Source organism: Micromonospora sp. NPDC049204, from assembly GCF_040647935.1.
In the GTDB taxonomy this organism is placed as follows: domain Bacteria; phylum Actinomycetota; class Actinomycetes; order Mycobacteriales; family Micromonosporaceae; genus Micromonospora.
Map to the genome: position 1 here is coordinate 226,330 of NZ_JBEZDC010000002.1, position 426,912 is coordinate 653,241.

At 71.7% G+C, this 426,912-nt stretch carries 393 protein-coding genes, 3 tRNA genes, 1 other RNA gene and 2 pseudogenes (1 of these 399 only partly in view); 256 read left to right on the forward strand and 143 right to left on the reverse strand.

Features of this window, described 5'->3' with window-relative positions; translation table 11 throughout:
- The 8 genes in view from AB0A90_RS04060 to AB0A90_RS04095 are tightly spaced (at most 25 nt apart) and all read left to right on the forward strand, a layout consistent with a single transcriptional unit that may run on beyond the window.
- Positions 1-120, forward strand: partial view of an acyl carrier protein gene (locus AB0A90_RS04060; RefSeq protein WP_357241296.1) — the 3' portion only. 144 nt of this gene lie to the left of the window's left edge; the window shows 120 of its 264 coding nt (coding positions 145-264); the start codon falls outside the window, past its left edge; the stop codon is at positions 118-120.
- Entirely contained in the window at positions 117-497 is a 381-nt protein-coding gene (locus AB0A90_RS04065; RefSeq protein WP_357241299.1) for a hypothetical protein, read from the forward strand. Before AB0A90_RS04060 ends, AB0A90_RS04065 begins: the two co-directional genes overlap by 4 nt.
- Positions 494-994, forward strand: a complete 501-nt coding sequence (locus tag AB0A90_RS04070) for a beta-hydroxyacyl-ACP dehydratase (protein WP_357241302.1) — start codon at positions 494-496, stop codon at positions 992-994. Before AB0A90_RS04065 ends, AB0A90_RS04070 begins: the two co-directional genes overlap by 4 nt.
- Positions 991-1,731, forward strand: a complete 741-nt coding sequence (gene fabG, locus AB0A90_RS04075) for a 3-oxoacyl-[acyl-carrier-protein] reductase (protein ID WP_357241305.1) — start codon at positions 991-993, stop codon at positions 1,729-1,731. Before AB0A90_RS04070 ends, fabG begins: the two co-directional genes overlap by 4 nt.
- A gap of 7 nt (positions 1,732-1,738) precedes the next feature.
- Positions 1,739-2,419 carry a DsbA family protein gene (locus AB0A90_RS04080; RefSeq protein ID WP_357241308.1) on the forward strand — a complete coding sequence of 227 codons (681 nt, stop codon included), beginning with the start codon at positions 1,739-1,741 and terminating at the stop codon, positions 2,417-2,419.
- A gap of 25 nt (positions 2,420-2,444) precedes the next feature.
- The gene (locus tag AB0A90_RS04085; protein WP_357241311.1) at positions 2,445-3,353 is read left to right on the forward strand and encodes an alpha/beta fold hydrolase; all 909 of its coding nucleotides are present in this window, start codon (positions 2,445-2,447) and stop codon (positions 3,351-3,353) included.
- A gap of 21 nt (positions 3,354-3,374) precedes the next feature.
- Positions 3,375-4,562 carry a beta-ketoacyl-[acyl-carrier-protein] synthase family protein gene (locus tag AB0A90_RS04090; RefSeq protein ID WP_357241314.1) on the forward strand — a complete coding sequence of 396 codons (1,188 nt, stop codon included), beginning with the start codon at positions 3,375-3,377 and terminating at the stop codon, positions 4,560-4,562.
- On the forward strand, positions 4,555-5,436 hold the full coding sequence (locus AB0A90_RS04095) for a beta-ketoacyl synthase N-terminal-like domain-containing protein (RefSeq protein WP_357241317.1): 882 nt from the start codon (positions 4,555-4,557) through the stop codon (positions 5,434-5,436). The genes AB0A90_RS04090 and AB0A90_RS04095 overlap by 8 nt, the downstream gene beginning before the upstream one ends.
- Before the next feature lie 251 nt (positions 5,437-5,687).
- On the opposite strand, the gene AB0A90_RS04100 is transcribed toward AB0A90_RS04095, so the two are convergent.
- From AB0A90_RS04100 to AB0A90_RS04115, 4 genes are all read right to left on the reverse strand, one after another.
- Positions 5,688-6,344: a 4'-phosphopantetheinyl transferase superfamily protein gene (locus AB0A90_RS04100; protein ID WP_357241320.1), complete on the reverse strand. Its 657-nt coding sequence runs from the start codon at positions 6,342-6,344 to the stop codon at positions 5,688-5,690.
- Positions 6,345-6,671: 327 nt separating this feature from the next.
- A complete protein-coding gene (locus AB0A90_RS04105) occupies positions 6,672-7,451 on the reverse strand; it encodes a peptidase (RefSeq protein ID WP_357241324.1) in 780 nt (259 codons plus the stop codon).
- Entirely contained in the window at positions 7,451-8,734 is a 1,284-nt protein-coding gene (locus AB0A90_RS04110) for a VWA domain-containing protein (protein ID WP_357241327.1), read from the reverse strand. The genes AB0A90_RS04105 and AB0A90_RS04110 overlap by 1 nt, the downstream gene beginning before the upstream one ends.
- Before the next feature lie 367 nt (positions 8,735-9,101).
- Positions 9,102-10,763 (reverse strand): phospholipid carrier-dependent glycosyltransferase, encoded by a 1,662-nt coding sequence (locus AB0A90_RS04115; protein WP_357242355.1) that lies wholly within the window; start codon positions 10,761-10,763, stop codon positions 9,102-9,104.
- A gap of 132 nt (positions 10,764-10,895) precedes the next feature.
- Between AB0A90_RS04115 and rsmI the strand changes: the two genes are divergently transcribed.
- Positions 10,896-11,744: a 16S rRNA (cytidine(1402)-2'-O)-methyltransferase gene (rsmI, locus tag AB0A90_RS04120; protein WP_357241330.1), complete on the forward strand. Its 849-nt coding sequence runs from the start codon at positions 10,896-10,898 to the stop codon at positions 11,742-11,744.
- A gap of 26 nt (positions 11,745-11,770) precedes the next feature.
- Here the strand turns inward: rsmI and AB0A90_RS04125 are convergent, their stop codons facing one another.
- Positions 11,771-12,640: a hypothetical protein gene (locus tag AB0A90_RS04125; RefSeq protein ID WP_357241333.1), complete on the reverse strand. Its 870-nt coding sequence runs from the start codon at positions 12,638-12,640 to the stop codon at positions 11,771-11,773.
- Positions 12,641-13,101: 461 nt separating this feature from the next.
- Between AB0A90_RS04125 and metG the strand changes: the two genes are divergently transcribed.
- Positions 13,102-14,904, forward strand: a complete 1,803-nt coding sequence (gene metG, locus AB0A90_RS04130) for a methionine--tRNA ligase (protein ID WP_357241336.1) — start codon at positions 13,102-13,104, stop codon at positions 14,902-14,904.
- A 45-nt stretch (positions 14,905-14,949) separates the two neighbouring features.
- Here the strand turns inward: metG and AB0A90_RS04135 are convergent, their stop codons facing one another.
- Positions 14,950-16,197, reverse strand: coding sequence for a hypothetical protein (locus AB0A90_RS04135; RefSeq protein WP_357241339.1), 1,248 nt, complete (start codon positions 16,195-16,197; stop codon positions 14,950-14,952).
- Between the two features lie 101 nt (positions 16,198-16,298).
- Here AB0A90_RS04135 and AB0A90_RS04140 point away from each other — a divergent pair, with 101 nt between their 5' ends.
- The 7 genes from AB0A90_RS04140 (at position 16,299) to AB0A90_RS04170 (ending at position 22,844) form a co-directional block, all read left to right on the forward strand.
- Positions 16,299-17,198, forward strand: coding sequence for a TatD family hydrolase (locus tag AB0A90_RS04140; protein WP_357241342.1), 900 nt, complete (start codon positions 16,299-16,301; stop codon positions 17,196-17,198).
- Between the two features lie 46 nt (positions 17,199-17,244).
- Complete coding sequence (gene rsmA, locus AB0A90_RS04145) at positions 17,245-18,114, forward strand: 16S rRNA (adenine(1518)-N(6)/adenine(1519)-N(6))-dimethyltransferase RsmA (RefSeq protein WP_357241345.1); 870 nt, start codon at positions 17,245-17,247, stop codon at positions 18,112-18,114.
- A gap of 32 nt (positions 18,115-18,146) precedes the next feature.
- Positions 18,147-18,731, forward strand: a complete 585-nt coding sequence (locus AB0A90_RS04150; protein WP_357241348.1) for a Uma2 family endonuclease — start codon at positions 18,147-18,149, stop codon at positions 18,729-18,731.
- On the forward strand, positions 18,728-19,678 hold the full coding sequence (locus AB0A90_RS04155; protein WP_357241351.1) for a 4-(cytidine 5'-diphospho)-2-C-methyl-D-erythritol kinase: 951 nt from the start codon (positions 18,728-18,730) through the stop codon (positions 19,676-19,678). The genes AB0A90_RS04150 and AB0A90_RS04155 overlap by 4 nt, the downstream gene beginning before the upstream one ends.
- Positions 19,679-19,798: 120 nt before the next feature.
- Entirely contained in the window at positions 19,799-21,604 is a 1,806-nt protein-coding gene (locus tag AB0A90_RS04160; RefSeq protein ID WP_357241355.1) for an ABC-F family ATP-binding cassette domain-containing protein, read from the forward strand.
- Between the two features lie 101 nt (positions 21,605-21,705).
- Entirely contained in the window at positions 21,706-22,161 is a 456-nt protein-coding gene (locus AB0A90_RS04165) for a DUF4383 domain-containing protein (protein WP_357241358.1), read from the forward strand.
- A 206-nt stretch (positions 22,162-22,367) separates the two neighbouring features.
- Positions 22,368-22,844 carry a DUF4383 domain-containing protein gene (locus tag AB0A90_RS04170; protein WP_357241362.1) on the forward strand — a complete coding sequence of 159 codons (477 nt, stop codon included), beginning with the start codon at positions 22,368-22,370 and terminating at the stop codon, positions 22,842-22,844.
- A 7-nt stretch (positions 22,845-22,851) separates the two neighbouring features.
- On the opposite strand, the gene AB0A90_RS04175 is transcribed toward AB0A90_RS04170, so the two are convergent.
- On the reverse strand, positions 22,852-23,547 hold the full coding sequence (locus AB0A90_RS04175; protein ID WP_357241365.1) for a TetR/AcrR family transcriptional regulator: 696 nt from the start codon (positions 23,545-23,547) through the stop codon (positions 22,852-22,854).
- Positions 23,548-23,768: 221 nt separating this feature from the next.
- Positions 23,769-24,734, reverse strand: a complete 966-nt coding sequence (locus tag AB0A90_RS04180; protein WP_357241368.1) for an acyl-CoA desaturase — start codon at positions 24,732-24,734, stop codon at positions 23,769-23,771.
- 434 nt (positions 24,735-25,168) lie between these two features.
- Between AB0A90_RS04180 and AB0A90_RS04185 the strand changes: the two genes are divergently transcribed.
- From AB0A90_RS04185 to AB0A90_RS04220, 8 genes are all read left to right on the forward strand, one after another.
- Positions 25,169-25,240, forward strand: a tRNA-Gln gene (locus AB0A90_RS04185).
- Positions 25,241-25,350: 110 nt separating this feature from the next.
- Positions 25,351-26,910: a bifunctional UDP-N-acetylglucosamine diphosphorylase/glucosamine-1-phosphate N-acetyltransferase GlmU gene (gene glmU, locus AB0A90_RS04190; protein WP_357241371.1), complete on the forward strand. Its 1,560-nt coding sequence runs from the start codon at positions 25,351-25,353 to the stop codon at positions 26,908-26,910.
- Between the two features lie 58 nt (positions 26,911-26,968).
- The gene (locus tag AB0A90_RS04195; protein WP_030329105.1) at positions 26,969-27,949 is read left to right on the forward strand and encodes a ribose-phosphate diphosphokinase; all 981 of its coding nucleotides are present in this window, start codon (positions 26,969-26,971) and stop codon (positions 27,947-27,949) included.
- 334 nt (positions 27,950-28,283) lie between these two features.
- Positions 28,284-28,973, forward strand: a complete 690-nt coding sequence (locus AB0A90_RS04200) for a 50S ribosomal protein L25/general stress protein Ctc (RefSeq protein ID WP_357241374.1) — start codon at positions 28,284-28,286, stop codon at positions 28,971-28,973.
- An 88-nt stretch (positions 28,974-29,061) separates the two neighbouring features.
- Entirely contained in the window at positions 29,062-29,655 is a 594-nt protein-coding gene (pth, locus tag AB0A90_RS04205; protein ID WP_357241377.1) for an aminoacyl-tRNA hydrolase, read from the forward strand.
- A 135-nt stretch (positions 29,656-29,790) separates the two neighbouring features.
- Complete coding sequence (locus AB0A90_RS04210) at positions 29,791-30,621, forward strand: inositol monophosphatase family protein (protein ID WP_357241380.1); 831 nt, start codon at positions 29,791-29,793, stop codon at positions 30,619-30,621.
- 75 nt (positions 30,622-30,696) lie between these two features.
- On the forward strand, positions 30,697-31,608 hold the full coding sequence (gene cysD, locus AB0A90_RS04215; RefSeq protein ID WP_357241383.1) for a sulfate adenylyltransferase subunit CysD: 912 nt from the start codon (positions 30,697-30,699) through the stop codon (positions 31,606-31,608).
- 74 nt (positions 31,609-31,682) lie between these two features.
- On the forward strand, positions 31,683-32,936 hold the full coding sequence (locus AB0A90_RS04220) for a GTP-binding protein (RefSeq protein ID WP_357242358.1): 1,254 nt from the start codon (positions 31,683-31,685) through the stop codon (positions 32,934-32,936).
- A 126-nt stretch (positions 32,937-33,062) separates the two neighbouring features.
- Here AB0A90_RS04220 and galK read toward each other — a convergent pair whose 3' ends face one another.
- Positions 33,063-34,232 carry a galactokinase gene (gene galK, locus AB0A90_RS04225; protein ID WP_357241386.1) on the reverse strand — a complete coding sequence of 390 codons (1,170 nt, stop codon included), beginning with the start codon at positions 34,230-34,232 and terminating at the stop codon, positions 33,063-33,065.
- A complete protein-coding gene (gene galE / locus AB0A90_RS04230; RefSeq protein WP_357242361.1) occupies positions 34,229-35,161 on the reverse strand; it encodes a UDP-glucose 4-epimerase GalE in 933 nt (310 codons plus the stop codon). Before galE ends, galK begins: the two co-directional genes overlap by 4 nt.
- Before the next feature lie 248 nt (positions 35,162-35,409).
- Here galE and AB0A90_RS04235 point away from each other — a divergent pair.
- The 6 genes and pseudogenes from AB0A90_RS04235 to AB0A90_RS04260 form a co-directional block, all read left to right on the forward strand.
- A pseudogene (locus AB0A90_RS04235) lies at positions 35,410-36,387 on the forward strand (hemolysin family protein); the annotation flags it as partial.
- A gap of 204 nt (positions 36,388-36,591) precedes the next feature.
- Complete coding sequence (trpS, locus tag AB0A90_RS04240; RefSeq protein WP_357241389.1) at positions 36,592-37,617, forward strand: tryptophan--tRNA ligase; 1,026 nt, start codon at positions 36,592-36,594, stop codon at positions 37,615-37,617.
- Between the two features lie 13 nt (positions 37,618-37,630).
- Positions 37,631-38,212, forward strand: coding sequence for a 2'-5' RNA ligase family protein (locus AB0A90_RS04245; protein ID WP_357241392.1), 582 nt, complete (start codon positions 37,631-37,633; stop codon positions 38,210-38,212).
- A 79-nt stretch (positions 38,213-38,291) separates the two neighbouring features.
- Complete coding sequence (locus tag AB0A90_RS04250; RefSeq protein ID WP_357241395.1) at positions 38,292-39,218, forward strand: YhjD/YihY/BrkB family envelope integrity protein; 927 nt, start codon at positions 38,292-38,294, stop codon at positions 39,216-39,218.
- 17 nt (positions 39,219-39,235) lie between these two features.
- The gene (locus tag AB0A90_RS04255; protein WP_357241398.1) at positions 39,236-39,604 is read left to right on the forward strand and encodes a GntR family transcriptional regulator; all 369 of its coding nucleotides are present in this window, start codon (positions 39,236-39,238) and stop codon (positions 39,602-39,604) included.
- A gap of 80 nt (positions 39,605-39,684) precedes the next feature.
- Entirely contained in the window at positions 39,685-40,122 is a 438-nt protein-coding gene (locus AB0A90_RS04260) for a hypothetical protein (RefSeq protein ID WP_357241401.1), read from the forward strand.
- 12 nt (positions 40,123-40,134) lie between these two features.
- Here the strand turns inward: AB0A90_RS04260 and AB0A90_RS04265 are convergent, their stop codons facing one another.
- The 4 genes from AB0A90_RS04265 to AB0A90_RS04280 all read right to left on the reverse strand — a co-directional run bounded on the left by AB0A90_RS04265 (position 40,135) and on the right by AB0A90_RS04280 (position 44,182).
- Positions 40,135-40,506, reverse strand: a complete 372-nt coding sequence (locus tag AB0A90_RS04265; RefSeq protein WP_357241404.1) for a VOC family protein — start codon at positions 40,504-40,506, stop codon at positions 40,135-40,137.
- 207 nt (positions 40,507-40,713) lie between these two features.
- Positions 40,714-42,348, reverse strand: coding sequence for a glycoside hydrolase family 13 protein (locus AB0A90_RS04270; RefSeq protein ID WP_357241407.1), 1,635 nt, complete (start codon positions 42,346-42,348; stop codon positions 40,714-40,716).
- Positions 42,349-42,380: 32 nt separating this feature from the next.
- On the reverse strand, positions 42,381-43,427 hold the full coding sequence (locus AB0A90_RS04275) for a LacI family DNA-binding transcriptional regulator (protein WP_357241410.1): 1,047 nt from the start codon (positions 43,425-43,427) through the stop codon (positions 42,381-42,383).
- A gap of 149 nt (positions 43,428-43,576) precedes the next feature.
- Entirely contained in the window at positions 43,577-44,182 is a 606-nt protein-coding gene (locus AB0A90_RS04280) for a TetR/AcrR family transcriptional regulator (RefSeq protein ID WP_357241413.1), read from the reverse strand.
- A gap of 95 nt (positions 44,183-44,277) precedes the next feature.
- Between AB0A90_RS04280 and AB0A90_RS04285 the strand changes: the two genes are divergently transcribed.
- From AB0A90_RS04285 to AB0A90_RS04310, 6 genes are all read left to right on the forward strand, one after another.
- A complete protein-coding gene (locus tag AB0A90_RS04285; protein WP_357241416.1) occupies positions 44,278-45,288 on the forward strand; it encodes a hypothetical protein in 1,011 nt (336 codons plus the stop codon).
- Between the two features lie 101 nt (positions 45,289-45,389).
- Complete coding sequence (locus AB0A90_RS04290) at positions 45,390-45,731, forward strand: hypothetical protein (protein WP_357242364.1); 342 nt, start codon at positions 45,390-45,392, stop codon at positions 45,729-45,731.
- A 276-nt stretch (positions 45,732-46,007) separates the two neighbouring features.
- Positions 46,008-47,075 carry a BMP family ABC transporter substrate-binding protein gene (locus AB0A90_RS04295; protein ID WP_357242367.1) on the forward strand — a complete coding sequence of 356 codons (1,068 nt, stop codon included), beginning with the start codon at positions 46,008-46,010 and terminating at the stop codon, positions 47,073-47,075.
- A 247-nt stretch (positions 47,076-47,322) separates the two neighbouring features.
- Positions 47,323-48,870 (forward strand): ABC transporter ATP-binding protein, encoded by a 1,548-nt coding sequence (locus tag AB0A90_RS04300; protein WP_357242370.1) that lies wholly within the window; start codon positions 47,323-47,325, stop codon positions 48,868-48,870.
- On the forward strand, positions 48,867-50,231 hold the full coding sequence (locus AB0A90_RS04305) for an ABC transporter permease (RefSeq protein ID WP_357241419.1): 1,365 nt from the start codon (positions 48,867-48,869) through the stop codon (positions 50,229-50,231). Before AB0A90_RS04300 ends, AB0A90_RS04305 begins: the two co-directional genes overlap by 4 nt.
- Positions 50,232-50,234: 3 nt before the next feature.
- Complete coding sequence (locus tag AB0A90_RS04310; RefSeq protein ID WP_357241422.1) at positions 50,235-51,515, forward strand: ABC transporter permease; 1,281 nt, start codon at positions 50,235-50,237, stop codon at positions 51,513-51,515.
- 89 nt (positions 51,516-51,604) lie between these two features.
- Here AB0A90_RS04310 and gap read toward each other — a convergent pair whose 3' ends face one another.
- Positions 51,605-52,615: a type I glyceraldehyde-3-phosphate dehydrogenase gene (gap, locus tag AB0A90_RS04315; RefSeq protein WP_357241425.1), complete on the reverse strand. Its 1,011-nt coding sequence runs from the start codon at positions 52,613-52,615 to the stop codon at positions 51,605-51,607.
- Positions 52,616-52,619: 4 nt separating this feature from the next.
- Positions 52,620-53,213: a TetR/AcrR family transcriptional regulator gene (locus AB0A90_RS04320; protein WP_357241429.1), complete on the reverse strand. Its 594-nt coding sequence runs from the start codon at positions 53,211-53,213 to the stop codon at positions 52,620-52,622.
- 89 nt (positions 53,214-53,302) lie between these two features.
- Here AB0A90_RS04320 and AB0A90_RS04325 point away from each other — a divergent pair, with 89 nt between their 5' ends.
- From AB0A90_RS04325 to AB0A90_RS04335, 3 genes are all read left to right on the forward strand, one after another.
- Entirely contained in the window at positions 53,303-54,007 is a 705-nt protein-coding gene (locus AB0A90_RS04325) for a cytidine deaminase (protein WP_357241432.1), read from the forward strand.
- A 149-nt stretch (positions 54,008-54,156) separates the two neighbouring features.
- A complete protein-coding gene (locus tag AB0A90_RS04330; protein ID WP_357241434.1) occupies positions 54,157-55,437 on the forward strand; it encodes a thymidine phosphorylase in 1,281 nt (426 codons plus the stop codon).
- A gap of 111 nt (positions 55,438-55,548) precedes the next feature.
- Entirely contained in the window at positions 55,549-56,229 is a 681-nt protein-coding gene (locus AB0A90_RS04335; protein WP_357241437.1) for a DUF4272 domain-containing protein, read from the forward strand.
- Between the two features lie 2 nt (positions 56,230-56,231).
- Here the strand turns inward: AB0A90_RS04335 and AB0A90_RS04340 are convergent, their stop codons facing one another.
- Positions 56,232-57,080 carry a putative RNA methyltransferase gene (locus AB0A90_RS04340; protein ID WP_357241440.1) on the reverse strand — a complete coding sequence of 283 codons (849 nt, stop codon included), beginning with the start codon at positions 57,078-57,080 and terminating at the stop codon, positions 56,232-56,234.
- A 148-nt stretch (positions 57,081-57,228) separates the two neighbouring features.
- Between AB0A90_RS04340 and AB0A90_RS04345 the strand changes: the two genes are divergently transcribed.
- Complete coding sequence (locus AB0A90_RS04345) at positions 57,229-58,302, forward strand: adenosine deaminase (protein ID WP_357241443.1); 1,074 nt, start codon at positions 57,229-57,231, stop codon at positions 58,300-58,302.
- Positions 58,303-58,308: 6 nt separating this feature from the next.
- Here AB0A90_RS04345 and AB0A90_RS04350 read toward each other — a convergent pair whose 3' ends face one another.
- A complete protein-coding gene (locus AB0A90_RS04350; RefSeq protein WP_357241446.1) occupies positions 58,309-58,602 on the reverse strand; it encodes a hypothetical protein in 294 nt (97 codons plus the stop codon).
- A gap of 503 nt (positions 58,603-59,105) precedes the next feature.
- On the opposite strand from AB0A90_RS04350, the gene AB0A90_RS04355 reads away from it, so the two are divergent.
- From AB0A90_RS04355 to AB0A90_RS04370, 4 genes are all read left to right on the forward strand, one after another.
- Positions 59,106-62,711, forward strand: a complete 3,606-nt coding sequence (locus tag AB0A90_RS04355; protein ID WP_357241449.1) for a nitrate- and nitrite sensing domain-containing protein — start codon at positions 59,106-59,108, stop codon at positions 62,709-62,711.
- Entirely contained in the window at positions 62,708-63,112 is a 405-nt protein-coding gene (locus AB0A90_RS04360; RefSeq protein ID WP_030329023.1) for a roadblock/LC7 domain-containing protein, read from the forward strand. Before AB0A90_RS04355 ends, AB0A90_RS04360 begins: the two co-directional genes overlap by 4 nt.
- A gap of 98 nt (positions 63,113-63,210) precedes the next feature.
- Positions 63,211-63,585, forward strand: a complete 375-nt coding sequence (locus tag AB0A90_RS04365; protein WP_124820399.1) for a DUF742 domain-containing protein — start codon at positions 63,211-63,213, stop codon at positions 63,583-63,585.
- 1 nt (position 63,586) lies between these two features.
- The gene (locus AB0A90_RS04370; protein WP_007455465.1) at positions 63,587-64,180 is read left to right on the forward strand and encodes an ATP/GTP-binding protein; all 594 of its coding nucleotides are present in this window, start codon (positions 63,587-63,589) and stop codon (positions 64,178-64,180) included.
- A gap of 255 nt (positions 64,181-64,435) precedes the next feature.
- Here the strand turns inward: AB0A90_RS04370 and AB0A90_RS04375 are convergent, their stop codons facing one another.
- Together AB0A90_RS04375 and AB0A90_RS04380 are read right to left on the reverse strand one after the other, a co-directional pair.
- Entirely contained in the window at positions 64,436-66,913 is a 2,478-nt protein-coding gene (locus AB0A90_RS04375; protein ID WP_357242373.1) for a transposase, read from the reverse strand.
- Between the two features lie 39 nt (positions 66,914-66,952).
- The gene (locus AB0A90_RS04380; RefSeq protein ID WP_357241452.1) at positions 66,953-67,912 is read right to left on the reverse strand and encodes a DNA primase; all 960 of its coding nucleotides are present in this window, start codon (positions 67,910-67,912) and stop codon (positions 66,953-66,955) included.
- A gap of 160 nt (positions 67,913-68,072) precedes the next feature.
- Here AB0A90_RS04380 and AB0A90_RS04385 point away from each other — a divergent pair, with 160 nt between their 5' ends.
- Positions 68,073-68,414: a helix-turn-helix transcriptional regulator gene (locus tag AB0A90_RS04385; RefSeq protein ID WP_357241455.1), complete on the forward strand. Its 342-nt coding sequence runs from the start codon at positions 68,073-68,075 to the stop codon at positions 68,412-68,414.
- 118 nt (positions 68,415-68,532) lie between these two features.
- On the opposite strand, the gene AB0A90_RS04390 is transcribed toward AB0A90_RS04385, so the two are convergent.
- From AB0A90_RS04390 to deoC, 10 genes are all read right to left on the reverse strand, one after another.
- Entirely contained in the window at positions 68,533-69,207 is a 675-nt protein-coding gene (locus AB0A90_RS04390; RefSeq protein ID WP_357241458.1) for a permease prefix domain 1-containing protein, read from the reverse strand.
- 69 nt (positions 69,208-69,276) lie between these two features.
- Positions 69,277-71,142 carry a thiol reductant ABC exporter subunit CydC gene (gene cydC / locus AB0A90_RS04395; protein WP_357241460.1) on the reverse strand — a complete coding sequence of 622 codons (1,866 nt, stop codon included), beginning with the start codon at positions 71,140-71,142 and terminating at the stop codon, positions 69,277-69,279.
- Positions 71,139-72,815: a thiol reductant ABC exporter subunit CydD gene (gene cydD, locus AB0A90_RS04400; RefSeq protein ID WP_357241464.1), complete on the reverse strand. Its 1,677-nt coding sequence runs from the start codon at positions 72,813-72,815 to the stop codon at positions 71,139-71,141. The genes cydC and cydD overlap by 4 nt, the downstream gene beginning before the upstream one ends.
- Positions 72,812-73,819, reverse strand: a complete 1,008-nt coding sequence (locus tag AB0A90_RS04405; protein ID WP_357241467.1) for a cytochrome d ubiquinol oxidase subunit II — start codon at positions 73,817-73,819, stop codon at positions 72,812-72,814. The genes cydD and AB0A90_RS04405 overlap by 4 nt, the downstream gene beginning before the upstream one ends.
- A gap of 18 nt (positions 73,820-73,837) precedes the next feature.
- Complete coding sequence (locus tag AB0A90_RS04410) at positions 73,838-75,091, reverse strand: cytochrome ubiquinol oxidase subunit I (protein WP_357241470.1); 1,254 nt, start codon at positions 75,089-75,091, stop codon at positions 73,838-73,840.
- Between the two features lie 200 nt (positions 75,092-75,291).
- A complete protein-coding gene (locus AB0A90_RS04415) occupies positions 75,292-76,197 on the reverse strand; it encodes a M56 family metallopeptidase (RefSeq protein ID WP_357241473.1) in 906 nt (301 codons plus the stop codon).
- Positions 76,198-76,207: 10 nt separating this feature from the next.
- Entirely contained in the window at positions 76,208-76,705 is a 498-nt protein-coding gene (locus AB0A90_RS04420) for a BlaI/MecI/CopY family transcriptional regulator (protein WP_357241476.1), read from the reverse strand.
- A 285-nt stretch (positions 76,706-76,990) separates the two neighbouring features.
- Complete coding sequence (locus AB0A90_RS04425) at positions 76,991-77,815, reverse strand: aldehyde dehydrogenase family protein (protein WP_357241479.1); 825 nt, start codon at positions 77,813-77,815, stop codon at positions 76,991-76,993.
- Positions 77,808-79,238: an aldehyde dehydrogenase family protein gene (locus AB0A90_RS04430; RefSeq protein WP_357241482.1), complete on the reverse strand. Its 1,431-nt coding sequence runs from the start codon at positions 79,236-79,238 to the stop codon at positions 77,808-77,810. Before AB0A90_RS04430 ends, AB0A90_RS04425 begins: the two co-directional genes overlap by 8 nt.
- A 6-nt stretch (positions 79,239-79,244) precedes the next feature.
- Complete coding sequence (deoC, locus tag AB0A90_RS04435) at positions 79,245-80,273, reverse strand: deoxyribose-phosphate aldolase (protein ID WP_357241485.1); 1,029 nt, start codon at positions 80,271-80,273, stop codon at positions 79,245-79,247.
- A gap of 126 nt (positions 80,274-80,399) precedes the next feature.
- Between deoC and upp the strand changes: the two genes are divergently transcribed.
- Together upp and AB0A90_RS04445 are read left to right on the forward strand one after the other, a co-directional pair.
- Positions 80,400-81,032, forward strand: a complete 633-nt coding sequence (gene upp / locus AB0A90_RS04440; protein WP_357241488.1) for a uracil phosphoribosyltransferase — start codon at positions 80,400-80,402, stop codon at positions 81,030-81,032.
- A 75-nt stretch (positions 81,033-81,107) separates the two neighbouring features.
- Complete coding sequence (locus AB0A90_RS04445; RefSeq protein WP_357241491.1) at positions 81,108-81,785, forward strand: GPP34 family phosphoprotein; 678 nt, start codon at positions 81,108-81,110, stop codon at positions 81,783-81,785.
- A 9-nt stretch (positions 81,786-81,794) separates the two neighbouring features.
- Here AB0A90_RS04445 and AB0A90_RS04450 read toward each other — a convergent pair whose 3' ends face one another.
- The gene (locus AB0A90_RS04450; protein WP_357241494.1) at positions 81,795-83,471 is read right to left on the reverse strand and encodes a phospho-sugar mutase; all 1,677 of its coding nucleotides are present in this window, start codon (positions 83,469-83,471) and stop codon (positions 81,795-81,797) included.
- A 47-nt stretch (positions 83,472-83,518) separates the two neighbouring features.
- Complete coding sequence (locus AB0A90_RS04455) at positions 83,519-85,582, reverse strand: serine/threonine-protein kinase (protein WP_357241497.1); 2,064 nt, start codon at positions 85,580-85,582, stop codon at positions 83,519-83,521.
- Between the two features lie 206 nt (positions 85,583-85,788).
- Between AB0A90_RS04455 and AB0A90_RS04460 the strand changes: the two genes are divergently transcribed.
- Positions 85,789-87,372 (forward strand): methylmalonyl-CoA mutase family protein, encoded by a 1,584-nt coding sequence (locus AB0A90_RS04460; RefSeq protein ID WP_357241500.1) that lies wholly within the window; start codon positions 85,789-85,791, stop codon positions 87,370-87,372.
- A gap of 438 nt (positions 87,373-87,810) precedes the next feature.
- Positions 87,811-89,070 (forward strand): amidohydrolase, encoded by a 1,260-nt coding sequence (locus AB0A90_RS04465; RefSeq protein WP_357241503.1) that lies wholly within the window; start codon positions 87,811-87,813, stop codon positions 89,068-89,070.
- Here the strand turns inward: AB0A90_RS04465 and AB0A90_RS04470 are convergent.
- The gene (locus tag AB0A90_RS04470) at positions 89,027-90,025 is read right to left on the reverse strand and encodes a DUF4349 domain-containing protein (RefSeq protein WP_357242376.1); all 999 of its coding nucleotides are present in this window, start codon (positions 90,023-90,025) and stop codon (positions 89,027-89,029) included. The genes AB0A90_RS04465 and AB0A90_RS04470 overlap by 44 nt on opposite strands.
- 93 nt (positions 90,026-90,118) lie before the next feature.
- Between AB0A90_RS04470 and AB0A90_RS04475 the strand changes: the two genes are divergently transcribed.
- The 3 genes from AB0A90_RS04475 (at position 90,119) to AB0A90_RS04485 (ending at position 92,581) form a co-directional block, all read left to right on the forward strand.
- Positions 90,119-90,751, forward strand: coding sequence for an MBL fold metallo-hydrolase (locus AB0A90_RS04475; RefSeq protein WP_357241506.1), 633 nt, complete (start codon positions 90,119-90,121; stop codon positions 90,749-90,751).
- Positions 90,752-90,755: 4 nt separating this feature from the next.
- Positions 90,756-91,733, forward strand: coding sequence for a hypothetical protein (locus AB0A90_RS04480; protein WP_357241509.1), 978 nt, complete (start codon positions 90,756-90,758; stop codon positions 91,731-91,733).
- A gap of 104 nt (positions 91,734-91,837) precedes the next feature.
- Positions 91,838-92,581 (forward strand): hypothetical protein, encoded by a 744-nt coding sequence (locus tag AB0A90_RS04485; RefSeq protein ID WP_357241512.1) that lies wholly within the window; start codon positions 91,838-91,840, stop codon positions 92,579-92,581.
- A gap of 75 nt (positions 92,582-92,656) precedes the next feature.
- Here AB0A90_RS04485 and AB0A90_RS04490 read toward each other — a convergent pair whose 3' ends face one another.
- Positions 92,657-93,112 carry a gamma-glutamylcyclotransferase gene (locus tag AB0A90_RS04490; protein WP_357241515.1) on the reverse strand — a complete coding sequence of 152 codons (456 nt, stop codon included), beginning with the start codon at positions 93,110-93,112 and terminating at the stop codon, positions 92,657-92,659.
- Positions 93,113-93,218: 106 nt separating this feature from the next.
- On the opposite strand from AB0A90_RS04490, the gene AB0A90_RS04495 reads away from it, so the two are divergent.
- Positions 93,219-94,622 (forward strand): NAD(P)H-quinone dehydrogenase, encoded by a 1,404-nt coding sequence (locus AB0A90_RS04495; protein ID WP_357241518.1) that lies wholly within the window; start codon positions 93,219-93,221, stop codon positions 94,620-94,622.
- Here the strand turns inward: AB0A90_RS04495 and AB0A90_RS04500 are convergent.
- Both AB0A90_RS04500 and AB0A90_RS04505 read right to left on the reverse strand, forming a co-directional pair.
- Entirely contained in the window at positions 94,579-95,217 is a 639-nt protein-coding gene (locus AB0A90_RS04500; protein ID WP_357241521.1) for a DUF998 domain-containing protein, read from the reverse strand. The genes AB0A90_RS04495 and AB0A90_RS04500 overlap by 44 nt on opposite strands.
- A 193-nt stretch (positions 95,218-95,410) precedes the next feature.
- On the reverse strand, positions 95,411-96,028 hold the full coding sequence (locus AB0A90_RS04505; protein WP_357241524.1) for a DedA family protein: 618 nt from the start codon (positions 96,026-96,028) through the stop codon (positions 95,411-95,413).
- A gap of 520 nt (positions 96,029-96,548) precedes the next feature.
- Between AB0A90_RS04505 and thrS the strand changes: the two genes are divergently transcribed.
- On the forward strand, positions 96,549-97,766 hold the full coding sequence (thrS, locus tag AB0A90_RS04510; protein WP_357241527.1) for a threonine--tRNA ligase: 1,218 nt from the start codon (positions 96,549-96,551) through the stop codon (positions 97,764-97,766).
- Between the two features lie 64 nt (positions 97,767-97,830).
- Here thrS and AB0A90_RS04515 read toward each other — a convergent pair whose 3' ends face one another.
- The 4 genes from AB0A90_RS04515 to AB0A90_RS04530 form a co-directional block, all read right to left on the reverse strand.
- Positions 97,831-99,753, reverse strand: coding sequence for an ABC transporter ATP-binding protein (locus AB0A90_RS04515; protein WP_357242379.1), 1,923 nt, complete (start codon positions 99,751-99,753; stop codon positions 97,831-97,833).
- Between the two features lie 164 nt (positions 99,754-99,917).
- Entirely contained in the window at positions 99,918-101,651 is a 1,734-nt protein-coding gene (locus AB0A90_RS04520) for an ABC transporter ATP-binding protein (protein WP_357241530.1), read from the reverse strand.
- Entirely contained in the window at positions 101,645-102,127 is a 483-nt protein-coding gene (locus AB0A90_RS04525; RefSeq protein ID WP_357241533.1) for a MarR family winged helix-turn-helix transcriptional regulator, read from the reverse strand. The genes AB0A90_RS04520 and AB0A90_RS04525 overlap by 7 nt, the downstream gene beginning before the upstream one ends.
- 25 nt (positions 102,128-102,152) lie before the next feature.
- On the reverse strand, positions 102,153-102,599 hold the full coding sequence (locus AB0A90_RS04530) for a DoxX family membrane protein (protein ID WP_357241536.1): 447 nt from the start codon (positions 102,597-102,599) through the stop codon (positions 102,153-102,155).
- An 84-nt stretch (positions 102,600-102,683) separates the two neighbouring features.
- Between AB0A90_RS04530 and AB0A90_RS04535 the strand changes: the two genes are divergently transcribed.
- A complete protein-coding gene (locus tag AB0A90_RS04535) occupies positions 102,684-103,280 on the forward strand; it encodes a TetR/AcrR family transcriptional regulator (RefSeq protein ID WP_357241539.1) in 597 nt (198 codons plus the stop codon).
- Positions 103,281-103,409: 129 nt separating this feature from the next.
- Here AB0A90_RS04535 and AB0A90_RS04540 read toward each other — a convergent pair whose 3' ends face one another.
- The 4 genes from AB0A90_RS04540 to AB0A90_RS04555 all read right to left on the reverse strand — a co-directional run bounded on the left by AB0A90_RS04540 (position 103,410) and on the right by AB0A90_RS04555 (position 107,378).
- Positions 103,410-104,348: a CU044_5270 family protein gene (locus AB0A90_RS04540; protein ID WP_357241542.1), complete on the reverse strand. Its 939-nt coding sequence runs from the start codon at positions 104,346-104,348 to the stop codon at positions 103,410-103,412.
- On the reverse strand, positions 104,341-104,955 hold the full coding sequence (locus tag AB0A90_RS04545; RefSeq protein WP_357241545.1) for an RNA polymerase sigma factor: 615 nt from the start codon (positions 104,953-104,955) through the stop codon (positions 104,341-104,343). The genes AB0A90_RS04540 and AB0A90_RS04545 overlap by 8 nt, the downstream gene beginning before the upstream one ends.
- Before the next feature lie 227 nt (positions 104,956-105,182).
- Positions 105,183-106,622: a GuaB1 family IMP dehydrogenase-related protein gene (locus tag AB0A90_RS04550; protein WP_357241549.1), complete on the reverse strand. Its 1,440-nt coding sequence runs from the start codon at positions 106,620-106,622 to the stop codon at positions 105,183-105,185.
- Between the two features lie 159 nt (positions 106,623-106,781).
- Positions 106,782-107,378 carry a LysE/ArgO family amino acid transporter gene (locus tag AB0A90_RS04555; RefSeq protein ID WP_357241552.1) on the reverse strand — a complete coding sequence of 199 codons (597 nt, stop codon included), beginning with the start codon at positions 107,376-107,378 and terminating at the stop codon, positions 106,782-106,784.
- A 70-nt stretch (positions 107,379-107,448) separates the two neighbouring features.
- Between AB0A90_RS04555 and AB0A90_RS04560 the strand changes: the two genes are divergently transcribed.
- Complete coding sequence (locus AB0A90_RS04560; RefSeq protein ID WP_357241555.1) at positions 107,449-108,342, forward strand: LysR family transcriptional regulator ArgP; 894 nt, start codon at positions 107,449-107,451, stop codon at positions 108,340-108,342.
- Between the two features lie 41 nt (positions 108,343-108,383).
- Here AB0A90_RS04560 and AB0A90_RS04565 read toward each other — a convergent pair whose 3' ends face one another.
- Complete coding sequence (locus tag AB0A90_RS04565) at positions 108,384-110,135, reverse strand: biotin carboxylase N-terminal domain-containing protein (RefSeq protein WP_357241558.1); 1,752 nt, start codon at positions 110,133-110,135, stop codon at positions 108,384-108,386.
- Positions 110,136-110,274: 139 nt separating this feature from the next.
- Between AB0A90_RS04565 and AB0A90_RS04570 the strand changes: the two genes are divergently transcribed.
- The 3 genes from AB0A90_RS04570 (at position 110,275) to AB0A90_RS04580 (ending at position 112,744) form a co-directional block, all read left to right on the forward strand.
- Positions 110,275-110,886, forward strand: coding sequence for a PadR family transcriptional regulator (locus tag AB0A90_RS04570; RefSeq protein WP_357242382.1), 612 nt, complete (start codon positions 110,275-110,277; stop codon positions 110,884-110,886).
- Between the two features lie 125 nt (positions 110,887-111,011).
- Positions 111,012-111,971, forward strand: coding sequence for an ATP-binding cassette domain-containing protein (locus AB0A90_RS04575; protein WP_357241561.1), 960 nt, complete (start codon positions 111,012-111,014; stop codon positions 111,969-111,971).
- Between the two features lie 17 nt (positions 111,972-111,988).
- Complete coding sequence (locus AB0A90_RS04580; protein ID WP_357241564.1) at positions 111,989-112,744, forward strand: ABC transporter permease; 756 nt, start codon at positions 111,989-111,991, stop codon at positions 112,742-112,744.
- A gap of 248 nt (positions 112,745-112,992) precedes the next feature.
- On the opposite strand, the gene AB0A90_RS04585 is transcribed toward AB0A90_RS04580, so the two are convergent.
- From AB0A90_RS04585 to AB0A90_RS04610, 6 genes are all read right to left on the reverse strand, one after another.
- Entirely contained in the window at positions 112,993-113,646 is a 654-nt protein-coding gene (locus tag AB0A90_RS04585) for an O-methyltransferase (RefSeq protein WP_357241566.1), read from the reverse strand.
- Positions 113,643-114,311, reverse strand: a complete 669-nt coding sequence (locus AB0A90_RS04590) for a Maf family protein (protein WP_357241569.1) — start codon at positions 114,309-114,311, stop codon at positions 113,643-113,645. The genes AB0A90_RS04585 and AB0A90_RS04590 overlap by 4 nt, the downstream gene beginning before the upstream one ends.
- A 189-nt stretch (positions 114,312-114,500) precedes the next feature.
- A complete protein-coding gene (mycP, locus tag AB0A90_RS04595; protein WP_357241572.1) occupies positions 114,501-115,655 on the reverse strand; it encodes a type VII secretion-associated serine protease mycosin in 1,155 nt (384 codons plus the stop codon).
- Entirely contained in the window at positions 115,655-117,040 is a 1,386-nt protein-coding gene (locus tag AB0A90_RS04600; RefSeq protein WP_357241575.1) for a hypothetical protein, read from the reverse strand. The genes mycP and AB0A90_RS04600 overlap by 1 nt, the downstream gene beginning before the upstream one ends.
- On the reverse strand, positions 117,037-117,501 hold the full coding sequence (locus AB0A90_RS04605; RefSeq protein ID WP_357241578.1) for a hypothetical protein: 465 nt from the start codon (positions 117,499-117,501) through the stop codon (positions 117,037-117,039). The genes AB0A90_RS04600 and AB0A90_RS04605 overlap by 4 nt, the downstream gene beginning before the upstream one ends.
- Before the next feature lie 88 nt (positions 117,502-117,589).
- Positions 117,590-117,784 (reverse strand): acyl-CoA carboxylase subunit epsilon, encoded by a 195-nt coding sequence (locus AB0A90_RS04610; protein ID WP_357241581.1) that lies wholly within the window; start codon positions 117,782-117,784, stop codon positions 117,590-117,592.
- 90 nt (positions 117,785-117,874) lie between these two features.
- Here AB0A90_RS04610 and AB0A90_RS04615 point away from each other — a divergent pair, with 90 nt between their 5' ends.
- On the forward strand, positions 117,875-119,887 hold the full coding sequence (locus AB0A90_RS04615) for a protein kinase (protein WP_357241584.1): 2,013 nt from the start codon (positions 117,875-117,877) through the stop codon (positions 119,885-119,887).
- Positions 119,888-119,974: 87 nt separating this feature from the next.
- Positions 119,975-120,208 (forward strand): hypothetical protein, encoded by a 234-nt coding sequence (locus AB0A90_RS04620; RefSeq protein ID WP_357241587.1) that lies wholly within the window; start codon positions 119,975-119,977, stop codon positions 120,206-120,208.
- A gap of 81 nt (positions 120,209-120,289) precedes the next feature.
- Here the strand turns inward: AB0A90_RS04620 and AB0A90_RS04625 are convergent, their stop codons facing one another.
- Together AB0A90_RS04625 and AB0A90_RS04630 are read right to left on the reverse strand one after the other, a co-directional pair.
- On the reverse strand, positions 120,290-121,042 hold the full coding sequence (locus tag AB0A90_RS04625; RefSeq protein WP_357241590.1) for a GH25 family lysozyme: 753 nt from the start codon (positions 121,040-121,042) through the stop codon (positions 120,290-120,292).
- A 126-nt stretch (positions 121,043-121,168) separates the two neighbouring features.
- Positions 121,169-121,720, reverse strand: a complete 552-nt coding sequence (locus AB0A90_RS04630; RefSeq protein ID WP_357241594.1) for a Uma2 family endonuclease — start codon at positions 121,718-121,720, stop codon at positions 121,169-121,171.
- Positions 121,721-121,821: 101 nt separating this feature from the next.
- On the opposite strand from AB0A90_RS04630, the gene AB0A90_RS04635 reads away from it, so the two are divergent.
- From AB0A90_RS04635 to AB0A90_RS04650, 4 genes are all read left to right on the forward strand, one after another.
- Entirely contained in the window at positions 121,822-122,565 is a 744-nt protein-coding gene (locus AB0A90_RS04635) for a M50 family metallopeptidase (protein WP_357241597.1), read from the forward strand.
- Between the two features lie 125 nt (positions 122,566-122,690).
- A complete protein-coding gene (locus AB0A90_RS04640) occupies positions 122,691-123,674 on the forward strand; it encodes a 2-dehydropantoate 2-reductase N-terminal domain-containing protein (protein WP_357241600.1) in 984 nt (327 codons plus the stop codon).
- 62 nt (positions 123,675-123,736) lie between these two features.
- Positions 123,737-124,237, forward strand: coding sequence for a sigma-70 family RNA polymerase sigma factor (locus AB0A90_RS04645; RefSeq protein WP_357241602.1), 501 nt, complete (start codon positions 123,737-123,739; stop codon positions 124,235-124,237).
- Positions 124,230-125,096, forward strand: a complete 867-nt coding sequence (locus AB0A90_RS04650; RefSeq protein WP_357241605.1) for a hypothetical protein — start codon at positions 124,230-124,232, stop codon at positions 125,094-125,096. Before AB0A90_RS04645 ends, AB0A90_RS04650 begins: the two co-directional genes overlap by 8 nt.
- A gap of 103 nt (positions 125,097-125,199) precedes the next feature.
- On the opposite strand, the gene AB0A90_RS04655 is transcribed toward AB0A90_RS04650, so the two are convergent.
- Complete coding sequence (locus AB0A90_RS04655; RefSeq protein ID WP_357241608.1) at positions 125,200-126,783, reverse strand: acyl-CoA carboxylase subunit beta; 1,584 nt, start codon at positions 126,781-126,783, stop codon at positions 125,200-125,202.
- Positions 126,784-126,867: 84 nt separating this feature from the next.
- Between AB0A90_RS04655 and AB0A90_RS04660 the strand changes: the two genes are divergently transcribed.
- On the forward strand, positions 126,868-127,743 hold the full coding sequence (locus tag AB0A90_RS04660; RefSeq protein WP_357241611.1) for a biotin--[acetyl-CoA-carboxylase] ligase: 876 nt from the start codon (positions 126,868-126,870) through the stop codon (positions 127,741-127,743).
- A 123-nt stretch (positions 127,744-127,866) separates the two neighbouring features.
- The gene (locus tag AB0A90_RS04665) at positions 127,867-128,439 is read left to right on the forward strand and encodes a PH domain-containing protein (RefSeq protein ID WP_357241614.1); all 573 of its coding nucleotides are present in this window, start codon (positions 127,867-127,869) and stop codon (positions 128,437-128,439) included.
- Positions 128,440-128,488: 49 nt separating this feature from the next.
- Here the strand turns inward: AB0A90_RS04665 and AB0A90_RS04670 are convergent, their stop codons facing one another.
- The 3 genes and pseudogenes from AB0A90_RS04670 to AB0A90_RS04680 form a co-directional block, all read right to left on the reverse strand.
- Positions 128,489-129,202 (reverse strand): MaoC/PaaZ C-terminal domain-containing protein, encoded by a 714-nt coding sequence (locus AB0A90_RS04670; protein WP_357241617.1) that lies wholly within the window; start codon positions 129,200-129,202, stop codon positions 128,489-128,491.
- Positions 129,199-129,900 carry a GtrA family protein gene (locus tag AB0A90_RS04675; RefSeq protein ID WP_357242386.1) on the reverse strand — a complete coding sequence of 234 codons (702 nt, stop codon included), beginning with the start codon at positions 129,898-129,900 and terminating at the stop codon, positions 129,199-129,201. Before AB0A90_RS04675 ends, AB0A90_RS04670 begins: the two co-directional genes overlap by 4 nt.
- A gap of 63 nt (positions 129,901-129,963) precedes the next feature.
- Positions 129,964-130,803 (reverse strand): annotated as a pseudogene (locus tag AB0A90_RS04680) (GtrA family protein).
- 136 nt (positions 130,804-130,939) lie between these two features.
- On the opposite strand from AB0A90_RS04680, the gene AB0A90_RS04685 reads away from it, so the two are divergent.
- From AB0A90_RS04685 to AB0A90_RS04720, 8 genes are all read left to right on the forward strand, one after another.
- A complete protein-coding gene (locus tag AB0A90_RS04685) occupies positions 130,940-132,784 on the forward strand; it encodes a phosphoenolpyruvate carboxykinase (GTP) (protein WP_357241620.1) in 1,845 nt (614 codons plus the stop codon).
- 37 nt (positions 132,785-132,821) lie between these two features.
- On the forward strand, positions 132,822-133,679 hold the full coding sequence (locus tag AB0A90_RS04690; RefSeq protein WP_357241623.1) for a hypothetical protein: 858 nt from the start codon (positions 132,822-132,824) through the stop codon (positions 133,677-133,679).
- An 88-nt stretch (positions 133,680-133,767) separates the two neighbouring features.
- Positions 133,768-134,658 carry an ABC transporter ATP-binding protein gene (locus AB0A90_RS04695; RefSeq protein WP_357241625.1) on the forward strand — a complete coding sequence of 297 codons (891 nt, stop codon included), beginning with the start codon at positions 133,768-133,770 and terminating at the stop codon, positions 134,656-134,658.
- Between the two features lies 1 nt (position 134,659).
- Positions 134,660-135,391: an ABC transporter permease gene (locus AB0A90_RS04700; RefSeq protein WP_357241628.1), complete on the forward strand. Its 732-nt coding sequence runs from the start codon at positions 134,660-134,662 to the stop codon at positions 135,389-135,391.
- 20 nt (positions 135,392-135,411) lie between these two features.
- The gene (locus AB0A90_RS04705) at positions 135,412-136,584 is read left to right on the forward strand and encodes a sensor histidine kinase (RefSeq protein WP_357241631.1); all 1,173 of its coding nucleotides are present in this window, start codon (positions 135,412-135,414) and stop codon (positions 136,582-136,584) included.
- Entirely contained in the window at positions 136,581-137,186 is a 606-nt protein-coding gene (locus AB0A90_RS04710) for a response regulator transcription factor (RefSeq protein ID WP_357241634.1), read from the forward strand. Before AB0A90_RS04705 ends, AB0A90_RS04710 begins: the two co-directional genes overlap by 4 nt.
- 255 nt (positions 137,187-137,441) lie before the next feature.
- Complete coding sequence (locus AB0A90_RS04715) at positions 137,442-138,584, forward strand: geranylgeranyl reductase family protein (RefSeq protein WP_357241636.1); 1,143 nt, start codon at positions 137,442-137,444, stop codon at positions 138,582-138,584.
- A 31-nt stretch (positions 138,585-138,615) separates the two neighbouring features.
- Positions 138,616-139,386 carry an isoprenyl transferase gene (locus AB0A90_RS04720; protein WP_357241639.1) on the forward strand — a complete coding sequence of 257 codons (771 nt, stop codon included), beginning with the start codon at positions 138,616-138,618 and terminating at the stop codon, positions 139,384-139,386.
- Between the two features lie 39 nt (positions 139,387-139,425).
- On the opposite strand, the gene otsB is transcribed toward AB0A90_RS04720, so the two are convergent.
- The 3 genes from otsB to AB0A90_RS04735 form a co-directional block, all read right to left on the reverse strand.
- Positions 139,426-140,250: a trehalose-phosphatase gene (otsB, locus tag AB0A90_RS04725; protein ID WP_357241642.1), complete on the reverse strand. Its 825-nt coding sequence runs from the start codon at positions 140,248-140,250 to the stop codon at positions 139,426-139,428.
- Positions 140,251-140,317: 67 nt separating this feature from the next.
- Positions 140,318-140,671 (reverse strand): hypothetical protein, encoded by a 354-nt coding sequence (locus tag AB0A90_RS04730; RefSeq protein WP_357241645.1) that lies wholly within the window; start codon positions 140,669-140,671, stop codon positions 140,318-140,320.
- A 162-nt stretch (positions 140,672-140,833) separates the two neighbouring features.
- Positions 140,834-141,277, reverse strand: a complete 444-nt coding sequence (locus AB0A90_RS04735) for an XRE family transcriptional regulator (protein ID WP_357241648.1) — start codon at positions 141,275-141,277, stop codon at positions 140,834-140,836.
- Between the two features lie 264 nt (positions 141,278-141,541).
- Here AB0A90_RS04735 and AB0A90_RS04740 point away from each other — a divergent pair, with 264 nt between their 5' ends.
- The 7 genes from AB0A90_RS04740 to AB0A90_RS04770 all read left to right on the forward strand — a co-directional run bounded on the left by AB0A90_RS04740 (position 141,542) and on the right by AB0A90_RS04770 (position 148,605).
- Complete coding sequence (locus AB0A90_RS04740) at positions 141,542-141,886, forward strand: hypothetical protein (protein WP_357241651.1); 345 nt, start codon at positions 141,542-141,544, stop codon at positions 141,884-141,886.
- A 31-nt stretch (positions 141,887-141,917) separates the two neighbouring features.
- Positions 141,918-142,253, forward strand: a complete 336-nt coding sequence (locus tag AB0A90_RS04745; protein WP_357076516.1) for a hypothetical protein — start codon at positions 141,918-141,920, stop codon at positions 142,251-142,253.
- A gap of 415 nt (positions 142,254-142,668) precedes the next feature.
- Positions 142,669-144,084, forward strand: a complete 1,416-nt coding sequence (locus AB0A90_RS04750; protein WP_357241654.1) for a PhoH family protein — start codon at positions 142,669-142,671, stop codon at positions 144,082-144,084.
- A gap of 277 nt (positions 144,085-144,361) precedes the next feature.
- Positions 144,362-145,039 (forward strand): lytic transglycosylase domain-containing protein, encoded by a 678-nt coding sequence (locus tag AB0A90_RS04755; protein ID WP_357241657.1) that lies wholly within the window; start codon positions 144,362-144,364, stop codon positions 145,037-145,039.
- Between the two features lie 107 nt (positions 145,040-145,146).
- The gene (locus tag AB0A90_RS04760; RefSeq protein ID WP_357241660.1) at positions 145,147-145,800 is read left to right on the forward strand and encodes a rhomboid family intramembrane serine protease; all 654 of its coding nucleotides are present in this window, start codon (positions 145,147-145,149) and stop codon (positions 145,798-145,800) included.
- A gap of 106 nt (positions 145,801-145,906) precedes the next feature.
- Positions 145,907-146,875 (forward strand): NAD(P)/FAD-dependent oxidoreductase, encoded by a 969-nt coding sequence (locus AB0A90_RS04765; protein WP_357241663.1) that lies wholly within the window; start codon positions 145,907-145,909, stop codon positions 146,873-146,875.
- A gap of 65 nt (positions 146,876-146,940) precedes the next feature.
- Positions 146,941-148,605 (forward strand): hypothetical protein, encoded by a 1,665-nt coding sequence (locus AB0A90_RS04770; protein ID WP_357241666.1) that lies wholly within the window; start codon positions 146,941-146,943, stop codon positions 148,603-148,605.
- A 37-nt stretch (positions 148,606-148,642) separates the two neighbouring features.
- On the opposite strand, the gene AB0A90_RS04775 is transcribed toward AB0A90_RS04770, so the two are convergent.
- Positions 148,643-149,614 carry a DMT family transporter gene (locus AB0A90_RS04775; protein WP_357241669.1) on the reverse strand — a complete coding sequence of 324 codons (972 nt, stop codon included), beginning with the start codon at positions 149,612-149,614 and terminating at the stop codon, positions 148,643-148,645.
- Positions 149,611-150,642, reverse strand: coding sequence for a class II fructose-bisphosphatase (glpX, locus tag AB0A90_RS04780; RefSeq protein WP_357241672.1), 1,032 nt, complete (start codon positions 150,640-150,642; stop codon positions 149,611-149,613). The genes AB0A90_RS04775 and glpX overlap by 4 nt, the downstream gene beginning before the upstream one ends.
- Before the next feature lie 159 nt (positions 150,643-150,801).
- On the opposite strand from glpX, the gene AB0A90_RS04785 reads away from it, so the two are divergent.
- On the forward strand, positions 150,802-151,449 hold the full coding sequence (locus AB0A90_RS04785; RefSeq protein ID WP_357241675.1) for a DUF4245 family protein: 648 nt from the start codon (positions 150,802-150,804) through the stop codon (positions 151,447-151,449).
- Between the two features lie 163 nt (positions 151,450-151,612).
- Positions 151,613-152,461, forward strand: coding sequence for a hypothetical protein (locus AB0A90_RS04790; RefSeq protein ID WP_357241678.1), 849 nt, complete (start codon positions 151,613-151,615; stop codon positions 152,459-152,461).
- A 43-nt stretch (positions 152,462-152,504) separates the two neighbouring features.
- Here the strand turns inward: AB0A90_RS04790 and AB0A90_RS04795 are convergent, their stop codons facing one another.
- Together AB0A90_RS04795 and xseA are read right to left on the reverse strand one after the other, a co-directional pair.
- Positions 152,505-152,726 (reverse strand): exodeoxyribonuclease VII small subunit, encoded by a 222-nt coding sequence (locus AB0A90_RS04795; protein WP_030328827.1) that lies wholly within the window; start codon positions 152,724-152,726, stop codon positions 152,505-152,507.
- A 30-nt stretch (positions 152,727-152,756) separates the two neighbouring features.
- A complete protein-coding gene (xseA, locus tag AB0A90_RS04800) occupies positions 152,757-153,986 on the reverse strand; it encodes an exodeoxyribonuclease VII large subunit (protein ID WP_357241680.1) in 1,230 nt (409 codons plus the stop codon).
- Between the two features lie 114 nt (positions 153,987-154,100).
- On the opposite strand from xseA, the gene AB0A90_RS04805 reads away from it, so the two are divergent.
- Together AB0A90_RS04805 and AB0A90_RS04810 are read left to right on the forward strand one after the other, a co-directional pair.
- Complete coding sequence (locus AB0A90_RS04805; protein WP_357241684.1) at positions 154,101-155,087, forward strand: 4-hydroxy-3-methylbut-2-enyl diphosphate reductase; 987 nt, start codon at positions 154,101-154,103, stop codon at positions 155,085-155,087.
- Positions 155,088-155,127: 40 nt separating this feature from the next.
- The gene (locus AB0A90_RS04810) at positions 155,128-155,562 is read left to right on the forward strand and encodes a hypothetical protein (RefSeq protein ID WP_357241687.1); all 435 of its coding nucleotides are present in this window, start codon (positions 155,128-155,130) and stop codon (positions 155,560-155,562) included.
- A gap of 9 nt (positions 155,563-155,571) precedes the next feature.
- On the opposite strand, the gene AB0A90_RS04815 is transcribed toward AB0A90_RS04810, so the two are convergent.
- Positions 155,572-156,735, reverse strand: coding sequence for a DNA recombination protein RmuC (locus AB0A90_RS04815; protein ID WP_357241690.1), 1,164 nt, complete (start codon positions 156,733-156,735; stop codon positions 155,572-155,574).
- A 54-nt stretch (positions 156,736-156,789) separates the two neighbouring features.
- Between AB0A90_RS04815 and AB0A90_RS04820 the strand changes: the two genes are divergently transcribed.
- Entirely contained in the window at positions 156,790-157,590 is an 801-nt protein-coding gene (locus tag AB0A90_RS04820; protein WP_357241693.1) for a hypothetical protein, read from the forward strand.
- A 68-nt stretch (positions 157,591-157,658) separates the two neighbouring features.
- On the opposite strand, the gene ppc is transcribed toward AB0A90_RS04820, so the two are convergent.
- The 3 genes from ppc to AB0A90_RS04835 form a co-directional block, all read right to left on the reverse strand.
- On the reverse strand, positions 157,659-160,445 hold the full coding sequence (gene ppc, locus AB0A90_RS04825) for a phosphoenolpyruvate carboxylase (RefSeq protein ID WP_357241696.1): 2,787 nt from the start codon (positions 160,443-160,445) through the stop codon (positions 157,659-157,661).
- Between the two features lie 129 nt (positions 160,446-160,574).
- A complete protein-coding gene (locus tag AB0A90_RS04830; RefSeq protein WP_357241699.1) occupies positions 160,575-161,648 on the reverse strand; it encodes a hypothetical protein in 1,074 nt (357 codons plus the stop codon).
- 162 nt (positions 161,649-161,810) lie between these two features.
- Positions 161,811-162,971, reverse strand: coding sequence for a serine hydrolase domain-containing protein (locus tag AB0A90_RS04835; protein ID WP_357241702.1), 1,161 nt, complete (start codon positions 162,969-162,971; stop codon positions 161,811-161,813).
- 237 nt (positions 162,972-163,208) lie between these two features.
- Between AB0A90_RS04835 and AB0A90_RS04840 the strand changes: the two genes are divergently transcribed.
- The gene (locus AB0A90_RS04840) at positions 163,209-164,483 is read left to right on the forward strand and encodes a sensor domain-containing protein (protein WP_357241705.1); all 1,275 of its coding nucleotides are present in this window, start codon (positions 163,209-163,211) and stop codon (positions 164,481-164,483) included.
- Positions 164,484-164,488: 5 nt separating this feature from the next.
- Complete coding sequence (locus tag AB0A90_RS04845) at positions 164,489-165,136, forward strand: response regulator transcription factor (RefSeq protein WP_357242390.1); 648 nt, start codon at positions 164,489-164,491, stop codon at positions 165,134-165,136.
- Between the two features lie 23 nt (positions 165,137-165,159).
- Here AB0A90_RS04845 and AB0A90_RS04850 read toward each other — a convergent pair whose 3' ends face one another.
- Entirely contained in the window at positions 165,160-166,071 is a 912-nt protein-coding gene (locus AB0A90_RS04850) for a cyclase family protein (protein WP_357242393.1), read from the reverse strand.
- 469 nt (positions 166,072-166,540) lie between these two features.
- On the opposite strand from AB0A90_RS04850, the gene mfd reads away from it, so the two are divergent.
- The 4 genes from mfd (at position 166,541) to AB0A90_RS04870 (ending at position 173,754) form a co-directional block, all read left to right on the forward strand.
- Positions 166,541-170,173, forward strand: a complete 3,633-nt coding sequence (mfd, locus tag AB0A90_RS04855) for a transcription-repair coupling factor (RefSeq protein ID WP_357241708.1) — start codon at positions 166,541-166,543, stop codon at positions 170,171-170,173.
- A 64-nt stretch (positions 170,174-170,237) separates the two neighbouring features.
- The gene (locus tag AB0A90_RS04860; protein WP_357241711.1) at positions 170,238-171,044 is read left to right on the forward strand and encodes a hypothetical protein; all 807 of its coding nucleotides are present in this window, start codon (positions 170,238-170,240) and stop codon (positions 171,042-171,044) included.
- A gap of 2 nt (positions 171,045-171,046) precedes the next feature.
- Positions 171,047-172,039: a nucleoside triphosphate pyrophosphohydrolase gene (locus AB0A90_RS04865; protein ID WP_357241714.1), complete on the forward strand. Its 993-nt coding sequence runs from the start codon at positions 171,047-171,049 to the stop codon at positions 172,037-172,039.
- A 95-nt stretch (positions 172,040-172,134) separates the two neighbouring features.
- Complete coding sequence (locus AB0A90_RS04870) at positions 172,135-173,754, forward strand: DUF885 domain-containing protein (protein WP_357241717.1); 1,620 nt, start codon at positions 172,135-172,137, stop codon at positions 173,752-173,754.
- A 23-nt stretch (positions 173,755-173,777) separates the two neighbouring features.
- Here AB0A90_RS04870 and nudC read toward each other — a convergent pair whose 3' ends face one another.
- Positions 173,778-174,644: an NAD(+) diphosphatase gene (gene nudC / locus AB0A90_RS04875; protein WP_357241720.1), complete on the reverse strand. Its 867-nt coding sequence runs from the start codon at positions 174,642-174,644 to the stop codon at positions 173,778-173,780.
- Entirely contained in the window at positions 174,641-175,336 is a 696-nt protein-coding gene (locus AB0A90_RS04880) for a hypothetical protein (RefSeq protein ID WP_357241722.1), read from the reverse strand. Before AB0A90_RS04880 ends, nudC begins: the two co-directional genes overlap by 4 nt.
- A gap of 213 nt (positions 175,337-175,549) precedes the next feature.
- On the opposite strand from AB0A90_RS04880, the gene eno reads away from it, so the two are divergent.
- The 4 genes from eno to AB0A90_RS04900 are packed head-to-tail and all read left to right on the forward strand — an operon-like array spanning position 175,550 to position 178,625.
- The gene (gene eno / locus AB0A90_RS04885; protein WP_184181511.1) at positions 175,550-176,833 is read left to right on the forward strand and encodes a phosphopyruvate hydratase; all 1,284 of its coding nucleotides are present in this window, start codon (positions 175,550-175,552) and stop codon (positions 176,831-176,833) included.
- A gap of 31 nt (positions 176,834-176,864) precedes the next feature.
- Complete coding sequence (locus AB0A90_RS04890; protein ID WP_357242396.1) at positions 176,865-177,506, forward strand: septum formation initiator family protein; 642 nt, start codon at positions 176,865-176,867, stop codon at positions 177,504-177,506.
- A 28-nt stretch (positions 177,507-177,534) separates the two neighbouring features.
- Positions 177,535-178,092, forward strand: coding sequence for a DUF501 domain-containing protein (locus AB0A90_RS04895; protein ID WP_357241726.1), 558 nt, complete (start codon positions 177,535-177,537; stop codon positions 178,090-178,092).
- 35 nt (positions 178,093-178,127) lie between these two features.
- Positions 178,128-178,625, forward strand: a complete 498-nt coding sequence (locus AB0A90_RS04900; protein ID WP_357242399.1) for an amino-acid N-acetyltransferase — start codon at positions 178,128-178,130, stop codon at positions 178,623-178,625.
- Position 178,626: 1 nt separating this feature from the next.
- Here AB0A90_RS04900 and AB0A90_RS04905 read toward each other — a convergent pair whose 3' ends face one another.
- Positions 178,627-179,499 (reverse strand): polyhydroxybutyrate depolymerase, encoded by an 873-nt coding sequence (locus tag AB0A90_RS04905; protein ID WP_357242402.1) that lies wholly within the window; start codon positions 179,497-179,499, stop codon positions 178,627-178,629.
- Positions 179,500-179,604: 105 nt separating this feature from the next.
- Between AB0A90_RS04905 and AB0A90_RS04910 the strand changes: the two genes are divergently transcribed.
- From AB0A90_RS04910 to AB0A90_RS04970, 13 genes are all read left to right on the forward strand, one after another.
- Positions 179,605-180,630 (forward strand): helix-turn-helix transcriptional regulator, encoded by a 1,026-nt coding sequence (locus AB0A90_RS04910; RefSeq protein ID WP_357241729.1) that lies wholly within the window; start codon positions 179,605-179,607, stop codon positions 180,628-180,630.
- Between the two features lie 22 nt (positions 180,631-180,652).
- Complete coding sequence (locus AB0A90_RS04915; protein ID WP_357242405.1) at positions 180,653-181,591, forward strand: Ppx/GppA phosphatase family protein; 939 nt, start codon at positions 180,653-180,655, stop codon at positions 181,589-181,591.
- Positions 181,592-181,868: 277 nt separating this feature from the next.
- A complete protein-coding gene (locus tag AB0A90_RS04920) occupies positions 181,869-182,201 on the forward strand; it encodes a PadR family transcriptional regulator (protein ID WP_030328782.1) in 333 nt (110 codons plus the stop codon).
- Positions 182,198-183,241: a hypothetical protein gene (locus AB0A90_RS04925; RefSeq protein WP_357241733.1), complete on the forward strand. Its 1,044-nt coding sequence runs from the start codon at positions 182,198-182,200 to the stop codon at positions 183,239-183,241. The genes AB0A90_RS04920 and AB0A90_RS04925 overlap by 4 nt, the downstream gene beginning before the upstream one ends.
- 131 nt (positions 183,242-183,372) lie before the next feature.
- Positions 183,373-184,200 (forward strand): hypothetical protein, encoded by an 828-nt coding sequence (locus AB0A90_RS04930; protein WP_357241737.1) that lies wholly within the window; start codon positions 183,373-183,375, stop codon positions 184,198-184,200.
- Between the two features lie 214 nt (positions 184,201-184,414).
- On the forward strand, positions 184,415-185,101 hold the full coding sequence (locus AB0A90_RS04935; protein WP_357241740.1) for a dienelactone hydrolase family protein: 687 nt from the start codon (positions 184,415-184,417) through the stop codon (positions 185,099-185,101).
- A 19-nt stretch (positions 185,102-185,120) separates the two neighbouring features.
- Positions 185,121-185,834 (forward strand): uracil-DNA glycosylase, encoded by a 714-nt coding sequence (locus tag AB0A90_RS04940; RefSeq protein WP_357242408.1) that lies wholly within the window; start codon positions 185,121-185,123, stop codon positions 185,832-185,834.
- Positions 185,835-185,855: 21 nt separating this feature from the next.
- Positions 185,856-186,638, forward strand: coding sequence for a DUF4129 domain-containing protein (locus tag AB0A90_RS04945; protein WP_357241743.1), 783 nt, complete (start codon positions 185,856-185,858; stop codon positions 186,636-186,638).
- The gene (locus AB0A90_RS04950) at positions 186,635-187,219 is read left to right on the forward strand and encodes a hypothetical protein (RefSeq protein WP_357241746.1); all 585 of its coding nucleotides are present in this window, start codon (positions 186,635-186,637) and stop codon (positions 187,217-187,219) included. Before AB0A90_RS04945 ends, AB0A90_RS04950 begins: the two co-directional genes overlap by 4 nt.
- The gene (locus AB0A90_RS04955; RefSeq protein WP_357241749.1) at positions 187,219-188,226 is read left to right on the forward strand and encodes a MoxR family ATPase; all 1,008 of its coding nucleotides are present in this window, start codon (positions 187,219-187,221) and stop codon (positions 188,224-188,226) included. Before AB0A90_RS04950 ends, AB0A90_RS04955 begins: the two co-directional genes overlap by 1 nt.
- Positions 188,226-189,668 carry a DUF58 domain-containing protein gene (locus AB0A90_RS04960; protein WP_357241752.1) on the forward strand — a complete coding sequence of 481 codons (1,443 nt, stop codon included), beginning with the start codon at positions 188,226-188,228 and terminating at the stop codon, positions 189,666-189,668. The genes AB0A90_RS04955 and AB0A90_RS04960 overlap by 1 nt, the downstream gene beginning before the upstream one ends.
- Entirely contained in the window at positions 189,665-190,228 is a 564-nt protein-coding gene (locus tag AB0A90_RS04965) for a hypothetical protein (protein WP_357241755.1), read from the forward strand. The genes AB0A90_RS04960 and AB0A90_RS04965 overlap by 4 nt, the downstream gene beginning before the upstream one ends.
- A gap of 102 nt (positions 190,229-190,330) precedes the next feature.
- The gene (locus AB0A90_RS04970; RefSeq protein WP_357241758.1) at positions 190,331-191,662 is read left to right on the forward strand and encodes an NAD(P)/FAD-dependent oxidoreductase; all 1,332 of its coding nucleotides are present in this window, start codon (positions 190,331-190,333) and stop codon (positions 191,660-191,662) included.
- Between the two features lie 74 nt (positions 191,663-191,736).
- Here AB0A90_RS04970 and AB0A90_RS04975 read toward each other — a convergent pair whose 3' ends face one another.
- On the reverse strand, positions 191,737-193,587 hold the full coding sequence (locus AB0A90_RS04975) for a hypothetical protein (RefSeq protein WP_357241761.1): 1,851 nt from the start codon (positions 193,585-193,587) through the stop codon (positions 191,737-191,739).
- Between the two features lie 101 nt (positions 193,588-193,688).
- Here AB0A90_RS04975 and AB0A90_RS04980 point away from each other — a divergent pair.
- From AB0A90_RS04980 to AB0A90_RS04995, 4 genes are all read left to right on the forward strand, one after another.
- Positions 193,689-193,769 (forward strand) — tRNA-Leu (locus tag AB0A90_RS04980).
- A gap of 107 nt (positions 193,770-193,876) precedes the next feature.
- On the forward strand, positions 193,877-194,692 hold the full coding sequence (locus AB0A90_RS04985; protein ID WP_357241764.1) for a Bax inhibitor-1/YccA family protein: 816 nt from the start codon (positions 193,877-193,879) through the stop codon (positions 194,690-194,692).
- Between the two features lie 151 nt (positions 194,693-194,843).
- A complete protein-coding gene (locus tag AB0A90_RS04990) occupies positions 194,844-195,602 on the forward strand; it encodes a Bax inhibitor-1/YccA family protein (protein WP_357241767.1) in 759 nt (252 codons plus the stop codon).
- A 33-nt stretch (positions 195,603-195,635) separates the two neighbouring features.
- Positions 195,636-195,956: a hypothetical protein gene (locus AB0A90_RS04995; RefSeq protein ID WP_357241770.1), complete on the forward strand. Its 321-nt coding sequence runs from the start codon at positions 195,636-195,638 to the stop codon at positions 195,954-195,956.
- A 38-nt stretch (positions 195,957-195,994) separates the two neighbouring features.
- On the opposite strand, the gene AB0A90_RS05000 is transcribed toward AB0A90_RS04995, so the two are convergent.
- The 3 genes from AB0A90_RS05000 to AB0A90_RS05010 all read right to left on the reverse strand — a co-directional run bounded on the left by AB0A90_RS05000 (position 195,995) and on the right by AB0A90_RS05010 (position 199,194).
- Entirely contained in the window at positions 195,995-197,257 is a 1,263-nt protein-coding gene (locus tag AB0A90_RS05000; RefSeq protein WP_357241774.1) for an acetyl-CoA C-acetyltransferase, read from the reverse strand.
- Positions 197,258-197,335: 78 nt separating this feature from the next.
- The gene (locus AB0A90_RS05005) at positions 197,336-198,148 is read right to left on the reverse strand and encodes an SGNH/GDSL hydrolase family protein (RefSeq protein ID WP_357241777.1); all 813 of its coding nucleotides are present in this window, start codon (positions 198,146-198,148) and stop codon (positions 197,336-197,338) included.
- On the reverse strand, positions 198,145-199,194 hold the full coding sequence (locus AB0A90_RS05010; RefSeq protein ID WP_357241780.1) for an SGNH/GDSL hydrolase family protein: 1,050 nt from the start codon (positions 199,192-199,194) through the stop codon (positions 198,145-198,147). Before AB0A90_RS05010 ends, AB0A90_RS05005 begins: the two co-directional genes overlap by 4 nt.
- A gap of 150 nt (positions 199,195-199,344) precedes the next feature.
- Here AB0A90_RS05010 and AB0A90_RS05015 point away from each other — a divergent pair, with 150 nt between their 5' ends.
- Together AB0A90_RS05015 and AB0A90_RS05020 are read left to right on the forward strand one after the other, a co-directional pair.
- A complete protein-coding gene (locus tag AB0A90_RS05015; RefSeq protein ID WP_357241782.1) occupies positions 199,345-199,701 on the forward strand; it encodes a YkvA family protein in 357 nt (118 codons plus the stop codon).
- 72 nt (positions 199,702-199,773) lie between these two features.
- On the forward strand, positions 199,774-201,144 hold the full coding sequence (locus AB0A90_RS05020; RefSeq protein WP_088946256.1) for a cystathionine beta-synthase: 1,371 nt from the start codon (positions 199,774-199,776) through the stop codon (positions 201,142-201,144).
- Positions 201,145-201,348: 204 nt separating this feature from the next.
- Here AB0A90_RS05020 and AB0A90_RS05025 read toward each other — a convergent pair whose 3' ends face one another.
- The 5 genes from AB0A90_RS05025 to AB0A90_RS05045 all read right to left on the reverse strand — a co-directional run bounded on the left by AB0A90_RS05025 (position 201,349) and on the right by AB0A90_RS05045 (position 205,269).
- Positions 201,349-201,858, reverse strand: a complete 510-nt coding sequence (locus tag AB0A90_RS05025; protein ID WP_357241785.1) for a GNAT family N-acetyltransferase — start codon at positions 201,856-201,858, stop codon at positions 201,349-201,351.
- A complete protein-coding gene (locus tag AB0A90_RS05030; protein WP_357241788.1) occupies positions 201,855-202,784 on the reverse strand; it encodes a ribonuclease Z in 930 nt (309 codons plus the stop codon). The genes AB0A90_RS05025 and AB0A90_RS05030 overlap by 4 nt, the downstream gene beginning before the upstream one ends.
- A gap of 380 nt (positions 202,785-203,164) precedes the next feature.
- Entirely contained in the window at positions 203,165-203,629 is a 465-nt protein-coding gene (locus AB0A90_RS05035) for a nucleotidyl transferase AbiEii/AbiGii toxin family protein (protein WP_357242411.1), read from the reverse strand.
- Positions 203,630-204,108: 479 nt separating this feature from the next.
- Positions 204,109-204,771, reverse strand: a complete 663-nt coding sequence (gene msrA / locus AB0A90_RS05040) for a peptide-methionine (S)-S-oxide reductase MsrA (RefSeq protein WP_357241791.1) — start codon at positions 204,769-204,771, stop codon at positions 204,109-204,111.
- A 75-nt stretch (positions 204,772-204,846) separates the two neighbouring features.
- Positions 204,847-205,269 (reverse strand): HIT family protein, encoded by a 423-nt coding sequence (locus tag AB0A90_RS05045; RefSeq protein WP_357241795.1) that lies wholly within the window; start codon positions 205,267-205,269, stop codon positions 204,847-204,849.
- Positions 205,270-205,517: 248 nt separating this feature from the next.
- On the opposite strand from AB0A90_RS05045, the gene AB0A90_RS05050 reads away from it, so the two are divergent.
- The 5 genes from AB0A90_RS05050 (at position 205,518) to ilvA (ending at position 211,579) form a co-directional block, all read left to right on the forward strand.
- The gene (locus AB0A90_RS05050; RefSeq protein ID WP_357241798.1) at positions 205,518-206,567 is read left to right on the forward strand and encodes a WD40 repeat domain-containing protein; all 1,050 of its coding nucleotides are present in this window, start codon (positions 205,518-205,520) and stop codon (positions 206,565-206,567) included.
- 115 nt (positions 206,568-206,682) lie between these two features.
- Positions 206,683-207,825, forward strand: a complete 1,143-nt coding sequence (locus tag AB0A90_RS05055) for a cystathionine gamma-synthase (RefSeq protein ID WP_357241801.1) — start codon at positions 206,683-206,685, stop codon at positions 207,823-207,825.
- Positions 207,826-207,838: 13 nt separating this feature from the next.
- The gene (locus AB0A90_RS05060; RefSeq protein ID WP_357241804.1) at positions 207,839-209,248 is read left to right on the forward strand and encodes an amidase family protein; all 1,410 of its coding nucleotides are present in this window, start codon (positions 207,839-207,841) and stop codon (positions 209,246-209,248) included.
- 45 nt (positions 209,249-209,293) lie between these two features.
- Positions 209,294-210,205 carry a DUF4328 domain-containing protein gene (locus AB0A90_RS05065; RefSeq protein ID WP_357241807.1) on the forward strand — a complete coding sequence of 304 codons (912 nt, stop codon included), beginning with the start codon at positions 209,294-209,296 and terminating at the stop codon, positions 210,203-210,205.
- 153 nt (positions 210,206-210,358) lie between these two features.
- Positions 210,359-211,579 (forward strand): threonine ammonia-lyase, encoded by a 1,221-nt coding sequence (gene ilvA, locus AB0A90_RS05070; protein ID WP_357241810.1) that lies wholly within the window; start codon positions 210,359-210,361, stop codon positions 211,577-211,579.
- Between the two features lie 59 nt (positions 211,580-211,638).
- Here ilvA and greA read toward each other — a convergent pair whose 3' ends face one another.
- Entirely contained in the window at positions 211,639-212,136 is a 498-nt protein-coding gene (gene greA / locus AB0A90_RS05075) for a transcription elongation factor GreA (RefSeq protein ID WP_357241813.1), read from the reverse strand.
- Positions 212,137-212,292: 156 nt separating this feature from the next.
- Positions 212,293-212,733 (reverse strand): DUF4307 domain-containing protein, encoded by a 441-nt coding sequence (locus tag AB0A90_RS05080; protein ID WP_357242414.1) that lies wholly within the window; start codon positions 212,731-212,733, stop codon positions 212,293-212,295.
- Positions 212,734-212,935: 202 nt separating this feature from the next.
- On the opposite strand from AB0A90_RS05080, the gene mca reads away from it, so the two are divergent.
- From mca to purE, 6 genes are all read left to right on the forward strand, one after another.
- A complete protein-coding gene (gene mca, locus AB0A90_RS05085) occupies positions 212,936-213,817 on the forward strand; it encodes a mycothiol conjugate amidase Mca (protein ID WP_357241816.1) in 882 nt (293 codons plus the stop codon).
- 48 nt (positions 213,818-213,865) lie between these two features.
- Positions 213,866-214,159 (forward strand): hypothetical protein, encoded by a 294-nt coding sequence (locus AB0A90_RS05090; RefSeq protein WP_357241819.1) that lies wholly within the window; start codon positions 213,866-213,868, stop codon positions 214,157-214,159.
- Positions 214,160-214,337: 178 nt separating this feature from the next.
- Positions 214,338-216,869: a bifunctional diguanylate cyclase/phosphodiesterase gene (locus tag AB0A90_RS05095; RefSeq protein ID WP_357241822.1), complete on the forward strand. Its 2,532-nt coding sequence runs from the start codon at positions 214,338-214,340 to the stop codon at positions 216,867-216,869.
- A 53-nt stretch (positions 216,870-216,922) separates the two neighbouring features.
- Positions 216,923-218,959 (forward strand): thioredoxin domain-containing protein, encoded by a 2,037-nt coding sequence (locus tag AB0A90_RS05100; RefSeq protein WP_357241825.1) that lies wholly within the window; start codon positions 216,923-216,925, stop codon positions 218,957-218,959.
- Between the two features lie 111 nt (positions 218,960-219,070).
- Positions 219,071-220,246, forward strand: a complete 1,176-nt coding sequence (locus tag AB0A90_RS05105; RefSeq protein WP_357241828.1) for a 5-(carboxyamino)imidazole ribonucleotide synthase — start codon at positions 219,071-219,073, stop codon at positions 220,244-220,246.
- A gap of 26 nt (positions 220,247-220,272) precedes the next feature.
- Positions 220,273-220,764: a 5-(carboxyamino)imidazole ribonucleotide mutase gene (gene purE, locus AB0A90_RS05110; protein ID WP_357241831.1), complete on the forward strand. Its 492-nt coding sequence runs from the start codon at positions 220,273-220,275 to the stop codon at positions 220,762-220,764.
- Between the two features lie 127 nt (positions 220,765-220,891).
- Here the strand turns inward: purE and AB0A90_RS05115 are convergent, their stop codons facing one another.
- Both AB0A90_RS05115 and AB0A90_RS05120 read right to left on the reverse strand, forming a co-directional pair.
- Complete coding sequence (locus tag AB0A90_RS05115; RefSeq protein WP_357241833.1) at positions 220,892-225,787, reverse strand: permease; 4,896 nt, start codon at positions 225,785-225,787, stop codon at positions 220,892-220,894.
- Positions 225,788-225,935: 148 nt separating this feature from the next.
- On the reverse strand, positions 225,936-227,363 hold the full coding sequence (locus tag AB0A90_RS05120) for a UDP-glucose/GDP-mannose dehydrogenase family protein (RefSeq protein WP_357241836.1): 1,428 nt from the start codon (positions 227,361-227,363) through the stop codon (positions 225,936-225,938).
- Positions 227,364-227,613: 250 nt separating this feature from the next.
- On the opposite strand from AB0A90_RS05120, the gene AB0A90_RS05125 reads away from it, so the two are divergent.
- From AB0A90_RS05125 to AB0A90_RS05140, 4 genes are all read left to right on the forward strand, one after another.
- The gene (locus tag AB0A90_RS05125) at positions 227,614-228,777 is read left to right on the forward strand and encodes an acyl-CoA dehydrogenase family protein (protein ID WP_357241838.1); all 1,164 of its coding nucleotides are present in this window, start codon (positions 227,614-227,616) and stop codon (positions 228,775-228,777) included.
- A gap of 412 nt (positions 228,778-229,189) precedes the next feature.
- A complete protein-coding gene (locus AB0A90_RS05130) occupies positions 229,190-230,794 on the forward strand; it encodes an ABC-F family ATP-binding cassette domain-containing protein (protein WP_357241841.1) in 1,605 nt (534 codons plus the stop codon).
- An 18-nt stretch (positions 230,795-230,812) separates the two neighbouring features.
- Positions 230,813-232,432 carry an ABC-F family ATP-binding cassette domain-containing protein gene (locus AB0A90_RS05135; RefSeq protein WP_357241844.1) on the forward strand — a complete coding sequence of 540 codons (1,620 nt, stop codon included), beginning with the start codon at positions 230,813-230,815 and terminating at the stop codon, positions 232,430-232,432.
- 152 nt (positions 232,433-232,584) lie between these two features.
- Entirely contained in the window at positions 232,585-233,136 is a 552-nt protein-coding gene (locus AB0A90_RS05140; protein ID WP_357241847.1) for a thymidine kinase, read from the forward strand.
- Between the two features lie 72 nt (positions 233,137-233,208).
- Here AB0A90_RS05140 and AB0A90_RS05145 read toward each other — a convergent pair whose 3' ends face one another.
- Entirely contained in the window at positions 233,209-234,339 is a 1,131-nt protein-coding gene (locus AB0A90_RS05145; RefSeq protein ID WP_357241850.1) for a hypothetical protein, read from the reverse strand.
- Positions 234,332-234,874, reverse strand: coding sequence for a SigE family RNA polymerase sigma factor (locus AB0A90_RS05150; RefSeq protein ID WP_357241853.1), 543 nt, complete (start codon positions 234,872-234,874; stop codon positions 234,332-234,334). The genes AB0A90_RS05145 and AB0A90_RS05150 overlap by 8 nt, the downstream gene beginning before the upstream one ends.
- Positions 234,875-235,655: 781 nt before the next feature.
- Here AB0A90_RS05150 and AB0A90_RS05155 point away from each other — a divergent pair.
- A complete protein-coding gene (locus AB0A90_RS05155; RefSeq protein ID WP_357241856.1) occupies positions 235,656-239,396 on the forward strand; it encodes a S8 family serine peptidase in 3,741 nt (1,246 codons plus the stop codon).
- A 75-nt stretch (positions 239,397-239,471) separates the two neighbouring features.
- Here the strand turns inward: AB0A90_RS05155 and AB0A90_RS05160 are convergent, their stop codons facing one another.
- From AB0A90_RS05160 to AB0A90_RS05180, 5 genes are read right to left on the reverse strand one after another with little or no spacing between them, the layout of a single operon-like run.
- Positions 239,472-240,086, reverse strand: a complete 615-nt coding sequence (locus AB0A90_RS05160; protein WP_357241859.1) for a hypothetical protein — start codon at positions 240,084-240,086, stop codon at positions 239,472-239,474.
- Positions 240,083-241,462, reverse strand: coding sequence for a hypothetical protein (locus AB0A90_RS05165; RefSeq protein WP_357241862.1), 1,380 nt, complete (start codon positions 241,460-241,462; stop codon positions 240,083-240,085). The genes AB0A90_RS05160 and AB0A90_RS05165 overlap by 4 nt, the downstream gene beginning before the upstream one ends.
- Positions 241,459-242,259: an ABC transporter ATP-binding protein gene (locus tag AB0A90_RS05170; RefSeq protein ID WP_357242416.1), complete on the reverse strand. Its 801-nt coding sequence runs from the start codon at positions 242,257-242,259 to the stop codon at positions 241,459-241,461. The genes AB0A90_RS05165 and AB0A90_RS05170 overlap by 4 nt, the downstream gene beginning before the upstream one ends.
- A 42-nt stretch (positions 242,260-242,301) precedes the next feature.
- Positions 242,302-243,099, reverse strand: a complete 798-nt coding sequence (locus tag AB0A90_RS05175; RefSeq protein ID WP_357241865.1) for a zf-HC2 domain-containing protein — start codon at positions 243,097-243,099, stop codon at positions 242,302-242,304.
- Positions 243,096-243,647, reverse strand: a complete 552-nt coding sequence (locus AB0A90_RS05180) for an RNA polymerase sigma factor (protein WP_357241868.1) — start codon at positions 243,645-243,647, stop codon at positions 243,096-243,098. The genes AB0A90_RS05175 and AB0A90_RS05180 overlap by 4 nt, the downstream gene beginning before the upstream one ends.
- 295 nt (positions 243,648-243,942) lie before the next feature.
- Between AB0A90_RS05180 and AB0A90_RS05185 the strand changes: the two genes are divergently transcribed.
- Positions 243,943-245,163, forward strand: a complete 1,221-nt coding sequence (locus tag AB0A90_RS05185; RefSeq protein ID WP_357242419.1) for a multidrug effflux MFS transporter — start codon at positions 243,943-243,945, stop codon at positions 245,161-245,163.
- A gap of 36 nt (positions 245,164-245,199) precedes the next feature.
- On the opposite strand, the gene AB0A90_RS05190 is transcribed toward AB0A90_RS05185, so the two are convergent.
- A complete protein-coding gene (locus AB0A90_RS05190; RefSeq protein ID WP_357241871.1) occupies positions 245,200-245,874 on the reverse strand; it encodes a hypothetical protein in 675 nt (224 codons plus the stop codon).
- Positions 245,875-245,897: 23 nt separating this feature from the next.
- Here AB0A90_RS05190 and AB0A90_RS05195 point away from each other — a divergent pair, with 23 nt between their 5' ends.
- Both AB0A90_RS05195 and AB0A90_RS05200 read left to right on the forward strand, forming a co-directional pair.
- Positions 245,898-246,416, forward strand: a complete 519-nt coding sequence (locus AB0A90_RS05195; RefSeq protein WP_357241874.1) for a hotdog domain-containing protein — start codon at positions 245,898-245,900, stop codon at positions 246,414-246,416.
- Positions 246,417-246,558: 142 nt separating this feature from the next.
- A complete protein-coding gene (locus tag AB0A90_RS05200; RefSeq protein ID WP_357241877.1) occupies positions 246,559-248,532 on the forward strand; it encodes an acetoacetate--CoA ligase in 1,974 nt (657 codons plus the stop codon).
- 200 nt (positions 248,533-248,732) lie between these two features.
- Here AB0A90_RS05200 and AB0A90_RS05205 read toward each other — a convergent pair whose 3' ends face one another.
- Positions 248,733-249,422: a TIGR03089 family protein gene (locus AB0A90_RS05205; protein WP_357241880.1), complete on the reverse strand. Its 690-nt coding sequence runs from the start codon at positions 249,420-249,422 to the stop codon at positions 248,733-248,735.
- A 154-nt stretch (positions 249,423-249,576) separates the two neighbouring features.
- On the opposite strand from AB0A90_RS05205, the gene AB0A90_RS05210 reads away from it, so the two are divergent.
- Both AB0A90_RS05210 and AB0A90_RS05215 read left to right on the forward strand, forming a co-directional pair.
- Complete coding sequence (locus tag AB0A90_RS05210) at positions 249,577-250,722, forward strand: glycosyltransferase family 1 protein (protein WP_357241883.1); 1,146 nt, start codon at positions 249,577-249,579, stop codon at positions 250,720-250,722.
- Positions 250,723-250,783: 61 nt separating this feature from the next.
- Positions 250,784-251,875 carry a sugar phosphate nucleotidyltransferase gene (locus AB0A90_RS05215; protein ID WP_357241887.1) on the forward strand — a complete coding sequence of 364 codons (1,092 nt, stop codon included), beginning with the start codon at positions 250,784-250,786 and terminating at the stop codon, positions 251,873-251,875.
- On the opposite strand, the gene AB0A90_RS05220 is transcribed toward AB0A90_RS05215, so the two are convergent.
- Positions 251,844-252,452: an NUDIX domain-containing protein gene (locus tag AB0A90_RS05220; RefSeq protein WP_357241890.1), complete on the reverse strand. Its 609-nt coding sequence runs from the start codon at positions 252,450-252,452 to the stop codon at positions 251,844-251,846. The genes AB0A90_RS05215 and AB0A90_RS05220 overlap by 32 nt on opposite strands.
- Before the next feature lie 39 nt (positions 252,453-252,491).
- Here AB0A90_RS05220 and AB0A90_RS05225 point away from each other — a divergent pair, with 39 nt between their 5' ends.
- Both AB0A90_RS05225 and AB0A90_RS05230 read left to right on the forward strand, forming a co-directional pair.
- The gene (locus AB0A90_RS05225) at positions 252,492-253,538 is read left to right on the forward strand and encodes a hypothetical protein (RefSeq protein ID WP_357241893.1); all 1,047 of its coding nucleotides are present in this window, start codon (positions 252,492-252,494) and stop codon (positions 253,536-253,538) included.
- A 288-nt stretch (positions 253,539-253,826) separates the two neighbouring features.
- The gene (locus AB0A90_RS05230) at positions 253,827-254,825 is read left to right on the forward strand and encodes a winged helix-turn-helix domain-containing protein (protein WP_357241896.1); all 999 of its coding nucleotides are present in this window, start codon (positions 253,827-253,829) and stop codon (positions 254,823-254,825) included.
- A 107-nt stretch (positions 254,826-254,932) separates the two neighbouring features.
- Here AB0A90_RS05230 and AB0A90_RS05235 read toward each other — a convergent pair whose 3' ends face one another.
- Both AB0A90_RS05235 and cofD read right to left on the reverse strand, forming a co-directional pair.
- Positions 254,933-256,018 carry a coenzyme F420-0:L-glutamate ligase gene (locus AB0A90_RS05235; protein WP_357241899.1) on the reverse strand — a complete coding sequence of 362 codons (1,086 nt, stop codon included), beginning with the start codon at positions 256,016-256,018 and terminating at the stop codon, positions 254,933-254,935.
- Positions 256,015-257,016 carry a 2-phospho-L-lactate transferase gene (gene cofD, locus AB0A90_RS05240; RefSeq protein ID WP_357241902.1) on the reverse strand — a complete coding sequence of 334 codons (1,002 nt, stop codon included), beginning with the start codon at positions 257,014-257,016 and terminating at the stop codon, positions 256,015-256,017. Before cofD ends, AB0A90_RS05235 begins: the two co-directional genes overlap by 4 nt.
- Positions 257,017-257,114: 98 nt before the next feature.
- On the opposite strand from cofD, the gene AB0A90_RS05245 reads away from it, so the two are divergent.
- The 6 genes from AB0A90_RS05245 to AB0A90_RS05270 all read left to right on the forward strand — a co-directional run bounded on the left by AB0A90_RS05245 (position 257,115) and on the right by AB0A90_RS05270 (position 263,738).
- Positions 257,115-258,128, forward strand: a complete 1,014-nt coding sequence (locus tag AB0A90_RS05245; protein WP_357241905.1) for a hypothetical protein — start codon at positions 257,115-257,117, stop codon at positions 258,126-258,128.
- 115 nt (positions 258,129-258,243) lie between these two features.
- Complete coding sequence (locus AB0A90_RS05250) at positions 258,244-260,787, forward strand: bifunctional FO biosynthesis protein CofGH (protein ID WP_357241907.1); 2,544 nt, start codon at positions 258,244-258,246, stop codon at positions 260,785-260,787.
- A 164-nt stretch (positions 260,788-260,951) separates the two neighbouring features.
- On the forward strand, positions 260,952-261,230 hold the full coding sequence (locus AB0A90_RS05255; RefSeq protein WP_357241910.1) for a hypothetical protein: 279 nt from the start codon (positions 260,952-260,954) through the stop codon (positions 261,228-261,230).
- 51 nt (positions 261,231-261,281) lie between these two features.
- Entirely contained in the window at positions 261,282-262,676 is a 1,395-nt protein-coding gene (locus tag AB0A90_RS05260) for a DUF4331 domain-containing protein (protein WP_357241913.1), read from the forward strand.
- A gap of 16 nt (positions 262,677-262,692) precedes the next feature.
- Entirely contained in the window at positions 262,693-263,022 is a 330-nt protein-coding gene (locus AB0A90_RS05265) for a phospholipase (RefSeq protein ID WP_357241916.1), read from the forward strand.
- A 458-nt stretch (positions 263,023-263,480) separates the two neighbouring features.
- On the forward strand, positions 263,481-263,738 hold the full coding sequence (locus tag AB0A90_RS05270) for a WhiB family transcriptional regulator (RefSeq protein ID WP_007455784.1): 258 nt from the start codon (positions 263,481-263,483) through the stop codon (positions 263,736-263,738).
- Positions 263,739-263,838: 100 nt separating this feature from the next.
- Here the strand turns inward: AB0A90_RS05270 and AB0A90_RS05275 are convergent, their stop codons facing one another.
- Positions 263,839-264,288: a metallopeptidase family protein gene (locus AB0A90_RS05275; RefSeq protein WP_357241919.1), complete on the reverse strand. Its 450-nt coding sequence runs from the start codon at positions 264,286-264,288 to the stop codon at positions 263,839-263,841.
- Positions 264,289-264,441: 153 nt separating this feature from the next.
- Here AB0A90_RS05275 and AB0A90_RS05280 point away from each other — a divergent pair, with 153 nt between their 5' ends.
- The 15 genes from AB0A90_RS05280 (at position 264,442) to AB0A90_RS05350 (ending at position 278,278) form a co-directional block, all read left to right on the forward strand.
- Positions 264,442-264,810, forward strand: a complete 369-nt coding sequence (locus tag AB0A90_RS05280; protein ID WP_357241922.1) for a DUF3499 domain-containing protein — start codon at positions 264,442-264,444, stop codon at positions 264,808-264,810.
- Between the two features lie 304 nt (positions 264,811-265,114).
- Positions 265,115-265,858, forward strand: coding sequence for a DUF5753 domain-containing protein (locus AB0A90_RS05285; RefSeq protein WP_357242422.1), 744 nt, complete (start codon positions 265,115-265,117; stop codon positions 265,856-265,858).
- Positions 265,849-266,037, forward strand: a complete 189-nt coding sequence (locus tag AB0A90_RS05290; RefSeq protein WP_357241926.1) for a DUF397 domain-containing protein — start codon at positions 265,849-265,851, stop codon at positions 266,035-266,037. Before AB0A90_RS05285 ends, AB0A90_RS05290 begins: the two co-directional genes overlap by 10 nt.
- 208 nt (positions 266,038-266,245) lie before the next feature.
- The gene (locus tag AB0A90_RS05295; RefSeq protein ID WP_357241929.1) at positions 266,246-267,430 is read left to right on the forward strand and encodes a spermidine/putrescine ABC transporter substrate-binding protein; all 1,185 of its coding nucleotides are present in this window, start codon (positions 266,246-266,248) and stop codon (positions 267,428-267,430) included.
- Between the two features lie 4 nt (positions 267,431-267,434).
- Positions 267,435-268,586, forward strand: a complete 1,152-nt coding sequence (locus AB0A90_RS05300; protein ID WP_357241932.1) for an ABC transporter ATP-binding protein — start codon at positions 267,435-267,437, stop codon at positions 268,584-268,586.
- The gene (locus AB0A90_RS05305; protein WP_357241935.1) at positions 268,583-269,482 is read left to right on the forward strand and encodes an ABC transporter permease; all 900 of its coding nucleotides are present in this window, start codon (positions 268,583-268,585) and stop codon (positions 269,480-269,482) included. Before AB0A90_RS05300 ends, AB0A90_RS05305 begins: the two co-directional genes overlap by 4 nt.
- Positions 269,479-270,306, forward strand: a complete 828-nt coding sequence (locus AB0A90_RS05310) for an ABC transporter permease (protein WP_357241939.1) — start codon at positions 269,479-269,481, stop codon at positions 270,304-270,306. Before AB0A90_RS05305 ends, AB0A90_RS05310 begins: the two co-directional genes overlap by 4 nt.
- 268 nt (positions 270,307-270,574) lie before the next feature.
- On the forward strand, positions 270,575-271,372 hold the full coding sequence (locus AB0A90_RS05315) for a G5 domain-containing protein (protein WP_357242425.1): 798 nt from the start codon (positions 270,575-270,577) through the stop codon (positions 271,370-271,372).
- Between the two features lie 372 nt (positions 271,373-271,744).
- The gene (locus AB0A90_RS05320) at positions 271,745-272,500 is read left to right on the forward strand and encodes a DUF559 domain-containing protein (protein WP_357241942.1); all 756 of its coding nucleotides are present in this window, start codon (positions 271,745-271,747) and stop codon (positions 272,498-272,500) included.
- 434 nt (positions 272,501-272,934) lie between these two features.
- Positions 272,935-273,600 carry a response regulator transcription factor gene (locus AB0A90_RS05325; protein ID WP_357241945.1) on the forward strand — a complete coding sequence of 222 codons (666 nt, stop codon included), beginning with the start codon at positions 272,935-272,937 and terminating at the stop codon, positions 273,598-273,600.
- Positions 273,597-274,661, forward strand: coding sequence for a HAMP domain-containing sensor histidine kinase (locus AB0A90_RS05330; RefSeq protein WP_357241948.1), 1,065 nt, complete (start codon positions 273,597-273,599; stop codon positions 274,659-274,661). The genes AB0A90_RS05325 and AB0A90_RS05330 overlap by 4 nt, the downstream gene beginning before the upstream one ends.
- A 70-nt stretch (positions 274,662-274,731) precedes the next feature.
- Positions 274,732-275,745, forward strand: coding sequence for a pyridoxal-phosphate dependent enzyme (locus AB0A90_RS05335; protein ID WP_357241951.1), 1,014 nt, complete (start codon positions 274,732-274,734; stop codon positions 275,743-275,745).
- Positions 275,742-276,872 (forward strand): D-alanine--D-alanine ligase family protein, encoded by a 1,131-nt coding sequence (locus tag AB0A90_RS05340; protein WP_357241954.1) that lies wholly within the window; start codon positions 275,742-275,744, stop codon positions 276,870-276,872. Before AB0A90_RS05335 ends, AB0A90_RS05340 begins: the two co-directional genes overlap by 4 nt.
- Positions 276,869-277,546 carry a M15 family metallopeptidase gene (locus AB0A90_RS05345; RefSeq protein ID WP_357241956.1) on the forward strand — a complete coding sequence of 226 codons (678 nt, stop codon included), beginning with the start codon at positions 276,869-276,871 and terminating at the stop codon, positions 277,544-277,546. The genes AB0A90_RS05340 and AB0A90_RS05345 overlap by 4 nt, the downstream gene beginning before the upstream one ends.
- Positions 277,547-277,603: 57 nt before the next feature.
- The gene (locus tag AB0A90_RS05350; RefSeq protein ID WP_357241959.1) at positions 277,604-278,278 is read left to right on the forward strand and encodes a hypothetical protein; all 675 of its coding nucleotides are present in this window, start codon (positions 277,604-277,606) and stop codon (positions 278,276-278,278) included.
- 9 nt (positions 278,279-278,287) lie between these two features.
- Here AB0A90_RS05350 and AB0A90_RS05355 read toward each other — a convergent pair whose 3' ends face one another.
- On the reverse strand, positions 278,288-279,529 hold the full coding sequence (locus AB0A90_RS05355; RefSeq protein WP_357241962.1) for an SUKH-3 domain-containing protein: 1,242 nt from the start codon (positions 279,527-279,529) through the stop codon (positions 278,288-278,290).
- A 79-nt stretch (positions 279,530-279,608) separates the two neighbouring features.
- Between AB0A90_RS05355 and AB0A90_RS05360 the strand changes: the two genes are divergently transcribed.
- The 13 genes from AB0A90_RS05360 (at position 279,609) to ahcY (ending at position 294,537) form a co-directional block, all read left to right on the forward strand.
- Positions 279,609-280,031 carry a YbaB/EbfC family nucleoid-associated protein gene (locus tag AB0A90_RS05360; RefSeq protein WP_357241965.1) on the forward strand — a complete coding sequence of 141 codons (423 nt, stop codon included), beginning with the start codon at positions 279,609-279,611 and terminating at the stop codon, positions 280,029-280,031.
- Positions 280,028-280,360 (forward strand): hypothetical protein, encoded by a 333-nt coding sequence (locus AB0A90_RS05365; RefSeq protein WP_357241968.1) that lies wholly within the window; start codon positions 280,028-280,030, stop codon positions 280,358-280,360. Before AB0A90_RS05360 ends, AB0A90_RS05365 begins: the two co-directional genes overlap by 4 nt.
- A gap of 15 nt (positions 280,361-280,375) precedes the next feature.
- Positions 280,376-284,764, forward strand: a complete 4,389-nt coding sequence (locus AB0A90_RS05370) for a toxin glutamine deamidase domain-containing protein (protein WP_357241972.1) — start codon at positions 280,376-280,378, stop codon at positions 284,762-284,764.
- A complete protein-coding gene (locus tag AB0A90_RS05375; RefSeq protein ID WP_357241975.1) occupies positions 284,761-285,213 on the forward strand; it encodes a hypothetical protein in 453 nt (150 codons plus the stop codon). Before AB0A90_RS05370 ends, AB0A90_RS05375 begins: the two co-directional genes overlap by 4 nt.
- Before the next feature lie 83 nt (positions 285,214-285,296).
- Positions 285,297-285,545, forward strand: coding sequence for a hypothetical protein (locus tag AB0A90_RS05380; RefSeq protein WP_357241978.1), 249 nt, complete (start codon positions 285,297-285,299; stop codon positions 285,543-285,545).
- Positions 285,546-285,627: 82 nt separating this feature from the next.
- Entirely contained in the window at positions 285,628-286,320 is a 693-nt protein-coding gene (locus tag AB0A90_RS05385) for an endonuclease V (protein WP_357241981.1), read from the forward strand.
- 161 nt (positions 286,321-286,481) lie between these two features.
- Positions 286,482-287,594 (forward strand): hypothetical protein, encoded by a 1,113-nt coding sequence (locus AB0A90_RS05390; RefSeq protein ID WP_357241984.1) that lies wholly within the window; start codon positions 286,482-286,484, stop codon positions 287,592-287,594.
- A 69-nt stretch (positions 287,595-287,663) separates the two neighbouring features.
- On the forward strand, positions 287,664-289,049 hold the full coding sequence (locus tag AB0A90_RS05395) for a phosphomannomutase/phosphoglucomutase (RefSeq protein WP_357241987.1): 1,386 nt from the start codon (positions 287,664-287,666) through the stop codon (positions 289,047-289,049).
- A 94-nt stretch (positions 289,050-289,143) separates the two neighbouring features.
- Positions 289,144-289,329: a Trm112 family protein gene (locus tag AB0A90_RS05400; protein WP_091394023.1), complete on the forward strand. Its 186-nt coding sequence runs from the start codon at positions 289,144-289,146 to the stop codon at positions 289,327-289,329.
- A complete protein-coding gene (locus AB0A90_RS05405) occupies positions 289,326-290,522 on the forward strand; it encodes an SIS domain-containing protein (RefSeq protein ID WP_357241990.1) in 1,197 nt (398 codons plus the stop codon). Before AB0A90_RS05400 ends, AB0A90_RS05405 begins: the two co-directional genes overlap by 4 nt.
- A 67-nt stretch (positions 290,523-290,589) precedes the next feature.
- Positions 290,590-291,591 carry a cation diffusion facilitator family transporter gene (locus tag AB0A90_RS05410; RefSeq protein WP_357241993.1) on the forward strand — a complete coding sequence of 334 codons (1,002 nt, stop codon included), beginning with the start codon at positions 290,590-290,592 and terminating at the stop codon, positions 291,589-291,591.
- A gap of 3 nt (positions 291,592-291,594) precedes the next feature.
- Positions 291,595-292,758: a mannose-6-phosphate isomerase, class I gene (gene manA, locus AB0A90_RS05415; RefSeq protein WP_357241996.1), complete on the forward strand. Its 1,164-nt coding sequence runs from the start codon at positions 291,595-291,597 to the stop codon at positions 292,756-292,758.
- A 279-nt stretch (positions 292,759-293,037) separates the two neighbouring features.
- Positions 293,038-294,537, forward strand: a complete 1,500-nt coding sequence (gene ahcY / locus AB0A90_RS05420) for an adenosylhomocysteinase (protein ID WP_357241999.1) — start codon at positions 293,038-293,040, stop codon at positions 294,535-294,537.
- 74 nt (positions 294,538-294,611) lie between these two features.
- Here ahcY and AB0A90_RS05425 read toward each other — a convergent pair whose 3' ends face one another.
- Positions 294,612-294,770 (reverse strand): hypothetical protein, encoded by a 159-nt coding sequence (locus AB0A90_RS05425; protein WP_357242002.1) that lies wholly within the window; start codon positions 294,768-294,770, stop codon positions 294,612-294,614.
- Positions 294,771-294,940: 170 nt separating this feature from the next.
- Between AB0A90_RS05425 and efeU the strand changes: the two genes are divergently transcribed.
- From efeU to raiA, 8 genes are all read left to right on the forward strand, one after another.
- Positions 294,941-295,843: an iron uptake transporter permease EfeU gene (gene efeU, locus AB0A90_RS05430; protein ID WP_357242004.1), complete on the forward strand. Its 903-nt coding sequence runs from the start codon at positions 294,941-294,943 to the stop codon at positions 295,841-295,843.
- Positions 295,844-295,867: 24 nt separating this feature from the next.
- A complete protein-coding gene (efeO, locus tag AB0A90_RS05435) occupies positions 295,868-297,001 on the forward strand; it encodes an iron uptake system protein EfeO (RefSeq protein ID WP_357242007.1) in 1,134 nt (377 codons plus the stop codon).
- 25 nt (positions 297,002-297,026) lie between these two features.
- Positions 297,027-298,304 (forward strand): iron uptake transporter deferrochelatase/peroxidase subunit, encoded by a 1,278-nt coding sequence (gene efeB, locus AB0A90_RS05440; protein WP_357242010.1) that lies wholly within the window; start codon positions 297,027-297,029, stop codon positions 298,302-298,304.
- 228 nt (positions 298,305-298,532) lie between these two features.
- Positions 298,533-299,222, forward strand: a complete 690-nt coding sequence (gene mtrA, locus AB0A90_RS05445; protein WP_110564421.1) for an MtrAB system response regulator MtrA — start codon at positions 298,533-298,535, stop codon at positions 299,220-299,222.
- Positions 299,223-299,234: 12 nt separating this feature from the next.
- Positions 299,235-300,992, forward strand: a complete 1,758-nt coding sequence (mtrB, locus tag AB0A90_RS05450; RefSeq protein ID WP_357242013.1) for an MtrAB system histidine kinase MtrB — start codon at positions 299,235-299,237, stop codon at positions 300,990-300,992.
- Positions 300,989-302,803, forward strand: a complete 1,815-nt coding sequence (locus AB0A90_RS05455; RefSeq protein WP_357242016.1) for an LpqB family beta-propeller domain-containing protein — start codon at positions 300,989-300,991, stop codon at positions 302,801-302,803. The genes mtrB and AB0A90_RS05455 overlap by 4 nt, the downstream gene beginning before the upstream one ends.
- A 12-nt stretch (positions 302,804-302,815) precedes the next feature.
- Positions 302,816-303,517, forward strand: a complete 702-nt coding sequence (locus AB0A90_RS05460) for a ComF family protein (protein ID WP_357242019.1) — start codon at positions 302,816-302,818, stop codon at positions 303,515-303,517.
- A 242-nt stretch (positions 303,518-303,759) separates the two neighbouring features.
- Positions 303,760-304,395, forward strand: a complete 636-nt coding sequence (raiA, locus tag AB0A90_RS05465; RefSeq protein WP_357242022.1) for a ribosome-associated translation inhibitor RaiA — start codon at positions 303,760-303,762, stop codon at positions 304,393-304,395.
- A 70-nt stretch (positions 304,396-304,465) separates the two neighbouring features.
- On the opposite strand, the gene AB0A90_RS05470 is transcribed toward raiA, so the two are convergent.
- A complete protein-coding gene (locus AB0A90_RS05470; protein ID WP_357242025.1) occupies positions 304,466-305,578 on the reverse strand; it encodes a GNAT family N-acetyltransferase in 1,113 nt (370 codons plus the stop codon).
- Positions 305,578-306,729, reverse strand: a complete 1,152-nt coding sequence (locus tag AB0A90_RS05475) for a GNAT family N-acetyltransferase (protein WP_357242028.1) — start codon at positions 306,727-306,729, stop codon at positions 305,578-305,580. The genes AB0A90_RS05470 and AB0A90_RS05475 overlap by 1 nt, the downstream gene beginning before the upstream one ends.
- 168 nt (positions 306,730-306,897) lie before the next feature.
- Here AB0A90_RS05475 and secA point away from each other — a divergent pair, with 168 nt between their 5' ends.
- Positions 306,898-309,825: a preprotein translocase subunit SecA gene (secA, locus tag AB0A90_RS05480; protein WP_357242031.1), complete on the forward strand. Its 2,928-nt coding sequence runs from the start codon at positions 306,898-306,900 to the stop codon at positions 309,823-309,825.
- A gap of 376 nt (positions 309,826-310,201) precedes the next feature.
- Here secA and AB0A90_RS05485 read toward each other — a convergent pair whose 3' ends face one another.
- Both AB0A90_RS05485 and AB0A90_RS05490 read right to left on the reverse strand, forming a co-directional pair.
- Entirely contained in the window at positions 310,202-310,825 is a 624-nt protein-coding gene (locus AB0A90_RS05485) for an Rv3235 family protein (RefSeq protein WP_357242034.1), read from the reverse strand.
- 231 nt (positions 310,826-311,056) lie between these two features.
- Positions 311,057-311,284, reverse strand: coding sequence for a helix-turn-helix domain-containing protein (locus tag AB0A90_RS05490; protein ID WP_357242037.1), 228 nt, complete (start codon positions 311,282-311,284; stop codon positions 311,057-311,059).
- 215 nt (positions 311,285-311,499) lie between these two features.
- On the opposite strand from AB0A90_RS05490, the gene AB0A90_RS05495 reads away from it, so the two are divergent.
- Positions 311,500-312,009: a hypothetical protein gene (locus AB0A90_RS05495; RefSeq protein ID WP_357242040.1), complete on the forward strand. Its 510-nt coding sequence runs from the start codon at positions 311,500-311,502 to the stop codon at positions 312,007-312,009.
- Positions 312,010-312,135: 126 nt separating this feature from the next.
- Here the strand turns inward: AB0A90_RS05495 and AB0A90_RS05500 are convergent, their stop codons facing one another.
- Positions 312,136-313,266: a hypothetical protein gene (locus AB0A90_RS05500; RefSeq protein ID WP_357242043.1), complete on the reverse strand. Its 1,131-nt coding sequence runs from the start codon at positions 313,264-313,266 to the stop codon at positions 312,136-312,138.
- A 385-nt stretch (positions 313,267-313,651) separates the two neighbouring features.
- Here AB0A90_RS05500 and pruA point away from each other — a divergent pair, with 385 nt between their 5' ends.
- The 10 genes from pruA (at position 313,652) to AB0A90_RS05550 (ending at position 322,441) form a co-directional block, all read left to right on the forward strand.
- On the forward strand, positions 313,652-315,280 hold the full coding sequence (gene pruA / locus AB0A90_RS05505; RefSeq protein WP_357242046.1) for an L-glutamate gamma-semialdehyde dehydrogenase: 1,629 nt from the start codon (positions 313,652-313,654) through the stop codon (positions 315,278-315,280).
- A gap of 177 nt (positions 315,281-315,457) precedes the next feature.
- Positions 315,458-315,973, forward strand: coding sequence for a PadR family transcriptional regulator (locus tag AB0A90_RS05510; RefSeq protein ID WP_091393967.1), 516 nt, complete (start codon positions 315,458-315,460; stop codon positions 315,971-315,973).
- Positions 315,974-316,094: 121 nt separating this feature from the next.
- Positions 316,095-317,216, forward strand: coding sequence for a peptide chain release factor 2 (gene prfB / locus AB0A90_RS05515; RefSeq protein WP_357242050.1), 1,122 nt, complete (start codon positions 316,095-316,097; stop codon positions 317,214-317,216).
- Between the two features lie 118 nt (positions 317,217-317,334).
- Entirely contained in the window at positions 317,335-318,015 is a 681-nt protein-coding gene (gene ftsE, locus AB0A90_RS05520; protein WP_030331491.1) for a cell division ATP-binding protein FtsE, read from the forward strand.
- A 67-nt stretch (positions 318,016-318,082) separates the two neighbouring features.
- A complete protein-coding gene (gene ftsX / locus AB0A90_RS05525; protein ID WP_357242054.1) occupies positions 318,083-318,958 on the forward strand; it encodes a permease-like cell division protein FtsX in 876 nt (291 codons plus the stop codon).
- 140 nt (positions 318,959-319,098) lie between these two features.
- Complete coding sequence (gene smpB / locus AB0A90_RS05530; protein ID WP_357242057.1) at positions 319,099-319,578, forward strand: SsrA-binding protein SmpB; 480 nt, start codon at positions 319,099-319,101, stop codon at positions 319,576-319,578.
- Positions 319,579-319,682: 104 nt separating this feature from the next.
- Positions 319,683-320,058: a transfer-messenger RNA gene (gene ssrA / locus AB0A90_RS05535) on the forward strand.
- Between the two features lie 72 nt (positions 320,059-320,130).
- Positions 320,131-320,811, forward strand: coding sequence for a hypothetical protein (locus AB0A90_RS05540; protein ID WP_357242060.1), 681 nt, complete (start codon positions 320,131-320,133; stop codon positions 320,809-320,811).
- Between the two features lie 141 nt (positions 320,812-320,952).
- Positions 320,953-321,441, forward strand: a complete 489-nt coding sequence (locus AB0A90_RS05545) for a hypothetical protein (RefSeq protein ID WP_357242063.1) — start codon at positions 320,953-320,955, stop codon at positions 321,439-321,441.
- Positions 321,442-321,487: 46 nt separating this feature from the next.
- Positions 321,488-322,441 (forward strand): hypothetical protein, encoded by a 954-nt coding sequence (locus tag AB0A90_RS05550; RefSeq protein ID WP_357242066.1) that lies wholly within the window; start codon positions 321,488-321,490, stop codon positions 322,439-322,441.
- Between the two features lie 27 nt (positions 322,442-322,468).
- Here AB0A90_RS05550 and mdlC read toward each other — a convergent pair whose 3' ends face one another.
- Positions 322,469-324,064 (reverse strand): benzoylformate decarboxylase, encoded by a 1,596-nt coding sequence (gene mdlC / locus AB0A90_RS05555; protein ID WP_357242069.1) that lies wholly within the window; start codon positions 324,062-324,064, stop codon positions 322,469-322,471.
- Positions 324,065-324,385: 321 nt separating this feature from the next.
- Between mdlC and AB0A90_RS05560 the strand changes: the two genes are divergently transcribed.
- Together AB0A90_RS05560 and AB0A90_RS05565 are read left to right on the forward strand one after the other, a co-directional pair.
- The gene (locus AB0A90_RS05560; protein ID WP_357098712.1) at positions 324,386-324,976 is read left to right on the forward strand and encodes a YqgE/AlgH family protein; all 591 of its coding nucleotides are present in this window, start codon (positions 324,386-324,388) and stop codon (positions 324,974-324,976) included.
- 89 nt (positions 324,977-325,065) lie between these two features.
- Positions 325,066-325,138: transfer RNA gene (locus tag AB0A90_RS05565), tRNA-Ala, on the forward strand.
- 183 nt (positions 325,139-325,321) lie between these two features.
- Here AB0A90_RS05565 and AB0A90_RS05570 read toward each other — a convergent pair.
- Positions 325,322-325,444, reverse strand: coding sequence for a 50S ribosomal protein L36 (locus AB0A90_RS05570; RefSeq protein WP_030490864.1), 123 nt, complete (start codon positions 325,442-325,444; stop codon positions 325,322-325,324).
- 109 nt (positions 325,445-325,553) lie between these two features.
- Between AB0A90_RS05570 and AB0A90_RS05575 the strand changes: the two genes are divergently transcribed.
- Complete coding sequence (locus AB0A90_RS05575) at positions 325,554-325,913, forward strand: SdpI family protein (RefSeq protein WP_357242072.1); 360 nt, start codon at positions 325,554-325,556, stop codon at positions 325,911-325,913.
- A 57-nt stretch (positions 325,914-325,970) separates the two neighbouring features.
- Here the strand turns inward: AB0A90_RS05575 and mgrA are convergent, their stop codons facing one another.
- On the reverse strand, positions 325,971-326,966 hold the full coding sequence (mgrA, locus tag AB0A90_RS05580; protein WP_357242075.1) for an L-glyceraldehyde 3-phosphate reductase: 996 nt from the start codon (positions 326,964-326,966) through the stop codon (positions 325,971-325,973).
- A gap of 70 nt (positions 326,967-327,036) precedes the next feature.
- Between mgrA and AB0A90_RS05585 the strand changes: the two genes are divergently transcribed.
- From AB0A90_RS05585 to AB0A90_RS05620, 8 genes are all read left to right on the forward strand, one after another.
- Entirely contained in the window at positions 327,037-328,017 is a 981-nt protein-coding gene (locus AB0A90_RS05585; protein ID WP_357242078.1) for an aldo/keto reductase, read from the forward strand.
- On the forward strand, positions 328,014-328,520 hold the full coding sequence (locus AB0A90_RS05590) for a hemerythrin domain-containing protein (protein ID WP_124854064.1): 507 nt from the start codon (positions 328,014-328,016) through the stop codon (positions 328,518-328,520). The genes AB0A90_RS05585 and AB0A90_RS05590 overlap by 4 nt, the downstream gene beginning before the upstream one ends.
- A gap of 54 nt (positions 328,521-328,574) precedes the next feature.
- On the forward strand, positions 328,575-329,819 hold the full coding sequence (locus AB0A90_RS05595; RefSeq protein ID WP_357242081.1) for a histidine kinase: 1,245 nt from the start codon (positions 328,575-328,577) through the stop codon (positions 329,817-329,819).
- Complete coding sequence (locus AB0A90_RS05600; RefSeq protein WP_357242084.1) at positions 329,816-330,466, forward strand: response regulator transcription factor; 651 nt, start codon at positions 329,816-329,818, stop codon at positions 330,464-330,466. Before AB0A90_RS05595 ends, AB0A90_RS05600 begins: the two co-directional genes overlap by 4 nt.
- Positions 330,467-330,542: 76 nt before the next feature.
- Entirely contained in the window at positions 330,543-331,610 is a 1,068-nt protein-coding gene (locus AB0A90_RS05605) for a hypothetical protein (protein WP_357242087.1), read from the forward strand.
- A 56-nt stretch (positions 331,611-331,666) separates the two neighbouring features.
- Positions 331,667-333,127 (forward strand): sigma 54-interacting transcriptional regulator, encoded by a 1,461-nt coding sequence (locus AB0A90_RS05610; protein ID WP_357242090.1) that lies wholly within the window; start codon positions 331,667-331,669, stop codon positions 333,125-333,127.
- A gap of 2 nt (positions 333,128-333,129) precedes the next feature.
- A complete protein-coding gene (locus tag AB0A90_RS05615; protein WP_357242093.1) occupies positions 333,130-335,082 on the forward strand; it encodes a VWA domain-containing protein in 1,953 nt (650 codons plus the stop codon).
- A 28-nt stretch (positions 335,083-335,110) separates the two neighbouring features.
- Complete coding sequence (locus AB0A90_RS05620; protein WP_357242096.1) at positions 335,111-335,575, forward strand: hypothetical protein; 465 nt, start codon at positions 335,111-335,113, stop codon at positions 335,573-335,575.
- Between the two features lie 276 nt (positions 335,576-335,851).
- Here the strand turns inward: AB0A90_RS05620 and AB0A90_RS05625 are convergent, their stop codons facing one another.
- Positions 335,852-336,859: a DJ-1/PfpI family protein gene (locus AB0A90_RS05625; RefSeq protein WP_357242099.1), complete on the reverse strand. Its 1,008-nt coding sequence runs from the start codon at positions 336,857-336,859 to the stop codon at positions 335,852-335,854.
- 52 nt (positions 336,860-336,911) lie between these two features.
- Here AB0A90_RS05625 and AB0A90_RS05630 point away from each other — a divergent pair, with 52 nt between their 5' ends.
- Positions 336,912-338,216, forward strand: coding sequence for an MFS transporter (locus AB0A90_RS05630; protein WP_357242103.1), 1,305 nt, complete (start codon positions 336,912-336,914; stop codon positions 338,214-338,216).
- Between the two features lie 19 nt (positions 338,217-338,235).
- Here the strand turns inward: AB0A90_RS05630 and AB0A90_RS05635 are convergent, their stop codons facing one another.
- Both AB0A90_RS05635 and AB0A90_RS05640 read right to left on the reverse strand, forming a co-directional pair.
- On the reverse strand, positions 338,236-338,916 hold the full coding sequence (locus tag AB0A90_RS05635) for an RICIN domain-containing protein (protein ID WP_357242106.1): 681 nt from the start codon (positions 338,914-338,916) through the stop codon (positions 338,236-338,238).
- Between the two features lie 73 nt (positions 338,917-338,989).
- Complete coding sequence (locus AB0A90_RS05640; protein ID WP_357242109.1) at positions 338,990-339,460, reverse strand: YbaK/EbsC family protein; 471 nt, start codon at positions 339,458-339,460, stop codon at positions 338,990-338,992.
- A gap of 93 nt (positions 339,461-339,553) precedes the next feature.
- Here AB0A90_RS05640 and AB0A90_RS05645 point away from each other — a divergent pair, with 93 nt between their 5' ends.
- The 9 genes from AB0A90_RS05645 (at position 339,554) to AB0A90_RS05685 (ending at position 348,557) form a co-directional block, all read left to right on the forward strand.
- Positions 339,554-340,951, forward strand: a complete 1,398-nt coding sequence (locus AB0A90_RS05645; protein ID WP_357242111.1) for an FAD-binding oxidoreductase — start codon at positions 339,554-339,556, stop codon at positions 340,949-340,951.
- Entirely contained in the window at positions 340,948-342,291 is a 1,344-nt protein-coding gene (locus AB0A90_RS05650) for a class I SAM-dependent methyltransferase (RefSeq protein WP_357242114.1), read from the forward strand. The genes AB0A90_RS05645 and AB0A90_RS05650 overlap by 4 nt, the downstream gene beginning before the upstream one ends.
- A gap of 101 nt (positions 342,292-342,392) precedes the next feature.
- Positions 342,393-342,950 carry a helix-turn-helix domain-containing protein gene (locus AB0A90_RS05655; protein WP_030490876.1) on the forward strand — a complete coding sequence of 186 codons (558 nt, stop codon included), beginning with the start codon at positions 342,393-342,395 and terminating at the stop codon, positions 342,948-342,950.
- Positions 342,943-343,812: an SRPBCC family protein gene (locus tag AB0A90_RS05660; RefSeq protein WP_357242117.1), complete on the forward strand. Its 870-nt coding sequence runs from the start codon at positions 342,943-342,945 to the stop codon at positions 343,810-343,812. The genes AB0A90_RS05655 and AB0A90_RS05660 overlap by 8 nt, the downstream gene beginning before the upstream one ends.
- 170 nt (positions 343,813-343,982) lie before the next feature.
- Positions 343,983-344,216, forward strand: coding sequence for a zinc-ribbon domain-containing protein (locus tag AB0A90_RS05665; protein ID WP_357242120.1), 234 nt, complete (start codon positions 343,983-343,985; stop codon positions 344,214-344,216).
- A 6-nt stretch (positions 344,217-344,222) separates the two neighbouring features.
- Positions 344,223-344,399 (forward strand): hypothetical protein, encoded by a 177-nt coding sequence (locus AB0A90_RS05670; protein WP_357242123.1) that lies wholly within the window; start codon positions 344,223-344,225, stop codon positions 344,397-344,399.
- Between the two features lie 247 nt (positions 344,400-344,646).
- Positions 344,647-346,902, forward strand: a complete 2,256-nt coding sequence (locus AB0A90_RS05675; protein ID WP_357242126.1) for an EAL domain-containing protein — start codon at positions 344,647-344,649, stop codon at positions 346,900-346,902.
- A gap of 50 nt (positions 346,903-346,952) precedes the next feature.
- Complete coding sequence (locus tag AB0A90_RS05680) at positions 346,953-347,711, forward strand: MerR family transcriptional regulator (protein WP_357242129.1); 759 nt, start codon at positions 346,953-346,955, stop codon at positions 347,709-347,711.
- A gap of 72 nt (positions 347,712-347,783) precedes the next feature.
- The gene (locus AB0A90_RS05685; RefSeq protein ID WP_357242131.1) at positions 347,784-348,557 is read left to right on the forward strand and encodes a hypothetical protein; all 774 of its coding nucleotides are present in this window, start codon (positions 347,784-347,786) and stop codon (positions 348,555-348,557) included.
- Between the two features lie 7 nt (positions 348,558-348,564).
- Here the strand turns inward: AB0A90_RS05685 and AB0A90_RS05690 are convergent, their stop codons facing one another.
- On the reverse strand, positions 348,565-349,926 hold the full coding sequence (locus AB0A90_RS05690; protein WP_357242134.1) for a serine hydrolase: 1,362 nt from the start codon (positions 349,924-349,926) through the stop codon (positions 348,565-348,567).
- A gap of 155 nt (positions 349,927-350,081) precedes the next feature.
- Here AB0A90_RS05690 and AB0A90_RS05695 point away from each other — a divergent pair, with 155 nt between their 5' ends.
- Positions 350,082-350,366 carry an antibiotic biosynthesis monooxygenase gene (locus AB0A90_RS05695; RefSeq protein WP_357242137.1) on the forward strand — a complete coding sequence of 95 codons (285 nt, stop codon included), beginning with the start codon at positions 350,082-350,084 and terminating at the stop codon, positions 350,364-350,366.
- A gap of 24 nt (positions 350,367-350,390) precedes the next feature.
- Here AB0A90_RS05695 and AB0A90_RS05700 read toward each other — a convergent pair whose 3' ends face one another.
- The gene (locus AB0A90_RS05700; RefSeq protein WP_357242140.1) at positions 350,391-351,944 is read right to left on the reverse strand and encodes a gluconokinase; all 1,554 of its coding nucleotides are present in this window, start codon (positions 351,942-351,944) and stop codon (positions 350,391-350,393) included.
- Positions 351,945-352,190: 246 nt separating this feature from the next.
- On the opposite strand from AB0A90_RS05700, the gene AB0A90_RS05705 reads away from it, so the two are divergent.
- From AB0A90_RS05705 to AB0A90_RS05745, 9 genes are all read left to right on the forward strand, one after another.
- Complete coding sequence (locus AB0A90_RS05705) at positions 352,191-353,330, forward strand: hypothetical protein (RefSeq protein WP_357242143.1); 1,140 nt, start codon at positions 352,191-352,193, stop codon at positions 353,328-353,330.
- 45 nt (positions 353,331-353,375) lie between these two features.
- Positions 353,376-353,915, forward strand: coding sequence for a hypothetical protein (locus AB0A90_RS05710; protein ID WP_357242146.1), 540 nt, complete (start codon positions 353,376-353,378; stop codon positions 353,913-353,915).
- A gap of 58 nt (positions 353,916-353,973) precedes the next feature.
- Positions 353,974-355,248, forward strand: a complete 1,275-nt coding sequence (locus AB0A90_RS05715; RefSeq protein ID WP_357242149.1) for an RNA polymerase sigma factor — start codon at positions 353,974-353,976, stop codon at positions 355,246-355,248.
- A gap of 115 nt (positions 355,249-355,363) precedes the next feature.
- Entirely contained in the window at positions 355,364-356,038 is a 675-nt protein-coding gene (locus AB0A90_RS05720; protein ID WP_357242152.1) for a DUF998 domain-containing protein, read from the forward strand.
- 34 nt (positions 356,039-356,072) lie between these two features.
- Complete coding sequence (locus AB0A90_RS05725; RefSeq protein WP_357242155.1) at positions 356,073-356,453, forward strand: YciI family protein; 381 nt, start codon at positions 356,073-356,075, stop codon at positions 356,451-356,453.
- Between the two features lie 204 nt (positions 356,454-356,657).
- Entirely contained in the window at positions 356,658-357,794 is a 1,137-nt protein-coding gene (locus AB0A90_RS05730; RefSeq protein WP_357242158.1) for an epoxide hydrolase family protein, read from the forward strand.
- A gap of 110 nt (positions 357,795-357,904) precedes the next feature.
- A complete protein-coding gene (locus AB0A90_RS05735; protein WP_357242161.1) occupies positions 357,905-358,672 on the forward strand; it encodes a metalloregulator ArsR/SmtB family transcription factor in 768 nt (255 codons plus the stop codon).
- Positions 358,653-359,048, forward strand: a complete 396-nt coding sequence (locus AB0A90_RS05740) for a VOC family protein (protein ID WP_357242164.1) — start codon at positions 358,653-358,655, stop codon at positions 359,046-359,048. The genes AB0A90_RS05735 and AB0A90_RS05740 overlap by 20 nt, the downstream gene beginning before the upstream one ends.
- Positions 359,049-359,138: 90 nt before the next feature.
- The gene (locus tag AB0A90_RS05745) at positions 359,139-360,512 is read left to right on the forward strand and encodes a hypothetical protein (RefSeq protein WP_357242167.1); all 1,374 of its coding nucleotides are present in this window, start codon (positions 359,139-359,141) and stop codon (positions 360,510-360,512) included.
- On the opposite strand, the gene AB0A90_RS05750 is transcribed toward AB0A90_RS05745, so the two are convergent.
- A complete protein-coding gene (locus tag AB0A90_RS05750; RefSeq protein ID WP_357242170.1) occupies positions 360,425-360,862 on the reverse strand; it encodes a VOC family protein in 438 nt (145 codons plus the stop codon). The two genes, AB0A90_RS05745 and AB0A90_RS05750, sit on opposite strands and share 88 nt — an antisense overlap.
- Positions 360,863-361,139: 277 nt before the next feature.
- On the opposite strand from AB0A90_RS05750, the gene AB0A90_RS05755 reads away from it, so the two are divergent.
- The 4 genes from AB0A90_RS05755 (at position 361,140) to AB0A90_RS05770 (ending at position 367,593) form a co-directional block, all read left to right on the forward strand.
- On the forward strand, positions 361,140-362,252 hold the full coding sequence (locus AB0A90_RS05755; RefSeq protein WP_357242172.1) for a ricin-type beta-trefoil lectin domain protein: 1,113 nt from the start codon (positions 361,140-361,142) through the stop codon (positions 362,250-362,252).
- Positions 362,249-363,502, forward strand: a complete 1,254-nt coding sequence (locus AB0A90_RS05760; RefSeq protein ID WP_357242175.1) for a cellulose binding domain-containing protein — start codon at positions 362,249-362,251, stop codon at positions 363,500-363,502. Before AB0A90_RS05755 ends, AB0A90_RS05760 begins: the two co-directional genes overlap by 4 nt.
- Positions 363,503-363,745: 243 nt before the next feature.
- On the forward strand, positions 363,746-365,101 hold the full coding sequence (locus AB0A90_RS05765; protein ID WP_357242178.1) for a hypothetical protein: 1,356 nt from the start codon (positions 363,746-363,748) through the stop codon (positions 365,099-365,101).
- A gap of 392 nt (positions 365,102-365,493) precedes the next feature.
- Positions 365,494-367,593, forward strand: coding sequence for an MMPL family transporter (locus AB0A90_RS05770; protein ID WP_357242181.1), 2,100 nt, complete (start codon positions 365,494-365,496; stop codon positions 367,591-367,593).
- 67 nt (positions 367,594-367,660) lie between these two features.
- Here AB0A90_RS05770 and AB0A90_RS05775 read toward each other — a convergent pair whose 3' ends face one another.
- The 5 genes from AB0A90_RS05775 to AB0A90_RS05795 form a co-directional block, all read right to left on the reverse strand.
- Entirely contained in the window at positions 367,661-370,747 is a 3,087-nt protein-coding gene (locus tag AB0A90_RS05775; RefSeq protein WP_357242184.1) for a DUF3427 domain-containing protein, read from the reverse strand.
- Complete coding sequence (locus AB0A90_RS05780) at positions 370,747-371,274, reverse strand: macro domain-containing protein (protein WP_357242187.1); 528 nt, start codon at positions 371,272-371,274, stop codon at positions 370,747-370,749. The genes AB0A90_RS05775 and AB0A90_RS05780 overlap by 1 nt, the downstream gene beginning before the upstream one ends.
- Before the next feature lie 153 nt (positions 371,275-371,427).
- Positions 371,428-371,988, reverse strand: a complete 561-nt coding sequence (locus AB0A90_RS05785) for a GNAT family N-acetyltransferase (protein ID WP_357242190.1) — start codon at positions 371,986-371,988, stop codon at positions 371,428-371,430.
- A complete protein-coding gene (locus AB0A90_RS05790; RefSeq protein WP_357242193.1) occupies positions 371,985-373,394 on the reverse strand; it encodes a hypothetical protein in 1,410 nt (469 codons plus the stop codon). The genes AB0A90_RS05785 and AB0A90_RS05790 overlap by 4 nt, the downstream gene beginning before the upstream one ends.
- A gap of 223 nt (positions 373,395-373,617) precedes the next feature.
- A complete protein-coding gene (locus tag AB0A90_RS05795; RefSeq protein ID WP_357242196.1) occupies positions 373,618-374,136 on the reverse strand; it encodes a flavoprotein in 519 nt (172 codons plus the stop codon).
- A gap of 219 nt (positions 374,137-374,355) precedes the next feature.
- Between AB0A90_RS05795 and AB0A90_RS05800 the strand changes: the two genes are divergently transcribed.
- Entirely contained in the window at positions 374,356-375,462 is a 1,107-nt protein-coding gene (locus tag AB0A90_RS05800; protein ID WP_357242199.1) for an FAD-binding oxidoreductase, read from the forward strand.
- Positions 375,462-376,025: a DUF6082 family protein gene (locus AB0A90_RS05805; RefSeq protein WP_357242202.1), complete on the forward strand. Its 564-nt coding sequence runs from the start codon at positions 375,462-375,464 to the stop codon at positions 376,023-376,025. Before AB0A90_RS05800 ends, AB0A90_RS05805 begins: the two co-directional genes overlap by 1 nt.
- 132 nt (positions 376,026-376,157) lie before the next feature.
- Here the strand turns inward: AB0A90_RS05805 and AB0A90_RS05810 are convergent, their stop codons facing one another.
- The gene (locus AB0A90_RS05810) at positions 376,158-377,042 is read right to left on the reverse strand and encodes a cellulose binding domain-containing protein (protein WP_357242205.1); all 885 of its coding nucleotides are present in this window, start codon (positions 377,040-377,042) and stop codon (positions 376,158-376,160) included.
- A gap of 242 nt (positions 377,043-377,284) precedes the next feature.
- Here AB0A90_RS05810 and AB0A90_RS05815 point away from each other — a divergent pair, with 242 nt between their 5' ends.
- Positions 377,285-377,713: a peptidase inhibitor family I36 protein gene (locus AB0A90_RS05815; RefSeq protein ID WP_357242208.1), complete on the forward strand. Its 429-nt coding sequence runs from the start codon at positions 377,285-377,287 to the stop codon at positions 377,711-377,713.
- Positions 377,714-377,715: 2 nt separating this feature from the next.
- Here AB0A90_RS05815 and AB0A90_RS05820 read toward each other — a convergent pair whose 3' ends face one another.
- Positions 377,716-380,196 carry a hypothetical protein gene (locus AB0A90_RS05820; protein ID WP_357242211.1) on the reverse strand — a complete coding sequence of 827 codons (2,481 nt, stop codon included), beginning with the start codon at positions 380,194-380,196 and terminating at the stop codon, positions 377,716-377,718.
- 363 nt (positions 380,197-380,559) lie between these two features.
- On the opposite strand from AB0A90_RS05820, the gene AB0A90_RS05825 reads away from it, so the two are divergent.
- Positions 380,560-381,450: a hypothetical protein gene (locus AB0A90_RS05825; RefSeq protein WP_357242214.1), complete on the forward strand. Its 891-nt coding sequence runs from the start codon at positions 380,560-380,562 to the stop codon at positions 381,448-381,450.
- Between the two features lie 359 nt (positions 381,451-381,809).
- On the opposite strand, the gene AB0A90_RS05830 is transcribed toward AB0A90_RS05825, so the two are convergent.
- Complete coding sequence (locus AB0A90_RS05830; protein WP_357242216.1) at positions 381,810-382,646, reverse strand: hypothetical protein; 837 nt, start codon at positions 382,644-382,646, stop codon at positions 381,810-381,812.
- 185 nt (positions 382,647-382,831) lie between these two features.
- On the opposite strand from AB0A90_RS05830, the gene AB0A90_RS05835 reads away from it, so the two are divergent.
- On the forward strand, positions 382,832-383,467 hold the full coding sequence (locus AB0A90_RS05835) for a hypothetical protein (protein ID WP_357242219.1): 636 nt from the start codon (positions 382,832-382,834) through the stop codon (positions 383,465-383,467).
- Here AB0A90_RS05835 and AB0A90_RS05840 read toward each other — a convergent pair whose 3' ends face one another.
- Positions 383,468-383,836, reverse strand: a complete 369-nt coding sequence (locus AB0A90_RS05840; RefSeq protein ID WP_357242222.1) for a DUF4180 domain-containing protein — start codon at positions 383,834-383,836, stop codon at positions 383,468-383,470.
- Positions 383,829-384,275 (reverse strand): helix-turn-helix domain-containing protein, encoded by a 447-nt coding sequence (locus AB0A90_RS05845; RefSeq protein ID WP_357242225.1) that lies wholly within the window; start codon positions 384,273-384,275, stop codon positions 383,829-383,831. The genes AB0A90_RS05840 and AB0A90_RS05845 overlap by 8 nt, the downstream gene beginning before the upstream one ends.
- A gap of 166 nt (positions 384,276-384,441) precedes the next feature.
- Here AB0A90_RS05845 and AB0A90_RS05850 point away from each other — a divergent pair, with 166 nt between their 5' ends.
- Positions 384,442-387,810, forward strand: coding sequence for an AAA family ATPase (locus AB0A90_RS05850; RefSeq protein WP_357242228.1), 3,369 nt, complete (start codon positions 384,442-384,444; stop codon positions 387,808-387,810).
- A gap of 57 nt (positions 387,811-387,867) precedes the next feature.
- Here AB0A90_RS05850 and AB0A90_RS05855 read toward each other — a convergent pair whose 3' ends face one another.
- Both AB0A90_RS05855 and AB0A90_RS05860 read right to left on the reverse strand, forming a co-directional pair.
- Entirely contained in the window at positions 387,868-388,725 is an 858-nt protein-coding gene (locus AB0A90_RS05855) for an ABC transporter permease (RefSeq protein WP_357242231.1), read from the reverse strand.
- Positions 388,722-389,735: an ATP-binding cassette domain-containing protein gene (locus tag AB0A90_RS05860; protein ID WP_357242234.1), complete on the reverse strand. Its 1,014-nt coding sequence runs from the start codon at positions 389,733-389,735 to the stop codon at positions 388,722-388,724. The genes AB0A90_RS05855 and AB0A90_RS05860 overlap by 4 nt, the downstream gene beginning before the upstream one ends.
- Positions 389,736-389,889: 154 nt before the next feature.
- On the opposite strand from AB0A90_RS05860, the gene AB0A90_RS05865 reads away from it, so the two are divergent.
- Positions 389,890-390,405 carry a GNAT family N-acetyltransferase gene (locus AB0A90_RS05865; protein WP_357242236.1) on the forward strand — a complete coding sequence of 172 codons (516 nt, stop codon included), beginning with the start codon at positions 389,890-389,892 and terminating at the stop codon, positions 390,403-390,405.
- 25 nt (positions 390,406-390,430) lie between these two features.
- Here the strand turns inward: AB0A90_RS05865 and AB0A90_RS05870 are convergent, their stop codons facing one another.
- Positions 390,431-391,417 carry an aldo/keto reductase gene (locus tag AB0A90_RS05870; RefSeq protein WP_357242239.1) on the reverse strand — a complete coding sequence of 329 codons (987 nt, stop codon included), beginning with the start codon at positions 391,415-391,417 and terminating at the stop codon, positions 390,431-390,433.
- An 83-nt stretch (positions 391,418-391,500) separates the two neighbouring features.
- Positions 391,501-392,253, reverse strand: coding sequence for an SDR family oxidoreductase (locus AB0A90_RS05875; RefSeq protein ID WP_357242242.1), 753 nt, complete (start codon positions 392,251-392,253; stop codon positions 391,501-391,503).
- Between the two features lie 102 nt (positions 392,254-392,355).
- On the opposite strand from AB0A90_RS05875, the gene AB0A90_RS05880 reads away from it, so the two are divergent.
- Entirely contained in the window at positions 392,356-393,198 is an 843-nt protein-coding gene (locus AB0A90_RS05880; protein ID WP_357242245.1) for a helix-turn-helix transcriptional regulator, read from the forward strand.
- A 69-nt stretch (positions 393,199-393,267) separates the two neighbouring features.
- Here AB0A90_RS05880 and AB0A90_RS05885 read toward each other — a convergent pair whose 3' ends face one another.
- Both AB0A90_RS05885 and AB0A90_RS05890 read right to left on the reverse strand, forming a co-directional pair.
- Entirely contained in the window at positions 393,268-394,119 is an 852-nt protein-coding gene (locus AB0A90_RS05885; protein WP_357242248.1) for an aldo/keto reductase, read from the reverse strand.
- 99 nt (positions 394,120-394,218) lie between these two features.
- Positions 394,219-395,178, reverse strand: coding sequence for a LysR family transcriptional regulator (locus AB0A90_RS05890; RefSeq protein ID WP_357242251.1), 960 nt, complete (start codon positions 395,176-395,178; stop codon positions 394,219-394,221).
- A gap of 51 nt (positions 395,179-395,229) precedes the next feature.
- On the opposite strand from AB0A90_RS05890, the gene AB0A90_RS05895 reads away from it, so the two are divergent.
- Positions 395,230-396,168: a serine hydrolase gene (locus AB0A90_RS05895; RefSeq protein WP_357242254.1), complete on the forward strand. Its 939-nt coding sequence runs from the start codon at positions 395,230-395,232 to the stop codon at positions 396,166-396,168.
- Positions 396,169-396,322: 154 nt separating this feature from the next.
- Entirely contained in the window at positions 396,323-397,300 is a 978-nt protein-coding gene (locus AB0A90_RS05900; protein WP_357242257.1) for an MBL fold metallo-hydrolase, read from the forward strand.
- A gap of 32 nt (positions 397,301-397,332) precedes the next feature.
- Here AB0A90_RS05900 and AB0A90_RS05905 read toward each other — a convergent pair whose 3' ends face one another.
- From AB0A90_RS05905 to AB0A90_RS05915, 3 genes are read right to left on the reverse strand one after another with little or no spacing between them, the layout of a single operon-like run.
- Positions 397,333-397,872 (reverse strand): DUF1697 domain-containing protein, encoded by a 540-nt coding sequence (locus tag AB0A90_RS05905; protein WP_357242260.1) that lies wholly within the window; start codon positions 397,870-397,872, stop codon positions 397,333-397,335.
- Positions 397,873-397,903: 31 nt separating this feature from the next.
- Positions 397,904-398,572, reverse strand: coding sequence for a response regulator transcription factor (locus AB0A90_RS05910; protein WP_357242263.1), 669 nt, complete (start codon positions 398,570-398,572; stop codon positions 397,904-397,906).
- Positions 398,569-399,726 carry a sensor histidine kinase gene (locus tag AB0A90_RS05915; protein ID WP_357242266.1) on the reverse strand — a complete coding sequence of 386 codons (1,158 nt, stop codon included), beginning with the start codon at positions 399,724-399,726 and terminating at the stop codon, positions 398,569-398,571. Before AB0A90_RS05915 ends, AB0A90_RS05910 begins: the two co-directional genes overlap by 4 nt.
- Before the next feature lie 169 nt (positions 399,727-399,895).
- On the opposite strand from AB0A90_RS05915, the gene AB0A90_RS05920 reads away from it, so the two are divergent.
- The 3 genes from AB0A90_RS05920 to AB0A90_RS05930 are packed head-to-tail and all read left to right on the forward strand — an operon-like array spanning position 399,896 to position 404,106.
- Positions 399,896-400,657, forward strand: coding sequence for an ABC transporter ATP-binding protein (locus AB0A90_RS05920; RefSeq protein ID WP_357242269.1), 762 nt, complete (start codon positions 399,896-399,898; stop codon positions 400,655-400,657).
- Positions 400,651-403,080, forward strand: coding sequence for an ABC transporter permease (locus AB0A90_RS05925; RefSeq protein ID WP_357242272.1), 2,430 nt, complete (start codon positions 400,651-400,653; stop codon positions 403,078-403,080). The genes AB0A90_RS05920 and AB0A90_RS05925 overlap by 7 nt, the downstream gene beginning before the upstream one ends.
- A 48-nt stretch (positions 403,081-403,128) precedes the next feature.
- Positions 403,129-404,106, forward strand: coding sequence for a hypothetical protein (locus AB0A90_RS05930; RefSeq protein ID WP_357242275.1), 978 nt, complete (start codon positions 403,129-403,131; stop codon positions 404,104-404,106).
- Between the two features lie 41 nt (positions 404,107-404,147).
- On the opposite strand, the gene AB0A90_RS05935 is transcribed toward AB0A90_RS05930, so the two are convergent.
- Genes AB0A90_RS05935 through AB0A90_RS05950 form a run of 4 tightly spaced genes read right to left on the reverse strand, consistent with a single transcriptional unit; the run spans position 404,148 to position 407,186 of the window.
- Positions 404,148-404,711 carry a heme-binding protein gene (locus AB0A90_RS05935; RefSeq protein ID WP_357242278.1) on the reverse strand — a complete coding sequence of 188 codons (564 nt, stop codon included), beginning with the start codon at positions 404,709-404,711 and terminating at the stop codon, positions 404,148-404,150.
- 32 nt (positions 404,712-404,743) lie between these two features.
- On the reverse strand, positions 404,744-405,493 hold the full coding sequence (locus tag AB0A90_RS05940) for a hypothetical protein (RefSeq protein ID WP_357242281.1): 750 nt from the start codon (positions 405,491-405,493) through the stop codon (positions 404,744-404,746).
- A 2-nt stretch (positions 405,494-405,495) separates the two neighbouring features.
- Complete coding sequence (locus AB0A90_RS05945; protein ID WP_357242283.1) at positions 405,496-406,293, reverse strand: ABC transporter permease; 798 nt, start codon at positions 406,291-406,293, stop codon at positions 405,496-405,498.
- Positions 406,290-407,186 carry an ATP-binding cassette domain-containing protein gene (locus AB0A90_RS05950; RefSeq protein ID WP_357242286.1) on the reverse strand — a complete coding sequence of 299 codons (897 nt, stop codon included), beginning with the start codon at positions 407,184-407,186 and terminating at the stop codon, positions 406,290-406,292. Before AB0A90_RS05950 ends, AB0A90_RS05945 begins: the two co-directional genes overlap by 4 nt.
- A 132-nt stretch (positions 407,187-407,318) precedes the next feature.
- On the opposite strand from AB0A90_RS05950, the gene AB0A90_RS05955 reads away from it, so the two are divergent.
- The 4 genes from AB0A90_RS05955 (at position 407,319) to AB0A90_RS05970 (ending at position 411,371) form a co-directional block, all read left to right on the forward strand.
- Entirely contained in the window at positions 407,319-408,572 is a 1,254-nt protein-coding gene (locus tag AB0A90_RS05955; protein WP_357242289.1) for a histidine kinase, read from the forward strand.
- Between the two features lie 14 nt (positions 408,573-408,586).
- Positions 408,587-409,342 carry a response regulator transcription factor gene (locus tag AB0A90_RS05960; protein WP_357242428.1) on the forward strand — a complete coding sequence of 252 codons (756 nt, stop codon included), beginning with the start codon at positions 408,587-408,589 and terminating at the stop codon, positions 409,340-409,342.
- A gap of 105 nt (positions 409,343-409,447) precedes the next feature.
- The gene (locus AB0A90_RS05965; RefSeq protein ID WP_357242291.1) at positions 409,448-410,872 is read left to right on the forward strand and encodes a DUF234 domain-containing protein; all 1,425 of its coding nucleotides are present in this window, start codon (positions 409,448-409,450) and stop codon (positions 410,870-410,872) included.
- Positions 410,873-411,017: 145 nt separating this feature from the next.
- Positions 411,018-411,371 (forward strand): hypothetical protein, encoded by a 354-nt coding sequence (locus AB0A90_RS05970; RefSeq protein WP_357242294.1) that lies wholly within the window; start codon positions 411,018-411,020, stop codon positions 411,369-411,371.
- Between the two features lie 86 nt (positions 411,372-411,457).
- On the opposite strand, the gene AB0A90_RS05975 is transcribed toward AB0A90_RS05970, so the two are convergent.
- Positions 411,458-412,237: a D-Ala-D-Ala carboxypeptidase family metallohydrolase gene (locus AB0A90_RS05975; RefSeq protein ID WP_357242297.1), complete on the reverse strand. Its 780-nt coding sequence runs from the start codon at positions 412,235-412,237 to the stop codon at positions 411,458-411,460.
- Between the two features lie 313 nt (positions 412,238-412,550).
- Between AB0A90_RS05975 and AB0A90_RS05980 the strand changes: the two genes are divergently transcribed.
- Both AB0A90_RS05980 and AB0A90_RS05985 read left to right on the forward strand, forming a co-directional pair.
- Positions 412,551-413,183, forward strand: a complete 633-nt coding sequence (locus AB0A90_RS05980; protein ID WP_357242300.1) for a hypothetical protein — start codon at positions 412,551-412,553, stop codon at positions 413,181-413,183.
- Between the two features lie 34 nt (positions 413,184-413,217).
- A complete protein-coding gene (locus AB0A90_RS05985) occupies positions 413,218-413,682 on the forward strand; it encodes a PPOX class F420-dependent oxidoreductase (protein ID WP_357242303.1) in 465 nt (154 codons plus the stop codon).
- Between the two features lie 19 nt (positions 413,683-413,701).
- On the opposite strand, the gene AB0A90_RS05990 is transcribed toward AB0A90_RS05985, so the two are convergent.
- Positions 413,702-414,934 carry a serine hydrolase domain-containing protein gene (locus AB0A90_RS05990; protein WP_357242306.1) on the reverse strand — a complete coding sequence of 411 codons (1,233 nt, stop codon included), beginning with the start codon at positions 414,932-414,934 and terminating at the stop codon, positions 413,702-413,704.
- Between the two features lie 98 nt (positions 414,935-415,032).
- Here AB0A90_RS05990 and AB0A90_RS05995 point away from each other — a divergent pair, with 98 nt between their 5' ends.
- The 3 genes from AB0A90_RS05995 (at position 415,033) to AB0A90_RS06005 (ending at position 417,172) form a co-directional block, all read left to right on the forward strand.
- Entirely contained in the window at positions 415,033-415,626 is a 594-nt protein-coding gene (locus AB0A90_RS05995; protein ID WP_357242309.1) for a pentapeptide repeat-containing protein, read from the forward strand.
- A gap of 199 nt (positions 415,627-415,825) precedes the next feature.
- Positions 415,826-416,740 carry a hypothetical protein gene (locus AB0A90_RS06000; RefSeq protein ID WP_357242312.1) on the forward strand — a complete coding sequence of 305 codons (915 nt, stop codon included), beginning with the start codon at positions 415,826-415,828 and terminating at the stop codon, positions 416,738-416,740.
- 102 nt (positions 416,741-416,842) lie between these two features.
- On the forward strand, positions 416,843-417,172 hold the full coding sequence (locus AB0A90_RS06005; RefSeq protein ID WP_357242315.1) for a hypothetical protein: 330 nt from the start codon (positions 416,843-416,845) through the stop codon (positions 417,170-417,172).
- Between the two features lie 45 nt (positions 417,173-417,217).
- Here the strand turns inward: AB0A90_RS06005 and dacB are convergent, their stop codons facing one another.
- Complete coding sequence (dacB, locus tag AB0A90_RS06010) at positions 417,218-418,804, reverse strand: D-alanyl-D-alanine carboxypeptidase/D-alanyl-D-alanine-endopeptidase (protein ID WP_357242318.1); 1,587 nt, start codon at positions 418,802-418,804, stop codon at positions 417,218-417,220.
- Positions 418,805-418,871: 67 nt separating this feature from the next.
- Positions 418,872-419,588 (reverse strand): aquaporin, encoded by a 717-nt coding sequence (locus AB0A90_RS06015; protein WP_357242321.1) that lies wholly within the window; start codon positions 419,586-419,588, stop codon positions 418,872-418,874.
- 314 nt (positions 419,589-419,902) lie between these two features.
- On the opposite strand from AB0A90_RS06015, the gene AB0A90_RS06020 reads away from it, so the two are divergent.
- The 4 genes from AB0A90_RS06020 to AB0A90_RS06035 all read left to right on the forward strand — a co-directional run bounded on the left by AB0A90_RS06020 (position 419,903) and on the right by AB0A90_RS06035 (position 423,652).
- Positions 419,903-420,184 (forward strand): adhesin, encoded by a 282-nt coding sequence (locus AB0A90_RS06020; protein ID WP_355032899.1) that lies wholly within the window; start codon positions 419,903-419,905, stop codon positions 420,182-420,184.
- Between the two features lie 62 nt (positions 420,185-420,246).
- A complete protein-coding gene (locus tag AB0A90_RS06025; protein WP_357242324.1) occupies positions 420,247-421,134 on the forward strand; it encodes a sulfotransferase domain-containing protein in 888 nt (295 codons plus the stop codon).
- Between the two features lie 277 nt (positions 421,135-421,411).
- Positions 421,412-421,804 (forward strand): cupin domain-containing protein, encoded by a 393-nt coding sequence (locus tag AB0A90_RS06030; protein WP_357242327.1) that lies wholly within the window; start codon positions 421,412-421,414, stop codon positions 421,802-421,804.
- A gap of 48 nt (positions 421,805-421,852) precedes the next feature.
- Entirely contained in the window at positions 421,853-423,652 is a 1,800-nt protein-coding gene (locus AB0A90_RS06035) for a glycoside hydrolase family 15 protein (protein WP_357242330.1), read from the forward strand.
- A gap of 1 nt (position 423,653) precedes the next feature.
- Here the strand turns inward: AB0A90_RS06035 and AB0A90_RS06040 are convergent, their stop codons facing one another.
- Together AB0A90_RS06040 and AB0A90_RS06045 are read right to left on the reverse strand one after the other, a co-directional pair.
- Entirely contained in the window at positions 423,654-424,844 is a 1,191-nt protein-coding gene (locus AB0A90_RS06040; RefSeq protein ID WP_357242333.1) for a threonine synthase, read from the reverse strand.
- 16 nt (positions 424,845-424,860) lie between these two features.
- Positions 424,861-425,910 carry a DNA polymerase ligase N-terminal domain-containing protein gene (locus AB0A90_RS06045; protein ID WP_357242336.1) on the reverse strand — a complete coding sequence of 350 codons (1,050 nt, stop codon included), beginning with the start codon at positions 425,908-425,910 and terminating at the stop codon, positions 424,861-424,863.
- 94 nt (positions 425,911-426,004) lie between these two features.
- On the opposite strand from AB0A90_RS06045, the gene AB0A90_RS06050 reads away from it, so the two are divergent.
- Positions 426,005-426,793, forward strand: coding sequence for an aldo/keto reductase (locus tag AB0A90_RS06050; protein WP_357242339.1), 789 nt, complete (start codon positions 426,005-426,007; stop codon positions 426,791-426,793).
- Positions 426,794-426,912: the final 119 nt, after the last annotated feature.

Below are 426,912 nucleotides of genomic sequence, written 5' to 3' on the forward strand. Positions count from 1 at the left end.
ATCGTGGTCCGGGTCGAGAAGCAGTACGGAGTCAAGATGCAGGAATCCGAGCTGAAGTCGGTCACCTCGCTCGACGCGGTCGCCGAGCTGCTGTCCGGCAAGCTGGCGGCCCGGGCGTGAGCGCCGGCATCCGGTCGGCACTGAGCATCCCGGTGCACGCGCACTCCGGCGCCGACGGGGTGATCATCGCCCGTACCGTCGCCGAGGCCGACCTTCCCCTACTCCGCGGGCACTACCCGGGGTTCCCGGTGTTCCCCGCGGTCTTCCTCATCGAGTGCGCCCACCGGGCGATCACCGCGGTCGCCGGTCCCCGGCGGCTGGCCGGGGTGGAACGCAGCCGGTTCCACAGCCCGGTGCTGCCCGGCGACGAGGTCCGGTTCCGGATCGAACAGACCGATCCGGCCGGGGCGTTCCGCTGCGTGGCCGAAACGGACCGGGGCACGGCGGCCGAGATCCGCCTGCGCTATCAGACCGACCGGGAAGGAGACCGCCGATGAACCTCGGACCCCCCGAGATCGCCGCGGCGCTGCCGCACCGCTATCCGATTCTGCTGCTCGACCGGCTGACCGAGATCGTGCCGGGTGAGCGGTTGACCGCACTCAAGGCGGTCACGTACGCCGAGAGCTGGTACGCGGCCGACCTGGACGCCGTCGCGCCGGGACCCGAGGCGTATCCGGTGGTCCTGCTCGTCGAGTCCTGGTGCCAGGCGGCGGCGCTGCTGGTCGCCTGGGATCGGCCCAACCCGGACGTCCGCACAGGTGCGGTGATGCTCGGCGGCGCGATCAACGGCGTCGAGTTCGGCGGCGACACCCGGCCCGGCGATGTCGTGGAGCACCGGGTCCGGATGCTGCGAGCCACCGCGGACGCGGCCATCCTCACCGGCGAGAGCGTGGTGGCCGGCGAACCAGTGCTGACGGTGGCGCAGTTCGTCATGGCGATGCGCCCGATCGACGTGCTGCGCCCGTCCCTGGCCGGCGCCGGGGAGCCACGATGAGCGCGCGGCCGGTCGCGCTGGTCACCGGGGCCTCGCGCGGCATCGGCCGGGCGGTCGCGCTGCGCCTCGCCGAGGACGGGTACGACCTGGGCCTGTGCTACCACGCCAGTGCGGAGGCGGCGGCCGAGGTGGCCGAGCTCGCGGCCGGCTTCGGCGGCCAGATCGTCTCCGAACGGGTCGACGTCAGCGACGGCGAGCAGATGCGCGCCTTCGTCACCACAGTCGAGGACAAGCTCGGCCCGCTGGCGACGCTCGTGCCGTGCGCGGGTGTGGTGCGCGACCGGGCCCTGGTGATGATGGCCGAGGACGACTGGACCACGGTGTTGCGCACCAATCTGGACGGCGTCTACCACGCCTGCCGGGCCGCGATCTTCTCGATGATGAAGCGCCGTACCGGGTCGATCATCACCATGTCGTCGGTCGCCGGCGTGTTCGGAAACGCCAGCCAGACCAACTACTCGGCCTCCAAGGCCGGGATCATCGGCCTGACCCTGGCGCTGGCCAAGGAATGCGGGCCGTACGGCATCCGGGCCAATGTGGTGGCGCCCGGTTTCATCGAAACCGACATGACCAGGGACCTCACACCCAAGGTCCGGGACAAGGCGGCGGGACAGATCCCGCTCGGCCGGTTCGGCACCGCCGAGGAGGTCGCCGATCTGGTGTCCTTCCTGGCGTCGGAGCGCGCCACGTACATCACCGGCCAGGTCGTCCGGGTCGACGGCGGAATAGCGATGTGAGGTAGGCATGCACTGGTACTTCTCGCTGCGCAGCCCGTACTCGTGGCTCGCGCACCACGACCTGCTGCACCGCTATCCCGAGACGGCCGCCCGGGTCGAGTGGCGGATGTTCTTCGAGCCCGACGATCAGAGCCTGACCGCGCTGCGGTCGGCCCGGGGCGACTTCCCGTACGTGGCGATGTCGCGGGCCAAGCATTTCTACATCCTGCAGGACGTCCGGCGGCTGGCGGCCGACCGTGGCCTCGAGGTGGCCTGGCCGATCGACCGGCAACCGCGGTGGGAGGTGCCGCACCTGGCCTACCTGGTCGCCGCCGACGCCGGCCGGGGCCGCGAATTCATCGACGCCGTCTACCGGGCCCGCTGGCAGCAGGGCCGCGACATCTGTGACCCGGCGACCATGGCGTCGCTCGCCGCCGACCTGTCGCTGGATCCGGAGATGCTGACCGGGGCCGCCGAGGATCCGGAGCGGCGGGCGGCCGGCGTGCGGGCACTGCTGGCCGTGCACCGCGACGGGGTGTTCGGCGTGCCGTTCTTCGTGGCCGGCCGGGAGAAGTTCTGGGGCATCGACCGGCTGCCCGCATTCGTCGCCGCAACCGCCGCCGTGCCGTCCGATGTGGCCGAACCGCCGGCCGAGCCGCACCGGGCGAGCATGGGCGCGGACCAGGGACACGCCGGTGGCTGTGGTTGACCGCCGGGGCCGGCAGGATGGGCTGATGACGAATTCCGGGAACCGGCTGTCCGGTGTGCTGCTGGCACCCCTGGCCCCGCTCTACGCCCTGACCCTCGCGTACCTGATGGTGCACCCGCCGCGCCGCAAGCCCAAGGCCGGCGACGTGCTGGCGCGGTGGCACCAGGAACACTGGCCGGTCCGGGTGCACGGCGGCCGGGTCGAACTCGACCTGCTCGTGCTGCCCGCCGATCCGGCCCGGGTGGTGGTCGTCGGACACGGGATCGGCCTAGACAAGACCTGGAGCCTGCGCCACGCCGCGATGCTGCGCGAAGCCGGCTACACCGTGGTGCTTCTCGACTTCCGCAACCACGGCCGCAGCGGGGACGACCGGTCGGTGACGTCGTTCAGCCGGCGGTTCACCGACGACGTCCTGGCGGTCGTGGACCGGGTGCGTGGCGACGAGAGGTATCACGGCGCGCAGCTGGCCCTCTTCGGCTTCTCGTTCTCCACGTTCCCGATGCTCTACGCCGTGTCCCGGATGACCGAGCCGATCGCGGCCATCGTGTGCGACAGCGGGCCGACGCTCGACGTGGCCGCGGTCGTGGAGAACTTCCTGCTCTCTGGCATCGTGCCGGTGCCGGGTCCGCTGCGGGCCCGACCGGCCTACTCCCTGCTGGCCCGCAGTTACGGCCGGCTCGGGGCGGCGGTCCTGGACTCGCCGGCCGACTGGCCGCCGTCGGTCGAACGGGCCGGGTCGCCGCCGATGCTGATGCTGGTCGGCGATCGGGACACGATCACGCCGGTGGCCGCGGTCGAGGAGATGGCTGCCCGTTACCCGGGCGCGCGGGTCGAGGTGGTGCCGGGCGCGGTGCACCTGCAGGGATTGCGGGCCGGCGGCCCGGAGTACAGCACGGCCGTGCTCGGCTTCCTCGAGCGCGCCATGACCGGATGACCGACGGCGGGGGAGCAACCGATGCGCGTGGTGGTGACCGGACTCGGGGCGGTGTCGTCGCTGGGCGTGGGCGTCGAACCGCTGTGGCAGGGCCTGCTGGCCGGCAAGGTGGGCACCGGCCCGCTGCGGCGGGTCACGGTGCCCGGCCTGCCGGACGCGGTGGGCGGGGAGGTCGTGCCGGCCGGCGTACGGGGTCGTCCGTTGTGCCTCGGCTTCGGACTGCAGGCCGCCGGTCAGGCGGTGGCCGACGCGGGCCTGCCGCCGGGCCGCGACCGGACCGGCGTCTACGTCGGCGCGGTGCTCGGCAACCGCAGCGTGCTGGAGGCGCCGGCGCTGGCCTTCCATCAGGGCGGGGCCGCTCAGCCGGACGCCGGGCCGGTGCCGGGCCCGGGTGAGCTGGCGGCGGAAATCTCGCGGGAGCTCGGCGCCGCCGGGCCCAGCGTGGTGGTCGGCACCGCCTGCGCCGCCGGCAACACGGCGCTCAGCGTGGCGGTCCGGGCGATCCGGGCGGGCCGGCTGGACGCGGCCGTGGTGTGCGGCGTGGACGAGTTGGCGCCGAGCATGTTCATGTTGTTCGGCAGCCTGCGGGCGATGAGCCGGGACGTGGTGCGGCCGTTCGACGCCGAGCGCACCGGCATGCTGGTGGCCGAGGGCGGCGCGGCCTTGGTGGTGGAGTCCGAGGCGTCCGCCCGGGCGCGCGGGGCGCACCTCTACGGCGAGGTCCTGGCCTGCGCGGACACCAGCGACGCGTACCACATCACCTCGCCGCACCCGCAGGGCCGCGGCGCGAAGGCCGCGATGCGGGCCGCCCTGACCTCGGCCCGGCTGGACCCGGCCGACATCGGTCACATCAGCGCCCACGGCACCGGCACCCGGGCCAACGACACCATCGAGGCACAGGCGATCCGCGAGGTCTTCGGCCCGGTCACCGACGCTCTGCCGGTGACCTCGCTCAAGGGTGCGCTCGGGCACATGCACGGGGCGGCCAGCCTGATCGAGGCGATCGGCTGCCTGCTCGCCATCCGCGACTCGGTGATCCCGGCGACCGCCAACCTCGTCCGGATCGACCCGGACTGCCGGCTCGAGCTGGTGCTGGGCGAGCCTCGGCAGGGCCGGGTCGACGTCGCGCTGAACAACGCGTTCGGGTTCGGCGGCAACATTTCCTGCAGTGTCTTCGCGCGGATCGGATCGGGGTACGGCCGTGACTGAGCTGCTGCTGACCAGGGTCCACGCGCTCACCGGCGCCGTCCCGACCGGACCGGAGATCTCGGCGGCCGACACCTACCCCGGCTCGCGGACGACGTGGCCGGTCCGGATTCCGGCCGAGGCGTACCCGGCTCCGGCGCCGCTCGGACGGCGTCAACTGCGCCGGCTCAGCCCCGAAGCGCGCCTGTTGCACCACGCCGCCGACTCGGCCGGCCTGGAGGTGCCTCCGGCGGATCCGCAACGGACCGGTGTCTTCGTCGGGTCGACGGCGGCCGGCCTCGGCATGTACCTCGAGGCCCTGCGCGACGGATTCTGCGCCGGCCCGACGACGCTGAGCCCGGTGCTGGCGCCGCAGTCCAGCTACAACGGCGCCGCCTCCGAGCTGTCCAAAGGGCTCGGCGCTCAGGGCGCGGTGATGACCTTCGCGAGCGGCTCGTGCTCGGGCCTGAGTGCGCTGGTGGCGGCGGCCGACTGTGTGGCGGCGGGCGACCTCGACGTCGCCGTCGTGGCGGCGGTGGACGTCCCGTCGCCGGTCCGCGGCTCTTTCCCGCAGGCCGAGGTGGTGGTGGTGGTGGTGCTCGAGTCGGCCGGCCACGTGGCCGCCCGGGGTGCGCGTGCCCTGGCCGTCCTGGCCGGGGTCGCCGAGACCTGGGACCGCGACCCGGCCGCCGGGGCCCGCCGGGCGGCCGCTGGGGCCGACCCGGCCGGCCGGACCGCATCATTCGTCCCGCGGCCGCAACCGGTCGACCGCGCCGGCGCCGGCGGGCTGCTGACCGTCGCGGAGGCACTGACCGGCCCGCTGCCCGCGGCCACTCTGATCGCCGTGAGCGACCCCGCCGGCCACGCGGCGGCGGTCCGGCTCACCCCGGCTCGGTGACGGCGGCCGCAGGACGAGGCGCTGACCACGCTGCTGTTACGCGCCAACAGCGACTGCAGCCAACCCGAACTCCTACCAACCGTCCTGGCGGAACTCGGCGCTGGCGCTGCGAGCCACCTAGAGCCAGCCCACCAGCCTCGATGCCATCGCCTCTCCGAACCCGCCGACGCTACCGTGCGCTCATGACCACCCGATCGTCGCGCCGGGCGCCGTCCCACCCGGCGGCGACCACTCGTTGACCCGTTGGACGGTCAGCGGTGTTCGAGGATCGCGGCGGTGCGGACCAGTCCGTCGGCGAGCGCGAACCGGCCGGCCACCGTGCTCGGCGGGTCGGCGACGGCCGCCGCGTCGACCCGGGCCGGCGCGATGCGCGCGGTGAACGTACCGGCCTCCGCGTCGATCTTTACCCGGGCGTCGTGGAAGTCCAGCCAACTGCCGACGACCGGATGCCAGACCTTGTAGACGGTCTCCTTGATACTGAACAGCACCATCGGCCAGAAGGTGCCGCCGGGCAACCGCGCGCAGTCGGCCTCCTCCTCGGGCAGCAGGACGAGTCGGCGTACCCCGGCGTTGAGCTCGCGGTGCTGCTCGGCGTCCATGCCGACGGACCGGATGTCGGCCCGGCGGGCGACGGCGGCCGCGCAGTAGCCCTGGGTGTGGGTGATGGCACCGACCAGCCCGACCGGCCAGACCGGCGCCCGGTCGGCGGCGGCCGGCACGGCCGCCGGCGGCAGACCCAGCCCGGCCATGGCCCGGCGGGCGCAGACGCGCCCGGCGGTGAAGTCGCGCCGGCGGCTCTCCACGGCCCGCTCGCCGAGGCAGGCCAGCTCGGCCGCCAGCAGTTCCCCGCCGAAGTCGTCCGGCCGGGCGACGGCCACCGCGACCGTGGCGGGCAGCAGATCACGCATCGCCGCCTCCCACCAGGCATGCCCGGCCCGGCCGCCACGCCAGCACCTGGTCAACCGTCAAATTTCCGACTGCCATGAGGGGTGAAGGTACCGCAGGGATGTAACGCCGGATTTTTCCGCAGCGCTCTCCGGTCTTCGCCGGGGGGAGGGCGAGCACACCCGCTCGGCCGCGCGACCAAGCGCAGCCGGTTGCTGGAGGAGTACTGGGCCGGCCGGGCGATCCTCAGCGTCTACCCGGGCTCCTGCCTCGCTGCCGCCTCCGAGGATCTGCGCAACACGCCGGTGGCCGCCGCCGACCGGCGGCGGCCACCAGGGCGTGCGTGCGGGTCAGCCGCGCCGGGGACGCCGGGTCAGACCGAAGCCGACCACGCCGGCGACCGCGGCGAGCACGCCGCCGATGCCGGTCCAGATCCACCGCGAGCCGAGATCCGGCAACCAGTCCGCCGCGTCACCCTCGTCGTCGGCGTCCGGGTCGGCCGGGGGTACGGCGTTGAGCACCGTGCCTGCCTTGGTGTTCGGCACCAGCGGCGCGGCCAGCTCGCCGTCGTCGGTCGAGGCGCCCCGGTCGGCGATGGTGCCGACCAGCAGGTCCACGTCGATCGGCGCGCCCAGGTCCGGCTCGGGCAGGTCGATCACGGAGAGCCGGACGACGTACGAGCCGGGCAGCGGGTCGGCCGACCAGGGCTCGGCCCACGGCCGCACCTCGCGCAGCGTGCAGCCCAGCGCCACGCTCGTCGCCGTGGCGTCCACGGTCGGGGTCTGCGCCCCCGCCGTGCACGCCTGACGCCGCCGCAGACCGTCGAAGACGTCGACCGTCCAGGTGGACGCGCCGCTGCGCCCCTTCGGGAAGGTGACGGTGGCGCTGATCTCCTGCACCTGACCGGCGGTCGCCGGGAACGACCAGTAGAGGTGGTCGCCGATCGAGGCGTCCACCCGCACCGGCTGTCCGGCGGCGATCGGGGTGGCGCCGAGGAACGACGTACCGGCCCGGTTCACCGGCGTGGCTCCGGGGGAGGGGGTCGGCGCGGCGACGGCCGGGGCGGGAAGCAGCCCTGCTCCGCCTGCGGCGAGCAGGGCCGCCAGCGAACGCGACAGTGCGGTACGCATCAGTTTTCCCTCCAGGTGGCGACCCACCAGCGGGTGAGCAGGCCGGCGAGCAGGCCGGCGAGCAGCCCGACGACGGTGAGCAGGGCGAGCAGGGCCCAACCTCGGCCGAGATCCGGCCCGTCCGGCTCGGGCGCGGCGGCGACCACGTCGATGGTCAACTCCACCGGCATGCCCGGAGTCGCCGCGGTGCCGGGGCGTGGGGCGAACGAGTTGCTCACCACCAGGCAGACGGTGGTGGGTTCGACGACGGGGGTGGCACTCTCCTTGATTCGCGCGGCGTCCTCGTCGTCGGCCGTGGCCGACCAGCGCAGTCCGGCGGAGAGCACGTCGGCTCGCCCGCTGCCGGCGTCCGCGCCCCGGACCAGTTCCCGGCCGTCCGCCGCGGTGGCCCGCAGCAGCACCCCGTAGTCCCGGTTGACCGCTCGGTCCAGCGCCATGCTCACCGATGCGCGAAGTTCCTGCCCGGGGCGTACCGGCACCCGGTAGTAGCGGTGCTCGGAGAACGCCTCCCGGTCGGCGTAGACGCCGGGGGCGAGTAGTGGTGCCGTGTCGCAGGCGTTCGCGCCGCCGACGACCGTCGGCGCCCGGGTGTTGGTGTCGCCGGCCCGCTCGACGAGCTGCTTGATCCGGCCGGTCAGCTCCTCGGCGCTCTGGGCGGCGGTGTAGGTGCCGCCGGTCGCGCTGGCGATGCAGAGCAGTTGACGCCGGACCTTCTCGTCGGGGGCCAGGCCGAGGGTGTCGACGACCAGGCTGGTGCCCTGGGCGGCGAGTTCGCGGGCCACCTCGCACGGGTCCGGCGGCGCGCAGGTGTCCTCCCCGTCGGTGATCAGCACGATCCGTCGGGTGGTGGCCCCGGTGCCCAGGTCCTGCGCGGCCGAGCGCAGTGCCAGGCCGACAGGTGTGAACCCGGTCGGCCGCAGCGTCGCCACCGCGGCCTTGGCCGCGGAGCGGTCCACCGGACCGACCGGCACGATCTGCTGGGTGTCCTGGCAGCCGACCTTCTTGTCCTTGCCACGGTAGGTCGCGCCGAGCACCCGGATGCCGAGCTGGGTGTCCTCCGGCAGCGCGTCCACCACCTCGTTGAAGGCCTGCTGGGCGACCGAGATCCGGCTGCGTCCGTCGATGTCGGCGGCGCGCATCGAGCCGCTGACGTCGAGCACGAGCTCAACCCGTGGAGGCTCGGGAACCGGCTCCTCGTCGGCCTGCGCCGGGACCGGCCCGGCCAGCGCGGTGGTCGCCAACAGTCCGAGAAGGACAGCCGCCGATCGTTTGAAGTTGATCACGGCCCGCAGTGTAGTGAGATCCACTTTGGATGATCACTTGGGATGGCGGGGGTTGGCGGCCCGCCACCCCCGGCCCGAATCGACGAGCCCCGCTGGCCGGCCCCCATCGCGCGCTGGGTCCACGCCAGGTCACCCTCGGTCAACTGCCCGATGGTAAGCATCGGCTCGGTCGCCATCGGTCGGAAATCTGACTTAAGTTGACCCGTTGTGCCGGTGGTGCGCGGTGGTTAAGCTCTTCATGCGCGCCCCAATCGCCCGCTTCCCCCGTGGCAGGCGATCGGGGCGCGCGTCTATGTCAGAAGGGCCCGCACGCTTCGGCGTGCGGGCCCTTCTCCGTCGCGCTATGCGGCGCGTCGCCTGTCGGTGCTTATATCCACCGGCCGTCGAGCCACATTCGGGACAACCAGTCCGCATACGGGATGGTCTTGCCGACGAAAATCGGATAAAAGTACGCGAAGCAGAGCGCCACCAGCAGCACGTACGCCCCGGCCGCGATGCTGCCCACCAGTCGGCGTTCGTAACTCGGGTCACCGGGCACCAGCGGCGTCACCGTGCCCACGTCACCCCCGGCGGGAGCGATGAGCGCGCCCAGCACGTACACCACCGCCAGCACCAGGAAGGGCAGCGCCGGCGCGGTGTAGAACGAGAACATCGTCCGGCCGTCGAGGGCGAACCAGAACCACGGCAGCAGCCCGGCGGCCACGGTGAGCAGGATCGCGCCGGCCCGCCAGTCGCGACGAGCCACGCCCAGCCAGGCCAGCGCCGCCAGGGCGGGCAGGAAGGACCACCAGAGCAGCGGGGTGCCCAACAGCAGGATCTCGGAGGCGCAGGTCGGCGCGCCGCAGGCGCCGTCACCGGTCCAGTGGAACGCCACCGGCCGACCGAGCAGCAACCACTGCCACGGCCACGACTGGTATTTGTGCGCGTCGTCGAGCTGGGCATGGAAGCCGTACGCCGCACGGTGGTACTCGAAGAGGTTGATCAGCGGCCCGATCACCGGGCGGTCACTGAGCGGGGCGGCCGGGTAGGCCGACGCGAGCCGGTAGTAGCCGTCGTCGGTGATCAGCCAGCCCGACCAGGTGGCCAGGTAGGTGCCGATCATGAGCACGCCGGCCAGCACCAACCAGGGCAGCTCGTCGAGCAGGGCGTCCCGCCACGGCCGGCGGACCCCCGCCGAGCGGCGGACGCCGACCTCCCAGAGAATCACCAGCAGCGCGAAGGCCGGGACGAAGTACAGGGCGCTCCACTTCACCGCGCAGGCGCAGCCGATCAGGACGCCAGCAGCCAACCGCCACCACGGCCAGGTGCGCCAGCCGGTCGGCGGTCGGCCGGCCCGGCCCGGCTGGCTCAGGTCGAGCCCGTCGTCAAGCGCCCGTGCCCAGCGGCGGCGGCGGGCGTCCCGATCGAGCACCAACGCGCCGAACGCGGCCAGCACGAAGAAGAGCAGGAAGATGTCGAGCAGCGCCGCCCGGGACAGCACCAGGTGGAAGCCGTCCAGGGCGAGCAGCAGGCCGGCGGCGCAGCCGAGCACCGTCGAGCGGAACATCCGCCGACCGATGCGCACCAGCAGCAACACCGACAGCGTGCCGATCACGGCCGCCGAGAACCGCCAGCCGAACTCCGGCGCGGTGGTCATCAGGTGCCCGGGGACCGAGACCTTCGAGTCGGCGTCCTGGTAGCCGAAGGCCCACTCGCCGAGGCCGATCAGCCACTTGCCCAGCGGTGGGTGCACGACGTACGACGGGCCGTTGTCCTTGTAGTTCCATTCGACGCCCCGGCTGATCAGCCCGTAGCCGTCCTTGGCGTAGTACGTCTCGTCGAAGATCTTGCCCTTGATGCTGGACAGCCCGACGAAGCGCAGGATCGCCGCGATGGCCACGACCACGGCTGTGGCCGCCCAGGAGAACCGGTCCACCTGGCTGTCGATGGTGGCGAACCGTCGCCGGATCTGGGCGGGCACGCCGCCGTCACCGGCGGGCGGCGCCGTCGGCTCCTGGTGTGGGCTGGGCTCGCCCGTCACCTCGACCATCTTGGCAGGATCGGCGCTCGGGCTCTGCGCAGTCGACGCACTCGTCACCCGGCGATCGTAGGCTGCCAAGGTGCTCGGTGGCGCCCGTCGTCCCCGATACCGGTACTCGCTGTCGATGAAGGAGACGAATTCGTGGGTGAAATGTCCGAAGCTGGGCGCCTGATCCTGCTCGGTGCCCCGCTCGGCAACCCCGCCGACGCCTCGGCCCGTTTTCGGGAGGTGCTGATCAGCGCCGACGTCGTCGCGGCCGAAGACACTCGCCGGCTCACCCGGCTGGCCCGCGATCTCGACATCACCGTCGGCGGTCGCATCGTCTCCTACTTCGAGGGCAACGAGGAGCGGCGTACGCCCGAGCTGGTCGAGGTCATCCTCGGCGGATACGTGGTGGCACTTGTCACCGACGGGGGGATGCCGAGCGTCTCCGACCCCGGCTACCGGCTGGTGCGGGCCGCGTTGGACGTCGGGGCGCCGGTCACCGTCGCTCCCGGGCCGAGCGCCGTCACCACCGCCCTGGCGGTGTCCGGGCTGCCCTGCGACCGGTTCTGCTTCGAGGGCTTCCTGCCCCGCACCCCCGGCGCCCGCCGATCCCGGCTGCGCGCCCTCGCCGCCGAGGAACGCACGCTCGTCTTCTTCGAAGCCCCGCACCGGATCGGCGCGGCGCTCACCGACCTGGCCGACACGTTCGGCGCGGACCGGCCGGCCGCGCTCTGCCGCGAACTCACCAAGACCTACGAGGAGGTCGTCCGCCGCCCCCTCGGCGAGTTGGCCCGGTGGGCCGCCGAGGGCGACCCGCGCGGTGAGATCACCCTGGTGGTGGCCGGGGCGCCGGTGACCGCACCGGAGCGCCCCGACGACGACACCCTGCGCGCGGCGGTCGCCGAGCGGGAGGCCGCCGGCCGGTCCCGCCGCGACGCCATCACCGACGTCGCGACCGAGTACGCGCTGCGCCGCCGGGACGTCTACACGATCGTGCACAGCTGACCGAGGGTCCGGGCGGACGGCGGGGTTCACCAGGCGGCGACCAGGAAGCCGACGGTGATCAGCGCCGGGCCGGTGACGGCGACCGCCACGGCCCAGCGGCGGTGCCGGCGGCCGGGCAGTCGGGCCGACCCGGTCCACCGGACGATGCCGGCGGTGCAGCACAGCACCACCAGCAGGCCGGGCAGCCAGCGCAGGTGCCGGACCAGTCCGGTGTCCGCGTACGCGGTACCGCCGTCGGAGCCGGTCATCCGCGCCGGTAGCGGTGTGCCGGTCGCGTCCGCCCCGGCGGGCACGCCGCTGACGCGTACCCCGTGCGCGACGAACCGCCCGTCCCGTTCCGTGAAGATCCCCCGGCACCGCTGGGTGAGCCCGCCGCCGGTGCACTCGGCGATCACCACGGTGCCCGCTCGCGCGTGCCCGACCGCCAGCCAGAACGGGCCGGCGCTGACCCAGGCGAAGAAGGCCGTGACCAGGGTCAGCGAAACCAGCGCGGCGAGCCCGGGCAGCGGATCCGGCGGTGGGACGCCACGGCTCGGCGCGCGCCGTCGCGCCTGGCGTGAGCCGCGGTCGCGCTGCGGCGACGGGTCCTCCCGGACCGGCGTGCCGTCCCAGTGCACCTGCTCGATCGGCGCCCAGAAGGCGCCGTCGTCGTCCGGTTGGTCACCGCCGGCCCGAAGGCCCCGCTCCCGGCTGCTCTGCTGCCGGACGGGCACCCGACTCGGCACCGCGTCCACCGGCGCCCCGGTGGTCGGCTCCACCTCGACGGCCTCCGCACCGACCGGTGGGATTGGCGGGTCGGGTCGGGCTGGGCTGGGTACGGGTGCCGCCGGGGTCGGACGGGACGGGGTGGGCGTTGCGGCCGGCGTGGGCCGGGCCGGGGTGGCGGTGAGATTCATGCCGTCGTCGCGTCTCGGCGCGACCGCCCGTCTGGACGGCGTGTGCTGCTGTTCCGCCGGCCGGTCGGCGGCAGTGCCCGGTCGTGCGGCAGCGCCCGGTCGTGGGGCCGGGCTCGGACGGGTGGCAGCGCCCGGACGTGCGGCCGGGCTCGGTCGCGGCGCGGAGGCCGGGTCGACACCGGGCACCGGCCTGGGCTGGGGCGCGACCCCGGCACCGCGGGGTGCGGCCGGTTCGGGGTCGCCGTCGACCGTCGGGCCGGTGGGAGGGTCCTCGTGATCCCGCGCCGCTCGTCTGCCAGTCACGAGGTTCATTGCACACCGATCGGGAGGGCGGATCGGGCAGTTGAGCCGCGTGTCGGCGACAAATCGGACCAATTGGCGGGGTGGTCGGTCCGGTCCGTCGGCCCGGCACCCCCTATTGGTTCGCGGTCGCCCCGGCCGGGTCACTAGGCTTGCTGCTCATGAGTCACGTTCTCGCGGCAGTGGCCTGGCCGTACGCCAACGGCCCCCGCCACATCGGCCACGTCTCCGGTTTCGGCGTTCCCTCCGACGTCTTCGCCCGGTACATGCGGATGGCCGGCCACGACGTGCTCATGGTCTCCGGCACCGACGAGCACGGCACCCCGATCCAGGTGCAGGCCGACGCCGACGGGGTGACCCCGCGCGAGCTGGCCGACCGGTACAACAGGGTGATCGTCGAGGACCTGCACGGCCTCGGCCTCTCCTACGACCTGTTCACCCGCACCACCACCCGCAACCACTACGCGGTGGTGCAGGAGCTGTTCGAGGGGATGTACCGCAACGGCTACATCGTGCCGAAGACCACCATGGGCGCGATCTCCCCGTCCACCGGGCGCACCCTGCCCGACCGCTACATCGAGGGCACCTGCCCGATCTGTGGGTACGACAGCGCGCGCGGCGACCAGTGCGACAACTGCGGCAACCAGCTCGACCCGATCGACCTGATCGACCCCAAGTCGCGGATCAACGGGGAGACCCCGAAGTTCGTCGAGACCGAGCACTTCTTCCTGGACCTGCCCGCGCTGGCCGAGGTGCTGCGGCAGTGGCTGGACACCCGGGACGGGTGGCGACCCAACGTGCTGCGCTTCTCCCGCAACCTGCTCGACGACCTCCAGCCCCGGGCAATCACCCGGGACCTGGAGTGGGGCGTGCCGATCCCGCTCGACGGCTGGCGGGACCGGTCCGACAAGCGGATCTACGTCTGGTTCGACGCGGTGATCGGCTACCTGTCCGCCTCCATCGAGTGGGCCCGCCGCTCCGGCGACCCGGAGGCGTGGCGGAAGTGGTGGTCGACCGACGGGGAGGGCAAGGACTCCCGCTCCTACTACTTCATGGGCAAGGACAACATCGTCTTCCACTCGGTCATCTGGCCGGCGCTGCTCTCCGGATACTCCGGCGAGGGCTCCCGCGACGGTGAGCCGGGCCAGCTGGGCCGGCTCAACCTGCCCACCGAGGTGGTGTCGAGCGAATACCTGACCATGGAGGGGCGCAAGTTCTCCTCATCCCGCAAGGTGGTCATCTACGTTCGCGACTTCCTGGACCGCTACGACGCCGACGCGTTGCGGTACTTCATCGCCGCTGCCGGTCCGGAGAGCAACGACACCGACTTCACCTGGGCCGAGTTCCTCCGCCGCAACAACGACGAGCTGGTCGCCGGCTGGGGCAACCTGGTCAACCGGTGCGTCTCGATGGCGGCGAAGAACTTCGGCGCGATCCCGCCGGTCGACCCGGCCGGGCTCACCGAGGCCGACGAGGCGCTGCTCGCCGTCTCCCGGACCGGGTTCACCACGGTCGGCGACCTGATCGGCCGGCACCGGCAGAAGCAGGCCATCGGCGAGGCCATGAAGGTGGTCGCCGAGGCCAACAGGTACCTGTCCGAGCAGGCCCCGTGGAAGCTCAAGGCCGAGGCGGACAAGCCCCGGATGGGCACCATCCTGCACGTCGCCCTCCAGGTGATCAGCGACGCCAACACGCTGCTCACCCCGTTCCTGCCGCACTCCGCGCAGCAGGTGCACGAGCTGCTCGGCGGCACCGGCGTACACGCGCCGATGCCGGTCATCGAGCAGGTCGACGACCTGGACGGCGGTCCGGCGTACCCGGTGCTGACCGGGGACTACACCGTCGGCGCGCGCTGGGAGTCGGTGTCGATCGAGTCGGGCCGGCCGTTGGCCGCGCCGAAGCCGGTGTTCCGCAAGCTCGACCCGTCGATCGTCGACGAGGAGTTGGCCCGGCTGGCCGACTGAACGCGCGACGCCCCGGGCGGCGGGTCATCCTGCCGCCCGGGGCCGTCACATCACGTACCGGGCGTCCATCACCTGGTCGTCGGTCACCTCGGCGCCCGGCGCCCAAGCCTCGTAGACCCCCCGCTCCTGGCACTGCGCACCGGCCGCGACCACCGCGTCCGGGTTCGGGTAGCGCAGCCGCAGCCGCAACCAACCGGCCTCCTCCCGCAGCACCAGGCACGGCACGCCCCGCCACTGGGCGAACCGGACCCGACGGGCGACCGCGCTCACCGGGTAACGGGCCGCCCGGGTCTTCGCCAGCACCCGGAACCCGCCGGGCAGGTCGGCCACCGCCTCGTACTCGCTGTCGCCGTACCAACCGACAAGCTGGGTGGAACGCGGCGCGTCGGCGTTCGGCACGTACTCCTGGTCCGGGGAGAGGCCCGGCACCGCGGCCAGCAGGTGCCGCCACTGCGGGCCCACCATCCGCAGCCAACCGCGCTGCTCGGCCTGGTAGGTGTAGAGCACCACCTCCACCCCCTCCGCCGGATAGGCGATCAGGGCGGCGTTCGCCGGCATCGGCAGGTCGGCGAAGTCGCGGGTGATGAACTCCGGGATGAGGTGACCGTTGCTCGGCACGAAGCCCGTGCCCAGCACCGGCGCGCCGATCCGGTCCCGGGATCCCAGCGCGGTCAGGCCGCGGTGCGCCTCACCCACCGGCACGTCGTAGTCGCCCGGGTCGGACGCCCGCCAGCGCAACGCGTACGCCACCTCCGGACCGTCCCTGCTGACCTCACCGTCGGTCCGCAGCACCGTCGTCGTCGCCGGCGTACGCAGGTGCGCCACGTCGTGTTCGCGGTAGCAGAAGCCGTGCGGCAACCAGCCCCGCACGTACCCGGCGAGTTGCTGGGCGGAGAGCACCTTGACCATCCGGGTGCCCCGCCGGACCACCGCCGACGCCCGTGCCGCGGCCAGCGTCGGATCGGCCGCCGCGGCGGGCTGCTGGCTGAGCTGGTGCAGGTACGCCCAACCCCGCTCGCGGTGCGCGGGCACCATCAGCGGCGTCTCCGGCTCGTCGGAGGGCTCCGTGGCGCCGTGCACCGCGGTCACCTCGGTGACGTGCACGAACCGGTGCCACGGCAGGGCGCTGCCCGGTCGGGGCGCCCACTCGAAGCCGGCCACCTCGTCGGCGCTGAACAACTCGTACGCGGCACCCCGGGCGATCTCCTCGGCCGGGTAGACGCCCCCGCCGAACGCCATGTGCAGCCCGGTGCGTTCTTCGGCCGCGCCGCTCGCGTGGGGTGTGACGCTCACGCCGCCGCCTCGCTTCGCTCGCTCACGCGGCGACGGTAGAGTCGCGCGGCGTAGTCGGGGTGAACGTCGGGTGGCGGGCAGATGGACAGGCCCGGTGTGTGATGCTGTCGCTGATGAGCGAGCCCACTGAATCCCGTCGAGAGCGTGCCGCCCGGCGGGCCGGAGAGTTTCCGCCCGCCCCCGAGCCGCTGCCCCGGCCGGTGCTGGACAGCCACACCCACCTGGACATCACGGTCAGTGAGGCCGGTGTGCCGGGCGGCGGCCCGGCCGACGACCCGGTCGCGGTGGCCATCGCGCTCGCCGCCACGGTCGGCGTGGACCGGCTGGTCCAGGTGGGAGTCGACGTCGCCTCCTCGCGATGGGGCGCGGACACCGCCGACAGGTATCCCGCCGTGCTGGCCACCGTGGCGCTGCACCCCAACGAGGCGCCCCGCCTGACCGACCTCGACGAGGCGCTGCGGGAGATCGAGTCCCTCGCCGCCCGCGACCGGGTCCGGGGGATCGGCGAGACCGGCATGGACTTCTTCCGGACCGGCGACGAGGGGCGTGCCGCGCAGGAGGCCAGCTTCCGGGCGCACATCGCCATCGCCAAGCGGTACGACAAGGCGCTTGTCATCCACGACCGGGACGCCCACGCCGACGTGCTGCGGATCCTCGACGACGAGGGCGCGCCGGAGACGGTGGTGCTGCACTGCTTCTCCGGTGACGCCGGGTTCGCCCGCGAGTGCGTGCGCCGGGGCTACCTGTTGAGCTTCGCCGGCACCGTCACCTTCGGCAGCGCGACGGCGCTGCGCGAGGCCGCCGCGCTCACCCCGCTGGACCAACTGCTGGTGGAGACCGACGCGCCGTACCTCACGCCGACGCCGCACCGGGGCCGGCCGAACGCGTCGTACCTGATCCCGCTCACCGTCCGCGCGCTCGCCGCGACCACCGGCAGTGACCTGGACGAGCTGTGCGCGGCCATCTCCGCCACCGGTGACCGGGCCTTCGGCCCGTGGTGAGCCCGGCCCGACGGTCGGCCCCGACCCCGTCGCTACGCTGCCAACCATGACCGGTCTCCTCGGCCCGGCGGAGATCCGGGAACTCGCCGCCCGGCTGGGCGTCGCGCCCACCAAGAAGCTGGGCCAGAACTTCGTGCACGACCCGAACACCGTCCGCCGGATCGTCACCGCCGCCGGGCTGACCCCCGACGACGTGGCACTGGAGGTCGGCCCCGGGCTCGGCTCGCTGACCCTGGGCCTGCTGCCGGTCGCCGGGCACGTGCACGCCGTGGAGATCGACCCGGTGCTCGCCGGGGCGCTGCCGGAGACCGTCGCCCGGCACGCCGGCGCGGACGCCGGCCGGCTGACCGTGCACCGCGCCGACGCGCTGCGCGTCGACGCCGCCGAGCTGGCCGACCCACCGCCGACGGCGCTGGTGGCGAACCTGCCCTACAACGTGGCCGTGCCGGTGGTGCTGCACCTGCTCGCCGTGCTGCCCACCCTGCGGCACGGCCTGGTGATGGTGCAGAAGGAGGTCGCCGACCGGCTCGTCGCCGGTCCCGGCTCCAAGGTGTACGGCATCCCGTCGGTCAAGCTCGCCTGGTACGCCCACGCGCGAAGCGCCGGCAAGGTGCCGCCGAACGTGTTCTGGCCGGTGCCCAACGTCGACTCCGGCCTGGTCGCCTTCACCTGCCACGAGCCGCCCCGCGCCGACGTACCCCGGAAGCAGGTCTTCGCCGTGGTCGACGCGGCGTTCGCGCAGCGCCGCAAGACGCTGCGCGCCGCCCTGGCCGGCTGGGCCGGTGGCCCGGACCGGGCCGCCGCCGCGCTCACCGCGGCCGGTGTCGACCCCGGCGCCCGGGGGGAGTCGCTGACCGTCGAGCAGTTCGCCGCCATCGCCGCGTCGGCTCCGGCCGGTACGCGTACCGCGAAGTAGGCTGACGCCGTGCCCGCCGAGGAGGTGTACGAGTGACCGCGCAGCCGATCGAGCCCACCGCCCAGGGGATATGGGGTCCGGATCCGGTCCGGCAGCGACTGGCCAACCACACCATCGAGGACGTGCTGGCCCTGCCCGACGACGCCCCCCGCGTCGAGCTACGTGACGGAGTCCTCGTCGTGGTCCCTTCCCCCACCTATGACCACCAGAACATCAGCAGCCTGCTCTGGATGTGGCTGCGACAGCACGCCCCGCTGGATCTGTCGCCAGCTACCGCCATCGGAGTGGCGATCAACCACCGCAACACCCTTGAGCCGGACGTGGTGCTGTTGCGCCGTCCCCTCGTTGGCACCAGCCACTACTTCGATGCTGAGCAGGTCATGCTGGCCGTCGAGGTCGTCTCGCCCGGCACGCGTCGGCGGGACCGGTTGGAGAAGCCTGCGGACTACGCCGATGCCGGGATCCCGCACTACTGGCGGATCGAGCAGAATCCGGTGCACGTGTACGCGTACGACCTGGTCGACGGCCGCTACGAGCTGGCCGCCGACTCTGCCGAGGAGCTGATCGTGGCCAAGCCGTTCGACATCCGCCTGCACGTGCGGGACATCACCCCGTGACCGAGGCCTGGCGACCGGACGGCGAGGACGAGCGGCTCGGGGCCATCGGGCCGGTGCGGGTCCGGGTGCCCGCGAAGGTCAATCTGCACCTCGGGGTGGGTCCGCTGCGCCGCGACGGCTACCACGAGCTGAACACCGTCTACCACGCCATCTCGATCTACGACGAGTTGACGGCCCGCCGGGGCGACACGCTCGCCCTGACCATGGAGGGCGAGGGCACCGGCGAGCTGGCGCTCGACGACAGCAACCTGGTGATCCGCGCCGCGCACGCTCTCGCCGGGTACGCCGGGGTGCTGCCGCACGCCCGACTGCACCTGCGCAAGCAGATCCCGCTCGCCGGTGGGCTGGCCGGTGGCAGCGCCGACGCGGCCGCCGCCCTGGTCGCCTGCGACGCGCTCTGGGGCACCGGGCTGTCCCGCGACGAGTTGGCCGGGATCGCCGCCGACCTGGGCTCCGACGTGCCGTTCCTGATCTACGGCGGCACCGCGCTGGGCACCGGCCGGGGCGAGGCGATCAGCCCGGTGCTGGTCCGCCCCACCTCCTGGCACTGGGTGGTGGCGTTCGCCGACGGCGGCCTGTCCACCCCGGCCGCGTACCGGGAGTTGGATCGGCTCCGCGACGCCGGCGCCGCCGGTGACCCGTTGGGCAGCACCGACGGGCTGCTGGGCGCGCTGCGCCAGCGCGACCCCCGGGTGCTGGCCCGGATGCTCGGCAATGACCTCCAGGACGCCGCGCTGGCCATGCGCCCGGCGTTGGCCGACACGCTCAAGGCGGGTGAGGCGGCCGGCGCGCTCACCGGCATCGTCTCCGGTTCCGGGCCGACCTGCGTGTTCCTCGCCGCCGACGCCGCCGACGCGGAGCGGATCGCCGCCGAGCTGACCGCTGCCGGCGTGTGCCGTCACGCGCGGGTCGCGCACGGTCCGGTCGCCGGCGCCCGGGTCGGCTGACGGCGCGTCCCACCCGGCCCGCGGGCGCGCGGCGCGGGTGCCCGGGGCGTCCGCGTACCCTTGAGGCAGGCGTCCAGGTGCCCGCCGGCACCCGGACGCCTTGATCATGAAGGGTGGAACGTGGCGAACATCGTCAATCTGGACCGGGTGTCCAAGGGGTACGGCGCGGCAGGGCGGCTGCTCACGGACGTCTCGCTCGGCCTGGACGACGCCGACCGGATCGGCGTGGTCGGCCTCAACGGCGCCGGCAAGTCCACCCTGCTGCGGCTCCTCACCAAGCAGGAGGACCCCGACGACGGCCGGGTGACCCACCGCCGCGACCTCCGCGTGTTGTGGCTGCCGCAGCAGCTCACCCTCGCGCCCGACGCCACCGTCCGGGACGTGGTCCTCGGCACCGCCTGGCTCAACGAGGGCATGGGCGCCGAGCACGAGTGGGCTGGCGACGCCGGTGTCCGGGGCATCCTCGACGGCCTCGGCATGCCGCACCTCGGCCTCGACCAGCCGGTCGGCCCGATGTCCGGTGGCGAACGGCGACGGGTGGCGCTCGCCGCGCTGCTCGTTCGCGACTCCGACCTGCTCATCCTCGACGAGCCCACCAACCACCTCGACGTCGGCGGTGTCGACTGGCTGGCCCGGCACCTGGTGGGGCGCAAGGGAGCCCTGGTCGTGGTCACCCACGACCGGTGGTTCCTGGACGCGATCTGCACCAACACCTGGGAGGTCGCCGACCAGACCGTCCGCGCCTACGAGGGTGGTTTCGCCGCCTGGACCCTCGCCCGCGCCGAGCGCGAGCGCGTCGCCGCCGCCACCGAGGCCCGCCGGCAGAACCTGCTCCGCAAGGAGATCGCCTGGCTGCGCCGTGGACCGCCGGCCCGGACGTCGAAGCCCCAGTTCCGCATCGACGCCGCGAACGCGCTGATCGCCGACGTGCCGCCGGCGCGCGACACCATGTCGCTGCAGCGCATGGCCACCTCACGGCTCGGCAAGCAGGTGTACGACCTGGAGAACGTCGAGCTGCACGCCGGCCCGAAGGAGATCCTGCGCGACGTCACCTGGCTGGTCGGCCCGGGAGACCGGATCGCCATCCTCGGCGCCAACGGCGCCGGCAAGACCACGCTGCTGCGGATGCTCGCCGGCATCACCCGCCCCGACGGTGGTCGCCTCGGCACCGGCTCCACCGTGCGGCCCGCGTTCCTGTCGCAGGAGCTCAGCGAGCTGCCCGGGCACCTGCGGGTCCTCGAAGCCGTCGAGGAGGTCGCCCGCCGGGTGCAGCTCGGCGACCGGGAGGTCTCCGCCGCGCAGCTCGCCGAGGTGTTCGGCTTCGACGACCGGCGGCTCTGGACCCCGGTCAGTGACCTCTCCGGTGGCGAACGCCGCCGGTTGCAGATGCTGCGGCTGCTCGCCGGTGAGCCCAATGTGCTGCTCTTCGACGAGCCCACGAACGACCTGGACACCGACACCCTCGCCTCGCTGGAGGACCTGCTCGACTCGTGGCCCGGCACGATCATCGTGGCGAGCCACGACCGCTACCTCATCGAGCGGGTCACCGACACCGCGTACGGGATGTTCGGCGACGGCCGGCTGGTGCACCTGCCGGGCGGGGTCGACGAATACCTCGCCCGGACCGCGGAGCGAGCCGGCTTCTCGCGGGCGGGCGTCACCTCGACCTCGACCTCCGCGCCCGCCTCGGGAGGCGGCATGTCCGCCGCCGAGGTCCGCCAGGCCCGCAAGGAGTTGTCCCGCCTGGAACGGCAGCTCGGCAAGCTCGACCAGCGCGAGACCACCCTGCTCGGCCAACTCGCGGCGGATGCCACCGACTATGCCCGGGTCGCCGACCTGGACGCTCAGCTCAAGGATCTGCGCGCCGAGCGGGAGCGGATCGAGGAAACCTGGATGACGCTCGCCGAGGAGCTTCCCGAGAGCTGACCGGGCCGGACGCACCGGCCCGGGGGCCGTGTGCGGCGTCACACCGCCACATGCGGGACAATCGTCGGCGACACCTACCCCACGGCGTTGGAGACTCAGACATGGCCCACACCCCCGTCAACCACCCCGCGCGGCCGATCTACCGGGCGATCGGCGGGCTGACCGGTCTGTACCTGGTGGTCTTCGGTGTGCTCGGCATCATCGCGAGCACCGGCAACGAGATCCTCGCCCAGGATGACACCCGGGTCCTCGGCCAGGGCACGAACCTTGGCTTCTCGCTGCTCAGCGTGCTGCTGGGGCTCGTCGTGCTGGTCGGCATCGCGCTCGGCCGCAACATCGACGTGGCGATCAACCAGTGGCTGTCGTACGCCCTGATGGTGATCAGCCTGGCCAGCCTCGCCTTCATCCGGACCGACGCCAACATCCTCAACTTCAGCATCGTCACCGTCATGGTCGTGATGACCGTCGCCCTGGTGCTGCTCATGGTCGGGATGTACGGCAAGGTCGGGTCGGAGGACGAGGCGGAGGCTTTCCGGAAGGCTCGGCTCGTTCTCTGAGTTTGTTGCTTGGTTGCGGTTGTGGGTTTTCGCCGGAGCCCGAGCTGCTCCGGGCGGTCAGGCTTGATCCCTGCGCAGCTCGGGCTCCGGCGAAAACCTGACCGGGTCCAGCCTTTGGCGGACCCTTTCGGCTTTGGGGTTCTTCGGACAGTTGGTCTTACCTTGGGTGACAATTCCTCCTGAAACGGTCAATCAGGGGGTTGGGTATGCCGCACTTTCCGGTTAACCATCCGGCACGGCCGCTCTACCGGGTCCTCTCCGGTCTGATCGGCGTCTACATCCTGGTCTTCGGCGTCTGGGGTGTCGCCGAGACGATCGGCGACCCGCTGTTCGATCGCAGCAGCACCTGGGCCCTCGGGCTGCGTACCAACCTGGCCTTCTCACTCGCCTCGGTGGTCTTCGGAGTCGTCCTGATCATCGGGGCGTCCCGGCGCACCAACCTCGGCCACTACATGAACCTCACGGCCGGCGTGGTGTTCCTGGTGACCAGCATCCTGATGATGTCGGTGCTGCAGACCGGTGCGAACTTCCTCAACTTCTCGATGTCGACGGTGATCGTGTCGATGCTGTTCGGCCTGATCCTGCTGGGCACCGGCCTGTACGACAAGATCGGCCCACCGGAACACGCCGAGGCGGAGCTGACGAACCGCAAACACCCGGTGGCCGACGTGCACCGACGCTGACGACTGGTCAGTGCCGCCGGGCGGTGATCAGCGTCGGCTTCGCCTCCAGGTGCGACAGCCCGTTCCAGGCCAGGTTGACGAGGTGTGCCGCCACCGTCTCCTTGCGCGGCTTGCGCACCTCCAGCCACCAGCGGCCGGTCAGCGCCACCATGCCGACGAGCGCCTGCGAGTAGAGCTCGGCAAGCTTCGGGTCGTACCCCCGGCTCTTGTACTCGGCGCCCAGGATGTGCTCGACCTGGTGCGCGACGTCGTTCATCACGCTGCTGAAGGTGGCCGTGCCGGACATCAGCGGCGACTCGCGGACCAGCACCCGGAAACCGCTGGTCTCCTCCTCGATGTAGGTCAGCAGCGCCAAGGCCGCCTGCTCCAGCAGCTCCCGCGGGTGCCCGGCGGTCAATGCCGTGGTGATCCGGTCCAGCAGGGCCCGGACCTCCCGGTCCACCACCACCGCGTAGAGACCTTCCTTGCCGCCGAAGTGCTCGTACACCACAGGTTTGGAGACCTTGGCGCGGGACGCCACCTCCTCGATGGAGGTGGCGTCGAAACCGCGCTCGGCGAAGAGCTGGCGACCGGTCGCGATCAACTGCTCGCGTCGTTGGGCCGCCGACATGCGGACTCGGGAGGCGGGTTTGGGTTTTGGCGCCGGGACCGGCGGTGTCACCCGCCGGCCGCCGACACCCTCACCATCAGTGACCTCAGGCATGTCGCCGCCTCGCTGGCGCTCGGTGACGCCCTGCCGTGGAATGGTGCCTCCGCTGTGCCCGTTCACGTCGTCGCCTCACTGGCCGGCGGTCCGGCCGCCCTGCCGCCGTCCGACCGTACCCGGATCGGGTGCGACCCCCGTCTGCCGAGCCGTCCGGTCCCCCCGCGTGGCTCGGTCATCCGGCCATCCTGCCAGGCGGCAACCCGGCGTACCGCCCGGTTTTACCGGGGTGCGACCGGCTTCACCAGCTTCGCGGCGAGGCGTTCCGGCTTCGGCCAGCGCACCTGCGTCGCCGCGCCGGTCTTCTCGAACAACCAGATCACCCGGGCGGAGATGTCCACCTGGCCACGCAGCACACCGTGCCGGGCACTTGTGGGGTCGGCATGGTGCAGGTTGTGCCAGCTCTCGCCGAACGACAGGATCGCCAGCGGCCAGAAGTTCGACGCGCGGTCGCCCTGGCGCATCGCGAACGGACGCTCGCCGTAGACGTGGCAGACCGAGTTGATCGCCCAGGTGACGTGGTGCAGCAGGCCGATCCGGACCAGCCCGGCCCAGAAGAACGCGGTGAGCGCCCCCTGCCAGGACCAGGTCACCAGGCCGCCGATCAGCGCCGGACCGAGCAGCGAGATGACCACCAGCACGGGGAAGAGGCGGTCGACCCGACTGATGTCCCGGTCGGCGATGAGGTCCGGGGCGAAACGCTCCCGGTTGGACAGCTCTCGGCGGAACAACCAGCCCACGTGTGCGTGGAACAGGCCCCGGGTCAACGCCCAGAAGCTGGTGCCGAAGCGCCAGGGGGAGTGCGGGTCACCCTCCAGGTCGGAGAACGCGTGGTGGCGCCGGTGGTCGGCGACCCACTGGATGATCTCGCCCTGTACCGCCAGTGACCCGGCCACCGCCAGCGACACGCGCAGCCAGCGCTTGGCCTTGAACGAGCCATGCGTGAAGTAGCGGTGGAAGCCGACGGTGATGCCGAGCCCGGAGACGACGTACCAGACCAGGCCGATGACCACGTCGGTCCAGCCCAGCCAGCCTCCCCAGGCCACCGGCACGGCGATCAGCAGGGCGACGAAGGGAATCACCACGAAGGCCCAGAGGGCGGCCAGGATGCCGGGGGCCTGGCTGCCGTCGGTGAGTGGTTTCGGACCGCTGGGGGCCGGGTTCGGATCGAGCAGGGTGGTGGACATGAGACCTCGCAGGGGGACGGTGACGATCACGAAGCTACGCCTACGTCACCGTAACTTACGGCCCGGTAGATCGCACGGGGAAGTTTCGAACAACTCTCGCGCAGCTCGCCGAACTCGCAGGTCAAGTGCCGTGTAGACGGTGGGCCGAGTGCCCCGGGTGCGGCGGGGACAGCCCGCCCGCCCCACCCCGCCCACCCCCACCCCACGCGGTGATCATGAAGTTGTCCGCGCGTGTCGTCGGCGTGTTGGGCGACAACTCCATGATCGCCGGGGTGATGGCGGCGGTGGCTCAGGGCTTGGATGGCCCGACCGCAGTGGGGCTGGGTTAATCAGCGCTCGCCGGGGCGGAGGGATGAGCGATGGCGTCCGGCGACCGGGGCGCTAAGGTGTAGCGGCGGGGTAGCATCCCCCGCGCGATGCCCTCGCGTCGCTGATCGGCCGTGGTGTAATTGGCAACACCCGGGTCTTTGGTACCCGTATTTCAGGTTCGAACCCTGGCGGCCGAGCTGCCCACCTACGTCCGTTTTAGGGTCAGGTGGGGGTAAGAGGGAAAGGTGCCGGGCCTCGCGGCTAGCATGGCCGCGGAAGTGTCCGCCGTCCCGACGGGAGCCACGTCGTGCCCCAGCCCCACCTTCGTACCGTCGTCGTACTCGCCGCCGGTGAGGGCAAGCGGATGAAGTCGACACTGCCCAAGGTGCTGCACCCCCTGCTCGGTCGGACGCTGCTTGGTCACGTGCTGAGCGCCGCCGCGCCGTTGGCCGCGGACCGGACCGTCGTCGTGGTGGGGCACGGCGCCGACCAGGTTCGGGAGCACCTCACCGCTGTCGCTCCGGACGCCACGCCCGTGCTCCAGGCCGAGCAGCTCGGCACCGGACACGCCGTGCGGATCGCGCTGGAGGCCGTCCCGGACGGCGCCGGCACGGTTGTGGTGATCAACGGGGACGTGCCGCTGCTGCGTCCCGAGACGGTCGGCGCGCTGGTGACCGCGCACGAGGAGGCGGCTGCGGCGGCCACCGTGCTGGCCGCCGAGGTGCCCGACCCGACCGGGCTCGGGCGGATCGTCCGGGACGCGGACGGCCGCCTGGAGCAGATCGTCGAGGAGCGCGACGCGGACGCGACACAGCGCGCGATCCGGGAGATCAACGCCGGCATCTACGCGTTCGACGCGGTGCGGCTGCGCGAGGCGCTGAGCAAGCTCTCCACCGACAACGACCAGGGCGAGGAGTACCTGACCGACGTCTTCGGCCTGCTCCGTTCCGCGGGTGAGCCGGTCGCTGTGCACATGGCCGTCGACCACGTCGAGACGTTGGGCTGCAACGACCGGGTGGAGTTGGCGGCGCTGCGCCGGCTGCTGCGCGACCGGGTCAACGAGGTGTGGATGCGTACCGGGGTGAGCCTGCTCGACCCGGTGACCACCTGGATCGACGTGACGGTGGCCCTGGACCGCGACGCGGTGGTCGACCAGAACACCCAGTTGCGTGGCGCGACGGTGGTCGGTGCGGGCGCGTCGATCGGGCCGGACGTCACGCTTGTCGACACGATCGTCGGCCCCGGCGCGTCGGTGGTCCGCAGCCACGCCGTCGGCGCCGAGGTCGGCGCGGGCGCCAGCGTCGGGCCGTACGCGTACCTGCGGCCCGCCGCGCGGCTCGCCGACAAGGCGAAGGTCGGCACGTTCGTCGAGGTGAAGAACTCCGAGATCGGCGCCGGCTCGAAGGTGCCGCACCTGACGTACGTGGGTGACGCGACGATCGGCGAGCAGACCAACATCGGCGCGGCGTCGGTCTTCGTCAACTACGACGGGGTCAACAAGCACCGCACGGTGATCGGCAGCCACGCCCGGACGGGCGCGGACAACATGTTCGTGGCGCCGGTCGAGGTGGGCGACGGCGCGTACACGGCGGCCGGCTCGGTGATCGTGGACGACGTGCCGGCGGGCGCGATGGGTGTCGCCCGGGCGCGCCAGCGCAACATCGAGGGCTGGGTGGCGAAGCGGCGGGCCGGTACGCCGGCGGCCGAGGCCGCGCAGCGGGCCGGCGACGCGAAGGGTGCGCGGCGTTCCGGCGACGCGAAGGGTGCGTCGGAGGGGGCCGGCGCCGCAAGCGACAGTGAGGCAATGCACGGGGTGACCGAGACGGTGGGCGGCACATCCGGCGCGGGAGATACTGCAACCGAATAGTCCCCGACCCACCACCACCGGGTCGGGTACCGCCGACAAAACGGGAGCAGACGGGCCCATGGGCAGCATCGTCGCCGAAAACCGCAAAAGCCTGATGCTCTTTTCCGGACGTGGCTTTCCGGAGTTGGCCAAGGAGATCGGCGAGGTGCTCGGCGTCGCGCCGACGCCGGCCGACGCCTACGAGTTCGCCAACGGCGAGATCTTCGTACGGTTCAAGGACTCGGTGCGTGGGTCGGACGCCTTCGTGGTGCAGTCCGTCACGCACGGGGTGAACACCTGGGTCATGGAGACCCTGATCATGGTGGACGCGCTGAAGCGGGGGTCGGCCAAGCGGATCACCGTGGTGCTGCCGTTCTACCCGTACGCCCGGCAGGACAAGAAGCACCGCGGCCGGGAGCCGATCTCGGCCCGGCTGGTGGCGGACCTGTTGAAGACCGCGGGCGCCAACCGCATCCTCACCGTCGACCTGCACACCGCACAGATCCAGGGCTTCTTCGACGGCCCGGTGGACCACCTCTTCGCGATGGACATCCTGGCCGAGTACGTGGAGCACAAGTACGCCGGCCGGCCGATGACAGTGGTGGCACCGGACTCGGGCCGGGTGCGGGTGGCCGAGCGGTGGACCGACCGGCTGGGCGGTTGCCCGCTCGCGTTCATCCACAAGACCCGCGACCCGATGAAGCCGAACCAGGTCGTGGCGAACCGGGTGGTCGGCGAGGTGGAGGGCCGGGTCTGCCTGATCGTCGACGACATGATCGACACCGGTGGCACGATCGCCAAGGCCGCGGACATCCTCAAGGAGTCGGGGGCGGCGGAGATCGTGGTCGCCTCCACCCACGCGCTGCTGTCGGACCCGGCCACGGAGCGCCTGAAGAACAGCTCGATCAGCGAGATCGTGGTGACCAACACGTTGCCGCTGCCGCCGGAGAAGCAGTTGGACAAGCTGACCGTGCTGTCGATCGCGCCGCTGCTGGCGCGGGCGATCCGGGAGGTCTTCGACGACGGGTCGGTGACCACCCTCTTCGGTGGCCTGAGCTGAGGGGTGCGCCCCGTTTCGTCATTCGACGCGCCGACGGGTACAAAGCTGGCAGTCTGGTGGGAAACGGGGCTGGCACGCCGATGGGAACGCCGTCGACGCGCCGGTCTGGAGCCGTGAACGGGGACTGCCGGAAACCCTGGAAACAGCTCGGGTAGACTGGTGCGGTTGCCACGGCGAGGGTGCCCGGCGGGCCGCTGAAAAGCGCCGCACGGAGGCACCGTCATCGACGCGGTGCTCCGGGCAGTCGTTCATGACGCATGAGCCCCAGCGAGCCCCTCGCCCCAGCACCGCAAGACGACAAGCCGCCGCAGCGAAAAGCATCAGGAGTTTCCCCGTGTCCGAGGTAAAGATCAGCGCCGAGCCCCGCACCGAGTTCGGCAAGGGTGGTGCCCGCCGTACCCGCCGGGCCGGCTTGGTGCCCGCCGTGCTTTACGGTCACGGCGAGAAGCCCAAGCACATCGCGCTGCCGTCGCGGGAGTTCGCCGCGGCGATCCGCAAGGGCGGTGCCAACCAGCTCTTCGCGATCGACATCACCGACGGCACCCAGGTGCTGGCGCTGCCGAAGGCGATCCAGCGGGACCCGATCCGGGACACCTTCGAGCACGTCGACCTGATCCTGGTCCGCCGGGGCGAGAAGGTCACCGTCGACGTTCCGGTGCAGCTGACCGGCGAGGCCGCCCGCGACACCCTGATCGTGCACGACCACGACACCCTCTCCGTGACCGCGGACGCCACCAAGGTTCCGGACCACCTCGAGGCGTCGATCGAGGGCCTGGAGGCGGGCAGCCAGGTCACCGCCGCCGACGTCGAGCTGCCGGCCGGCGTCGAGCTGGTCGCCGACTCGGAGCTGACCGTCGCATCGGTGACCGCTGCCCCCACCGCCGAGCAGCTCGAGGCGACGCTGCCCGAGGTCGAGGTGGCCACCGACGAGGCTGAGGCCGAGGTTGGCGAGACCACCGAGGGCTCCGAGGGTGCGGACACCGCCGAGGGCGGCGAGACCACCGAGGCGCGTACCGAGGCCTGATCAGTTCCAGCTTTGCGACAGGCGCTCCCGGACCTTCGGGGGCGCCTGTCGGCGTATCGGGTGGGATGAGCGTCGGAAGGGACGGGTCGTGACGGACGAGGCGGCGGGACCGTGGCTGGTGGTCGGCCTGGGCAACCCGGGTCGGGAGTACGCCGGGAACCGGCACAACGTGGGGTTCATGGTGGCCGACCTGCTGGCCGGGCGGTTGAGCGCGCGGTTCGGCCGGCACAAGCGGGCGGTGGCCGAGGTCGCCGAGGCGCGGCTGGGATTCGGCGGGCCGAAGCTGGTGCTGGCGAAGCCCCTGACGTACATGAATCTCTCCGGCGGGCCGGTGGCCTCCCTGGCCCAGTTCTACAAGGTGCCGACGACGCAGGTGATCGCGGTCCATGACGAGCTGGACATCGACTTCGGTCAGGTGCGGATCAAGTTCGGCGGCGGTGAGGGCGGGCACAACGGCCTGCGCTCGATGTCGAAGTCGTTGGGGACGAAGGACTACGCCCGGGTCCGGTTCGGCGTCGGCCGACCGCCGGGGCGGCAGGACCCGGCGGATTACGTGCTGTCGGATTTCGGCACGGCGGAGCGCAAGGAGCTGGATTTCCTGGTCGACCGGGCCGCCGACGTGGTGGAGTCGGTGATCGTCAAGGGCGTGGAGCCGACGCAGAACCTCTACCACGGGGGCTGAGCCGGGCGAGGCGTACCGGATCCGAAACGGTTGGCCGGTAGTCTGCGCCTTTCGGCGTGCCGCGCCTGCCGACGCGGGTCGCGGCGAATCGGTCCGTGCGGGCACGGGTCGCGGCGAGGCGACAGGAGCGGGCAGATGACCAGTCCTCCGATGATCGACGGCGCGTTCGCCCGTTGGTTGGCGTCCCGCGCGGGGCAGGCGCTGCTCGACCTGCGCGCCGAGATGGGCTTCGCCGACACTGGCGCGCTGAAGTCGGCCGGGGACAAGGTGTCGCACGACCTGATCCGCACGGAGTTGGCGAAGTGGCGGCCGGGCGACGCGGTGCTCTCCGAGGAGGACGAGGGCTCGCGGTTGGCCTGGGCAGCGGAGGTGAACGCCGGGGCGGTGTCGCGGTTGACCTCGGACCGGGTGTGGATCATCGACCCGTTGGACGGCACCCGCGAGTTCTCCGAGGAGGGCCGCTCCGACTGGGCGGTGCACGTGGCGCTCTGGGCGCGTAGCGCGCCGAGTCCACACGGGCTGGTCGCCGGGGCGGTGGGGCTGCCGGCGCAGCACCGGGTGCTGGGCACGGACTACCCGCCGGCGTACCCGCCGATGACGGTGGAGGCCGCGACGGCCGGCGAGCGGAAGATCCGCCTGGCGGCCAGCCGGAGCCGGCCGCCCGTCTTCCTGACCGACCTGGCCGAGGACGTCGGGGCGCATCTGGTGCCGATGGGCTCGGCCGGCGCGAAGATCGCTGCCGTGGTCACCGGCGAGGTGGACGCGTACATCCACGCGGGTGGGCAGTACGAGTGGGACTCGGCGGCCCCGGTGGCTGTGGCGACGGCCACCGGACTGCACGCTTCCCGGATCGATGGTTCTGCGCTGAAATACAACGAGGCGGATCCGCGCCTGCCGGACCTGCTGGTCTGTCGCAAGGATCTCGCCAACCGGTTGCTTGCAGCGCTGCAAAGACATTCCGGGTAGCCTGAGCGCACTTTCTTGACATGTCCGACCGGAAAGGTCTGGAAATCGGATGAGCGAGCGAATCGAGCCGGTGTCATGACCACCCCCGCCGCCTACCGGGTCTCCCACCTGGACGCCCTGGAGGCGGAGAGCATCTTCGTGATGCGCGAGGTGGTCGCCGAGATGGAACGCCCGGTGCTGCTCTTCTCCGGCGGCAAGGACTCGATCGTCATGCTGCGGTTGGCGCAGAAGGCGTTCGCCCCGGCCAGCATCCCCTTCCCCGTCATGCACGTCGACACCGGGCACAACTTCCCCGAGGTCCTGGAATACCGCGACCAGCGGGTCGCCGAGCTGGGGTTGCAGCTCGTGGTCGCGAGCGTGCCGGAGGCGCTGGCCAGCGGCATGGTCCGGGAGTCCGGCGACGGGATGCGCAACCGGATCCAGACGCCGGTGCTGCTGGACGCGGTAGAGAAACACCGCTTCGACGCGCTGTTCGGCGGTGCCCGCCGCGACGAGGAGAAGGCTCGGGCCAAGGAGCGGGTGTTCAGCTTCCGCGACGAGTTCGGCCAGTGGGACCCGAAGAACCAGCGGCCGGAGCTGTGGTCGCTGTACAACGGCCGCCACCACCCCGGAGAGTCGATCCGGATCTTCCCGTTGTCCAACTGGACCGAGTTGGACGTCTGGCACTACATCGCCCGGGAACGGATCCCGCTGCCCTCGATCTACTACGCGCACGAGCGCGAGGTGATCGAGCGCGACGGCATGGTCTACGCGGTGAACGAGTTCTTCCGACCCCGCGCGGGTGAGGAGCGGTTCAAGGCGCAGGTGCGCTATCGCACCGTTGGCGACGCCTCCTGCACCGCGGCGGTCCGCTCCGACGCGGACACCGTGGAGAAGGTCATCGAGGAGGTGGCGGCCACCCGGATCACCGAGCGCGGCGCCACCCGTGGTGACGACCGGGTCAGCGAGGCCGCCATGGAGGACCGCAAGCGGGAGGGCTACTTCTGATGAGCACCGAGATCGCGGCGTCCGCGGATGCGGAGGCCCGGGCTGTTACCGGGGCCGGGCCGGAGGCCCGGGCGATGGACCTGCTGCGCTTCGCGACCGCCGGCAGCGTGGACGACGGCAAGTCGACACTGATCGGTCGGCTGCTCTACGACACCAAGTCGCTCTTCACCGACCAGTTGGCCGCGGTGGAGGCGGTCAGCGCGGCCCGTGGTGACGAGTACACGAACCTGGCACTGCTCACCGACGGTCTGCGGGCCGAGCGGGAGCAGGGCATCACCATCGACGTGGCGTACCGGTACTTCGCCACCCCGCGCCGCAAGTTCATCATCGCCGACACCCCGGGGCACATCCAGTACACCCGCAACATGGTCACCGGGGCGTCGACCGCGGACCTGGCGTTGATCCTGGTGGACGCCCGCAAGGGCCTGGTCGAGCAGTCCCGCCGGCACGCGTTCCTGTGCTCGCTGCTGCGGGTGCCGCACCTGGTCCTCTGTGTCAACAAGATGGACCTGGTGGACTGGTCGCAGGAGGTCTACGAGCGGATCGCCGACGAGTTCACCGCGTTCGCCGCGAAGCTCGACGTACCGGACCTGACCGTGGTGCCGGTCTCCGCGTTGCGCGGCGACAACATCGTCACCCGCTCGGAGAACATGCCCTGGTACGAAGGCCCGTCGCTGCTGCACCACCTGGAGCGGGTGCACATCGCGAGCGACCGCAACCTGGTCGACGTCCGGTTCCCGGTGCAGTACGTGATCCGTCCGCAGTCCACCACGGTCACCGACTACCGCGGCTACGCCGGTCAGGTGGCCTCCGGCGTGCTCAAGCCGGGTGACGAGGTGATGGTGCTGCCGTCCGGCTTCACCAGCCGGATCGCCGCCGTGGAGACCGCCGACGGGCCGGTCGCGGAGGCGTTCCCGCCGATGTCGGTGACGGTACGGCTGGCCGACGAGATCGACATCTCGCGGGGTGACCTGATCTGCCGGCCGAACAACGCGCCGGCGGTGGCCCAGGACATCGAGGCGATGGTCTGCTGGATGGACGAGACGGCCCCGTTGCGGGTCGGCGGTCGGTACGCGATCAAGCACACCACCCGGTCGGCGCGGGCGATCGTGCGCGGGCTGCACTACCGGTTGGACATCAACTCGCTGCACCGCGACGAGTCGGCCGACGAACTGCGGCTCAACGAGATCGGCCGGGTGCGGCTGCGGACGACGGTGCCGCTGCTCGCCGACGAGTACCGGCGCAACCGCACCACCGGAGGCTTCGTCATCATCGACGAGGCCACCAACCGCACGGTGGGCGCCGCCATGATCGTCGAAGCCACCTAACCAAACCCACCCCAACCCACCCCAGCCCCTGTCCATCCGTCCGGTGATCAAGAGGTTTGTGTCAGTCCGAGCCCGGATTTTGACGCAAACCTCTTGATCAACCCGAGTGGGTGTGGGTGGGCAGGGTTACGGCAGGCGGGTGGCGCCGGGGGAGGGAAGGACCGTCACGGTGCCGGGGGCGGTGAAACCTCGCTCGGCGTAGGCGGCCTCGACGGCGGCGGTGACCTCGTCGGCGCGGTCGGCTTCGATCAGGGCCAGGACGCAGCCGCCGAAGCCGCCGCCGGTCATTCGGGCGCCCAGCGCGCCGGCCGCCAACGCCGCCTCGACCGCCGTGTCGATCTCCGGCACGGTGATCTCGAAGTCGTCGCGCATGGAGACGTGCGACGCGGTGAGCAGCGGGCCGATGTCGCGCACCCGGGCCGCGCGCAGCAGAGCCACCGTGTCCAGTACGCGTTGGTCCTCGGTGACAACGTGCCGGACCCGTCGGCGGGTCTCCTCGTCGTCGAGCTGAGCCAGTGCGGCGTCGAGCTGGTCGACGCCCACGTCCCGCAGCGCGGGGACGCCGAGCGCGCTGGCCCCGGCCTCGCAGGAGCGGCGGCGGGCAGCGTACTCACCGTCGGCGTGCCGGTGCGGCGCCCGACTGTCGATGACCAGCACCGCCAGCCCGGCGGCGTCCAGGTCGAACGGGATCTGCTCGACCGACTCGTCGCGGCAGTCCAGGAACAGGGCGTGCCCGGCACGGCAGCGGATCACCGCGGACTGATCCATGATCCCGGTCGGCGCGCCCACGTAGACGTTCTCCGCCCGCTGCGCCAGCCGGGGCTGTAGTTCCGCGGGCAGCTCCAGCCCACCCAGGTCGAGCAGGGCGGCCAGCACCGCCGACTCCAGTGCCGCCGAGGAGGAGAGGCCGGAGCCCAGCGGTACATCGGAGGCGATGGCCAGCCGTGCGCCCGGAACCCGGTGACCGGCCTCGCGCAGCGCCCAGACCACCCCGGCGACGTACGCGCCCCAGCCGGTCACCCGACCCGCCTCGGCGACGTCGTCCGCCCCGAAGGTGATCGTCTCGCCGGACAGCTCGGACCAGACCGTCCACTGCTCCGCGTCCTGCCGGTCGGCGGCGACGACCGTACGCAACGGCAGCGCGAAGGGCAGCACGAACCCCTCGTTGTAGTCGGTGTGCTCGCCGATCAGGTTGACCCGGCCGGGAGCCGCCCAGCGGCCGGCGGCCTGGCCGCCGTACTGCGTGGTGAAGCCGGCGGCGGCCCGGTCTTCCACGGCGCGCGTGGGGTCGGTCACGGCTGCTGCTCCAGGATGTGCGTGCGGTAGAAGGCCCAGGCGTCGCCGACCATGTCGTGCAGGGTCGGCTTCTGCGGCACCCAGCCCAGCTCGTCGCGGGCCAACGCGGAGGAGGCGACCAGCTCGGCCGGGTCTCCCTCGCGGCGCGGGGCCACCTCGACCGGCAGCGGGTGCCCGGTGACCTCGCGTACCACGTCGACGACCTGGCGGTTGGTGAAGCCGTTGCCGTTGCCCAGGTTGTAGATCCGGTGTTGCCCGCTGGGCGCCGCCCCCAGCGCCAGCAGGTGCGCGCGGGCCAGGTCGGCGACGTGGATGTAGTCGCGGACGCAGGTGCCGTCCAGGGTGGGGTAGTCGTCGCCGAAGAGCTGGAGCTTCTCCCGCCGGCCCGCGGCGACCTCCAGCGCGATCGGAATCAGGTGCGTCTCCGGGTCGTGTCGTTCGCCGAGCGCGACGTCGCCGTCGAGGTGGGCGCCCGCCACGTTGAAGTAGCGCAGCGACACGGCGGCCAGCCCGTGCGCGATCGTCTCGGAGGTGAGCACCATGTCGGCGGCGAGCTTGGTGGCGCCGTACGTGTTGGTGGGTGCCCTGACCGCGCTCTCCGGGATCGGCAGCTCGGCGGGGTTGCCGTAGACGGCGGCGGTGGAGGAGAAGACCATCCGGGGCACCCCGGCGGCCCGGACCGCGTCGATCAGGGCGAGTGTGCCGACGGTGTTGTTCTGCCAGTACAGCTCCGGCTTGACCATCGACTCGCCGGCGGCGATCAGGGCCGCGAAGTGCAGCACCCCGTCGAAGCCGGCGTCGGCGGTGAGGACGCGGGCGGCGTCGTGGATGGACGCCTCGACGTGGGTCGCGTCCGGGGCGAGCGCCTCGCGGTGCCCGGTGCGCAGGTCGTCCAGGACGACCACCTCGTGACCCGCGTCGAGCAGCATCCGGGTCACTACGCTGCCGATGAAGCCGGCCCCCCCGGTGACGAGCAGTTTCACGTCGTTGCCTCCTGCCTGGCCCGCCCGGGACGGGGCCTTCGCTGATCACCCTAGGGTGGCGGTCGGTGCCCGTACCGACGGCACCGCCATCCTCATTCCATCATAAACTCTCATGATTAAACAGACCCGAACATATGCGGTCCGCTCCGCCCGATCCCCGGTGCGGTGAGCGAACGGTGTCTACCATCTCTGTCATGCGGGAAGCGGCCCGTACCGGGCTCCGGCGACGCGTGCGGGTGCGGCCCCGCCGCGACCCCGGGCCGCTCGCCCGAGCCGTCGCCCGCGTGCTGGTCCGCACCGCCGACGGCGCCTCCCGACTCGTCACCGACCTGCTCGGCGCCGGACCGGCGGCCGGCCGGGAGCGCATCACCGAGGCCGAGTTGCGGGACCTGGTCGCGGCGAACACCGTGCTCGACCCGGACGAACGGCGGATCATCGACGAGGTCCTGGTGGCCGGCGCCAGCCTGATCCGCGAGGTGATGATGCCGCGCACCGAGGTCGTCTTCCTCCCGGCGCGGCTCACCATCGCCGAGGCCGCCCGGCTGGTCCGCGCCGAAACGCACACCCGCTACCCGGTCACCGACGGCACCCACGACGACGTGGTCGGCTTCGTGCACCTCCGGGACGTGCTGCTGCGGCCGGACGCCGACTCGTGTGCCACCGTCGGCGAACTGGCCCGGGAGGTGAAGCGACTTCCCGGAAGCAAACGGGTGCTACCCGCGCTGACCGAGATGCGCCGGGAAGGCCAGCACCTGGCCGTGGTGGTCGACGAGTACGGCGGCACCGCCGGCATCGTCACGCTGGAGGACCTCATCGAGGAGTTGATCGGCGAGATCCGCGACGAGTACGACACCACGTCGGACCCGGTGCACACCGGCCTGCCGGCCGTGGTGGACGGCCGCCTCAACCTCGCTGACTTCGCCGAACGGACCGGGGTGGCTTTACCCGCCGGGCCGTACGAGACGGTCGGCGGGTTCGTGATGGCGGCGCTGGGTCGGCTGCCGGTCACTGGCGACGAGGTGCCGGTGTCCGGTGAGTCGGCCGACGTCGGCGGGCCGGATCCGGCCGCTCCCCCGGGCGGCTGGCTGCTGCGGGTCCTCGCGCTGGACGGCCGGCGGGTGGCCCGGCTCGCGGTCTCCGCCGTCCGGGTGCCGGAACAGCAGCGCCGCGAGCAGGACACCGAGCAGCGCCGCGAGCACCGTGTCGGGCCGGCGCGGGAGACGGTGGCCGGACAGCGCCACGGGTTGCCGGACGGGCCGACGCGCCGGGTCGGTCCGGGCGCGCCACCCGAGGTCAGCACCCCGACACCGGCGGGCCACGGCCGACCCGCCGGCCCGTCATGACGGACCCGGTTGCTTGCTGACAGAATTATCGCCATGTCCGACGTTCCCGCCCGTCCCCGCGTCTTCTCCGGCATCCAGCCGACGGCCGACTCGTTCCACCTCGGCAACTATCTGGGCGCGGTGCGGCACTGGGTGGCGTTGCAGGAAACCCACGACGCGTTCTACTGCGTGGTCGACCTGCACGCCATCACCGCGGGGCACGACCCGGCGCTGCTGCGCCAACGGACCCGGGTGGCCGCCGCCCAGCTCTTCGCGGTCGGGCTCGACCCGGAGCGCAGCACCCTGTTCGTGCAGTCGCAGGTGCCCGAGCACCCGCAGTTGGCCTGGGTGCTCGGCTGCATCACCGGCTTCGGTGAGGCCAGCCGGATGACCCAGTTCAAGGACAAGTCGCAGAAGCAGGGCAACGAGCGGGCCAGCGTCGGGCTGTTCACCTACCCGGTCCTGCAGGCCGCCGACATCCTGCTCTACCAGGCCAACGCGGTGCCGGTCGGCGAGGACCAGCGCCAGCACCTGGAGCTGTCCCGGGATCTGGCCCAGCGGTTCAACTCGCTGTTCGGCCCGACGTTCACGGTGCCCGCCCCGCACATCGTCAAGGACACCGCGAAGATCACCGACCTGCAGGACCCGACGGCGAAGATGTCGAAGTCGTCGTCCTCACCGGCCGGCATCATCGACCTGTTGGACGATCCGGCGCGGTCCGCGAAGAAGATCCGGTCGGCGGTCACGGACACCGGTCGGGAGATCGTCTTCGACGCCGAGACGAAGCCGGGGGTGTCCAATCTGCTGACCATCCACTCGGCGCTCAGTGGCCGCGGCATCGACGAGTTGGTGGCCGCGTTCGCCGGCCGCGGCTACGGCGACCTGAAGAAGGAGTTGGCCGAGGTGGTGGCGGAGTTCGTCCGTCCCGTCCAGGAGCGCACCCGCGCGTACCTCGACGACCCGGCCCAGTTGGACAAGCTGCTCGCCGCCGGCGCGGAGAAGGCCCGCGCGGTGGCGGCGGCGACCCTACGGTCCACGTACGAGCGGGTCGGGTTCTTCCCGCCCGTGCGCGGCGAGTAGCTCCGCGGGACAGATGAACGGGTCGGTGGCCGGAGGGGCGGCGCGAAGCGTGGATCGCAGTGGCGGGGTGCCGCCGACCGGCGACACCATCCAGATCGGCATCGCGGTGGACATTCCCGAGCCCTGGGGTGCCCAGCTCACCAGGCGCCGGGTCGAGGCCGGCGACCCACTCGCGGTGCCCGCGCACGTGACGTTGCTCGGGCCGACCGAGATCCAGACGACGAGCCTGCCCGCCGTCGAGCGGCACCTGGCCGCCGTCGCCGCCACGCACCTGCCGTTCGCGCTGCACCTGCGGGGCACCGGTACGTTCCGTCCGGTCACCCAGGTGGTGTTCGTCGCGGTGGCAGCCGGCATCAGCGAGTGTGAGTTGCTGGCCGCCGCCATCACCTCGACGCCGGACCTACACCGCAAGGCCCGCTTCCCGTACCATCCGCACGTCACCGTGGCGCAGGACGTGGCACCGGAGACACTGGACCGGGTGTACGAGGATCTGGCCGACTTCTCCGCGATGTTCGAGGTCGACGCGTTCACTCTCTTCTCGCACAGCGGGGAGGCCCGGTGGCAGCCGCGTCGGGACTTCCGCCTCGGCACCTGAACCGTCGGCGACGCGCCGGTCGGTGCGCATCGGAAGCCGGTTGCCACTACGGCGGTGGGAGATCGGCGAGGATGATCGCGTGAACGTGATCGGCTGGATCGAAGCGGGCATCGACCGCTGGGTGAGCGCCGCGCGCCACCGGTCGGGGCTCTTCGATCACGTGTGGCGCGCCGGCACCCTGTACGGCGAGGTGCTGGCCGGGCGGCTGGCCGCCGCGATCGCCTACTACGGCTTCTTCGCGGTGTTCGCCCTCGCCCTTGTCGCGTTCTCCATCTTCGGCGCGATCCTGGAGGACAACGACGACGTCAGTGCGGCGGCAGCCGATTTCCTCAAGGAGAACCTGCCCTTCCTGGACGCCGAGCAGATCGCCAACTCCAGCGGCACGGTCGGTGTGGTCGGCCTGGTCATCCTGGTCTTCACCGGGATCGGCTGGGTGGAGGCCATCCGCTCCTCGCAGCGGCTGATGTACGACCTCAACCAGCAGCCGGGCAATCTGGTGATCCGGCGGCTGGTCGACCTGGGCGTGATGATCGGCATCTTCGTGCTGCTCGGCCTCTCGGTCGCGGCGGTGGACGCGCTGGAGTCGTTTCTGCGTTTCCTGCTGCGCAGCACCGGGTCGGTGGGTCTCACCACGATCAGCGCGGTGCTCAGCGTGCTCGTCAACGCGGTCCTCGCCACCGCGTTGCTCCTCGCGGTGCCCCGGCTGCGGATGAGCCGGTCCCGGTTGCGCCCGGTGGTGCTGTTGGTGGCCGTCGGCATCACCCTGTTGAACACGGTGGGGCGGTACTACGTGGTGCGTACCGAGCGGAATCCGGCGTACACGGTGGTGGCCGGCGCCGTCGGGCTGCTGCTGTACCTCTATCTGCTCAACCAACTGGTGCTCTTCGGTGCCGCGCTCCTCGCCACCAGCAGGAACGGTCGGGTCGTGGACCTGGCGGAGGCCGCCGTCCCGGCGGGCGTGGTCGACGAGGACACCGATCCCGGTACGCCAGGCGGTGCGAGCTGAGGACGGAAGGCGTACAGATGCTGATCTCGGTCGACGCGGACTCGTCGGTGCCGCCGTACGAGCAGGTCAGGGGGCAACTAGCCGAGCTGATCGGCGACGGTCGGCTGCCGGTCGGGTGTCGACTGCCCACCGTCCGGCAGCTCGCCGCCGACCTCGGGCTGGCCGCGAACACGGTGGCCCGGGCGTACCGGGAGTTGGAGGCGGCGGGGTTGCTGGAGACCCGAGGGCGCAACGGCACGTTCGTCGCCCCCGGGCGGGACGACGCCGTCGACCGGCTCCAGCGGGCGGCGGCCGGCTATGCGGCCGAGGCGGCCCGGCTCGGCGTGCCGCCGGCCACCGCGCTCGCCCTGGTCCGCGCCGCTCTGGACGCCGTCCGCCCCGGCTGACCGTCGCCGACCGCCCACCGGACGGGCGGAAACTGAGCCGAAAGCCGCCGACGCTCGCGTTCGCGGACCATGATGAGCCGGTGGGCGCACTCATGACACTGGACCTGCCGGCCGACTCGCCGCTCCTCGGGCTGCCCTGGATCATCACCTTCGGTCCGCTCGGTGACCTCGACGAGTGGGAGCCGGTGGTCTGCGGGCCGTACGAGCGGCCGCACGCGTTGGCGCTGGCCGAGGCGGTGGTGGCCGAGGAGCAACTGATGGCGGTCGTGGAGCCGTTGCTGCCGGCACTGTCCGCCGACGAGATCCGCAGTGAGATCGCCGCCGCGCAGGTCGCCGCCGAGGACGAGGCCCGCCAGGTCGAGGGCGCCGACCTGTACGGCGACTTCGAGGACGTGATCGACGAGGAGTTGGACGCGGCCGCCGACGAGGCCGGCCACGGCGCGCCCACCGAGCCGCCGGACGAGGCCGAGGTACGCGACGGCTTCACCCGGATCGCGGCGCTGCTCACCGCGAAGTGACAGCGGGGGCCGTCAGCGGGTCGGCGGACCGTCCAGCACGCAGAACTCGTTGCCCTCCGGGTCGGCGAGCACTGTGAACCGTTCGGTCCCGGTCTGCCCGACGTCGACGTGCCGCGCACCGAGGCTCAGCAGCCGTCGTACCTCGGTTTCGGGGTCCGCGTCCGCGACCAGGTCGAGGTGCATTCGGTTCTTGCCCCGCTTGGCGGTGCCCGAGCCCTGCAACCACACGGTGGGGGCGGTGGCCGGCGTCCGCCCCGGTGGCCAGAGCCTGGCGCTGCCGTCGTCGCCCCGTTCGACCTCGTAGCCGAGCGCCGCGGACCAGAACGTGACCATCACGTCCAGATCCTCGACATCGAGCGTGCACTGCGCGATCCGTACCCCCATCGGTCACCTCCGTAGCGACGGTGTCCGATGCGGTACCCACGACGGGTGCGCGCCACACCGCCAGCGGCCACACGGACACCGGCGCCACGCGGAGCGATCTCCGCGTGGCGCCGGTGACACCTCACCCCCCACCACAAGGGGTCGGTAGCCCAGCCGCCCGTCGGCGCGGGGCACAACGAACGACCAGGTCGAGTGGTTGTTACCCGTTCAGCGCCGTTGTAACCAGGCAGCCGCGTCAATCGGCAGCAGGTGGTCGCCGTCCGGTCCGGTGAGCGCGTCGCTGGCGACGAGCGGCTGACCGTACCCGTCGATCCTGACCGGCGTGCCGCTGAGGTTGACCACGCAGATCAGCGTGCTGTCGCCGGCGATGCGGGTGAAGGCCAGCACGCCCGGCTCGCTCTCCAGCCAGGTGATCCCGTCGGCCTCGTCGGCCAACGCCGGGTGCTGGTGGCGGATCCGCAGCGCGGTCCGGTACAGCTCCAACGTCGAGTCGGGCACACCGGTCTGCGCGCTGACGGACAGTGCCCGCCAGGTTGCCGGGGCGGGGAGCCAGCTCAGCTCGCTACCGGCCGGGCCGAAGCCGTACGGGGCCAGCTCGCCGCTCCACGGGATGGGCACCCGGCAGCCGTCGCGGCTCTCGCCGGTGCGCAGGAACGCCGGGTCCTGGCGCAACTCGTCCGGAAGATCGAGGACCTCCGGCAGGCCCAGTTCCTCGCCCTGGTACAGGTAGGCGCAGCCGGGCAGGGCGAGCATCAGCAGGCTGGCGGCGCGGGCCCGGCGCAGCCCTTCGACACCGTCGCCGTAGCGGGTGACGTGCCGCTGCTTGTCGTGGTTGGACAGCACCCAGGTGGTCGGCGCTCCGACGACGCTCGCCTCGGCCAGAGCCGTGTCGATCACCTTGCGGAACGAGTCGGCCGACCAGGTGGCGTCGAGGAAGTCGAAGCTGAAGGCCTGGTGCAACTCGTCCGGACCGATGTAGCGGGCCAGGCGCTGGGGCGTCTCGGCCCACGCCTCGGCGACCGCCATCCGACCCCCGGGGTAGCTGTCCAGGATGGGTCGCCAGGCGCGGTAGATCTCGTGCACCTCGTCCTGGTCGAAGTAGGGGAGCCGGCCCCTGCCGAGCAGCTCGACCTGGCGCTGGCCGGTGGTCGTCGTGCTGAAGCCGACGTCCGGCAGCCCCTCGGCCTTGATCATGCCGTGTGCCACGTCGACGCGGAATCCGTCCACGCCCCGGTCCAGCCAGAACCGCAGCACGTCCTCGAATTCGGCACGGACCTCCGGGTGACGCCAGTTCAGGTCCGGCTGGGCGGGATCGAACAGGTGCAGGTACCACTGGCCGTCGGCGACCCGGGTCCAGGCGGGGCCGCCGAAGATGCTCTCCCAGTCGTTCGGGGGCAGTTCGCCGTGCGTGCCCTGGCCCTCGGCGAAGAGGTAGCGGGCCCGCTCCGGCGAGCCGGGGCCGGCGGCGAGGGCGGCGGTGAACCACGGGTGCGCGTGGGAGGTGTGGTTGGGCACCAGGTCGACGATGATCCGCAGACCGAGGGCGTGCGCGTCGGTGATCATCGCGTCGAAGTCGGTGAGGGTGCCGAACATCGGGTCGACGTCCCGGTAGTCGGCGACGTCGTACCCGCCGTCGATCATCGGGGAGGTGTAGAAGGGTGTCAGCCAGAGCGCGTCCACCCCGAGGTCGCGCAGGTACGGCAGGCGTTGCCGAATGCCCTGGAGATCGCCGGTGCCGTCGCCGTCGCTGTCGGCGAAGCTGCGGACGTACACCTGGTAGACGACCGCGGAACGCCACCAGCGGTGATCATCGGTGTGCGGCGGGGTGGCGGTGCTGATCATCGGAGCAATATGCCGCCCCGGAGCTGCAAGAGTCAAGCAGATCTTGCGTAAGGCAGACGCGCGGTGCTCGGCGCGACCGCGGTGGAGCCGCGCACCACCAGCTCCGGGCGGAACAGGTACTCCGAGTGCGGAGCGCCGTACCCGTTGATCTCGTCCACCAGGGCGCGGACGGCGGCCACCGCCATCGCGGTGACCGGTTGCCGCATGGTGGTCAACGGCGGGTCGGTGAACGCCATCAGCGGCGAGTCGTCGTAGCCGACCACGGAGACGTCGTCGGGCACCCGGAGGCCGCGTTGGCGGGCCGCCCGGATCGCGCCGAGCGCCATCAGGTCGGAGCCGCAGACCATGCCGGTGACGCCGCGGTCGAGCAGCCGGCCGGCCGCCGCCTCGCCACCCTCCACACCGAACAGCGACAGCTCGGCCAGTGGGCCGAGGTTGGCCTCCGCCACACCGGCGAGTCGGGTCATCGCCGAGCGCCAGCCGGACACCTTGCGCTGCACCGGAACGAACCGGTCCGGGCCGGTGATCAGGCCGATCCGTCGGTGCCCGAGCGCGACCAGGTGGGCGACGGCCAGTTCGGCGGCCTCCCGGTCGTCACAGGAGACGAAGGGGGCGCCGACGTCCGGCACGTGTCCATTGATCATCACCACCGGCAGCGGCCGGGCGAGCAGCGCCCGGTAGCGGTCGTGGTTGGCGGCGGTGTCGGCGTGCAGACCGGAGACGAAGACGATGCCGGAGACCTGCCGGTCCAGCAGCATCTCCACGTACTCGTCCTCGGTCACGCCGCCGGCGGTCTGGGTGCAGAGCACCGGGGTGAACCCGCTCTGCGCCAGGGTCGACTCGATGACCTGGGCGAAGGCGGGGAAGATCGGGTTGTCCAGCTCCGGCACCACCAGGCCGACCAGCCCGGCGCTGCGCTTGCGCAGCCGGGCCGGGCGCTCGTAGCCGAGCACGTCCAGTGCGGTGAGGACGGCCTGCCGGGTCTCCGGCGCCACGCCGGGGCGGTCGTTGAGCACCCGCGACACCGTGGCCTCGCTGACTTCGGCCTGCTGGGCGATGTCGGACAGTCGAGCGCGCATGGCGGCACTTTAGCCCACCGGCAAGTTCTTGCCGCGTGCTCTGCAAGCCCTTCCATAATCTGCAACGCCTTGCTGTGCCCCCGCAGCATGCGAGAGCTGAGCTCGGGCTCGCGCCCCTGCTGGTCGGTGCGAAGGTTCGACGCGGGGGTTCAGGACGATCGCGGGGTCGCGCCGAGCAGGGCCGCCACTCCGGTCAGGTAGGCCGCGCGGTCCGGGACGCCGGTCAGCAGGCGCTGGATGAACCAGCCCGGGACCAGGCCGAACAGCGCAGCCCCGGTGGCCTCCGGGTCGGCGTGGGCGGGGAGTTCGCCGGACCGCTGGGCCCGCCGGACCAGGGCCGTGAAGTGCTCACGGAAGCCCGTGTATGTGTCGGCGACGAAGACAGCCAGTGCCGGGTCGCGCTGCGACTCGCCCCAGACCTGGATCGCGATGCGCAGCGCACCATCCTCGTCGAGCTGGGTCTCGACGTACGCCAGCACCCGGTCGAGCACCGCCAGCAGCGGCAGTGGCGGGTCCTGCCGGGTCAGCTCGGTGAGCACCTGACCCGCGCCGCCGATCGCCTGCTCGGCGATCGCGTTGATCAGGTCGGTCTTGCTCGGGAAGTAGCGGTAGACCGCGCCCACCGAGAGATCGGCCTCGGCGATCACGTCCTGCATCGAGGTGCGATGGAAGCCCTCCCGCAGGAAGCACCGGCGGGCGGCCTCGACGATCTGCCGGCGGCGGGCGGTGCGGTGTTCTTCGGAGACCCGTGGCACGTCGCACAGTGTAAAGCGAACACTCGTTCTTGACGCAGCGGCGGCTCGCGGCGCACTCTTCTACAAAGAACGAGCGTTCGTTTTAGGAGATTGCCATGCCCCCGTCACCCACCCGCAGCCGTTCGCCGTTGCAGCTCGCCCTCCTGGTCGCCCTCCTGGCGGTGGCGGTGCAGGCGCTGCTCGTACCGCTCTTCGCCGCTCCGGCGGCCAACCTCGCCCCCCGCGACCTGCCGATCGCCGTTGCTGGGCCGGCACCCGTGGCCGGAGACCTGGGCGGCCGGCTCGCCGCGGCCCGGCCCGGCGCGTTCGTGGTGACCACCCTGCCGGACGCCGAAGCGGCCGACCGGGCGCTGCGCGACCGCGAGGTCTACGCGGCCTTCGTCGCCGGCCCGGACGGTGTGGCCCTGCACACCGCGCCGGCCGCCAGCCCGATGGTCGCCGTACTTCTCGCTGAGGCGGCCGGGCAGGTCTCCGGCGGCCGGCCGGTCCCGGTGGTGTCGGTGGTCCCCGCCGATCCGGACGACCCCCGGGGTGCCGGATTCGCCGCCGGCTTCCTGCCGTTCGCCATGACCAGCCTGCTGGCCGGTGCGCTGCTGACCCTGCTCGTGCGCGGGCGGACCGCCCGGCTGGCCGGGTTGGCGGCCTACGCCGTGCTCGCCGGGGTGGCGGGGGTTGTCGTGCTGCACGACTGGCTTGGCGTGATCGACGGGAGCCGGCTCGCCGAGGGGGGCATGATCGGCCTCTTCACGCTCGCCGCCGCGGCCACCGTCGCCGGGCTGGGTGCGGTGCTCGGCCGGCCGGGGATCGGCCTCGGCGCGCTGCTGGTGTTCCTGGTCGGCAACCCGCTCTCGGCTGTCTCCGCCGCTCCCGAACTGTTGCCGCAGCCCTGGGGCGAGATCGGGCAGTGGCTGCCGGTCGGCGCGGGCGGCACCGCGCTGCGCTCCGCCGCCTTCTTCGATGGCGCCGGTGCCGGGCAGGCGGTGGCGATCCTCGCCGGGTACGCAGTGGCGGGGCTGCTCCTGGTGCTATTCGCCCGGCGGGCCGGATCGGCGCCGGTGGTCGGCGGACCGGCGGCGGCCGAGCGCTCCGCGGTGGCCGCGGCCTGATCGGTCCGGCCGCAGGCCGGGTGCCTGCTCGTCGGGCGGGGCGTGCCGGGTCGGCGCGCCCCCCTACTACAAACTGTCGTTGATAGGGGAGGATGAGCGACGTGGAAGCACTGCGACTCATCCTCCTCTATGTCCATCTGATCGGCTTCGCCCTGCTGCTCGGCGGCTCGATCGCCCAGTACCTCAGTGGCCGGATCCGGATCAACCCGGCGATGCTCTGGGGGGCGGTGATCCAGTTGCTGACCGGGCTCGGCCTCTCCGCGCCGCTGCGCGACGGCGACGAGCCGGCGCCGGCGAAACTTGTGACGAAGTTGGTCATCGCGCTGCTGATCTTCGTCATGGTCTTCTTCTCCCGGAAGCGGGACGTGGTAAACCGTGGTCATTTCCTCGCGATCGTCGGTCTGACCCTGGTCAACGCGGCGGTCGCGGTCTTTTGGCGGTAACGTCCGAGGAGGGACCGGCCCCGAAAATCCGGACGTTGCGGACGCCCTGGGACTCGCTTACCAGCACGAAGCGTGACTTGCCCCACGCAAGGGTTACACCCGGGTAACAGGCGCTCAACAGTCGTGCACGATTGTCGGCCGGTGGGTGGGCGCGGGCGTACGCTCCCGTCCGTAACGTGGGACAGCCGGCGGCACACCGCAGGTCGGCTGATGGGCTGCCACCGCACTAGGCGCGGTGAGCAATGGGAAGGAGACGTCTTGCGCTCGGTGCGTGGGATGCGGATCGCCTCGATCTTCGCGGTGGGTGGGCTCGCGCTCACCGCCGCCGCTTGTGGCGAGGCCCCCAAGGATGACAACAACGCCGGCAGTGGCGCCAAGAAGTTCAGCGCCTGCATGGTGACCGACGTCGGCGGCATCGACGACAAGTCGTTCAACACCTCGGCCTGGAAGGGTCTGCAGGAGGCCAAGGCCGCCAACGACAACATCGACATCAAGTTCGTCGCGTCGAAGGCCGAGGCCGACTACGAGCCGAACCTGACGCAGTACGTCAACCAGAAGTGCAACTTCATCCTGGCGGTCGGTGGCCTGATGGCCAACGCCACCAAGAAGATCGCGACGGCGAACCCGAACCAGGAGTTCGGCATCGTGGACTCCGGCTCCGAGCTGGAGAACGTCTACCCGATGCAGTTCGACACCGCGCAGGCCGCGTTCCAGGCCGGCTACCTGGCCGCCGGAATGACCAAGACCGGCAAGGTGGGCACCTACGGTGGTCTACCGATCCCGCCGGTCACCATCTTCATGGACGGCTTCGTCGACGGTGTGAAGTACTTCAACACCACCAAGGGCAAGAACGTCCAGGCGCTGGGTTGGAACAAGGAGACCCAGAAGGGCTCCTTCACCAACGACTTCGCCAAGCAGGACGAGGGCAAGAAGGTCTCCGACGCGCTGGTCGCCCAGGGCGCGGACATCATCATGCCGGTCGCCGGCGGCTCCGGCCTCGGCACCACCGCCGCGGCCAAGGCCTCGGGTGGCAAGTACAGCACCATCTGGGTGGACGTCGACGGCTGCGAGAGCACCCCGGACTGCTCGGCGATCATCACCACCGTGGTGAAGAACATCCCGGACGCCGTCAAGGAGGCTGTGGTGAAGGCCGCCGCCGGTGACAAGCTGCCGGCCAAGCCGGGCTTCGTCGGCACCCTGGCCAACAGTGGTGTCTCGATCGCCCCGTACCACGACTTCGACAGCAAGGTTCCGGCCGAGCTGAAGGCCGAGGTCGACAAGATCAAGGCGGACATCGCCGCCGGCACCATCACCGTCACCTCGAAGGCCCAGCCGACCAAGTGACGACCGGCTGGCCCCTCCAATGAGATCATCGGGGGGTCGGCGGGGGACAGGTACGACCGACCGGCCGCTCTGGCCCCGCGGGTGACCGTGGGGTCGGAGCGGCCGATCGCGCACCACGTCAACCGGCCGCTCCGGTCGGGTCGACGGCAGCTAGGCTGCACCATCGCTCGCACTCCAGGAGGTTGCGCTGAGACTCGAACTGCGCGGCATCACCAAGCGGTTCGGTGATCTGGTCGCCAACGACCACATCGACCTGACGGTGGAGCCTGGAGAGATTCACGCCCTGCTCGGCGAGAACGGCGCGGGCAAGTCGACACTGATGAACGTGCTCTACGGGCTCTACCAGCCCGACGAGGGCGAGATCCTGGTCGACGGCAAGCCGTTGAAGCTGAAGGGCCCGTCCGACGCGATCGGCGCCGGGATCGGCATGGTGCACCAGCACTTCATGCTGGTGCCGGTCTTCACCGTCGCCGAAAACATCATGCTCGGCGCCGAGCAGACCCGGGGCGGCATCGCCGGCTTCCTGGACCGCCGTCGCGCCCGGCGCGAGGTCACCGAGGTGTCCGAGCGCTACAACCTGCGGGTCGACCCGGACGCCGTGATCGAGGACCTGCCGGTCGGCATCCAGCAGCGTGTCGAGATCGTCAAGGCGCTCACCCGCGACGTCGACCTGCTCATCCTGGACGAGCCGACCGCCGTGCTCACGCCGCAGGAGACCGAGGAACTGTTGACGGTCATGCGGTCGCTCAAGGCGGCCGGCAAGTCGATCGTCTTCATCACCCACAAGCTGGGCGAGGTCAAGGCCATCGCCGACCGGATCACGGTGATCCGACGCGGAAAGACCGTCGGCACCGCCTCGCCGCAGGCCAGCCGGGACGAGCTGGCGGCCCTGATGGTCGGGCGCAACGTCCGGCTCACCGTGGACAAGACCCCGGCCACGCCGGGCGACCCGGTGCTGGAGGTGGCCGGGCTCGTCGTCGACGACGACCGGCAGATCCGCGCGGTCGACGGCATCGACCTGACCGTGCGCGCCGGTGAGGTGCTCGGCGTGGCGGGCGTACAGGGCAACGGTCAGACCGAGCTGATCGAGGCGATCATGGGCCTGCGCCCGGTGCTCGCCGGCACGGTCAGCCTGGTCGGGGACCGGATCGACGGCTGGAAGCCCAAGAAGGTGCTCCGCGCGGGCGTCGGCTACGTGCCCGAGGACCGGAGCGTGGACGGCCTGGTCAAGGAGTTCAGCGTCGCGGAGAACCTGGTGCTGGACATCTACGACCGGCCGCCGTTCGGTGCCGGGCTCGCGCTGAAGCCGGAGGCGATCGCCGCCTCGGCGAAGGAGCGGATCGAGCAGTTCGACGTCCGTACCTCATCGGCCGACGCGGCGGTCGGCACCCTCTCCGGCGGCAACCAGCAGAAGGTGATCGTGGCCCGGGAGTTGTCCCGGCCCCTGAAGCTCTTCATCGCCGCCCAGCCGACCCGTGGCGTCGACGTCGGGTCGATCGAGTTCATCCACAGCCAGATCATCCGCGAGCGGGACATCGGCACCGCCGTCATGGTGGTCTCCAGCGAGCTCGACGAGGTGATCGGGCTGGCCGACCGGATCGCCGTCATGTACCGCGGTCGGATCATCGGGATCGTCGGCCCGGACACCCCGCGCGAGGAGATCGGCCTACTGATGGCCGGCATCAGCCCGGACGCGGCCCACGAGCGCGACCCGGACGCCGTGCCCAGCGACGGGCCGGCCACCGACGGGAGCCCGGCGAGCGACCCGGGCTCCGCGAGCGAGGACGAGGCATGACCAACCCCCCAACCCCGCAGCCCGGCTCGCCGGACAAGGAGCCGGCGAGCGAGGCGCAGGCCGCGCAGAACACGCTCGGCAACACCGAACGGGCCGAGGTGGCGACCGAGCCGGGCGGCTCAACGTCCACGCCGGAGCAGAAGCCGAGTCTGGGCCGGTTGTTCATGGACAACCTCTGGGCGGCCAACACCTTCACGGTGACCCTGCTGTCGCTGGTGCTGGCGATCGTGGTCGGCGCGGTGCTGATGATCATTTCTGATCCGACCGTGCTGTCCACGTACTCGTACATCACCTCCCGACCGTCCGACGCGATCAACTCCAGCTGGACGCTCGTCAGCGAGGCGTACGCCAACCTGTTCAAGGGTTCGGTCTTCGACCCCGAGGCGTTCTCCGGCTGGGTGAACGGCACCGGTAGCTGGCAGGCCGTGCTCGCGCCGATCTCGGAGACGCTCACCTACGCCGCGCCGCTCGTCTTCACCGGCCTGTCGGTGGCGCTGGCCTTCCGGGGCGGCCTGTTCAACATCGGCGCCCAGGGTCAGGCCACCATCGGTGTGATCATGGCGGCCCTGGCCGGCTTCCTGCTGCCCCTGCCGCCCGGCCTGCACCTGCTGGTGGCGGTGCTGGCCGGCGCTCTGGGCGGAGCGATCTGGGGTTTCATCCCCGGCATCCTCAAGGCCCGTGCCGGCGCGCACGAGGTGATCAACACGATCATGCTCAACTACGTCGCCACGTACTTCCTCACCTGGTTGATCGTGCAGAACGGCGTGCAGGACCCGAACCGTACCGACGCGATCAGCAAGGCGGTGGACACCTCCGCCCAGCTGCCCCGACTGCTCGGCGACAACCTGCGGGTGCACGCCGGCATCCTGATCGCCGTGCTGGCCACCTGGGGGGTCGCCTGGCTGCTGAACCGTTCGACGCTCGGCTTCGAGCTGCGGGCGGTCGGCGCCAACCCGGACGCCGCCCGCACCGCGGGCATCAGCGTCACGCGGACGTACATCCTGATCATGGTCTTCGCCGGCATCCTGGCGGGCCTCGGTGGCTCGAACATGGTGCTGGGCTCGACCGCCAGCGCGTTGACCCCGCTGGTGGTCGCGCAGATCGGCTTCGACGGCATCCTGGTGGCGTTGCTGGGGCGGGTGAAGCCCTGGGGGGTGCTGCTGGCCGCGTTGCTGTTCGGGGCGTTGCAGGCCGGCGGCAACCGGATGCAGTCGTACTCCGGGATCTCGCTGGAGCTGGTGACCGTGCTCCAGGCGCTGATCGTCATCTTCATCGCCGCGCCGGCCCTGGTGAAGGCGATCTTCCAGCTCCGGGCCGCGCGCGCCGCCCGGTTGCAGACGAGCCTGGCGAAGGGCTGGTAACTCATGTCCACCATGGCTGTCCCCGACATCGCGGTCGCCCCGGTCGACGAGGGCTTCTGGACGCGAAGCCGCAAGGTCGGCCTCACACTGCTGGGGCTCGGCCTGCTGGCCGCGGTGCTCTTCGGCGCGCTCGCCACCGACCAGCAGGCCCGATTCACCCTCAGCGACGACGCGGCCGGCGCCGCACTGGAGATCAACGGCACGATCGGGGCGATCCTGTTCGGGATCATCGCGATCGCCGCCGGCGCGGCGCTGCTCGCCGGGGTACCGAAGCGGTGGTTCCTCCCGGTGCTCGGCGTCGGGCTGGTCGGCTTCGTGCTCTCGTTCCTCTGCTGGCAGGTCTCCGCCGCGCCGGCCGGGCAGAACTTCATGCCGCTGGTCAACATCATCCGGGGCACGTTCATCCTGGCCCTACCGTTGATCTTCGGTGCGCTCGCCGGGGTGCTCTGCGAACGTTCCGGCGTGGTCAATGTGGCCATCGAGGGCCAGTTGCTGATGGGCGCCTTCAGCGGCGCGCTCTTCGGCAGCATCTCCGGGAGCGTCTGGGTGGGCCTGGTCGCCGCCGCCATCGGCGGCGCGTTCATCTCGCTGCTGCTGGCCGTCTTCGCGATCCGATACCTGGTCGACCAGGTCGTCATGGGCATCGTGCTGAACCTGCTGGCGGTCGGCGTCACCGGGTTCCTCTACGAGCGGCTGATGCAGACCGACGCGGCGAAATACAACAGCGCGCCCCGCTTCAGCAACTGGGAGATCCCGCTGCTGAAGGACATCCCGGTGCTCGGGCCGGCGCTGTTCCGCGGCAACATCTTCCTCTACCTCGGGCTGCTGCTGGTGCTGGTGATCCACATCGGGTTGTTCCGGACCCGGTGGGGTCTGCGGACCCGCTCGGTCGGCGAACACCCGATCGCCGCGGACACGCTCGGCGTCAAGGTGCTGCGGGTGCGCTACCGCAACGTGCTGCTGGCCGGGGTGGTCGCCGGCATCGGCGGCGCCTCCTACACGCTGGCGCTCTACTCGTTCACCAAGAACATGATCGGCGGTAAGGGCTTCATCGCCCTGGCCGCGCTGATCTTCGGCCGGTGGAACCCGACCGGCGCGCTGCTCGCCGCGCTCTTCTTCGGGTTCGCCGACCAGCTCGCCACCTACCTGGGCGCGATCAGCAGCTCGATCCCCAGCCAGTTCCTGGCCATGCTGCCCTACCTGGCGACCATCCTGGCGGTCGCCGGGCTGGTCGGCCGGGTCCGGGCACCGGCCGCCGACGGCAAGCCGTACATCAAGGGCTGACGCGCGAAGGCGTGCCCGGCGGGACGTCCCGCCGGGCACGCCGCAGCGCGCTCGCCCACCCGGACACGTCCCGGGTACGCCGTGGTGCGTCAGGCCGCCGCAGTCGCTCCGATGCGCTCGGAGAACTCCACGAGGCGGTTGGAGAAGCCCCACTCGTTGTCGTACCAGCCGAACACCTTGACCTGGTTGCCGACGGCCTCGGTCAGCGGCGCGTCGAAGATCGACGAGTAGGGGTTGCCGACGATGTCCGCCGAGACCAGGGGCGCCTCGGAGTACTGCAGGTAGCGCCGCAGCCCCGGGGATGCGGCCGCCTCGCGGAACGCCGCGTTGACGTCCTGGACGTCGGCGCGCTGGCGGAGGACCACGGTGAGGTCGGTGATCGAGCCCGTCGCGACAGGTACGCGCAGTGCGGCGCCGGTGAGGCGCCCGTCGAGCTCCGGGATGACCTTGCCGATCGCCTTCGCCGCGCCCGACGACGTCGGGATTGTCGAGAGGGCCGCCGCGCGGGCGCGGCGCAGGTCGGAGTGTGGCGCGTCGTGGAGCCGCTGGTCGCCCGTGTAGGCGTGGATCGTCGTCATCAGTCCCGACTCGATGCCGAACGAGTCGTTGAGCACCTTCGCGAGCGGTGCCAGCGAGTTCGTGGTGCAGGAGCCGTTGGAGAAGACGTCGTGGCTGTCCGGGTCGAGGCTCTCGTCGTTCACTCCGAGAACGAACGTGGGGACGTCGCCCTTGGCCGGCGCCGAGATGATGACCTTCCTCGCGCCGCCCTTGAGGTGGGCCGCCGCCGCGCCGCCGTCGGTGAAGTGGCCGGTGGACTCGATCACGACGTCGGCGCCGACGTCCCCCCAGGGGATGGTGGCCGGGTCGGACTGCGCGAAGACCCTCATGCGCGTGCCCTGAACGGCGATCGCGTCGCCGTCGTAGGCGACGCCGTCCAGATGGCCGGAGACCGAGTCCCACTCGAGCAGGGTGGCCAGCGTGCGGGCATCGGTGAGGTCGTTCACCGCGACCACCTCGACGTCGGCGTTGTTGGCCAGGGCCGCGCGCAGGTAGGTGCGCCCGATCCGTCCGAACCCGTTGATGCCGATGCGTACCGTCATGGCGTCAGTTCCTCCTGTTGTTCTCGTGGGCGAGCCCGGCTGGTGCCGCCGCCCGAAGGAGGCTGAGAGCGCCTTCGCGGGCATCGTCGAACGGGCCGGGGTCCTGCTGGGCGATCGCGAGCACGTAGCCGCCCTGTAGGACGGCCATCAGGGTGTTGGCGAGTTGCTCGGGGTTGAGGTCGTCCCGCAGTTCGCCCGCCGCGACGGCCTCGCGCAGCACCGTGACCCAGCGGGCGCGGGCCTGGGCGAACGCGCGCGCCACCGGGGCGAGCAGCACCGGGTCCTCGCGGACCTGTGGGTCCTGGGTCATCCGGCCGACCTTGCAGCCCTTGAGGGCGTCGCGGGGACGCATCAGGTATGCCTCGATCCGAGACATCGGGGCGCCCGGACCGTCGAGTTCGGACGCGGCCGGCAGCAGGTCGGCGACGTTGCGCTCAAGTGCGGCGAGCGCGAGATCCCGCTTGGTCGGGAAGTGGTGGTACATGCTGCCCTGGCCCACGCCGGACCGTTCGCGAACGTCACGCGGGCTGGTGTCGGCGTAGCCGCGCTCCCACATGAGCTGCCCCATCGTGTCGACGAGTAGTTGTCGCGAGTCCATAGCGTCACTGTACATACCAGTAGGTACAGTCCGCCCGCGGACCCCGCCCTGCCCGCTCCTGACCTGGGCTGCTTGGGCAGAATGGTGGCATGACCGACATTGACTGGGCGCGCTTGCGGGCCGCCGCCACCGACGCGATGCGGCACGCGTACGCGCCGTACTCGACGTTCCCGGTCGGCGCGGCCGCGCTTGTCGACGACGGCCGCGTGGTGGTCGGCTGCAACGTGGAGAACGCCGCGTACGGGGTGACCCTCTGCGCCGAGTGCGGGGTGGTCTCCAGCCTGCACGCCACCGGTGGCGGTCGGCTCGTCGCGCTGTCCTGCGTCGACGCGACAGGTGAGCCGCTGATGCCGTGCGGTCGCTGCCGGCAGCTGCTCTGGGAGCACGGCGGGCCGGAGTGCCTGATCGAGAGCAAGACCCGCCCGCTGCGGATGGCCGAGCTGCTGCCGCACGCCTTCGGTGTGGAGGACCTGGAGGCCGTCACCGGGGAGACGCCGGTGCCGGTGGTCCCGGAGCGGCTGGCCGCCTGGCGTGGGCGCGGCACCGTCTTCGTGCATCCGGACATGTCCGCCGGGCAGCAGGTCTGGACGGCGTACTGGGAGCGGTCGGCCGGCGACGACGTCGGTGCCGAGACCGGTGTGCTGGAGGAGGCGCCGAGCTGGGACGACCCGGCCGAGGCGATCACCTGGGGTCTGGCCCGGACACCGCGTGTGGTGGTGGTCGACGCGACCGGCACGATCTTCTGGGCTGGCGAGGGTGAGCCGCCTTTGGAGATCCCGGTTCGCTGGGGTTGATTGTGGTTGCGGTTGGGGGCGGGGGCCGACCGTGCCCGGCTCCGGGCGGTCAGGCTTGATCCCTCCGCCGGGCACGGTCGGCCCCCGCCCTGACCTGGGCACGGGCCGCCGGTCTGGATCTGCACGACGACGTGAGAAGGAACCACAAAGTGAGCGGTTTTGCTGCTGTTGACGTTATTCGGGTCAAGCGGGATGGCGGGGTGCTGTCGGACGCGCAGATCGACTGGGTGGTCGACGCGTACACGCGGGGGGTCGTCGCCGACGAGCAGATGTCGGCGCTGGCCATGGCGATCCTGCTCAACGGCATGACCGCCCCGGAGATCGCCCGGTGGACCGCCGCGATGATCGCCAGCGGTGAGCGGCTGGACCTGTCGGCGGTACGCCGGCCGACTGTCGACAAGCACTCCACCGGCGGCGTGGGCGACAAGATCACGCTGCCGCTCACCCCGTTGGTGGCGGCGTGTGGCGCGGCCGTGCCGCAGCTGAGCGGCCGAGGGCTCGGGCACACCGGCGGCACGCTCGACAAGTTGGAGTCCATCCCGGGCTGGCGGGCCACGGTGAGCAACGACGAGTTCATCGCCCAGCTCGACGAGGTCGGCGCGGTGATCTGCGCGGCCGGCGCGGGGCTCGCCCCCGCCGACCGCAAGCTGTACGCGCTTCGCGACGTGACCGGCACCGTGGAGGCGATCCCGCTGATCGCCAGCTCCATCATGAGCAAGAAGATCGCCGAGGGCACCGGCGCGTTGGTCCTCGACGTCAAGGTCGGCTCGGGTGCCTTCATGAAGTCCGTCGACCAGGCCCGCGAGCTGGCCCGCACGATGGTCGAGTTGGGTGGCGCGCACGGCGTACGGACCGTCGCCCTGCTCACCGACATGTCCACTCCGCTCGGTCTGGCCATCGGCAACGCGGTGGAGGTGACCGAGTCGGTCGAGGTGCTGGCCGGTGGTGGACCCGCCGACGTGGTGGAACTGACCCTCGCCCTGGCCCGGGAGATGCTCGACGCGGCCGGCCTGCCCGACGCCGACCCGGCGGCCGCGTTGCGGGACGGCCGGGCGATGGACTCCTGGCGGGCGATGATCCGAGCGCAGGGCGGCGACCCGGACGCGCCGATGCCGACCGCCAACGAGGTCGAGGTGGTCCGCGCCGAGCGGGACGGGCACGTCGCCGCCGTCGACGCGTACGCCATGGGGGTTGCGGCGTGGCGGCTCGGCGCGGGTCGGGCGCGCAAGGAGGACCCGGTCAGCGTGCCGGCCGGTGTGGTGTTGCACAAGCGGCCGGGTGACCCGGTACGGGCCGGTGACCCCCTCTACGAGCTGCGCGCCGAGGACCCGACGCGGATTCCGGCGGCGCTGGCCGAGGCCGCCGACGCGGTACGGATCGCGTCGACCGCCGCGGCCGCGACGCCGCTGGTCATCGAGCGCATCGGCTGACCGGACCGGGGGTCGGGGTGCCATGGTGCCGGTCACCTGGGAGCGCTATTGTCGCAGGCCAAGGGGGGACAACCGGCCTTGAGCCGGCGCGAGCAGACAGGAAGACCCGCCGTGACCGTTGCTGCTCCCGACCCACGCGAGGTGCGCGAGGCGAGCCTGGACGAGCTGTCCCGGCTCGGTCTGCCGTTGCCGCCGGCGCAGTTCCCGCTGGTCTGGGAGCCGGGTGACGAGATCGACCTGCGCCCCACTGTGGAGATCGAGGCGCGGATCGCCGTGCTGCACCTGATCCTGGCGCGCTGCTTCGGGATGCCCCCGGAGGCGGCGATGAGCTGGCTGCTCGGCTCGCACCTGGTCGAGATGGTCACACCGCCGGAGTGGCAGTTCGTGATGGGCGGCAAGGGCGACCACCGCTCGTTCGTGCTGCACCACGACGCGCTCTTCGCCCTGGCCTGGGTGCTTGGGTTGAGCAAGCAGCTCGACCCGACGCTCGCCGTCGACGAGCGCCTGGTCGAGCGGTTGCCGCACATCGCCGAGGGAGAGACGTTCCCGCACTGGCGGTCCCGGATCCTCACCGCGCCACAGCACCCGGCCGACGCGGCCGCCCTGCTCGACCTGCACTACTGCCTGGACTGGGCGTACCTGGAGACCGAGCGCGGTGGCCTGCGGGCGCCGGGCCTGATCGACGCGAACGCGATCGGGCAGCGCCGCTGGGCGCTGGAGTGGGCGGTGATCCTGCGCGGGCCGTACCACGACGAGCCGCCCGGCTGGGAAGAGGTCGACCTCTCCACCTGAGCTCAGCGGGGTCGGTAGGCGTCCACCCGCACCGCCACGGTGACCCGGACCGGTTCGGGCAGCGCGGCCAGCCGGGTGGCGAGCGCGGCCGGATCGGTGTGCCACGCGCTGGGGCCCATCCCGACCACGGTGGTGACCTCCGGCCGGGTCAGGGCCAGCTCCGCCCGGTGCACCGCCGAGCTGACCGCGGTGAAGTGCCCGCCCAGACTGCCGGTCACCCGGTCGGCCTTGTCCGGATCCACCCGCAGCAGGCCCAGGGCACCCACCAACTCGCTGAGGTGGTCGGTGTCGGGTGTGACCACCAGCAGGGTGCCGGCCGGGTCGAGCACGCGGTGGAACTCCGGGCCGTTACGCGGGGCGAAGACGTTCAGCAGCACGGCGGTCGAGGCGTCCGCGAGCGGCAGCCGCTGCCAGGTGTCGGCGAGCGCCGCGGCGGCCCGGGGGTGCGCGCGGGCCGCGCGGCGCAGCGCCGGCTTGGACACGTCCAGGGCCAGACCCACGGCGTCCGGCAGCGCCGCCAGCACCGCGCCGAGGTAGCGGCCCGTGCCGGCGCCGGCATCCACCACCAGGGGGTACGCCCCGACGTCGGGCGCGGCCCGACTCGCGGCGGCGGCGAGGGCGGCCGAGATGACGTCGTAGTGCCCGGCGGCCTGGAATTCCGCACGGGCGGCGACCATCTCGGCGGTGTCACCGACGTGCGGGGACCGACCGGTGAGCAGGTTGACGTAGCCCTGGCGCGCGATGTCGAAGCTGTGCCGGCGCGGGCAGCGCAACGCCCTCGTGTCGGTGGCCTGCCCCAGTGGGTCGCCGCAGACCGGGCAGCGCAACCGGTCGAGGATGCGTGGGTCCACGTCAGGCCGCCGCCGAGCGGTGTCGCGGGCGGCCCCTCACCGCGGTGCTTCCATGCCGTTCAGCCTAGTTCGGGCCGATCCGGGCCGGGTCGGGACCTCAGGCGACCTGCCACCCCCGGTCACCGCCGTCGCTGGCTAGGGTCTGAGGATGGTCGCAACTATCCGGTACGAGGACATTGTCAAGGTTCCGAAGGCGCTGCTGCACGACCACCTGGACGGCGGGCTACGGCCGGCGACGATCGTCGACCTGGCCGCGGTGGTGGGCCACGAGTTGCCCACCACCGATCCCGAGGCGCTCGGACGATGGTTCGCGGACGCCGCCAACTCCGGGTCCCTGGAGCGTTATCTCGAGACGTTCGCGCACACCGTGGCGGTCATGCAGACCCCGTCCGCGCTGCGTCGGGTCGCCCGCGAGTGCGCACTGGACCTGGCCGCCGACGGGGTGGTCTACGCCGAGGTGCGCTTCGCCCCCGAGCAGCACCTGGAGCAGGATCTGACCCTGGACGAGGTCGTCGAGGCGGTGCTCGCCGGGTTCGCCGAGGGCACCGCCCAGGCCGTCGAGGCGGGCCTGACCATCCGGGTGGGCACACTGCTCACCGCGATGCGCCACGCGGCCCGCTCGCAGGAGATCGCGGAGTTGGCCGTGCGGCACCGGGACGCCGGGGTGGTCGGCTTCGACATCGCCGGCGCCGAGGCGGGCTTCCCACCCACCCGGCACCTCGACGCCTTCGAATACCTGCAACGGGAGAATTTCCACTTCACCATCCACGCCGGCGAGGCGTTCGGTCTGCCGTCGATCTGGCAGGCGATCCAGTGGTGCGGGGCGGACCGGCTCGGCCACGGGGTCCGGATCGTCGACGACATCGCCCCCGACGGCTCGCTCGGCCGGCTGGCCGCGTACGTCCGGGACAAGCGGATCCCGCTGGAGCTGTGCCCCTCGTCGAACGTGCAGACCGGTGCGGTGGCCTCGATCGCCGACCACCCGATCGGCCTGCTGCGGGACCTGCGGTTCCGGGCCACCGTCAACACCGACAACCGGCTGATGAGCGGCACCTCGATGTCGCGGGAGATGTCGCTGCTGGTGGAGACGTTCGGCTACGGCTGGAAGGAGTTGCAGTGGTTCACCATCAACGCGATGAAGAGCGCGTTCATCCCGTTCGACGAGCGACTGCGGATCATCGATGAGGTGATCAAGCCGGCGTACGCCGAACTGCTGGCCTGATCCCGCTCAGCCGTGCGGGTGGCCAGCGAGCAGGCCGGCCACCCGACGCAGCACCTCCCGGGCACGGGCCGCCTCCGCACCCAACCCGGTCTGCCGACGCAGCACCGCGGGCTCGGCCCGCAGCAGCGCCACGCCGCGTCGGACCAGCACCCCAGGCGCCTTTCGCTGCTCGGACAGGTCGCGGGCCAGCCGGCGCAGGAAGGTCGCACCGCGCGGCCGGCGCAGCGCGTACGCCCCGGCGAGCAGCCCTCGGCGTCGGCACTCCTCGACAATCTCGGCCGCGAAGATCCCTTCGGCCACGAAAAGTGGCGATCCGGCGAGATCAAATGACCGGGTGGCCACCCGTCGATCTGCGCCGATCGCATAAACCGGCACATCGGCTCGACCGTCGCGAGCTAGTCGAGCAATGATTTCCACCGCACTGGGGGCATCCCAGGACTGTGGTGATTCCCAATCCACCTGGTCGTTTCGTCGTGGCAACGTAGGGTCATCGCCGTCTTTGTAGAAGTCGTCCAAGCAGAGCACCGGTAAGCCGGTTTGCTGCGCTATGTACGACTTCCCGGACCCCGAAGGGCCGGCGAGCAGGACAACGCGGTGCGGATGTTTCATTACCTTCAGTTACTCCGGCCAGACGGACTGCTATCAAATCGCATCAACATCTCATCACACCTTCGGTAGGTGACAACCTGGGCTTTCTTCTTGTCGACGGGCGTGATGGAATCTCGGGGGTCCGACCCGCCGGGTCGGTCGCTGGGCGTTGCCCGGAGGCAACGCGTTCAAGCTGTAATCGCGAGGGCGGTGACGTGAGCAAACGGCCAAAGACGGCGGGCTCCTTCCTGTCGCGGCTGCGCCGGCCGGCCAGCCGGCTCCGGGACATGCCGATCTGGTCCAAGCTCGGTCTCATCATGATCGTGCCGACCATCGCCACGGTCGTGGTGGGCACCAGTGGTCTTGTCGACCACGTGGAGACGCTCAACAATGCCAACCGAGCTGGCGACCTGGCCAACCTGTCGAGTTATTCAGGTGACCTGGTCGACGCTTTGCAGGATGAGCGGACCGCCGCCGTGCTGCTGCTGGCTGCCGACGGAACGCAGCCGACGGCGCAGTACCAGGAGGCCTACAACCGGGTGAACTCCCGGGTGGACCAGGAGGCTGGCCCCTACCGGGAGCAACGCGCCGAGGTCGAGGACCTGCCGGGCAGCCTCGAGACGCTGCTCGACGGCATCGACCAGAACCTCCAGGACCTGTCCGGCGTCCGCAGTCAGGTGTTCAACGGCAAACTCGCGCTCACCGAGACCGTCCAGGCGTACGAGGGTCTGATCAGCGACCTGCTCGCCATCCGGGACTCGGCCACGCAACTCGCCGGCGACAACGACCTGAGCGACCGGATGCGCGCCGCCGCGGCGGTCGCCCGGGAGAAGGAGTTCCTCGCCGCACGCCGGGTCGTGGTGCACCGCGCGCTGGGCGTCAAGGGTGGTCAGCGCCTGACCCCCGCGCTGCGCACCGACTACATCGCCAGCGGCACCGGCCAGCAGCAGGCGCTGCAGAGCTTCAAGGCCGTCGCCACCCCGGAGGACGCGAAGTTCCACGACCAGACGGTCGCGGGCGGTGACCGTCGGGAGGCCCAGAACTACACGGGCTGGATCGACGGCAACACCACCGGCGACATGCGCGGTGCGCCGTTCGGACCGGACCAGTGGGAGGCCGCCATGACGGCCAACGCCAAGCTGATCCGCACCGTCGAGAGCAAGCTCGACGGCGAAGTGGTCACCGGGGCCGACACCCTCCGCTCCGACGTCCAGCGCCAGGTGTTCGTGGAGACCGGCCTGCTGCTCAGCATGCTGCTGCTGGCCATCCTCTTCGCGTACCTGGTCGCCCGCTCGATGGCCCGTTCGCTGCGTGAGCTGCGGCAGGGTGCCCTGTCCGTCGCCCAGTACGGCCTGCCCCAGGCAGTGGCCCGACTGCGCGACCCGCAGGTCGTCGGCCAACTCTCCCCGGTGCAGCTGGCCAACCAGATCGCCGAGCCGCTGCCGGTCCGCAGCAAGGACGAGTTCGGCCAGGTGACCGAGGCGTTCAACGCGGTCCACCTGGAAGCCGTCCGGACGGCCGCCGAGCAGGCCGCGCTGCGCGCCTCCGTCGCGACCATGTTCGTCAACCTGGCCCGCCGTTCACAGATCCTCGTCGACCGCCTCATCGGGCACCTCGACCGGCTGGAGCGCGGCGAGGAGGACCCGGACCGGCTGGCCGAGCTGTTCCAGCTCGACCACCTCGCCACCCGGATGCGCCGCAACGACGAAAACCTGCTGGTGCTCGCCGGCGCCGACTCCACCCGCGTCCAGCGGGAGCCGGCCGCGCTCATCGACGTGCTGCGCGCCGCGCAGTCCGAGGTCGAGCACTACACCCGCATCGAGTTCGGTGTCATCGACCGCGACATCGAGGTCGCCGCGCACGCGGTCAACGACCTGGTGCACCTCGTCGCCGAGCTGTTCGACAACGCCACCGCGTTCTCGCCGCCCGACTCGCAGGTGATGGTCGAGGCCCGCCGGGTCGGCGACCGTTCCTCCCTCTACGTCGAGGACCGCGGCATCGGCATCAGCGCCGAGCAGTTGCAGGACCTCAACGAGCGGCTCGCGACGCCGCCGCAGGTGGACGTGGCGGTGTCCCGGATGATGGGCCTCGTCGTGGTCGCCCGGCTGGCGTCCCGGCACGGTGTCCGGGTCGAACTGCGCCCCGGCTCCGACCGCGGCACGGTCGCCGACGTGACCCTGCCCACCTCGGTGCTGGTGCCCCGGGCGCTCTCCGGCCGGGTGCAGCAGCCGCCGGCTCTGCCTGCGGCTGGCGGCCCCCAGCACGGTGGGCCGGCGCCGGTCTTCGGCGCGCTGCCCGCACTGGGCAACCACCCGCGCTCCAGCGAGTCCGGCAACCAGGTCACCCTCGGCGGTCGACCGTTCGAGCCCGCGTCGCGAAACGGTGCCGGCGTCCCCGCGAACACCGGTGCGTACGGTTCGATGCCGGCCTGGTCGGATCTGACCGGTGCGGCCGGGACGAACGGTGTCAACGGCGGCGACGGGTTCACCCCGCGGCCGGCCGGCGACGGCTTCACCCCGCGGCCGGCCAACGGCCAGCCGATCGATCCACTGCCGCAGCGCCGCTCCGGGGACGACACCCCGTCCACCGGCCAGCAGCCGTCAATTCCCCGGCAGTTGCCGAGCAGCCCCGAGACGCACCCGTACTCGGCGCCGCCGGTCTCGGCCCAGCCCTACCCCGGCGCGCCGGTCTCCGCCTCGCCGGCCTCGGGCCAGCCGTACTCCGGACAGCCGTACTCGGGCGCGCCGTACGGCGGTCCGCCGGTGTCCGCCGCCCCGGCCTCCGGTCAGCCGTACGGCGGTCCGCCGGTGTCGGCGTCACCGGCCTCCGGTCAGCCGTACCCGGGTCAGCCGTTCTCGGTGCCACCCGCCTCCAGCCAGTCGTTCAGCGGGTTCGCACCCCGATCCGCGCCACCGGCGCAGGCGCCCAACGCCCCCGCACCGCCGGCCTGGCCGCCGGTTCCGGGCGGCGACCGGGACGCGGTGACCCCGCCGGTGCCCGAGCGGTTCGCCGCCGCTCTGGACATGACGACGGAGCTGCCGCGAGTGCCGCGACCCGGCGAGCAGCCGGCCGCCGCAGCCCAGCCGCCGGTACCGGCGCCCGCTCCGGCACCGGCACCGCAGACCCGGCCGGCGCCGCAGCAACCGCAGGCGCAGAACCGGCAGCGGTACGCGGACGAGACGATGGAGCTGCCGATCTTCCGGGAGCTGGAGTCGGCCTGGTTCCGTACCCGTCGTCCGGGCTCGGAGGAGTCCGCGACTGGTGCCCAGCCCAGCACGAACGGCGACACCGCGACCCAGCAGTTCGCCACGGTCGAGGCCACCGGTCGGACAGTCCACAAGACACCACCCGGGACGACAGGTAACACACCGATGGCAGACACTCCGATGGCCGGAGGAGCGCCGCGGGACAACGGCTCGACAGCGAGCGAGGGCACCCGCCCCAGCCTCGCCGAGAGCCTGCCGAACCGCCGGCCCCAACCGCAGAGCAACGGCTGGCAGACCGCAGCTGACGATGGCTGGCGTGCCGCCTCGGCAGCGGCCGGCGCGGTGCCGGTGAGCGAGACCACCACTACCGGCCTGCCGAAGCGCAAGCCGATGGCGCAGCTCGTGCCGGGTGCGGTGGAGAAGCCCGCCACCTCGGTCCAGCGCCGTTCCCCGGAGGCGGTCCGTGGACTGCTCTCCGCCTACCACCGGGGCGTGCAGCGAGGGCGTAGCACCTCGGACAACCCGACCAGCCCGGAGGCGACTCCGGGAGGGCAATCCTCGCAGTCTGGCTCAGGCCCGGTGGCCGGGAGCGGGCAGAAGGAGCAAGAAGGATGACAACTACGCAGGATCTTGGTTGGCTACTGGCCAACTTCGCCGACCGGGTGCCCGGCGTCGCGCATGCGGTCGCCGTCTCGGCGGACGGCCTACTCCTCGCGTCGTCACGGGATCTGCCGCGCGACCGGGCGGATCAGCTTGCCGCGATCTCATCGGGTCTGGTCAGCCTGACCCAGGGTGCAGCCCGCTGCTTCGAGGGAGGGGCGGTGTTGCAGACCGTCGTGGAGATGGACAATGGCTTCCTGTTCCTGATGTCCATCTCGGACGGATCGTCCTTCGCCGTGCTGGCCGCCCGCAGCTCCGACGTGGGCCAGGTCGGCTACGAGATGGCGCTGCTCGTCGACCGGGTGGGCGACGCGCTGACCCCGCAGCCGCGTGCGGCTGCGGGCATGCTGGGCTGACGCCTCGCCGATCGTGAGGTCGGCACGACTGCAACGACGACAACGACGGGTTTCACCGGTGGGAGCCGGAATCGGGTACGAAGGAGGTGAGCGGCGAGATGGCCGATCGTGACGAACCAACCGGAGCGTTGGTCCGTCCATACGCCGTGACCCGTGGTCGTACCCGTCCCCGGCTCGACATCGCGCTGGAGGCGCTCGTCGAGACGACGGTGCGCGGCCGCACCGCTGCCAATGGCAACGGTGGTGGCCGCGAACACCAGTACATCGCCGCGCTGTGTGACGGTCGTGTGCAATCGCTCGCGGAGATCGCGGCGCGGATGCAGCTCCCGCTCGGTGTGGCCCGGGTGCTCATCGCCGACATGGCGACGGACGGCCTGGTCGCGGTCCACGAGCCGACCATTTTGGACGACTCCGACGACGCGGTGGGCACTGAACTGCTGGAGAGGGTGCTGAGTGGACTTCGCAGGCTCTGACATGTCGCACCGCCCACCGAACCCGAGTGGGCGCGTGACGTCGGCGAAGATCGTTATCGCCGGTGGATTCGGCGTCGGCAAGACGACGCTGGTCGGCTCGGTCTCGGAGATCACGCCGCTGACCACCGAGGCCATCATGACCTCCGCCGGCGTGGGCGTCGACGACACCCGGCAGGTGCCGGGCAAGACGACGACCACGGTGGCTATGGACTTCGGCCGGATCTCGATCGACCGTGACCTGATTCTGTACCTGTTCGGTACGCCGGGTCAGACCCGGTTCTGGTTCATGTGGGACGAACTGGTCCGGGGTGCCATCGGTGCGGTCGTGCTGGTGGACACTCGCCGGCTGGCCGACTGCTTCGCGGCGATCGACTTCTTCGAGCACCGACGCCTCCCGTACCTGGTGGCGATCAACTGCTTCGACGGGATGCAGTACCACGACCCGCAGGACGTTCGGGACGCCTTGGCGATCTCGAGCGACGTGCCGGTGGTGGCGTGCGACGCCCGTAACCGGGAGTCGACGAAGCACGTGCTCATCTCGCTCGTCGAGTACGTGCTCACCATGCGCCGTACGCGCGCGGTGGCCCCGGCCTGATCGGGCACCGCAGGCCCGGTGGTGGCTCCGGCCGCCACCGGGCGTTTCGCCCTGCCCGTCGTGCTGCTCGTGCCGGCGGGCACCACACGCCGCCCTCCTGAGATCTGGAAGATGTCCGCCTCGCTTCGGGGCGTGTCTCTGCCGCGGTCTTCGAGGGGCGGCGTCTTTGTGTCCACCGGCCCGTCACGCTGACGCGACCGCGCCCCCAGTCGACCGACTGGGGGCGCGATTCGTGTGGTGGATGAGTGCTGACGGTCAGGACTGGTAGCCGGCGGAGCGGTACTCGTACTCCCGGTCGTCGTCACGGTCGCCGTGGTCGCGGCTGAAGTCCCAGCCGCCGGCTGCCTCGCGGCCCGGCCGACCGCCTACCGCGAAACCGCCGATCTCCTGCCCTCGACGCCAACCGCGGAAGTAGCCCGTGGTGTTCTCCGCGAGGCTTGCCGCATCACGCACTATCCGCAATGGGCGCTCCTCACGCAGCGGGGAACCAGGGACCAGGTTGGCCTGTGGCACGCGCTTGGGCAGCCCGGCATTGGTCTCGGCACCCACCGCGGGGCGAGCTGCCTGCTCGGCGGCCTGCCACCCGGTGTCGGCCATTGTCGACCAGTCCAGGTCGGTCTCCTCGGCCTGCCCCACGAACCAGGCCGACTTGGCCTGCGCGAAGATCAGCAGGTCGCCGTCGCCCTCGTCGGCGACCGGTGGGGGCCGGTGCTCGACCGGCGGCGGCCGGTGCTCCAGCGGGGGTGGCCGGTGCTCCAGCGGTGGAGGCCGGTGCTCCACCGGGTGCGGTGGCCGGTGTTCGGTGGCCCGTGCGGCTGCCCGGCTGTTGCGGGCAGCCTGCTCCCGGTCGACCAACCGCAGTGGAGGCGTCTCCAGGTGCGGGTCCGCGGGCGGGTTGAGCCCCTCGCGCAGCGCCCGGTCAGCGAGCGGCGGTGGCTCCACCAGCCGCAGCATGGGGGGCTCCTGGGGCAGGTCGTCCGCCAACCAGGGCGGGGTGACCCGACCGTCGGCGCGACCCGGGTCGGTGGCAGCGTCGATGCCGCGGCCGCCGCCGTAGGAGTAGGCCGCCGGGTTCTTCGGCGGACTGTCGGCCGGGTCCTCCGGGTTGTTGACGAGCGGCCAGTTGGCGCGGGAGCCGGGCGGCGCCGACTCCTGACCAGGCCGGGGGGTCGGCACCGGAATGCTGAGATCGGTGGCGCTGAACCCGCCTGTCGGCGGCTCATCGACGGGGCGCTGCAGGTGGCTCGGCCGGGGCTCGCCGTTGGTCTTCGGACGGGGTGGGATGACCGTACGCTGCCGTTCCGCGCGCGCGTGGTTGATCGCGGCGGTGGTCAGCGTCGGCCGGAACGGCTCACCGGCCTCTGCCGGGGGCACCAGGCCCCGCTGCGCGGGTGCGATCGGAGTGATCCCGGGCGGCGGGGGAGGCGGAGACGAGACCGGTCGGTTGGTCGGACCGTCGATCCGGTTGGAACTCTGCTCGGTGCGCCCGGGCAGCGTGGGCGTCGGCGGACCGGCCATCGCTGCCGGTGCCACCGGTGCGGGTGCCACCGGCGGAGGCGTGACCGGCGGTGGGGCGACCGGCGGCGGCCCGAGTGGACGGGGGGACGCCAGCGGTGCGTTACCGAGAATCGGCTCGGGTCGGCTGCGCCGTCCGACGGCGGGCGCGGGCTCGACCGCGGGCGGGGTGGGTCGGACCGACCGCAGACCGGCGCCGGTGCCGGCCAGGCCGGTAAGCCCCGCGTTGTTGCCGGCCAGGCCGGTCAACTCGCCGACCGACTCGCCGCGACGGGCAGCGGCACGGCGACCAGGCGCCTGGGCGGGCGTGCTGACCCGGGAGCCGAGCGCGCTCACCAGCGCCTCACAGCCTGCGTCACAGGCCCGCACGGCGGCGACGGCCTGGCGGACCGTCTCGGCCACCGCGGACGTGAGCGCCCGGTTGACCGCGGCGCGGCGCGGCGTCTCGGAGATGGCGACCCGCAGTGCGGTGACCGCCTCGTTGATCTCCTCAGCGTCGGCGACCCCGTCGGCGGCGAGGTGCGCGGCGATCGCATCCGCCGCCACCGACACCTCCCGGCCACGGGCGACGGTGCCGCCGAGCATGCCCGGCTCGGGCAGCGCGTCCAGCACCGCCAGCGAGACCGGCTCCGCCGGATCCGGGTACGCCCGCAGGGCCGCCGGGTAGAGCTCACGCAGCACCTCACGCAGCGCCACGGCGGCGGAGTGTCGACCGCTGGCCAGGGCGGCGTGCGCGGCGAGCACCTGCTTGTAGCCGGCGAGGTCCCGGGGTGCCGGCAGGGTGACCGCGGAGAGCGCGCCCGCCTGCAACGCGCGGGCCAGGCCGACGGCCCGTCGTTCGGCCGGAGGCGACTGCATCTCCTCCAACGAGTCGTCGTCGGCGAACCGCTCGGCGAAGTCGTCCACCGAGTCGTCGTCGGCAATGGCCAAAGGTCGACCCGCCGCGCTCAGCAGCGAGGTGACCGTGTGGTCGTCGCTGTCGGCGGCGATGGCCGCACCGCTCGGCCCGCCTGACCGCTCCACGAGCAGCGCGACGAGCTGGGCGTAGCCAGCGGCGTCGTCGCTGATCTCGCAGACATGCAGCAGACGGCCTGCGTCGTCGACCACAGCGGACGTCAGCGTCGAACCGGCGGAGGCCGGTCGGTCAGCCGGATCCGCCGAGGCCAGACCGCAGTAAACGCGCACGAGCGCCACGGCGTCGTCCTCCTCCCGGGACAGGTCTTTCCTCTGCCAGCAACTGATGCTCCCCGGTACGGGTCAGTCGCGCCAGTCCACCACCGCAGAGATCTTGCCGACAATGGTGCGCCAACCCAAACTCGCGGTCTGCGCGCCGATCTTCTTCAGCCGCCGCCGACCCATGAAGGCGCCGATCCCACCGTTGGCCGTGGCCCGCAGCGCCTCGTCCAGGTCGTCGAGGCTGGAACCGGCGGAGAGCATGTCCAGGACCGCAGGCAGCCGCAATGCGTACGAGATGTCACGTGCGACCTCGCCGGCCTCGATCAGCAGGGTCGAATCCCAGGTGTCGTGACCGCCGCGCAGGTTCTCCACGACCAGGTCGAGTTCGTAGGTGTCCTCGTCGAGCGGAGCGATATCGGCCGGCTCCACCCGTTCGGCCAATTCATTCCAGCTGTCCAGTTGGGACAGATCATTGGGAGCGCCGGACCGGATGAAACTGACCAACGACTCGGGGGTCTTGAACAGCAGCAGCTTGCCCCGGTTGCTGAGGAAGACCGGCACCTCCTCGTCGTCCTCGTCGTCGGCCTCGTCCGCGTCGGCCTCTTCCGCCTCGTCCTCGGCCGTGGCCGTGGTGGCGTCGCGGCGGCGCGTCGACTCGTCCTCGTCGCTGTCGGCGAACTCGTCGGCCAGGTCCTCGTCGAGGATGACGACGGTCTCGTCGTCCTCCTCTTCGACGACCTGACGGCGGGCCAGGAACGGGTCGTCCTGGTCGCGTTCGGTCACGTCGGTCGGGGTCAGCGAGCTGGCCGGCCGGTACGCCCGCAGCGTGAAGCCGGTGCCGGCGGGCAGGGCGATCTCCACCGGATCGATGCGCAGCTCGTCCCAGAGCGACCGGTCGACCGAAGCCGACGGGCGGTCGGTCTCCTCGGCCTCATCTGGCTCGGCCGCGCTGGTGGTGTCGTCGAGCTCGGGCTCGTCGGCGTCGGGCCGTTGGGGCGACTGGCGGGCCACGCTGACCTCCGTGTGCTTCGGGTTGCCCACCCGCCGGGGTCTCTGTCCGACGAGTGACTCTGGGCACATACCCTAGTCGGCGGCCCTGGGTGACCGATGCCCGCACCCCGGTGGCCGGCTGGCGCACGGGTTCGACCTGCTGGCGGCTGGCGCTGGCGAACGGGCCGATCGACAAGTAGCGTAGCTACGCATGAAGGCCCAGTCGTTGCACGGCCATCTCGACGCTCTGCTGCTCGCCGTGCTGGAGCAGGGCGAGCAGCACGGCTACGCCATCATCGAGGCGCTGCGTGAGCGCAGTGATGGCAGCCTGGATCTGCCCACCGGCACGATCTATCCCGCGCTGCGTCGCCTGGAACGCGCGGGGCACGTGGCGAGCACCTGGAGCACGGTCAACGGTCGGGAACGGCGGACGTACCAGCTCACCGACTCCGGCCGCCGCGCGCTGGCCGGAGAGCGCGCCGGTTGGCACGAGTTCCAACTGACCGTCGGCCGGTTCCTCGATCCCGGCGGCCCACCCGTCACCCCGGCCTGACCCGGTCCGTCGAGTTGGCGTCGACCGGCCGGGCCGTGCCCGACACGGGCGAGAACGGTCCGGCCGGCGCCGGCCGGGCGGGCCTGGCCAGCGTGCGGGGTAGAGCAGGCGGCGCGGGTCAGCGGGCGACGGCCAGCAGCCAGCCGCGCGTCGCGCGGGTCAGCGAGAAGTACGCAGCGCCCACCAACACCGCGCCGATGATCATGGGTGGCCAGCTCAGTGCCGCATCCCAGAGGCTGAGGGACCAGGTGAAGAGGGCGCAGCCGGCCACCATGGCGAGCGCCAGCAGGCCGGTCAGGCCGGCGCCCACCGCGCGTTGCGCCACGAGCAGGCCCGGCCGTGTCGAGCGGGCGCTCGCCGCGACCACCAGCAGACCGGCCACCGAGAGCAGCAGCGTGCTCATCCAGATCCAGTCGACCGAGTTGGAGAGCAGTAGGTAACCGGCTGGCGGGCGAGGGCCGTCGCTCCAGCTCGCCCCACGCCAGGTCAGATCGCCGGCGGCCACCCCCACCCCGGCAACGGCCAGCATCCGCAGCGAGAGGCCCCGCAGCGCGCCCACCGCCAGCTCGGCCTGCCAGGAGGGGAGCAGCTGCGCCGGTGAGCCGAACTCGACCACCGCGCGGCGCTGCGCCTCCGTGGGCGGCACACCGCTCTCCTCGTACGCCTCGACGGCGTCCAACAGCCCGTGCCGGGCCTCGGTCAGCAGGTCGGACTTGAGTCGCGCCGGCCCCTGCAACCGGGCGGCCAGATCCCGCAGGTGCTCGTCGACAGACACATCCTCACAGCGCGGCATGCCACCACCCTGCCACGGACTCCGGAGCCCCGACGTCGGGGAGAACCCTGGTCCGTCCCCGAACCCCGGTCAGGGCGTGAGCGCCAGATAACCCCGTTCGGCCGCCGCCTGGAGCAGCCACTGGTCCCGGTACCAGCCGTCGGTGACGACCAGCTCGGCGTGCCGACCGCGCTGGATCACCCGACCGCTGTCGAGGACGACGATCTCGTCCAGCTCGGCGAGCCCGCTGAGCCGGTGGGTGATCAGCAGCACCGAGTGCCCGGCGGGGGTGGCGGTGAGTGCGGACGCGAGCACCGTGTCCGCGGCGGACGGGTCCAGCCCCTCGGTGGGTTCGTCGAGTACCAGCACCGGCGGCGCCGCGAGCAGCGCCCGAGCCAGCGCCAGCCGCTGCCGCTGGCCGCCGGAGAGCTGCCCGCCCTCCTCGCCGACGAGCGTGTCCCAACCTGCCGGCTGGGCGCGTACCCACTCGAGCAGGCCGGCCGCCGCGGTGGCCGCGGTCAACTCCTCCTCGCCGGCCCCGGCCCGCCCGAGCAGCAGGTTCTCCCGCACCGTGGCATGGAAGACGTACGCCTCGGCGAGCAACCCGCCGACCGCGCGGGGCAGCGCCTCCTCGGCGTACGCCGACAGGTCCCGACCGTTCAGCGTGACCCGGCCGGACACCGGCCGGACGGTGCCGGTCAGTACGGCGGCCAGGGTGCTCTTGCCGGCGCCACTTGGGCCGACCACCGCGATCCTCCGCCCGGCCGGCAGGTCCAGGTTGACGCCGTCCAGGGCGGGTGCCGCGCCGGCCCGGTACCGCACGGTCACGTCGTCGAACCGCAGCTCGAATGGACCGGTCAGGTCGGTGCTGCCGTCGGTGGCCGGTCGAGTCGGCGGGCCGGCGTCGAGCAGAGTGGCCACCCGGGCCAGGCCGGGCCGCAGCTGTGTCCACTGTCGGGCCGCCGCGACCAGCGCCAGGGTCACCTCGACGGCGGCCAGCGCGCCGACGGCGAGGACGCCCACCAGCACCCCGGGCACGTCGGCGGCCAGCGCGGCCAGCACCACCGCCGCGGCGGTCAACCCGGCGGTCAGCACCCCGGCCGCGTCCACGGCGAACCCGGTGGCGGCCAGCCGTCGTTCCAGTCGGGCCAGCCGACCGGCGCGCTCCTCGGCGGCGTGCAGCGCACCGTCGGTGGCCCCGAACGCGGCCAGGTCGGCAGCGCCGTGGGTGAGGTCGATCGCGTCGGTGGCCAGTGCGCCGCGCAGCGGGGCCACGTCGGCGGCGCTGCGGCGGGTGACCGCGGTGGCCAGCACGGGCAGCGCCACGCCGGCAATCAGCAGGCCGACGGCGAGCGCTCCGGCGGCCGGGGGCGAGATCAACGCGGCCCCGGCGACCGCCACCACACCGACCAGGGCCGCCGCCGAGCCCGGGACCAACACCCGCAGCAGCAGGTCCTGGACTGCCTCGACGTCGGAGACGAGCCGGCTCAGCACGTCTCCCGAGCGGTGTACGGCGCTGCGGCGGGCCGCGAGGGTGGCGAAGACCTGGGCCCGGACGTCGGTGATCATGCGGAGTACCGCGTCGTGCCCGGCGAGCCGCTCGGTGTAACGCAGCACGCCCCGACTGATCGCCAGCGCCCGGACCGCGACGATCGCCACGGTGAGCCGGTCCAGCGGGGGTTGACCGGCAGCGCTCATCAACAGCCAGGTGGCCGTGGCCATCAGGGCCAGCCCGGCGAACTCGGTGGCCGCCGCGAGCAGCCCGGCGCCGACGAGGCGGCCCAGGTACGGCCGGGCCAACCGCAACACGGCCCGCTCGGCGGCGACCCGCCCGCGCGGCGCGGTGTCGGCGGTGCCCGGCACGAGCGGCACGGTGTCGGCGGTGCCCGGCACGAGCGGCGTCGGGTCGACGGCCGGCGTCGTGTCTGCCGGGTCCGGCCCGGGTGCCGCGCTCATCGGGACACCTTTCCGGTCGGCTCGGGTGTCAACTCGGTGACCTGGCCGTCCTCGACGCGCAGGATCCGGTCGGCGTCGGCGAGCAGCGCCGGTCGGTGTGCGACCAACAGCGCGGTCCGCCCGGCGACCAGACGGCGGGTGGCGTCGAGCACCACCGCCTCGGCGGCGGTGTCCAGCCGGGCGGTGGGTTCGTCGAGCAGCACCACAGGTGCGGCGCGCAGGAAGGCCCGCGCCAGCGCGACCCGCTGCCGCTGCCCGCTGGACAGCCCGTGGCCGCGTTCGCCGAGCAGGGTGTCCAGGCCGTCCGGTAGGCCGGTCACCACGTCGTCCAGGGCGGCGTCGCGCACCGCCGCGGCCAGGACGTCGGGTGGGGTGTCCGGTGCGCCGAGCCGGATGTTGTCGGCCAGCGAGGCGGCGAAGAGATGTGCCCGCTGCGGTACCCAGGCGAGCTGCCGACGCCAGGCGTCCGGGTCGGCGGTGGCGAGGTCGACCCCGTCCACGGTGACCCGACCGCTGGTCGGGGTCACGAAGCCGAGCAGCAGACCGAGCAGGGTGCTCTTGCCGGCGCCGCTGGGTCCGATGATGGCGATCCGTTCGCCGGGCCGGATGGTCAGGGTCACGTCCCGCAGCGCGGTGGTCCGCTCGTACGCCACGGTCACGCCCTCGAACCGGATCTCACGCCGGGCGTCGGGAGTGGTGGCGCCCTCGGCGGCGCGGGGTGCGGCGGGCGCGGCCGAGATGGTCAGCGCCTCGTCCAGCGCGGCGAGCCCCTCCATGCTGGCGTGGAAGCGGCTGCCGGCGGACCGCAGCGGCAGGTACGCCTCCGGGGTGAGCAGCAGCACCAGCAGCGCGGTCTGCAGGGCCAACCCGCCGCCGAGCAACCGGATGCCGACCGGCACCGCGACAAGTGCCACCGAGAGGGTGGCGACCAGCTCCAGCACCAGCGCGGAGAGGAACGCGATCCGCAGCGTCTTCATGGTGGCGACGCGGTGCCCGTCGGCCATCCGGCGCACGATGTCGGTCTGTGCCCGGGCGCGCCCGAACGCGCGCAACGTGGGCAGCCCGGCGACCATGTCCAGGAAGTGGCCACCGAGCAGGGACAGCCGCCGCCACTGCCGTTCGGTGGCGGCCTGCGCCTGCCAGCCGAGCAGTGCGCCGAAGACCGGGATCAGCGGCAGGGTCAGCGCGATGATCACCGCCGAGCTCCAGTCGGCGAAGACGACCCGGGCCAGCACCGCCAGCGGCACCGTCACACTGAGCACCAGCTGCGGCAGGTACCCGGTGAAGTAGGCGTCCAGCGCGTCCAACCCGCGTCCGGCCAGGGTGGCGATCTCACCGGCCCGCTGCCCGGCCACCCAGCCGGGGCCGTGCCGGCCCACCGCGCCGAGCAGGTCGGCCCGCAGCGCGGCCTTGACCGTGGCGGCGACCCGCGCCGAGACCGTGCCCTGCGCCCAGACCAGCGCCGAGCGGGCCGCGACCGCGATCACGAAGCCGGCCAACGCCTGCCGATCCAGCCGACCGTCGATGGCGGTGGCCAGCACCGACGCGAGCGCGGTGGCCTGCGCCACGATCAACCCGGCGGCGACCACACCCAGCACCGCGAGCACGGCAAGATCGCGCCGGGCCGCGGGGACCCGGCGCAGCAGACGCGGGTCGAACGGACGGCGGCTCACCAGTACACCGGTGCCCTACCGTCGGTCCGTCCTCGGAATACCCACCAGCACATCGCCTGGAAGCCTAGTAGAGCCGGAAGTAGCGGCAGCGCCACCCAGCCCAGCAGCCGCAGTGTCGGTGCGCTGGCGGCCGCGTCGGCCACCGTCAGCGAGGCCCCGGGGTCGGTTGTGGACACCAGCACGTAGGGCCAGAGGGCCGCGCCTACCAGCACCACCGGCAGCGCCAGGGCCGCGCCGGTGGCGACCAGAGCCCACCCCGGCCGCCGCCGCGCCAGCGCCGCGCGGGCCGCCAGCAGCGCCGCCACGAGGAGCACCGGCAGGAGTACGGCCAGCGTCGGCCGCTGGACCGCGTCGCGTACCCGGGCGGAGAGCAGGCCCACGACGGTGGCCAGCGCGACCGCGGTGAGCGCCACCGGCACCAGCCGGCGGGCCGTGCGGTCGACCACGGCGGCCTCGGCGGCCGGCAGTCGCAGGGTGAGGAAGGTCGCACCGTGCACGGCGACCAGGGCGACCATCGCCAGCCCGGCGGCGGCCGCGAACGGGGTGGCGAGGTGCGAGACCCCGGCGACGTGCCCGTCGGCCTGACGGGGTACGCCCTGGAGCAGCGCGGCGAGCACCACACCCCAGCCCAGTGCGGCGAGTGCGCTGCCGATCGTCACGATGCGGTCCCAGCGGGCGCGGATCCGCTCGTCGGCGTGCCGGCTGCGCAGTTGCACCCCGGCGGTGACCAGGATGACGCCGACCAGAGCGCCGGCGACGGCCGGATAGCAGCCGGCGAGCAGCTCACCCTCCAGTACCGGAAACGCGCCGAACAGGATGCCGACGGCGGCCACCAGCCACACCTCGTTGCCGAGGAAGAACGGGCCGAGCGCGGTGAGCGAGGCCCGCCGCCCGGCCGGGCTTCCGCCCCGCGCGAGCAGCAGTCCGACGCCGTAGTCGTAGCCGGCGAGCACCAGATAGCTGGCGAAGAAGAGGCCGAGCAGGGCGTACCAGGCGAGGTCCACGGTCTTCTCCTCAGATCCTCAGACGAGTGCGGGTTCGGGACAGGCCGGCTCGCCGGGCGGCAGCGGCGGGCGGCCGAGCGCCGGGTCGACCGCGCCGCGTTTCGCGTACCGGGCGAGCAACACCCAGTTGGTGACGGCGAGGGCCCCCAGCAGCAGGCTGAAACCGACGAGCGAGGCCAGCATCAGCGGGGCGCCGACCGGGGAGACCGCCTGCTCGGTGGGGAGCAGCCCGTACGCCACCCAGGGCTGCCGGCCCACCTCCCGGGAGATCCAGCCGAGGATCACCGCGACGAACGGCAGCGGCAGGGCCAGCAGGATCAGCCAGAGCGGGAAGCGCAGCCGGACGATCCAGTCGCGGAAGAGCAGGGGCAGCAGCAACCAGAGACAGCCGAGCGTGAGTCCGGTCAGGATCATGAAGCCCAGCCCGACGCTGGCCAGCACCGGTGGGGTGTAGTCGCCGGGGCCGAACCGAGCGGTCCACTCGGTGATCTGCGCCTGGGCCTCCGGCCCGTTGCCGCCGAACTTGGTCGGCTGCACGCTGCCGACCGGACCGAACTGGGCGAAACCGAAGCCCTGCACCAGGCTGATCGCCAACGCCGAGGTGACCAGGCCGATCCGCAGCGACGTGCGGAAGAGCGCGAAGTCCGGGGTACGCCGGATCAGGTGCCACGCGCTGACCGCCGCCATCAGCATCCCGCCGATCAGCAACGCGGCCGACACCACGTGCCCGAACGCCATGCCGAGGGTGGGGTTGGTGAGGAGCGCGCCGAAGTCGGTGAGGTGGGCGATCCCGTCGCGGACCTCGTAGCCGACCGGGTTCTGCAACCAGGAGTTCGCCACCATGATCCAGAAGGCCGACGCGTACGCGGTGATCGCCACGCCCCACAGCAGGGCGAGGTGGACACCCTTGCGGAGCCGGTGCCAGCCGAAGATCCACATCCCGAGGAACGTGGACTCCAGGAAGAACGCCACAAGCGTCTCCAGGGCCAGCGGCGCGCCGAAGACGTTGCCGACGTAGCGCGACAGGCCACTCCAGTTCAGCCCGAACTGGAACTCCATCACGATGCCGGTGGCGATGCCGAGCACGTAATTGATCACGTAGAGCTGGCCCCAGTAACGGGTCAGCCGCTCCCACTTCGGGTTGCCGGTGAGCACCCAGGCGGTCTGCATCCCGACCAGCAGGGTGACCAGCCCGAGCGTGACGACCACGAACAGGAAGTGGATCGAAGTGGTGGTGGCGAACTGCAGGCGGGCGAGGAGCAGGGTGTCCATGGCCGGCTCTCCGTACTGTTGGCTCCCTTGTCGTAGCCACCCTACACGTAGTTTCTCTACATGTCCGACTACTACGCGGTGTCGTAATGGAGTCTACGACATCACGTAGTAGATGTACGAACGGCAAGATCGCGCTCGAACCAAGATGTAGTGGCCTCGTCGGCCGTGGATGCCACTCGATCCTGGATCGAGCGCGATCTTCAGCTCAGGAAGAGAGTGATCGGGAGGGCGGCCAGAGTGGTGGCGACCGCGAGGGCGGTGGCGCCGAGCACCCGGGGTGGCCGGTCGCTGACCAGGAGACGCTGGACGCGTACGTCAAGATCGCGGTCGCCCAGGCCCAGCGCGCCGGTCGGGGTGATCCGGTGACCGGCGGCGGCAAACCGGCGTAGCGCTCCCGCCAACGGCGCCTCGGCGTGCAGCTCGCGGGCCTTGTCGTCGGCCCGCATCTCGACCAGGAGGGCGACCCGCTCGTGCGCGTCGCGAACCCAGGCGAACCACGGCAACGCGCGGCACAGCGCGGTGAACGGCAGTAGTACCAGGTCGTGCCGCTCGTGGGCGTGCGCGCGCTCGTGGCTGAGCACCGCGGCCAACTCGGCCCGATCCAGCAGGTTCAGCGTGCCGGCGCTGACCACCACCTGCGGCTTGACGCCGGGCAGGCAGTACGCGGCGGCACTCGGATGGTCCAGCACCAGCGCGCCGGGCGCGGCTGGATCGTCCCGGGCGACCAGGGAGAGCAGGTCCCGGTGCCGACGCTGGGCGCGTACGGTGCCGTGGATGCTGCGCGCGGTCGTGGTGACCAGCACCGCGCCGATGCCGAAGCCCACCCCGACACCGGCAAGGTGGAAGGTGCTCATCCCGGCTGGCAGGGTGCCGTGTCCGAGGTCGTTGGCGAGGGCGAGCAGTGCGCTTCCGGTCGGCAGGTCGTACGTGCTCAGCCCGAGCGCCATCGGCAGGCCCATCGCGGAGAGGCCGAGCGCCAATCCGACGGCCTGCCAGCAGATGATCGCGACTCGGGGGCTGCGCCACGTCCAGGTGGAGCGGGCCAGCACCTGAGCCGTCAGATAGCAGGCCAGCATGGTGGCGGCGAAGTGCACGGCGTAGGCCATGGCGCTCGCCCTACCGCTCCGCTGCCTCGCCGGCAGGTCGCCGGCCCGCCGGCCCGTCCACCCGGTCGGTCAGGTCGGCACCCGACCCGGCCGGGCTCGGCGCGTTCGGTCCGGCGGCACCCGTGCCACCGGCGGCGGTGCCCAGCCCGGCCTCGTTCCCCAGCGCCGCGCGCAGCACCTCGGCCTCGGTGCCGGTGACCGAACGGGCGAAGCGCACCAGCGCGGCGTCCCGGCTGCCGCCCAGGTCGAGGGCGTCAAGCATGAGTTGGGCGATGTGCGCCTCGCGGCTGGCCGCTGGCCGGTACCGCCAGGCCCGACCTTCGCGCTCGCGCTGCACCATGCCCTTGCCGGCGAGCCGGTCCAGCACGGTCATCACCGTCGTGTACGCCAACTCCCGGCCATCGAGCGCGTCGGCGACCTCGCGCACGGTCACACCATCCGACGTGCCGGGGACCACGTCCCACAACACGTCCATCACCGCACGCTCAAGATCGCCCAACCGAGTCACACCGTAATCCTACCCCCGGTAGTAGACCCCCACCCCTCCCACCTCTCGCCAACGGTGATCATGAGGTTGACCGGGCCGAGCGAGATCAAAAACCCCGTCAACCCCATGATCGCCACCGAAGATCGGCGGACTGGCAACCCAATCCGAGGCAGAACCCGTGAGCTGACCCACCCGACGAACCCGGCCCAGGTCAGGTTTTCCGGGGAGCCCCACCCGCGCAGGGATCAAGCCTGACCGCCCGGAGCGGGTGGGGCTCCCCGGAAAACCACAAGGCCGGGAACGACATCACACCCCCTTGGGGTGCCACACCGTCTTCGTCTCCAGCAGGACTGTCATCCGGCCCAGACCCGGGTCGGTCGACCAGTCGTGGTCGGCGGGCGCCGGTCGGAGGACCCGCTTGAGGTTCTCTGCCGCCCTGACCTCCAGGTCGGTGGCGAGCGCGGCGTCGGTGACCCCGGTCAGGTCGATCGCGTTGACGTCCATGTGCGCGGCCAACGCCGGCGCGGTCTCGGTGATCGCGCCGGTGAGGATGTTGACCACCCCGCCGGGCAGGTCGGAGGTGGCCAGCACCTCGGCCAGTGTCACCGCGGCCAGTGGCTCCGACGGGGACGCCGCTACCACCACCGTGTTGCCGCTGACGATCGCCGGGGCGATCACGCTGACCAGGCCGAGCAGCGCCGGGCGTTCCGGGGCGACCACCGCGACCACGCCGGTCGGCTCGGGCGCGGAGAGGTTGAAGTACGGGCCGGCGACCGGGTTGGCGCCGCCGTACACCTGGGCGAGCTTGTCGGCCCAGCCGGCGTACCAGACCCAGCGGTCCACCGCGGCGTCCACCTCGTCGCCGGGGATGCCCAGGGCGACGAACTGCTCGCGGCGGCCCTCCAGCATCTCCGCGGCCCGGTAGAGGATCTGACCCCGGTTGTACGCGGTCGCGCCAGCCCAGCCCTTCACGGCGGCGCGGGCGGCGACCACCGCGTCCCGGGCGTCCTTGCGGGAGGCCAGTGACACATTCGAGGACTGCACGAGATACGACCGTCCCGACTCGCTGCGCGGGAACTTCCCGCCGATGAAGAGCTTGTACGTCTTGCGTACGGCGACCCGCTCAGACATTGAGGTACCCCTCCAGCCCGTGCCGGCCGCCCTCGCGACCGTAGCCCGACTCCTTGTAGCCACCGAACGGCGAGGTGGGGTCGAACTTGTTGAACGTGTTGGCCCAGACCACTCCGGCGCGCAGCCGGTCGGCCATCCACAGGATGCGGGAGCCCTTGTCGGTCCAGATGCCGGCCGACAGCCCGTACGGCGTGTTGTTGGCCTTCTCGACGGCCTCGGCCGGCGTGCGGAACGTGAGCACCGACAGCACCGGGCCGAAGATCTCCTCGCGGGCGATCCGGTGGGCCTGGGTGACCCCGGTGAAGATGGTGGGCGCGAACCAGAAGCCCCGGTCGGGCAGCTCGCACGGCGGTGACCAGCGCTCGGCGCCCTCGGCGGAACCGGCGTCGGACAGTTCGCGGATCCGCTCCAACTGGGCGGCCGAGTTGATCGCGCCGACGTCGGTGTTCTTGTCCAGGGGGTCGCCGACCCGCAGTTGGGCCATCCGCCGCTTCAGCGACTCCAGGACCCGGTCGGCCACGTTCTCCTGCACCAGGAGGCGGGAGCCGGCGCAGCAGACGTGCCCCTGGTTGAAGAAGATGCCGTTGACGATGCCCTCGACGGCCTGGTCGATGGGCGCGTCGTCGAAGACGATGTTGGCGGCCTTGCCACCCAGTTCCAGGGTGAGCTTCTTGCGGGTGCCGGCGACGGACCGGGCGATGGCCCGGCCGACCTCGGTGGAGCCGGTGAAGGCGACCTTGTCCACGCCGGGGTGCTCGACCAGGGCGCGGCCGGTGTCGCCGGCGCCGGTGACGATGTTGACCACACCGGCCGGCAGGTCGGCCTGCTGGCAGATCTCGGCGAACAGCAGCGCGGTGAGCGGGGTGGTCTCGGCGGGCTTCAGCACCACCGTGTTGCCCGCGGCGAGCGCCGGGGCGATCTTCCACGCCAGCATGAGCAGCGGGAAGTTCCACGGGATGACCTGCGCGGCCACGCCGATCGGCTGCGGGTTGGCGCCGAAACCGGCGTGCGGGAGCTTGTCGGCCCAGCCGGCGTAGTAGAAGAAGTGCGCGGCGACCAGCGGCAGGTCGACGTCCCGGGACTCCCGGATCGGCTTGCCGTTGTCCAGCGACTCCAGGACGGCCAGCTCACGGGACCGCTCCTGGATCAGCCGCGCGATCCGGTACAGGTACTTCGCCCGGTCGCGGCCGGGCATCGGACCCCAGACCTTGTCGTACGCCTTGCGGGCCGCGCGCACCGCGCGTTCCACGTCCTGGGCGCCGGCCTCGGCGATCTCGGCCAGCACCTCCTCGGAGGCGGGGTTGATCGACTTGAAGCTGCCACCGTCGGTCGGATCGACGAACGCGCCGTCGATGAACAGCCCGTACGAGGGCTTGAGGTCCACCACCGAGCGGGACTCGGGGGCGGGGGCGTATTCGAACATCGGCTATCAGTCCAGGGTGAAGTAGTCGGGACCGGAGTAGACGCCGGTCGTCAGCTTGGTGCGCTGCATCAGCAGGTCGTTGAGCAGGCTGGACGCGCCGAAGCGGAACCAGTCCGGGTCGAGCCAGTCCGGGCCGACGGTCTCGTTGACCATCACCAGGTACTTGATCGCGTCCTTGGTGGTCTTGATGCCACCGGCGGGCTTCACACCCACCTGACGCCCGGTCGCCTCGCGGAAGTCGCGGACCGCTTCCAGCATCACCAGGGTCACCGGCATCGTCGCCGCGACCGGGACCTTGCCGGTGGAGGTCTTGATGAAGTCGCCGCCGGCCAGCATGGCCAGCCAGGAGGCCCGCCGCACGTTGTCGTAGGTGGCCAGCTCGCCGGTCTCCAGGATCACCTTGAGGTGGGCGTCCCCGCAGGCCTCCTTGGTGGCCACGATCTCGTCGTAGACCTCCTGGTAGCGCCCGGACAGGAACGCGCCCCGGTTGATCACCATGTCGATCTCGTCGGCGCCGGCCGCGACGGCGGCCCGGGTGTCGGCCAGCTTGATCTCCAGCGGCGCCTGGCCCGACGGGAAAGCGGTCGCCACGCTGGCCAGGTGCACAATGCCAAGTCCGGCCGGCGCGGCGCCGCCCGCACGTCCCGGCTCGCCGGATGGCCGCCCGGACCCGGCAGCAGAACCGCGCAGCACCTCGGCGACGTACGGGACCATTGCCGGGTAGACGCAGACCGCGCCGACGTGCGGGCAGGACGGGTCGGCCGGGTCGGGTCGCAGCGCCTTCGCGGCGAGCGCCCGCACCTTGCCCGGGGTGTCCGCCCCTTCCAGGGTGGTGAGGTCGACCATCCGGATCGCCAGGTCGATGGCCTGGGCCTTGGCGGTGGTCTTGATGGATCGGGTGCCGAGCTGTGCCGCCCGCTGCTCCGCGCCGACCTGGTCCACGCCCGGTAGGCCGTGGAGGAAGGTCCGCAGAGCGGTCTCGGATCGTCCCAGCTCGGAGAGCTCCGACCGGGCCGACGTCGTTGTCGCCGTCATGCCCCGAAGTCTACGCACCGGAAAGCCGCGTGATCTTGCTCACAGCGGCTCGCCGGACGTGAGCGGCGTCGCTGGTCCGACCGCACCCGCACCGGCGGGACGTGCGGACCGGTAGGTTGAGCGATCGTGGACGTACACGTCATTGACCACCCGCTGGCCCAGTCGAGACTGACCGCCATGCGGGACGCGCGCACCGATTCCTCGACGTTCCGGGCGGCGCTGCACGAACTGACCACCATGCTGGTGTACGAGGCGGCGCGCACCTTCCCCGTCGAGCGGTACCCGGTGCAGACGCCGGTCACCGGCACCGAGGGCACCCGGCTGGCCAACCCGCCGCTGCTGGTCCCGGTGCTGCGGGCCGGCCTGGGCATGGCGGACGCCGCGCTCGGCCTGCTGCCGGAGTCCTCGATGGGCTTCGTCGGTCTGGCCCGCGACGAGGAGACCTACGAGCCACGCGCGTACATGGAGTCGTTGCCCCGCGACCTGGCCGGACTGCCGGTGCTGGTGCTCGACCCGATGCTGGCCACCGGTGGCTCGCTGGAGCACTCCTGTCGGCTGCTGGCCGACCGCGGCTGCACCGACATCACCGTGCTCTGCGTGCTCGCCGCGCCGGTCGGCATCGAGCGGCTGGAACGTTCTGGCCTGCCGTTGCGCCTGGTCACGGCCTCGATCGACGAGGGGCTCAACGACCGCATGTTCATCGTCCCCGGGCTCGGGGACGCGGGCGACCGCCAGTTCGGCGGCATGCCCCGGTTCTGAGGGCGGTACACCCGGTCGGTGTCGGGTCGGGCGGGTCCGTGCGCGGTGTGCACGGACCCGCTACCGTCTCCGGCCATGACTGGTGTTGCTCTCGCCAAGGAGCTGCTGCTCCTCGCCTACGACGACACGACCGGCAAGGCGACCATGCCGCGAATCAGCCTGGACCTGGGCATGGCCGCCGCGGTGCTGGTCGAGCTGGCCCTGGCCGGCCGGATCGCGTACGCCGACGGTTCGTTGGCAGTGATCGACCCGACGCCCACCGGCGAGCCGGTCGCGGACGAGGTGCTGGGTCGGGTCGCGGCCGACACCCCGCACAGTCCGGCTTCCTGGGTGCAGCGCCTGCGGCACGGCCTGCGGGACCGGATTCTCGGCGACCTGTGCAGCCAGGGTGTGGTCCGCGACGTCGACGAGACCGAGTTGGGCTTCATCCACGTGCACCGCTACCCGGTCGTGGACGCCACGGTGGAGGCGGAGACCCGGCAGCGGCTGGCCGAGGCGCTGACCGGCGCGGCGGCCCCGGACGAGCGGACCGCCGCGCTGGCCACCCTGGTCGTGGTGCTGCGGATGGAGTCCGCGCTCGGGGTGGACGGCGAGACCGCCGCGGACGCGCGCCGCCGGCTGGAGGAGATCGCCACCGGCGCCGGCTTCTCCGGCGAGGTGAGCACCGACGACTCGGTGGTCCGCCCCTCGGTCGGCCTGGTCGTCGCCGCCCTGGGCCGGGCCGTCGACCAGGCCCTCGGCCCCCGCCGCTGACCCCGCCGGTCAGAGTCCCAGAGCCGCGGCGATCTCGGTGCGCAGCTGCGCGATCGCCGACTCCGCGCGGGCCCGGGCCGCGGCGACGTCGCGGTCGGGCACCGGCTCCACCACCTCGAGGTACGCCTTGAGCTTCGGCTCGGTCCCGGATGGGCGGATCACCACCCGGGCCACCGCGGTCCGCAGGATCACCACGTCCGACTCGGGTAGCAGGTCCCGCACGCTGTCTACCGGCTGCCCGAGCAGGGTGGTCGGGGTGGCCGCCCGGATCCGGGCCATCGCGTCGGTGATGACTTGCAGGTCGTCCACCCGGGCGGAGAGCTGGTCGGTGTGGTGAACGCCGAACTCGGCGGCCAACTCGTCCAGCCGGTCGGTCAACGTGCGGCCCTGCGACTTCAGGCCGGCGGCCAGTTCGGCCACGGTCAGCGCCGCGGTGATGCCGTCCTTGTCCCGTACGTGCTCCGGGGCGACGCAGTAACCGAGCGCCTCCTCGTAGCCGAAGACCAGCGGTGCGCTGCCGCCGCCGGCCCGCACGATCCACTTGAAGCCGGTGAGCGTCTCGTCGTAGGGCAGGCCCCGGGCCGCGCACATCGCCCGCAACAGTGACGACGACACGATCGTGGTGGCGTAGAGCCCGGTCACCCCACGGCGCATCAGGTGGTCGGCGAGCAGCACGCCCACCTCGTCGCCGCGCAGCATCCGCCAGCCCTGCCCGCCGCCCGTGCTGTCCCGGACGACCACCGCGCACCGGTCCGCGTCCGGGTCGTTCGCGATGGCGAGGTCCGCGCCGGTGGAGTCGGCCAGCGCGATCAACCGGTCCACCGCCCCCGGCTCCTCCGGGTTGGGGAATGACACGGTGGGAAACGCCGGGTCCGGCTCGGCCTGGTCGGGCACCACACCGGGCACCGGGAAACCGGCGCTGGCGAAGGCGGCGGTGAGCACCGCCGCGCCCACCCCGTGCAGCGGCGTGTACGCCACGGTCAGGTCCCGGGGTCCGTCCGGGTCGATCACCGCGGTGGCCCGTTCCACGTACGAGGCGACCAGGTCGTCACCGAGCACCTGCCCGGGTGGACCCAACGGCACCTGGGTCAGTGGGCCGACCGCCCGGATGGCCGCCTCGATACCGGCATCGGCGGGCGGCACGATCTGCGCGCCGGCACCCAGCTCACCGCCCAGTTCCGCGCCGAGGTAGACCTTGTAGCCGTTGTCCTGGGGCGGGTTGTGGCTGGCCGTGACCATCACTCCGGCGACCCCGCCGAGCTGGCGTACCGCGTACGCCAGCACCGGGGTGGGCAGTGGGCGGGGCAGCAGCAGAGCCGGCCGGCCCGCGCCGGTGGCCACCTGGGCGGTGCGTTCGGCGAACTGCCGGGAGCCGTGCCGGGCGTCGTACCCGATCACCAGAGGGCCGGTGCCACCCTGGGCCGCGAGCCAGCCGACCAGGCCGGCAGCGGCCTGGGTGACCACGGCGAGGTTCATGCCGTTCGGGCCGGCGCGCAGCGGGCCGCGCAGGCCCGCCGTGCCGAAGGTCAGCGGACCGGCGAACCGGTCGGCCAGCTCCGGGGCGCTCGCCGGCAGCCGGTCGAGCACCGCCGTCAGCTCGTCCCGGCTGGCCGGGTCGGGGTCGTCGGCCAGCCAGCGCCGGGCTTGCTCGCGAATGTCGTCGATGTCAGTGGTGTCCGCCGCCATGCCTCTTGATAGCACGGCGGCGGATCACCGCTGTCGGTTCCCTCGGCTCAGCCTGCCCCGGTGAGCTTGAACGTCCTGGCCATCTCGTCGAAGATCGGCTTGCTCTCCGCGAACTTGGCGTTCGTCGAGGTGAGGTAGAACGAGTACGCTTTGCCGCCCTCGGCCACGCCACGCCAGACGCCGTGCCGCATGACGTCGCCCTCGCCGCAGGTGTACTCGAATTCGGCGGCCGGCTTGCTGTCCAGTTGGGTCTCGGTGGCGTTGAGCTGCTGGTACGGCTTGACGCAGGAGGTGCTCCGGGTCATGAGACCGTTCGCTGCCGTCTCCGCCCAGCGGTTGGCGTCGCTCGACCACTTCTCGGTGATGATGCGGACCTTGCGGCCGCTGTCCTCCGGGTCGGTGTAGTCGGTGTACGAGGGGCCGGTGGCCTTCTTCCAGCCCTTCGGCACCATGACCTGGATGCCGCGGGCCACGTGCTCCTGCATCTCGACCGTGGAGGCCGCCGGGGCGGACGCGGTCGGCTGCGCCGCCGGGGTGTTCGGCGGGGAATCGTCGCCACTGGTGAGGGCCACCACGGTGAGCAGCAGCACGACGGCCAACCCGCCGGCCGCGGCGAGCTGCACCTTGCGGGGCCAGCCCTTGACCGTGCTGACGAGCTGACCACCGGTGGCGCGGGCCTTGCCGAGGGCGCCGCCGCCAGCAGGGGCGGGCGAGGTGGCCCAGGGCTGGCCGGTGCCGGGCACCGACCACTGGTTGCCGCCGCCGTAGGTGCCGCCGATGCGCTGGGTGGCCTCCGGTGCGCCGCCGTACCCGACCTGCTGGGTGGCATCGGCGGGGCTGCCGTAGTTGACCCGCTGGGTGGCGTCCGGGTGCCCGCCGGCGTCCACCCGCTGAGTGGTGTCGGCGCTGCCACCGTAGGTGTGCCGGGGAGGTGGCTGGCCGGGGCCGGGCATCGCGCCGGTGGGCGTGTGCAGTGGGCCGGCCAACACGTCGGCGCTGGTCTCGTCGAACCCGGTGGCACCGGCCGCGGTGGCCGGCCGGGGGCGCTCGCCCCGGCGCAGCGCGGCGAGCCGATCGGTCAGGGACTCGTCCGGGGCCAGCATCGCCGGGCCACCGATCTGCTTGTCCGACTTCGGCTCCGCCGGGGGCGGCGGGAGGACCGGCACCGGAGGGCGCTGCTGCACCGGCACCACCGCGTACGGGTCGGTGACCGAGTGCACCGCGGTCGCGGTGCTGCCCAGCGGGCCGGCGAGCAGCTCGCGCAACATGGCCCGGGAGGTGTGCACATCCAGTCGGCGGGCCGGGTCCTTTTCCAGCAGGCCCATCAGCACGCGGGTCAGCGGGCCGCTGCGCTGCGGCGGGGCCGGTGGGTCCTCGACCACGGCGTGCATGGTCTCGATCGGGTCACCCTTGTCGAACGGGGGTCGCCCCTCCACCGCCGTGTAGAGCGTCACACCCAGCGAGAAGAGATCGCTCGGCGGACCGAACTCCTGGCCCATGGCCCGCTCGGGCGAGATGAAGTGCGGTGAGCCGAGCACCATCCCGGGGGTGGTGAGCTGCACGTCGGTGGGCATCCGAGCGACCCCGAAGTCGGTGAGCACGCACCGCCCGTCGGAGCAGATCAGCACGTTTGCCGGCTTGACGTCGCGGTGCAGGACGCCGATCGCGTGCGCCACCTCCAACGCGCCGAGCAGCGCGATGCCGATCTTGGCGACGGCGCGGGGCGCGACCGGCCCGTCCTCGATCACCATGTCGGCGAGGCTGCGGGCGTCCAGCAGCTCCATCACGATCCACGGCCGGCCGGCCTCGGTGACCACGTCGTACACCTGCACCACGGCCGGGTGCTGGATGGCGGCGGCGGCCCGCGCCTCGCGCAGGGTGCGTTCGTACATGGCGTCGCGGTCGCTGGGGGCCAGCCCCGGAGGCAGGACGACCTCCTTCACCGCCACGTCACGGCGCAGCAGGGTGTCGGTGGCACGCCACACGGTGCCCATGCCGCCGTTGCCCACCGAGGACCGCAGCGAGTACCGGCCACCGATGGTGGTGCCGGGTGCTGCGCGGCCGTTGGCGGGACTGACTGGTCCGCCGCTCCACGTCGGGATCTGAGTCACAGAAAAGCCACCGGGGGAAATCGAGGGGGGCTGGGACACAACCCCCCTATCTTGCTGGTTCCGACGCCCGATGCGAAAGCCGACGCGACGGACGTTTGTCGAAGTCGACAGAAAGTGCCATGCGGTTCACCTGCTGTCGACGGCTCGGAACGGGCTGTGCGGTATCCCTCACCCGATGCCGTGCCCGCACGACCTACCATCCGGGGATGAACGAACGGCGGTCAAGCGAGTCCGGTTTTCCGATCAAGGGCGTCTACACGGGCGCGGACCTTCCGGAGGACCTGGACTCCCGGCTGGGCGCCCCCGGCGAGTTCCCGTACACGCGGGGGGTCTACCCCACCATGTACACCTCCCGTCCGTGGACCATGCGCCAGTACGCCGGCTTCGGCACCGCCACCGAGTCCAACGCGCGCTACCACCAACTGTTGCGGGCCGGCACGATGGGCCTCTCGGTCGCGTTCGACCTGCCGACCCAGATGGGCTACGACTCCGACGAGACGATCGCGCACGGCGAGGTCGGCAAGGTGGGTGTCGCCATCGACTCCATCGAGGACATGCGGCTGCTCTTCGCCGACATCCCGCTGGACAAGGTCTCCACCTCGATGACCATCAACGCGCCCGGCTCGGTGCTGCTGCTGCTCTACCAGCTCGTCGCCGAGGAGAACGGGGTGCCCGGCTCGGCGCTCAACGGCACGATCCAGAACGACATCCTCAAGGAGTACATCGCCCGGGGCACGTACATCTTCCCGCCGAAGCCGTCGCTGCGCCTGGTCGCGGACACGTTCGCGTACTGCCGCAAGGAGGTGCCGAAGTGGAACACCATCTCCATCTCCGGCTACCACATGGCCGAGGCCGGCGCGACGCCTGCGCAGGAGATCGCGTTCACCCTGGCCAACGGCGTGGAGTACGTGCGGGCGGCGCTGGCCGCCGGGCTCGCGGTGGACGATTTCGCGCCCCGGCTGTCGTTCTTCTTCGTGGCCCGCACCACACTGCTGGAGGAGGTGGCGAAGTTCCGCGCCGCCCGGCGGATCTGGGCCCGGCTGATGCACGACGACTTCGGCGCGAAGGATCCGAAGTCGATGATGTTGCGTTTCCACACGCAGACCGCGGGCGTGCAGCTCACCGCGCAGCAGCCGGAGGTGAACCTGGTCCGGGTGGCGGTGCAGGGGCTGGGCGCGGTGCTCGGCGGCACGCAGTCGCTGCACACCAACAGCTTCGACGAGGCGATCGCGCTGCCCACCGAGAAGGCGGCCCGGCTCGCGCTGCGTACCCAGCAGGTGCTGGCGTACGAGACCGACCTGACCGCCACCGTCGACCCGTTCGCCGGGTCGTACGTGGTGGAGGCGATGACCGCCGAGATCGAGGCCGCCGCGCTCGAGTTGATGGAGCGGGTGGCCGACCACGGCTCGGCGGTGGACGCGATCGAGGCCGGTTTCCAGAAGCGGGAGATCGAGCAGTCCGCTTACCGGATCGCGCAGGAGATCGACTCGGGTGAGCGGGTGGTGGTCGGGCTCAACCGGTTCGTCGTGGACGAGGAGGAGCCGTACGAGCCGCTGCGCGTCGACCCGACGATCGAGGCGGGTCAGGCCGAGCGGCTGGCGCGGCTGCGCTCCGAGCGTGACGGCGCGGCCGTGACGCGGGCACTCGCCGACCTGCGGGCCGCCGCGGAGGGTTCGGACAACGTGCTCTACCCGATGAAGGAGGCGCTGCGGGCCCGGGCCACCGTGGGTGAGGTGTGCGGGACGCTGCGCGAGGTCTGGGGGCTGTACCGGCCCACCGATCGCTTCTGACCCTCGCGGTCGCGGTGTGTCCGTCGGGCTGGGCGGGTACCGGATCGGAGGAGCGCGGACGCACACGGTGTGCGCCCGCGGTGGGCGGCTCCATGTGAGCGTCCCTATCCGGCTGGTTGCGGGTGTGGTCGGCTAATTGTCGGAGTGTCAGTTCATCACCCCGACTAATGCGACAATTTACACCTGGATCCGCGCGTGTTCCGCCAGATCCTGGGCCGCCGCGATTGGTTACGCGTTGTAGGAGGTGAGGGGCGGATGTCGGCGTTCGACAGCGATCTACCTGCTGTCCCACACATCTCCGAGCGCTCCGAACAGGGCGTACCTGACGCTGCGCGGTCTGATCATTACCGTAACGAGGTTGCGCAGCGTCACCGTCGGAGGTCTAGGCTGTCTGCTGTCCCCGATGATCCATCCATTTCTAGTGATCGAGAATTCGACGTGACGAGTGCGTTGACGCTGCCCACAGGTGGCCAGCTGGCGTCGTCCTGGCTGGAGACGCCGCCAGGCTCCCAACCGCTGCCCCGCGAACTGGACCACCTCCTCGCCCTCCGCGTACCGGGGCTGATCGCTACGCGCCGTCACCTCCACTCGCACCCTGAGCTGTCCGGCAACGAGTTCGAGACGGCCGCCCTGATCGCCCGCGAGCTCTCGCTGGCCGGGCTCAACCCGCGCCTGCTGCCCAAGGGCAACGGCGTGATCTGCGACATCAACGGTCGGCCGGACGGCCCCGTGGTCGCGCTGCGCGCCGACATCGACGCCCTGCCCTTGGACGACTCCAAGGACGTGCCCTACCGGTCGACCGTGGCGGGCGTCTGCCACGCCTGCGGCCACGACGTGCACACCACGATCCTGCTCGGCGTCGGCATGCTGCTGGCCCAGCTCGCCGACCTGGGTGAGCTGGACGGACGGGTCCGGCTCATCTTCCAGCCGGCCGAGGAGATCCTGCCCTGCGGCTCGCTGGAGGTCATCGAGGCCGGCGGCCTGGACGACGTGGTGCAGATCTTCGCGCTGCACTGCGACCCGAACCTGCCGGTGGGGAAGGTCGGCCTGCGGGTCGGCCCGATCACCGCGGCCGCCGACAACGTCACCGTCCGGCTCTCCGGCCCGGGCGGGCACACCGCCCGCCCGCACCTGACCGTCGACCTGGTCGACGCGCTCGGCCGGCTGGTCACCGAGGTGCCCGCCCTGGTCAGCCGCCGGGTGCCGGCCAACAGTGGCCTACTGCTGGTCTTCGGCCACGCCTCGGCCGGCACCCGCTACAACGTCATCCCCTCCGAGGCGAGCGCCTCCGGCACCCTGCGGGTGATGGACCGCGACACGTGGGAGTTGGCCCCCAAGATCGTCGCTCAGGTGGTCCGGGACGTGATCGCGCCGACCGGCGCCACTGTCGACCTGGAATACCTGCGCGGCCGGCCGCCGGTGTCCAACGACGCGCGGGCCATCCAGGTGCTGACCGCAGCCACCGCCGCCGCGCTCGGCCCGGAGGGGATCGCCGAGACGCCGCAGAGCATGGGCGGCGAGGACTTCTCCTGGTATCTGGAGTACGTCCCCGGCGCCCTCGCCCGGCTCGGGGTGGGTCGCTCGGGTCCCAACGTCGACCTGCACCGGGCAAGCTTCGACGTGGACGAGCGGGCCATCCCCGCCGGCGTACGCGTCATGGTGCAGACCGCGCTGCGGGCACTGGCGGCGGCGCGCTGACCGGAGCGGTCGGCATCGAGGTCCTCTTCCGGCGACGCAGCACCAACAGCAGCACCGCCACCGGTACGCCGATTGCCAGCAGCCACGGCAGCAGTGCCCCCAGCACGGTGAGCAGGACGGTCAACGAGGCCACGAACGCCCTCCAGCCGCCCTTGAGCCCGACCAGGAAGCCGGTCTCGGCTTCCTCCTCGGTGGCCTTGGCCGCCGGCCCGACAAGTGTCACGGTGATCGTGGAGAGCGCGGTCAGGTCGGCCAGTCGTCGTTTCTTGGCCTCCAACGACGCCAGGTCGGCCTCGCGGCGACCCAACTCGTTCTCCAACGACACCAGGTCGGTGATCGAGCTGGCGCGGGCCAGCAACCGGCGGGCGCTCTCCACCCTGGCCCGCTGACTGGTGATACGCGCGTCGAGGTCGACGATCGCCTCGGTGGCGTCCTCGGTGCTGATCTCCCGGCTCTGCTGACTCCCGCGCTTCGCGATCTCGTCCACCACTTCGGTGAACTTCTCCGCCGGCACCCGCAACTGCAACTCCGCCACCGCGTCGGCACCGGCACTGCGCCGCTGGTCACCGCCGATGAAGCCACCGGCGCGGGCGACCAGGGCGCTCACCTCGCGGGCCTTGGCGTCCACATCGTCCACCTGCACCCGCATCGAACCGGTGTAGATGATGGCCCGCTGGTCGACCCGCAGGTCCGGTGCCCCGGCGCCGGCCTCCTGGGGCGCCCCGGCCCCGGCCTGCTGCCGGTCCCCGGCCTTGGCCGCCTCGGGCGCTACCGCCGCGTTGTCCCGCGCAGCGTCGCGGTCCACCGCCGGTGGGGCGGCCGCGGTGTCCGCCGTTCCACTGTCGCCGGCCCCGCACCCGGTCAACACCAGCGCCGCCGCCAGCGCCGTTACCGCCAGCAGTGTGCCGCGTCGTCGTACCGCCTGTCCGTCCATCCCCGCTCCCCTCGTCGTGATCCGGTGTGGCGATAGCTCGGACGTGGCGCACACGTCGGCTGGTTCCGGCAGACTGCGCTGAGGACGTCACGATTCGATAATCGAGGAGTCACGATGCGGCTCACCAAGTACGCCCACTCCTGCCTCCGGGTGGAACACGACGGGGGAGTGCTCGTCGTCGACCCCGGGGTGTTCGGCGACTCCGCGACGGCGTTGGATGGCGCGGACGCGGTGCTGATCACCCACCTGCACTCCGATCACCTCGACCTGGCCGCGGTGCGCCAGCAGCTCGACCGGCGACCGTTCCCGATCCACGGGCCGGCCTCACTCGCCGAGACCCTGGGCGACACCGCCGAGGTGTTGCACCCGGTCACGCCCGGCGAGTCGTTCACCGCCGCCGGGGTCGCCGTCCGGGCGTACGGGGGGCGACACGCGGTGATCCACCCCGACATCCCCGTGGTGGACAACCTCGGTTACCTGATCAACGACGTGGTCTACCACCCGGGCGACTCCCTGGTGGTGCCCGACGAGACACCCGTCGACACGCTCTTCGCGCCGATCCACGCCCCCTGGTCGAAGTTCTCCGAGGTGCTCGACTTCATCCGCGCGGTCGCGCCCCGGCGGGCGTACGCCCTGCACGACGGCCTGCTCAACGACAACGGTCTGCGCGTGCTGAACGGGCAGTACACCGCGCTGTCCGGCACCGAGTACCAGCGGCTGGAGCCCGGTACCCGGGTGGACGTCTGATCCGATGCCCGGCCCATCAGCGGAGCTGGTGCAGCAGCTCTACCGCATCCCACCGGACCGGTTCGTGGCCGCCCGGGACGCCGCCGTGGCCGAGGCCCGCCGTGCCGGCGACCCGGGCACCGCCCGACAACTGGCCCGGCTACGTCGCCCGACGGTGGCGGCCTGGCTGGTGAACCTGCTCGCCATCCAACGCCCGGAGCTGGTCGCCGACCTGGTCCAGCTCGCCGATGCCCTGCGGACGGCCCAGCGGGAGCTGCGCGGGCCTCGACTGCGGGAGTTGTCCGCGCAGCGCCGGGCGGTGGTCGGCGCCCTGGTCGCCGAGGTTCGCAAGCTCGCGGTGGCGGAGTCGGACGCGCCACCGGCCGGTCGGCTGCCACTGGCCGAGGTGGAGTCGACGCTGAACGCGGCGTTCTCCGACGTCGACGTCGCCGAGCAGGTCCGGGCGGGCCGCCTGCTCCGGGCGGCCAGCTACGCCGGCTTCGGCGAGGTGCCCCGCCCGCAGCTGAGGTTGGTCACCGGCGACGACGAGGAGGAGCCCGAGGAGGAACGCCCCGCCCGCCGACCGGGTACCCAGCGGGGGCGTCCCGAGGCGGTGCCCCGCCCGGACCGGGCCGCGGAGCGCGCCGAGCAGGCCGCGCAGCGGGCCGCCCGCGCGGAGCGGGCACGGCAGCGCCGCGCCCTGGATCGGGAGTTGGCCAAGGCCCGGACCGACCAGCAACGCGCGGAGGCCGAGCTGACCGAGGCGGCCGGACAGGAGCGGGACGATGTTGCCGTACTCGATGGGATCGAGGCCGAACTGGCCGAGCTGGAGCGGCGGCGGGCGGTCGCCGAGCAGGATCTCAGTCGGGCCAAGCTCGCTCGGCGTGCCGCCGAGCGAGCGGTCACCGTGGCTCGGCGGCGCGCGGGCGAGGTCGAGGCGGCGGTCGAGGCGTTGGCGGCCGAAGAGGGGGATGCGGACGAGGGCGGTGGCGCGGGAGACTGACCATCGATGGACGACGACGAGTGTGCGGGCCGTCCAGGGCGGGTGACCCCGGATCGGGGCCTCGTCGTGGTCGATGGATCGGGTTGCCCGAGAGGGCGGCTCGGATGACACCGGAGCAGGTCGCTGCCGCCAGCAAGCCGGTCGTGCTCGACCTCGGCGACGCGTTCACCCGGGATCCGGCCACGTTGCGCCGTGCCCGACTGCTCGGCATCTCCGGCTGGGCGTTCTACATCAGTGGTCGGGCTGGCGCGCTTGGCGATGTGCGGGCCGAGACGGCCGCCGCGGCGCTCGGGTTCATCGCCCCGGACGCGGTTGCCGACGGGTGGGACGCCGCCGCCCGGATCGTCCCGCCGATCGAGGTGGCGACGGCGAGCCTCGCCGAGTGCTGCCGCTGGGGCGCGCAGCAGCTCGACGCCCGGCCCGCCATCGAGCGCCTGGCGTTCCTCGTCGAGCGTGCGGTGGTGGCGGCGGACGCCAGCGCCATGCCGCTCTTCGCCGCGTGGCGGGCCATGCCGCTGCCGGATCTCTCCGCCGGCGCCCGCAGCGCCGCCGGGCTGCGACTGCTCCGGGAACACTTCACCGGTGCCTACCTGCTGGCGGTACGCGCCGCCGGGATGACCCCGCTGGAGGCCGTGCTCGCCGGGCCGGAGGGGGAGGCCGGGGCGGTGGCCTGCGGCTGGTCGCCGCCCTACCCGCCGATCGGGCCGTTGGTGCGCCGGCGACTCTGGGCGGAGGCGGTGACCAACCGTCTCGTCGCGCCGGCGTTCACGGCCCTCGGTCCGGCTGCCGGCGCCGAGCTTGTCGAGTTGCTGCACCGCACCCGGGCCGACCTCGCCGCCGGTGTGTGATTGACGACCCTCGTCGCACCCGATCCGCGCTCCGCTCAACGGCGGGAGCAGACTGGGGAGGTGCGATACGCGCTGCTAGGCCGACGCGGTGCCGGTGGGGCGGGACCGCAACTCGGTGACGTAGTCGTCCGGGGCGCCCGCCTTCTCGGCGGCGTTCGCGATCTCGGACAGATACCACGACGTCGGCAGGCCGCCCTCGTACCCGTTGAAGACGTAGATCCACGCGGTCACGTCGCCGTCGAGGGTGGAGACCCGGACGTGCAGCTTGCGGTACGTGCCGGCGGTCACCCCCTCGATCTGGTCGAGCTGACCCGCGTCGTACGGGTGGATGTCGTAGAGCGCGACGAAGACCCGGTCACCGGGCGACTCGACCAGGGTGCTGACCGCACCCTCCCAGCCGATCACGTCCGCTCCGGCGAAGGTCAGCCGCCAGCCTTCCAGCCAGCCGGTGCCCACCATCGGCGAATGCGGACAGTAGGCGCGCATTCGGGCGGGATCGAGATTTGAGCCGTAGGCGGCGTGATGACGCACGGCGATGACGATAGCCCGGCGGACGGGTGGGGGAGAATACGACAGTGCGTGTCGAATGCGCTCGGGAGAACAAAGTCACTGTGAAATTGGACGAAGGGCGAACGCTGTGAGCCGGATCGTGATCATCGGTGGGGGGCCGGCCGGGTACGAGGCGGCGCTGGTCGCCGCCCAGCTGGACGCCGATGTCACCGTGGTGGAGGCCGATGGTGCCGGCGGGGCCTGCGTGCTCTCCGACTGTGTGCCGTCGAAGACCTTCATCGCCAGCTCCGGGGTGGTCACCGGTTACCGGGACACCGAGGAGTTCGGGGTGCACTCGGACGGCCTGGAGGCGGTCACCGTCGACGCCCGGGCCGTGCACGAGCGGGTCAAGCGACTGGCGTTGGCGCAGTCCGCCGACATCCACGCCAAGCTCCTCAAGGCCGGCGTCACCTTCGTGGCCGGCACCGCCCGGCTCGGCGAGGACGCTCTCGGGCACACCCATCTGGTCGTCGTGACTCCCGCGGACGGCGGGGAGGAATACTCCATCGCGGCGACCACCGTGCTGGTGGCCACCGGCTCGACACCCCGCCAGCTACCCACCGCCGTACCGGACGGTGAGCGCATCCTGACCTGGCGCCAGGTGTACGACCTGCCGGAGCTGCCCGAGCACCTGATCGTGGTCGGCTCCGGTGTCACCGGCGCGGAGTTCGCCAGCGCGTACCTGGCCATGGGGGTCCAGGTGACCCTGGTGTCCAGCCGGGACCGGGTGATGCCGCACGAGGACGCCGACGCCGCCTCCGCCATCGAGCGGGTGTTCCGCAACCGGGGCATGGAGATCCTCAACAACTCCCGGGCCGACGCGGTCCGGCGTACCGCCGACGGCGTCGAGGTGGAACTCTCCGACGGCCGCAGGGTCACCGGCTCGCACGCGCTGATCACCGTCGGTTCGATCCCGAACACGGCCAACCTGGGCCTGACCGAGTACGGCGTCGAGCTGGGCCGGGGCGGCTACGTCACCGTCGACCGGGCGTCCCGGACCAACGTGCCCGGCATCTACGCCGCCGGTGACTGCACCGGGGTGCTGCTGTTGGCCAGCGTCGCCGCGATGCAGGGTCGGATCGCCATGTGGCACGCCCTCGGCGAGGCGGTCCGCCCGTTGCGGCTGCGTACCGTCGCGGCGAACGTCTTCACCGACCCGGAGCTGGCCACCGTGGGCGTCTCGCAGGACGAGGTGGACGCGGGCAAGACCCCGGCCCGGCAGGTGATGCTGCCGCTGTCCGGCAACGCCCGCGCGAAGATGGACGACCTCTCCGACGGCTTCGTGAAGTTGTTCTGCCGTCCGGCCAGCGGCCAGGTGATCGGCGGTGTGGTGGTCGCCCCGAAGGCCAGCGAGCTGATCCTGCCGATCACGATGGCCGTGGAGAACAACCTGACGGTCAACGAGCTGGCCCAGACCATCACCATCTACCCGTCGCTGTCCGGCTCGATCACCGAAGCAGCACGCCAGCTGATGCTCCACGAGCTGGAGTGACCCTCCGGGTCTGGATCACCGCCACCGTGGCCAGGACGGCTACCTCGGTGAGGATGAGCAGGCGTTCGGCCAGTCCGATGAGCATTCGGTCGCCGGGGTAGGCGGACCAGATCATGGCCGCCGCCAGGGCGAGGCTGAGCAGGACGAGGGTGCGGAGCGTCCGGGCCGCGGGGGCCAGGGCCGGCCGGCGGGCGAGCAGCCAACCGCTGACCGGTAGCGCCAGGAAGGCGACCACCGAGGCGTACCGGTGCAGGTAGGCCTCGGTGGTCATGGCGGTACCCGGCTCGTTGGTCGGCACCACCGCGGCGAGCAGCAGCCCGGCCACCCACGCGCCGAGCAGCAACTCGGCCGTCCCGGCGCGCGGTCGGGGTGGGCCGGTGCGGCGCAGCCCGCACAGCAGCGCCACCGTGGCGAGGGCGAGCACCACCATGGCCACGTCGATGACGCCGCCCCGGTCGGAGACCGCGAAGTCGCTGATGGTCAGCGCCCAGGGGCTGAGGTCGTCGTTGACTTCGAGGTGACCGATCACGGTGAGCAGCGCCGCCACGGCGATCCCGCCCAGGGCCAGCAGACCGGTGTTCCGGGTTCCAGGCATGCCTCAGCCTGTCGCCGCGACCACCCCAGCCGGATCCGGGAAGCCCACCGACATCGCCCCGAAAGGCGACCCCTAGAGGCATCCAGGCCCACCTTCCGCGATCTTGCACTTTCGGTCGCCCTTATGCGCGACACGCCCCAAATGCGGGGACACCAAGTGCAAGATCGCGGGGCAGGCGGGGGCGGGGCGACACTTAGTCGATGGGGACGTCGACTGCGGCGGCGCGGGCGTGGCGGGCGCTGACCAGCGTCATCGCCCATCCCGCTGCGGCGAAGCCGACCGCGGCGGCGGTGGCGATGATGGCCAGGCGCCACGCCGACTCGGTGAGCGCGGTGCCGCCGAGGTGCCCGACCAGCGCGCCGTAGGTGGCCCAGCCCAGCGCGGCGACGGCCTCGTAGAGCACGAACAGCCGATACGGGTAACGGCTGCGACCGGCCGAGAAGCAGGCCGCCATCCGGCCGCCGGGCACGAACCGGCAGAGCAGGATGACCATCGGCCCGGGTTGGCGGAGCCCCCTGGTGACCCGACTGGCCATCCGACGGGCCCGGCTCAGCTCGGCGTGCCGGGGTGCCCGCCGGTCCGGTGCGTTGCGTCCGAGCAGGTAGCAGGCCAGGTCGCCGGCGAAGACACCGAGTGCGCCGACGGCGATGGTGACCGGCAGGTTGAGCCCGCCGTAGACGGTGAGCGCACCACTGGTGATCATGACGATCTGGGTGGGGATCACCGGGACGAAGGCGTCCGCGATCAGGAGGGCGAGCAGCACCAGGTACGCCCACGTCGGCGATGCGACGTCAGTCAGTAGTTCGGGCACGCCTGCCACCTCGCCGGATGCGGCCGATTGGGTGTCTTGAGCCTGACGGCGTGTCCGGCGTCACGGAGGACAGGCCCGGTCCGTCGTGACGGTCGACACGACGGGGGCCACCCAGGTACAACGAGGTCAACCGATCTCGGGTGACGGGTGCGACGCCCGTCCCACCCGTCCGGTACCGGGCGGCAGAACGGCGTACGTCGGCGTACCGTTGACGGGCGCGGCCCACGCCCGTCGGGTCCCCCGTTCCTGACGATTCGGGCCGCCAGGGCCGCCGGCGGGTCCCGCGCCGGCGGCCCACCTCTCTGCTCGCCGCCGCAAATCCGGGTGCGTCCCCGGTTGCCCCGCGAGTACGGTCGCCGTATGCGCAGTGCGGTTGTGGTGACCACGACGCCGGGAATCCCCGGCGCGCCGCTCTGACGTAACCACAGTCGACCAGGCCCCGGGGCGATCCGCCCCCGAGGGCCGCGCGCCGTTCGGAGCCCAGGTCGCCTCCGGGTCGTACCCGATCCAGGAGCCCGACATGATCGACCACCGTAGGCTCGGCCGTGAGCTGGACCTCTTCGTCTCCGATCCGCTGGCCGGCGCCGGCCTGCCGATCTGGCTGCCGGCCGGCGCCGCCGCCCGGCACGCCGTCGAGGAGTACGTCCGGGAGTTGGAGCGCCGCTCCGGCCACCGGCACGTCTACTCGCCGCCGCTGGGCAAGCGCGAACTCTTCGAACTCTCCGGCCATCTCGGCTACTTCGCCGACGACATGTTCCCGCCGATGCGGCTCAGCGCCGACGACGAGTTCGTGCTCCGCCCGGCGCTCTGCCCACACCACGCGCTGGTCTTCCGGGCGCGGGGCCGTTCCTACCGGGAGCTGCCGCTGCGGATCGCGGAGCTGGGCGGGATGTACCGCTCGGAGCGTTCCGGGGTGCTCGGCGGGCTGGCCCGGGTACGGGCCATCTCGCTCAACGACGCGCACACCTTCTGCGCCCCCGAGCAGGTGGGCGGGGAGGTCGTCGAGATCCTCCGGCTGATCCGTGCCGCGCACGCCGCGCTCGGCGTCCGCCCGGCCGGCTTCCGGCTCTCGTTGCGCGGGCCGGGGGAGAAGTACGTCGGCGACGACGCGCAGTGGGCCCACGCGGAGGAGTTGCTCCGGGGCGCGCTGGCCGGCGTGGAGTACGTCGAGGCGCCCGGCGAGGCCGCCTTCTACGGTCCGAAGATCGACATTCAGATCGTCGACGCGGCCGGCCGGGAGTCGACCATCTCCACCATCCAGCTGGACTTCGACAAGCCCGAGCGGTTCGACCTGTCGTACACCGACTCGGACGGCAGCCGGCGTCGCCCGGTCATGGTGCACCGCAGCCTGGTCGGCAGCATGGAGCGGCTCTTCGCGTACCTGATCGAGGTGCACGAGGGCGCCTTCCCGGCCTGGTACGCCCCGGTGCAACTGGTGTTGCTGCCGGTCGGCGACGGCCAGGCCGGCGCGGCGGCCGACCTGGCCCGCCGGGCCGTCGACGCCGGCCTGCGGGTCGAGGTGGACGGCGCCGGCTCGCTGGGTGCCCGGATCCGGGACGCGGCCCGCCGCCGCGTCCCGTACCTCGGGGTGTTGGGTGCCCGGGAGGCGGCCGACGGACGCCTCGCGCTGCGCCTGCGCGGTGGCCGGGCCCTGGACCCGATGCCCGCCGACGCGGCGTTGGCCCTCATCGGCGGGCAGGTCGCCGCGCGCGCCGCCGAGCTGCTCCCGGGGGGCTGACCCACCCGCCGAGCCGGGGTGGGTCGCCGTCGGTCGCGTGGCGCGCACGGCGGCGACCCGCCCCTCAGACCGACGCCGGCTGGGCGGCGGGCTCGGCCGGTTCCTCGTCGGCCACGGCACCGGTGAACTGGGAGCGGTAGAGCCGGTGGTACGCGCCGTGGGCGGCGAGCAGTTGCTCGTGGGTGCCCTGCTCGACGATCCGGCCGTCCTCCATCATCAGGATCAGGTCGGCGTCGCGGATGGTGGAGAGGCGGTGCGCGATGACGAAGCTGGTCCGGTCCGAACGCAGCGCGGCCATCGCCCGTTGCAGCAGCACCTCGGTACGGGTGTCCACCGAGCTGGTGGCCTCGTCCAGGATCAGCAGCGACGGCTCGGCGAGGAACGCGCGGGCGATGGTGATGAGCTGCTTCTCGCCGGCACTGACGTTGCTGCCCTCCTCGTCGATGACCGTGTCGTAGCCGTCCGGCAGGCTGCGGACGAACCGGTCCACGAACGTGGCCCGAGCGGCGGCGAGGATCTCCTCCTCGGTGGCGTCCGGCCGCCCGTAGGCGATGTTGTCCCGGATGGTGCCGCCGAACAGCCAGGTGTCCTGGAGCACCATGCCGATCCGGCCGCGCAGGTCGTCGCGGCGCATCGTGGTGATGTCCACCCCGTCGAGGGTGATCCGGCCGGCGTCCAGCTCGTAGAAGCGCATGACCAGGTTGACGAGCGTGGTCTTGCCGGCGCCGGTCGGGCCGACGATCGCCACCGTGTGCCCCGGCTCGGCGACCAGCGACAGGTCGTCGATCAGTGGCTTGTCCGGCTCGTAGCGGAACGAGACGTGCTCGAACTCGACCCGCCCGTGCGGGTCGGCGACCCGGGCCGGCTCGACCGGGTCGGGGGTCTGCTCGTCCGCGTCGAGCACCGCGAAGACCCGCTCGGCCGACGCCACCCCGGACTGGAGCAGGTTGGCCATCGAGGCGAGCTGGGTGAGCGGCTGGGTGAACTGCCGGGAGTACTGGATGAACGCCTGCACGTCGCCCAGACTCATCGTGCCGGAGGCGACCCGCAGCCCACCGACCACGGCGATCGCCACGTAGCTCAGGTTTCCGATGAACATCATCGACGGCATGATGATCCCGGAGACGAACTGCGCCCCGAAGCTCGCCCGGAACAGCTCCTCGTTCTTCGCGTGGAACGCGGCCTCCACCTCACGCTGCCGGCCGAAGACCTTCACCAGCTCATGACCGGTGTACGCCTCCTCGATCTGGCCGTTCAACTCGCCGGTGTGCGTCCACTGGGCGATGAACTGCTTCTGTGAACGCTTGGCGATGCGCTGGGTGACGAGCACCGACAGGGGCACCGCGACCAGGGCCACCAGGGCCAGCAGCGGTGAGATCCAGAACATCACGGCCAGCACGCCGACGACGGTCAGTAGCGAGGTGAGCAGCTGGCTCAGCGTCTGCTGGAGGCTCGTCGAGATGTTGTCGATGTCGTTGGTGACCCGGCTGAGCAGTTCGCCGCGGGGCTGCCTGTCGAAGTACGGCAGCGGCAGCCGGTTGAGCTTCTCCTCCACCTCGGCGCGCAGCCGCAGCACGGTGCGCTGGACCACCCCGTTGAGCAGCCAGCCCTGCCACCAGGACAGCACGCTCGCGGCCAGGTAGAGCCCGAGGGCCAGCAGCAGCACCCGCTTCAGGGCGGCGAAGTCGATGCCCATTCCGGGCACCACGTCCATCCGGGCCAGCATGTCGGCGAAGCTGTTGTTGCCGTTGGCCCGCGCCGCGGCGACGGCCTGCTCGGCGGTGGTGCCGGCGGGCAGGTCCCGGCCGATCACCCCGGTGAAGATCAGGTCGGTGGCGTGGCCGAGGATCTTCGGGCCGGCCACGCTGAACCCCACGCTCACCAGGGCCAACGTGATGATCGCGGCCAGGTGCAGCCGGTGCGAGCGCAACCGGCCGAGCAGCCGGCGGGCGGACGGCCCGAAGTTCATCGACTTCTCGGCGGGCATCCCGGCACTCATCCACGGCGGACCGCCGCCCGGACGGCCGGGCGGCAGCCGCTTCGGCGTCGCCGCGCCGCCGGCGGGCGCCGACGCGTCCCCTCCCGGTGTCCGTTCGTCGCCGGCCGGCTTCTGACTGGGTACGGCCGCGGTGCGCGGCTCGTCGCGCTCGCTCACGCCGCCACCTCCGTCGTCTGCTGGGACGCCACGATCTCGGCGTACGTCGGGCAGGTCTCCAGCAGTTCCGCGTGTCGTCCCACTCCGACGACCCCTCCGTTCTCGAGAACGATGATCTGGTCGGCGTCGATGATCGTGGAGACCCGCTGGGCCACGATCACCACGGCGGACTGCGCGGTGATCGGCCGCAGGGCGGCTCTGAGCCGCGCGTCGGTGCCCAGGTCGAGCGCCGAGAACGAGTCGTCGAAGAGGTAGATCTCCGGCTGTCGGACCAGCGCCCGCGCGATGGCCAGGCGTTGCCGCTGCCCACCGGAGACGGTGGTGCCGCCCTGGGCGATCGGTGCGTCCAGCCCGCCGGGCATCTGGGCCACGAAGTCCCGGGCCTGGGCGATCTCCAGTGCCGCCCACAACTCCTCGTCGGTGGCGTCCGGGTTGCCGTAGCGCAGGTTGCTGGCGACCGTCCCGGTGAACAGGTACGGCCGCTGCGGCACCAGACCGATCCGCCGCCACAGCTCGTCCGGCGCCAGCTCACGCACGTCCACCCCGTCGACGAGCACCGCACCGGCGGTGACGTCGACCAGGCGGGGGATCAGCGACAGCAGGGTCGTCTTGCCCGCGCCGGTGCTGCCGATGATCGCCGTGGTGGTGCCCGGGGTGGCCCGGAAGGAGATGTCCCGCAGCACCGGCTCGACCGCGCCGGGGTACTGGAAGCGCACCCCGCGCAGCTCCAACTCGGCCCGGGTCGCCAACTCGCTGACCGGCTCGGCGGCGGGGACCACCGAGGAGTCGGTGTCCAGCACCTCGACGATCCGTTCGGCGCAGACCGCGGCCCGGGGCACCATCATCAGCATGAAGGTGGCCATCATCACGGCCATCAGGATCTGCATCAGGTATTGCAGGAACGCGGTGAGCGCGCCGACCTGGATCGCGTTGGCGTCCACCCGCTGGGCGCCGAACCACAGCACCGCCACGCTGGAGACGTTCAGCACCAGCATGACCACCGGGAAGATCAGCGCCATCAGCCGGCCGGTCCGCAGCGCGGTGGCGGTCAGGTCGGCGTTGGCGACGCCGAAGCGGTTCGTCTCGTACGGCTCGCGAACGAAGGCGCGGACGACCCGGATGCCGGTGATCTGCTCGCGCAGCACCCGGTTGACCGTGTCGATGCGGGTCTGCATCAGCCGGAACCCCGGCACCATCCGACGGATGATCGCGCCGAGCGTGACGGCCAGGACCGGCACGCTCACCAGCATCAGCCAGGAGAGCCCGACGTCCTCGCGTAGCGCCATCACCACGCCGCCGACGCTCATGATCGGCGCGGCGACCAGCATGGTGCAGCTCATCAGGACGAGCATCTGCACCTGTTGGACGTCGTTGGTGTTGCGGGTGATCAGCGAGGGTGCCCCGAACCGGGCCACCTCCCGGGCGGAGAAGCGGTTGACGTGCCCGAACAGCGTGGCCCGGACGTCCCGGCCGAAGCCCATCGCGATCCGTGCGCCCAGGTAGACCGCGGCGATCGAACAGACGATCTGGATCAGGCTGACCAGCAGCATCCACCCGCCGGTGTGCACGATGTAGTCGGTGTCGCCCCGCGCCACGCCCTTGTCGATGATGTCGGCGTTGAGGCTGGGCAGGTAGAGCGAGGCCATGGTGCCCACGAACTGGAGCAGCACCACCGCCAGCAACTGTCGTTGGTAGGTGCGCAGTTGGTTGCGCAACAGTCGGATCAGCACGCCGGGTCCTTCGGATCGGTAGGGCGGCCGGTCATCCGCGGGTCGTCCCCGCTGCCGATGACCTCTAGCAGGAACTCCCGGATCACCTGGGCCTTCGCCGGGTCGGCGTCGACCGAGGTGATGGGGCGTCCGGAGTGGATCATGGCCGTGAGTGCCGCCACCCGCTCCCGACCGGCAGGGGTGATCGCGAGTCGGATGCTGCGACGATCGCTGTCGTCGCGCTGCCGCTCGACCAGCCCGTCCCGGGCCAGCGTGTCCACGATGCCGGTCAGGGTCGCCGGGCGGACGAAGCCCATCTCGGCGACCTCCCGGTGGGGTAGCTCGCCGTGGCGGGCGAGCGTCATCAGGGTCACCATGCCGGCGTGGGTGAGACCGTGCTCCTCGGCGAGGTAGCGGTTCCAGCGCTGCTCGACGAGGTGCCCGGCCACCAGCAGCAGCCGGCCGAGCGGCACGTCCTGGAGGGTCACGATGTCCACGGTGAGCACCTTAGCTCCCTGATAGTCAGGGGCCAAACGAAATTACCGCGGCAGTGGCCACGAACACGATCTGCAGGACCGTGCGCTGTGGGAGCGGGGTCACCGGACGCCCGGCGAGGGTCAACCTCCGGTGGGCAGCCGAGACGTTGGCGGGGAACATCGCGAGCATGAGCAGGGCGAGCCCGGCCGCGGCCGGGCGGGCGGTCGCCGGGATCAGTAGCCCGACGGCGCCGGCCAGTTCGAGGACGCCGGTGACGGTCACCAGCAGAGCCGGGCGGGGTAGTCGGGGCGGGACCATCGCGATCAGGTCGGCGCGGCGCTGACCGACGAAGTGCGCGACGCCGGTCAGCACGAACAGCAGGGCCAACCCGACCCGCAGTGCGGGGTGCCAACCGTCCAGCGCGGAGATGCCAGCCAGGCCGGCCAGTCGGGCCAGCGCGCTGCCGGCGAGCAGAGCGATCAGGGGTGCCATCGGAATCCTCCTTCGCACAATCTTGTCGCTGGCAAGATTGCGTGACGAGGTAGCATCTTGTCAACGACAAGTTAGGATTCGGTCATGACTGAGACGCGCGGCTACCACCACGGCGACCTCCGTCGCGCGCTGCTCGCGGCCGCGCTCGACGCGATCGAGGAGGACGGGCAGGCCGCGCTGAGCCTGCGTGACCTGGCCCGTCGGGCTGGCGTCTCGCACGCCGCACCCGCGCACCACTTCGGCGACAAGGCCGGCCTGCGCACCGCGCTCGCCACCCAGGGCTTCGACCTGCTGGCCCAGGAGTTGACGGCGGCGGGGGACGACCTGCTGGCGGCCGGAGTCGCGTACGTCGACTTCGCCGTCCGACACCGCGCGCACTTCGAGCTGATGTTCCGGCCGGAGCTGTATCGGGCCGACGACCCCGAACTGGTCGCCGCGCGGGGCCGGGCCAGGGCCGCTCTGCGGGCGGGGGTGGCCTCGTTGCCCACCAACGGCACGCCCGCCGACACCGATCGGGACGCGCTCGCCGCCTGGTCGATCGCGCACGGCTTCGCGACCCTCTGGCTGGCCGGCGCCCTCCCGGACCGGGTGGGCGACAACCCCCGGGACGCGGCCCGCGAAGTCCTGAGCCGCCTAGCGCGCGAACCGTTCCAGCCGGACCAGCCGATTGCCGGAAAATGATCATCCACCGAGGGGTCATCGCGCATGATTCCCTCGCTCGCCCCGAGCAACGACCGCCGCTCTGCTCTCGGCACCGGCTCCGACAGCCACCGGGCGGGCGCGCCGAGGCGCCCGCCCGTCCGGGCAAGATCAGAGTGTTTGACCGACTCGGTCGACGACGGCAAGAGCCAGCGTGGCTGACGATCCCGCCGACCCACCCACCCCGAGGAAGGCGTAGGTCTCGGGATGGAAGACCAGCACGATCTGTCCCGGGCCGCCCGTCGACGACCAGGTGATCCCGATACCCGATCGGCCCGCGCCGTCCTTGGCGTGCTCCACAGCCCGCAGGCCCGGCGTCGCCGCCGCCGCCTCGTAGAGCGCCGCACGTGATCGAGGGCGTAGGTAGCCCTCGCTGAGGTAGTAGAGGAGGTCCTTGCCGGCAGCATTGGCGTCACCCGGTTCACCGCTGCGATTCTTCGTCAGGAAGGCCCGCATGGCGGCGGCGTCGGTGGGCATGTCGGCACGGTAGGCGGGCGTTGGAGTGCACTGCTCGGTCTCGCCCGGCACCACCTGGCCGCCCCTGGTCACCGCGGACCTTCCGTTCCGGCAACCGGGCAGGATGGTCTCCGTGCGGCCATCGGTAGCGGTCTCGATGATCAGACCGTCCCGGACTCCGTCCACCGACTGCCAACTCTCCCGGATCTCCGGCCCCTCCTGGCTGCGTGAGTAGACAAACTGATGTGGCCGGGGATTGACGTCGGGCAGCTCCAGCGCAGCGGCCGCCGCGTTCCGGAGAACCTGGGCCGCATCGGCCCGGGCGGCCGGCGTGCTGCCACCGAGCCGGTCCGGGGCAAGAACCAGTACGGCAGCCAGCGACGCAGCCACGCTGGCCGCCGCCACCCCGCTGAGCACGAGCCGCCAAACGGGCTGCCGCGAGCGAGGAGGCGCCGGAAGTACGATCGTCGTCACGGGTACGGAGGCCAGGGCGGTCATCTCGGTCGTCAGCCGGGCACGGGCCGGCTCCAACCGCTCGATGGTCGGCAGCCCGGTCTCGCCACCGAGTTGCTGGAGCAGCCGCATCTCATCCATTGCTCAGTGCCTCCTTGATAGTGCCGGCCGGTTCGCCGCCCAACCGCTCACGGAGCAGCCGGCGGGCTCGGTTGAGTCGTGATCGCACGGTGCCGACCGGAATCGTCAGAGCGGCGGCAACCTCGTCGTAGGTCAGGTCCTCCCACGCGACCAGCAACAACACGTCGCGGTCTCCGTCGGAGAGCACGGCCAACGCATCCAGAAGGAGTCGACGTAGCGATTGCGCGGTCACCACATTGGCGACCCGGTCGGCGTGCTCCGTCTCGCTCGTCGGGGGGACGTACGCCTGCCGTAGCCGGTACTCCCGTTCCTCATTGCGCCAGTGTTGGCTGACGATGTTGGCTGCGATCCCATACAGCCATGGCCGGGCGTTCGAGTGGGTGACGTCGAATCGATCCCGACGACGAAATCCCGCCAGAAACGTCTCGGCAACCAGGTCGTCCGCCGCCGGCACGCCGAGACGACGGGCCAGGTAACGATGGATGTGCGGCGCGTGTCGGTCGAAGATGACCGAGAAGATCTCTGGTTCCTGCACGGACCGGGCGATAATCGCTCCGTCCGCCATCGCACCGACATCGACATCTTTTGCTCGCCGCAGGTGCTTCATATAAAGCCTTTCGCGGAGCGGGATGGGTCACCTGTTATCCGCGTCCGGCGGCCAAACGGTTCATGGGCGGCGCGAGCAGCGCCGGCACGGCGCAGGCCGATCCCGCTCGCCGCGCAGCTCTCGGCACGCCCGCCCGGGCGTCGTTCATTGGAATGGTGGTGGTTTCGCCCATTGCCGCCCGTCGAACAAGGCGGCGCAACTCCATGGTGACGCGGGCGGGGCCGGGGTCACCAGCTCGTGGGCAGGGGCATTCCTTCGGTGAAGCCGGCGGCGCTCTGGACGCCGACGACCGCGCGTTCGTGGAACTGCGTCAGGTTTCGCGCGCCGGCATAGGTGAAGGCGCTGCGTACCCCGGCGATGATCTCGTCGATCAGGTCCTCGACGCCGGGTCGGACCGGGTCCAGGTACATCCGCGCCGAGGAGATGCCCTCCTCGAACACCGCCTTACGAGCCCGGTCGTAGGGACTGTCGTCGGCGGTACGGGCACTGACCGCCCGAGCCGACGCCATCCCGAAGCTCTCCTTGTACCGCCGACCGTCCGGCTCGGTGTAGAGGTCGCCGGGGGACTCGTAGGTGCCGGCGAACCACGAGCCGATCATCACGTTCGACGCGCCGGCGGCCAGCGCGAGCGCCACGTCGCGGGGGTGCCGTACGCCGCCGTCGGCCCAGACGTGCCGGCCCAGTTGCCGGGCCGCGGTCGCGCAGTCGAGCACGGCGGAGAACTGCGGCCGACCCACGCCGGTCATCATCCGGGTGGTGCACATCGCGCCCGGCCCGACGCCGACCTTGATGATGTCCGCCCCCGCCTCGACGAGGTCGCGTACCCCCTCGGCGGTGACCACGTTGCCGGCCGCGACCGGCACCCCCGGGTCCAGCTTCCGGACCGCCTGGAGCGCCGCGATCATCCGCGACTGGTGACCGTGCGCGGTGTCCACGACCAGCGTGTCCACCCCCGCCTCCAGCAGCGCGGCGGCCTTACCTGTCACGTCGCCGTTGATCCCGACGGCCGCCGCGATGCGCAGCCGGCCCCGGTCGTCCACGGCCGGCGTGTAGAGGGTGGCGCGCAACGCGCCCTGGCGAGTCAACACCCCGACCAGCCGACCGTCGGCGTCCACCACCGGGGCGAGTCGGCGACGGCCCGCGGAGAGCAGCTCGAAACCGGTACGCGGGTCGGCGTCCGCCGGGACGGTGTGCAGCTCGGTGGACATCACGTGGCGGAGTTGGGCGAACCGATCCACTCCCGTGGTGTCCGCCTCGGTGACCACGCCCAGCGGTCGGCCGGCGTCGTCGACGACGATCACTGCGGCGTGCGAGCGCTTGGGCAGCAGGTGGATGGCGTCACCCACGGTCTCCGTGGGACCCAGGGTGATGGGCGTGTCGTAGACCAGGTGCCGCTGCTTGACCCAGGCGACGACATTCGCCACCACCTCGATCGGGATGTCCTGCGGAATCACCGCGATCGCGCCCCGCCGGGCCACCGTCTCGGCCATCCGCCGGCCGGCGACCGCGGTCATGTTCGACACCACGAGCGGGATGGTGGTGCCGGTGCCGTCGCCGGTGGAGAGGTCGACGTCGAGCCGAGAGCCCAGGTCGGAGCGGGCCGGCGCCATGAAGACGTCGGTATAGGTCAGGTCGTGCGCGGGAGCCGCGCCGTGAAGGAACCGCACCCGGCAATCATTCCCGCTCGCGGTCCATTCCACCGCCGGTGGTCGCGGAAAACACTCGCATCGTCGTTGGTCCTGGTCCCGGTGGCCTCGTCGGTGCTCGCCACTGGGCCGGTCAGCCCGGCGGAAGTGCCACGGCGAGCCCGGCCGGGTACGAACCGGTCAGCCCAGCAGGAGTGCCACGGCGAGTCCGGCCATCACGACGGCGATGAGCGCGTCCAGCACCCGCCAGGCGGCGGGGCGGGCGAGCAGCGGCGCGAGGCGCTGCGCACCGACGCCGAGGGCGGTGAACCAGACCACACTGGCCAGGGCGGCGCCGGCGCCGAAGACCCACCGGTGCGGGTGTTGTTGGGCCACGCTGCCCAGGAGCAGCACGGTGTCCAGGTAGACGTGCGGGTTCAGGTAGGTGAAGGCGGCGCAGGCGAGCAGGGTCGCCCCCAACGTGGCCGGGGGCCGCTCGGTGGGCAGCAGGGCGCCCTGACGCAGGGCGCGGCGGGCGGCGAGCCCCGCGTAGCAGAGCAGGAAGGCCGCACCGCCCCAGCGGATCGCCATCAGCAGGCCCGGTCGGCCGGTCACCAGCGAACCGACCCCGGCCACTCCGGCCACGATCAGCAGTGCGTCCGACGCGGCGCAGGTCAGCACCACGGGTACGACGTGCTCGCGTCGCAGGCCCTGGCGCAGGACGAAGGCGTTCTGGGCGCCGATGGCGACGATGAGCGCGATGGAGATCGAGAAGCCGGCGACGGCGGAGGTGAGCACGACGTCGACGCTAGGACCGCGGGTGTCCACCAGTCCAACTAAAGATTCTGACGTAACTTAAGCTCAGCTGATGGACGGTCTCGACTCGGCGCAGCTGCGGACACTCGCGGCGGTGGTGGCAGAGGGCAGCTTCGACGCGGCGGCCCGGCTGCTGCACGTCACGCCGTCGGCGGTGAGCCAACGGATCAAGGCGCTGGAGGAGACTGTCGGCCAGGTGCTGGTCCGCCGCGCCCGTCCGTGCGTGGCAACCGACGCCGGTCGCCCGCTGCTGCGCCTGGCCGGCCAGCTCGCGCTGCTCGAACGGGAGGCGCTGACCGAGGCCCGCGGCCCGCTGGCCGGCGGTGGCCGGATCCGGGTCGCCGTGGTGGTCAACGCGGACTCGCTGGCCACCTGGTTTCCCGCCGCGCTGGCCCGGTTGCCGCAGCGGGCCGGGCTCTCGTTCGACCTGCGGCAGGACGATCAGGACCACACCGCCGAGCTGCTCCGCGACGGCTCGGTGACGGCGGCGGTCACCGCCCAACGGGAGGCCGTGCAGGGCTGCCGGGTGCTGCGGCTCGGGGCCATGCGCTACCGCGCGTTGGCCACCCCGGAATTCGCGGCCTCCCACTTCGCCGGAGGATTCACCGCAGCCGCGCTGGCGAGCACCCCGCTGGTGGTCTTCGACCGGAAGGACCGGGTGCAACACCGGTTCATCCGGGCGGTGGTCGGTCGACCGCTCGACCCGCCCGTGCACTACGTACCGTCGGTGCCGGCGTTCAGCGAGACGATCCGGCTCGGGTTGGGCTGGAGTCTGGTGCCGGAACAGATCGCCCAGGCCGACCTGACCGCCGGTCGTTGCGTCGACCTCGCGCCGGGCCGACACCTCGACGTTCCGCTGTACTGGCAACATTGGCGGCTGGAGTCGGACGTGCTGAACTCCCTGACCGCCGCCGTCCGAGCGGTCGCCGCCGAAGCCCTGCGCTGACCGCCCGCCGGGCGCTCAGGCGATGGTGCGGAGTCGGGCGCTCAGGCGATGGTGCAGATGGGGGCACCGGCGGTGATCACGGCGCCGACCTCGGCGCTGAGGCCGCTGACCGTACCCGCCTTGTGCGCGTGCAGCGGCTGCTCCATCTTCATCGCCTCCAGCACCACCACCAGGTCGCCCTCGGCCACGGTGTCGCCGTCGGCCACCGCGATCTTGACGATGGTGCCCTGCATCGGTGAGGTGAGCGCGTCGCCGCTGACCGGGGCACCGGCCTTGGCACCGCCGCCGCGCCGGGTCGGCTTGCGGGAGGCGGGTGCCGCGGTGGTCGTACTCCCGCCGAAGCCGGCGGGGAGGCTGACCTCGATGCGCTTGCCGCCCACCTCGACCACGACGGTGTCGCGTTCGGCCGGCGCCTCGGCGGCGCCGGCGGCGGCGGTGAACGGCGGCACGGTGTTGTGGAACTCCGTCTCGATCCACCTGGTGTGCACGGTGAACGGCTCCGCGGTGAACGCCTCGTCCCGCACCACCAGCCGGTGGAACGGCAGCGCGGTGGCCATCCCGTCGACGATCATCTCGTCCAGTGCGCGGCGGGCGCGTTCCAACGCCTCGGTCCGCGTCTCACCGACGATGATCACCTTGGCGAGCAGCGAGTCGAAGTTGCCGCCGATCACGTCGCCGGCCGAGATGCCGGTGTCCACCCGGACGCCCGGGCCGCTGGGCAGGCGCAGCGCGGTGACGGTGCCCGGGGCGGGCAGGAAGTTGCGGCCCGGGTCCTCGCCGTTGATCCGGAACTCGATGGCGTGCCCGCGCGGCGTCGGGTCCTCGGTGGTACGCAGCTTCTCGCCGTCGGCGATCCGGAACTGCTCGCGGACCAGGTCGATGCCGGCGGTCTCCTCGGTGACCGGGTGCTCGACCTGGAGCCGGGTGTTGACCTCCAGGAAGGAGATGGTGCCGTCCCGGCCGACCAGGTATTCGACAGTGCCGGCGCCGTGGTAGCCGGCTTCCCGGCAGATCGCCTTGGCGCTGTCGTGGATCTGTGCCCGCTGGGCGTCGGTGAGGAACGGCGCGGGGGCCTCCTCCACGAGCTTCTGGTGTCGACGTTGCAGCGAGCAGTCCCGGGTGCCCACCACGATCACGTTGCCGTGCTGGTCGGCGAGGACCTGCGCCTCGACGTGTCGGGGCTGGTCCAGGTAGCGCTCGACGAAGCACTCGCCCCGGCCGAACGCCGCGACCGCCTCCCGGGTGGCCGACTCGAAGAGCTGGGGGATCTCCTCCATCGTCCGGGCGACCTTGAGGCCGCGCCCGCCACCGCCGAAGGCGGCCTTGATGGCGACCGGCAGGCCGTGGTCGGCGGCGAACGCGATCACCTCGTCCGGGCTGGCCACCGGGTCCGGGGTGCCGGGGACCAGCGGCGCACCGGCGCGCTGGGCGATGTGCCGGGCGGTCACCTTGTCGCCCAGGTCGCGGATCGCCTGCGGGGTGGGGCCGATCCAGGTCAGCCCGGCGTCGATGACCGCCTGGGCGAAGTCGGCGTTCTCACTGAGAAAGCCATAACCCGGGTGTACGGCGTCCGCGCCGGCCCGTGCGGCGACGTCGAGCAGTTTGTCGATGCGCAGGTACGTGTCGGTCGCGCTGTCCCCGCCGAGCGCGTACGCCTCGTCCGCCAGGGTGGTGTGCAGGGCCTCGCGGTCGGAGTCCGCGTACACGGCGACGCTGCCCAAGCCGGCGTCGCGGCACGCACGGATCACCCGGACGGCGATCTCGCCGCGGTTGGCGATAAGTACCTTGCGCACCTTCGTGGCTCCTCCCCGGCAGGTTACTGACGGGGAGTGTATCGGCCGCCCCGGTCACCCTAACGATCGCTCAGTGTGGAATGCGGCACTCACCATAGTCAAACTTGGCTATTACGCTTGTCGGGTGTCTGCGACTCGAATGATGATCCTCGGTCTGGTGCGGTGGATGCAGCCCGTGCACGGCTACGACGTGCGCCGCGAGCTGTTGAGCTGGAGCGCCGACAAGTGGGCGAACGTGCAGCCCGGTTCGATCTACCACGCGTTGCGCAAGCTCACCGAGGAAGGGCTGCTCCGAGCCGTCGCCACCGAGCAGGTGGGATCCCGTCCGGCCCGCACCACCTACGAGGTGACCCCGAAGGGTGAGGACGAGTTCGAGACGCTGCTGCGCAACCTCTGGTGGAACCTCGGCGAGCAGTCCGACCCCTTCGCGGTGGCCTTCTCCTTCCTGCCCGCCCTGCCGCGCGACGAGGCCGCGGCGGCCCTGCGCAACCGGGCCAATCTGCTGCGCGCCGGTGTCGAGTCGATGCGCGCCTCCCTGGAGTCGGACTGGGTGCGTAACCGCAAGCCGGTGCACGTGGGTTGGATGTTCGAGCTGTGGGCGGCGCGGGCGGAGGCGGAGATGGGGTGGTGCGACCGGATCGCCGAGCGGATCGACTCCGGAGTGTCGTACCTGCCTGCTGAGCTGGCGGACGTCGAGGGTTGGTCGGGGTGGAAGGGACGTCCCGAGTCGACGCCTCCGACGCAGGCGTAATAATCAACGTTGACTACAAGAGTTATATCGCGTTAGCCTGCTGGTGGCACAGCGGGGGAGTGCGCCGTCCGGCGTCGTCCCACTCCGACGGCCGGCGCGGCCGGCCCGAACGACCAGGAGCAAAAATGATCGAGACCAGGGGGCTGCGGAAGTCGTTCCGCTCCCGCGCGGGTCGAGAGACGAAGACGGTGGACGCCGTGCGCGGCGTCAACCTCGAGGTCGCCGAGGGCGAGATCTTCGGCTTCCTCGGCCCCAACGGCGCCGGCAAGACCACCACGCTGCGGATGCTCGCCACGCTGATCGAGCCGGACGGCGGCGAGGCCACCATCGCCGGGGCCGACCTGCGCAAGGACCCGGCCGAGGTGCGTCGGCGGATCGGCTACGTCCCGCAGGGCGGCAGCACCTGGGACGAGTCCACCGCTCGCGACGAGCTGGTCCTGCATGCCCGCATGTATGGCATCGGCAAGGCCGACGCGCAGCGCCGCGCCGTCCGCGCGCTGGAGGCCTTCCAGCTCACCGAGTACGCGGACCGCAAGTGCAAGACCTACTCCGGTGGTCAGCGTCGGCGGGTCGAGATCGCGCTGGGCATCATCCACGAGCCGAAGATCGTCTTCCTGGACGAGCCGACCACCGGCCTCGACCCACAGAGCCGTGCGCACATGTGGGACGAGATCCGGCGGCTACGCCGGGACGGGATGACCGTCTTCATCACCACGCACTACCTGGACGAGGCCGACGCCCTCTGCGACCGGATCGCGATCATGGACAACGGCGAGGTCGTCGCCGAGGGCACGCCGGCCGAGCTCAAGCGCGAGATCTCCGGCGACGTGGTGCTTGTCGGTCTCGACCTGGCCGCCACCCCGCAGGCAGCCCAGGTGCTCGACGCCGAGCCGTACGTCAACAAGCTGGAGACCATCGACGAGGGCGGCCTACGCCTCTACGTCGACGAGGGCGCCGTCGCCATCCCGCAGGTGCTGCGCAGGCTCGACCACGCCGGGCTTGACCTGCGCTCGATCGAGCTGCACCGACCCAGCCTGGACGACGTCTTCCTCACCAAGACCGGTCGCTCGCTGCGCGAGTCCTGACAACCCGGAGATCACTCATGAAATTCGCCCGTGACACCTGGCTGATCTTCCAACGCCAGACTCAACTCCTGCTGCGCAACCCGGTCTGGGTCTTCGTCGGCGTGTTCCAGCCGGTCATGTACCTGCTGCTCTTCGCCCCGCTGCTCAAGCCCGCGCTGAACGCGCCCACCCAGGCCGCCGCCTACAAGATCTTCGTACCCGGTCTGTTGGTGCTGCTGGCGATCTTCGGCGGGCTGTTCCAGGGCTTCGGCCTGATCGCCGAGCTGCGCGCCGGCGTCATCGAACGCTCCCGGGTCACCCCGATCAGCCGACTCGCCCTGCTGCTCGGTCGCTCGCTGCGCGACGTTGTGTCGCTCGTCGTGCAGGCGATCATCATCACCCTGCTGGCGCTCCTGTTCGACCTGCGGGTGTTCATCGGGGACCTGCTGCTGGCGTACCTGATGCTCGCCCTGATCGCCCTCATGACCTCGGCCGTCTCCTACGGCGTCGCTCTCAAGGTCAAGAGCGAGGACGCCCTGGCCCCCCTGATGAACACCGTGGCGCAGCCGGTGCTGCTGCTCTCCGGCATCCTGCTGCCGCTCACCTTCGCACCGGGCTGGTTGCAGGGCATCGCCAACTGGAACCCGTTCTCCTGGGCTGTCGACGGCACCCGGGCGCTGTTCGCCGGTGACCTGGGCAGCGACAAGGTCTGGCAGGGCCTGAGCATCACGGCGGTCCTCGCCGCGCTGGGCGTCTACTGGGCCGCCCGCCAGTTCGCCCGCAGCGTCCGCTGACCCGACCTGGACTCGACCAGCCTCGGCTGGTCGAGTCCACGGCGCCCTGGACTGGTCGACCCGGGGGCGCACCGGTCTGGTCGACTCGGCGGCGCCCCGCCCTGGTCGGCTCGGAGCCTTGGCGTGATCGGCCGGCGGCGGCGGTTGGCTTGATCGACTCGGTTTCCTGGGAGTCGGGGTGTCCTACCGGGTGGGATGCCGCGACTTCCAGGAACTCGAGAGGATCAGAGCCGGCCGGGCGTTGGCCGTCAGCGCACCCGGGCGAGAGTGAGGCCGTCCGCGATCGGCAGCATCACCGGATCCACCCGCACGTCGGCCATCACCTCGTCGTTGAAGGCGGCCATCGCCCGGTCGCCCTCGTCCTGCGGCGCGACGATCCGACCGCCACGCAGGACGTTGTCGACCGCGATCACCCCACCGGGCCGCATCCGAGGCACCAACTCGGCCCAGTAGACCGGGTAACCCGTCTTGTCGGCGTCGATGAACGCGAAGTCCAGGTAGCGCTCGTGCGGCAACTCCCGCAACGTCTCCCCGGCCGGGCCGATGCGCAGCTCGATCCGGTCCTGCACGCCGGCCCGAGCCCAGTAGCGCCGGGCGATGCCGGTGAACTCCTCGGAGATGTCGAAGCAGGTCAGCCGCCCACCCTCGGGCAACCCGCGGGCGATCGCCAGCGACGAGAGCCCGGTGAACGTGCCAATCTCGACAGCCTGCCGTACGTCGAGTAGCCGGGTGAGGAACGTCAGAAAGGCGGCCTGCTCGGGCGCCACCTGCATGGTGGCGTGTTCTGGCAGCACCGACCGGGTCTCCTCGGCCAGGTCCCGAATGATCTCGTCCGGCGGGGAGCCGTGGGCGACCAGGTAGGAGTGCAGTTCGTCAGTCAGCGGGATCGACTTGGTGGTCATGAGCGGACGTTACCGACCGACTCGACCGACTGGCCCCCGGGCGCGACCTTCGTCCACAGGTCGGTGATCCGTAGGTCGAGTTCCGCGAGGAGTCGACGCAGCAGCGGCATCGACAGCCCGACCACAGTGCCCGGGTCACCCTCGATCCGCTCCACGAACGGCCCGCCCAACCCGTCGATCGTGAACGCGCCGGCCACCGCCAGCGGCTCGCCACTCGCCACGTACGCGGCGATCTCGTCGTCGCTGATGTCCGCGAAGTGGACAGTGGTCGAGGCGACCGCCTCCGCGCGCCGCCCGGCGGAAACGTCGATGAGGCAGTGCCCACTGTGCAGGACGCCGCTGCGCCCCCGCATCCGCAGCCACCGCCCGGTGGCGTCCGCCGGGTCCGTAGGCTTGCCGAGGATCTTCCCGTCGAACGCGAGCACCGAGTCGCAGCCGATCACCAGCGTCCGCTGGCCGGCGCCAGGGCTCAGCCGGGTCAACACCGCCTGCGCCTTGAGCCGCGCCAACTCCAGGCACAACTCCTCAGCCCGATCGGTCACCACCAGCGACTCATCCACCCCGCTGACCAGCACATCTGGCTCAATTCCAGCAGCCTGGAGGATCTTGCGACGGGCAGGGCTCGCCGAGGCGAGCACAAGGCGGAGCGGCAGAGTTTCGGGCACCCGTCCGACGTTACCGGCAACCACCCCCACAACGCCTCCCACCACGCACCGACCCACGCGACCGGACGCACGCACCGACCCACGCACCGCCGGGCGTGATCGACTCGCCCTCGTTGATACCGGGCTGTCCCACCGCCCCGGACACCGCAACATCAAGGAACCCGAGTCGATCGCCGCGCTGTCGCCCAATCAGCGACTAATCCTGGGCGGCGGATCATCGCCGCGCCGGCGGCGCCGCGCCACCGCCGCCCATCCGACCCCCGCAGCCAAGATCACCCCAAGCGTGACCAGGCCACGCGCGGTCGCGCCACCCTCGTCGTCACCCGGCTGGGCAGCAGCCGTCGTCGGGCCAGCCGACGCGTTCACAGATTCAAACCCCAGCGGCGGTACGTCCGCCGTCAGCGCCGCCACCAGATCGATCACGCCGTAGCCGTACTCGTCGTCACGCCCAGGCGCGCCCTTGTCGATCGCCGTCGCCGTGAGCCGGTGCGCCACCTCGCGCGCGGGCAGGTACGGGTACTTGGACCGGATCAACGCAGCCGCCCCCGCCACGATCGCCGTGGCGTCAGAGGTCCCAGTGCCTTTGCGGTACTTGCCATCGATGCTCGTGCTGTAGATATCGACCGCAGGCGCAACCACATCAATCTCCGGCCCAGTCACCGAAACGGCAGCGCGGTTCCCGTCTCGATCGACTCCGCCGACAGCGATAACCCCATCTTCGGATGCGGGATAACCAACTGCGGCGTCCTGTGGATGATTGCCGGCGGAGGCCACCACTACTACATCCGCCGCGAGTGCTGTCTTAATAGATTGTTGTAGTGGAATCCCCGCACCGCCCACTGAAGATATGCTAATAATGTCAGCCCCATTGCGGACGGCAAAGCTGATGCCGGCAGCCAGTTTATCGGGTTCTCCCTGACCGTCGGCGGGCGTATCTCGAATGGGCAATATGTGAGCGTCTGGGGCTATGCCTAGGGCGCCCATTGTAGGTCCCTGGCCATGTGCGGCAATTAATCCGGCCATGCCTGTACCGTGACTGTTCTGGTCATTCTGGCCGTCGCCGCCACCGATGACGTCAGTTCCTGGAAGGAGGTTTCTGTGAAGGTCGGGGTGCGGTTGAACGCCGGTATCCGGGACTGCGACGATCACTCCCGCCCCTCGCGAGATGCGTTGTGCATCGGAGGCTTTGAGATACTGGAGGTGCCATTGGTCAGACCGGACGCGCTCCATATCACCAGGGGAGTATTGTGGATAGTGATCCCTCCCCTGCGTGGGGAAAGTTGTAGAAAGCGTTACCAATAGGCTGACCGCAGATAACCTGGAAGCCTGTCTGGTTAATCTCATTACCTATCGAAGCCGATAGCAGGGCCAGGGTCATGTGGGCCGTGTTCTTCAGGGGGGCGGACGATAGGGTCTACCCCCTGATCAGTCTCCCAAGGATGGTCGGCGTCCCAGCCGCGTCGTCCTTCGTCCTGTCCGTTCCTACTGGGGCGGCCAAACGAGTAGCCAGGGCCCGGACTGGAGGTGGTAGTGCCATTGAAGCCGGGAGCGCCACCGATCGGCGGCAACTGCTGTCCTCCGGCTAGGCTCCGACCTCCGCCCGGGCGCGAGCCCGCCCCTCCGGTCGGCGTAGTCCCGGCGCCACCGCCTCCGATTACACCGCCGATCGGATTTACTCTTCTTGTTGGGGCGGAGCCGTCCACGGGCTGACTGAATCCGAGGTTGGGTGCACCACCAATAAGGCCATTCGGCGGTATTGATCGTACCGTTGGAGGCGGTGTATGCGAGACACCCTTGTTGTTTCCGTTGAATGGCCGACCAGTGGTTGCAGATGTTTTGCCCAAAGCTGGGTTCGGGGAATGAGCTATCGACCCCGGCGGCAGCGCGGCGGGCGGCCCGATGCCGGCCGCTGGAGTTGGCATTCCAGCCGCAGCTACTCCAGCGTTCGCCGGAGGCGGCGCGACTCCGGAGTTGGTGCCGCCAAGTACCGGTCCCATCACGGGGGCCGCCTGGGCCGATTGCTTGCCATTTGAGGAACTAGGCCGGGTTGAACGGGGAGGCGCGCCAACGGCCATGGGCATCGGCAGAATTGGAGGGATTGTAGGTGCGGCGTTGTCATAAGCGTCAGGGCTTGAGGGGTCCCGTCTTGGGCGTGGTGGTGCTGCTGGTGGTTTTTGTAGGGTTGCTTGGGCTTGTTGGAGTTCGCCGCTGAGGTTGAACATCGCCGCTCGTGCCTGAACGTTGAGCCGTTCCAGGTCCGCATCACTGACGGGCGATTCGGTGACCCGGTTGCCCATCACCGCTTTCGGGTCGGCGGCCATCGACTCGTACGCCTGCTTCTTCTGGGACTTGGTCGCGTACTCCTCGTGGATCTTGCGGAGCGCGGCGCGGGTGGTGCCGATGGCCTGGGTGGCGGCGGACAGGGCGGTGTAGTTCGCGGCGGCGGCGTTGTGGGTGCGTTGCACCTTGTCGATCAGGTCGTCGAGTTCGGCGAGGTAGGTGCTGGAGGCGGCGCTGGTTTCGGGTGGCCACGCCTCGGCGAGCCCGCGCCGGTATTCCTGGAGGCGGCTGAGGTGGGTCTGCGCCAGGTCGCAGACCTTGCGCCAGCCGGCGACCTGCTTCCAGTGGTTGTCGGTCTCGTGGTCCTGGAGGCAGGCCCACATGCTGTTGACGTCCATCAGGTGCCAGTCGGTGAGGCCGGAGGTGCGGCCGGAGTCCCGTTTGATCATGGCAGCACCACCGGCCCTTCGGTGTCGGCGTCGGGGCCGGTCGGGTCGGTCAGCATGGGTGTCGGGCCGCCGGGCAGCATGCTGGTCGGGTCGGCGAGGGCCTGTCGTACGTCCACCACGCGCGCGGCGGTGAAGGCGTCGCTGTCGGCGTACCGGGTGGCGACCTGATCGGCGGCGGCGGCCAGGTGGCCGGTGGCGCCGCGGACGGCGTAGACCATGTCGGCGGTGGCCTGTTGCGTCTCGTGGTGCGCGTGTAGGAACGTGACCAGCTCGACGAAGGCGTCGCACGGGTTGGGTAGCCGCGCGGACATGTCTTCGGCGATGTACGGAAGGTGCGGCGCGTAGTTGCTCTCGACCTCGGCGGCGAGCCGGTCGGCGAACTCTCTGAGCTGGCTGATGTCGGCCTCGATGCCACCGTAGCCGTGCAGCCAGGGCGCTGGCCGGTCCTCGTCGGGGATCACGGGTCCTCCCTCGCTGTCACGGCACCGTCTCCCTGAGTGAGGGTAACGTCTGCACGCACCGCTGGCAGCCCCCGTCCGAAGGGTCGGTTCAGCGAGGCAGGCCGGCGGCGCGCCACCCACCGGAGCTGGAGGGCCGACCGCTGCGTGCCCAGGCGGACGCGGTCGTCGGCGTGGGCGCGGCGGCTGGGCGGGATCGCACGATGATCGCCCCTACCAGGGCGGCCAACTCCTCCGCGGTGGGCACGCCCCGGACGACCCGGAACAGCGGCTCTTCGGCAGACATGACGCCAGGGTACGCGGCGCGAAGTTACCGGAAGCGCACAGTGGCGTGCCGGCGGTGTGAGCGTCGGTGGGTCCGGGTACCGTCTCACCGATGTCGAACGCGCTTCCCCAACTTGTCGCTGACCGATACCGGCTTCTGACGCCGCTCGGCCAGGGTGGCATGGGCCGGGTGTGGAAGGCGCGCGACGAGGTGTTGCACCGGGACGTCGCCATCAAGGAATTGGTGCCGCCGCCGGGTCTCACCGACGAGGAGCGCCGGGAGATGCGTGAGCGCTCCCTGCGGGAGGCGCGGGCCATCGCCCGGCTCAACCACTCGAACGTCGTCCGCATCTTCGACGTGCTGCGCACCGACGGTGATCCGTGGATCGTCATGGAGTACGTGGCGTCGAAGTCGTTGCAGGACACTCTCGCCGAAGACGGTCCCGTGTCGGTGGCCCGCACGGTGGAGATCGGCCTCGGCGTGCTGGGCGCGCTCAGTGCCGCGCACAAGGCGGGCGTCATGCACCGCGACGTCAAGCCCGGCAACGTGCTGCTGGGCGAGGACGGCCGCGTGGTACTGACCGATTTCGGTCTCGCCACGATCCCGGGTGACCCGAACGTGACCCGCACCGGCATGGTGCTCGGCTCACCCGCGTACATCTCGCCGGAGCGGGCCCGCGACGGCACCGCCGGTCCGGAGGCCGACCTGTGGTCGTTGGGCGCGACGCTCTACGCGGCGGTCGAGGGTAAGTCGCCCTACGCCCGCCCGTCGGCGATCGGCACCCTCGCGGCGCTGGCGACCGAGCCGATTCCGCCGCCGAAGAACGCCGGTCCGCTCAAGGCTGTGCTCAACGGGCTGCTCCGCAAGGATCCGCACGAGCGGATCACCGCCGAGGTGGCGGAACGCCTGCTGCGCCGCGCCGGTGGCAAGCGTGCGCGCGGGATCTCACTGCTGGATGGCGTACGCCGGCCGGGGCCGAACGGCCCGCGCGAGCCGCGCCCGCCGCACGTCCCCGCCCCGCGGCCGGCCGAGAGTGCCGACCGGCCGGTGTCACCGCCGCCGGCCGCTACCTCCGCTGTTGCCGCGACCACCTCCGCCGATGCCACGCCGACGACAGTCGTTCCCTCCGGCGAGCATTCCGACCCGACGGCACCGGTGCCAGCCGACCCGACCGCGGTGGTGCCGGCCGAGCCGACCGCCACGATCGACAGCCCGTCCGATGCCGACCCGACCGCGAAGGTCACGGCCACGGCCGACACGACCGGCGACGGTACGACGAGCGTCGGCGACGGTACGGCGAACGTCGACGACGAACCGACTGTGGTCGACGGACCGCCGGTGGCCCCGGAGCAGCGCAAGCCGACGACGCCGACGTCGCTGATGCCGCCGTTGAGTCCGGCCGGGCGTGCGGCGGTCCCGCCGTCGGACGGCACGAAGCCGAACAACACCCGACGCAACGTGCTGATCGGGGCGCTTGTGGCCCTGCTGCTGATCGGCCTCGTGGTGATCGTGCCGATGCTCACCAAGGGCGACGACAACGAGACCCCGCAGGCCGGCCCGACGACCGGTGCTGCCGCGACGTCGGCGCCGGCGCAGTCCTCGGCTCCGGCGGCGCCTCCGCCCACCACGGGCGCACCGAGTGCGTCGCCCTCGGCCACGCCGTCGACCGACCCGAACGCGCTGCCGGCGGGTTGGAAGCTGTACGAGGGGCCGACCCTCTCCATTCCGCTCCCACCCGGCTGGAGCGGCCGTCAGACCAGCTCGGACACGGCCGTTTTCAACCAGTCCGGCGGGCCTGGCAAGATGCTGGTCCAGTGGACCTCCAGCCCGGAGAAGGACGCGGTCGCCGACTGGAAGGAGAAGGAACCGTACCGCAAGGGCCTGGTCAAGAACTATCAGTTGGTGGGCAGCATCAAGGCCTGCGACTGGTACCGGACCTGCGCCGACTGGGAGTGGCTGGAGACCCGGGACGGCACCCGCATCTATGTGCGCAACCGGGGCTTCGTAACCGCCACCAACCGGGGTTACGCCATCCGGTGGGAGATCGCGGAGAAGGACTGGCAGGCCAACCTCGCCAACTTCGACCAGATCGTCAAGGGCTTCAAGCCCGATCGGGTCAACTGACAGGCGTTCCGCACCTGCGCGAACCTCTCTCGCATGTTCTTGCGTCGTTCGGGGTATCTGATCTCCAACGACGGAGGGAGGTGCGACATGGGTTACCGATACAGGAACGCCCGGCCCCGGCTGGCACTGTGGATGCTCGTCGCACTCGGCGATGTGGCACTGCTGCTGATCAGCATTGGGCTTCCGGTACTCGTCGCGTTGTTCGGCGTCGTTGCCATCACCGTTGGTGCGGTGGGCGTCCGGCGGCTCAGCCGGCGGGACGCGCTGGTCCGCGAGGATGCTCAGGTGATGGTGCCGGCGTTGAGCCGACGGCGGGTCTGACCCGTACCCGGTGGGTGGCGGCAGCCGGACCGATTGTCAACCAGGTGGTGACCGTCGATCCCGCTGCCGCCAACGGCCCGATCAGGTGTTGTTGGCCAGCGCGATCAGTCGACTGCGGTCACCGTTCCAGTAGTTGCGGTCCACGTTGCCGCTGATCCCGGAGACGACGCCGGTGCTGGTGTACTGCCAGAAGCTCCACACCGGTGCCCCGGCCGGCAGAGCGCCGGGCGTGCTCGACCAGCGGGCCAGCCAGAGCGGGTGGTTCGCCCACGGGCCGGTCCAGCTGCCGGTGCACTGGTTCCACCAACTCGTGGTGGTGTAGATGACGGCGTACCGGCCGGTGCGGGAGCGGTAGGTGTTCAGGAAGTCCTGTACCCAGTTGCGCATGCCGGTCGTGCTCAGGCCGTAGCAGTAGCCGCCGCTGTACGGGTTCGCCTCGATGTCCAGCGCCGCCGGCAGGGTGCGGCTGTCCGCCGACCAGGCGCCGCCGTTGGAGGCCAGGTAGTTGGCCTGGGTGGAGCCGGCGGAGATGTTGGGCCGGGCGAAGTGGTACGCCCCGCGGATCACCCCGGCGTTGTACGAGTTGACGTAGTTGGCGTTGAAGTTCGGGTCCTTGTAGGTGGTGCCCTCGGTCGCCTTGATGAAGGCGAACTGGATGCCCGCGTTGCGGACGCTTGTCCAGTTGATGGTGCCCTGGTAGCGGGACACGTCGATGCCGGGTGTGGTGGCGGCGGCCGCCGGTCCGGCGGTCGCGACCAGGGCCGCCGCCGCGGTGGCGAGGACGGTGAGGCTGGCCGCGAGCACGCGGCGCAGCGATGACGAGGTACGGGCCATGAATGCCTCCAAGGACGTCGCTCTATCGACAACCATCTTTGGAGGTAAGTGCCCTAGATCACAAGGGCGACTGAAAAAAGCTTCATCGACGGGCGTGTGTCGTCCCGGTTGCGGGAGTCGGACGGATCAGCCCAGCGCGGCCGGGTCGAGCTGCCAGCGGAACGGCTCGACGATGGTCAGCGTCTCACCGGCCTTGGCCACCTGGTCCTCGACGTAGTGCTCACCGTCGAGCCGGTGCAGCCGCAGCGAGTGACCCTCGCCGTCCTGCTCGACCAGCAGATACCAGGGGATTCGCGCGATGGCGTAGAGCTGCATCTTGACCAGCCGTTCGGCAGCGGCGTTGCCCGGCGGGACGACCTCGCCGACGAGCGACACTCGGTCCGAGTCGAGCTGGGTGCCGTCGTCGTCGGCGTCGGTGACGACGAGATCCGGAACGACGACCCGGTCGACACCGAGCCGGACGTTGATCGCGTCATAGACCAGGAGACCACGAGGCTCTGCTGCCGCCTCGATGCTGTTCGCCAGCCGGCGCGACACCCGTTGGTGCCGTCGGCTCGGTACAGGGCTCACCAGCAGGCTCCCGTCGAGCAGCTCGATCCGGTCAGGCGTCTCGCCCAGAGCGAAGTAGTCAGCCTCGGTCCACAGGCCGACGTGCGGCTCCAGGAGGGCTGCGCTCACTTGCGCTCACCTCTCGCTTCACTCGCCACCCGATCAGTTTTCCAGGATACGAGGCGGTGCTCCGGGAGCGACACGGAACGCCGCCGGTAGGCTCGCGCCCCATGATGTCGATCGACGGGCTGGGCGAGACCTGGGACACGCTGTTCGGCGCTCAGCCGGACCCGCCCCCGCTGCTGGTGCTGATCACCGCGGCCGTCGCGCTGGTGGTGGTGTCCACCCGGCTGCCGTGGCGGATCGCCCGCAACGCCATCACCATCGCGCACGAGGGCGGGCACGCGCTCGTCGCCCTGCTCACCGGGCGCAAGCTGCGCGGCATCCGGCTGCACTCGGACACGTCGGGGCTGACGCTCTCCGCCGGCCATCCCACCGGGCCGGGCATGATCCTCACCCTGCTCGCCGGGTACGTCGCCCCGCCGCTGGTCGGGCTGGCCGGTGCCTGGCTGCTCGGCGGCAATCGGATCACCCTGCTGCTCTGGGTGGCGGTGGCGCTGCTGCTGGCCATGCTCGTCCTGATCCGCAACGTCTTCGGAGTGGTGTCGCTGCTGGTCACCGGCGCGCTGGTGTTCGCCGTCTCGTGGTACGCCACGCCGCAGGTCCAGGCCGCGTTCGCGTACGTCGGGGTGTGGTTCCTGCTGCTCGGTGGGGTACGACCGGTGGTGGAGCTGCAACGGCTGCGGTCACGGGGACGGATGCCCGCCTCGGACGCCGACCAACTCGCCGGGCTCACCCCGTTCCCGCCGCTCTTCTGGGTGGGGGTCTTCGCGCTTGTCAACCTGGCCGCCCTGGTCGCCGGCGCCCTGCTGCTGACCGGCCCCATCCTCACCAGCGCCGGCCTGGCGCTCTAAAACCGACCTCCGCACGGGTCGATCATGGAGTTGTGGTGGGCCGCGAAAGCCGCAATACCCCCGCAGTCAGGCACCACAACTCCATGATCGACGGCGGGAGGGGTGGGGGCGGGCAGAATGAGGCCATGCGATACGTGATCATCGGGGCGGGTGCGGTCGGCGGGACCATCGGCGTACGGCTGGCCCAGGCCGACCGGGACGTGACAGTGGTGGCCCGCGGCGCCCACCTGGACGCGATCCGGGCGCACGGGTTGACCCTGCGGCAGCCCGACGGCGAGGTCACCGCCCGGCTCGTGGCGGTGGATCGGCCCACGGACCAGCCGCTGCCGGCGGACACCGTGCTGATCCTCACCGTGAAGTCGCAGGACACCGCCGGCGCGCTGGCCGCCTGGGTGGACGCGCCGGTGGCCGGCGGTGGCACGGCGGGCGAACGTCTGCCGCTGGTGACCGCGCAGAACGGGGTGGCCAACGAGCGGGCCGCGCTGCGGCTCTTCGCCGACGTGCACCCGGTCTGCGTCTGGCTGCCGGCCACCCACCTGGACCCGGGCGTGGTGGTGGCGAACGGCTACCCGCACCCGGGGATGCTCCACATTGGGCGCTACCCCCAGGGCGCCGACGACACCGACCGGGCGATCGCCGCCGATCTGAGCGCCGCCGGGTTCGTCGCGCCGGTCCGCGAGGACGTGCTGCGCTGGAAGTACGGCAAGCTGCTCAGCAATCTGGGCAACGGCCTCCAGGCGCTGCTCGGTCGGGACATCCCGGAGGCGTTGGCCGAGCGGGTACGCGCCGAGGGTGTCGCCGCGCTCGCCGCCGCCGGGATCGCGCACACGTCGCCGCCGGAGGAGAAGGCCGAACGCGGCGACCTGGTGCAGCAGCGTCCGGTCGACGGCGAGGCCCGCTCCGGTGGCTCCACCTGGCAGAGCCTGGCCCGGGGCACCGGCTCGACCGAGGTCGACCACCTCAACGGTGAGATCGCGCTGCTCGGCCGGTTGCATGGCGTGCCGACGCCGGCCAACGTCGCCGTGCAGCGGGCCGTACGTCGGGCGGTGCGGGAGCGGATCGCGGCCGGCGCGTTCCCGCTCGCCGAACTGGAGAAGATGATCTCCTGATCGGGGCAACCGATGACCCGGCCCGGCGCGTGTTCCCTGCGACCGACACGGGGAGGCAACGGGTGCCGGACGTCGACGAGTTCGACGAGTTCTACCGGGGGAGCCGGCAACGGCTGCTCGGGTTCGTCTACGCCCTGACCGGGGACCGGGTCGAGGCTCAGGACGCCGTGCAGGAGGCGTACATCCGGGCGTGGCAGCGCTGGTCGACGGTCCGTGGGTACGACGATCCGGAGGCGTGGGTGCGGGTGGTGGCCAGCCGGGTCGCGGTCAGCCGCTGGCGCAGCCTGCGCAGCCGGGCCCGCGCGTACCTGCGGCACGGTGCCACCGAGAGCGTTCCCGGCCCGGGCACCGACACCGTCGAGGTGGTCGCGGCCCTGCGTCGGCTGCCCGAGGAGCAACGCGTCGCCATCGCCCTGTACTACCTGGTCGGCATGCCGGTCGCCGACGTGGCGCGGGAGACCGCGGCCCCGGTGGGCACCGTCAAGGCTCGACTCTCCCGGGGGCGCACCGCGCTCGCCGGCCTGCTCGCCGTCTCTGACCTGGAGGAGGCTACCGATGCGTGACGACGACCTGGCATTCGTCGAACGGGTCCACCGGGACCTGCGTGACGTCAGGTGGCCGGAGCCGGAGGAGATCCGGGCGACGGCCCGCAGGCGTAGGCGTCGCACGGCCGCGTTCGCGGCGGTCGCGGTGCTCGCGGCGGTGACCGGCCCGGCATACGCCCTGACGGAGCGCACGTCGGCTCCGCCCACTACCGCCGTGCCTGTGGCGACGCAGAGCCCCGCCCGGGCGGAGATCCCCCTCGACGCCCTGCTGGCTGTCACCGAGGTGCCGGTGAAAGGCGCCGTGCAGCTCGGCGACGCCGGCCTCGGTGAGGTCGTCCGACTGGATCCAACGCTGCAGAGGTGCGGCGACGGTCGTGGCCTGCCCGCGGTCCCCGCGTACTCCCGTTACTCGCGGTCGCAGACCCTGTTGTCGCCGACGGGGGCCGGCAGGGCACCGACCAGGGTCGAACTCAGCCAGGACGTCTACCGGGTCGATCCGTTGGTGAGCGCGCGACTCTTCACTCACCTGAGGGCGCTGCTCGACGTCTGCCCCGAGTGGCATGTCGTCGAGAACGTCGTCGCCGCGGGCGAGACGACGCCCAACGAGAGCAAGCACGCCTGGGAGACGGCGGCGAGCAACTTCGCCGGTGACGAGTCGATTCTGGTGCGGCATGTGCCGTTCGCCCCCCGTGGCCCGGCCTCGGGAAGGACGCTCCAGCGTTCCAGCCCGGTGGGGATGACCGTCGTGGTCCGGGTCGGCGACCTGGTCACCGTGCTGGTGCCCGACCCGGGCCTGGGCCTGGGCGACGCGGATCTTGAGGCGCTGGGCCGGACGGCCGCTCGGCGACTGTGCCCCGAGGCCAACCCGGCCTGCTGACCCTTCTTGATCCGCGCAACGTCAGGGATGTTGCTGCCTCCCGGTGCCGGGAGGCAGCACTTTCCCCGAAGTTGCGCGGATCAAGCGAGCAGGGGCCACCCGCTCAGAGCGGGATGTTGCCGTGCTTCTTGGGCGGCAGGGTCTCCCGCTTGGTGCGCAGGACGCGCAGCGCCCGGACGATCTGGGTGCGCGTCTCGTGCGGTGCGATCACCGAGTCGATGTAACCGCGCTCGGCCGCCACGTACGGGTTGGCCAGGGTGTCCTCGTACTCGGCGATCTTCTCGGCCCGGATCGCGGCCGGGTCCTCGGCGCTGGCCAGCTCGGAGCGGTAGAGGATGTTCACCGCGCCCTGCGCCCCCATCACGGCGATCTGGGCGGTGGGCCAGGCGAAGTTCAGGTCCGCGCCGAGGTGCTTGGAGCCCATCACGTCGTACGCCCCGCCGTACGCCTTGCGGGTGATCACGGTGACCTTGGGGACGGTGGCCTCGGCGTACGCGTAGATGAGCTTGGCGCCCCGGCGGATGATGCCGTCCCACTCCTGGCCGGTGCCGGGCAGGAAGCCGGGCACGTCCACGAAGGTCAGCACCGGGATGTTGAACGCGTCGCAGGTGCGCACGAACCGGGCGGCCTTCTCCGAGGCGGCGATGTCCAGGGTGCCGGCGAAGTGCATCGGCTGGTTGGCGACGACGCCCACCGGGCGGCCCTCCACCCGGCCGTAGCCGACCACGATGTTCTGCGCGTAGAGCGGCTGGACCTCCAGGAACTCCCCGTCGTCGAGGACGTGCTCCAGCACGGTGTGCATGTCGTACGGCTGGTTGGCCGAGTCCGGGATCAGCGTGTCCAGCTCCCGGTCCTCGTCGCTGATCGCCAGGTCGGCGGGCGCGTCGAAGACCACCGGCTCGTCGAGGTTGTTCGACGGCAGGTACGACAGCAGCGCCTTGACGTAGTCGACCGCGTCGTCCTCGTCGGTGGCGAGGTAGTGCGCGTTGCCGCTGCGCGTGTTGTGCGTGCGGGCGCCGCCCAACTCCTCCATGCCGACGTCCTCGCCGGTCACCGTCTTGATCACGTCCGGGCCGGTGATGAACATGTGCGAGGTCTGGTCGACCATCACGGTGAAGTCGGTGACCGCCGGGGAGTAGACCGCACCCCCCGCGCAGGGTCCCACCACCAGGGAGATCTGCGGGATGACGCCGGAGGCCCGCACGTTGCGGAAGAAGATCTCGCCGTAGAGGCCGAGCGAGACCACACCCTCCTGGATGCGGGCGCCGCCGGAGTCGTTGATGCCGACCACCGGGCAGCCGATCTTCATGGCCAGGTCCATCACCTTGACGATCTTCTCGCCGAAGACCTCACCGAGCGAACCACCGAAGACCGTGAAGTCCTGCGCGAACACGCACACCTGCCGGCCGTCGACAGTGCCGTAGCCGGTGACCACGCCGTCGCCGTACGGGCGGTTGCGCTCCAGCCCGAACGCCGTGGACCGGTGCCGGGCCAGCTCGTCGAGTTCGACGAAGGAGCCCTCGTCGAGCAGCATCCCGATCCGCTCGCGGGCGGTCTTCTTGCCCCGCGCGTGCTGCTTCTCGACCGCGCGGGCCGACCCGGCGTGCACCGCCTCGTCGACCCGGCGCTCCAGGTCCGCCAGCTTGCCCGCGGTGCTGTGGATGTTGGTCCCGGTCTCGGTAGTCACCCTGGGAATATAACGATGGTTCAGGTCGGTGCCGCTGTGCAGTACCCCTCAGTGTCGGCGCCGCCACCGCCGTAGGCTGGCGGAATGTCGGGCTCCCCGTACACCGATCTGGACCGTCCGCCGCTGTCGGCGGCGCGGCTGCGTCGCGCGTTGGTCTCGCCGAACGGGCCGTGGACCCGCCTGGAGTTGCACGCCGAGACCGGCTCCACGAACGCCGACGCGGCCGAGGCGGCCCGGGCCGGCGAACCCGAGGGTCTGGTCGTGGTGGCCGAGCGGCAGACCGCCGGGCGCGGCCGGCGCGGTCGGGTCTGGCAGTCGCCGCCCCGGGCCGGCATCGCGACGAGCGTGCTGCTGCGGCCCGGCGTGGCCGTGCCGGACCGCGACTGGCTACCCGTGACACCCCCCGGGTACGGGTGGCTGCCGTTGCTGGCCGGCGTGGCGCTGGTGGAGGCGGTGGCCCGGCTGGCGGAGCTGGACGCCACCCTGAAGTGGCCCAACGACCTGCTGATCGACGACGCGAAGTGCGCGGGCGTGTTGGCCGAGGCGGTGCCCGGACGGGCGCCGGACCAACCGCCGGCCATCGTGCTCGGCATCGGGCTGAACGTGACGCTGCGCGCCGAGGAGCTGCCGGTGAATCCGACCGGGCTACCGGCCACCTCGTTGCAGTTGGCCGGTGCGGCGGCGACCGACCGGGACCCCCTGTTGCGGGCACTGCTGCGCTCGGTCGCCGACTGGTACGACCGCTGGCGCTCGGCGGGTGGCGACGCGGTCGCCAGCGGCCTGCGCGACGCCTACCTGGCGGCCTGCGCGACGATCGGCCGTGAGGTACGCGTCCTGCTCCCCGACGGCGAGACCGTGATCGGCACCGCCACCGGAGTGGACCCGGACGGCCAACTTCAGCTCACCACGCCGACGGGCGCCCGAACCCTGGCCGCCGGAGACGTCCTGCACCTGCGCTGACCACCACCCCTTTTCGAAACACGTGCAAGATCATGGACAGCGGGTGGGGCCGCGCGGCGGATGTCGTGGTGGGGCCTGGGGGTTTACCGTCTGCGCGTCGGAAAAATGGCGATGGAGGTTGTCGTGGCGTTTCCTGAAGACGTGCTCACCGCGGACGAGCATGTCGTGCTCCATCTGCACCCGCACTGGAAGGCGCTGATCCGGCCGATCGCGGTGCTGGTGCTGGCCATCGCCGCGGTGGTGGTCGGCGTGCTCCTGCTGCCCGAGAGCGGTGGCGGTTCGGTCGCGCTGGCCGTGATCGGAGTGATCGCCCTGGTCGGGGTGCTCTGGCTCGGGCTGTGGCCGTTTCTGGTCTGGCGTACCACCCACTACCTGTTCACCAATGAGCGGGTGCTGATCCAGCAGGGTGTCTTCTCCCGCGACCGGCGCGACCTTCCGCTCACCCGGGTCAACGACCACGCGATGAACCAGCGGTTCGTCGAACGTCTGCTCGGCTGCGGCACGCTCACCATCGAGTCGGCAGGTGAACGCGGCCAGTCGGTGCTCGCCGACGTGCCGAGTGTCGGAAGGGTGCAGACCACCCTGTACGAGCTGGTCGAGGCGCAACACGACAAGCACTCGCTCGGCGACGGGGAGATGCGCGACATGCTCGCCGACATGCAGGACGGCAAGCCACTGCGGGACACCACGACCTGATCCGGGTCGGGTGCCTCGGCGGCCCGCCGCCGCAGTGTGTCGGGGCGGGTCAGCCGGGTGGTTCGGCCCGGGGTGGGCCGTTGGCGGGTCGCTCCGGGCCGGTCTCGGCCGAGCCCGCGTCCGGCGGCCCACCCGCCGGCTTGCCGGCGTCGGACGGTCCGCTGCCGGGTGCGTCGGCTTCGGCTGGGTCGGCCTCGGGCGCGTCGGCCTCGGCCGGGTCGGGCGCGTCGGCTTCGTCAGGGCCGGCGTCAGGCGCGTCGGCGTCGCCTGGGCGGACGGCGAACCAGCCACGGAAGCGGGTCCGCAGCACCTCCTGCTCGGGCCGATCGTCCGGGCCGAGACGCAGCATGGTGCCGGTGAGGCTGACGGTACCGAGCCCCGGGCGGGCGCTCGACGGCCGGGCGCCCATCACGTCGACCCGAACGGCGAGCCGGTCACCGGCGCGCACGGGGGCGAGCCAGCGCAGCTCCTCCAGGCCGGGGGAGGCGTCCGCGGCGGCCCGGGACAGCAGGTGGTCGACGTACGCGCGCATGAACAGGCTGACTGTGTAGAAGCCGCTGGCGATCAGCCCACCGTGCCGGCTGGCCCCGGCCAGGTCGGCGTCGACGTGGTACCACTGCGGGTCGAAGCGCCGCGCGAAGGCGACCATCTCGTCGCCATCCACGGTGACCACACCGAGGTCGACGGTGAGCCCCGGGACAAGATCCTCGAAGAACAGCTCGGCGGGTTGCCCGGTGCCGGAGCGGGCGTCGGGTGTCGTCACCGGCGGGGCGCGCGGCGGGTGCTGACGTGCAACTCCGCGGCGAGCTCCGCGTCCAGGTCGGCGGCGGGGCTGACGCTTAACCGGGGGCGGCCCTGGGTGGGCGCGCCGGCCGGTGGGTCGGCACGTCGCGCGGACTCCGCCTCCTCCAGCTCCGACACGGATTCGGCCAGTTCGGCGACCGGGTCCATCTCGGCCATCGTGTCCCACTCGTCGCGGGGGATGTCGTGCCAGGTGGGCTCGGGCTTCGCCTCGTCGTCGGCGACAGCGACGGGCTGGAACACGAAGGTCCGGTACGACCAGAACCGGAACAGCGTGGCCAACAGGACACCCGCGGTCTTTGCCACGTTCAGTGCCAGCAGGCCGTGAACGCCGAGGCCGTACTTGGCCGCCGCGACGGCGCCCAGCTCGATGAGCAGGCCAGCCCCGTTGAAAAGGAAGAAAAGGACGTACTCCCGGCGCATCGCCGATTTCGGGCGATCCCGGTACGTCCAGTGCCGATTCATGAGGTACGACGTGATCGTGGCGACGACCGTCGCAATCACCGTCGCCTTCAACTGACCATTGACGAAAACGGTCAGTGCAAGGGCATTGAACACTGCGTAATTGATGACGGTGTTGATGCCACCGACGATGCCGAACTTGAGCGCCTCGTGGATGAACTTCTGCCAGCGCTCAGGCAGCAGGCGGACAAGACGCATGCGAAACACCTTAGGGCAGTCGGTGTGACCGGCGATCACCGGCCAAACGGGGTGAGCGGCAGGTCACGCCCTGCGGTCGGGGTCGGGTCTTACCTGCGGAACGGTCCGGGTTCCCGCTTCGACGAAGACGAACCGCCGGTACGACCAGAATCGGAACAGCGTGCCGAGGCCCGTGCCGACGATGTAGCTGGCGACGTTGTCGGCCAGGGTCGTCTGGAACACGGCCGGCCAGACGCTGCCGAGCCCGTACCTGCTGATCGCGAGGCAGGCCACCGCGATGCCGAGACCGACGACGTTGAAGAAGAAGAACAGCGCGTACTCGCGGGCCGGGTTGCTGCGCTGGCGGTGCCGCCAGGTCCAGAACCGGTTGCCCACGAAGGCGACGGAGGCCGCGATGATGGTCGAGATCGTCTTCGCCGTCAGCTGCTCGACGTCGCGCGTGCTCGTCAGGTAGTTGAAGAGCGCGAAGTCGACGAGGAAGGCGACGCCGCCCACGGTGGCGAACTTGCTCATCTCGCGGACGAGGTGACCGAATCGGTCCAGCAGCTTGCCAACCAGACCCGGTCGGGTCTGCCGGGGACCCGGTTGCTCCCCGGTCATCGTGGCGGCCACGGAGCGAGCCTACCGGCTCCGGGCCAGTCCGAGGGGGAGCTATGGCAAGCGGGCGTGGTCGCCCGGCGCAGCTGATCACCGTGTGCGAAACCGTCGTACGCAGCGTAACCAATTCGGAGGACTGACGCGCCTCGGAACGGGAATCCACGCACCGGTCGGCGGGGCAGGTCCAAGGCCCGACCGCCACAAGCGTCCGCCGGGGTGCACAACAAGATTTGCGTGAAACTGCGCAGGAAAGCGGGTATCAGATCGTGATGCCGCAGCGTGGCCGTAGCTTGTGCAGTTCTTCACAACCAGTCCCACTGACTCGGAAGGCTGCCCGGTTTACGCTGAGGCCAATCCCAGGTTTCCACGAAGGCGACGCATCGCGCCGCTGAGTCTCGTGCATCCCATAGATCGGTCAGCGTCGACCACAAGGAGATGTGTCATGGTTGCTCCGGCTGTTGTGCGGGGTATTGATCAGGCCCCGACGTCCCATCCGAAACTGCTCGCCTGGGTCCGTGAGGTCGCGGAACTGACCACCCCCGACCGGGTCGTCTGGGTGGACGGGTCCGACGAGGAGTGGCGCCGCCTCACCGACGAGCTGGTCGAAGCCGGCACGCTGATCCGGCTGAACCCGGAGAAGAAGCCCAACTCGTTCTACGCGCGTACCGACCCGACGGACGTCGCCCGGGTCGAGGAACGCACCTACATCTGCTCCGTCGACGAGGCGGACGCCGGCCCCACCAACAACTGGATGGCGCCGGCGGAGATGAAGCGGACGATGACCGAGCTGTACCGCGGCTCGATGCGGGGCCGGACCATGTACGTCATCCCGTTCGTCATGGGTCCGGTCGAGGCCGAGTCCCCGATGTTCGGCGTCGAGATCACCGACAGCCCGTACGTGGTCGCCTCGATGCGCATCATGACGCGGATGGGCACCCGCGTCCTCGAGGCGTTGGGCGACGACGCGGACTTCGTGCACGCGTTGCACTCGATCGGCGCCCCGCTCGCCCCCGGCCAGCAGGACGTCGCCTGGCCGTGCAACGAGACCAAGTACATCTCGCACTTCCCGGAGAGCCGGGAGATCTGGTCGTACGGCTCCGGTTACGGCGGCAACTCGCTGCTCGGCAAGAAGTGCTACTCGCTGCGCATCGCCAGCGTCATGGGTCGCGACGAGGGCTGGCTCGCCGAGCACATGCTGATCCTCAAGATCACCTCGCCGGAGGGCAAGGTCCACCACATCGCCGGCGCGTTCCCCTCGGCCTGTGGCAAGACCAACCTGGCCATGGTGGAGCCGACCATCCCGGGTTGGAAGGTCGAGACCATCGGCGACGACATCGCCTGGATGCGGTTCGGCCCGGACGGCCGCCTCTACGCCGTCAACCCGGAGTACGGCCTGTTCGGCGTCGCGCCCGGCACCGACTGGAAGACCAACGCCAACGCCATGCGCACCCTGGACCGGGGCAACTCCGTCTTCACCAACGTGGGCCTCACCGATGACGGTGACGTCTGGTGGGAGGGCATGGGAGAGCCGCCGGCGCACCTGATCGACTGGAAGGGCAACGACTGGACGCCGGAGAGCGAGGGCCTGTCCTCCCACGCGAACAGCCGGTTCTGCACCCCGATCACCCAGTGCCCGATCCTCGCCGACGAGTACTTCGACCCCAACGGCGTGCCGATCGACGCGATCCTCTTCGGTGGCCGTCGCAAGGACACCATCCCGTTGGTGACCGAGGCCCGCGACTGGGTGCACGGCGTCTACATGGGTGCCACGCTCTCGTCGGAGACGACGGCCGCCGCGTCCGGCGCGGTCGGCGTGGTCCGCCGGGATCCGATGGCGATGCTGCCGTTCATCGGCTACCACGCCGGTGACTACTTCCGGCACTGGATCGAGATGGGCAAGGGCACCGACGGCGACGAGGCGAAGCTGCCGAAGATCTACTACGTCAACTGGTTCCGCAAGGACCCGGACGGTTCCTTCCTCTGGCCGGGCTTCGGGGAGAACTCCCGAGTGCTCAAGTGGGTCGTCGAGCGGATCGAGGGCACGGCCGACGCGGTCGAGACGCCGGTGGGCATGGTGCCGACGCCCGAGTCGCTGGACGTCGAGGGCCTGGACATGACCCCGGAGGACGTCCGGATCGCGCTGAAGGTCGACCCGGACGAGTGGCGCGACGAGCTCCCGATGATCACCGAGTGGTTCGAGAAGTTCGGTGACAAGCTGCCGGGCGTGCTCTGGGCCGAGTTGGACGCGCTGCGCGCCCGCCTCGACGCCGCACAGCCGCAGCGGTAGGTGTGAAGAGCGCCCCTCGCGGGCAACAACGGATCCCATGACGACGGCCGCCGAGACCCAGGTCCGGCGGCCGTCCGCCGTCCGGGTGCTCACCTTCCTGCTCGCGACGACGGCGGCGGCCACCGTCGTGGTCGAGCTGCTCAATTGGTGGTACGCCCCGGAGCAGGGCTTCGGGCTGGCCTTACGGACCGGCTGGGCGATGCTGCGCTCGTTCGGCTTCCTGCTGCTGATCGGGCACGTGCGCCGGGGTCGAACGGTGGCTCGCCCGTTCGGGCTGATCCTCGCGGTCACCACGGTCTTCGCCGTGGGCCGGTTGATCGTGCCCCGGCAGGGGGTGCCGCCGCTGCCCGGCCTGCTCGGCTTCGCCGTGCTCAGCGCGCTCTGTGTGGCGGTGGTCTGGCTGCTGTACCGCTCGTCGGCGTTGGCCGGGCACCTGGTCCGGCACCGGCCCCGCCTCGTCATCGACCGCGAGGGCGTCTCCTGGCGGGAGACCCCTCCGCGCCGACCGCAGGCCAGCGCCTGGCTGCTGACCAGCCGGGTGGCGGCGTTCACCTACAGCCCCCTGATGCTGGTGCCGGCCCTGGTGGCCGGGGGATCCATCCTGGACGGGCGGCTGACCGCACTACCGGCCGTGCTGCTCTGGTTCGGCGCCGGCATCGTGGCCAGCTACGCGGTGCTGTTCTGCACCGCGTTCCTGATGCGGGGCAAGGACTGGGCGCGGGGCCTGTTGGTCGGCGTGACCCTGGTCGTGCTCGCCGTGGATCTGCCGCTGTGCTGGTGGCTGCTGGGCGTGGACGGCCTGGTCCGCGACGGCGCCCCGCTGGTCGCCGCCGCAGGGTTGGCGCTCTACGGCCTCCGCCGCGCCGCCCGCGCCCCCGACGTCGTTGCGGCCTGACCCCGGCCTGCCCCGGGACATTTGTCATCACGCACCCGGTACCGGTGGCACTGCCGGAAGGGCTTCAACCCTTCGTAGCGTGCTGGGCATGGGTGACATCGTCGTACGTCTCACTGGACTTACCCGGTCGTTCGGGTCCGTGCGAGCCCTTGCCGGCATGGACCTGAGCGTCGCGCGGGGCAGCATCGTCGCACTGCTCGGGCGCAACGGCGCGGGCAAGACGACAGCCATCTCGATCCTGCTCGGTCTCGCCCCGGCCGACGCCGGGACCGTGGCCCTGTTCGGCGGGTCTCCTGCGGAGGCGGTCCGGGCCGGCCGGGTCGGCGCGATGCTGCAGGGGGCCGGGGTCGTCTCCGCCGCCACCGTCCGAGAGGTGATCGAGTTGGCCCGCGCGCTGTATCCGCATCCGTCGCCGACCGATCGGATCCTCACGACGGCGGGACTGACCGGCCAGGCGAACCGTCGGCTGGACCGGCTCTCCGGTGGGGAGGCACAGCGTGCCCGGTTCGCGTTCGCGTTGGCCGGCGGCCCGGAACTGCTGGTCCTCGACGAACCCACCGCGAGCATGGACGTCGCCGCCCGGCGGGAGTTCTGGGCTGCCCTCCGCCGGTACGCCGCCGAGGGCAACACCGTCCTGTTCAGCACGCACCAGTTACCCGAGGCGGACGAGTACGCCGATCGGGTCGTGGTGCTGGCCGCCGGTCGGGTGGTGGCCGACGCGCCGCCCGCCCAGCTCCGTGCCCTCGCGGGCAGCCGTACCGTCGCCTTCGACGTTGCCGGTGCGTCCGTCACCGGGCTGGACCTGCTGCCCGGTGTCCGGTCGGTGGAGGTGCGGGGCGACCGGGTGGTGCTCACCACCGACGACGCCGACGCCACGGTCATGGCGTTGGCGGGCACCCGCGGTTTCCGCGGACTGGAGGTCTCCGTCGCACTGGAGCCCGCCTTCCTCACTCTCACCACCGCCGGAGGGGAGCACTGACATGCGCGCCTATCTACGATTCGAGCTGCGTCGGCTGGTCCGGGACCCACGTCTCATGCTGTTCTCCGTCCTGGGGCCGGTGCTCACGTACCTGATCTTCTCCGGGTTCGCCGGACGCGGTGACCAACTGGAGGGTGTGGCCGCGCCCGCCGCGCTGATGGTCGGCCTGGCCGGCTACGGCGCCGTCGCGGGCGTGCTCTCAGTGGGGTCGTCGGTCGCGCAGGAGCGGGCGGTCGGCTGGCTGCACCAACTCCGCGTCACCCCGTTGCCGCCCTGGCAGGCTGTCGTGACGAAGGCGCTGGTCAGCACGCTGACCGGGGTGCCGTCGGTGGTCGCGGTCGGTGTCGCCGGGCGGTTGCAGCAGGACGTCCACCTGGATGCTGCCCGCTGGACCGCGTTACTGCTGCTGTTGTGGGCCGGCTCGGTACCGTTCGCCCTGCTCGGGCTCGCCATCGGCTACGGGCTCGCCCCGCAGTTGGCCCAGGTGGTCAACTTCCTGGCCTTCCTCGGCCTGTCGGTCCTCGGTGGCCTGCTGCTGCCGGTGACGTACTTCCCCGCCGCGTTGCGGCACCTGGCGCACGCACTACCGACGTACCGGTACGCCGAACTCGGCTGGCGGTCGGTCGCCGGGCTGGCACCCACCCCGTCCGGGTTGGGCCTGCTCCTGGCCTGGACGCTGCTCTTCGCGGCAGTCGCGGCATGGGCCTACCGGCGCGCGGCCGTGGGCCGTTGACCACCGCTACGGTTTCCACCATGCCTGGTGTCGCCGACCTGCCTGGTGCCGCCGAGACGACGGCGTCCGTCGACCGTGGTCGGCGGCGCCGCGGCGTCGTGCTCGTGCTGGCTCACACGTTGTGGCTGTGGTTGCTGCTGCCGCCGGCCACCGCGATCGTGCGAGGACAGGTCCACCCGGTGCCGGTGGCAGCGGCCGGGCTGACCCTCTTCGCCCTGCTCTATCTCGCCCTGGTGGCGGTGCCGGTGGCCGGACTGGCCGTTCGACCGCTCCTGTTTCGTGCCGGGCTGGCACTGCTCGCGCTGCTCGGGGTGACGCTCGCTGCCGCGTACGCCGGTGCCTCGGAGGGCTGGCTGGCCCTGCTGATGTACGTGTGCTCCGCCGGCGCGGTGGGACTGGTCCAGGTCGGCTGGGGCTTCGGCTGGGTCGGTGGCAGCGTCGTGGCGGTGCTGGTGATCGGGGTAGCCCGACGCCTGCCGGCCGACAACATGGTCCAGATCGCGCTGGTCACGTTGCTCGCGGGTGCCATGACGCTGGCGTTCGCCCGGGTGGCCCGTCTGGTCGACGAGTTGCGCCGCACCCAGCGGGAGCTGGCCCGCACGGTGGTGGAGCGGGAACGACTCCGGTTCGCCAAGGACCTGCACGACCTGCTCGGCCACACGTTGTCGCTGGTCGTGGTGAAAGCCGAGGTGGTACGCAGACTGGCTCCGACGGACCCCGAGCGGGCCACCGTGGAGGCAGCCGACATCGAGCGGATCGGTCGCACCGCCCTCGCCGAGGTGCGGGAGGCGGTCACCGGCTACCGCGAGCACAGCTTCGGCCGGGAACTGGACAACGCCCGTACCGTCCTGGCGGATGTCGGCATCGCGGTTACCGTGCGGACGGACGGGCAGCTCGATGTCGAGACCGACGACGTGTTCGCCTGGGTGCTCCGGGAGGGGGTGACGAACGTGCTGCGACACAGCCGGGCGTCCCGGTGCGACATCAGGGTCGACGCCGACGCCGACGGGTCGGTGCTGACCGTTCGGGACGACGGGGTGGGTGGCCGGCCGGCCTTCGGCAACGGTCTGCGTGGTCTGACCGAGCGGCTGGAGCAGGCGGGCGGCACCCTGGAGGTCGGCCCGGCGCGCGACGGGGGTCTGCTGCTCACCGTTCGGGTTCCCACGAGCCGGATCGCGACGGTGACCGGATGATCCGGCTGTTGCTCGCGGAGGACCAGGGCATGATGCGCGGCGCGCTGGCCCTGCTGTTGAACCTCGAAGACGACATGGAGGTGGTCGCCGAGGCCCGCACCGTGGCCGAGTCGTTGGAGGCGGCCCGGACGAGCCGTCCGGACGTGGCACTGCTGGACATCGAGATGCCCGACGGCAGTGGTCTGGACACGGCGGCGATCCTGCGGGAGCAGTTGCCCGAGTGCCGGGTGCTGATCCTCACCACGTTCGGCCGGCCCGGTTACCTGCGCCAGGCGATGGAAGCCGGCGCGGCGGGATTCCTGGTCAAGGACGGGCCGGTGGAGGAACTCGCGGTGGCCGTCCGCCGGGTACTGGCCGGCGAGCGGGTGATCGATCCGGCGCTCGCGGCGGCGGCGCTGTCGGCCGGGCCGAACCCGCTCACTGACCGGGAGCGGGACGTGCTGACCGCCGCCGTGGACGGTGCCACCGTCGCCGACATCGCCGCCCGCCTGCACCTGTCCGAGAGCACCGTCCGCAACTACCTGTCGGCGGCCATCGGCAAGACCGGCACCCGCAACCGGATCGAGGCGGCCCACCACGCCAGAGCCAACGGCTGGATCTGACGCCCGGCCCTCGTCAGCCCGTGCCGGACCGCGCCGATCATGGAGTTGTGGTGCCTCACTTGCCCTTTTACGCGAGTTATGTCGTCCACCACAACTCCATGATCGACGGCGCGGGTCCGGGTGCGGCGCCGTGCGGCATCGGTCTGGGTGAGCGGGCAGCGGGCAGGATGGCGGGTGACGCCGGTCACCGGGGTCGATGTCGGCGGCGCGGGCGGGGCAGGAGCGGGCCGCCCACCGAACGGAGGGAGGCGCGCGGTGAGCGACGAATTCGACGTGGTGGTGGTGGGAGCGGGGCCGGCCGGGGCGGCCGCCGCGTTGACGGCGCGGCGGGCGGGCGCCAGCGTGCTGCTGCTGGACCGGGCCGACTTCCCCCGGGACAAGGCGTGTGGCGACGGGATCGCCGCGCACTCGGTGGATGTGCTGACCGAGTTGGGGGTGACCGAGGCGGTGGCGGGTTACGCGCCGCTGCCCGCGTTACGCATGATCTCGCCGGGTGGCGGTGCCGTGGCCCGGGCGCTGCCCCGACCCGCGTACACCGTGCCCCGGGAGGTCTTCGACGCGCGCCTGGTGGCGGCGGCCGTGGCGGCCGGCGCGCAGTTGCGCCGGCACACCGTGCGCCGGGTCGAGCCGCGCGCCGACCGGGTGGTGCTCGACGGGGAGGTGTCCGGGCGGGTGGTGGTGGGCGCCGACGGCGCCGGGTCGGTGGTGCGTCGGGCGCTCGGCCACCCGCAGAATCCCGACCGGCACCTGGCGCTTGCCATCCGGGGGTACGCGCCGGCGCTGCCCGGCCCGTCCGAGCAGCTCATCGTCACCTCGAAGGCGCGCTGGCCGGCGTACGCCTGGTCCTTTCCGATCGGCGACGGGCGGGCGAACGTCGGGTACGGGGAGGTGCTGCGCGGTGAGTCGCTGAGCAGGGCCTACCTGCTGGACCGGCTGGCCGCGCTGCTGCCCGGCACCGACCTGGGGACGGTGACCGCGTTGCGCGCCCATCACCTGCCGCTGTCCACCCACCGGCCGGCACCGGGGCGTGGCCGCACGTTGCTGGCCGGGGACGCGCTGTCACTGATCAATCCGTTCACCGGCGAGGGCATCTTCTACGCGCTGCTCTCCGGTGCGCTCGCCGGTGCGGCGGCGGCCGAGGCGCCCGAGTCGGCAGCCGGCAGGTACGCGCACGGGTTGCGTCGCCGCCTCGGCACCCACCTGCGGCACAGTTCGGTCGCGGCCTGGTTGGCGCGCCGTGGCCGAGTGGTGGACGCGGCGGTCCGGGCCGCCCGGCGCGACGACCGGGTGTTCTACGACGTGGTCGAGCTGGGACTGGGTGACGGACGCCTCACCGCCCGTACGCTGGCGATGATCGGCATCGGTCTGGTCGGCGGGGATGGGGCTCCGAGGCGGTGATCTGGGCGAAGGGTCGCTACGCTGCTAGGTGATGACGCTGCGGGACCTTATCTACTCCGTGTACGAGCGCCGGCTCACGGCGAAGCTCGCGGGTAAGCCGGTGCCCCGGCACGTCGGGGTGATGTGCGACGGCAACCGCCGCTGGGCGAGGGAGATGGGCTTCGTCGACCCGAACGACGGACACCGGGTCGGCGCGGCGAAGATCAAGCATGTCCTCGGCTGGTGTGACCAGGCCGGCGTGGGGCACGTGACCCTCTACCTGCTGGCCACCGACAACCTGCGCAGACCGGCCAGTGAGCTGGACCCTCTCCTCAAGATCATTGAAGACCTGGTGGTGGAGCTCTCCGAGGAGGGCAACCCCTGGCGGTTGCGCATCGTCGGGGCGCTCGACCTGCTCCCGGCGCAGACCGCGGCGGCGCTCAAGGGCGCCGAGGAACGCACCCGCGAGCGCACCGGCGGTGCGGAGGTCAACATCGCGGTGGGCTACGGCGGTCGGCGGGAGATCACCGACGCGGTCCGTTCGCTGCTGTTGGAGCACGCCGCCTCCGGCGGCACCCTCGAGGAGTTGGCCGAGGTGCTGGACGTCGAGCACATCGCCGAGCACCTCTACACCCGTGGGCAGCCCGATCCTGACCTGGTCATTCGCACCAGCGGGGAGCAGCGGCTGTCCGGCTTCATGCTCTGGCAGTCCGCGCACTCGGAGTTCTACTTCTGCGAGCTCAACTGGCCGGATTTCCGGCACATCGACTTCCTGCGCGCACTGCGCTCGTACGCGACCAGGCAACGCCGCTACGGCGCCTGAACCGGCGGCGGGCGACGTGTCCGTCGCCGCGCGGCCGGGTCAGGGCAGGTGGGTCAGTGCCTGGGTGAGGAAGTCGCCGAGGGCGGCCGGGGACTCGATCGTCAGGTCGGCGGCGTTTGCCACCTCGTGGCCGGTCTCCGGGTTGGCCACGGCCACGCAGATGCCGAGGAAGTCCGGGTCGGCGGCGGCGCGGGCGCGCAGCGCGGCGAAGGCCTTGATGTCCGAGACGTCGTCACCGAAATACCAGGCGCCGGTTGCACCCTTGATCGCCTCGCCGATGACCATGCCCTTGTCCCGGTCGACAGGCGGTTTGAGCTCCAGCACCATCCGCCCGGCCTGCACGCGCAGCCCCAGGCGGTCGGCCTGCGCCTGCCCCCACTGCTGCACGGTCGAGCCGAGCTGCGGGGCGGTACGCCAGTGCAGGGCGACCGAGAGCCGCTTGTATTCCACGAGCGTGCCGGGTGGCAGCTCAGCCCGCGCGAGGTCGGCCAGCTCCGTCATGGTCGGCACCCAGGGCAGCGCGGCCGGCTCGGTGACGGTCTCCCCGCCGGAATGGCTGTGCTCCAGCCCGTAGAGGCCGTAGAGGTCCACGCCGGTGAGCCCGCCGAGCTGATCCCGAAGGAACTCGACGGGTCGGGCGGAGACGATCGCGACCCGCTGCACGACCGGGGCGAGTGCCTCGATCGCGGCCAACGCCTTGGGAGCCGGGCGTACCGCGGTCGGATCGTCGTCGACGGGCGCGAGCGTGCCGTCGAAGTCGAAGAAGAGCACGGTCCCGGCCGCCCGGCTGGCGGTGGTCCGCCAGGCCTGGTCGGCGTTCAACGGGGTTCTCGGCTGATGATTGCCCAGATTCAACGGCGGCACGCGCGTCAGCGTACCCCGGCGACGAAGGCTCATTCCTGGCCGAGCGGACCCGTTACGCGGTAGGCGATCAGCGTTCGGCGGCTCCTCGTCCACGTCGGCCGAACGGCACCACCGCCGCGTCCTGGCCGTGGCTCAACAGGTAGCCCTCCACAAACCCGGTGTTGCGATCGCCGGTGTGGTTCTCGATCTCGTTGAGCCGTGCCACCAGGAACTCGGTGAGCGCGCTGATCCGGTCGTTCATCCGCTCGTGCAGCTCGGCGACGACGGCCAGGATGACCGCGGTGCCGGCGGTGATGAGCACGAAGAGGTTCACGAGCAGCGGAAGCTGCCCGCCGTCGACCGCGAGGGTCACCGCGTTGCCGGTCGCCCACAGTGTCATCGACACCGTCGCGACCACGACTGCCAACCACTTCAGGGTCATGGACAGACCCCTCCTTTTGTCCCGCAGGGCTGGGTTCGGCCTTGTCCCGTCCCCCCGCCGATGACGAGCCCAAGCAGTACGAGTACGGACGCTAGCGTGCCCGTTCCGGCCCCGGAGGCAAACGAATGAACCTGACCAGGCGTTCTTTCGCCATCTGAGGAACTACCCTGCTTGATTGCCTCTATTTCGGACATCGACCGGCAGCGTTGGGCGGTATGCGAGATATCTGATGGTTTCGCGGATGTGGAACTTCTCCGCGTCCGAGACGTTCGGGTCGACCAGGCGGCGGAGCAGGGCCTCCACGTCCGGGTCCATCGGAGGGGCGGGCTGGCCACCGCGGGGGCCGGCCGCGGTGCGGTCCCAGCCGAGTGCGGCGAAGGCGGCCGCCGGGTTCAGCCCCAGGCCCTCGCAGAAGGCGACCACCCGTTCGGCTTCCGGGTCGCTGGCCCAGTCGCCCCGGACCCACCGGTTGATGGTCTGCCGGGAGACCCCGGTGCGCCGGGACACCTCGGTGCCACTCCAGGCTCGGGTCGCTCGTGCCTCGTCCAGGGCGCGGCGGACGAAGGTGGCGAAGGCGATTTTCCGCGCATTGGCCGTCTCGGTCACCCCGTGACCGTACGGCCAGCCGGTGACGAGCGCGCGCCCCGGCTCGCCACTGTCACGCCTACGTGACGGTAGCTTCGGATTTCCGGTAAACGATTCAGTGCCACTGTCGAGGGGTGTCACGCGGGCAGAATAGATGCCCGTAGTGGCAAGCGTAAGCGGACGAAAAGCTGATACTGTCACGCCCATGGGACAATCTACGGTGTGTCACGTGCATGAGACGATTGGTGCTCACATGCGTCACACCCCCGGTTCGGAGGGGGTGTGGTGACCGAGCTCGCCACCCGCGCCCAGGCCTTCGGGCTGATCGCCGAGGGGGTGGCCGCGGGGCTGACCGCCCCTTGGCGCCTCTACCTCGCCCGAGGCTGCCGCTACCTGTCGCTGAGTGTCGGCGACCGCGCCGAGTGGAACGCCTGGCGTACCCACCTCGGCTGCCCGGAGCTGAGCGTCCGGGTCTACGACGCAGGCGGCGAGATCCGCCGTTCCTCGGTGGCCGAGATCATGCTGGACGGCTGCCGGATCAGCGTCGAGCTGGTCGAGGAGGTCAGCACCGACGACCTGGACCGGCTGCTCGTCGCGGATCCCACCACGATCGAGCCGGAGGAGAAGTGACCGGGCGTCCGGGCCGGGCCGGGGTCGCCCGATGAGCCCGTTTCTCGCGGTATTCCTCGTCCTGGTGCTCGGCGCGACCAGCTACGCGGCCGGCCGGTTGCACGGGCAGCTCAGCTACCGCATCGGCTACCGCTTCGGCTACCGGCAGGGCTACTTCGACGGTGACCGGGGCGCCTGGAACCGCCGTCGCCGCGACGCCCAGGCCGCGATCGCCTCCGCCCTGTCGGTCTCCCCGGCGGGCGTCGTCCGCTCGGCCAGCACCGTCGCCCGCCCCGGCACCACGTACACCGGCTCGTCGTTCAGTGCGCCGGCCGCCCCGATCACCGGGCGGCACCCGACCGGCACGCTCGTTCGACGTACCGGTTGAGGTCGGTCGGCGGGCACGATCCCGCCGACCGACACCACCGACGCGGTGCGTCGTCCGCGGCGGACACGCACCGTCGGGGTCACGTCAGACCGGTGACGGTGACCCCAGACCGGCCGGGGTGCGCGCAGGGGGCATGCATCCCGGCCGGTTCCGCCGCGCCCACCGCCGGCCTTCCCGGTGGTGCGGGACCCCGCGAAGCCGTGTTCACACGCCCGTCTAGGTAGATCCACGTCGGCCCCCTAGCCGGAAGGGTCCGGCGGGGCTAGCGTCTAGGCATGGCACGGGGTTCTCCCGAGCCAGCCGGTCCGCCCGGATCTGCGACCTCGCGCATGGGGTTCCGCATCCGACCCCGTGTCCCCGGGCACCGGAGGAGCCGGAACACGGGTGGCGGATGCCCATCCGTCGGAGCAGGCCTGTGACGACTCGCCGTACCACCGCCGGTGCCGACCAGACCCCGGCCGCGACTGCCACGAACCGCCGTGCCACCAGGAGCCGCCGCACGGCGGCCGCCGCGCCGGCCGACCCGAAGGAGCCGCGACCAGCCGGCCAGGCCTTTGTCCTGGACACGTCCGTGCTGCTCTCCGATCCGGCGGCGTTCCACCGGTTCGCGGAGCACGAGGTGGTGCTGCCTCTGGTGGTCATCACCGAACTGGAGGGCAAGCGGCACCATCCGGAGCTGGGCTGGTTCGCCCGGCAGTCGCTCCGGATGCTCGACGACCTGCGGGTCCGGCATGGTCGACTCGACCGACCGGTGCCGGCCAACGACGTCGGCGGCACCCTGCGGGTGGAGCTCAACCACACCGACGACGGCGTGCTGCCACCCGGTTTCCGGACCGAGAGCAACGACGCCCGGATCCTCTCCGTCGCGCTCAACCTCGCCGGCGAGGGCCGGGAGGTCACCCTGGTCAGCAAGGACATGCCGCTACGGGTCAAGGCGGCCTCGGTGGGCCTGCGGGCCGACGAGTACCGCCACGGTCAGGCCAGCGACCCGACCTGGACCGGCATGTCCGAGATGGACCTGACCGAGGAGCAGATCGGGTCGTTGTACGCCGGCGAGACGCTCGACCTCGACGAGGCAGCCGGTCTGCCCTGCCACACCGGCCTGGTGTTGCACTCGGGGCGGGGCTCCGCGCTCGGCCGGGTGCTGCCGGACAAGTCGGTCCGGCTGGTGCGGGGTGACCGGGAGGCGTTCGGGTTGCACGGCCGCTCGGCCGAGCAGCGCATCGCCCTCGACATGTTGCTCGACGAGTCGATCGGGATCGTGTCGCTGGGCGGCCGGGCGGGCACCGGCAAGTCGGCGTTGGCGCTCTGCGCCGGGCTGGAGGCGGTGATGGAGCGCCGCCGGCACAAGAAGGTGATCGTGTTCCGCCCGCTGTACGCCGTCGGCGGCCAGGAGTTGGGCTACCTGCCCGGTTCGGAGTCGGAGAAGATGTCGCCGTGGGCGCAGGCGGTCTTCGACACGCTCGGCGCGGTGGTGCACGAGAACGTGCTGGAGGAGGTCACCTCGCGGGGCATCCTGGAGGTGCTGCCGCTGACCCACATTCGGGGTCGCAGCCTGCACGACGCCTACGTGATCGTGGACGAGGCGCAGTCCCTGGAGCGCGGGGTGCTGTTGACGGTGCTGTCCCGGATCGGGCAGGGCTCCCGGGTGGTGCTCACCCACGACGTGGCCCAGCGGGACAATCTGCGGGTCGGTCGGCACGACGGCGTGACGGCCGTCATCGAGGCGCTCAAGGGTCATCCGCTCTTCGCGCACGTCACCCTCAGCCGTTCGGAGCGGTCGCCGATCGCCGCGATGGTCACCGATCTCCTGGAGGACATCCCGATCTGACGGGTGCTTTTGTGGGCTTTTGTCCGCATTAAACGTGTGGCGCAGATCACAAAGGCGCCGGTCGGTTTCCCATCGGCCTCACTGTGCGCAATCGTGTCCCACGAGCGTCCACGCACCACCCGGATCGTTGGTGATCGTTCGTCGCGAGGCGGGCGACATCGGCGGCGGTCGGTGTGTCGGCGCGACCGGCAATCGGTCGGGACGCTCGTGGCACGGTTGGCAGCCCACCTGTGGCCCGGCCGCGCCACGTCCTTGCTCCCGACGAAGGGACCACTTCGTGAGTCGGCTGTGGAGCCGGTTGGGTGCCCGTACGGCTGCTGTCGCCCTGCTGTCCGTGGGCGTTGCCGGCGGCTTCTACCTGGGCGAAGACCGGGAAACCCAGCAACAGGGCCTGACCGAGCAGGTTAGCCGCGAGATCGACCAGGCCGACCTCGCGTACCAGCGGGAACGGCAGGCCGCCCACCAGGTGCAGGTCTCCAAGCAGCGGGCCGCCGAGTACCAGGCCAAGCTGCGGGCGGCGCAGGCCGCGAAGGAGGCCGCCGAGCGGGCCCGTCGGGCCGAGGCCGCCGCGGCGTCCCGCAAGCGCGAACGCGCGGCCGCCAACGCGCCCGCCAAGCCGTACGACGGACCGATCCCGGCGTCCTGCGAGGAGTACAGCGGCAACCGCAAGATCGGCTGCGCCCTCATGATCGACTCGGGCTTCGGCATCTCCGAGTTCCCCTGCCTGGAGAAGCTCTGGACCAAGGAGAGCGGCTGGAACCACAAGGCCGCCAACAACTCGTCCGGTGCGTACGGCATCCCGCAGTCCCTGCCGGGCAGCAAGATGGGTTCGGTCGCCTCCGACTGGCGGACCAACCCGGCCACCCAGATCAAGTGGGGCTTGGGCTACATCAAGGGCAGGTACAAGACGCCCTGCGGCGCCTGGACCTTCTTCCAGAACAACAACCACTACTGACAGCTCTCGAAGGCGGGGCGGGTGGGTCTCCACTCGCCCCGCCTTCGCGCGTACTTCGGACGGGACGTGAGTGGCGGTCGGCCGCTTTTGCTGATAGCAGTTGTGGAGTGACCCTGCACCCGTCAAGCGGCGACCCCTACCGGTTCGGCACCGAGGCGTTCTACGCCGCGCTCGGCCGGGCGTTCGTCGCCATGTGCGCGGTCGTCCCGTTCCTCTTCCTCATCGAGGCCGTCGACCAGGGGCTCGCGTTCGGCCTGGACGCCAACGCCGGCATCATCCCGCAGCGCATCGAAGGGTTGGACGGGGTCTTCTTCTCCCCGTTCCTGCACCACGGCTTCGACCACCTCTACAGCAACAGCATCCCGCTGATCCTGCTGGGCACGTTCGTCCTGGCCGCCGGCGCCCGCCGCTTCCTCTGGTCGACCCTGGTCATCATCCTGGTCAGCGGGCTCGGCGTCTGGTTCACCGGCTCGCCCAACTCGGTGGTGGTCGGTGCCAGCGGCGTCATCTTCGGCTACCTGGGCATCCTGCTCACCCGGGGCATCGTCGAACGCAGCTGGTGGAACTTCGCGGTCTTCCTGCTGGTCGGCCTGCTCTACGGCTGGCAACTGGTCGGCATCCTCCCCACCGACGAGCGGATCTCCTGGCAGGGTCACCTGTTCGGCCTGCTCGGAGGGGTGGTGGCGGCGATCCTGTTCCGCCGTCGACGCCCAGCGTTGGATGGGCCGGACTACTCGGGTGACACCCTCCGCCTGCCCTGACCAATTCCCCGGCGCGCCCCGGAGGGGTGCTTGCCGGACCACCGACACCCGCCTACCGTCGAAGATCAGCCTGCGTTGATCCGTAAGCGGAAAGCGACGGTACGCCATGCGCGAGGTCGATGTCGCCGTGATCGGGGCCGGTCCGGCCGGTCTCTTCGCCGCGTACTACGCCGGGTTCCGAGGTCTGTCGGTGGCGGTGATCGACGCGCTGCCCGAGCCCGGCGGTCAGGTCACCGCCATGTACCCGGAAAAGTTGATCCTCGACGTGGCCGGCTTTCCCGCTGTCAAGGGCCGGGACCTGGTGGCCAACCTGGTCGCACAGGCCGCCCCGTTCGCACCGCAATACCTGCTCGACACCCGTGCCGAGAAACTCTCGTACGTCGACGACCGCCCAGTGCTCGGCCTGGCCGGGGGTGCGCAGGTCGGTTGCGGTGCGGTCGTGGTCACCGGCGGGCTCGGCAGCTTCAGCCCGCGGCCGCTGCCGTGCGCCGACGGCGCTCCCGGCACCGGGATCGTCTACTTCGTCACCGAGCCGGCCGCGCTGGCCGACCGGGACGTGCTGATCGTCGGTGGTGGCGACTCCGCCTTCGACTGGGCGTTGGCGCTGCAACCACTGGCCCGTTCGGTGACCCTCGTGCACCGCCGGGAAAAGTTCCGGGCGCACGCCTCGACTGTCGCCCGGGTGCTGTCCCTACCGGTGCGGGTGGTGGTCAACGCCGAGGTCAGCCGGCTGATCGGGGAGGGCGCGGTGACCGCCGCCGAGGTGACCGTCCGCGGTGGTGCCACCGAGACACTGCCGGTGGACACCGTGGTCGCCGCGCTGGGCTTCACCGCCGATCTGGGACCGCTCGCCGAGTGGGGTCTGCGTCTGGACCGCCGGCACATCCTGGTGGACAGCGCGATGGCCACCAACCTGCCCCGGGTCTTCGCGGCGGGCGACATCACCGAATACCCGGGCAAGGTGCGGCTGATCGCCACCGGCTTCGGCGAGGCGGCGACGGCTGTCAACAACGCGGCCGTGGCCATCGACCCGAGCGCACACCTCTTCCCGGGGCACTCGTCCGACGCCGGCTGACGGTCGGTATCGGACCCAGACCCACCTGAGTCCGGATCGAGACAGGTCGACCGGATCCTGTCCGGATGACGGGTTCCGAGAAACCGCAGGACGGCGCACCCACCACGCTGTCCTGGCTCTGCCATCCCGCCACCGTGACCGCCCTGGTCCTGCTGCTGGTCAACGACCACGTACTGAAGGCGGCCCACCCCGGCCTGCTGACCGGCAAGCTGAGCGACGTCGCCGGTCTGGTGCTCGCCCCGCCGCTGGTCGCGGTGCTGCTGACCCTCCTGGTGCCGCGGATGCCGGCCCGAGCCGCCGCGCTGGCCGGCCTGGTCGCGGTGGGCGCCGGGTTCGCGCTCGTCAAATCCAGCGGGTACGCCGCCGAGTTGGCCTCGTCGGCCTGGACCGTGCTGGCCGGGCCGTCGCTGGTCCGGGCCGACCGGACCGACCTGCTCACCCTGCCGGCGCTCGGCCTGGCCTGGTGGAGTTGGACCCGGTCGCGCCGCCGACCGGTGCGCCAACGGACCGCCCGGCTGGTCCGACTGCTGGTGGTGCTGCCACCGGCGGTGCTGGCGGTAGCCGCCACCAGCCCGATCTACTATCCGTACGCGCTGAGCACCGCGACGCTCGACGGCCACCCGGCGATCTCGGTCGGCAGCGGCTACAGCAACTCGGACTGGCCGGCCAGCCCGTTGGACGGGCAGTGGGCGGTCAGCGAGGACGGCGCGGCCACCTGGCGGCCGGCCACGGAGGACGAGCAGCGGCGACTGTCCCGCCAGGAGGTGGGGCAGCAGCAGGCGTGCGCGTCGGACGCGCCCCGGCGTTGCTATCGGATCGTCACCGGGCACCTACGGGTCGAGGAGAGCGACGACGCCGGCGCGACCTGGCGGGTGGCCTGGGAGGTGCCCGACGGGCAGCGGGAGGAGTTGGCCCGCCGGTCGCCGAACCCGGGCGATTTCCAGCGCCACTTCGCCTCCCGCGATCTGGTCGTCTACCCCCACGCCGGGGGTGGGCACGAGGTGCTCGTCGCCAACGGGCGGGACGGGTTTCTCCGCCGCCTGCCCGACGGTGGGTGGCAGCGCGACGGGTTCCTCTTCGAGGAGCTCGGCGCGTCGTGGGACGAACCGCCCCGGCTGGGCGGTGGCGGACCCGGCGACCGCCAGCTGGACCTGCTGCTCGCCGTCACGCTGGCGCTGACTCTCGGCTGCGCGGTCACTGCGCTCGCCGGTCATCTCGTGATCCGCCGTGGTGGAGGTCCGCGCTGGTGGGGGGTCGTCAGCAGTGCGTCGATGCTGGTCGCGGGGATGGTGTTGACCGCGGCCTGGGAGCGCGACGACGACACCCTGGCGTTCATGGCCGTGCCGTTCGTGCTGGCGGTGGGCGTCCTCACCGTGGTGGCCATGATCGTTCGAGCCTCCTACCAGGGCGCCCTGCGGCGCTGGATCGGCTGGGCGCTCACCGGGCTCCTGCTCACCGCGCTCCTGGCTGTGCTGCCGCTCGTCGGTTGGCTGTACGGCACCCCGTCGCGGACCCGGTTCGCGGTGGCGCTCGCCCTACTGGCCGCGGTGCCGGGCGTGCTGCTGGCCACCCGGATCGCGCGGCTGGTGGATCCGGCCCGTGGGTTCGAGCGCCGGTACCCACCGCGCCCGCCCTACCCGCCGCACGTGCCCTACCCGCCTGCGCCCTACCCTGCGTACCCACCGAGGGTCCCTGATCCGCCGTACCCGTCGCAATCGCCGCCGCCGTGAACCTCCGACGTGCGGCTGCCCCCTGCGGGAGGTTGGGTCAGCGGCGGGCGGGTGGCGCCAACGCGGCGATCAGCACCGCCACCATGGTCAGCGCCGCCCCGAGCAGGGTGTTCACACCGGGGTGGGAGGCCGCCGTGGGCAGCACCAGGTCCAGCAGGACCGCCCCCACGATCTGGCCGGCGATGGTGGCCAGACCGAGCAGCAGCACACCGGTGAAGCGCACGATCGCGGCGGCGATCGCGATGAACACGATGCCGATCGGGCCGCCCAGGTAGAACCACGGCTCGCTCGGCAGGTCGCCGTTCGGCCAGCCGCGGACGGCGATGTCGATGGCGAACGCGACGAGCAGGGTGACGGTGCCGACGGCGAAGTTGACGAGGGTGGCGGTCAACGCGCTGTCGGCCGCCGCCCGGACCCGGCCGTTGACGGCCTGCTGCCAGGCGATGCCCACCCCGGCGAGCAGCGGCAGCAGGGCCAGCGCCAACGCGCCCGGGTCGCCGAGTCGGTCGCCGACCGCCAGGCCGACCGCCAGCACGGTGAGCACCGCGCCGGCCAGCCGCTGCCGGGTGACCGGCTGCCGGCCGGTCGGCCCGATCCCGGCCCGGTCCACGGCGAGGCTGCTGCCGGTCTGGCCGGCCACCACCGCCACGGTGAAGACCGCCACGCCGAGCGTGCCGATGGTGAGCCCCTGGGTGGCCACGAGGAAAGCCCCGCACATCCCGCCGAGGCACTGCCACGGCCGCAGCGTTCCCGTCGCCAGGGCACGCCGCGTCGCGGCCAGCCCACGCCGCCCACCGGGGGTGGCGGGCACCAGCACCAGGAGCACCAGCAGGCCGATGCCGAACGAGACGACCGCGGCGGCGAAGCCGTCGGCGAGGCGTACCCCCAGTTCGCCGTTGATCCGGGACTGCACCGCCACCGCGACCCCGGAGACGGACGCCAACGCGACGCCGGTGACCCGGCGGGCGGCCGACAGGATCTGCGGTGTCTCCGTGTTGGTGGCTGTCACTCCTGCTCGGCCAGCGGACGACCGTCGAAGTCGACAGCGGAGTAGAGCGCCAGCTTCTCCAGCCGGTGGTACGAGTCGATCACCCGGATCGTGCCACTCTTCGACCGCATCACGATCGACTGGGTGTACGCGCCGCCGGCCCGGTACCGCACCCCGCGCAGCAGATCTCCGGAGGTGACCCCGGTCGCCACGAAGAAGCAGTTGTCACCGGTGACCAGATCATCGGTGCCCAGCACCCGGTCCAGGTCGTGCCCGGCGGCGAGCGCCTTCTCCCGCTCCTGCTCGTCGCGGGGCCAGAGCTTGGCCTGCATCGCACCGCCCATGCACTTCAGGGCGCACGCGGAGATGATGCCCTCCGGGGTGCCGCCGATGCCCATCAGCACGTCGACCTCTGACTCGCCCCGCGCGGCCGCGATGGAGCCCGCGATGTCGCCGTCGGAGATGAACCGGATGCCCGCCCCGGTCCGGCGGATCTGGGTGACCAGGTCGTCGTGGCGGCTCCGGTCCAGTACACAGACCGTCACCTCGGAGACGTCGGTGCCCTTGACCTTGGCGATCCGGCGCAGATTCTCGGCCACCCCGGCGTTGATGTCGATCACGTCGGCGTACGCCGGCCCGACGGCGAGCTTCTCCATGTAGAAGACGGCGCTGGGGTCGAACATCGCGCCCCGCTCGGAGACGGCGAGCACCGCGACGGCGTTCGGCATGCCCTTGCTCATCAGCGTGGTCCCGTCGACCGGGTCGACGGCGACGTCCACCTCCGGGCCGGTGCCGTCGCCGACGTGTTCGCCGTTGAAGAGCATCGGGGCGTTGTCCTTCTCGCCCTCGCCGATCACCACCACGCCACGCATCTGAATCGAGTTGATCAGCTTGCGCATGGCGTCGACGGCCGCGCCGTCGCCACCCTCCTTGTCGCCCCGGCCCACCCACCGACCGGCCGCCATCGCGGCGGCCTCGGTGACCCGGACCAGGTCGAGGGCGAGGTTTCGGTCGAGATCCTGTGGGATCCGCGTCCTGGTGTTGGTCATGACGGCTGCTCCTCCTCGCGACGGTGCGGGGACGACCGGCGGCGGGGCGGTCCCCGCTGCCGGCTCTGTCGCTGATCCTCACACGATGGCCGACCGGGCGTTGGCGCGGGGCGGTGATGGCCTGGATACCGCCGGTCGGGCGGCTGCGAAGATGGAGGGGTGGAGCCCGCACAGCCAGCCGACCGCGTACCCGCCGACCGCACGCCACCCGACGGTCAGCCGCCGGTCGACGTCCCCGTCGCCCCCGGTGGTGAGAGCGCCGGCGATGACCCGACGCCACCGCAGCGGGCGGCGCCCGCCAAATCCGAGCGGTCGCCGAAGGACATGGCGATCTCGTTGCTGGTTCTGCTCGTCCCGATCGCGCTGCTGCTGGCGTTCTACCGGGGCTTTCTGGGTGGTGATCAGGCCACGACCGTCGATCCGGCCCCGGCCATCGAACAGGCCCGGTCGGCGAACGTGTTTCCGGTGAGCCAGCCGGAGGGGCTCGGCTCCGACTGGTCGACGGTCAGCGCCCGCTACCAGACCGTCGACGGCGGTGCGAACCTGCGGATCGGTTACCTCACCCCGGAGGGGCGGGGCGTCCAACTCCTGCAGAGCAGTGTGCCGGCCGAGCGGCTGCTCCCCGCCGAGCTGACCGACCAGGGCCAGCCCCAGGGGCCGACCGAGTTGGCCGGGCGGACCTGGCAGCTCTACGCGGCCCGGGGCAACCAGCAGGCGTTGGTCCTGCTGGAACCGACCCGCACGGTGATCGTCGTCGGTGATGCCGGGAACAACGAACTACGCGAGCTGGCCGGCTCGCTGCACTGATCGGACAGAAGGGCGATTGTCCGACCCGTCGACAGGGAACAGAGAGGGAGTGATCCGGGCGCGCTGACTCGACCCGGATCGCGCGTCGCGGCCGACGGTGCTGCCGCGTCGCCCGGTTTCCGGCGCCGTCCAGGTCGTCGGGTGACCCTCTTGGGAGACACGTATGACTGTTCGACGACTCGGCGCCGGCCTGGTAGCCGCCGCTCTGCTCACGCCCGCCCTGGCCGCCTGCGGCAGCGGTACGACCGGCAGCGCCGGATCGACCGCCACTCCGACGGCGACCGCCTCCGGCACGGCGAGCCCGTCTGGTGCCCCGGCGGCGGGCGACGCCAAGCAGGCCCTGCTCGACTCCACCAAGGAGATCAGCAACGGGAACTTCCGATTCACCCTCGCCGGCGCCGGCTCGACGGCGGAGGGCCAGGTGCACCAGCCGAGCCAGAGCGCGACGATGAAGGTCGCGATCGGCGGACCCTCGTCCGACCTGGCAATGAAGCTCGACGTGATCCACTACAAGCCGGACAGCTGGGTCAAGCTGGAGCTGAGCGGCGCCACCGCCGACAGCCTGCCCACCATCAAGCAGCTCAACCTCGGCAAGTACCAGCACCTGGACCAGTCCCGGATCAAGGGCAACCGCAGCCTCGGGTTCGACTTCGAGAAGGTCGACCCGGCCGGTAGCGCGGTGCTCACCCAGGGCATCACCGAGGTCCGCAGCACCGGCACCGGCGCGTACGCGGGCACCATCGACGTCACCAAGGCCGCCGAGGCGGGCTCGCTGAACGCCGCCACGATCGCCGCGCTGGGCACCCAGGCGAAGACGGTTCCCTTCACCGCGAAGGTCGACCCGCAGGGCCGGCTCAGCGAGCTGGTGCTACAGCTGCCGGCCGCCGGGCAGACCGCCGCCCAGGAGGTCAAGATGACGTACGCCGACTACGGTGCCGCCACCGCTGCCCAGAAGCCGCCGGCTGCCGAGATCGTCGAGGCGCCGGCCGAGCTGTACAACCTGTTCAACTGACGCGTCCGCGTGGGGCGGCTCCGGCCGCCCCACCGGCGGTCGGTCAGGAAGCGGGCTCCTGCCGGGCGGCGTCGATCCGCGCCCGCGCCCCATCCAGCCAGCGTTGGCAGATCACCGCCAGCGCCTCGCCGCGCTCCCACAGCGCCAGCGACTCCTCCAGGGACGTGCCGCCGGCCTCCAGCCGCTCGACCACCGAGGCCAGCTCGGCGCGGGCCTGCTCGTAACTGAGCCGTTCGTCCGGCCCGGCCTTCGTGTCGTCAGTCATCGCACCCATCTCAGCACACCGCTCGCCCGGTCACCGCGTCGCCACTGCGCCGTCGACCGTGGCGGCCAGTTCACCGTCGGCCAGCCGTACCCGTAGAGCGTCGCCCTTGCCGACCTCCGCCGCTGCGCGCACCACGTGGCCGTCCGCGCGCTGCACGATCGCGTACCCCCGGTCCAGGGTGGCGGCGGGGGAGAGCGCGCGCAGCCGGGCGAGGGTGTGGCGCAGATCGTCGTCGGCGGCGACGAGCCGGTGCTCCAGGCAGCGGCCGGCCCGCTGGCGCAACGCGGTCAGCTCGGTCGCCCGCTGGTCCACCATCACCTGCGGTCGGGCCAGCACCGGCCGGGACCGCAGCCCGTCGAGCCGGTGGGTCTCCCGATCGACGAGGTTGCGCACCGCCCGTTCCAGGCGGTGCCGGGCCTGACCGATGAGGCGTACCTCCTCGGTGAGGTCGGGGACGACCCGCTTGGCCGCGTCGGTCGGGGTGGAGGCGCGGACGTCGGCGACGTAGTCGATCAGCGGCGCGTCCGTCTCGTGACCGATGGCGCTGACCACCGGAGTACGGCAGCCGAACACGGCACGGCAGAGCGCCTCGTCGGAGAAGGGCAGCAGATCCTCGATGCCGCCGCCGCCGCGGGCGATGATGATCACGTCGATGCTCGGGTCGGCGTCCAGCACCCGGAGCGCGTCGACGATCTGCGGCACCGCGGAGGGGCCCTGCACGGCCACGTTGACCGTGCGGAACTCCACCGCCGGCCAGCGTCGCCGGGCGTTCGTCAGCACGTCCCGCTCCGCCGCGGACGCCCGACCCGTGATGAGCCCGATCCGGCCGGGCAGGAACGGCAGCCGGCGCTTGCGGGCGCGGTCGAAGAGCCCTTCGGCGGCGAGCAGCTTCTTGAGCTTCTCCAGCCGGGCCAGCAACTCCCCGAGCCCCACCTGACGGATCTCGTCGGCGCGCAGGCTCAACGTGCCCCGGGCGGCGTAGAACTCCGGCTTGGCGTGCAGCACGACCCGGGCGCCCTCGCGCAGCTCCGGTGCGCCGGCGTCGAGCACGTCCCGGTTGGTGGTGACGGTCAGGCTCAGGTCGGCCGACGGGTCACGCAGGGTGAGGAAGACAGTGCTGGCCCCGGGGCGGCGGCTGATCTGCGCCACCTGCCCGTCCACCCACACCCAGCCCAGCTTGGCGATCCAGGCCCCCACCTTCTGGCTGACCACCCGAACCGGCCAGGGCTCCTCCGCGCTGCTGCGCGCCCCCTCAGTCACCCGCCCACCCTACGGACCCTCGCGGTGATCAAGAAGTTTGCGTCAGCATCGGGCGCGTTTCTGACGTAAACCTCTTGATCACCGGGGCTGACCGGCGGCACGTACGATGGGGGGGTGACTGAGGCTGAGGCGACTCCCCGGACCGGTAAGCGCGTGCTCCTGGCGAAGCCCCGGGGCTACTGCGCCGGTGTCGACCGCGCCGTGCAGACGGTCGAGGAGGCACTGAAGCTCTACGGTGCCCCGATCTACGTGCGCAAGCAGATCGTGCACAACAAGCACGTCGTGCAGACCCTGGAGGCCCAGGGCGCGATCTTCGTGGAGGAGAACGAGGAGGTGCCGGAGGGGTCCACCGTCATCTTCTCCGCGCACGGCGTCGCTCCCGAGGTCTACGAGCAGGCCAAGCAGCGCTCGCTGAAGGCGATCGACGCGACCTGTCCGCTGGTCACCAAGGTGCACCACGAGGCGAAGCGGTTCGCCGCCGAGGACTACGACATTCTGCTCATCGGCCACGAGGGGCACGAAGAGGTCATCGGCACCGCCGGCGAGGCCCCCGCCCACATCCAACTGGTCGACGGCCCGGACGGCGCGGACAAGGTCACCGTCCGGGATCCGGAGAAGGTCGTCTGGCTCTCCCAGACCACGCTCTCGGTCGACGAGACGTTGGAGACCGTGGCCCGGCTCAAGCAGCGACTGCCGCTGTTGCAGTCGCCGCCCAGCGACGACATCTGCTACGCCACGTCCAACCGGCAGCACGTGGTCAAGGAGATCGCCCCCGACTGCGACGTGGTGATCGTGGTCGGCTCGACGAACTCCTCCAACTCCATCCGTCTGGTCGAGGTCGCCCTGGACGCGGGCGCGCGCGCCGGCCACCTGGTGGACTTCGCCCACGAGATCGACGACGCCTGGTTGGAGGGGGCCACCACGGTCGGCCTGACCTCCGGCGCGAGCGTCCCGGACGACCTGGTCCAGGACGTGCTGGCCTATCTCGCCGCGCGGGGCTTCGCCGACGTGGAGGAGATCACCACCGCCAACGAGCGGCTCGTGTTCTCGCTCCCGCAGGAACTCAAGCGGGACATGAAGGCCGCGGCGGCGCGCGGCTGAGCACGGGAACGAACCCGGCCCGGCGTACGTCAGATCTGGCATGAGAACCCTTCGGCTCGTCGTCTCCGCGCTGACCATCTGCGTGGCGCTCAGCGCCTGCGGCGGCCAGGACGCCGAACGCGGCAACCCCCCGCCGATGCCGACCGGGACGCAGCCGGTGACCAACTCGCCCACCCCCGACCCGACCAGCACGCCGTCGATCGTCGACCCCGCACCGACCGCCCGGCAGTCGAGCCCGAAGCCGGGCGGGCCGAGCACGCCCCCGGGGGTCCGGGCCACCACCGTGACCGGGGTGGTGCAGAGCGGGGTGGAGCCCAACTGCGTCCTGCTCGGCGATTACCTGCTGCTCGGAGGGCCGCGGGACGTGCTGACCCCGGGCGCGCGGGTGGAGGTCACCGGTCGGGCCGAGCCCGACATGATGACCACCTGCCAGCAGGGCATCCCGCTCGTCGTGTCGAACGCCATCCGGTCCTGACCAGCCCGGCTAGCGGGCTGCGACCTCGTCGTCGGACGGATCAACCAGCTCGGGCGCCTGCGGCTGCCGGGGCGTCAACTCGACCTGCGCGGGCGTGGCCAACTCGTCGTCCGACACGCCCAACTCGGCGAGCTTGCGCGCGCTGACCAGCACCCGGGCCTCCAACGAGCCGACCGCCCGGTTGTACGCGGTCACCGCCCCGGCCAGCGAGGACCCGAGCTTGCCCACGTGGTCGCCCAGCGTGGAGAGCCGACCGTACAGCTCGCGGGCGAGGGTGTGCACCGCCAGCGCGTTGCGGGCCAGCGCCTCCTGCCGCCACGAGTAGGCGACAGTGCGGAGCAGGGCGACAAGCGTCGCCGGCGTGGCCAGCACCACGTTGCGGGTGAAGGCGTGCTCCAGCAGCGTCGGGTCACGCTGGAGCGCGACGTCGAGGAACGGGTCGGCGGGGACGAACAGCACCACGAACTCGGGTGAGTTGTCGAACGCCGACCAGTACGACTTGGCAGCCAGCGCGTCCACATGCCCCCGCAGGTGCCGGGCGTGCGCGTCGAGGTGGGTGTCGCGACCCCGCTCGTCACGGGCCTCCATGGCCGTCAGGTACGCGTCGAACGGCGCCTTGGCGTCCACCACCACCGATCGGCCGCCGTGCAGCCGGACCACCAGATCCGGTCGGACGACCTGCTGGTCGGTGGCGGCGGTGACCTGCTCGGAGAAGTCGCAGTGCTCCAACATCCCGGCCGCCTCGACGATCCGACGCAACTGGTGCTCACCCCACCGGCCCCGCACCTGCGGCGCGCGCAGCGCTGCCACCAGTTGCTTGGTCTCGGTGCGCAGCTCACCGGAGACGGCGGTCATCGACCGGACCTGCTCGCGCAGCTCGGCGTACGCGTCGACCCGGTCGTGCTCCAGCTCGGCCACCCGCTGCTCGTAGCGACGCAGGGTGTCGTGCAGCGGCGCGACCGCTCGGGCCACCGCCTCCTGGGACTGCGCGGTGGCCTCGTAACCCAGCGCCCGCATGGACTGCTCCAGCCGGCCCTCGCCCTCCCGGGTGGCGGCCAGGGTGGCATCGAGGCGGGCGATGTCGGCCGCTGACCGGGACCGGGCCGCCAGCCAACCGACCGCTCCGCCGGCGCCGAGGCACACGACCACCACGAGCAGCGTCGAGACGTCCATCACCGGAGCTTGCCAGACCGGTACGACGTGCGAGGCGGGGGTACGTTCGTTGGCATGGAACTTGTGCTCTGCCTCGTCGTCGTGCTGGTCGGCGCGCTGGGCGCCGCGGCGCTCGTCCGCGCCCAGGCTGGGGCTCGCCAACGGACCGCGCTCGGCGACGCCCGCGCGGAGGCGCAGCGGTGGTACGAGCGCCTCGGCGGCCAGTTGATGAACCTGCACGGCGAGGAGCCAGCGGTACGTCAGGCGCTGGCCGACGCCGGTGAGCGGTACAACGCGGCCGGCTCGCAGTTGGAGCAGGCGCGTACGCCGAACCAGTTCGCGCTGGCCCGGGAGACCGCGCTGGAGGGGCTCGCGTACATCCGGGCGGCGCGTACCGCGCTGGGCATCGACCCGGGTCCCGAGGTGCCGGCGCTGGCCGCCGCCCGTGGCGTGGGCCAGCTCACCAGGGAGCGCGAGGTCGACGTGCAGGGGCAGACCTTCCGGGCCGGTCCGCAACCCGGCCGGGAAACGCCCTACTACTACCCGGGTGGGCGTTATCAGGGTCGACCGGTGCCGGCCGGCTGGTATTCGACGCCGTGGTGGAAGACGGCACTGGGGGCGGGCGCCGGTGTGCTCGGCGGCATCCTGATCGCCGACGCGCTGTTCTCGCCGGCCTTCGCCGACCCCGGTTACGGCTATGACGCCGGCTACCAGGAGGGCTTCGGCGACGGTTTCGATCAGGGCGGCGACGGCGGCGACCAGGGCGGCGACTTCGGTGGCGGCGACCAGGGTGGGGACGTCGGCGGCGACTACGCCGGTGGCGACTTCGGTGGCGGGGACTTCGGCGGTGGCGATTTCGGCGGTGGAGACTTCTGACCGTCGGGCGGATCTGACGAAACGGACCCCGGTCGCAGCGACCGGGGTCCGTTCCGCGTTCGGCCTGATCAGCCGGTGTTGCGCATCCCGGCGGCGATGCCGTTCACAGTGGTGAGCAGTGCCCGTTCCAGGGCGGTGCCGTCGCTCGGTGCGCGTCGGCCGCCCGGCGCGGTGGCGATCGCCCGCCCGGCGGCGCCGGACTCCCGGTACTGCCGCAGCAGCGCCACCTGGAGATGGTGCAGCGGCTCGAGGTAGGTGTCGCGGACGGCGAGGGTGCGCTGGAGCACCGGCGAGTTTTCCAGCAGGGCGGGCGAGGCGGTCACCGCCAGCACCTCCCGCTTGGTCAGCTCGTACTCCTGCTCGATCTGCTCGAAGATCGGGTGCAGCTTCTTCGGGACCAGGGTCTCGACGTACCGGCGGGCGATGCTCAGATCGGTCTTGGTCACCATCATCTCGACGTTCGACAGGAACGTGCGGAAGAAGTGCCAGTTGCGGTGCATCTCGGCCAGCACGTCCGCCAGCCCGGCCTCGCGGGCGGCGGCCAGCCCGGAGCCCACGCCGAACCAGCCCGGCACGATCTGCCGGGTCTGCGTCCAGCCGAACACCCACGGAATGGCCCGCAGACCGGACAGCCCGGCGCCGGTGTTCGGGCGCTTCGCCGGCCGGGAGCCGATGTTCAGCGCGCCGAGCAACTCGGTGGGGGTGGACGCCCAGAAGTACGCCGGCAGGTCCGGGTCCTCGACGAGCGAGCGGTAGGACCGGTACGCCGACTCGGACACCACGTCCATGGTGGCGTCCCAGCGTTCCAACATCTCGGCCGGCTGCCGTGGTGCGGTGTGCAGCAGGGTCGCCTGGAGCACCGCGGCCAGGGTGAGCTCCAGGTTTTCCCGGGCCAGGGACGGCAGGGTGTACTTGTCGGAGATCACCTCGCCCTGCTCGGTCACCTTGATCGCGCCGTCCAGCGTGCCGTACGGCTGAGCCAGGATCGCCTCGTGCGTCGGCCCGCCGCCACGCCCCACGGTGCCGCCCCGGCCGTGGAACAGCCGCAGGTGCACCCCGTGCCGGGCGGCCACGTCGCGCAGCGCGCGCTGCGCCCGGTGGATCGACCACTGGCTGGTGGTGATCCCGGCCTCCTTGTTGGAGTCGGAGTAGCCGAGCATGACCTCCTGCACGTCGCCTCGGGCGCTCACCAGCGCCCGGTACGCGGGCAGCGACAGCAGGTCGTCGAGGAGTTCGCCGCCGGCGTTCAGCTCGGCCGGGGTCTCCAGCAGCGGTACGAACCCGACCCGGGCCCGCCCGCTGTGCACGTCCACGAGGCCGGCCTCACGGGCCAGCACCACCGCGGCCAGCACGTCGTCGACGCCCATGGTCATCGAGATGATGTACGACTCGATCACCTCGGTGCCGAACCGGTCCTGGGCCTCCCGGATCGTGCTGAACACGTCGAACGTCTTGCGGGTCGGCTTGGTGAGCGGAGTGTCGAGGGTGGACAGCGGTCGACGGCCGGTCAGCTCGTCGGCCAGCAGCTTGGTGCGTTCCAGCCGGGTCAGCGACGGGTAGTCGGAGACCTCGCCGACGGCCTCGTAGAGCTGGGCGAGCACCGCGTGGTGCGCCTCGGCGTGCTCCCGGACGTCCATGGTGGCGAGGTGCAGGCCGAACGCGGACACCGTACGGATCGTGGAGGCCAACCGACCGACGGCGGTGAGCTGCCCGGAGTTGCGGGCCAGCGAGGCGCGCAGCAGATCCAGGTCGGCGATCAGCTCGGCGGAGCCCCGGTAGTCCCGGCCCGGCACGTGCGCGGTGCCCTGGCGCAACCGCTGCCGGGTGTTGGCGAGCTTCGCCTTCACGCAGCGCGCCTTGAGCCGGTACGGCTCCTCCGCGTTGACCCGGCGGAACCGCGTCGCCACCTCGGGCAGCGCGTCCAGGTCGGCGGCGAGGCTGGCGGAGAGGTCGAGCGACACCCCGCGCAGCCGGCGGGAGACGGACACCTCGTTGATCAGGTGGTCCATCGCCTTCTCGGTGGCGGCGATGCCGTGCTCGTGCTGGATGGTCAGCACGTCGCGGGTGACCGCCGGGGTGACGAACGGGTTGCCGTCGCGGTCGCCGCCGATCCAGGTGCCGAAGCTCAGCGGCCGGGCCGTCGGTGAGGTCTCCACGCCGAGGGTGCGCAGCGTGTCGGCCAGGTCGTCGAGCACCTGCGGGGCGGCCTCGGCGTAGAGGTCGCGCAGGTAGTAGATGGCGTTGCGGGCCTCGTCGGTCGGGTCCGGCCGGTCGAGGCGCAGCTCGTCGGTCTGCCACATCAGGTCCAGCAGCTCGGCCAGCCGGCGGTTGGCGGGACCCTCGTCGCTGGCGCCGTAGAGGATCGCGTTGGCGGTCTCGGTGTCCAACTCGTCGGCGATGGCCCGCAGCTTGGACAGGATCGAGCGGCGGGCCGCCTCGGTCGGGTGGGCGGTGAAGACCGGGCGCACCGCCAGCCGGCGTGCCGCGTTGGCGATCTCCTCGGCGGGCACCCCGCGCTCGGCGATCATCTTGGCGGCCTGGTCCAGCCAACCGCCCTGTACGGCGCGGCGGCGGCGCAGGTCCCGCGCGCGGTGCACCTGCTCGGTGATGTTGGCGAGGTGGAAGTAGGTGGAGAAGGCGCGGGCCAGTTTGGTGCCGGTGGTCACGTCGAGCCCGCCGAGACGCTGGGCGGCCGCCGGGGCGTCGGTGCGGACCTGGGCGCGGATCTCCTCGACGAGGTCGAGCAGCGGCCGACCCTCCTGGCGGGCCAGCGTCTGCCCGAGCAGGGTGCCGAGCCGGCGGATGTCGGCACGCAGCGCGGCGTCGGGGCCGTCGTGGTCGTGCTGGTCAGTCACGGTGCGCTCCCTCACGTGGATACGAAGGACAGCGCTGTCCGACTTACTGGATGGTATCCGCGCGCACCGGGTGTCTGGAGGGCCCCCTGGTGATCCACTGTCTCCGAGGTGGTGTTTCCGGGCGTGATCTCAGCCACCGTCGCGGGCTGATCCGGGGCCGTCGGAGGCGGACCCGGCGGCGGGGCGGGGCGACCCGGGGCCGGCGGTGGCGGTCCGGCGGCCCCGCACCAGGCTCGCGCTGACCAGGCCGAGTGCGCCGAGCACCGCCCAGAGGGTGAGGGCGATCGCCGGCCAGCCGGCCGATCGCCAGTCGAAGTAGACCGCGGCCTTGGTCAGGTCGTTCGCGAGCCCGGGGATGTTCCACCGGTGCATGCCGCGTAGCAGGCCGGGCAGGAACTCGGGCGCGTAGATGCCGCCGGAGCCGGGGTTGCCGAGCACCACCAGGAGCAGGATGACAAGCGCGGTGCCCGCGACACCGAGCCAGCCCTGGATGGCGCTGGCGATCAGCGCGGCGGCGAAGACGGCAAGCGCGCCGATGGCGGCGATCGTCGGTACGTCGTGGTGCCAGATGTCCAGCACCGGCCCGACCACGACCGCGCCGGCGATGCCGAGCAGCACGCTGTAGACCGCCAGGGCGGCGATCCGCAACCCGGCCCGCCGTGCCGTACGCGGGGTGGTGCCGACGGATATCCCGAGCACGGTCGAGGCGAGGTAGCCACCGAGCACGAAGCCGACGTTCAGGTAGAAGGGCACCACCCCGCGCGGGTCGGCCGAGGTGACGGGCACCCGGTCGACGATCTGTAGCGGCGTGCCGCTGCGGGCGGCGGCGGTGGTGAGCACCTCCCGGATCGCACTGGTGGCGGAGGGACCGGAGGCGCTGGCGACGGTGAGGAGCAGGCCGTTGTCGGGGCCGGTGCTGAGCACCGCGTACACCCCGCGGCTGAGCAGGCCGTCCTCGGCGGCGCCAGCGTCGTCGTACCGGATTGGGGTGATGATCGTGCTCTGACCCCGGACGGCGTCCAGCGTCGCCTGGGCGCGCTGGTCGCCGAGGGCGACGCCGACCGGCAGGTCCCGCGGGGTGGGCTGGTGCAGCGCGCCGACGTAGGCGGCGATGAACGCGGTGGCCAGCGCGAGGGTGCCGAGCAGCAGGCCGATGCTGCGTGGTGCCCAGTCCCGGGCTCGACCCTGCGGATTTTCAGCCATATTGTCAGCGTATGGGTAGGTTCGCTGTTCGCCGGGCGAAAACCGTACGGGGCGCGATCCGGGTCGACGCCGTCGACCGCCGGATCTCGGTGCGGTTACTGACGGACCTGCGCGTGGCGCACGCACCCCGTCGGGAGGTGCGTGCGCCGGAATCCGCAGGTGTCAGTCGGTCGCGCAGAACACCGATCGCAGCGCGGCCAGGGCGCCCGCGCTCGCCGGCACCGGCGGCAGCCCCCGAACATCGGCGTCGATGTCGTAGACGTTGCCGGCGAGGACGAACTGCCGGGAGTTGTCCAGGCTGGTCGCCGCCAGGCTGGTGAAGCCCGGCCCGCCGCCGTCGGTCGTCCACACCGACGTCGGGCCCTCGGCGCAGGGGACAGTCATGCGTTGCACGCCCAGCCCGTACCCGTCCGGCCCGTCGTCGGTGGCCACCAGCGTCTCCAACGCCCGCTGCTGGGCCGGCGCGAGCAGTCGCCCGCCGAACAGCGCCCGGTGGAACCGCGCCAGGTCCGCCGCCGTCGAGATCATCGCTCCGGCGGTCCAGTCGTAGGACGGGCTGAAGGTGGTCACGTCTCGCCCGCCCAGGTCGTAGCCGTGCAGGTGCCGGCCGTGGATCTCCGGGTCGGTGATCGGGAACGAGGTGTGCCGCAGATCCAGCGGACCGATGATCCGCCGCCGTACCTCGCTTGCCGCGTCCCGGCCGGTGACCGCTTCGATGATCAGACCGGCCAGCAGGTAGTTCGTGTTCGAGTAGCCCCACGAGGCGCCGGGGGCGAAGTCCGGCCGGTGAGCCACCGCCAGGGCGATCACCGTGCGGGGTGCGATGACCCGGTCCCAGTCGTGGTCGTCGAGGTACGGCGCCCAGAAGCTCCGTTCGCCGGTCGGGTCCCAGATGCCGCTCGTGTGGTTGAGCAACTGCCGGACGGTGATCGTCGAACCGTCGTTGCCGTTACCCCGCACGACCCTCGGCAGCCACCGCTCGACCGGATCGTCGAGGGTCAACCGACCCTCACCCACCAGCTGCAACAGCACCGTCGACACGAACGCCTTGGTGTTGCTGGCGATCCGGAACCGGTCGTCCGGCCGGGCCCGCGCCCCGGTGGCCCGATCGGCGACGCCCGCCGCGACCTGCCACCGTCGGCCGTCCACCCGGCCGTACGCCACCGCGCCGGGGAAACCGTCGGCGACCAGTTGGTCGAGTGCGGCGGCCATCGCCTGACGTTCCGCCCCTGGTGGGCCGGCATGGGCCGGCACCGGTGCGACGGCGAGTGCGGCAACCAACGAGCCGACCGACACCACCACGGTCCACAGCTGACGAATCATGACCTTGCTCCCATCGACGTGACGACTTCTGTCCCCGTCGACCCTGTCGACCCACGGCCCGCGGGTGAATGCGGCTCTCCCGCCGGTCGGGTGGGGTTAACCCGACAGATCACGACGGGTTGACCGGCTGGGCGGGTGGCGTGCGCGCCGAGCATGCTCGGCGGGGCACCCGCCGCTGGCCCCCGTCCGGGACGATGGCAGCCGGCGTGCCGTCGTCCGGCAGGTCGGGAGGATCAGATGACACGTCTCCGGCAACTCCGCCACCAGGTTGGGTACGTGCTGGTCGGCCTGCCGCTGGCGGTCGTCGGCTTCGCGTACGCCGCTCTCACGGTCGTGGCCGGCGGCCTGTTCTCGCTGACGCTGCTCGGCCTGCCGCTGCTGTCCTCCGGCGTCCTCGGCGCTCGCGGCTGGGGCCGGCTGCACCGCGCTCTCGCCCGCGCGGCGCTCGGGCTGCGGGTCGACGCGCCACGCCCGGTCCGCCGACGGCCCGGCCCGGTGGGGTACGTCCGCACCGGCCTGGGCGATGCCACCGGGTGGCGGGCGATGGCCTATCTGATCGTCAAGCTGCCGGTGACCGTGCTCGCGGCGGCGGTGGTCGCGGTCTTTCTCTGCTACCCGGTGTTCCTGCTCAGCCATCCCCTCTGGTGGACGTTCGTCCAGCCGGTCAACACCGACAGCCTTGGCCGGCCGCACCGCGCCGCCCTGCAACTCGGGGACTTCTTCTTCGACACGTGGCCCCGATCGTTCCTGCTGGCCGGGATCGGCGCCGGGATGCTCCTCGCCGGTCCCTGGCTGCTGCGCGGCGTGCTGTTCCTGGACGAGTTGCTGATCCGCGGCCTGCTCGGCCCGACCAGCCTCGACGACCGGGTCGACACCCTCGAACGGACCCGTGCCCTGGCCGTCGACGACGCCGCCGCGCTGCTGCGCCGCATCGAACGCGACCTGCACGACGGCACCCAGGCGCAACTGGTCGCCCTGGCCATGAAGTTGGGAATGGTCAAGGAGAAGCTCGCCGACGGGGCGGGGCCGGAAGCCAGGGCACTCGTGGAGACCGCCCACCGGGACGCGAAGACCGCGATCACCGACCTACGGGACCTGGCCCGGGGCATTCACCCGCCGATGCTCGACAACGGGCTGGAGGCGGCGCTGGCCACCCTGGCGGCCCGGGGTGCCGTACCCGTGGAGGTGCGTGTCGCGTTGCGTGCGCGACCGTCGCCGGCCGTGGAGACGATCGTCTACTACTGCGTCGCCGAGTTGCTCACCAACGTCGCCAAACACTCCACCGCCCGGCGGGCGACAGTCGAGGTACGCCAGGAGCGCGGCCTGCTGCGGGTGCAGGTCTCCGACGACGGTGCTGGAGGCGCCAGGGTCGGGTCGACGGCCCACGCCCTGCCCGGCGGCGGGCTGGCCGGCCTCCGGGACCGAGCCCGTACCGTGGACGGCACGATGCGGATAGACAGCCCACCCGGCGGGCCGACGCTGGTCACCGTGGAACTCCCGGTACGGCCATGACCGGGCTGCGAGTGGTCCTCGCCGAGGACTCCGGGATCCTGCGTGACGGGCTCACCTACCTGCTCACCGACCGGGGACACCTGGTGCTCGCCGCCGTTGCCGATCCGGAGGCGCTACGGGCCGCCGTCGACGAGCACCGGCCGGACATCGCGGTGATCGACATCCGGATGCCACCCACGTACACCGACGAGGGGCTGCGGGCGGCGCTCGCCGTCCGCGCGGCCCATCCCGGCACGCCGGTGCTGCTCTTCTCCCAGTACGTGGAGACCCGGTACGCGGCGCAGCTGCTCGCCGGTGGTGCCGGGGGCGTCGGTTACCTGCTCAAGGACCGGGTGGCCGAGGTCGGCGAGTTCGTCGACGCGCTCACCCGGGTCGCTGCCGGGGCGACAGTGCTCGACCCGGAGGTGGTGACCCAACTGCTCGGTGCGGCTCGCGGTGGCGAGGACCTGGCCCGCCTCTCCGAGCGGGAACGGACCGTCCTGGCCCTGATGGCCCAGGGGCGCTCGAACGCGGCGATCGCCGCAGCGCTGTTCCTCAGCGTGGGGGCGGTGGAGAAACACATCACCAGCATCTTCGGCAAGCTCGGCCTGCCCCCGTCCGAGAGCGATCATCGCCGGGTCATCGCGGTCCTGCGTCACCTTCAGTCCGGCTGAGGGGATGGTCGCGGCTGGTGGGCTCAGCCGGTGAGGCTGGCGAAGGCGCGGACCGGGAAGGTGCCCATGCCGGCCACCCTCGGTGGGGCCGCCGTGAACCGGAATCCGCTCGGCGGCAGCGCGTCCAGGCCGGTCAGGTGCTCCACGATCGGGATTCCGGCGGCGAGCAGGGCGCTGTGCGCGGGGCGTACGCCGCCGGCCGCCGGACTCATGTCGTCGATGTTGATCGAGTCGATGCCGACCAGGGCGGCGCCGGCGTCGGCCAGCGCCTGGGCGGCGTCCCCGGTCAGGTACGGCGCCTCCGGCGCGCCGTACCGTTCGGTGCCGAAGTGCACGTCCCACCCCGTCTGCAGCAGCACCGCACACCCCGCCACCTCGTATGGCGCCAGCATCAGCCGGTCCACTGCCCGTGTGCCGGCCGGCACACGAACGACCACACCGGGCAGGTCGGCGAGGCGGCTCAGTGACACCCCGGCCAGGTCGTCACCGCCGGCCCAGCGGTGGGCGGGGGTGTCCAGGTACGTGCCGGTGTTGGCGATCATGTCGATCCGGGCCACGTGGAACTCGGTGCCCGGCGCGTAGTTCGCCCGGGACGCCGCGAAGGTCAACCAGTCACTGATCCGCGGTGCCGGCCAGCCCGGCAGGGTGATCATCCCGTCGCTGATCACGTGGCTCAACTCGACGAGTCGACGATCGGAGCCGGACTCCTCGACCGCGACGCCCCGGCCGCCCTTGTGCGGCTCTTCGATGATCGTCTTCGCGCTGATCCGGACCTCGGCGACCATCAGCAGCCCGAGGTGCCGGACGAACAACGCCGCCAGGTCGTCGTCGCTGATCTCCGGACCCGGAATGTCCAGCCGGAACTCCTCGGTACGGAGTCCGCCGCCGTTGGCGAAGCTCACCTGCGCGTCGAACTGTGCCCGCCACTGCCGTATCACACCCGCAACCCGACCACGGCAGCCGCCGATCGGTCAAGATCTACGTCCGGCCGTGCCGTACTGGGGTATGTGCCCGCCGTTGTCCGAAGTCCGCCGTTCTCCAGCTGGCCAAGATCGTGCTCGATCCAGGAAAGAGTGGGATCCGCCGGCTTCGAGACCACTACATCCTGGATCGAGCACGATCTTGATCGGTGATGCCCGCGCGAAGGCGGCGGCGCGGGATCGCGGCGCGGCGTGCGTGCGCGCGCGGCGCGGGATCGCGCGGCGCGGCGTGCGCGCGCGCGGCGGGGGCCTGGCGCGGACCTGGGCGAATGGGTCCGCGGGTGGGGTGTCGAGCGCGACGCGACGCGGACCTGGGCGGAAGGGGGTGTGTGTCGGTGGACGGGGATAGGCTTGCGTGGTGCCCCCCCGTCCGGCTGGACGAGGGGCCGCCGTCGTGTGCGTCGACTCCCCGGAAAGGTCTCTCTTGCTCACCGGTCTGTTCTCCGCAGCCCTGGCCGACCCCGGGCTGACCCGGGCGCGTGACCTGGCGCGCTCCGGTGCCGCCCAGGTCGACGGCCTCGACATCACCGCCCCCGCCGCGCTGCGCCCGTTCGCGGTCGCGGCGGTCGCGGCCGACAACGACGGGGCCGGGCGGCCCGTGCTGGCGGTGACCGCCACCACCCGCGAGGCCGACGACCTGGCTGCCGCGTTGGGTGGGCTGCTGCCGGCGGATCAGGTGGTGGTCTTCCCCTCCTGGGAGACGCTGCCGCACGAGCGGCTCTCCCCACGCTCGGACACCGTGGGTCGCCGGCTGGCTGTCCTGCGCCGCCTCGCGCACCCCGAGTCGACCGACGCGCACGGCGGCACCGGGCCGCTGCGGGTGGTCGTGGCCCCGGTCCGTTCGCTGCTCCAACCGCAGCTCAAGGGGCTCGGCGACCTGGAGCCGGTGCAACTCGCCGCCGGCGAGGAGGCTGACCTGGAGGAGGTCGCCCACCGCCTCGTCGACATGGCGTACGCGCGGGTCGACCTGGTCACCAAGCGCGGCGAGTTCGCCGTGCGCGGCGGCATCCTGGACGTCTTCCCGCCCACCGACGAGCACCCGTCGCGGGTCGAGTTCTGGGGCGACGAGGTGGAGGAGATCCGCACCTTCGCCGTCGCCGACCAGCGGACCATCGAGCAGGTCCCGTTGCTCTGGGCGCCGCCGTGCCGTGAGCTGCTGCTGACCCCGGCGGTCCGCGACCGGGCCGCCGCGCTGGCCGAGCAGCACCCCGAACTGGCGGAGATCCTGGACAAGCTGGCCGAGGGCATCCCGGTGGAGGGGATGGAGTCCCTCGCTCCGGTGCTGGTCGGCCCCGACTCGCTGGAGCTGCTGCTGGACGCCATGCCGGCCGGCACCCACGTGCTGCTCTGCGACCCGGAGCGGATCCGCACGAGGGCGCACGATCTGGTGCGTACCTCGGAGGAGTTCTTGCAGGCCAGTTGGGCCGCAGCCGCGGTCGGCGGCCTGGCCCCGGTGGACGTCGGCGCTGCCGCCTTCCGCACCCTCGGCGAGGTACGCGCCGCCGCGGGCAGGCTCGGCCAGCCGTGGTGGACGCTGTCGCCGTTCGGTCTGGTCGAGGGGGAGACGGCGGCCGAGACGCGGCAGCCCTGGGAGGACGCGCCGGAGCAGGCCGCCGTCACCCCGGACGACGCCATCGCGGTGACCCTCGCCGCCCAGCCGGCCCCGCTCTACCACGGGGAGACCTCGCGGGTGGTCGAGGACCTCAAGCGCTGGGCCGGCGAGGGCTGGTCGATCGCGCTGGTCTTCGAGGGGCACGGCCCCGCCCAGCGGGCGGTGGAGGTGCTGCGCGACGCCGGCCTGGGCGCCCGGTTGACCGAGGAGGTGCCGACCGCGCCCGTCCCCGGCGAGCTGGTGGTGACCTGTGGTGCGCTGAGCAGCGGGTTCGTCGACGAGGCGTCCCGCTTCGTGCTGCTCACCGGCAACGACGTGACCGGCGGTCGGGGCACCTCGACGCGGGACATGCGCAAGATGCCGAGCCGGCGACGCAACACCATCGACCCGCTGGAGTTGAAGGCCGGCGACCACGTGGTGCACGAGCAGCACGGCATCGGCCGGTACGTCGAACTGGTGCAGCGCACCGTCAACGGCGCCAGCCGGGAATACCTGGTGATCGAGTACGCGGCCAGCAAGCGGGGCCAGCCCGGCGACCGCCTGTTCGTGCCCACCGACCAGCTCGACCAGCTCAGCCGCTACGTGGGCGGCGAGCAGCCGACCCTGCACAAGATGGGCGGCTCGGACTGGCAGAAGTCCAAGGCCCGGGCCCGCAAGGCGGTCCGGGAGATCGCCGCGCAGCTCATCCAGTTGTACGCCGCCCGCAAGGCGTCCAAGGGTCACTCGTTCGGCCCGGACACGCCGTGGCAGCGGGAGCTGGAGGACGCCTTCCCCTGGCAGGAGACGCCGGACCAGCTCGCCGCGATCGACGAGGTCAAGCGGGACATGGAGCAGACCGTCCCGATGGACCGGCTGATCTGCGGCGACGTCGGCTACGGCAAGACCGAGATCGCGGTACGGGCGGCGTTCAAGGCCGTGCAGGACGGCAAGCAGGTGGCGGTGCTGGTGCCGACGACGCTGCTGGTGCAGCAGCACTACAACACGTTCGCCGAGCGGATGAGCCAGTTCCCGGTGCAGATCCGGCAGCTGTCGAGGTTCCAGACCCCGAAGGAGACCGAGCGGACGCTGGAGATGGTCGCCGACGGCACCGTCGACATCGTCATCGGCACTCACCGGCTGTTGCAGACCGCCACCCGGTTCAAGCAGCTCGGGCTGGTGATCGTCGACGAGGAGCAGCGCTTCGGTGTCGAGCACAAGGAACACCTGAAGACGCTGCGGGCCTCGGTCGACGTGCTGAGCATGTCGGCCACCCCGATCCCGCGCACACTGGAGATGGCGATCACCGGCATCCGGGAGATGTCCACGATCGCCACGCCCCCGGAGGAGCGACACCCGGTGCTCACCTTCGTGGGCGCGCAGGACGACCGGCAGGTGGCGGCGTCCATCCACCGCGAGTTGCTCCGCGACGGCCAGGTCTTCTACCTGCACAACCGGGTCGAGTCGATCGACCGGGCGGCGCGGCGGCTGCGGGAGTTGGTGCCCGAGGCGCGGGTCGCGGTGGCGCACGGCCAGATGGGTGAGGACGCCCTGGAGAAGGTCATGGTCGGCTTCTGGGAGAAGGAGTTCGACGTCCTGGTCTGCACCACGATCGTGGAGTCGGGCATCGACATCCCGAACGCCAACACGTTGATCGTGGAGCGGGCCGACCTGCTCGGCCTGGCCCAGCTGCACCAGATCCGGGGCCGGGTCGGCCGGGGCCGGGAGCGGGCGTACGCGTACTTCCTCTACCCGCCGGAGAAGCCGCTCACCGAGCACGCCCACGAGCGGCTGGCGACCATCGCGCAGCACACCGAGCTGGGCGCCGGCATGTACGTGGCGATGAAGGACCTGGAGATCCGGGGTGCCGGCAACCTGCTCGGCGGCGAGCAGTCCGGGCACATCGAGGGTGTCGGCTTCGACCTGTACGTGCGGATGGTCGGCGAGGCGGTCTCCGCGTTCAAGGGTGAACGGTCGGAGGACGAGCCCGACGTCAAGATCGATCTGCCGATCGACGCGCACCTGCCGCACGACTACGTGAGCGTGGAACGGCTGCGCCTGGAGATGTACCGCAAGCTCGCCGAGGCGCGGGACGAGGAGCGGCTGACCGAGGTGGTCGCCGAGATGACCGACCGGTACGGCGAGCCGCCGGCCCCGGTACAGAACCTGGTGGAAGTGGCCCGGTTCCGTCTGCTGGCCCGCCGGTACGGCCTCACCGACGTGTCCATGCAGGGCAAACACGTGCGGTTCGGTCCGCTGCCGTTGCCGGATTCGAAGCAGATGCGACTCAAGCGCTACCACCCGGACGCCGTCTACAAGCTGGCCACCGACCAGGTGAGCGTGCCTCGGCCGAGCACCCGTCGGGTCGGCGGGGAGCCGCTGCGGGACCAGGCGTTGCTCCAGTGGTGCGCGCAGTTGCTCTCCGATGTGCTGGGTGCCCCCGCCCCGCTCGCCGTCGCGGCGAGCTGAGGTGGGGGCCGGGGTGAGGTGGGGGCCGTCACAACACGGACGAGGGCATGAGAGAGTGACGGGCATGCGTGCTCGCCGTGTGATCGCCGCCGCCAGCGTCGCGGCCCTGGGTGTCCTTTCCCTCGCTGCCTGCGGTAAGTCCGCACCGGACGTCGCCGCGTACGTCGGTGACACCACCTATTCGTTGGAGCGGGTCGACGCGATCTACGCCGACGTGCAGACGAAGTACGGCGACGCGATCCGGCAGCAGGCGGTCCAGGCGGGTGCGTCGCCGTCGCCGGAGCAGTTGCGTTCCACGGTCACCCGTCAGGACGTGGTGAACCTCCTGGTCAGCCTGGAGCTGGGCAAGCGGGTGGCAGCTGCCAAGAACCTCCAGGTTCCCGACGAGGTCACCCCGCAGCAGTTGGAGCAGAACCTGCGGGTGCCGGCCACCACCGAGTACGCCCAGCTCTGGGGCGAGTGGGTCGACCTGCTTCAGGTGCTCAACCAGCAGCTTCCGCCCGCCGATCTGAGCGACGATTCGCTGATGGCCGTCTACGGCGCCCTGGTCAAGACCGGGGCGATCGACGCCGGCATGTCGGTGGCCGACGTCCGCAAGGCGTTCGGCGACGGCGGTTTCGTCCGCACCGCCACCGCCCTCGGCGCCGCACTGGGCGAGGAGGCCGACCGGGTCGACGTCTCGATCAACCCCCGCTTCCGGGCGGTCGGGGTGCCGTCGTTGGTGAGTACCGGCCAGTCGGTGATCTTCTACTCGCTGCCGTACATCAACGAGGACGGCACCGTCACCGACATCTCCACCCCGGAGCCGGTGCCGTCGACCGATTCCCCGAGTGCCGAGGGCCCAGCGCCGGACCAGGGCACGGCCAGCTGAGCATGACGGCACGGATCGTCCTCCTGGTCACCTCACCCCGGCTGCCGGCCGGCCTGTTGACCTCGGCCGCCTGGGACGTCGTACGCGGGCACCCGGTGTTGACCGGCGCGGAGAGCGAGTTGGTCACGGCCGTGCGCCAGGCGGGCGCCGAGGTGACAGTGGTGGACGGTCCGGCGACGCAACCGTTGCTGGATGCGGTGGCCACGCACGGCACGGTGGTGTGGTTGGCCGGTCCCGCCGGCGACGAGGCGTTGGCTCGGGAGTTGGGGCTGCGGCTGGCCCGCCAGCCGGGGTTGGCCGAGATGGAGCTGATGTACGGGTCGTGGGACCCGCCGGGTGCCCGGCTGCTCGACGCGGTGGCCGTGCTGGACCGGCTCGCCTCGCCGGGTGGCGACCCGTGGAAGAGGGCGCAGACGCACCGCAGCCTCGCGGGTTATCTGCTGGAGGAGAGCTACGAGGCGTACGACGCGATAAGCGCCGACGACACCGACGCGCTGCGCGAGGAGTTGGGCGACGTCCTGTTGCAGGTGGTCCTGCACGCGCGGCTCGCCGAGGAGTTGCCCGAGGACGAGCGGTGGACCATCGACGACGTGGCGGGTGGCCTGGTCGACAAGATGATCCGGCGTAATCCGCACGTCTTCGCCGGTGCCGAGGCGGGCACCCTGGAGGAGATCACCGAGAACTGGGAGCGGATCAAGCGGGCAGAGAAGGCGCGGAGTTCGGTGCTGGACGGGGTGGCCCTGAGTCAGCCCGCGCTGGCCCTGGCCGCGCAGATCCTGGACCGCGCCGCCCGCAGAGGCATCGAGGTCCCACCGCCGTTGGCCGCCACCCAGGTAGACGCGGAGGCGCGGCTGGGCGCCAGCCTCCTGGCCACGGTAGCGGCGGCCCGCGAGGCAGGAATCGACCCGGAGGCAGCCCTCCGCCGCGCCACCCTCGCCTACGGCGAGGCCATCCGCGCCGCCGAAACCCCACCCCCGCCCGTCAGCCCGCGGTGATCAAGAGGTTTGCGTCAATTTCCGGCTCGGATCTGACGCAAACCTCTTGATCAACCTGACTGTGCTGGGGTGGGGCGGTCGGTAGGGTGGGGCGGGTGGAAGCGTTTGGGGTATTGGCTGAGCGGGTTGTCGAGGCGCTGCTGGAGTCGCGGCCGGGGGTTGCCACCGCTGCCGGGGATCACCGGTTCGACGACCGGCTACCCGACCTGTCCGTCGACGCGCTGGCCGCCGACCGGGCGATGCTCTCCGACGCGGCCAACGCGCTGTCCGAACTGGACCCGGACTCGCTCGACCTGGACGAGCAGGTCGACCACGCGCTGCTCAGCTCATTCGTGGACCGGGAGCTGTTCGAGCTGACCGAGATCCGGTCGCACGAGTGGGATCCGCTGCGCCACAACCCCGGTGCGCTCCTGCACCCGCTGCTGGCCCGCCCGTACGCCCCGGCGGAGGTGCGGCTGACCCAACTGGCCGGCCGGCTCGCCGCCGTACCGGACGCTCTCGCCACCGCCCGCGCGACGCTGCGGGACATGCCGCGGATCCACGCCGAGACGGCGGTCGGGCAGTTCACCGGCACGGCCGCGCTGATCCGCGACGAGCTGCCGGCACTGCTCGCCCAGGCGCCGAGCACCCTCGACCGGGTCGAGCCGGCGGCGACCGCGGCGATCGCCGCGCTGGAGGAGTTCGTCGCCTGGCTGCGCGTCGGCCTGGCCGACGACGCCGCCCCGGGCCGTGACCCGCGACTGGGCCGACGCCGCTGGGAGGCCCGCCTCTGGCACACCCTCGACACCGAGTTGAGCGCCGCCGAGATCCAGCGCCGCGCCTGGGCCAACCTGGACCGGGTCACCGCCGAGATCCGCGAGGCGGCAGTCGAGCTGGTCGGTGGCCCTGCCGACGACGCGGCCGTCCGCCGCGCACTCGACGTGCTGGCCGCCGAGCACCCGAACGACGCGACGATCGTCGACCTGGCCGGCATCACGCTGGACGAGGCCACCGACTTCGTGCGCGCGCACGACCTGGTCACCCTCGTCGACGACCGGTGCGTGATCCAGGAGATGCCGGAGTTCGCCCGGGGCGTCGCGGTGGCCTACTGCGACTCGCCAGGTCCGCTGGAGACCGCGCCCGTGCCCACCTTCTACTGCATCGCGCCCACCCCGTCGGACTGGCCGCCGCACCGGGTCGAGTCGTTCTACCGCGAGTACAACGACCACATGATCCGCAACCTGACGGTGCACGAGGCCATGCCGGGGCACTTCCTCCAGCTCGCCCACGCCCGCCGCTACGTCGGCGGCACCCGGGTCCGGGCCCTGGCCGAGTCCGGGCCGTTCATCGAGGGCTGGGCGGTGTACGCGGAGGAGCTGATGGTGGGGCTCGGCTTCGGCGGCCTCCCGGTGCGGTTGCAGCAGCTCAAGATGCAGCTCCGGATGACCATCAACGCGCTGCTGGACCAGCTGGTGCACGCCGAGGACCTCCCCGAGGCCGAGGCGATGGCGTTGATGACCGAACGCGGCTTTCAGGAGGAGGGCGAGGCGGCCGGCAAGTGGCGCCGGGCGCTGCTCACCTCCACCCAGCTCTCCACCTACTTCGTCGGGTACAGCGAGGTGGCCGAGATCGCCGCGGCCCGCCCGGACGGGGTGTCGGTCCGCGACTGGCACGACGCGATGCTCGCCCACGACTGCCCGCCCCCGCGCCACCTGCGCACCCTGCTGGGGATCTGAGCCCGCGCTGCCGCGCGCGTGGGTCAGCGCCGCCGGGCGGTCACCGTCGCGTCGATCAGCCAGCGCGAGATGGAGTACGCGGGCGGCAGCTCCGCCGGCAGCGCATCCAGGCCGAACCACCGGGCCTCGGTCAGCTCCCGGCCATCGACCACCGGCTCGGCGTGCGGGTCGGCGGCCCGGGCGGTGAACCCGGCGAGCAGCACACCAGGCCCGGAGATCGCCCACGGTTGGCTGCCGAAGTAGGCCAGGCGGTCCACGGGCAGCCGGACCTCCTCGCCAACCTCCCGGTGCACCGCCGCCTCCAGTGTCTCGCCGGCCTCGACGAAGCCGGCCACCAGCGCCCACAGCCCGGTCGGCCCGGTCGCGTGCCGGACCAGCAGCAGCTCGTCGGCGCGACCGGCGGGGCCGGGCCGGGTGATCGCCACCAGTACCGCGGCGGAGAGCTGCATCGGCACGTACAGGCCGCAGGCGGGGCATCGCCGGGCGGTCTCGCCGGGCAGGTCGGTCAGCTCGGCACGGCAGGCGCCGCACCACCGGTGGGTACGCCGCCACGTCACCACCGCCAGTGCCCGGCCGGCGAGCGAGGCGTGTGGCTCCGGCACCTCGGCGGCGAGCGAGGCCCAGCCGCGCGCCCGGCCGGGCAGATCGTCGGCGCTGGGCACGTCGGTGGCCCACGCGGGTGTTCCGTCCAGGGTGCCCAGCGGCACCCAGTCGGTGTCGGCCGGCAGGTCGACCACCCGGAGCGGTCGGCCGTCGGCGGCGGTCAGCAGCTTCGCGCCGGTCACCGGCAGGGCCAGGTCGCCGGGGGCGGGCGGTCGGCTCCGGTCGGCTCCCGGCCGGAACCCGTCGGGCGGTGCGCTGGACGGGGGCAGGCCCGTCCGGTCGGTCACGAGCCGCTGGGGCGACGGTCCACGACACCGGCGCCGGCAGGCGGGTCGAACGCGCCCGTGTCGACGGTCGCGGAGTAACGGCTCAGCGCCAGGTCCACCGGCTTGCCGTCGACCGGCCCGGTGAAGCTGCCGAGTACGCCCTCCGTGGTCACGCAGGCGGTGAAGTCGCCGGACGACGAGCCCTGCACCTCGACGCAGGCGGCGTGGTGCCCGGCGACTGTGGTGTCGCTCTGCTTGATGACCGCCTGTGGGTCGAGCGCGGCGGCGGTCAGCAGCCCGACCACCACGGGTGGGGTGGCGAGGCCCTTCTGGTTGGCCTCGCCGAAGAGCGTCACGGTCGGTTTGCTGCCCGGTGTGGGCGGGGCGACAAGCGTGCACTCGGGGCGGGCGCCTGTCGTCGTACACCTGGTGATGGCCTCCGGGGTGACGGTGAGTCGCCCGCCCGGGTAGGTGTACGCGGACCGGGCCGGATCCTGGGCCTGCACGATCGCGGCGCGCTGGCCGCCCGGAAGTTGGTAGTCGGCCGAGTAGGTCAACTCCAGCGCCCGGTCGAGCCGGGCGGCGAGGTCGTTGACGAGTTCCGAGCGACCCATGGCGACTCCGGCGTCCTCGAACGTCTGACAGCCGGTGACCGTGAGCGACGCGATGACCGACACGGCGAGCATGCGGAGGGTGGTCGAGGCGGCGGGCATGACGACCAGCCTGGTGGATCTGGTCCGCGCAGCGCAAACCCGTTGCCGGTTGACGCCCGGAAATCCGGGAATGTCCGTCAACGCGGGGCGACTCGGGTGCGCGGGCGACGCCGTGCCCGTTCGCGCCGCCCGATACGCTGCGTTCAACACCTGCCTCAGCCGCACCGTCGCGGCCCACCCACGGACCGGATCACAACAACGAGGAGCGACTTAGTGGCAACCATCGAGGGAATCGTCGCCCGGGAGATTCTCGACTCGCGGGGCAACCCCACGGTCGAGGTCGAGGTCGGCCTGGACGACGGCACGGTCGCCCGCGCCGCCGTGCCCTCCGGCGCCTCCACCGGCGCCTTCGAGGCGATCGAGCTGCGCGACGGTGACGCCGACCGCTACCAGGGCAAGGGCGTGGAGAAGGCGGTCTCCAACGTCGAAGACAAGATCGTCGACCAGATCATCGGGTACGAGGCCAGCGAGCAGCGGCTCATCGACCAGAAGATGCTCGACATCGACGGCACCGACAGCAAGTCGGAGCTGGGCGCGAACGCCATCCTCGGGGTCTCCCTGGCGGTGGCGAAGGCCGCTGCCGGCAGCGCCGAGCTGAGCCTCTTCCGCTACCTGGGCGGCCCGAACGCGCACCTCCTGCCGGTGCCGATGATGAACATCCTCAACGGTGGCGCGCACGCCGACTCGAACGTCGACATCCAGGAGTTCATGGTCGCGCCGATCGGCGCGCCCACCTTCCGCGAGGCGCTGCGCTCGGGCGCGGAGGTCTACCACGCGCTGAAGTCGGTGCTGAAGAAGAAGGGCCTGTCCACCGGGCTCGGCGACGAGGGTGGGTTCGCGCCGAACCTGCCGACCAACGCGGCAGCCCTGGACCTGATCGCCGAGGCGGTCGAGAAGGCCGGTTACCGGCTCGGCACCGACATCGTGTTCGCGCTCGACGTGGCGGCCACCGAGTTCTTCGACAACGGCACCTACACCTTCGAGGGTGCCGCGAAGTCCGCCGAGGAGATGAGCAACTACTACACCAAGCTGGCCGGTGACTACCCGATCGTGTCGATCGAGGATCCGCTGGCGGAGGACGACTGGAGTGGCTGGCAGACGCTGACCGCCTCGATCGGCGACCGGGTGCAGATCGTCGGTGACGACCTGTTCGTGACCAACCCGCAGCGCATCGCCCGCGGCATCGCGGAGAAGTCCGCGAACGCGGTCCTGGTCAAGGTCAACCAGATCGGCTCGCTGACCGAGACCCTGGACGCCGTGGACCTGGCCCACCGGGCCGGCTTCAAGTGCATGATGAGCCACCGTTCCGGCGAGACCGAGGACACCACCATCGCCGACCTGGCGGTGGCCACCGGCTGCGGCCAGATCAAGACCGGCGCGCCGGCCCGCTCGGACCGCGTCGCGAAGTACAACCAGTTGCTCCGGATCGAGGAGGAGCTGGCCGACGCGGCGCGCTACGCGGGCGCCGGCGCGTTCCCGCGCTACCGTTCGGCCTGAGCGCGCGAAGCCTCGGGGGAGGGGTGTGACGATGCAGCAGCGCCGCACACCGGGTGGTCAGCGTCCCGCCCGCCGGCCGGGTCAATCCGGTCGGTCGGGTGGCGGCCGGGCCACCCGGGGATCGGTCCGCGAGACCGGCGTCCGCGCCGAGCCGCGCGGCACCGCTGGTCGGGCTCCGGGCGCGGCCCGGGGCGCCGAGGGCGTCCGCTCCGCGAATCGTCCCGCCGCCGCTCGGCGTACCGCCGCCGGTGGCGCCGTCAAGCGGCTCACCGCACCCCACCCCCGTCGCTTCACCGGTCGGGCCACCGTGCTGTTCGCGGTCCTGATCGCGCTCGCGCTGGCCTACACCTACCCGGTCCGGGTCTATCTGGACCAGCAGGCCGACATCGAGCGGATGGAGGCCGCGCAGGCGGTGCAGGAGGCGGAGATCGCCAAGCTCGAGGCCGAGGCCGCCAACTGGAAGGACGAGGCGTACATCGAGACCAAGGCCCGGGAGCGGTTCTTCATGGGCCGCCCCGGCGAGAAGATGATGGTGGTGCTGAACGACCCGGAGGGCGCCGCCCGGGACGCCGGGAAGTCGGCCGGTTCGGCCGCCCCGGCGGGGCCAACGACCTGGTACGACACGCTCTGGTCGAGCGTGCAGGCGGCGGACAGCCAGCAGCCGGGCAAGTGATCCACCGATCGACGCACCAGGAGAGACCGTGACTGTCGTACCACCGTCGGAGCCGGCGGCAGATTCCGTACCCCTGCCGCAGCGTGAGTCGGCCACCGAGGCGGACCTGGCCGCGGTGGCCGCGCAGCTCGGCCGGACGCCCCGGGGCACCCGGGCGGTGGCCCACCGTTGCCCGTGCGGACTCCCGGACGTGGTGGAGACGACTCCCCGTCTCGCCGACGGCACGCCGTTTCCCACGCTCTACTACCTGACCTGTCCCCGGGCCACCGCGGCGTGCAGCCGGCTGGAGTCGGCGGGGCTGATGAAGGACATGGCGGACCGGCTGACGACGGATCCCGAGTTGGCCGCCCACTACCGGGCCGCGCACGAGGACTACCTCACCCGCCGGGAGGCGATCGGCGAGGTGCCCGAGATCGCCGGTGTCTCGGCGGGTGGCATGCCGGGCCGGGTGAAGTGCCTGCACGTGCACCTGGGTCACGCGCTGGGCGCCGGCCCGGGGGTGAACCCGTTCGGTGACGAGACGTTGGAGCTGGTCGAGCCCTGGTGGACGGCCGGCCCGTGCGTGGACGTCCCGGCGGCCGAGTGAACGCGCCGGCCGGGTCCTCGGCGCCGGAGAGCCAGATCCTGGTGCGGCGCGCCCGCACCGGCGACGTGCGCGGCATCCGGCAGCTGGTCGACACCTACACCAACGACCGGCGGTTGTTGAGCAAGGCGACGGTCACCCTCTACGAGCAGGTGCAGGAGTTCCGGGTGGCGGTCCGCCCCGCCGACGGCGCGGTGGTGGGGTGCGGTGCGCTGCACGTCATGTGGGAGGACCTGGCCGAGATCCGTACGGTCGCGGTGGACCCGGTCTGTCGGGGCCGACGGATCGGGCACCGGCTGGTGGGCGAGCTGATCGACGCGGCCCGCGAGTTGGGGGTGGCCCGGATCTTCGTGCTCACCTTCGAGACGCGGTTCTTCGGCGCGTTCGGCTTCCAGGAGATCGACGGCGCACCGGTGCCGCAACCGGTGTACGAGCAGTTGCTGCGCTCGTACGACGAGGGTGTCGCGGAGTTCCTCGACCTGGAGCGGGTCAAGCCGAACACGCTCGGCAACACCCGGATGCTGCTGCGCCTGTAGGTCAGGCCTTGCGGGGGTGCGCGGCGAAGAACTCCCACATCAGGTCGGTGGCCGAGAGTCCTGCGGAGGAGTCGGCGAGCGAACCGGTCGTCGCCCCCGGCCAACTGTGGCCCATCTCGGGCAGGGTGTAGACGCTCACGTCGCTGCCGTCCTTGCAGCTCGCCAGCGTGTGCGTCACGCCCGGCACACCGGACGCCTTCGGGCTGGACCGGCAGGAGAGCCGCTGCTGCCAGGTCTTCATGCCGGCCTGGAACGTCGAGGCGTACCGGTCCTGGCCGCCGATGAAGGTGATCACGGAGACCGGGCTCTTCGGCACGTAGGTCTCGGCCGTGGTCAGTTTTCCGCTGTACCCGCCGCTGACCGCCCCGATCGCGGCGAACTTGCCGGTGCTCTCCACCGCCGCCCGGAAGCTCATGTCGCCGCCGTTCGAGATACCGGTGAGATAGACCCGATTCGCGTCCGCGTGCCAGGTCTGCACCAGGTGGTCGGTGAGGGCGCTGAGGAAACCGACGTCGTCCGCGTTGCCGCAGCAGATCAGCGCGTTGAAGCCGCCGTCCACCCCGTCGGGATAGGCCACCAGCGCGTTGTCCTTGTCGGCCTTGGCTTCCAGGCCGGCCAGCTCCCGGATGCCGGTGGCGCTTCCGGGATAGAAGTGCAGCGCGATGACCAGCGCGGGCGACCGGCTCGGGTCGTACCCAGGTGGTGCGTGCAGCAGGTAGCTGCGCTCCTGGCCGTTGTGGTTCAGGGTGAGGTCGTGGTCACCCGCAGCCGGGGATTCGCTGGTCGCGGCGGGCGGGGCCGGCGCGGGCCGTCCCCGCTCACCGCAAGCCGCAACCAGGACAATGAGGCAGAGCCCCGTCAACACCGCCATCATTCGCCGCACGTCGGCCACCCCCCGTAGACCCGCGTCCACTCTGGAGGTGCGTCGCTGGTGGAACAACCCTTTCGGCCCTGGGCGAAGGGGGGCAGGCTGTCCCTCATGCTTCGTCTCCAGCTCGGGCCGGCCGACCTCTGTCGGGTGCGGTTCGCCGACCGGCTGCATCCGGTCGGCACCGCACTGCTGGCCGGTCAGTGGCTACGGGACCCGACGGTTGCGGCGTTGGCACCGGCGCTGGCCGATCAGGCGGCGACGGTCGAGCGCACGGGCACCGCGCGGGCCGCCACCGCGACGCTGCGGCACCTGCTCCCCGCCCGGGGACGCCTGCCGGACTTCGTCACCCCGTGGGCCGGCCTGGAATCGGTCGAGGCCGGTCTGGAGGCGATCCGGGCCACTCCGGCAGGGCGGATCCGGGCCGAGGCCACCGCGTCGTACGCGCAGACGGCTGTCACCCCGCTGCGGCGGCGGTTCGCGGATGCTGACCCGGAGGTGTTGGGCCTGTTCGGCGGGGCCGTCCGCACCTGGTTCGACGCGGTCCTGGCACCGCTCTGGCCCGATCTGACCGGCGCGTACCGCCAGCAGGTGACCTGTGCCAGCCATCGGCTGGCGCAGCATGGCCTGGACGGCCTCTTCGCGGGGTTGCACCCGGCGATCCGGTGGCGGGAGCCAATGCTGGAGGTGCGGACGTGGTGGAGCGGGGACCTGCCCGGCACCGGCCACGGGCTGATCCTGCTGCCCTCCCCGTTGGCCGGACCCCGCCCCCGGGTGCTGGTCCAGCCCGGTCACCCGATCCTGCTCGTCTATCCGACGGTGCTGCCCGCGCTCGGGGCCACCGCCGGGGGTGATTCCCTCGGTCGACTGCTCGGTGCCACCCGGGCGCTGGTGCTGCGTCGGCTGGCGGTCGACGGCGGGATGACCACCACCGTGCTGTCCCGGGCCGTCGGGATCAGTCTCTCCTCGGCCTCGGAGCACGCCACCGCGCTGCGGTCGGCCGGTCTGGTGGCCAGCGAGCGGGAGGGTGGGGCGGTTCGGCATCACCTGACCGCGCTCGGCGCGCAGTTGTCGAGCGGCTCGTCCGAGGGGCGGCACCCCGGCCACGCTCCGGGGTGGCCGCCCGTCCTGCCGTAAGGTTGCTGCCGTGACGACGCGTGTGGCGGCCATCGACTGCGGGACCAACTCGATCCGACTGCTGGTCGCGGACCTGCCCGAGGAGTCCACCGGGGCGCCGCTGACCGACCTGACCCGGCGGATGGAGATCGTCCGACTCGGCCAGGGTGTCGACCGCACCGGCCGGTTGGCGCCGGAGGCGATCGAACGGACCCGGGTGGCACTGGCGTCGTACGCGGTCGACATCGAGAAGCTGGGCGCGGAGCGGGTGCGCATGTGCGCCACCTCGGCATCCCGGGACGCCGCCAACGCCGACGACTTCACCGAGATGGTGCGGGGCACCCTCGGCGTCGCGCCGGAGGTTGTCACCGGCGACGAGGAGGCCCGGCTGTCGTTCACCGGCGCGGTGCGTGGCCTGCCGACCGACGCGAAGGAGCCGTTCCTGGTCGTCGACATCGGCGGTGGTTCCACCGAGTTCGTGGTCGGTGACCGGGCCGCGGGGGTGCGCGCGGCGATCTCGGTGGACATCGGCTGTGTGCGAATGACCGAGCGGCACCTGCCCGGCGACCCGCCGACGTCCGATCAGGTCAGGGCGGCAGAGGCCGATATCGCGGCGGCGGTGGACCGGGCGCTCGCCGTGGTGCCCGGCCGCGAGGCGGCTACCCTGGTCGGCCTCGCCGGGTCGGTCACCACCGTGGTCGCCATCGCGCAGGGCCTGCGGGAGTACGACCCGGAGCGCATCCACCACGCCCGGGTGTCGTACGAGGCGGTCGCCCAGGTGACGGCGGACCTGCTGGGCCAGACCCGTGCGCAGCGGTTGGCGATCCCGGTGATGCACCCGGGCCGGGCCGACGTGATCGGCGCGGGAGCGCTGGTGCTCCGCGTGATCATGGAGCGGGCCGGGATGCCGTCGGTGGTCGCCTCGGAGCACGACATTCTCGACGGCATCGCCTGGAGCCTCCAGCCAACCACCGAGCGCTAGGCGTTGATCGACTCGCCCTCCGTGTAGCCGGGGTGTCCGGGCAGCGTGGATGCCCCGTTTTGCGGACAACCACGGACTCGCCACACGCCAAGATCGCACTCGATCACGGAAATAGTGGCATCGTCCATACGCTGAGGCCACTACATCCCTGATCGAGCACGATCAAGGGGCGCCCGTGCCCGTGCCCGTGCCCGTGCCCGTGCCCGTGCCGTGCCCGCCCGGCGTGTCGGGGCGTAATCGTTGACGGTACTTCGCATTGCACAGTAGTGTGCATTGCGTGGACACCACACAGTTGCTGAAGGGCGTGCTCGACATGGCCGTCCTGGCTGTCCTCCGAGAGGAGGACGGCTACGGTTATGACATCCTGCGCCGGTTGCGTGAGGCCGGCCTGGAGGAGGTCGGTGACGCCTCGGTCTACGGGACGCTGCGCCGCCTCTTCGCCGCCGGCCTGCTCACCACCTACGTCGTGCCGAGCGAGTCCGGGCCGCACCGCAAGTACTACTCACTCAACGCCGCGGGGCGCGACCAGTTGACCCGCTCCGGCAAGCTCTGGCGCTCGTTCGCCACCACCATGGACAGTCTGCTCGACGATCGGGGGATGGCGGCATGACCGTCGCGGAGCAGGAGATCACCGACTATGTGGCGCGGGTCCGGGCCGCTCTGGCCGACCTGCCGGCCACACAACGCGACGAGCTGACCGAGGATCTCGCCGACCACCTCACCGAGGTCGCCGCCGAGGCCGAGGGCACCCTGGTCGAGCGGCTGGGCGAGCCCGAGACGTACGCCGCCGAGCTGCGCGCCGCGGCCGGCGCCGCCCCGGGCGGCGGTGTGCGCAATCTCGACCACCGGGTCACCGCCGCGCTGGTCCGGCTGCGCAGCCGGCTGAGCGCGATCGACACCCGGCTCGGTCCACCCCTGGGGTACGCGCACGCCAGCGACTTCCTCCGCCTGCTGCGCCCCGGCTGGTGGGTGCTGCGCGGCTACCTGGCGGCGATGCTGGTCAGCGTGGTCAGCAGCGGTGGCGGCATTGGTCTGCTGCCCCGCTTCGGTGGCGAGCTGCTGGCTGGCCTGATCATGCTGGTCGGCTTCGTCCTCGCCTCGATCTGGCTCGGACGCCGGTCCGCCCAGCTGGCCCGCTGGCCACGATCGGCGGTGCAGGTGGGCAGCGCGGTGCTGGTGGTCTTCGCGCTCATCGGGCTGGTCGACGCTGAGGGTAGGCACGCCGACGACTACTACTACGACCAGACCTCGGTCGACAGCCAGTACAGCCAGGTCCGGGACGTCTTCGTCTACGACAGTGAGGGCCGGCTGGTGGAGAACGCCCGACTCTTCGACCAGGACGGCAACCCGATCCGCCTCGGCTACCCGGACTGTGGTCCAGTCAGCGAGAACGGCAACCCGCTACTGCGGCCGTACCCGTACTGCGTGGACCGGGCGCCCTTCGGCCCCCGCGGTCCGGCCGGGTCCAATCCCACCGTGACAACACCGCCCGCGACCAGCACGCCGCCGGCCGGGCCGACCAGCACGCCTACGGCGGAGCCGACCAGCACGCCGCCGGCCGGGCCGACCAGCACGCCGTCGAGCGGAACGACGACCGGCGAGCCCTCGGCGGAGCCCACCAAGACACCGAGTCCCACCCCCACGAGTTGAGTCACGGTGTGTGAATTGGATCATGCGGGCGAGGCTGGAAATAACTGAACGGACGAGGCGAGCGGGACGGCACCGGAAATCAATGATCGTTACGGTGTCGTCTGCTCATCCACCCCTCGGAAGGAACCCCCGTGCCAGAGCAGGTCGCACCGCAGTCCGCGTCCGACGCCGCACCGGCTGAGCCGGCCGTCGAGACGCCGCAGCCGACCGGGCCGCAGGCGGCGGTGTCCCGTCCGGCCGAGTCGGCGTCGGCCGAGCCGCGTGTGGCCGAGTCGAAATCGGCCGGTGCGATTGTGCCCAAGCCGCGTGTGGCCGACCCGGAGTCGGCCGGGTCGGAGTCGGCCGGGTCAGAGTCGGCCGGGTCGGAGTCGGCCGGGTCGGAGTCGGCCGCGTCGCGCCCGGCAGACCCGCAGTCGGTCGAGCCGAAATCGGCCGAACCGATTGTGCCCAAGCCGCGCGTCACCGCCGCGGAGTCGACCGACCCCGACTCGACCGAGCCGCGTTCGGCAGACCCGGAGTCGGCCGAGCCCGAGTCGGCCGAGCCGCAGTCGGTCGAGCCGGAGGTGAAGAAGTTCGGTGCGATGAAGGTCCTCGGCATCGTCGGCGCGATCCTCGCGGTCGCCGTCGTCGCCGGCCTGAAGTTCGGTGTCGTCTCGGCGATCGGCAACGTCATCAACAAGGACGAGACGGCTGCCGCCAGGGCCGGTGACTGTATCGCCAAGTTGCCCGAGGTCACCGGCACCAAGCAGGAGAAGGTGACCGACGCCAGGATCGTCGGGTGCGCCTCCACCGAGGCGGTGTACAACGTGGTCGGTCGGGTCGACGACCAGACCCAGGACCAGGCCAGAGCCGGCACGGCCTGCGAGCAGTACTTCAAGCCGGACGAACAGGGTTACATCTACTCCACCATCCTGCCCGGCAAGACGGGCTACGTGCTCTGCCTGACCAAGAAGGCCTGACCACAGAAGGCCTGACCACAGCGGTGGATCGGCATCGACGGCGGCGGGGAACCCACCCCGCCGCCGTCGACGTACCCGGAGTCACCGGCGGGCGAACAGGAGGTGAATGCCACTGTTCCGGCGTCTTCCCGGCGGCGGCGCGGCATGGCAGGCTACCGGCACTGGAACCACTGGGCGACCAGCCAACGATGACTGACCGCTAGGAGGACGGCCCATGGGCGAAATGGTGACCTACCGCAGCAACGGGGGTACGAGCGAGGGGTATCTCGCGATACCCGCCAGTGGTTTGGCCAGCCCCGCCGTCATCGTCATCCAGGAGTGGTGGGGGCTGGTCCCGCACATCCGGTCGGTCGCGGAGCGGTTCGCCGAAGCCGGCTTCGTCGCTCTCGCCCCGGACTTCTACCACGGTGAGACGACAAGTGAGCCGGACGAGGCGCAGCGACTGCTGATGGCGATGCGGATGGACGAGGCGGCGAAGGACATCGCCGGCGCGGCCGACTATCTCGCCGGGCGGCCGGAGGTCACCGGTAAGGTCGGTGCCGTGGGCTTCTGCGCCGGTGGCAGCCTCGCCCTCTGGTCGGCCACCGTCTCCGAGCGGATCGTCGCGACCGCCGGTTTCTACCCGGTGCTGCCGTGGGAGTCGATGCGCCCCGACTGGGCCGACTACGCCGGCAAGGCCGCGGTCGTCCACTGCTCCGAAGAGGACGGCACCTCGGCCGCCGAGGGCGTGCAGATCGCCCGCCGGGCCATCGAGGAGGCCGGCGGCGACTGCCACCTCTACGACTATCCGGGCACCTCACACGCCTTCTTCAACGACGACCGCCCGGAGGCGTTCGACCAGCGCGCCGCCGCCAGTGCCTGGGCCCGCACCCTGGAACTCTTCCGGGCCAAGCTTGGCTGAGTCCCGTACCCCCGAGCAGGTGGTCGCCCGCGCAGCGCGGGCGACCGACCTGGCCGACCTGGACTCGGCGGTGAGCGACTGTTTCGCCTGCCCCCGCTTGGTCCGGTGGCGGGAGGAGGTCGCCCGCACCCGCCGGGCTGCCTTCCGCGACCAGGAGTACTGGGGTCGCCCGGTGCCGGGCTTCGGCACCGGGGACGCCCGGATCGCCATTCTCGGGCTGGCACCCGCCGCGCACGGCGGCAACCGCACGGGCCGGATCTTCACCGGTGACCGGTCCGGTGACGTGCTGTTCGCCGCGCTGCACCGGGCCGGGCTGGCCAACCAACCGACAAGCGTCGCCGCCGACGATGGGCTCGCCCTGCGAGACCTGCGGATCTTCTCGGCCGTCCGTTGTGCGCCGCCGGACAACAAACCGACCCCGCCCGAGCGGGACAACTGCGCGCCCTGGCTGCACCGCGAGGTCACGCTGATCCAGCCCACGCTGCGTGTCGTCGTCGCGCTTGGCGCGTTCGCCTGGGCCTCGTGGTGGCCGGTGCTTCGCGAGGTGTACGGGCAGCGCCCGCCCAGCCCGCGACCGAGGTTCGGTCATGGGGCACACTGGTCCGGCACGGCCGCTCCGGACTTGCTCGGCTGCTACCACGTCAGCCAGCAGAACACCTTCACCGGGCGGCTGACACCAAAGATGCTGGACGACGTCTTCGGCCAGGCTAAGCAGCTGGCCGGGGTGGACTGAGACGCGCGTGGGGTGGTGGCGATGACCGACGGAACACGCGCCCCCACTTCGTTGCCGGCCGCCGAGCCGGGGGTGTCGCGCTCGGCGCTCGGTCTGCTTCGCCGGTGGTGGCCGGTCGCCGCGGTCGCCGCACTGCTCGGCGGTGCCGCGCTGGCGTCCGGGCACTCGTCGATCGGCGCCAGCCGGATCCCGCCAGCCGCGGAGGACGTCCCGTGGGTGCCCGAGTACCCGACCGCCGAGCCGTCGCGGTCCATCCCGGTCGAGCCGCGTACCGCCGGTGAGGCCACGCAGGCACACATCCCGGAGTGGGTCGCCACCGTGGCGATGGCTCTGCTCGGGCTGGCCATCCTCGCCGCCCTCGGTTACCTGTCCTGGATCCTGATCCGGGGCGCACTGAAACGCACCAACCGGGCCCTGCCGACGCAGCGGGCCCGGCGTACCGCCGAGGGCACCGCCCGGGAGGTGGTCGCCGCCCTCGACGCCGGCCTGGTGGAGCTCGACGACCGGGACACCGACCCCCGGGTGGCGGTGATCGCCTGCTGGGTGCGCCTGGAGGAGGCCGCCGCCGCGGCCGGCGTGCCCCGGCTCGCCGGGGACACCCCCACCGACCTGGTCAGCCGGCTGTTGCACGGTGACCCGGCGGCCGGCGTTCCGGCGATCGTCAGCACCGAGGTGCTGGCCGAGTTCGCGCACGTCTACCGGGAGGCCCGCTACGCCACCCGCCCGGTCGACGAACGCACCCGCGACCAGGCCCGCGCCGCACTTCGTCGGCTGCGCGGAGAGCTCACGGCGGTGGCCTCATGAGCAGCACCAGCATCGACGACCTGCTCGCGTTCGACGAGGAGGCGGCGCCGAAAGGCCCGCAGGCACCCCGCTCCCGGACCGGCCCGGTGGTACGCGCCCTCTTGTCGGCCGCCGCGGTGGTCGCGGTGTTGCTCGTCGGCCTCCGCGCGGTCGGCCTCCAGGTCTCGCTGCCGGTACTCATCGCCGGGGTGCTCGCCGTGCTGGGGGTCCGCCGGATCACCGCCCTGCTCGCGCCGCCACCCCCGCCGCCGCCCGCTCGTCGGGCCGGCACGGGTGAGGAGGACGGCAGCTACAACTGGGCCACCCGGGACGCGCTTCGTGGCGCGATCAACCAGTGGGAACGGCCGCTGGACTGGTCCTCGAACCGACCCGAACGTTTTACCGGGGTGGTCCTGCCCCGGATCGGTGAACTGGCCGACGAGCGGATGCGCCTGAAGCACGGCGTCACCCGCGAGTCGGACCCGGCCCGCGCCCGCGTCCTGCTGGGTGACCGGCTGTGGACGTTCCTGGAGACCCCGCCTCGCCGCACCCCGTCGCCACGCGACCTCGCGGTGATCGTCGCCGAACTGGAGAAGATCTGATGAACGACGTGGACCGGAGTATTGCCCCCGCCGAGGTCGGCCACCTGGCTCGGGCGGTCCTGGACGCGGTCGGCACCGTCGTGGTCGGCAAGCGGGACGCGTTGGAGCTGGTCCTCGCCGGCATCCTGGCGGGTGGCCACGTGCTGCTGGAAGATCTGCCGGGGCTGGGCAAGACGCTCACCGCTCGCTCGTTCGCCCAGGCGCTGGGCCTGGACTTCCGCCGGTTGCAGTTCACCCCCGACCTGCTCCCCGCCGACGTCACCGGCTCGTTCCTGTATGACCAGCGCAACGGCGACTTCACCTTCCGGGCCGGGCCGGTCTTCACCAACCTGCTGCTCGCCGACGAGATCAACCGGACGCCGCCGAAGACGCAGTCCGCGCTGCTGGAGGCGATGCAGGAGAAGCAGGTCTCGGTGGAGGGGGTGACCTACAAGCTGGACGAGCCGTTCCACGTGCTGGCCACCGCCAACCCCATCGAGTACGAGGGCACGTACCCGCTGCCCGAGGCCCAGTTGGACAGGTTCCTGCTGCGGGTCTCCTTCGGTTACCCGCAGCACGAGGAGGAGTGGGAGGTGCTCCGCCGCCGGATGAGCCGTCGCCGTGAGGAGGCGGACATCAAGCCGGTGGTCGACGCCGCCACGCTGCGGGCCATGCAGGCCGCCCTGGAGGACGTGGTGGTGGAGGACTCCATCGGCCGTTACATCGTCTCCCTCACCGCGGCCACCCGGGAGCACCCGTCGGTGCTGGTCGGCGCCTCGCCGCGCGGATCGTTGGCGCTGCTGCTGCTGGCCCGGGTCCGCGCGGTGTTCGGCGGACGGGACTACGTGGTGCCGGAGGACGTCAAGGAGGTGGCCGCTCCCGCCCTGGCCCACCGGATCACCCTGCGCCCGGAGATGTGGTTGCGCCGGGTCGACCCGGCGTTCGTGGTCGGCGAGGTGCTGGAGGCCACCCCCGCTCCGGCGAGTGGCGCGCTGCCCAGCTACGCCGCGGGCGGGCCTCGGCACTGATGACCGGACCGACCGCGCCGATGGCCACCGAGCCGGAACCGGCTGCTGGCTGGGCACCCACCTGGGCGCTCGGCCGGGCGGTGCTGCTCGCCGGCCTGCTGCTGGTGGCGGGGGTGCTGCTGGGACGGGTCGACCTGATCGTGCTGGCCGCCCCGTTCGCGCTGGGCACCGCGTACGCGCTGCGCCGGCGGCCCACGGCGCTGCCGCAGGTGTGGATCAGCCAGGATGAGGACGGGCCGCTGGTCGAGGGCGGCGACGTGACGGCGGCGGTGAGCGTCGGCAACCCGGACAGCGTCGACTACGACCTGGTGGTGGTGCGTTCCCGCGTGTCGCCGTGGTTGCGCATCACCCGGGCCGGCTTCGCCCGCGACGGGGCCGTCGACGACGTGCCGTCCGCCGCCACGACGCCGGCCGACGGTGGGGCTCCGGCCAGCGGCCGGGGCCGTTCGATCGCCGACCGGCCGTTCGTGACAGCGGTGCCCACCGGGACGGTGGCGGATCTGGAACTCGCCGGCCGCGCCGTGCGCTGGGGCCGGCATCCGGTGGGACCGGCCGGTGCGCGGGTCGCCACGGCGGGCGGCCTGCTGGTCTCCCGGGCGGTGCTCACCGAGCCGGTCCGGGTGCGGGTGTACCCGCGTACCGAGCCGTTCGAGGCTGTCGAGGCCATGCCCCGCGCCGCCGGGCTGGTCGGGGCGCACCACTCCCGCCGGCCCGGCGAGGGCGGCGAGCTGGCCGGCGTACGGATCTTCGCCCCGGGGGACCGGCTGCGTCGCATCGACTGGCGGGTGTCGTTGCGCGCCCGGCAGCTGCACGTGGCAGCCACGCTCTCCGACCGCGACGCGGAGGTGGTGGTGCTGATCGACGTGCTCGCCGAGGCTGGCCGGTCCGGCGGGGTGAGCGGTGCCGCCTCGGTGCTGGACACCACGGTCCGGGCCACGGCCGCGATCGCCGAGCACTACCTGCACCGCGGCGACCGGGTCTCCCTGCTGGAGTACGGGCCGGGCGCTCGCCGACTACGTCCGGCCGCCGGGCGTCGGCAGTACCTGACCGTTCTCGAGTGGCTGCTCGACGTGCACGTCCATCCGTCCTCGCACGAGCCGTACGACCAGGTCTTCGGCCCGCAACTGCTCTCCTCGGACGCGCTCGTGGTGGTGTTGACTCCGCTGCTGGACGAACGGTCGGCGCAGATGCTCGCCCGGCTGGCCCGCGCCGGGCGGTTCGTGGTGGCCGTCGACACACTGCCGACCGACCTGGCGTCACCGAAGGACCTGGGCTGGGCCGAGGTGGCGTACCGGCTGTGGCGCCTGGACCGGGAGGTCATGATCGGGCAGCTCCGGGAGCACGGCGTACCTGTGGTGCGCTGGGCCGGTGCCGGCAGTCTGGACCAGGTGTTGCGGGACGTGGCCCGGCTGGCGACGGCTCCGAGGGTTGGTGGCAGATGATCGACGCGGTGACCGGGCGGGTTCGGGCCGCCCAGAACGCGGTGGCCCGCATCAGTGTCACCCCGCTGCTGGTGCGGACCGGGATCTTCGTCATCGTGTTTGCCGGGTTCGTCCTGGCCTTCCCCTCCGAGGTGCTTTCCGGCCGACCGCTCCTCTTTCTGGCGGTGACCGCGCTGCTGCCCGCGCTCGGTCCGCGCCGGGTCTGGGCGGTCTTCACGGCGTTGGTCACGGTCGGCGGTTGGCTGCTCGCCACCGACGGGTACAGCCGCCCGGTCGCCCTCTGGCGGCTGCTCGCCGTCGCCGCCCTGCTCTACCTGGCGCACACCCTCTGCGCGCTGGCCGCACTGTTGCCCTATGACGCGGTGGTGGACCCCGCGCTGATCAGCCGGTGGTTGCTGCGGGCGGGTGGCGTCCTGCTGGGCACCGCGGTGCTGGGGGTGCTGTTGTTGCAGGCCGCGGGCATGGGTGGGGAGGCCGGATACCAGTGGGTGACCCTGCTGGGGCTGCTGCTGGCCGTGGGGACGGCGGCGTTGCTGGGCTGGCTGCTGCGACGGCGGTGACGGCTGCGATCTGAGGGTTACGCAGGTCACACGGGTTGTGCTCCGTCACAGATGGGGGCCGCGAGCGGCATTACCTGAGCCGGCCGGGGAAAGATAGACAACGTGAATCCGAAGCGGATCCTTGTGGTGGGTGCCGGGCACGTCGGTCTGTACGCGGCGCTGCGCCTGTCGAAGAAGCTCAGCTCCCGTGAGGCTGAGGTCATGGTGGTGGACCCCCAGCCGCACATGACCTATCAGCCGTTCCTGCCCGAGGCCGCGGCGGGCAACATCTCCCCGCGGCACTCCGTGGTGCCGCTGCGCCGGGAGTTGAAGCGGTGCAAGATGGTGGCCGGCACGGTCACGCGGATCGAGCACGACCGCAAGGTCGCCACCGTGCAGCCGATCAGCGGCCCGGCCCGGGAGATCACCTACGACCACGTGGTCGTGGCCCCGGGGTCGGTCTCCCGCACCCTGCCGATCCCTGGTCTGCATGAGCAGGGCATCGGGTTCAAGACCATCGGCGAGGCGATCTACCTGCGCAACCATGTCCTCGACCGGCTCGACGTGGCAGCCGCCACGGCGGATGCGGACGTCCGACGGTCGGCGCTGACCTTCACCTTCGTCGGCGGTGGGTACGCCGGCATCGAGGCGCTCGCCGAGATGGAGGACATGGCCCGCGACGCCCTGCGCTACTACCCGGAGCTGAACCAGGACGAGGTTCGCTGGGTGCTGGTCGAGGCGACCCAGCGGGTGCTGCCCGAGGTCGACCGGGACATGGGTGCGTACACCGTCCAGCAGCTGATGAAGCGCAACATGGACATCCGGCTGGACACCCGGCTCGAGTCCTGCGTCGACGGGGTGGTCAAGCTCTCCGACGGTGACAGCTTCCGGTCCGACACGATCGTGTGGACCGCTGGCGTGAAGCCGTCGCCGATGCTGGACGCGACCGATTTCCCGCGCGACGACCGTCGGCGGATCACCTGCCTGCCCACCCTTCAGGTGGTCGACGGTGACCAGGTGGTCGAGGGCGCGTGGAGCGCCGGTGACTGCGCCGCCGTGCCGGACCTCACCAAGGAGCCGGGCAACTTCTGCTCGCCGAGCGCCCAGCACGCGGTGCGTCAGGCCGCCCGGATGGCCGACAACATCGTGGCCGTGGTCCGGGGCCGCGAGCCGGTCAACTACAAGCACAAGCACGTCGGCAGCGTCGCGAGCCTCGGTCTGCACAAGGGCGTCGCCCAGGTGTACGGCATCAAGATGACCGGCTGGCCGGCCTGGGTCATGCACCGGACGTACCACATGAGCCGGATCCCGTCGTTCAACCGCAAGGTCCGGGTCGTGGTGGACTGGTCGTTGGCGTTCTTCCTCAAGCGTGAGGTGGTCGCCCTGGGGCAGTTGCACGACCCGCGCGAGGAGTTCGTCGAGGCGTCCCAGCCGGTCGGTGCCCCCCGCGTCTGACCCGAACACGCACGAGTAAGGCCCCTTCCTACCGGTTGCGGTGGGGAGGGGCCTTTCTCTGTGCGACGGCGGGGTCAGACCCGCCAGATCCAGGCGTCGGCCATCCGGGTCGCGGGGCCGTAGAGCTGCTCGAGGGTGTTTCGCAGGCTCTCCGCGTGGGGGGCGTCGTCGGCCAGCGCCACGCACGAGGCGCCCCAGAAGTCCGCGTCCACGGTGGCCTGCCGGCGCTGCTCCTCGCCGATGGCCGGTTGGTCACCGCGTCGGGCGACGTCCGCCAACAGAGCGGACGTGGGCTGCTTGAAGGTGCCCATCGCCGCGGTGCCGCGCCGCCCGTACGGGCCGATGAAGAACCCCTCGGGCAGGCTGAAGGCGGCGTTGGCGGCCGTGGCCCAGCGCATCGGCCCGGGTTCCTTGGGCGTGGGCAGCGGCACCGGCACCAACACCCCACCGGGTGGCACGCACTGCCGCCAGTGGCCGCCGGTGACGAACTCCGGCACGGCGGGCCGTTCGATCGTCGGCAGGGGAGTGGGGAAGATCGGCAGCAGTGCCGCGCCGACGGCCAGTGGCACCAGCCGTCGGGCCCGACCGGTGCCGCGCAGAGCCCGGTCCACCGCCAGCACGAGCAGCGTCGCGACGATCGGCAGCAACGCCAACGCGAACCGCATCGGCAGCGCGCCGTCCACTACCGGCAGCCCGCCGATCAGGGCGTACGGGCCGGGAATCGCGGTCCTGGTGCCACCGAGCACCACCTCGGGGCCGAGCGAGAGGACACCCATCACCAGGCCCGCCACGACGCACGCGAAAACCAACCGGCGATGCCGCCCGGCCCAGATCGCGCAGGCCACGGTGACCAGCAGCAGGGGCCAGCCCAGGAAGGTGTTGTACTCGGCCGGACCGGTGGTCAGCCGGGCCGCCTCGGCGCTGCCGGCCACCGAGAGCGGGGAGACCGCCCACCAGCTGCTCAGGTCGGCGGAGAAGTAGGCCGGGGTGAACATGCCGTCGGCGACCCCCTGCGGGCCGGCGAACTGGAACCACAGCGGGTAACCGAGCACCAGCAGGGAGAGCCCGGCGGCGATGGCCAGCCCACCGGCGAAGCCGGGCAGCACCCGCCGGGCCAGGTCCCGGTCCGCCACGGCGTAGCTGATCGCCATCACCAGCAGCGTGGCGGCGGCGAGGAAGAGCACCTCCTCACCGATGAACACCTGGGCGCTGACCGCGCCGGCCAGCCCGGCCGCCGAGGTGACCATCCGTCGGCGATCCGGCCCGCCGGGTCGGGTCCGTCCGGTCTTGGGCGGTGTCACCGGCCCCGGGTCGGCCGCCCGCAGTAGCCGGACCACCAGCCAGACGATCACCGGCACCAGCCACTGGGCGGTCATGTGCAGGTGGCTGTTGGTCTGCGAGACCATGCCGGGGCCGAAGCCGCACAGGCCACCGCCGAGCGCGGCGGCGAGCCGGCGGGCGCGCAGCATCCGGTGCAGCAGCAGGTACCAGGCGACAGCGGTGCCGGCGAGGTTGGCGGTGGCGAGGAGCGCGAAGCTGACAGGTGCGCCCAGCAGCAGGGTGACCGGCGCGACGACGATGCCGAGCGCGATCACCGTGGTGTTGGCCATCAGGTTGACGCCGTCGGGCGCGTTGAGCCGGTCGGTGAGCAGGTCGAAGTCCCCGAGCAGCGCGCGGGCGTCCACCGCCAGGAACCATTCGTAGAGGGTCTGGTCCTCCGGGTTGAGCGCCAGGGTGCGGCCGGCCGGATCGGGCCACAGCCCGTGGGTGAGCCACCCGGCGAGCGCCACCCAGGTCAGAGCGACGAGCAGATCCGCCCGGTGTCGGTGGACGGCGGCCAGCAGGCGAGCCGCCCGAGGCCGGCGGTCGCCCTGACGGTCGAGGCGGAAGGCCTGCTCAGGGGCCGTGGGGGCTGCGCTGCTCACGGCACCGACCCTAATGTGGCCAGCCCTGCTGGGTACGTCAGGTCGCCGCTAACCGGTTACGGTGACACTGCACCTCGCGTGTCGACGCGCCGGTGCCACCCGCCCGGGTGGTGGAAAGGCAGACACGGCCGCCTTAAAAGCGGCTGCCGCAAGGCGTGCGGGTTCGACCCCCGCCCCGGGCACCCACCAGCTCGACACATTCTCATTCGTGATCACCAGGACTTGGCCGTGCCGTCTACTCTTGAAGGGCACGTTCACGTGCAAACGACCCCCTGAGGGAGGCCAGACAGTGAAGACCTCGAACCCGGTGCTCGCCCGGCTCGGCCAGGCGGCCGAGCGGGAGCGCTCCGCCGGGTACGCCCCGGCCGGGCCGTACGGACAGCCCGGCATTCCCCAGCAGTACCCGTCCCAGGCCGGTTACCCGGCCGCGCCGCCCACCGTGGCGCCGATGACGGTCGACGATGTCGTCGTCAAGACCGTCGCTCTGCTCGGCATCCTCGGCATCACCGCCGCGGCCGCCTGGGTGCTCGTGCCCGACGCGCTCGTCGGCACCGCCTGGATCGGCGCGGCGGTCGTCGGCCTGGTCCTCGGCTTGATCATTTCGTTCTCCCGGATGGCCAACCCGGCGCTCGTCATCGCGTACGCGGTCGTCGAGGGCGTCTTCGTCGGCATGGTCAGCAAGGCCTTCGAGACGCTCTACGACGGCATCGTGCTCCAGGCGGCGGTGGCCAGCTTCGGCATCTTCTTCCTGATGGCGATGCTCTACCGGGCGAAGGTCATCCGGGCCACCCCGGCATTCGTCAAGGGCATGATCGCGGCGATGGTCGGCCTCTTCGCCGTCATGATGATCAACCTGGTGCTGGCGCTGTTCGGCGTCAACACCGGCCTGCGCGACGGCAGCCCGCTGGCCATCGGCTTCAGCCTGGTCTGCATCGTGGTCGCCTCGCTGAGCTTCGTGCTCAGCTTCAAGGAGATCGAGGACGGCGTCCGGATGGGCCTGCCGCAGCGCTACTCCTGGGTGGCCGCGTTCGGCATCCTGGTCAGCCTGGTCTGGCTCTACATCGAGATCCTGCGCCTGCTGAGCTACTTCCAGGGCGACGACTGACCTCGTCCGCACTGCCGACCGGCGCCCGCTCCCGCTTCGGCGGGGGCGGGCGCCGTCGTCAGCGCCGTTTCCCCGCCGCCGCCGGTCCGCCCGGGGCAGAGTGACTGCGAGGGCCACATGCCCTGGGGGTACGCGGGCGAAGGAGGCGGCGGTGCGCAGCAACAACCCGGTACTCAACCGGCTGGACGAGACCGGCCGGGTCGAAGCCCGGGTGCTCGGCGCCCGCGACGTCGAGCCGATGACTGTCGACGACGTGGTGACCCGTACCGTCGGGTTGCTGCTGGTCACCGGTGTGGCGGCGGCGGTGTCCTGGGCGGTGATCCCGGACGCGGCCTGGCTCGGCGCCGCGCTGGCCGGCAGCGCGCTCGCCTCGATCGCGCTGGTCCTGGTCATCTCGTTGCGGGGCATCACCAACCCGGTGCCGATCGTCGGCTACGCCGTGCTCCAGGGCCTGCTGCTCGGGGTGGCGAGCCGCACCTTCGAGCAGGTCTACCCGGGCATCGTGGTGCAGGCGGTGGCCGGCACGTTCGGCGTCTTCCTCGGCATGGCGGCGCTCTACCGGGCCCGGGTGATCCGGGCGACGCCCCGGCTGGCCCGCCTGGTGATCGGGACGTTGCTCGGGATCGCCGTGCTCAGCGTGGTCAACCTGGTGTCGTACCTGATCTCCGGCCGGCCGGGTCTGGCGGTCTACAGCGTCAGTGGTCAGGTGGGCTGGCTGCCGTACGCCTTCTCGGTGGTGGCCATCATCGCCGGGGCGTTCAGTTTCATCCTGGACTTCGACCTCGTCGAGCGCTCGGTGCGCGACGGTCGCCCCCGCCGGTACGCGTGGCTGAGCGCGTTCGGCCTGCTCACCGGTCTGGTCTTCCTCTACTGGCAGCTGCTGCGGCTGCTCAGCTACCTGCGTCGCTGACGGGCGCGCGGGTCGGCCGTAGACTCGGCGGCGATGAGCGCAGCGGAGTTGGAACAGGCCGTACGGTTGCTGGTCGGTCAGGTCGGGCACTGGCAGCAGCCGCGCTGGGCGGCCGTCGCGACGACCGGCAACGTGCCCCGCGCCGACCTGGTGCACCGGTTGGTGCAGGAGCTCGCCAACCTGGCCGCCGACGCCGAGGGCGAACCGCGCCGGAGCGTGCCCCGGCTCGACAACGACCTGGCGCTGCCCGACCAGTTGCGGGTGGTGACGGCCGACCTGCGGGCCACCGGAGCCGGCGACGAGGTGTTGGCGCGGGCCGCCGCCGAGGTGACGGCGACCCGCAGCGCGCTCTGAGGCCCACTCCGTGAGGCGCGGGGGCAGGCTGCCTCAGCTCAGCTCAGCCGTTCGAGCACCATGGCCATGCCCTGGCCGCCGCCCACACACATGGTCTCCAGACCGATGGTCTTGTCGTGCCACTCCAGGGCGTTGAGCAGGGTGCCGGTGATCCGGGCGCCGGTCATGCCGAACGGGTGACCGACCGCGATCGCCCCGCCCATCACGTTCAGCTTCTCCTCCGGGACGCCCAGCTCGCGGTAGGAGGGGATGACCTGCGCCGCGAACGCCTCGTTGATCTCGACGAGGTCGACGTCGTCGATGGTCATGCCCGCGCGGCGCAGCGCCTGCCGGGACGCCTCGACCGGCCCGAGGCCCATGATCTCCGGTGACAGGGCGGTCACCCCGGTGGAGACGATCCGGGCCAACGGGGTCAGCCCCAGCTCCTCGGCCCGCTGGGCGCTCATCACCACCACGGCGGCCGCGCCGTCGTTGAGCGGGCAGCAGTTGCCGGCGGTGATCCGACCGTCCGGACGGAACACCGGCTTCAGGCCGGCGACCGCGTCCAGGGTGACGCCGGCCCGGGGACCGTCGTCGGTGCTCACCACGGTGCCGTCCGGCGTGGTGACCGGGGTGATCTCCCGGGCCCAGAAACCGTCGGCGATGGCCTTCTCGGCGAGGTTCTGGCTGCGTACGCCGAACTCGTCCATGTCGGCGCGGGTCACGTCGTGAACCTGGGCCAGGTTCTCCGCGGTCTGCCCCATGGTCAGGTAGATGTCGGGCAGCTCACCGGCCTCGCGCGGGTCGGTCCACACCTCGGCGCCACCCTGCGCGCGCTGCTTCGAGCGCTCGCCGGCCGCCGCGAAGCGCGGGTTCTCCCAGCCGCCGCCGACCAGGGCCTGCGCCTCCGGCGGCAGCCCGTCGGAGCTGCCCCGGGCATAGCGGGAAACCATCTCCACACCGGCGGAGACGAACACGTCGCCCTCGCCGGCCCGGATCGCGTGCATCGCCATCCGGGTGGTCTGCAACGACGAGGCGCAGTAGCGGGTCAGCGTGGCGCCGGGCACCGTGTCCAGACCGAGCAGCGTGGACACCACCCGGGCCACGTTGAAGCCCTGCTCGCCCCCGGGCAGGCCGCACCCGAGGTAGAGGTCGTCGATCGTGGTCGGGTCGAGTTGGGGGATCTTGTCCAGGGCCGCCTGGACGATTGTCGCGGCGAGGTCGTCGGAGCGGACGTCGCGCAGGGACCCCTTGTGCGCCCGGCCGATGGGGGAGCGGGCGGTGGCGACGATGACGGCGTCGCGGGACGACTCAATCGGCATGAGCCAACGTTAACCCGCCAGTAACATGGCGCGGAAGAAGCCGACGCGGCGGGAAATGTCACCCTGGCCGGAGACGATCTAGCGCCGGGTCGCGACCGTCGCCGCGGCGACGATGGCGGGCAGCAGCGCGTGCGCCCACACCCGGTAGCCGTCGGCGGACGGGTGGAAGCCGTCGTGGCAGAGCGTCCCCGCGTCGGCCCGGAACACCGGCCCGGTCTCGGTGGCGAGGTCGACCACCGAGCCGCCCGCGTCCAGCACGGCGGCGGTCTGCGCGCGGGCCATCCGACGGCCCGACCAGCCGACCACCTGGCGCAGCGGCGGCGCGATGGCACGCACCGCGCCGAGATCGGGGCAGGTGCCCACCACCACCTCGACCCGCGCCTCCCGCAGCCGGTGCACAGCGGCGGCGAGATAGGCCGCCGCGTCGGAGGGACGGCGCAGCCCGGTGGCGTCGTTCGCGCCGATCAGGATCAGCGCCACGTCGGGCCGTTCACCGAGCAGGGCCCGGGCCACCTGGGTGGCCAGGTCCGTCGAGCGGGAGCCTGAGACGCCGACGCTGGACAGGTGTACGCGTCGGCCGGCCGGACCCTCGGCGAGCAGGTTGGCCAACTGCCCGCCGATGGTGTCGTCGAGACGGTCGACGCCCACGCCGAGCGCCGACGAGTCGCCGAGCAGCACCAGCCGCAGCGGCGGAGCGCCCGCCCGGCCGATCGTGGCCCGCAGGACCAGCCCCAGCTCCGGTTGGGCGTAGCGCCGGTGCCGGGCGACGAACGCCTCACCAGCCAGGACGGCTGCGCCGCCCACGGTGCCGGCGAGCAGCGAGAACGCCGCTGCCCGACCCAGCCGGCCGGCGAGGCCGGCGGTCACGCCCCGGTCGCTGCGCTCGTTCATGCCAGTCCCTCCACTGTCGAGGCGTCGGGGGCGGATCCGTGTTGCGGCACCGCGACGACACCGAAGAACGCCCGGCGGCGCAACTGCGCCCACCGGCCGGCCGGCCCTCGGTCGCGGCCCCGGACCTGGGTGCCACTGACCTCGGTGCCGGCGTGCCGGGCCGCCTCCTGCGCGGCCTCCGGCAGCGACCGTACGCCCTCTCCCCACGTCGGTGTGGCCCGGCGCTCCTGCCCCGCGCCGAGCGCGGACAGCATCGTCGGCAGGAGAGCGGCGGCGCACATCGCGTACCCCTCGGCGGAGGGATGGAACCGGTCCCACGCGAACATCCGGGTCGGCTCCGCCGCGAACCGGGGGCCGAGGAGATCACCGAGGGAGACCGTCCAACCGCCCGCCTCCACCACCGCGACCGTCTGGGCTGCGGCGAGTTGTCGGCTCCACCGGTGCGCCAGCCACCGCAGCGGAGGCTGGATCGGACGGATCGCCCCCAGGTCGGGGCAGGTGCCGACGACCGCCTCGCAGCCGTTGTCGCGCAGCGTGTGCACCGCCTCGACGAGGTAGCGCACCGCCAGCCCACGCGGGGTCCGGTTGGTGATGTCGTTGCCGCCGATGAGGATCACCGCGATGTCGGGTCGGCACTCCAGCGCCGCCTCCACCTGGTGGCGAAGTGCCGACGAGATGGCACCGACCACCGCGAAGCGGTGCAGTTGAACCGGCCGGTGCAGTCGACGGGACAGGCCGGTGGCGAGCAGCGCGCCCGGCGTCTCCCGACGGCGGTGCACCCCGTAGCCGGCGGCCGACGAGTCACCGAGCACGACCATGGTGAGGGCTGGGCCGGGGAACTTCGCGCCGTAGATCCCGTCGCAGCGCGGCGGCGGTGCCTCGGCCATCGGGATGGTGCGTCGGGCCTGCCGGGCCTGGCCGAGCAGCACCCCGCCGGTCGCCACCGCGGCCGCCGCGGTGGCGCCCGTCCCGATCGCCGCCAGGCGGGCGAACCGCCGGGTCTGCCGCCAGCGCTCACCGGGTACGACGGAATCAGCCACCCCCATACCACGACATTATCGCGCCGGTCCGACACGCCGCTGTCGTCGTGACGGCTCCCGAGTGCCTGGAAACCGACGCGGCGGGGTATCGGTACGGCAGAGGCCGGCCGAGTTGCGCCGACCCGCCACGCTGATCCGGCGGAGAGGAGCGCGACGATGGGGAAGACACTGAAGCGCAGCGCGGCCTTCGCGGCCCTGGCGCGGGCACTGACGGCCGGGGCACGCGGGGGGCCGTCGCTGGGCACGCGGTTGGCTGCGTTGCCCCGGATGATCCGGGCCACCACCAAGGGGGAGTACGACGGCGGCCTTCGGCTGGCCCTGATGACGGCGGCGACGGCGTACATCGTCTCGCCGATCGACCTGCTCCCGGAGATCCCGCTGGCGATCTTCGGGCTCGCCGACGACGCTGTCATGATCACGTGGTTGGCGGGCAGCGTGCTCGCCGAGACCGATCGCTTCCTGGAGTGGGAGGCCCGCCGCAGCTCGGTCATCCCCGGGGGGCTGGTGCCCTGACGGCACGTACGCTGGGCGACGAGGAAACGTCTGCCCGGCCGCCGTTGCCGGCGCCGCAACGAAGGGCACACCGTGCAGTACTACGACAACGTCGTCGACATGATCGGCAACACCCCGCTGGTACGTCTGCGTAACGTCACCGAGGGCATCCAGGCCACCGTGCTGGCCAAGGTGGAGTACGTCAACCCGGGCGGCTCGGTCAAGGACCGGATCGCACTGCGGATGGTGGAGGACGCCGAGGCCGCCGGCCTGCTCAAGCCCGGCGGCACCATCGTCGAGCCGACCAGCGGCAACACCGGCGTCGGGCTGGCCCTGGTGGCCCAGCTCAAGGGCTACAAGTGCGTCTTCGTCTGCCCGGACAAGGTCAGCCAGGACAAGCAGGACGTGCTCCGGGCGTACGGCGCCGAGGTGGTGGTCTGCCCGACCGCCGTCGCCCCGGAGGATCCGCGCTCGTACTACAACGTCTCCGACCGGTTGACCCGGGAGATTCCCGGCGCCTGGAAGCCCAACCAGTACAGCAACCCGGCCAACCCGCGCTCGCACTACGAGACCACCGGCCCGGAGCTGTGGAAGCAGACCGAGGGTGGGCTGACCCACTTCGTGACCGGCGTCGGCACCGGCGGCACCATCTCCGGCATCGGGCGCTACCTCAAGGAGGCCTCCGAGGGTCGGGTGCGCATCATCGGGGCCGACCCGGAGGGTTCGGTCTACTCCGGCGGCACCGGCCGGCCCTACCTGGTGGAGGGCGTCGGCGAGGACTTCTGGCCGGAGACGTACGACCAGGGTGTCGCCGACGAGATCGTCGAGGTCTCCGACAAGGCCTCCTTCGAGATGACCCGGCGGTTGGCCCGCGAGGAGGGGCTGCTGGTCGGCGGCTCCTGCGGTATGGCCGTGGTCGCCGCGCTGGAGGTCGCCCGCAAGGCCGGCCCGGACGACGTGGTGGTGGTGCTGCTGCCGGACGGCGGCCGGGGCTACCTTTCCAAGATCTTCAACGACTCGTGGATGGCCCGGTACGGCTTCCTCGACAACTCCGGTGCCGAGCCGACCGTTGCCGACGCGCTGGCCAGCAAGCCGGGCGGGCTGCCCGAGCTGGTGCACGTGCACCCGACCGAGACGGTCCGCGACGCCATCGACTACATGCGCGAGTACGGCGTCTCGCAGCTGCCGGTCCTCAAGGCCGAGCCGCCGGTGGTGACCGGTGAGGTGGCCGGCTCGATCGCCGAGCGGGACCTGCTCGACGCGCTCTTCACCGGCCAGGCCCACCTGCACGACACCATCGAGCGGCACATGGGCGACCCGCTGCCGATGATCGGTGGCGGTCAGCCGGTGAGCGAGGCGGTGGGCCTGCTGGAGAAGTCCGACGCCGCCCTGGTCCTGGTCGACGGTAAGCCCAAGGGCGTCCTGACCCGCCAGGACCTCCTGGCCCACCTGGGCGCCCACTAACCCAACCCCAACCCCAACCCTGCCCCACCCACCCACCCACCCACCCACCCACCCACCCACCCTGGTCGATCAAGGAGTTGTGGTGGTGCGCAATTCGGGCACCCATGCCCAAAGTCCCCACCACAACTCCAAGATCGACGGGGTCGGGGTTGGGGTCGGGGTCGGGGTTGGGGTTGGGGTTGGGGTGGGGGTTGGGGGTGGTGCTTAGAGGGGGCGGGTGTAGCGGAGTTGGCGGGTTTGTGCTGATCCGATTGCTTCGTCCCGTTCGTCGCCCGTGGGGGTCCAGCCGCCGCGCTCGTAGAAGGCGCGGGCGCGCGCGTTCTGGGCCAGCACCCAGAGCACCGCGCGTCGCCAGCCCTGCGCCCGCATGGCGTCCAGGGCGTCCACCATGAGCAGGCGGCCGCTGCCCCGGCCCTGCTCGGCCGGGTCGAGGTGGATCGCGTTGAGCAACCCGGTGGCCGGGTCGTCCTCGTCGTCCGGGCCCAGGTAGCTGAACCCGACAAGCGTCCCGGCCCGCTCGGCCACGGTCATCCGGTGGTTGTCCCGCTCCCACTGCCACCGCTCCGCCCAGTACCGCCCCATCGCCTCCGGCGTCGGGTCGACCAACGCCTCGGCCGGCAGGAAGGCCGAGTACGCGGCGACCCGGGAGCGCTGGTGGAGGGCGCCCACCGCCATCAGGTCGCGAGCGGTCGCGGGGCGGAGCGTGACGATCATCCGGTCGAGGCTACCCGGCGGGGTGGGAGCTGCACCGTGGTCAGGTCCTCGGCGATGATCAGGTCACCGTCGAAGTGCGCGCGGGCCTCGTCGTGGAACCGGCGCGGGTCCGAGTAGCGCTGGGAGAAATGGGTGAGCACGAGCCGGCGTACCCCGGACTCGGTGGCCACCCGGGCGGCCTGCGCCGCGGTCAGGTGGCCGACCTCGGCGGCGAGCGCGGCCTCCGACTCCAGGAAGGTCGACTCGATGACCAGCAGGTCGGCGTGCTCGGCGAGGGCGTACACCCCGTCGCAGAGGCCGGTGTCCATCACGAACGCGAACCGCTGGCCCGGCCGGGGCACGCTCACCTCGTCGCGGGTGACGCGACGCCCGTCGAGGTCCAGGTGCCCGACGCGGATCAGCTCGCCGACAGCCGGCCCACCGATGCCGTACGCGGCCAGTTGCTCCGGCAGCATCCGGTGGCCGTCCGGCTCGACCAGGCGATAGCCGTACGTCTCGATGGGGTGCCGCAGCCGGCGTGCCTCCAGCGTGCCGCAGCGCAGCGCGATCCGCTGCCCGTCCTCCTCGATCGGGGTGACCTGCAACTCGGCGGTCTCGTAGAAGGAGGTGGCGTGCCGCAGCCGGGCGAAGTACTCGGCGCCGCCCGCCGGGAAGTGCACGGCGACCGGGTGCGGCACCCGGTCCAGGGAGAGTCGCTGGATGGTGCCGGGCAGGCCGAGGCAGTGGTCGCCGTGGAAGTGGGTGACGCAGATCCGGGTCAGGTCGGTGGCCGTGACCGTGGTGTGCAGGAGCTGACGCTGGCTGCCCTCGCCCGGGTCGAAGAGGATCACCTCGTCGTCCCAGCGCAACACGTACCCGTTGTGGTTGCGCTGACGGGTCGGCGCCTGGCTGGCCGTTCCGAGGATCACCAGCTCGCGCATGGACATCGCCGCTCCCCGGAGATGGAGCGACCCCCGGGGCGCTCCGCGCAGGTGCGCGGGCCGGCTGGACTTGGCCGGCACCCCGGGGGTCGGGTGGCTGTCGTGGATTCGCCGCACCGCTGCCACACGGTCTCGACGATGGTGCTGGTGCCCGCCTTGCGGCGGACCGATCACTGTCGAGGACAGCGGCTAGCTGACAGCCACCTCACGAGTCCGATTGCTATACAAGTCTGGACCACCTCCTTTCACGTGTACGGCCACGTTATCGAGTCCTCGGCGGGGTCTGCAACGGATTTCGATCACAGGGTCGAACGGGAATGCCCGGCCACCTCATCGGCGGCCGGGCATTGCATGTGAACAGGCAGACGCGGTCTCAGCCGCTGCGCCTACGGAGTGTCGGTGAGCTCGCGTCGCCAGTGCGCGAACCGGTCGCGGACGGCGGGTAGCTCGGCGGCCGGTAGGCCGTAGCAGTCGAAATCCTCGTCCGTGATCTGGGTCAACGCGCCCAGTGCGTCCGCGAAGGCACGCGGGTCGAAGCCGGGATCCGCAGCCGCAGCCAGCTCGAGTAGGCGTTCCCTCGTGTATTGGCCGCTCAGCAGCGCGGCGTCCACGTCGAGGAAGTCTCGAGCCTCGGCGCGGCCGAAGAGCGCACACATCTTGTTCGCGACGGCGTCGTCGGGATGGAGAACAGGGCCGACGGGGGACATGACCGGAGCGTGCGCTCGCCAGTCCGCCGACATCTCCAGCTTGTCCGGCTCCCCGCCTGGATCATTGCCGTAGACGAGCAGGCGGGCAAACGTGTCATTCCGATCAGTGAAGAGATCCACGTCGCCGCTGAGCCGACTTCCCATCCCGTGAGCGCTCACCGCGTATCCACCGGCCAGGGCGAAGCCAAACCGGCCGGCCGCACCGAGAGCCTGGTGATCTTTAGATGACTGGGCAGCATCGTTCAGGCTGCGCGGGGAGGGGCGCTGCGGAGTTGAGGGAAGCGTTCTTCCCAGGCTCGGCGAACGGCCTGGGGTAACCACATTGACGGCCAGAGCTGGATCAGGGAGTCGCGGCTGACGTAGGTGTGGAGGTCGGCCGGACTCGCAGCCTCATTGAGGACCGTCCGGTACAGGTCGCCGATGCGCCCGGGCTGCGTTAGGTCGTAACGAGGGTTGCCGGACCACTTCAAGTGGCGTGTTAGCTGGACTGTGCCGGATGTCGGCCCGCAAAGCTGATCAAGGGATTCGGGCACGACGACCGGTTTGGCGTAACCGTACGGACGGCTAGCGCTGTCGCCGCTCATCGTGCCCTCCCTATGTTCGATTCAGCCTAACGCCTCGGTTCAGCCGCCGACTCGGGCCACGCCGACCGGGCAGCTCAGGCCGTTCGGGCCGTGGTTGCAGTACCCGTTCGGGTTCTTGGTCGGCGCGAGGTACTGCTGGTGGTAGTCCTCGGCAAAGAAATAGTCGCCGAGCGGGGCGATCTCGGTGGTGATCTCACCCTTGCCGGCCCGGTTCACGATCGGCTGGAACGCGTCCCGGGACGACTCCGCGATGGCCCGCTGCTCGTCGGTGGTCGTGTAGATCGCCGAGCGGTACTGGGTGCCCACGTCGTTGCCCTGGCGCATGCCCTGGGTCGGGTCGTGGTTCTCCCAGAAGACCTTCAGCAGGTCCTCATAGTTGATCTTGCTGGGGTCGTACACCACCTGGACGACCTCGGCGTGCCCGGTCCGGCCGGAACACGTCTCCTCGTACGTCGGGTTCTTGGTGATGCCACCCGCGTAGCCGGCGGAGGTGGTGTAGACGCCCGGCAGCGTCCAGAACAGCCGCTCGGCTCCCCAGAAACAGCCCATGCCGAAGACCGCGACCTGCAGGCCCTCCGGGAACGGGCCCTTCAGCGGGGTGCCCAGCACCTCGTGGCGGTCGGCGACCGGCATGGCGATCGGACGGCCCGGCAGGGCCTGGTCGGGCGAAACCATCTCAGCGTTCATACGGCGCAAAAACACGTGGGGATCTCCTCTCGTACCTCTCCCAGCGTGTAACACCGGTGGGTCCACCTTCCTTACCCGCGCCGGTGTGAGTCAGGCCCCGTCCGGGAGTGCGGCGGCGACGCGGTCCGCGTAGGCCTCGGCCTCGGCGTCGTCCTCGTAGCGGGTGCGCGGCCAGAAGAAGCCCCGCAGCCCGTCGCCCTTGGTGCGCGGGACCACGTGGGTGTGCAGGTGCGGGACGGACTGGGACACCTTGTTGTTCATCGCCACGAACGTCCCGCCGGCGCCCAGACCGGTCTCCACGGCCACCGCCAGGCGCTGCACCAGCGCGAAGTAGCCGGGCAGCAGGTCCGCCGGCAACTCGGCCAGGGTCACCAGGTGGACTCGGGGCACCACCAGCACGTGTCCCTTGAACACCGGCCGGGTGTCCAGGAACGCCACCCCGTCCGGGGTGTCGGCGACCCGGAACGCCGGCACCTCACCCGCCACGATCCCGCAGAACACGCACCCACTCATCCGCTCAGGCTATGCCGACGAGCCGACGGATCACGGTGCCCCCCACGCGCGCATCGACTGTGATAATCATTGACCGGTCTGGATAAGCACACGGGGGTGACGTGCTGTCGCGGCAGCGACGCCCGGCCGATCGGCCGAGGCGGGCTGCCGCTTGGACTGCGCCCTCACGACGACGATCCGATTCCGTTGCGACCTCAGGACCCCGGGCCGTCGCGGTCTCGCTCGTCGAGACTCCGAAAGGACGCACCTTGCAGATCAGAAGAGGTCCGACCCTGGCGCTGGCCGCCCTGACCGTCGGCCTGCTGACCGCCACGATCTCGACTCCCGCCCAGGCAGCTCCCGCGCAGACGGCCACCCCGCTGTCACTGCCGGGCGTGGCCGACGTGGTGTCGGCCGGTGACCGGGTCTTCGTCAGCGGCGGCTACTCCTCGACCGAGGTCGTGGTGACCAGCGCGACGGGCACGGTGATCGGCACCCTGTCGGGGCTTCCCGGCCCCAGCGACCTGCTGCTCAGCGCCGACCGGCAGACGCTCTACGTGGCGCTGCCCAGCGCCAACGCCATCGCCGCCTTCAACACCGGAACGCTTGCCGAGTCGGCCCGGTACGACACCGGCGCGGGGGAGTGCCCGTCGTCGCTCGCGTTGACCGGGCGGTACCTGTGGTTCGGTTACGGCTGTGACCAGTGGGGCGGCAACATCGGCCGGATCGATCTGGGCCGGCAACCGGCAGTGGTGACCACCGGGGTGGCCACCGGTCAGGACTTCTACGACGCCCCGCTGCTGACCGCCGCCAGCCAGAATCGTTCGGTGCTCCTGGCCGGGCAGCCCGGGTTGAGCCCCGCGTCGGTGTACGCGTACACGATCGGCACCGGGGGAGCACTGAGCGCGCCCAGGGAGAACGACTTCATGGCGGTCGGCAGCAACCTGCAGGACGTCGCGCTCGACCCCACCGGCACCACCGTCTTCACCGCGTCCGGCGCCCCGTACGTGGTGCAGGCGTTCCCGTTCGCCGACATCAGCACCCCGTCCGTGACCTATCCCACCGGTGCGTACCCGAATGCGGTCGAGGTGTCCCGCGACGGCACCAGGATCGCCGGCGGAGCGGACGCCTCCTACGACCCGGACGTGTTCGTCTTCCGGGTCGACGGCACCGAGCTGGCCCACTTCGAGCTGAACGACGACCTCAGCCCGGGAGCGCTGGCCTGGGCGCCCAACGGAGCCCGGGTCTACGCGGTCTCCTACGACTGGACCGGGGACCACCCGGTCACCCTGCACGTCCTGCCCGTTCCGGCCGGCTGACCGGCCCGCCGACGGATGGTCGGCGTACGCGGGGCCGGGCCAGACGGTCCGGCCCCGCGCCCGGGAGCGCGGGTTCCGTTCCAGTCAACTCCGGCGGGGCACTAGCCTCACCAGAATGAACCACGGCTTCGACACGCTCGCGATCCACGCCGGTCAGGACCCCGAGGCGCGGACCGGCGCGGTGATCCCACCGATCTACCAGACCAGCACGTACGCCCAGGACGCCGTGGGCGCGCCCCGGCTCGGCTACGAGTACAGCCGCTCGGGCAACCCGACCCGGGACGCGCTCCAGGAGTGCCTGGCCGCGCTGGAGGGCGGGCCGGTGGGGCTCACCTTCGCCAGCGGTCTGGCCGCCGAGGACGCCCTGCTGCGGGCCGTCTGCCAGCCGGGCGACCACGTGGTGATCCCGGACGACGCCTACGGCGGCACGTACCGGCTGTTCGCCCGGGTCGCCCAGCGCTGGGGCCTGGAGTTCACGCCGGCGAAGGTCTCCGACCCGGCGGCGATCCGGGCGGCGGTGCGGCCCGGCCGCACGAAGATCGTCTGGCTGGAGACGCCGACCAACCCACTGCTGAGCATCGCCGACATCGCCGCCCTGGCCGCCGTGGCACACGACGCGGGCGCGCTGCTCGTGGTGGACAACACCTTCGCCTCGCCGTACCTGCAACAGCCGCTCGCGCTCGGCGCGGACGTGGTGGTGCACTCCACCACCAAGTACATCGGCGGGCACTCCGACGTGGTCGGTGGCGCGCTGGTCGTCGCGGACACCGCGCTCGGCGAGGAGTTGCGCTACCACCAGAACGCGATGGGCGCGATCAACGGCCCCTTCGACGCCTGGCTCACCCTGCGCGGCATCAAGACCCTCGGGGTACGCATGGACCGGCACTGCGACAACGCCGAGCGGCTCGCCGCGTACCTCGACGGGCACGCCAAGGTCGCCGAGGTGCTCTATCCGGGGCTGCCCTCGCACCCCGGTCACGAGGTCGCCGCCAAGCAGATGCGCCGGTTCGGCGGCATGATCTCGTTCCGTGCCGCCGGTGGTGAGGAGCACGCGGTGGACATCTGCAACCGCGCCAAGCTCTTCGTGCTCGCCGAGTCGCTGGGCGGCGTGGAATCCCTGATCGAGCACCCGGGTCGGATGACACACGCAAGTGCTGCCGGCTCGCCGCTTGAAGTTCCCGGCGATCTCGTGCGACTGTCTGTCGGCATCGAGACGGTCGACGACCTACTCGCCGATCTGGAGCAGGCGCTGGGCTGACCGCTGGGGGAGGATGGCCGTGCAGGACATCATGGCGACCTGGGTCGGGGCGACCGCCAAGCAGATCGCCCGGGGCGTACGCCGAGGTGACGTCTCGGCGACCCAGGTCGTCGCCGACCACCTCGAATACATCTCCCGAGCCGACCGTGAGCTGGCCGCGTTCCGCGCCGTTCGCGGTGGCGAGGCGATCACCGAGGCGGAGAAGGTCGACGAGCAGGAGGACCTGGCCAACCTGCCACTGGCCGGGGTGCCCGTGGCGGTCAAGGAGAACACTCCGGTCGCCGGTCTGCCCACCTGGAACGGTTCGGCCGCCGCCCGCAGCGACGTGGCGGAGGCCGACCACGAGGTGGTACGTCGGCTGCGCGGCGCCGGTGCGGTGATCCTCGGTGTGACCCGGATGCCGGAGCTGGGGCTGTGGGCGCTCACCGACGACGACAGCGCGGTGACCCGCAACCCGTGGGACAGCACGCGTACCCCCGGTGGTTCCTCCGGCGGCGCGGCCGCCGCGGTGGCCGCCGGGCTGGTGCCGATCGCGCACGGCAACGACGGCCTCGGCTCGATCCGGATCCCGGCGGCCTGTTGCGGGCTGGTCGGGCTCAAGCCGGGCCGGGGAGTGGTCCCCTGCCAGCTCGGCACGGACGACTGGTTCGGCCTCACCGAGCACGGCATGCTGACCAGCACGGTCGCCGACGCGGCGGTGGGCTTCTCGGTGCTCGCCGGCCGGCGTCCCGAGAAGCTGGTTCCGCCGCAGCGGCTGCGGGTGGGTGTCTCGCTGCGCTCCCCGGTGCGGGGTGTCGCACCGGACGCGCCCAACCGGGACGCGGTCGCCGCCGCCGGTCGGCTCCTCGCCGCCGCCGGGCACGACACGGTGCCGGCCGATCCGGTCTACCCCACCGCGCTGGGCCTGCAGGGCATCGCCACCTGGTTCGCCGCCGCCGCCACCGACGTGCGGGCCGCCGGGTTGGACCGCCGTGGCCTGCAACGACGTACCCGACGGCATGTCGCGCTGGGCGAGTGGGCGCAGCGTCGCGGCTACGTGCGGGAGGCCGACCGGGCCGCGTGGCGGCAACGGTCGGTCGACTTCTTCACCGACCACTCGGTCGACCTGCTGCTCACCCCGGCGCTGGCCAGCGCGCCACCGGAGGCGGCCCGCTGGTCCGACCGGTCCTGGCGGGCGAACATGACGGCCAACATCCGGTACGCCCCGTACGCCGCACCGTGGAACATCGCCGGTCTGCCGGCGATCGTGGTGCCGGTCGGCCGCCGCCCGGACGGTCTGCCGGTCGCCGTGCAGCTCGTCGGTCCGCCCGGCTCGGAACTGCTACTGCTCGGGGTGGCCGGCCAGTTCGAGATGGCCGCGCCGTGGACTCGTCACGCTCCCGGTTACCCCCGGGTCGGAACAGGGTCGCCGGCTGCCGCCTGATCGTCTACGGTGTGCGCGCACCGTCGCTCTGAGCGGGAGACAGCCATGCGTTGCCAGACCTGCGGGGACACCGCGTCCTCCGCGTTCCACGAGTGTCAGCGTTGCCACACGCCGCTCGGCCAACCCGCCGTCACTCCGGGGCTGCCGACCTACTCCGTACGCGGCATCGGGCTGGCCGCGCGCATCGCGGTCGGCGCGACTGCGGTGCTGTACCTCCTGGTGGCACTCTCCCCGCTGCTCGGGTGGGCGATGTCCCGGCGGGCACAGGCCGACAACGACCCAGATCTGTTGCTCGGTGCGGCGGTCGTCGGCGTGCTGGCGGCGCTGCCCATGGTGGTGGCGTACCTTACCGCCGCCGTGCTGGTGATCATCTGGACGTGGCGGGCGCGGAAGAACACCGACGCGTTCCCGGGTGCGCTGCCGACGCTGGGCGCCGGGTGGGCGATCGCCGGTTGGCTGGTGCCGTTCGCGAACTTCGTGGTGCCGGCCCGCGTGGTGGGCAACGTCGCGCGGGACAGCCTCTGGCGGCGGGTCACCCCGCCCCTGGTGATCGTCTGGTGGAGTTCCTGGCTGGTGTTCAGCGTCGGCGAGAGGTTGGCCAGTCGCCTCGACAGCCGAGCCTACGACGTCCTGCCAGAGAACCCCGCCGCCGCCGGCGACTATCAGGCGTACGCCGACTACTACCGGGACTCGTTCCTTCGCAACGCGGTGCCGGCGGTGGCCTGTGTGCTCGCCGCCGTGACGTTCTACCTGCTGATCCAGCGGATTTCCGCCGCACAGGAGGCCCGCGTCGCCCGCGCGCAGCCCGCATGGCCGGCCGCCCCCGGCTGGCCAGCGGTTCAGGCCTGGCCGGTGGCTCCGCCCATGGGTCCGGCGGCTCCGCCCGCAGGTCCGGTGGCTCCGCCCGCAGGTCCGGTGGCTCCGCCCGTGGGTCCGGAGGCCTCGTCCCGGGCATGATCGACACGGGATTGCTGAAACCGCGCTGTCACACGAGGTTGATACCGCGGTTTCGGTGATGTCGAGTGGATCAGCCGGTGAACGGGAGCGGGGGCCTTTGCCGGAAGCGGTGTCGCCGCAGAGGGCTCCGGAGGCGGGTGGCACGATCGGGGCATGACGGAACTGGTCGGTCTCGACGACGTGCGGGCTGCACGGGAACTGCTCGCCGGTGTCATCCGGACCACCCCGCTGGAGCCCTCCCGTCCGCTCAGCGCGGCGCTGGGCGGGCCGACCTGGCTCAAGTGCGAGAACGTGCAGCGCGCCGGCTCGTACAAGGTGCGCGGCGCGTACGTGCGGATCTCCCGGTTGTCGGCGGCGGAGCGGGAGCGCGGCGTGGTCGCGGCGAGCGCGGGCAACCACGCGCAGGGCGTGGCTCTCGCCGCGGGCCTGGTCGGCACGCGTGCCACCGTCTTCATGCCGGTCAACGCGCCGCTGCCGAAGGTGGCCGCGACCAAGGGGTACGGCGCGCAGGTCGAGTTCGCCGGCAACACCGTCGACGAGTCACTTGTCGCCGCGCACACCTACGCCGAGCGCACCGGAGCGGTGCTGATCCACCCGTTCGACCACCCGGACGTGATCGCCGGTCAGGGCACGGTCGCGCTGGAGATCCTCGAACAGTGCCCGGACGTGAAGACGATCATCACCGGGGTCGGCGGCGGCGGTCTCATCTCGGGCATGGCGGTCGCCGTGAAGGCGTTGCGACCGGACGTCCGGATCATCGGCGTCCAGGCGGCCGGCGCGGCGGCGTTTCCTCCCTCGCTGGTGGCCGGGGAGCCGGTCCGGCTGCCGGCGTTCTTCACCATCGCCGACGGCATCGCGGTCGGTCGGCCCGGTGAGATCACCTTCAACCATGTGCGCAAGCTCGTCGACGAGATCGTCACGGTTTCCGAGGAGGACATCTCCCGGGCGCTGTTGATGTTGCTGGAGCGCGGTAAGCAGGTCGTCGAGCCGGCCGGGGCGGTCGGCGTCGCCGCGTTGCTGGCCGGCGTGGTCGAGGTGGAGACGCCGGTGGTCGCGGTGCTCTCCGGCGGCAACATCGACCCGCTGCTGATGCTCCGGGTGATCGAGCACGGTCTGGCCGCCGCGGGCCGCTACCTGCGGGTGACCGTGCGCTGCTCGGACCGGCCGGGACAACTGGCGTCGCTGCTCAGTCAGATCGCCGAGCACCGGGCCAACGTGGTGGACGTGGAGCACCAGCGCGCCAACCCGCACCTCAGTCTCGGCGAGGTGGAGGTGGCGCTGTCGGTGGAGACCCGGGGCGTGGAGCACTCGGACACGCTGATCAGCGCGCTGCGGGCCAGCGGCTACCAGGTGGTCTTCGCCGCCGAGGCGTGACACCGGTGGGTGTCACGCCTCGGGGCGGTGCGTCTGGGCCTGCGGTGCAGCCGGCGACGTCAGCCGGAGAAGGGCTCGAAGCTGACCACTGTCACCTTGATGTCGGCGCCACTGGGTGCCGTGTAGGTGCAGGTCTGCCCGGGCCGACCGCCCAGGATCGCCTTGCCGAGCGCGGACTCGGGGCTGTAGACGGTCAGGTCGGTGGTGGCCGCGATCTCGCGCGAGCCGAGCAGGAAGGTCTCGGTGTCGTCGGCGTCGTCGTCGAAGTAGATCGTCACGACCATGCCGGGCGACACCGCGTCCGCGGACGGCGCCTCGCCGACCTTCGCGGTACGCAGCAACTCCTGGAGGTAGCGAATGCGTCCCTCGGCCTTGCCCTGCTCCTCGCGGGCGGCGTGGTAGCCGCCGTTCTCCCGCAGGTCGCCCTCCTCGCGCCGAGCGTTGATCTCGGCGGCGATCGCCGGGCGGTTGGCGATGTGCTCGTCGAGCTCGGCCTGGAGGCGGTCGTGCGCGTCCTGGGACAGCCAGGTGGCGGGCGCCTCGTTGCCAGTGGACACAGGCGTTCTCCTCAGATGTGCGTGGCTGGCTGACAGGTGAACTACCAAGTTACCAGTGCGGTACGACACAGCGTGTCGGCCATTACCGCCGGTGTCCGGTTCCGACACCCCGGGTAGGCACCCTCCGAGGCCGGTCGCTGAGGCTGTTGTGGCAGCTCAGGACGGGGGTCGGCAGCGCAGAACCTCGCCGATGAACGGCCGCGCGGTGGTGGTCAGGCGGTGCTGGGTCGTGACGTGCCGGTCGCCAGGCCGGGCGGTGACGGTGATCTGGTCACGGGCCACCTCGGCCCCCGCGCGGTCCCGGGCGCGCAGTACGCAGACCGCTGAGCCGCCCGCCGGCACGGTCACCCGAAAGTCGACACGCACCTGGGTGTCCGTGATGTCGGTGTAAGTGATGACCTGGGCGTCGTAGACCGGGTCGCCGTACTGGCGGTAGAGCCGCACCGAGATCACGGTCAGCGTCGCCACGAGCGCCAGCAGCACCAGCGCGGCGAGCAGGCTGCGTCGGCGTTCGCCGCCAGGTGCGCGGCGACGGCCGTAGCGTCCGGCGGGGAAAACCGGAGCGCCGGGTGAAATTGTGGCGTGCGTCTCGGTCACCGGCGGGTATCTCCTGGCGTTGTTGTCGGCAGCATCGGCAAGAATGACAAGGTCCATCCTCCCACCCGGTCCAGCGGCAGGAATGGCAGGTCATGCCCTGCGGTGCTGGCCGGCGACAGGGTGCGGTGAGCAACGATCCCGGCAGGTCAGCCGGTCGAGCCCGGTCGGGTCCACCGGCCGGCACAGACGAGGAGTGCCGAAGTTGGCAGAGCAGCTGCGACTCATGGCCGTGCACGCGCACCCCGACGACGAGTCGAGCAAGGGTGCGGCGACCATGGCCAAGTACGTCGCCGAGGGCGTGGACGTCCTGGTCGTGACGTGCACCGGTGGGGAGCGCGGCAGCGTGCTCAACCCCAAGCTCGACCGTCCCGACGTCTGGGCCAACATCGGCGAGATCCGCCGCGCCGAGATGGACGCCGCCCGGGCGATCCTCGGCGTCGAGCAGGCCTGGCTCGGCTTCGTCGACTCCGGGCTGCCCGAGGGTGACCCGCTGCCGCCGCTGCCCGAGGGCTGTTTCGCCCTGCAGGACGTCGAGGTGGCCGCCGGCCCACTGGTGCGGCTGATGCGCGAGTTCCGTCCGCACGTGGTGACCACGTACGACGAGGAGGGTGGCTACCCGCACCCGGACCACATCATGTGCCACAAGGTGAGCGTGGCCGCGTTCGAGGCCGCCGGCGACCCGGAGCGCTACCCGGAACTGGGCGCGCCCTGGCAGCCGTTGAAGCTCTACTACGACATCGGCTTCTCCAAGGCCAAGATCATGGCGTTGCACGAGGGCATGCTGGCCGCGGGCAAGGAGTCGCCCTACGAGGAGTGGATCAAGCGCTGGGAGGACCGGCCCGACAAGGGTCCACGGATCACCACGCGGGTGGAGTGCTCCGAGTTCTTCCCCGTCCGCGACGACGCGCTGCGCGCCCACGCCACCCAGGTCGACCCGGACGGCTTCTGGTTCCACGTGCCGATGGAGTTGCAGCGCCGCGCCTGGCCGACCGAGGACTTCGAGCTGGCCCGATCAATGGTCGACAGCCCGCTGCCCGAGTCCGATCTCTTCGCGGGGGTGCGGGAGACGGCGCACGCGCGCTGATTCCGGGCAGAGCTACCCTGGTTACCAACCGCACATCGGAGGAACGCCATGCTGACCGCTGCCCAGGTGCTCGCGGAGAACAACTTCGGAGACACCCGCACGGGTGGTCTGGCCGGGCCGATGGGCCTGTTCCTCATCCTGCTGCTGGCCGCCGCGACCATCCTGCTGATCCGCAACATGAACGCCCGGCTGCGCCGCCTGCCGGACCGGTTCCCGCAGCAGGCGACGCCGTCCGACCCGACCAGGGTCGACGCTTCAGTCGTCGATCCGACAGACGGGACCACCGGGCGTGATTCATCCGCCACCGGTCCCAATGGGCACCAGCAGCACCGGAACGGGTAGCCAGCGCGTGAATCACGCCGAACCGGGTGGTCGCCCCCTGTTGCGGCCACCCGGTTTGCCTTAGCCTTCCGCCGGGGGACCAAAAGTCTCCGAGCCGTGTGCGGGAGGGGGCGCCGATGACACGCACAGCACCGGCCGCCCGCCGTACCGTCGGTCGGTCGACTGACGGGGGAGGTCGATGACCTCCGGTCCGGCCGGCCGCTCGTCTGACCGGCTCGGGGTGCGGGGCACACCGGGCCGTCTGCTCGTGCTCACCGCCGCCGTCACCCTGACAGCCCTGGCCGCCTCCGCGGTGGGGTTGACCCTTCCCGCCCGGTTGCCGGCCGACGATCCCCTCGGCGGGCCGGCCCGATTCGGCATCGCGGTCGCCGTCCTCGCGCTCGCCCAGCTCGCCCGGCTGCGCTTCCGGTCGTCGGCGGGCATGGTCAGCATCACCTGGGGCGAGGCGGCGTTGATCGTCTGCCTTCATCTGACGCCGGCCGGCTGGCTGCCGTCCGCCACGCTGCTCGGCACCGGCCTGGCCTGGACGATTCTCTCCCTGCACAACGACCGCCGTCCGGCCCTCGATGTCCTCCGGATCGCCGCGTCGCTGGCCGCCGCGACGGCACTGGCCGCCTCCGTGGCCACCGCGCTCGGGCGGCCGTTGCTCGCCCCGCCCACCCCGATGCTGGCGTCGGCCGTGATCGCCGGGTCGGTGACCTACCTCCTGGTGACCGCCTGGCTGGGTGGGGTGACGCTCGGCCTGCGGCACGGGCTGCCGATCGGGCCGCCACTGCTCGCCGCGCTGCGCGGCAAACTCCTGATGTTCGTCGGCAACGTCGCGGTCGGCCTCGTCGTCGTCGCCCTGATGGAGCTCGACCCACGGTGGTTGCTGCTGCTCCCACCGCTGCTCTGGCTCCTGCAACAGACCTACCGCTACCGGCTGCGCTCTGATCAGGAGCACCGCACCTGGCGAGCGTTCGCCGAAGCCACCGCGGCCCTCAACCAGCTCGACGAACGAGGTGTGGCCAGTGCGGCGGTCACCGGCGCGCTGACGCTGTTCAACGCCGAACTCGTGGACATCGACGTCGCTCGGACCGACGGCCGGTGGCACCGGTACCGGGGAGACGCCACCGGCCAGTTCGTCGACCGGGAGACGGACCCGCCAGACCGGTCCGAGCCGGACGAACACGAGCTGAGTCGGGCACTGTCGGTGGGTGCCGCGCCGGTGGGTCGGCTGCGGGTCCGGTTCCCGCGATCTGCTCCGCCCAACGCCCGGGAACGCGATGCGGTGGCCGCGTTCGGTGACGCGCTCGCCGCCGCGCTGCACGACGCCGCGACCCACCGGGAGCTGCGGCTGGTCACCGCCCGTTCGTCGTACGAGGCGGTGCACGACCCGCTCACCGGGCTGGCGAACCGGGCGGCGATGCTCGGCAAGGGCGATCAGTCGCTGCGACAACTCGCACACGATCACCCGGTGGCGCTGCTGCTGCTGGACATCAACCAGTTCAAGGAAGTCAACGACACCCTCGGTCACGCCGCCGGCGACCAGTTGCTGCGACTGACCGCGAACCGGCTCAGTGCGCTGGCCCGCCCCGGTGACCTGCTCGGCCGCCTCGGCGGCGACGAGTTCGCTCTGCTGCTCACCGCGGTGCCGGTGCTCGGGGACCGGGCCGCCCCGATGGCTCACGCACTGCGGCAGGCCCGCGAGATCGCCGAACGACTGGCCGCGCCGACCGAGGTGGCCGGCGTCCGGATGTCGATCGAGGTTTCCGTCGGGGTGGTGGTGGCCGACGCCGGCACCGCCGACCTGACCGAGCTGCTGCGCCGGGCCGACATCGCCATGTACCAGGCCAAGGAGGGCGGCGGCAACGTCGCCGCGTACGACGGCACCCGCGACGCGGCAAGCACCGACCAGCTTGCCCTGCTGGCCGAGCTACGCGAGGCGCTGAAGGTCGACGACCAGTTGGTGCTGGCGTTGCAACCGGCTGTCGACCTGGCCACCGGTGCGCCCACCGGGGTGGAGGCGCTGATCCGCTGGCAGCATCCCCGGCGCGGATGGCTGGGTCCGGCCGACTTCATCCGGCCGGTGGAAAACAGCGAGCAGCTCGGCACCTTCACCCGCTACGTGCTCGACAAGGCTCTCGGCGTGGCCGCGAGTTGGGCCCGGGAGGGGCTCGACGTCCCGATCTCGGTCAACCTGTCGGCGCGCAGCCTGCTCGATCCCCGGTTGCCGGCGGAGATCGCCGAGGTGTTGCGCCGACATCAGGTGCCGCCGCACCGGCTGGTCCTGGAGATCACCGAGACGGTGGTGATGAGTGAACTGGAGATCATCGACGAGGTGCTGGCCACGCTCCGGTCGATGGGTGTGCAACTCGCCGTCGACGATTTCGGCACCGGCTTCTCGTCGCTGACCTTCCTCACCCGGATCGCGGTGGACGAGCTGAAGGTGGACCGCTCGTTCGTGATCCGGATGACGGACTCGCCGGAGGCCGCCGCGATCGTACGGACGACTGTGGGGCTCGCCCACGAGTTGGGGCTGCGCGTGGTCGCCGAAGGGGTGGAGACCGCCGAGCAGCGGCTGGCCCTGGCCGAGCTGGGCTGCACCTCGGCGCAGGGTTACCACTTCTTCAAGCCGATGCCGGCCGACAAGATCGGCGCGGTGCTCGGGTCGCTGCGTGACTCGGCGGAGTCGAACGTGTTCCGGCTGCGCGCCGACGGCGCCTCCTGACCGGCTCGGGTGGAGCCCGCGCGGTCCGCGCCGCGGCTGGTTATGGTCGTCGGGTGAACCGACTCGTCGACGCCACCTCCCCGTACCTGCTCCAGCACGCCGACAACCCGGTCGACTGGTGGCCCTGGTCGGACGAGGCGTTCGCCGAGGCGAGACGGCGCGACGTTCCGGTGCTCATCTCGGTGGGCTACGCGGCGTGTCACTGGTGTCATGTGATGGCGCACGAGTCGTTCGAGAACGAGCAGGTGGCGGTCCTGTTGAACGACAACTTCGTGTCGATCAAGGTGGATCGTGAGGAGCGCCCGGACGTGGACGCGGTCTACATGACCGCGACCCAGGCGATGACCGGGCAGGGCGGCTGGCCGATGACCGTCTTCGCCGCCCCGGACGGCACCCCGTTCTTCTGCGGCACCTACTTCCCGCGGACGAACTTCATGCAGTTGCTCCAGTCGGTCAGCACCGCCTGGCGGGAGCAGCGCGAGGCGGTGGTGCGCCAGGGCGCCGCGGTGGTCGAGGCCATCGGTGGCGCACAGGCCGTGGGCGGACCCACCGCCCCGCTGGACGCGCCGCTGCTCGACTCCGCAGCCGGCAGGCTGGCCAGCGAGTACGACGCGACGAACGGCGGCTTCGGCGGCGCCCCGAAGTTCCCACCGCACATGAACCTGCTGTTCCTGCTGCGCCACCACCAGCGCACGGGCGACCCGCGCAGCCTGGAGATGACCCGGCACACCGCCGAGGCGATGGCCCGCGGTGGCATCTACGACCAGCTCGCCGGCGGCTTCGCCCGCTACTCGGTGGACGCGCACTGGACGGTGCCGCACTTCGAGAAGATGCTCTACGACAACGCGCTGCTGCTGCGGGTCTACACCCAGCTGTGGCGGCTCACCGGTGACCCGCTGGCCCGCCGGGTGGCCCGGGACACCGCCCGCTTCCTCGCCGACGAGCTGCACCGGCCGGGGGAGGGCTTCCTGTCCGCGCTGGACGCCGACACCGAGGGCGTCGAGGGGCTCACCTACGCCTGGACCCCCGCGCAGCTCGTCGAGGCGCTGGGCGAGGAGGACGGCCGGTTCGCCGCCGACCTGTTCACGGTGACCGACGAGGGCACCTTTGAGCACGGCATGAGCGTGTTGCGGCTCGCCCGGGACGTCGACGACGCCGCACCCGAGGTGCGGTCCCGCTGGCAGCAGGTGGTCGGGCGGCTCCTCAGCGCCCGGGACACCCGCCCGCAGCCGGCCCGCGACGACAAGGTGGTGGCCGCCTGGAACGGCCTGGCGATCACCGCCGTCGTCGAGTTCCTCCAGGTGGCCGCGTTGTACGCGTCCCCGAAGGACGAGGACGCCAACCTGATGGACGGCGTGACGATCGTCGCCGACGGCGCGATGCGCGACGCCGCCGAACACCTGGCCACCGTGCACCTGGTGGACGGCCGCCTGCGCCGGGTCTCCCGGGACGGCAAGGTCGGCGAGCCGGCCGGCGTCCTGGAGGACTACGGCTGTGTGGCGGAGGCCTTCTGCGCGCTGCACCAGCTCACCGGCGAGGGGCGCTGGCTCACGCTGGCCGGCGAGCTGCTGGACACCGCGCTGGCGCGCTTCGCCGCGCCCGGTGGCGCCTTCTACGACACCGCCGACGACGCCGAGCGGCTGGTCGCCCGGCCCGCTGACCCGACCGACAACGCCACCCCGTCCGGACGGTCGGCGTTGGTCGCCGGGCTGGTCGCGTACTCGGCACTGAGCGGGGAGCCGCGCTACCGGGAGGCCGCCGAGGCGGCGCTCGCCACTGTCGCGCCGATCGTCGGGCAGCACCCCCGGTTCACCGGGTACGCGGCAATGGTCGGTGAGGCGCTGCTCTCCGGGCCGTTCGAGATCGCCGTGGTGACGGACGACCCGGCGGGTGACCCCCTGGTGGCCGCGGCCCACCGGCACGCCCCGCCCGGGGCGGTGGTCGTCGCCGGGCAACCGGACCAGCCCGGGGTGCCGCTGCTCGCGGACCGTCCGCTTGTCGACGGGCGGTCCGCCGCGTACGTCTGCCGGGGGTTCGTCTGCCAACGGCCGGTCACCTCCGCCGAGGAGCTGGTCGCCGAGCTCGGCTGAGCGCACCGTAGTTGCCCACGCCGCACGACGGGCGGCCGCCGCGGCGCTTCCGGGGCGGGTCGCCGGCCCACCGGGTGGGCGTGCCGAGGCCCCGGATAGGCTGGCCGCGCTATGGATTCCCGTACCGGTCTGCCTGTTGTCGGCATGGTGGGTGGCGGCCAGTTGGCCCGGATGACCCACCAGGCCGCGATCGCCCTCGGCCAGTCACTGCGTGTGCTCGCGACCGCCCCCGACGACGGCGCGGCGTTGGTCGCCGCCGACGTCCAGTACGGCGACCACACCGACCTGGCCGCCCTGCGCACCTTCGCCAAGGGCTGTGATGTGGTCACCTTCGACCACGAGCACGTGCCCTCCGAACACATCCGCACGCTGACGGCGGAAGGGGTGACCCTCTATCCGCCGGCGGACGCGCTGCTGCACGCCCAGGACAAGCAGGTCATGCGGGAACGCCTGACCGAGCTGGGTGCGCCCAACCCGGCGTGGCGGCCGGTCGGTGCGCCCGCCGACCTCGTCGGTTTCGGCGAGCAGGTCGGCTGGCCGGTGGTGCTGAAGGCGGCGCGCGGTGGCTACGACGGCCGGGGCGTGTGGATGGTCGACGACGCCACCCAGGCCAGCGAGCTGGCCGCGACGCTGCTCGCCGGCGGCACCCGGCTGATCGTCGAGGAGCGGGTGCCGTTGCGTCGGGAGCTGGCCGTGCAGGTCGCCCGGTCGCCGTTCGGTCAGGTGGCCGCGTACCCGGTGGTGGAGACGGTGCAGCGGGACGGCATCAACGTGGAGGTGCTGGCCCCGGCGCCCGGCCTGGACGAGGAGCTGGCGGTCTCCGCCCAGCAACTCGCCATCGACCTGGCCACCGCGCTCGGGGTGATCGGCCTGCTGGCCGTGGAGCTGTTCGAGGTGCGCGACGACGCCGGCCGGCCCGCGATCGTGGTCAACGAGCTGGCGATGCGCCCGCACAACTCCGGGCACTGGACCATCGAGGGTTCCCGGACCTCGCAGTTCGAGCAGCACCTGCGGGCGGTGCTGGACTACCCGATGGGTGACACCTCGCTGACCGCGCCGGTGGTGGTGATGGCGAACGTGCTCGGTGGAGAGCCGGGCGGCATCTCGATCGACGAGCGGCTGCACCACCTCTTCGCCGCCGAGCCCGGCGCCAAGGTGCACCTCTACGGCAAGCAGGTGCGACCGGGCCGCAAGGTCGGGCACGTCACGGTGCTCGGCGACGACCTGGACGACGTACGGGCGCGGGCCGCGCGGGCCGCCCGCTGGTTGCGCGAGGGGCACGAGTGAGCCCCTCGGTCGAGAAGGAGACCTCGGTGAGCACGGTCGGCTTGATCATGGGTAGCGACTCGGACTGGCCGACCATGCGCGCCGCCGCCGAGGTGTTGGACGACTTCGGCGTGGCGTACGAGGTGCGGGTCATCTCGGCGCACCGCACTCCGGTGGCGATGATCGAGTACGGCCGGGACGCCGCCGACCGGGGCCTCAAGGTGATCATCGCCGGGGCTGGCGGTGCCGCCGCCCTGCCGGGCATGGTCGCCTCGGTGACGCCGCTGCCGGTGATCGGTGTGCCGGTGCCGCTGAAGCACCTCGACGGCATGGACTCGCTGCTGTCCATCGTGCAGATGCCGGCCGGGATCCCGGTCGCCACCGTGTCGATCGGCAACGCCCGCAACGCGGGCCTGCTCGCCGTACGGATCCTCGGCGCCCACGACGAAACCCTGCGCGCCAGCATGACGACCTACCAGCAGAACCTGGAGAAGCTGGTGGCCGACAAGGAAGCCGCCCTCCAGGCAACCCTGCGCTAGCCGTACCCCCGCGAGGCCCCACGCACCCGGCCCACTCACCGCCCCCACGAACCCGGCCCACTCACCGCCCCCACGAACCCGGCCCACTCACCGCCCCCACGCACCCACGCCGCCGTGACCCTCCGATTCATCTCATGCCGCGCAGGGCGGTCTGGAGGCGTTCCTGGGCGCGGCGGCGGCGCTCGTTGCTCGCGCCGAGCACGAGTAGCAGGATGCCCACCGGGATGAGCGCCAGCCACGGGCCGAGGCTCACCAGCGCGTGGATCGCGGCGATCGCGGTGACCGACGCGCCGACGATCACCGGTGCCTGCTGCCGGCTGGACGAGCCGAAGATCAACACTGCGACCGCACCGAGCAGCAGCAGCATCTGCCGTACCGTGCTGGACTCGGTGGCCAGCACGATGGCCAGCGTCGGCACGAAGGCGGCGACCAGCGCCGGTCCGTACGCCACCCAACTGCTCAGGTCCGGTCGGTGGCGCAGCTCCAGGACCCCGACGAGCAGGGCCAGCGCGGCGAACGGCAGCGTGTACGCCTCGGGCAGCGCCACGTCGGCGACCCGCATCAGGATCCACCACGCGGTGATCTCGCAGATCACCACGGCCCAGAACAGGATCCGACGTTCCACCGGCCGGCGGCCGGGCCGGGTCGCCGCCACGCCGAGGACCGCACCCCAGGCGGCCAGCAGGGCGGCGATGTGTCGGGGCGAGTCGAAGGCGAGGGCCAACGCGATGAGCGCGGCGGCGTAACCGGTCCACTCCACGGTGGACGCCTCCCGCTGCGCCTCGGGACGGCGCAGCCGGGGCAGGGTCGCGGCGAGCACCTGCAGGACCGCCCCGACCGCGAGCACCCCGAACGCGGACCAGACCGCGGCCAGCCCGGCGACCAGGCCGGCGGTGAGGACGAAGAGCTGCGCCATGAGTGAGGCGAAGAGCCAACCGAGGATGCGCGCCCGCTGGGTGGTGCCGAACACCGCCCCCACCGCCCCCACCGCGACAGCGCTGCCGAGGGTGAACAGGGTCAACTGCCGATCGGCCAGACTGCCGGCGAGTCCGGCGCTGCCGCCGGCCAGACCGATGACGAACACCAGCACCCGGGCCAGCCGCAGCGAGCGGGCCCGCTCGGCCAGCGGCGGCGGTGGGGTCAGCGCGAGACCGAGCATCGCGATGGTGAAGACGGAGAGCGCGGCGACCGTGCTGGCGGGCCAGCCCCGACCCAACGCGATGGGTGCGATCAGCAGGGTGACGGCTGCCCCGGGCAGCACCACCGGCACGGCCCGGGACCGCCGCCCGCCGCTGAACCCGGTGGCGGCCAGCGCGGCGGTCGCGGTGAGCAGCAGCGCCGTCAACACGTGCGTCGGGTTGACCACGTCCGGCGGCGGGGTGAGCAGCTCCGGCAGCGGACCCTGCCAGATCCGGGTCAGGGTGCGGTGGGGCTCGACCAGCGCGGTGACCAGCGCCGGTGCGATCGAGGCGAGGGCCAGGGCGGTCGGCAGGGCCGCCGCGGCCAGTGCACCCGCGGCCGGGTTGACCCGCCACCGGCGTCGTTCCGGGTCGTCCGGCAGTCGCCGGAGCGCGCCGTCGAGCCGTACCGCCCAGCGCCGAACCGGCTGGGCGGAGCCGGTGGGCGGCACGGTGGCCGCTCGGATCAGCTCGGCCAGCACACCGAGCAGCGCGGCGGCAGCCGCGTAGACGCCCGCGGGAAGGCCGGTGGGGATGGCGGCGAGGGCGCTGATGCTGGCCCCGCCGACCACCGCGACGCTGACCCAGGGCAGATATTGCGGCACCTGACGGCGGACCGCGGCCACGGCGGCGAGGCCGAGGCTGGACGCGGCCAGCGCGGCGGTCAGCACCACCTGCGCCGAGTTCTCGAATTCGGCGGCCAGTGCCGCCACCGCGCCGGGGAGGGCCAGCACGGCCGCACCGATCGCCGCGCCACCGATCTGCACCAGGTGCGGCGGCATCCCCTCGGTGTCGATGTCGGCCACCTGTGGGCCGGCCAGGACGCGTGCCACCGTCGCCACCACCACGCCGATCAGCGCGATGCTGCCCAGGGCCAGTGCGGTCGTCCAGGGCTGGACCAGGCCGGCTCCGGCGGCGTGCAGCGCGACCACTCCGGCCACGGTCGCCCGGGACAGCCCGGCGCGCGCCTCCTCGCTGGCTGCCGCCGCCATCCCGTAGACGGTGGCGACAGTTGCGCCGACCAGGACCGGCGACCACCAGGCCAGATCGAACGCGGCCGGCGCGCCGATCGTGGCGAGCACCACGGCCGCGCCGGACACGTCCCACCGCCAGGGCGGCGGGAGCAGGATGCCGGCGGCGAGGGCCAGCAGCGCCAACGCGACAGGTGCCTGCCAGGTGGCCCCGCCAACGGGCGCGGCCGGCCAGCCGCTCAGGTCGCCCTGCCAGATCGGGCCGGGGGTGGCCAGCACACCGACCCCACCGCGAATCGCCGACCAGCCGGCGAGTACGCCGATGAGGAGACCGCCGGCGGCGAGGCCGAGGATTGGTCCGCGTCGCCACTCCTCCGGCATGGTGCGTGCTCCCACGGCGACCACCAGGACCAGTGCGGCGGCCATCGCCAACTGCCCGCCCGGGGCGAGTACCGCCCCGATCCGTACCAGCGTGGCGATCAGGGCGGTGGTGACCGCCGCGGCGGCCAGGTCCGAGCCGTCGAGGGTGAGGTCGGCGCGACGGCCGGCGTCGATGGATGGGGCCAGGAACAGCAGCACTGCGGCGACCAGCAGCAAAGCGCCCACCCAGGCGTCGGCGACGGTCGCGCCGGGCGCTCCGAACGCGGCGGCGGTGACCAGCAACGCGCCCAGCCCGGTGCCGACCGACAGCGGTGCGGGGATGCGGCGCTGGGAGACCTGCACGACGGCGGCGTAGCCGAGGGTCACGCAGACCGCCAGGAAGCTGGCTGCCAGCACCGGGACGGTCACCTCGCGGAGGCTGGCCGGGGTGGGGGTCGGGTCGGTGGGCACGGTGGCGGCCACGAACGCGGCCACCGCCCCGGGCAGCGCGAACGCAGCCCCTCCGGCGGCCCAGGCGGTGACCGTGTCGGAGGCGGCCGAGGCGATCCGGATCCGGGGTGCCAGCGCGACAAGCGTGCCGGCCGTGAACAGGGTGAGCAGGACCGCTGCGGTGAGCGCGGGGCGCGACAGGCTGGCACCGGCGCCGAGCAGGCCCACCACGGCCGCTCCGATGGCGTGCGCCGCCGCCGCTCGGTCGGTGCGGGCGGAGAGCCCGATGACCCCGATGCCGATCGCGGTGATCACCATCGGCCAGGGTGCCGCGGCCCAACCGAGACCGAGCGAGGCCGGCACGGCGAGCGCGGTCAGCGCCGCGCCGGCGACCGCGAACTCCCGGCGGATCTCCGCCGGCAGGGCCAGCACCGCCGCGATGGTGAGCAGGAAGGCGGCACCCGCGAGCTGCCAGGTGGTCGGCCCGACCGCGGCGGCCAGCGCGGCCGGAAACCGGTCGAGGTCGGCATCCCAGGCGGGCAGTGCCGCCCGGACCGGCGCCAACCCGGCGCGTAGCGCGCCACCGGCGACCACCAGCCCGCTGACGGTCAGCGCCACCGCCGAGGCGAGCTGCGGGCCGCGTCGGGCCGCCTCGGGGACCGCGCGCACGGCCAGCCCGGTCACCGTGATGACCGCGGCGATCAGCAGCAGCGCCCGGCCCGGGAAGGCCACCGAGGCGATGCGGCTCAGCGCGCCGATCACGGCCAGCGTGACGATGCCCGCCGCGACGTCGGGCAGCGGCGCGCGACGCAGCACCAGCGCGCCGGCCAGCCCGATCGTGGCGGCCAGCAGCAGCACCACCCCGGCGCCGGTCGCGGTCGGCACGGTCTGTGCCCGGAGCAGGGCGCTGACCGCGTACGCCAGGGCGACCGCGACCGCCACCGCGTGCAGCACCCAGGTCAGCTCGCCCAGCCCGGGGACCGGGCGGCTCGGCCGGGTGTCGGTCGAACCCGCGCTGGCGTCGATCAGCTCGGCGGCCTCCTCCGCGTCGCCCTCCGGCCGGGTCTCGGCGCCGCGTTCGCGGGGCGCGGACGTGGTGTCCGACGGTGGCAGATCCTGCCGGACGGGGCGTTCCAGGGCCACGCCGGAGCGGGCCAGCCAGAGGTCGACGAGGGCGACCAGGACCAGCACCAGCGCCCAGCCACCCGGGCCGGTGATCTGGTCGTACGCCAACAGCGGCAGCACCGGCTGCGCGGCGAGCACGGTGGCGAAGCGGGGTGCGCGCAGACCGGTCCAGCCGGCGTACCCGAAGGCGACTCCCGCGGTGACCGCGAAGAGCACCCCGGCGAAGACGGTGCCGGAGGCGCCGCCCGCGCCGATCCGGTCCACGGCCCAGAGGGCGTTGCCGGCGAGCGGCACCAGCAGCAGGCCGACCGCGGCGATGGTCTCGGCGGTGGAGGTGAGCCCACGCCGGGCCAGCACCGGTGGGGCGAGCAGCATCAGCACCGTGGCCAGGAGCAGGATGCCGAGCCGGGCCAGCGCGTCCATCGAGCTGGTGGCGACGGCGGCGAAGACCACCGCGGCCACCGCGAGCAGCAACGCGCCCAGCCCGAGGGGGATGTTCTGTACTTCGCGCGACGAGGCTTCCGGTGGGTGCGCCGGGTCGTCCGCGTCCAGCCAGCTCGGCCTCGGTGGAGGCGGCGGCGGGTCCTCGGGGGCGGACGGGGTGCCCTGCCGGGGGACCCGGGGCGGCACCGAGGAGCCGGCGGCCGATGGGCGCCGGCCGGGGCGGCGGCGGAGCACGCGGCGCGGCCGGGTGGCCTGCTTGAGCCGCTCCTCACCGGCGTGGGCGAGGATGTCCCGCTGGAAGAGCGCGGCCTGCATCTTCGCGGCGATCTGCCGCTGCTCGCTGGCGATGGCGGCGTCGCGCCGCTTCATCTCCGCGATCGAACGCTCGATGTCCGCCAGGTGCTCGACCCACTGCGGCTGGTCAGCCCCGCAGTGTGGGCAGTGGACGGCCGGTTTGATCTCCCGGCCGCACGAGGAGCATTGAAAGTTCGCCACGACACCCCTCCACCCGCACTGTGGACTCCCACTGTCGCAGCATGCCCAAAGCTGGCCCGGATTTCGACTCTTGTCGGCGGGTCCGGGGCAAACAACGACACCGGCCGGCCACCGATACGTTCGATGGCCGGCCGGTGGGGTGGTCCGATCAGGGGCGGCCCATGCCCCGGTACTCCCAGCCGGCCTGGGTCCAGAGGGCCGAGTCGAGGCAGTTACGACCGTCGACCACCTTGCGACCGTTGACCAACTCGCCGAGGGCGACCGGGTCGGCGTTGCGGAAGTCGGCCCACTCGGTGAGGACGCAGACCAGGTCCGCGCCGGTGACCGCCTCGTTGATGCCGCTCTCGTAGATCAGCTCGGGCACTGCGCGGCGGGCGTTCTCGCTGCCCTGCGGGTCGTACACGTGCACCTCGGCGCCGGCCTTGTGCAACAACGCGGCGACGGCGAGCGCCGGAGCGTCGCGGACGTCGTCGGTGTTGGGCTTGAAGGTCGCACCGAGCACGGCGATCCGGGTGCCGGAGAAGTCCGGGCCGGCCGGACCGGAGCGGCGGCCGAGCAGATCCGAGGCGAGTTGCAGCACCCGGGTACGACGGCGCAGGTTGATCAGGTCGACCTCGTGCAGGAAGCGCAACGCCTCGCCGGCGCCCAACTCCTGGGCCCGGGCCTGGAAGGCCCGGATGTCCTTGGGCAGGCAGGCGCCGCCGAAGCCGAGGCCGGCCTGGAGGAACCGGTTGCCGATCCGGGGGTCGTAGCCGATCGCGCGGGCGAGTTGGGTGACGTCGCCACCGGAGGCCTCGCAGACCTCGGCCATCGCGTTGATGAAGGAGATCTTGGTGGCCAGGAAGGCGTTCGCGGCGACCTTGACCAGCTCGGCGGTGGCGAAGTCGGTGACCACCAGGGGCACCTCGCGGTCCTCGGTGGCGGCCAGGTCGAACACGCCCTTGTGCGCGGCGTAGAGCATGCCGTTGGCCCACTCGCTCTTCACGCCGACCACGATCCGGTTGGGGCGCAGGACGTCGTCGACGGCGAAGCCCTCCTGGAGGAACTCGGGGCTCCACGCCACCTCGACGCCCAGGTCTCCGGGGGTGTGCTTGCCGACCAGCTGCTCCACCCACTCGGCGGTGCCGACCGGCACGGTGGACTTGCCGACGATCAGCGCCTTGCGGGTGAGGTGCTGCGCGAGGCTGGTGACCGACGCCTCGACGTACGACAGGTCGGCGCCCATGCCGTCGGCCCGCTGCGGGGTGCCGACGCAGATGAAGTGCACGTCACCGAAGTCGGCGGTCTCGGCGATGTCGGTGCTGAACCGGAGGCGGCCGGCGGCGAGGTTACGCCGCAGCAGCTCATCCAGGCCGGGCTCGTGGATCGGCACCTGACCAGCGTTCAGCATCGCGATCTTGTCCGCGTCGACGTCGAATCCGAGCACGTCGTAGCCCAGTTCGGCGTAACAGATGGCGTACGTCGCACCTAGGTAGCCGGTTCCCAGGAACGTCACCCGCGGTCGAGGCGCGCCTGAGGGCGGTGTCACCGCGGCGATGGCGGGGGTCGGCTGGATGGTGGGGTAGGGGATCGTCACGCCTGTCTTCTCCGCTCGCACTGGCGGCGCGTCGTCGCGTCGCATTCTGCTGCGGCGCCTGGCGGGGCACCGGAGGGGTGGCTCACTGTTGTCCTCCATCATTGCCCAGCGGCCTGGGTGCACCCTCATGCCCATACCTACGCGCCGGTAACATCACCTGAACTGCAGTAGCTAGTCTTCAGTCTGCGCGGTCGGCGGTCAGGAGTCGCCACAGACTGCGCATGATAGCGGTGAAGGGAAGGGACCCAACATGGCCGCAGGCGAGTCGTTCGACGTCTACCGGTTGCCCGAGGAGCACCAGGCGATCCGGGACGCGGTCCGAGAGGTCTGCACGGCGAAGGTGGCCCCGCACGCCGCCGAGGCCGACGAGACCGGGGAGTTCCCCAAGGCGTCCTACGAAGCACTGCGGGCAGCCGACTTCCACGCCCCGCACATCCCCGAGGAGTACGGCGGCGCGGGCGCGGACGCGCTGGCCACCGCCATCGTGATCGAGGAGGTGGCCCGCGCCTGCGCGTCCTCCTCGCTGATCCCGGCGGTGAACAAACTCGGCACCATGCCGCTGTTGTTGTCCGGTTCCGAGGACCTCAAGCGCCGTTACCTGACGCCGGTCGCGGCCGGGGACGCGATGTTCTCGTACTGCCTCTCCGAGCCGGAGGCGGGCAGCGACGCCGCGTCGATGACGACCCGGGCAGTGCGTGACGGGGATCACTGGGTGCTCAACGGCGTGAAGCGGTGGATCACCAATGCGGGTGTCTCCGAGTACTACACCGTCTTCGCCGTCACCGACCCGGCCGCCCGATCCCGGGGCATCTCGGCCTTCGTCGTGGAGAAGTCCGACGCCGGTGTGAGCTTCGGCGCACCGGAGAAGAAGCTCGGCATCAAGGGCTCGCCCACCCGCGAGGTCTACCTCGACAACGTGCGGATCCCCGCCGACCGGATGATCGGCGCGGAGGGCACCGGCTTCGCCACCGCGATGAAGACCCTGGACCACACCCGGGTCACCATCGCCGCGCAGGCCGTCGGGATCGCGCAGGGCGCGCTCGACTACGCCAAGGGGTACGTGGCTGAGCGCCGTCAGTTCGGCAAGGCGATCGCTGAGTTCCAGGGCATCCAGTTCATGCTCGCCGACATGGGCATGAAGCTGGAGGCTGCCCGGCAGCTCACCTACGCGGCTGCCGGCAAGTCCGAGCGTGGCGACGCCGATCTGACCTACTTCGGCGCGGCGGCCAAGTGCTTCGCCTCGGACGCCGCCATGGAGATCACCACGGACGCGGTGCAGTTGCTCGGCGGTTACGGCTACACGCGGGACTACCCGCTCGAGCGGATGATGCGCGACGCCAAGATCACCCAGATCTACGAAGGAACGAACCAGGTGCAGCGGATCGTCATTGCACGGGAGCTGCTGAAGGGCTGATTGCGGCTGTTTTGCAGCTCAGAGCGGATGTGACCGAGTCATTCGACTCGGTCACATCTCGTATCCGTCCGGTTGCTCTGCGGATTTTTCGGCTGCGCCGGATGTCGAGAGCGGTGCCCGCCGGGCAGGTGGCCCTTGCGCCGAGCGGCGAAGTTGTAGCAGCACAGGCAACTCGTGCAGCTGGTGACGGTGCGCCGCATCGGCATGCCGTCGTGGGTCGCGGACGCTGTGGAACCGTCTCGGCGGCCCGGCAAACAGGTTGTCGGGTTGCCTGGTTCGTGTGAGTATGGCCGGGTGATCTACTGACACGCACCCAGCCCGCTGCCGTGGCACGCCACCTTCTCGTGGTTGTCGAGCCCCGGCGGGCAGTCGATCCCCACTTGATTCGGCGATTGGTGTCCGCGTGTCAAACGTGTCTGTTCTGCATGCCCAAGACCTGGTGAAGGTCTACGGCGATCGCATCGTTCTCGACGGTGTCTCGCTCTCCGCGGGGCCCGGCCAGCGGCTGGGCCTGGTCGGTGAGAACGGGGTCGGCAAGTCCACCCTGCTGCGGTTGCTCGCCGGCGAGGAGGAGCCGGACGGCGGTGAGGTGCAGCGCGCGGCCGATACCGAGTTTCTTCGTCAGGAGTTTCCGTTCCCGGCTGATGCCCCGCTCGGCGCCGTCGTCGACGACGCGCTCCAGGAGTTCCACCGAGTCCGCGACCGGCTCGACGATCTCGGTGAGATCCTGGCCGAGCGGCCCGACGACGAGGCTGCCCTCACCGAGTACGGGGATCTACTCGGCTGGGCTGAGGACCACGGCCTCTGGGACGCCGACCACCGGGCGAAGCTGGTGCTCGACGGCCTCGGTCTATCCGTTACGGACATGACCCGTCCGCTCGGCTCGCTCTCCGGTGGGCAGCGCACGCGCCTCGGCCTGGCAGCGCTGTTGATCCGGCAGCCGCGGGCGCTGCTGCTGGACGAGCCGACCAACCACCTCGACGAGGAAGCGGTCAGCTTCCTGGAGCAGCGGCTGGCCGAACTTCCGGGCGCGGTAGTGGTGGCCTCGCACGATCGGGCATTCCTCGACGGGACCTGCACCGACATCGTCGACCTCGACCCGTCCCGGGGAGGTGTCACCCGCTACGGCGGCACCTACTCCGACTACCTCGAGGTCAAACGCCGCGAGCGGGCGCGTTGGGAGCAGCAGTACGCGGCCGAGCAGAAAGAATTGAAGGAGCTGCGACAGGCCGTGGCCACCACCGCGCCCGACGTCAACCACGCACGCTCCATCAAGGACAACAACAAGATTGGGTACGACCGGCACGGCAGCCGAGTCCAGAAACAGATCTCCCGGCGGGTGCGCAACGCCCAGCAGCGTCTGGACGAACTCACCGCCGACCAGGCCAAGCGGCCCCCGGCCCAGCTCAGCCTCACCGCCGCGGTGACCGAGCTCGGCCCGCACGAGGGCAGTGTTTCGCTGCGCGGGGTACGCGTCGACGGCCGGCTCAAGATCGACGACCTGACCGTCGCGACCGGCGAGCGTCTGCTGATCACCGGGCCCAACGGGGCTGGCAAGTCGACGCTGCTGCGGGTGCTCGCCGGTGACCTGGAGCCGGACGCTGGCGCCGCGTACCGGTCGGAGGGGCTGCGCGTCGCGCTGCTCGAGCAGGACGTCGAGTTCCCCGACCCGCAGCGGACTGCCCACTCGTATTACGCCGAGGCGGCCGGCGACGACCCCGCGGTGCCGCTGTCCCGGCTCGGCCTGCTGGTCGGCGGTGACGTGGAACGGCCGATCGGACAACTCTCAACCGGCCAGCGCCGCCGGGTCGCCCTGGCAATGCTGATGGCCCGGCCGCCGGACGTTCTGCTGCTCGACGAACCCACCAACCATCTGTCGCTGCGCCTGGTGGAGGAGCTGGAAGAGGCGCTGCGCAGCGCGCCGGGCGGCGTCGTCGTCGCCTCCCACGACCGCTGGCTGCGCCGCGGCTGGCAGGGCCCCGAACTGACCCTGCTCGACGGCCGCGTCCGGGCCTGATCGCCGGAGAGGAGTGCCATGTCCACCCAACTCACACTGCACGCGGTGAGTAAGGCGTATGCCCACGGCCGGGTGCTGAACGCGGTGTCCGGCACCGTCCGTGACGGCGAACGGGCCGCCGTGGTAGGCGAGAACGGCGCCGGGAAGTCCACCCTCCTGCGGCTGCTCGCCGGGCAAGAGCCACCGGACGAGGGCGAGATAGTGGTCACCGCCGACGGCGGGATCGGATACCTCGGCCAGGTCCTCGACCTGCCGGACACGGCCACAGTCGCCGACGCGACCGACGCGGCGCTCGCGGACCTGCGCGACCTCCAGCGCCGGATCACTCAGGCGGAGCAGGAGCTCAGCGCGGGCGAGGCTGGGCTACTCAACGCGTACGGAGAAATGGTCACCGCTTATGAACTGCGCGGCGGATATCGGGCCGATGCGCAGGTGCGGGCGGCGATGTCCGCCCTCGGGATCGGCGAGCTGACGCCGGACCGGGCACTCGGCACGCTCTCCGGTGGGCAACGGGCGCGGCTCGCGCTGGCCGGGGTGCTGTCGGCCGACCCCGAACTGCTGCTGCTCGACGAGCCCACCAACAACCTCGACGGGACGGCGCTGGCCTGGCTGGAGGACCGGCTGCGCCGGCACCGGGGCACGCTCGTGATGGTGACCCACGACCGGCTGCTGCTGCAGCGGGTGGCCACCACGATCCTGGAGGTCGACGGGGACCGGGGCACGGTGGTGCGCTACGGCAACGGTTACGCCGGATACCTCGCCGAGAAGCGGGCGGCGCGGCAGCGGTGGGAGCAGGCCCACGCGGAGTGGACCGCCGAGATCGCACACTGGACCGACTGGGGCACGACGACGGCGTACCGGGTGGCGCCCGGCCGCGCCATCAGGGACCACAACAAGTGCAAGTACAACGGTGACGGCCGCCGAGTCCAAGCGTCGATCTCCACCCGGGTACGCAGCGCCGCCGAACGCCTCCACCGACTGCACGCCGAACCGGTGCCCCGACCGCCGGACCCGCTGCGCTTGCACGCGCCGCTCGACGCGGCAGTTCGGGAGGGCACCGTCCTCACAGCGTGCGGCGTCCGGGTCGCCGGCCGGCTGTGGGTGCCGGAGCTGACCGTCACCGCCGGCGAGCGGCTGCTGGTCACCGGGCCGAACGGGGCCGGCAAGTCGACCCTGCTCGATGTGCTGGCCGATGTGCTGACCCCGGACGAAGGGACGGTGCGGCGCCGGGGGCGTCGGGGGTACCTGCCGCAGGAGAGCGCGGTCGGTGCCCCATCGCACAGCCTGCTGTCGGCGTTTGCGTCCGGCCGCGTCGGCACCCGCCAGGAGCACGCCGAGCGGCTGGAATCGCTGGGCCTGTTCCGCGCCGGTGACTTCGACAAACCAATCGGCGCGCTGTCCGTCGGGCAGAGGCGCCGGCTGGCTCTGGCCCGCCTGCTGGCCGTCGAGGCCGACGTGCTGCTGCTCGACGAGCCCACGAACCACCTGTCGCTGATGCTGGTCGAGGAGCTGGAGCAGGCACTTGCCAACTATTCCGGCGCGGTGGTGGTGGTCTCGCACGACCGGCTGTTTCAGGCACGCTGGACCGGCACCGAGGCGGCCCTGAAGGGCGGCCGGCTGCTCGCGCCAGTGCGGTGAACCGCGCGCGGATCGCTCGATGATCCGAGCCTGCCGTTCCGGGTAGGTCCTGGACGGCGGCGCGACCCGGGCTGTCCCTCGCGGTGTAAGAGCGGTCTCGGGGCGAGTGGGTGCCGACCGTAAGCGGGGTGGTTGATGGCAGGGTTGGGCCCATGGACCTGACGGTTATCCTCGGCCCGGTCAAGGGCGGCAAGTCGCTGGAAATGATCAGCCTGCTGTCTCCGCTCCGGCACGCCGGCATCCCGCACCGGATCTACCAGTCAACTCGACACAGCCGGGACATTGCGGTGACCTCACGTTCCGGGGGCAGTTTGCAGACGGTCAAGGTCAGCTCACTTGGAGGCGCCGCCGACGCTGAGGTCGAAGTCATTGGCGTCGACGAGATCCACATGTTTACCGTCGACGACATCGCCGTGCTGGGTGCTGCGGTCCGTTCGGGAATTCAGGTCGTCGTCGCCGGCATCGATCTGGATCACCGGGGATGCCTGTTCGCTCCGGTGAAGGCGCTGTTCGAACTGGCGCCAGCGAAGGTGCTGTATCGGCGTGCGGTGTGCGACGTCTGTCGGTCTCTCGACGCGACACACACGCAGGTACTCGAGGACGGCAAGCCGATGATCCGAGAACTCGCGCCGTCAACCGCGCTGCCGGACGACGGGACCTACACGTACGAGGCCCGCTGCCGCCGTTGTGTCATTCTCCCCTAAGAGGGTCGCCAACCCGCAACATGTCCCCCTCCGGGGCTGCCGCGCAGGTGCGGTACCGCAGCTCAGGTCGGGTCAGCCGGTGCGTCCGCCGGGCATCACCACGATGGCGTCCTGCGGGAGGGTGGCCACCTCACGCAGGTTGAGGCCGTCCATCGACAGCACGATCGTCCGAGGGCCGTCCGAGCTCAGATTGACCTGCCGGCCGAGAAAGATCCGCTCGCCGTCCGAGCCGATGACGTACCAGCGGCCGGAGTCCATCGGTACCTGCTGCTCGGAGTGGACCCGACCGCTCCGGTCGAGATCGAGCACCCGAGTAGGACGATCACCGTCCATCGTCGTGACGACGACCCGTAGCCGGCTGTCGTCGCGGCTCGGATACAACATGCCGGACCGGTCGATCGTTTCGTCGGGTCCGATCCGGTCCCCGACCTCGACCGTGACCGGGGGCGATGTGCCCGCCAGGCCGGCGGTGACGGTCAGCGTGGTCAGGCGCGTCTGATCCCGCCGGCGTGGGATGGACAGCGGTTCGCCTCCCCGCATCACCCCGATCACCTCGGTTGGTGACCCCGGGATCCGTCGCTGCGTGCCGGAGCTCAGACGGACGAGGACGAACTCTCCGCCTTCTGCCGACGCGGATTCGTCGAGGAGGAGCCAGCCCGAGTCCGGCGCCCAGGCCCGTCCGGTGACCCGACCACCCGTGGACTTCGGCTCGATCGACAGGACTTGCCCGCCCTTCAGGTCGCGTACCAGGTACCGGCTTGCGTCGGGATAGCCCAACCACCGTCCGTCGGGGGACAGGGCCACGCCGATCGGACTGGCCACCGGAAGCGTGAACTGCTGGCCGTCCGGGAGCAGAAGCCGTGGTGCGCAACCGGCCGCGCACGTGGCGTAGACGAGAGTGGCGTGGCCGACGCCCGTGGACGGCAGTGCTGGCGCCGGGGCGAGCGGATCGACCGCCGGCGGTGCGAGGCCGGCCGGCCTGCCGGAGGCTGTCGACCCCGGCGTGGTCGGTCCGACCTCCCCGAACGGTTGCATGACGACCCCCGCCGCCGTCACCACCGCAAGGACCCCGGCGCAGGCAGACACCCCGACCGTGAGGTTCATTCGGCGGCGCCGAGCGACGGCGATCGCCCGGTCGGGATCGGCGTAGTTGCGGCCGTGCTCGGCCAGATCTTGGTAAACACGACGGAACGCATCAGACATGGTCAACCTCCGACGGCTGGACGCCTTCGAACGCGGTGGGCGGAGTCGAGGGGATGTGCCGTCGCAGGCGGACCAGGGCGTCGTGGACGTGCCGCTTCACAGTGCCGACGCTGCACACGAGTAGACGGGCGGTCTCCACTTCCGACAGATCTTCGTAGAAGCGCAGGTACAGCGCCGCCCGCTGGCGCGCGGGCAGGGTAGCGAGTGCGCATGCCACCGTGACCCGCACGGCGGTGTCGCTGGCGAGGTCGTCGCCGGAGGCCGCGTCGGGAACCCGCTCGGAGGTCACCTCGGTGGGTCGCCGCCGGCGGCGCCAGGAGCGAAGCTGATTGAGCATCACCGTGCGGACGTAGGCTTCCGGGTGGCCGCCGGCCTGCACCCGACGCCAGTGCCGGGCCGTCTTCGCCAGCGCCTCCTGAAGCAGGTCCTGCGCCTCCTGGTGATCGCCGACGAGTAGGTAGGCTGTCCGCGAGAGGGCCGGTCCGCGCGCGAGGGCGAACTCGCGGAACCCGGCGTACCTGTCCGCTCCACTCATCCTGCCCCCTTCTGCGTCCTACCCGTATCAACGCCGTCCGCCCGTCCCGAGGTTGAGTCGGAGGACGCCGGAGTGATCCGGCACCCTCGGCGCCGGTCCGGGGTCCGGACCGGCCATCGCGGACGGTCGCGCGACTCACCGGTCACCCCGCCTGTAACTGCCGCTCCGCCCGGCGCTGCTACCGCCTGCGTCGTTTCCGGGGCTGACGGGTCGGACCGATGCCTGGCCGGGCCACTGCCTGACGGCTGCGTGCCGCCCGTAGGCGATCAAGGACTTGGTTACGGGTGGGCCGGTGGCCATGTTGTGCCGGATCGCGGCGGTCATCGCGAGGAGGCGTTGCGCGACGCGTGCCGCGACGCCTTCGATGAGGCAGACAGCCGGGGTGGCCGCCCGGGTTTACGTTGCCGTGCGAGCCCCCATGTCAGCCGCTTCCGCGTACGCGGCGACGGCCCCGTCGTGAGCGACGCCGACGAGGGTGTGCCGAGCGAGGTCCGGACCGAGGCTCGCCAGCCGTCTGCCGGCGTCCTCGGCGCGTTGATCGAGGCCGACGGGCGCGTGCGCCTCGGCCCGTCGAAAGAGAGCCGCCAGTGGCACGGCATCGTCTGGGGTTGCCGGAATCCAGTGGAGAACTTTCATCGACGGCATCCTATCGATGTGGTGCTCGGGGCGGGTTCGACCGCCGGTGCCCACCCGTCGCGAAACATCCAAGATCCACAGCGGAAACAAGCGGCCGGGAGATTAGCATCCGCCTTTCCTGTGTTGATCAACTTGAGGAATCGTATTGCTACCTCCACGTCTGCGCGGACGACTGCCGATAGCGCTGTGCACCGCGCTCGCGGTGCTCGCCCCGTCGCCCGCCCTGGCCGCACCCGGCCCCGCTGCCCCCTCGGCCCCATCCGCCCACGCGTCTGCCGCACCCCCGGCTCCCGCGACCACCCCCACCGTCACCCTGATCACCGGGGAGAAGGTCACCGCCACCCGGTCGGCCGACGGAAGTCTCAGCCCACAGGTGCGAGACGCCGAGGGACGGCTGACCGGGTTCACCTCGTCCCGGGTGGGAGGGGACACCTACGTCTACCCGCACGGCGTGCTGGCGTACGTGGGCGCCGGGCTGCTCGACAAGCAACTGTTCAATCTCTCGGAGTTGCTGGCGGACGGCTACGACGACGCGCGGCGCGACCACCTTCCGCTGATCGTCACCTACACCGCTGCCGCCGCCCGTTCCCGTAGCGCCTCGGCGCCCGCGGGCGCCCGCGACGTTCGTCGGCTGGACAGCATCCAGGGCGCCGCCCTGAACGTCGACCGATCGGAGACCTTCTGGTCGTCGATCACCGGCGGCGGGGAGGCGACCGCCCGTTCCACCGGCGGGCGGCCCGCTCTCCGCGGCGGCATCGCGAAGATCTGGCTGGACGGCAAGGTCGAGGCCGACCTCGCCGACAGCACCGCGCAGGTCGGTGCCCCGCAGGTCTGGGCGTCCGGGAACACCGGCAAGGGCGTCGACGTCGCCGTCCTGGACACCGGCATCGACGTCAGCCACCCGGACTTCGCCGGCCAGATCGCCGCCACCGAGTCCTTCGTTCCCGGCGAGACGGTCAGGGACGTCTTCGGCCACGGTACGCACGTCGCCTCCACGATCGCCGGCACCGGCGCGGCCTCGGGCGGCACGGAGAAGGGCGTCGCCCCGGGCGTACGGCTGCACGTCGGCAAGGTCCTCGGCGACAACAACTCCGGCCAGGACTCCTGGATCATCAGCGGCATGGAGTGGGCCGTCCGCGAGCAGCACGCCAAGATCGTCAACATGAGCCTCGGGGCCGACCCCACCGACGGCACCGACCCGATGAGTGTGGCGCTCAACGAGCTGAGCGAAGAGACCGGCGCGCTGTTCGTCGTCGCGGCCGGAAACACCGGTCCCAGTCAGTACACGATCGGCAGCCCCGGCAGTGCGGACGCCGCGCTGACCGTCGGCGCCGTCGACGGCAACGACACCCTCGCCGACTTCTCCAGCCAGGGTCCGCGGATCGGCGACCGGGCCCTCAAGCCCGACCTCACCGCGCCCGGTGTCGGCGTCCTGGCCGCCCGCTCGCAGGCCTCCGCCGGCGAAGGCTGGTACCGCCTCGGCGACGGCACCTCGATGGCCACCCCGCACGTCGCCGGCGCCGCCGCGCTGCTGGCCGCCCAACATCCCGACTTCAGCGGGAAGCAGCTCAAGGAAGCTCTGGTCAGCACCGCGAAGCCGCTCGCCGGCCTCAACCCGTACCAGGGCGGCAACGGTCGACTGGACATCGCCGCGACCACGGGCGCGTCCGTCGTCGCCAGCACCAGCGCCGACTTCGGGTACCCCGAGTGGCCGACCGCCCCCGAGGGCACGGTCGAACGGGAGGTCAGTTATCGCAACCTCAGTGACAACGCTGTCACCCTCGACCTCGCCGCGACCGTCGACGGTGCCCCGAATAACCTCTTCACCCTGTCGTCCCGGCAGATCACCGTCCCGGCGCGCGGCGTCACCTCGGTGACCGTGGCCACGGACTTCGACCGCGTACCGGCCGACAACCCCCTCGCGGGCTTCCTCACCGCCACCGATGCCTCCGGCGCGGTCCGCACCCGCACCGCGCTCGCCATCGGCCGGGAGGGCGTACGCCACCGCCTCACCTTCACGGCCAAGGACCGGGGTGGCAGACCGACAGGCGGAGACCTCCTCCTGCTCGGGCAGGACAACACCGTCCTCCAGCAGCAGATCGACGCCAGTGGCACCCTGGAGCTGCGGCTTCCCGCCGGCACGTACGCGGCGTGGCTCAGGACCGAGGTCGAGGGCGCGAACGGGCCGAACTCGCGCGGGCTCGCCGTGCTGCCGGTACCGGAGATCACCCTCGACCAGGACCGCACCGTCGCGTTCGACGCCACCAAGGCCCGCCGGGTCTCGGTGACCACGCCGCAGGAGTCGACCCTGGACGGCGCCCGCATCGAGGTGTCCCGCGGATTCGGCGGCAACGTCTGGACCGACGGCTGGCTCCTGGATCCCGCGCACGACAGCGTCTGGGTGCTGCCCAGCGACCGTGGGGTCACGACGGGTACGTTCAGCTTCAGCACCCAGTGGCGCACGGTGCAGCCCGCGGTGACGGTGACGGACGACGGCCGTGACTACGACGACCTTCGGGTGCAGCGGGCCGCGACGCCGCTGCCCCGCGGTGATCAGCACCTCGACGCGGTGTTCGCCGGCGACGGGGACAGCAGCGGCTACGCCACGCTGAACGCCCGTGGCAAGGCCGCCGTGGTACGCCGCAACGACGCCGTACCCGTGGAGAGGCAGGCCGCGGCGGCGGCGGCCGCCGGCGCTCGTCTCCTGCTCGTGGTGAACGACGGCGCCGGGCGCCTCGCGGCGTGGCCGGGTTCGGTGTGGGTGCCCCAGGACCCGCCGCCGGTCACCGTGGCCACCCTCACCCAGGACGAGGGTGAGCAGTTGATCACCCGGATCACGCGCGAGAAGCGGGTCCGGCTCGACGTCACCTCCCACCCGACCACCGAGTACGTCTACGACCTGATCCGCGACTACGTCGGTGCCATCCCGGCGGACCTCGCCCAGCGGGTCACCAAGCGTGAACTGGCCCGGGTCGACATGTCCCTGTGCAACTGGCGTCCCGGCCGGGCGGTGGAGACGCGCAACGGCCTCACCGCGTCGGGATCGATGAGCGGCCTCGACTACCACGAGGTCGCGGCGCGCGGCGACCGCACCGACTGGGTCAGCGCCGGGACGCGGTGGACCACGAACGTCGCGGTGCCGGACGAGCAGTCCCAGCAGACGGCGCCCACCACCTATCGGGCCGGTTCGGTCCAGCAGGAGCGGTGGTTCGGCCCGGTGCAACGGCCTCGGCTGCTGACCACCAACACCGTCTTCCGGGGGGACGGTGACGCGATCTCCGCACTGATCCCCGGCTGGGGCGACTCGGGCACCGCGCACGAGGGCAGCACCTCCGGCAACATGGCCGTCGACAACAGCCTTCGGCTCTACCAGGGCGACACGCTCGTCGGCGAGGCCGATCGTTTCCACCCGATGATGAGCAGCAGCGTCCTCAGCCCGGAGCCGCTGCCGTACCGACTCGTGTCGGACAACAGGCGGGACGGCTGGGCCGGCCCGTACTCCACCGCCACCAGGACGGAATGGGGCTTCACCTCCGCCCGGATCAAACCTGGCGTCCTGGCGTGGGAACCGTCCCTGATCCAGCTCGACTACGCCGTCGACACCGATGTCGACGGCAGGGCGAAGCGCAACGCCGACCTCACCGTCACCGCACTGCACCTGCCGACGGCGACCGAGGCGTCCGCCATCCGGACGGTGACGCTGGACGTGTCCTACGACGACGGTGCGAGCTGGCACCACGCCAACCTCCAGCACAAGGGTGACGGTTGGCGTACGCGGATCGACGCCCCGCGTACGGCAGGTTTCGTCACCCTGCGCGCCACGGCCCGGGACGCCCGGGGCAACAGCGTGGAGCAGCGCATCACCCGGGCCTTCGGCCTGCGGTGAGCTGGGGCGGCGGGTGGGGACCGGCATCGGTCCCCACCCGCCGCCCGCTCGCGATCGACCCGGCGAGGCGGCCCGTCACCTGTCGAGGGACATCTCCACGGCGGGCCGCAGCGGGCCGCCACGCAGCGCGTACGCGAGCAGACCGACCACCGCCAGGGTGGCGGCGCAGACGGTGGCGGCGGTGGTGCCGGCGGGTTGGATCAGCCATCCGGCGACCTGTACCCGCAGGTCCCCGCTCGGACCCAGCAGCGGCAGGACCGCGATGAGGGTCCAGGTCAGCGGGCAGATCCACGACAGGGCGGCACCGAACAGGGCGGCACCGAGGGCGGTGAGCCCGAGGAGCCCGGCGGTGTTGCGCAGCATCAGGCTGAACGGTTCGTAGTGCGCGTCGGTGACCGTGCTGAGGGCCAGCAGGGCGGTGATCGTGGCGACGGCGAGCAGCAGGTGCCCGGCGCGTCGCAGCGGCCAGTTGACCGCCGCGGTGCGGTCGAGGGCGTCGTCGGCGCCGCCGAGGGTGGTGCCGGCCGCGACCACCGCCAGCATGATGACGAGGCTGGCCGTGCGGGTGTTGATGGTCGTCGAGTCGGTATAGGCCAGCGACAGGGCCCACGCCACCGTGATGAGCGCGGTCGCGGTGGTCAGCGCGAGGGGGACCCGGCGGGAGCGGAGGTGGAGCTGAAGCCACCTCACGGCTGGCCCTCGGGCAGGACCGCCACGAGGCCGTCGCCCTGGCAGGCCAGTGCCGCCTCGCGTGCCGCCGCCATCCGACGCCGCTGCTCGGCCTCCGGGAGACTCACCAGCGCCTGGTACGCGCCCACCAGCCGCTCCACCTCCGTGGGGTCCCATCCGGTCGGGGCCGGTGGTCGGCCGGTCAGCCAGGCGGCGGCGACGATCCGGGCCCGGTACTCGTCGCCCTGAATCGACTGTTCGGCGCACTCCTGCTGCCAGGCGGCCTCGAGCAGGGACGGCAGGAAGTAGTCGCCGGACAGGTCGGCGCGGCCGAGGCGGTCGAACGAGGGGGTATCGAAGACGATCGTGTCGGCGGAGTGCGGTGCCGGTGCCGCTCGCGGGTCCAGCCGCGCCCAGTAGGTGACCTGCTGGGTCTGCACCGCCCGGACGGGTGCGTTGGGCAACTTGGCCGCCATCATGGCGAGAGCCTGGCGGGCCGGGCCGACGACGTCGGGCAGCAGCTCGGCGTGTACCCGCGTCACGCAGACCTGCGGGCCGGCGTTGTCACAGACCAGCTCGATGGCGGCCGGGTCGACGACCGCCGCCCCGCGCGTGCCGCCGATGGGCAGGAGCGGTACGGCCACCGCGGCGCCGAGCACCGCCGGGAGGACGGCCAGCGCGGTGGCTCGGCGGCGGACCGTGCCCAGCAGCAGCAGTCCGGTGGCGGCGAGCGCCACCAGCCACAGCGTCTGGAGCGCGCTGACCCGCGGCATGATCGTCTGGAAGCCGTCGAGTTCGTTGATGACCGGGATGAGCAGCAGCGCCGATGGTTCGGGCCGGAAGGCCGCCAGGTCGGGGTCGGGCTGCGCCACGAGTTCGGGGACGAGCCCGAGCAGGGCGAACCCGGCCACCGCGACGACGGGTGCGGTGATCACCCGGGGTACGGCCCGACCGGCGGTCATGCCGAGCCAGCCGGCGGCGATCAGGGCCGGAACACCGACGGCGGCGACGACGATGGTGGCGCCCGGGAAGTAGTGCGCCGTCGGCACCACCCAGCCGGCCGCGACGAGACACACCAGGATGTACGCGGCCACCACCGTGATCGCGAGCGCGCTGGCGGTCACCGTGGTGCGGTGCCACCGGGGTCGAGCGGTGCTGGTGAACAACTCGCCGACCCGGTGCCGGGCGTCGCGTCGACCCAGCCACGCCCCACCGGCGAGCGCCAGCGGCAGCAGCACCACGAGTATCGACCGGGCGATGACCGCCAGTTGCATCCACCGGCCGGCGAAGAACTGGGTGGACGTGAGCAGCAACGGCACGCCAGTCACCAGCAACAGCAGCGCGACGCCCAGCGCCGCCGACCGGCGTAGCTCGATGCGCAGGATGCGCCCGGTCATGCCGGCACCTGCCCACGGTGGGAGCGCAGCAGCGCCGAGTAGCCACGTTCGGTGGCGCTGTCGCCCGCATCGTCCGCGCCGCCCTGCTGGGCCAGTTGCCCGGTGGTGCCCTGCCACACCAGGCGACCCTCGTGGACCAGCACCACGTCGGTGCAGGCCACCGCGACGTCCTCGACCAGGTGGGTGGAGACGAGCACGCAGCTGTCCAGACCGATCTCGCGCAACAGCTCGCGGAAGTCGAGGCGCTGCTCCGGGTCCAGGCCGACCGTCGGCTCGTCGAGCAGCAGCACCTCCGGATCGTTGACGATCGCCTGGGCGATGCCGGCGCGGCGCAGCATCCCGCCGGAGAGCGTCTTCATCCGGGAGTCGGCGCGGTCGGCGAGGCCGACCCGTTCGACGGCCCGTTGCACCGCGCCCGGGATGACCGTCTTCGGCATCTCCTTGAGCCAGGCCATGTATTCGACGAACTCCCGGACGGTGAAGCGCGGGTAGAAGCCGAAGTGCTGCGGCAGGTAGCCCAGGCCACGCCGGACCCGACGGAGGTCCGCCTTGGCGGTGATGTCCTCGCCGAGCAGGCTCAACCGGCCACCGGCGGGCTTCACCACCGTGGCGAGCGCTCGCATCAACGTCGTCTTGCCGGCGCCGTTGGGGCCGAGCAACCCGTGCACGCCGGTGCCCAACGCCAGGTCCAGCCCGTTGACCGCCAGGTGTCGTCCGGCTCGGACCTGCAACTCCTCGGTTCGCACCGCCCACGGATGGGTGGACGGTCTGGTCTCCGCCGCGCTGACGATACGCATCATGACGTCTCCATTCGGTCTGTGGTTCGTGTTGTCAGCTGGTCACGACGTGTGGGGAGGTTCTCCGAGCGGACGTCGCCGGGCCCGGACGAGCACCACGGCCACCAGCGCCACGGTGCTGGCGGCCCACCAGGGCGAGCTGCTGTCCGCGAGGACGGCCGGGAGCCGCCCGCCGGCCAGACTCGGCGTCACGACACCCGCGGACCAGGTGAGGGCCAGTACGGCGGCGGCGCGGTCCACCCCCACCAGTCCGCCCAGCGCCAGCGCCCCGGCGGTGAAGCCCAGCGCCGGCAGCAGCCAGAGACCCGGGGAGTGCCCGGTGCCCCAGCCCGCCACGGCCAGCACCGGGATGACCGCCACCAGGACCGCCAACGTGCGGCGCAGCAGCAGTGCCAACCCGGTACGCGGCATGGTCGCCATCAGCTCCCAGGCCGGATCGAGTCGCCGGCTCCAGAGCGCGGCCACCGGTAGCAGCGGTGCCATCGGCGCGATGAGCAGCACCAGCGACGGCAGGTTGTCGAAGGTCGTCTCGAAGAGCACCGCGGCCAGCATCAGGCCGGCGGCGGTGGCCAGCCACGGCAGGATCCGCCCGGCGACCCCGGTCCGCCGCAGTCGCCGCCGGCGCACCGGAGCAGGGCCGGTGGCGATTCCGGTGGCGATGCCGTCGGCCACCCGGTCCAGCAGGTCACGGGTGGCGGGGTCGACCGCGTCGGCCAGGACCGCCCGGCAGGCGGCGCAGGACTCCAGGTGCGCCTCGACCGCCCAGCTGGTCGTGTCGTCGACGCCGTGACCACCCGAGGCGTACTCGGAGATCATCGTCTTGGTGGGATGAGTGGTCATGACAGCGCCTCCCGCAGCGCGATCCGGGCCCGCCGCGCGCGGGTCTTCACGGTTCCTTCCGGCATGCCGAGCAGCAGCGAGGTCTCCCGCACGGTCAACCCGTCGAGGACCATCGCGCGCAGCACCTGACGCAGCTCCGCCGGCAGTGCCTGCAGGGCCTGTTCCAGGTTGGCGTCCAACCCACCAGCGAGCGCCTCCTCCTCGGCCGCCGGAGCCACGGCGTCGTAGGTCTGCACCGACGGAATCCGCTCCCGCCGGGCCCGGTGGCGGAACGCGTCGACAAGCCGGTGCGCGGCGATCGTCCACAACCAGCCCACCGCGCTGCCGGAGCCCGCGGACTGCGCCTGGCTGCCGGCCGACCGCCACACCGCCAGGTACGTCTCCTGCAACACCTCGGCCACCACGTCCTCGTCGGCGCACCGCCGACGGAGCCGCGTGGTCAGCCACGGGGCGGTACGCCGGTACAGTGCGTCGAAGGCACGCCGGTCGCCGCGGGCGACGCGGCGAAGCAACTCACCCTCGTCGAGTCCGTCCAGACTTCGTCTCACGACAGGCAAGACGATGCGACCCTCCACTTCGGTTCTGGCCCGACGGTGACCCCGGTCACATTTCTTCCGTACTCGGATCGGGCCGACGCGGCGTGATGCCCCCCACAGCGGGAACGTCGTACGGGCTGCGGGCGTTGCCGACACACGCCCGGCAGTTGCGGACGCGCTGACGCCGTAACGACGTAGAAGCTTCCGCAGAGAGACCGAGATGATGAAGCAGTTGGTGGACCAGACCGAACCGGGCACTCGCACGGCACCCCCGCCCACGACCGGGGAGGTGCTGCCCGGTGACCTGATGACCAACCGTCAGCGAGCGCAACTCGTCCTCGTGCTCGGTGCGTTGATCGCCATCGGGCCGTTGACCATCGACATGTACCTGCCCGCGCTGCCCGCCATCACGGCCGGGTTGCAGACCACCGAGACCGCCGTGCAGTTGACGCTGACCGGCACGCTTGTCGGCCTGGCGCTGGGCCAGTTGCTGATCGGGCCGCTCTCCGATGTGGTCGGACGGCGGGTGCCGCTGCTGGCCGGGCTGGCCGCGCACATCGTGGCCTCCGTGCTGTGCGTCTTCGCGCCCACCATCGCCGTGCTCGGCGCGCTGCGTGTCCTGCAGGGGCTGGGCGTCGCGGCCGCCACCGTGGTCGCGACCGCCGTCGTCCGCGACCTGTTCAGTGGCGCGTCGTTCGCCCGGATCTTCTCCCGGCTGATGCTCGTCATGGGCCTGGCCCCCATCCTCGCGCCGACCCTGGGCAGCGGCCTGCTCAGCTGGACCGACTGGCGGGGCGTCTTCGCGGCGCTGGCGGTGTTGGGCGCGTTGCTGATCGTCGTGGCGGCGCGGCGGCTCCCGGAGACCCTCCCGGTGGCGCGTCGGCGGCACGGAGGGATCGGTGCCACCCTGCGCGACTACCGGGGGCTGCTCAACGACCGGGCGTTCGTCGGGTTGGTGCTGGTCGCCGGGCTGGCGATGGCGGCCCTGTTCGCGTACGTCGCGGGGTCGTCGTTCGTGCTCCAACGGGAGTACGGCCTCGACGAGCAGCAGTTCGGCCTGGCCTTCGGGGCCGGTGCCGTCGGCCTGATCGCGGCCACCCAGTTCAACGTCCGGCTGCTGCGCCGCTACACCCCGCAGCAGATCCTGGTCAGCGCGCTCATCGCGGGAACAGCGGCCGGCCTCCTGCTCGTCATGTTCGCGGCCACCGGCTTCGGTGGCCTGGGCACTTTGCTCGCGTCGCTGTGGCTGGTCCTGGCCGCGGCGGGCCTGGCCCTGCCGAACGCTCCGGCGCTGGCCATGAGCCGGCACAGTGCGGCCGCCGGTACCGCCGCCGCGCTGCTCGGTGCCGTGCAGTTCGGTGTCGGCGCCCTCTCGGCGCCGCTGGCGGGCCTGTTCGGCGCCGGGAGCGTACCGATGGCGATCGTCATCGCGGGCGGCATGGCCGCCGCGCTGATCGTCATGCTCCTCGTCGTGCCCCGCGCCGACCTCGGCACCGTCGACCCGGACCTGGCGGTCGCCGTGCACTAGAAATCGGGCGGGCCGGTTGCCCGGCCCGCCCGACGATCAGCGAATCTCCGTGGTGTTGTCCTCCGGGCGCGGCTGGCCGCGCGGCGGGGCGGACCAGGGCGACTCGCCACCCACCCGGCGCGGCAACGGCTCGGTCGGTGTCGACTCGGCCGGGTAACCCAGAGTGAGCGGGGCGGTGTCGCGCTCCGGGGTGGTGTGGGACGGCCAGTCGGTGAGCGTGAAGTCGTCGTCGCGCGGGCCGGCGCCCGGCGCGGACACCGGCGCCACGGCCGGCTCGGTGGCGGGGCGCGGCCACTGCCGCCAACGCTGCACGCTGAAGGTCGCCATCAGCAGCAGCAGGCCGATCAGGAAGAGTGTGCCGTTCTCCACGGGCAGCCGCAGCGGCAACGGATCGCCGGCCACCTTCCACTCGTACGGGATCGCGTCCCGTACCGCGAAGGGCGCCACGAACATCCCGATGTACGGGGTGACCAGCAGCAATCCGGCCACCAGCGGACCGAGCGGCGAGAAGCGCAGCGTGGCCAGCAGGCCCAGCAGGACGCCGCCGACACCGAGGTACACGGCTGGCTCGATCAGGTTGGCGGTGTTGAACGTGCCGGTCTCCACCCAGCGGTCGACCGTCCGGCTCGACCCGTCCTGCCCCAGTGTGACGAGCACCCAGGTGATGGGCGCCACCACCAGCCCGGCGAGGAAGCTCCAGAGATGTCGCATCCGCGCACCGTACCGTTTTCGGCATGACTGAGCACCTCTCCGCCGCACCGGTCGGCAAGCCGACGTCGTACTCGCGCGTCACGCTGAGCAAGATTATGACTGCCGTGGACGTGAACCTCTACGGCACCGTGCACGGCGGGGTTCTGATGAAGTTCGTCGACGACGTGGCGGGTGCCGCCGCTGCCCGGCACAGCGGGGGAACGGCCGTGACCGCGGCGATCGACGAGATCGTCTTCTCCGAGGCGGTCCGGGTCGGTGACCTCGTGCACGCACACGCGCAGGTGAACTGGACCGGCCAGACCTCGATGGAGGTGGGCGTGCGGGTGGTCGCCGAGCGGTGGGACTCGGCCGAGGACGCGCCGGTCCGGGTCGCCACGGCGTACCTGGTCTTCGTCGGCGTCGACGTGGGCGGGGCCCCCCGGACGGTCCGTCCGGTGTTGCCGGAGACGGCGGAGGACGAGCGCCGGTACAAGGAGGCCGAGATCCGTCGCGCGCACCGCCTCGCCCGGCGCCGTGCCATCCAGGCCCACCGCGCCGGCTGACCCACATGGGGCGCCGGGTTGGAGTGTGGGGTGGGCACGCATCGGTTGCCGGACCCGGTGCGCAGAATGGCGCTTCGAGGTAGGGCAAGATGGCGCCACGGCCCAGGCACAGTGTCGTGCGAGGCCAGGGGAGGGTGGGGCAGTGGGTGAGATGCTGTGGACGCCGCCGGCGGACGTACTGGAGCGGTCCCGGATCGGTGGCTATCTGCGCTGGCTGCGGGAGCACCGTGGGCTGGACTTCGCCGACTACGACGCACTGTGGCGCTGGTCCACCACCGACCTGGACGGGTTCTGGCGCTCGATCTGGGACCACTTCGAGGTGATCGCGCACACCCCGCCGACCGCCACCCTGGCCGAGCGGGGCATGCCCGGTGCCCGTTGGTTCCCCGGTGCCACGCTCAACTACGCGGAGAACGTGCTGCGGATGCCGGGTCGCGCCGACGACGACCCGGTGGTGATCGCGCACGGGCAGACCCGCGCACCTGTCACGCTGACCGCCGGGGAGTTGCGCGAGCAGGTCCGCCGGGTGTCGGCCGGGCTGCGCCGGCTCGGCGTCACCGCCGGTGACCGGGTGGCGGCGTACGCCCCGAACATCGCCGAGACGTACGTCCTCCTGCTGGCCACCGCCAGCCTGGGCGCGATCTTCTCGTCCTGCGCGCCGGAGTTCGGGACCCGCAGCGTCACCGACCGCTGGCAGCAGATCGAGCCGACAGTGCTGGTCGCCGTGGACGGCTACCGGTACGGCGACAAGGCGGTGGACCGGCGCGCGGAGGTCGCCGCGATCCGGGCCGCCCTGCCGTCGCTGCGGCACACCGTCTCCATCGGCTACCTCGACCCCACGGGCTCCGCGCCCGAGGATGCGCTGGGCTGGGAGGAACTGGCCGCGCCGACCGACGAGCCGTTGACGTTCACGCCGGTGCCGTTCGACCACCCGCTGTACGTGCTCTACTCCTCGGGCACCACCGGGCTGCCCAAGCCGATCGTGCACGGTCACGGCGGCATCCTGCTGGAGCACCTGAAGATGCTCGCCCTGCACCACGACCTGGGTCCGGCCGACCGGTTCTTCTGGTTCACCACCACCGGCTGGATGATGTGGAACTTCCTGGTCTCCGGTCCGGCGGTGGGCGCGACGATCGTGCTCTTCGACGGCAATCCGGCCCACCCTGACCTCGGTGGGCTGTGGCGGCTGGCGGCGGAGACCGGCACCACGTACTTCGGCACCTCCGCGCCCTTCCTGCTGGCCTGCCGCAAGGCTCAGCTGGTGCCCCGCGAGGTCGCCGACCTGTCGGCGCTGCGCGGCGTCGGCTCGACCGGTGCGCCGCTGCCCGCCGAGGGCTTCCACTGGGTGTACGAGACGGTGAGCGACCGGGTGCAGCTCCAGTCGCTCTCCGGCGGCACCGACGTGTGCACCGGCTTCGTGGGCGGGGTGCCACTGCTGCCGGTGTACGCGGGCGAGCTCGCCTGCCGGGCGTTGGGCGCGAAGGTGGAGGCCCGTTCCGCCGACGGGACCCCGGTCATCGGCGAGCTGGGCGAACTGGTGATCACCGAACCGATGCCGAGCATGCCCGTGGGTTTCTGGAACGACCCGGACGGTGTCCGTTACTCCGAGGCGTACTTCGACGTCTACCCGGGCGTCTGGCGGCACGGGGACTGGATCACCATCAACGAGCGGGGAGGTTGCGTGATCACCGGCCGCTCCGACGCCACCCTCAACCGGGGCGGGGTGCGGTTGGGCACCGCCGAGTTCTACTCCGTGGTCGAAGGGCTCGACGAGGTGCTCGACTCGGTCGTCGTGCACCTGGAGGACGACGAGGGTGGCGCCGGTGAGCTGCTGCTCTTCGTGGTGCTGGCCGAGGGTCTGAGCCTGGACGACGACCTGCGGAAGAAGATCTGCCGCGAGCTGCGCACCGCCCTGTCGCCCCGGCACGTGCCCGACGAGATCCACCAGGTACGCGCGGTGCCCCGCACCCTGTCCGCGAAGAAGCTGGAGGTCCCGGTCAAGAAGATCCTGACCGGCACCCCGGTAGACCAGGCGGCGGCCAAGGGCGCCCTGGCCAACCCCGAGTCCCTGAACGCCTTCGCCGCCCTGGCCCAGTCCCGCACCCCCACCCCCTAACAGCCCGCCCTCCCGCCAACCCCGCAGCCCACCCCCCGCCAACCCCGCCGCCCACCCCCCCGCCCGCGTCGATCAAGGAGTTGTGGTGCCTCGCAAAAGGGGCATAGGTGCAGCAGTTGCCCACCACAACTCCATGATCGACGGGGCGGGGCGGGGCGGGGCGGGGCGGGGTGGGGCGGGGTGAGCAGTGGGCGGCGGGGTTACTGGAGGGTTTGGGTGACCTTTTCCGTGGTCTGGCGGCCTGCCAGGCGGGTGGGGTCCAGGTTGGCGTTGAGGACCACCGTGGCGGCCCGGGTCAGCGGGGCCAGCAGCCAGTCCACCGGGTCCGGGTAACGGGCGGCGTCGACGAGGACCCGGGCACCGGCCTCGATGCCCAGCTCGGTGGCGCGGGCCTCGGCGCGGGCCAGCAGGTGCTCGTCGGTGGGGCCCGGCCCCGGCTGCGGGCGGAAGTGGTCGCCGTGCCGGCGTACCTCGACCACGTAGTCGGCGAACCCGGGCGGCACCTGCCGGAGCGGGGCGGCCAGTGGAGCCAGCCCGAGGGCGTACCGCTCGTCGGCCGACCAGGACTGCGCCTCGTCGAGCCGGTCGGCGGCGGCGAAGAGCACGTCGACGTCGCCCGGTGTGTCGACGACGCTCAGCTTGGCCGACCAGCAGCCCAGCAGCACCGCCGCGGTCTGCCAGTGGGGCGGCAACAGCACCCCGCCCGGAGTGCCCGGTGCGAGGCCGACCTCGTCGACGAGCAGGTTGGCGGTCTTCGCCACCCAGTTCGCCAGGGTGGCGCCGGATAGTTCGGTGCGGTCACCGCTGGCATCGTCGTACCAGGTGAGGAGCGGTCGGGTCGGGTCGGTCGCGATCGCGTCGGCGAACACCCGGGCAATGTTGTCGGCCATCGGCGCGAACGATACGCCCCTCTGGGCCGTACTCGAAGACGATGACAACTCGGCAAACCGTCGGGTCGCAGTCAGCGTCGGCCCCGCGCTCCGGCGTAGGCTTGACCCCCGGAGTGTTGTTCCCCACAGACCCGCCAGTGCAAGGAGTCGCCCCGTGACCGCCGGTCGCCCGCCCCGCGTGCTCATCGACGCCACGAGTGTCCCCACCGACCGTGGTGGCGTCGGTCGATACGTCGACGGTCTGCTCGGTGCCCTCGGCAAGGTGTGCGGGTCGGGGGTGGATCTGGCGGTGGTCAGCCTCCGCACCGACCTGGAGCGTTACACCCGGATGCTGCCCGGCGCGGAGATCATCCCAGCTCCGGCCGCCGTGGCGCACCGCCCGGCCCGGCTCGCGTGGGAGCAGACAGGCCTGCCGCTGCTCGCCCAGCAGGTGAGCGCCGACGTGCTGCATTCGCCCTTCTACACCTGCCCGCTGCGGGCCGGGTGCCCGGTCACCGTCACCGTGCACGACGCGACGTTCTTCACCGAGCCGGAGCACTACGACAAGTCCCGCCGCACGTTCTTCCGCAGCGCCATCAAGACGTCGCTGCGCCGCGCCAACCGGGTGATCGTGCCCAGCAAGGCCACCCGGGACGAGCTGATCCGGCTGCTCGACGCCGATCCGACGCGGATCGACGTGGCCTACCACGGTGTCGACCAGCAGGCCTTCCACGCCCCCACCGAGGAGGAGAAGGCCCGCGTCCGCGCCCGGCTGGGGCTGGGCAACAGCAGCTATGTCGCCTTCCTCGGCGCCAAGGAGCCGCGAAAGAACGTGCCCAACCTGATCCGTGGTTGGGCCCGCGCGGTGTCCGACCGGGCCGAGCCGCCGGCCCTGGTGATCGCCGGTGGGCAGGGGCACGACGACGACATCGACCGGGCGGTGGCCGAGGTTCCGTCGCACCTGCGCCTGCTGCGCCCCGGCTACCTGCGCTACGCCGACCTGCCCGGCTTCCTCGGTGGCGCACTGGTCGCCGCCTACCCGTCCTACGGCGAGGGGTTCGGGCTGCCGATCCTGGAGGCCATGGCGTGCGCCGCCCCGGTGCTGACCACGCCCCGGCTCTCGCTGCCCGAGGTGGGCGGTGACGCGGTCGCGTACACCTCGGAGGACGCGGAGCAGATCGGCACCGACCTGGCCGCGCTGCTCGACGACGAGCAGCGGCGGCTGTCCCTGGCGAAGGCGGGTTTCGACCGGGCCAAGGAATTCACCTGGGAGTCCAGCGCCGAGGTGCACATCGCCGCCTGGAGTCGCGCCCGCTCCTGAGCTCGGGTGCCTGGTGGTGACCCGTGCCACTGCCAGTAGGTACGTCGGGCATGATGTGCGGATGCTTTATGCGGTAATTCCGGCAGGTGGCAGCGGCACGAGACTGTGGCCGTTGTCCCGCGCCGGCCACCCCAAGTTCCTCCACCCGCTGACCGGCACCAGTTCCTCGCTGCTCCAGGCGACCGTGGAGCGGCTCGCGCCGCTGACCACACCGGATCGGACCCTGGTGGTCACCGGTGCCGCGCACGTCGCGGCGGTGGCTCGGCAGCTGACCGGTCTGCCGGAGGAGAATATCCTGGTCGAGCCCTCCCCTCGGGATTCCTGCGCGGCGATCGCGCTGGCCGCCGCGGTGATCGCGGTGCGCGACCCGGACGCGGTGATGGGCAGCTTCGCGGCCGACCACCTGATCGGCGACCCGGGGAGCTGGGTGCGCACGGTCCAGGAGGCGGTCCGGGGGGCCGAGCAGGGGATGCTGATGACGGTCGGGATCACCCCGACCCGTCCGGAGACCGGCTACGGCTACCTGGAGACCGGCGAGGAGACCGACGGCGCTCCGTGGCGGCCGGTGACCGAGTTCAAGGAGAAGCCGGGCGCGGAGGTCGCCGAGGCGTACGTCCGTTCCGGCCGGCACCTGTGGAACGCGAGCATGTTCGTGTGGCGGGTGGATGTCTTCCTCGCCGAGTTGGCCCGCCAGCAGCCGGCGTTGCACGCTGGCGTGGCCGCGATCGCCGCCGCCTGGGGCACCCCCGAGCAGGACGAGGTGCTCGGCGCGATCTGGCCGACTCTGCCGAAGATCTCCGTGGACTACGCGGTGATGGAGGGCGCGGCCACCGCGGGTCGGGTCGCGACCGTGCCGGGCGACTTCGGTTGGAACGACGTCGGCGACTTCCACACCCTGGGTGAGGTGCTGCCGGCCGACGAGGCGGGCAACGTGGTGCTCGGCACCGACGCCAAGCCAGGGGTGCTCCTGCGGGACAGCACCAACCTGGTGGTGGTGCCGCAGTCCGGTCGGTTGGTGGCTGTCCTCGGGCTGCGCGACCTGATCGTGGTGGACACCCCGGACGCGGTGCTGGTCTGCCCGCGCGATCAGGCCCAGGGCGTCAAGGCCCTGGTCGACGAGCTCAAGGCGCGCGGCGAAGAGGGCTACGTCTGAGGGCCGCCAGGCCCGGTGCGAGCAGTTGCACGGTCCCGCCGGCCAGCGGCTCGGGCAGCTGGGCCGGCGGAAACCAGCCCAACTGCTCGGCCTCGTCGCTGACCTGCTCGACCGCACCGGGAGGCGCGACCACGGCGAACCGGACGTCGTAGTGGCGTGAGCCGCCCTGGCAGAGCACCTCGTGCACGTCGACGTCGATCGGCACCGGGTCGATGCGCAGGTCGGCGATGCCGGACTCCTCGGTGGCCTCGCGGAGCGCGGCGGCGACCAGGGTCTGGTCGGTCGGCTCGCAGTGCCCGCCGAGCTGCACCCAACGCCCGAACTTGACGTGCAGGCAGAGCAGTACCCGCGAGCCGGTGGCGTCCAGCACCAGCGCGCTCGCGGTGACGTGCCCGGGTCGGTGCGGCCGACTCATCGCGATCGGGCCGGCGTCGAGCAACGTGAGGGTGCGGTCCCTCGCGGTGGCCGCCCCCGGGCTGGTGGGCTGCCAGTCTTCGAGCAGCGCGGTGGCGTCGGCGTGCAGCGCCGCGTACGCCTCGGGGTCGGTCGGATGGGCGGTGATCGGGGTGTCGGGCACCCCGACACTGTACGAGCGGGCGCTCCGTACGCTGGCGCGATGACCCTGCGACTCGTCGAATTCGTGGTAGCCGGCAACGAGGCAAGCGATCTGCTGCCGGTGCGGTCGACGGCGCTGCTGCGCGCGTACGGCGCCCGGCGGGGCTTCTGGACCGTGCTGGACGAGGGGCCGGTCGAGCGCTGCCTGGCGTTGCTGCTGGAACGCGAGGACGGCGGGTGGACGGCCCGGCACGTGCTCGCCGACGCGGGTCCGGAGAACGGGCGGACCGAGGATGGCGAGGCGCTCGCCCACCACGACGGCTGGGTGTACGTCTTCGGCTCCCACTTCGGCTCGAAGGCTGGCCCGCTGCGGCCCCGACGCGCCTTCGTGGCCCGCTTCCGGGAGGACGACGCGGCGACCGGGCTGGTGCCGGTGCACGTGGTGCGCAACTCGTTCCGGCTGCACCGGGCGGTGAACGACGCTCTCGCCGGGTCGCCGTTGACCCTGTTGCCGCCCGGGGAGCGGGTGCGGGCGCGGTTCATCGTGGAGACGCTGGCGCGGGGGACCGCGCGGGAGAAGCGCTGGGTGAGCCGGCTGGCCCCGGGCGACCTGCCGTTGAACGTGGAGGCGGCCGCCTTCACCCCGGCCGGGACGGTCCTGCTCGGGCTGCGGTTCCCGGTCACCGACGCCGGTGAGCCGATCCTGGTGGAGATCGCCGGTGTGCCGGCCATGTTCGGGGCGGAGCCGGCGTGGCCGGGGGCGTTGCGCGCGTACGCGTTGACCGGGGTCACCCCGCCGGGGAAGCTGACCGGGTTCCGCGCGATCACCCCGACGCCGGACGGCGGGTACGCGGCGGTGATCGGCTCGATCGACGCGCTGGGTAAGGGGTCGGTGCTGCTCGACGACCATCCGGGCGGCGGTGACGTCACGTCTCGGCACGTCCGCTTCCGCCTCCCGCCCGCTGGGTCGGCCGACGCGTCCCGGCTGGTCGGGGAGCCGGTGCGGGACCTGGCGCCGTTCCACCACGTGGAAGGGCTGGCCGAGGTGGACGGGCGACCGTTCTACGTCACGGACGAGGATCACCGGGTCGCGCTCTGGGTTGGTTGAGCCGAGCGCGTGATGTGGCGAGGCTTGGTGACCGGACGGCACCTCTGCGGAGCAAGGGCCGCAGACCCTCGTGGTGCCGCCCGATCACCGGGGCCTCCCCAGACCCGGTGCCCCGGGGGCCGGCGCATCGAGGACGCACCGGCACGGTGTTCGGGCACTGGAAGCATGGCGAACCGCTCCGGCGACGTCGAGGTTTTTCAGCCCAGGCTTAAAGATGGAGATTAGTGCCGTCCGGGTAGAGTCAAACGGTCACCCGGCATCCCCCTGCTGGCGACACTGGAGCGCTCCATGCTGAAGATCCACTTTTCCGGGGAGGACATCCTCCGGACTCGGGTGGCGCCGGCGGCGGACCCGGTCTGGGAGCTGGTCCTCAGCCTGCACGCGTTGCAGAGCCGCAACCGCGACCCGTTGACGGCACACTGGCGGCGCACCGTCTCCCGAGGCCTGCGTCACGACGCCGCCTCCGAGCAACTCCGGTTGCTCTTCGCGTTGAGCCCGCCGCGCGGCTACTTCCCGGACTTCCTCACCCCGTACGCCAGCGTGGACGGCTTCGAGGCCGGGCTGGAAGCGCTCCGCAGCACCCCGACCGGCATGCTGCAACGGGACCTGAGCGTGCTCGCCACCGAGAACCAGCTGCCGCCCTCGGCCGCCGCGCTGGCCCGGGGCGAGGTGGCGGTGCTGCACCACCTCGCCGACTCGATGGTCCAGTACCGGTCGTTGGCGATCAACCCGTACTGGACCCGCATCCAGTCGGCGGTCGCGGCGGACCGGGCGCACCGGGCCAGGGCGCTGCTCGACGGCGGCATCGAGGGCCTGCTCAACAGCCTCCGGCCGGCCATGCGCTGGGACGGTGGGGTGCTTGAGGTCCGCAACTACCCACACAGCCGGGAGCTGCACCTGGACGGTCGAGGGCTGCTGCTGGTGCCGTCGTTCTTCTGTGCGGACACGCCTGTCGCCCTGCTCGATCCGGCCCTGCCGCCGGTGCTCGTCTACCGGGTGGACCGGTTGGGCGGGTTGGCGTCGGCCGACGGCAGCGGGGCGGTCCGGTCCGCCGCCGCCCGCGAGTCACTCGCCGCGCTGCTCGGCCGCACCAGGGCGGCCGTGTTGCAGGCCAGCGACGAGGGCTGCACCACCGGCGAGGTCGCCCGCCGGCTCAACATCTCACCGGCGGCGGCGAGCCAACACGCCACGGTGCTGCGCAACGCCGGCCTGCTGGTCAGCCACCGGGACCGCAACAGCGTGCTGCACACGTTGACCCCGCTCGGCCGGGCCATGCTCGACGCCTGACTCGCCACCGCGCGAGCGCGCCGGGCCGCTCGGGCGGGCGACCCGGCCGTCGCTCAGAGCGCGAGCGCCGCGCGCCGGGCAACCTGGACGGGCGACCCGGCCGTCGCTCAGAGCGCGAGCGCGGCGCTCGCCGGGCTGCCGGGCGGCGGTGGCAACAGGGTCGACCCGACGCCCTGGGCAGCCAGGGCGACGCGCAGTCGGTGCAGGTCGGCACCGAAGCGAACCAGGCCGATCGGGTCGACGGGTGTCGGGGCCGAGCCGAGCAGCAGGTCGGCCCCGTCCGGCCAGCCGGGCATCTCGGCGACCAGCCCGGCGCGTACCTCGGCCTCGTCGACGAGCGTGAAGACCGTGCCGGGGGCAATCACCCCGGCGACCGCGTCGATCGCCCGTCGTACCGCGCTCAGGTCGGCCGGCGTCGGACCGGGACCATCGGCCAGGGTGGCGGCGTCGGTGAGTCCGGCAGCACGCGCTTCGGCGGTGCCGAGCGCGAAGAGATCCTGTGCCGCGTCGCGGATCAGCGCCCGCGCGCCACCGGCGTCGTCCGGGGTGGTGGCGGCGAGGTAGCCCCGAACGACCGCGACGGGGACCTGGTCGCACTTGCCCTTGATCAGCTCGCCGGCCCCGGCCAGCTCGTCCACCACGGCCATCTGGGTCAACTGAAGCTCGTTGCCGTACGGATCCACCTCGCCCCGGTGGTCGCGGATCGCCGGCATTCCGGCCACACCCAGTGCCACGTCGGTGAGCCCGTTGCGCCACGGTCGGCCCATCGTGTCGCTGATGATCACCGCCACGTCCAGGTCGTAGCGCTCCCGCAGCGCGTCGCGGAGCGCCCGTGCCGACGCGTCCGGGTCGACCGGCAGCAGCACCAGCTGGGTCTTGTCCACGTTCGACGCGTCGATCCCGGCGGAGGCCATCACGAAACCGTGCAGGGTCTGCACGATCCGGGTCGGCCCCCGGCTGGCGACCACCCGGGCGGTCTCAGCGGCCAGGATCTCGTCCCGTGCGGCCAGCCGCTCGGGACCGTCCGCCGGGACGTCGACCAGCCGCCCCTCCGACTTCGAGACGATCTTGCTGGTCACCACGAGCACGTCCCCGTTGCGCAGCCACGGCGCAGCGGTGGCGATCATCGCCGCCAGGTCGTCACCCTCGGTCACATGGCCGATGCCGAGCACCGGCAGGATCTCCAGCCTCACGTCAACTCCACCGCGGCGCGGACCATGGCCACCGTCGCCGCCTCGTCGGTCATCCGCAGCGGCATCGCGCGGACCGTCACCCCCGGCACCACCGTGCCGGCGTCCTCGTCGGCCACCAACCAGCCGTCCAGCAGGCCGCCGTCCGACCGGCCCCCGTAGAGGCGGCCCACCCCGGCGGCGCTGCACTCGGCACCCAGCACGGCGAGACAGCGGTCGGCCATCCCCCGCACCGGAGCACCGCCGATGATCGGCGAGACACCCACCACCGGCGCCGGGCCGTCCGCCACCGCCTCCCGCAGCCCCGGTACGGCCAGCACCGGCGCGATACTCACCACCGGGTTGCTGGGGGCGACCAACACCAGGTCGGCCGACCCGATCGCGTCCAGCACCCCGGGTGCCGGCTTCGCCGTCTCCGCACCGACGAAGACGAAGCGATGGGTACGGATGTCGGCCCGGTGTCGTACCCACCACTCCTGGAAGTGGATCGCCCGCTGCCCCTGCTCGTCCTCCACGGTGCTGGCGCTGTTCGCGAGTGCGGGGCTCGCAGGCTCACTCCTCCCGCTCACGACAGCGTGGGTCTCCAGGCGGTCGTCGGTCGCCGGCAGTAGACGCACGCCCGGCTGCCAACGGGTGGACAGCGCCTCGGTGACCGCGCTCAACGGGTAACCGCCGTTGAGCATGGTGGTGCGCACCAGGTGGGTGGCGATGTCCTTGTCGCCGAGACCGAACCAGTCCGGCTGTGCCCCGTACGCGGCCAGCTCGCCCTTGACCGTCCAACTCTCGCCGACCCGACCCCAGCCCCGCTCCGGGTCCGCGCCACCGCCGAGGGTGTACATGACGCTGTCCAGGTCGGGGCAGATCTTCAACCCGTGCAGCCACAGGTCGTCGCCGACATTGACCACGGCGGTCACCTCCGCGCCGACGTCGCGGGCGTACGCCCGGACGCCGAGCAGGAACCGGGCGCCGCCGATGCCGCCGGCCAGAACCACGATGTGCATGACGACCATCCTCGCGCACGTGGTGCCTTCGATCTGCCGGTGGCCCTCGAGACTAGGCTCACGTGCGCCCTGTCCGTTCCTGCCCCGAGGGGGAGCTAGTGACCAGCCCCGCCGAGCCCGCGTCCGCCGACGCGGCGCAGGCCCGTCAGCTGACCAAGCCGCTACGCGAACTCGCCGCGCTCGCGTTGCTCGGCGCCAACGCCGTGCTCCTCTTCGTGGGCCTGCTCCGGTTGATCACCCCGGGCGGCTCCTTCACCGAACGTGCGGGCGACGCCTTCGGCACGTTCGTCGGGCTGGTGGCGGTGGGCCTCCCGCTGCTGGCCGTCCTGCTGGCCACGCACATCTCGCCGGTGGCGCCGAAGGCCAAGCTGATCACGCAGGTGGCCCTCGGTGAGTACGCGGCCAGTGCGGTGATCGGCACGCTGACCATGCTGATCTCGACGGTGGGCCGGCTGGCCGACACCAGGGTGCTCGACGCGCTCCTCGGTGTGCTCACCCAGATCGCCTGGATGGCGATCTTCGCGGTCGCCGCCTGGGTCGTCTACACCATCTGGCGCGCCCACTACTACGTGCCGCGGCCCAAGCCGCAGCCCGGTGTCTACGGCCAGCCGCAGCCAGGCTGGCCGCAGCAGCAGGCCGGCTGGCCGACTCCGGGGCAACCCGGTGGTCAGCCGCAGGGCGGGTGGCCCGCTCCCGGCCAGCCCGGCGGTTACCCGGCGGATCAGTACGGCGGCCAGTACGCCCAGCCGTCCCCGCCGTTCCAGGCCCCGCAGTCGGCCCCGCCGCACCCGCAGTCCGCCCCGCCGTACCCGCAGTCGGCCCCGCCGTACCCGCAGTCGGCCCCGCCGGCCCACCCTGCCCCGCAGTCCGCGCCGCCCGCGTCGCCGTTCGGGCAGCCGCCGTTCGGGCAGCCGCCGTCCGCCGATCCGACGCAGGCCATTCCGCGTCAGCCCGTCGAGCCGCCGTCGGCCGACCCGACCCAGGCCATTCCGCGGCAGTCCGTCGAACCGGCGTCCGCCGACCCGACCCAGGCGGTTGTCCGCCCGGTCGATCCGGACGCCGACCGTACCCAGCAGATCAAGCCCGGTGAGCATCCGGACCAGCCGCGCTGAGTCTGCTCCGGCAACGGCTCTCTGAGCACCGGGCGGGGGTGGTGCCGCCGTGCCCTTTCCCACGGTGCGGGCCGGGACTGGCCGGGCCGGCTCGCGCTGCGCATAGGCTGAGCGGATGGTTGATCGCACCCAATCCGGTCCGAGTGACGCTAGCGTGCGGCGTGCCCTGCACCGGGCCGCGACCGGGCGGGCGCTTGACGTCGACGAGGCGACCGCCCTGCTGTCGGCCCGGGGGGACGCCCTCGACGAGTTGCTCCGGGTGGCCGGTGGGATCCGCGACGCCGGGTTGCGTGACGCGGGGCGGCCGGGCGTGGTCACGTACTCGAAGAAGGTCTTCATCCCGTTGACCCGGCTGTGCCGGGACCGCTGTCACTACTGCACGTTCGCCACCGTGCCGCACCGGCTGCCGGCGCCGTTCCTGGACCGCGACGAGGTGCTCGCCATCGCGCGGGCCGGTGCCGAGCAGGGGTGCAAGGAGGCCCTCTTCACGCTCGGTGACCGGCCGGAGGAGCGCTGGCCGGCGGCCCGGAGCTGGCTCGACGAGCGCGGCTACGACTCCACACTTGACTACCTGCGGGCCTGCGCGGTGGCCGTGTTGGAGGAGACGGGCCTGCTGCCGCACCTCAACCCCGGGGTGCTGTCCTGGTCGGAGCTGCAACGGCTCAAGCCGGTCGCCCCGAGCATGGGCATGATGCTGGAGACCACCGCGACCCGGCTCTGGTCCGAGCCGGGCGGCCCGCACTACGGCTCACCGGACAAGGAGCCGGCGGTTCGGCTCCGCGTGCTCGACGACGCCGGCCGGGTCGGAGTGCCGTTCACCACCGGCATCCTCATCGGCATCGGGGAGACCCCGGCCGAGCGGGTCGACGCGCTCTTCGCGATCCGCCGCACCCACCGGGAGTACGGCCACCTCCAGGAGGTGATCGTGCAGAATTTCCGCGCCAAGCCGGACACGGCGATGCGCGGCATGCCCGACGCGGAGCTGCACGACCTGGCCGCCACGGTGGCGGTGGCCCGGCTGCTGCTCGGCCCGAAGGCCCGGATCCAGGCCCCGCCGAACCTCATCGCCGGTGAGTACGACCTGCTGCTGCGCGCCGGCATCGACGACTGGGGCGGTGTCTCGCCGCTCACCCCCGACCACGTCAACCCGGAACGCCCGTGGCCGCAGATCGAGGAGTTGGCCCGGCACACCGAGCTGGCCGGGTTCACGCTGCGGGAGCGGCTGACGATCTACCCGGAGTACGTGCGCGCCGGTGACCCGTGGCTCGACCCGCGACTGCTGCCGCACGTCGACGCGCTCGCCGATCCGGCGACCGGCATGGCGGTGGAGTCGGCCCTGCCGCAGGGCCACCCCTGGCAGGAGCCGGAGGAGGTGTTCGGCGGGCGGGTCGACCTGCACGCCACCATCGACACCACCGGCCGCACCGAGGACCGGCGCGGCGACTTCGACAGCGTCTACGGCGACTGGTCCGAGGTCGCCGGCAAGGTCACCCCGGAGGCGACGGCGCGGCGTGCGGGCGTACCCCCGGTGGCGGCCGGGAGCGGCGCGGACCGTGACCTGGCGGCCGGGCTCACGCTCGCCGCCGACGACCCGGCGGCGCTGCTCGACCCCCGGCACACCGACGCCGCGCTGGCGCTGTTCGGGGCGGACGGGCCGGCGCTCGACGCGTTGTGCCGGCTCGCCGACGACGTCCGGCGCGACGCCGTCGGCGACGACGTCACCTACGTGGTCAACCGCAACATCAACTTCAGCAACGTCTGCTACGTGGGCTGCCGGTTCTGTGCCTTCGCCCAGCGTGAGCGGGACGCCGACGCGTACCGGCTCTCCGTCGACCAGGTCGCCGATCGGGCCGAGCAGGCGTGGGCGGCCGGGGCCAGCGAGGTGTGCCTCCAGGGTGGCATCGACCCGAAGATGCCGGTCACCGGGTACGCCGACATCGTGCGCGCGATCAAGGCCCGCGTGCCGGACATGCACGTGCACGCCTTCTCGCCCATGGAGATCGTCACCGCCGCCGCGAAGGCGGGCGTGCCGGTGCGCGACTGGTTGACGCAGCTGCGCGAGGCCGGGCTGGACACCATCCCCGGCACCGCCGCGGAGATCCTCGACGACGACGTGCGCTGGGTGTTGACCAAGGGAAAACTCCCGGCCGCCGCCTGGGTCGACGTGGTCAGCACCGCCCACGAGCTGGGCATCCGGTCCAGCTCCACCATGATGTACGGCCACGTTGACCACCCCGGGCAGTGGCTGGCGCACTTCCGGGTGCTGGCCGGCGTGCAGGACCGTACCGGCGGGTTCACCGAGTTCGTGGCCCTGCCGTTCGTGCACACCAATGCTCCGATCTATCTGGCGGGAATCGCCCGACCGGGGCCGACCTGGCGGGAGAACCGGGTGGTGCACGCCATGTCCCGGTTGCTGCTGCACGGGCGGATCGACAACATCCAGTGCTCCTGGGTGAAGCTCGGTGACGAGGGCACCGTCGCGATGCTCCAGGGTGGATGCAACGACCTGGGCGGCACGCTGATGGAGGAGACGATCTCCCGGATGGCCGGCTCCGACAACGGGTCGGCGCGTACCGAGGAGCAGTTGCGGGCCATTGCGACGGCAGCCGGTCGGCCGGCGCGCAAGCGGTCGACTGCGTACGGTCACGCCCGACCCTGACGTCGAACCTTTCCCCGCTGCCGGCCGTACCACGCGATGCCGGTGGCGGTCGCGGCCAGGACCGCCGCCGGTGCCCCCCTCAGGGGCCCGGCGGCGTCGATGGACGGCGCCGGACCCGTCCGTCCCCGCGGGCGCGTACCGCGCCGCCGCCGGAAAGGTTGCCCATGACCAGTGATCAGCGGAAGCGGCAGTGGCCGCGACTGACCCGCCGGCAGACGTTGACCGCTGCGGCCACCGCCACCCTCGGTGCCGCCGCGCTCACCGTGCCCGGCCTGTCGGCCGCGCAGAACGCCCCCGGCGCGGCTGGACGTGCCGACGAGCCGATCGTCGTGCACCTGCGCGACGCCGCCTCCGGAACGATGGACGTCTTCGTCGGTGAGACGCGGATCGAGGTACGTGACCGCGGCCTGGCGGACCGGCTGCGGCGCGCCGCCCGGCGCTGACCCGGCACTCCGCACTGCCATCCTGTCCCCGCCCAGTGAGGTTGGTCCGCCATGTCTTCCCATCGCGAGGCCCCGGAGATAGCCAAGGATCCGGTCGCCGACAGCTCCGACCTGTACGCGTTCGTCAGCCCCGACAAGCCCGACACGGTGACGCTGATCGCCAACTACGTTCCGTTGCAGCTGCCCTCGGGGGGCCCGAACTTCTTCGAGTTCGGTGACGACGTGCGCTACGAGATCCATATCGACAACGACGGCGACGGCCGTCCGGATGTCACCTACCGGTTCGAATTCACCACCGAGATCACCAATCCGAACAGCTTTCTCTACAACACCGGCGCCATCGAGTCGCTGGACAGCAAGAACTGGAACCGGCGGCAGTTCTACAGCCTGACCCGGGTGACCGACGGCCGGGAGCACCGGTTGGCGCACAAGCTGCCCTGCCCGCCGTGCAACGTCGGCCCGCTGTCCACCCCGAAGTACGCCGAGCTTGTGCGGCAGGCCACCTACTCGCTCTCCACCGGCGAGCGGGTCTTCGCCGGGCAGCGCGCGGACGGCTTCTTCGTCGACCTGGGGGCGATCTTCGACCTCGGCACGTTGCGGCCGTTCCAGCAGCTGCACGTCGCCGGGAAGAAGATCTTCAAGGCCGAGGGGGAGCCGGTCAACGCCACCGACCGGATGAACGTGCACAGCATCGCCGTGCAGGTGCCACTGAAGCAGGTGCGTCGCCGCGCCAACCGCTACGGCGCCGGTGACGCGGCGTCGGTGATCGGGGTGTGGACGTCGGCGTCGCGTCGGCAGGTACGGGTGCTCGGTGACCGGGGCGGTGCGGACACCGCCACCGGGCCGTTCACCCAGGTCTCCCGGCTGGGCAATCCGTTGTTCAACGAGGTCATCGTGCCGATGTCCAAGAAGGACCTGTGGAACTCGCTGCCACCGTCGGAGGACAAGCGGTTCGCGCGGTTCGTCGAGCAGCCGGAGCTGGCCGCCCTGCTGCCGGCGCTCTACCCGGACGTGTTCCCGAATCTGGACCGGCTCACCAAGGCGAAGAAGGCCCGTGCGGACCTGGTGGCGATCCTGCTCACCGGCGTACCGGCCGGGCTGATCGACGGTTTCACGAACGCCACCGGCGACGTGCAGGCCGACATGCTGCGGCTGAACACCGCGATCCCGCCGACCCGGCAGCCGGACCGGTTCGGGGTGCTCGGTGGTGACCTGGCCGGATACCCGAACGGGCGGCGGGTCGGCGACGACGTGGTCAGCATCGCGCTGCGGGCGATCGCCGGGGTCACCGTCCCGCTCGTGGACAAGACGTTCCAACCGGACGCGGCGGCCGCCGCGGTCACCCCGGGGTTGAGCGCCGCCGACGTGACCGCGCCGTTCCTCGCAAACTTCCCCTACCTGGGTACGCCGTACGACGGGTTCAACAACCCGCCGGCGGCGTCCTGACCGGCGGGGGGAGGGGATGCACGAGCACGCGTACGGGCCGTCGGAGACGGGGAGCGTCGTCCTCGATCTGGGCGGCGACACCGGTGCTCTGATCGTCTACACGGGCCGCGATCTGCACGGCCGGGAGATCGAGATCAGCCGGGACGGCGACCGGCGGGTCCACTCTGCCGTGCGGGAGCGCCGGGTGCAGGACGGCTCGTTCCACAGTGCGGTCTATCCGGATCTGCCCGGCGGGATTTATACCGTCTGGTGGGACGAGAGTACGCCCGCCGGGTCAGTTTCTGTCCACGGTGGAGGCATCGCCGAATTCGTGTGGCCTACCAGCGGTTTCGGGGTCGCCAGCTGACGTTTTCGCACCGGTCTCGCGCCGCGCCCCGTCCACATTGTGGGCGGGGCGTACGTGCTGTTCCCAGCTCGACGGGCGGTCTGCGCCGCGCCGCGTTAACCTGTCCCCCACCAAGATCAGCTTTGAGGGTGCGGACGTCTGGCACTGCCCCGCTGGCGCCCCGTCGGGGGAGCGCCACGGGAGAAAAGTCGGGCAACTCGCCGGAGAGGGCGTTACTCGGCCGGGGTCTGAATCGATAGGGCAGGTTGCGAGGCTGGACGGTCCGAGTGGCCGTCCGGGGGTGTCGGGAGGGCGACTCCATTATCAAGTTTGGCTTGACGGCGCACGCATTACACGCGTGTAATTTGAATGGGGTTGTTCGCACGGAACGCAACAAAACGGGACCGGACGGACAAGCACGCCTTTCGCGTGGGGGGTTGCAGCGGCGATGACGCCGGTGCGCGACAAGGAGGCATTTGATGGACGGCCAGCTTGAGGTGGCCGACCTGCTCGGAAACGCGCCGGAGTGGCAGGAGCGGGCACTGTGCTCGCAGACCGACCCCGAAGCGTTCTTCCCCGAGAAGGGCGGCTCAACCCGCGAGGCGAAGCGGATCTGCTCGCGGTGTGAGGTCAAGACCGAATGCCTCGAATACGCTCTCGGTCACGACGAGCGGTTCGGCATCTGGGGTGGGCTCTCCGAGCGGGAGCGGCGCAAGTTGAAGCGGCGGGCCGCCTGAGCGGTGCGAGGTCGAGGCGGTGGGGGCCGCCCGACTCTTGCGCGTTCTGGGGCTGCGTGTGCCGCCGGTGCGGCTGCGCGATCAGCGACTGAGGGGTGGCTCAGGTCAGCTCGTCGGGGTCGACCCCGAGCAGGTTCGCCACCTGTTCGATGATCACGTCATGCACGAGGTCGGCGAGGTCCTCGCGGTCCATCGCCCGGAACTCCAGGGGCCGCCGGTACAGCACGATCCGCGGCGGCACCTCCTGTCGGCCCGGTCGGCCGGGCAGCAGCCGGGCCAGCGGGACCTCGCCATCCTCCAGCACATCGGAGTCGTACACGTTCAGGTCCGGCGGGACGTCCTCGACCGCGAACTCGACCCCGGCCAGCTCCTTGGCGAACCGGCGCTCCAGCGTCTCCACGGTGTCCAGGACCAGGTCGTCGAAGACCTCGGCCTTGGTCCGCGCCAGTGGCACGGTGGCCGGCACCAACCGCCCGCGCAGGCCACGACCGTGCCGGTCACGGTGCACACGCCGGCCGGGGCCGGGGCGGCGGTGTTCCGGGCTCGTCATGAGGCAAAGGGTAGCGCCCGCGCCGGGCTGGCCAGCGGCACCGCCGCTCCCGTGGCGCGGCGCGCCCAGAACGGCGAACTGTGATCACCGTGACGGGCGTGTCGCAACGCGAAGCGATGCGCCGGACCCGGTAATGGAGATACCCTGCCGCACGTGAGGTCACCACGGCGCTGCTCCCGTAACGGCTGCCCCCGGCAAGCGGTCGCCACATTGACCTATGTCTACAACGAGTCGACAGCGGTGGTGGGGCCGCTGGCGGCGTTCGCCGAGCCGCACACGTACGACCTGTGCGAGCCGCACGCCCGCAGCCTGACGGCACCGCGTGGCTGGGACGTGGTCCGGCACGAGGGCGCATTCGAGCCGCCGCCGCCCACCACCGACGACCTGGTGGCGCTCGCCGAGGCGGTCCGCGAAGCCGCCCGCCCGGCCCCCCGCCCTCCGGAGCCCGACCAGAGCCGCCCCGAGCACCCCCACCAAACCGGCCGCCGAGGCCACCTCCGAGTAATCCCCCCCAACCACTAACCCCACCCGGCCCGGCCCCGCGGCCCTCTTCGGTGTTGATCAAGAGGTTTGCGTCAAGAACGCGCCGGTCGATGACCGAAACCTCTTGATCAACCAGTGTGGCGCGGGTGGGTCGGGGACGTTGGTGGGGCACCTGGGGGCGTTTGGGGGGCGTGTCAATACGTCTCACCGCCACACGCCGGTAGGCCGCAGACACCGCCACGCAGCGTGGTTAACATGCGCCGCAGCGTGCATCGTTCCAGATCGCGATGCACCCCTCGTGGGCGGGAGGGTCCGAGTGGCGAACGAGGCATTGCGGGTGGCGATGGCCGAGGCGGGCGAGACGGTCGAATCGCTTGCGGAGAAGGTTCGCATCCACCCCAAGACGGCCGGGCGGTGGCTCGCCGCGGGGCACATCCCGCACCCGCGTACCCGGATCGCGGTCGCCCGGGTGCTGCGTCGGGACGCGGCCGACCTCTGGCCGGAGCCGTTCCGCCGCCGTGACCTGCCGTGGTTCCGGCCGTGGGCCGAGCTTGAACAGGATGCGACCGGCATTCGGTGGTACGAGCCGCTGCTCGTGCCGGGCCTGCTGCAGACCGAGGGGTACGCCCGGGCGGTGCTGGGCACCGGTGGACTGCTCGCACCGTCCGAGGTGGATCTGATCGTCGCGGGCCGGATCGAACGGCAGGCGGTCCTCGGTCGCGACGCCCCACCGCAGCTCGTGACGGTGATCGACGAGGTGGTGCTGCGCCGGCTGGTCGGTGAGCGCGCCGTGATGTCCGGGCAGCTGGCCCACCTGGCGGCGGTCGCGGAGTGGGAGCACGTCCAGGTGCGGGTCATCCCGGCGGAGAGCCCGTGGCACACCGGTCTGGCCGGTCCCTTCGTGCTCGGCCGCCTGCCCGACGGGACGGAATTGGCGTATCTCGACAACCAGCTCCGCGGTCAGGTCGTGACCGATCCCGTCGACATCGCTAGCCTGGGACGCAGGTGGGAGAGCGTCACCGGTGAGGCGTTACCCCAACGTCAGTCGATCGAGCTGATCAGGGAAGTGGCCACGACATGGACATGACCGACGCCTGTTGGCGCACCGCGACCCGCAGCAGCAACAACGGCGGTGCCTGCGTCGAGGTAGCCGACAACCTGCCCGGCCGGGTGTTGGTACGCGACAGCAAGGACCGTGACGGTGGCACCCTGGCCTTCGCGCCGGCCGCCTGGACGTCCTTCGTCAACCTCGTCCGATCGAGCTGAGCCGTCGGTCCGGCCGCTGATCCACTCGGGTTGGGGAAAGCGCGGTGTCCCGGCGCGCAGACACCCCGCCATCCGCAATATCGCGTGGCTCACGCTGAGCGTGGTCGACACGTCCACGGGTGGTGACGCGTCGGCCCCGATGCTCCGCCGGTGGTGCCGGTTTGTCATCGTGTCAGTCGTCCACGGCACCGACCCCTGAGGAAAACTGATGCGTGTCCCCCTCCGGCCCCTCTCCCGGCGTGGACTGCTCACCGGCGCTCTCGGCTCGGCCGCCCTGGTCGCCGCGGGTGGCGGCCTTGCCGGCTGCGGCACCAAGGGCGCCCAACAGACCGAGGCTGGCTGCGTCAGCGAGGACCTCTCCGGCACCGAGCGGAAGCTCGCGTTCTCCAACTGGCCGCAGTACCTGGACGTGGATGAGGAGGACGAGTCCAAGCGACCCAGCCTGGACGAGTTCGTCCGGAAGACCGGTATCCAGGTCACCTACACCGAGGACATCAACGACAACAACGAATTCTTCGGCAAGGTGCGGCAGCAGCTCGCCGCCTGCCAGAGCACCGACCGGGACATCATCGTGCTGAGCGACTGGATGGCGGCCCGGATGAGCCGGCTCGGCTGGATCCAGAAACTCGACCCGGCGAACATTCCGAACGTGCGGGCCAACCTGCTCCCGCCGCTGCTCAACCGCTCCTTCGACACCGACAACCAGCTCTCCATCCCGTGGCAGTCCGGCCTCGCCGGGTTGGCGTACAACGGCAAGGTCACCAAGGAGCTGCGTACGGTCGACGAGCTGCTGACCCGCCCCGACCTCAAGGGCCGGGTGACCGCGCTCAGCGAGATGCGCGACACGATGGGCCTGCTGCTCGGCGCGGGTGGGCACGACCCGTCGAACTTCACCACCGCCCAGTTCGACGACGCGCTCCACAAACTCAAGAAGGCCGTCGACTCGGGGCAGATCCGCCGCTTCACCGGCAACGACTACGCACCCGATCTCGCCAAGGGCGACATCGCCGCCTGCATCGGCTGGTCCGGGGACGTCATCCAGCTCTCCACCGCCGACGAGAGGGTGCGGTTCGTCGCGCCCGACTCCGGGGTGATGCTCTACAGCGACAACATGATGGTGCCCAACAGGGCCACCCACAAGGCGAACGCCGAGCAGCTCATCAACTACTACTACGAGCCGGCCGTCGCCGCGAGGCTCGCCGCGTACGTCAACTACATCTGCCCCGTCAAGGGCGCTCAGGCCGAGATGGAGAAGATCGACCCCGAGCTGGCGACCAACCCGCTGATCTTCCCGGACGAGGCTCTGCTGTCGAAGTCCACGATGTTCATGGCCCTGGACGAGAAGCAGGAGAAGGAGTACGAGGGTAAGTTCCAGCAGGTCATCGGGGCGTGACGGGATGGCACGCGAGACACCCGCCGACCACCTGCGCCTGGCCAACCTCACCAAGCGGTTCGGTGCCTCCACCGCGGTCGACGACCTCAGCCTGTCCATCGGACCGGGCTCGTTCTTCGCCCTGCTCGGCCCGTCCGGCTGCGGCAAGACCACCACGCTGCGCATGATCGCCGGGCTGGAGGAACCGACGAGCGGCCAGGTGCTGCTCGGTGACCGGGACGTCACCCGGCTGCGACCGTACCGGCGGCCGATCAACACCGTCTTCCAGAGTTACGCGCTGTTTCCGCACCTCACCGTCTTCGAGAACGTGGCCTTCGGGCTGCGTCGACGCGGCATCCGCTCGGTCGACGGCGAGGTTCTGCGGATGCTGTCGCTGGTGCAGCTCGACGGCTACGGCAACCGCCGCCCGGCCCAGCTCTCCGGCGGCCAGCAGCAACGGGTCGCGCTGGCCCGGGCGCTCGTCAACCGGCCGCAGGTCCTTCTGCTCGACGAGCCGCTGGGTGCCCTGGATCTGAAGCTGCGCCGGCAGATGCAGATCGAGCTGAAGCGGATCCAGGCCGAGGTGGGCATCACCTTCGTGCACGTCACCCACGACCAGGAGGAGGCCCTGACCATGGCCGACACCGTCGCGGTGATGCACGACGGACGGATCGCGCAACAGGGCACCCCGGCCGACCTCTACGAGCTTCCCGCCACCGCGTTCGTGGCGAACTTCCTCGGCCAGTCCAACCTGCTCGCCGGCGACGCCACCGGCGTCAGCGGCGACGACGTCACGGTGACGGCGCACGGCAGCCGCTTCTCGGTGCCCACCGGCCGGTCCCGGTCCGACCACGGTCCGGTCCACCTGGGGGTACGCCCGGAGAAGCTGATTCTGGTCGGCTCCGCCGACCAGGTGCCCGCTGGGCATCAGCACGTCACCGGGGTGGTCAGCGACGCGTCCTACGTGGGGGTCAGCACGCAGTATCTGCTGCGGACCGGCTGGGGCGCCGAGTTGTCGGTCTTCACGGCCAACAGCGGGACCTCGACGCCGGTGGCGGTCGGCAGCACGGCCGTGGCGTACTGGGATCCGCGGCACGCGTTCCTGCTGCCCCGTGCCGCCGGGGACACCGACCGGACGTCGCCGGTGCGCGACGAGCCGGTGGGCGCGCCCTCGTGACCCGTCCGGCGCCGACCGGAGCGGGGCAGGGGTCGCCGGCGGTCCGGTCCGGGCGGCGCCGCCTCCTGCCGTACCTCCTGGTGTTGCCCGGGGTGGCCTGGCTGCTCGTCTTCTTCGGTGTGCCGCTGCTGCAACTCGGTGCCGCGAGCCTCTACAACCCCAGTGGCTCGCTCTCCACCGGGTACGCGATGGCCTGGGCGTTCGGCAACTACCCGGACGTGGTGCAGGCGTACTGGCCGCAGTTCCTGCGCTCGTTCGGCTACGCCGGGCTGGCCCTGGTGCTGGCGCTGTTGCTGGGCTACCCGCTGGCGTACGCGATCGCGCAGAAGGCCGGGCGGTGGAGGAACCTGCTGCTGGTGTGCGTGGTCGCGCCGATGTTCACCAGCTTCCTGGTCCGGACGCTGGCCTGGAAGACCATCCTGTCGGACAACGGCGTGCTCGTCGGTCTGCTGCGCGACGTGCACCTGCTGGCACCGCAGGGACGGCTGCTGGCCACGCCGTTGGCGGTGGTGCTCGGCCTGACGTACAACTTCCTGCCGTTCTTGGTGCTGCCGCTGTACGCGAGCCTGGAGCGGCTCGACCACCGGCTGTTGGAGGCGGCCAGCGACCTGTACGCGAGCGGTGCGCAGGCGTTCCGTCGGGTGACCCTGCCGCTGTCCCGGCCCGGCCTGGTCGCCGGCACGCTGCTGTTCTTCATCCCGGCCAGCGGCGACTACATCAACGCCGAGCTGCTCGGCACCCCCAACGAGTACATGATCGGCAACGTCGTCGACTCGGCGTTCCTGGTCCGGTTGGACTACCCGCAGGGCGCCGCGCTGTCGTTCCTGCTGATGGCCGCGATCCTCGCGGTGGTCGTCGGCTACCTGCGTCGGGTCGGCACGGAGGAGGTGCCGTGAGGGTTTCCCGTTGGCTGGTCGACCGCTGGGTGCTGATCGTGGCGCTGCTGGTGGTCGGCTATCTGTCGCTGCCGATCCTGGTGGTGGCCGGCCTGTCGTTCAACCGCCCGTCGAGTCGGCTGTCGTACGACTTCAACGAGTTCACCCTGGACAACTGGCGGCGGCCCTGCGCCACGTCGGACATGTGTGACGCGGTGGTCCGCAGCGTGCAGATCGGTTTCCTCGCCACCGTGGTCGCCACCGTGCTGGGCACCCTGCTGGCGTTCGCGCTGGTCCGGCACCGCCTCCGCGGCCGGTCCGGCATCAACGTGCTGATCTTCCTGTCGATGGCCACCCCGGAGCTGGTGATGGGTACGTCGCTGTTGGCGCTCTTCGTGTCCGCCGGGGTGCCGCAGGGCTTCTGGACCATCGTGGTCGCGCACGTGACGTTCTGTGTGTCGTTCGTGGTGGTCACCGTGCGGGCGCGGTTGGCCGGGATGGACCGGCGGTTGGAGGAGGCCGCTATGGATCTCTACGCCAACGAGTGGCAGACCTTCCGGAGGATCACCCTGCCGTTGGTGCTGCCCGGCATCGTGGCCGCCGCGCTGCTGGCTTTTTCGCTGAGCTTCGACGACTTCATCGTCACGAACTTCAATGCCGGCACCACTGTCACGTTCCCGATGTACGTCTGGGGCGCCGCCCGGCGGGGCATCCCACCACAGGTGAACGTCATCGGCACCGCGATGTTCGCGATAGCGCTCCTGCTGACCGGGCTCACGTCGCTGCGGGGTCGGCAGGCTCGTCGGCCCGCGTCGGATGTCGGCGCGACGGGGGCAGCGCGTTGAGCCCGCCTGCTGACGGCATCTCGACACATCACCTGTCCTGCGTCGACGAGTGAGCGCGCGAGGGCGTACTCGTTCGGATTCGCGGCTTTTGTAGGCAAATCCAGCCGCACGATCGGCCCTGATCATTCGGCCTGAGGGTTGCCGCAGGTGTCGTCCCGTCGTCCGAAGACGTGCCCACGGATCATCGGCGTGACGCGAACGGCGCAGGTGACGAGCACGACGGAGGATCTTGCGGACGGTGTTTGCGACGACACTCATCGCCGTGACGATGCAACCACCGCCGGTCCCCGGCCCGCCGTACGCACCGCAGTCCGGCCCGGGCGGCCGCCCGAACTGGTTCCGTCGGGCCAGTCCCGCCCGTCGGACCGCCGTGATCCTCGGCTCGGTGACCCTGTCGATCCTGCTGCTCTGCTGTACCGGTACCGCCATCATCGGCGCGTTGGCCGGCGAACCGGAGCCGACCAAGACCGGCACGGCCGCCGAGCAGGCGCAGCAGCCCATCGTGGCGGCGCCCGCCGAGCCGACCGACGAGGCTTCCGCGCCGGCTGCCGCGCCGATTGCCACAACGGTCGCCACGCCCGTCGCCACGCCCGTTGCCACACCGGTCGCCACCGAGTCCCCGGTGCCGGCCTCGCCGGATGCCGCGCCCGCGCCGGTCGTGCGGGTCAGGACCGAGACGGAGCAAGCCACCGTCCGGTACGGCGAGACGACCGTCAAGGACGCGTCCCTGGCCGAGGGCAAGCGCGTCGTCCGGACCAAGGGCGTCAACGGAGTGCGAACCCTGACGTACGAGGTGACCACCACGAACGGGGTGCGGACGTCGAAAAAACTGGTCAAGTCCACGGTGACGAAGCAGCCGGTGACCCAGGTCGTCGCCGTCGGCACCAAGAAGCCGCAGTCCTCGACGTGCGACCCGAACTACAGCGGCTGTGTCCCGATCGCCAGCGACGTCGACTGCGCGGGCGGCAGCGGCAACGGCCCTGCCTACGTCAGTGGACCCATCAGGGTGATCGGCGACGACATCTACGACCTGGACCGCGACGGCGACGGCACGGCCTGCGACTGACGTGCCCACCCCACCCCACCCCCCACCCCCCACCCCCACCCCACCCCCCGCCCCCGCCCCGCTGAGCCGCGTCGATCATGGAGTTGTGGTGGCGGGAAGGTGGAGGTTCGAGGCTTCTGTCCGGCACCACAACTCCATGATCGAGCCAGTGGCGGACCTTGGTGCGCATAGCATCGCGGGAGGAGCTTTGGGGGTTGTGCACAGGGCCGATGGTTATCCACAGGGCGCTGGGTTGGGGTCGGGGGATGGCGACGTGTTGCTGCAGATTCATGCGGCATGGCAGAGCGTTTGTATCGATACTCGGAGTTACTCGCGGCCGGCCTCAGTCGGGAGCAGGTACGGAGGCTGGCTGAGCTGTCCCGCCTGCACCGGATGTCGCGAAGCATCTACGCGCCGTCGGCCGATCAGGCCGGACGCCTGCCAGCGATCTTCCGACGACTACCCGCCACCGCCGTCGTAGGCTTCCAAACGGGCGCGCAACTGCACGGCTTCGGCGACGCCCGCAGCCCCGACGTGCACGTGATCGTGCCGGCAGGGGAGAACGTCCCGCGCATTCGGGGCGTCATCACCCACGAGGCGGTTCTGCCGGTGCGCGACCCCGTACTGCTGGCCGGGGTGCCCTGTGCGCCCGCCTCCAGGTGCGCGGTGGACCTGGCCCGGTCGTTGCACCGGATGGACGCGATGCCGCTACTGGACCTTAGCCTTCGCGTAGGCGCCTGCCGGCCCGAGGAACTCCGGATCGAGGTCGATCGGCACGCTCGTCTGCGTGGAGTCTGTCAGGCGCGTGATCTCGTGCCGCGCGCCGATCCCCGGGCAGAGTGCCGGCAGGAGAGCCAACTCCGCCTAGTACTGATTGACGGCGGCCTGCCACCGCCGGAGCCGCAGATCTGGGTCTCGGACAGCAACGGGATCCCGCTCTACCGCCTCGACCTTGGTTACCGGCAACACCGCGTCGGTGTCGAGTACGACGGTCCGTCCCATCTGGACCGCGCCCGCCTCCGGCACGATCGCTCTCGAATGAACTGGCTCGCCGCCAATGGCTGGCGCATGCGCCACTTCACCGACCTGGACCTCTACCGTCGCCCCGCCCACATCATCAGAACCCTAATCCCCCTCCTCGCCCCCTAACCGAACCGCCAATCCGCTGCCCCGCCCGGCCCCGCCAGTCCCGCCCCGCCCCGCCCCGCCCCGGTCCGCGCTGCCCTCGGCCGGCCAGTCGATCATGGAGTTATGGGGTTTTCCAAAGGTGCAAAAGTAACCACAAGCCCCACCACAACTCCATGATCGACCCGGGCAGTGGGCAGTGACGCGGGCGGGGCAGGGGGTGGGGGTGGGTGGGTGGGGCTTGGGGTGACGGGGGTCACGGGTCTTGGTGGTGGCGTGGTTGTTGGGGACGGATGGTGTGGACGACGTGGAGGGGGACGAAACCGGCAAGGGCTGGCTTGCGATGGTTTGCCCGCTGGACGCTCGCGTGGAGGATGGCAGCGGCGGGTGCTTACAGAACCCTTAACCCGGGCCTGCGACGGTATGCCGGGGCAGGCCGAACTCGGGGGAGCGGAAACGTGCGGGTGCTGGTGGCGGACGACGAGCGGTTGTTGGCGGACACGGTGGCCGAAGGGCTGCGCCGCCTGTCGATGGCCGTCGACGTCTGCTACGACGGCGACGGTGCGCTGGAGCGCATCGGGGTGAACCGGTACGACGTCGCGGTGCTGGACCGGGACATGCCCGGGCACACCGGCGACGAGGTGTGCCGCAGCATCGCCGACTCACAGGTCGGCACCCGCGTGCTGCTGCTCACCGCGGCGGCCGGCATCCGGGACCGGGTGGAGGGGCTCGGGCTCGGTGCGGACGACTACCTGACCAAGCCGTTCGCCTTCGCCGAACTGGTGGCCCGGGTGCAGGCTCTTGGCCGACGGTCCACCCCGGCGCTGCCACCGGTGCTCAGCCAGGACGGCCTGACGCTGGATGTGGGCCGGCACGTGGCCACCCGCGACGGCCGGCCGCTCACCCTGAGCCCGAAGGAGTTCGCCGTGCTGCACGTGCTGCTGCGGGCCGAAGGTCAGGTGGTCAGCGCCGAGGAGTTGCTGGAGCAGGCCTGGGACGAGTTCGCCGACCCGTTCACGAACGCGGTACGGGTCACCGTGATGACTCTCCGGAAGAAGCTCGGCGATCCGACGATCATTCACACGGTTCCGAAGGCCGGCTACCGGATCGGCGGTACGGCGTGAGCTGGACGCCGCGACGTCGGGTGCTGCTCGTGGGCCTGCTGGCACTGCTGACGGGGCCGGTGCTCCCGACGATGGGCAAATGGTTGGCCGAGGTGACCTGGGACTGGGGGCAGCAGTTCTGCGACGTTCCCCTGCCCGGGCTCAGCACGGTGTGCGCCGAGGTGCGGCCGGGGGCGTTCGTGCTGCCCCTGGTGGCCGTACTGCTGGTGAGCGTTTCGGTCCTGGCGGCGCTCTGGTTCGGCGCGATGTGGTGCCTGCGCCCGGTCCGTGACCTGGCCGGGCCGATCGCGCACGTTGGCCCGCAGAACCTCGGTCACCGGATCCGCCCTCGGGGGCGCGACGAGCTGGCCCGGCTGTCCCGGGCGATCGACGAGATGATGGAACGCATCTCCGCTGGGTACGAGGGCCAGCGGCGGTTCGCGGCGAACGCCTCGCACGAGCTGCGTACCCCGCTGGCGGTGCAACGGACGCTCATCGAGGTCGGCATGGCCCAGGCGCTCTCCGGTGAGCAGTTGGAGCTGCTGACCGCCCAGCTGCTGGAGACCAACGAGCGCAACGAACGGCTGATCGAGGGTCTGCTGGCGCTCAGCGAGAGTGACCAGGGCCTGCGGTCGCGGATACCGCAGCGGCTCGACGCGATCGTCGAGGCGGTGCTCGCCGGCTACCAGGACCGTGCCCGGGAAGCTGCGGTCACCATCGACACCCATCTCGCGCCCCGGATCGTGGTGGGCGAACGGGTGCTGTTGGAACGCCTGGTCAGCAACCTGGTGGAGAACGGGATCAAGTACAACCGGCGGGGCGGCTCGCTGACCGTCGCGGTGAGCGGGGTGCCCGCGTTGTCCGTGGTCAACACCGGTCAGCCCGTGCCGGCCGAGGCGGTGGCCGGTCTCTTCGAGCCGTTCCGCCGGCTGACCCGGGACCGCACCGCGCAGGGCGGAGGCGCCGGTCTCGGCCTGGCCATCGCCCGCTCGATCACCCAGGCGCACGACGGGATCATCGCGGCCCGCCCCGCCGAGCACGGCGGCCTACGGGTCGACGTCCAACTACCCAATGTGACCTAGCGCTCCACACCCTCGCTCCGGGTCCGCGTACGGCGGATCCGACCCGTGGTGCGCGCGAAAGGAGAAACCGATGTCACGCACCGTTGCCCAGACCTGGGTCGATGTGGAGGAGGCCGCCCGCTGGCTCGCCGGCCGCGTGGTCCGGACACCCGTGCTGCGGTCCCCGGTGATCGACGGTTTGGCCGGGGCGCGCGTCCTGCTCAAGGCGGAGAACCTCCAGGACGGCGGCTCGTACAAGATGCGTGGCGCGCTGCGGGCGGTGGGCCGGCTCGCTGCGGCCGGCCACCGAGGGGTGATCGCGCAGAGCACCGGCAACCACGCGGTGGCGGTGGCGTTGGCGGCCCGGCAGCACGGGATCGCGGCGACCGTGGTGCTGCCGGTCGACGCGGCACCGACGAAGGTCGACCGGACCCGCGCGGCGGGGGCGCGCGTGGTGTTCGCCGGCACCGGCGTCGAGGAGCGGGTGGCGGTGGCCAACGGGCTCAGCGACGAGAGCGGTCACCCCGTCGTCGACGCGTACGACCACCCGGACGTCATCGCCGGGCAGGGTACCGCCAGCCTCGAACTGATCGAGGAGGCCGAGCGCGTCGGCACACCGCTGGACACGCTCGTCGTACCGGTGGGTGGTGGTGGCGGGGTCGCGGGCGCCTGCCTGGCCGCGGCCGGCAGGGGCATCGAGGTGTACGGCGTGGAACCGGTCGGCTGTGACTCGCTCGCCCGTAGCCTGGCGGCCGGTGAGCGTGTCCCGGTCACGCCGGTGCCCACGATCGCGGACGGGCTGCGGCCGTCCTGTGTGGGTGAGTTGCCGTTCGCGATCGTGCGGAACGAGCTGCGCGGGGTCGTCCGGGTCGACGACGACGAGATCGGGGCGGCGTTCCGGCTGATCCTGACGGAGCTGAAGGTGCTCGCCGAGCCGTCCGGGGCGGCCGGTCTGGCCGGCGCGCTTCGGCTCACCTCCGAAGCTGGTCGGCAGCGGACCATCGGGGTGGTGCTGACCGGCGGGAACGTGGAGCCGGCGTTGGTGGCCCGGTTGCTGGTTCCGCCGCCCGCCGAGCTGCCGAGCAGGGAAGCGGTGGCGGCGTGAGCGCGCCGACGCGGATCGGAATCCTGTTCGGTGGACCGTCGGCGGAGCACGAGGTGTCCTGCGCGTCCGCGCTCGGGGTGGCTCGGGCGCTCGGCGGCGGCGGGTACCGCACGCTCGCCATCGGCATCACCCGCGGCGGCGGTTTCCGGCTGGTGCCCGACGCGCTGCTGGCGCAGTTGCGGGACCGGCCGGCCGGCGAGCGGGCCATCGACGACCGCCTCCAGGTGACCGGTCCGGCCGTCGAGTTGCGGGCCGGTCCGCGTCCGGGTGTCGTGCAGGTGTCCGCGGGCAACGCCCCCGGCGCGGTGCACGCCGAGCTGGACGTGGTCTTCCCGGTGCTGCACGGCCCGTTCGGCGAGGACGGTGTGGTGCAGGGGCTGTTGGAGTCCCTCAACGTGCCGTACGTCGGGTGCGGCATCCTCGCCTCGGCGGTGGGGATGAACAAGGTGGCGATGAAGCGGGCGCTGCGCGCCGAGGACATCCCCGTCACCCCGTACGTCGCGTTCGACGCGCACACCTACCGGGCGTCCGACGACCCGGAGAAGCTGGTCCTCGGGCTGCGTCGGCCGCTCTTCGTGAAACCGGCGAACATGGGTTCCTCGATCGGCATCTCCCGCGTCGGCGAGGGCGACGACCTGGCCGCCGCCGTGGAGGAGGCGCTGCGCCACGACCAGCTCGTCCTGGTCGAGCAGGGGGTCACCGGCCGGGAGTTGGAGTGTGCGGTGCTCGGTGGCTGGCGTCCGGAGGCGTCGGTGGTGGGCGAGGTGCGGGTGGCCGGCGGGTGGTTCGACTACCAGCAGAAGTACTTCGGCGACGCCGACCCGATGATCGTCCCCGCCGTGTTGCCGGACGAGGTGACCGCGCGGGTCCGCGAGCTGTCGCTGCGGGCGTTCGCCGCGATCGGCGGCTGGGGTCTGGCCCGGGTCGACTTCTTCTACGACGAGAGGAGCGGTGAGCTGTACGTCAACGAACTGAACACCATGCCCGGATTCACGGCGCACTCGATGTATCCGAAGGTGTGGGCGGCCGCCGGTGTCGGGTACCGGGAGGTGGTGGACCGACTCGTCGAGTTGGCCCGTACCCGGCACGCGGAACGGAGCGCCAACACCGGGGGGAGCGTCCGATGATCCTGCTCTCCGATCCCCGCGTGGCCGCGGTGCCCAGCGCCGACGACGGTGACCCGTTCGTGGACCTGCGTGAGCTGCCCGAGTTGCGGCTCGACGGCCGCGCGGCCGACCCGGCCGGGGCGTACGCCCGGCTGCGCGCCGCGGTCGTGGACCGCCTGCTGGCCGCGCAGCGTGCCCTGCCGGCCGGGATGCGTCTGCTGGTGGTGGAGGGATACCGGCCGTACCGGGCGCAGTTGGCCATCTTCACCGGCTACCGGGACGAGCTGCGCCGACGGCACCCGGACTGGTCCCCGCAGCGGCTGCACCGGGAGACCACCAAGTTCGTCTCGCCGGTCGAGGTGGCCCCGCACAGCACCGGCGGGGCGGTGGACCTGACGCTCTGCACCGACGACGGTGTGGAACTCGACCTGGGCACGGCCATCGACGCGACCCCGGAGGACAGCGACGACGCCTGTTTCACCGACGCGCCCACGATCTCCGCCACGGCCCGACGGCACCGGCAGATCATGGTGGACGCTCTCGGCGGCGCGGGGATGGTGAACTACCCGACCGAGTGGTGGCACTGGTCGTACGGCGACCGCTACTGGGCGCTGATCACCGGGGCGCCGCGCACCCGGTACGGGCCGGTGGACCTGGCCGCCGCCCGATCGGTGCCCGTTCCGGCTGAACGGTAGGGCGCTCCCGTCCGTACCAGGGGAGGAAGGACACCACCGAGGACGGGAGTGACGTCGATGAGGGTGCAGCGCAGGCACGTGCTGGCAGCGACCGTGGCGGTGCTCGCCGCGGCGGGCGTGGCGGTGGGGACCAACTTCGGCTTCGCCGACACCGCCCCGGCACGGTCGACCGTCTGCTCCGGCTCGGTCACCTTCTCGGCGGAGGGCGGTGCGCCGGCGGCGACCAGCGACCGCTTCCCGGTGGGTACCCGACTGCGGGTCACCAACCTGGACAACAACCGGGCGGCCACCGTGACCGTGACCGGCCCGTCGGGCAGTTGTGTGCTGCTCAACGCGGCCGCCATGGAGCTGGTCCGGGAGCCGGGCAAGAACGTGATCCGCCGCAACGTGGTGGAGCGGTTGGACGGTGGGGCGCCGCCGGCCGGGCAGTCGACCGCCGGCACGATCCGCCCCGGTGCGGCATCTCCCGGGGCGTCGGGTGCGGCTCCCCGCTCGGCCTGCTCCGGGGCGATCACCTTCTTCGCTGAGGGTGGCGCGCCGGCGGCGACCAGCGGCCAGTTCCCGGTGGGCACCCGGTTGCGGGTGACAAACCTGGACAACAACCGGGCGACCACGGTGACGGTGACCGGCCCGTCGGGCAGTTGTGTGCTGCTCAACTCCGCCGCGATGGACCAGATCCGCGAGCCCGGCAAGAACCTGGTCCGCCGCAACACCGTCGAGGTGCTGCGCTGAGGCCGACCCTCAGTCGGACTGCCAGGTGCCGTCGTCGCGGACCCGGGCGGGGGCGCGGCCGAGCAGCAGCGTGGTGAGCGCCGCGTCGATGGTGTCGCCGAGGAACCACTCGCCGGCCTGGTCGAGGGCGAAGACCCGGCCGCGCTCGTCCACCGCCAGGATGCTGTCCTGTTGCTCGGTGCCGATCGGAAAGAGTCGTACGCCGAGCACCGCCCCGAAGTCCGCGAGGGTGTCGGCGGTGTGCGCGACGGTGTGTGGGCGGATGTCGAACCGGGAGATCCACACCTGCTCGCCGCGACCGCGTCGGGCACCGACCAGGCTGGGGAACGCGGTCAGCGCCTCGACGGCGGCGGGGAAGACCGCGTGCTGGTGGGCCACCCCCCGCACCGCGGTGACGTCCCGCACGGCCGCGGCAGCCATGATCTGATCGCCGATGTGTGGTCGCCAACCCGCCGCGACCAGCGCGTTGGCGACCTCCGCCGGGAAGCGGCCAGGGTCGGGGTCGGGTTCCGCCGGGGCACGCCAGGTCTCGGTGTACGCCCGTGCCGACTCCGGCAGGACGTTGGCGCGCACCAGGAACGTGATGCACGAATCGCAGGGCAGCTCGGCGGGGCCGCCAGCCGGGTCACCCGGCTCCCGGACCCGGAAGATCTCGAACCGGGCGTCCGCCAGCAGTGCCGCCGCCTCGGCCCGCCCCATCGGCGCGATGCCCTCGGCGGCCCGGCGGTGGTCGTACTCGTGCAGGACGTCGGAGACCACGATCAGCTCGGCGTGGGCGTCGCCCCCGCGGACCAGGTCGCCCGGGGGCAACTGGTCGAGGTAGGTGCGGACCAGCGGGTGATGGTTGAGCGGGACGGCCGCCCTGGTGCCCTGGGCCGTCCAGATCCGGCCTTCGAGGGTCAGGTGCGCGGTGGTGTTCGGGGTGGCGATCCGATGGATCTCCCGGACCAGCAGACTCGACGGGTCGACGGTGCGGGGAGCGCTCGGCCCGGCCGGCTGGCTGCGTCGGTACAGATCCGCCACCACGTCGCTCGGCACCCGCGGCCAGGTGGTGACCTTGCCGGTCTGCTTGTCGATGACCGTCGTCGGCAGGTCCCCGGGGATCGTGCGCACCTCGGTGGGGACGACGGAGGTGATGACGAAGCCGAGGTCGAACTCGTCGACCGTCGCCGTGCACTCGTGGCCGAGGCGCTGCGAGTCGCGGCGGGCCCAGGTGGCCGCGAGCTGCTCGGCCTGCTGACGGTCGATCACACTCTGAAACTACCGGATTACACGAATCGATGGCGGCCGGTATGGTGCTGCTCTACCGACGGTGACGGGAGGGGCAGCGGTGAGCGAACACGCGGACCGGCACGCCAACCGCGAGCTACGGGCCAGATTCGACGACGTGTACGGGCAGTACCAGCAGCTCAGGTCCGGTTTGGACGACTTGCAGACGCGCCTCGCCGAGTTGCGGGTGACCCGGCGGTCGGCCGACGGCCAGGTGACCGCAACCGTGGGCGCCCAGGGTCAGTTGATTGAGGTCGAGGTGACGCCGGCCGTCTACCGCGAGCGGGACGCCGCGGCGCTCGGCCGGAAAATCACCGAAACGATCCGGGCCGCCGCGACCGCCGCCGCCGACGCCACCCGTGACCTCGTCGCCGAGGTTGTGCCGGCCGGCTCCGGGTCGGCGGACTTCCTGCGCACCGGAGATTACGCCGCGCTGCTCGGCCGGGCCGACACCGTTCTCGGCCGGGGCGCGGGGCAGCCATGACCGACGGACAGCTCTGGCTCGACCCGTCCCGCGCCCGCAGCGGCGGTGCCGACCTGGCGCTCGCTGGTGAGGCGGTAGCGGCCCGACGAGCGGCGGAAGGCGGCGCGATCGAGGCCGCCAGCGGCGCCCGGCCGTGGGGTCGCGACGACATCGGCGCCGCCTTCGAGCGCAACTACCGCGGATTCGAGCAGACCGTGCTGCGGGCCTGGGCGGGCGTCGGGCACCGGCTCACCGAGTTGGGCGGCGACGTTGTCCGCGCCGTCGACGCGAGCGTGCAGACCGACGGGGGCAGCGCGGCCCGGTTCGGTCGGGCCGCCGACAGGCGCTGACGGCCGGCGACTGCGATGAGTGTGCTGCCGAGCCCGATTCCGCACCCGCTGGACCACGCACCCTGGGACGTGCCGGGCTGGATCTACGAAGCCCTGGACTGGGTGGTCGGCGTGCAGTGGCCGGAGGGCAACGAGCGGGCGGTCTGGGACGTCGCCGACCAGTGGTACGCGATCGCCGGCGTCCTCTCCGGCCCGTACACCGATGCCGCCACGGCCGCCGCCGACGTGCACGACGGGTACGGCCGTGTCGGGGCGGTCGACGCGGCGTTCGAGGCGGCCTGGCGGGCGATCGCCGAGGGTGCCGACGCCCCGCTGCCCGTGCTCCTCGCGGTCACCGCCGACCTGGGTCGGCTGGTCGAGGAGTGCGGCTGCGACATCGAGGGCGCCAAGCTGGAGGTCTGGATCGAGCTGGGCATCCTGGTCGTCGAGTTGCTCGCGGTCGCGGTCGCGGCGGTGCTCACCGCGGGTGCGGCAAGCCCGGCGGCCGGCGCGGCCATCACCGCGACCCGGCTGCTGGTGCAACAGATCTTCAAGCGGCTGATGGGCCAACTCGCCAGCAAATCCCTCAAACACGGGCTCAAGGAGGCCGGCGAGCGGGCGGCCAAGGAGGTCACCCGGGGTGGTGTGCGCGGTTTCGCCAGGCGGGCCGGCCGGGAGGGACTGGAGGAAGCCGCCGAGGAGGCCGGGGTCACCCTGGCCACCCAGGCGTACCAGAACTCCACCGGGCGGGCACACGGCCTGGACCTGACCGACCTCGGCGCGTCGGCGGTCGGTGGCCTCGCCGGCGGGGCGGTGGCGCCGCTGGCTGGGCTGGGCCGACACGCGACCGGGCGGGTGGCGCGGGTTGGGGAGCACCTGGGGCGGGAGATGACCGGCGAGGTGCTCGCCGACAGCGCTGCCAGCCTGGCCACCGGTCAGGGCCTGACCTCCCCGGAGGACGTGGCGCGCGCCGCCGCGTCCGGGGCCACCGGTTCGGCCACCGGGCAGACCGACCACGCGCTGCGCGCCCGGCTCGACGCGCAGGCCGACGCCCTCGCCGGGGCGTCGTTCACCGGCCCCTCCCTCCCTTCCGTGGCACCGGTCGCCGGCGATCCGTCCGCCTCGGGGACGTCCCGGCCGGCTGATGCTTGGGCGGGTACGGCCACGTCGGCAGCGGGTGTGAGCTCGTCCACGGTGGCCGCGAGCGCGGCGGGTTCGAGTGGCATGGTCTCGGCTCCGAGCGTCCCGGCGCAGGCGACGCCCCTCGCCGCCACGTCGCCACCGGACCAGGGGTTGCCGCCGCGCGCCGATTCGGCGGGCGTCTCCACGGCGCAGCCGACCGCCACCGCCGTGGACCTGCACGTGTCGACACCACCGTCGGTCAACGCGCTGTCCGACGTGGACACCCCGATGCTGTCGACGGAGGGGCCTCTCCTGAAGGAGGCCAGCGCCACACCCACGATCGCGGCCGATCCGACGCCGTCGCCGCCGGCCGCCGACCCAAGGCCGTCGCCGGTGGCAGCTCCCGGGCAACCGTTGGCCGTTGCTCCCGGAGTCTCGCCGATGGCGGCTCCCGGGATGCCGTCGCCGGTCGGTCCCGGGGTCTCGCCGGTGGCCGCTCCTGGGCTGTCGTCGGCAGTCGCTCCCGGGCTCTCGTCGGTGGCCGCACCCGTGGCCGGGGCCTTCGCGCCGACCAGCGGGCCGGCCAGCGGGCCGACCAGCGGGGTCGCGCCGGGCCACGTCGGCAACCCGCCGCACGCCACCACCTACGGCCCGGTCGCCTGGTCACCATCGACCGCCACGCCGACGCCGACGACCACCGCCGGCCCGACAGCGCCGGTCACCGTCGCCAACCCGGAGGTGGGACGACTGCTCGCCCCGGCGCGGGAGCGGCGCGCGCCCGATCATCCGGCCCGGGGCAGGGCGTCCGTCCCCGCCGAGGTCGTGGCGTTCGGCGATCCGGTGACGCCCACGACCGACACCATCGACTGGTACGCCGCGCAGTGGGCCGCCGAGGCGGAAGCCGCCGAGCGGCGGCGCTACCACGGCCACCACCAAACGCAGCGGACCGGGTTCGAGCGCAATCGCCGGCAGGCCGAGGCCACCCGACTGCGCGCCCGGGCCGCCGAGCACGATCGCCGGGCCACCGAGTACGCCGCCTACGCCCGACAACTGCACCAGGCTGGTCACCGGCAGTGGGCCGACGGCTGGCAGTGGGCCGCGAACGACGAGACACAGGCGTACGCCCAGTGGCGTGACCTGGCGGACGCGGTGCTGGCCGGCACCACGGCGCCGCCGGTCGTGGACATCGGCGCCACCGCCTTCGAACACGCCAACCGGGACGTCGGCGCGCTCGCACTCGGCGCGGTGGAGACCTCCGGTCCGTCCCGGCTCACCGGCGACGACACACCCCCGCCGATCGACGACTCCCGGCCGTACGGGCAGCCGGGAGGACTGCGTCCACCGCTCGCCCTGCACCAGGTCGACGTCGAACGGCAGATGCCCCGCGAGTCGGACGGCACCGTCACCCGCACCGCCGATCCCCGCCGGGGCGGCTGGTTCCGGCTGTTGAACGACGGAGGTCCCAGGGCCGACGCCACCCGGGGCATCAACTGCCTGGACTGCACGCTGTCGATGTTCGAAACCTGGGTGCACGGCCGGCCGCGGGTGTCGGCCCCGCGTACCTTCGACGGCTACCTGGACGGGGACATCCGACGCCCGATCCGTGGTGAAGCAGGCGGCCCGGGCCGGGTCGAGGACGTGACCGGCGGGCGCTTCCAGCGGCTCCTCGCCCCGCCGTCCGGGCAGCGGACGTACGGCGAGCAGGCACGGCAGGCCGCCGACCGGAGCTACCGCAACCTGCACGACCAACTGTTGCTGGGCGGCCACGGCAGCTACGCGTTCCTGGTCACCGAGTGGCCGCACGGCGGTTCGCACGCGTGGGTGGCGCTCAACCAGAACGGCACGGTGCTCTACGTGGACCCGCAGAACGGCGTGGTCCGGGACCGGCCGTTGTACCCCGACGTGGTCGGCATCGACTCGCTGGTGCTGGGCGGCGACGGCCGGCCGATGCCGCTCAGCGGGCTGCCCCGCGGCCGGTTCAGTGAGCGGCCCGACCTGCCGAACCACCCGTCGGCGGACGGCGACGGCGGCCCCGGCGACCCGTACATCAACCGGATGTATCTGCTGCTGGACGGTCCGGGCTCGGTGAGTGCGGGCGACGGCGAGCCCGCCGAAAACTCATCCGGCGCTGTCCCGCGGCAGCCGCCGGCAGGTGACAGCCCGGCCCGGGTCGTCTCGATGGCCGCCAGTCTGGACGAGATCTTCACCGCCGGCGTGAGTCCGGCCGAGTTCGCGGAGGTGGTCGACCCGCCCAGCCTTCGTCGGCTGGTCCCGGAGTTGGACGACGCGTCGGCGCGGGATGTGGTGCGGCTGTTCGCCGACGGCCGGGTCCGCGACATGCTCGACAGCATTGGGCGGGAGCCGCCCGCGAACGAGCCAGGGCTGGCCGAGAGCCTGACCCGGCAGTTGGTGCGGCATCCAGATCTCGCACGTCTGATCCTGTCCACGCCCGAACTCGCGAACTCGCTGACCGCGCGCCCGTTGACCCTCTATCACCTGGCGGGTCATCAGCAGGCCATCGACGTCCTCGCCGAGGTGCTCGACGACGTCGCCCGCCAAGAGGCTGCCGGCCTGGAGGCATCGACGCCCCCGGGTGTACCTCGGCCAGAGCCGACTCCCCTCACCGCCGAACAGCTGAGTGTCAGTGCCAGCATTCAGGTGCGGCGGGGGCCGGTCGCGCAGGCGGGATTCGATGACCTCCGGCGCGGTGACGCCGCCTACCGTAGGCGCTACCTCGACGATCTCTACGCGTCTGCGGTCGTGGCGCAGGCCGATCTGAATGAGCTGGCGGTGTCCCTGGCGCAGGTGGATGGTCATCGTGTTGGAGAGCCTGGCTGGCGTCCTCAGCCCAAGGAGCGTGGCCGAGCCGAGGACAAGGTGAACAACAATCAGGGCGACGTGTCGAAATTGCTCGACCTCGCGGCCGCGAAGGTTGAGTTCCGCAACCTCGACGATCTCTACGCCGCGCTCGCCCGGATCAAAGGCCATCGAGATGTCGTCGTTGTGAGCTGTGAAGATCGGTTCGTGACGCCAATGAGTAGTGGCTACCGGGATGTGCAGATGGTGCTGCGGACGCGGAACGGCCACCTGGCCGAATTCCGCCTACACTTGGCCGCGCTTGACGCTGTCGCGAAGTGGGAGCATGTCCTTTATGAGGTGCGACGTGACATGGAGGCTCTTGCCGAGGCGAAGGGCCGACCTCTCACGCTGCGGGAGCGTGCAATCACCGACGGCGTTCGTCTTCGCGAACAACGGCTATTTTGGCAGGCTTTGCAGTCAACTTTCGAGGAGAAGTCTGGATGACCGAGATGCCTGGCCTGACGCTCCCCGCTTATTACCTCTACTACCAGTCGCCGGTGAAGATCGTCGAAACTCCTGATGGTGGCGCTCGGGTCTGGCGAGTTTCCATCGACTCTGGTGGATGGCACGAAAAGAATGACATCTTCGTCGAAATAACACTAGGTGTCGGTGGCGATATCTTCCGTCGTACCGCGGAGGATTTCGTGCAGGAGGTCGAGGCTTACCGGGCTCATTACCTCAAGGGTGACGGGCCGATCTTCGCGCTCTACGATGCGGTGCGGTCAATCGAAGATCTTGCAGACGCCGAGGCTCGTCATGAGACTCCACGTGAACAGGCCATCATTCGTGGTATTCGGCAGCGGACCTTTGTCATGTTCGAGGAGCAGCTTCGCGCGGCGGGCGATCCTGGCGCGGACCCCGAGATAGCGAGGGCGGAGGCCAGCGACGGATAGGGCCTTGCCTGACGGTGGGTTGCCGTTGTCGTCTGGAGCGGACGGCGTGGGTGGCGGCCGACCGGGTCGAATAGCATCGACGGATGGCGAGTTCCGACCCGCAGAGCAAGTGGCCCAACCTCTGGGCGTGGCCGGTGGGCATCCTGATCGGACTGGCGATCGGCATCCCCTCGTTCGGCTCGACCGGCGGCGTGGCCTTCGGTGTGGCCCTCGGCATTGCCTTCGCGATGGCCCTCGGCGCGGCGAAGGGGCGAACCGATGGCGACCCCGCGAAGGGTGGCCCGGACGGTGGTGCCGCCCGGGACGGTACCGAAGGTCGGCGGCGAGGGTGATCGACTCGGGTTCGGCGATGTCGGGCATTCGCCGCCGTGGGACAGCCCGACGTCAATGACGTCGAGTGGATCATGGCGAGCGGTGGCCTCGACGCCGAGGGACGTGGCGACGCCGGGCAGTGTTGCCGAGGCGGTGGCCGTACAGGAGGAGTTGCGGCCGCTTGTCGACCTGGTCGGGCCGGGGCCCAGCGCACCGGAGACGGTGGCCGGCCTGGATGTCGCGTACTCCCAGGGTGGTGACCTGCTGGCGGCGGCCGTGACGGTGCTGGATGCCCGGACGTTGGTCGTGGTGGACTCGGCGGTCTGTGTGGGGCGGCCGGCGTTCGATTACGTGCCGGGGCTGTTCGCCTTCCGTGAGTTGCCTGCTTTGCTCAGCGCATTGGACCGCCTGGCCACGATCCCGGATCTGCTGGTGTGCGACGGGCACGGGTTGGCGCATCCGCGTCGGTTCGGGCTCGCCTGCCACCTCGGCGTGGTCACCGGGTTGCCCGCGATCGGGGTGGGCAAGACGCCGCTGGTCGGGACGTGGGATCCGCCGGCCACCGAGCGGGGTGCCTGGTCGCCGCTGCTAGACGGCGGTGACGTCGTCGGCCGGGTGCTCCGCACCCAGGACGGCGTGAAGCCGGTCTTCGTCAGCGTCGGGCATCGAATGAGCCTGGAGAACGCGACCGCGCAGGTGCTCGCGTTGACCCCGCGGTTCCGGCTGCCGGAGACCACCCGCACGTCCGACCGACTCTGCCGCGACGCCCTCTCCCGGGCGGAGCACCCGCACTGACCCGACGTCCTGCCCGGAGTGAAACCACGTGTGAGCAGGTCGTCGGGCCGGGTCCGAAACCGTAACGCGGCACACGTCCGGGCCGCTCTGTGACCGGCGGGGTGGATGGGGCGGTAGTAGCCTGGCCCGCGGACCCCACCCGGGGAGACGGCGAGGTGATCATGACGGTGCGTCGACGCGCGGCACGGCTCGCGGCGGTCTGCGGTCTGGTGGGCGGCCTGGTGATGCTCGGCGCGTCGCCCGCGCTGGCCGAAGGCGACTCGGTCCGGGTGGGTGCGGCCAGCAGCTTCACCGCCGGTGGTTCCGCCCAGGGGGTGAACGTGGCGGTGCGCAAGCGCACCGACGGCTGCGTCCTGCTGCGTACCGGAGTGGTTCTCAACCTGGGGGGTCTCCAGCCGGACCAGGTGAAGGTCGAGGTCAACGCGGGCAGGCAGTGGCTCCCGGTGGCGGTGAGCGGCGGTGGCGGCAACGTGGGGACCGTGCAGACGACGCCTTTGAAGCCCACCCTGTGCAAGGGCAAGGGCATCACCGTGCGGTACCGGGTGACCTTCGATGCGGCTGTCCCGGGTGGCCGGCTCATCGTGATCGGCGTGGGCTTCAACGCGGCCGGTCTGGAGCTCGGCCGGGGCAGCGACACGGCGAAGGTGAACGGCGCGCGGGTCACCCCCTCGCCGACGCCGTCGAAGAAGGCGACGCCCACCCCGAGTCCGACCGACGTCGCGATTGTCGACGACGCGGTGACGCCGGCCGCGCTGGCCGGCACCTCTGGTGCGCCGGACACCTCGGCGGCCGCCGCGGCCTCGTCCGGCACCTCGCCGGTGATGATCTTCGGCATCGTCATGGTGGCGATCGGGTTGCTGCTCATCGTGCTGCTGTTCCGTCGCTCGCGCCAGGATCGCCGGCCGTCCGACGAGCCGACCGGCACGCTGCCGGGCAACCCCGGCGGCACCACCTACCGGGCCGGCGGTGGGTCGCCGGCCACGCCCGGTCGCCCTGGCCAGGTGTACGGCCAGCAGCCGCCGCCCGCCGGTCCGGGCGCCGCGCCACTCCCACGCCCGGGCGCCATGCCATTCCCGCGCCCGGCCGCGGGTCCGGGTGCTGTGCCGTCCCCGCCCCCGGCCGCCGGTGGCGTCTACGGTGCTCGGCCCGCAGCAGGTGCGCCCCCGGAGGCGACGCAGCCGATGCCGGGAGCGCCGGAAAACCGCCAACCGCCCGGGGATCCGCCCCCCGACGATGGCGGTCGCACGGTGATCATGCCCCGGCTCCCCGGCTGAGCGGGGCTCGACCCCGGCCCTCCGTTACGCTCAGGCTCGGTGTCTACCTGCGGCCAAGGAGTGGAACACGTGTCTGATCTGTCCCAGATTGTGAAGGCGTACGACGTCCGAGGGACGGTGCCGGACCAGTGGGACGAACGGGTCGCCGAGGCGCTGGGAGCCGCGTTCACGCAGCTGCTCAACTCCACCGAGGAGCCGGGTGACGCGGTGGTCGTCGGGTACGACATGCGCGCCACCTCGCCCGGACTGGCCGCCGCGTTCGCCGCCGGCGTACGGGCCGAGGGCCGCTCGGTGATCGAGATCGGGCTGGCCTCCACCGACCTGCTCTACTTCGCCTCCGGCTCGCTCGACCTGCCCGGCGCGATGTTCACCGCCAGCCACAACCCCGCCCAGTACAACGGCATCAAGATGTGCCGCTCCGGCGCGCGCCCGATCGGCCAGGAGAGTGGTCTGGCGGAGATCCGGGAGCGGGCCCAGGCGCTGCTGGACTCGGGCGAGGCCCGCCCCGCCGGTACGCCCACCCGGCCGGCCGAGCGGCGCGACCTGCTGCCCGACTATGCCGGCTACCTGCGCAAGCTGGTCGACCTCTCGGGCATCCGGCCGTTGAAGGTCGTCGTCGACGCCGGCAACGGGATGGGTGGCTTCACCGTCCCCACCGTGCTGGGCGACGCCGCTCTGTCGCCGCTGCCGCTGGAGATCGTTCCGCTCTACTTCGAGTTGGACGGCACCTTCCCGAACCACGAGGCCAACCCACTGGATCCGGCGAACCTGGTCGACCTCCAGCGCGCGGTGGTGGAGCACGGGGCCGACATCGGGTTGGCCTTCGACGGTGACGCCGACAGGTGCTTCGTGGTGGACGAGCGTGGCGAGCCGGTCTCGCCGTCGGCGATCACCGCCCTCGTCGCCGCACGGGAGTTGGCCAAGCACCCCGGCTCCACAGTGATCCACGGCCTGATCACCTCCAGCGCGGTCGCGGAGATCATCCGTGAGCACGGTGGGAAGCCCGTCGTCGCCCGGGTCGGGCACTCCTTCATCAAGGCGGAGATGGCCCGGACCAACGCTGTCTTCGGCGGCGAGCACTCCGCGCACTACTACTTCCGGGACTTCTGGTTCGCCGACACCGGGATGCTCGCGGCGATGCACACCCTGGCCGCGCTGGGCGAGCAGTCGCTGCCGCTGTCCGTGCTGGCCGGCGAGTACGAGCGCTACATCGCCTCGGGCGAGATCAACTCGACGGTGGCCGACCAGGCGGCGGCGGTGGCCGAGGTGCGGGCCGCGTACCCCGACGCGGTGACCGACGAGATGGACGGCCTCACTCTGCGGTTCCCCGACGGCGCGTGGTTCAACCTGCGCGCCTCCAACACCGAGCCGCTGCTGCGGCTCAACGTCGAGGCGCCTACCCGCGAGCGGATGGTCTCGCTCCGGGACGACGTGCTCGACCGCGTTCGCCGATAAGATCGCCTGCGCCGGTCGGCACCGCCGCCGGTCAAGCCGCACACCCGGTCGGTACCGCCGCCGGTCAAGCCGCACACGTGGAAGGAGCCGTGCCATGGCCCTGGATCCGCAGTTGCTCGAGATTCTCGCCTGTCCGGACACGCACCACGCCCCGCTCACCTACGACGCCGAGGCGCAGACGCTCACCTGCACGGAGTGTGGCCGGATCTTCGAGGTCCGCGACGACGTGCCGGTGCTGCTGCTCGACGAGGCGCGCGGCGGCCCGGGGCAGTCCTCATGATCGACGGTACGGCCGGGGTCAGCGGTCGTCGCGACGCCGACGAGGCCCTGCTCGACAACCCGGAGGCGCTGGCCGAGCACGACCCGGGCGGCATGCTCCGGCACACGGCGTCGGCCGGTGCGCAGGTTCGCGAGAGCGCGGCTCTGGCCGCCGAGGCGAACCTGGCGGTCCTCGCCGACGACGGGCGTCCCCGAGCCGTCGTCATCGCCGGTATCGGCACCGCGGGGCGTACCGGGGACGTGTTGGCCACTGTCGCCGGTCCGCGCTGCCCGGTCCCGATCATCGGGCACCGCAGCGCGGGCGTACCCGGCTGGGTGGGCGCGGCGGACGTGGTGATCGCGGTGAGCGCGTCCGGTCGTAGCCCGGAGGCGCTCGGCGCGGCCGAGGCGGCGCACCGGCGGGGTGCCCGGCTGGTCGCCGTGGGTGCCCCCGACTCGCAGTTGCAGTCGATCGCCGAGCAGGCCCGGGCGCCGTTCATTCCGGTGCCCCGGCGTGCCCCGGCCCGAGCCAGCCTCTGGGCGCTCACCATTCCGGTCCTGCTCGCGGCTCGTTCGCTCGGGCTCGTGAAGGTCAACGAGGCGGACCTGGCGGAGACCGCGGCCCGGCTCGACGCGGACGCCGACCGCTGCCGTTCCGCCGCGGAGTCCTTCGTCAACCCGGCGAAGTCGCTGGCCCTGGGCCTGGCCGGCTCGATCCCGATCGTCTGGGGTTCGTCCCCGCTGGCCACCGTGGCCGCCCGCCGGTTCGGCGACACCCTGTCGGCCAACGCCCGCTACCCGGTGGTCACCGGGGCGCTCGGCGAGGCCGGCCGGGGCCGGGTCGGGCTGCTCGACGGCGTCTTCGGCGGCCTGGCCGAGGGCGAGCGGGACATCTTCGCCGACCGGGCGGAGGACGACGGCGAGGGCACCCGGCTGCGGCTCGTGCTGCTGCGCGACGGCGGGCTCAACGCCGAGGACGACACCGACGAGCCGCTGGCCGTCGAGGAGCGCCGCGCGGACGCGGTGCAGACCCTCGCCGAGCGCCGTGGCGTGCGGTGCGACGTGGTGACGGCCGAGGGCGGCTCTGCCCTGGAGCGGCTGGCCTCGCTGATCGCGGTCCCGGATTTCGCCTCGATCTACCTCGCTCTGGCACACGGGCTGGACCCGATGGCCGTACCGGCCATCACCGAGATGAAGGAGCTGTCGAACCAGTGAACGAACGTAGGGGGCGGTGCGTCATGCGCGGACCGGTTGGCTTCGTGCGGCGAAGCGGAGCGGTGGCATGAGCGCGAACGGTGGGACGAAGGCGATTGTCGCCGCCCTGCTGGCCAACATCGGCATCGCCGTCACCAAGTTCGCAGCGTTCCTGCTGACCGGCTCGTCGTCGATGCTGGCCGAGTCGGTCCACTCGGTCGCCGACTCCGGCAACCAGGGCCTCCTGCTGCTCGGCGGCAAGCGGGCTAAGCGGGCGGCCACCCCGGAGCACCCGTTCGGGTACGGCCGGGAGCGCTACATCTACGCGTTCATCGTGTCCATCGTGCTGTTCAGCATCGGTGGCCTGTTCGCCCTCTACGAGGCCTACCACAAGTGGGCGCACCCACACGGCATCACCAAGTGGCACGCGGTGCCGGTGATCGTGCTGGTAGCGGCGATCATCATGGAGTCGTTCTCCTTCCGGACCGCCATCAAGGAGTCCAACCACGTCCGGGGCAACCAGTCCTGGGTGCGTTTCATCCGCCGCGCCAAGGCGCCGGAGTTGCCGGTGGTGCTCCTGGAGGACTTCGGCGCGCTCGTCGGTCTGGTGTTCGCGCTGTTCGGTGTCGGCCTGACGCTGATCACCGGCAACGGCCGGTGGGACGCCGCGGGCACCGCGATGATCGGCATCCTGCTTGTCGTCATCGCCGTGGTCCTGGCCATCGAGACGAAGAGCCTGCTGCTCGGTGAGGGCGCCGAGGCGTCCGACCTGGCCACCATCGAGCGGGCCGTCACCGACGGCCCCGAGGTGGAGCGGATCATCCACATGAAGACGCTCTACCTGGGCCCGGAAGAGCTGATGGTGGCCGCCAAGATCGCCGTTCCGGAGTGGGAGAGCGCCCACGACCTCGCGCGGGGCATCAACGCCGTGGAGGCGCGGATTCGCGCCGCGGTGCCGATCGCCCGGGTGATCTACCTGGAGCCGGACGTCTACAGTGCCGCCGCCGCCGAGGCCGGCACCGGCGCGGCGGCCGACACGGCCGTGCCGCAGGACGCCTCGGGCGAGGCGGCCGGGCGGCCCGGGGGCTGACCTGTGGAGCCACTCTACGGACCGATTCGCGACTACGCCTGGGGTTCCCGCTCGGCCCTCGCACTCCTGCAGGGTCGGGTGGTGCCCAGCACGGGGCCGGAGGCGGAGCTGTGGCTGGGCGCCCACCCGGGCGCTCCGGCCAGAGTGGACCGCGCCGGCCTGCGGGTGAGCCTCTGCGACCTGGTGCGGGACGAGCCGGGGCAGTGGCTCGGTCAGCGGGTCTCCGAGCGATTCGGCGGCCGGCTGCCGTTCCTGCTCAAGGTGCTCGCCGCCGATGCTCCGCTGAGTCTGCAGGCTCACCCGGACGCCGAACAGGCGCGGGCGGGCTACGCGGCCGAGGCCGGGCGTCCCGAGGGACAGCGCAACTATTCCGACCCGCACCACAAGCCGGAGTTGCTCGTCGCACTCACGCCGTTCGAAGCGCTGTGCGGTTTTCGGGATCCGGTGGAGTCGGCCGAGGCGCTCGCCGCGTTCGGTGTACCGGAGTTGGCGCCGGTGGTCGCCGCGTTGCGGGCCGGGCCGCCGGGGTTGCGCACGGCGGTGCGGACGCTGCTCGGCTGGCCGGTCGCCGAGCGTCCCGAGCTGCTGGCCTCGGTGACGGCAGCGCCGGTCGACGGCCCGGACGCGGAGTTGGCCCGCCGGCTGGCCACGGCGTACCCGGCGGATCCGGGCGTGCTGGTGGCGTTGCTGCTGCACCACCTGCGGCTGGTGCCGGGGGAGGCGATCTGGATGCCCGCCGGCAACCTGCACGCCTACCTGAGTGGCTGTGGCGTGGAAATCATGGCGGCCAGCGACAACGTGCTCCGGGGTGGGCTGACCCCGAAGCGGGTGGACGTCGACGAGTTGCTGCGGGTGCTTCGCTTCGAGGTGCTCGACGAGCCGGTGCGAGCTGCGCTGCCGGTGGGTCCGGGTGTCGAGTGTTGGCCGGTGCCGGTGGATGATTTCGCGCTGCACCGGGTGCGGGTGGGCGCGGCGGTGCCCTTGGTCACACTGCCGTTGCCCGGCCCCCGGGTGGTGCTCTGCGCCGGTGGCGCGGTCACCGTGGACGACGGCGCCGGTGCGGTGACGCTGGCGTCCGGCGAGGCGGCGATCGGCACCGCGGCCGGCGAGCCGCTGCGGATCAGCGGTGACGGCGAGGCGTACGTGGCGACCTCCGGATTGCGCTGACCCGTCCGCGCCAACGACGACACAAGTCCGACTTTTCCGGAATAGCTTGACGGCAAGTTGCCTGAGTGTGACTCTATGAGTACGCAGCGTTATCGCGACGACGGTCCGAGAACGTGCGGGGAACCAAACCGGGGGGATGCACGGGGCGGGCGGGACGTGGGCGGGAAAGTCCGCTCATCACCGACCGCCCCGTGCGCTGTCCGTGGACCGTGCCGGACAGGTGGTGACGGCGCGCGTAAGGTGAAGGGTCGGCGTAGACATCGTTCGACAGGAGCTTTCATGACCAGCACCCTCCCGGCGTCCCCCAGCGGTACGCCGTCCGAGGCCCGGCCAAGCACCCTCGCCGAAGGCGACTTCAAGGTGGCGGATCTGTCGCTCGCCGAGTTCGGGCGTAAGGAGATCCAGCTCGCCGAGCACGAGATGCCCGGCCTGATGGCGATTCGCCGTGAGTTCGCCGAGGCGCAGCCGCTCGCCGGCGCGCGGATCACCGGCTCGCTGCACATGACCATCCAGACCGCCGTCCTTATCGAGACGCTGGTCGCCCTCGGCGCGCAGGTGCGCTGGGCTTCCTGCAACATCTTCTCCACCCAGGACCACGCCGCCGCGGCGATCGTCGTCGGCCCGAACGGCACCGCCGACGCCCCCGCCGGCGTCCCGGTGTACGCGTGGAAGGGCGAGACCCTCCCGGAATACTGGTGGTGCACCGAGCAGGTGCTCGCCTGGCCGGACGGGCAGGGCCCCAACATGATCCTCGACGACGGTGGCGACGCCACCCTGCTCGTGCACAAGGGCACCGAGTTCGAGAAGGCCGGGGCCGTCCCGCCGGTCGAGTCCGCCGACTCCGAGGAGTACGCGGTCATCCTGGAGTTGCTGCACCGCTCGCTCGGCGAGGACGGCCAGCGCTGGACCCGGATCTCCGCCGGCATCAAGGGCGTGACCGAGGAGACCACCACCGGCGTGCACCGGCTCTACGAGATGCACCGCGCGGGCACCCTGCTCTTCCCGGCCATCAACGTCAACGACTCGGTGACCAAGAGCAAGTTCGACAACAAGTACGGTTGCCGGCACTCGCTGATCGACGGCATCAACCGGGCCACCGACGTGCTGATCGGCGGCAAGATGGCCGTCGTCATGGGCTACGGCGACGTGGGCAAGGGGTGCGCCGAGTCGTTGCGCGGCCAGGGCGCCCGGGTCGTGGTGACCGAGGTCGACCCGATCTGCGCGTTGCAGGCCGCGATGGACGGCTACCAGGTCGCCACCCTGGACGACGTGGTCGAGCAGGCGGACATCTTCATCACCGCCACCGGTTGCTTCGACGTCATCACCAACGAGCACATGGCCCGGATGAAGCACCAGGCCATCGTCGGCAACATCGGCCACTTCGACAACGAGATCGACATGGCCGGTCTGGCCAAGCGTTCCGACGTGGAGCGGATCAACATCAAGCCGCAGGTCGACCTGTGGCGGTTCGCCGACGGGCACGCCATCATCGTGCTCTCCGAGGGTCGCCTGCTGAACCTGGGCAACGCGACCGGGCACCCGAGCTTCGTGATGTCGAACTCGTTCGCCAACCAGACGATCGCCCAGATCGAGCTGTTCACCAAGACCGAGGAATACCCGATCGGCGTCTACGTGCTGCCCAAGCACCTGGACGAGAAGGTGGCCCGGCTGCACCTGGGCGCGCTCGGCGCCAAGCTGAGCACGCTGACCAAGGAGCAGGCCGCGTACCTGGGTGTCTCGACCGAGGGTCCGTTCAAGCCGGATCACTACCGCTACTGATCAACGCACGTCCGGACCGGGTCGGCTGTTCGCAGCCGGCCCGGTTCGTCGTCTTCCGCCCGGAGTCGGCGGGGTCAGCGCGAACGGGAGTCGCGGCGGGTGGGGCGGAACCACGTCCACACGCACCAGGCCAGCCAGGCGAGGGACACGACTGTGGCCAGCGCCCGCAGGCGCAACGCGCTGAGCAGCAGGACCACGGCCAGCACCGCCAGCCACGGCAGGAATCCCTTCACGGCGGGCATCCTGCCACAGCCGAAGGGCGGTGTCCGTCGCCGACCGGCCTGGCCTGCGGCGCAGGGGTCGAGTGAGCTTGTCGTGTACGACTTGACGAGGCTCCTGGGCAGGGAGCAAGGTATGCCTGCCCTAAGTTGGTTGAGGCGTACCTGATGAACTCGGAGCCCGGATGTTCGCCACCTACCTGATCGGCCTGCGGGAGGGTCTGGAAGCCACCCTGGTGGTCAGCATCCTGGTCGCCTTCCTGGTGAAGTCGCAGCGCCGGGACCGGCTGCCGCAGGTCTGGGCGGGCGTCGGCCTGGCCGTGGCGCTGTCGGTGCTCTTCGGCTGGCTGATCGAGTACACGTCGACCTCGCTGTTCTCGCGCTACGAGGACCGGGAGCTGTTCGAGGCGATCACCTCGGTCGCCGCCGTGGTCTTCGTCACCTGGATGATCTTCTGGATGCGCCGGGCGGCCCGGACCATCGCCGGCGAGTTGCGGGGAAAGCTGACCGAGGCGCTCGCCGTCGGCTCGTTCGCGGTCGCCGGCATGGCCTTCCTCGCGGTGATCCGGGAGGGTATGGAAACCGCGCTGATCTTCTACTCGGCCGCCCAGGGCGCGGCCGGTGACAGCGGGCCGCTGCTCGCGTTGATCGGCGGCATCGTCACCGCCGTGGTGCTCGGCGCGCTGCTCTCCGCCAGCGCCCTGCGGATCAACCTCACCAGGTTCTTCACCTGGACCGGCGCGCTGCTGATCCTGGTGGCCGCCGGCATCCTCAAGTACGGCGTCCACGACTTCCAGGAGGCTGGCGTCCTGCCCGGCCTGAACGACCTGGCCTTCGACATCACCGGGGCGCTCGACCCGACCACCTGGTACGCGGCCCTGCTCGCCGGCATGTTCAACGTGACGCCCGCGCCCACCGTGCTGGAGACGATCGCCTGGATCGGGTACGCCGTGCCGGTCCTTCTGCTCTTCCTGCGACCGGCCCGCCGCAAGCCGGCACCCGCCGCGACCACCACAGTCACCGAGCGCGGAGCCGACACCGGCACCGAGGCCGAGGCCGAGGCGGCAGCCACGCCGCAGCGTGCCTGACCCCCACGAGGAGAGACAGCTCAGATGCGTACCACCCGATTTTTCGCGCTGGCCGCCGTCGGCGTGCTGGCGACGGCCGGTCTGGCCGCCTGCTCCGACTCCGACAAGGGTGACCCGGCCGCGTCCGGCGGACCGATCGTGGTCAAGGCCAACGACACCGCCTGTGAGGTCGGCACCACCGACCTGGGCGCCGGCACCGCCACCTTCAAGATCACCAACTCCGGCGCGAAGGTGACCGAGTTCTACGTGTACGCCGACGGCGACCGCGTCATGGGCGAGGTGGAGAACATCGCCCCGGGGCTGAGCCGTGAGCTGCACGTGGAGTTGCCGGCCGGCACCTACCAGACGGCCTGCAAGCCCGGGATGAGCGGCAAGGGCATCCGGGGTGCGCTCAAGGTCAGCGGGTCGGCGCAGCCGCTCACCGCCGACGCCGCGTTGGCCGGCGCGGCCGAGAACTACCAGCGCTACGTCAAGAGCCAGACCGACGCGCTGCTGGACAAGACCGAGGAGTTCGTCAGCGCGGTCAAGGCTGGCGACGTGGCGAAGTCCAAGACGCTCTACCCGGTCGCCCGCACCTACTGGGAGCGGATCGAGCCGGTGGCCGAGATCTTCGGCGACCTCGACCCCAAGATCGATGGCCGCGAGGAGGTCATCGAGGAGGGGATGGAGTTCACCGGCTTCCACCGGATCGAGAAGGACCTCTGGCAGTCGGGTGACATCAGCAAGGACGGCCCGATCGCCGACCGCCTGCTGGCGGACGTCAAGGAGATCGTGACCAAGGCCAACGCGGAGAAGCTCTCCCCGCTCCAACTCGCCAACGGTGCCAAGGAACTGCTCGACGAGGTGGCCAGCGGCAAGATCACCGGCGAGGAGGACCGCTACTCGCACACCGACCTGTGGGACTTCGCCGCCAACCTCGAAGGTTCCAAGGCCGCCGTCTCCGCCCTCCGCCCGGCCCTGCAGCAGCGCTCGCCGGAGCTGGTCACGCAGTTGGACACCGAGTTCACGAACGTCGAGGCGCTGCTCGGCAAGCACCGCGACGGCGACGGGTGGAAGCTGCACACCGCACTGAGCAAGGCCGAGCTCAAGGATCTCTCCGACGGGATCAACGCGCTCGCCGAGCCGATCAGCAAGGTCGCCGCAGCCGTCGCGAAGTGACCTTTCGGCAGAAGGAGTCGAGTCGATGAGTGGGAGCAGATTGACCCGGCGCCGGGCGATCACCCTGGCCGGCGCCGGGGTGGCCGGGGTCGCCGGAGTGGCGGCCGGCGCGGGGGCGCTGCTGAACGGCGCCCACGGTCCGGCCGCGGCGAGCGACCACCCGGCCGGGGCGGTGCCGTTCCACGGTGAGCACCAGGCCGGCATCGTCACCCCGGCCCAGGACCGGCTGCACTTCGTCGCCTTCGACGTGATCACGAAGGATCGCGCCCGGCTGGTCGAGCTGCTCGAGGAGTGGACGGCCGCCGCCGCCCGGATGACCGCGGGACGGGACGCCGGCATCCTCGGCGCGGTCGGCGGGATGCCGGAGGCCCCACCGGACGACACCGGCGAGGCGCTCGGTCTGCCCCCGTCGCAGCTCACCCTCACGATCGGCTTCGGACCGACGTTGTTCCGCGACGCCGACGGGCGGGACCGCTTCGGCATCGCCGACCGGCGGCCCGCCGCCCTGTCCGAGCTGCCGAAGTTCCCCGGCGACGCCCTACAGGCGCAGCTCTCCGGCGGTGACCTCTGCGTGCAGGCGTGCGCCAACGATCCGCAGGTCGCCGTACACGCGATCCGCAACCTGGCCCGGCTCGGCATGGGTGTGGTGAGCGTCCGCTGGTCGCAGCTCGGCTTCGGGCGTACCTCCTCGACCTCCCGTGACCAGGCCACCGCGCGCAACCTGTTCGGGTTCAAGGACGGTACGGCCAACCTCAAGGCCGAGGACACCGAGCTGCTGCGCGACCAGTTGTGGGTGCAGCCGGGTGACGGGCCGGACTGGATGACGGGCGGCTCGTACCTGGTGACCCGCAAGATCCGGATGCTGGTGGAGACCTGGGACCGGACCTCCCTGGCCGAGCAGGAGGAGATCGTCGGCCGGACCAAGGGCAGTGGCGCCCCCCTCGGCCGGACCGACGAGTTCGACGAGCCGGACTTCACCGCGCGCGGCGCGGACGGCAAGCCGGTGATCGCCGAGCACGCGCACGTGACGCTGGCCCACCCGAGCCGCAACAACGGCGCCCAACTGCTGCGCCGGGGCTACAACTTCGTCGACGGCTCGGACGGCCTCGGCCGGCTCGACGCGGGCCTCTTCTTCATCGCCTACCAGCGCGACCCGCGCCGCCAGTTCGTGCCGATCCAGACCCAGTTGGCGCGGCACGACGTGCTGAACGAGTACCTGCGGCACGTCTCCAGCGGCGTGTTCGCCTGCCCGCCCGGGGTACGCGACGGCGGCGACCACTGGGGGCGCGCGCTCTTCGGCTGACCCGGGGTCAGGTTGGCGACAGCCGGCCCCGGCCGCGGCTGCGGTGGCGCCGGGTGCCGTCGAAGGGGGATCATGGTGGCAGCCTGGGCCGGAGTCCTCATCCTGTGCCGGGCACCGCAGCCCGTGGCGCCGCCGCCGGGGGTCGCGACGAGCGCTTCTGTGGCGGCACCCTGCGTTACCGGCGGACGCCGGTCCCACCGAACCGAACGAGGATGCAATATTAATCCCATGAGAGCCCGCGTACTGGTGGTCGACGACGACCCCGCGCTCGCCGAGATGCTCGGCATCGTGTTGCGCAGCGAAGGCTTCCAGCCCTCGTTCGTGGCGGACGGCGAGCGGGCGTTGGCCGCCTTTCGTGACAGCCGTCCCGATATCGTGCTGCTCGACCTGATGCTGCCTGGTATGAGCGGTATCGACGTCGCCCGGTCGATTCGGGCGGAGTCCGGCGTGCCCATCGTCATGCTGACCGCCAAGAGCGACACCGTGGACGTCGTGCTCGGCCTGGAGTCCGGTGCCGACGACTACGTGGTCAAGCCGTTCAAGCCCAAGGAGCTGGTCGCCCGGATGCGGGCCCGCCTGCGCCGAGGCGAGGACGTGGCCCCCGAGATGCTGACCATCGGGCCACCCGACAACCAGATCACCATCGACGTGCCCGCGCACACCGTCAGCCGCAACGACGAGGAGGTGAAGCTGACTCCGCTGGAGTTCGACCTGCTGGTCGCGCTCGCCCGCAAGCCGCGTCAGGTCTTCACCCGCGAGGTGCTGCTGGAGCAGGTCTGGGGCTACCGGCACGCGGCCGACACCCGCCTGGTCAACGTGCATGTCCAGCGACTGCGCGCCAAGATCGAGCCGGACCCGGAGCGACCGGAAATCATCCTCACCGTGCGGGGCGTGGGATACAAGGCGGGGACCGGATAGCCTGGTCGCACTGTGTCGACCTCGCCGCCCCCACACTCCCCGAGCACGGCTGCCCGCCGGCCCAGCGCCGGTGGGGAGATCTGGCGCGCGGTGAGCGGCCGGGTCGCCCGGGTGGTGGGCCGCGTGCACCAGACCTGGCGGCGCTCCCTGCAGGTCCGGGTCGTGACCATCACGCTTGTCGCGTCCAGCCTGCTGGTCGGCGGTTTCGCGTTCGTGATCGCTGACAAGATCACCACGATCCTCCTCGACAACGCCCGCAGCGACGTCCGACAGCGGGTGATCAGCGGTGCCAGCTACGCGGCCAAGCAGGTCTCCCTCTACGGCCAGTCGCAGGAGGCGCAGCTCCAGGAGACCATCGACGGGACGGTCAACTACCTGGCCGGCGGCGACCCCCAGCAGACCAGCGGGGTGGTGGTGGCGATCACGGCCGACGGCTACCAGAACGACATCCAGACCCGCACCTCGCCATCGGTGAACGTCCAGTCGCTGATCAGCCCGGAGCTGCGGGCCACGATCGCGGACGGCAAGGTGGCCAGCCAGATCCGCACCGGGCGGCTCACCGGCCAGTCCACCAAATACCTGGTCTACGGCTCGCCGGTGCCCACCCGCTTCGGCCAGATCGAGCTCTACTACCTGGTGCCGTTGACCCGGCAGGACGTCACCGCCGCCGACGCCCGAGCCACCGTCGTCGCCACCGGGGTCGCCCTGGTGATCCTGCTCGGGCTGCTCGCGGCGCTCGTCACCCGGTTGGTCGTCAACCCGGTCCGGGTCGCCGCACGGACCGCCCAGCGACTCTCCGCCGGCCTGCTCGACCAACGCATGGTGGTCAACGGGGAGGACGACCTGGCCCTGCTCGCCGCCTCCTTCAACCAGATGGCCACCAACCTGCAACGGCAGATCCTGCGCCTGGAGGAGATGTCCCGACTACAGCGTCGGTTCACCTCCGACGTCTCACACGAGCTGCGTACCCCGCTGACCACCGTACGGATGGCCGCTGACCTGATCTTCGCCGAGCGCGACGAGTTCGACCCGGCGGTGGCGCGCAGCGCCGAACTGCTCCAGGCCGAGTTGGACCGCTTCGAGGAACTGCTCACCGATCTGCTGGAGATCAGCCGCTTCGACGCGGGTTTCGCCATGCTGGACTCCGAGCCGACCGATCTGGTGCCGGTGGTGCACCGGGTGGTCGACCGGCTGGGCGGCCTGGCCGAGCGGGTGGGCGTACCCATCGAACTCGACCTGCCGGGCACTCCGGTGATCGCCGAGGTCGACCCGCGCCGGGTCGAGCGGGTGCTGCGCAACCTGGTCGGCAACGCCGTCGAGCACGGCGAGGCCCGACCGGTGCTGATTACCCTCGGCGCGGACGAGACCGCCGTGGCGATCACCGTCCGCGACCGTGGCGTGGGGCTCAAGGCGGGCGAGGAGAAGTTGGTGTTCAACCGGTTCTGGCGAGCCGACCCGTCCCGGGCACGGCAGACCGGAGGCACCGGGCTGGGCCTGTCGATCAGCCTGGAGGACGCCCGGCTGCACGGCGGCTGGCTGGAGGCCTGGGGTGCACCCGGGCAGGGCGCGCAGTTCCGGCTCACGCTGCCGGCCCGCGCGGGAGACCGGCTGACCACCTCGCCGCTGCGCCTGGTGCCGGCGGACGCCGCGCTGCCGTTCGGCGGTCCCCGCGACGGTGGCCCGCTGGCCATCGGGCCCGGCACCGGCGGGGCACTGGCGATCGACCCGGCGCCGACCGGGGACGGACAGCGGGCGGAGGTGCGCTCATGAGACGGCCGACCCTGGTCGCGGCGCTCGGCGTGGTGGTACTGCTGGGCGGTGGCTGCGGCATCCCGGCGGCGTCCGACGTGCGGGTGGACGGCAAGGGCGGGACCGCGACGGAGGCCGGCGCGGTCAACGGTCCCGGCAACGAGCCGCCGACGCGAACGGCCAGCGGCAGCGTCAACGAGGCGTTCGTCCGCAACTTCCTGTCCGCCGCCGCCGGAGAGCCGGATCGGGCGTACGAGCGGGTCAAGGCGTTCATCGCCCCGGAGCACAAGTCCCGCCTGCAGGAGAAGAAGGGCAGCGAGGTCGCGCTGAACGTGGTGCGGCTGCGTGAGGCGGTCTACACCCTCAACAGCGACTCGACCACCACGGTGAAGATCACCGTGCAGCAGATCGGCGTCCTGCGGGCCAACGGCATCCTGGCGCCGCCGGTGGCGACCGAGACGGAGTACGAGTTCGGGATCCGCAGCGCGGCGTTGAACGGCGCCGTGAACGACGAGCGGGCCGGGTTGTACATTTTCGACCCGCCGAACGTGCTGCTGCTCAGCGACGCCGCCCTCCGTCGCTACTACCAGGACGAGTCGATCTACTTCTGGAGTTCGGACCGCACGCGCCTCGTGCCCGACCAGCGCTACCGGCCGCTCGCGGTGCCGGATGGGCGCCGGGTCAACGAGGTGGTGAAGTGGCTGGTCGGTGGTCCCTCCGACTGGTTGCGCCCGGGTGTCGTCGGGCTGCCCGATCGCACCGAGCTGATCAACAACGCCACCGGCGGCAACGGTCGCTGGGAGATCAACCTGGACATGTCCGGCGACGACCAGAATGGGATCGACCAGTTGATCACGCAGATCGCCTGGTCGTTGGGGGACCTGCCGGGTGAGCTGGAGCTGAAGATCCGCAACAACTCGCTGCCCGTACAGGACCTGAGCGAGCGACGGAACTCCGATCAGCTCTACCCGATCGCCGAGAGCCCGCAGCGGTTCGGCCTGTACGAGGGCGCCATCCACCCGCTCGACTTCGGCAGCGAACTCAGCGGAACCGTGCCGCTGGCGCCCGAGGCCAACCGCAACATCGTCTCCGCCGACCTGGCCATGGCCAAGGACCAGCGGATCCTCGCCGCGTTGGTGGTCACCGGCAGCAGCGACGGCCGACGCCGCCTCGCGGTGGGTGCGGGTGCCGCGCCGGTCTCCGTCCCCTTCCGCAGCACGTCCGAATACTCCTCGATGAGCCGTCCGGTCTGGTTGCGGTCCGTCGACGCACGCCCCGGCCGCGGCCTGGTCGTCGCCGACGGGCAGCTCTACCGGTTCGACGAGTCGGCGCGGATGTACCAGGTGCCCCTCAACCTGCCCGCCGACGTCAGCGCGGTGGCTGCCGCGCTGGACGGCCAGCGGGTCGCGCTGATCGCCGGTGGCCGGCTCTACGTCGCCGCGGTGAACCTGGACGGCGGGGGCGTCTCCATCGGCCCACCCCGGCAGCTGGCCACCTCGCTGACCGCCCTCACCGCTGTCGACTGGGGCAGCGAGGACCAACTGGTGGTGGCGGGGTCCGTCGGTCAGCCGGCGATCTACGAGATCAGCGTCGACGGCGCGCTGGAGACGCCGCTGCGGACCGACCTCGGTGCCAAGGTCAACCACCTGACGGCGTACCCGACCAACCGCATCGTCCGGGTGCCCAGCGGGGCCTACATGTACGAGGCGAACGGGGTGGCCTACCGCAGCAGCCCCTTCGAACGGATCGAGCCCGGCCGCGTACGCGACATCGCCCCGGTCCCGGCAGGTGTCCGCCCGAGCAACCCGTCGGCACCGTTCTTCCTCTACTGACCGGGTGACGTGGTGACCGGGCTCTGGGCGGACCTCGCCGACCTGGTGTTGCCCACCACCTGCGCGGGTTGTCGGGAGCGCCGGCCCGGCCTGCGGCACGGGGTCTGTTCGGACTGCGTGGCAGCCCTGGGCGCGCTGCGCCCACGGTCGGTCCGTCCGACGCCCGCGCCGCCGGGCCTGCCGTCCTGCGTCGCTCTCGGCCCCTACGCCGGTCCGCTGCGCGAGGCTCTGCTGGCGTACAAGGACCACGGCCGGCACGGTCTGGCCCGGCCGCTCGGCGCACTGCTCGCCGAGGTTGTCGCGGCGGCGGTCGGCGTGGCTCGTCCCGTGGCGCTGGTCCCGGTCCCGGACACGGCAACGGCGGCCCGGTCCCGGTACGGGGACCACCTGGACCGGTTGGCCCGGCACTGCGCGGCCCGGCTCAACCAGGGCGGCTGGACGGCGCGGGTGCACCGTCCGCTGCGGGCGCTGCCCCGGCCCGACTCGGTGGGCCTGGACAGCGCCGGGCGCGCGGCGGCGGCCGAGGCCGCGTTCCGGCCGCGCGCCACCGCGAGTGGGGCGCGTGCCGCGGGCGCGCCGGTCGTGGTGCTGCTGGACGACATCGTCACCACAGGCGTGACCCTGGCCGCTGCGGCCCGGGTGCTGAGCGCGACCGGATGGGTGCCGAGTGTCGCCGCGGTGCTCGCCGCGACCCAGAAAAGACACTTCTCGTAACCGACTGTGTTTCCGTTTCACTCGTTGGTGTATCAGCTGCGAAAATCCTGGGAGTCTCGGCAACTTGGGGTGACTGCCGGGCCAACAGGAGTTAGCGTTTCGCTGTCGGGGGTAGGAGGTCGTTCCACCACCCTCGGCGGTGAGAGGAGGCGTAGCCGTACCAGCCGGTCGACGCCAGCGGGTCCCCCCACGGCGCGCGACCGGGTTGCCGGATCGAAGACCGTCCGAACAAGGGAGGTCACGTGGACATCGTGGTCAAGGGCCGAAACGTCGAAGTGCCGGACCATTACCGGGTACACGTAGCCGAGAAACTCGCAAAGATCGAACGCTACGACCACAAACTGATTCGCGTCGATGTCGAGTTGTTTCACGAGCGCAATCCGCGCCAGGCCGAACACTGCCAGCGGGTGGAGATCACCTGCGTTTCCAAGGGTCCGGTGATGCGGGCCGAGGCCTGCACGAACGACTTCTACAGCGCACTCGACGCGGCCATCGCGAAGCTCGACACCCGACTGCGTCGTGCGGCCGACCGCCGTCGCGTACACCGGGGGCGGCACGCACCGATCTCCGTCGCCGAGGCCACCGCGGGCCTGCCGGTCGCCGACCTGGGGACCAGCACGCTGAGCGCGTCGCTCGACGGTGCCCGCGCCGGCACCGCCGTCGCGGAGCGGGTCGAGGAGGAGCACGACGACCAGCCGTGGCACATCGCCCGGGAGAAGGTGCACCCGGCGGAGCCGATGACGATCGACGACGCGCTGTTCGAGATGGAACTTGTCGGCCACGACTTCTACCTGTTCCAGGACAAGGAGTCCGGCCGCCCGAGCGTCGTCTACCGCCGCCACGCCTACGACTACGGCATCATCTCCCTCGCCACCTGACCACCAGCCGATCCGCGGTCACGGGGTTGTGCTGGGGGAGCCCAGCGCAACCCCGTGACCCCCGGCGACGTCAGCGCCGCTCCGCCGGCAGCAGCGCGAAGGTCAAATCGTCCAGGCGGGTGCCCGCCAACCCGGGCAGCCGGCCACGCTGCAGTGCCTCGCGCCGGAACCCGACCCGCTCCAACACGCGGTGCGACGCGGTGTTGTCCGGCACCGTGCCAGCGGTCAGCCGCGCGATACCAGCCGGCCCGAACGCCCAGTCCGCCAGCAGCCGGACCGTCCGGGTCGCGTACCCCCGGCCGCGCCAGCCGGGCAGCAACGCGTAGCCGACCGACGCCTCGCCGGCCGCCACGTCGGTGTACGACAGCCCGCAACTGCCCACCGGCTCCCCGCCGGCCACGTCCGTGATCAACAGTCGGGCGATGTCCCCGGTCAGCCACCCGCTCTCCGCGAGACGACACCGTCGCTCGATCGCCTCCCGCGTCGGCGGCACGGGCGGCGCCTGGTTCGCCACCACCTCGGGTCGACTGTGCAGTCGGTACATCAGCTCGGCGTCGTCCGGCGCGAGCCGGCGCAGGCTCACCACCTGGTCGGTGAGCACCCCGCCGGGCAGGTCGGGCAGCAGCCGGGCGACGGGTCCGGGCGGGTCGTCGGCGAGGCGTACCCAGGCCAGCAGGTCGTGTCGACCCCCCTCGCGGCCCGAACCGGCCGACCGGCGCGAACCCTCGTAGCGGAAACCGGCGGCCAGCGCGGCCCGCTGGCTCGGGCCGTTCTCCGGGTCGGTGAGCAACTCCAGTCGAACCGTTCCGGTGGCGAACGCGTGCTCGCTGAGCGCGCGACTGGCCGCGACGGCCAGCCCGCGTCCACGCGCCGCCGGCCGCAGCCAGTAGCCGATCTCGGCCTGGCCCCGCGCGGGCACCGGGTTGCTCAGCCCCACCGCGCCGAGCAGCCGGTCGGTGGCCGGGTCCGCGACGGCGTACGCCGCGCCGCCGCCGGTCCAGACCGCCGGGGCGCCGACGTCGATCCACCACCGGGCATCGGTCCGGCTGTACGGCGTGGGCAGGTTCGAGACGAAACGTTGGGTCAGCGGGTCCGCGCAGCCGTCGACCACGTCGGCGGCGTCCTCGGCCCGAAGGGGGCGCAGCCGCACGCCGTGCGCCTCGACGACCTGCCGCAGGGCCATCAGACCAGGTCCCTGGCGAGCAGCGCGCCCACCCACGCGTCGACCCGTTCGCCCCGGTGCTGCACCCCGCCCCGGGCGGTCCCCTCGAAGGTGAAGCCCGCCTTCTCCGCCACCCGCCGGGAGGCGGTGTTGCCCACGTTCGCCTTCCACTCGATGCGGGCCAGGCCCAGCGTGGCGCAGCCCCAGGCGCTGAGCGCGACGAGCGCGGCCGGCATGTACCCCCGGCCACGCGCCGCCGGCGCGGTCATGAAGCCGACGTCGGCCAGCAGGGCGTCGGTGGGGGAGAGCCGTAGGGCGATCGTGCCGGCGTACGTGTCGTCCGGGTCGGCGACCACGAAGCAGGCGGCCTGGCCCCGAGCCCAGGTGTCCTGGCCGTAGGCCTGGAACCCCTGCGCGTCGGCCCGCTCGTACGGGTCCGGCACGGTCGTCCAGCGGATGGACTCCGGGTCCCGGCAGGTCTCCACCACGGCATCCAGGTCCTGCTCCTCCATCGGCCGCAGACGCAGCTCACCGGCCCCGACGGTGGCGAACAGGGTGGGCTGCGGGCGGCCGAAGACCGCGGCGCGCCGGGCGGCGAGGGTGCCGGGACCGGCCGGCCCGGTCGCCCCGGGCTCGGGGACCTCGCCGGGCAGCAGCGAGCCGATCCAGCCGTCCGCGTCGGACCGCGTCGGCGGGTTGGCCAGCCGCAGCCGGCCGTCGATCCGGAAACCGGCCCGGAGGGCCACCAGCCGGGAGGCGTGGTTGCCCACCTCGGCGTGCCAGATCAGCCGGCGCAGCCCGAGGGTGTCGAAGGACCAGCGGGCCACGGCCCGGGTGGCCCGGACCATCACGCCCCGGCCGCGTGCCCAGGGGGCGGTCCAGAAACCCACCTCGCCGGTGCCGTCCCGCTCGATGGAGACCAACCCGCACGAGCCGAGAAGTTCACCTGTCGCCGGGTCGCAGACCGCGAACGGCGCCTTGGTCCCCCCCGCCCAGGCCGTCTCGCTCATCTCGGTGACGAAGCTGAGGGCGTGTTCGGGCCGATATGGGCGTGGCACAGTGGTCCAGTACTGAATGTCCGGATCCTGGCACGCCCGGTATACCGCGTCGGCGTCGGTGCCACGCCAGGGCCGCAGCAGCACGCCGTCCTCGATGATCTCCACGGGCTCCACCCGTGCATCGTGCCGCACCGTTCGCCGACGGCGTAACCGGATAACGTTCGAGGGGTGCGCAGGACGCGAATTATGTCGGGTTCGGCGGAGTCGACCACCGCCACCAGTGACCATCGCGCCGATGGAGCGCCTACGATGGTTCGAGACTGTCTAGGGGAGCGTTGATCCGTGTCGATTCTGGAAAAGGTCCTTAACGCGGGCGAGGGCCGCATGGTGCGCCGGCTCAAGGCCATCGCCGCCGCCGTCACCTCGATCGAGGACGACTACGTCAACCTCACCGACGAGGAGCTGGCCGGCATGACCGACCAGTTCCGGGAGCGGCTGGCCGACGGGGAGACCCTCGACGACCTGCTGCCGGAGGCGTTCGCGGTGGCCCGCGAGGCGGCCGCCCGGGTGCTCGGCCAGCGTCCGTACGACGTCCAGGTGATGGGCGGCGCGGCGCTGCACTTCGGCAACATCGCCGAGATGAAGACCGGTGAGGGCAAGACGCTGACCTCGGTCATGGCCGTCTACCTCAACGCGCTGTCCGGCAAGGGCGTGCACGTGATCACGGTCAACGACTACCTCGCCCAGCGTGACGCGGCGTGGATGGGTCGGGTGCACGAGTTCCTCGGGCTGACCGTCGGCGTGGTGCTGCCCAACCGGCCGGCCACCGAGCACAAGGCCGCCTACGAGTGCGACATCACCTACGGCACCAACAACGAGTTCGGCTTCGACTACCTGCGCGACAACATGGCCTGGTCGAAGGACGAGCTGGTGCAGCGCGGCCACAACTTCGCCGTGGTCGACGAGGTCGACTCCATCCTGATCGACGAGGCCCGCACCCCGCTGATCATCTCCGGCCCGGCCGAGCACTCGGCCCGCTGGTACGGCGAGTTCGCCGGGGTCGTGGCCCGGCTCCAGCCCGGCACCGACGGCGAGGGCGACTACGAGGTCGACCACTCCAAGCGCACCATCGCGGTGACCGAGCGGGGTGTCGCCAAGGTCGAGGACCGGCTCGGCATCGACAACCTCTACGAGTCGGTGAACACGCCGCTGGTCGGCTACCTCAACAACGCCATCAAGGCCAAGGAGCTCTACAAGCGCGACAAGGACTACATCGTCAGCGACGGTGAGGTCCTGATCGTCGACGAGTTCACCGGTCGCATCCTGCACGGCCGCCGCTACAACGAGGGCATGCACCAGGCGATCGAGGCCAAGGAGGGGGTGGAGATCAAGCAGGAGAACCAGACTCTTGCCACCATCACCCTGCAGAACTACTTCCGCCTCTACGAGAAGCTGTCCGGGATGACCGGTACGGCGCAGACCGAGGCGAGCGAGTTCAACAAGGTCTACAAGGTCGGCGTCGTGACGATCCCGACCCACCGCCCGATGGTTCGCGAGGACCGGCCGGACGTCATCTACAAGACGGAGAAGGCCAAGTTCAACGCGGTCATCGAGGACATCGCCGAGCGGCACCAACTCGGCCAGCCGGTGCTTGTCGGCACCGTCTCGGTGGAAAACTCCGAGATCCTCTCCCAGTTGCTGCGCCGACGGGGCATCCCGCACAACGTGCTGAACGCCAAGTTCCACGCCCGGGAGGCCGAGATCGTCGCCCAGGCCGGGCGTAAGGGCGCGGTCACCGTGGCCACCAACATGGCCGGCCGCGGCACCGACATCCTGCTCGGCGGCAACCCCGAGTTCCTCGCCGCGAACGAGCTGCGCCAGCGCGGCCTCGACCCGCTGGAAAACGAGGAAGAGTACGCCAAGGCGATGGAGGAGGTCCTTCCCACGTGGAAGCAGGCCTGCGACGTCGAGGCGGAGGAGGTCTCCGCCGCCGGTGGCCTCTACGTGCTGGGCACCGAGCGGCACGAGTCCCGGCGGATCGACAACCAGCTGCGCGGTCGCGCCGGCCGGCAGGGTGACCCGGGCGAGTCCCGTTTCTACCTGTCCCTGCAGGACGAGCTGATGCGGCGGTTCCGGGCCGGGGCGGTCGAGGCGGTGATGGAGCGCTTCAACATCCCGGAGGACGTGCCCATCGAGTCGAAGATGGTCACCCGGCAGATCAAGAGCGCCCAGGCTCAGATCGAGGGCCAGAACGCCGAGATCCGCAAGAACGTGCTGAAGTACGACGAGGTGCTCAACAAGCAGCGCCAGGTCGTCTACGCCGAGCGTCTTCGGGTGCTCAACGGTGAGGACCTCTCCGACCAGGTCCGCAACATGATCGACGACACCGTCGAGGCGTACGTGCGGGGGGCCACCTCCGATGGCTACGGCGAGGACTGGGACCTTGAGCAGCTCTGGTCCAGCCTGAAGCAGCTCTACCCGGTCGGCGTGACGATCGAGGAGTTGGAGGAGGACGCCGGCGGCTCGCGGGCCGGTATGGACGCCGACTTCCTGGTCGCCCGACTCAAGGAGGACGCCAACGCCGCGTACGACAGGCGCGAGGAGGAGGTCGGCACCGAGGGTGTGCGTCAGCTCGAGCGGATGGTGCTGCTCCAGGTCATCGACCGGAAGTGGCGCGAGCACCTCTACGAGATGGACTACCTCCAGGAGGGCATCAACCTCCGGGCGTACGCCCAGCGCGACCCGGTGGTGGAATACCAGCGCGAGGGCTTCGACATGTTCGCCACGATGATGGACGGCATCAAGGAAGAGACGGTCGGCTTCCTCTACAACATCGACGTCCAGGTGACCGAACCGGAGCCGGACGCGGGCTCGGAAGAGGTCGCGCTGCTGGACAAGCCGGTGGAGATCCGAGCCAAGGGCCTCAACCAGGCACCGCGGCGGCAGGGCCTGCAATACTCGGCTCCCACCATCGACGGTGAGGCCAGCCCTGGCGCTCCCGTCATCGAGCAGGCCGAGCAGCAGGCTCCGGCGCTCGGTGTGGGCCGCCCCGCCCCGGGCGCTCCGGCGGCACCGGGCCGGACCGCTCCGTCCGCCCCGCAACGTCCGGCGGCCGGTCTGCGTGGCCCGGCGGTTCCGTCGGCCGCCTCCCGCCGGCCGTCAGCCAACCAGGCGGAGGCGAGCAACGGCCCGTCCCGCAACGCGCCGTGCCCGTGTGGCTCGGGCCGCAAGTACAAGCGCTGCCACGGCGCCCCCAACGGCGGCAACTGACCAACAGCACCTGACGAACGGGTCCCGGCCAGACAGGCCGGGACCCGTTCGTCGTCTCCCGCGTGACATGCCGCCCAGCGCCGTCACCCGATGATCATCTCGACCTCATGGAAACCGGGGCATCAGCGGCCATCTGATGCCCCGACTTCCCAAAACCCGAGTCGATCAGCCAGGGCAGGCCATCTGGGTCCGCACTTGAAGTCGCGCAGAGCCTGGGGTCGCGCTTGGCTGAGGTCGCGCGGGGTAGGTCGCGTTCGGCTGAGGTCGCGCGGCGTGGATCGCCTTGGAGGCCGCGCTCGGCTGGGGCGCCGCAGGGTCGACGAGGCCACCTCGTTCGAAGGCACGGGTGCGGTGCCCTTGGGCGCGTCGCTTGCGGTCAGAGGACGTGCAGGGCGGTGCAGAGCCAGCGGCCCCGACGGTGCTCCAGGCGGAGTGCCATGGCCCAGCTCCGACCGCCGGCGCCGGTGAGGACGGCCGCCGCCTCGACCGCGGCGTCCCGGGGCTCGCAGACCCGCATGCGCAGCAACCGGACCAGGGGTCGACCGGCCCGGCGGCGAGGTGCCCCGGTCCGCCCGGATGCGCAGGTCGACCCGGTCAGCAGCTGACCTGCTCGGGCCAGCTCGGTCAGCAGGTCGGTCGCTTGGGCCGGGTCGAGCAGTGCCCGCACCTGGGCCGGGGACCGGTAGCCGTTGATCACCTCCAGGCAGCTGCCGACGAAGCGATGCGCGGCTCGGGTGGCTTCCGGGGCGGTCGCCGGTGGTAGCGGCGTCACCGGGTGGGTGGTGGACCGGCTCGGCACCGGGCGGAGGGCACTCCGGCGCTCCGATGGTCGGACCGGGTCTGGCCGGGTCGAGGCGAACAGGTCCAGGGCGAGCTGGCCGTGGACGGGTGCCGGCCAGTACGACCCGTCGGCCTCGTCGGCGTACGGCGGATCGATGGGCGGGACGGGGCGCAGCCGCACGGGCGGTCGGGAAGGGCCGGGTCGCGCCTCGCTCATCATGGACCCCTTCGATCTTGCGTTTGCCTTCGTTTGCCTCCGACAGCGCAATTCTGAGCGAGAAAGTGGTCTCCGTCAATGGTCCGACGACCCATCGCGTCCCTCGCCGGGCATGATCCACTCGGTGGTGCCAAAGGCGCGGTATCAGCCCGGGCTGGACAGCCGCTTTCCAGATAACGGAGTGGATCAAGCGCGGTGCGTTAGGTGTCGGGTTGGGTCGTGGAGGAGGGGCGACTACTCCGGATCGCGGTCAAGCAGCGGGTTGCTCTGCACCCACTCGGCGGTCTCGGAATACTTGCGCGCTATGTACTCCTCCAGCCGTGCGCGCTCGACGCGCCACTGGCCCCGTCCACCGATCTTGATCGCCGGCAGTTCACCGCTGCGCACCATGTGGTACACCTGCGAATCCGACACGTTCAGTTCGGTGGCGACGTCGGAGAGCAACAGGAACCTTGGCTCCACACGAACTCCCGGGGTTGATGTCGTTTGGCTCAGTTTGCCATCGACAGCCCAGCCCGCCCAGCACCTGGCCGGTTCACGGGAGGTCGACCGCGCGGGACACACCGCGCGGAAACTTCCGCCGGCCGGAGTCGGGGTGTATGACGGTCACGGCGTGCGGCATGATCTGCGCCCGTGCCGGCGGACGCCGGTGCAGGACGAAGCGGGGGAGACGACCGGTGACCGATGACCGAGTCCGGGTGTACGTGCCGGCGACCGTACCGATGGTGGCCCGACTGCGCGCGGAAGGGCTGGCCGCCGACCAGGCGCACGCGGTGACCCCCGCGCTGCGCGAGTGGTACGCCGAAGGCGACGAGGAGGAGTTGGAGTACGTCGCCTTCACCCGGGCCGCCCAGGAGGCGCTGCACCTGCTGCGGGCCGACCCGTCCGCTCCCCGCCGCCGCGTCGTCGTGTCGGTCGACCTGCCGGCGAGCGCGCTCGGACGGGGCGACGGTGAGTTGGGGTCCAGCACGGTGACGTTGGCCGAGGCCGTGCCGGTGGCTGCCGTCGCGGCCCTGCACGTCGACGGTACGGACGCGGTCGAGGATGTCGCCGCGGCGGCCGAGGTGGTGGCCGAGGCGGCGGCCGGCGATCCCGACGCCCAGTTCACCGTCGATGGCGCGGAGGACCACGAGCTGGAGTGGTACGACGTGACGGAGCTGGACCTGCTGCTACACGCGGCGAGCTGAGCCGGCCAACGGAAGGTCGCGCAACATCCTTGTTGTAGTGGCATCCCCCTGGACCCGACACCACTACAACAAGGATCGAGCACGATCTTGGGCGAGACCGCGAGGCGACGCCCTGCCGGGCGAGTGTCAGCGGGCCGGGTCCGCCTTGGCCGGGTCCGCCTCGAACGCCTCGGCCGGAGCGTCGAACGCCTTAGCCGGAGCGTCGAACGCCTCGGCCGGGTCCGGCTCGTCGTCCTCCGGGTCGACCTGGCTCGCGACGGCGGCCGGGCTGCCGGCCGGGTCGTCGTCGTCGTCGGTCTGGGCCGGGCCGAGCGTGCGGCCGAACGCGATAAGCGCGGTCAGCGCCCCCACGAAGAGCACCCAGATCCCGTTGTCCACCCGCGAGGTGCCCAGCGAGGTCTGCGCCACCGCGTCCGCCTCGCTGAGCGCGCTGGCCAGGTCGAGCAGCGACCGGCCACCGACCCGGATGATCACCTCGGCGAGCAGCAGGAGCAACCCCGGCCCGGCACCGGCGAGCAGGTACGCCGGCCAGCGCAGCGCCCGAGCGGCAGGGTCGCGGCGGACCGCCCGGCGTCGCGCCCAGGTCAGGTAACCGAAGGCGAGCAGACCGGCGAGCAACCCCGCGACCAGCGACTCGGTGCGGGACACCCACTTGGCCGCGTCGACCACCGACTGCTGGCTGTCGCCGGCCCCGAAGAGGTCGAACAGCGGGTCCCGGGCCTGGCTGAACGCGACCACGAAGACAAGCGTTCCCAGCGCGGCGGTCACGATCGCACCGACCGCCGGGGCGGTCCGCGCGGCGGCCACCGCGCCACCGATGATCGCCGCGGCCGCCGTGGTGCCGGCGATCACGTTCGTCGTCGAGGTGTCGAAGTAGGTGAGGTTGATGGCGACCGCGGCCGCCAGCCCGACGAGCATTCCGCCGCCGATCGCCCCGGCGAAGCGCAGGGTGGCCCAGTCGCCGTACCGGCGGGCCAGCAGGTTGCCGCCGGCCAGCGCGACGGCCGCCCCGCCGACCAGCGCGGCCGAGATCACGCCGGGTAGGGCGAACGCGGAGAGACTGATCGCGGTCACCCCGGCCGCCGCCGAGGTGATGGCCTCCCGGGTGGACCAGAGCATGGCGGCCAGCCAACCGAGCGCCAGCAGTGCGAGCACCGCCGCGCCGGGCGCGGGCAGCGGCCGGCTGCTCGGGCTTGCCGCGTCGGCCGCCGGCTCGTGCGACTCCGCGGCCGGGACGCGGCCGGGCTGCTTGGTCATCGTCTCCCCTTCGAGGCGGCAGGTCACCGATCATTCAGGGTACGCGGCTCGGCTGGGCGCTCCGCCGCCGCGGACGACCGCGACACCTGCGGCCCACCGGTCCTGCCGAGACGCAGCACCCCCAGCGCGGCCGGGCGCGGAGGGTGCGGCGGCGCACGGAACGCGGGCCGGATTGCCGGATCGAACCCGGTCGGTAAGGAGAGCAGGGGTGGGTCGGTCCTTGGTCGAGGGCGATGGCGGAGGCAGGGTGCGCAGGCCTTCGTGGGAGAATTACGGGAGGTCCCGCCGCTGCTCGGCCCTCCCGTGCGGCGACCGGTGTCCGGCCGCCCGGTCGGTGCCCGCGGGTCCGGTTTCGCCACTGCTGTCGAGATCGCCAGGAGCCTTGATGGATGCCGTGTTCTCCGTTCCCGAGCCGCGCAACGAGCCGGTTCGCAACTACGAGCCGGGCAGCCCCGACCGGGACCGGCTCCAGCGGCGGCTGACCGAGCTCGCCGCCGAGCGCATCGACCTGCCGATGACCATCGGCGGCGAGCAGCGGATGGCCGGCGGTGATTCGATCGACGTGGTGCAGCCGCACCGGCACGCGCACGTGCTGGGCGTGACCGGGCACGCCACCCACGACGACGCGCGCTCCGCGATCAAGGCGGCCAAGGATGCCGCTCCGATGTGGCGGGCGCTGCCCTTCGAGGAGCGGGCGGCGATCTTCCTGCGCGCCGCCGAGCTGCTCGCCGGCCCGTGGCGCGACACCCTCAACGCCGCCACCATGCTCGGCCAGTCGAAGACCGCGATTCAGGCGGAGATCGACTCGGCGTGCGAGTTCATCGACTTCCTCCGGTTCAACGTGCACTTCGCCCGGCGTCTGCTGGAGGAGCAGCCGGCGTCCTCCCCCGGCGTCTGGAACCGCTTCGACCACCGCCCGTTGGAGGGCTTCGTCTACGCGGTCACCCCGTTCAACTTCACCGCCATCGCCGGCAACCTGCCGTCGGCGCCGGCCCTGCTGGGCAACACGGTGATCTGGAAGCCGGGTCCGACCCAGCAGTTCGCCGCGCACTTCACCATGCGGCTGTTCGAGGCCGCCGGCCTCCCGCCCGGTGTGATCAACATGGTCACCGGCCGGGGCGAGGAGGTCTCCGACGTGGTGCTCGCCGACCCGGACCTGGCCGGCATCCACTTCACCGGCTCGACGAAGGTCTTCCAGCAGTTGTGGCGGACCGTCGGCGACAACATCGCCCGTTACCGGGGCTACCCGCGCCTCGTCGGCGAGACCGGCGGCAAGGACTTCGTGGTCGCGCACACCAGCGCCGACGTGGACGCCCTGCACACCGCGCTGATCCGCGGCGCGTACGAGTACCAGGGTCAGAAGTGCTCGGCGGCCTCGCGGGCGTACGTGCCGCGCTCGATCTGGGAGGGTGGGCTGCGGGACCGGCTGGCCGCCACCGCCGACTCGCTGACCTACGGCGACGTGGCCGACTTCGGCAACTTCGGTGGCGCGGTGATCGACGACAAGGCGTTCGCCCGGCACACCGCCGCGTTGGAGCTGATCGCCGGTGACGACTCCTGCCGCGTGCTGGCCGGTGGCACCGCCGACGACTCGGTCGGCTACTTCGTCCGGCCGACGCTCTTCGAGTGCGGCGACGCCGCCCACGAGACCTTCACCACCGAGTACTTCGGGCCGATCCTGGGCGTGCACGTGTTCGACGACGCCCGCTTCGACGACGTGGTGGCGCAGGCCGAGTCGATCGCCCCGTACGCGCTGACCGGCTCGGTGTTCGCCACCGACCGCCGGGTGGTCGACGCGGTCGCCGAGCGCATGCGGTACGCGGCCGGCAACTTCTACATCAACGACAAGCCGACCGGCGCGGTGGTCGGGCAGCAGCCCTTCGGCGGCGCGCGGGCCAGCGGCACCAACGACAAGGCGGGCTCCTGGCTCAACCTGGTCCGCTGGGTGTCGCCGCGGACGATCAAGGAGACCTTCGTGCCGCCGACCGACCACACCTACCCCCACATGGGCTGACCTGCGGCGACGACCCGCCGGGGGCACGCGGTGCCGCCGGCGGGTCGGCCGAGGGTCGTGATCCATCGACGGTCCTCAACGGACAGTCTGCCGCCGACAGTGCACTTAGGAAGTCCTGTTGGGTGGCAAACCGGCAAATCCTGGACGCCGGGTGCGCAAAGTGGCAGCGTAGGGGGCATGGCGGATTCCGGAGTCAACCCTACGGCGGCGGCCCTGCTCGGCCTCCTCCACGAGGGCCCGATGACAGGCGGTCAGTTGATGGCCGCCGCTGAGCGCCGTCTGGCGCCGTACTGGTCGATGACACGCAGTCAGGTCTACCGCGAGTTGCCGGTGCTGGCCGAGCGCGGTTTCGTGCGGCTCGGGAAGCCGGGGCCGCGGATGAGCCAGCCGTACGCGCTCACCGCCAGCGGAAAACGGACATTTTCCCGCTGGCTGGCCGAGAACCCGGGGCGGGACACCATCCGCAACCCGATCGCGCTGCGGATGGCCTTCGGCAACCTGCACTCCGCCAGCCAGCTCAAGGGCCTGTACGCCTCGGCCAACGAATACCACACCGAGGCCCTCGCCCAGGTCCGGGAGCAGGTGAAGAACGCCAAACGGGATGGCGAGACGTACGACGCCAGCGCGCTGGAGTTCGCCGTCGCCTATCACCGGGCGGCCCTGTCCTGGTTGAAGTCCGCGCCGGTCGGGTGATCCGCGGCGGGTTCGCCCGAAGGGTAGGAGCTGCTCAGCGCGGGGTGGCGGAGTGCCGCTTTCGCGCCGGACCGCGGGGCTCGCAAGCTCAATCGTCGTCCGCGCAGTACGCTTACCTGTCGTGACCGCTGCCGATTACGCCGAACAGCTCAAGGAACTCGACGCGACCCTGCGAAACATCGAGGCCGTCCTCAACCTCGACCGACTCCACGAGGACAAGGCCCGCCTCGAGCAGGAGGCTTCCGCCCCCGACCTGTGGGACGACCAGGCCAAGGCTCAGCAGGTGACCTCGCAGCTGTCGTACGTCAACGGCGAGATCAGCAAGCTGGGCAGCCTCCGGTCCAGCCTCGACGACGCCCAGGTTCTGCTGGAGCTGGCCGAGGCCGAGGTCGACCCGGGCGTGCTGCTCGAGGTCGAGTCGGAGATCACCGGGCTGACCAAGGCCATCCAGGAGATGGAGGTCCGCACCCTGCTCTCCGGCGAGTACGACTCCCGGGAGGCGCTGATCGCCATCCGCGCGGGCGCCGGTGGCGTGGACGCCGCCGACTTCGCCGAGATGCTGCTGCGGATGTACCTGCGCTGGGCGGAGCGGCACGGCTACCCGACCGAGGTCTACGAGACCTCCTACGCCGAGGAGGCGGGTCTGAAGTCGGCCACCTTCGCGGTCAAGGTGCCCTACGCGTACGGCACGCTCAGCGTCGAGTCGGGCACCCACCGGTTGGTCCGGATCAGCCCGTTCGACAACCAGGGCCGCCGGCAGACCAGCTTCGCGGGCGTCGAGGTCCTGCCGGTCACCGAGCAGACCGACCACATCGACATCCCGGAGAACGAGGTACGCGTCGACGTCTACCGCTCCTCCGGCCCCGGTGGGCAGAGCGTCAACACCACCGACTCGGCGGTCCGGTTGACCCACATCCCGACCGGCATCGTGGTCACGTGTCAGAACGAGAAGTCCCAGTTGCAGAACAAGGCCTCCGCGCTGCGGGTGCTCCAGGCCCGGCTGTTGGAGCGCAAGCGCCAGGAGGAGCAGGCCAAGCTGGAGGGGCTCAAGGAGAACGCCGCCGGTTCGTGGGGCGACCAGATGCGCTCCTACGTCCTGCACCCGTATCAGATGGTGAAGGATCTCCGAACCGAGCAGGAGACCGGCAATCCGAGCGCGGTGTTCGACGGCGATCTGGACGGTTTCATCGAGGCGGGCATCCGTTGGCGTAAGCAGCGGCAACTCGCCGGCGACGGAGCGTAACGACACGCGGGCGGAACGCGTCGTCGATCTCCAGGTAGAGGCCTGATTCGACGACTCGTGCCGGATCGGCGGGGCGTGGGGCTTGGCTCAGTTGTTACACCGCGTAGACTCACCACCCGTGATTCAGCTTGAGCAAGTGACGAAGACGTACCCGAAGGCGTCCCGGCCTTCGCTCGACAACGTGTCCGTCTCGATCGAGAAGGGCGAGTTCGTCTTCTTCATCGGTCCATCCGGCTCCGGCAAGTCCACAATCATCAAGATGCTGCTGCACGAGGTCGCCCCCAACAAGGGTCGCGTCGTCGTCAACGGCAAGGACGTCACATCGATGCGCTCCTGGAAGCGACCCCACTTCCGGCGCTCGATCGGCTGTGTCTTCCAGGACTTCCGGCTGCTGCCGAACCGCACCGCGTACGAGAACGTGGCGTTCGCCCTCGAGGTGATCGGCAAGACCAAGGCGGTTGCCCGCCGGGTCGTGCCGGAGGTGCTGGAGCTGGTCGGGCTCGGTGGCAAGGAGCACCGGTACCCGCACGAGCTCTCCGGTGGTGAGCAGCAGCGCGTCGCCGTCGCCCGGGCGTTCGTGAACCGTCCGCTGATCCTGCTGGCGGACGAGCCCACCGGAAACCTGGACCCGGACACCTCGATCGAGATCATGCGCCTGCTGGACCGGATCAACCGCACCGGCACGACCGTCGTGATGGTCACCCACGACTCCAACATCGTCAACCAGATGCGCCGCCGCGTCGTCGAGATCGAGAGCGGTCGTATCGTGCGTGACCAGGCCCGCGGCGTCTACGGGTGAGCCGGCTCTCCACCCCTGCGCAGCCTGACGACGAACACTTCATGCCGGAGACCCGGAGGAAATCCCGATGCGCGTGAAATACGTCCTGTCCGAGGTACTGGTCGGACTGTGGCGCAACGTGACCATGTCCATCGCGATGATCATCACGATGGCGGTCTCGCTGACCATGCTCGGCGCCAGCGGTCTCATGTACCGCCAGGTCGACGACATGAAGGTCACCTACTACAAGAACATCGAAGTCTCGATCTTCTTGAAGCAGGAGGTGAGCGAGCAGGAGCGCACCGACCTGAACGCCAAGCTCGACAGCGACCCCCTGGTCAAGGAGGTCTTCTACGTCAACAAGGACGAGGCGTACAAGAAGTTCAAGGTCATGTACCAGGACGCGCCCGACCTGGTGAACGTGGTCAAGCCCGACCAGTTGCCCGAGTCGTTCCGGCTCAAGCTGAACAACCCGGAGCAGTACAAGGACATCTACGAGCAGTACAAGAACAGCGCCGGTGTCGACGAGATCATCGACCAGAGCCGACTGCTCGACAAGATCTTCAACATCCTCACCTCGATCCAGAACATCGCCCTGGCCGCAGCCACCGTGATGGCGATCGCCGCCCTGCTGCTGGTCGCGAACACCATCCAGGTCGCCGCGTACAGCAAGCGGCGTGAGGTGGCGGTCATGAAGCTGGTCGGCGCGTCCAACTGGTTCATCCAGGCGCCGTTCGTGCTGGAGGCGGTGGTGGCCGGCCTGATCGGTTCACTGCTGGGTCTGGTGGCCCTGGTCGCGGCCAAGTACCTGCTCTTCGACGGGTCGTTGAGCGCGTTGCAGGGTCTGCTCTCGCCGATCGGCTGGGGTGACATCCTGGTCGTCTTCCCGCTGATGGCCGGCGTCGGTGGTCTGATCAGCGCGGGCACCGCCTGGATCACCCTGCGCTTCTACCTGCGGGTCTAGGTCGTCCCGTCGTCTCCCGAGGACCCTTCCGCCGCCGGAAATAAACGGCGCGGGAGGGTCCTTGTTGTTCCGGTAGCATGATCGGTTGTCCGGCCGAGGTGCGCTCGGCCCACGGGCAGCGGAGAGAGGGGGTGGCACCGATGCCACGGGAAAAGGGGCGCAAGGTGGTCGCCTCCAACAAGAAGGCGCGCCACGACTACGCCATTCTCGACACGTACGAGGCAGGCATGGCGCTGACCGGCACCGAGGTCAAGTCGCTGCGGGCCGGGCGGGCGTCGCTTGTCGACGCGTTCGCCCAGGAGCGGGACGGCGAGCTGTTTCTGCACGCCATGCACATCCCGGAGTACACGCAGGGCACCTGGACCAACCACGAGCCCCGGCGTACCCGCAAGCTGCTGCTCAACCGGGTCGAGATCGACAAGCTCGTCGGCAAGACCCGCGAGGGCGGTCTGACGATCGTTCCGTTGCAGGTCTACTTCTCCGACGGCTGGGCCAAGGTCGAGATCGCCCTGGCCAAGGGCAAGAAGTCGTACGACAAGCGCCAGGACCTCGCCAAGCGGGACGCGGACCGGGAGATCGCCCGGGTGTCGGGTCGGCGCGGCAAGGGAATGGACGAGTAGAACGTCCCGTTTGTCCGGGTCGGCACGCCGGCCCGGGGCTCGGGATGAAAGCCGTTGCGCCAGGCGTTAGTCTTGTCAGTGCCACCACATCGGTGGCCTGTCGAGGGGGTGACTGGTTTCGACTTCGTACGCAGCGACAGGGGAAGCGAGCCGAGGAAGCCGACGTCGTCTCGAGAATCGGTCGTCGGAACTTTATAAGCGCCAATAACCAACGCGCTGACTTCGCTCTCGCCGCCTGAGGCGAGTAGCTAAGTCTGTCGGTCTGGGAACGCCTTCGTCCCAGTAGCCGGCATCAGCTAGGAGGCTGGCCAACCGGACCCGGTCGCGGGGTCCGTGCGGCGAGATTAATCAGCGACTGGGCCCGTCACACCAACTTGCTCGCGTGAGCGGTGGGGCCGAGTAGAGGCACAGCGAGCTGCGCTCGGAGAAGCCCTGACAAACCGGCGAAGGACCCGGGTTCGATTCCCGGCACCTCCACCACCTCGAGCGAAGCGCCCCGGCCCACCAGCCGGGGCGCTTCGTCGTGTACGCGGCTCGCCTACGCTGCCCCCTGTGACGAACCAGGAGCTGCGCCTGTCGGTCGGCGCCTCACCGGCACAGCGGACGTGGGCGGTGGTGGTGGGCGTGTTCATCGCCGCCGTCGCCGCGGCGTTCGTGGTGTTGCCGCTGGTCGCCGGCGGGGTGCTGGGGCGACTGTCCGGCCCGGGTGACCCGTTCTCCTCCTACGAGGAGGCTCGCGACGTGCCGCCGGGGATGCTGCCACCCGCGCTGCGCGACGCCGACGGTGGCGCCGACCACGCCGGGCTGAGCCCGTTCATCGGACTCTGCGGGCTGCCGTTCGTCCTGCTCAGCATCTACCTGGTGCTGCGGGTGCTCCGCACGGCCGCCTGGCTGGAGGGCAGCCACGTCCGGGTCCGGGGCGCGTTCCGGACGCGCGACGTCGACCTCGCCACCGCCCGGATCGACGCCGCCTCGCTGTCGTACGGCGAGCCCGCGGACGACTTTCCGGCGGGTCGGCAGCGAACACCCGCCATCATCGCGACCGACCACGAGGATGGACGGCGAGTCACCATCGCGGTGCAGGGCATGGGGCTGAGCAGCCTGCCCCCGTCCGAGTTGCGCGCGCTGGCCGACGCGATCACGACGGGCCGACCCGTCGACGGTCGGGACGGCGACGCGCACGCCGTCGCCCGCCAACTGCGCCGCCTGGCGGAACACCCCCAGCTCGGCTGAGCGACGGTGGGTCGGTTGCCCCTGCGACTGGCGGGACTGTCGGGACCCTCGGGGCAGATGAGGACTCGCGGGGCCTTTACAGGCACGGTCGGGCGCGCTCACCATCGCGGTATGGGATAGCAGCGCAGCACGGGAGGTGCCATGGTCACCGGTCCGGTCCAGCAGTCGTCACTCGTCGCCCGGTTGTCCGCCGTACCGCCGCATCCCGTCGAGCTGCCCGGTGAGCCACGCCCGGCCGGTCTGGCCGGAGACGTGCACGCGTTCGGCCGGGCCGTCACCGTGCCTCCCACCGAGCCGCGCTGGCGGGAAGGCGTCCTGCTCCGGCTGGGTCCGGTGGGGCAGGGGTTCGCCGAGCACGTCCGGGCCACCGAGGGTCCGGCCGGCCTCTACCGGGAGCTGCTCACCCAGTCGCCACGGCTGGACCACGGGGTACGGATGCTGACCCGGGAACACGCGGGGATCATCGCGGCGATCCTCGCCGTGCAGCGGATCGCCGAGCGGCCCGAGGTCGATCCCGCCGAACTGCGGCACCGCGCCGGGCACCTGCTGCGGAGGTTGGCCCGGCATCGGCGGCGCGGCGCCGACCTGCTCTGGGAGGCGTACCAGACGGACCTGGGCGGCGAGACCTGAGCGGTCGGCCGGGAACCGGGGGGTCGGCGGCGGCGTCGAACCGTACATGCGTCGACCGGCCCTGCTGCTCGTACTCCCGTTGCTGCTCACCGCGGGCTGCGCCGCGCCCGTCGCCGATCCGCCCGTCGGGCCTCGCCACCCGTCGCCCCGCGGCGAGGCGTTCGACAAGCGGGCCGCCGAGGTCGCCGAGGCGTGGCGACCCGGCCCCGCGTGGAGCACGGGGTACGTCCCGCTGGAGGGACCCACGGTGCTCACCGGCGACCCGCGCTTCACGTCCGACACGAAGACCGCGTTCGAGGCCGGGTGGTACCGGGCGGAGGCCGCGATACCGCCCACCCGGGTCGGCGGGGAGATCCGCTTCCCGGACGGCCGGCTGACGCTGCCGCTGGTCAGTGCCGCCGAGGCGTACCGGCAGCTCGACCAGGGTGATCCGCTGCCATGCCCGGGGCGACCGAAGCGGCCCGGCCGGCCGAGCCCCGGCGGCCCCAGCGTCGAACCAGGGCCGGACGGGTGGGCCACCAGCGCGACGCAGACGGCCTGTCTCTCGCTCACCGTCACCGGTGTCACGTTCGGTGCCGTGCCGGTCCGCACGAGCCGGGGCACGGCGCAGGTCCCGGCCTGGCTGTTCACCATCAAGGAACTGGCCACCCCGGTGGCCCGGCTCGCCGTCGCGCCGACCGCGGTCACGCCCATTCCCCAACCCTCCGCGCCGGCCCGTCCGCTGGCCGACGGGCTGGTGGGCGCCCAGAACCTGACGGCGGTCGACGATGTCCGGATGACCGTGGGGCTCGGCGTCGGCGCCTGCGACACCGGCATCACGCCGCTGGTGTGGGAACGGCCCGACGTCGTCGTGGTGGGCGGCAGCGCCGCCCGGGGCACCGGCGACTGCCCCGCCATACTGAAGCTGGAACCGGTCGCCATCACCCTGGCGGCGCCGCTGGGCGCCCGGCCGGTCCTGGACGTCGCCAGCGGAGCACCCCTGTCGATCGCCCCACGCTGACCGGGCACCGGAGCTGACCGGCGGCCCTCAGAGGATGCTGGGCACGTCGGTGCTGATCGGCACCGGCAACACGGTCGGCCCGTCGGCACGCAGCCCGGTGGCGAGCGCCGTACCGAGTTGGTCGGGCGTCTCGACGACCTCGGTGGCGCAGCCGTAGCCGGCCGCGATGGCGACGATGTCCAACCCCGGCAGGTCCAGGCCGGGCACCCCGGGGGTGTCCTTCAGCTCGGCGAACGCCTTGAGGATCGCGTACTGCTGATTGACCGGGACGACGACCACCAGCGGCAGTGCGAGACGCGCGGCGGTCCACAGCGCCTGCACCGAGTAGTGGAACGAGCCGTCGCCGATGACCGCCACCACCGGACGGCCGCGCCCGGTGTCCCGTTCGGCGAGCGCCACCCCGATCGCGGCCGGCAGGCCGTAGCCGAGGCCGCCGCTGGCCATCGTGAAGTACGACGCCGGGCGCGTGATCCGCAACTGCCGGCGCAGAGCGGACAGATTGGACGGTGACTCCTGCACCAGCACGCCATCGGCCGGCCAGTGCGCGGCCAGCCCGGCGAACAGGGCGTCGGCGCTCAGCGGGGCGGTGATCTCCGGCGGGGCCGGTGTGTCGCGGGGTGTTGGCGGCACCCGGTCGGCCGGCGGCACCCGGTCCACGAGCGCGGTCAGCGTCAGCCCCGGGTCGCCGAGCAGGCTGTCCCCGACCGGGGCACGCGCGGCCTCGTCGGGGTCGTCCGTGACGTGCAGCAGCCGGGCGCCGTCCGGTAGGTGCCCGCCCGGCACGTACGGGTAGTAGCGGAACACCGGAGCGCCGACGACAAGCACCGTGTCGTGGCCGCGCAGAGCCTCGGCGAGGGGACCGATCGCGTACGGGAGCACCCCGCGGAAGTGCGGGTGGTCCTCCGGGAACACGGCGCGTTCGGGTGCGGGGGCCGACCAGACCGGTGCGGCCAGCCGTTCGGCGAGCGCGACAGCTGTCGGCCAGCTACCGGAGCGGTCCACCCCCGGGCCGTACACCAGCACGGGGTTGTCGCTGCCGGCCAGGACCCGGGCGAACTCGTCCAGCCGTTGTGGGTCCGGCGCGAACCGGGTGGCCACCGTTCGCGGTGCGGGCGGCGGGTCGGCCGGCTGGGCCCAGTCGTCCATCGGCAGGGAGAGGAAGACCGGCCCGGCTGGTGGCTGCACCGCCGTCGCGTACGCCCGCAGCACCGCCGCCGGGATGTCCTGTGCCCGGGCCGGCTCGTAGGCCCACTTGACGTACGGCTGGGGGAGTTCGGTGGGCCGCCGGCTGGCCAGCCGAGGCTCGAGCAGCAGCATCTCCCGGGTCTGCTGGCCGGCCGTGACGATCAGCGGGGTCTTGTTGTGCCAGGCGGTGACGAGGTTGCCCATGCCGTTGCCGGTGCCCGGGGCGGTGTGCAGGTTGACGTGGGCGGCTGTCCCGCTGGCCTGGGCGTAGCCGTCGGCCATCGCGACCGCCGTCGCCTCCTGGAGCGCGTGGATGTAGTGGAAGTCGGCGGGGAAGTCCCGCAGGAACGGCTCCTCCGTCGAGCCGGGGTTGCCGAAGACGGTGGTCATGCCGAGGGTGCGGAGCACGTCGTACGTCGCGTCCCGGACCGTTGCCATCGCCACCCGCCTTCGTGTCGCGGGAGGGACGACAGCAGTCGCCCCTCCCGATCAGCCGAATCTATCGGGATGTGACGGACCTTTCGGGTGTTTCCCACGGGCTCATCCAGCCGGCCACGCCCGTACCTGGTCAGGGGCATCGGGGTGAACAGGGAGCTGTCTTAACTGTCTGATCACCTGCCGGTCAGCCCTTAGCCAGCACCCGGGACGCAGGCTATGGTGCCAGGCATGGCGTTGACAGCACGGCTGATCTCGATGCACCGGGCGGATCCGGCAGATGACCGATCCACAGCGCGGGCTCACGGTTGACGGGTGTGTGGGATGCAGGGAGAGGGTCAGGCGATCGGCGGACGAGCGATGGAGTCGATGACCGGGCGGCTGCTGGTCGCGACTCCGGCGCTCAAGGACCCGAACTTCGACCGTACGGTGGTGCTGCTGGTCGCCCACGAGCCGGGCGGCGCGCTCGGCGTGGTGTTGAACCGGGCCACCGAGGTGCCGGTGGCCGAGGTGCTCGGCGACTGGAGCGATCTGGCCCGTTACCCGGCAGTGCTCTTCGAGGGTGGGCCGGTGCAGCCTGACTCGGCCATCTGCCTGGCCCGGATGCGGCACCCGATGCGCCGGCTCAAGGGCTTCCACCAGGTCTCCGGAGCGGTCGGCACGATCGACCTCTCGGTCGACCCGGAGCGGCTGCGGGAGAGCATCGGTGGCATCCGGGTCTTCGCCGGTTACTCCGGCTGGGGCAGCGGCCAGTTGGAGCAGGAAATCGCCGACGGTTCCTGGTTCGTGCTGGACGGGCTGCCCGGTGACGCGTTCGTCGACCGGCCCGACGATCTGTGGCCGATGGTGCTGCGCCGCCAGGGCGGGATGATGGCCGCGGTCGCCCACTTCCCGCCGGACGTCGCGCTCAACTGACCCGCCCCGGGCGGGGGACCCCGCGAGATGACCATGCGGGCCGGTCTGTGTATAGTTTCCCAGTGCCCGGGCGACCGGGACGACAGCAAGGGGCCGTGGCGCAGCTGGTAGCGCACCACACTGGCAGTGTGGGGGTCAGGGGTTCGAGTCCCCTCGGCTCCACCTTGCGAACGTAGGGCAGCGGCCCGGTTGATGATCATCAACCGGGCCGCTTCTTTTCGTCCCCACCCGTCCGCTCGCCGATGGCCCAGCGTCCGTCGTGGGGCCATCTGCGAACGACAAAACGCCCCGACCGGGAGTGACCCGGTCGGGGCGTGCACTGCACTATGTCCGATAAGGGGGTTATCAGCCCTGGCGGCTCTTCCACTGCGGGTTCGCGCGGTTCACCACGACCACCCGGCCACGACGGCGGACCACCACCGAACCCGGCTTCTGCTTCAGCGCACGCAACGAGCTACGTACCTTCATGTCTGCCTCCTTGGTTCCAGCGGTTCCGAGTATCGAAACGCCGCACCCACCCTGGGGATTCCCCGCCACCTAGAATGATCCTCAGCGATGGGTGGGAGGTGCCGGAGTGTTGGCCGGGGCGTTTGTGACAGCGGTCTACGCGTTCCTCGGATGGCTCGTGGTGTTCACCTCCCGGGTCGCGCTGCGACCCACGGTGAACAGAAACCGCAGCCCCGGTGTGCGGACCCCGGCGACGATGCGCTCGGCCGAGCACTGGCACGCGGCGCACCAACGGGTCGCCCGGCCCCTGTGCCGCACGGGCATCCTGCTGGCGGTCGCCTCCCCGCTGCCGATCCTGCTCGGGGCCGCCTACGGTGACCCGCCGGTGATCGCGGCCGTGCTGGTGCTCGCCCTGCTCGTCGTGCCCTACCTGGCCTACCTGGGCTATCTCGCCGATCGCGCCGCGGCCGCCCTCGACGGGAAACGGTGACCGCGGCCGACCGCGTCGGGCGGGGCCGGATCTGCTGACCCGGCCCGCCCGCGCGGGTCAGCGCAGCAGACCGTCGATCTCGGCCAGCTCCTCGGCGGTGAAGTCGAGGTTGTCCAGCGCGGCGATGTTCGTCTCCAACTGTCCGACGCTGCTCGCCCCGATGATCAGGCTGGTCATCCGTGGATCACGCAGCGCCCAGGCGAGCGCGAGCTGCGCGAGGGACTGACCGCGCCGCTCGGCGATCGCGCCGAGACCGCGGATGGTGGCCATCTTCTCCTCGCTGAGGTCGCTCTCGTTGAGGAAGACGCTCGTGCGCACCCGCGAGTCGTCCGGGATGCCGCCCAGGTAACGGTCGGTCAGCAGGCCCTGGGCCAGCGGACTGTACGCGATGCAACCCGCCCCGACCTGCTCCAGCGTGTCGAGCAGGCCGTCGGACTCGGTCCAGCGGTTGAGCATCGAGTACGACGGCTGGTTGATCAGCAGCGGTGTGCCCAGGTCGCGCAGGATCGCGGCGGCCCGTGCGGTCTGCTCGGAGTTGTAGTTCGAGATGCCCACGTAGAGCGCCTTGCCGGAGCGGACGGCGGCGTCCAGCGCGCCCATCGTCTCTTCGAGCGGGGTGTCCGGGTCGAACCGGTGCGAGTAGAAGATGTCGACGTAGTCCAGCCCCATCCGGCGCAGCGACTGGTCCAGCGACGAGATCAGGTTCTTGCGCGAGCCCCACTCGCCGTACGGGCCGGGCCACATGAGGTAGCCGGCCTTGCTGGAGATGACCAGCTCGTCCCGGTAGGCCCTCAGGTCGGTGGCGAGCAGCCGGCCGAAGTTCTCCTCCGCCGAACCGGGCGGCGGCCCGTAGTTGTTCGCCAGGTCGAAGTGGGTGACCCCCAGGTCGAAGGCGCGCCGGACGATGTCGCGCTGCCGGTCGAACGGGCGGTCCGGACCGAAGTTGTGCCAGAGCCCGAGGGAGACGGCGGGCAGTCGCAGGCCACTGCGTCCGCTGCGCCGGTAGGTCATGGTGTCGTAGCGGTCATCCGCGGCGAGGTAGGTCACGATCATGAGCCTAGCTCCGGCCCGCGGTACCCCGGATCACGCGTGCGAATCAGGACAGCGGGGTAGTTTCGACGCCATGCGTTTCATTGCCCTCGACACCCCCAAACCGCTGTCCAGGATCGGGTTGGGCACCTGGCAGTTCGGCTCCCGGGAATGGGGCTACGGCCCGGACTTCGAGAAGCGGGCCGCGCAGATCGTCCGCCGGGCCGTCGAGTTGGGCGTGACCGTCTTCGACACCGCGGAGATCTACGCCTTCGGGCGCAGCGAACGGATCCTCGGCGCCGCCCTCGGCGACGACCGGCCCAACGTCACCGTCGCCAGCAAGATCTTCCCGGTGGTGCCGGTGGCGGCGGTGGTGCAGCAACGGGCGGTCGCCTCGGCGGCCCGGCTCGGCGTCACCCGCATCGACCTCTACCAGGTGCACCAACCCAACCCGCTCGTCGCCGACCACACCACCATGCGCGGCATGCGGGTGTTGCAGGACGTCGGGCTGGTCGGCGAGGTGGGCGTGAGCAACTACGGGCTGCGCCGCTGGCAGGTCGCCGAGGCGGCGCTCGGCCGGCGGGTGCTCAGCAACCAGGTCCGCTACAGCATGCTGGACCGCGCCCCCGAACAGGACCTGCTGCCGTACGCCCGCCAGGCCGGGCGGGTGGTCATCGCGTACAGCCCGCTGGCGCAGGGCTTCCTCTCCGGCCGCTACGACGCGAAGAACCCGCCGAGCGGCGCGGTGCGGCGGGCCAACCCGTACTTCCTGCCGGAGAACCTGGAACGCGGCGCGGTCCTGATCGACACCCTGCGCCAGGTGGCCGACGCCCACGACGCCACCCCCAGTCAGATCGCGCTGGCCTACCTGCTGCGCCACCCGAACGTGCTCGCCATCCCCGGGGCGTCCGGGGTGGAACAGATGGAACGCAACGCCGCCGCCGCGGACATCGACCTCGCCGACGACGAGTACGCGGCGCTGGCCGAGGCCGCGAAATGCTTCCGCCCGGTGACCGGACTCGCCGCGATGCCGGCGATGCTGCGTGCCCGGTTCGCCAACACCACCGGAAAGTGAGCACAGTGGACGACATCACCGCACTGATCCTGGACGACCACGCCGCCTTCCGGCGCGGCTTCGCCCGCCTCGACGACGCCCGCGACGAGCAGGAGATGCTCGCCATCTGGGACGCCCTCGCCCTGCACCTGGACATCCACGCCGAGGCGGAGGAGGCGATCCTCTACCCGCACCTGGTCAAGCACGGCGACGACGGCGAGGACGAGACCGCCGACGCGATCGGCGACCACAACAAGATCCGCGACGCCGTCGCCGAGGCGAAACTGCACCCGGTCGGCTCGGACCAGTGGTGGGAGGCGGTCGGCACGGCCCGCCGGGAGAACAGCGAGCACCTCGCCGAGGAGGAGGACGAGGCGCTGCCCGACTTCCGCCGGCACGCCAGCACCGAACTCCGCGCCGAGCTGGGCCAACGCTGGCTGACCTTCTACGGCGAGCACAAGAACGGCCGCAATCTGCCGTTCCGCGACAAGGACCCCCAGCAGTACGTGGCCGACCACCGCTGAGATCTCCCCGTTGCGGGGGAGTCGCCGAGCCGGCCCCGGCAGCAGAATGACGGAGTGAATCCCCGAACGGCGCTGGCCCCGCTGGTCGCCGGCACCACCTGGCGACGCGGCGTGTTCCTGCTGCTCGGTGGCGTGCTGGCGCTGCCGTACGGGCTGCTCGTGGTGACCTTCGTCGAACTGTTCGCCGACTCGGCGGTCCCCCGCTCCCTGACGTACGCGCTGCTGGTGGTCGCGGTGCTGATCGCCGTGGTGCCGCTGCTGTTGGACGGCAGCCGGGCTCTGGAGATCGCCGCCGTACGGAGTCTGCTCGGCGTCGACCTGCCCGAGCCGGCGCTGGGGCATCGCGGCGATCGGGAGACCAGGCTGCGCAGCGCGCTCTGGATCGCCACCCACCTCATCGTCGGCGCGCTGGTGATGACCGCGCTGTTCGGCGCCCTGCCGTTGGCGTTGGCCTTCATCGCCCAGCAGTTCGGCGTCGGCACCGAGTTGACCACCGAGGGGCAGTTCGGGCCGCTGGACGGGCGGGACAGCGGCTGGCTGACCCTGAGCGGGGTGGCGCTGCTGGTCGGCCTCGGCTACGCCGTCGCCGGGCTCGGCGCGCTCGCCGGTCTGATGGCGCCGGTGCTGCTCGGCCCCGCCCAGGCGGAGCGGATCGCCGCCCTGGAGGCGCAGGCCACCCGGCTCGCCGAACGCAACCGACTGGCCCGGGAGCTGCACGACTCGATCGGCCACGCGCTGACCGTGGCCACCCTGCAGGCCGGAGCGGCCCGCGAGGTCCTCGACACCGACCGGGAGTTCGTCCGGCGGGCGCTCACCGCCATCGAGGAGACCGGACGGACCGCGATGGACGAGCTGGACCATGTGCTCGGGCTGCTCCGGGAGGCCGGCACCGGCCGGCCCGTGGTGGCGCCGCAGCGTACCCTCGCCGACCTGGACCGGTTGGTCACCGACGCCCGCGCAGCCGGGCTGGCGGTGCACGCACACCGCGTCGGCGACCCGGCGCGGGTGCCCGCGGCGGTCTCCCGGGAGGGCTACCGGATCGTCCAGGAAGGCCTGACCAACGCTGCCCGCTACGGCGCGGGGCCGGTGACGCTGCGGCTGGACCTGCACCCGGGGGTACTGGAGTTGGAGCTGGTCAACGAGGTGCGACGCCCCGACCGGGCGCATCCGGGACGCGGCGGTCGGGGCCTGGACGGCATGCGGGAACGGGTGCTGCTGCTCGGCGGCGGGATCACCGTGGGGCCGGACGGCGACCGTTGGCTGATCCGGGCCCGTCTGCCCTACGAGGAGGCGACATGACCACCGGGGTGCTGATCGTCGACGACGACGAGTTGATCCGGGTGGGGCTGCGCGCCATCATCGACGCCCAACCCGACCTGCGGGTGCTCGCCGAAGCCGCCGACGGCGCCGAGGTGCCGCCGCTGGTCGCCCGGCACCGGCCGGACGTGGTGCTGATGGATGTGCGGATGCCCAGCATCGACGGCATTCAGGCCACCCGGCACCTGCTGGCCACCTCCGCCAACCCGCCCCGGGTACTGGTGGTCACCACGTTCGCCAACGACGAGTACGTCTACGAGGCGCTGCGCGCGGGCGCGTCCGGCTTCCTGCTCAAACGGGCCCGGCCCGCCGAGGTGGTGGAGGCCGTCCGGGTCGTCGCGGCGGGGGAGTCGCTGCTCTTCCCGGCGGCGATCCGTCAGCTCGTCGGGGCGTACGGGCCGGCCGGCGGCGACCAGCTGCGCGCCGCCCGACTCACCGAGCGGGAGGCCGAGGTGCTGCGGTTGATGACCACCGGCCGGTCCAACCCGGAGATCGCCGCCCACCTGGTGGTCGGGGTGGAGACGGTCAAGACACACGTCGGCAACGTGCTGGCCAAGCTGGGCGCCCGCGACCGCACCCAGGCGGTCATCGCCGCCTACGAGTCCGGCTTCGTCACCCCGTCCGGCTGATCGGTCCCTCCAGCGGGGGAGCGGCTTCACCGCCGGCCGGGAGGGAACCGGCCGGACATCGGTCGAGGCTGTGCGTATGACGACGATCACCGCCTCCCCGCCCCGATCCGACTCCCGCTGGCCCGACCGGTTCGCCCCACTGGCCGCCGGTTGGCTGGGCCTGTGGGGCGTACTCGCCCTGATCAGCGTGCTCACCGGCGCCGGCTACCCGCTCGGCGCGAACGAACCGCGCGGCGGTGACGACAACCTGCTGCACCTGGTGCCGGTGGAGCTGGCCACCTCGCTCTTCGCCGGCGTACTCCTGACCGCGGCCGTGGTCGCGCTGGCCATGACCCGGTCGGCCGGCCGCCCACCCGGCCCGCTGCGGGCGCTGCTTCTCGGTTACGGCTGGGTCGTGGCGGTCCTCCTCGCCCTGGTCGTCCCGGACACGCGTGTGTTGACCATCCTCGGGTACCTGCCGATCCTGATCGTCGGTGCGCCGTTCGGGTGGCCGCCGGTGGACTACTCCGACGTCTTCACCTGGGCACTGTTCGTCCGGTTCGCCGCGATGGTCGGCGGGCTGCTGCTGGCCGGTGCGGTGCTCACCTGGCAGCGCCGCACCGCGGCCGCCTGCGTCGGCTGCGGTCGCGGTGACACCGGCCGGGGGTGGACCGCCCCGGCCGCCGCCGCGCGCTGGGGCCGGTGGGCCACCGGCATCGCCGTGGTCATCCCGCTGACGTACGCGGTGACCCGGTTCGCCTGGGCGGTCGGTATCCCGCTGGGCATCACCCGGGAGTTCCTGACCGACATGCAGGACACCGGGCTGGTCTGGGCCGGGCTCGGGCTGGGCGCGTTCGCCACCGTCGGCGCGATCCTCACCCTCGGGCTGGTGCAGCGCTGGGGCGAGCGGTTTCCGCGCTGGATGATCGGGCTCGCCGGCCGGCGGGTGCCGGTGAAGCTGGCCGTGGTGCCGGCCACCCTGGTCGCCATCGCGGTGACCGCGGCCAGCCTGGGGCTGCTCGGTCAACCCGAGTTCTGGCAGGAGATCGACGTGGCCGGAGGCCCGGCGCGGCTCTGGCCGCTGTGGGGCGTGGCGCTCGGCGCGGCCACCTACGCGTACCACCTGCGCCGGCGCGGAGCCTGCCGGCGCTGCGGCCGGGGCTGAAGGTGGGAGTGGGGGTGCCCCTGATGCCCGGGGCGCCCCTGCGAATGTGAGCTAGCGTGGGTCGGGTGACTGCGCCTAACCCGGTAATCCCGGTTCCACCGGCCGACCTGCCCGGCACGCTCGGCGCGCTGCGGGCGGCCGGTCACCAGTACCGCACCGTCAAGCAGGAACTCCGCGACAACCTCCTCGCCCGGATGCGCTCCGGCGAGGCCCGCTTTCCCGGCATCGTCGGCTACGACGACAGCGTGCTGCCCGAGGTCGAGCGGGCACTGCTCGCCGGGCACGACATGGTGTTGCTCGGTGAGCGCGGCCAGGGCAAGACCCGACTGATCCGCTCGCTCGGCGCGCTGCTCGACGAGTGGACCCCGGTCATCGTGGGCTCGGTGCTCAACGAGCACCCGATGCACCCGCTCACCCCCGCGTCCCGCGCCCAGGTCGCCGAGGCCGGCGACGACCTGCCGATCGGCTGGCTGCACCGCTCGATGCGGTACGGCGAGAAGTTGGCCACCCCGGACACCAGCGTCGGCGACCTGATCGGTGACGTCGACCCGATCCGAATCGCCCAGGGCCGCACTCTCGGCGACCCGGAGACCATCCACTTCGGGCTGGTGCCGCGCACCAACCGGGGCATCTTCGCCGTCAACGAGCTGCCCGACCTGGCCGAGCGCATCCAGGTGGCCCTGCTCAACGTCCTGGAGGAACGGGACATCCAGGTCCGTGGCTACCAGCTGCGACTGCCGCTGGACCTGCTCCTGGTGGCCAGCGCCAACCCGGACGACTACACCAACCGGGGCCGGATCATCACTCCGCTGAAGGACCGGTTCGGCGCGGAGATCCGTACCCACTACCCGGTCGACCTGGAGTTGGAGCTGGCGCTGATCCGGCAGGAGGCCGACCTGGTCGCCGCCGTTCCGGAACACGTCCTGGAGGTGCTGGCCCGCTTCGCCCGCGCGGTACGGGAGTCACCGTCGGTGGACCCGCGCTCGGGTGTCTCCGCCCGGTTCGCCATCGCCGCCGCCGAGACGGTCGCCGGTGCCGCGCTGCGCCGCGCCGGCCTGCTCGCCGCCACCGGCACCCCGGAGGGCCGCCCCGAGGCGGCGGTGGCCCGGGTCGGCGACGCCGTCTCGGTGACCAGCACGCTGCGCGGCAAGGTGGAGTTCGAGTCCGGCGAGGAGGGGCGGGAGATCGAGGTCCTCGCCCACCTGCTGCGGACCGCGACCGCCGAGACGTTCCGGGCGCACCTGGCCGGGCTGGACCTGTCCGGGTTCACGGCACTTGTCGAGGACGGCGCGGCGATCGAGACCGGCGAGCTGGTCAGCGCGACGGAGCTGCTGCGCCAGGTCGGCACCGTACCCGGGCTGGCGAAGGTTCTCGACCGGCTCGGCCTGGGCGACGCGCCCACCCCGGAGGAGGCCGCCGCCGCCGTCGAGTTCGTGCTCGAAGGGCTGCATCTGACCCGCCGGCTGGGCAAGGACGTCACCGACTCGGGGCGCACCGTCTACGGCGGTCGGGGCTGACCATGGCCGGCAACCGGTTCCGGTACGGGCAGTGGACCGGCGGGCCCGACCCGCTGGCCCCCCCGTACGACGTACGCGAAGCTGTCGACGAGGTCGGCGCCGAGGTGCTGGCCGGCGGCAGCCTGCGGGAGGCGCTGCGGGACCTGCTGCGCCGTGGCCCGCAGGGGCGGGGCGGGCTGGACGACCTGGCCGCCCGCGCCCGGCGGCTCCGCCGGGAGGCGCTCCGCCGAGGCGACCTGGACGGCGCGGTGACCAGGGCACAGGCACTGCTCGACCAGGCCCTCGCCGCCGAGCGGGACGAGCTGCGCGGCCGCGACGACGACGGCGCGCGGTTCGCCGAGTCGGTGCTGGACAATCTGCCCCGCTCGACCGCGCGGGCGGTGGAGGAGCTGTCCGGCTACCAGTGGGCCAGTGAGGACGCCCGCCGGTCGTACCAGCAGATCCTCGACCAGCTCCGGGACGACGTGCTCGGTCAGCGCTTCGCCGGGTTGCGCGACGCGGTGCGGGCGTCCGCCGACCCGGCCGCCCAGCAGCGGCTGGCCGAGATGATGGGCGACCTGAACGACCTGCTGGAACGGCACGGCCGCGCGGAGGACACCACCGACGCGTTCGCCGAGTTCATGCGCCGACACGGCGACTTCTTCCCGGAGCAGCCGGAGACGGTCGACGAGCTGATCGACGTGCTGGCCCGCCGCTCGGCGGCCGGTCAGCGGCTGATGAACTCGCTCTCCGACCGGCAGCGCGCCGAGCTGGCCGGCCTGATGCAGCAGTCGCTCGGCGACCGCCTCGCGGGGGAGTTGTCCGCGCTGGACGCCAACCTGCGGGCGCTGCGCCCGGATCTGCGCTGGGGGCGCGGTGAGCGGGTCCGGGGCGATCAGCCGCTGGACTACGCCGACGCGGCGGGTGCGCTGGGTGAGATCGGCGAGTTGGACGACCTGCTGGACCAGCTCGACCAGGACCACCCGGGCGCCACGCTTGACGACGTGGACGTCGACGCGGTCGCCCGCACGCTGGGCCGGGAGGCGGCCGACGACGTGCGCCGGCTGCGGGATCTGGAGCGGGAGCTTCGCCGGCAGGGTTGGGTGAGCCGGGACGCGGAGGGGCTCACGCTGAGCCCGAAGGCGCTGCGCCGGCTCGGCGGGACGGCGCTGCGACGGGTCTTCGCCGACCTGACGGCCGGGCCGCGCGGGCAGCACGACCTGCGTTCGGCGGGGGCCGCCGGCGAGGTCAGCGGTGGGTCCAGACCCTGGGAGTACGGCGACGAGCAACCCCTGGACGTGGTCCGGACGCTGACCCGGGCGGTCCGCCGGGCCGGGCCGACGGTTCCGGTGCAGCTCGCGGTGGACGACTTCGAGGTGGTGGAGACCGAGAGGCGGGCCTCGGCGGCGGTGGTGCTCTGCGTCGACCTGTCGTACTCGATGATCTCGCAGGGTCGTTGGGGGCCGATGAAGCAGACGGCGCTGGCGCTGGCGCACCTCATGGAGACGCGTTTCCCGCAGGACGCCCTGCAGATCGTGGGCTTCGGCCGGGAGGCGATGGCGCTGACGCAGCAGGAGTTGGCCGCCGTCGAGCCGGACGGGGAGCAGGGCACCAACCTCCAGCACGCGCTGCGGCTGGCCGGTCGGCACCTGCGCCGGCACCCGGACGCCGAGCCGGTGGTCCTGGTGGTCACCGACGGCGAGCCGACCGCCCACCTGGACCCGGACGACGGGGAGGCGCTGTTCCACTGGCCGCCGCTGCCGGAGACGATCGAGGCGACGGTCCGTGAGGTGGACCGGCTGAGCCGCTACGGCGCCACGCTCAACCTGTTCATGCTCGGCGACGACCCGGGCCTGCGGCGCTTCGTCGACGCGGTGGCCCGCCGCAGCCGTGGCCGCATGTTCACCCCCGACACCGATGACCTCGGCGAGTACGTGGTCAGCGACTACCTCCGCTCCCGCCAATCCCGCCGCTAACGTCCCTCCGGGCAGGTTGACTGGGGGGATGGAGAGTGGAGGGCTGCGGCGGGCCTATGACGGGGTGTTCGTCGAGCTTGACGCGGGGGAGTTCGGTCCGGCTCCGGAGGGGCAGCTCAGCGCCGAGCAGATCGTCGCGCACCTGGTCGCCAACGACGAGCTGATGATCCAGGCCACCGAGGCGTTGTTGGCCGGGTCGCCGTTCGCCTACTACGAGCTGGAGGACGACATCCACCGTCCGCAGCTCGACGCGTTGGCCGCCGAGCAGGGCGGTCTGCGGGGGCTGACCGCTCTGCTGCACGGCACCAGCGACCGGCTGTGCGGGCTCGTCGACCGGCTCGGCCTGGCGGCGGAGACCCCGGTCGAGACCCACCTGCGCGAGGGCTTCGACCTAATCGTGGACGAGTCACTGCCCTGGTCTCGCACCCTCGACCTGCACACAAGGGTCCACCTGCCCAAACACCAGGCCCAACTGCACCTGCTCCGCTCCTGAGCGACGCCGAATCGGCCGGTCAGGGTGGCAGCTCCTTGCCCCATTGAGGGTGATGCCTGTGAGTCATCACGATGACTCACAGGCATCACCCTCGCACCAGTGCTGCCCACCCCGCCCCGAGCTCGGCGCCGATCTTGCACTTTCTGTCCCGACAAAAGTGGCGCAAAGTGGCAATTCGGCGACAGAAAGTGCAAGATCGCGGGGCGCGGGGCGCGGGGCGCGGGGCGCGGGGCGCGGGCGCGCGGGGCGCGGGGCGCGGGCGCGCGGGGCGCGGGGTCAGGGTTGGGTGAGGGCTGGGCGGGGGTGGAAGGTGCGGCGGTAGGTGGAGGGCGCCACGCCGATGCGCTGGTGGAGTTGCTGGCGCAGGGCGGCGGTGGTGCCGAAACCCGTGCGGTGCGCGATCTGGTCGACGGTGAGATCGGTCGTCTCCAGCAGCAGTCGCGCGTGGTCGGTGCGCTGTTGCAGCAGCCACTGCGCCGGGCTCAGGCCGGTCTCCGAGCGGAAGCGCCGGGTGAAGGTACGCACACTCATCCGCGCCTGCTCGGCCAGGTCCCGCAGGGCGATCGGCTCGTGCAGCCGCTGCCGCGCCCACTCCCGGGCGCCCGCGGTGCTGGAGTCGGTGACCTTCGGCACCGGCCGCTCGATGTACTGCGCCTGGCCGCCGTCCCGCCACGGCGGCATCACGCAGCGGCGGGCCGCCCGGTTGGCCACCTCGCTGCCGTGGTCGAGGCGGATCACGTGCAGGCAGAGGTCGATGCCGGCGGCGACTCCGGCCGAGGTGAGCACCCGGTCGTCGACGATGAAGAGCACACCCGGGTCGAGGTCCACCTCGCCGTGCAGGCGACGGAACTGCTCCGTGTACGCCCAGTGGGTGGTCGCCCGACGACCGTCGAGCAGCCCGGCGGCGGCCAGCACGAACGCCCCGGTGCAGATCGACATGATCCGGGCGCCCCGCTGGTACGCCGCCCGGAGCGCCTCGGCCGCCGCCGGCTCGACGGTGCCCGCGGTCAACGCGGTGCCGGCGTGGATGCCGGGGACGATCACGGTGTCGGCGGTGTCGAGCAACTCCAGACCGTGGTCGGGGAGCACCTGGAAACCGGCCGTGCTGCGGACCGGCCGCCCGCCCGGGGTGCACACCCGTACGTCGTACAGGTGCGTGTCCTCGGCGGTCCGGGCGGTGCTGAAGACCTGCGACGGGGTGCCGAGGTCCAGGCCGACCACCTGGTCCAGGGCGAGTACGGCGATCCGGTGCGGGCGAGGCGTCATGGCCCGATTATTGCGCATGATGTCTTTCCGGCCACTCGTCGCGGTGCGCGGCCCCGCCCAGACTGGTCGCGTGACCAAGAACCGCCGTCTGCATCCCGCCTGGCTGGTCGCCGCCGTCGCCTTCGTGGCGCTGGTCGGCGCGGCCGGCTTCCGCGCCACCCCGTCGGTGCTGCTGCACCCGCTGCACGAGGAGTTCGGCTGGCCACTGGCCACCATCTCCGCCGCCGTGTCGGTGAACCTGCTGCTCTACGGGCTCACCGCGCCGTTCGCCGCCGCCCTGATGGACCGCTTCGGCATCCGCCGGGTGGTCTCGGTTGCCCTGCTGCTGGTCGCCGCGGGCAGTGGGTTGACGGTCTTCATGAGCGCCAGCTGGCAGTTGCTGCTCTGCTGGGGTGTGCTGGTCGGGCTGGGCACCGGGTCGATGGCGCTGGCGTTCGTGGCCACCATCACCGGGCGCTGGTTCGTGCACCGACGAGGTCTCGTCACCGGAGTGCTGACCGCCGGTGGGGCGGCCGGACAGTTGGTGTTCCTGCCACTGATCGCCATCCTGGTCCGCGACCACGGCTGGCGTACCGCCGCTCTCGTCGTGGCCGGAGCCGCGCTGGCGGTCGTACCCCTGGTGGTGTGGTTGCTGCGTGAGCACCCGGCGGATCTCGGGCTTCCCGCCTACGGGGCGACCGAGGTCGTCGCGGCGCCGCCGGTGACCGGCGGCGCGGCGTCCCGGGCGCTGGGCGCGCTCGCGACGGCGGCCCGGACCCGCCCGTTCTGGCTGCTGGCCGGCGGGTTCGCGATCTGCGGCGCAACCACCAACGGCCTCGTCGGTACGCACTTCGTGCCCGCCGCGCACGACCACGGCATGCCCCAGACCACCGCGGCCGGGCTGCTCGCCCTGGTCGGGCTCTTCGACATCGTCGGCACCATCGCCTCCGGCTGGCTCACCGACCGGGTGGACAGCCGATTGCTGCTCGGCACGTACTACGCGCTGCGCGGGGCGTCCCTGCTGATCCTGCCGAGCCTGTTCGCCGGCACCGCCGAACCGAGCATGCTGGTGTTCATCATCTTCTACGGCCTGGACTGGGTGGCGACCGTGCCGCCGACCGTGGCGCTGTGCCGGGAGTACTTCGGCGGCGCCGGTGCGGTGGTGTTCGGCTGGGTGTTCGCCGCCCACCAGTTCGGCGCGGCGGTCGCCGCGACCGGTGCGGGGTTGGTGCGGGACCAACTCGGTGACTACGCGATGGCCTGGTACGTGGCGGGTGCCCTGTCGATCGGCGCCGCCGGGCTGTCGTTGCTGCTGCGCCGCAGGCCGGGCCGGCCGGTGCCGGCGGCCGTGCTGGCCGCCGCGACCGCACCGAAGGCGTGGAGTTTCCGGGGCTGAGCTGCCGTGGGCCGGCCGGTCAGCCCAGGGTCCACTGCTGGGGTGGCCCGTCGTCGCAGGGCCGCTGCCGGATGTCGTCGCCGGCCTGGGTGCCCCCGTCGTCGGCCTGGGCGCACTTGCCGCTGTGCACGGCGACCAGCAGCACCGGGCCGCCGCCGATGGGGGGCAGCCGCCACTGCTGGTTGGCCCCACCGTGGCAGGGAAACTGCATCAGCGGCGTGCCGTCGTCCTTGCTGCCACCCTCGACGTCGAGACACTGCCCGGACGCGGCGTTGGCCACCGTGAACGCCTCCGGACCGACCGGGGTCATCACCCAATCCTGCTCCGGGTCGCCGGTGCAGGCAGCCAGGTGCGCCTTCGCCTGCGTGCCTTCGCCGTAGAGGCCCAGGCACAGGCCCGAGGCGGCCTTGAAGACCCGGGACCCGGTCAGCGGATCGGCGGCTGTGCTCGAGTTCGGCTCGGCCGCCGCGTCGGTGGGCTGCGCGTCGGTGGTCGGCGCGCCGACCGGCGCCGGCACGGTCGGCTCGTCGTCACCGTCGAGCAGCCCGGTGGCGAAGACCACCCCGAGGAGTGCGCCGACCAGCCCGACCGCCAGCGCCACCCGCAGCAGCGGATCTGCCAGCGGGCCGGACCGTGCTGCTCGTCGGCTACCGCCGTAGACGGTGCCGGTGTTGTCGGGGCGTTCCTCGGGCGCGGGCATAGCCGCCATCCTCACCCACCGCCGTCGGCGACTGCCAGTCGGTGGGTCGGCTGGCGATCCGGATGGCCGGCGCTCAGCGGGTGGGTTGCGGGTCGGTGACGTCGGCGACGGTGGCGTCGAGGGCCGTGATCGCGGCGTCGGCGTCGATCGCGATGGCGAGGCCACGCTCGCCGGCGCCCAGACTGATCTCGCGGCCGCGCAGTCGCTCGTCGGCGATCACCGGCCAGGCCGTGCTCGCGCCGAACGGGGTGATGGTCCCGCGCTCGTAGCCGGTCGCGGCCAGGGCGCCGGCGGCGTCCGGCATGGAGAGTCGGTGCACCCCGAGCAGGGCGCGCAGCTTCGGCCAGGAGATGACCCGGTCGCCGGGGGTGAGCACGAACAGGTGATCGTCCGCACTCCGGCGGACCACGATCGTCTTGACGACGTCGGGGACGGCCACGCCCCGGGCCGCGGCGGCCTCCGCGAGGCTGCCGACCGCACCGTGGCTGACCAGCCGATACGTCAGTCCGGCGGCGTCCAGGGCGGTGATCGCGGGCGATGGCATGCCCGCCACGGTAACCGCCCGGCCCGCCACCGGACGGGAAACTGCCAGCGCCGACATCCCACCGTTTCCAAACGGCGAGCGTAAGGTGATCACATGCGCGCTGAGCGTGTGGATCACCCCATTGACCATGATCAAGCGGTGGACACGCTGCGGCGGTCGTACGCCGCGGTGCCCACGGGCGAGCCTGTCCGGCTGGCCAAACGCACCTCCAACCTGTTCCGCCCCCGGTCCGCACCCCGGACTCCGGGGCTCGACGTGAGCGGCCTGAACGGCGTGTTGTCGGTCGACCCGACCGGGCGCACCGCCGACGTACAGGGCATGTGCACGTACGAGGACCTGGTCGACGCGACGCTGCCGCACGGGCTGATGCCGCTGGTGGTGCCGCAGTTGCGCACCATCACGCTGGGCGGCGCGGTGACCGGCCTCGGGATCGAGTCCACCTCGTTCCGCAACGGCCTGCCGCACGAGTCGGTCCGGGAGTTGGACGTGCTCACCGGCTCCGGCGAGATCGTCACCGCCCGACCCGACGGGGAGCACGCCGACCTGTTCGCCGCGTTCCCCAACTCGCTGGGCAGCCTCGGTTACGCGACCCGGCTGCGCATCGAGCTGCAACCGGTCGGCCGGTACGTGGCGTTGCGCAACGTGCGGTTCACCGACCTGGAGGCGCTCACCGACGCGATCGCGGAGGTGACCGCGACCCGGTCGTGGGCCGGGCAGCCGGTCGACGCGATGGACGGGGTGATGTTCAGCCCCGGCGAGGCGTACCTGGTGTTCGCCACGTTCACCGACGCCGGCGACCCGCCCAGCGACTACACCGGTCAGGCGATCTACTACCGGTCACTGCGCCGGCGCACCCGGGACGTGCTCACCGCGTACGACTATCTGTGGCGCTGGGACACCGACTGGTTCTGGTGCTCGTCGGCGTTCGGCGCGCAGCACCCGGTCGTGCGCAGGCTCTGGCCGGCGCGTTACCGGCGCAGCGACTTCTACCACCGGCTGGTCCGTCTCGAGCACCGCCACCAGGTGGCGGCCCGGATCGACCGGCTGCGCGGGCAGCCGGCCCGGGAGCGGGTCGTGCAGGACGTGGAGATCCCGCTGGACCGTACGGCCGACTTCCTGCGCTGGTTCGCCGGCGCGGTGGGGATGAACCCGGTGTGGCTGTGTCCGTTGCGGTTGCGGGAGCCGGCGGGTGCCGGTTCGGCGCGCTCGTGGCCGCTGTATCCACTCCGGCCAGGGCAGGACTACGTCAACATTGGGTTCTGGGGGAGCGTGCCGATCGCGCCGGGCGCCGCCGACGGCGACGTCAACCGCACGATCGAACGCAGGGTGTCGGAGTCGGGCGGCCACAAGTCGCTCTACTCCGACGCGTACTACGACCGGGACGCCTTCGATCGCCTGTACGGCGGCGACACGTGGCGGGCGGTGAAAGACCGCTACGACCCGGACCACCGGCTGACGGGACTGTACGAAAAGGCGGTAGCACGAGCATGAGCCTGACCGACAGAGATCAAGGGGCGGCGAGCGTCCCCGCCACCCCGCCGGCGGGGGGCCGGCACACGGGTCCGACCGTGGCGGATGTCATCCGCGCGGTCACCACGGGGCCGTTGCCGGTGCGGATCACCGGGTACGACGGCAGTTCAGTCGGACCGTCCGACGCGGGCATCACCCTGGCGATCCAATCCGAGCGGGGCTTGTCCTACCTGCTCACCGCGCCCGGTGACCTGGGCATGGCCCGGGCCTACGTCAGTGGTGACCTGGCGTTGCAGGGGGTGCACCCGGGTGACCCGTACGAGGCGTTGCGGGTGCTCAAGGACGAGCTGCGGTTGCGCCCGCCGTCGCTCGCCGAGGGGCTGGCGCTGGTCCGAGGGTTGGGCTGGGAGCGGCTGCTGCCACCGCCGGCTCCACCGCAGGAGGCGCAGCCGCGGTGGAAGCGGGTGGTGAACGGGCTGCGGCACTCGCGGGTACGCGACAGCACGGCGATCTCGCACCACTACGACGTCTCCAACGCCTTCTACGAGAAGGTGCTCGGCCCGTCGATGACGTACACCTGTGCGGTCTACCGGTCTCCGGGCGACACGCTGGAGCAGGCCCAGGCGGCGAAGTACGACCTGGTCGCCGGCAAGCTGGCGTTGCAGAAGGGGATGCGGCTGCTGGATGTGGGCTGCGGCTGGGGCGGCATGGTGCGCCACGCCGCCCGCGAGTACGGCGTGAAGGCGCTCGGGGTGACCCTGTCGAAGGCGCAGGCGCAGTGGGCGCAGGCCGCGATCGAGCGGGAGGGGTTGAGTGAGCTGGCGGAGGTGCGATACCTGGACTACCGGGACGCGCCGGCCGAGCAGTTCGACGCCATCTCCTCGATCGGGCTGACCGAGCACATCGGGGTGCGTAACTACCCGGCCTACTTCGGCGCGCTGCGCAGCCGGCTGCGACAGGGTGGGCGTCTGCTCAACCACTGCATCACCCGCGCGGACAACCGGGCGCCGCACCGCTCGGGCGCGTTCATCGACAGGTACGTCTTCCCGGACGGCGAGTTGGCCGGCCCGGGTCGGTTGATCAGCGAGGTGCACGACGCCGGGTTCGAGGTGCACCACGAGGAGAATCTGCGCCAGCACTACGCGCTGACGCTTGCCGCCTGGTGCCGCAACCTGGTGGAGCACTGGGACTTCTGCGTCTCCGAGGTGGGTGCGGGCACCGCCAGGGTGTGGGGGCTCTACATGGCCGGGTCGCGGATGGCGTTCGAGCGCAACGGCATCCAGTTGCACCAGGTGCTGGCCACGCACAACGGCCCGGACGGTGTGAACGGCTACCCGTTGCGACCGGACTGGTTGCCCTGATCACCTGCTGACTGCTGCCTGAAGCCGCGTCGGAAAAAGTCGGCGCGGCTTCTCGCGAACCGATTGACAAACAAGTTTTGTACGTACAAACTGATTTTGCCATGAGAGACGTCCTGTACCTGGAGCAGATCGAGCAGGCCGAAGTCCTGCTCAAGCCGCAGCGCGTTGAGGTGCTGCGGCAACTCGCCGAACCGCGCACCTGCACCGAGGTCGCGGCCCGACTCGACCAGACGCCACAGCGCGTCTACTACCACGTCAAGCAGCTCGTCGCGGCTGGCCTCGTCGAGCTGGTCAACGAACGCAAGGTCCGCGGCATCACCGAGGGGATCTACCAGGCGGCCGCCCGGTCGTACTGGCTGTCCCCCCGGCTCGTCGGCCGGATCGGCCTCCGCCGCGCCCGGGACGAGCTGAGCCTGGGCTACCTGCTCGACCTGATGGAGGAGGTCCAGGCCGACATCGCCGGTCTGGACCGGGCGGCGCCCGAGCTGCCCTCGATCGGGGTCTCCGGCGAGATCCGGGTGCCCGCCGAGCAGCGCCAGCAGTTCCTGCACGACCTGCAAACCGCACTCCAAGACCTGTTCACCCGCTACGGCGGCAGCGAGGGCGATGCCTTCAAGCTGGCCGTCGCCTGCTATCCGAAAGGCAACGACAATGAGTGACCCGTTGAAGGTCCAGGCCCGTCTCTCCGCACCGGTCGGGCGCGTCCGCGCGGCCCTGACCGACCCGGCCGAGCTGCGTCTCTGGCTGGCCGAGCACGCCGAGGTCGAGCTGCCCCAGCGGTACGAGTTCTGGGGCCGCTACACGCCCGAGGGCGATGCCCCGCACCAGCGGCTGCTGCACGCCGACGACGACACGCTGCGCTTTGGCTGGCTGCTCGACGGGGTGGAGACCACCACCGAGCTTCAGCTCACCGCCGAGGGCACCGACAGCACCGTGCTGACGCTGACCCAGAGCCACTTCGACTTCGCCGAGGCGATGAGCGGCTCCAGCATCCGGGGCGTGCTCCAGACGTACTGGGCGCTGTCCATCGCCAACCTGGCCGCGCACGTGGAGGGCAAGCCACTGCTGCCCCGCACCGACTTCACCTCCGCCGACCTGCGGGGCGAGCTGGTCATCGCCGCCCCCGCCGACAAGGTGTGGGAGTCGCTCACCGACTCCGAGCAGGCCAGCGCCTGGTTCGGCTACCCGATCGGCATCGAGCCCTGGGTCGGCGGCCGGTACGCCATGGGCGGCTTCGAGACCGGTTACGCGGCCAAGGTCATCGACCTGGAGCCCGGCCGACGGATGTCCATCGACTGGGGGCCGACCGGTGTGACGAGCTGGGAGCTGGTCGAGTCCGGTGGCCGCACCACGCTGACGTTCGTGCAGAGCGGCTTCGACGAGGCCAACCCCCCGTACGGGGCCTGGAGTGGGTCGGTTGCCGGGCTGTTCGAGCTGCGCCGCTTCCACGAGGTGCCGAACTGGCAGCCGATCTGGCTCGCCGAGGAGGTCCCCGGCCTGGAGCCCGCACCGGCCAACTGAGCGTCGCGCCATGCCCCTTGATCGCGCTCGATCACGGATGCAGTGGTCTCGTTCGCCCTGGAGGCCACTACATCCTGGATCGAGCGCGATCTTGTAGGTGCGGGGTGGGTCCGGGGGATCCGTCGGCGGAACCTGGTGACTTTTCGCGGCTGAGTGGGTACTGGCGGGCGATGTTCTTCATCTTTGGTCTGCGTACCAAGGTCGCCAGGTCCGGTGTCGTGCAGCAGGTCTGCCGGCACTGCGGCAACCAGGCCGCACAGGTGATCACCCGTCGTTCGACGAAATTCACCCTGTTCTTCATTCCCCTCATTCCGATCCGTACCCGGTACGCGCAGCAGTGCACGTTCTGCGGTGCGGAGTACGAGATCTCCAGGTCCGAGGCCGAGCGCCTCCCGGTCGGCTGATCGTCGATGGAACGTTTCCTCTGCTGGCTGATCGGCCGACCGACGCCATCTGTCGACGTGGCGGTGCACACCGTGGCCCGCCCGCCCTGCACCCCCGGCCGCCGCAGACGTCGCCGCGCCCGCCGCCCACTGGCCGGCACCGCGCTTCCCCGCTCTCCCTGGAACCGCTCCGCCGGGCGGTGACCGGGTACGCGGGCATGCATGGAAAGTCGGAATGTGGGCACTGTGGCGCGGGGCACCCCCGCCCCCATTCGGGGCAGGTTTACAGCGGCATCCACCAGGGGTGCCTGTCGAGGTTGGACAGTCGTTCCGGCTGACCCGGCGGGCACGGTCGGCCCTGGCGGCGTACCTGGGGGCTGGTTAGGCTTTCGGGGTTTGCCGTGGACCGGTCTTCCGAGGGTGCACGCACGATCGAAGAGCCGGAGCGACCGTGTCCCGACAGGACGGAAACCAGGCTGTGGGGCGGCTCAGCCCCGCTGGTGCTGTCGCCGCGGCCGCGGTCATCCTGGTGGAGGCATGCTGGCTGGTCGCCGCGTTGCCCGGAGCCGCGCTGGTCAGTGACATCGGCGCGCTGCTGGTGGCCGGTTGGGCGACGGTCGCGTGTGTCGGTGTGGCCCGTCGACATCCGGCCCCGCTGCGCAGATTCTGGATGCTGCTCGCCGTCACCATGGCGCTCGCCGCGCTGGGCCGGGCCATCTGGACTGCGCAACGTCTCGTCGGCGGCGACCTGCCGCACACACCGGTGGTCGGCGTGGTCTTCACCGCCGGCATCCTCACCGGTACGGCCGCGCTGCTCAGCTCACCGTCCGCGCCACGGACCGCGGTGGGGCGGGCCCGCACGTTGCTGGACGGGGTGATCGTCGCCCTGGCCCTGGTGCCGATCGCCTGGGTGCTGGTGTTTCGGGGGGTCGCCGCCGCCGAGTTGGCCGACCCGGCGCGCACGCTGGGCCTGCTCTACCCGATGTTCGACCTGATGCAGCTCACCATCCTGGTCGCGGTGGCCGGGCCGGCCCGGCCGATGTGGCGGCCGATGAGTCTGCTCGCGGCGAGCCTCACGCTGCGGGTCGTCGCCGACGTCGTCTACGTCTCGCTCGTCGCGCGTGCCGACTACGCCGCCGGTCACCCGATCGACCTGTGCTGGCCGGTGAGCTACCTGCTGATCGGCCTGGCCTCCCGCAACCCTCCGCCGCCGGACTGCGACGGCACCGACGACACCGCCGAGTCACCGCTGCCGCCCTGGTGGCGGGTGGCGTTGCCGTACCTGCCGGTGGGTGGGGCGATCGTCGCGGTGGTGCTGGCCCGCCGACCCACCGGGCAGACCCCGCATCTGATCTTCGTGACCATGATGGTCCTGCTCGCGGCTCTCGCCGTGCGGCAGGGGTTGGCCGCCAACGAGAACCTGCGGCTGGTGGTCCGGCTGCGCCGTCTCGCGTACGGGGACCAGCTCACCGGCCTGCCCAACCGGTTGCTGTTCAACCGGAGGCTGCGGCTGGCCCTGCGCGACGGCCGGCCCGCGGCCGTGCTGCTGCTCGACCTGGACGGGTTCAAGCAGGTCAACGACCGTTTCGGGCATGCCACCGGCGACACCCTGCTGACCGGACTGGCGGCCCGGATGCGGGCTGTCGTGGCCGACGACGGCATCATCGCCCGGCTCGGCGGGGACGAGTTCGCGGTGCTTGTCGACGGCGACCGGCAGGTCTCACCCGAGCGGCTCGCCGAGCGGCTGCTGGACGCGCTGCGACCCTCCGACGGTGAGGATGACGTCGGCGTGCACCCGTCGGCGAGCATCGGCATCGCCGAACTCGGCCCGCAGCACGCCTCGCACACCGACCTGCTGCGCGACGCCGACATCGCCATGTACGCGGCCAAGGCGGCGGGGAAGTCCGCGTACCGGACGTGCACCTCGGCGCTGCGTGAGTCGGCCGTGTCGCGGGCCGAGCTGATCGCCGATCTGCGCCGCGCGGTCGACGAGGATCAGCTGTGTCTGGAGTTCCAACCCATCGTCGACCTGGCCACCGGCGCGGTGCGCAGCGCCGAGGCGCTGGTGCGGTGGCGGCACCCCCGGTTGGGGATGCTGCCGCCGTCGAGGTTCCTGCCGCTGGCCGAGGAGACCGGGCTGATCCTGCCGATCGACAGGTGGGTGATCCACGAGGCGTGCCGGGCGGCGGCGACCTGGCGGGACCGGGCGCCGGACGCGACGGTGGCGGTGAACATCGCCGCGGCGCACCTGCGCCGTCCGGACCTGATCGCCACGGTCACCGCTGCCACCAGCGCCGCCGGGCTGGCGCCGCGGGCGTTGACCCTGGAGTTGACCGAGTCGGCGCTGATCGAGGGCACCGAGGCGGTGTTGGAGCGACTGCACCAGCTCCGGGAGCTGGGCATCAAGATCGCCATCGACGACTTTGGTACGGGTTACTCGTCGCTGAGCTACCTGCACCGCATCCCGGCGACCGAGTTGAAGATCGACAGATCGTTCGTGACCCGGCTGGGGTCGGACGACCGCGCGTACGCCACCGTGGAGATGGTGACCCGGTTGGCCGGCGCGTTCGACCTGACGGTCGTCGCCGAGGGGGTGGAGACCGAGCGTCAGCACGAGGCGGTCGCCGCGATCGGCTGCCCGCGCGGTCAGGGCTATCTGTACGGGCGGCCGGACGCGCCCGCCATGGTGGGCCAGAATCGGGCTTGACCCTGACGTAGCGGCAGGCGGGAGCCTGGTTTCCGGAAGGGAGGGGAACCATGGCGTACACGGTGGGTCAGGTGGCGAAGGTCGCTCGCGTGACGGTGCGGACTCTGCACCACTACGACGAGATCGGCCTGCTCTCGCCCAGCGGGCGGACCCCGGCGGGTTACCGCCGCTACGACGACGCGGACCTGGAACGGCTGCAACTCGTCCTGTACTACCGGGAGCTGGGTTTCCCGCTTGAGGAGATCACCGCGATCATCGACGACCCGGCGGCCGACCCGGCCGCGCACCTGCGCCGCCAGCACGAGCTGCTGACGGGCCGGCTGAAGCGGTTGCAGGCGATGGTCGAGGCGATCGAGTTCGCGATGGAGGCGAGCAACATGAACATCCAACTCACCCCGGAGGAGCGGTTCGAGGTCTTCGGTGACGCCGACCCGGAGCAGTACGAGGCCGAGGTGAAGCAGCGTTGGGGTGACACCGACGCGTACCGGGAGTCGAACCGGCGGGTCTCCCGCTACACCAAGGAAGACTGGCTGCGGAACAAGACGGAGAACGAGGACTGGGGGCGGCGGATCGTCGCGCTGATGGCCTCGGGCGCGCCGGCGGACAGCCCGGAGGCGATGGACCTGGCCGAGGAGCACCGGCAGCTCATCAACCGCTGGTTCTACGAGTGTTCGTACGAGATGCAGACCGCGTTGGCCGACATGTACCTGGCCGACGAGCGGTTCACCGCGTACTACGAGAAGATCGCGCCGGGGTTGGCCGTGTACCTGAACGAGGCCATCCACGCCAACGCGATCAGCCGCGCCTGATCGGCCCGGGACGGCGGCGGGGTGCGGTCCGGCTACTCTGGCCGGACCGCCACCGCCCCCGGGGAGACGACCGTGCAGAAGCCGAAGCTGATCGCCGCCGGTGCCATCCTCGCGGTGGCGGTCGCCGCTGGGGTGTGGGCACTCGTGGCCACCGGCGACGAACCCGACGCGGGTCGCGCGCCGGCGTCAGCGGCACCGACCGACCCGGTGGGTGTGCTGACGGCCGCCGCCGCGAAGGTCGACGAGCGGACCTACAAGCTGACGTTGGGCACCGGCGGGACAGCGGGCGGCGACGGCACGGTGGTGCTCTGGGACCCGACGACGAAGCGTGGCCTGGAGACCACCTCGCTCAAGGTGCCCACCGGTGAGGTGAAGATCGAACGGCTCACCACCGGGCCGGACGTCTACGTGCGGATCAGCGCCCCGGACCGCCGCGTCCCGGTGTGGGACGGCAAGACCTGGTGGCACGTCGGGTCGCCGGGTTCGCCGTCCGCCCAACAGGGCTTGGACAACACCAAGCTCGCCGGCACGCTCAGCACGGCGGCGGCCGTCCGGCAGACCGGGGTACGGGAGTACGCCGGCACGCTGGACCTGCGGGAGAGCAGCGCGGTGCTCGGCACCGGGGTCGGCGGAAGGCTCGGCGACCGGGCCGGGGCGGTGCCGTTCACGGCGGCCGTCGACGACCAGGGCCGGTTGGTCCGCTACCGCATCGAGTTGGCCAGGGAGCAGTCGGAGACCGCCCAGCTCGAACTGACGTACTCGGACTTCGGGTTGTCGGTGTCGGCGGATCCGCCGGCGGCCGACCTGGTCGGCGAGAATCCGCCGGCGAACATCCCGGGCGCCTGACCGTCGGTCACTCCTCGACCGCGCCGGCGCTGGGGGTGACCAGGAAGTCGTAGACGGTGCGGGCCATCCGGCGGACCGTCTCGTCGCCGCTGGCCATCGGGCCGGCGGTGAGGAACGCGACGGCGGTCTCGGTGCCGGGGATCAGGTAGTAGCCGACGTCATGGGAGGCGTCCGGCAGGTCACCGGTCTTGTGGGCCACCGGCACCCCGGGTGGCAGCGCCGCCGGGATCTTGGTGTTCAGGGTCTGCTCCCGCATGAACCCGACCATCAGGTCACGGGAGGCGGGGGTGAGGATCTCGCCGTCCCAGACCGCCCCGAGCAGGGACACCACGTCGTCGGGGCTCGTGTAGTTCTCCTCGCCGCGTTGCGCCGCCGCGCTGTCGAGCATCCGGCGGGCCAGGATGGTCGATCGTTGGTTCATCGAGTCGATCAGCGCGTTGACCGGGGCGAACCCGCCGAGGTAGGTGATCAGCACGTTCGCGGCGACGTTGTCGCTGTACTTGATCAGATACTGGGCGAGCCGATGCAGGGTGACCACCTGCGGGAACGTCTCGAACTGGAGCTGACCGGTGCCGCCGACCACGTCCTCCGGGGTGACCAGTACGCCGTCGTCGAGTGAGACCTGTCCACAGTCGACCCGGCGGAGCAGCTCGACGAGGATCCACAGCTTGATCACGCTGGCGGCCTTGGGGCGCAGCGCGCCGTTGACGGCGATCTGCTGGTCGCCGTACCGGCCGGACAGGTCGCGGACGGTGACTCCGGCCGGGTTGAGACTCGCGTCGGCGACCACCCGGGCGAGCTGTCCGCTGAGCGGGAACAGCCGGGCTCCCGCGACCGGGTCGGTGGGCGGCTGCGGACTGGTGACCACCACGCCGGTCAGCTCGACCGGCGGGCGGTGCTGGGGGATCACCTCGAGCGTGCCCTCGCTGCGGCCGGTCAACGGCACCCGGTAGCGGTAGGCCGTGCCCCCGACGACGACCGCGCCGCTGGCCACCCCGGCGGCGACGAGCATGCCCGGGTCGGCGACCCGTCCGGTGTCACCGTCACAGGCCCGGTAGCGCACGGTGTGCCCGAGCGAGTCCACCGCGAACACCCCACCGGGAAACGACAGCCAGGACACCTCGCTTGTCGGCGCCCGCTCCGGCGTCGGCTCGACACCGGGCTCATGGCCCTGCCCGCCGCTCGGCTCGACCGCGTGCCCCGACTCGGCCGGCCGCGCCGGGTCCGCGCCGGGACCGGGGCCGTCCGCGGTGGCCGGCCCGGTCGTGGCCAGCACGGCGAGCGCGACCGCCGCCGCCAGCCCCTTCCGAGGTACGCGGACAGGGGCTGGCGGCGGTGAAGATGAGGACCTGTTGTCGCTTTTTTTCACGTTTGTACGATATGAAGCGCTGCGGAGCGGTGCGACAAGCGAGGTCGGCGTCACCCGTCCGGGCGGCGATGTCCCCATGAGCGTGATGACTCACAGGTATAAAGATGACTCACCGGCATCAACCTCATCAGAGGCACCGACCCCCGGAGGTCCCCATGTTGATCATCGCAGGCAGCCTGCGGGTTGAACCCTCCGCACGCGAGGCGTACCTGTCCGACTGCGAAAAGGTCATCGCGCAGGCGCGCGCCAGCGCCGGCTGCCTCGACTTCCTGCTTGCGGCCGACCCGTTGGAGCCGGGACGGATCCACGTCTACGAACGCTGGGAGTCCGCGGAGCAGTTGGCCGCGTTCCGTGGCTCGGGGCCGAGTGACACGCAGGAAGCGGAGATCCTCGACGCCGATGTGCAGCGCTACCTGATCTCCGGCGTCGAGGCACCCTGACCCGGGTCACCCACGGCCGGAGGTTCACATCGGCGGTCCCGATGCGGGCTCGGGTTCCGCGGGCAGGCCGGGCGCCAGCCGGCGGATCGAGGCGAAAGCGGGCGTCAGCGCTTCGTACAGCTCGGCGAACAGTGGCAGCAGCGCCGCGTACGTGGCGGCGGCGGCCGGGTCGGGGCGGATCGTCTCCTCGATCCGGACGAGGTCGGCGGCGACGTCGATGCTGGGGATCAGCCCGAGCGCCTGCATGCCGAGCAGTGCCGCGCCGAAGCTGGACCCCTCGTGTGCGGCCGGAAAACTCACCGGCACGCCGAGCACGTCGGCGAGCATCTGCCGCCACAGGCCGCTGCGGGCGAAGCCGCCACCGGCACGGATCTCGCGGACCTCGTTGCCGGCCGCCCGTACCGAGCTGAGCACCAGGGCGAGTTGCTGGCAGACCCCCTCCAACGCGGCACGGATCAGGTGCTCGCGGCGGTGGCTGTGGGTCAACCCCACGTACGCCCCGCGCGGCAGGGCGCTCCAGTGTGGTGCCCGTTCGCTGTGCAGGTACGGCAGCATGATGAGCCCGCCCGAGCCGGCCGGCGCGCGGGCCGCCAGGGCGACCAGGTCCTCTTCGGAGTGCTCACCCAGATCCGGCGCGAGCGCCTCGCCGGCCCACTTGAGGACGATGCCGCCGTTGTTGATCGCACCGCCGACCGCCCAGCGGTGCTCGGTCAGCGCGTAGCAGAACACGCCGCCGAGTGGGTCCACCCCGGGCCGCTCGACCATCACCCGCATCGCGCCGCTGGTGCCGATCGAGCAGGCCACCATGCCGGGATGCACCGCGCCCAGGCCCAGGTTCGCGAGCGGGCCGTCGCCCGCACCGACCACCACCGGGGTGCGCTCCGGCAGGCCGGTGGTGGCCGCGGCCCGCGGGGTGAGGCCGGGCAGCACGGCGGTGGTGGCGACCAGTTGGGGCAGTTGCTCCTCGGTGATGCCGGCGATGGTCAGCGCCTCGCTGTCCCATTCCAGCCGGTGGATGTCCAGCAGGCCGCTGGCCGAGGCGATCGAGTGGTCGGTGACCAGCGCGTCGCAGAGCCGCAGTAGCACCCAGTCCTTGATGCCCACCCAGTGCGCGACGCGCTCGAAGAGTTTCGGCTCCTGCTCGGCGAACCAGACCAGCTTGGGCAGCGGCGACATCGGATGCATCGGCGTGCCGGTACGCCGGTGCAGGGCCAGCCCGGACGGCACCGCCCGGAGCCGCTCGGCCTGCCGGATCGCGCGTGAGTCGGCCCAGGTCACCGACGGCGTGAGCGGGTTGCCGTCCGGGTCCAGCCCGATCAGGCTGTGCATGGCGGAGCAGAACGCCAACCCGGCCACCGGCTGGACCAGCTCGGCCACGACCACGCTCACCGACTTGAGCACCGCGTCGAGGATGAGGTGCGGGTCCTGCTCGGCGTAGCCGGGTTGCGGGTCGTTCAGCGGGTAGCCGACCGAGTGGCTGCCGAGCTGTCGCCCGTCGGTGTCGTACGCGACGGCCTTGGTGCTGGTGGTGCCGATGTCGACGCCGACGACCACTCCGGGCCGGGTGTCCTGTGGCACGCGCTCACCCCCTTCGCACGGCGGTGCGGCGGCGACGCCACCCGGCTGCGGTTGACGTTACCGAGACGGCGACGGCCCCCGCAGGACACGCGCACAGGACATCCGTCGACGCGACAGTATCGGCCTATCGTGTGGCTTTATCCGCCGATCGGGTATTTTGCCCCTTCCGGCGTGTCCGGGTGCCACGCCGCGTCTGTTGAACGGGGAGACACCCAGATTGGTGGCCTACGCGGCGAAGGAGTCGGCGTGGCAAAGACTGATTCAACGGGTTCCACCTGGCGGTACCGGTGGGCGCACCGGCAGAACGTGCGGCGGGTCAGCACGTTCCGGGGCGCCGAGACGGCCTGGCGGCGACGTGCCGACGAGCTGCGGCGACTGCGCGCTCTCGCCGCCGACTTCCAGGGCTCCGCCGCGGCCGGCGACGGCCTGCCCCTGGAGTTGACCGCCGACGAGGCGGTGCTGTGGGTGCTGCCCGCCGCGCAACTGGTCGAGGTACGGCACACCCCGGTGCTGCCCGCCCCGGACCTCACGGTCGCCCCGCCGACCGGACCACTACGCCCGCGCCGCCCGGACGGCGTACGCGTCACCGACACCGGCATGGCCGTGATCACCAGCCGTCGCCTGGTGCTGCTCGGCGGACGCGGCCGGCGCGACTGGGCGTACGGCCGGATGACCGGCCTGGCCCACGACCCCGCGTCGCCGGTCACGTTGATCCAGGTGCTGGACCGGCGGACGACCGCCGGGTTGCTGCTGCCCATCGACGCGGCGCCGGACTTCCGGTTCAAGCTGACCCTGGCCTTCGCCGACGCGATCGAACAGCGCGCCGCGGTGCTCGACCAACTCGACGAGATGATCGCCGAGCACGCCCAGCTCAAGCCGTTCCGGCCGGCCGTGGCCACCCCGGCGCAGGCCCGGCTCACGTCGTTCGTACCCGGTGGTCGCCGGACCATCGCGGTGGCGGCCGCGCTGGCGTTGCTGGTGCCGGCGGCGCTCATCGAGTCGAATCCGTCCGACCCGACCGGCGGCCCGGAGGTCGCCGCCGCCGCAACCCCCAGCGCGGAGCCCCTGCTGATCCGCCCGGCAGCCCCGGCGCTCACCCGCGTCACCCCACCGCCGAAGCCGACGACGTCGCCACGCTCGGCGCCCCGCACGACCGCCGACCCGCGTTGCGGGGCGCCGGAGAACCCCCTGGGGTACGGCTTCTGCGGCGGTACCCGGATCCGTCGGCCCGCCCCGGAGGTGTGCGACTGGTTCGACTGCGTGCCGCAGTTCTGGGCCGGGCGGGGTTACCTCGTGCAGTGTCGCGACGGTTCGGTCAGCCTGGCCGGTGGCGGAGCGAAAGCGTGCGGCGAGCACCGTGGGGTGCGGCGAACCATCACGAAGTGACCGATTTGGGAGTTAAAGTCTGCTTCGGTCGGTCACAATTGCCGAGTGGAGATCAGGTCTGACGATGGCGCGCGGGTGCGGATACGCCCCGTCGGCTACCAGCCTGGCATCGACCCGCCCGACGACCCCGACCGGGCCGCGCCCGGCTGGCACGACTGGCTGCTCATCGAGGTGGACGCCCGTACCGCCGACGGCCAGACCTGGTCGCACCACTACCCGAGCCTGATGGTCGAGGAAGCCCGCGCGTTCGGCGGCTGGCTGCGCGGGCAGGCCACCTCGGCGCTCGAATCGAACGCGCCACCGGCGATGGTCAGTTTCACCGAACCCAACCTGGCCCTCCGCTCCCGGGTGCTCCGCCGCCGCCGGCTGGAGCTGATCGTGGAGTTCTCCGCCGAGTCGCTACCGCCGTGGATGCGCCGCCCGTCCGGCGCGATCTACCCGTTGCTGCTCACCGTCTCGGCGGACGCCCTCGCGGCAGCCGCCGAGCAGTGGGCCGAGCACTGCGCGGCGTACCCGCCGCGGATCCGGTCGAGGTTCCCCACCGAGAACCCCGGGTCGGTGCACCATCCGCGCCGCGCGGGCTGAACGGCTCACCACGCGTTGTCCTTGTGGAGCCGGTAACGCCCTGCTCTGATGTGCGGTCATGGGTGCTGAGCAGGTCCACCGCACGGTGGAAGCGGTGTGGCGAATCGAATCCGGACGGGTCGTCGCCGCCCTGGCCGGGCTGGTCCGCGACATTGGCTGGGCCGAGGAGTTGGCCCAGGACGCCCTGGTCGCCGCGCTGGAGCAGTGGCCGCGCGACGGCGTACCGGCCAACCCGGGCGCGTGGCTGACCACCGTCGGCAAACGGCGGGCGATCGACGCGCTGCGCCGGCGGAGCCTGCTGGAACGTCGGGTGGCCGACCTCGGGCGCGACCTCGACGACGAGCGGTTCACCCCCGACTTCGACGCCGCGTTCGAGGAACGCATCGACGACGACCTCCTGCGGCTGGTGTTCACGGCCTGCCACCCGCTGCTGTCACCACAGGCGCGCGCGGCACTGACCCTGCGGGTGTTGGGCGGGCTGAAGACCGAGGAGATCGCCCGGGCATTCCTGGTGGCGGAGACGACCGTCGCGCAGCGCATCACCCGGGCCAAGAAGACGCTCGCCGAGGCGAAGGTGCCGTTCGAGGTGCCCGGCGTGGCCGAGCGCGGCGAACGGCTCGCCTCCGTGCTGGAGGTCATCTACCTGATCTTCAACGAGGGCTACTCCGCGACGGCCGGCGACGACTGGATGCGCCCGGCGCTCTGCGCGGACGCGCTGCGGCTGGCCCGCCTCGTGCAGGAGCTGATGCCCGAGGAGCCGGAGGTGCACGGGCTGGCCGCGCTGCTGGAGATCCAGGCGTCGCGGACCGCCGCCCGGGTCGACGCCGACGGCGAGCCGATCCTGCTGCTGGAGCAGGACCGGGGGCGCTGGGACCGGCTGCTGATCCGTCGTGGCCTCACCGCGCTCGGCCGGGCCAGAGCGGCGAACGGCCCACCCGGCCCGTACACCCTCCAGGCGGAGATCGCGGCCTGCCACGCGCGCGCGGCTACCCCGCAGGAGACCGACTGGGCGCGCATCGCCGCCGGCTACGCGGAGCTGGCCCGGGTCGTACCGTCCCCGGTCGTGGAGCTGAACCGGGCCGTCGCGGTCTCCTTCGCCGACGGCCCGGCCGCCGGTCTGGAACTGGCCCGGGCGCTGGCCGACGAGCCGGCGCTGGCCGGCTACCACCTGCTGCCCAGCGTGCTCGGTGACCTGCTGGCCAAGCTGGGCCGCCACGACGAGGCGCGCGCCGAGTTCGAACGGGCCGCCGAGCTGACCGGCAACGAACGCGAACGCGCGCTGCTGCGCGCCCGCGCGGCCGACTGCGCCCGCGGGGTCACGCCAACCCGGTGAAGAATTCTTCGACAGTCATGTCGTATCCCGCCCCGACCGCTCGACGCGTCAGCGAAAGCCGGCTCGCACCGGCAAGGGGGACCGGCGACCGGCCGGCACGAAGAAGGAGAGCGACATGACGACGACGGCGAAGGCGACGAGCGCGGGGTCCGCGGTGGCGGGCGACGACTCCCGGCGTACGACGACCAGGGCGCTGTTGGCCGGCGGAGCCGCCGCCGGCCCGCTGTTCGTGGTGGTGGCCGCCGCCCAGGTGCTCACCCGCGACGGGTTCGACCTGAGCCGGCAGCCGCTCAGCCTGCTGGCCCTGGGTGACCTGGGTTGGATCCAGATCGCCAACTTCGTGTTGACCGGGCTGCTGGCCCTGGCCGGCGCGGTGGGGCTGCGCCGGACGCTGCGGGGTGAGCCGGGCGGGACGTGGGGTCCGGCGTTGATCGCCGTGCACGGCCTCGGCCTGGTCATCGGCGGGGTGCTGGTCTCGGACCCGAGCATGGGCTGGCCGGCCGGCGCGCCGGAGGGCACGCCCGACACGGTGAGCTGGCACGCCATCGGTCACGGTGTCGGGGCGGGGCTGGCCTTCGGTTCGCTGCCCATCGCCTGCCTGGTCTTCGCCCGCACCTGGTGGCGGGCCGGGCAGCGTGGTTGGGCCGCCTACTCGCTGGGCAGCGCGACGGCCATTGTCGCGATCCTGGCCTGGCCCGACCAGGACACCCTCAGCATCCGGATGGCGCTCGCCTGTCTCGTCACCTTCGGCTGGCTCACCGCGCTCTGCGCTCGACCGTTCACCCGCTGACCCGTCATTCATCGATCAGGAGAGGAGCGCACCGATGCGCTACATGATGATGCACAAGCTCGACGAGAACCTGCCCGGAGCGTTCAACCCGAGCCCGGAGTTCATGGCCCGGATGGAAGGTTTCATGAAGGAGGTCGCGCAGGCCGGGATCCTGGTCGCCGCCGAGGGGCTCTGCCCGACCGTCACCGACGCCACCCGGATCACCGTGAGCGGCGGCACGACCACCGTCACCGACGGGCCGTTCACCGAGACCAAGGAACTGATCGCCGGGTTCGCGCTCGTCGACGTGCGTTCCCACGAGGAGGCCGTGCAGTGGGGACGGCGGTTCGTCGACGTCTTCGCCGAGACGATCGGCGAGGTGGAGGTGGACATCCGCCGGGTCTACGAGGCTCCCGAGGCCGGCCAGCACGGCTGACCTCGTCGCGCCGCCGCCCGGGTCACCCGGGCGGCGGTCCGACGTTCAGGCCCGGCCGGGGGTATGGGTAGGGTGATCGTCGTCAGCCACGAGAAGGAGGTGAGCCCGGTGACCACCCGACGTCAATCCTGGGCGCTCTTCTCGGCCGTCCCCCTCAGCTGACCACTCGCGTCGGGGAGTGCGCCCTCCTTTCTCGGAGGACACATGTCCATCTCCCCGTTCCGCATCGACGTACCCGATGCGGTCCTCGACGACCTGCGGACCCGACTGGCCCGTACCCGCTTCACCGACCGCAGCGGCCACCGGCCGTGGCAGGGCGGCGTCGACCCCGACTACCTGCGGGACCTGGTGTCCTACTGGCACGACGGGTTCGACTGGCGAGCGCGCGAAGCCGAGCTGAACGCGTACCCCCACCACCTGGCAGTCGTCGGCGGCCGGAAGCTGCACTACCTGCACGTCCGGGCGGCGCGCCCGGCCGGTGCGCCCACGCCGTTGCCGTTGCTGCTGAGCCACGGCTGGCCCAGCAGCTTCGTCGAGATGCTGCCGCTTGTCGACCGCCTGACCGACCCCGATCGGTCCGGCGGCGCGTTCGACGTGGTGGTGCCCTCGCTGCCGGGCTTCGGCTTCTCGGAGGTCCCGGACGAGCCGGTGACCCGGGCGCTCCTCGCCCGGACCCTGCACGAGCTGATGACCGAGGTGCTCGGCTACGAGCGGTACGGTGCTTTCGGCGGCGACGTCGGGGGTGTGGTGACCGGCTGGCTCGGCGCCCTGTACCCGGAGCAGGTCGTCGGCATCCACCTGATCCACCCACCGTTCCCGGCCAGCTTCGACGCCCGTCCACTGTCAACGGCCGAGCAGGCGTACCTGGACGCCGAGGCCGCGTACGACGAGACCGACGGCGGCTACAGCGCCATCATGGGCACCCGCCCGGACACCCTCGCGGCGGCGCTCGCCGACTCACCGGCCGGGCTGGCCGCCTGGCTCGTCGACAAGTACCGGGACTGGACCGACAACCACGGCGACCTGGCGAACAGCGTCGACCGGGACACCCTGCTCACCATCATCACCCTCTACTGGGTGACCGGCTCGATCGGCTCGTCGTTCCGGCAGTACGCCGACTTCGACCACAACACCCCACGACCCATGATCGAAGTGCCGGCGGCGTTCACGGTGAGCACCGAGCCCTCGCAGGCCAACTTCCCGCGCGAGATCGCGGAGCGGGCCTGCACCGACATCCGGCACTGGAGCGAGCCGGGCCGGGGCGGGCACTTCCTGCCGTTGGAGGAGCCGGACCTGTTGGCCGACGAGCTGAGGCGTTTCTTCACCTCGCTGCACGGGTGATGTCCGACGGCGGAGCCGCGCTCAAGACGGCCGGCTCCGCCGCCTGGCCTCGGTCGTGCCCGCCAAGGGGCCTATTACATCAAATCAGTTTGATGTAATGTGCGGCTGTGATGTCAGAGACAGCCGGCACCAGCGCACCGCCCGGGTTCGTGACCGCCGTCGGGCACCCGGTGCGGTGGCGTTTGATCAGCGAGCTGGCCCACAGTGACCTTGCTGTGCACGAGCTGACGGCGCTGCTCGGTCAACCGCAGAACCTCGTCTCCTATCACCTCGGCAAACTGCGCAGGGCCGAGTTGGTGACCGCGCGGCGCAGCAGCGCCGACGGCCGCGACACCTACTATTCGCTCGCCCTGGCCCACTGCGGCGACCTGCTGTCCGGCACCGGCGCTGCCCTGCACCCCGGGCTGCGGCTCACTCCGCCCACGCCGGCCACCGCGGTGACCGGACGAGTGCTGTTCCTGTGCACGGGCAACAGTTCACGGTCGCAGATGGCCGAGGCGCTGCTGCGGGAACGCACCTCCGGCACCGTGGCGGCCTACAGCGCCGGAAGCCAACCCAAGCCGGTCCATCCGCACGCGACAAGCGCCATGGCGGCACGCGGCATCGACCTGACCAAGGCGCTGCCCAAACACGTGGACGAGTTCGCCGGTCAGCGATTTGACGTCGTGATCACCCTGTGCGACCGGGTCAAGGAGGTCTGCCCCGAGTTCCTCGGACAGTCACGGCTCGTGCACTGGAGCATCCCGGACCCGGCCGCCGATCCCGACGGGTTGCCCGCTTTCCAGCGGGTCGCCGACGACCTCGCCCAACGCGTCAGTTTCCTGCTGCACGCACTCGCCGCCCACGAGAGAAGGCATCATGACCAGCCCCATCAATGACAACACCGTGAGCGCGCGCTACCTCGTCGATGACGTCGCCGCCGCGATCGACTTCTACACCACCCACCTCGGCTTCACGTCGGCCCACGCATTCCTGCCCGCTTTCGCCGACGTACGACGCGGCAACCTGCGGCTACTGCTGTCCGGCCCGGACAGTTCCGCAGGGCGGTCCATGCCGGACGGACGCCGTCCGCACCCTGGCGGCTGGAACCGCATCCACCTGATCGTCGCCGACGTCGACACGGAGGTTGCCCGGCTGCGCGCCGCCGGAGTTGCCTTCCGCAGCGACGTCATCGCAGGTCCGGGTGGCCGACAGATCGTCCTGGACGACCCGGCCGGCAACCCCGTCGAACTCTTCGCGCCCGCACCTGCCTGACCTGTCCGTCAATTCTCTCCTTTCGGGCGCAACGGGATGCATCGATCGTGGTTGCGTTCCCTGTCACGTACATGAGCGGTTGTACCGCGCGTGACCGTGACCTCTGTGGCCTGCGCCCCCTGGCGGATCGCCTGGGCCGAGCGCGAGAACGAGCGCCGGCAGCGCGCGTACCGCGACGCCACCGACGCCTGGCTGCGCCGCGACGACCACCTGACCCGGCTCCGCATCGAGGCCGCCGGCTTCCTCGGGTGTACGCAGCCCCGCATCGGCCTACCGGTGGACCTCGACCACGACGAACTCGTCTTCCGCGTCCTTCCCGTCGCCACGCTCGTCGAGGCCGAGGCGCGGCACGTCCCCGGCCTGCCCAGCCCGGGTCCCTGCGACTTCGCCGACACCGTGCACGCGGCACTGCCAGCGGGCCTGCGGGTGCTCGACACCGGGATGGCCGTCGTGACCAGCCGCCGCGTGGCCTTCGCCGGCCGCGAGCATCGGCGCGAGTGGCGGTACGCGGACCTGCTCGGCCCCGCCCACCACCCCGACGTGCCGGTCACCCTGCTGCCCGTAGACGGCCGCGGATCTGCCGAGTCCGCGCGACCTCGGCACCGACTCTCCGGGCTGCTGGTTCCGGCCAGCGCCGTGGTGAACTTCCGCTTCTATCTCACCCTCGCGGCCACCGCCGATCGCGCCGCCGTCAGCGCGCAGGTCGACGCCCTGCTGGCCGCCCACCGACACGCCCGGCCCGCGCCTCCGGTGTCGGCGGCACCCGACGACGCGCCATCGACAGCGGTCCGCCTCGACCGCCGGACCCTCGCCGTCGCCGCCGTCGCGACCGTGGTGTTCGCGACGCTGGCCCCCGGCACCGTGGGACCACAGCAGGCCGGCCCTCTGCGACGGGCGGAAGCGGCGACCATCGCGACGGGTGAGCCGATCGTGCGGAACACCGCGACGCGTACACCTTCCGTCCTGGGGGTGGCGAGCCCGAGCACGCCGGTGCATCCGGTACGGCCTCTGGCGGCCGGTCCGCAGCAGCCCGCCGCGCCGGTCCCGTCCGCCGCTGTGCTGGCTGCGCCGGCCCCCACCACCGTTCCGGTGCCGCTCACCGAGCCGGTGCCAACCACCGTTCCGGTGCCGTTCACCGAGCCGGCACCGACCATCGCGCCCACTCCGTCCAGTGCTCCCGCCCCGTCGGCCAGCGCGACGCCGACGCCAGCTCCGACGCCGACCGACCCGCCCACCGCGGCCTGGCCGGGCTCACCGTCGCCGACCGCGACGCCCGACCCCGCGCTGGTGATGGCGTGCCTGGATTCTCTGCTGCCGCTTGTGGACCGGCTGCTCTGCCCGCCGACCGGCCGTGATGCAGGGCCGATGCGGTCGGGTCAGCTCGTGGCGCCGAAGTCGGGGAGGGTGAGGGAGCCGTCCGGGCCGAGGGTGAAGCCGGGGTTCCAGGCGATCTCCCAGACGTGACCGTCCGGGTCGGCGAAGTAGCCGGCGTAGCCGCCGTAGAACGTCTCCCGCGCCGGCTGGGTCACCTCGGCGCCGGCCTTGCCCGCGGTCGCCATCACCTCGTCGACCTCCGCCCGGGAGCGGACGTTCTGGGCCAGGGTCATGCCGCCGAAGCCGCCGGTGTCCGGGTTGGGGACTCCCGCGTCGGCGGCCAGCTTGTCTCGGCTCCACAGCACCAGGGCCAGGCCGCCCGCCTGGAGGAAGACCGTCTCCTCGACCTCCTGGCCCTGCCAGCCGAGGTGTTCGTAGAAGGCTTTGGCGCGCGCCAGGTCCGAGACGCCGAGGGTGATCAGACTGATCCGCTGCTCCATCCTCGTAACCTAACGCGCCAGCGCCCGGGGGCGCGGCAAGGTAGACCAGAGCAATCCGAGGAATCTACACTCTTCTCTGTTAACGCTCACACTCGTCCCAGTGCTGAGGCAGTGACGCCATGCCGATCTGACGATCGGTGCCCGCCGGGTGAACACCCGGCAGCCGGCGGCTGCTCGGTCCGGCCGGCCCCGCCCCAGACGGTTGCCGGCTGCCCGTGGCGGCCCCACCGGCCGGCCCATGCCCTCGGCCAGCTCGACCAATCCAGGGGAGACAGCTATGCGAACGAGGGCACGATGGCTCGCGACGCTCGCCGCGCTCGGTGTGGTCATCGCCGGCGTGGTGGCACCCACCGGTCCGGCCAGCGCGGAATCCAACGGCGGGGTACGGGTGATGCCGCTCGGCGACTCCATCACCGAGGGCACCCAGGTGCCGGGCGGGTACCGCATCGGGCTCTGGCAGCGTCTCGCCACCAACAGGTACACGGTGGACTTCGTCGGATCGCAGTTCAACGGGCCGGCCAGCCTGGGTGACCACGACCACCAGGGGCATCCCGGCTGGCGCATCGACCAGATCGACGCGAACATCGTCGGCTGGCTGAACACCCAACGACCGCAGACCGTCCTGCTGCACATCGGCACCAACGACATCCTGCAGAACTACAACGTGAGCACCGCGCCGAACCGGCTCTCCAACCTGATCGACAAGATCACCAACACCGCGCCCACCGCCGAGGTGTTCGTGGCGCAGCTCATCCCGCTCTCCAACAGCGGCCAGGAGGCGGCCAACCGCACCTTCAACGCGGCGATCCCCGGCATCGTCCAGAGCAAGGTCAACGCCGGCAAGCGGGTGCACCTGGTCGACATGCACAGCGCCCTCACCACCGCCGACCTGATCGACGGCGTCCACCCCACCGCCGGCGGCTACGACAAGATGGCCGCCCGCTGGTACAGCGCCTTGCAGTCGGTGCCCGGCAGCATCGGCAACCCGGGCAGCGGCGGCGGACAGACCACCACGATCGTGGGCACCCGGTCCGGCAGGTGCGTCGACGTCCCCGGCTACTCCACCACCAACAGCACCCAGCTGAACCTGTGGGACTGCCACGGCGGCACGAACCAGCAGTGGACCTACACGTCCAGCAAGGCGCTCACCGTCTACGGCAACAAGTGCCTCGACGCCGCCGGCAACAGCACCGCCCCGGGCACCCAGGTCACCATCTACGACTGCCACGGCGGCACGAACCAGCAGTGGAACGTCAACGCGAACGGCACGATCACCGGCGTGCAGTCCGGCCTCTGCCTGGACCCGTACAACCAGGGCACCGCCAACGGCACGAAGCTCGTCCTCTGGACCTGCACCGGCCAGGCCAACCAGCAGTTCAGTCGCCGATGAAACAGCCAACACGGTGGCTGACGACCGCGCTCGCGGCGGTCCTCGGCCTGGCGCTGGCGACAACCACCCGGGACGCGGCCGCCGCCGACAGCCCCTACCAACGGGGTCCGGATCCGACCGCGGCCAGCGTCACCGCCACCCGCGGCCCGTTCGCCACCACGCAGGCGACCGTGCCCGCGGGCCACGGCTTCAACGGCGGGTACGTCTACTACCCGACCGACACCAGCCAGGGCACCTGGGGTGCGGTCGCGATCGTGCCCGGCTACTCCGCCCTGTTCGCCAACGAGGAAGCCTGGATGGGTCCCTGGCTGGCGTCCTTCGGGTTCGTGGTGATCGGCATCGAGACCAACAGCCGCACCGACGGCGCCGACGCCCGTGCCACCCAGTTGCTCGCCGCACTGGACTACCTCACCCGCACCAGCCCGATCCGCGACCGGGTCGACGCCAACCGGCTCGGCGTCATGGGCCACTCGGCGGGCGGCGCCGGCACCCTCCTCGCCGCCCTCCGGCGGCCGACCCTGAAGGCGGCGGTCGGCCTCGCGCCAGGTACGCCCGGCAACAACCTGAACATGTCCACCACCCAGGTCCCCACCATGCTCCTGTCGGGACAGAACGACGGCACTGTCACGCCGTCGTACGTGCAGGGCATCTACAACACGCTGCCCGCCGGCGTGGAACACGCCTGGGCGGAGCTGGCCGGCAACGACCACCTCTCGTTCACCAGGCCGAACCCCACCGAGATGCGACTCCTGATCCCCTGGCTCAAGACGTTCCTGGACAACGACACCCGCTACACCCAGTTCCTCTGCCCACTGGCGAACAGCAGCGGCGTTTCGCGGTACAACGCCACCTGCCCCCTGGTGCCGCCGGACGGCCCGCCGGCACCGCCCACGTCCGCGCCGCCCACGTCCACCCCGCCCACCACGGGTACGCCGACCACGCCGCCACCCTCCGGCGCCCCCTGTACCGCGACCTACCGCACAGTCAACTCGTGGTCCGGCGGCTTCCAGGGCGAAGTCACCGTGACCGCAGGCACCGCCCACATCAACGGCTGGACCGTCAGGTGGGAACTGAACAACGGCCAGAGCATCAGCCAGGTCTGGAGCGGCACCCTGAGCACCAGCGGCTCCACCGCAACGGTCCGCAACGTCTCCTACAACGGCTCGCTCGACTCCGGTGCCACGACGAGCTTCGGCTTCCTCGCCTCGGGTACGCCAGCCACCACCTCACCGACCTGCACCAGCCCCTGACCAACCGCAGGACGTAACCGCGAGTCGTGCGGCTCCGATCGGAGCCCACCTGTCGATCGCCGCGCCCCCGGCCAGCGTCATGCGACGCCAGCGTCGAGGGCGCGGCGGCTCGTGCGCCCTTCGGCCCACCGTGGACGGCTGCGGTAGGGCGGGCCGAGCGGTGCGGGACAGCGCCAGCAGGGAGCCCGGTACTAAAATCTCGCCTTGCCGTCAGCATGCGGCTGGCCGACACGGGGAGGTGTCATGCGGCGTCGCCAACTGCTGGCGTCCGGGGTGTTCGCGGCGATGGGGCTCAGTGCTGGGGAGCTGTTGAGAGCTGCCCCGGCCGCCGCCGAACCGGCCTTGCTGAAGAGCGTCGGCGTCCAGCTGCCGGTGGACGACCTGCGGGCGATCGAGCTCGACGAAGCGCGCGGCCGCCTATACATCGCACAGGGGGTTGGTGGCGCACTGCCGCTGGTGGTGACCGATCTCGACGGCCGCCTGCTGTCCCGGGTCACCGCGGTCGCTGACATTTCCGACCTCGTCCTCAGTGCCGACGGACGCTTCCTGTACGCGGCCCAGGGCTTCAACCGGATCATCGCGTTGGATGCCGCCACGCTCACCATCATCGCCAGCTATCCCGCACCCGTCGGCACCCACCTGTACACGGTCGAACCGACTGGCGAGAAGGTCGTCGGCGGGTTCATCGACGCCGGTATCGGCTCCGGCGGTCTGCTGGTCTGGTCCGCGCCCGGAACCTCGCCGGTGGTCTACACCGCGGGTCCCAACTACCATCCGATCATCGACGCCAGCCCCGGCGCGCCCGGTCTCCTCGTCGCCGGCGACACCGGGTACTCGCCCGTCACCACGTATGTCATCGATGTCTCCGGTGACAGCCCGACGATCGTCGCACAGCGGGACTACACCGGCAGCAACCTCATCGACTACGCCGTGAGCCCGGACGGCACCGAAGTGGTGGAGACGGTGGGCAGCCCGTACGAGCACCACTCGTACCGGCTGCCGGATCTCGCCGACGCCAACGTCTATCCGAGCGGCGTCTATCCGCAGGACGCCGCCTGGTCCGGGGACGGCTCGACCGTCGCCATCGGCCGCGCCTCGACCGCCTCCGGTGCCGCCGATGTCTACCTCTACGCCAAGGGCAGCACGGTCCCGACGTACGCCGTCGACTTCCGCAGCGGCGACAGCCTCTGGGAGGGAACGCTGCTGGTTAACCGGGACGGCACCCGGGCCTGGGCGGTCACCTCGACCGATCCCTACCAGGAAACTCAGCTGCTGCACTCCTTCGGGCCGGCGCGCCCGCCGACGCCGCCGGTCACCGACCTGGCCGTCACCGCCCAGTTCGGGGGCGGCAAGGACAAGCAGACCGCGCAGCTCACCGTGACGTGGAGTTCGCCCATCGGTGACGACAACTACTGGTGGATCACCGCGTCGACCAACGGCGGGGCCGAGCGGGAGTTCTGGCGCGGCAAGCTGGACGCCACCGGCAGATACACCCTCACCTACTCGCTGCCGCGCGGCACCACCGTCTTCACGGTCCGGTACCGCGACTACTACCAGTTCTACCCGGACGGCTACGCGACCGCGACGCTGCAACGATGAGCGCGCCGGCGACAGCGCGGGCCAGCTCGGCCGCCGGCCCTGGCCAGTAGGGCAACTCCGGCCCCGGAATTCCCTCGCGGCTACGCCCTGCTGTCGCAGACCTGCACTCTTCAGGCCGGCCAGCAGGGGTACGTGTCGCGGAGCAAGTTCATCGCGGGTGCCCGCGGTGCTCGCGCACCCCGACACCTGAAACTCCCGCCACCCTCGACGGCCAAGCATCCGAAAAGGCTTGGCGGGCGACTGTAGTCTGCACAACGGGTAGCGAAGGCCACCCGGAAGAGTGATGGGGTGCGCGCCCTGGGCGCTCCAGGCCAGACGACTGTGGTGTCGAACGCACGGGGGGAACCATGTTCGAGCGGCTGGGCAAATTCGTTGTGCGCAGAGCGTGGTGGGTGATTGCCGGGTGGGTGGTGGCGGCGGCAGCCATCATCCTCACCACACCATCGCTCAGCGACATCACCTCGGCGGATCAGGAAAGCTTCCTGCCCCGCTCGTACGAGTCCGTGCAGGCTACCGAACTCGGGCAGAAGGCGTTTCCACAGCAGGCCACCGCGACCGCGGTCATCGTGGTCAAGCGCGCCGACGGGCAGAAGCTGACGCCGGCGGACGAGTCGACGGTGGGCAAGCTCGCCCAGGCGCTCAAGGCCAAGAACATCCCGCACACGTCCGGCTACCAAACCGGCCCGCCAGCAGTGGCACCGGACAGGTCGGTGCAGATCGTCAACGTCGGGCTCGACGCCCCCACCCCCGACGACCCGACGCTGCTCGACGCCGTCCGCGATCTGCGAGCGGACATCGGCCCGGAGTTGGCGAACAGTGGACTGACCGCGGGCGTGGCCGGCGACGTGGCGAGCTTCGTCGACAACGAGGACACCTTCAACAACGCCTTCGCCGTGGTCGGCATCGCGACGATCATCCTGATCATCGGACTGATCCTGATCATCTTCCGCAGCCCCATCGCCGCGCTGCTGCCCGTGGTGGTCGTCGGCGTCGTCCTGAGCATCACGACGGGTCTCGTCGCCGCCGCCGGCAAGGCATTCGACCTCAGTGTCAGTCAGGACCTCCAGACGATCCTGTTGATCGTGCTGTTCGGCATCGGCACCGACTACATCCTGTTCCTGCTCTTTCGCTACCGGGAACGGCTGCGCGCAGGCGACGACAAGCGCACCGCGATGATCGTCACCGTCCAGCGGGTCGGCGAGGTCATCACCTCGGCCGCCGGAGCGGTAATCGTCGCGTTCCTCGTGCTGCTCCTCGCCTCCCTGGGCTTCTTCGGCTCGCTCGGCCCGGCGCTCGCGATCGCGGTCGGCGTCATGCTCGTCACCTCGCTCACCCTCGTCCCGGCGGTCGTCTCGCTGCTCGGCCGGTACGTCTTCTGGCCGTCGAAGGCCTGGCAGCGTACGCCCAAGGCCACCATCTCGCACCGGCTCGGCAGCATCGTCGGGCGCCGGCCGGCACTCGTCGCGGCGCTCTCCGGCATCATCCTGGTCGCGCTCGCCGCAGGCGTGCTGAGCTACAAGGCCGACTACGACTTCAGCGCCGGCTTCCCGCAGGACACCGAGTCGGCGAAGGCCGCGCAGGACCTCCAGCGCGGGTTCGCCGCCGGTGCGCTCGCCCCCACCGAGGTCTACCTGACCACCAGTAACGGGTCACAACTGACCGAGCAGCAGGTCAACGAGTTCGCCGCGGCCATAGCGAAAGCCCCGGGTGTGGGCCAGGCACAGCCCCCGGAACGCAGCACCGACCCGAGTGTGGCCCGGGTCAACCTGCTGCTGAACGAGAACCCGGTCTCCAACGAGGCGATCACCCTCGTCCGCGAGGACCTGCGCGATGCCGTGCACGCGTCGGCGCCGCCCGGCACCCGGGCGCTGGTGGGCGGGACCACCGCGATCTTCGCGGACATCAACTCGGCGAACAACCGCGACCTGTCGGTGATCCTGCCGGTCGCAGCCGGCCTGATCGCGCTCATCCTCGCGCTGCTGCTGCGCAGCCTGGTCGCGCCGATCTATCTGGTGATCGTGGTGCTGCTCAACTTCGCCGCGACACTGGGCGCGACCGTCTACCTCTTCCAAGGGCTTCAGGGCGAGCCCGGTGTCACCTTCCAGTTGCCGATCATCCTCTACCTCTTCGTGGTGGCGATCGGGACCGACTACAACATCCTGATGATCGCCCGACTACGCGAGGAAGCGCGGGAGGGCAACGCACCACACGAGGCCGCCGCCATCGGTGTGCAACACGCCGGCCCAACCGTCGCGGCAGCCGGACTGATCCTGGCCGGCACGTTCGCGGTGCTGCTGCTCGCGCCGATCTCCTTCCTTCAGCAGATGGGCTTCGCGGTGGCGATCGGCATCGTGCTGTCGGCGTTCGTCATGTCGATGTTCTTCGTCCCGGCGCTGACCGCGCTGATCGGGCACAAGGCGTGGTGGCCGGGCCACGGGGACGAGCGGCCGGCCGGCGGGCGACACGCCCGCGCCGTCGACCAACCGAGCTAGTCGCACTGCGCCAGCAGGAGGCGAGTCAATTCGACACCGCTGCCCCTGACCCACTCCGGGAGCAGCACTAGGCGGCGATCGTGCGGGCGGTGGCGTAGACGTCGGCGGGTAGGGCGTGGTGAAGCCGCCAGAGAACCCGCATCGGCCGGTCGCCGGTGTGCGACTCGTACGTCATGGTGCCGGCGTAGAGATACGGCGGCGCGCCCAGATCGCGGTCGGCGATCCGGGTCTCCCGAACGAAGAGGTGCACCGTCGAGCCACTCGAGACGTAGCGCTGCCCGGTTGCCGATGCTGCCGAGGTGGTGCTCTGCGACTCCCACTGAAACAGGGTGTCGGTGATGGCCCGGTCGGCGTACATGGTGGTGGGGGAGTAGTGCGCCTCCGACTTGACCAGCGTGACGAAGAACAGGTCAGCGCCGGCGTCGGGCAGCCACTTCACTCCCTCACGCAGCGATCCCGGGTTGGTCATCCCGAAGGCGGCGCAGGCCTCGTTGCGGCTGTAGCGGGCGTGCACCCGCAACGGCACCCCACCCGGAGCGACAGTCGGCGTGACCCGATGGATGCGGTCCCGTAGCACCTCGGCTACCTGCCGCAACTCGGTGCAGCGCGCCGGGTCCTTCCACAGTCCGGTCAACCGCTCGTCGCGCCCGGTCAGGGGCGCGTTCGGCCCCCAGAGGCTGAAGTGCAGCATGTCCAACAGTCGGCCGTTCCCGTCGTACACCTGCTGGCCTGGCGCGGGCGGTCCGGCCGCGACCCGGGTCAGCAGCTCCAGCCGGTCGACGTCGTCGGTGTGCAGCATGCGGCCGATGGCGCGGCCCAGCTCGCGGTCGTCCGGGCCGGGCGCGGACGTCTCGATGCCGGCGAGTCGCCGCAGCCCGGTCCAGCCGCCGATGCTGGCCGAGCGGTACACGTCCTCGATCTCCAGGCCGGTCTCGCGAAGGAACGTCGTCAGGCTGACGTCGCCGAGTTGCCGCAGCTCAGACACCAGACCGGCCTTCGAGGTGGGCAGCGCGTTCTTCAGATTGGCGAGCACCACCTCCTTGGCCACCCGGTCCAGCTCGACGTGGCAGCCGCTCGGCAGGCTGGGGAAGTCGTCGCGGACCGCCTCGGTGATCGCCCGTCGGCTCACCCCGGTCAGGGCACGCCACCGCCTGTCGAAGCGGAAGTTCGCGTGCTGCCCACCGATGAAGTCGAGCACCGTGAGGCAGGGCTTGTCGTCGTCGAGGCGCAGGCCACGGCCGAGCTGTTGCAGGAAGATCGTGGCGCTCTCGGTGGGCCGCAGCATCAGGATCGTGTCGACCATCGGCAGGTCGACGCCCTCGTTGAACAGGTCCACGGTGAAGAGCACCCGCAGCTTGCCGGCCTTGAAGTCCCGCAGTAGCCCCTTCTGCGTCGCGCGGTCCACTCCCGACGTCACCGCCGCCGCCTCGACGCCGTGTTGCCGGAACCAGTCGGCCATGAACTCCGCGTGCCCGATGCTCACGCAGAACCCGAGCGCCCGCATCCGCCCGACGTCCACCTTGTCGCCGACCGCACGCAGCACCGACCGTGCCCGAGCGTGGTTGCCGGTGTAGAGGACGTTGAGTTCCGCCAGGTCGTAACCCTGCCCGCGCTTCCAGGTGACCTGCGACAGGTCAACGTCGTCGTGCAACCCGAAATACTGGAACGGCGCCAACAACTGCCGCTCCAACGCCTCCCACAGGTGCAGCTCAACGGCCGCGCGCCCGTCGAACCACCGGCGCACGTCGCCGCCGTCGGCCCGGTCGGGCGTCGCCGTCAACCCGAGGAGTACGCGGGGACGTAGCCGCTCCAACAGCCGCGCGTACGTCGGCGCCTCCGCGTGGTGGAACTCGTCCACGATCACCATGTCGTACGCCTCGGGGTCGACCTCCCGGCGGTGCAGTGACTGGATGGAGGCGAAGACGTGCTTCCAGCCGTTCGGCCTCTCGCCCGCGACGAGCGTTTCACCGAAGCTGCCGTCCCCCATGACCTGCCGGAACGTCGACAGGCTCTGCCGCAGGATCTGCTCCTGGTGAGCGACGAAGAGCAGCGAGTCCACCCTGTTGTTGCGGTACAGCCGGCGGTAGTCGAGGGCGGCGACCACGGTCTTGCCGGTGCCGGTCGCCATCACGACCAGGTTGCGCCAGCGCCCGTGCACCAGCCGCTCGGCGTCCAGGTCGGCCAGGATCTCGGCCTGATACGGGTACGGGCGCACGTCCAGGTTCGAGATCTCGGTGGGTGCCTGGTCGCGCCGCTCCCCGCTCAACGCGTGCCGCATCCGCTCGGCGTCCCTGGTCGCGTCGTACGTCTCGAACGCCGGGTCGTTCCAGTAGTCCTCGAACGTCGCCGTGAACGTGTCGATGACGTGCGGCTGCTCGATGTTCGAGATGCGGACGTTCCACTCCACGCCGTCCACGAGCGCGGTCTTCGACAGGTTCGACGAGCCGACGTACGCGGTGGTGGTGCCGTTGTTGCGGCGGAACAGCCACGCCTTGGCGTGTAGGCGGGTGGTCCGCGTCTCGAACGACACCTTGACCTCGGCGCCGAGTTCGGTGAGCCGATCCAGCGCTCGTTGGTCGGTGGCACCGAGGTAGGTGGTGGTGATGACGCGGACTCGACCGCCCCTGGCGATCAGCTCGCGGATGGCTGGCTCGACGATGCGCAGGCCGTACCACTTGATGAACGCGCAGAGCAGGTCGACGCTCTCGGCCGACGCCATCTCGTGGTTGACCTCGTGGCCGATGCGGGGCTGGTGGCGGCCGTTGACCAGCAGCGCGCCGGTGGAGAGGGGAGTGGTGGGGCGCTGCGGGAAGGCTGGCAGGGCCGGTGGGGTTGGTGGGGCGGCGATGGCGTGGAGCAGGTGCTTGGCGTCCGTCACCTGGTCCTGGTGTGTTGCCGCTTTTGGGCTGAGGGCGGCGATGGCCTCGGCGATCTGGTTCGCCATCGCGACCTGGTGGTGGAGCTTGTCGTCGCCGCTCGGGACGGCTTGCAGGGCGCGGGCGGCCAGGGTCGCTATGTGGCGGGCGAGAGTGTGGTGCGCGTCGGCGGGGTCGAGCTTGTGGTGTTGGACCAGAGCGGGATCGACATGCTGGAGGCGGTCGGCCAGCTCACGGGTGATCAGGTGCTCGTAGACGCCCCGCTCAAGATCCGTCATTACGGCACGGTATCTCTCTGTGGCTGCGCTGCCGTTCGCCGCGCCGGGGAATTTGACGCCGGGCTGTCGCTTGCACTCTCCGGTGGGAACATCAGGACCCGAACGTCCGGCAGGGCAGCGAAGGCCCGTTCAATCAACGGATTGATCTCGTTCCAGTCGAGACCGCCGTTACCGCAGCCCAGCGCCGGCACTGCTATCGAGGAGATCCCGTGCTCGCGAACAACGCGGACGAGGTCACACAGTCCGTTCTGGACATCTGTCACCTTCGAGCTGGTACGCCAGTGGCCCTTTGTCGGAAAGTTGATCACGTAGCGGCCTGGTCCTGGGCGAGCCGAATCGAAAAAATGCACCTGGCCTAGTTTGATCACTTGGGCCGCACACGCTGCCCGGTAGGCGGCGTAGTTGGCCGGGTAGGCACGCTTGAACTGCAGGGCGATCCCTTTGCCCATCACACCCACGGTGTTGACCGCGTTGACTAAAGCCTCGACATCAGCGGTCAGCAGGTCTCCGTGCGCGGTTATGATCATGGGCGTGCCTCCCTCGTGGTAACTCTTAGTACCAGCTGGGACCGACATCGACGTACGCGGCGATGCCGCCACGACAGTCCGACGGATAGAGCCGCCGCTGAGGAAGCTCCCCGAGTCTTCCCTCAAGCCGTAGAAGAATTTGTGGAATTGCAGCTAGCGGTCCAGACGCGGGCGGAACTCGTCGCTGCGAACCAACACGTCAAAGGTTGGCGCCCTGCCCCAGCTTGGCCGCAGTTTTGTTACTTTTATCCACCCCCAGGATTTGTACGCGATCTGAGCAGCGGCATTATCAGGGCGAACCAGGAGCGTGGTCCGCAGCTCAGTCCGCCGTGCGACCAGTTCATCGTGTAGCGCCCTAGCAATGCCCCGACGGCGCCAGGCAGGACGTATCAGCAGTTCACTGAGGGCAAAGGTTCGCCTACCGTCTTCCTCGGTAAACCCGGGCGGCACTGGCTCGTGGATTCCTTCCCACCACCGGGTATCCGGAGGTAGCGGAAAACCGTAGATGTAGCCGAGGAGGACCCCGTTGACTGTTGCGCTGATCAACTCCCACCCAACTCGCTGCATGTGGAGGTCAAGCTGCCGCCGGTAGCGGTCCTCGCTGTAGAACTCGCCGCCATCCGCGTAGACCTCTAGGTAGAGCTTCACAAGCTGATCTAGGATTTCCTTAGCTTCGAAGGCACTGTAATGGCGCAGTTGCAAACCCTCGATCACGCACTCACCGCCTGATCGTAGGCGTCAACGAACTGGCGGGTTGTCGTGGTTGCTTGCCGTGGTGCCGCCAAATGCCCACGCACCTGTGCGAGATGCTGACTCACTCGCTTCGAGTTGATCTGGCGTACGGCGGGCAGCACGTCCAGAGCGATACGCGCCGCTTCGTTGACGTCGCCCTGCTGGTACGCCGCCTCCGAGAGCCGCACCGCGTAGTAGACCTGGTTCCGTCGATGACTAGGCGAGGGGTTGGCAGTGATCGCGCGCAACGACTGCACAGCGCGCTCGGGCCTGTCGAGGGCGAGGTAGGAGAGCCCTTCGATCCCGTTCAGCTCTTGCTCGTTCACGAAGTGAACGAAGCTCTGGTCATCTTCATGGGCGCCGCGGTCCAGCTCTCGGCGGGCCTTGGTCATTTCGCGGCTGAATCCACTGGCGTCCCTGAACACTGCGTAGGCATGGGCCCTCCGTAGGTGCAGCAACGTGCTGAGTCGAGGCGTGGTCCACCCGGCAGAGATCCGTAGGGCTGCCTCTGCGCAGTGCAGCGACTCGCCAGGCTGATCTTCGCGGATCAACAGCGACAGGTGTGTGAGCGCACGGACTTCCACCTGTGGGTCATCCGCGATTCGGGAACGAGTGATCGCCTCATGCAGGTACGGCCTTGCCTCGGGTCGGCGATCTGCGTCGATGGCGAGCCAGGCGGCCTCGATGGACAGATCAGCCAGGGCGCTCTGGAGCGCGTCACCGACCTCTCGGCTGTAGCTCGCCCGCGCTGCCCAGGCCGACAGCCTGGTGTGCGCTTGCATGGCGACGTCGCAAAGCAGGTCGGCCCCGACGGCCGCGTCGGCCCGCCGGAGATCGTCAACCAGGGAGCTGGCGAGCCGTACCTGTTCCATGCCGATGTTTCCCGGCACCTCAGCAGGCGGCCCGGGGAGCAGGTACGTGTGACCGCCTGCGGCGAGTCCCGCGAGTGCGGCCAGTACGTTGAAGCGTCGACGGTCCGTAGCGCCACCCCCTTGGCTTGGTGCCTGCTCCACGTTAACCGCCTTGGCTGCCCGTTCGCCTCGCTCGACCACCTGATCGTCGCCATGGGCGCTATTTGTCTTGACGCCCACGGACCTCGGCACCGTCCAGCAATGCTCATCGGGAAGGCGGAACCAGAGACTTCCCGGCGGCACCCGAAGAAGCTGTGCCCAATGCGCCAGCCGATCCAGGTGCACCAGCGGCGGCCCGTTTTCCACCCGGCTGAGTTGCGCCTGTGTGATCCCCAGCCACCCGGACACCACGCTCTGCGGCAACGCGACCCGCCCGTGGTACGGATGGCAGCGGTACGCCCGGATCACCCGCCCCAGATGCCGCTCGGCGAGGGCCTGTCGCACCGGCTCGTGTTCCCAGAAGCTCGCCGGCACCACCGGTGGCCTGCTCAACCGGTCCCGTTCGGCGGCCTGGCACGGCGTACACCGGCCGCTGTCGTTGTCCCGGGCCAGCCGTCCGCCGCACCGAGGGCAGTTCGCGTGGGTCACCGGCGGCTCCGTCCGTCTCGCCTGATCGAGCCTATCCATTGAACACGCTGCGTGCAGCGCTGGTATACGCGCGACGCATATCTCAAGGACCGCCCAACAAGGGAGCAGATGCTCAGGCCGGACGAAGCAACCGCAGCGCCTCGACCACCATCGCCCAACGATCCTTCTCGCCCACCGGGTTGAGCACCTTCCCCTTGGCGACGACTACACCGGCCCCGCGCAGCACCGCCACGTGACCCGCATACGCCGGATGGGCAGCCAACTCCGCCTTCACGTGTGGAAACGCAAGGATCGGCAGCCCCGCCCCCAACGACTCGTTGAGGACGCCGAGCGCCAGCGTGTCGTTGATGCCCAACGCCCACTTCGTCACCGTGTTGAACGTGACCGGCGCGGCCACCACCACATCAGCCGGCGGGTGCGGCTCGGGGTCGCCGGGCATCCGCCACTCCACGCGTACGAGATAGCCGGTCTTGTTCTGCAACGCCTCCCGGTCGAGCCACCGCGCGGCGGTCGGGCTGACGATCATGCACACCCGCCAGCCGTCGGCGATCAGCAGATCGACCAGCTCGTCGACGTGTTCCGCCGGACCCGCGGCGCAGACGACCAGATACAGCACCGGACGTTCCGTCATGCCCGCAGTCTGCCCGACCAGGATGACGCGTAGTCGACCGCATACGGGCCGCGCATGCTGCCAATGATCACCGTGGCATGCCGTTGTGCCTGGTCAGGCGCGAGAGTCGACGCATGGCCCGGGGCGGGTGCTGGCTTCGGGGTTGCGCCGGCCCTCAACGGCGCAGCCGCGTCCCGCCCGCCCCGATGCCGCTCGATCCATCAACGTCTCGGAGCCGGCATGCCCACCATGATCGACGACGACCATCCGTCCCACGTGAGCCTGGCCGCTGCCTGGGCGTCGGTCGACGCGCGGGCCGCCGGCGACTTCTGGTGCACCCTCGAAGACCGCCGACCCGGCCTACTCCCGCACCGCGACGCGCCGCTGTTCTTCACCGCGTTGGGTCAGCTCATGGTCGGCGGCGGCGACCCGGCCAGTCGGGCGGCGCAGCTCCTGGTGCTCGGCCGCGCGTACCGTCATTTTGCCCTGCTCCCGCACTCCACCACCATTGGCGACGCGCTGCTCGCCACCGTGGCCCGGCACGCACGCCCACTGTGGACACCACGGCTCGCGCTCACCGCGGAGCGCGCCCTGTGCCGCGCCACGCGCGCCATCCGCCGGGCCGCCGCGCAGGTCGGCGACGGCCGGGCCTGGTGGCACGTCCAGGTGATCGGCCACGAGCGGCCGTCGCCAGACGTCGCCACCCTGACGGTACGTCCCTGGCGACGACTGCCCTTCCAGCCAGGTCAGGCCGTCCCGGTGTGCACGCCGCGCCGGCCGGGGCAGTGGCGCTGGCTCTCGCCGGCCAACGCCCCACGCGCCGACGGCACCGTCGAGCTGCACGTCCGCGCCGTACCCGCCGGCATCGTCTCCCACCGCCTGGTCCACGAGGTACGCCCCGGCGAGCAACTCTGGCTCGGCCCACCCGGCGACAACGGGCTGGCCCTTGACCCGTCGAGCACGAACGATCTGCTGCTCATCGCCGGTGGCACCGGTCTCGCGCCGCTGCGCGCCCTGGTTGAACAGGTCGCCGCCGCACCGGACGGCAGGCGGGTGACGCTCGTCGTCGGCGCGCGCAATTTCACCGACCTGTACGACGCGATCGCCCTCGACAAGCTGCAATGCGCCCACGACTGGCTCACCGTCGTGCCGGCGTTCTCCGCCGACCCCTGCGCCGAGCCGGCCGAGCAGGGCGACGCCCTGACCATCGCCCTCAACCACCACCAGCCCGGCCAGGACATCTACCTGTGCGGTCCGCCTGCGATGCTGGCTGGCGCCCGGTCCCGGCTCCTGGCCCTCGGCATCCCCGCCACCCACATCCACCTGCCCGAACGGTTCACCCGCTGATGGCTCGCCGCTCCCGGCGGCACATCGTGGCAGTACGCGCCCTGCACACCGACCTGCTCAAGATGGCGATCGACGATCCGGCCCTTCTCGAATGCTGGGGGCCGATCGAGGACGCCACCGACCTCGAATGGTTCCGCAAGCACGTCTATGCGAACCTGATCGTGACCCACTGGCAGTCGATGTGGGAGGTGGACGTTCTCAGCGCGCCGCACCTGGAGGTACTCGCCGATCAGTTCTTCAAGGGTCAGGTGGGGCGGCGATTCTGGGTGGAGGCGCGTGGGCCGCGACGGAAGGCTGAGACGTCCCGGCGCGCGCGGCGGTTCACAGCGATCGTTGATCGCCGGTATCTCTTGGCAGTCGCGGCAGGACCGGCGGTGAACGAGCCTGCTACGGCTGTGCCGAACGCAGGCCCCGAGTCGAAGTCGCGGCGAGAGGCCGGAAAGGGTCGTGCCGCGGTGCTCGCGGTCGGAGTTGTGTTGGGAGCTGCGGCCTTCATCGCCGGCCGCCGTCGCCGTCAGGGCCGCGATGCCCACCGGCAACGTCTTTCACCGCCTGGCCCATGAGGTACGCGGGTTGCGGCACGTGTCGCCAGGAGGGCTGATGCCTGTGAGTCATCTTGATGACTCACAGGCATCACGCTCACCAGGGCAAGGCCGGCCGGACACGCCTCATGCCACTCGGCTGCGGGCACGAGGTCAGGAGGAGACGTCGCCGAACTCGCGTACGCCGTCGACGTCCAGCGTGATCCGGGCGTTCTCGGTCCACTGGCCGGTGGCGGCGAGCCAGCTCGGGTCGTCGCGCTCGTCGATGTCACTCCAACTGTGCCGGTGGTGCCGTAGCTGGATCGGCCCGGTCGACTCGCCCGGCTCCAGCATGCCGTCGGTGAAGGTCAGCTCGACCCAGCCGGGAACCGGCGTACCCGGGATCGGGTAACCGGGTGGCGTGGGTGTGGTCAGCGGGGGCGGCCCGGCCGGTGGGATGAAGAACTGCACGGTCTGCCGGATCCGGTCGCAGCCCAGCGCGGCCCAGTCGCAGTTGGGCACCAGCGAGGTGTTGGCACCCTCGAACCGCAGGTGGTAGCGCACCCGCACGGTGCTCAGGTCGAGCGGCCCGCCGCCGGTGTTGGTGACCTTCAGGGCGTGCTGGATCTGGTTGTTGGTCGGAGACCAGTCGAGGTTGAGGTAGCTGACCGTCGCGCGGCCGCTGGCGGTGCGCACGGTGGTGACGGGTGAGGTGTCGGAGAAGCCGCCGAGCGCGCGGGCGGCAACCGCGATCCGGTACGTCGTGCCGGGCGCGAGGTCGGTCAGCGTGATCGTGCTGTCGATCGACGTGCCGAGCCAGCGGTACGTGTGCGGACCCAGCGGCACCTGCACCTCGTAGTTGATCGACTGCTCGGCGGCCGGATCGCCGATCCAGGTGGATGGCGCCCAACTGAGGGTGAGCTGGTGTGGTTGGTTGACCACCACCGTCGGACTGCCGGGGGTGCTGATCGCCGGGCCGTCGGCACGGGCGGCGTCGACGGCGAGCAGGCTCGCCAGCGCGGCGAGGGCGGCGGCGGCGGTGACGCGACGGGCAGGCATGGCCGAATGGTAGCGGCAATAAACATCGATCAATGTGATGTCTCACCTGTTGGCGGGGGTGCGGGGCGGTGCCCCAATAGCGCATTGTCAGGATTCTGCACGTATTCGAGCTGGCGATCAATCAAGTGTCCTTAATACGCTGATCGGGCGGCCCATCCATCGCGAGGTGTCGAATGGTCATTCCCCGTCCCGTTGTCGCCGTGCTCGCGGCCGTACTCAGCTGGTTTTTGATCGTTTTTCCGATGCCTGGTCCGGCTGGCGCCGCTCCGGCCGGCAGTCCGGAAACGGCCGATTATCTGGCTGCCCACCCGGGCGGTAAGGCGATCAACGACAACGAGATCAGTTACGACGGTGGGGATTTCGTCGTGACCCTGCGGCGGCCGATCGGGACGCTCGCCGCGGCCGACTGCCCCTCGGGCTGGTACTGCTTCTACGAGTGGCCCAACTACGGCTATCCCCGGGGTCGGCTGTCCGACTGCGGACGGCAGAGCCTCGCCACCTGGTACTGGCAGTTCCGCGTCGAGTCGGCGCACTACAACCTCACGAGCGGATCCGTCGCGTTCTACTACTACGACACCCGGCTCTTCGACGTCGGTGCCGGAAACCGGGTCCGCAGCGACGCGTCCCCCTACCGCAACTGGCCGAACTACGTGCAGCGTCGCTGCGGGTGACGTCAGTCGCAGCCGAGCGCGGTGGTCCGGTTGGTCCGTTCCTTGTGCAGGAACAGCACATAGTCGAGGGTCTGGTTGTCGGTAAGCGTGGTGGTCTCGTGACTGAGCAGCTCGCCGGTGTTCGGGTCGAACTGCACGGTCTCCCGGCGGTCCTCGGCGTCGGCGCTGAAGGCCAACCCCGGTCGGTCGTCCCAGTCCGGGTACGCGCCCCGGTCCTGGATGCCCGCCGTGGCCGCCAACTCGAACAGCAGCGCCGAGATCTGACCCGGGCTCAGCAGGTGGTAGCGGAAGAGCCGACTGACCACGTTGACCATCCCGGCGGCGGTGCGCAGCTCCGGTGGTAACTCGCTCAGTTGCGCGGCGAGCTGACGGCGCAGCTCCGACGGGTCCACGGAGGGCACCGGCGGCACCTCGGACAGGTCGCCCTGGCCGTACCGGAACGACGCGGGCGCGCCGGGGCCCCGACCCCTGGTGGTCGTCGTGACGACCCGGCGACCGGACAGCGCGGTACTCCACCACAGGCGCTCGTCCCGGTAGCTGCCCCGGTCGACCCCCGGCGCCAGGTCCGCCGGAGCCCAGACCCGCAGGCAGGACAGGGTGTACGTCCCGTCGGTGGGGCGCGGGGCGATCCCGGCGACGGCCAGCGCGAGGTCGGCGAGGCGCTGCGCTCTGCCGGCGTACCCCGGGGTTTCCGGCGGCGGTACGGCGCCCGGCGGTGCCTCGGTCGTCGGCGTGACCGGGGCCTCCCCGCGCCCCCTGATGTTGGAGGCACCGACCGCCACCAGTGACGTCAGCGTCACCCCGCCGCCGAGCAGGATCACCAGGACGGCCCGCAGTTTGGGTGGCAGCCCGCTGGTCCGGCCGGAGGCCGTCGGCGGCACCGGAGGCTTCGCGGCCGAGGGGCGGCGGGGCCGCGGGATGGCGTTCGTCCGGGTGGCGACGACGTGCCGGGGTGCCGACCGGTTGGCGCGTCGGTTTCCGTCCCGGTTCAGGGGCCGCCCCGGCGCGCTGGCGCTGGTCGCCGTCTCGGTCGCCGATCCCGGCCGGCCGCCGACGGCCGCGTTCCCGTGCCAGCCGCCGGGCACCTGGCGTGGCGGAATCGCCACCGTTCCCCACCGCCACCTTGGTGCCTCCGGGATCGACGGACGTCGCGGCTGGTCGAGGTGCTCCCGGTCCAGTGGGGCACCCCGGTTCTGCTGGCTCGGCTGCGCGCCCACCGCGTCGAACCGGGCCGGCCGGTCGTTGCCCGGGAACGCGGGCTGCGGGTCTGCGCCGACGAGCGGCACGGTGGGCAGGCCGGCCGCGGCAGGTGGGACGACATCGGGGCGGAACTCCCGCTGGTAGGCGAGCGCCGCGTGGGCGGCCAACCGGAAGTACCAGGCCCGACCGGCGCGGCCGGCGTCCTCGTAGGTGCAGCAGATCAGTGCCTGGCTCAGCAGGGAGAGCAGGTACTGCGCCCGCCAGTTCACACCCCAGTTGCCGTCCTTGGCGCCCGCCAACCCGACCGCGTAGCTGGCCTTGATCACCTTGGCGGGCAGCGCGGGCAGCCGGTCCGACGGGCGTTCACGCGGGTCGATCAGCAGGGTACGCAGGGCGTCGGCCTGCACGCTGCGGGTGCCGGCCGTCAACTCGGCGAGGACGGCGTCCAACAGCAGGCTGACCAGGTCCCGGGTGAGCGGGGCGTCGACCGCGAACCGGTCGGTGTCCACCAGGCAGAACTTCTTCACATGCACCGACCACGTACCGGAGGACGGGAAGAGAGCGTTGCCCCTGTGCAGATCCCCGTGGGACACCCCGCAGAGCTGGTCGAGCGGATCGCCGTCAAAGAGCGAGTTGCCGTCGCCGAACCGGAGGGGGTTGGGGACCACGGTGTTGGTGGCGGGGTCGAGCAGCCAGTCGACGTCCAGGTCGTGCAGACCGAGCGCGTCCGCCGCCGTGTACACCTCGGAGATGGCTCCGGCGTCGGTCAGCTCCCGGCGCACGAACTCCACGACGCTGGTCCGGCTGCTCCGCCGGCCCGCGCGGTGCCACCCGTTCCACACCGCGTCGAGCAGCGTGCGGTAGGCGTCCTTGAGTTGGTTGTCGCTGACCCCGGCGAGCGGGACGACCAGCTCCGCGCCGTGCGCGATGTCCTGGAACATCAGGTACCGGCCGTCACCGACCGGGTATCGCGGGTACGGCTGGCGGACCAGGTGGCGCTCGGCGAAGCCGGCGTCGACGGCGACGGCCGCCGCGTGCCGGGCCGCTTCCTCGATCGCCTGCCCAGCCGGAAGCACCTTGACGTACAGCTGCTCGGCGTCCCGGCCGTCCCGTCGCTGCACGATGATCGGGATCAGCTCCGCACCGCTGCGCCCACGACGTCGGGTGGCATGGCACGGAGGGCGGACGGTGGCATCACGCCCGGCCGCCCACTCCCGCAACGCGACCGAAACCGTCGCATCCTTTATGTACCGTTCGAACTCGTCAACGGGACCGTCGCCCATGTCCGCCGTTGGACCTTCCACGAAGTGGTGAAAGTGGACGCGGACGGCAGGGGTGGCACGTCCGAGTGAGGGATGCGCGGTAGACGCGGAAGTCAAGCTACCGCAACTTTCGGGCGAACGCGGTATTTATTCGCAGCTTCCCCCCGCACCTACCTAAAAGTAATAAATGGTCACCTTACGCTTTAGTCACATAGCGATCGGTGACATCCATGGCTGCGGATATCTGGGCGTGGTCCGTTACGCGACGTAGTCGGTTTGCAGATAACGCCTGGCCAGATGGTTACCTACCGTGAATCCGTCATCACGAACGGCTTGGCGTCGGCGTCGTCACGCCGCCGTCCGGCCTCAGACGGGAGAAACACCATGCGTACCACCACACAAGCCCGAGCGTTCGTACTCGTGCTCGGTCTCGCCGCGGCCGGGGCGGTGCTCGTTCCGGCGAGCCCCGCGGCCGCCGCGGTCCCCGGCCTGGTCCGGATCGCCGCGACAAGCGTCAGCAGCTCGGCCGACTTCCACTCCGCCACGGCCACCTGCCCGGGCACCAAGGTGCTCACCGGCACCGGATACGAGCTGAACGGTGTCACCGGTGAGGGCGTCGTCGACGACCTGCGCCCCAACGGCGGCGTCGCCACCGCGCCGACGTCCGTCACCGTGGGCGCCTACGAGACGGAGGCGTTCGCCGGCAACTGGTCGGTGACGGCGTACGCGATCTGCGCCAACCCGCTGCCCGGCCTGGTGCGGGTCTCCGCGGTCAGCGTCAGCGACTCGGCCGACTTCCACTCCGCCACGGCCGCCTGCCCGGGCACCAAGGTGCTCACCGGTACGGGATACGAGCTGAACGGTGTCACCGGTGAGGGCGTCGTCGACGACTTCCGCCCCAACGGCGGCGTCGCCACCGCGCCGACGTCCGTCACCGCCGGCGCGTACGAAGCTGACGCCACCGCACTGAACTGGTCGGTTACCGCGTACGCGATCTGCGCCAACCCGCTGCCCGGTCTGGTCCGCGCGTCGGCCGTGGGCGCCAACAACTCACTCGACTTCCGCAGTGTCGTCGCGGGCTGCCCGGCCGGCAAGGTGATGACCGGCGCCGGCTACGAGCTGAACGGTGTCACCGGTGAGGGCATCGTGGACGACTTCCGGCCCAACGGCGGCGTCGCCACCGCGCCGACGACAGTCGACTCGGGTGCGTACGAGGAGGACGCCTTCGCCGGCAACTGGTCCGAGACGTCGTACGCCATCTGCGCCACGGCGTAACCAACCATCCGGTGTTGCCGCCCCGCGAACACGGGGCGGCAACACCCGGTCAGCTCACGCGCCGCCCTGGCGTTGGATCCGCCCATCGCCCGAGACCTTGGCTCGACCCAGGTCGCGCTCGGTGCCAGCGGAGCCGGTCGCGGTACGGCGGTGACGTTGGTCAGGCGAGTGCTCCACCGTCGAACCCTGGCGGCCCGGAGCGCCGCTGCCCGGATGCCGCCGACCTCGCGCCGACTCGCCACCGTTGTCGTGTTTGTTCTGCTTGTGGCTACCCATGGATCGCGCGTACCCGGTCACCGTGCGGCTAGTCCTGAGCTGGCGGCGATCGGCCCGGTCGACGCTCGCTGGAGCGACCGGCCTCACGGATTCCAGTAGACGAGGACGCTGGCCTGGTCGAAGCGTCGCTCCTTCAGGTCGGCACGCCGTATCACCCAGTAGATGGTCGCGCCGCCCTGTCTGCCGCCGTGAAACTCGGCCAGCAGAACCCAGTCACCATGGTCGGGTGGCCCGTCCTCGCCGGAGTTGCCCGAGCGGTGGGCGCCCAACCAGGCGGGGTTGAAACCGTTGCAGTCAGTGCCGTAGCCACCCAGCAGCAGCGGCGTCGTATGGCCCTCGTAGGAGAAGGCGCCGTCGGGCACGTCGCCCAGGACGTCCTGCCACACCTTGGTCAGCTCCTCGAACGGAGGATCGCCCGGCAACGGCGGAGACCACGGCGGCCCGGGAATCGTCTTGACGTAGGGCAGGGAGATGTCGACCGTGAGGTGCAGGTCGCCCTCCGGGATCTCCGCGTAGACCTCGGCGCACTCCTCGTCTTCCGGAGAGAAGCCCGGCGGATACTGCTCTCGCTCCTCGACGGGCACGCCCGCCGGCACGTACATCACCTGGCCGTAGCCGTCCTCCTCGGGCCAACCGAACAGCAGCAGGTGGCCGTCGGCCGGTAGCGGAAGGTCGGTCACGTCTGCCGGAAGGGCGGCACAGTCGATGGTGGCGATCAGGGGGAACGTGGGGTCCTTGGCGTCGGCGGGAAGCAGCACCGGCCCACGGATGGCGCCCACGACCGGCCCGTCACCCTGCTGTTTCAGGAGCGCGGACGGGCGGGCCAGCCCCAGCCAGCGCTCCACCTCGGCGGCGGGGATGTCGCGGCGCAGCGCCTCGGCGCGGACCTGGTCGAGAATCTTCTCGTTTCGGGGAAGCACGCGAACACCGTAGATCAACCGTGCGACACCCACCGTCCCCGCCGATGAGCGCTGTCGCGGGTCAGAAGGCAGGCGCCCCGGCAATCGATACCGCGACTTTCCGTCGGCGGGCGGCGGATGGGAGCGCCCGTCCATAGCGTCCGAACCACGAACTTCCGCGAGCGCGCGATCTGAGGGAGGCCGCCATGGCCGACGTGTTGGTGTTACCGGGTGAGCGGGCACCAGTCACTGTGGACATCAGCCGCTGGCGGGCCGGGCTGCCGCCGGACGCGTGGCCCGACGTGCTGCCGGCGACCGGCGAGATCTGGCGGCGGGATGTCTTCGCGGTGGCCGAGGCGTACCGGTCCGGCACCGCGAGCCCACGCCAACTGCTGACCGCCGTGCTGGTCTGGGCTTACGGACCCATCGGGTACGGCCCGTGGCGCGCCACCAGGTCGCTCGACGCCGACCCGGACGGTAAACGCCTGTCGTACGCGCTGGAAGAGATGTCCGTGCCGGCACCCGACGAGGCCGCGTTGCGCACGGCGTACCGCCGCTTCGGCAGCCCCGACCACGCTCGCCTGCCCTGGCTGGGGCCGGGCCTGTTCACGAAGGTCCTCTACTTCGTCGGCTACCGGCGCGGGGAGGGCGGCGTGCAGCCCCTGATCCTCGACCGTGTCGTGGCCAGCCTCCTCCCCGCCGAGGCGGGCGTCGGTCGGCGCAACGGCTGGTCGTCCGAGGAGTGGCTGACCTACCTGCGGTGGGCGGCCGAGCAGGCCCAGGTACGGGCGATCGAGGCGGACGAGGTCGAGATGACGGTCGTCGGCGACGGGGTGAGGTGACTATCGCGCCGTGCGCAGACGGGTGTCGAGCGCGTCGAGGTCGGGGACGAACCAGATGTGCCCGCCCTGGTTCGACTCGTGCACCAGGGCGCGCAGCGCGGCACTTTCCGCGAGCTGCGCCGAGATGTCACCGACGATGGCCAACCGCAACCGGTAGTTGACGAACTTCTGCATCACGTCGCCCGCGAAGCGGGTGCCCAACGAGAAAAAGCGTTCGTCGAGTCGGTCGGCCGGCACGGCGACCACCTGGGCGCCGAGGAAAGCCGCGCCGATCAGGTCCAGCGCGTCCTGCTCGGTGGTGACGGTCGGGCCGGCCGGGTCGCACACCATCACCTGCACTCCGGCGCGTTCCTGGATCTCGTCAGGCATCGTGGACCTCCCGGTCGAGTAGGCCGTTGTCGGCGTTGAGGACGGCGTCGAGCAGGTGCAGCAGTTCGGCGGTGTCGGCCGGGGCGCCCAAAATGATGATCTTCATGCGGTGGCGTCGCTCGTCGTGCATCGTCTGCACCCGCAGCGGGTTGGCCTGGTCGTGGGCGGTGTTGGCGCTGGTGAGCACGAGCGTGCCGAGCCGGTCGGCGGCGGCCCGGTCGACACCGTCGATCTGCACGATGCTCGACACCTCCGCCGGCCCGGTCACGACGGCCGGTGCCTGCCCGGTGAGGGCGTCGAGATCGCTGGCGGCGATCCGATACTGCTTGCCGATCCGCACCGCGTGCAGCCGGCCCGAGCGGATGTAGCCGCGCACCGTTCGTACGTGCAGCCCGAGTCGGTCGGCGACCTGCTCCACCGAAAATATTTCTTCCTTCATTGTTCCCTAACCTAGCCGCATAGGGAAGTTTGCGGAAGCATGCGGCCTGATTCGCTCATGACATCAGCTCCACCGGGCCGCGGCTCCCCACTGTCATCGGCCGGCGGCCGGCCGTTGTCAGATCTCGACGTCCATCGTCGGAGGGGTCCAGTACCGTCTGGGAACCATGGACGTGCGGCGCGGCGACGCCATCATCGGGCGGGATCACCCCGCGGGTCTGCTGCGCGCCGAGTTGGACCGGGCCGCCACCAGCCACGGCGGCCTCGCCCTGGTCACCGGCGAGCCGGGCATCGGCAAGACGACACTCGTCACGTCGGTGGCCTGGGAGGCCCGGCAGCGCGGCGCGCTGGTCCTCGGTGCCGCCTGCTGGGATTCCGACAGTGCCCCCGGCTACTGGCCGTGGGTGCAGGTGCTGCGCGGTCTGCGGCGCTCCGCCGACGACTGGGCGGTGGCACGGCAGGCCGCCGAGCCTGCCCTCGCGGCCCTGCTCGGTGAGTCCGGCACCAGCAAGGAGCCGGCCGACCGCCTGACCAGTTGGGCCGGCGTCGACAGCGTCCCGGACGTCGGTGACCAGGAGGCGTTCGCCCTGTACGACGGGGTGACCGCCGCACTCGTCGCGGTCTCCCAGCACCGGCCGGTTGTGGTCATCCTCGACGACCTGCACTGGGCCGACCCGGCCTCCCTGCGGCTGCTGAGCTTCGCCGCCCAGCACACCTGGTTCGAGCGCCTGCTGCTGATCGGCACCTACCGCGACGCCGAGGTCGAGTCGGGTGAGCACCCGCTCCGCCCGCTGCTGATGCCGCTCGTCGCGAAGGCCACCACCATCACCCTCACCGGCCTCTCCCGGGACGAGGTGGCCGCGTTGATGACCCGCACCGCCGGGCGGAAACCGGCCGCCGGCCTCGTCGACGAGGTGCACCGGCGGACCGGCGGCAACCCTTTCTTCATCGAGCAGACGGCTCGACTGTGGCATGCCGACGAGGCGGCGGACACGATCGCGCCCGGCGTACGGGAGGCGGTGCGGCGTCGCCTGGCCCAACTGCCCCCGGCCGTGGTCGAGGCGCTCACCGTCGCCGCCGTGCTGGGCCGCGAGTTCCACCGCCAGGTCCTCGCGGCGTGCGTGACCGCCCCCGTGGCGCAGGTCGACAGGCTGCTCGACCGCGCGCTGACGGCCCGGTTGGCGGTCTCCCGGGGCGGCGGCCGGTTCGCCTTCGCCCACGACCTGGTCCGCGAGACGCTCTACGACGGTCTGACCGACGACGATCGGCAGGCCCGCCACGGCACGGTGGTCCGGGCGGTCGACGACCTGCGGGAGCTCACCGACCTGCTGATCCCGGCCGACCTCGCCCGGCACGCCTACCTCGCCGGCCCGGCGCTCGACCGCGCCCGGGTGGCCACGCTGCTGGTCGCCGCCGGCCGGGACGCGTTCGCCCGGCTCGCCACCGACGAGGCAGCGGTGCACTACCGCCGAGCGCTGGAGATCGTCGAGGACCGTAGCCAACGGGTGCGGATCCTCGTCGAGTTCGGTGAGGCGCAATATCACCACGCCGACCGGGAAGAGGCCGAGCGCCTGCTCTCCGAGGCCGGGACACTGGCCCGCACCCTCGACGACCCGGCCCTGCTGGCCCGGGTCGCGCTCATCGTCAACCGCGCCCGCCAGGTGGTGACCGCCGACTCCGTCGAGGCGGCGGAGTTGGTCCGCGAGGCGTACCGGCGGCTGATCGGCGAACCGGATCCGGACGCGCCGGTCGGCGCGCTGATCGCCGACCTGATCACCGCCACCGAGTCGATCGCCCGTCGAGGGCGCGACGACGAGGCCCTCACCTTCAGCCTCTGGGCCCGCCACGACTCCACCTGGGGGCTGGGCACCGCGGCGGCCCGTGCCGTGCTGACCGCCGAGATCCGCGACGTGGCCCGCCGGACGGGAGACCGCGAGACCGAGCTGTGGGCCACCGCGCTGCGCTGGGTGGCGCTGCTGGAGTTGGGCGACCCCCGCTTCAACGACGAGTTCACCACCTTCATCAGCGCCGACCGGCGGGGCGACCTCGCTCGGCACGACATGGCGGCAACCGTCGACAGCGCGATCATCGCGGCTTTCCGAGGAGACTTCGCCGAGGCCGACAAGAGCTTCGCCGACATCACCGACCTGAGCCACGCCGAGTTCGGCTTCATGGGCCATCACCTGCGCTGGTCCCGGCTGTTGTTGCAGGGCCGGCACGCCGAGGCCGACACCCTGCTGGACGGCTTGGCCCCGCTCGACTACCCCTACCGCGAGTTGCTGCGGGCGATCACCGCGGCGGAGCGTGGCGACGACGAGACGACGGTCCGGCTGACCGCCGGCATCGAGGCCACCACCATCCGGTACCCGCGCCCCGTGTCGCCGCTCTGGCTGCGGTTGCAGGCGCAGGCCGCCGCGGCGTCCGGCGACCCGCGGCGCTGCGAGGCCGCGCGGGCCGCGCTCGCCCCGCACCGCGGCGAGTGGACCGTGGGGCTGTTCGGCTGCGACATCAGCGGCCCCGTCGACCACTGGCTGGCGCTCGTCGACGCCGCCCAACAGCGCTGGGACGACGCCATCGCCGGCTTCACGGCCGCGTGTGACTCCGCCGACCGGTTGGGCTCCCGCCCCTGGTCGCTCATCGCCCGCGCCGGCCTCGTGAACGCCCTCGCCGCGCGGGGACACCCGGCCGACGCCGCGACACTTGCCGCACTACGGGCCACCACCGCCCGGGAGGCAACCGCTCTCGGCATGACGCAGGTGCTCCACCGGCTCGGCACGAGCCCCACCGATCCGGCCGCACCCACCATCGCGACCGCACGCCAGGTCGTCGCGGCGGCACCGGCTGTCGGCCCGACCGTGGCCGCCGGGCCAGGCCAGCTCACCGGGCCGGGCCCGCTTGCCGCGCCGGGTCAGAGCGGCGGGCCGGCCAATGCCGGGCCAGGCCAGGCTTCCGCGTCCGGTCAGGCCGCGGCGGACGAGCCAGCCGGCGGGGGGTACGAGTTTCGGCGCGACGGTCCGGTCTGGCAACTCGGGTACGCCGGGTCGGTGGTGCACCTGCCCGACGCCAAGGGCCTGCGCGACCTGCACCTGCTGCTGAGCCGGCCGGGCACCGACGTGCCGGCGGTGGAGCTGCTCGACCCGGCCGCCGGCCCGGAGCTGATCGCCGCCCGCCGGATGGGTGCCGATCCCGTCCTCGACGACGAGGCGAAGGCCCGTTACCGGCAACACCTGGCACGTCTCGACGAGGAGATCGACCGCGCCGCCGCACGCGACGACGACCGCAAGGTGGCCGCGCTGGACAGTGAACGGGGTGCGTTGCTCGACGAGCTGCGGGTGGCAGCGGGGCTGGCCGGCCGGAGCCGCCGGCTGGGCGACGAGGCCGAGCGGGCTCGCAAGACGGTGACCGCGCGGATCCGGGACACGCTGCGCAAGCTCGACGACCGCCACCCGGCGCTCGCCTGTCACCTGCGCGAATCCGTCTCCACCGGCAACGCGTGCCGCTACCTGCCCCCCGAGCCACTGCCCTGGCGGCTCTGAGATGACCCCATCCCACCCCACCGCTGGGACACGGCAAGGGTGGGGTGGGGACAGGGATCAGCGGCGGTTGTACCGGTACATGGTCAGGGTGCCGAAGACGACCAGGAAGCCGGCGCTCCAGGCCAGCAGCCACATGGTGGCCGACGGGTCCGAATCGCCGCTCATCGCCCCGCGGATCGCGGCCACCAGCTGCGTCACCGGGTTGACCTTCACGAACGCCTGGAGCCAGCCGGGCATGGTGCTCGGATCGACGAAGACGTTGCTCAGGAACGTCAGCGGGAACAGCACCATCATGCTGACCCCCATCACCGACTTCTCGCTGCGCAGGATCAGCCCGAAGAACGTCCACACCCAGGAGAACGCGAACGAGAAGACCACCAGCAGCCCGATCCCGACGGCCGCGCCGACCACCCCGCCGGCGGGCCGGAAGCCGAGCACCAGCCCCAGGCCCAGGATCACCAGGGCGGCGAGGATGTAGCGCAGCACGTCGCCGAAGATCATGCCGACCAGGGCGGCGGGACGCCAGACGGGCAGCGTCCGGAACCTGTCGAAGATGCCCTTCTCGATGTCGGTGTTGAGGCCGATCCCGGTGTACATGGTGATCATCACGACGCTTGTCACCATGATGCCGGGCAGGAAGAACTGCAGGTACTCGCGCGGGCTGCCGGCGAGGGCGCCGCCGAACAGGTACGTGAACATCAGCACCATGATGATCGGGAACGCGGTCACGTCGAAGAGCTGCTCCGGCACGTGCTTGATCTTCAGCATGGCCCGCCAGCCGAAGGTGAGCGACGCGCCGAGCGCGCTCGGTCGAGGCGGTCGGGCACCGGGCGCGAGCACCGTCGCCAGCGCCTCGGCGGAGGGGACGTAGACCGTCGGCGCCCGTTCGGTCGTGGTGGTCGTGGTGTCGCTCATCGGGCTGCCTCCAGCTCGTTGTCGGGCTCGTCGGCCGGCACGGCGGGGTGATCGGTCAGGGCCAGGAAGACCTCGTCCAGGCTCGGCTGGCCGAGGGAGAAGTTGTCCACGACGATGCCGGCACGGGCCAGCTCGCCGAGCGCTCGCGAGGCCTGGGCGCTGGCGTCGAGGTCGGTGCCGGCCTCACCGACGCGGGCGGTCAACGCCACCGGGTCGGCGGCGAGCTGCACCGGCACGCCGAGCGCCTCCCGGAGCACCCTCTCCGCCTCGGGCCGCTGGCCGGGATCGCGCAGTCGCAGGTGGACGGTGCCGGAGCCGACCGACGACTTCAGCTCACCCGGTGTGCCCTCGGCGATCACCCGGCCGTGGTCGACGACCGCGATCCGCCCGGCGAGCTGGTCGGCCTCGTCGAGGTACTGGGTGGTCAGCAGCACCGTCGTGCCGTGCGACACCACCGCCCGGACGATCTCCCACACCTGGTTGCGACTGCGCGGGTCGAGGCCCGTCGTCGGCTCGTCGAGGAACAGCAGATCGGGGGTGTTGAGGATGCTGGCGGCGATGTCGATGCGCCGCCGCATCCCACCCGAGTACTTCTTCACCTGGCGGTCACTCGCCTCGGTCAGACCGAACGCGGCGAGCAGTGCCGCCGCGCGCTCCCGGGCGGCCGGCTTGCGCAGGCCGAGCAGGCGGGCGAGGAGCACCAGGTTCTCCGTACCGGTCAGGTCCTCGTCGACGGAGGCGTACTGGCCGGTGAGGCTGACCCGGGACCGGACCTTGTCGGCCTCGGTGACCACGTCGTGCCCGAACACCCGGGCCGAGCCCCCGTCCGGGCGCAGCAACGTCGCGAGCACCCGGACTGCTGTGGTCTTGCCCGCCCCGTTCGGACCGAGCAGGCCGTAGACGGTGCCGGCGGGCACCTGAAGGTCCATGCCGGCCAGGGCCTTGGTGTCCCCGAACGAGCGGGTCAGTCCCTCGGCCTCGATGGCCAGGCCGGTGGTGCGTCTACTCATGATTCGTACCTTTCGAGGTGTACGGGTTGGCCTGCCACCCGTAAGGCGCGAGACGGAGGTCGGCCGCCCGCTAGATCAGATCTAGCGGGCGGCGTTTCGGGGTGGAATGTCGGCGCGGATCGGCTTGACTGGGGTCGACGGACAGGGGAATGGGATGGCTCAGGTACGCATCGACCCGTGGCGCGAGGAGGACCTCGACCTGCTGCGGCAGCTCAACACCCCGGAGACGCGCAGGCACACCGGCGGCCCGGAGACCGACGAGCAGGTGCTCGCCCGGCACGAGCGATACGTGCACTTCGCCGACGACGGCCAGGGTTGCATGTTCGTCATGGTCCTGCCAGACGGCGCGCGGGTGGGCAGCGTCGCCTACTGGTCCCGGCAGTGGCGGGAGCAGCAGGTCTACGAGATGGGCTGGGCGGTGCTGCCCGCGTACCGGGGGCAGGGGCTGGCCACCGCCGCGGTGCGCGCGGTGGTCGACGTGGCCCGCGCCCGGCGGACCCACCGCCACGCCCACGCCTACCCGTCGGTCGACAACGCGGCCTCGAACGCGGTCTGCCGCAAGGCCGGGTTCACGCTGCTCGGTGAGACCGGCTTCGAATACCCGCCGGGGCACCTGATGCGTGCCAATGACTGGCAGCTCGACCTGACCGCCCCACCGACCGGGAGTTGAGGTCGGCGGGGCGGCCGGTGGCAGGTCACCAGGTGGTGTCGAGGCGGTGCCGTTGCTCGGCGGTCAGCTCCAGGTCGACAGCCGCCAGGCTCTCCTCCAGTTGGGCCACCGAGGAGGCGCCCACCAGCGGGATGAACGGCAGGTCGCCGCCCAGCAACCAGGCGAGCACCACCTGGTTGACGGTCGCGCCGCTCTGCCCGGCCACGTCCCGCAGCGCGGCCAGTCGCCGGGGCGCGCTCGGCAGGTCGTACGCCGAGCCGAGCGGCTTGTCGGCCCGGGTGAACGCCCCCTTGAGCAGCGGCGAGTATGCCACCAGGGTCAGCTCGGGCTCGGCACGCAGGTAGCTGAGCAGGTCACCGCCGACGCCGCCCGGCTCGCCGTCCGGGTCCAGTTCGCTGATCAGGTCGGTGCGGGTCGGCAGGTAGCTGCGGTGGTACTGGAGCACCTCGTACCCGGGCAGGCCGGCGGCGGCGGCCAACGCGCGGGCCCGCTCCACCCGCCAGGCCCGGTGGTTGCTGGCGCCCAGCAGACCCACCGTGCCCTCGGCGACCAGCTCGGCGAAGCCCTCCACAGTTTCCTGGAGCGGCACGGTCCGGTCCTCGATGTGCGCGTAGAGCAGGTCCAGCCGCTCCACCCCGAGCCGTTCCCGGCTGCGCTCCGCCGACTCGCGGATCACCTTCGCCGACAGGCCCTCGGCGTTGTCCAGATAGCTGGTCCCCGGGGCCAGCGGTCGGGCACCCAGCTTGGTGGCGATGACGATCTCGGCGCCGACGCCCCGGCTGCGCCGCCACCGGCCGAGCAGCGCCTCACTCTGCCCGCCCTGCCCGCCGTCCACCCAGAACGCGTAGTTGTCCGACGTGTCGATGAACGTGCCGCCGGCCTCGACGTACCGGTCGAGGATCGCGTACGAGGTGGCCTCGTCGGTCGCGCTGCCGAACAGCATGGCCCCGAGGCTGAGCACGCTGACCTCGCGCCGGGTCGCCGGGTCGGTGCCGATCGTGCGGTACCGCATGGGGATCTCCTTCCGTGCGCCCTGCCGGTGGGCGCCTGCGGATCACCCTGACGGCTGGAGTGCGCTCCAGGTCAAGCGCTCGGTCACCAGGGCAGTACGCCGTAGCCACCGCCGGTGTCCATCTGGAAGCCCCAGAACAGCCCGCTCGGGCCGTCGGCCGGCAGCGTCGCCAGGTGCACGCTCACCTCGGCGCCCTGTTCGGCACTGCGGAAGCCGTTGTTGCCGTTCAGGTCGGTGGCGCAGTAGCCCGGGTTGGCCGCGTTCACCTTGATCGGGGTGTCCCGCAGCTCCTTGGCGTACATGGCGGTGAGCATGTTCAGCGCCGCCTTCGACGACGGGTACGGCAGGGAGGTCAACGCGAACAGCGCGCTCGCCGGGTCGGTCATCGCCGCGATCGAGCCGACATCGCTGGAGACGTTGACGATGCGGGCCGCGGGTGCCCGGCGCAGCAGTGGCAGCAGCGCATTGGTCACCGTCGCCACCCCGAACACGTTCGTCTCGTACACCCCGCGCAGCGTCGCCACCGTCGTCTCGGTGGGCAGCCCTCGCTCTCCGTCGACGAGGATGATGCCGGCGTTGTTGACGAGCACGTCCAACCGGCCGTACTCCGTCTCCACCAGCTTCGCGGCTGCCGCCACCGACTCGGCGTCGGTGACGTCCAGCGGCACGAACCGCGCGTCCGCGCCGCCGTCGCGCAGCTTCCGTTCCGCTGTCCGGCCGCGCTCGGCGTCGCGGGCACCGACCAGCACGGTCATCCCGAGGGCGCCGAGCTGCCGGGCGGTGGCGAAGCCGATCCCCTTGTTGGCCCCGGTGATCAGGGCGATCATGTTCGTCATGCCGTCGAGCCTGTCTGCGCCGGCGGCCCCGGGGGAGAGACGGGCCGAGCCTGGGACCGGCGGTACCACCCTCGCGAGCCCGGCCCGGGGCATGCTGGAGGCATGACGAGCGGCGGTCTGCGGCGGGACGAACTGGCGGCGTTCCTGCGCACCCGCCGCGCCCGGCTGCGCCCCGCCGAGGTCGGCCTTCCCGACGGGGTACGGAGACGCACCCCCGGCCTGCGCCGACAGGAGGTGGCCCAGCTCGCCGGGATGTCGATCGACTACTACATCCGGCTGGAGCAGGGCCGGGGGCCGCACCCGTCCCGGCAGGTGCTCGCCGCGATGGCCCGGGCGCTGCTGCTGAGCCGGGACGAACGGGAGTACCTGTTCCGGATCGCCGGGGAAAATCCGCCACCGGTCGGCGGGCCGAGCCGGGAGGTTCCGCCCGGGATGCGGCACCTGCTCGACGCGATGACCGAAACCCCGGCGTACCTCGTCGACGCCGCGTACCACGTGCTGGTCTGGAACCGGCTTGCCACGTACTTCGTGGGGGATCTCGCGGCCGTGCCCGACGCGGACCGCAACATGATCCGGTGGACGTTCCGGCAGCCGGCGACCGGCGCGCACTGGGCCGATGCCGAGGTGCTCCGCTTCGTGCGCAGCACGGTGGCTGACCTGCGGGCCGCCTACGGGCGCTACCCGGCCGATCCGGCGATCCGCGAGCTGGTCACCGAGCTGCTCGGCACCTCGCCCCGATTCGCCCGGCTCTGGGCCGAGCACGACGTCGCGGAACGCCGCCCGGTCGTCAAGCGGGTGCCGCACCCCGACCTGGGGCCGTTGGAGTTCGAGTGCCGTGTCCTGCTGGTGCCGGAGACCGACCAGCGGATGATCGTCTATGTTGCCGAGCCCGGATCGCCGACCCACGCGGTGTTCCGCCGGATCGCCGAGCGCGTCGGCTCCTGAAACCCCACGGGCGAGCGTGATGCCGCTCGGTCATCTTGATGACTGAGCGGCATCACCATCATTCGAGCGTCAGTTGGGCAGGTAGGCGAAGGTGTCCGGGTTCGGGCCGGTCCGCCCGGCCTCGCCCTTGTCCAGGTTGGTGATCCGCTCCATCGTCGCGTCGTCCAGCTCGAAGTCGAAGATCCGGGTGTTCTCCTCGATCCGCTTCGGGGTGGTCGACTTCGGGAAGATGATGTCGCCGCGCTGCACGTGCCAGCGGAGCACCACCTGCGCCGGAGTGCGGCCGAGCTGCCCGGCGATGTCGACCACCGTCGGGTCGTCGAGCACCTTGCCCTGCGCGATCGGCGACCACGCCTCGGTGAGGATGTTGTGCTCGCGGCCGTAGGCGCGGACCTCGTCATTGGTGAAGTACGGGTGCGCCTCGATCTGGTTCACGGCCGGCACCACACTGGCCTCGGCGGCCAGTCGCTCCAGGTGCGCCACCTGGAAGTTCGACACGCCGATCGAACGGGCGCGGCCGTCGCGCTGGAACTCCTCCAGCACCTTCCAGGTCGAGACGTAGTCACCGTCGTACAGGGTCGGCAGCGGCCAGTGGATCAGGAACAGGTCGATGTAGTCCATCTTCAGCGCCGCGAGCGTCGAGTCGAACGCCCGACGGGCGTCGTCAGGGCGGTGGAAGGCGTTGTTCAGCTTGCTCGTCACGTAGACCGAACCCCGGTCGAGGCCGGACACGCGGACCGCCTCGCCGACCTCGGCCTCGTTGCCGTACATCTCGGCGGTGTCGATGTGCCGGTAGCCCGTCTCCAGGGCCGTCGTCACCGCCGCGACGGTGTCCTTCGGCTCGATCTGGAACACGCCGAAGCCGAGCTGCGGAATGGTGGTGCCGTCGTTCAGGCTGATGTCGGGAATGGTGTTGGCCATTGCGGCTCCTTCGCGTCGTCTTCGTTGCCTGTCATCCATACCCGAGCGAAAGATGATTCACCGGCCAATCCGGCGTGACGAGTGCAACGCACGATCTGTTCACCCGGTCGTGTCGAAGATCACCGGCCAGGGCCGGGCCGCCGGCACCGACGCCGGCGCGGGCGCGACGGGCTCGGCGTCGGCCAGCACCTCGGCGGCGAGCTGCCCGAACATCGGCGCCGCCGGGTGCGCCGACCGGTCCGGCCACGCCGCCGAGGTGCGCCGGACCAGCGACGCGCCGGTGATCGGCCGCCAGGCGATCCGGGGTTCCCGACGCGCCACCGTCGCCGGTTCCACGGCCACCGCGCCGCCGGCGAGCACCAGCCCGAAGAGGAACTCCGGGTTGCGGGCCGGCCGGACCCGGGCTGGTCGCCAACCGTGCTGCCGGCACACCGTCAACAGGTGGTCGTGCCACCCGGGCGCGGTCGCCCGGGGCGCGGTCACCAGATCCAGATCGGCCAGCGACGCCAGCGCCACCGCGCGGTCGCGGGCCAGCGGCGACGCGCGTGGCAGCAACACCCCGAGGGGTACGTCCACCGGAGTGCCGAAACGCAGCCCGTCCGCCGTCACCGGGTGGTGCACCAGGCCCACGTCCAGAGTCCGCTCGGTGAGCATCCGAGCCTGCTCGGCGGTGGTCAGCTCGTGCAGCTCCACGTCCAGGCCGGGCGCCCGGGTGGTGAGCCCGTCCAGCAGCGAGCGCAGCGTCACCGCGGGCGTCTCCGGCGGCACCCCGGCCCGGAGTACGCCCAGCTCACCCGCGCGGACCTGCCCCATCAGGCTGCGCAGCCGACCCGCACCCGCGAGCAACTCCTCCGCCTCGCCGAGGAGCAGCTCACCGGCCGTCGTGAGGCGTACCTGGCGGCGGGACCTGTCGAACAACTCGACGGTCAGCTCCCGTTCCAGGCGCTGGATCGACTGGCTGAGCGGCGGCTGGGCCATCCCGAGCAGCTCGGCGGCCCGCCCGAAGTGCAACTCGTGGGCCACCACCACGAAGTGCCGCAGGTGCCGGAGCAGATCCACGGCCGGACCCTACGCCAGCGCCGGCCCGCTGCCGCTGGATACCGTGCTGGCGTGGACGTCAGCGAGCGCATCGAGGCCATCTTCGCCGCCGTGGGGGTGACGGCCAGCCTGCACGCCGTCGACCTGGACGCCGCGGACCTGACCGTCGACGTCGACGGTGTCGGCCGTGGCGGCGTTGCCGTCGGTGGCGGTCCGGAGGTCGGGGTGCGGGCCGACGAGCAGGTGGTGATCGCCTCGATCTTCAAGATCCTGCTGGTCCTGGAGTTCGCCCGGCAGGTCGAGGCCGGTCAACTGGACCCCACCGAACGGGTCCTGGTCACCGCCGCCGACCGGCTCGGCGGGTGGGGCCTGGCCGGTTGCGCCGACGACGCCGAGGTGTCGCTGCGCGACCTCGCGTACTTCGCCATGTCGGTCACCGACAACACGGCCGCCGACCTGCTGCTGCGCCGGGTCGGCCCGGATCTGCTGCCGATGCTCGCCGCCGAGCTGGGGTTGACCCGCACCCGTGTCCTCGGCGGTCCCCGGGACCTGGTCGAGACGATGCTCACCGACGTGGGCGCGCGGACCGAGGCGGAGTTCGCCCGGATCTTCCCCACGTTGCCGGCGGACCGGGTCCGGGCCATGCGGGTCTTCGACCCCGCCCACACCACCTCCAGCACGGCCCGGGAGATCACCCGGTTGCTCACGTTGATCTGGCGCGACGAGGCCGGCCCGGCGGCGGCGTGCGCGATGGTCCGCGCCTGGATGGCCCGGCAGATCTTCTGGACCCGGCTGGCTGCCGGGTTTCCGCCCGGCGTCCGGGTCTCCGGCAAGACCGGCACCCTGCCCGGCCTGCACCTGGAGGCCGGCGTCGCCGAATACCCCGACGGCGGCCGGTACGCGATTGCCGTCTTCGCCCGCGCGGACCGGTTGGCCTCGCGCCGCATCGACGTGGACCTGGCGATGGGGGAGGCCGCCCGTGCGGCCGTCGAGGCGCTGCGCGGCGACTGATTTCGCACCCGCCGCAGCTTCGGTGGTCCGCCCCTGAGCTGGCCCGATATGCGGAGGCGTATGGGAGCCGACCGCCTTCGATCTTGGACCGGGACCCGGTGGCGCTGGTTGGCTCGTGGTCGACAAACAGCCCGACCACGGGGAGCAGATTCGCATGCCCAGTCTCGACCGCCGTCGCTTCCTGCGCGACGCCGCCGCCACCACCGCACTCGTCTCCGCCGGGGGCCTAGCCGCCGGCTCCGCCACCCCGGCGCAGGCCGCCACCCCGGTCGCCGTACCCACCCCGGCTGCCCGCCGCAAGGGCGCGGTCAGCTTCCGCTGGTGGGGTACGGCCGGCTGGCGCGTCGACATCGCCGACCGCACGGTCCTCGTCGACCCGTTCCTCAGCCGGATCGACACCGGGCTGTTCACCGGCGCGTTCCAGACGGCCACCCCGTTGACCGTGCGCGCCGACGTGATCGATCCGCGCGTCGACAGGGCCATGACGGTGCTTGTCACGCACACGCACTGGGACCACTTCATGGACGTGCCCCACATCGCCAAGCGCACCGGCGCACGGGTGTTCGGCACGCTCACCGCGTACCACCTGGGGTTGGCCTACGGGTTGCCGGCGACGCAGCTCAGCGCCGTGAAGGGTGGGGAGGTGCTGGACTTCGGGGACCACAGCGTCGAGGTGGTCGGCTCGCTGCACAGCCGCAACCCGTCGTACTCGGTGGCCTTTCCCGGGGTGCGGGTGACCCAGCCGCCGCAGCCGGCGACCATCGCGGACCTGCCGGAGGGCGACACGCTCGGCTACCTGCTGCGGGTCGACGGCGGCCCGTCGGTCTACTTCACCGGGGCCAGCGACGTCGCCGAGCGCAACCTCACCGGCCTGTCGCCCGACGTGGCGATGGTGGCCATGCAGAGCGCCACCACCACCGGCGACTACCTGCCCCGGCTGCTGGCCGGCCTCGACTACCCGAAGGTCATCGTGCCGGTGCACTACGACAACTTCGAGACGCCGTTGGAGAACCCGCCGACGGTCGCCGACACCGACCGCGCCCGGTTGACCGACATGATCGCGGCGGTGCGCCGGATCTCGCCGCGCAGCCGGGTGCTGGTGCCCGAGTACGAGACCGCGTACCACTTCTGACCGGGTCCGGGCGGGCGCCCGCGCCCGCCCGGTCAGCCGGCGGCCAGCTCCGCCAGGGCGCGCACCGACTTCCAGTTCCGGGTGGTGGCCACCACGCCGAGCTTCTTCTCCAGGTACGCGTTGGTGAACTTCGACCGCCCGTAACCGCCGTCGACGAAGTGCAGGAAGACCTCGCGGCCGGCCACCGTGAACGACACGTTCTCCCCACCGGGCACGACCAGAGCGTCCACCGTGGACGTCGCCGGGGCGGTCGCGAGGAAGGCCACCAGCAGCCGGGTCGGGTCGTCCTCCCGATCGGCGTACGGGTTGCCGGCGACCACCGCTGCCAACTCCCGGCCGCTGCGTACCAGCACCGGCACGGTCAACGCCAGCTCGTCGGTGAGCGCCCGCTCGATTCCGGCGGCCAGCTTCCCCGCGTCACGTACGGCGCTGCCGAAGGCCACATTGCCGCTCTGCAGGTACGTCTTGACGTCCTCGTGGCCGAGGTCGGTGACGATCCGGCGCAGGTCGGCCATCGCCAACCGGGTGGTGCCGACGTTGACCCCGCGCAACAGGGCGACGTACCGGGTCATGGCTCTCCTCCTCGGGTGCGGGTCGACTGGCTCAGCGTAGGCCGCTCGGCCCCACCAGACCCGTTTCGTAGGCCACGATGACCAGTTGCGCCCGGTCGCGCACCCCCAGCTTGGTCAACAACCGCCCGACGTGCGTCTTGACCGTGGCCGGGCTGAGGTTGAGCCGCGTGGCCAACTCCGCGTTGGACAGACCACGGGCGATCAACGTGAGCACCTCCCGTTCCCGCTCGGTCACCCCGTCCAGCTGGCGCGGCAACGGCCGGGTCGGCTCCGCCCGCCGGGCGAACTCGTCGATCAGCCGGCGGGTCACCGTCGGCGCGAGCAGCCCCTCACCGGCGGCGACCACCCGGATCCCGGCCAGCAGATCCGCCGGTGGGGTGTCCTTCAGCAGGAACCCGCTGGCGCCGGCGCGCAGCGCGCCGTAGACGTACTCGTCCAGGTCGAACGTGGTCAGGATGATGACCCGGGTGCCGGCCGTCGCCGGGTCGGCGCAGATCCGCCGCGTCGCCTCGATGCCGTCCATCTCCGGCATCCGGACATCCATCAGCACCACGTCCGGACGATGCTGGCCGGTCAGCGCGACCGCCTCCACGCCGGTGCCCGCCTCGCCCACCGTCGTGCAGTCCCCGGCGAGGTCGACGAGCAGCCGGAAACTGCCGCGCAGCAGCGCCTGGTCGTCGGCGATCAGCACCCGGATCACGCGGCCACCCGGTAGGGCAGGCTGGCCGTCACCGCGAAACCGCCCTCGGAGCGTGGACCGGCCCGGAACTCCCCACCGTGCAACGCCACCCGCTCCCGCATGCCGATCAATCCGTGACCCTCGCCGCCGAGCAGGACCGGCCGGCGGCCGTCGTCGGTCACCTCCACCCGTACCTCGTCGGGGGTGACGGTCACCAGTGCCCGACAGGCGGCAGGTGCCGCGTGCTTCACCACATTCGTCACCGCCTCCTGCACGATCCGGTACACCGCGAGGCCCACCGACTCGGGCACCGTACCGTCCGGTTCGTCGCGTCGGACGTCGAGCCGGACGTCGACGCCGCCGATCGCCGCCTGCCGGGCGAGCGCGGGCAGCTCGTCCAGGCCGAACGTCGGCGCGTACGGGGTGTCCTCACGCAGGAGACCGAGCACCCGGCGGACGTCGGTCAGCGCGTTGCGGCCGGTCTCCTCGATCACCCGCAGGGCGGCCCCCGCCTCCCGGGGGTCGGCCTCGGCAACGTGGTTGGCGACGGCCGCCTTCACCACGATGAGGCTCAGCGTGTGCGCGACAACGTCGTGCAGCTCGCGCGCCACCCGCAGTCGTTCCTCCGTTGCGGCCTGATGAACCCGCTGGTCACTCTGCCGGGCGGCGAGGGCGCGCCGCTCGCGAAGCAACCAGCCGATCAACCAGGCGGGCGTGATCATGACGGCCGCGTAGGCGACGCCCCCGGTCCGTGACCACAGGTCACCCGCGGTCAACACCAGGCCGACGCTGACCAGGGCGAGACAACCGGCCGCGCAGAGCACCGACCGACGCGTGGCCGTCGACACGGCCACCGTGTAGAAGGACAGGCCGATGGCGAACGCCGGTGCGGCGGCGGCGAAGTTCGGGATCACCCCGGTGACAAGCGACACGGTGGTGCCGGCGCTGATCACCACGGCGACGGTCATCGGCCACCGGCGTCGGGCGGCCAACGGTAGTCCGAGGGCGAGCCCGACGAGCACGGACACCCAGAGCGGCTCGCGCACGCCACCGTGCAACGGCGACGCCAACGCCGCGTACGGGCAGAGCAGACCACCGACGGACAGGGCGAGCACGGCGTCCACCAGGTACAGGTCCACCGGCCGCAGCCGCCGGGTCAGCAGAAGAGCGGTCACCTGCCAGACGGTATCGGCCGACCGGGTCGGCCGCGTCCACCCGTGGGTGGTCATCACCGAGGACGACCGGCCGGTGTTTCCGGGCCGCCACCTCCACCCGGGGGAGGGCAACGAAGTGCCCGCTGGGGCACGACGCGCGACACCCCGGGCAACCGGCACCGTGTTGGCCATGACCACACACACGGTGACCCTGACGGGGCTACGGGCGGTGTACGGCACCGCAACCCGGCGGGTGACGGCGCTCGACGGCGTGAGCACCAGCTTCGCGAGCGGCACGTTCACGGCGGTGATGGGCCCATCGGGCTCGGGAAAGTCCACTCTGCTGCACTGCGCGGCGGGACTGGACAGCCCGACCGAGGGGGTCGTCACGATTGACGGCACGCGCCTGAACGACCTCGGCGAGGACGAGCTGACCCGGTTGCGGCGCGACCGGATCGGCTTCGTGTTCCAGGCGTTCAACCTGGTGTCCACGCTGACCGCCGCGCAGAACGTCGAGTTGCCGCTGCGCCTGGCCGGTCGCCGCCCACCGGCGCGGGACGTGACCGCGGCGCTCGACGCCGTGGGCCTGGCCGACCGGGCCGGGCACCGGCCGAGTGAGTTGTCCGGCGGCGAACAGCAACGCGTCGCCGTGGCCCGCGCGGTGATCACCCGGCCGGCGGTGGTCTTCGCCGACGAGCCGACCGGCGCACTGGACAGTGCCGCGTCCCGTCAGGTGCTCCGGCTGCTACGCGCACTCGTCGACGACCACGGGCAGACCGTGGTGATGGTGACCCACGATCCGGCCGCCGCCGCGTACGCCGACCGGGTCCTGCTGCTCGCCGACGGCCGCGTCGTCGACGAGTTGAACGGCGGGATCACCGCCGCGGTCGTCGCCGCCCGGATCGCCGAGCGGGAGACGTTCGCGACGACGCCTGCGGAGCGGTCGTGCTGAGCATCCGGCGGTCGGCAAGCGCGTTCGTGGCCGTCGCCATCGGGGTCACGCTTGTCGCGGCGGCCACCCTGCTGCTCGCCTCCGGCCGTCCACAGGTGCCGGACCGGCTCGCGCGGGCCGCGGTCGTGGTGCACAGCCCCGAGGCGGGCGCGTCGGCCGAGTCGTTCCTGCCGACCCGGCCCTGGTCGGCCACCGCGACTGCGGGACTCGTCGACCGGTTGGCCGCCCTGCCCGGAGTCGTGGCGGCGGTGCCGGATCGGACCTTCTACGCCCAGCCGCTCGTCGACGGCCGACCCTCGGGCGCCGACACCGGACGGGAGGACGCCCACCAGGGGCACGGCTGGTCCAGCGCCCAACTGGGCGGACTGCGCCTGACGGCCGGCGAGCCGCCCCGCCGGCCCGGCGAAGTGGTCGTCGACCGCGCGCTCGGGCTGCGTACCGGTGCGCCGCTCACCCTGCTCACCGCGGCGGGGCCGGAGCCGTACACCGTCACCGGTCTGGTCGACGCGCCCGGCGTCCAGGTCGCGGACGAGGTGGCCGCCGCGCTCGCGCCCGGCGTCCGGGCCATCGGGCTGGTGCTCGCGCCGGGGACCGATCCCGAGCGGGTCGCCGCGGCGGCACGCGGTGTCGTCGGCCCGGACGGACGGGTGCTCACCGGCGACGCGCGTGGCGCGTTGGAGCCGCGCAACGACGCCCGCACCCGCTGGATCGGCATGCAGGTGCTCACCGCCACGGCGGCCCTCGCCGGCTTCGTCACGATCTTCGTGGTCGCCTCCACCTTCGCGTTCACCATCGCGCAGCGCCGCCGTGAGCTGGGCCTGCTCCGCGCCGTCGGCGCCACCGGACGCCAGGTCCGCCGCATGGTGTACGTCGAGGCGCTCGTCGTCGGCGTCGCGGCGGGGCTCGTCGGCCTGTTGGTGGGTGCGGTGCTCGCCCCGATCCTGGGCCGGCTGCTCGTCGAGGTCGGCTTCGAACCATCGACCTTCCGGGTGCGCTACACCCCGTGGCCGATCGCGCTCTCGCTCGTCGCCGGGCCGGTGATCGCGCTGCTGGCCGTCTGGTCGGCGTCGCGCCGGGCCGCCCGGGTCCGACCGCTGGAGGCGTTGCGGGAGGCGGCGGTGGAGCAGCGACCGATCGGGCGACTGCGGGTCGCCACCGGCGCGCTGCTCGTCGCGGCGGGGGTCGCGCTCAGCGTCGGGACGGCGACCGCCGACGAGGCCCGCGTCGGGGCGCAGTACGCCCTGTACGCGGTGATGGCGCTGGTGGCCGGTGCCACGGTGCTCTCCCCGGCGGTGGTCGGGCCGGCGGTGCGACTGCTGCGGTCTCCGGTCCGGCGGCGCGGTGGCGCGATCGGGATGCTGGTCCGGGGCGGGGCGTTGACCGCGACCCGGCGGACCGCGTCGACGGCCGCCCCGGTGCTGCTCACCGTCGCCTTCGCGGTGCTGGTGTCCGGGATGGTGCGGACCACCACCGCCGCCTACGCCGCGGGTCGGGCCGACAACGTGAACGCCGGCTGGATCGTGCTGCCCGACCGGGCACCCGGTCTGTCGGACCAGGCCGTCGCCGCGACCGGCGGCACCGCCCTCCTGCCGACCACGGTCTTCCGTACCGATCCCGCGACGCCGCTGGCGGACCGGCCACTGACCGCGCTCGGGGTGGACCCGGCCGGTTTCGCCGCCGCGAACCGGGCGCTCACCGTCGTCGCCGGCTCGCTCGACGACCTGCGTGGCGACGACACGGTGGTGGTGACCGCCGCGGCGAACCTGCGGCCGTCCGAGCCGTACGCGGTGGTCTTCGCGGACGGGGAACTGGTGTCGCTGCGGGTCGTCGCCGTGGTCACCGACGACTCGCTCCCCGGCGACCTGCTCGTGCCCCGGGCGGTGGTGCGTACGCACGACCCGTCGGCGCTGACGTCCACGGTGTTCGTCCGGGACCGGATCGAGCCTCCGGTCGGCGCGCGGGTCGTCGACGTCGCCACCTGGGCGGCCGAGGCGGACGCCGCGGAGGACCGCCTCGTCTGGCTCTTCACCCTGCTGCTGATCGGTGTGTCGGCCGGCTACGGGGCCATCGCGGTGGCGAACACGCTGCTGCTGGCCGCCGCCGGACGGGCCGCCGACCTGCGGCTGATCCGGATGGCCGGGGCGACCCGGCGGCAGGTGATCTGGTTGGTGACGGCCGAGTCCGCCCTGGTGGTGCTGATCGGCGCGCTGCTCGGCGGGGTGGTCGCGTTCGTCGGTCTGCTCAGCATCCGCGCCGGCCTCGCCGAGCAGGTCGGTGCCCCTGTCGACCTGGTGGTGCCGTGGTCGGTGATCGTCGGTGTGGTGGGGTTGTGCCTGCTGCTCGCGGCGCTGGCGAGCGTGCTGCCGACGTGGCGGATGCTGCGTTACCGCCCCGCGCGGTCACCGGTCGGGGTCGCCGGATGAGCGCGGCCCCGCCCCCCGGGGGAGCGGCCGGACGGCTACGGTCCACGGATGCGATTCGCGCGGCCGGTCGGGCTGCTGCTCTCCGCCGTCGCCGTCGTGCTCTGGGCGTTCGGCGTGACCGTGCTGCAACCGCTGACCGAGCCGATCGGCCCGTGGTCGGAGCGCCTGCCGGGCAACAACACCTACTGGGCGCGCGACCTTCGGTTCCTGGCGATCATGGCGGTGGCGGTCGGGCTGGTGCTGGCCGGCCGGGGTCTTCGGTCCTGGAGCCGAACGGCAGTGGTGCTCGGCGGTTGCTGGGTCGCCGCCGACCTCGCGATCGACCGGACCGATCCGATCGGTGTCCGGGCGACGGTGCTGCTTGCCGTCGGCGGTTGCGCGGTACTCGGCGTGCTGGCGGTGGCCCTGATGGGCTGGGAACGCGGGCTGCCTCCAGCCGCCGATCGGAAGGTCCTGACCGGTGCGGCGTGTGTGGCCGGCGTCTTGACGATCGTGGCGGCCGGTATCGAGTCACCGACGGACCGGGAGCCGGAACTGAACCAGGGCGCCCTGGCCACCGCGGCGCTGCTCGTCGTCCTGTCCGTCGCTGCCGCGCTGGCGGCGGCCCCGGCGCGGCCCCGGTCCCGCGTCGGGCTGGCGGCCGGCCTAGCCGTGGCATCGCTGCTCGGCGTCGGGCTGGTCCGTGCCGTTGCGCCCGGGACGCGACTCCTGCCGGAGATGGCCCTCGGGGCCGTGCTGCTCACCGGGGTCACTCTGCTGGCCTGGGACTGGCCGGGCGGTCGGCCGATCTGGCGGCACCACGCTCTGGCCGCCCTCGCCGCCTTCGTGGGACCGTTTGCCTTCCTGCTGGTCACGGCCATCCCCATGCTGATCCTGCTGCCGATCGGGCCGACGTTCACCGCGCTGGCCGGCAACAGCCCGATCAACGCGGCCGACTCCGACCTGCTGGTCTCGCTGTGCGGGCTGCTCGCCGGGCTCGGGATGTCCCTGCTGCTGGCCTGGCCGACCGCCGACAACCGCCGGTAGCTCGCCCGACGACCGCCGGTAGCCGGACGGCCGTCGGCGCATCACTCGACGACCGGCAGCACGACCTCGTTGCGGCGCAGGAACCACGGCTTCCACGGCAGGTCGAAGCGTACGTACCGGATCGCGCCTCTGGGTTGCAGCCCGGCCGCGGTGACCGAGCGGCCGAGCATGGTGGCGCGTTGGCTGAACGCTTGCTCCGTCCACCGGCCGGAAAACCGCATCGCCGCCGCCAGTTGCCCCGGCACCTCGCGGGTCCGCACCCTCGGGTCGACCGGTTCGGGCAGGGTGGCGGCGGTGAAGACGACAGGCATCACGAACTGGATCAGGTACGCGCCCGGCCGCTCACCCTCCACCTGGACCACCGGGACGGTCATCGCGATCTTCTCCGAACCGCTGGCGGCGGGCCTCGCAGGCGCGGCCGTCCCGATCGGTTGCCGGGTCCGGTTGGCGCCGCCGAGGTACGCGGCCAACGGCCGGAACGCCTCGATGGGCGCCCGGGTGAACGACGCCTGGATCTGCATCTCGGCCACCAGGTGGGCCGGATACCGACGCAGCTCGAAGCCGGGGTGGCGGGACACCACCCGGTACGGCTGCTGTTCGGTCATCGCGCGGCTCCCAGGATCTCCTGGGACAGACGCTACCGCCCGTCCGGCTCCCGCTCGGCCGAAGTCGGCTGCTCGGACCCGGCGGCGACGGCCCGCTGGGTCAACCGCCAGTACTGCCGCTTGCTCTCGTCGCGCAGCACCACCCCGAGCCGGCCCAGTTCGCGGCGCAGCTCCCGGGCGTCGTCGCGCCGGTCCCGCTCGATCGCCCGTTCGCGGGCGCGCAGCAGCGCGTCCGCCCCGGCGGGCAGACCGGGCAGGTCGGGCACCCACAGCCGGTACGCCGACCGGTGCGGGTCGTCGTCCGCCCAACCCCAGCCGTGGGTGCGGAACGCCTCCGCCAGTTTGGCGGCCGGCAGGTCCGTCGACTCCCGCACCAGTTCCGCGCCGTCGCCGTCGAGCAGCACCAGGTGCTTGTCGGCGAAAAAGACCACCCGGGCGTCGGCCCGCGCGACCGTCTGGTCCTGGGCGGAGCGGCGCAGCCGGACCTGCGCCGCGTCGACGGTGACGATCAGCCGTTCGGCGGTGCCGATCCCGGCGACGACCAGGCCGGCCAGGACGCCCACCGCGACCGCGCCGAAGGTGGCCTGCGGCTCGGGCAGCCCGTCCAGCCACTCGACCAGGTCACCGAACGGCACCCAGGGCAACCGGGCGAGCCAACCGGTCGTCGCCGCGAGGAGCCATCCGAGGCCCGCGCCGACAAGCGGGAAGCCGCCCCACATGACGGCCAGCTCTGTCGCGCCGCCGCTGACGACGGTGCGTGGTCGATTGCCGGCCAGGTCCATGGTCAGGACACCTCGCGGCGCAGCGTCCGGAACAGACCGGCGGCCAGCGGAAGGACCATCCAGACCAGCAGGGACACCACTATCCGCCCCCACTGCCCGCCGGTGACGGCGTCGCTGCTGAACAACGGTTCCATGGTCTTGCTGGTGTCCAGCCACTCGGACGGGCCGCGCAGAGGCTTGACCATCTCGCCGAGCACCCCCCAGAGGGTGGGCAGCAGGAGATAGCCGACGATCGCCAGCGGCGGGTTGAGCAGCAGCAGGCCGAAGGCGGCGCCCATCAGAACGCTTGTGACCTGGATGACCACCGCGTTCAGGACCAGCGACCAGTCGAACTCCCAGGTGCCCGCCCCGCCGGTGGCGGACGCCACGAGCGTGCCGATGGCGGCGACGGCGAGACTGGTCAGCACCGAGGCGAGCGCGGTCAGCGACACGGCGATCAGTTTAGCGACGACCACCCGTTCCCGGCGGGGCACCAGGGCGTAGGTGGTGAGGGCTGTCCGCTGCGACCACTCGCTGGTGATCGACAGGATGCCGAGCACCGGCAGCAGCACCGACACCGGCAGCAGCGAGGGGACGAAGAAGTTGGGGAAGGTCTGTTCGGCGTCCTTCGCGTAGATCAGTTGCAGGGTGACGATCGCGGCGGTGACCAGAGCAATGGTGATCAGCAGCCAACGGCCGGCCCGGGTGTCGACGAGCTTGCGCACCTCCACTGCCGAGAGCCGGAGCAGCGACGGACGGCGTACCGGAGTGTGGTGCCGGGGCGCGACGGCGCCGGCGGCGGGCGCGGTGGCGGTGGTCATCGGACGGCCTCCTTGGTGGATTCGCCGGCGGTCAGGGTGAGGAAGAGCTGTTCGAGGCCACCGCCGCTGGCGGGCCGCAGCTCGGCCAGCGCGACGCCGGCATCGGCGGCGGCCTGGCCGACCGCCTCGGCGTCGGCCTGCACGAGCAGCCCCTCGGAGCTGTCGGCGGCGCTCAATCCGGCCGTCTCCAGCGCGCGACGCAGCGCCGCGTCGTCGCGGGCCCGGACCACGGTGCCGCCACCGGCCAGCAGCTCGTTCTTGTTGCCCTGGGCCACGATCCGGCCACCCCCGATCACCACCAGCCGGTCCGCGACCGCCTCCACCTCGCGCAGCAGGTGGGAGGAGAGCAGCACGGTGCCGCCCCGGTCGGCGAAGTCGCGCAGCAGGCCGCGCATCCAGAAGATCCCCTCCGGGTCCAGGCCGTTGGCCGGTTCGTCGAGGATCAGCACCCGAGGGTCGCCGAGCAGCGCGTGTGCCAGCCCGAGCCGCTGGCGCATGCCCAACGAGTACGCCCGTACCCGACGCTTCGCCGCCACCGCGTTCAACCCGACCAGGTCCAGCTTCGCGGCGACCTCGCGCCGGCTCAAACCCATGGTGTACGCGGACAGCGTCAACGCCTCGCGGCCGGTGCGCCCGGCGTGCTGGGCGGAGGCGTCCAGCAGCACGCCGACCTCCCGCCCCGGGTTGGGCAGCTCCCGGTACGGGTGCCCGGCGACGGTGGCGCGGCCGGCGCTCGGCGCGGTGAGCCCGCAGATCATCCGCATGGTGGTGGACTTGCCGGCGCCGTTGGGGCCGAGGAAGCCGGTGACGGTGCCCGGTTCGCACTGGAACGACACGTCGTCCACGGCCGGGTGTGGCCCGTATCGCTTGGTGAGGTTCTCGACCGTGATCATGCGAAAGAGCCTGCCCGCGTCGCCCGGCCATCCGCTGCGGCCACCGGTCGGTGCCGCGTCGACCTTGGTCGACCGAGGGGTCTCGACTTTGGTAGCTGGTCGTGGTGCCCGTCGGCTGCCTAGCATGGGGCGGTGACCAGCCTCGCCGTCCCGGAGCATCCCTGGCTGCTGCCAGGGGAGCTGGTGGTGCCGGCTGACCAGGGGCGTAGGCGTCCGCGCCGCACCACCCGCGACTGGATCGTGGACAGCGTGGCGTTCCTGGTCTCGCTGCTCTGGGTGCTGTTCGTCACCGCGGACGCCCTGTCGCCGGATCCGGCGATGGCGATCCCGCTGCCGCACGACTGGATGACAGTCGGGGACGCGCTCATCGGCCTGGTCTGCGCGGGGCTGCTCTGGCTGCGCCGGCGGTGGCCGCTCGGGCTGTTGCTGGCCACCACACCGCTGACCATGTTCTCGATGGCCGCCGCCATCCCACTGGCGATCCTGTTCTTCACCGTCGTGGTGCATCGCCGGACCGCCATCGCGGTGGCGGTGACCGGCGCGGGTCTGATCACCAACCTGGTCTTCAGTTGGCTGCGTCCGGATCCGAACATGTCGTACTGGGCCAGCGCGTCGTGGGGTGTGGTGCTCACCTTCGCCGTGCTGGCCTGGGGGATGTTCGTCCGGGCTCGCCGGCAGTTGATCGTGTCGCTGCGCGAGCGCGCCGAGCGGGCCGAGGCCGAGCAGCAGCTCCGCGTCAGCCAGGCCCGCCACCTCGAACGCACCCGGATCGCCCGGGAGATGCACGACGTGCTGGCGCACCGGATCTCGCTGCTCAGCCTGCACGCGGGCGCGCTGGAGTTCCGCCCGGACGCACCGCCCGACGAGGTGGCCCGCGCCGCCGGGGTGATCCGGGGCAGCGCGCACGCCGCCCTCCAGGACCTGCGGGAGGTGATCGGGGTGCTCCGCGCCGAGGGCGACAACGACGTCGACGCCCCGGAGCCGCCCCAGCCGACCCTCGCCGACCTACCGGCCCTGATCGCCGAATCGCGCTCGGCTGGCGTCAAGGTCAACGTCAGCGACATCGTCGACCGGTCGGGGGAGGTGCCGGCGGCGCTGGGCCGGGCCGCGTACCGGATCGTGCAGGAGGGGCTGACCAACGCCCGCAAGCACGCGGCCGGCGCGGCCGTCACCGTGGACGTGGCCGGCGGGCCGGGCAACGGGCTGACCGTGGCGATCGGCAACCGGTGGCCGGTCGGCACACCGGCCGGCGGCACGCTGCCGGGTGCCGGCACCGGCCTGGTGGGCATCAGCGAACGGGTCACCCTGGCCGGCGGTCGGCTGGCCTACGGTCGGGACGACACGGGCGACTTCCGCCTGGCCGCCTGGCTGCCGTGGCCGGCGTGACGGGGGCGTCCGGTGTGGCTGGCGCGTCAGGTGTGACGGGGCCCTCGGGTGTGGCCGGGCAATCGGGTGTGACCGGGCCGTCGGGGCCGGAGTCGGTCGTGCCGTCGGTGCGCGTGCTGATCGTCGACGACGACGCCCTGGTCCGGGCCGGCCTCTCGATGATCCTCGGCGGCCTGCCGGACCTGACCGTGGTCGGTGAGGCGGCCGACGGCGGCGAGGTCCCGGCCGCCGTCGCCGCGTACGCCCCGGACGTGGTGCTGATGGACATCCGGATGCCACGGGTGGACGGGCTGGCGGCCACCGAGGCGCTGCGCGCCCAGCCGCACCCGCCGGAGGTGCTGGTGTTGACCACCTTCGACGCCGACGAGCAGGTGCTGCGGGCGCTGCGCGCCGGGGCGGCCGGATTCCTGCTCAAGGACACCGCGCCGGCGGAGATCGTGCACGCCGTACGACGGGTGGCAGCCGGCGAGGCGACGCTGTCCCCGACGGTGACCCGGACGCTTATCGCCCACGTGACCGCCGCCACCCCCGGCCCGGTCGGCCCGGACCCGCGCCGGGAGCGGGCGCTGCGGTTGCTCAGCGGGCTCAGTGAACGGGAGCGGCAGGTGGCGGTCGCCCTCGGGCGAGGCCAGACCAACGCGGAGATCGCGGGAGAGCTGTTCATGAGTGTGGCGACGGTCAAGGCGTACGTCTCGCGGCTGCTGACCCGGCTCAACCTCAACAACCGGGTCCAGGTGGCCCTGCTCGTGCACGACGCCGGCCTGGCCTGAGCCACGCGGCGGGGATGCCCCGACACCATCTGTCGATCGCGACAACACGGATGAGGTTACACTCATTCTTGGTTGTTTCATTTTTGGTTGTGTCAGGGGTGGGTCATGGACGGCTTCGTCGGACGGGACCGTGAGCTTCAGCTCCTGAGCGGCATGCTCGCTCGGGTGCAACGGGGCGGCAGAGCTGGCCGACCAGGTCGCGCACTCCTCATGCGCGGTCGCCGACGGGTAGGCAAGTCCCGACTGGTCGAGGAGTTCGTGGAGCGGGCCGAGGTGCCGTACCTGTTCTTCACCGCCTCCGCGCAGCCCAGCGTCGCCGCCGACCTCGCTCTCTTCGTGGAGGAGGCGGCAGCCTCGACGCTGCCGGACGCACAGCTACTTCGCGAGCAGCAACCACAGACGTGGGATGCCGCCCTGAGCCTGCTCGCCGCCGCGCTGCCGGCCGACCGGCCGAGCGTCGTGGTCCTCGACGAGATGCCGTACCTCATCGCGGGTGACCCGGGCTTCGAGGGGACACTGCAGAAGATCTTCGATCGTGAGCTTTCCCGACGGCCGGTCCTGCTGATCTGTGTCGGATCGGACCTGGCGATGATGGAGGCCCTGAACGACTACGGCCGGCCGTTCCACCAGCGGGCAACCGAGATGGTCATCCCGCCGTTGAGCCCGGCCGACGTTCGCGACATGTTGGACCTGTCCGCCGCCGACGCGTTCGACGCCTACCTGGTGTCCGGTGGTTTGCCGCTGATCCTCGACGAGTGGCCGACCGGCGTGTCGGTGCATGACTATCTGGCCGACGCCGTACGGGATCCGACCTCGGCCCTGTTGGTCAGCGGCGAACGGGCGCTGGCTGCGGAGTTCCCGCCCCAGTCCCAGGCGGGCCTGGTGCTGCGGGCCATCGGCTCCGGTGAGCGGACCTTCTCGCTGATCTCCCGCGCGGCGGGGGATCTTCCGCAGGCGTCCCTCAACCGCGCCCTGCGCCTGCTGACGCAGAAGCGGGTCGTGGAGGTCGCCGTTCCGCTGTCCACCAGGCCGTCGCGGGAAACCCGGTACACGGTGGCTGATCCGTACCTGCGCTTCTGGCTGTCGTTCCTGGGGCCGCACCTCTCCGAGATCGAGCGGGGGCGGGGTGATCTGACCCTGGCCCGGATCCTTCGGTCCTGGACGTCCTGGCGGGGGCGGGCCATCGAACCTGTCGTTCGCGAGGCGCTGCGCCGTCTACCCAGCGAGCACCTGCCGGCGGAGGCAGCGACGGTCGGTGGCTATTGGACCCGGACAAACGATCCGGAAATAGACATAGTCGGTGCTGACCGGGAGCCCGTCGCGCGGCGCATCACCTTCGTCGGGTCGATCAAATGGCAGGAGAACCGGCCGTTCGACGCGCACGACCTCGGCCGGCTGCTCCTGCACCGGTCCCAGCTGCCCGGTGCCGACGAGTCGGTACCCACCCTTGCCGTGGCGCGCAGCGGCACCGCCGTCGACGGGCTACACGTTCTGTCGCCGGAGGATCTGCTTCGCGCGTATCGGGATTGAACTTTCGTCGGGTGCCGGCCGTACCCATTGCCGAGGATGTCGGTGCGGTGAGTCCGCCGTACCGCTGCCGAGCTGCGGGAGGCCTGCCGTGCGAGTTGGTGAGCAGTCGACGGATCCCATCGATCAGGTACTGGGGGAGGTGCCAATGCCGGCACCTCTGACCCCGGAGGACGTTCGGCTCGCGGTCCGGGCGGTGGTCGTGCACACCGCCGAGGAGTGGCCCACCGGGCCGCTGTGCCGCAACGACGGCGCCTCCTACCCGTGCCGCCTGCACCGCTGGGGACGACGGGTGTTGGAGACACACGGGCTCAATGAGCGGCAGATCGAGGCGGTGATCCGGCACGGCAACCCGTTCGTGCACGTGCCCTTCCCCTTCACGGCGACCGGGCCGTCGCGGCAGCAGACCGCGCGGGTCGTGCCGCCGGGGGCACGGTCCACCGTCGCTGGCCGGCCGGTGGCACCCCCCGTCACCGCGCCGCGCTGGCCCCGGGCGAGCTGAGCGCCCGCCCGACCCGGGACGACAGGACGCCGGCCCGACGCGGAGATCCCCTCCGCGTCGGGCCGACGTCACGCTGGGCGGACGGCTCAGTTGCCGACCCCGCAGTCCGGCGCCGACCAACTCGTCGTGTTCGAGCTGGAGTCGCTGTTGTTCTCTCGCCGCGAGTCGACGTGCACGTGGTCGTCGTGGTCGGGATAGCCCGGCCCGTAGATCCCACTGAAGCCGTTGTTGCGGGCACTGCGGGCGACCTGGCACAGCGAGGACGACCGCGCGGTGACGTCGGCCGCGTTGCCGTACAGGTGCTGGCTGTCGGACGCGCCGCCGACCTGGTTGTTGCAGGCCCGGCTGCGGAAGCCGCTGGACACGTCGAGTGGTTTGTCGCCGAGACTCTTGCGCATCGCCTCCAGCTTCCACATGGTGCGGAGCGCGTTCTGCCGGGTCTGGGCCGCCGAGAGCGGTCCACCGCTGTAACCGGACCCGCCGCACCCGTCGTCCATCTCGGTGAAGCTGAAGTGCGCGGGCGTGCAGTCGTTGTCCTGTAGCTGGTACAGCTTGGTGTAGGTCTGCGGGCCGGCGACGCCGTCGGCACGCAGCCCGTACGCCTGCTGGAACCGCTTGACCGCGGCGGCGGTCTTCGGTCCGTACTGGCCGTCGTTCTCCACGATGTCCCGGTAGCCGGCCCAGCCGGCGATCCGGATCTGCAACTGGCGGACATCGTCGCCCGAGCGTCCCTGGTACAGGTTGCGGTTCCAGGTGTAACAGCCGTCCGCGTGTGCCGCCGGCGCGGCGACCACCGTGGCGATTGCTGCCCCGGGCAGCGCCAGGGCGAATGCGACGGCGACTCGCTTCAAGGTGTTTACGCGCACAGAAGTCCTCCCGATAGGAGAGCGAATGGGGTGGCTCCAGGACATCGACCGAGAAGTCCCGCGATTTCCACCCTGACACTCATCGGGCCGGTTGGCGGTCGTTAACGAGAATCGTCCTCACAAACCGCCATCCCTGGGTATTGCCTGGGAATTGTGCTGATTTACGAAACAGCCATTCGTCACCGATCACCCCTGCTCCAACCAATCACGACAAGCACACCGAACGTCGCAATCAATCACACCGAGGGTGATGTTCCGCTGTCGGTGGCTGGCGGTAACGTCAGCCCGGGCGGGCGGACTGGCGGAGGTGCACGTGGCACGCGGTGGCGTCTTCTGTGTCGAGGGTCAGTGGCACCGGGACCTCAACGAGCGGGGTTCCGTGTTGCCCACCCTTGAGCTGCTGGAGCGACTGGGCAAGATCCGCTTCATCCACAAGGACGCGGCCACGCGCGACGAACTGTTCTACTTCCTGGACCGCTGGTTGCTCAAGCAGTACGCCGACCACCGGGTGGGCTTCTTCGCCATGCACGGCGAGCCGAGCCGCCTCTGCCTCACCGACTGGCAGTCCGTGGAGCTGAACGAGGTCGCCGACCTGATGGCCGGCCGCGCCGAGGGGCGGCGACTCTATTTCGGCAGCTGCTCGGTGCTGCGCGCCTCGGACGCGGTGTTGCGCGAGTTCCTGGAGGTCACCGGTGCCGCGCTGATCTGCGGTTTCAGCCGAGAAGTCGACTGGGTCGAATCGGCGGCGTTCGAAACCGTCCTGCTCGACGTGCTCGCCAACGGTCAGCGGCACAATGCCGCCGAGCTGCGGATGGGCTCCGCCCACTGGGCGCCGCTCGCCTCGTACCTCGGCTTCCGGGTGATCTACGCCAACGGTCGGGCCTGGCGCCCCTCCAGCCGCCCCCGGGTGCCCACCCAGGCGGCGCACCGCTCCGCGCCCCGCTGACCCGCCGTCGCCGCCGCCCTGGTAGGAACGGGGAATGGCGCGCAGCATCGCACAGAACACCCGGGTCGACCGGGACGGCCTGCTCGACTTCCTCCGGCCGCGACACCGCGTCGTGCTGATGACCACCCGGGCCGACGGCCGACCGCAGTCCTCCCCGGTCTCCGCGGGGATCGACGGACAGGGGCGGCTGGTGGTCTCCACCTACCCCGAGCGGGCCAAGGTGACGAACATCCGCCGCGACCCCCGGGTGTCGGCGTGCGTGCTCAGCGACGACTGGGACGGCCCCTGGGTGCAGATCGACGGCACCGCCGAGGTGCTCGACCTGCCCGAGGCGGTGGAGCCGCTCGTCGAGTACTTCCGCAGCATCTCCGGCGAGCACCCGGACTGGGACGACTACCGGGCGGCGATGGTGCGCCAGGGCAAGTCACTGATCCGCGTCACGATCGACGCCTGGGGCCCGATCGCCACCGGGGGCTTCCCCGCCCGCCTCGCCGACTGACCGCGCCCCGCCGCCCAGGTCAGTCGACCAGGGCGGAGTAGACGAGTTGGCGCAACTGGGAGCGCAGCGGGTAGGTGCTCGACGGCATCAGCTGGGCGAACAGCAGTGCGGTGACCTCCTCGGCCGGGTCCACCCAGAATGCGGTGCTGGCCACCCCACCCCAGTAGAACTCGCCGACGCTGCTCGGCACCCGGCTGGGGATCGGGTCCTCGACCACCGCGAAGCCGAGGCCGAAGCCGATCCCGTCCAGGGTCGTCTCGGCGAAGCCGCCGGTGGACAGCGTGCCCAGGTCCTGGCCACCCGGCAGGTGGTTGCGGGTCATGAACCGCACCGTGCGCGGCCCGAGCAGCCGAACCCCGTCCAGTTCCCCACCGCGCAGTAGCAGTTGGGTGAAGCGGTGGTAGTCGGCGGCGCTGGAGATCAGACCACCACCGCCGGAGAGCAGGGTCGGCTTGCGGTACGCGTGCGCCCCGAGGCTGTCGTGCCGAACGGCCCGGCCGCTGCGCGGGTCCGGTACGTAGAGCGCGGCCAGCCGCCCGGCGTCGTCGCCGTCCATCCACCAGCGGGTGTCGGTCATGCCCAGCGGGCCGAAGATCCGGTCGGCGAAGAACGCGTCGAGGCTCTGCCCGGAGATCACCTCGACGAGCCGGCCGAGCACGTCGGTGGCGACCGAGTAGCCCCAGGCGGAGCCGGGCTGGAACAGCAGCGGCAGCTCGCCGAAGGCCGCGCAGGCGCTGGCGAGGTCGACGTCCTCCGGTGGGTGCAGGTCGAACCCGGCGGCCCGGTAGAGCCCGTCGACCACCGACGTCTGCAGGAAGCCGTACGTCAGACCCGCGGTGTGGGTGAGCAGGTGCCAGACCCGGATCGGCTCGATCGCCGGCACGGTGAACGGCTTGAGCGCCGACCCCTTCGAGTAGACCCGCAGGTCGGCGAACTCCGGCAACCAGCGGCTGATCTCGTCGGTCAGCTCGAACCGGCCCTCCTCCCACAGCGTCATCGCCGCGACCGAGGTGACCGGCTTGGTCATCGAGTAGATCCGCCAGAGCGTGTCGGCCTCGACAGGTGCGCCCGACTCCCGGTCGGCCAGCCCGTACGTCGAGGAGTGCGCCACCTCGCCCCGACGGGTGACCACCACCTGCCAGCCGGCCAGCCGGCCGTCGTCGACGTACCTGCCGAAGTGCTCGTCGATCCGCGCCAACCGCGTCGCGTCGAAACCGATCTGATCCGGGTCCGTGCTCTGAGCCACACTCACGTCGCCGAACCTACTAGCCGGTACGCCGGCACCGGAAGGGGGCCGCCACCAGCGACGCCGGCCCGTCGGCTGTCGGTGGTGGGCACTAGCCTGGCCGGATGCCGGAGCTGACCGAGAACGCGACCTTCCGCAACGAGGACTGGTACGGCGAGGAGCTCGTCGACAGGCACTTCGTGGGTTGCGAGTTCTTCGACGTGGACCTGACGGAGGCGGTGAGCCGCGGCGCGGTCTTCACCGGCTGCACGTTCGGCAACGTGCAGTTCAACGCGTCCCGGCACGTCGACTCGGCCTTCACCCGCTGCGTCTTCCGGCGGTGCAACTTCTTCGAGGCCGAGTTCACCGGCTGCAAGCTGATCGGCAGCACCTTCGTCGAGTGCGACCTGCGTCCGATGACGGTGGACGGCGGTGACTGGTCCTTCGTCGCGCTGCCCGGTGCCGACCTGCGCGGCGTCCGGCTGACCGGGGTGCGGATGCGCGAGGCCGACCTGACCAGGGCCAATCTCACCGGCGCCACCGTCACCGGCGTCGATCTTTCCGGCGCGCTGCTGCTCAACGTCCGGCTCGGCGGCGCCGACCTGCGCGGCAGCGACCTCACCGCGCTCGACCCGACGGTCGTCGAGCGGGACGGCGCCATCGTCGACGCCGAGCAGGCCATCGTCATCGCGCAGGTGCTCGGGTTCCGGATCGGCTGACGCGAGGGGCACCGACGGTCCAGCCGGTACGCCGTGCGCGCAAGGCGGGGCGTCCGGCAGCGTCCGGCTGCGGGGCTGGACACGTCCGCCGGTCCGGATCTAGCGTGTCGTCCACACCGGTGCAAACGTGAAACGACCCACAGTGGACGGCGCGGCGCGCGACGGTCGATGGCAGCCGGGCGGTGGAGGTGGAGGGTCGGTGACGGACGACGACCACACGAGGACGCAGACCCGCACCGGGCTGCGCCGGGTCGCCCGTGCCCGGCAGCGGCGGCGTTGGGCGGTGGAGGGGGTCGCCGTACTCGTCTGCCTGGTGCTGTTGGTCTCGTACCTCGCCAGCCGGTCCGACCCGGAGTCCGGCGACGACCAGGCGGGCCGCGCGGGAGAGGTGCCTGCTGGCGCCGCCCGTTCCGCCGCTCACCCGGCCACCGACGGGCGCACCGGCGAAGCGGGGCCGGCGATGCCGGGCCTGCGTCCGCGTCAGCGTCCACCCTCGCCCGATCCGACACCCGCCACGAGCGCGCCCGTCGCACCTCCCGCATCTCCCGCGCCTCCCGCGTCACCCGGGTCCCCGGTGCTGTCGATGACCCAGGGGGAGATGCCTGCCGAGGTCGACCTCACCGCCGTGGGCACCCGGGACTGGATGCACTGGGGGCCGCGCGGGGGCAACTCGACGGTCCGCAAGAACTCCGGCTCCGGGGAGATCATCGACGCGGGTGGTGTCGGCACGCGGGTCGGCTGGGACGGCAACCAGGAGTACGTCCGCTGGTCCGACGGCTCGTCGCAGCGGTCGACGAACGGCACCTCCAACGGCGTCTACACCTGCGGTGCCGGCAACGGGTTCACCCTCGCCGTCGCCGGCAGCGGTGAACCGCGCACGGTGCAGGTCTACGGCGGCACCTGGATGGCTCGGGGTCGGCTGGAAGCACGCCTGTCCACCGGTGGGACCGCCCGCACCGCCGTGCTGGAGGACCCGTACACCAGTCGGAGCGCCCAGTTCACCGTCCGGTTCGCCGCGCCGAAGAACGCCCGACTGCTGCTGACCTGGACCGTTGACAAGGTCTTCACCCCGCACTGCGGCAACGTCGGCCTCCAGGCCGTGGCGGTGCGCTGACCGGTCGATCGCACCCCGGGACAGTTTGTCCGTCGCGCACCGTCGAGGAGGCCGTAACTTTCTGCTGTCCCCATCCAACTATCCAGTGTGGAGGCAGCGGAGATGAGCAGCAGCACCGCCCACCGCGTCCGTCGCGCCGTTACGTCCGGTGCCGATGAAGCGCCCGGGGAGGTGCTCCGCGACATTCCCCTGCCGCCGTACGTGACCGGCGAGGACACCCAGTTCGCGGTGCGGGCGGTGGTGGTGCACGCCCCGCAGCGGTGGTCCGGAGGAGTGGTCTGCCGCAACGACGCCAGCCCGCACCCGTGCCGCCTGCACCGTTGGGGCACCCGGGTGCTCGCCCTGCGCGGGCTGCGGGCCGCCGACATCGACGCGCTGATCGAGCGCGGCGACCCGGCGGCGGTGGTCCCTCCACCGGACCGCCCGGCCTGACCGTGCGACGGGCCGGGAGGCGTGGATGCGCCTCCCGGCGCCCGCTCAGCAGGTGATCGGCTTGACCCAGGAGCACTCGACGCCCTCCGGGTTCCCGGGCGTCTCCGGCACCGCAGGCGGTGCCATCCGCGCCGTGGTGGCCGCCACGTCCTCGCGGTATCCCGCCAACGCCACGGCGATCTGGTCCTCCAACGGCTTGACCGACGCCGTCAGGTAGTTGTTCAGCAGGATGGAGAACGCCAACAGTCGGCCGTCGGCGCTCGTGACGTAGCCGGAAAGGCCGGAGACACCTGTCAGACTCCCGGTCTTGGCATGCACGTTGCCCGCCGCGGGCGTGTTTGCCATCCGGCTGCGCAGGGTGCCGCCGACGAACCGATCGGGTTGCCCGGCGATCGGCAGTGCCGAATACCAGGTGGCGAACCACGGTTCGGTGCGGACGGCGCTCAGCAGGTCGACGAACTCCGTCGCGGGGACCAGGTTGCGCCGGGACAGCCCGGACCCGTCGCGCTGGCGCAGTTTCCCGGTGTCCACACCGGAGTCGGCCACGTACTCGCTGATCGCGGTCAGTCCGGCCGTCCAGGTGCCCGACCCGGACCGGACCCGTCCGATCTCCTTGGTCAACACCTCGGCGTGGCCGTTGTTGGAGAGTTTGAGGAACGGCGTCATCAGCTCACCCAGACTCATCGACTCGTGCCGCGCCACCGGGTCGGCCGTCTCCGGGGTGGACTGGCCGAGCACGGTCCGGCCGAGCACCCGGACGCCGTGCCGGTGCAGCGCCGCCCGGAACACGTCGGCCGCGTACCCGGCGGGCTCCTCGACGGTCACCCAGTCGCTGGCGGGACTGCCCCCGACGGCGATCTGGCCGGTCACCACGACTGTGTTGTCGCCGTGCTCGCGCTCGATCGAGATCGAGGTCGTGCCCTCGGCGACCGTGCGGGCCCGGTTGTCGATGCGCAGGTACGCGGTGGGCGGGGTGGTGCTGATCTCCGGTGCGGCGCCGGCTCGGGCTGCCGGGGCGGCGTGCACGATCACGGTGCCCGCGTCGTAGTCGGTGCTCGGCGCGACGGTCAGCGCGGACACCTGGGCGGCGTAGTAGTAGGGCTCGTCGTCCCAGGTCCAGTCGGGGCCGAGCCGGGTGCGGTCGTAGCGGGTGTCGTCGGCGACCAGGTTGCCGGCGACCACCCGCACGCCGTCGGCGGCGACCTGCGCGGCGAGCGCGTCGTAGTCCGTGGCGAGCATCGTCGGATCACCTCCGCCGCGAAGGTAGAGGTTGCCGGAGAGCAGGCCCGCGCGGCGCTTGCCGGTGGCGCGTACGTCGGTGCTGAAGCGGTGTCCCGGGCCGAGCAGCTCGAGGGCCGCCGTCGAGGTCAGCAGCTTGGTGTTCGAGGCCGGGATCAGTCGACGGTCACCGTTGCGGTCGTAGAGCGTCTGGCCGGTGCTGGTGTCGACCACGACCACCGATGTCTGCGCCCCGGCAAGCCGGGCGTCGGCGAGGATCGTGTCGATTGTGGCGTTCAGTCGGGTCGTCGCGGGCGTGGGCGACTCGGCCGTGGCGCCGGGCGCTCCGGCGGTGGCCGCGACGGCGACGAGCGTGAGCAGCGCGAGAGCCCGAGGAAAGTGACGGCGATGCATGCGCCGATGCTGTCATGAGGTGTATTCGCCGGAGAAGGGCCTCGGGGCGGGTCCTCGCCGACCCGAACTACGTCGGTCGGCCGACCGACTTGTCGTGACCACCCCAGTAGTGCCGCTGCGCACCCATCACCAACGGTGCGACAAGCGCGGCGAGCGCCCCGCCGAGCAGCGGGAAGACGATGAACACCCAGAGCTGCCGCAACGCCACACCACCCTCGAAGACCGCCGGGCCGAACGCGCGAGCCGGGTTGACCGCGGCGCCGGTCAGCGTCACGCCCACCAGTTGGGTCGCGGCGAGAGCCAACCCGATGGCCAGACCCGCGGTGCCCGGATTCTCGCTACGACTGGTCACCACCAGGACGACAAGCACGAAAAGGAAGGTCAGGATGACCTCCAGCACGGCTGCGCCTCCCCGGTTGATGTGCGCGCCGTAACCGTTCGTGCCCAACGCCCCGGTCTGGTCCGCGACGTCGCCCCAGCGGGTCAACGCCCAGAGCACGAAGGCCGCCACTGTCGCGCCGACGAACTGCGCGATCCAGTACGCCACGGCACCGATCGCCGAGATCTTCCCGGAGAGCAGCACACCGAGCGTCACCGCCGGATTGACGTGGCTCCCGGACAGGGGGCCGATCGTGTAGACGAGGGCGACCATCACGAAGCCGAAGGCCAGAGCGACCACCACCACGCCACCCTGGACCCGCGCGGCGACGGCACTGCCGACCCCGAAGAAGACCAGCAGCAGGGTCCCGAGGAACTCGGCCGCGTACCGACGAAAGTCGCTCATGAACTCAGCGTAAGCGCAGGCCAGATGGCTGTTACCGGAATGGCCGGCCCCGCTGGTCCGGCGTGCGCCGGCCGTCGGTGTGATCGTCACCGAGGTGGCCCCCGGCCCCCGCTCTCGACTGACCTGGCTCTATTTGACGGATGCTCCGCCAGCGGGCACGGTGGTGGTGAAGGGGCCGTCAGCTGCCCCGATTCCATGCGACGGCGACGACCGTTCGCCCTCCTGTCGCCTCCCACGTGCGCTCGTACGCGAGCCGACCGTCCGGTCTGCGCATCATTGCGACCGCGAGCCGAGAATCCACGAGGAGTTCCGAAATGCTCACCATGACCGACAACGCCGTGCTCGTCATCCGTGACCTCGCCAACCAGCAGGACGTCGCCCAGGACGGCGGCGTACGCATCGCCGCCGACACCGAGGCGGGCTCCCTGACCGTCGAGTTGGTGCCCGAGCCGGTGCAGGGCGATCGTGTGGTCGACAACCAGGGCGCCCGGATCTTCCTGGACGAGGACGCCGCCGAGTTGCTCGGTGACGCCTCGGTGGACGCCACCGTCGACGACGAGGGCGTCATCCAGTTCGGCTTCACCGAGCGGCAGTAGGCGCGGCCCGGCGGGTCGGAATTCGGCTGCTCGGGCGTCGGCCCGGCGACTACGCTGCCGCGGTGCCCCCGCCAGCCCACCGGTACCGGTCCACCGACGAGGACAGCGCCCGCTGGACGGGATTCCCGTTCCGCGACGGCGACATCGTGATCAGCACCCGGTCCAAGAGCGGTACGACCTGGATGCAGATGATCTGCGCGCTCCTGGTGCTGGGCACTCCGGAGCTGCCGGCGCCGCTGACCGTGCTGTCACCGTGGCTGGACTGGTTGGTCGAACCACGCGACGACGTGTTCGACCGGCTGGCCGCGCAACCGCACCGACGGTTCATCAAGACGCACACCCCGCTGGACGGCGTGCCGCTCGATCCTCGGGTGCACTACGTGGTGGTGGCCCGGCACCCCCTGGACCTGGCGGTGTCCCTCTATCACCAGGCGGGCAACCTGGACCCGGTGCGCCTCGCCGAGCTGACCGGCGCGCCCGCCCCGACCGGGCCGCCCCGGACAGCGCTGCCGTTGGAGCAGTGGCTGCCGAGCTGGGTCGACCGGGAGGTGGATCCGCGCGCCGACCTGGACTCGCTGCCCGGGGTGATGCTGCACCTGAGCGACGCCTGGGCCCGCCGGCACGACCCGAACATCGAGCTGGTGCACTACGACGACCTGCTTGCCGACCTGGGCGGTGAGATGCGTCGACTCGCCCAACGGTGGGGCATCGCGGTCCCACCGGAACGCTGGTCCGAGCTGGTCGAGGCGGCCACCTTCGGGCGGATGCGGGCGCGGGCGGACCGGCTCGCCCCGGACACGCTCGGCGTGCTGCGCGACCGGCAGCAGTTCTTCCGCCAGGGCACCTCGGGCCAGGGCCGCAACCTGCTGGACTCGGCCGGGCAGGCTCGATATCAGGAGCGGGCGGCGGCGCTGGCCCCGCCCGACCTGCTGCGCTGGCTGCACCGCTAGGCGCACACGAGCGCGCGGCGCCGTCCTCGACAGGGTCGGAACGTCGCCGCGCTCTGGCCGTCTCCCACCACCGCAGCCGTTCGGCGGTACGCCGGCGGGGACCTGGCTCGACCGGCTGTTCGTGCCGGTCCGGTGTCTCGATCCCCGGTCCGGTGGGATCCAAACCCTCCGACCGTGGGGAATTCCACAATTCGCCAGTCCCGGCAGCGTGCAGGGCCAGTTGCCGCCCCGCAACTCCCCTGCGTGGCGCGCCGATGAACGGGGTATGAGCGTGGGCATGGAACATTTCACTATCGCGACCGTTGCCGAGAAGAGTCCGGATTTCCGGCGGGTGCTGTGGACCGGCGAGCACAGCCAGTTGGTCATCATGACCATCCCCGAGGGCGGGGAGATCGGCGAAGAGGTGCACGAGGACGTCGACCAGATCCTGACCTTCGTCAGTGGCGTCGGTGAGGCCCGGGTCGCCGGCTCGAAGCGGAAGGTCGTCTCCGGCGACCTGGTGGTCGTGCCGGCCGGCACCAAGCACAACTTCGTCAACACCGGCCCCAACCCGCTGGTGCTGTACACGGTCTACGGCCCCGCCGAGCACGCCGACAAGGCAGTCCACCGGACCAAGGAGGAGGCCGACGCGGCCGAGGAGGCCGGCAAGGACGAGCCGCCGACCGACTGAGCGGTTGGGCAACGGTCTGATCCGGGCCGATGCGGGTACCCGCGGCGGGTGGAGCAGCAGCCGGCGATCTCCGACTACGGATTCCTCTCGGACTCCCGTTCGGGTGCCCTGGTCGGCAAGGACGGCTCGGTCGACTGGTGGTGTCCGCACCGGTTCGACGGGGCCTCCGTGTTCGGGCGGCTGCTCGACCCGACCGCCGGGCACTTCCGGCTCGCACCGGTTGGCGCCGGTGGCCCGGGGCACCGGGTGGAGCGCGCGTACCGGCCGGGCACGTTGGTGCTGCGCACGGTGCACCACACGCCGCACGGCAGCGTGGCGGTCACCGACGCGCTCGCCGCCGAGATCGGCGCCCGCGCCCACGAGCTGGGGATGAACTCGCCCGCCGTGCTGCTCCGGGTGGTCGAGGGGCTGTCCGGGCGAGTCCGGATGGAGCTGGATTTCGCGCCCCGACCGGAGTACGGCCTGCTCACGCCGTACCTGCACGAGCAGCCGGACGGCGGGGTGCTGGCCGGCGCCGGCCCGGTGGTGCTGGTGCTGCGCGCGCCGGGCCTGCGCCTGCGGGCGGGCCGCGACCGGGTGACGCACGAGTTCGAGGTGTCCACCGGTCAGGTGGTCGGGGTGGACGTGGCGTTCGGTGCCGCGTACGGCGACCCTCCGGCCCGGCTGGATCCGGTAACCGCGCTCGCCGAGACGACGCAGGCCTGGGACGCGTACCGGGACGTGCACGAGTACTCCGGCCGGTACCCCGATCTCGTCCGGCACAGCGCGACGGTCCTGACCGGCCTCACGTACGCCCGCAGCGGCGCGGTCGCCGCGGCGCTGACCACGTCGTTGCCGGAGCGGATCGGCGGCGACCGCAACTACGACTACCGCTACTCCTGGCTGCGGGACTTCTCGTTGACCATGCGCGCGCTGTGGGTGGCGGCCTGCCCGGACGAGGCGTCCCGGCTGTTCGCCTGGGCGTCGCGCTCGATCGGCCGGATCGGCGACGAACCGGTGCCGGTGCTCTTCGGGCTGGAGGGCGAGCGTGACCTGTCCGAGCACCACTGCCACCACCTGCGCGGATACCGCGGCAGCGGGCCGGTCCGGATCGGCAACGACGCCTGGCGGCAGCGGCAGCTCGACGTGCCGGGTGAGGTGATCTCGGCCGTGTGGCGGCTGCGCGACTATCTCGGTGCGCCGTTCGAGGGCGAGTTGCGGGAGATGGTGCTCGGATTGACCGAGCAGGTGGCGGCGACGTGGCACCTGCCGGACCGGGGCATGTGGGAGACCCGCGACGAGGAGCGCCACTACCTGTCGTCAAAGGTGATCTGCTGGCTGACGCTGGACCGGGCGGTGGGACTCGCCGACCGGCTCGGCGAGCGGGCGGACCCGCAGCGCTGGGCGCGGGTGCGCGACGAGATCCGCGAGACCGTGCTGCGCGAGGGGTGGAACGAACGGATCGGGGCGTTCACCGGTGCCTTCGGGTCGGCGGAGCTGGACGCCTCCGCGCTGACCCTGCCCGTGGCGCACTTCCTGCCCGCGACCGACCCGCGGATGCGCTCGACGATGGAGATGGTGGAGCGGGAACTGGGCACGGACGGCGGGCTGGTCCGACGATGGTCGACCGACCCGGGCGGGTTTCTGCTGTGTTCGTTCTGGCTGGTGGAGTGCCTGGTCATGGCGGGCGAGCCGGAGCGGGCCGAGGCGCTGTTCGAGCGGGTGGTGGGGTACGCCAACGACGTGGGGTTGTTCAGCGAGCAGATCGACCTGACCAGTGGGGAGCAACTCGGCAACACCCCGCAGGCGCTCTCCCACGTCGGGCTGATCAACGCGGCCTGGCGGTTGACCGCGCCGGGCAGCTACTGAGTCAGACCAGCACCGGTACGCCGGACACGTCGACCGTGTCCGGATACTTCAGCCCGGCGCCGGTGTTGAGCACCACCACCCGCTCACCGGCCCGGATCCACCCGCCGGCGCGCAGTTGCCGCGCCGCGGTCAGGCAGGCCGCCCCCTCCGGGCAGAGCAGCAACCCCTCCCGGCCGGCGAAGTCCCGAAGGTCGGCCAGGATGTCCGCGTCGTCGACCGCGACAGCGGTGCCGGAGGACTCCCGCAGCGCCGCCAGGATCAGCTCGTCGCCCAGCGGGGCGGGCACGGTGATGCCGAACGCCACCGTGTGCGCGTCCGCCCAGGGCCGCGCCCGGTCCTCACCGGCGGCGAACGCCCGCACGATGGGTGCGCAGCCGGTCGACTGCACCGCCACCAGCCGGGGCAGCTTGTCGCCGATCCAGCCCAGCTCGCGCAGCTCGTGCAGCGCCTTGTGGATGCCGATCAACCCGACCCCACCGCCGGTCGGGTAGATGATCACGTCGGGCGCCTGCCAACCGAGCTGCTCGACGATCTCGTACCCCATCGTCTTCTTGCCCTCCAGCCGGTAGGGCTCGCGCAGTGTGCCGGCGTCGAAGATCGCCCCGTTCGACTCCGCGATCAGCTCGGCGACCCGCCGGCCGGCGTCGCTGATCAGCCCGTCGATCAGGCGCAGGTCGGCCCCCGCGGCGACGCACTCGCGCCGGCAGATGCTCGGGGCCTCCAGCGGCATGACGATTGTCGCGCCCATCCCGGCGCGCGCGGCGTACGTCGCCCAGGCCGACCCGGCGTTGCCGTTGGTGGGCATCGCGATCCGCTCGACCCCCAGCTCACGGGCCCGGCTCACGCCGACCGCCGCGCCGCGCGCCTTGAACGAGCCGGTCGGGATCAACCCCTCGTCCTTGACCATCAGCTCCGCGATGCCGATCTCGGCGCCGTACGCCGGGGTGCGCAGCAGCGGCGTCCAACCCTCGCCGAGCGTCGTGACGTGCCGTGGGTCGCCGACCGGCAGCACCTCCCGGTAGCGCCACAGGTCGGCCGGGCGCAACCCGAACCGTTCCGGGGTGACCGCCTTCGCCACCGCCGGCAGGTCGTAGCGGGCCAGCAGCGGGGAGCCGCACGCGCAGAGGTTGCGCAGCTCGTCGGCGGAGTGCTCCCTGCCGCAGCGCGGGCAGTCCAGGTGGGTCAGGTACACATCGCTCCTCGCCGTTTCAGACCGCGTCGATGCTCAACCAGCGCCGGCTGCGCCGCCCCGGCTCGTACACCGAGTCGAGCCGCTTGGCGACCACGCCCGGTAGGCCCTGCTCCCGCCCGGTGCGCAGGGCCTCGTCGCCCGCGCCCGGGAACCATGGCGGAGTCTGCCAGTGCACACCGGCCAAGGCCAGCCCTTCGAGCAGCTCCCGGCGTTGCGCGTACGGCACGTCGACGCTGCTCACACCCTCCAGCCAGAGCAGGTCGACGATCAGGTACTGGGCGCCGGCGGGCACCCGACTGCCGCTGGCCGGGCGGACCGGGCGGACCCGACCGGCGCCGTCGATGCGCACCAGCACACCGTCGAGCACCGCCTCGGTGGGTGCGAGCGCCTCGGCCATCGCCCGCAACCACGGGTGACCGCCGGTGATCTCCTCGTCGGTCTCGGAGAGCAACCGCAGCCGCCCACCGGAGACGTACGCCATCGCCCGGACGCCGTCCCAGCGCAGCTCGTACCCCCAGGCGGCACGGTCGCGGGGGAGCCCGGCGGCGGCCGTGGTGTGCATCGGGCGGATCAGGTCGGGTATCGGCGTCCAACCCGGCGGCGCGGGGTCGGTCCGTCGGACCATCCAGTCCCGTCCTGAAGTGGCGAAGAGGACGTACCGGCCGGCGGTCCGATCACCGGAGAGGGTCACGATCACCTCGTCGTCGCGCCACTTCTCACACCGGTAGGTGCCCCGGTCGTGGATCAGCATCCGGCCGCCGCCGTACTCACCCGAGGGAATCTCGCCGGCGAAGTCGAGGTATTCCATCGGGTGATCCTCGGTGTGCACGGCGAGGTGGTTGCGACCCGGATCGCGGGGCAGGCCGCGCGGCACCGCCCAGGACGCCAGCACCCCCTGGTGCTCCAGGCGCAGGTCCCAGTGCAGGCTCCGGGCGTGGTGCTGCTGGATGACGAAGCGCGCGGTGTCGCCGTCGGCCCCGGGTGTCGCGGGGGTCCGCGCCGGCACCGGCTCCGGCGTACGGGCCGCGTCCCGTCGTCGCCGGTACTCCTCCAGCCGGTCGGTCACACAGGCATTCTGCGGCACACCGGATCGGTGCGCTGGATGCCGGAGTGTCCGGTTCGCTCGGCGGGCGGGCGCTCGGCGGGGTAGAACGGACCTCATGGACCTCACCGACCAGCCCACCGTCCTGCTCCCGGGCGACGTCCGGATGCCCCTGCTCGGCTTCGGCACCTGGCAGGCCACCGGCCAGGCCGGTTACGACGCGGTGCTGGCCGCGCTCGACACCGGCTACCGGCACGTCGACACCGCCACCGTGTACGGCAACGAGCGCGAGGTCGGCCGGGCCGTGCAGGAGAGCGGGCTGCGCCGGGAGGACGTCTTCATCACCACCAAGCTGCCGCCGAACCGGGTGGGCCAGGAGCGGGCGACGTTGGAGGCCAGCCTGGAGGCGCTCGGCGTCGACCAGGTGGACCTCTGGTTGATCCACTGGCCGCCGTCGTCACCGTCGGACAGCATCCCGCTCTGGCGTGAGCTGCTGGCGGCCCGGGACGAGAACCTCGTCCGGGCGGTGGGTGTCAGCAACTACAGCACCGGGCAGATCGACGAACTGATCCAGTCGACCGAGGAGAACCCGGCGGTCAACCAGATCGAGTGGAGTCCGGCGCTGTACGACCGGCAGCGGCACGCCGAGCACCGGGACCGGGGCGTGGTGCTGGAGGGTTACAGCCCGTTCAAGACCAGCGACCTCAGCGACCCGGTGCTGACCAGGATCGCTGCCGCGCACGGGGTCTCGCCGGCGCAGGTGGTGCTGCGGTGGCACATCGACCACGAGATCGTGGCGATCCCGAAGTCGGTCACCCCGGAGCGGATCACCGCCAACTTCGACGTCTTCCACTTCTCGCTCACGGCGGAGGAGATGCGCGACATCGACGCGCTCGGCGAGGTCTGAAGCGGCTTCGTTCACATCAGGCCGGTGCCGTGCCCGAGCAGGGGCTGCTCGCGGCCCGCCCCCCCCGGCCGGGAGGCGGAGGAGGGGGTTGTGGTGAGTGGGGGGGTTTTTGTGGTGGG

What these genes read in the sequence shown, in the direction of transcription:
- AB0A90_RS04070 (WP_357241302.1), top strand. Translation starts at nt 494, where the DNA reads ATGAACCTCGGACCCCCCGAGATCGCCGCGGCGCTGCCGCACCGCTAT.
- fabG (WP_357241305.1), top strand. Translation starts at nt 991, where the DNA reads ATGAGCGCGCGGCCGGTCGCGCTGGTCACCGGGGCCTCGCGCGGCATC.
- AB0A90_RS04080 (WP_357241308.1), top strand. Translation starts at nt 1,739, where the DNA reads ATGCACTGGTACTTCTCGCTGCGCAGCCCGTACTCGTGGCTCGCGCAC.
- AB0A90_RS04085 (WP_357241311.1), top strand. Translation starts at nt 2,445, where the DNA reads ATGACGAATTCCGGGAACCGGCTGTCCGGTGTGCTGCTGGCACCCCTG.
- AB0A90_RS04090 (WP_357241314.1), top strand. Translation starts at nt 3,375, where the DNA reads ATGCGCGTGGTGGTGACCGGACTCGGGGCGGTGTCGTCGCTGGGCGTG.
- AB0A90_RS04100 (WP_357241320.1), bottom strand. Translation starts at nt 6,344, where the DNA reads ATGCGTGATCTGCTGCCCGCCACGGTCGCGGTGGCCGTCGCCCGGCCG.
- AB0A90_RS04105 (WP_357241324.1), bottom strand. Translation starts at nt 7,451, where the DNA reads ATGCGTACCGCACTGTCGCGTTCGCTGGCGGCCCTGCTCGCCGCAGGC.
- AB0A90_RS04115 (WP_357242355.1), bottom strand. Translation starts at nt 10,763, where the DNA reads ATGGTCGAGGTGACGGGCGAGCCCAGCCCACACCAGGAGCCGACGGCG.
- AB0A90_RS04125 (WP_357241333.1), bottom strand. Translation starts at nt 12,640, where the DNA reads ATGAATCTCACCGCCACCCCGGCCCGGCCCACGCCGGCCGCAACGCCC.
- metG (WP_357241336.1), top strand. Translation starts at nt 13,102, where the DNA reads ATGAGTCACGTTCTCGCGGCAGTGGCCTGGCCGTACGCCAACGGCCCC.
- AB0A90_RS04140 (WP_357241342.1), top strand. Translation starts at nt 16,299, where the DNA reads ATGCTGTCGCTGATGAGCGAGCCCACTGAATCCCGTCGAGAGCGTGCC.
- rsmA (WP_357241345.1), top strand. Translation starts at nt 17,245, where the DNA reads ATGACCGGTCTCCTCGGCCCGGCGGAGATCCGGGAACTCGCCGCCCGG.
- AB0A90_RS04165 (WP_357241358.1), top strand. Translation starts at nt 21,706, where the DNA reads ATGGCCCACACCCCCGTCAACCACCCCGCGCGGCCGATCTACCGGGCG.
- AB0A90_RS04170 (WP_357241362.1), top strand. Translation starts at nt 22,368, where the DNA reads ATGCCGCACTTTCCGGTTAACCATCCGGCACGGCCGCTCTACCGGGTC.
- AB0A90_RS04175 (WP_357241365.1), bottom strand. Translation starts at nt 23,547, where the DNA reads ATGCCTGAGGTCACTGATGGTGAGGGTGTCGGCGGCCGGCGGGTGACA.
- AB0A90_RS04180 (WP_357241368.1), bottom strand. Translation starts at nt 24,734, where the DNA reads ATGTCCACCACCCTGCTCGATCCGAACCCGGCCCCCAGCGGTCCGAAA.
- AB0A90_RS04195 (WP_030329105.1), top strand. Translation starts at nt 26,969, where the DNA reads ATGGGCAGCATCGTCGCCGAAAACCGCAAAAGCCTGATGCTCTTTTCC.
- AB0A90_RS04210 (WP_357241380.1), top strand. Translation starts at nt 29,791, where the DNA reads ATGACCAGTCCTCCGATGATCGACGGCGCGTTCGCCCGTTGGTTGGCG.
- cysD (WP_357241383.1), top strand. Translation starts at nt 30,697, where the DNA reads ATGACCACCCCCGCCGCCTACCGGGTCTCCCACCTGGACGCCCTGGAG.
- AB0A90_RS04220 (WP_357242358.1), top strand. Translation starts at nt 31,683, where the DNA reads ATGGACCTGCTGCGCTTCGCGACCGCCGGCAGCGTGGACGACGGCAAG.
- galE (WP_357242361.1), bottom strand. Translation starts at nt 35,161, where the DNA reads ATGCTGCTCGACGCGGGTCACGAGGTGGTCGTCCTGGACGACCTGCGC.
- trpS (WP_357241389.1), top strand. Translation starts at nt 36,592, where the DNA reads ATGTCCGACGTTCCCGCCCGTCCCCGCGTCTTCTCCGGCATCCAGCCG.
- AB0A90_RS04245 (WP_357241392.1), top strand. Translation starts at nt 37,631, where the DNA reads ATGAACGGGTCGGTGGCCGGAGGGGCGGCGCGAAGCGTGGATCGCAGT.
- AB0A90_RS04255 (WP_357241398.1), top strand. Translation starts at nt 39,236, where the DNA reads ATGCTGATCTCGGTCGACGCGGACTCGTCGGTGCCGCCGTACGAGCAG.
- AB0A90_RS04265 (WP_357241404.1), bottom strand. Translation starts at nt 40,506, where the DNA reads ATGGGGGTACGGATCGCGCAGTGCACGCTCGATGTCGAGGATCTGGAC.
- AB0A90_RS04270 (WP_357241407.1), bottom strand. Translation starts at nt 42,348, where the DNA reads ATGATCAGCACCGCCACCCCGCCGCACACCGATGATCACCGCTGGTGG.
- AB0A90_RS04275 (WP_357241410.1), bottom strand. Translation starts at nt 43,427, where the DNA reads ATGCGCGCTCGACTGTCCGACATCGCCCAGCAGGCCGAAGTCAGCGAG.
- AB0A90_RS04285 (WP_357241416.1), top strand. Translation starts at nt 44,278, where the DNA reads ATGCCCCCGTCACCCACCCGCAGCCGTTCGCCGTTGCAGCTCGCCCTC.
- AB0A90_RS04295 (WP_357242367.1), top strand. Translation starts at nt 46,008, where the DNA reads ATGCGGATCGCCTCGATCTTCGCGGTGGGTGGGCTCGCGCTCACCGCC.
- AB0A90_RS04305 (WP_357241419.1), top strand. Translation starts at nt 48,867, where the DNA reads ATGACCAACCCCCCAACCCCGCAGCCCGGCTCGCCGGACAAGGAGCCG.
- AB0A90_RS04310 (WP_357241422.1), top strand. Translation starts at nt 50,235, where the DNA reads ATGTCCACCATGGCTGTCCCCGACATCGCGGTCGCCCCGGTCGACGAG.
- gap (WP_357241425.1), bottom strand. Translation starts at nt 52,615, where the DNA reads ATGACGGTACGCATCGGCATCAACGGGTTCGGACGGATCGGGCGCACC.
- AB0A90_RS04320 (WP_357241429.1), bottom strand. Translation starts at nt 53,213, where the DNA reads ATGGACTCGCGACAACTACTCGTCGACACGATGGGGCAGCTCATGTGG.
- AB0A90_RS04325 (WP_357241432.1), top strand. Translation starts at nt 53,303, where the DNA reads ATGACCGACATTGACTGGGCGCGCTTGCGGGCCGCCGCCACCGACGCG.
- AB0A90_RS04345 (WP_357241443.1), top strand. Translation starts at nt 57,229, where the DNA reads ATGGTCGCAACTATCCGGTACGAGGACATTGTCAAGGTTCCGAAGGCG.
- AB0A90_RS04360 (WP_030329023.1), top strand. Translation starts at nt 62,708, where the DNA reads ATGACAACTACGCAGGATCTTGGTTGGCTACTGGCCAACTTCGCCGAC.
- AB0A90_RS04365 (WP_124820399.1), top strand. Translation starts at nt 63,211, where the DNA reads ATGGCCGATCGTGACGAACCAACCGGAGCGTTGGTCCGTCCATACGCC.
- AB0A90_RS04370 (WP_007455465.1), top strand. Translation starts at nt 63,587, where the DNA reads ATGTCGCACCGCCCACCGAACCCGAGTGGGCGCGTGACGTCGGCGAAG.
- AB0A90_RS04385 (WP_357241455.1), top strand. Translation starts at nt 68,073, where the DNA reads ATGAAGGCCCAGTCGTTGCACGGCCATCTCGACGCTCTGCTGCTCGCC.
- AB0A90_RS04390 (WP_357241458.1), bottom strand. Translation starts at nt 69,207, where the DNA reads ATGCCGCGCTGTGAGGATGTGTCTGTCGACGAGCACCTGCGGGATCTG.
- cydC (WP_357241460.1), bottom strand. Translation starts at nt 71,142, where the DNA reads ATGAGCGCGGCACCCGGGCCGGACCCGGCAGACACGACGCCGGCCGTC.
- AB0A90_RS04410 (WP_357241470.1), bottom strand. Translation starts at nt 75,091, where the DNA reads ATGGACACCCTGCTCCTCGCCCGCCTGCAGTTCGCCACCACCACTTCG.
- AB0A90_RS04415 (WP_357241473.1), bottom strand. Translation starts at nt 76,197, where the DNA reads ATGGCCTACGCCGTGCACTTCGCCGCCACCATGCTGGCCTGCTATCTG.
- AB0A90_RS04425 (WP_357241479.1), bottom strand. Translation starts at nt 77,815, where the DNA reads ATGTCTGAGCGGGTCGCCGTACGCAAGACGTACAAGCTCTTCATCGGC.
- AB0A90_RS04430 (WP_357241482.1), bottom strand. Translation starts at nt 79,238, where the DNA reads ATGTTCGAATACGCCCCCGCCCCCGAGTCCCGCTCGGTGGTGGACCTC.
- deoC (WP_357241485.1), bottom strand. Translation starts at nt 80,273, where the DNA reads ATGACGGCGACAACGACGTCGGCCCGGTCGGAGCTCTCCGAGCTGGGA.
- AB0A90_RS04445 (WP_357241491.1), top strand. Translation starts at nt 81,108, where the DNA reads ATGACTGGTGTTGCTCTCGCCAAGGAGCTGCTGCTCCTCGCCTACGAC.
- AB0A90_RS04450 (WP_357241494.1), bottom strand. Translation starts at nt 83,471, where the DNA reads ATGGCGGCGGACACCACTGACATCGACGACATTCGCGAGCAAGCCCGG.
- AB0A90_RS04460 (WP_357241500.1), top strand. Translation starts at nt 85,789, where the DNA reads ATGAACGAACGGCGGTCAAGCGAGTCCGGTTTTCCGATCAAGGGCGTC.
- AB0A90_RS04475 (WP_357241506.1), top strand. Translation starts at nt 90,119, where the DNA reads ATGCGGCTCACCAAGTACGCCCACTCCTGCCTCCGGGTGGAACACGAC.
- AB0A90_RS04480 (WP_357241509.1), top strand. Translation starts at nt 90,756, where the DNA reads ATGCCCGGCCCATCAGCGGAGCTGGTGCAGCAGCTCTACCGCATCCCA.
- AB0A90_RS04485 (WP_357241512.1), top strand. Translation starts at nt 91,838, where the DNA reads ATGACACCGGAGCAGGTCGCTGCCGCCAGCAAGCCGGTCGTGCTCGAC.
- AB0A90_RS04500 (WP_357241521.1), bottom strand. Translation starts at nt 95,217, where the DNA reads ATGCCTGGAACCCGGAACACCGGTCTGCTGGCCCTGGGCGGGATCGCC.
- thrS (WP_357241527.1), top strand. Translation starts at nt 96,549, where the DNA reads ATGATCGACCACCGTAGGCTCGGCCGTGAGCTGGACCTCTTCGTCTCC.
- AB0A90_RS04515 (WP_357242379.1), bottom strand. Translation starts at nt 99,753, where the DNA reads ATGCCCGCCGAGAAGTCGATGAACTTCGGGCCGTCCGCCCGCCGGCTG.
- AB0A90_RS04530 (WP_357241536.1), bottom strand. Translation starts at nt 102,599, where the DNA reads ATGGCACCCCTGATCGCTCTGCTCGCCGGCAGCGCGCTGGCCCGACTG.
- AB0A90_RS04535 (WP_357241539.1), top strand. Translation starts at nt 102,684, where the DNA reads ATGACTGAGACGCGCGGCTACCACCACGGCGACCTCCGTCGCGCGCTG.
- AB0A90_RS04540 (WP_357241542.1), bottom strand. Translation starts at nt 104,348, where the DNA reads ATGGATGAGATGCGGCTGCTCCAGCAACTCGGTGGCGAGACCGGGCTG.
- AB0A90_RS04545 (WP_357241545.1), bottom strand. Translation starts at nt 104,955, where the DNA reads ATGAAGCACCTGCGGCGAGCAAAAGATGTCGATGTCGGTGCGATGGCG.
- AB0A90_RS04560 (WP_357241555.1), top strand. Translation starts at nt 107,449, where the DNA reads ATGGACGGTCTCGACTCGGCGCAGCTGCGGACACTCGCGGCGGTGGTG.
- AB0A90_RS04570 (WP_357242382.1), top strand. Translation starts at nt 110,275, where the DNA reads ATGATGATCCTCGGTCTGGTGCGGTGGATGCAGCCCGTGCACGGCTAC.
- AB0A90_RS04575 (WP_357241561.1), top strand. Translation starts at nt 111,012, where the DNA reads ATGATCGAGACCAGGGGGCTGCGGAAGTCGTTCCGCTCCCGCGCGGGT.
- AB0A90_RS04580 (WP_357241564.1), top strand. Translation starts at nt 111,989, where the DNA reads ATGAAATTCGCCCGTGACACCTGGCTGATCTTCCAACGCCAGACTCAA.
- AB0A90_RS04585 (WP_357241566.1), bottom strand. Translation starts at nt 113,646, where the DNA reads ATGACCACCAAGTCGATCCCGCTGACTGACGAACTGCACTCCTACCTG.
- mycP (WP_357241572.1), bottom strand. Translation starts at nt 115,655, where the DNA reads ATGAGATTAACCAGACAGGCTTCCAGGTTATCTGCGGTCAGCCTATTG.
- AB0A90_RS04600 (WP_357241575.1), bottom strand. Translation starts at nt 117,040, where the DNA reads ATGATCAAACGGGACTCCGGCCGCACCTCCGGCCTCACCGACTGGCAC.
- AB0A90_RS04610 (WP_357241581.1), bottom strand. Translation starts at nt 117,784, where the DNA reads ATGTCTGCCGAAGAGCCGCTGTTCCGGGTCGTCCGGGGCGTGCCCACC.
- AB0A90_RS04615 (WP_357241584.1), top strand. Translation starts at nt 117,875, where the DNA reads ATGTCGAACGCGCTTCCCCAACTTGTCGCTGACCGATACCGGCTTCTG.
- AB0A90_RS04620 (WP_357241587.1), top strand. Translation starts at nt 119,975, where the DNA reads ATGGGTTACCGATACAGGAACGCCCGGCCCCGGCTGGCACTGTGGATG.
- AB0A90_RS04625 (WP_357241590.1), bottom strand. Translation starts at nt 121,042, where the DNA reads ATGGCCCGTACCTCGTCATCGCTGCGCCGCGTGCTCGCGGCCAGCCTC.
- AB0A90_RS04635 (WP_357241597.1), top strand. Translation starts at nt 121,822, where the DNA reads ATGATGTCGATCGACGGGCTGGGCGAGACCTGGGACACGCTGTTCGGC.
- AB0A90_RS04640 (WP_357241600.1), top strand. Translation starts at nt 122,691, where the DNA reads ATGCGATACGTGATCATCGGGGCGGGTGCGGTCGGCGGGACCATCGGC.
- AB0A90_RS04650 (WP_357241605.1), top strand. Translation starts at nt 124,230, where the DNA reads ATGCGTGACGACGACCTGGCATTCGTCGAACGGGTCCACCGGGACCTG.
- AB0A90_RS04660 (WP_357241611.1), top strand. Translation starts at nt 126,868, where the DNA reads ATGTCGGGCTCCCCGTACACCGATCTGGACCGTCCGCCGCTGTCGGCG.
- AB0A90_RS04675 (WP_357242386.1), bottom strand. Translation starts at nt 129,900, where the DNA reads ATGCGTCTTGTCCGCCTGCTGCCTGAGCGCTGGCAGAAGTTCATCCAC.
- AB0A90_RS04685 (WP_357241620.1), top strand. Translation starts at nt 130,940, where the DNA reads ATGGTTGCTCCGGCTGTTGTGCGGGGTATTGATCAGGCCCCGACGTCC.
- AB0A90_RS04690 (WP_357241623.1), top strand. Translation starts at nt 132,822, where the DNA reads ATGACGACGGCCGCCGAGACCCAGGTCCGGCGGCCGTCCGCCGTCCGG.
- AB0A90_RS04695 (WP_357241625.1), top strand. Translation starts at nt 133,768, where the DNA reads ATGGGTGACATCGTCGTACGTCTCACTGGACTTACCCGGTCGTTCGGG.
- AB0A90_RS04700 (WP_357241628.1), top strand. Translation starts at nt 134,660, where the DNA reads ATGCGCGCCTATCTACGATTCGAGCTGCGTCGGCTGGTCCGGGACCCA.
- AB0A90_RS04705 (WP_357241631.1), top strand. Translation starts at nt 135,412, where the DNA reads ATGCCTGGTGTCGCCGACCTGCCTGGTGCCGCCGAGACGACGGCGTCC.
- AB0A90_RS04710 (WP_357241634.1), top strand. Translation starts at nt 136,581, where the DNA reads ATGATCCGGCTGTTGCTCGCGGAGGACCAGGGCATGATGCGCGGCGCG.
- AB0A90_RS04720 (WP_357241639.1), top strand. Translation starts at nt 138,616, where the DNA reads ATGACGCTGCGGGACCTTATCTACTCCGTGTACGAGCGCCGGCTCACG.
- AB0A90_RS04730 (WP_357241645.1), bottom strand. Translation starts at nt 140,671, where the DNA reads ATGACCCTGAAGTGGTTGGCAGTCGTGGTCGCGACGGTGTCGATGACA.
- AB0A90_RS04745 (WP_357076516.1), top strand. Translation starts at nt 141,918, where the DNA reads ATGAGCCCGTTTCTCGCGGTATTCCTCGTCCTGGTGCTCGGCGCGACC.
- AB0A90_RS04765 (WP_357241663.1), top strand. Translation starts at nt 145,907, where the DNA reads ATGCGCGAGGTCGATGTCGCCGTGATCGGGGCCGGTCCGGCCGGTCTC.
- AB0A90_RS04770 (WP_357241666.1), top strand. Translation starts at nt 146,941, where the DNA reads ATGACGGGTTCCGAGAAACCGCAGGACGGCGCACCCACCACGCTGTCC.
- glpX (WP_357241672.1), bottom strand. Translation starts at nt 150,642, where the DNA reads ATGACCAACACCAGGACGCGGATCCCACAGGATCTCGACCGAAACCTC.
- AB0A90_RS04790 (WP_357241678.1), top strand. Translation starts at nt 151,613, where the DNA reads ATGACTGTTCGACGACTCGGCGCCGGCCTGGTAGCCGCCGCTCTGCTC.
- AB0A90_RS04795 (WP_030328827.1), bottom strand. Translation starts at nt 152,726, where the DNA reads ATGACTGACGACACGAAGGCCGGGCCGGACGAACGGCTCAGTTACGAG.
- AB0A90_RS04810 (WP_357241687.1), top strand. Translation starts at nt 155,128, where the DNA reads ATGAGAACCCTTCGGCTCGTCGTCTCCGCGCTGACCATCTGCGTGGCG.
- AB0A90_RS04815 (WP_357241690.1), bottom strand. Translation starts at nt 156,735, where the DNA reads ATGGACGTCTCGACGCTGCTCGTGGTGGTCGTGTGCCTCGGCGCCGGC.
- AB0A90_RS04820 (WP_357241693.1), top strand. Translation starts at nt 156,790, where the DNA reads ATGGAACTTGTGCTCTGCCTCGTCGTCGTGCTGGTCGGCGCGCTGGGC.
- AB0A90_RS04830 (WP_357241699.1), bottom strand. Translation starts at nt 161,648, where the DNA reads ATGGCTGAAAATCCGCAGGGTCGAGCCCGGGACTGGGCACCACGCAGC.
- AB0A90_RS04835 (WP_357241702.1), bottom strand. Translation starts at nt 162,971, where the DNA reads ATGATTCGTCAGCTGTGGACCGTGGTGGTGTCGGTCGGCTCGTTGGTT.
- AB0A90_RS04840 (WP_357241705.1), top strand. Translation starts at nt 163,209, where the DNA reads ATGACACGTCTCCGGCAACTCCGCCACCAGGTTGGGTACGTGCTGGTC.
- AB0A90_RS04860 (WP_357241711.1), top strand. Translation starts at nt 170,238, where the DNA reads ATGCGTGCTCGCCGTGTGATCGCCGCCGCCAGCGTCGCGGCCCTGGGT.
- AB0A90_RS04865 (WP_357241714.1), top strand. Translation starts at nt 171,047, where the DNA reads ATGACGGCACGGATCGTCCTCCTGGTCACCTCACCCCGGCTGCCGGCC.
- AB0A90_RS04880 (WP_357241722.1), bottom strand. Translation starts at nt 175,336, where the DNA reads ATGCCCGCCGCCTCGACCACCCTCCGCATGCTCGCCGTGTCGGTCATC.
- AB0A90_RS04890 (WP_357242396.1), top strand. Translation starts at nt 176,865, where the DNA reads ATGCAGCAGCGCCGCACACCGGGTGGTCAGCGTCCCGCCCGCCGGCCG.
- AB0A90_RS04905 (WP_357242402.1), bottom strand. Translation starts at nt 179,499, where the DNA reads ATGATGGCGGTGTTGACGGGGCTCTGCCTCATTGTCCTGGTTGCGGCT.
- AB0A90_RS04910 (WP_357241729.1), top strand. Translation starts at nt 179,605, where the DNA reads ATGCTTCGTCTCCAGCTCGGGCCGGCCGACCTCTGTCGGGTGCGGTTC.
- AB0A90_RS04925 (WP_357241733.1), top strand. Translation starts at nt 182,198, where the DNA reads ATGACCGTCGCGGAGCAGGAGATCACCGACTATGTGGCGCGGGTCCGG.
- AB0A90_RS04935 (WP_357241740.1), top strand. Translation starts at nt 184,415, where the DNA reads ATGGGCGAAATGGTGACCTACCGCAGCAACGGGGGTACGAGCGAGGGG.
- AB0A90_RS04945 (WP_357241743.1), top strand. Translation starts at nt 185,856, where the DNA reads ATGACCGACGGAACACGCGCCCCCACTTCGTTGCCGGCCGCCGAGCCG.
- AB0A90_RS04950 (WP_357241746.1), top strand. Translation starts at nt 186,635, where the DNA reads ATGAGCAGCACCAGCATCGACGACCTGCTCGCGTTCGACGAGGAGGCG.
- AB0A90_RS04955 (WP_357241749.1), top strand. Translation starts at nt 187,219, where the DNA reads ATGAACGACGTGGACCGGAGTATTGCCCCCGCCGAGGTCGGCCACCTG.
- AB0A90_RS04960 (WP_357241752.1), top strand. Translation starts at nt 188,226, where the DNA reads ATGACCGGACCGACCGCGCCGATGGCCACCGAGCCGGAACCGGCTGCT.
- AB0A90_RS04965 (WP_357241755.1), top strand. Translation starts at nt 189,665, where the DNA reads ATGATCGACGCGGTGACCGGGCGGGTTCGGGCCGCCCAGAACGCGGTG.
- AB0A90_RS04995 (WP_357241770.1), top strand. Translation starts at nt 195,636, where the DNA reads ATGAGCGCAGCGGAGTTGGAACAGGCCGTACGGTTGCTGGTCGGTCAG.
- AB0A90_RS05000 (WP_357241774.1), bottom strand. Translation starts at nt 197,257, where the DNA reads ATGCCGATTGAGTCGTCCCGCGACGCCGTCATCGTCGCCACCGCCCGC.
- AB0A90_RS05005 (WP_357241777.1), bottom strand. Translation starts at nt 198,148, where the DNA reads ATGAACGAGCGCAGCGACCGGGGCGTGACCGCCGGCCTCGCCGGCCGG.
- AB0A90_RS05010 (WP_357241780.1), bottom strand. Translation starts at nt 199,194, where the DNA reads ATGGGGGTGGCTGATTCCGTCGTACCCGGTGAGCGCTGGCGGCAGACC.
- AB0A90_RS05015 (WP_357241782.1), top strand. Translation starts at nt 199,345, where the DNA reads ATGGGGAAGACACTGAAGCGCAGCGCGGCCTTCGCGGCCCTGGCGCGG.
- AB0A90_RS05025 (WP_357241785.1), bottom strand. Translation starts at nt 201,858, where the DNA reads ATGATCGTCACGCTCCGCCCCGCGACCGCTCGCGACCTGATGGCGGTG.
- AB0A90_RS05030 (WP_357241788.1), bottom strand. Translation starts at nt 202,784, where the DNA reads ATGTCCATGCGCGAGCTGGTGATCCTCGGAACGGCCAGCCAGGCGCCG.
- AB0A90_RS05035 (WP_357242411.1), bottom strand. Translation starts at nt 203,629, where the DNA reads ATGGGAAGTCGGCTCAGCGGCGACGTGGATCTCTTCACTGATCGGAAT.
- AB0A90_RS05045 (WP_357241795.1), bottom strand. Translation starts at nt 205,269, where the DNA reads ATGAGTGGGTGCGTGTTCTGCGGGATCGTGGCGGGTGAGGTGCCGGCG.
- AB0A90_RS05055 (WP_357241801.1), top strand. Translation starts at nt 206,683, where the DNA reads ATGAACCACGGCTTCGACACGCTCGCGATCCACGCCGGTCAGGACCCC.
- AB0A90_RS05060 (WP_357241804.1), top strand. Translation starts at nt 207,839, where the DNA reads ATGGCCGTGCAGGACATCATGGCGACCTGGGTCGGGGCGACCGCCAAG.
- AB0A90_RS05065 (WP_357241807.1), top strand. Translation starts at nt 209,294, where the DNA reads ATGCGTTGCCAGACCTGCGGGGACACCGCGTCCTCCGCGTTCCACGAG.
- ilvA (WP_357241810.1), top strand. Translation starts at nt 210,359, where the DNA reads ATGACGGAACTGGTCGGTCTCGACGACGTGCGGGCTGCACGGGAACTG.
- AB0A90_RS05090 (WP_357241819.1), top strand. Translation starts at nt 213,866, where the DNA reads ATGCTGACCGCTGCCCAGGTGCTCGCGGAGAACAACTTCGGAGACACC.
- AB0A90_RS05095 (WP_357241822.1), top strand. Translation starts at nt 214,338, where the DNA reads ATGACCTCCGGTCCGGCCGGCCGCTCGTCTGACCGGCTCGGGGTGCGG.
- AB0A90_RS05105 (WP_357241828.1), top strand. Translation starts at nt 219,071, where the DNA reads ATGGATTCCCGTACCGGTCTGCCTGTTGTCGGCATGGTGGGTGGCGGC.
- AB0A90_RS05125 (WP_357241838.1), top strand. Translation starts at nt 227,614, where the DNA reads ATGGCCGCAGGCGAGTCGTTCGACGTCTACCGGTTGCCCGAGGAGCAC.
- AB0A90_RS05135 (WP_357241844.1), top strand. Translation starts at nt 230,813, where the DNA reads ATGTCCACCCAACTCACACTGCACGCGGTGAGTAAGGCGTATGCCCAC.
- AB0A90_RS05140 (WP_357241847.1), top strand. Translation starts at nt 232,585, where the DNA reads ATGGACCTGACGGTTATCCTCGGCCCGGTCAAGGGCGGCAAGTCGCTG.
- AB0A90_RS05145 (WP_357241850.1), bottom strand. Translation starts at nt 234,339, where the DNA reads ATGTCTGATGCGTTCCGTCGTGTTTACCAAGATCTGGCCGAGCACGGC.
- AB0A90_RS05150 (WP_357241853.1), bottom strand. Translation starts at nt 234,874, where the DNA reads ATGAGTGGAGCGGACAGGTACGCCGGGTTCCGCGAGTTCGCCCTCGCG.
- AB0A90_RS05165 (WP_357241862.1), bottom strand. Translation starts at nt 241,462, where the DNA reads ATGACCGGGCGCATCCTGCGCATCGAGCTACGCCGGTCGGCGGCGCTG.
- AB0A90_RS05170 (WP_357242416.1), bottom strand. Translation starts at nt 242,259, where the DNA reads ATGCGTATCGTCAGCGCGGCGGAGACCAGACCGTCCACCCATCCGTGG.
- AB0A90_RS05175 (WP_357241865.1), bottom strand. Translation starts at nt 243,099, where the DNA reads ATGACCACTCATCCCACCAAGACGATGATCTCCGAGTACGCCTCGGGT.
- AB0A90_RS05185 (WP_357242419.1), top strand. Translation starts at nt 243,943, where the DNA reads ATGACCAACCGTCAGCGAGCGCAACTCGTCCTCGTGCTCGGTGCGTTG.
- AB0A90_RS05190 (WP_357241871.1), bottom strand. Translation starts at nt 245,874, where the DNA reads ATGCGACATCTCTGGAGCTTCCTCGCCGGGCTGGTGGTGGCGCCCATC.
- AB0A90_RS05195 (WP_357241874.1), top strand. Translation starts at nt 245,898, where the DNA reads ATGACTGAGCACCTCTCCGCCGCACCGGTCGGCAAGCCGACGTCGTAC.
- AB0A90_RS05205 (WP_357241880.1), bottom strand. Translation starts at nt 249,422, where the DNA reads ATGGCCGACAACATTGCCCGGGTGTTCGCCGACGCGATCGCGACCGAC.
- AB0A90_RS05215 (WP_357241887.1), top strand. Translation starts at nt 250,784, where the DNA reads ATGCTTTATGCGGTAATTCCGGCAGGTGGCAGCGGCACGAGACTGTGG.
- AB0A90_RS05225 (WP_357241893.1), top strand. Translation starts at nt 252,492, where the DNA reads ATGACCCTGCGACTCGTCGAATTCGTGGTAGCCGGCAACGAGGCAAGC.
- AB0A90_RS05230 (WP_357241896.1), top strand. Translation starts at nt 253,827, where the DNA reads ATGCTGAAGATCCACTTTTCCGGGGAGGACATCCTCCGGACTCGGGTG.
- cofD (WP_357241902.1), bottom strand. Translation starts at nt 257,016, where the DNA reads ATGCACATCGTGGTTCTGGCCGGCGGCATCGGCGGCGCCCGGTTCCTG.
- AB0A90_RS05250 (WP_357241907.1), top strand. Translation starts at nt 258,244, where the DNA reads ATGGTTGATCGCACCCAATCCGGTCCGAGTGACGCTAGCGTGCGGCGT.
- AB0A90_RS05255 (WP_357241910.1), top strand. Translation starts at nt 260,952, where the DNA reads ATGACCAGTGATCAGCGGAAGCGGCAGTGGCCGCGACTGACCCGCCGG.
- AB0A90_RS05260 (WP_357241913.1), top strand. Translation starts at nt 261,282, where the DNA reads ATGTCTTCCCATCGCGAGGCCCCGGAGATAGCCAAGGATCCGGTCGCC.
- AB0A90_RS05265 (WP_357241916.1), top strand. Translation starts at nt 262,693, where the DNA reads ATGCACGAGCACGCGTACGGGCCGTCGGAGACGGGGAGCGTCGTCCTC.
- AB0A90_RS05270 (WP_007455784.1), top strand. Translation starts at nt 263,481, where the DNA reads ATGGACGGCCAGCTTGAGGTGGCCGACCTGCTCGGAAACGCGCCGGAG.
- AB0A90_RS05275 (WP_357241919.1), bottom strand. Translation starts at nt 264,288, where the DNA reads ATGACGAGCCCGGAACACCGCCGCCCCGGCCCCGGCCGGCGTGTGCAC.
- AB0A90_RS05285 (WP_357242422.1), top strand. Translation starts at nt 265,115, where the DNA reads ATGGCCGAGGCGGGCGAGACGGTCGAATCGCTTGCGGAGAAGGTTCGC.
- AB0A90_RS05290 (WP_357241926.1), top strand. Translation starts at nt 265,849, where the DNA reads ATGGACATGACCGACGCCTGTTGGCGCACCGCGACCCGCAGCAGCAAC.
- AB0A90_RS05295 (WP_357241929.1), top strand. Translation starts at nt 266,246, where the DNA reads ATGCGTGTCCCCCTCCGGCCCCTCTCCCGGCGTGGACTGCTCACCGGC.
- AB0A90_RS05300 (WP_357241932.1), top strand. Translation starts at nt 267,435, where the DNA reads ATGGCACGCGAGACACCCGCCGACCACCTGCGCCTGGCCAACCTCACC.
- AB0A90_RS05315 (WP_357242425.1), top strand. Translation starts at nt 270,575, where the DNA reads ATGCAACCACCGCCGGTCCCCGGCCCGCCGTACGCACCGCAGTCCGGC.
- AB0A90_RS05320 (WP_357241942.1), top strand. Translation starts at nt 271,745, where the DNA reads ATGTCGCGAAGCATCTACGCGCCGTCGGCCGATCAGGCCGGACGCCTG.
- AB0A90_RS05335 (WP_357241951.1), top strand. Translation starts at nt 274,732, where the DNA reads ATGTCACGCACCGTTGCCCAGACCTGGGTCGATGTGGAGGAGGCCGCC.
- AB0A90_RS05345 (WP_357241956.1), top strand. Translation starts at nt 276,869, where the DNA reads ATGATCCTGCTCTCCGATCCCCGCGTGGCCGCGGTGCCCAGCGCCGAC.
- AB0A90_RS05350 (WP_357241959.1), top strand. Translation starts at nt 277,604, where the DNA reads ATGAGGGTGCAGCGCAGGCACGTGCTGGCAGCGACCGTGGCGGTGCTC.
- AB0A90_RS05365 (WP_357241968.1), top strand. Translation starts at nt 280,028, where the DNA reads ATGACCGACGGACAGCTCTGGCTCGACCCGTCCCGCGCCCGCAGCGGC.
- AB0A90_RS05370 (WP_357241972.1), top strand. Translation starts at nt 280,376, where the DNA reads ATGAGTGTGCTGCCGAGCCCGATTCCGCACCCGCTGGACCACGCACCC.
- AB0A90_RS05375 (WP_357241975.1), top strand. Translation starts at nt 284,761, where the DNA reads ATGACCGAGATGCCTGGCCTGACGCTCCCCGCTTATTACCTCTACTAC.
- AB0A90_RS05380 (WP_357241978.1), top strand. Translation starts at nt 285,297, where the DNA reads ATGGCGAGTTCCGACCCGCAGAGCAAGTGGCCCAACCTCTGGGCGTGG.
- AB0A90_RS05390 (WP_357241984.1), top strand. Translation starts at nt 286,482, where the DNA reads ATGACGGTGCGTCGACGCGCGGCACGGCTCGCGGCGGTCTGCGGTCTG.
- AB0A90_RS05400 (WP_091394023.1), top strand. Translation starts at nt 289,144, where the DNA reads ATGGCCCTGGATCCGCAGTTGCTCGAGATTCTCGCCTGTCCGGACACG.
- AB0A90_RS05405 (WP_357241990.1), top strand. Translation starts at nt 289,326, where the DNA reads ATGATCGACGGTACGGCCGGGGTCAGCGGTCGTCGCGACGCCGACGAG.
- AB0A90_RS05410 (WP_357241993.1), top strand. Translation starts at nt 290,590, where the DNA reads ATGAGCGCGAACGGTGGGACGAAGGCGATTGTCGCCGCCCTGCTGGCC.
- ahcY (WP_357241999.1), top strand. Translation starts at nt 293,038, where the DNA reads ATGACCAGCACCCTCCCGGCGTCCCCCAGCGGTACGCCGTCCGAGGCC.
- efeU (WP_357242004.1), top strand. Translation starts at nt 294,941, where the DNA reads ATGTTCGCCACCTACCTGATCGGCCTGCGGGAGGGTCTGGAAGCCACC.
- efeO (WP_357242007.1), top strand. Translation starts at nt 295,868, where the DNA reads ATGCGTACCACCCGATTTTTCGCGCTGGCCGCCGTCGGCGTGCTGGCG.
- efeB (WP_357242010.1), top strand. Translation starts at nt 297,027, where the DNA reads ATGAGTGGGAGCAGATTGACCCGGCGCCGGGCGATCACCCTGGCCGGC.
- mtrA (WP_110564421.1), top strand. Translation starts at nt 298,533, where the DNA reads ATGAGAGCCCGCGTACTGGTGGTCGACGACGACCCCGCGCTCGCCGAG.
- AB0A90_RS05455 (WP_357242016.1), top strand. Translation starts at nt 300,989, where the DNA reads ATGAGACGGCCGACCCTGGTCGCGGCGCTCGGCGTGGTGGTACTGCTG.
- AB0A90_RS05470 (WP_357242025.1), bottom strand. Translation starts at nt 305,578, where the DNA reads ATGGCCCTGCGGCAGGTCGTCGAGGCGCACGGCGTGCGGCTGCGCCCC.
- AB0A90_RS05485 (WP_357242034.1), bottom strand. Translation starts at nt 310,825, where the DNA reads ATGATGAGCGAGGCGCGACCCGGCCCTTCCCGACCGCCCGTGCGGCTG.
- AB0A90_RS05500 (WP_357242043.1), bottom strand. Translation starts at nt 313,266, where the DNA reads ATGACCAAGCAGCCCGGCCGCGTCCCGGCCGCGGAGTCGCACGAGCCG.
- pruA (WP_357242046.1), top strand. Translation starts at nt 313,652, where the DNA reads ATGGATGCCGTGTTCTCCGTTCCCGAGCCGCGCAACGAGCCGGTTCGC.
- AB0A90_RS05510 (WP_091393967.1), top strand. Translation starts at nt 315,458, where the DNA reads ATGGCGGATTCCGGAGTCAACCCTACGGCGGCGGCCCTGCTCGGCCTC.
- ftsX (WP_357242054.1), top strand. Translation starts at nt 318,083, where the DNA reads ATGCGCGTGAAATACGTCCTGTCCGAGGTACTGGTCGGACTGTGGCGC.
- smpB (WP_357242057.1), top strand. Translation starts at nt 319,099, where the DNA reads ATGCCACGGGAAAAGGGGCGCAAGGTGGTCGCCTCCAACAAGAAGGCG.
- AB0A90_RS05545 (WP_357242063.1), top strand. Translation starts at nt 320,953, where the DNA reads ATGGTCACCGGTCCGGTCCAGCAGTCGTCACTCGTCGCCCGGTTGTCC.
- AB0A90_RS05550 (WP_357242066.1), top strand. Translation starts at nt 321,488, where the DNA reads ATGCGTCGACCGGCCCTGCTGCTCGTACTCCCGTTGCTGCTCACCGCG.
- mdlC (WP_357242069.1), bottom strand. Translation starts at nt 324,064, where the DNA reads ATGGCAACGGTCCGGGACGCGACGTACGACGTGCTCCGCACCCTCGGC.
- AB0A90_RS05560 (WP_357098712.1), top strand. Translation starts at nt 324,386, where the DNA reads ATGCAGGGAGAGGGTCAGGCGATCGGCGGACGAGCGATGGAGTCGATG.
- AB0A90_RS05570 (WP_030490864.1), bottom strand. Translation starts at nt 325,444, where the DNA reads ATGAAGGTACGTAGCTCGTTGCGTGCGCTGAAGCAGAAGCCGGGTTCG.
- mgrA (WP_357242075.1), bottom strand. Translation starts at nt 326,966, where the DNA reads ATGATCGTGACCTACCTCGCCGCGGATGACCGCTACGACACCATGACC.
- AB0A90_RS05585 (WP_357242078.1), top strand. Translation starts at nt 327,037, where the DNA reads ATGCGTTTCATTGCCCTCGACACCCCCAAACCGCTGTCCAGGATCGGG.
- AB0A90_RS05600 (WP_357242084.1), top strand. Translation starts at nt 329,816, where the DNA reads ATGACCACCGGGGTGCTGATCGTCGACGACGACGAGTTGATCCGGGTG.
- AB0A90_RS05605 (WP_357242087.1), top strand. Translation starts at nt 330,543, where the DNA reads ATGACGACGATCACCGCCTCCCCGCCCCGATCCGACTCCCGCTGGCCC.
- AB0A90_RS05615 (WP_357242093.1), top strand. Translation starts at nt 333,130, where the DNA reads ATGGCCGGCAACCGGTTCCGGTACGGGCAGTGGACCGGCGGGCCCGAC.
- AB0A90_RS05620 (WP_357242096.1), top strand. Translation starts at nt 335,111, where the DNA reads ATGGAGAGTGGAGGGCTGCGGCGGGCCTATGACGGGGTGTTCGTCGAG.
- AB0A90_RS05625 (WP_357242099.1), bottom strand. Translation starts at nt 336,859, where the DNA reads ATGCGCAATAATCGGGCCATGACGCCTCGCCCGCACCGGATCGCCGTA.
- AB0A90_RS05635 (WP_357242106.1), bottom strand. Translation starts at nt 338,916, where the DNA reads ATGCCCGCGCCCGAGGAACGCCCCGACAACACCGGCACCGTCTACGGC.
- AB0A90_RS05640 (WP_357242109.1), bottom strand. Translation starts at nt 339,460, where the DNA reads ATGCCATCGCCCGCGATCACCGCCCTGGACGCCGCCGGACTGACGTAT.
- AB0A90_RS05645 (WP_357242111.1), top strand. Translation starts at nt 339,554, where the DNA reads ATGCGCGCTGAGCGTGTGGATCACCCCATTGACCATGATCAAGCGGTG.
- AB0A90_RS05650 (WP_357242114.1), top strand. Translation starts at nt 340,948, where the DNA reads ATGAGCCTGACCGACAGAGATCAAGGGGCGGCGAGCGTCCCCGCCACC.
- AB0A90_RS05655 (WP_030490876.1), top strand. Translation starts at nt 342,393, where the DNA reads ATGAGAGACGTCCTGTACCTGGAGCAGATCGAGCAGGCCGAAGTCCTG.
- AB0A90_RS05660 (WP_357242117.1), top strand. Translation starts at nt 342,943, where the DNA reads ATGAGTGACCCGTTGAAGGTCCAGGCCCGTCTCTCCGCACCGGTCGGG.
- AB0A90_RS05665 (WP_357242120.1), top strand. Translation starts at nt 343,983, where the DNA reads ATGTTCTTCATCTTTGGTCTGCGTACCAAGGTCGCCAGGTCCGGTGTC.
- AB0A90_RS05670 (WP_357242123.1), top strand. Translation starts at nt 344,223, where the DNA reads ATGGAACGTTTCCTCTGCTGGCTGATCGGCCGACCGACGCCATCTGTC.
- AB0A90_RS05680 (WP_357242129.1), top strand. Translation starts at nt 346,953, where the DNA reads ATGGCGTACACGGTGGGTCAGGTGGCGAAGGTCGCTCGCGTGACGGTG.
- AB0A90_RS05695 (WP_357242137.1), top strand. Translation starts at nt 350,082, where the DNA reads ATGTTGATCATCGCAGGCAGCCTGCGGGTTGAACCCTCCGCACGCGAG.
- AB0A90_RS05715 (WP_357242149.1), top strand. Translation starts at nt 353,974, where the DNA reads ATGGGTGCTGAGCAGGTCCACCGCACGGTGGAAGCGGTGTGGCGAATC.
- AB0A90_RS05720 (WP_357242152.1), top strand. Translation starts at nt 355,364, where the DNA reads ATGACGACGACGGCGAAGGCGACGAGCGCGGGGTCCGCGGTGGCGGGC.
- AB0A90_RS05725 (WP_357242155.1), top strand. Translation starts at nt 356,073, where the DNA reads ATGCGCTACATGATGATGCACAAGCTCGACGAGAACCTGCCCGGAGCG.
- AB0A90_RS05730 (WP_357242158.1), top strand. Translation starts at nt 356,658, where the DNA reads ATGTCCATCTCCCCGTTCCGCATCGACGTACCCGATGCGGTCCTCGAC.
- AB0A90_RS05735 (WP_357242161.1), top strand. Translation starts at nt 357,905, where the DNA reads ATGTCAGAGACAGCCGGCACCAGCGCACCGCCCGGGTTCGTGACCGCC.
- AB0A90_RS05740 (WP_357242164.1), top strand. Translation starts at nt 358,653, where the DNA reads ATGACCAGCCCCATCAATGACAACACCGTGAGCGCGCGCTACCTCGTC.
- AB0A90_RS05750 (WP_357242170.1), bottom strand. Translation starts at nt 360,862, where the DNA reads ATGGAGCAGCGGATCAGTCTGATCACCCTCGGCGTCTCGGACCTGGCG.
- AB0A90_RS05755 (WP_357242172.1), top strand. Translation starts at nt 361,140, where the DNA reads ATGCGAACGAGGGCACGATGGCTCGCGACGCTCGCCGCGCTCGGTGTG.
- AB0A90_RS05760 (WP_357242175.1), top strand. Translation starts at nt 362,249, where the DNA reads ATGAAACAGCCAACACGGTGGCTGACGACCGCGCTCGCGGCGGTCCTC.
- AB0A90_RS05765 (WP_357242178.1), top strand. Translation starts at nt 363,746, where the DNA reads ATGCGGCGTCGCCAACTGCTGGCGTCCGGGGTGTTCGCGGCGATGGGG.
- AB0A90_RS05775 (WP_357242184.1), bottom strand. Translation starts at nt 370,747, where the DNA reads ATGACGGATCTTGAGCGGGGCGTCTACGAGCACCTGATCACCCGTGAG.
- AB0A90_RS05780 (WP_357242187.1), bottom strand. Translation starts at nt 371,274, where the DNA reads ATGATCATAACCGCGCACGGAGACCTGCTGACCGCTGATGTCGAGGCT.
- AB0A90_RS05795 (WP_357242196.1), bottom strand. Translation starts at nt 374,136, where the DNA reads ATGACGGAACGTCCGGTGCTGTATCTGGTCGTCTGCGCCGCGGGTCCG.
- AB0A90_RS05800 (WP_357242199.1), top strand. Translation starts at nt 374,356, where the DNA reads ATGCCCACCATGATCGACGACGACCATCCGTCCCACGTGAGCCTGGCC.
- AB0A90_RS05805 (WP_357242202.1), top strand. Translation starts at nt 375,462, where the DNA reads ATGGCTCGCCGCTCCCGGCGGCACATCGTGGCAGTACGCGCCCTGCAC.
- AB0A90_RS05810 (WP_357242205.1), bottom strand. Translation starts at nt 377,042, where the DNA reads ATGCCTGCCCGTCGCGTCACCGCCGCCGCCGCCCTCGCCGCGCTGGCG.
- AB0A90_RS05815 (WP_357242208.1), top strand. Translation starts at nt 377,285, where the DNA reads ATGCCTGGTCCGGCTGGCGCCGCTCCGGCCGGCAGTCCGGAAACGGCC.
- AB0A90_RS05820 (WP_357242211.1), bottom strand. Translation starts at nt 380,196, where the DNA reads ATGGGCGACGGTCCCGTTGACGAGTTCGAACGGTACATAAAGGATGCG.
- AB0A90_RS05825 (WP_357242214.1), top strand. Translation starts at nt 380,560, where the DNA reads ATGCGTACCACCACACAAGCCCGAGCGTTCGTACTCGTGCTCGGTCTC.
- AB0A90_RS05835 (WP_357242219.1), top strand. Translation starts at nt 382,832, where the DNA reads ATGGCCGACGTGTTGGTGTTACCGGGTGAGCGGGCACCAGTCACTGTG.
- AB0A90_RS05840 (WP_357242222.1), bottom strand. Translation starts at nt 383,836, where the DNA reads ATGCCTGACGAGATCCAGGAACGCGCCGGAGTGCAGGTGATGGTGTGC.
- AB0A90_RS05845 (WP_357242225.1), bottom strand. Translation starts at nt 384,275, where the DNA reads ATGAAGGAAGAAATATTTTCGGTGGAGCAGGTCGCCGACCGACTCGGG.
- AB0A90_RS05850 (WP_357242228.1), top strand. Translation starts at nt 384,442, where the DNA reads ATGGACGTGCGGCGCGGCGACGCCATCATCGGGCGGGATCACCCCGCG.
- AB0A90_RS05855 (WP_357242231.1), bottom strand. Translation starts at nt 388,725, where the DNA reads ATGAGCGACACCACGACCACCACGACCGAACGGGCGCCGACGGTCTAC.
- AB0A90_RS05860 (WP_357242234.1), bottom strand. Translation starts at nt 389,735, where the DNA reads ATGAGTAGACGCACCACCGGCCTGGCCATCGAGGCCGAGGGACTGACC.
- AB0A90_RS05865 (WP_357242236.1), top strand. Translation starts at nt 389,890, where the DNA reads ATGGCTCAGGTACGCATCGACCCGTGGCGCGAGGAGGACCTCGACCTG.
- AB0A90_RS05870 (WP_357242239.1), bottom strand. Translation starts at nt 391,417, where the DNA reads ATGCGGTACCGCACGATCGGCACCGACCCGGCGACCCGGCGCGAGGTC.
- AB0A90_RS05875 (WP_357242242.1), bottom strand. Translation starts at nt 392,253, where the DNA reads ATGACGAACATGATCGCCCTGATCACCGGGGCCAACAAGGGGATCGGC.
- AB0A90_RS05880 (WP_357242245.1), top strand. Translation starts at nt 392,356, where the DNA reads ATGACGAGCGGCGGTCTGCGGCGGGACGAACTGGCGGCGTTCCTGCGC.
- AB0A90_RS05885 (WP_357242248.1), bottom strand. Translation starts at nt 394,119, where the DNA reads ATGGCCAACACCATTCCCGACATCAGCCTGAACGACGGCACCACCATT.
- AB0A90_RS05900 (WP_357242257.1), top strand. Translation starts at nt 396,323, where the DNA reads ATGCCCAGTCTCGACCGCCGTCGCTTCCTGCGCGACGCCGCCGCCACC.
- AB0A90_RS05905 (WP_357242260.1), bottom strand. Translation starts at nt 397,872, where the DNA reads ATGACCCGGTACGTCGCCCTGTTGCGCGGGGTCAACGTCGGCACCACC.
- AB0A90_RS05920 (WP_357242269.1), top strand. Translation starts at nt 399,896, where the DNA reads ATGACCACACACACGGTGACCCTGACGGGGCTACGGGCGGTGTACGGC.
- AB0A90_RS05930 (WP_357242275.1), top strand. Translation starts at nt 403,129, where the DNA reads ATGCGATTCGCGCGGCCGGTCGGGCTGCTGCTCTCCGCCGTCGCCGTC.
- AB0A90_RS05935 (WP_357242278.1), bottom strand. Translation starts at nt 404,711, where the DNA reads ATGACCGAACAGCAGCCGTACCGGGTGGTGTCCCGCCACCCCGGCTTC.
- AB0A90_RS05940 (WP_357242281.1), bottom strand. Translation starts at nt 405,493, where the DNA reads ATGGACCTGGCCGGCAATCGACCACGCACCGTCGTCAGCGGCGGCGCG.
- AB0A90_RS05945 (WP_357242283.1), bottom strand. Translation starts at nt 406,293, where the DNA reads ATGACCACCGCCACCGCGCCCGCCGCCGGCGCCGTCGCGCCCCGGCAC.
- AB0A90_RS05950 (WP_357242286.1), bottom strand. Translation starts at nt 407,186, where the DNA reads ATGATCACGGTCGAGAACCTCACCAAGCGATACGGGCCACACCCGGCC.
- AB0A90_RS05965 (WP_357242291.1), top strand. Translation starts at nt 409,448, where the DNA reads ATGGACGGCTTCGTCGGACGGGACCGTGAGCTTCAGCTCCTGAGCGGC.
- AB0A90_RS05970 (WP_357242294.1), top strand. Translation starts at nt 411,018, where the DNA reads ATGCCGGCACCTCTGACCCCGGAGGACGTTCGGCTCGCGGTCCGGGCG.
- AB0A90_RS05985 (WP_357242303.1), top strand. Translation starts at nt 413,218, where the DNA reads ATGGCGCGCAGCATCGCACAGAACACCCGGGTCGACCGGGACGGCCTG.
- AB0A90_RS05995 (WP_357242309.1), top strand. Translation starts at nt 415,033, where the DNA reads ATGCCGGAGCTGACCGAGAACGCGACCTTCCGCAACGAGGACTGGTAC.
- AB0A90_RS06005 (WP_357242315.1), top strand. Translation starts at nt 416,843, where the DNA reads ATGAGCAGCAGCACCGCCCACCGCGTCCGTCGCGCCGTTACGTCCGGT.
- dacB (WP_357242318.1), bottom strand. Translation starts at nt 418,804, where the DNA reads ATGCATCGCCGTCACTTTCCTCGGGCTCTCGCGCTGCTCACGCTCGTC.
- AB0A90_RS06015 (WP_357242321.1), bottom strand. Translation starts at nt 419,588, where the DNA reads ATGAGCGACTTTCGTCGGTACGCGGCCGAGTTCCTCGGGACCCTGCTG.
- AB0A90_RS06020 (WP_355032899.1), top strand. Translation starts at nt 419,903, where the DNA reads ATGCTCACCATGACCGACAACGCCGTGCTCGTCATCCGTGACCTCGCC.
- AB0A90_RS06030 (WP_357242327.1), top strand. Translation starts at nt 421,412, where the DNA reads ATGGAACATTTCACTATCGCGACCGTTGCCGAGAAGAGTCCGGATTTC.
- AB0A90_RS06050 (WP_357242339.1), top strand. Translation starts at nt 426,005, where the DNA reads ATGGACCTCACCGACCAGCCCACCGTCCTGCTCCCGGGCGACGTCCGG.